This window comes from Halorubrum sp. ASP1 (assembly GCF_005435135.1).
Lineage (GTDB): Archaea > Halobacteriota > Halobacteria > Halobacteriales > Haloferacaceae > Halorubrum > Halorubrum tropicale.
The window spans coordinates 1-454,054 of sequence record NZ_SGUA01000002.1 but is presented as its reverse complement, the minus strand read 5'-3'; the positions used below and the strand labels follow the sequence as shown (position 1 = coordinate 454,054).

420 protein-coding genes, 8 tRNA genes and 12 pseudogenes (1 of these 440 cut by a window edge) are annotated in these 454,054 nt (G+C 68.0%); 217 read left to right on the top strand and 223 right to left on the bottom strand.

What is annotated here, in order from left to right:
• On the top strand, positions 1-56 hold the 3' portion of the coding sequence (locus EXE48_RS04780; RefSeq protein WP_241991948.1) for a globin-coupled sensor protein. Its footprint begins 1,666 nt before the window's first position; the window shows 56 of its 1,722 coding nt (coding positions 1,667-1,722); its start codon lies off the left edge, out of view; it ends in the stop codon at positions 54-56.
• A 61-nt stretch (positions 57-117) separates the two neighbouring features.
• Here EXE48_RS04780 and EXE48_RS18710 read toward each other — a convergent pair whose 3' ends face one another.
• Together EXE48_RS18710 and EXE48_RS04775 are read right to left on the bottom strand one after the other, a co-directional pair.
• A complete protein-coding gene (locus tag EXE48_RS18710) occupies positions 118-288 on the bottom strand; it encodes a hypothetical protein (RefSeq protein ID WP_199236345.1) in 171 nt (56 codons plus the stop codon).
• An 81-nt stretch (positions 289-369) separates the two neighbouring features.
• Positions 370-675, bottom strand: a complete 306-nt coding sequence (locus tag EXE48_RS04775) for a MazG-like family protein (protein WP_137710863.1) — start codon at positions 673-675, stop codon at positions 370-372.
• A gap of 113 nt (positions 676-788) precedes the next feature.
• Between EXE48_RS04775 and npdG the strand changes: the two genes are divergently transcribed.
• Together npdG and EXE48_RS04765 are read left to right on the top strand one after the other, a co-directional pair.
• The gene (npdG, locus tag EXE48_RS04770; RefSeq protein ID WP_137710862.1) at positions 789-1,457 is read left to right on the top strand and encodes an NADPH-dependent F420 reductase; all 669 of its coding nucleotides are present in this window, start codon (positions 789-791) and stop codon (positions 1,455-1,457) included.
• An 88-nt stretch (positions 1,458-1,545) separates the two neighbouring features.
• Positions 1,546-2,388 (top strand): polyprenyl synthetase family protein, encoded by an 843-nt coding sequence (locus tag EXE48_RS04765; RefSeq protein WP_053771886.1) that lies wholly within the window; start codon positions 1,546-1,548, stop codon positions 2,386-2,388.
• Positions 2,389-2,424: 36 nt separating this feature from the next.
• On the opposite strand, the gene EXE48_RS19230 is transcribed toward EXE48_RS04765, so the two are convergent.
• The 6 genes from EXE48_RS19230 to EXE48_RS04735 all read right to left on the bottom strand — a co-directional run bounded on the left by EXE48_RS19230 (position 2,425) and on the right by EXE48_RS04735 (position 9,002).
• On the bottom strand, positions 2,425-2,556 hold the full coding sequence (locus EXE48_RS19230; RefSeq protein ID WP_274595431.1) for a hypothetical protein: 132 nt from the start codon (positions 2,554-2,556) through the stop codon (positions 2,425-2,427).
• Positions 2,557-2,901: 345 nt separating this feature from the next.
• Entirely contained in the window at positions 2,902-3,978 is a 1,077-nt protein-coding gene (locus EXE48_RS04755; protein ID WP_053771887.1) for an ABC transporter ATP-binding protein, read from the bottom strand.
• Complete coding sequence (locus EXE48_RS04750; RefSeq protein WP_233561754.1) at positions 3,975-5,318, bottom strand: ABC transporter ATP-binding protein; 1,344 nt, start codon at positions 5,316-5,318, stop codon at positions 3,975-3,977. Before EXE48_RS04750 ends, EXE48_RS04755 begins: the two co-directional genes overlap by 4 nt.
• Positions 5,315-6,334 (bottom strand): ABC transporter permease, encoded by a 1,020-nt coding sequence (locus EXE48_RS04745; protein ID WP_053771888.1) that lies wholly within the window; start codon positions 6,332-6,334, stop codon positions 5,315-5,317. Before EXE48_RS04745 ends, EXE48_RS04750 begins: the two co-directional genes overlap by 4 nt.
• Before the next feature lies 1 nt (position 6,335).
• Entirely contained in the window at positions 6,336-7,328 is a 993-nt protein-coding gene (locus EXE48_RS04740) for an ABC transporter permease (protein ID WP_121600827.1), read from the bottom strand.
• A gap of 30 nt (positions 7,329-7,358) precedes the next feature.
• Positions 7,359-9,002: an ABC transporter substrate-binding protein gene (locus EXE48_RS04735; protein ID WP_137704675.1), complete on the bottom strand. Its 1,644-nt coding sequence runs from the start codon at positions 9,000-9,002 to the stop codon at positions 7,359-7,361.
• A gap of 185 nt (positions 9,003-9,187) precedes the next feature.
• On the opposite strand from EXE48_RS04735, the gene EXE48_RS04730 reads away from it, so the two are divergent.
• The 6 genes from EXE48_RS04730 to EXE48_RS04705 all read left to right on the top strand — a co-directional run bounded on the left by EXE48_RS04730 (position 9,188) and on the right by EXE48_RS04705 (position 15,153).
• A complete protein-coding gene (locus EXE48_RS04730) occupies positions 9,188-9,643 on the top strand; it encodes a DUF7529 family protein (protein WP_137704674.1) in 456 nt (151 codons plus the stop codon).
• 73 nt (positions 9,644-9,716) lie between these two features.
• Positions 9,717-10,430: a phosphoribosyltransferase family protein gene (locus EXE48_RS04725; protein ID WP_053771892.1), complete on the top strand. Its 714-nt coding sequence runs from the start codon at positions 9,717-9,719 to the stop codon at positions 10,428-10,430.
• 126 nt (positions 10,431-10,556) lie between these two features.
• Entirely contained in the window at positions 10,557-11,936 is a 1,380-nt protein-coding gene (locus EXE48_RS04720) for an NCS2 family permease (RefSeq protein ID WP_137710861.1), read from the top strand.
• Positions 11,937-12,006: 70 nt separating this feature from the next.
• A complete protein-coding gene (locus EXE48_RS04715) occupies positions 12,007-13,494 on the top strand; it encodes a glycerate kinase type-2 family protein (RefSeq protein ID WP_137710860.1) in 1,488 nt (495 codons plus the stop codon).
• A gap of 20 nt (positions 13,495-13,514) precedes the next feature.
• Positions 13,515-14,573: an ornithine cyclodeaminase family protein gene (locus EXE48_RS04710; RefSeq protein WP_137710859.1), complete on the top strand. Its 1,059-nt coding sequence runs from the start codon at positions 13,515-13,517 to the stop codon at positions 14,571-14,573.
• A gap of 79 nt (positions 14,574-14,652) precedes the next feature.
• On the top strand, positions 14,653-15,153 hold the full coding sequence (locus tag EXE48_RS04705) for a dihydrofolate reductase (RefSeq protein ID WP_137710858.1): 501 nt from the start codon (positions 14,653-14,655) through the stop codon (positions 15,151-15,153).
• A 63-nt stretch (positions 15,154-15,216) separates the two neighbouring features.
• On the opposite strand, the gene EXE48_RS04700 is transcribed toward EXE48_RS04705, so the two are convergent.
• From EXE48_RS04700 to gatB, 6 genes are all read right to left on the bottom strand, one after another.
• The gene (locus EXE48_RS04700; RefSeq protein WP_137710857.1) at positions 15,217-15,990 is read right to left on the bottom strand and encodes a 23S rRNA (uridine(2552)-2'-O)-methyltransferase; all 774 of its coding nucleotides are present in this window, start codon (positions 15,988-15,990) and stop codon (positions 15,217-15,219) included.
• Positions 15,991-16,146: 156 nt separating this feature from the next.
• The gene (locus EXE48_RS04695) at positions 16,147-16,590 is read right to left on the bottom strand and encodes a hypothetical protein (RefSeq protein ID WP_241991947.1); all 444 of its coding nucleotides are present in this window, start codon (positions 16,588-16,590) and stop codon (positions 16,147-16,149) included.
• An 81-nt stretch (positions 16,591-16,671) separates the two neighbouring features.
• Positions 16,672-17,160 carry a GNAT family N-acetyltransferase gene (locus tag EXE48_RS04690; protein WP_137710855.1) on the bottom strand — a complete coding sequence of 163 codons (489 nt, stop codon included), beginning with the start codon at positions 17,158-17,160 and terminating at the stop codon, positions 16,672-16,674.
• The gene (samp2, locus tag EXE48_RS04685) at positions 17,157-17,378 is read right to left on the bottom strand and encodes a ubiquitin-like small modifier protein SAMP2 (RefSeq protein ID WP_053771900.1); all 222 of its coding nucleotides are present in this window, start codon (positions 17,376-17,378) and stop codon (positions 17,157-17,159) included. Before samp2 ends, EXE48_RS04690 begins: the two co-directional genes overlap by 4 nt.
• Before the next feature lie 52 nt (positions 17,379-17,430).
• Positions 17,431-17,745: a hypothetical protein gene (locus EXE48_RS04680; RefSeq protein ID WP_053771901.1), complete on the bottom strand. Its 315-nt coding sequence runs from the start codon at positions 17,743-17,745 to the stop codon at positions 17,431-17,433.
• 29 nt (positions 17,746-17,774) lie between these two features.
• Entirely contained in the window at positions 17,775-19,262 is a 1,488-nt protein-coding gene (gatB, locus tag EXE48_RS04675; protein WP_137710854.1) for an Asp-tRNA(Asn)/Glu-tRNA(Gln) amidotransferase subunit GatB, read from the bottom strand.
• 313 nt (positions 19,263-19,575) lie between these two features.
• Here gatB and EXE48_RS04670 point away from each other — a divergent pair, with 313 nt between their 5' ends.
• Both EXE48_RS04670 and pyrE read left to right on the top strand, forming a co-directional pair.
• Positions 19,576-22,770 carry a PAS domain-containing protein gene (locus tag EXE48_RS04670; RefSeq protein WP_137710853.1) on the top strand — a complete coding sequence of 1,065 codons (3,195 nt, stop codon included), beginning with the start codon at positions 19,576-19,578 and terminating at the stop codon, positions 22,768-22,770.
• Positions 22,771-22,819: 49 nt separating this feature from the next.
• The gene (pyrE, locus tag EXE48_RS04665; protein ID WP_053771904.1) at positions 22,820-23,365 is read left to right on the top strand and encodes an orotate phosphoribosyltransferase; all 546 of its coding nucleotides are present in this window, start codon (positions 22,820-22,822) and stop codon (positions 23,363-23,365) included.
• A 27-nt stretch (positions 23,366-23,392) separates the two neighbouring features.
• Here the strand turns inward: pyrE and EXE48_RS04660 are convergent, their stop codons facing one another.
• On the bottom strand, positions 23,393-24,355 hold the full coding sequence (locus EXE48_RS04660; RefSeq protein ID WP_053771905.1) for an AAA family ATPase: 963 nt from the start codon (positions 24,353-24,355) through the stop codon (positions 23,393-23,395).
• Between the two features lie 158 nt (positions 24,356-24,513).
• On the opposite strand from EXE48_RS04660, the gene EXE48_RS04655 reads away from it, so the two are divergent.
• A tRNA-Ser gene (locus EXE48_RS04655) sits at positions 24,514-24,598 on the top strand.
• Positions 24,599-24,691: 93 nt separating this feature from the next.
• Here EXE48_RS04655 and EXE48_RS04650 read toward each other — a convergent pair.
• The 3 genes from EXE48_RS04650 to EXE48_RS04640 are packed head-to-tail and all read right to left on the bottom strand — an operon-like array spanning position 24,692 to position 27,971.
• Positions 24,692-25,315 (bottom strand): diacylglycerol/polyprenol kinase family protein, encoded by a 624-nt coding sequence (locus EXE48_RS04650; RefSeq protein ID WP_121600816.1) that lies wholly within the window; start codon positions 25,313-25,315, stop codon positions 24,692-24,694.
• A gap of 4 nt (positions 25,316-25,319) precedes the next feature.
• The gene (gene glyS, locus EXE48_RS04645; RefSeq protein WP_137710852.1) at positions 25,320-27,122 is read right to left on the bottom strand and encodes a glycine--tRNA ligase; all 1,803 of its coding nucleotides are present in this window, start codon (positions 27,120-27,122) and stop codon (positions 25,320-25,322) included.
• The gene (locus EXE48_RS04640) at positions 27,123-27,971 is read right to left on the bottom strand and encodes a CBS domain-containing protein (RefSeq protein WP_053771908.1); all 849 of its coding nucleotides are present in this window, start codon (positions 27,969-27,971) and stop codon (positions 27,123-27,125) included. It abuts the gene before it with no gap.
• Between the two features lie 301 nt (positions 27,972-28,272).
• Between EXE48_RS04640 and EXE48_RS04635 the strand changes: the two genes are divergently transcribed.
• Positions 28,273-28,494: a DUF7556 family protein gene (locus EXE48_RS04635; RefSeq protein ID WP_053771909.1), complete on the top strand. Its 222-nt coding sequence runs from the start codon at positions 28,273-28,275 to the stop codon at positions 28,492-28,494.
• Between the two features lie 50 nt (positions 28,495-28,544).
• On the opposite strand, the gene EXE48_RS04630 is transcribed toward EXE48_RS04635, so the two are convergent.
• The 3 genes from EXE48_RS04630 to EXE48_RS04620 all read right to left on the bottom strand — a co-directional run bounded on the left by EXE48_RS04630 (position 28,545) and on the right by EXE48_RS04620 (position 31,701).
• Positions 28,545-29,447, bottom strand: a complete 903-nt coding sequence (locus EXE48_RS04630) for a ketopantoate reductase family protein (protein ID WP_137710851.1) — start codon at positions 29,445-29,447, stop codon at positions 28,545-28,547.
• Positions 29,448-29,518: 71 nt separating this feature from the next.
• Positions 29,519-30,745, bottom strand: coding sequence for a pyridoxal-phosphate dependent enzyme (locus EXE48_RS04625; protein WP_137710850.1), 1,227 nt, complete (start codon positions 30,743-30,745; stop codon positions 29,519-29,521).
• The gene (locus EXE48_RS04620) at positions 30,745-31,701 is read right to left on the bottom strand and encodes a succinylglutamate desuccinylase/aspartoacylase family protein (protein WP_137710849.1); all 957 of its coding nucleotides are present in this window, start codon (positions 31,699-31,701) and stop codon (positions 30,745-30,747) included. The genes EXE48_RS04625 and EXE48_RS04620 overlap by 1 nt, the downstream gene beginning before the upstream one ends.
• A gap of 149 nt (positions 31,702-31,850) precedes the next feature.
• Here EXE48_RS04620 and EXE48_RS04615 point away from each other — a divergent pair, with 149 nt between their 5' ends.
• On the top strand, positions 31,851-33,998 hold the full coding sequence (locus EXE48_RS04615) for a caspase family protein (RefSeq protein ID WP_137710848.1): 2,148 nt from the start codon (positions 31,851-31,853) through the stop codon (positions 33,996-33,998).
• On the opposite strand, the gene EXE48_RS19225 is transcribed toward EXE48_RS04615, so the two are convergent.
• Positions 33,995-34,126, bottom strand: a complete 132-nt coding sequence (locus tag EXE48_RS19225; protein WP_274595430.1) for a DUF7503 family protein — start codon at positions 34,124-34,126, stop codon at positions 33,995-33,997. The genes EXE48_RS04615 and EXE48_RS19225 overlap by 4 nt on opposite strands.
• A 195-nt stretch (positions 34,127-34,321) precedes the next feature.
• Between EXE48_RS19225 and EXE48_RS04610 the strand changes: the two genes are divergently transcribed.
• Together EXE48_RS04610 and EXE48_RS04605 are read left to right on the top strand one after the other, a co-directional pair.
• Complete coding sequence (locus tag EXE48_RS04610) at positions 34,322-34,570, top strand: hypothetical protein (RefSeq protein ID WP_137710847.1); 249 nt, start codon at positions 34,322-34,324, stop codon at positions 34,568-34,570.
• An 84-nt stretch (positions 34,571-34,654) separates the two neighbouring features.
• Positions 34,655-35,452 (top strand): helix-turn-helix transcriptional regulator, encoded by a 798-nt coding sequence (locus EXE48_RS04605; RefSeq protein WP_137710846.1) that lies wholly within the window; start codon positions 34,655-34,657, stop codon positions 35,450-35,452.
• A gap of 8 nt (positions 35,453-35,460) precedes the next feature.
• Here the strand turns inward: EXE48_RS04605 and EXE48_RS19220 are convergent, their stop codons facing one another.
• Complete coding sequence (locus EXE48_RS19220) at positions 35,461-35,583, bottom strand: hypothetical protein (protein ID WP_274595429.1); 123 nt, start codon at positions 35,581-35,583, stop codon at positions 35,461-35,463.
• A gap of 97 nt (positions 35,584-35,680) precedes the next feature.
• On the bottom strand, positions 35,681-36,214 hold the full coding sequence (locus EXE48_RS04600) for an inorganic diphosphatase (protein ID WP_053771915.1): 534 nt from the start codon (positions 36,212-36,214) through the stop codon (positions 35,681-35,683).
• Between the two features lie 342 nt (positions 36,215-36,556).
• Here EXE48_RS04600 and EXE48_RS04595 point away from each other — a divergent pair, with 342 nt between their 5' ends.
• Positions 36,557-36,907, top strand: coding sequence for a PadR family transcriptional regulator (locus tag EXE48_RS04595; RefSeq protein ID WP_053771916.1), 351 nt, complete (start codon positions 36,557-36,559; stop codon positions 36,905-36,907).
• 97 nt (positions 36,908-37,004) lie between these two features.
• On the opposite strand, the gene EXE48_RS04585 is transcribed toward EXE48_RS04595, so the two are convergent.
• Together EXE48_RS04585 and rnhA are read right to left on the bottom strand one after the other, a co-directional pair.
• Positions 37,005-37,805 carry a DUF7108 domain-containing protein gene (locus tag EXE48_RS04585; RefSeq protein ID WP_241991946.1) on the bottom strand — a complete coding sequence of 267 codons (801 nt, stop codon included), beginning with the start codon at positions 37,803-37,805 and terminating at the stop codon, positions 37,005-37,007.
• Positions 37,792-38,388 carry a ribonuclease HI gene (rnhA, locus tag EXE48_RS04580; protein ID WP_137710845.1) on the bottom strand — a complete coding sequence of 199 codons (597 nt, stop codon included), beginning with the start codon at positions 38,386-38,388 and terminating at the stop codon, positions 37,792-37,794. Before rnhA ends, EXE48_RS04585 begins: the two co-directional genes overlap by 14 nt.
• A 224-nt stretch (positions 38,389-38,612) precedes the next feature.
• Here rnhA and EXE48_RS04575 point away from each other — a divergent pair, with 224 nt between their 5' ends.
• The 3 genes from EXE48_RS04575 (at position 38,613) to EXE48_RS04565 (ending at position 41,340) form a co-directional block, all read left to right on the top strand.
• Complete coding sequence (locus EXE48_RS04575; protein WP_121561476.1) at positions 38,613-39,599, top strand: transcription initiation factor IIB; 987 nt, start codon at positions 38,613-38,615, stop codon at positions 39,597-39,599.
• Between the two features lie 104 nt (positions 39,600-39,703).
• Positions 39,704-41,032 carry a DNA repair protein NreA gene (gene nreA, locus EXE48_RS04570; protein ID WP_137710844.1) on the top strand — a complete coding sequence of 443 codons (1,329 nt, stop codon included), beginning with the start codon at positions 39,704-39,706 and terminating at the stop codon, positions 41,030-41,032.
• Positions 41,033-41,085: 53 nt separating this feature from the next.
• On the top strand, positions 41,086-41,340 hold the full coding sequence (locus tag EXE48_RS04565; RefSeq protein WP_137710843.1) for a preprotein translocase subunit TatA: 255 nt from the start codon (positions 41,086-41,088) through the stop codon (positions 41,338-41,340).
• 330 nt (positions 41,341-41,670) lie between these two features.
• Here the strand turns inward: EXE48_RS04565 and EXE48_RS04560 are convergent, their stop codons facing one another.
• Both EXE48_RS04560 and EXE48_RS04555 read right to left on the bottom strand, forming a co-directional pair.
• Positions 41,671-41,967 carry a DUF7130 family rubredoxin-like protein gene (locus tag EXE48_RS04560; RefSeq protein ID WP_137710842.1) on the bottom strand — a complete coding sequence of 99 codons (297 nt, stop codon included), beginning with the start codon at positions 41,965-41,967 and terminating at the stop codon, positions 41,671-41,673.
• Between the two features lie 218 nt (positions 41,968-42,185).
• Complete coding sequence (locus EXE48_RS04555; protein ID WP_137710841.1) at positions 42,186-43,184, bottom strand: radical SAM protein; 999 nt, start codon at positions 43,182-43,184, stop codon at positions 42,186-42,188.
• Between the two features lie 158 nt (positions 43,185-43,342).
• Between EXE48_RS04555 and EXE48_RS04550 the strand changes: the two genes are divergently transcribed.
• Positions 43,343-44,065: a DUF6517 family protein gene (locus EXE48_RS04550; RefSeq protein WP_137710840.1), complete on the top strand. Its 723-nt coding sequence runs from the start codon at positions 43,343-43,345 to the stop codon at positions 44,063-44,065.
• 124 nt (positions 44,066-44,189) lie between these two features.
• Positions 44,190-45,299 (top strand): DUF373 family protein, encoded by a 1,110-nt coding sequence (locus tag EXE48_RS04545; protein ID WP_053771925.1) that lies wholly within the window; start codon positions 44,190-44,192, stop codon positions 45,297-45,299.
• Between the two features lie 28 nt (positions 45,300-45,327).
• Here the strand turns inward: EXE48_RS04545 and EXE48_RS04540 are convergent, their stop codons facing one another.
• The 5 genes from EXE48_RS04540 to EXE48_RS04520 all read right to left on the bottom strand — a co-directional run bounded on the left by EXE48_RS04540 (position 45,328) and on the right by EXE48_RS04520 (position 51,946).
• Positions 45,328-46,425, bottom strand: coding sequence for a cell division protein CdpA domain-containing protein (locus EXE48_RS04540; protein WP_137710839.1), 1,098 nt, complete (start codon positions 46,423-46,425; stop codon positions 45,328-45,330).
• Positions 46,426-46,552: 127 nt separating this feature from the next.
• Positions 46,553-47,614: a phosphotransacetylase family protein gene (locus tag EXE48_RS04535; protein WP_137710838.1), complete on the bottom strand. Its 1,062-nt coding sequence runs from the start codon at positions 47,612-47,614 to the stop codon at positions 46,553-46,555.
• Complete coding sequence (locus EXE48_RS04530; protein ID WP_137710837.1) at positions 47,607-49,754, bottom strand: acetate--CoA ligase family protein; 2,148 nt, start codon at positions 49,752-49,754, stop codon at positions 47,607-47,609. Before EXE48_RS04530 ends, EXE48_RS04535 begins: the two co-directional genes overlap by 8 nt.
• 89 nt (positions 49,755-49,843) lie before the next feature.
• Complete coding sequence (locus tag EXE48_RS04525) at positions 49,844-51,457, bottom strand: PAS domain-containing sensor histidine kinase (RefSeq protein WP_137710836.1); 1,614 nt, start codon at positions 51,455-51,457, stop codon at positions 49,844-49,846.
• A gap of 102 nt (positions 51,458-51,559) precedes the next feature.
• Positions 51,560-51,946: a winged helix-turn-helix domain-containing protein gene (locus tag EXE48_RS04520; protein ID WP_121600794.1), complete on the bottom strand. Its 387-nt coding sequence runs from the start codon at positions 51,944-51,946 to the stop codon at positions 51,560-51,562.
• 115 nt (positions 51,947-52,061) lie between these two features.
• Here EXE48_RS04520 and EXE48_RS04515 point away from each other — a divergent pair, with 115 nt between their 5' ends.
• From EXE48_RS04515 to EXE48_RS04510, 3 genes are all read left to right on the top strand, one after another.
• On the top strand, positions 52,062-52,694 hold the full coding sequence (locus EXE48_RS04515) for a helix-turn-helix domain-containing protein (RefSeq protein ID WP_137710835.1): 633 nt from the start codon (positions 52,062-52,064) through the stop codon (positions 52,692-52,694).
• 74 nt (positions 52,695-52,768) lie between these two features.
• Positions 52,769-52,927 (top strand): DUF7560 family zinc ribbon protein, encoded by a 159-nt coding sequence (locus EXE48_RS18705; protein ID WP_199236344.1) that lies wholly within the window; start codon positions 52,769-52,771, stop codon positions 52,925-52,927.
• Between the two features lie 126 nt (positions 52,928-53,053).
• Entirely contained in the window at positions 53,054-53,509 is a 456-nt protein-coding gene (locus EXE48_RS04510; protein WP_137710834.1) for a pyridoxamine 5'-phosphate oxidase family protein, read from the top strand.
• A gap of 439 nt (positions 53,510-53,948) precedes the next feature.
• Here EXE48_RS04510 and EXE48_RS04505 read toward each other — a convergent pair whose 3' ends face one another.
• Both EXE48_RS04505 and EXE48_RS04500 read right to left on the bottom strand, forming a co-directional pair.
• Positions 53,949-56,423 (bottom strand): efflux RND transporter permease subunit, encoded by a 2,475-nt coding sequence (locus tag EXE48_RS04505; RefSeq protein WP_137710833.1) that lies wholly within the window; start codon positions 56,421-56,423, stop codon positions 53,949-53,951.
• Between the two features lie 3 nt (positions 56,424-56,426).
• Positions 56,427-57,590 carry a COG1361 S-layer family protein gene (locus tag EXE48_RS04500; protein ID WP_241991945.1) on the bottom strand — a complete coding sequence of 388 codons (1,164 nt, stop codon included), beginning with the start codon at positions 57,588-57,590 and terminating at the stop codon, positions 56,427-56,429.
• A 727-nt stretch (positions 57,591-58,317) separates the two neighbouring features.
• On the opposite strand from EXE48_RS04500, the gene EXE48_RS04495 reads away from it, so the two are divergent.
• A complete protein-coding gene (locus EXE48_RS04495; RefSeq protein WP_137710831.1) occupies positions 58,318-58,935 on the top strand; it encodes a TetR/AcrR family transcriptional regulator in 618 nt (205 codons plus the stop codon).
• A gap of 630 nt (positions 58,936-59,565) precedes the next feature.
• Positions 59,566-60,837, top strand: coding sequence for an RNA-guided endonuclease InsQ/TnpB family protein (locus tag EXE48_RS04490; protein WP_394348036.1), 1,272 nt, complete (start codon positions 59,566-59,568; stop codon positions 60,835-60,837).
• 311 nt (positions 60,838-61,148) lie between these two features.
• Here EXE48_RS04490 and EXE48_RS19215 read toward each other — a convergent pair whose 3' ends face one another.
• The 13 genes and pseudogenes from EXE48_RS19215 to EXE48_RS04430 all read right to left on the bottom strand — a co-directional run bounded on the left by EXE48_RS19215 (position 61,149) and on the right by EXE48_RS04430 (position 77,239).
• Positions 61,149-63,998 (bottom strand): BGTF surface domain-containing protein, encoded by a 2,850-nt coding sequence (locus EXE48_RS19215; RefSeq protein WP_274595428.1) that lies wholly within the window; start codon positions 63,996-63,998, stop codon positions 61,149-61,151.
• Between the two features lie 372 nt (positions 63,999-64,370).
• Positions 64,371-66,908 (bottom strand): hypothetical protein, encoded by a 2,538-nt coding sequence (locus EXE48_RS04480; RefSeq protein ID WP_137710830.1) that lies wholly within the window; start codon positions 66,906-66,908, stop codon positions 64,371-64,373.
• Positions 66,909-67,083: 175 nt separating this feature from the next.
• Complete coding sequence (locus tag EXE48_RS04475) at positions 67,084-67,689, bottom strand: TetR/AcrR family transcriptional regulator (protein ID WP_137710829.1); 606 nt, start codon at positions 67,687-67,689, stop codon at positions 67,084-67,086.
• Positions 67,686-69,119 carry a tubulin/FtsZ family protein gene (locus tag EXE48_RS04470; protein WP_137710828.1) on the bottom strand — a complete coding sequence of 478 codons (1,434 nt, stop codon included), beginning with the start codon at positions 69,117-69,119 and terminating at the stop codon, positions 67,686-67,688. Before EXE48_RS04470 ends, EXE48_RS04475 begins: the two co-directional genes overlap by 4 nt.
• Positions 69,120-69,200: 81 nt before the next feature.
• Positions 69,201-70,373 (bottom strand): tubulin/FtsZ family protein, encoded by a 1,173-nt coding sequence (locus EXE48_RS04465; RefSeq protein WP_137710827.1) that lies wholly within the window; start codon positions 70,371-70,373, stop codon positions 69,201-69,203.
• Between the two features lie 568 nt (positions 70,374-70,941).
• A pseudogene (locus tag EXE48_RS04460) lies at positions 70,942-72,060 on the bottom strand (RNA-guided endonuclease InsQ/TnpB family protein); the annotation flags it as partial.
• A 21-nt stretch (positions 72,061-72,081) separates the two neighbouring features.
• The gene (locus tag EXE48_RS04455) at positions 72,082-72,237 is read right to left on the bottom strand and encodes a helix-turn-helix domain-containing protein (RefSeq protein ID WP_137710825.1); all 156 of its coding nucleotides are present in this window, start codon (positions 72,235-72,237) and stop codon (positions 72,082-72,084) included.
• 227 nt (positions 72,238-72,464) lie between these two features.
• A pseudogene (locus tag EXE48_RS19340) lies at positions 72,465-72,552 on the bottom strand (IS5/IS1182 family transposase); the annotation flags it as partial.
• A 91-nt stretch (positions 72,553-72,643) separates the two neighbouring features.
• Positions 72,644-73,789: an ABC transporter permease gene (locus EXE48_RS04450; RefSeq protein ID WP_137710824.1), complete on the bottom strand. Its 1,146-nt coding sequence runs from the start codon at positions 73,787-73,789 to the stop codon at positions 72,644-72,646.
• On the bottom strand, positions 73,786-74,451 hold the full coding sequence (locus tag EXE48_RS04445) for an ABC transporter ATP-binding protein (RefSeq protein WP_137710823.1): 666 nt from the start codon (positions 74,449-74,451) through the stop codon (positions 73,786-73,788). The genes EXE48_RS04450 and EXE48_RS04445 overlap by 4 nt, the downstream gene beginning before the upstream one ends.
• The gene (locus EXE48_RS04440; protein WP_137710822.1) at positions 74,448-75,653 is read right to left on the bottom strand and encodes a COG1361 family protein; all 1,206 of its coding nucleotides are present in this window, start codon (positions 75,651-75,653) and stop codon (positions 74,448-74,450) included. The genes EXE48_RS04445 and EXE48_RS04440 overlap by 4 nt, the downstream gene beginning before the upstream one ends.
• A gap of 199 nt (positions 75,654-75,852) precedes the next feature.
• Positions 75,853-77,095: pseudogene (locus EXE48_RS04435) on the bottom strand (RNA-guided endonuclease InsQ/TnpB family protein).
• A gap of 3 nt (positions 77,096-77,098) precedes the next feature.
• Complete coding sequence (locus tag EXE48_RS04430; protein ID WP_137710890.1) at positions 77,099-77,239, bottom strand: DUF2080 family transposase-associated protein; 141 nt, start codon at positions 77,237-77,239, stop codon at positions 77,099-77,101.
• 413 nt (positions 77,240-77,652) lie between these two features.
• Here EXE48_RS04430 and EXE48_RS04425 point away from each other — a divergent pair, with 413 nt between their 5' ends.
• The 9 genes and pseudogenes from EXE48_RS04425 (at position 77,653) to EXE48_RS04375 (ending at position 83,696) form a co-directional block, all read left to right on the top strand.
• Positions 77,653-79,107, top strand: coding sequence for a sugar transferase (locus EXE48_RS04425; protein ID WP_137710821.1), 1,455 nt, complete (start codon positions 77,653-77,655; stop codon positions 79,105-79,107).
• Between the two features lie 128 nt (positions 79,108-79,235).
• Positions 79,236-80,144: an NAD-dependent epimerase/dehydratase family protein gene (locus EXE48_RS04420; protein ID WP_137710820.1), complete on the top strand. Its 909-nt coding sequence runs from the start codon at positions 79,236-79,238 to the stop codon at positions 80,142-80,144.
• 493 nt (positions 80,145-80,637) lie between these two features.
• Positions 80,638-80,886, top strand: coding sequence for a sugar phosphate nucleotidyltransferase (locus EXE48_RS19335; protein ID WP_394348035.1), 249 nt, complete (start codon positions 80,638-80,640; stop codon positions 80,884-80,886).
• Positions 80,887-80,941: 55 nt separating this feature from the next.
• Positions 80,942-81,190: a UPF0175 family protein gene (locus EXE48_RS04405; RefSeq protein ID WP_137710819.1), complete on the top strand. Its 249-nt coding sequence runs from the start codon at positions 80,942-80,944 to the stop codon at positions 81,188-81,190.
• Positions 81,187-81,546, top strand: a pseudogene (locus EXE48_RS19495) (PIN domain-containing protein). The gene EXE48_RS04405 and the pseudogene EXE48_RS19495 overlap by 4 nt, the downstream one beginning before the upstream one ends.
• A 228-nt stretch (positions 81,547-81,774) precedes the next feature.
• Complete coding sequence (locus EXE48_RS04390) at positions 81,775-82,005, top strand: DUF433 domain-containing protein (protein WP_014556651.1); 231 nt, start codon at positions 81,775-81,777, stop codon at positions 82,003-82,005.
• Entirely contained in the window at positions 82,002-82,328 is a 327-nt protein-coding gene (locus EXE48_RS04385; RefSeq protein ID WP_137710818.1) for a DUF5615 family PIN-like protein, read from the top strand. Before EXE48_RS04390 ends, EXE48_RS04385 begins: the two co-directional genes overlap by 4 nt.
• A 46-nt stretch (positions 82,329-82,374) precedes the next feature.
• Complete coding sequence (locus EXE48_RS18365; protein ID WP_158295101.1) at positions 82,375-82,632, top strand: hypothetical protein; 258 nt, start codon at positions 82,375-82,377, stop codon at positions 82,630-82,632.
• Between the two features lie 437 nt (positions 82,633-83,069).
• Entirely contained in the window at positions 83,070-83,696 is a 627-nt protein-coding gene (locus EXE48_RS04375; RefSeq protein ID WP_137710817.1) for a glycosyltransferase family 2 protein, read from the top strand.
• A 217-nt stretch (positions 83,697-83,913) separates the two neighbouring features.
• Here EXE48_RS04375 and EXE48_RS04370 read toward each other — a convergent pair whose 3' ends face one another.
• The 4 genes from EXE48_RS04370 to EXE48_RS04355 all read right to left on the bottom strand — a co-directional run bounded on the left by EXE48_RS04370 (position 83,914) and on the right by EXE48_RS04355 (position 90,141).
• Positions 83,914-84,267 carry a hypothetical protein gene (locus EXE48_RS04370; RefSeq protein WP_053772524.1) on the bottom strand — a complete coding sequence of 118 codons (354 nt, stop codon included), beginning with the start codon at positions 84,265-84,267 and terminating at the stop codon, positions 83,914-83,916.
• The gene (locus tag EXE48_RS04365; RefSeq protein WP_053772525.1) at positions 84,264-84,635 is read right to left on the bottom strand and encodes a MarR family transcriptional regulator; all 372 of its coding nucleotides are present in this window, start codon (positions 84,633-84,635) and stop codon (positions 84,264-84,266) included. The genes EXE48_RS04370 and EXE48_RS04365 overlap by 4 nt, the downstream gene beginning before the upstream one ends.
• A gap of 1,130 nt (positions 84,636-85,765) precedes the next feature.
• Positions 85,766-87,760, bottom strand: coding sequence for a hypothetical protein (locus EXE48_RS04360; protein WP_137710816.1), 1,995 nt, complete (start codon positions 87,758-87,760; stop codon positions 85,766-85,768).
• Complete coding sequence (locus EXE48_RS04355; RefSeq protein ID WP_137710815.1) at positions 87,757-90,141, bottom strand: hypothetical protein; 2,385 nt, start codon at positions 90,139-90,141, stop codon at positions 87,757-87,759. Before EXE48_RS04355 ends, EXE48_RS04360 begins: the two co-directional genes overlap by 4 nt.
• 342 nt (positions 90,142-90,483) lie before the next feature.
• Here EXE48_RS04355 and EXE48_RS04350 point away from each other — a divergent pair, with 342 nt between their 5' ends.
• Positions 90,484-90,759: a hypothetical protein gene (locus EXE48_RS04350; protein ID WP_053772527.1), complete on the top strand. Its 276-nt coding sequence runs from the start codon at positions 90,484-90,486 to the stop codon at positions 90,757-90,759.
• Positions 90,756-91,196 (top strand): type II toxin-antitoxin system VapC family toxin, encoded by a 441-nt coding sequence (locus tag EXE48_RS04345; RefSeq protein WP_053772528.1) that lies wholly within the window; start codon positions 90,756-90,758, stop codon positions 91,194-91,196. Before EXE48_RS04350 ends, EXE48_RS04345 begins: the two co-directional genes overlap by 4 nt.
• Positions 91,197-91,264: 68 nt before the next feature.
• On the opposite strand, the gene EXE48_RS04340 is transcribed toward EXE48_RS04345, so the two are convergent.
• Positions 91,265-91,693: a PIN domain-containing protein gene (locus EXE48_RS04340; protein WP_394348037.1), complete on the bottom strand. Its 429-nt coding sequence runs from the start codon at positions 91,691-91,693 to the stop codon at positions 91,265-91,267.
• 69 nt (positions 91,694-91,762) lie between these two features.
• Between EXE48_RS04340 and EXE48_RS04335 the strand changes: the two genes are divergently transcribed.
• The gene (locus EXE48_RS04335) at positions 91,763-92,989 is read left to right on the top strand and encodes an RNA-guided endonuclease InsQ/TnpB family protein (RefSeq protein WP_099289076.1); all 1,227 of its coding nucleotides are present in this window, start codon (positions 91,763-91,765) and stop codon (positions 92,987-92,989) included.
• Between the two features lie 59 nt (positions 92,990-93,048).
• Here EXE48_RS04335 and EXE48_RS19490 read toward each other — a convergent pair.
• The 3 genes and pseudogenes from EXE48_RS19490 to EXE48_RS19000 form a co-directional block, all read right to left on the bottom strand.
• Positions 93,049-93,138 (bottom strand): annotated as a pseudogene (locus EXE48_RS19490) (hypothetical protein); the annotation flags it as partial.
• Positions 93,139-93,147: 9 nt separating this feature from the next.
• Positions 93,148-93,855, bottom strand: coding sequence for a DUF7437 domain-containing protein (locus EXE48_RS04330; protein WP_137710814.1), 708 nt, complete (start codon positions 93,853-93,855; stop codon positions 93,148-93,150).
• 48 nt (positions 93,856-93,903) lie between these two features.
• The gene (locus tag EXE48_RS19000; protein ID WP_241991943.1) at positions 93,904-94,407 is read right to left on the bottom strand and encodes a Cdc6/Cdc18 family protein; all 504 of its coding nucleotides are present in this window, start codon (positions 94,405-94,407) and stop codon (positions 93,904-93,906) included.
• Between the two features lie 812 nt (positions 94,408-95,219).
• Here EXE48_RS19000 and EXE48_RS04320 point away from each other — a divergent pair.
• The 3 genes and pseudogenes from EXE48_RS04320 (at position 95,220) to EXE48_RS04310 (ending at position 99,436) form a co-directional block, all read left to right on the top strand.
• Complete coding sequence (locus EXE48_RS04320; protein ID WP_137710813.1) at positions 95,220-96,431, top strand: orc1/cdc6 family replication initiation protein; 1,212 nt, start codon at positions 95,220-95,222, stop codon at positions 96,429-96,431.
• Between the two features lie 249 nt (positions 96,432-96,680).
• Positions 96,681-97,510 (top strand): annotated as a pseudogene (locus EXE48_RS04315) (IS5 family transposase).
• Positions 97,511-97,939: 429 nt separating this feature from the next.
• Positions 97,940-99,436 carry an oligosaccharide flippase family protein gene (locus EXE48_RS04310; RefSeq protein ID WP_137710812.1) on the top strand — a complete coding sequence of 499 codons (1,497 nt, stop codon included), beginning with the start codon at positions 97,940-97,942 and terminating at the stop codon, positions 99,434-99,436.
• A 746-nt stretch (positions 99,437-100,182) separates the two neighbouring features.
• On the opposite strand, the pseudogene EXE48_RS19385 reads toward EXE48_RS04310, so the two are convergent.
• Positions 100,183-100,781 (bottom strand): annotated as a pseudogene (locus tag EXE48_RS19385) (transposase domain-containing protein).
• Positions 100,782-101,056: 275 nt separating this feature from the next.
• On the opposite strand from EXE48_RS19385, the gene EXE48_RS04300 reads away from it, so the two are divergent.
• The 9 genes from EXE48_RS04300 to EXE48_RS04260 all read left to right on the top strand — a co-directional run bounded on the left by EXE48_RS04300 (position 101,057) and on the right by EXE48_RS04260 (position 111,331).
• Positions 101,057-102,001 (top strand): hypothetical protein, encoded by a 945-nt coding sequence (locus EXE48_RS04300; protein ID WP_137710811.1) that lies wholly within the window; start codon positions 101,057-101,059, stop codon positions 101,999-102,001.
• Between the two features lie 123 nt (positions 102,002-102,124).
• Complete coding sequence (locus EXE48_RS04295) at positions 102,125-103,321, top strand: O-antigen ligase family protein (protein WP_241991951.1); 1,197 nt, start codon at positions 102,125-102,127, stop codon at positions 103,319-103,321.
• Positions 103,322-103,344: 23 nt separating this feature from the next.
• Positions 103,345-104,415 (top strand): glycosyltransferase family 4 protein, encoded by a 1,071-nt coding sequence (locus EXE48_RS04290; protein ID WP_158295099.1) that lies wholly within the window; start codon positions 103,345-103,347, stop codon positions 104,413-104,415.
• 322 nt (positions 104,416-104,737) lie between these two features.
• The gene (locus EXE48_RS04285; protein WP_137710808.1) at positions 104,738-105,958 is read left to right on the top strand and encodes a sulfatase-like hydrolase/transferase; all 1,221 of its coding nucleotides are present in this window, start codon (positions 104,738-104,740) and stop codon (positions 105,956-105,958) included.
• A gap of 66 nt (positions 105,959-106,024) precedes the next feature.
• Positions 106,025-107,170: a glycosyltransferase family 4 protein gene (locus EXE48_RS04280; protein ID WP_137710807.1), complete on the top strand. Its 1,146-nt coding sequence runs from the start codon at positions 106,025-106,027 to the stop codon at positions 107,168-107,170.
• A gap of 780 nt (positions 107,171-107,950) precedes the next feature.
• The gene (locus tag EXE48_RS04275; protein ID WP_137710806.1) at positions 107,951-108,694 is read left to right on the top strand and encodes a glycosyltransferase family 2 protein; all 744 of its coding nucleotides are present in this window, start codon (positions 107,951-107,953) and stop codon (positions 108,692-108,694) included.
• A gap of 165 nt (positions 108,695-108,859) precedes the next feature.
• On the top strand, positions 108,860-109,921 hold the full coding sequence (locus tag EXE48_RS04270; RefSeq protein WP_137710805.1) for a GDP-mannose 4,6-dehydratase: 1,062 nt from the start codon (positions 108,860-108,862) through the stop codon (positions 109,919-109,921).
• A complete protein-coding gene (locus EXE48_RS04265; RefSeq protein ID WP_137710804.1) occupies positions 109,918-110,877 on the top strand; it encodes a GDP-L-fucose synthase family protein in 960 nt (319 codons plus the stop codon). Before EXE48_RS04270 ends, EXE48_RS04265 begins: the two co-directional genes overlap by 4 nt.
• Positions 110,870-111,331 (top strand): NUDIX domain-containing protein, encoded by a 462-nt coding sequence (locus tag EXE48_RS04260; RefSeq protein WP_137710803.1) that lies wholly within the window; start codon positions 110,870-110,872, stop codon positions 111,329-111,331. The genes EXE48_RS04265 and EXE48_RS04260 overlap by 8 nt, the downstream gene beginning before the upstream one ends.
• A gap of 43 nt (positions 111,332-111,374) precedes the next feature.
• On the opposite strand, the gene EXE48_RS04255 is transcribed toward EXE48_RS04260, so the two are convergent.
• Positions 111,375-111,695 (bottom strand): winged helix-turn-helix domain-containing protein, encoded by a 321-nt coding sequence (locus EXE48_RS04255; protein WP_137710888.1) that lies wholly within the window; start codon positions 111,693-111,695, stop codon positions 111,375-111,377.
• A 383-nt stretch (positions 111,696-112,078) separates the two neighbouring features.
• Between EXE48_RS04255 and EXE48_RS04250 the strand changes: the two genes are divergently transcribed.
• The 10 genes and pseudogenes from EXE48_RS04250 to EXE48_RS19330 all read left to right on the top strand — a co-directional run.
• Complete coding sequence (locus tag EXE48_RS04250) at positions 112,079-112,396, top strand: helix-turn-helix domain-containing protein (protein WP_137710802.1); 318 nt, start codon at positions 112,079-112,081, stop codon at positions 112,394-112,396.
• Complete coding sequence (locus EXE48_RS04245) at positions 112,393-112,869, top strand: DUF8112 family protein (protein ID WP_137710801.1); 477 nt, start codon at positions 112,393-112,395, stop codon at positions 112,867-112,869. The genes EXE48_RS04250 and EXE48_RS04245 overlap by 4 nt, the downstream gene beginning before the upstream one ends.
• 47 nt (positions 112,870-112,916) lie before the next feature.
• Positions 112,917-115,682, top strand: coding sequence for a plasmid replication protein RepH (locus EXE48_RS18700; RefSeq protein WP_241991942.1), 2,766 nt, complete (start codon positions 112,917-112,919; stop codon positions 115,680-115,682).
• Entirely contained in the window at positions 115,679-115,918 is a 240-nt protein-coding gene (locus EXE48_RS04235; protein WP_137710800.1) for a hypothetical protein, read from the top strand. The genes EXE48_RS18700 and EXE48_RS04235 overlap by 4 nt, the downstream gene beginning before the upstream one ends.
• Positions 115,911-116,564 carry a hypothetical protein gene (locus tag EXE48_RS04230; protein ID WP_137710799.1) on the top strand — a complete coding sequence of 218 codons (654 nt, stop codon included), beginning with the start codon at positions 115,911-115,913 and terminating at the stop codon, positions 116,562-116,564. Before EXE48_RS04235 ends, EXE48_RS04230 begins: the two co-directional genes overlap by 8 nt.
• Before the next feature lie 163 nt (positions 116,565-116,727).
• Positions 116,728-117,270 (top strand): winged helix-turn-helix domain-containing protein, encoded by a 543-nt coding sequence (locus EXE48_RS18695; protein WP_199236342.1) that lies wholly within the window; start codon positions 116,728-116,730, stop codon positions 117,268-117,270.
• A 936-nt stretch (positions 117,271-118,206) separates the two neighbouring features.
• Positions 118,207-118,509, top strand: a complete 303-nt coding sequence (locus EXE48_RS04215) for a UPF0175 family protein (protein ID WP_137710798.1) — start codon at positions 118,207-118,209, stop codon at positions 118,507-118,509.
• Positions 118,506-119,024 (top strand): PIN domain-containing protein, encoded by a 519-nt coding sequence (locus tag EXE48_RS04210; protein WP_137710797.1) that lies wholly within the window; start codon positions 118,506-118,508, stop codon positions 119,022-119,024. Before EXE48_RS04215 ends, EXE48_RS04210 begins: the two co-directional genes overlap by 4 nt.
• Before the next feature lie 226 nt (positions 119,025-119,250).
• Complete coding sequence (locus EXE48_RS04205) at positions 119,251-119,784, top strand: DUF7342 family protein (RefSeq protein ID WP_137710796.1); 534 nt, start codon at positions 119,251-119,253, stop codon at positions 119,782-119,784.
• A gap of 8 nt (positions 119,785-119,792) precedes the next feature.
• Positions 119,793-120,053 (top strand): annotated as a pseudogene (locus EXE48_RS19330) (hypothetical protein); the annotation flags it as partial.
• Here EXE48_RS19330 and EXE48_RS04195 read toward each other — a convergent pair.
• The 7 genes from EXE48_RS04195 to EXE48_RS04165 all read right to left on the bottom strand — a co-directional run bounded on the left by EXE48_RS04195 (position 120,048) and on the right by EXE48_RS04165 (position 128,450).
• Entirely contained in the window at positions 120,048-122,381 is a 2,334-nt protein-coding gene (locus tag EXE48_RS04195) for a BGTF surface domain-containing protein (RefSeq protein WP_241991940.1), read from the bottom strand. The pseudogene EXE48_RS19330 and the gene EXE48_RS04195 sit on opposite strands and share 6 nt — an antisense overlap.
• A 350-nt stretch (positions 122,382-122,731) precedes the next feature.
• The gene (locus EXE48_RS18360) at positions 122,732-124,891 is read right to left on the bottom strand and encodes a right-handed parallel beta-helix repeat-containing protein (RefSeq protein WP_158295097.1); all 2,160 of its coding nucleotides are present in this window, start codon (positions 124,889-124,891) and stop codon (positions 122,732-122,734) included.
• Positions 124,892-125,413, bottom strand: coding sequence for a hypothetical protein (locus EXE48_RS04185; RefSeq protein ID WP_137710795.1), 522 nt, complete (start codon positions 125,411-125,413; stop codon positions 124,892-124,894).
• 87 nt (positions 125,414-125,500) lie between these two features.
• Entirely contained in the window at positions 125,501-126,235 is a 735-nt protein-coding gene (locus EXE48_RS04180; RefSeq protein ID WP_137710794.1) for a DUF1102 domain-containing protein, read from the bottom strand.
• Positions 126,236-126,238: 3 nt separating this feature from the next.
• Positions 126,239-126,847 carry a DUF1102 domain-containing protein gene (locus tag EXE48_RS04175; protein ID WP_137710793.1) on the bottom strand — a complete coding sequence of 203 codons (609 nt, stop codon included), beginning with the start codon at positions 126,845-126,847 and terminating at the stop codon, positions 126,239-126,241.
• Positions 126,848-127,281: 434 nt separating this feature from the next.
• The gene (locus EXE48_RS04170; protein ID WP_158295096.1) at positions 127,282-127,839 is read right to left on the bottom strand and encodes a hypothetical protein; all 558 of its coding nucleotides are present in this window, start codon (positions 127,837-127,839) and stop codon (positions 127,282-127,284) included.
• Positions 127,840-128,003: 164 nt separating this feature from the next.
• A complete protein-coding gene (locus EXE48_RS04165) occupies positions 128,004-128,450 on the bottom strand; it encodes a VanZ family protein (protein ID WP_137710791.1) in 447 nt (148 codons plus the stop codon).
• Between the two features lie 130 nt (positions 128,451-128,580).
• Between EXE48_RS04165 and EXE48_RS04160 the strand changes: the two genes are divergently transcribed.
• The 3 genes from EXE48_RS04160 (at position 128,581) to EXE48_RS04150 (ending at position 131,230) form a co-directional block, all read left to right on the top strand.
• On the top strand, positions 128,581-129,681 hold the full coding sequence (locus tag EXE48_RS04160) for a DUF4330 family protein (protein WP_137710790.1): 1,101 nt from the start codon (positions 128,581-128,583) through the stop codon (positions 129,679-129,681).
• Between the two features lie 73 nt (positions 129,682-129,754).
• Entirely contained in the window at positions 129,755-130,339 is a 585-nt protein-coding gene (locus EXE48_RS04155) for a hypothetical protein (RefSeq protein WP_241991939.1), read from the top strand.
• Between the two features lie 63 nt (positions 130,340-130,402).
• Entirely contained in the window at positions 130,403-131,230 is an 828-nt protein-coding gene (locus EXE48_RS04150) for an undecaprenyl-diphosphate phosphatase (RefSeq protein ID WP_137710788.1), read from the top strand.
• 366 nt (positions 131,231-131,596) lie between these two features.
• On the opposite strand, the gene EXE48_RS04145 is transcribed toward EXE48_RS04150, so the two are convergent.
• Entirely contained in the window at positions 131,597-131,911 is a 315-nt protein-coding gene (locus EXE48_RS04145) for a hypothetical protein (RefSeq protein WP_241991938.1), read from the bottom strand.
• Position 131,912: 1 nt separating this feature from the next.
• Positions 131,913-132,173 (bottom strand): AbrB/MazE/SpoVT family DNA-binding domain-containing protein, encoded by a 261-nt coding sequence (locus tag EXE48_RS04140; RefSeq protein WP_137704607.1) that lies wholly within the window; start codon positions 132,171-132,173, stop codon positions 131,913-131,915.
• A 263-nt stretch (positions 132,174-132,436) separates the two neighbouring features.
• Between EXE48_RS04140 and EXE48_RS18690 the strand changes: the two genes are divergently transcribed.
• Positions 132,437-132,751 (top strand): hypothetical protein, encoded by a 315-nt coding sequence (locus EXE48_RS18690; RefSeq protein WP_199236341.1) that lies wholly within the window; start codon positions 132,437-132,439, stop codon positions 132,749-132,751.
• A gap of 111 nt (positions 132,752-132,862) precedes the next feature.
• On the opposite strand, the gene EXE48_RS04125 is transcribed toward EXE48_RS18690, so the two are convergent.
• The 11 genes and pseudogenes from EXE48_RS04125 to EXE48_RS04075 form a co-directional block, all read right to left on the bottom strand.
• Positions 132,863-133,300, bottom strand: a complete 438-nt coding sequence (locus EXE48_RS04125; RefSeq protein WP_137710786.1) for a hypothetical protein — start codon at positions 133,298-133,300, stop codon at positions 132,863-132,865.
• 291 nt (positions 133,301-133,591) lie between these two features.
• A pseudogene (locus tag EXE48_RS18995) lies at positions 133,592-133,792 on the bottom strand (RNA-guided endonuclease TnpB family protein); the annotation flags it as partial.
• A 145-nt stretch (positions 133,793-133,937) separates the two neighbouring features.
• The gene (locus EXE48_RS04115) at positions 133,938-135,218 is read right to left on the bottom strand and encodes an RNA-guided endonuclease InsQ/TnpB family protein (protein ID WP_137710785.1); all 1,281 of its coding nucleotides are present in this window, start codon (positions 135,216-135,218) and stop codon (positions 133,938-133,940) included.
• Between the two features lie 172 nt (positions 135,219-135,390).
• Positions 135,391-135,594, bottom strand: a pseudogene (locus EXE48_RS04110) (preprotein translocase subunit SecY); the annotation flags it as partial.
• A 57-nt stretch (positions 135,595-135,651) separates the two neighbouring features.
• The gene (locus EXE48_RS04105) at positions 135,652-136,347 is read right to left on the bottom strand and encodes a nucleotidyltransferase domain-containing protein (protein ID WP_137710784.1); all 696 of its coding nucleotides are present in this window, start codon (positions 136,345-136,347) and stop codon (positions 135,652-135,654) included.
• A gap of 67 nt (positions 136,348-136,414) precedes the next feature.
• The gene (locus EXE48_RS04100; protein WP_137710783.1) at positions 136,415-136,840 is read right to left on the bottom strand and encodes a helix-turn-helix domain-containing protein; all 426 of its coding nucleotides are present in this window, start codon (positions 136,838-136,840) and stop codon (positions 136,415-136,417) included.
• A 268-nt stretch (positions 136,841-137,108) separates the two neighbouring features.
• Positions 137,109-137,366, bottom strand: coding sequence for a type II toxin-antitoxin system HicA family toxin (locus EXE48_RS04095; RefSeq protein WP_137710782.1), 258 nt, complete (start codon positions 137,364-137,366; stop codon positions 137,109-137,111).
• Positions 137,367-137,368: 2 nt separating this feature from the next.
• A complete protein-coding gene (locus tag EXE48_RS04090; protein ID WP_137710781.1) occupies positions 137,369-137,644 on the bottom strand; it encodes a type II toxin-antitoxin system HicB family antitoxin in 276 nt (91 codons plus the stop codon).
• Between the two features lie 212 nt (positions 137,645-137,856).
• A pseudogene (locus EXE48_RS04085) lies at positions 137,857-138,741 on the bottom strand (IS1595 family transposase).
• Positions 138,742-138,876: 135 nt separating this feature from the next.
• Positions 138,877-139,614, bottom strand: a complete 738-nt coding sequence (locus EXE48_RS04080) for a bacteriorhodopsin (RefSeq protein WP_137710780.1) — start codon at positions 139,612-139,614, stop codon at positions 138,877-138,879.
• Positions 139,611-141,317 (bottom strand): methyl-accepting chemotaxis protein, encoded by a 1,707-nt coding sequence (locus EXE48_RS04075; RefSeq protein WP_137710779.1) that lies wholly within the window; start codon positions 141,315-141,317, stop codon positions 139,611-139,613. Before EXE48_RS04075 ends, EXE48_RS04080 begins: the two co-directional genes overlap by 4 nt.
• A 207-nt stretch (positions 141,318-141,524) precedes the next feature.
• On the opposite strand from EXE48_RS04075, the gene EXE48_RS04070 reads away from it, so the two are divergent.
• Positions 141,525-142,280 carry a class I SAM-dependent methyltransferase gene (locus EXE48_RS04070; protein ID WP_137710778.1) on the top strand — a complete coding sequence of 252 codons (756 nt, stop codon included), beginning with the start codon at positions 141,525-141,527 and terminating at the stop codon, positions 142,278-142,280.
• Between the two features lie 87 nt (positions 142,281-142,367).
• Positions 142,368-142,817, top strand: a complete 450-nt coding sequence (locus tag EXE48_RS04065) for an acyl-CoA thioesterase (RefSeq protein ID WP_137710777.1) — start codon at positions 142,368-142,370, stop codon at positions 142,815-142,817.
• Positions 142,818-142,974: 157 nt separating this feature from the next.
• Here EXE48_RS04065 and EXE48_RS04060 read toward each other — a convergent pair whose 3' ends face one another.
• From EXE48_RS04060 to EXE48_RS04040, 5 genes are all read right to left on the bottom strand, one after another.
• Positions 142,975-143,322 carry a DUF7268 family protein gene (locus EXE48_RS04060; RefSeq protein ID WP_137710776.1) on the bottom strand — a complete coding sequence of 116 codons (348 nt, stop codon included), beginning with the start codon at positions 143,320-143,322 and terminating at the stop codon, positions 142,975-142,977.
• Positions 143,315-144,232 carry an ABC transporter permease gene (locus EXE48_RS04055; RefSeq protein WP_053772504.1) on the bottom strand — a complete coding sequence of 306 codons (918 nt, stop codon included), beginning with the start codon at positions 144,230-144,232 and terminating at the stop codon, positions 143,315-143,317. Before EXE48_RS04055 ends, EXE48_RS04060 begins: the two co-directional genes overlap by 8 nt.
• Complete coding sequence (locus EXE48_RS04050; RefSeq protein ID WP_053772503.1) at positions 144,229-145,242, bottom strand: ABC transporter permease; 1,014 nt, start codon at positions 145,240-145,242, stop codon at positions 144,229-144,231. Before EXE48_RS04050 ends, EXE48_RS04055 begins: the two co-directional genes overlap by 4 nt.
• A 50-nt stretch (positions 145,243-145,292) precedes the next feature.
• A complete protein-coding gene (locus EXE48_RS04045; RefSeq protein ID WP_053772502.1) occupies positions 145,293-147,005 on the bottom strand; it encodes an ABC transporter substrate-binding protein in 1,713 nt (570 codons plus the stop codon).
• Positions 147,006-147,095: 90 nt separating this feature from the next.
• Positions 147,096-149,831, bottom strand: coding sequence for a dipeptide ABC transporter ATP-binding protein (locus tag EXE48_RS04040; protein WP_053772501.1), 2,736 nt, complete (start codon positions 149,829-149,831; stop codon positions 147,096-147,098).
• Between the two features lie 80 nt (positions 149,832-149,911).
• On the opposite strand from EXE48_RS04040, the gene EXE48_RS04035 reads away from it, so the two are divergent.
• A complete protein-coding gene (locus EXE48_RS04035) occupies positions 149,912-150,397 on the top strand; it encodes a DUF7529 family protein (protein ID WP_053772500.1) in 486 nt (161 codons plus the stop codon).
• A 244-nt stretch (positions 150,398-150,641) separates the two neighbouring features.
• On the opposite strand, the gene EXE48_RS04030 is transcribed toward EXE48_RS04035, so the two are convergent.
• Together EXE48_RS04030 and EXE48_RS04025 are read right to left on the bottom strand one after the other, a co-directional pair.
• Positions 150,642-151,484 carry an ABC transporter permease gene (locus EXE48_RS04030; protein ID WP_053772499.1) on the bottom strand — a complete coding sequence of 281 codons (843 nt, stop codon included), beginning with the start codon at positions 151,482-151,484 and terminating at the stop codon, positions 150,642-150,644.
• Positions 151,481-152,536 (bottom strand): ABC transporter ATP-binding protein, encoded by a 1,056-nt coding sequence (locus tag EXE48_RS04025; RefSeq protein WP_137710775.1) that lies wholly within the window; start codon positions 152,534-152,536, stop codon positions 151,481-151,483. Before EXE48_RS04025 ends, EXE48_RS04030 begins: the two co-directional genes overlap by 4 nt.
• A gap of 56 nt (positions 152,537-152,592) precedes the next feature.
• Between EXE48_RS04025 and EXE48_RS04020 the strand changes: the two genes are divergently transcribed.
• The 4 genes from EXE48_RS04020 (at position 152,593) to EXE48_RS04005 (ending at position 155,305) form a co-directional block, all read left to right on the top strand.
• Positions 152,593-153,051: a DUF8743 domain-containing protein gene (locus tag EXE48_RS04020; RefSeq protein ID WP_137707727.1), complete on the top strand. Its 459-nt coding sequence runs from the start codon at positions 152,593-152,595 to the stop codon at positions 153,049-153,051.
• Positions 153,052-153,271: 220 nt separating this feature from the next.
• Complete coding sequence (locus tag EXE48_RS04015; RefSeq protein WP_137707728.1) at positions 153,272-154,585, top strand: ferritin-like domain-containing protein; 1,314 nt, start codon at positions 153,272-153,274, stop codon at positions 154,583-154,585.
• A 107-nt stretch (positions 154,586-154,692) separates the two neighbouring features.
• Entirely contained in the window at positions 154,693-154,971 is a 279-nt protein-coding gene (locus EXE48_RS04010; RefSeq protein ID WP_137707729.1) for a winged helix-turn-helix domain-containing protein, read from the top strand.
• A 28-nt stretch (positions 154,972-154,999) separates the two neighbouring features.
• Positions 155,000-155,305: a DUF8036 family membrane protein gene (locus tag EXE48_RS04005; RefSeq protein WP_137707730.1), complete on the top strand. Its 306-nt coding sequence runs from the start codon at positions 155,000-155,002 to the stop codon at positions 155,303-155,305.
• Between the two features lie 154 nt (positions 155,306-155,459).
• On the opposite strand, the gene EXE48_RS04000 is transcribed toward EXE48_RS04005, so the two are convergent.
• From EXE48_RS04000 to EXE48_RS03985, 4 genes are all read right to left on the bottom strand, one after another.
• A complete protein-coding gene (locus tag EXE48_RS04000) occupies positions 155,460-156,404 on the bottom strand; it encodes an ABC transporter substrate-binding protein (RefSeq protein ID WP_137707731.1) in 945 nt (314 codons plus the stop codon).
• Positions 156,405-156,465: 61 nt separating this feature from the next.
• Complete coding sequence (locus tag EXE48_RS03995) at positions 156,466-156,651, bottom strand: hypothetical protein (protein ID WP_137707732.1); 186 nt, start codon at positions 156,649-156,651, stop codon at positions 156,466-156,468.
• Between the two features lie 68 nt (positions 156,652-156,719).
• The gene (locus EXE48_RS03990; RefSeq protein WP_137707733.1) at positions 156,720-156,986 is read right to left on the bottom strand and encodes a DUF8101 family protein; all 267 of its coding nucleotides are present in this window, start codon (positions 156,984-156,986) and stop codon (positions 156,720-156,722) included.
• Complete coding sequence (locus EXE48_RS03985; protein ID WP_053772494.1) at positions 156,983-157,654, bottom strand: class I SAM-dependent methyltransferase; 672 nt, start codon at positions 157,652-157,654, stop codon at positions 156,983-156,985. Before EXE48_RS03985 ends, EXE48_RS03990 begins: the two co-directional genes overlap by 4 nt.
• Positions 157,655-157,786: 132 nt before the next feature.
• Here EXE48_RS03985 and EXE48_RS03980 point away from each other — a divergent pair, with 132 nt between their 5' ends.
• A complete protein-coding gene (locus EXE48_RS03980; RefSeq protein WP_053772493.1) occupies positions 157,787-158,155 on the top strand; it encodes a VOC family protein in 369 nt (122 codons plus the stop codon).
• Between the two features lie 39 nt (positions 158,156-158,194).
• On the opposite strand, the gene EXE48_RS03975 is transcribed toward EXE48_RS03980, so the two are convergent.
• From EXE48_RS03975 to EXE48_RS03945, 8 genes are all read right to left on the bottom strand, one after another.
• Positions 158,195-159,658 carry a PKD domain-containing protein gene (locus EXE48_RS03975; RefSeq protein ID WP_137710774.1) on the bottom strand — a complete coding sequence of 488 codons (1,464 nt, stop codon included), beginning with the start codon at positions 159,656-159,658 and terminating at the stop codon, positions 158,195-158,197.
• A 3-nt stretch (positions 159,659-159,661) separates the two neighbouring features.
• Positions 159,662-162,892: a right-handed parallel beta-helix repeat-containing protein gene (locus EXE48_RS03970; RefSeq protein WP_137710773.1), complete on the bottom strand. Its 3,231-nt coding sequence runs from the start codon at positions 162,890-162,892 to the stop codon at positions 159,662-159,664.
• 297 nt (positions 162,893-163,189) lie between these two features.
• Complete coding sequence (locus tag EXE48_RS18685) at positions 163,190-163,363, bottom strand: hypothetical protein (protein WP_167551917.1); 174 nt, start codon at positions 163,361-163,363, stop codon at positions 163,190-163,192.
• Between the two features lie 73 nt (positions 163,364-163,436).
• Positions 163,437-164,489, bottom strand: a complete 1,053-nt coding sequence (locus EXE48_RS03965) for a zinc-dependent alcohol dehydrogenase family protein (RefSeq protein WP_053772490.1) — start codon at positions 164,487-164,489, stop codon at positions 163,437-163,439.
• A 108-nt stretch (positions 164,490-164,597) separates the two neighbouring features.
• Entirely contained in the window at positions 164,598-165,626 is a 1,029-nt protein-coding gene (locus EXE48_RS03960; RefSeq protein WP_137710772.1) for a DUF4350 domain-containing protein, read from the bottom strand.
• On the bottom strand, positions 165,623-166,609 hold the full coding sequence (locus EXE48_RS03955; protein ID WP_053772563.1) for a S49 family peptidase: 987 nt from the start codon (positions 166,607-166,609) through the stop codon (positions 165,623-165,625). The genes EXE48_RS03960 and EXE48_RS03955 overlap by 4 nt, the downstream gene beginning before the upstream one ends.
• A 127-nt stretch (positions 166,610-166,736) precedes the next feature.
• Entirely contained in the window at positions 166,737-167,741 is a 1,005-nt protein-coding gene (locus EXE48_RS03950; RefSeq protein ID WP_137710883.1) for an alcohol dehydrogenase, read from the bottom strand.
• Positions 167,742-167,833: 92 nt separating this feature from the next.
• Positions 167,834-168,919, bottom strand: a complete 1,086-nt coding sequence (locus EXE48_RS03945; protein ID WP_053772488.1) for a sulfite exporter TauE/SafE family protein — start codon at positions 168,917-168,919, stop codon at positions 167,834-167,836.
• A gap of 399 nt (positions 168,920-169,318) precedes the next feature.
• Between EXE48_RS03945 and EXE48_RS03940 the strand changes: the two genes are divergently transcribed.
• On the top strand, positions 169,319-169,996 hold the full coding sequence (locus EXE48_RS03940; RefSeq protein WP_137710771.1) for a hypothetical protein: 678 nt from the start codon (positions 169,319-169,321) through the stop codon (positions 169,994-169,996).
• Positions 169,997-170,135: 139 nt separating this feature from the next.
• Here the strand turns inward: EXE48_RS03940 and EXE48_RS03935 are convergent, their stop codons facing one another.
• Positions 170,136-170,624, bottom strand: coding sequence for a cupin domain-containing protein (locus tag EXE48_RS03935; protein ID WP_137710770.1), 489 nt, complete (start codon positions 170,622-170,624; stop codon positions 170,136-170,138).
• Positions 170,625-170,924: 300 nt separating this feature from the next.
• Between EXE48_RS03935 and EXE48_RS03930 the strand changes: the two genes are divergently transcribed.
• Together EXE48_RS03930 and EXE48_RS03925 are read left to right on the top strand one after the other, a co-directional pair.
• On the top strand, positions 170,925-172,499 hold the full coding sequence (locus EXE48_RS03930; protein WP_137710769.1) for a hydroxymethylglutaryl-CoA lyase-like TIM-barrel protein: 1,575 nt from the start codon (positions 170,925-170,927) through the stop codon (positions 172,497-172,499).
• Between the two features lie 48 nt (positions 172,500-172,547).
• Entirely contained in the window at positions 172,548-172,859 is a 312-nt protein-coding gene (locus EXE48_RS03925; protein ID WP_053772484.1) for a DUF8081 domain-containing protein, read from the top strand.
• Positions 172,860-172,908: 49 nt separating this feature from the next.
• On the opposite strand, the gene EXE48_RS03920 is transcribed toward EXE48_RS03925, so the two are convergent.
• From EXE48_RS03920 to EXE48_RS03910, 3 genes are all read right to left on the bottom strand, one after another.
• On the bottom strand, positions 172,909-173,286 hold the full coding sequence (locus EXE48_RS03920; protein WP_137710768.1) for a group I truncated hemoglobin: 378 nt from the start codon (positions 173,284-173,286) through the stop codon (positions 172,909-172,911).
• A 72-nt stretch (positions 173,287-173,358) separates the two neighbouring features.
• The gene (locus EXE48_RS03915) at positions 173,359-174,795 is read right to left on the bottom strand and encodes an MATE family efflux transporter (RefSeq protein WP_137710767.1); all 1,437 of its coding nucleotides are present in this window, start codon (positions 174,793-174,795) and stop codon (positions 173,359-173,361) included.
• A gap of 29 nt (positions 174,796-174,824) precedes the next feature.
• Positions 174,825-175,910 (bottom strand): ATP-binding protein, encoded by a 1,086-nt coding sequence (locus EXE48_RS03910; RefSeq protein WP_137710766.1) that lies wholly within the window; start codon positions 175,908-175,910, stop codon positions 174,825-174,827.
• Between the two features lie 129 nt (positions 175,911-176,039).
• Here EXE48_RS03910 and EXE48_RS03905 point away from each other — a divergent pair, with 129 nt between their 5' ends.
• The gene (locus EXE48_RS03905) at positions 176,040-176,447 is read left to right on the top strand and encodes a gamma-glutamylcyclotransferase family protein (protein WP_137710765.1); all 408 of its coding nucleotides are present in this window, start codon (positions 176,040-176,042) and stop codon (positions 176,445-176,447) included.
• Between the two features lie 267 nt (positions 176,448-176,714).
• The gene (ilvA, locus tag EXE48_RS03900; protein WP_137710764.1) at positions 176,715-177,926 is read left to right on the top strand and encodes a threonine ammonia-lyase; all 1,212 of its coding nucleotides are present in this window, start codon (positions 176,715-176,717) and stop codon (positions 177,924-177,926) included.
• Positions 177,927-178,400: 474 nt separating this feature from the next.
• Here ilvA and EXE48_RS03895 read toward each other — a convergent pair whose 3' ends face one another.
• From EXE48_RS03895 to folP, 4 genes are all read right to left on the bottom strand, one after another.
• The gene (locus tag EXE48_RS03895; RefSeq protein WP_053772478.1) at positions 178,401-179,471 is read right to left on the bottom strand and encodes an NAD(P)/FAD-dependent oxidoreductase; all 1,071 of its coding nucleotides are present in this window, start codon (positions 179,469-179,471) and stop codon (positions 178,401-178,403) included.
• A 108-nt stretch (positions 179,472-179,579) separates the two neighbouring features.
• The gene (locus tag EXE48_RS03890) at positions 179,580-180,314 is read right to left on the bottom strand and encodes a class I SAM-dependent methyltransferase (protein ID WP_137710763.1); all 735 of its coding nucleotides are present in this window, start codon (positions 180,312-180,314) and stop codon (positions 179,580-179,582) included.
• Positions 180,315-180,390: 76 nt separating this feature from the next.
• Positions 180,391-181,875, bottom strand: a complete 1,485-nt coding sequence (locus EXE48_RS03885; protein WP_053772476.1) for a DHH family phosphoesterase — start codon at positions 181,873-181,875, stop codon at positions 180,391-180,393.
• Positions 181,876-181,966: 91 nt separating this feature from the next.
• Positions 181,967-184,585: a dihydropteroate synthase gene (gene folP, locus EXE48_RS03880; protein ID WP_137710762.1), complete on the bottom strand. Its 2,619-nt coding sequence runs from the start codon at positions 184,583-184,585 to the stop codon at positions 181,967-181,969.
• 110 nt (positions 184,586-184,695) lie between these two features.
• Between folP and EXE48_RS03875 the strand changes: the two genes are divergently transcribed.
• From EXE48_RS03875 to EXE48_RS03860, 4 genes are all read left to right on the top strand, one after another.
• Positions 184,696-185,850, top strand: a complete 1,155-nt coding sequence (locus EXE48_RS03875) for an ABC transporter ATP-binding protein (RefSeq protein ID WP_241991937.1) — start codon at positions 184,696-184,698, stop codon at positions 185,848-185,850.
• Positions 185,847-186,602, top strand: a complete 756-nt coding sequence (locus tag EXE48_RS03870) for an ABC transporter permease (RefSeq protein WP_053772474.1) — start codon at positions 185,847-185,849, stop codon at positions 186,600-186,602. The genes EXE48_RS03875 and EXE48_RS03870 overlap by 4 nt, the downstream gene beginning before the upstream one ends.
• A gap of 62 nt (positions 186,603-186,664) precedes the next feature.
• Positions 186,665-186,808 (top strand): DUF7560 family zinc ribbon protein, encoded by a 144-nt coding sequence (locus EXE48_RS03865; protein ID WP_121600285.1) that lies wholly within the window; start codon positions 186,665-186,667, stop codon positions 186,806-186,808.
• Positions 186,809-186,961: 153 nt separating this feature from the next.
• The gene (locus EXE48_RS03860; protein ID WP_137704578.1) at positions 186,962-187,975 is read left to right on the top strand and encodes an aldo/keto reductase; all 1,014 of its coding nucleotides are present in this window, start codon (positions 186,962-186,964) and stop codon (positions 187,973-187,975) included.
• Between the two features lie 22 nt (positions 187,976-187,997).
• Here the strand turns inward: EXE48_RS03860 and hisH are convergent, their stop codons facing one another.
• Positions 187,998-188,699, bottom strand: coding sequence for an imidazole glycerol phosphate synthase subunit HisH (hisH, locus tag EXE48_RS03855; protein ID WP_053772472.1), 702 nt, complete (start codon positions 188,697-188,699; stop codon positions 187,998-188,000).
• Positions 188,700-188,828: 129 nt separating this feature from the next.
• On the opposite strand from hisH, the gene phnD reads away from it, so the two are divergent.
• From phnD to EXE48_RS03840, 3 genes are all read left to right on the top strand, one after another.
• A complete protein-coding gene (gene phnD / locus EXE48_RS03850; RefSeq protein ID WP_137710761.1) occupies positions 188,829-189,890 on the top strand; it encodes a phosphate/phosphite/phosphonate ABC transporter substrate-binding protein in 1,062 nt (353 codons plus the stop codon).
• Between the two features lie 66 nt (positions 189,891-189,956).
• Positions 189,957-190,775: a phosphonate ABC transporter ATP-binding protein gene (gene phnC, locus EXE48_RS03845; RefSeq protein ID WP_053772470.1), complete on the top strand. Its 819-nt coding sequence runs from the start codon at positions 189,957-189,959 to the stop codon at positions 190,773-190,775.
• On the top strand, positions 190,772-191,788 hold the full coding sequence (locus tag EXE48_RS03840; protein ID WP_053772469.1) for a PhnE/PtxC family ABC transporter permease: 1,017 nt from the start codon (positions 190,772-190,774) through the stop codon (positions 191,786-191,788). The genes phnC and EXE48_RS03840 overlap by 4 nt, the downstream gene beginning before the upstream one ends.
• 4 nt (positions 191,789-191,792) lie before the next feature.
• On the opposite strand, the gene EXE48_RS03835 is transcribed toward EXE48_RS03840, so the two are convergent.
• Genes EXE48_RS03835 through EXE48_RS03825 form a run of 3 tightly spaced genes read right to left on the bottom strand, consistent with a single transcriptional unit; the run spans position 191,793 to position 193,241 of the window.
• A complete protein-coding gene (locus EXE48_RS03835; protein WP_137710760.1) occupies positions 191,793-192,416 on the bottom strand; it encodes a uracil-DNA glycosylase in 624 nt (207 codons plus the stop codon).
• A gap of 24 nt (positions 192,417-192,440) precedes the next feature.
• Entirely contained in the window at positions 192,441-193,058 is a 618-nt protein-coding gene (locus EXE48_RS03830; RefSeq protein ID WP_137710759.1) for an endonuclease dU, read from the bottom strand.
• Positions 193,059-193,241: a DUF5786 family protein gene (locus EXE48_RS03825; RefSeq protein ID WP_007995123.1), complete on the bottom strand. Its 183-nt coding sequence runs from the start codon at positions 193,239-193,241 to the stop codon at positions 193,059-193,061.
• 110 nt (positions 193,242-193,351) lie between these two features.
• Here EXE48_RS03825 and EXE48_RS03820 point away from each other — a divergent pair, with 110 nt between their 5' ends.
• Positions 193,352-193,993, top strand: a complete 642-nt coding sequence (locus EXE48_RS03820) for an MBL fold metallo-hydrolase (RefSeq protein ID WP_053772466.1) — start codon at positions 193,352-193,354, stop codon at positions 193,991-193,993.
• A 105-nt stretch (positions 193,994-194,098) separates the two neighbouring features.
• Here the strand turns inward: EXE48_RS03820 and EXE48_RS03815 are convergent, their stop codons facing one another.
• Both EXE48_RS03815 and EXE48_RS03810 read right to left on the bottom strand, forming a co-directional pair.
• Positions 194,099-194,248 (bottom strand): 50S ribosomal protein L40e, encoded by a 150-nt coding sequence (locus tag EXE48_RS03815; protein WP_006111655.1) that lies wholly within the window; start codon positions 194,246-194,248, stop codon positions 194,099-194,101.
• Between the two features lie 137 nt (positions 194,249-194,385).
• Entirely contained in the window at positions 194,386-194,655 is a 270-nt protein-coding gene (locus EXE48_RS03810) for a thioredoxin family protein (protein ID WP_004598787.1), read from the bottom strand.
• Positions 194,656-194,800: 145 nt separating this feature from the next.
• On the opposite strand from EXE48_RS03810, the gene EXE48_RS03805 reads away from it, so the two are divergent.
• The 3 genes from EXE48_RS03805 (at position 194,801) to hisE (ending at position 195,971) form a co-directional block, all read left to right on the top strand.
• The gene (locus EXE48_RS03805) at positions 194,801-194,962 is read left to right on the top strand and encodes a preprotein translocase subunit Sec61beta (protein WP_077152317.1); all 162 of its coding nucleotides are present in this window, start codon (positions 194,801-194,803) and stop codon (positions 194,960-194,962) included.
• A gap of 92 nt (positions 194,963-195,054) precedes the next feature.
• The gene (pdxT, locus tag EXE48_RS03800; protein WP_053772465.1) at positions 195,055-195,648 is read left to right on the top strand and encodes a pyridoxal 5'-phosphate synthase glutaminase subunit PdxT; all 594 of its coding nucleotides are present in this window, start codon (positions 195,055-195,057) and stop codon (positions 195,646-195,648) included.
• Positions 195,645-195,971: a phosphoribosyl-ATP diphosphatase gene (hisE, locus tag EXE48_RS03795; RefSeq protein WP_137710758.1), complete on the top strand. Its 327-nt coding sequence runs from the start codon at positions 195,645-195,647 to the stop codon at positions 195,969-195,971. Before pdxT ends, hisE begins: the two co-directional genes overlap by 4 nt.
• A gap of 3 nt (positions 195,972-195,974) precedes the next feature.
• Here hisE and EXE48_RS03790 read toward each other — a convergent pair whose 3' ends face one another.
• Positions 195,975-196,370 (bottom strand): hypothetical protein, encoded by a 396-nt coding sequence (locus tag EXE48_RS03790; RefSeq protein WP_137710757.1) that lies wholly within the window; start codon positions 196,368-196,370, stop codon positions 195,975-195,977.
• 120 nt (positions 196,371-196,490) lie between these two features.
• Here EXE48_RS03790 and EXE48_RS03785 point away from each other — a divergent pair, with 120 nt between their 5' ends.
• From EXE48_RS03785 to EXE48_RS03750, 8 genes are all read left to right on the top strand, one after another.
• Positions 196,491-197,423, top strand: coding sequence for a glycerophosphodiester phosphodiesterase (locus EXE48_RS03785; protein ID WP_137710756.1), 933 nt, complete (start codon positions 196,491-196,493; stop codon positions 197,421-197,423).
• Between the two features lie 86 nt (positions 197,424-197,509).
• On the top strand, positions 197,510-199,882 hold the full coding sequence (locus EXE48_RS03780; protein WP_241991935.1) for a hypothetical protein: 2,373 nt from the start codon (positions 197,510-197,512) through the stop codon (positions 199,880-199,882).
• Between the two features lie 109 nt (positions 199,883-199,991).
• On the top strand, positions 199,992-202,664 hold the full coding sequence (leuS, locus tag EXE48_RS03775; RefSeq protein WP_137710755.1) for a leucine--tRNA ligase: 2,673 nt from the start codon (positions 199,992-199,994) through the stop codon (positions 202,662-202,664).
• A gap of 77 nt (positions 202,665-202,741) precedes the next feature.
• Positions 202,742-204,187 carry a kynureninase gene (gene kynU, locus EXE48_RS03770; RefSeq protein WP_137710754.1) on the top strand — a complete coding sequence of 482 codons (1,446 nt, stop codon included), beginning with the start codon at positions 202,742-202,744 and terminating at the stop codon, positions 204,185-204,187.
• A 58-nt stretch (positions 204,188-204,245) separates the two neighbouring features.
• Positions 204,246-206,513 carry a PAS domain S-box protein gene (locus EXE48_RS03765; protein ID WP_137710753.1) on the top strand — a complete coding sequence of 756 codons (2,268 nt, stop codon included), beginning with the start codon at positions 204,246-204,248 and terminating at the stop codon, positions 206,511-206,513.
• 100 nt (positions 206,514-206,613) lie between these two features.
• Positions 206,614-209,529 carry a DEAD/DEAH box helicase gene (locus EXE48_RS03760; RefSeq protein WP_199236340.1) on the top strand — a complete coding sequence of 972 codons (2,916 nt, stop codon included), beginning with the start codon at positions 206,614-206,616 and terminating at the stop codon, positions 209,527-209,529.
• A gap of 45 nt (positions 209,530-209,574) precedes the next feature.
• Positions 209,575-211,080, top strand: coding sequence for a stage II sporulation protein M (locus EXE48_RS03755; RefSeq protein ID WP_121600298.1), 1,506 nt, complete (start codon positions 209,575-209,577; stop codon positions 211,078-211,080).
• Between the two features lie 96 nt (positions 211,081-211,176).
• The gene (locus tag EXE48_RS03750) at positions 211,177-211,524 is read left to right on the top strand and encodes a PLD nuclease N-terminal domain-containing protein (RefSeq protein WP_053772456.1); all 348 of its coding nucleotides are present in this window, start codon (positions 211,177-211,179) and stop codon (positions 211,522-211,524) included.
• Positions 211,525-211,582: 58 nt separating this feature from the next.
• Here the strand turns inward: EXE48_RS03750 and EXE48_RS03745 are convergent, their stop codons facing one another.
• From EXE48_RS03745 to ahaH, 10 genes are all read right to left on the bottom strand, one after another.
• Entirely contained in the window at positions 211,583-211,972 is a 390-nt protein-coding gene (locus tag EXE48_RS03745; protein WP_121600300.1) for a DUF6276 family protein, read from the bottom strand.
• A gap of 104 nt (positions 211,973-212,076) precedes the next feature.
• Positions 212,077-212,778 (bottom strand): V-type ATP synthase subunit D, encoded by a 702-nt coding sequence (locus EXE48_RS03740; RefSeq protein WP_053772454.1) that lies wholly within the window; start codon positions 212,776-212,778, stop codon positions 212,077-212,079.
• Positions 212,779-212,915: 137 nt separating this feature from the next.
• On the bottom strand, positions 212,916-214,337 hold the full coding sequence (locus tag EXE48_RS03735; protein WP_053772453.1) for a V-type ATP synthase subunit B: 1,422 nt from the start codon (positions 214,335-214,337) through the stop codon (positions 212,916-212,918).
• 2 nt (positions 214,338-214,339) lie between these two features.
• Positions 214,340-216,103: an ATP synthase subunit A gene (locus EXE48_RS03730; RefSeq protein ID WP_053772452.1), complete on the bottom strand. Its 1,764-nt coding sequence runs from the start codon at positions 216,101-216,103 to the stop codon at positions 214,340-214,342.
• 1 nt (position 216,104) lies between these two features.
• Positions 216,105-216,434 (bottom strand): V-type ATP synthase subunit F, encoded by a 330-nt coding sequence (locus tag EXE48_RS03725; RefSeq protein ID WP_121600302.1) that lies wholly within the window; start codon positions 216,432-216,434, stop codon positions 216,105-216,107.
• Entirely contained in the window at positions 216,431-217,477 is a 1,047-nt protein-coding gene (locus tag EXE48_RS03720; RefSeq protein ID WP_137710752.1) for a V-type ATP synthase subunit C, read from the bottom strand. The genes EXE48_RS03725 and EXE48_RS03720 overlap by 4 nt, the downstream gene beginning before the upstream one ends.
• A complete protein-coding gene (locus EXE48_RS03715; RefSeq protein ID WP_121563631.1) occupies positions 217,474-218,052 on the bottom strand; it encodes a V-type ATP synthase subunit E in 579 nt (192 codons plus the stop codon). The genes EXE48_RS03720 and EXE48_RS03715 overlap by 4 nt, the downstream gene beginning before the upstream one ends.
• A gap of 21 nt (positions 218,053-218,073) precedes the next feature.
• Positions 218,074-218,328: a V/A-type ATP synthase subunit gene (locus EXE48_RS03710; protein ID WP_004598766.1), complete on the bottom strand. Its 255-nt coding sequence runs from the start codon at positions 218,326-218,328 to the stop codon at positions 218,074-218,076.
• 200 nt (positions 218,329-218,528) lie between these two features.
• Positions 218,529-220,733: a V-type ATP synthase subunit I gene (locus EXE48_RS03705; protein WP_137710881.1), complete on the bottom strand. Its 2,205-nt coding sequence runs from the start codon at positions 220,731-220,733 to the stop codon at positions 218,529-218,531.
• 4 nt (positions 220,734-220,737) lie between these two features.
• Positions 220,738-221,094: an ATP synthase archaeal subunit H gene (ahaH, locus tag EXE48_RS03700; protein ID WP_121600305.1), complete on the bottom strand. Its 357-nt coding sequence runs from the start codon at positions 221,092-221,094 to the stop codon at positions 220,738-220,740.
• Positions 221,095-221,271: 177 nt separating this feature from the next.
• Here ahaH and minD point away from each other — a divergent pair, with 177 nt between their 5' ends.
• Positions 221,272-222,957 carry a cell division ATPase MinD gene (gene minD, locus EXE48_RS03695; RefSeq protein ID WP_137704567.1) on the top strand — a complete coding sequence of 562 codons (1,686 nt, stop codon included), beginning with the start codon at positions 221,272-221,274 and terminating at the stop codon, positions 222,955-222,957.
• A 59-nt stretch (positions 222,958-223,016) separates the two neighbouring features.
• Here the strand turns inward: minD and EXE48_RS03690 are convergent, their stop codons facing one another.
• On the bottom strand, positions 223,017-223,988 hold the full coding sequence (locus EXE48_RS03690; RefSeq protein ID WP_053772445.1) for a transcriptional regulator: 972 nt from the start codon (positions 223,986-223,988) through the stop codon (positions 223,017-223,019).
• A gap of 212 nt (positions 223,989-224,200) precedes the next feature.
• Between EXE48_RS03690 and EXE48_RS03685 the strand changes: the two genes are divergently transcribed.
• Positions 224,201-225,628 (top strand): tRNA(Ile)(2)-agmatinylcytidine synthase, encoded by a 1,428-nt coding sequence (locus EXE48_RS03685; protein ID WP_137704566.1) that lies wholly within the window; start codon positions 224,201-224,203, stop codon positions 225,626-225,628.
• A 68-nt stretch (positions 225,629-225,696) separates the two neighbouring features.
• The gene (locus EXE48_RS03680) at positions 225,697-226,050 is read left to right on the top strand and encodes a VOC family protein (RefSeq protein ID WP_137704565.1); all 354 of its coding nucleotides are present in this window, start codon (positions 225,697-225,699) and stop codon (positions 226,048-226,050) included.
• A 29-nt stretch (positions 226,051-226,079) separates the two neighbouring features.
• Here the strand turns inward: EXE48_RS03680 and EXE48_RS03675 are convergent, their stop codons facing one another.
• Positions 226,080-226,310 (bottom strand): DUF7543 family protein, encoded by a 231-nt coding sequence (locus tag EXE48_RS03675; protein ID WP_053772442.1) that lies wholly within the window; start codon positions 226,308-226,310, stop codon positions 226,080-226,082.
• A gap of 112 nt (positions 226,311-226,422) precedes the next feature.
• Complete coding sequence (locus EXE48_RS18680; RefSeq protein ID WP_167551916.1) at positions 226,423-226,599, bottom strand: hypothetical protein; 177 nt, start codon at positions 226,597-226,599, stop codon at positions 226,423-226,425.
• A gap of 93 nt (positions 226,600-226,692) precedes the next feature.
• Here EXE48_RS18680 and EXE48_RS03670 point away from each other — a divergent pair, with 93 nt between their 5' ends.
• Positions 226,693-227,853: an aminopeptidase P family protein gene (locus EXE48_RS03670; RefSeq protein WP_137710751.1), complete on the top strand. Its 1,161-nt coding sequence runs from the start codon at positions 226,693-226,695 to the stop codon at positions 227,851-227,853.
• Positions 227,854-228,154: 301 nt separating this feature from the next.
• Positions 228,155-228,454 (top strand): DUF5789 family protein, encoded by a 300-nt coding sequence (locus EXE48_RS03665; RefSeq protein ID WP_053772440.1) that lies wholly within the window; start codon positions 228,155-228,157, stop codon positions 228,452-228,454.
• Positions 228,455-228,903: 449 nt separating this feature from the next.
• Here EXE48_RS03665 and EXE48_RS03660 read toward each other — a convergent pair whose 3' ends face one another.
• Both EXE48_RS03660 and EXE48_RS03655 read right to left on the bottom strand, forming a co-directional pair.
• A complete protein-coding gene (locus EXE48_RS03660) occupies positions 228,904-230,139 on the bottom strand; it encodes a cation:proton antiporter (RefSeq protein WP_137704562.1) in 1,236 nt (411 codons plus the stop codon).
• Positions 230,140-230,227: 88 nt separating this feature from the next.
• Positions 230,228-230,710: a cation:proton antiporter regulatory subunit gene (locus EXE48_RS03655; protein ID WP_053772438.1), complete on the bottom strand. Its 483-nt coding sequence runs from the start codon at positions 230,708-230,710 to the stop codon at positions 230,228-230,230.
• Between the two features lie 171 nt (positions 230,711-230,881).
• Here EXE48_RS03655 and EXE48_RS03650 point away from each other — a divergent pair, with 171 nt between their 5' ends.
• From EXE48_RS03650 to EXE48_RS03630, 5 genes are all read left to right on the top strand, one after another.
• Positions 230,882-231,253 carry a DUF7562 family protein gene (locus EXE48_RS03650; protein WP_137710750.1) on the top strand — a complete coding sequence of 124 codons (372 nt, stop codon included), beginning with the start codon at positions 230,882-230,884 and terminating at the stop codon, positions 231,251-231,253.
• Positions 231,254-231,289: 36 nt separating this feature from the next.
• The gene (locus EXE48_RS03645; protein WP_137710749.1) at positions 231,290-232,147 is read left to right on the top strand and encodes a hypothetical protein; all 858 of its coding nucleotides are present in this window, start codon (positions 231,290-231,292) and stop codon (positions 232,145-232,147) included.
• 80 nt (positions 232,148-232,227) lie between these two features.
• The gene (locus EXE48_RS03640) at positions 232,228-233,529 is read left to right on the top strand and encodes an RNB domain-containing ribonuclease (RefSeq protein ID WP_121600312.1); all 1,302 of its coding nucleotides are present in this window, start codon (positions 232,228-232,230) and stop codon (positions 233,527-233,529) included.
• Positions 233,530-233,569: 40 nt separating this feature from the next.
• A complete protein-coding gene (locus EXE48_RS03635; RefSeq protein WP_137704560.1) occupies positions 233,570-234,076 on the top strand; it encodes a hypothetical protein in 507 nt (168 codons plus the stop codon).
• A gap of 66 nt (positions 234,077-234,142) precedes the next feature.
• Positions 234,143-235,531 carry an MmgE/PrpD family protein gene (locus EXE48_RS03630; RefSeq protein WP_137704559.1) on the top strand — a complete coding sequence of 463 codons (1,389 nt, stop codon included), beginning with the start codon at positions 234,143-234,145 and terminating at the stop codon, positions 235,529-235,531.
• Positions 235,532-235,540: 9 nt separating this feature from the next.
• Here the strand turns inward: EXE48_RS03630 and EXE48_RS03625 are convergent, their stop codons facing one another.
• From EXE48_RS03625 to EXE48_RS03615, 3 genes are all read right to left on the bottom strand, one after another.
• The gene (locus EXE48_RS03625) at positions 235,541-235,993 is read right to left on the bottom strand and encodes a universal stress protein (RefSeq protein ID WP_137704558.1); all 453 of its coding nucleotides are present in this window, start codon (positions 235,991-235,993) and stop codon (positions 235,541-235,543) included.
• A gap of 108 nt (positions 235,994-236,101) precedes the next feature.
• A complete protein-coding gene (locus tag EXE48_RS03620) occupies positions 236,102-237,430 on the bottom strand; it encodes an MFS transporter (RefSeq protein WP_137704557.1) in 1,329 nt (442 codons plus the stop codon).
• 98 nt (positions 237,431-237,528) lie between these two features.
• Entirely contained in the window at positions 237,529-238,722 is a 1,194-nt protein-coding gene (locus EXE48_RS03615; RefSeq protein ID WP_137710748.1) for an MFS transporter, read from the bottom strand.
• A gap of 164 nt (positions 238,723-238,886) precedes the next feature.
• Between EXE48_RS03615 and EXE48_RS03610 the strand changes: the two genes are divergently transcribed.
• Positions 238,887-240,089, top strand: coding sequence for an acyl-CoA dehydrogenase family protein (locus EXE48_RS03610; RefSeq protein WP_137704555.1), 1,203 nt, complete (start codon positions 238,887-238,889; stop codon positions 240,087-240,089).
• Between the two features lie 100 nt (positions 240,090-240,189).
• On the opposite strand, the gene EXE48_RS03605 is transcribed toward EXE48_RS03610, so the two are convergent.
• The 6 genes from EXE48_RS03605 to EXE48_RS03585 form a co-directional block, all read right to left on the bottom strand.
• Positions 240,190-242,457, bottom strand: coding sequence for a TRAP transporter permease (locus tag EXE48_RS03605; protein ID WP_137704554.1), 2,268 nt, complete (start codon positions 242,455-242,457; stop codon positions 240,190-240,192).
• Positions 242,458-242,510: 53 nt separating this feature from the next.
• Positions 242,511-243,536: a TAXI family TRAP transporter solute-binding subunit gene (locus EXE48_RS03600; protein WP_137704698.1), complete on the bottom strand. Its 1,026-nt coding sequence runs from the start codon at positions 243,534-243,536 to the stop codon at positions 242,511-242,513.
• Positions 243,537-243,726: 190 nt separating this feature from the next.
• A complete protein-coding gene (locus EXE48_RS03595) occupies positions 243,727-245,241 on the bottom strand; it encodes an acetyl-CoA hydrolase/transferase C-terminal domain-containing protein (RefSeq protein ID WP_137704553.1) in 1,515 nt (504 codons plus the stop codon).
• Positions 245,238-245,816: a MaoC family dehydratase gene (locus EXE48_RS03590; protein WP_137710747.1), complete on the bottom strand. Its 579-nt coding sequence runs from the start codon at positions 245,814-245,816 to the stop codon at positions 245,238-245,240. The genes EXE48_RS03595 and EXE48_RS03590 overlap by 4 nt, the downstream gene beginning before the upstream one ends.
• 91 nt (positions 245,817-245,907) lie before the next feature.
• Positions 245,908-246,036, bottom strand: coding sequence for a hypothetical protein (locus tag EXE48_RS19210; RefSeq protein ID WP_255510283.1), 129 nt, complete (start codon positions 246,034-246,036; stop codon positions 245,908-245,910).
• Positions 246,037-246,125: 89 nt separating this feature from the next.
• Positions 246,126-246,197: transfer RNA gene (locus tag EXE48_RS03585), tRNA-Ala, on the bottom strand.
• A gap of 258 nt (positions 246,198-246,455) precedes the next feature.
• Between EXE48_RS03585 and EXE48_RS03580 the strand changes: the two genes are divergently transcribed.
• From EXE48_RS03580 to EXE48_RS03570, 3 genes are all read left to right on the top strand, one after another.
• Positions 246,456-247,214: a DUF120 domain-containing protein gene (locus EXE48_RS03580; RefSeq protein WP_053772432.1), complete on the top strand. Its 759-nt coding sequence runs from the start codon at positions 246,456-246,458 to the stop codon at positions 247,212-247,214.
• The gene (ribB, locus tag EXE48_RS03575) at positions 247,214-247,942 is read left to right on the top strand and encodes a 3,4-dihydroxy-2-butanone-4-phosphate synthase (protein ID WP_137704551.1); all 729 of its coding nucleotides are present in this window, start codon (positions 247,214-247,216) and stop codon (positions 247,940-247,942) included. Before EXE48_RS03580 ends, ribB begins: the two co-directional genes overlap by 1 nt.
• 477 nt (positions 247,943-248,419) lie before the next feature.
• On the top strand, positions 248,420-249,349 hold the full coding sequence (locus tag EXE48_RS03570) for a branched-chain amino acid transaminase (RefSeq protein WP_053772430.1): 930 nt from the start codon (positions 248,420-248,422) through the stop codon (positions 249,347-249,349).
• Positions 249,350-249,400: 51 nt separating this feature from the next.
• Here the strand turns inward: EXE48_RS03570 and EXE48_RS03565 are convergent, their stop codons facing one another.
• Positions 249,401-250,114, bottom strand: coding sequence for a DUF502 domain-containing protein (locus tag EXE48_RS03565; RefSeq protein WP_053772429.1), 714 nt, complete (start codon positions 250,112-250,114; stop codon positions 249,401-249,403).
• Between the two features lie 81 nt (positions 250,115-250,195).
• The gene (locus tag EXE48_RS03560; protein ID WP_137704550.1) at positions 250,196-251,035 is read right to left on the bottom strand and encodes a proline dehydrogenase family protein; all 840 of its coding nucleotides are present in this window, start codon (positions 251,033-251,035) and stop codon (positions 250,196-250,198) included.
• A gap of 104 nt (positions 251,036-251,139) precedes the next feature.
• On the opposite strand from EXE48_RS03560, the gene EXE48_RS03555 reads away from it, so the two are divergent.
• The 5 genes from EXE48_RS03555 (at position 251,140) to EXE48_RS03540 (ending at position 255,613) form a co-directional block, all read left to right on the top strand.
• Positions 251,140-251,682 carry a CDP-2,3-bis-(O-geranylgeranyl)-sn-glycerol synthase gene (locus EXE48_RS03555; RefSeq protein ID WP_053772427.1) on the top strand — a complete coding sequence of 181 codons (543 nt, stop codon included), beginning with the start codon at positions 251,140-251,142 and terminating at the stop codon, positions 251,680-251,682.
• A gap of 170 nt (positions 251,683-251,852) precedes the next feature.
• Positions 251,853-252,035: an HVO_0416 family zinc finger protein gene (locus EXE48_RS03550; RefSeq protein ID WP_053772426.1), complete on the top strand. Its 183-nt coding sequence runs from the start codon at positions 251,853-251,855 to the stop codon at positions 252,033-252,035.
• 86 nt (positions 252,036-252,121) lie between these two features.
• Positions 252,122-252,280 carry a DUF7563 family protein gene (locus EXE48_RS18675; RefSeq protein WP_167551915.1) on the top strand — a complete coding sequence of 53 codons (159 nt, stop codon included), beginning with the start codon at positions 252,122-252,124 and terminating at the stop codon, positions 252,278-252,280.
• A gap of 106 nt (positions 252,281-252,386) precedes the next feature.
• Positions 252,387-254,231, top strand: coding sequence for a UvrD-helicase domain-containing protein (locus EXE48_RS03545; protein WP_053772425.1), 1,845 nt, complete (start codon positions 252,387-252,389; stop codon positions 254,229-254,231).
• Positions 254,228-255,613, top strand: coding sequence for a M24 family metallopeptidase (locus EXE48_RS03540; protein WP_137704549.1), 1,386 nt, complete (start codon positions 254,228-254,230; stop codon positions 255,611-255,613). The genes EXE48_RS03545 and EXE48_RS03540 overlap by 4 nt, the downstream gene beginning before the upstream one ends.
• An 11-nt stretch (positions 255,614-255,624) precedes the next feature.
• On the opposite strand, the gene EXE48_RS03535 is transcribed toward EXE48_RS03540, so the two are convergent.
• Positions 255,625-255,945, bottom strand: a complete 321-nt coding sequence (locus EXE48_RS03535) for a DUF7533 family protein (protein ID WP_053772423.1) — start codon at positions 255,943-255,945, stop codon at positions 255,625-255,627.
• Between the two features lie 159 nt (positions 255,946-256,104).
• Between EXE48_RS03535 and EXE48_RS03530 the strand changes: the two genes are divergently transcribed.
• Positions 256,105-256,737: a riboflavin synthase gene (locus EXE48_RS03530; RefSeq protein ID WP_053772422.1), complete on the top strand. Its 633-nt coding sequence runs from the start codon at positions 256,105-256,107 to the stop codon at positions 256,735-256,737.
• 28 nt (positions 256,738-256,765) lie between these two features.
• Here the strand turns inward: EXE48_RS03530 and EXE48_RS03525 are convergent, their stop codons facing one another.
• Positions 256,766-257,464, bottom strand: coding sequence for a phosphoglycerol geranylgeranyltransferase (locus EXE48_RS03525; protein ID WP_053772421.1), 699 nt, complete (start codon positions 257,462-257,464; stop codon positions 256,766-256,768).
• A 69-nt stretch (positions 257,465-257,533) separates the two neighbouring features.
• A complete protein-coding gene (locus tag EXE48_RS03520) occupies positions 257,534-258,613 on the bottom strand; it encodes a tubulin/FtsZ family protein (protein WP_137704548.1) in 1,080 nt (359 codons plus the stop codon).
• Between the two features lie 74 nt (positions 258,614-258,687).
• Between EXE48_RS03520 and EXE48_RS03515 the strand changes: the two genes are divergently transcribed.
• Positions 258,688-259,290 (top strand): DUF7310 family coiled-coil domain-containing protein, encoded by a 603-nt coding sequence (locus tag EXE48_RS03515; RefSeq protein WP_137704547.1) that lies wholly within the window; start codon positions 258,688-258,690, stop codon positions 259,288-259,290.
• A gap of 7 nt (positions 259,291-259,297) precedes the next feature.
• Positions 259,298-259,759, top strand: coding sequence for a DUF7311 family protein (locus tag EXE48_RS03510; RefSeq protein WP_053772418.1), 462 nt, complete (start codon positions 259,298-259,300; stop codon positions 259,757-259,759).
• Positions 259,760-259,803: 44 nt separating this feature from the next.
• Here the strand turns inward: EXE48_RS03510 and EXE48_RS03505 are convergent, their stop codons facing one another.
• Positions 259,804-260,436, bottom strand: coding sequence for an IS6 family transposase (locus tag EXE48_RS03505; RefSeq protein WP_137710746.1), 633 nt, complete (start codon positions 260,434-260,436; stop codon positions 259,804-259,806).
• 93 nt (positions 260,437-260,529) lie between these two features.
• On the opposite strand from EXE48_RS03505, the gene EXE48_RS03500 reads away from it, so the two are divergent.
• The 10 genes from EXE48_RS03500 (at position 260,530) to EXE48_RS19205 (ending at position 272,045) form a co-directional block, all read left to right on the top strand.
• On the top strand, positions 260,530-262,470 hold the full coding sequence (locus EXE48_RS03500) for an ATPase, T2SS/T4P/T4SS family (protein ID WP_053772417.1): 1,941 nt from the start codon (positions 260,530-260,532) through the stop codon (positions 262,468-262,470).
• A complete protein-coding gene (locus EXE48_RS03495) occupies positions 262,467-264,293 on the top strand; it encodes a type II secretion system protein (RefSeq protein WP_137705158.1) in 1,827 nt (608 codons plus the stop codon). Before EXE48_RS03500 ends, EXE48_RS03495 begins: the two co-directional genes overlap by 4 nt.
• Positions 264,294-264,386: 93 nt before the next feature.
• Positions 264,387-264,887 carry a DUF7283 family protein gene (locus EXE48_RS03490; protein ID WP_137705157.1) on the top strand — a complete coding sequence of 167 codons (501 nt, stop codon included), beginning with the start codon at positions 264,387-264,389 and terminating at the stop codon, positions 264,885-264,887.
• 6 nt (positions 264,888-264,893) lie between these two features.
• A complete protein-coding gene (locus EXE48_RS03485; protein WP_053772414.1) occupies positions 264,894-265,367 on the top strand; it encodes a DUF7285 family protein in 474 nt (157 codons plus the stop codon).
• A complete protein-coding gene (locus EXE48_RS03480) occupies positions 265,358-265,891 on the top strand; it encodes a DUF7284 family protein (RefSeq protein ID WP_121600332.1) in 534 nt (177 codons plus the stop codon). Before EXE48_RS03485 ends, EXE48_RS03480 begins: the two co-directional genes overlap by 10 nt.
• On the top strand, positions 265,885-269,112 hold the full coding sequence (locus tag EXE48_RS03475) for a DUF7286 family protein (protein WP_137705156.1): 3,228 nt from the start codon (positions 265,885-265,887) through the stop codon (positions 269,110-269,112). The genes EXE48_RS03480 and EXE48_RS03475 overlap by 7 nt, the downstream gene beginning before the upstream one ends.
• A gap of 69 nt (positions 269,113-269,181) precedes the next feature.
• Positions 269,182-269,634, top strand: coding sequence for a DUF5791 family protein (locus tag EXE48_RS03470; RefSeq protein WP_137710745.1), 453 nt, complete (start codon positions 269,182-269,184; stop codon positions 269,632-269,634).
• On the top strand, positions 269,631-270,533 hold the full coding sequence (locus tag EXE48_RS03465) for an NAD-dependent epimerase/dehydratase family protein (RefSeq protein WP_121600334.1): 903 nt from the start codon (positions 269,631-269,633) through the stop codon (positions 270,531-270,533). The genes EXE48_RS03470 and EXE48_RS03465 overlap by 4 nt, the downstream gene beginning before the upstream one ends.
• A 121-nt stretch (positions 270,534-270,654) precedes the next feature.
• Positions 270,655-271,830 (top strand): DHH family phosphoesterase, encoded by a 1,176-nt coding sequence (locus EXE48_RS03460; protein ID WP_053772409.1) that lies wholly within the window; start codon positions 270,655-270,657, stop codon positions 271,828-271,830.
• Between the two features lie 83 nt (positions 271,831-271,913).
• Positions 271,914-272,045 carry a hypothetical protein gene (locus EXE48_RS19205; protein ID WP_255510291.1) on the top strand — a complete coding sequence of 44 codons (132 nt, stop codon included), beginning with the start codon at positions 271,914-271,916 and terminating at the stop codon, positions 272,043-272,045.
• Positions 272,046-272,100: 55 nt separating this feature from the next.
• Here EXE48_RS19205 and pan1 read toward each other — a convergent pair whose 3' ends face one another.
• On the bottom strand, positions 272,101-273,318 hold the full coding sequence (pan1, locus tag EXE48_RS03455; RefSeq protein ID WP_053772408.1) for a proteasome-activating nucleotidase Pan1: 1,218 nt from the start codon (positions 273,316-273,318) through the stop codon (positions 272,101-272,103).
• 191 nt (positions 273,319-273,509) lie between these two features.
• Here pan1 and EXE48_RS03450 point away from each other — a divergent pair, with 191 nt between their 5' ends.
• The 4 genes from EXE48_RS03450 to rad50 all read left to right on the top strand — a co-directional run bounded on the left by EXE48_RS03450 (position 273,510) and on the right by rad50 (position 278,276).
• Positions 273,510-273,773, top strand: coding sequence for a MarR family transcriptional regulator (locus tag EXE48_RS03450; protein ID WP_053772407.1), 264 nt, complete (start codon positions 273,510-273,512; stop codon positions 273,771-273,773).
• 83 nt (positions 273,774-273,856) lie between these two features.
• Positions 273,857-274,243 carry a DUF7966 family protein gene (locus tag EXE48_RS03445; RefSeq protein WP_053772406.1) on the top strand — a complete coding sequence of 129 codons (387 nt, stop codon included), beginning with the start codon at positions 273,857-273,859 and terminating at the stop codon, positions 274,241-274,243.
• Entirely contained in the window at positions 274,240-275,586 is a 1,347-nt protein-coding gene (gene mre11 / locus EXE48_RS03440) for a DNA double-strand break repair protein Mre11 (protein ID WP_137705154.1), read from the top strand. The genes EXE48_RS03445 and mre11 overlap by 4 nt, the downstream gene beginning before the upstream one ends.
• Complete coding sequence (gene rad50 / locus EXE48_RS03435; RefSeq protein WP_137705153.1) at positions 275,583-278,276, top strand: DNA double-strand break repair ATPase Rad50; 2,694 nt, start codon at positions 275,583-275,585, stop codon at positions 278,274-278,276. The genes mre11 and rad50 overlap by 4 nt, the downstream gene beginning before the upstream one ends.
• A 78-nt stretch (positions 278,277-278,354) precedes the next feature.
• Here rad50 and EXE48_RS03430 read toward each other — a convergent pair whose 3' ends face one another.
• The 4 genes from EXE48_RS03430 to EXE48_RS18670 form a co-directional block, all read right to left on the bottom strand.
• Positions 278,355-278,633: a hypothetical protein gene (locus tag EXE48_RS03430; RefSeq protein WP_121600337.1), complete on the bottom strand. Its 279-nt coding sequence runs from the start codon at positions 278,631-278,633 to the stop codon at positions 278,355-278,357.
• A gap of 66 nt (positions 278,634-278,699) precedes the next feature.
• Positions 278,700-279,161 carry a DUF7346 family protein gene (locus EXE48_RS03425; protein WP_053772402.1) on the bottom strand — a complete coding sequence of 154 codons (462 nt, stop codon included), beginning with the start codon at positions 279,159-279,161 and terminating at the stop codon, positions 278,700-278,702.
• A 26-nt stretch (positions 279,162-279,187) separates the two neighbouring features.
• Entirely contained in the window at positions 279,188-279,610 is a 423-nt protein-coding gene (locus EXE48_RS03420; RefSeq protein ID WP_053772401.1) for a DUF7322 domain-containing protein, read from the bottom strand.
• Positions 279,611-279,707: 97 nt separating this feature from the next.
• Positions 279,708-279,881, bottom strand: a complete 174-nt coding sequence (locus tag EXE48_RS18670; protein WP_167551914.1) for a DUF7331 family protein — start codon at positions 279,879-279,881, stop codon at positions 279,708-279,710.
• A 102-nt stretch (positions 279,882-279,983) separates the two neighbouring features.
• Between EXE48_RS18670 and EXE48_RS03415 the strand changes: the two genes are divergently transcribed.
• From EXE48_RS03415 to EXE48_RS03390, 6 genes are all read left to right on the top strand, one after another.
• Positions 279,984-282,806 (top strand): DNA-directed DNA polymerase, encoded by a 2,823-nt coding sequence (locus EXE48_RS03415; RefSeq protein ID WP_053772400.1) that lies wholly within the window; start codon positions 279,984-279,986, stop codon positions 282,804-282,806.
• Positions 282,807-282,951: 145 nt separating this feature from the next.
• Entirely contained in the window at positions 282,952-283,866 is a 915-nt protein-coding gene (locus EXE48_RS03410) for an ABC transporter ATP-binding protein (protein WP_137705150.1), read from the top strand.
• Between the two features lie 52 nt (positions 283,867-283,918).
• Positions 283,919-285,349: a Fe-S cluster assembly protein SufB gene (gene sufB, locus EXE48_RS03405; RefSeq protein ID WP_137710744.1), complete on the top strand. Its 1,431-nt coding sequence runs from the start codon at positions 283,919-283,921 to the stop codon at positions 285,347-285,349.
• A 1-nt stretch (position 285,350) separates the two neighbouring features.
• A complete protein-coding gene (gene sufD / locus EXE48_RS03400) occupies positions 285,351-286,565 on the top strand; it encodes a Fe-S cluster assembly protein SufD (RefSeq protein ID WP_053770097.1) in 1,215 nt (404 codons plus the stop codon).
• 154 nt (positions 286,566-286,719) lie between these two features.
• Positions 286,720-287,205 (top strand): ferritin family protein, encoded by a 486-nt coding sequence (locus tag EXE48_RS03395; RefSeq protein WP_053770962.1) that lies wholly within the window; start codon positions 286,720-286,722, stop codon positions 287,203-287,205.
• A 43-nt stretch (positions 287,206-287,248) separates the two neighbouring features.
• Complete coding sequence (locus EXE48_RS03390; protein ID WP_053770098.1) at positions 287,249-287,692, top strand: metal-dependent transcriptional regulator; 444 nt, start codon at positions 287,249-287,251, stop codon at positions 287,690-287,692.
• Positions 287,693-287,719: 27 nt separating this feature from the next.
• On the opposite strand, the gene prf1 is transcribed toward EXE48_RS03390, so the two are convergent.
• Entirely contained in the window at positions 287,720-288,970 is a 1,251-nt protein-coding gene (prf1, locus tag EXE48_RS03385) for a peptide chain release factor aRF-1 (protein ID WP_053770099.1), read from the bottom strand.
• Between the two features lie 75 nt (positions 288,971-289,045).
• The gene (gene argS, locus EXE48_RS03380) at positions 289,046-290,854 is read right to left on the bottom strand and encodes an arginine--tRNA ligase (protein ID WP_137705149.1); all 1,809 of its coding nucleotides are present in this window, start codon (positions 290,852-290,854) and stop codon (positions 289,046-289,048) included.
• 283 nt (positions 290,855-291,137) lie between these two features.
• Between argS and EXE48_RS03375 the strand changes: the two genes are divergently transcribed.
• Positions 291,138-293,507 carry an amino acid permease gene (locus EXE48_RS03375; RefSeq protein ID WP_053770101.1) on the top strand — a complete coding sequence of 790 codons (2,370 nt, stop codon included), beginning with the start codon at positions 291,138-291,140 and terminating at the stop codon, positions 293,505-293,507.
• A 37-nt stretch (positions 293,508-293,544) separates the two neighbouring features.
• On the opposite strand, the gene EXE48_RS03370 is transcribed toward EXE48_RS03375, so the two are convergent.
• Complete coding sequence (locus tag EXE48_RS03370) at positions 293,545-293,781, bottom strand: HVO_0649 family zinc finger protein (RefSeq protein WP_053770102.1); 237 nt, start codon at positions 293,779-293,781, stop codon at positions 293,545-293,547.
• A gap of 163 nt (positions 293,782-293,944) precedes the next feature.
• Between EXE48_RS03370 and EXE48_RS03365 the strand changes: the two genes are divergently transcribed.
• The gene (locus tag EXE48_RS03365) at positions 293,945-294,712 is read left to right on the top strand and encodes an Lrp/AsnC family transcriptional regulator (RefSeq protein WP_053770103.1); all 768 of its coding nucleotides are present in this window, start codon (positions 293,945-293,947) and stop codon (positions 294,710-294,712) included.
• 72 nt (positions 294,713-294,784) lie between these two features.
• Here the strand turns inward: EXE48_RS03365 and EXE48_RS03360 are convergent, their stop codons facing one another.
• Both EXE48_RS03360 and EXE48_RS03355 read right to left on the bottom strand, forming a co-directional pair.
• Positions 294,785-295,720 (bottom strand): NAD-dependent epimerase/dehydratase family protein, encoded by a 936-nt coding sequence (locus EXE48_RS03360; protein WP_053770104.1) that lies wholly within the window; start codon positions 295,718-295,720, stop codon positions 294,785-294,787.
• A gap of 92 nt (positions 295,721-295,812) precedes the next feature.
• Positions 295,813-296,253, bottom strand: a complete 441-nt coding sequence (locus tag EXE48_RS03355; RefSeq protein ID WP_053770105.1) for a DUF302 domain-containing protein — start codon at positions 296,251-296,253, stop codon at positions 295,813-295,815.
• Positions 296,254-296,415: 162 nt separating this feature from the next.
• Between EXE48_RS03355 and sta1 the strand changes: the two genes are divergently transcribed.
• From sta1 to EXE48_RS03325, 5 genes are all read left to right on the top strand, one after another.
• Entirely contained in the window at positions 296,416-296,838 is a 423-nt protein-coding gene (gene sta1, locus EXE48_RS03350; RefSeq protein ID WP_053770106.1) for a Sta1 family transcriptional regulator, read from the top strand.
• A gap of 79 nt (positions 296,839-296,917) precedes the next feature.
• Positions 296,918-298,201 carry a M20 family metallopeptidase gene (locus tag EXE48_RS03345; protein ID WP_137707601.1) on the top strand — a complete coding sequence of 428 codons (1,284 nt, stop codon included), beginning with the start codon at positions 296,918-296,920 and terminating at the stop codon, positions 298,199-298,201.
• A 275-nt stretch (positions 298,202-298,476) separates the two neighbouring features.
• On the top strand, positions 298,477-298,713 hold the full coding sequence (locus EXE48_RS03335; RefSeq protein ID WP_053770963.1) for a sulfurtransferase TusA family protein: 237 nt from the start codon (positions 298,477-298,479) through the stop codon (positions 298,711-298,713).
• Positions 298,710-299,855, top strand: coding sequence for an NAD(P)/FAD-dependent oxidoreductase (locus EXE48_RS03330; RefSeq protein ID WP_137705147.1), 1,146 nt, complete (start codon positions 298,710-298,712; stop codon positions 299,853-299,855). The genes EXE48_RS03335 and EXE48_RS03330 overlap by 4 nt, the downstream gene beginning before the upstream one ends.
• 2 nt (positions 299,856-299,857) lie before the next feature.
• Positions 299,858-300,487: a helical membrane plugin domain-containing protein gene (locus EXE48_RS03325; RefSeq protein ID WP_053770109.1), complete on the top strand. Its 630-nt coding sequence runs from the start codon at positions 299,858-299,860 to the stop codon at positions 300,485-300,487.
• Positions 300,488-300,632: 145 nt separating this feature from the next.
• Here EXE48_RS03325 and EXE48_RS03320 read toward each other — a convergent pair whose 3' ends face one another.
• Both EXE48_RS03320 and EXE48_RS03315 read right to left on the bottom strand, forming a co-directional pair.
• Entirely contained in the window at positions 300,633-301,235 is a 603-nt protein-coding gene (locus EXE48_RS03320) for a DsrE/DsrF/DrsH-like family protein (protein ID WP_137710743.1), read from the bottom strand.
• 2 nt (positions 301,236-301,237) lie between these two features.
• The gene (locus EXE48_RS03315; RefSeq protein ID WP_053770111.1) at positions 301,238-301,483 is read right to left on the bottom strand and encodes a sulfurtransferase TusA family protein; all 246 of its coding nucleotides are present in this window, start codon (positions 301,481-301,483) and stop codon (positions 301,238-301,240) included.
• Positions 301,484-301,730: 247 nt separating this feature from the next.
• Between EXE48_RS03315 and EXE48_RS03310 the strand changes: the two genes are divergently transcribed.
• From EXE48_RS03310 to EXE48_RS03295, 4 genes are all read left to right on the top strand, one after another.
• Complete coding sequence (locus EXE48_RS03310; protein ID WP_137710742.1) at positions 301,731-302,924, top strand: MBL fold metallo-hydrolase; 1,194 nt, start codon at positions 301,731-301,733, stop codon at positions 302,922-302,924.
• 8 nt (positions 302,925-302,932) lie between these two features.
• The gene (locus tag EXE48_RS03305) at positions 302,933-303,490 is read left to right on the top strand and encodes a YeeE/YedE family protein (RefSeq protein WP_053770113.1); all 558 of its coding nucleotides are present in this window, start codon (positions 302,933-302,935) and stop codon (positions 303,488-303,490) included.
• Positions 303,491-303,611: 121 nt separating this feature from the next.
• Complete coding sequence (locus EXE48_RS03300) at positions 303,612-304,073, top strand: YeeE/YedE family protein (RefSeq protein ID WP_053770114.1); 462 nt, start codon at positions 303,612-303,614, stop codon at positions 304,071-304,073.
• A gap of 12 nt (positions 304,074-304,085) precedes the next feature.
• Positions 304,086-305,261 carry an inorganic phosphate transporter gene (locus EXE48_RS03295; RefSeq protein ID WP_121600347.1) on the top strand — a complete coding sequence of 392 codons (1,176 nt, stop codon included), beginning with the start codon at positions 304,086-304,088 and terminating at the stop codon, positions 305,259-305,261.
• Positions 305,262-305,353: 92 nt separating this feature from the next.
• On the opposite strand, the gene EXE48_RS03290 is transcribed toward EXE48_RS03295, so the two are convergent.
• The gene (locus tag EXE48_RS03290; protein ID WP_053770116.1) at positions 305,354-306,199 is read right to left on the bottom strand and encodes a universal stress protein; all 846 of its coding nucleotides are present in this window, start codon (positions 306,197-306,199) and stop codon (positions 305,354-305,356) included.
• A gap of 241 nt (positions 306,200-306,440) precedes the next feature.
• Here EXE48_RS03290 and EXE48_RS18665 point away from each other — a divergent pair, with 241 nt between their 5' ends.
• Positions 306,441-306,605, top strand: coding sequence for a DUF7512 family protein (locus EXE48_RS18665; protein WP_167551881.1), 165 nt, complete (start codon positions 306,441-306,443; stop codon positions 306,603-306,605).
• 40 nt (positions 306,606-306,645) lie between these two features.
• Positions 306,646-307,653 (top strand): sulfite exporter TauE/SafE family protein, encoded by a 1,008-nt coding sequence (locus EXE48_RS03285; RefSeq protein ID WP_121600405.1) that lies wholly within the window; start codon positions 306,646-306,648, stop codon positions 307,651-307,653.
• 141 nt (positions 307,654-307,794) lie between these two features.
• Here EXE48_RS03285 and EXE48_RS03280 read toward each other — a convergent pair whose 3' ends face one another.
• Positions 307,795-309,405 (bottom strand): ABC transporter permease, encoded by a 1,611-nt coding sequence (locus EXE48_RS03280; protein ID WP_137705145.1) that lies wholly within the window; start codon positions 309,403-309,405, stop codon positions 307,795-307,797.
• A gap of 117 nt (positions 309,406-309,522) precedes the next feature.
• Between EXE48_RS03280 and EXE48_RS03275 the strand changes: the two genes are divergently transcribed.
• From EXE48_RS03275 to EXE48_RS03260, 4 genes are all read left to right on the top strand, one after another.
• Positions 309,523-310,080, top strand: coding sequence for a gluconate 2-dehydrogenase subunit 3 family protein (locus tag EXE48_RS03275; protein WP_137710741.1), 558 nt, complete (start codon positions 309,523-309,525; stop codon positions 310,078-310,080).
• Positions 310,077-311,723 (top strand): GMC family oxidoreductase, encoded by a 1,647-nt coding sequence (locus tag EXE48_RS03270; protein ID WP_137710740.1) that lies wholly within the window; start codon positions 310,077-310,079, stop codon positions 311,721-311,723. Before EXE48_RS03275 ends, EXE48_RS03270 begins: the two co-directional genes overlap by 4 nt.
• 65 nt (positions 311,724-311,788) lie before the next feature.
• The gene (locus tag EXE48_RS03265; protein ID WP_137710739.1) at positions 311,789-312,601 is read left to right on the top strand and encodes a dolichyl-phosphate hexose transferase; all 813 of its coding nucleotides are present in this window, start codon (positions 311,789-311,791) and stop codon (positions 312,599-312,601) included.
• A gap of 528 nt (positions 312,602-313,129) precedes the next feature.
• Entirely contained in the window at positions 313,130-313,558 is a 429-nt protein-coding gene (locus EXE48_RS03260; protein ID WP_137710738.1) for a hypothetical protein, read from the top strand.
• A 48-nt stretch (positions 313,559-313,606) separates the two neighbouring features.
• Here EXE48_RS03260 and EXE48_RS03255 read toward each other — a convergent pair whose 3' ends face one another.
• From EXE48_RS03255 to EXE48_RS03240, 4 genes are read right to left on the bottom strand one after another with little or no spacing between them, the layout of a single operon-like run.
• Positions 313,607-315,958 (bottom strand): DUF7846 domain-containing protein, encoded by a 2,352-nt coding sequence (locus tag EXE48_RS03255; RefSeq protein WP_394348032.1) that lies wholly within the window; start codon positions 315,956-315,958, stop codon positions 313,607-313,609.
• Between the two features lie 55 nt (positions 315,959-316,013).
• Entirely contained in the window at positions 316,014-317,168 is a 1,155-nt protein-coding gene (locus EXE48_RS03250; RefSeq protein ID WP_137705141.1) for an extracellular solute-binding protein, read from the bottom strand.
• A 39-nt stretch (positions 317,169-317,207) separates the two neighbouring features.
• Complete coding sequence (locus EXE48_RS03245; protein ID WP_137705140.1) at positions 317,208-318,389, bottom strand: alpha-1 4-glucan-protein synthase; 1,182 nt, start codon at positions 318,387-318,389, stop codon at positions 317,208-317,210.
• A 30-nt stretch (positions 318,390-318,419) separates the two neighbouring features.
• Entirely contained in the window at positions 318,420-319,553 is a 1,134-nt protein-coding gene (locus tag EXE48_RS03240; RefSeq protein ID WP_137710737.1) for a lysylphosphatidylglycerol synthase transmembrane domain-containing protein, read from the bottom strand.
• A 120-nt stretch (positions 319,554-319,673) separates the two neighbouring features.
• Here EXE48_RS03240 and EXE48_RS03235 point away from each other — a divergent pair, with 120 nt between their 5' ends.
• Together EXE48_RS03235 and EXE48_RS03230 are read left to right on the top strand one after the other, a co-directional pair.
• A complete protein-coding gene (locus tag EXE48_RS03235) occupies positions 319,674-319,976 on the top strand; it encodes a DUF7967 family protein (RefSeq protein WP_053770127.1) in 303 nt (100 codons plus the stop codon).
• A 61-nt stretch (positions 319,977-320,037) separates the two neighbouring features.
• Positions 320,038-320,598 (top strand): rhomboid family intramembrane serine protease, encoded by a 561-nt coding sequence (locus tag EXE48_RS03230; RefSeq protein WP_053770128.1) that lies wholly within the window; start codon positions 320,038-320,040, stop codon positions 320,596-320,598.
• Between the two features lie 101 nt (positions 320,599-320,699).
• Here EXE48_RS03230 and rpsJ read toward each other — a convergent pair whose 3' ends face one another.
• The 4 genes from rpsJ to EXE48_RS03210 all read right to left on the bottom strand — a co-directional run bounded on the left by rpsJ (position 320,700) and on the right by EXE48_RS03210 (position 324,064).
• The gene (gene rpsJ, locus EXE48_RS03225) at positions 320,700-321,008 is read right to left on the bottom strand and encodes a 30S ribosomal protein S10 (RefSeq protein ID WP_004048854.1); all 309 of its coding nucleotides are present in this window, start codon (positions 321,006-321,008) and stop codon (positions 320,700-320,702) included.
• A gap of 3 nt (positions 321,009-321,011) precedes the next feature.
• Positions 321,012-322,277, bottom strand: a complete 1,266-nt coding sequence (gene tuf / locus EXE48_RS03220; protein WP_053770129.1) for a translation elongation factor EF-1 subunit alpha — start codon at positions 322,275-322,277, stop codon at positions 321,012-321,014.
• A gap of 174 nt (positions 322,278-322,451) precedes the next feature.
• Complete coding sequence (locus tag EXE48_RS03215) at positions 322,452-323,444, bottom strand: homoserine dehydrogenase (RefSeq protein WP_053770130.1); 993 nt, start codon at positions 323,442-323,444, stop codon at positions 322,452-322,454.
• On the bottom strand, positions 323,441-324,064 hold the full coding sequence (locus EXE48_RS03210) for an amino acid-binding protein (protein ID WP_053770964.1): 624 nt from the start codon (positions 324,062-324,064) through the stop codon (positions 323,441-323,443). Before EXE48_RS03210 ends, EXE48_RS03215 begins: the two co-directional genes overlap by 4 nt.
• Positions 324,065-324,432: 368 nt before the next feature.
• Here EXE48_RS03210 and EXE48_RS03205 point away from each other — a divergent pair, with 368 nt between their 5' ends.
• Entirely contained in the window at positions 324,433-324,924 is a 492-nt protein-coding gene (locus tag EXE48_RS03205) for a DUF3592 domain-containing protein (RefSeq protein ID WP_053770131.1), read from the top strand.
• Positions 324,925-324,997: 73 nt separating this feature from the next.
• On the opposite strand, the gene EXE48_RS03200 is transcribed toward EXE48_RS03205, so the two are convergent.
• Positions 324,998-327,187, bottom strand: coding sequence for an elongation factor EF-2 (locus EXE48_RS03200; RefSeq protein WP_053770132.1), 2,190 nt, complete (start codon positions 327,185-327,187; stop codon positions 324,998-325,000).
• A 217-nt stretch (positions 327,188-327,404) separates the two neighbouring features.
• Between EXE48_RS03200 and EXE48_RS03195 the strand changes: the two genes are divergently transcribed.
• The gene (locus tag EXE48_RS03195; RefSeq protein ID WP_053770133.1) at positions 327,405-328,049 is read left to right on the top strand and encodes a bifunctional 4-hydroxy-2-oxoglutarate aldolase/2-dehydro-3-deoxy-phosphogluconate aldolase; all 645 of its coding nucleotides are present in this window, start codon (positions 327,405-327,407) and stop codon (positions 328,047-328,049) included.
• A gap of 210 nt (positions 328,050-328,259) precedes the next feature.
• On the opposite strand, the gene polC is transcribed toward EXE48_RS03195, so the two are convergent.
• The 13 genes from polC to rnz form a co-directional block, all read right to left on the bottom strand.
• On the bottom strand, positions 328,260-333,356 hold the full coding sequence (gene polC, locus EXE48_RS03190) for a DNA polymerase II large subunit (protein WP_053770134.1): 5,097 nt from the start codon (positions 333,354-333,356) through the stop codon (positions 328,260-328,262).
• Positions 333,357-333,396: 40 nt separating this feature from the next.
• Positions 333,397-333,816, bottom strand: coding sequence for a PPC domain-containing DNA-binding protein (locus EXE48_RS03185; protein ID WP_053770135.1), 420 nt, complete (start codon positions 333,814-333,816; stop codon positions 333,397-333,399).
• A 236-nt stretch (positions 333,817-334,052) separates the two neighbouring features.
• Positions 334,053-334,433 (bottom strand): NifU family protein, encoded by a 381-nt coding sequence (locus EXE48_RS03180; protein WP_053770136.1) that lies wholly within the window; start codon positions 334,431-334,433, stop codon positions 334,053-334,055.
• 78 nt (positions 334,434-334,511) lie between these two features.
• Positions 334,512-334,841, bottom strand: a complete 330-nt coding sequence (locus EXE48_RS03175; RefSeq protein WP_137705137.1) for a DUF5783 family protein — start codon at positions 334,839-334,841, stop codon at positions 334,512-334,514.
• Positions 334,842-335,134: 293 nt separating this feature from the next.
• On the bottom strand, positions 335,135-337,264 hold the full coding sequence (gene katG / locus EXE48_RS03170) for a catalase/peroxidase HPI (RefSeq protein WP_137705136.1): 2,130 nt from the start codon (positions 337,262-337,264) through the stop codon (positions 335,135-335,137).
• A gap of 319 nt (positions 337,265-337,583) precedes the next feature.
• Positions 337,584-339,011, bottom strand: coding sequence for a dihydrolipoyl dehydrogenase (lpdA, locus tag EXE48_RS03165; protein WP_137705135.1), 1,428 nt, complete (start codon positions 339,009-339,011; stop codon positions 337,584-337,586).
• A complete protein-coding gene (locus tag EXE48_RS03160; protein ID WP_053770140.1) occupies positions 339,011-340,645 on the bottom strand; it encodes a dihydrolipoamide acetyltransferase family protein in 1,635 nt (544 codons plus the stop codon). Before EXE48_RS03160 ends, lpdA begins: the two co-directional genes overlap by 1 nt.
• 45 nt (positions 340,646-340,690) lie before the next feature.
• A complete protein-coding gene (locus tag EXE48_RS03155; RefSeq protein WP_137705134.1) occupies positions 340,691-341,677 on the bottom strand; it encodes an alpha-ketoacid dehydrogenase subunit beta in 987 nt (328 codons plus the stop codon).
• Complete coding sequence (pdhA, locus tag EXE48_RS03150) at positions 341,678-342,781, bottom strand: pyruvate dehydrogenase (acetyl-transferring) E1 component subunit alpha (protein WP_137705159.1); 1,104 nt, start codon at positions 342,779-342,781, stop codon at positions 341,678-341,680.
• A gap of 352 nt (positions 342,782-343,133) precedes the next feature.
• Entirely contained in the window at positions 343,134-343,538 is a 405-nt protein-coding gene (locus tag EXE48_RS03145) for a DUF8146 domain-containing protein (protein ID WP_053770142.1), read from the bottom strand.
• Between the two features lie 115 nt (positions 343,539-343,653).
• Positions 343,654-344,304 (bottom strand): RPA family protein, encoded by a 651-nt coding sequence (locus EXE48_RS03140; RefSeq protein WP_137705133.1) that lies wholly within the window; start codon positions 344,302-344,304, stop codon positions 343,654-343,656.
• A 1-nt stretch (position 344,305) separates the two neighbouring features.
• On the bottom strand, positions 344,306-345,232 hold the full coding sequence (locus EXE48_RS03135) for a replication factor A (RefSeq protein WP_053770144.1): 927 nt from the start codon (positions 345,230-345,232) through the stop codon (positions 344,306-344,308).
• Between the two features lie 687 nt (positions 345,233-345,919).
• Entirely contained in the window at positions 345,920-346,849 is a 930-nt protein-coding gene (gene rnz, locus EXE48_RS03130; protein ID WP_053770145.1) for a ribonuclease Z, read from the bottom strand.
• 138 nt (positions 346,850-346,987) lie between these two features.
• Between rnz and EXE48_RS03125 the strand changes: the two genes are divergently transcribed.
• Together EXE48_RS03125 and EXE48_RS03120 are read left to right on the top strand one after the other, a co-directional pair.
• Positions 346,988-347,263: a DUF7538 family protein gene (locus EXE48_RS03125; RefSeq protein ID WP_137705132.1), complete on the top strand. Its 276-nt coding sequence runs from the start codon at positions 346,988-346,990 to the stop codon at positions 347,261-347,263.
• 220 nt (positions 347,264-347,483) lie between these two features.
• Positions 347,484-349,427 (top strand): ABC transporter ATP-binding protein, encoded by a 1,944-nt coding sequence (locus tag EXE48_RS03120; protein WP_137705131.1) that lies wholly within the window; start codon positions 347,484-347,486, stop codon positions 349,425-349,427.
• A gap of 39 nt (positions 349,428-349,466) precedes the next feature.
• On the opposite strand, the gene EXE48_RS03115 is transcribed toward EXE48_RS03120, so the two are convergent.
• Positions 349,467-349,802: a DUF5789 family protein gene (locus tag EXE48_RS03115; protein ID WP_199236339.1), complete on the bottom strand. Its 336-nt coding sequence runs from the start codon at positions 349,800-349,802 to the stop codon at positions 349,467-349,469.
• A gap of 106 nt (positions 349,803-349,908) precedes the next feature.
• Here EXE48_RS03115 and EXE48_RS03110 point away from each other — a divergent pair, with 106 nt between their 5' ends.
• Positions 349,909-350,670 (top strand): creatininase family protein, encoded by a 762-nt coding sequence (locus EXE48_RS03110; RefSeq protein ID WP_137705130.1) that lies wholly within the window; start codon positions 349,909-349,911, stop codon positions 350,668-350,670.
• Between the two features lie 14 nt (positions 350,671-350,684).
• Here the strand turns inward: EXE48_RS03110 and EXE48_RS03105 are convergent, their stop codons facing one another.
• The 3 genes from EXE48_RS03105 to EXE48_RS03095 all read right to left on the bottom strand — a co-directional run bounded on the left by EXE48_RS03105 (position 350,685) and on the right by EXE48_RS03095 (position 352,306).
• Positions 350,685-351,083 (bottom strand): DUF5790 family protein, encoded by a 399-nt coding sequence (locus tag EXE48_RS03105; protein WP_053770150.1) that lies wholly within the window; start codon positions 351,081-351,083, stop codon positions 350,685-350,687.
• A gap of 127 nt (positions 351,084-351,210) precedes the next feature.
• Complete coding sequence (locus tag EXE48_RS03100) at positions 351,211-351,426, bottom strand: hypothetical protein (protein ID WP_053770151.1); 216 nt, start codon at positions 351,424-351,426, stop codon at positions 351,211-351,213.
• Between the two features lie 79 nt (positions 351,427-351,505).
• A complete protein-coding gene (locus EXE48_RS03095) occupies positions 351,506-352,306 on the bottom strand; it encodes an aldo/keto reductase (RefSeq protein WP_053770152.1) in 801 nt (266 codons plus the stop codon).
• A gap of 188 nt (positions 352,307-352,494) precedes the next feature.
• Between EXE48_RS03095 and EXE48_RS03090 the strand changes: the two genes are divergently transcribed.
• Entirely contained in the window at positions 352,495-354,174 is a 1,680-nt protein-coding gene (locus EXE48_RS03090) for a methyl-accepting chemotaxis protein (protein WP_137705129.1), read from the top strand.
• Position 354,175: 1 nt separating this feature from the next.
• Complete coding sequence (locus EXE48_RS03085; RefSeq protein WP_137710736.1) at positions 354,176-354,940, top strand: bacteriorhodopsin; 765 nt, start codon at positions 354,176-354,178, stop codon at positions 354,938-354,940.
• A 56-nt stretch (positions 354,941-354,996) separates the two neighbouring features.
• Here the strand turns inward: EXE48_RS03085 and ahbB are convergent, their stop codons facing one another.
• Together ahbB and EXE48_RS18660 are read right to left on the bottom strand one after the other, a co-directional pair.
• Positions 354,997-356,055: a siroheme decarboxylase subunit beta gene (gene ahbB, locus EXE48_RS03080; RefSeq protein ID WP_137705127.1), complete on the bottom strand. Its 1,059-nt coding sequence runs from the start codon at positions 356,053-356,055 to the stop codon at positions 354,997-354,999.
• Between the two features lie 122 nt (positions 356,056-356,177).
• Complete coding sequence (locus tag EXE48_RS18660; RefSeq protein ID WP_167551882.1) at positions 356,178-356,336, bottom strand: DUF7317 family protein; 159 nt, start codon at positions 356,334-356,336, stop codon at positions 356,178-356,180.
• Between the two features lie 327 nt (positions 356,337-356,663).
• Here EXE48_RS18660 and EXE48_RS03075 point away from each other — a divergent pair, with 327 nt between their 5' ends.
• Entirely contained in the window at positions 356,664-357,761 is a 1,098-nt protein-coding gene (locus EXE48_RS03075) for an anthranilate phosphoribosyltransferase (protein ID WP_053770156.1), read from the top strand.
• Positions 357,762-358,004: 243 nt separating this feature from the next.
• A complete protein-coding gene (locus EXE48_RS18655; protein WP_167551883.1) occupies positions 358,005-358,154 on the top strand; it encodes a DUF7563 family protein in 150 nt (49 codons plus the stop codon).
• Positions 358,155-358,248: 94 nt separating this feature from the next.
• On the opposite strand, the gene EXE48_RS03070 is transcribed toward EXE48_RS18655, so the two are convergent.
• The 3 genes from EXE48_RS03070 to EXE48_RS03060 all read right to left on the bottom strand — a co-directional run bounded on the left by EXE48_RS03070 (position 358,249) and on the right by EXE48_RS03060 (position 360,228).
• Complete coding sequence (locus EXE48_RS03070) at positions 358,249-359,082, bottom strand: NAD+ synthase (RefSeq protein WP_053770157.1); 834 nt, start codon at positions 359,080-359,082, stop codon at positions 358,249-358,251.
• 127 nt (positions 359,083-359,209) lie between these two features.
• Positions 359,210-359,848, bottom strand: a complete 639-nt coding sequence (locus EXE48_RS03065; RefSeq protein WP_053770158.1) for an NUDIX hydrolase — start codon at positions 359,846-359,848, stop codon at positions 359,210-359,212.
• Complete coding sequence (locus EXE48_RS03060) at positions 359,845-360,228, bottom strand: hypothetical protein (protein WP_053770159.1); 384 nt, start codon at positions 360,226-360,228, stop codon at positions 359,845-359,847. Before EXE48_RS03060 ends, EXE48_RS03065 begins: the two co-directional genes overlap by 4 nt.
• Positions 360,229-360,356: 128 nt before the next feature.
• Here EXE48_RS03060 and EXE48_RS03055 point away from each other — a divergent pair, with 128 nt between their 5' ends.
• From EXE48_RS03055 to EXE48_RS03040, 4 genes and pseudogenes are all read left to right on the top strand, one after another.
• Positions 360,357-361,313, top strand: a complete 957-nt coding sequence (locus EXE48_RS03055; protein ID WP_137705125.1) for a DUF5787 family protein — start codon at positions 360,357-360,359, stop codon at positions 361,311-361,313.
• 34 nt (positions 361,314-361,347) lie between these two features.
• On the top strand, positions 361,348-361,755 hold the full coding sequence (locus EXE48_RS03050) for a CBS domain-containing protein (RefSeq protein ID WP_053770161.1): 408 nt from the start codon (positions 361,348-361,350) through the stop codon (positions 361,753-361,755).
• 114 nt (positions 361,756-361,869) lie between these two features.
• On the top strand, positions 361,870-363,234 hold the full coding sequence (locus EXE48_RS03045) for an LLM class flavin-dependent oxidoreductase (protein WP_137705124.1): 1,365 nt from the start codon (positions 361,870-361,872) through the stop codon (positions 363,232-363,234).
• A 363-nt stretch (positions 363,235-363,597) separates the two neighbouring features.
• Positions 363,598-363,971, top strand: a pseudogene (locus tag EXE48_RS03040) (tautomerase family protein).
• Positions 363,972-364,017: 46 nt separating this feature from the next.
• Here the strand turns inward: EXE48_RS03040 and EXE48_RS03035 are convergent.
• Positions 364,018-364,491, bottom strand: a complete 474-nt coding sequence (locus EXE48_RS03035) for a deoxyuridine 5'-triphosphate nucleotidohydrolase (RefSeq protein ID WP_053770163.1) — start codon at positions 364,489-364,491, stop codon at positions 364,018-364,020.
• A 275-nt stretch (positions 364,492-364,766) separates the two neighbouring features.
• Here EXE48_RS03035 and EXE48_RS03030 point away from each other — a divergent pair, with 275 nt between their 5' ends.
• Positions 364,767-366,752 (top strand): aconitate hydratase, encoded by a 1,986-nt coding sequence (locus tag EXE48_RS03030; RefSeq protein ID WP_121600376.1) that lies wholly within the window; start codon positions 364,767-364,769, stop codon positions 366,750-366,752.
• A gap of 246 nt (positions 366,753-366,998) precedes the next feature.
• Here the strand turns inward: EXE48_RS03030 and EXE48_RS03025 are convergent, their stop codons facing one another.
• From EXE48_RS03025 to EXE48_RS02985, 9 genes are all read right to left on the bottom strand, one after another.
• The gene (locus EXE48_RS03025; protein WP_053770165.1) at positions 366,999-367,652 is read right to left on the bottom strand and encodes a 30S ribosomal protein S7; all 654 of its coding nucleotides are present in this window, start codon (positions 367,650-367,652) and stop codon (positions 366,999-367,001) included.
• Positions 367,649-368,077 carry a 30S ribosomal protein S12 gene (locus tag EXE48_RS03020; RefSeq protein WP_006111505.1) on the bottom strand — a complete coding sequence of 143 codons (429 nt, stop codon included), beginning with the start codon at positions 368,075-368,077 and terminating at the stop codon, positions 367,649-367,651. The genes EXE48_RS03025 and EXE48_RS03020 overlap by 4 nt, the downstream gene beginning before the upstream one ends.
• 202 nt (positions 368,078-368,279) lie before the next feature.
• Entirely contained in the window at positions 368,280-369,092 is an 813-nt protein-coding gene (locus EXE48_RS03015) for a DUF7537 family lipoprotein (RefSeq protein ID WP_137705123.1), read from the bottom strand.
• A gap of 44 nt (positions 369,093-369,136) precedes the next feature.
• The gene (locus EXE48_RS03010; RefSeq protein WP_053770167.1) at positions 369,137-369,556 is read right to left on the bottom strand and encodes a NusA-like transcription termination signal-binding factor; all 420 of its coding nucleotides are present in this window, start codon (positions 369,554-369,556) and stop codon (positions 369,137-369,139) included.
• Positions 369,556-370,770 carry a DNA-directed RNA polymerase subunit A'' gene (gene rpoA2, locus EXE48_RS03005; protein WP_053770168.1) on the bottom strand — a complete coding sequence of 405 codons (1,215 nt, stop codon included), beginning with the start codon at positions 370,768-370,770 and terminating at the stop codon, positions 369,556-369,558. Before rpoA2 ends, EXE48_RS03010 begins: the two co-directional genes overlap by 1 nt.
• The gene (locus EXE48_RS03000) at positions 370,763-373,696 is read right to left on the bottom strand and encodes a DNA-directed RNA polymerase subunit A' (RefSeq protein ID WP_199236338.1); all 2,934 of its coding nucleotides are present in this window, start codon (positions 373,694-373,696) and stop codon (positions 370,763-370,765) included. Before EXE48_RS03000 ends, rpoA2 begins: the two co-directional genes overlap by 8 nt.
• Positions 373,697-375,526, bottom strand: coding sequence for a DNA-directed RNA polymerase subunit B (rpoB, locus tag EXE48_RS02995; RefSeq protein ID WP_053770170.1), 1,830 nt, complete (start codon positions 375,524-375,526; stop codon positions 373,697-373,699).
• Positions 375,527-375,528: 2 nt separating this feature from the next.
• Entirely contained in the window at positions 375,529-377,094 is a 1,566-nt protein-coding gene (locus EXE48_RS02990; RefSeq protein ID WP_053770171.1) for a DNA-directed RNA polymerase subunit B'', read from the bottom strand.
• Positions 377,091-377,321 (bottom strand): DNA-directed RNA polymerase subunit H, encoded by a 231-nt coding sequence (locus EXE48_RS02985; protein ID WP_004599097.1) that lies wholly within the window; start codon positions 377,319-377,321, stop codon positions 377,091-377,093. The genes EXE48_RS02990 and EXE48_RS02985 overlap by 4 nt, the downstream gene beginning before the upstream one ends.
• 276 nt (positions 377,322-377,597) lie before the next feature.
• On the opposite strand from EXE48_RS02985, the gene EXE48_RS02980 reads away from it, so the two are divergent.
• Positions 377,598-377,670: transfer RNA gene (locus tag EXE48_RS02980), tRNA-Asp, on the top strand.
• Positions 377,671-377,700: 30 nt separating this feature from the next.
• Positions 377,701-377,773 (top strand) — tRNA-Asp (locus EXE48_RS02975).
• A gap of 108 nt (positions 377,774-377,881) precedes the next feature.
• On the opposite strand, the gene EXE48_RS02970 is transcribed toward EXE48_RS02975, so the two are convergent.
• The 3 genes from EXE48_RS02970 to EXE48_RS02960 all read right to left on the bottom strand — a co-directional run bounded on the left by EXE48_RS02970 (position 377,882) and on the right by EXE48_RS02960 (position 380,861).
• Positions 377,882-378,886 carry a histone deacetylase family protein gene (locus EXE48_RS02970; protein WP_121600379.1) on the bottom strand — a complete coding sequence of 335 codons (1,005 nt, stop codon included), beginning with the start codon at positions 378,884-378,886 and terminating at the stop codon, positions 377,882-377,884.
• Positions 378,887-379,318: a histone family protein gene (locus EXE48_RS02965; RefSeq protein ID WP_004599099.1), complete on the bottom strand. Its 432-nt coding sequence runs from the start codon at positions 379,316-379,318 to the stop codon at positions 378,887-378,889.
• A 79-nt stretch (positions 379,319-379,397) separates the two neighbouring features.
• Positions 379,398-380,861, bottom strand: a complete 1,464-nt coding sequence (locus tag EXE48_RS02960; protein ID WP_199236337.1) for a single-stranded DNA binding protein — start codon at positions 380,859-380,861, stop codon at positions 379,398-379,400.
• A gap of 248 nt (positions 380,862-381,109) precedes the next feature.
• Here EXE48_RS02960 and EXE48_RS02955 point away from each other — a divergent pair.
• A tRNA-Arg gene (locus EXE48_RS02955) sits at positions 381,110-381,182 on the top strand.
• 370 nt (positions 381,183-381,552) lie between these two features.
• Here EXE48_RS02955 and EXE48_RS02950 read toward each other — a convergent pair.
• On the bottom strand, positions 381,553-381,909 hold the full coding sequence (locus tag EXE48_RS02950; RefSeq protein ID WP_137710735.1) for a hypothetical protein: 357 nt from the start codon (positions 381,907-381,909) through the stop codon (positions 381,553-381,555).
• Positions 381,910-382,105: 196 nt separating this feature from the next.
• Complete coding sequence (locus EXE48_RS02945; RefSeq protein WP_053770174.1) at positions 382,106-383,941, bottom strand: cation:proton antiporter domain-containing protein; 1,836 nt, start codon at positions 383,939-383,941, stop codon at positions 382,106-382,108.
• Between the two features lie 451 nt (positions 383,942-384,392).
• Between EXE48_RS02945 and EXE48_RS02940 the strand changes: the two genes are divergently transcribed.
• A complete protein-coding gene (locus tag EXE48_RS02940) occupies positions 384,393-384,671 on the top strand; it encodes a hypothetical protein (RefSeq protein WP_233561675.1) in 279 nt (92 codons plus the stop codon).
• A gap of 141 nt (positions 384,672-384,812) precedes the next feature.
• Positions 384,813-385,529, top strand: a complete 717-nt coding sequence (locus EXE48_RS02935; protein ID WP_137710734.1) for a hypothetical protein — start codon at positions 384,813-384,815, stop codon at positions 385,527-385,529.
• Between the two features lie 14 nt (positions 385,530-385,543).
• Here the strand turns inward: EXE48_RS02935 and azf are convergent, their stop codons facing one another.
• From azf to mutS, 3 genes are all read right to left on the bottom strand, one after another.
• Positions 385,544-386,446, bottom strand: coding sequence for an NAD-dependent glucose-6-phosphate dehydrogenase Azf (azf, locus tag EXE48_RS02930; protein ID WP_053770177.1), 903 nt, complete (start codon positions 386,444-386,446; stop codon positions 385,544-385,546).
• A gap of 121 nt (positions 386,447-386,567) precedes the next feature.
• The gene (locus EXE48_RS02925) at positions 386,568-386,918 is read right to left on the bottom strand and encodes a cell division protein SepF (protein WP_053770178.1); all 351 of its coding nucleotides are present in this window, start codon (positions 386,916-386,918) and stop codon (positions 386,568-386,570) included.
• A 49-nt stretch (positions 386,919-386,967) separates the two neighbouring features.
• Entirely contained in the window at positions 386,968-389,763 is a 2,796-nt protein-coding gene (mutS, locus tag EXE48_RS02920; protein WP_137710733.1) for a DNA mismatch repair protein MutS, read from the bottom strand.
• Between the two features lie 142 nt (positions 389,764-389,905).
• Between mutS and EXE48_RS02915 the strand changes: the two genes are divergently transcribed.
• The gene (locus EXE48_RS02915; protein WP_137710732.1) at positions 389,906-390,799 is read left to right on the top strand and encodes a DUF8054 domain-containing protein; all 894 of its coding nucleotides are present in this window, start codon (positions 389,906-389,908) and stop codon (positions 390,797-390,799) included.
• A 28-nt stretch (positions 390,800-390,827) separates the two neighbouring features.
• On the opposite strand, the gene EXE48_RS02910 is transcribed toward EXE48_RS02915, so the two are convergent.
• A complete protein-coding gene (locus tag EXE48_RS02910) occupies positions 390,828-391,403 on the bottom strand; it encodes a DUF7344 domain-containing protein (protein WP_137710731.1) in 576 nt (191 codons plus the stop codon).
• A 273-nt stretch (positions 391,404-391,676) separates the two neighbouring features.
• Between EXE48_RS02910 and EXE48_RS02905 the strand changes: the two genes are divergently transcribed.
• Positions 391,677-392,546: a DUF8054 domain-containing protein gene (locus tag EXE48_RS02905; RefSeq protein WP_053770182.1), complete on the top strand. Its 870-nt coding sequence runs from the start codon at positions 391,677-391,679 to the stop codon at positions 392,544-392,546.
• A 101-nt stretch (positions 392,547-392,647) separates the two neighbouring features.
• Here EXE48_RS02905 and EXE48_RS02900 read toward each other — a convergent pair whose 3' ends face one another.
• Positions 392,648-393,178 (bottom strand): DUF7344 domain-containing protein, encoded by a 531-nt coding sequence (locus EXE48_RS02900; protein ID WP_137710730.1) that lies wholly within the window; start codon positions 393,176-393,178, stop codon positions 392,648-392,650.
• 392 nt (positions 393,179-393,570) lie between these two features.
• On the opposite strand from EXE48_RS02900, the gene EXE48_RS02895 reads away from it, so the two are divergent.
• From EXE48_RS02895 to EXE48_RS02855, 10 genes are all read left to right on the top strand, one after another.
• The gene (locus tag EXE48_RS02895) at positions 393,571-395,070 is read left to right on the top strand and encodes a vWA domain-containing protein (protein ID WP_137710729.1); all 1,500 of its coding nucleotides are present in this window, start codon (positions 393,571-393,573) and stop codon (positions 395,068-395,070) included.
• A 123-nt stretch (positions 395,071-395,193) separates the two neighbouring features.
• Positions 395,194-396,522 carry a choice-of-anchor W domain-containing protein gene (locus EXE48_RS18990; RefSeq protein ID WP_233561677.1) on the top strand — a complete coding sequence of 443 codons (1,329 nt, stop codon included), beginning with the start codon at positions 395,194-395,196 and terminating at the stop codon, positions 396,520-396,522.
• A 97-nt stretch (positions 396,523-396,619) separates the two neighbouring features.
• Positions 396,620-398,074, top strand: coding sequence for a SipW-dependent-type signal peptide-containing protein (locus EXE48_RS02885; protein WP_137710728.1), 1,455 nt, complete (start codon positions 396,620-396,622; stop codon positions 398,072-398,074).
• A gap of 126 nt (positions 398,075-398,200) precedes the next feature.
• Entirely contained in the window at positions 398,201-399,907 is a 1,707-nt protein-coding gene (locus tag EXE48_RS02880) for a vWA domain-containing protein (RefSeq protein WP_137710727.1), read from the top strand.
• Between the two features lie 202 nt (positions 399,908-400,109).
• Complete coding sequence (locus EXE48_RS02875; protein ID WP_137710726.1) at positions 400,110-400,892, top strand: hypothetical protein; 783 nt, start codon at positions 400,110-400,112, stop codon at positions 400,890-400,892.
• Positions 400,889-402,319, top strand: coding sequence for a DUF7467 domain-containing protein (locus tag EXE48_RS02870; protein WP_137710725.1), 1,431 nt, complete (start codon positions 400,889-400,891; stop codon positions 402,317-402,319). The genes EXE48_RS02875 and EXE48_RS02870 overlap by 4 nt, the downstream gene beginning before the upstream one ends.
• Complete coding sequence (locus EXE48_RS02865; protein WP_137710724.1) at positions 402,319-403,353, top strand: signal peptidase I; 1,035 nt, start codon at positions 402,319-402,321, stop codon at positions 403,351-403,353. Before EXE48_RS02870 ends, EXE48_RS02865 begins: the two co-directional genes overlap by 1 nt.
• The gene (locus EXE48_RS02860) at positions 403,350-404,039 is read left to right on the top strand and encodes a hypothetical protein (protein ID WP_137710723.1); all 690 of its coding nucleotides are present in this window, start codon (positions 403,350-403,352) and stop codon (positions 404,037-404,039) included. The genes EXE48_RS02865 and EXE48_RS02860 overlap by 4 nt, the downstream gene beginning before the upstream one ends.
• Positions 404,040-404,041: 2 nt before the next feature.
• Positions 404,042-404,200: a hypothetical protein gene (locus EXE48_RS18355; RefSeq protein WP_158293557.1), complete on the top strand. Its 159-nt coding sequence runs from the start codon at positions 404,042-404,044 to the stop codon at positions 404,198-404,200.
• Between the two features lie 88 nt (positions 404,201-404,288).
• Positions 404,289-405,086, top strand: coding sequence for a ZIP family metal transporter (locus tag EXE48_RS02855; protein WP_137710722.1), 798 nt, complete (start codon positions 404,289-404,291; stop codon positions 405,084-405,086).
• Positions 405,087-405,111: 25 nt separating this feature from the next.
• Here the strand turns inward: EXE48_RS02855 and thiD are convergent, their stop codons facing one another.
• Positions 405,112-405,954 (bottom strand): bifunctional hydroxymethylpyrimidine kinase/phosphomethylpyrimidine kinase, encoded by an 843-nt coding sequence (gene thiD, locus EXE48_RS02850; RefSeq protein ID WP_053770191.1) that lies wholly within the window; start codon positions 405,952-405,954, stop codon positions 405,112-405,114.
• 110 nt (positions 405,955-406,064) lie between these two features.
• Here thiD and EXE48_RS02845 point away from each other — a divergent pair, with 110 nt between their 5' ends.
• On the top strand, positions 406,065-406,724 hold the full coding sequence (locus tag EXE48_RS02845; protein ID WP_121600394.1) for a DsbA family oxidoreductase: 660 nt from the start codon (positions 406,065-406,067) through the stop codon (positions 406,722-406,724).
• Positions 406,725-406,767: 43 nt separating this feature from the next.
• Here EXE48_RS02845 and EXE48_RS02840 read toward each other — a convergent pair whose 3' ends face one another.
• From EXE48_RS02840 to EXE48_RS02825, 4 genes are all read right to left on the bottom strand, one after another.
• Positions 406,768-407,628, bottom strand: coding sequence for a phosphatase PAP2 family protein (locus EXE48_RS02840; RefSeq protein ID WP_137710721.1), 861 nt, complete (start codon positions 407,626-407,628; stop codon positions 406,768-406,770).
• Positions 407,625-409,493, bottom strand: a complete 1,869-nt coding sequence (locus EXE48_RS02835) for an ABC transporter substrate-binding protein (protein ID WP_137710720.1) — start codon at positions 409,491-409,493, stop codon at positions 407,625-407,627. The genes EXE48_RS02840 and EXE48_RS02835 overlap by 4 nt, the downstream gene beginning before the upstream one ends.
• Before the next feature lie 108 nt (positions 409,494-409,601).
• Positions 409,602-410,795: a hypothetical protein gene (locus EXE48_RS02830; protein ID WP_137710719.1), complete on the bottom strand. Its 1,194-nt coding sequence runs from the start codon at positions 410,793-410,795 to the stop codon at positions 409,602-409,604.
• Positions 410,796-410,877: 82 nt separating this feature from the next.
• Positions 410,878-411,180 carry a DUF7091 family protein gene (locus EXE48_RS02825; protein WP_053770196.1) on the bottom strand — a complete coding sequence of 101 codons (303 nt, stop codon included), beginning with the start codon at positions 411,178-411,180 and terminating at the stop codon, positions 410,878-410,880.
• 114 nt (positions 411,181-411,294) lie between these two features.
• Between EXE48_RS02825 and EXE48_RS02820 the strand changes: the two genes are divergently transcribed.
• A complete protein-coding gene (locus tag EXE48_RS02820) occupies positions 411,295-411,726 on the top strand; it encodes an HIT family protein (protein ID WP_053770197.1) in 432 nt (143 codons plus the stop codon).
• An 80-nt stretch (positions 411,727-411,806) separates the two neighbouring features.
• A complete protein-coding gene (locus EXE48_RS02815) occupies positions 411,807-412,625 on the top strand; it encodes a CpsD/CapB family tyrosine-protein kinase (RefSeq protein ID WP_137710718.1) in 819 nt (272 codons plus the stop codon).
• 24 nt (positions 412,626-412,649) lie between these two features.
• On the opposite strand, the gene EXE48_RS02810 is transcribed toward EXE48_RS02815, so the two are convergent.
• On the bottom strand, positions 412,650-413,171 hold the full coding sequence (locus EXE48_RS02810; RefSeq protein ID WP_121600400.1) for a DUF7858 family protein: 522 nt from the start codon (positions 413,169-413,171) through the stop codon (positions 412,650-412,652).
• A gap of 163 nt (positions 413,172-413,334) precedes the next feature.
• Between EXE48_RS02810 and EXE48_RS02805 the strand changes: the two genes are divergently transcribed.
• Positions 413,335-414,339, top strand: a complete 1,005-nt coding sequence (locus EXE48_RS02805) for a transcription initiation factor IIB (RefSeq protein ID WP_137705485.1) — start codon at positions 413,335-413,337, stop codon at positions 414,337-414,339.
• A gap of 340 nt (positions 414,340-414,679) precedes the next feature.
• Here the strand turns inward: EXE48_RS02805 and EXE48_RS02800 are convergent, their stop codons facing one another.
• Positions 414,680-415,525, bottom strand: coding sequence for an HFX_2341 family transcriptional regulator domain-containing protein (locus EXE48_RS02800; protein WP_053770201.1), 846 nt, complete (start codon positions 415,523-415,525; stop codon positions 414,680-414,682).
• A 128-nt stretch (positions 415,526-415,653) separates the two neighbouring features.
• Here EXE48_RS02800 and EXE48_RS02795 point away from each other — a divergent pair, with 128 nt between their 5' ends.
• The 6 genes from EXE48_RS02795 to EXE48_RS02770 all read left to right on the top strand — a co-directional run bounded on the left by EXE48_RS02795 (position 415,654) and on the right by EXE48_RS02770 (position 423,851).
• A complete protein-coding gene (locus tag EXE48_RS02795; protein ID WP_137710717.1) occupies positions 415,654-417,303 on the top strand; it encodes a GTPBP1 family GTP-binding protein in 1,650 nt (549 codons plus the stop codon).
• Between the two features lie 220 nt (positions 417,304-417,523).
• Entirely contained in the window at positions 417,524-419,179 is a 1,656-nt protein-coding gene (locus EXE48_RS02790; protein WP_053770203.1) for an ABC transporter substrate-binding protein, read from the top strand.
• Between the two features lie 206 nt (positions 419,180-419,385).
• Complete coding sequence (locus EXE48_RS02785) at positions 419,386-420,381, top strand: ABC transporter permease (protein ID WP_255410388.1); 996 nt, start codon at positions 419,386-419,388, stop codon at positions 420,379-420,381.
• The gene (locus EXE48_RS02780; protein ID WP_137705482.1) at positions 420,381-421,367 is read left to right on the top strand and encodes an ABC transporter permease; all 987 of its coding nucleotides are present in this window, start codon (positions 420,381-420,383) and stop codon (positions 421,365-421,367) included. The genes EXE48_RS02785 and EXE48_RS02780 overlap by 1 nt, the downstream gene beginning before the upstream one ends.
• A 1-nt stretch (position 421,368) precedes the next feature.
• Entirely contained in the window at positions 421,369-422,490 is a 1,122-nt protein-coding gene (locus tag EXE48_RS02775) for an ABC transporter ATP-binding protein (protein WP_053770206.1), read from the top strand.
• Entirely contained in the window at positions 422,487-423,851 is a 1,365-nt protein-coding gene (locus tag EXE48_RS02770) for an ABC transporter ATP-binding protein (RefSeq protein WP_053770207.1), read from the top strand. Before EXE48_RS02775 ends, EXE48_RS02770 begins: the two co-directional genes overlap by 4 nt.
• A 64-nt stretch (positions 423,852-423,915) precedes the next feature.
• Here EXE48_RS02770 and EXE48_RS02765 read toward each other — a convergent pair whose 3' ends face one another.
• From EXE48_RS02765 to EXE48_RS02755, 3 genes are all read right to left on the bottom strand, one after another.
• Complete coding sequence (locus EXE48_RS02765; RefSeq protein WP_053770208.1) at positions 423,916-424,413, bottom strand: DUF7974 family protein; 498 nt, start codon at positions 424,411-424,413, stop codon at positions 423,916-423,918.
• Between the two features lie 68 nt (positions 424,414-424,481).
• Positions 424,482-424,859, bottom strand: a complete 378-nt coding sequence (locus EXE48_RS02760) for a dihydroneopterin aldolase family protein (protein ID WP_137705478.1) — start codon at positions 424,857-424,859, stop codon at positions 424,482-424,484.
• Between the two features lie 65 nt (positions 424,860-424,924).
• Entirely contained in the window at positions 424,925-426,157 is a 1,233-nt protein-coding gene (locus EXE48_RS02755; protein WP_137710716.1) for an LEA/WHy family protein, read from the bottom strand.
• A gap of 108 nt (positions 426,158-426,265) precedes the next feature.
• Here EXE48_RS02755 and EXE48_RS02750 point away from each other — a divergent pair, with 108 nt between their 5' ends.
• From EXE48_RS02750 to EXE48_RS02720, 8 genes are all read left to right on the top strand, one after another.
• The gene (locus EXE48_RS02750; RefSeq protein WP_137710715.1) at positions 426,266-427,585 is read left to right on the top strand and encodes an amidohydrolase; all 1,320 of its coding nucleotides are present in this window, start codon (positions 426,266-426,268) and stop codon (positions 427,583-427,585) included.
• Positions 427,586-428,152: 567 nt separating this feature from the next.
• The gene (locus EXE48_RS18350; protein ID WP_158295095.1) at positions 428,153-429,271 is read left to right on the top strand and encodes a hypothetical protein; all 1,119 of its coding nucleotides are present in this window, start codon (positions 428,153-428,155) and stop codon (positions 429,269-429,271) included.
• A gap of 123 nt (positions 429,272-429,394) precedes the next feature.
• Complete coding sequence (locus EXE48_RS02740; RefSeq protein WP_137710714.1) at positions 429,395-430,684, top strand: adenosylhomocysteinase; 1,290 nt, start codon at positions 429,395-429,397, stop codon at positions 430,682-430,684.
• Positions 430,685-430,757: 73 nt separating this feature from the next.
• A complete protein-coding gene (locus EXE48_RS18650; RefSeq protein WP_017341828.1) occupies positions 430,758-430,907 on the top strand; it encodes a hypothetical protein in 150 nt (49 codons plus the stop codon).
• A gap of 89 nt (positions 430,908-430,996) precedes the next feature.
• Positions 430,997-431,749 carry an endonuclease NucS gene (nucS, locus tag EXE48_RS02735; RefSeq protein ID WP_053770213.1) on the top strand — a complete coding sequence of 251 codons (753 nt, stop codon included), beginning with the start codon at positions 430,997-430,999 and terminating at the stop codon, positions 431,747-431,749.
• Positions 431,750-431,877: 128 nt separating this feature from the next.
• Complete coding sequence (locus EXE48_RS02730; RefSeq protein WP_053770214.1) at positions 431,878-432,408, top strand: 50S ribosomal protein L16; 531 nt, start codon at positions 431,878-431,880, stop codon at positions 432,406-432,408.
• 138 nt (positions 432,409-432,546) lie between these two features.
• Complete coding sequence (locus EXE48_RS02725; RefSeq protein ID WP_137710713.1) at positions 432,547-434,601, top strand: DEAD/DEAH box helicase; 2,055 nt, start codon at positions 432,547-432,549, stop codon at positions 434,599-434,601.
• Between the two features lie 71 nt (positions 434,602-434,672).
• Positions 434,673-434,743 (top strand) — tRNA-Pro (locus EXE48_RS02720).
• A gap of 330 nt (positions 434,744-435,073) precedes the next feature.
• On the opposite strand, the gene EXE48_RS02715 is transcribed toward EXE48_RS02720, so the two are convergent.
• Genes EXE48_RS02715 through EXE48_RS02710 form a run of 3 tightly spaced genes read right to left on the bottom strand, consistent with a single transcriptional unit; the run spans position 435,074 to position 437,559 of the window.
• Positions 435,074-436,159, bottom strand: coding sequence for a hybrid sensor histidine kinase/response regulator (locus EXE48_RS02715; protein WP_137710712.1), 1,086 nt, complete (start codon positions 436,157-436,159; stop codon positions 435,074-435,076).
• A 46-nt stretch (positions 436,160-436,205) separates the two neighbouring features.
• Positions 436,206-436,682, bottom strand: a complete 477-nt coding sequence (locus EXE48_RS18645; protein WP_199236336.1) for a response regulator — start codon at positions 436,680-436,682, stop codon at positions 436,206-436,208.
• Positions 436,669-437,559: an HxlR-like winged helix-turn-helix transcriptional regulator gene (locus EXE48_RS02710; protein ID WP_199236335.1), complete on the bottom strand. Its 891-nt coding sequence runs from the start codon at positions 437,557-437,559 to the stop codon at positions 436,669-436,671. Before EXE48_RS02710 ends, EXE48_RS18645 begins: the two co-directional genes overlap by 14 nt.
• 337 nt (positions 437,560-437,896) lie before the next feature.
• Here EXE48_RS02710 and EXE48_RS02705 point away from each other — a divergent pair, with 337 nt between their 5' ends.
• The 8 genes from EXE48_RS02705 to EXE48_RS02670 all read left to right on the top strand — a co-directional run bounded on the left by EXE48_RS02705 (position 437,897) and on the right by EXE48_RS02670 (position 445,091).
• Positions 437,897-439,006 carry an FIST signal transduction protein gene (locus EXE48_RS02705; RefSeq protein WP_137710711.1) on the top strand — a complete coding sequence of 370 codons (1,110 nt, stop codon included), beginning with the start codon at positions 437,897-437,899 and terminating at the stop codon, positions 439,004-439,006.
• Entirely contained in the window at positions 439,003-441,003 is a 2,001-nt protein-coding gene (locus EXE48_RS02700) for a sensor histidine kinase (protein WP_137710710.1), read from the top strand. The genes EXE48_RS02705 and EXE48_RS02700 overlap by 4 nt, the downstream gene beginning before the upstream one ends.
• 91 nt (positions 441,004-441,094) lie before the next feature.
• Entirely contained in the window at positions 441,095-441,688 is a 594-nt protein-coding gene (locus tag EXE48_RS02695; protein ID WP_137710709.1) for a hypothetical protein, read from the top strand.
• A gap of 63 nt (positions 441,689-441,751) precedes the next feature.
• On the top strand, positions 441,752-442,849 hold the full coding sequence (locus EXE48_RS02690) for a signal peptidase I (protein WP_137710708.1): 1,098 nt from the start codon (positions 441,752-441,754) through the stop codon (positions 442,847-442,849).
• Positions 442,846-443,673: a hypothetical protein gene (locus tag EXE48_RS02685; protein ID WP_137710707.1), complete on the top strand. Its 828-nt coding sequence runs from the start codon at positions 442,846-442,848 to the stop codon at positions 443,671-443,673. Before EXE48_RS02690 ends, EXE48_RS02685 begins: the two co-directional genes overlap by 4 nt.
• A gap of 128 nt (positions 443,674-443,801) precedes the next feature.
• Positions 443,802-444,821: a DUF5305 family protein gene (locus EXE48_RS02680; protein WP_137710706.1), complete on the top strand. Its 1,020-nt coding sequence runs from the start codon at positions 443,802-443,804 to the stop codon at positions 444,819-444,821.
• A gap of 49 nt (positions 444,822-444,870) precedes the next feature.
• Positions 444,871-444,941: transfer RNA gene (locus tag EXE48_RS02675), tRNA-Pro, on the top strand.
• A 76-nt stretch (positions 444,942-445,017) separates the two neighbouring features.
• Positions 445,018-445,091 (top strand) — tRNA-Phe (locus EXE48_RS02670).
• An 88-nt stretch (positions 445,092-445,179) separates the two neighbouring features.
• On the opposite strand, the gene EXE48_RS02665 is transcribed toward EXE48_RS02670, so the two are convergent.
• The 3 genes from EXE48_RS02665 to EXE48_RS18640 form a co-directional block, all read right to left on the bottom strand.
• Complete coding sequence (locus tag EXE48_RS02665) at positions 445,180-451,065, bottom strand: PGF-pre-PGF domain-containing protein (RefSeq protein WP_137710705.1); 5,886 nt, start codon at positions 451,063-451,065, stop codon at positions 445,180-445,182.
• A 629-nt stretch (positions 451,066-451,694) separates the two neighbouring features.
• Complete coding sequence (locus tag EXE48_RS02660; RefSeq protein WP_053770217.1) at positions 451,695-451,988, bottom strand: zinc ribbon domain-containing protein; 294 nt, start codon at positions 451,986-451,988, stop codon at positions 451,695-451,697.
• A gap of 87 nt (positions 451,989-452,075) precedes the next feature.
• The gene (locus tag EXE48_RS18640; protein ID WP_167551884.1) at positions 452,076-452,246 is read right to left on the bottom strand and encodes a hypothetical protein; all 171 of its coding nucleotides are present in this window, start codon (positions 452,244-452,246) and stop codon (positions 452,076-452,078) included.
• Between the two features lie 59 nt (positions 452,247-452,305).
• On the opposite strand from EXE48_RS18640, the gene EXE48_RS02655 reads away from it, so the two are divergent.
• Positions 452,306-453,052, top strand: a complete 747-nt coding sequence (locus EXE48_RS02655) for an HAD family hydrolase (RefSeq protein ID WP_137710704.1) — start codon at positions 452,306-452,308, stop codon at positions 453,050-453,052.
• Positions 453,049-454,044: a phosphotransferase family protein gene (locus EXE48_RS02650; protein WP_137710703.1), complete on the top strand. Its 996-nt coding sequence runs from the start codon at positions 453,049-453,051 to the stop codon at positions 454,042-454,044. Before EXE48_RS02655 ends, EXE48_RS02650 begins: the two co-directional genes overlap by 4 nt.
• Positions 454,045-454,054 lie beyond the last annotated feature (10 nt).

Below are 454,054 nucleotides of genomic sequence, written 5' to 3'. Positions count from 1 at the left end.
ACGAGGAGCTGCGGGCGGTCGCGGCCGGAGAGCTGGAGATGGACGACCTGCGGTGAACCGGCGGCGGTGAGTCGTCGGTGGTGACCCATCGGTAACTCCTCCACCTGCGGGTCGGGCTCACGGTGAAAAGTACGCGTCCGGCCCCCGAACTCCCGAGAGCTCGCGGAGCGGACGGGCGCCGCACCGACCGCAGGCGGCGGGCTCGTCGGGGTCGTCGGGCCGCGCGAACACCGTGTCGCAGGCGTCGCAGGCGACGTATCGCAGCGCGAGCGACGGGGCGTCGGGCATGGGCCCCGTAGGCGGGCGACGCACTTGAACCGGTGCCTCGTGCGCTCCTTCCAATCGGATTCGGCGTCGGCCTTCGGACCGCTATTGCCCGGACCCGGCGTCGCCGGACGACCCGATCCGCGACTCGTACTTCGCCAGCGACTCGTCGAGCGCGGCGTCGGCGTCGATATCGGCCGCGTCGGCGAGCGCGAGCAGCGCGAACAGCGCGTCGCCGACCTCGTCGGTCGCGATCGCGGCGGCGTCCGGGTCCTCCCCGTAGTCGGTCGAGGTCGCCACCTCCTTCGCGACCTCGCCGACCTCGCTCTCCAAGTCGAGGACGCGGTACGCGAGGTCGGTCTCTAACCCGTGCTCGGCGACGAACGCGGCGACGCGGTCCTGCTCGTCCATGGGCGTCGCCTCCGCGCGATCGGCCAAAAGTCCCTCGCCGTCCGGTCGCCTTCGGTCGTGGCGAGGACGGCCGGTCGCGCAACCCCTAAGACGCGAGCGGCCCCACGGACAGTATGAAAATCGCCATCTTGGGCGGCACCGGTGACATCGGCGAGGGGCTCGCGCTCCGGCTGGCGGCTGACACGCCCCACCGGGTCGCGGTCGGCTCCCGGGAGGCCGAGGAGGCCGAGGCAAAGGCCGAGGAGTACACGACCGAACTGGAGAGCCGCGGCCTCGACGCCGCGGTGACCGGCGGCGACAACGCCGCGGTCGCCGCCGACGCTCAGATCGTCGTCCTCGCGGTCCCGCCGTACCACGTCGGCGACACCGTCGAGGCGGTCGCGGGATCGCTCGACGACGGCGACGTGCTGGTCTCGCCCGCCACGGGGATGAAACGCGACGAAGAGGGGTTCCACTACCACAAGCCCGGGGCCGGCTCGGTGACGCGGATCGTCGCGGACGCGGCGCCCGACGGCGTCGCCGTCGTCGGCGCGTTCCACAACCTCGCGGCCGCGCGGCTGGCGAACCTCGACGCCGAGCTGGGCGTCGACACGCTCGTGATCGGCGACGACGGGGACGCCAAGCGGACGGTCGCCGACGTCGCCGAGGGGATCGAGGGGCTGCGCGCGCTCGACGCCGGCGGGATCGCCAACGCACCCGAAATCGAGGGGCTCACGCCGCTTTTAATCAACGTCGCCGCGAACAACGACGGGCTCGACGACCTCGGCGTGCGGTTCCGGTAGCGCGGCGGGCGCGCCGCCGCCGTCGTCCGAATCGCCCCCGGACGGCGTTCCGTTAGGCCTTTGCGCGCCGGGGCCCTCCGGGCGGTAGATGGAGTACCTGGAGCGTCGGGTCGGGCTCGTCGAAGACCGGATCGAGTCGGTCATCGACGGCGTCGAGCCCGAGGAGCTGTCCGACGAGGTCGGACACGTCGTCCTCGCGGGCGGCAAGCGCGTCCGGCCCGCGGTGACCGTCCTCGCCTGCGAGGCGTTCGACGGCGACCCCGAGGAGGCGGTCGACTTCGCGGCCGGCATCGAGTTCGTCCACAACGCCTCGCTCGTGATCGACGACATCATCGACCGCTCGGAGGTCCGCCGCGGCACCGACGCCGCCTGGGCCGAGTTCGGCTACGGCCCCGCGATCATCGCAAGCGACGGCCTGCTCGGCGAGGCGTTCGCGCTGTTCTCGACGGACCCGCGCGCGATGCGCACCGTCGCCGAGGCGATGGTCGAACTCGGCGAGGGCGAGGCGACGGAGCTGGCGGCGCGCCCGACGAACGAAGCGGAGTACATGGAGCTCGCGCGCCGGAAGACGGGCGCGCTGTTCCGCGCCGCCGCCGAACTCGGCGCGGTCGCGGGCGGCGCCGAGCCGCACGCGATCGACTCGTTCGGTGAGTACGCCGAGCGCGTCGGCGTCGCCTTCCAGATGCGCGACGACGTGTTAGACGCCACCGCCGACGCCGACGACCTCGGCAAGCCGACCGGGCAGGACGCCGAGATGGACCGCCCGTCGGTGCTCCAGGTCACGTCGCTGTCGCCCGAGGAGATCAACGAGCGCGCCCGGGCGGAGTCGGAGCGCGCGCTGGCCGCGCTCGACGACGCCGACCCGCCGGAGACGGAGGCGATCGAGTACCTCCGCGACCTCGCGGAGTTCGTCGTCGTCCGCGAGCGGTAAGCGGAAGCGCGGTTTCGGGGCCGCGCTACTCGGCGTTCAGAGCTCGTAGCCCGCCTTCTCCATGAGGTCCGCGAACACGTCCGTCCCCATCGCCTGCTCGTAGACGATGGCGGTGACCATCCCGCCGGGGTGGGCCGCGTGTCGGGCGTGGACCGAGCGCAGCGTCACCTCGCGGCCGCGCTCGTCGATCGACGACCTCCGGCGACCCGGTCTCGGGGAGCGCGAGCCCCTCGTCGGCCGCCTGCGTCGCCTCCGCGCCGTCGCCGGTCGCGGCGGTGGAGACCGTCTGGCTCATACAGCCAGCCGGCCCGGCGACGCCCGAGAGCCCCGCCGCCCGGAGGATCGTTCGCCGCGCGAAGCCGCCGTCGGAGTCGGAACCAGCGTGGGTCATGTCTGGACCGAGGGGAAGCGGCACCATAACCGGGTCGCGGCTTCCCGATCGGAGGTACGACCGACGAACCGGTTCGGCCCGTAGTATAGAAAAGAATCAGCCGCGGCGGGAGCGGGCGCGGATCAGTCGTCCGCCGGCTCGCCGGCGGGCGCGTCCGACTCGTCGCCGGCCGCCGCGTTCTCGCCGATCGGCTCGCTGTCCCAGTACGCGTGGCCGTCGTCGGCCCGGAAGCAGGTCGCCGTCCGGCCGTCACCCACGTCGTACCTCGGCGGCGCCGACTCGCGGCAGGCCGCGCGGGCCTCCGGGCAGCGGGTGTGGAACCGGCAGCCCGCCGGCGGGTTCCGCGGCGAGGGCACGTCGCCGCGGAGCGTCTCGAACTCCTCGTCGCGCGCCTCCGTGCTCGCGCGCGGGACGCTCGACAGCAGCGCCTTCGTGTACGGGTGCGCGGGGTCGTCGAAGATCGCCTCCACCGGCCCGATCTCGACGATCTCGCCGAGGTACATCACCGCGACGCGGTCGCAGACGTGGCGCACCACGCCGAGGTTGTGCGCGATGAACAGGAACGTGAGCCCGAAGTCGTCCTGGAGGTCTTCGAGCAGGTTCAGGATCTGCGCCTGGACGCTCACGTCGAGCGCCGACACCGGCTCGTCGAGGACGACGAAGTCGGGGTCCAGGGCGAGCGCCCGAGCGATCCCGATGCGCTGGCGCTGCCCGCCCGAGAACTCGTGCGGGTACCGGTCCATCTGGTCGGCGGAGAGGCCGACCCGTTCGAGCAGGTCGCGGGCCGTCTCGCGGCGCTGTTCCCGGTCGGCGACGTCGTGGATGCGGAGCCCCTCCGTGACGATGTCGCCGGTGGTCATGCGCGGGTCGAGGCTGGAGAACGGGTCCTGGAACACGATCTGGGCGCGCCGGCGGAACTCGTTCAGGTCGCGGTCGGTCATCGCCCGAACGTCGGTCCCGTCGAAGGTGATCTCGCCGGCGGTCGGCTCCCGCAGGCGCAACACCGTCTCGCCGGTCGTCGACTTGCCGCAGCCGGACTCGCCGACGAGCCCCAGCGTCTCACCCTCGCGCACGTCGAAGGAGACGCCGTCGACCGCCTTCACGCTCGCCGACTCCTGCCCGAGCAGGCGGTCGACGATCGACGAGTCGTCCGCGTAGTACTTCTTCAGCCCGTCGACGGAGAGCAGCGGGTCGCTCATTCGCCCTCACCCCCGTCGGTCGCGGCCTCCGCGTCGCCGACCTCGTCGAAGTGATCGTCCGGGAGCGCGTCCGCCGGGTCGTACTCGCGCTCGGCGAGGACGCACGTGGCGCCGTGGTCGGCGGCGGCGTCGACGGTCGCCTCCGCGGGCTTGTCGAGGCACGCCTCCATCGCCTTCGGGCACCGGTCCGCGAAGTAACACCGGTCGCCCATCTCGGCGTCGACCAGGCTCGGGACGTTGCCCGCGATCGGTTCGAGCCGCGGCCGCGGGTCGTCCACGTCGGGGATCGAGCCGAGCAGCCCCTGCGTGTACGGGTGGACGGTGTCCTCGAACACGGAGTCGAGCGTGCCGCGCTCGACGACCTCGCCGGCGTACATCACGCAGACGCGGTCGCACATCTCCGCGATCACGCCGAGGTCGTGAGTGATGAGCACGATGCTCATCCCGCGGTCGGCCTGGATCTCCTTCAGCAGGTTCAGGATCTGCGCCTGGATCGTCACGTCGAGCGCGGTCGTCGGCTCGTCGGCGATCAGCACGTCCGGCTCGCCGGCGAGCGCCTGCGCGATCATCGCGCGCTGGAGCATCCCGCCGGAGAACTGGCCGGGGTACTCGTCGACGCGGTCCTCGGGGTCGGGGATCCCGACCTGGCCGAGCAGCTCGACCGCCCGCTCCATGCTCTCCTCGCTGGTGTAGTCGCGGCCGGGGACGAGCCCGTCGAGGAGGTACTTGCCGAGCCCGTACCCCTGCGTCCGCGAGCGCGTCGAGCGGGGGTTCGCCCGCGCCCGGCGCTGCACCTCGACCGCCTCGGCGATCTGCTCGCCGACCGTGATAGAGGGGTTGAAGCTGCTCATCGGGTCCTGGAAGATGACGCTGAACGAGGGCCCGCGCAGCGACCGGCGCACGCTCGGCGGCACCGTCCGGAGGTCGACGTGGTCGCCGTCGACGTGGACCGCCCCCGTCCCGCGGAACTCCTCCGCGAGGTCGGGGTCGCGGTACCACACCTCGCCGGCCGTGATCCGGCCGGGCGTCTCGACGAGGTCGACGAGCGACAGCGCGGTCACGGACTTGCCGGACCCGGACTCGCCGACGACGCCGAGGATCTCGTCTTCCCGGAGGTCGAACGACACCGACTCCACCGCGTTGATCTGCCCCTCCTCGGTGAAGAAGCGCGTCGAGAGGTCCCGGACCGACAGCACGTCGTCGGCCGCGGGCAGCCCGGTCGGGGCCGCGCCGGCAGCGCCGACGGCGTCGGCCGTCGCGGCGTCGCTCGCGCCGCCGTCGGTCGCGCCGCCGTCGGTCGCCGCGGCGGACTCGTCGGTCGGCCGCTCGGCGTCGCTCATGCGGCACCCCCTTCGCCCTCGATACCGGGGTCTAAGGCGTCACGCAGCCAGTCGCCGAGCAGGTTGATCCCGATAACCGACAGCATGATCGCGAGCCCGGGGATGGAGGCGATCCACCACTGCCCGGAGGAGACGTAGTCGCGCCCCTGCGCGATGTCGAAGCCCCACGACAGCGTCGTCCCCGAGAAGCCGAGGAACGACAGCGAGCTCTCTAGGAGGATGATCGCCGCCACCTGTACCGTCCCGAGGACGATGATCGGCGTGATCGCGTTCGGGAGGATGTGGCGGACGATGATCGTGTTGTCGTCGGCCCCGAGGGCGCGAGACGCCTTCACGTACTCCTGCCCGCGCAAGGAGAGCGCCTCCCCGCGGGCGACGCGGGCGAACCACACCCAGTTGACGAGGCCGACGACGATCACCACCGTTATCGGCAACACGAAGCTCTCGGGCATCTCCGGCGCGAGCCCGGCGGCGACGAACGGGTCGGGGACGTTCACCGCCGCGCGCCCCCACAGCCCGATGAGCGCGACCGCCAGCACGAGCGAGGGGAACGCGAGGCTCACGTCCGCGATCCGCATCAGCGCGTCGTCGACGCGCCCGCGGTGGTAGCCGGCGAGCAGCCCGACCGGCACGCCGATCGACGCCGCCAGCAGGGTGCCGAGGACGCCGACGACGAGCGACGTGCGGGCGCCGTACACCACCCGCGAGAACATGTCGCGGCCGAGTCCGTCGGTCCCGAACACGTGGTCCGGGTCGGCCGTGATCTCCACCTCCTCGGTGACGGTCTGGATCTCGCCGTCGACCATCTGCGAGGAGGTCCGCTCGGCCGTCTGCGAGAAGCCGAGCGGCGGTAGCTCGCTCTCGTTGAGCTGTTGCTCGGTCGGGTTGTGGGGCGCGACGAACGGGGCGAACGCGGCGGTCAACACGATGACCACCACGAGCGCCAGCCCGAGCTTCGCGAGCCCGCTACCTCTGAACTCCTTCTTGAGATTGCGTATGACACGTGAAGAGACCATGTTAGTCGGTCACCACCTCCGGGTCGAGGTAGGCGTACACCACGTCGACGAGGATGTTGACGAGGACGAAGCTCGTCCCGATGACGATCAGGCTGCCCTGGAGCGCGGGCCAGTCGCGCTGGTTGATGCTCTCGATGACCAGCGTGCCGAGCCCCGGCCACGAGAACACCGCCTCCGTGATCACGGCGCCGCCGATCAGCGTCCCGAGCTGGAGCCCGAGGACGGTGATCACGGGGATCAGCGTGTTCCGGAGCGCGTGCTTGTACCGGATCAGGGTCCGCGGGAGCCCCTTGGCCCGCGCGGCCTGGACGTAGCCCTTGCTGAGCTCGTCGAGCATGCCCGACCGCGTCAGTCGGGTGATGAGCGCCATGAAGTAGGTCCCCAAGGCGATCGCCGGCAACGTGATGTACGCGAGCCAGGTCAACAGCGTGCCGACGAACGGCTCGGCGGTGATTGCCGACAGCGCCACGTCGCCGACATCGGCGCCGCGGCCGCTGGTGTTGAAGACGTTGAACTCCACGGCGAAGATCAGGATGAGCATGATCCCGAGCCAGAAGTTCGGCGTCGAGATGCCGCCGAGCGACAGCAGGGTCGCGCCGTAGTCGACCGGCTCGTTGCGGCGGGTCGCGCTGATCACGCCGAGCGGGATCGCGAGGACGATGGCGACGATGCTGGCGGCGACGGCGAGCTCGATCGTCGCGGGCAGGCGCTCGAAGACGAGCGTCGTGACCTCCTGACCGCGGATGTACGACCGGCCCATGTCGCCCTGAAGCAGTTCGAAGACGTACCGCCCGTACTGGATGTACAGCGGCTGGTCGAGGCCGAGCTCGGCCGCGATCGCCTGTCGCGTCTCCTGTGACGCGTCGAGCGGTGCCACCGCGTTGATCGGGCTGCCGGGGGTGACGAACCGGAGCGCGAACACGACGGTGACGACGCCCCAGACGACCCCGATCCCCTGGAGGCTTCTTTTGAGTACGAATCTTCCGAATGACATTAATAACGATATTGGGAGATGACGGGCGCGTTACTGCCGGGTGGCGGTGTCCGGGTCGATGAACTCGTCGGCCCGCGGCTCCCACGAGATCTCGTTCGAGACGCCGTAGACGCTGAACTGCTGGTGCATGAACACCCACGGCGCGAGGTCGTGGGCGAGCTGGTTCGCCTGCTGGAGGATCTCGACGCGCTCCTCGGAGTCCTGCGTCGTCTCGGCCTCGTTGAGCAGCGCGTCGAGGTCGTCGTTCTTCAGGATCGTCAGCGCGCCGTTCGAGGCCATCAGCGGCGTCATGGTCTGACTGCCGTCGAACTCGCCGTTCCCCCAGCCGAGGAGGTTGAAGTGCGGCTTGTCCTCGATGTTGCCCGTCGTGATGTCCTGGACGAGCGAGGAGAACTCGCGCTGTTGCAGCTCACAGGAGACGTTCGACAGCGAGTCGATCTGGTTCGCCGCGGCCTGCGCGATCTCAACGTCGCGGAGGTAGCGACCGATCGGGGTCTGGAGCGTGATCTCGACGCCCGCGTGGCCGGACTCCTCGACGAGCCGCTCCGCCTCGTCGGGGTCGTACGGGTACGGGTCGATGTCGGGATTGTAGCCGACGTGGCCCTCCAGCGTCGGCTGGCCGGTGATGTTCCCGAAGCCGTTGAGCACGTTCTCGATGATGCTCTCGACGTCGACGGCGTAGTTCATCGCCTGCCGGAACTGCTGGCTGGAGAACGGCTCCACGTCGTACCGCATCTGGAGGAAGATGATCCGCGCGCTCGGCACGGAGTTGATCGTCGCCACGTCCGAGCCGTTCACCCGGGAGACCTCGTTCGGCGGCACGTTGGTCACGATGTCGGTCTCCTCGGCGAGCAGCTGGTTGACCCGCGTGCTCGACTCGCTGGAGGCGGTCATGGTGAGCTCGTCGACCTCGGGCGCGCCGTCCCAGTACTCCTCGTTCGGCTCGTAGACGACCTGGTTGCCCGACTCGTAGTTCGCGAGGCGGAACGGCCCCGTCCCGTTGGCGTTCCGGTTGATGTAGTCGCTGCCGTTCTCCTCGATCCACGACTGCTGGACGACCGGGCCGTTCGTCGCGAACAGTTGGAAGGCGATCGGGTTGTAGCCGTCGAAGGAGACGGTCACCTGGCCGTCGCCGGTCGCGACCTCGGTGACCGGCCCGAGGTCGTTCGACTGCGGGCTGGCGATGCCGACGTCCTCGAACACGATCCGCCGGATGCTGTACCGGACGTCCTGCGGCGTGACCTCGTCGCCGTTGTGGAACGTGAGGCCGTCGCGCAGCATGAAGCGGACGTCACCGTCCTCGGTGCGCTCCCACTCGTCCGCGAGGCCGGCGATGATGCCGCCCTGCTTGTCGCGGTCGAGGAGCCCCTCGTACAGCTGGCCGACGATGATCTCGGTGTTCGTCTCGGCGTGGTCCTGCGGGTCGAGCCCGGAGTCCATCTGGCCCATGGTGACGCCGAGTTCGAACGTGTCGTCGCCGCCGTCGGAGCCGTCCGACCCGTCGGAACCGTCGCCGCCGTCCATGCCGTCACCGCCGTCTGAACCGTCGCCGCCGTCGCCGCCGTCGCCGCCGTCGCCACCGCCGGCGCAGCCCGCGAGACCGACCGCACCGGCCGTTCCGGCGTACTTGAGCACCGTCCGCCTGTCGACGTGGTTGTCGTTGTCAGTAGGCATAGCCGATCCCATACGATAGAGCGTTATGAACCTACCGGCAGACGCGGCCCCTTTCGGGACCGACTGCCCGCGTCAGGCTGACAGTAGCGGGGCCGAGTCGGCGGGGTGAGCGCCGCCGAACTCGCCGGATCGGCCGCGAGCGGAAACCGACGGGTATGTAGGGCCCCCGGCGGTAGGCGGGCGGTATGGACGGACCCGATCCCGGACCGCAGTGGGACGCGGTCGAGGCGGACGCGGAGTCGACGGCGGCGGCGTACGGCGAGCGCGGCTGGACCGCGATCGCGGGCCACCCCGGGCAGGTGAACCCCGTCGCGGACGCCGCCCGGATCGACGTGCTGTTGCCCGGCTCCGAGTTCGACGACGCGCTCGCCGCGGTCGAGGACGCCGCGATCGACGGCGTCGACGTGTACGCGGGCGCCGCCGAGGGGGTCGCGTACCGGCTGGTGGTCGCCACCGACGAGTCCGCGCAGGTGGCGCTGTGCGTGCCCACCTACCTCGGGAGCGACGACCTCGACGCGCTGCGCGCGGCCGCCGAGGCGGCGGGCGCGCTCACCGTGCGGCTGCGCCCCCTCGACGACCGCGACCACGTCGAGGTCGCGATCGACGAGCCGGCGGTCTTCTTCGACGCGCCCGAGGCGTGAGACCCACACACGTGGGTATTCGATAGGCGTCTGACTTCGACGTATTCATATTTGTGCGATCGCGATCATCCGTATGAACCGCGCAGAGAAGGCGGCCCTCCAGCTACAGGCGGTCGCCGTGTTGCGGATGCTGAAGGAGACGCGAACGTACGAGGAGCTGTCGGACGTGACGGGGCTGCCCGCGGGCGACCTGAACCGCTACGTGAACGGCCACGTGCTGCCCGGCACCGACCGCGCGAGCGAGGTCGTCGAGTCGGTCGGCCGCGAGGCGCTCGCCGACGAGCTGGTCGCGCGCGTCGAGTTCGACGACGAGGGGTACGTCGACAACTCCGGGGTGGTCTTCGACCAGTCGTTCCTCGACCTCGTGGCGCCGGTCGCGGCGGAGACGTTCGAGTTCGAGTCGCCCGACGTGGTGCTGACGGCCGCGACCGACGGCATCACGCTCGGCGCGGCGATGGCCTCGTTCTTCGACGCGCGCCTGGCGTACGCGAAGAAGTCGAAGGAGACGGCGGTCGAGGAGTTCATCGAGTCGCGCCAGCGGCTCGCCTCCGGCATCGAGCTCACCTACTACCTCCCCGCGAGCGCCATCGACGCCGGCGACACGGTGCTGGTCGTCGACGACCTGATCCGCTCTGGCGAGACCCAGGAGCTCCTCTTGGACATCGCGCTCCAGGGCGACGCCGACGTCACCGGCGTGTTCGCGCTCATCGCCGTCGGCGACGAGGGGATGGACCGCGCGCGAGCGATCACCGACGCCCCGGTCGGGGCGCTCACGACGTTCGAATAGCCACGTTCACGCATACTCTTCGGGAAAAAATCCGTTTAGGAGAGTTTTTGATCCACATACGCGGATCATAGTTCGCGTCGTTCAGCAAGGCTTATCACTCGATCCACGGGAACCTCCACGCGTTCAATGGGGATTTCAGACACGCTGGCTGCGCGGTTCGACGTGGAGTCGCACGGGTCGGACATCCGCACCGAACTGGTCGCCGGGCTCACGACGTTCCTCGCGATGTCGTACATCATCGTCGTGAACCCCGCGATCCTCTCTGAGGCGATCCAGATCGAGGGGTACGGGCAGGGAGAGGTGTTCCAGATGATCGCCATCGCGACGATCCTCTCGGCGGCCATCGGGACGGCCGTGATGGCGCTGTACGCGAACCGGCCGTTCGGGCTCGCGCCCGGGCTCGGGCTCAACGCCTTCTTCGCGTACACGGTCGTGCTCGGGCTCGGAATCCCGTGGCAGACGGCGCTGGCGGCCGTCTTCGTGGAGGGCGTCGTGTTCATGGCGCTCACCGCGGTCGGCGCGCGCGAGTACGTCATCCGGCTGTTCCCCGAGCCGGTGAAGCGCTCGGTCGGGGCCGGTATCGGGCTGTTCCTGCTGTTCATCGGCCTCCAGGAGCTCCAGGTTGTCGTCAACGACGAGGCGACGCTGGTCGCGCTCGGGAACGTCTTCGCCAACCCGTGGGCGATCCTCGGCGTGCTCGGGCTCGTCTTCACGTTCGTGCTGTGGGCTCGGAACGTCACCGGCGCCATCATCGTCGGCGTCCTCACCACCGCAATCGCGGGGTGGGCGCTCACCCTCGGCGGGTTCTTCGCGCGCGGCGCCGTGACCCCCGAGACGCTCCCCTCGGCGCAGTACGACATCACGCCGCTGGCGGGAGCGTTCCTCAGCGGGCTCTCCGGGATCGACCCACTCACGTTCGTCCTGGTCGTGTTCACGTTCTTCTTCGTCGACTTCTTCGACACCGCCGGGACGCTGATCGGCGTCTCGCAGTTCGGTGACTTCCTCGACGACGACGGCGACCTCCCCGACATGGACAAACCGCTGATGGCCGACGCCGTCGGGACCACGTTCGGCGCGGTGCTCGGGACCTCCACCGTGACGACGTACATCGAGTCGTCGACGGGCGTCGAGGAGGGCGGCCGCACCGGGCTGACCGCCCTCGTCGTCGCCGCGCTCTTCCTCGCGTCGCTCGCCGTGATCCCCGTCGTCGCCGCGATCCCGGCGTACGCCTCCTTCATCGCGCTGATCGTCGTCGGCGTGATGATGCTCCAGGGGCTCGTCGAGGTCGACTGGAGCGAGCCCGCGTGGGCCGTCTCCGCGGGCCTCACGGTCACCGTGATGCCGTTCGCCTACTCCATCGCCGACGGGCTGGCGGCCGGCATCGTCGCGTACCCGCTCATCAAGCTCGCGATCGGCGAGGGCCGCGACGTCGCCCTCGGCCAGTACGTCATCGCGGCGCTGCTCGCGGCGTACTACGTCCTCTCGACCGCCGGTTACATCCTCTGAGCCGGACCGCTCGGCGGTCGCGTCGACCGAACCCTCTTGTCGCGACGGGCCGCATACCGACCGAGAGCCGATGTCCGGTCCGCCAGACGCCGACCCGTCCGTGACCGTCGCCGACCGCGAGCGACACGCGAGCGACCCGCCCCGCGAGCTCGCGCTCGACTGCGTCGTCGCGGGGATCGAGGCGGCGCACCCCGCCGCGGTCGTCGCCGACGCGCTCGCGCTCGACGGCGACGTGCTGACCGTCGCGGCCGCCGACGGGACGGCGACCGCCCGCGACCTCGCGGCGTACGACCGCGTCGTGGTCGTCGGCGCGGGCAACGCGGCGGGCCACTTCGCGGCCGCGGTCGAGCGGCTGCTCGGCGACCGGATCGACGGCGGCGCGGTCGTCACCGACGACCCGGTCGAGACCGAGCGGGTCGCGGTCCTCCCCGGCGACCACCCGACGCCGAGCGAGGCGGGCGTCGAGAGCGCCCGGCGGGTGCGCGCGGTCGCGGCCGACGCCGGCGAGTCCGACCTCGTGATCGGACTCCTCACCGGCGGCGGCAGCGCGCTGTTGGCCGCGCCGGCCGAGGGGGTCGCGCTCGGCGACCTCCGCGAGACGACCGACGCGCTGCTGGCGAGCGGCGCGACCATCTCGGAGATGAACGCGGTCCGCAAGCACCTCTCGGCGGTGAAGGGCGGGCGGCTGGCGCGGGCGGCCGCCCCCGCCGACGCGCTCGCGCTGGCGGTCAGCGACGTGACCGGCGACGACCCGGCCGTGATCGCGAGCGGGCCCCTCTCGCCGGACCCGACGACCTTCGGGGACGCAATCGCCGTCCTCGACCGATACGGGATCGACGCGCCCGCCGCCGTCGCGGACCGCCTCGAAGGCGGCGCCGCGGGCGAGGTCGCGGAGACGCCCGGACCGGGCGAGTCACCGTTCGACGGCGGCGGCGTCGACGTCTGGATCGTCGCGAACGCGCGCACGGCCCTGACCGCCGCCCGCGAGGTCGCTGCCGAGCGGGGGTACGAGCCACTCGTGCTCTCGGCGCGGATGCGCGGCGAGGCGCGGGAGGCGGCGAAGGCGCACGCGGCGGTCGCCGAGGAGTGCCGGGCGGTCGGGGAGCCGATCGAGCCGCCGGCGGTCCTCCTCTCGGCCGGCGAGGTGACGGTGACGCTCGGCGACGACCCCGGAACGGGCGGGCCGAACGGGGAGTTCGCGCTGTCCGCGGCGCTCGAACTCGACGCGGCGGGCCCCGACGGCGAGGGGATCGTCGTCGCGAGCCTCGACACCGACGGGATCGACGGCGCCACGGACGCGGCGGGGGCGCTGGTCGACGACCGCCTCGTCAGCGACGGTCCGGAGGGCCCGCTGACCCGCGAGGCGGCCGCGGACGCGCTCGACGCGCACGACGCGTACCCGGTGCTCGACGACGCGGGGGCGCTGCTCCGCACCGGACCGACCGGGACGAACGTCAACGACCTGCGGGCGGTCGTGGTCGCGGAGCGCGGCGGGCACTCGGACGACGGCGGCGCCCGGGCGGACGCCCGAGAGGGCGGTTCGGAAGGGACTAAGTAGCGGCCGGCAAATTCTGCGACATGCAGACGCTGCTCTTGAACGCGGACGACGTGGACGAGAACGCCGAGATGGACCGCGTGATCGACGCGGTCCGCGGCGCGTTCACGGCCTACGAGCGGGGCGACGCGAAGATGCCGGCGAAGTCGTACATCGACCTCCCCGAGTACAACGGCGACTTCCGCTCGATGCCGGCCTACCTCGACGTGCGCGAGGAGGACGTGGCCGAGGAGACCGAGGAGGGCGACGGCTGGGACGCCGCCGGGATCAAGTGGGTGAACGTCCACACCGACAACCCCGACCACCACGACCTCCCGACCGTGATGGGGACGATGATCTACTCCGACCCGGAGACGGCGTTCCCGCTCGCGGTCCTCGACGGGACGACGCTGACGATGAAGCGGACCGGCGCGGCCGCCGCGGTCGCGACCGATCACCTCGCGGTCCCGGACGCGACGAGTATGGGGATCGTCGGCGCCGGCGTCCAGTCGTACACCCAGCTCGAAGCGGTCGCGGCGGTCCGGGACATCGAGGAGGTCGTCGTGAGCGACCTCGACGAGGCGCGCGTCGCCGACTTCGTCGACGCCTTCGAGGACCGGTTCGACGTGCGCGCCGGCTCGGTCGCCGAGGCCGGTCACTGCGACGTGCTCTCGACGGTCACGCCCGTCGAGGACCCTATCGTCGGCCCGGACGACGTGGGCGATCACACCCACGTCAACGCCATGGGCGCGGACGCCGAGGGCAAACACGAGCTGGCGGACGACCTCCTCTCAGACGCCACCGTCGTCATCGACGACCACGAGCAGTGCACCCACTCCGGCGAGATCAACGTCCCGTACGCCGCGGGGACGCTCACCGACGACGACATCTACGGCGAGATCGGCGAGATAGTCGTCGGCCGCCGCGCGGGCCGCCCCGGCACGCCCGGCACGCCGGCCGACGCCGACGGCGTGCGCGGCGTCAGCGTCTTCGACTCGACGGGGCTCGCGATCCAGGACGTGGCGGCCGCGCGCGTCGTCTACGAGCGCGCCGACGAACTGGACAACGGCTACCCGTTCGACCTGCTCGGCCTCGACGGCTGAGTTCGGTCCGACCGCCGCGCTCGACCCCGACGACCGCGCTCGACGCGCCGCTTTTGCCCCTCCGTCCCCTATTACGTCCGTGAAACTCGTCAGCGTCGCCGCGCTCGCGGAGAACCGGGTGATCGGAAGGGACGGCGAGGTGCCGTGGCCCCACATCGAGGCGGACGTCAGGCAGTACCGCGAGCGCGTCGCGGGCTCGCCGGTGATCCTGGGCCGGCGCACCTTCGACTCGATGCGCGACGACCTCCCCGGCAGCCGCCAGATCGTCGTGAGCCGGAGCGTCGATGCGGTGGACGTGCCGACCGCGAGCGTCGCGAACGGCGACGAGGCGGCGATCGAACTGGCCCGCGACGCCGTCGCCGAGGCCGGCTTCGGCACGGCGTACGTCCTCGGCGGCGGCGGAGTCTACGACCTGTTCCAGCCGCACCTCGACGGGATGGCCCTCAGCCACGTCGACGGCGCCTACGAGGGCGACACGTACTACCCCGAGTGGGACGACGACGAGTGGGAGGTCGCCGCGGAGACGGCGTACGACCGGTTCACGCTCCGCGAGTGGGTCAGGCGCGCCGGCGCAAGCTGACCGATCTCCCCGGTCGCGGACGACGACCGTTCACTGGCGGCGTGACCCACCGGGGCGACCGGCTCAGTCGCCGTCGACGCGCTCGGCGAACCCGAACCGGGGCTTCACGTCGGTGACCTCGACCGTGAGCGTCTCGCCGACGTCGCCGTCGACGAACAGCGTGTATCCCTCGACGTAGGCGATCCCGTCGCCCTCGTCGCCCTCCTCTTCGACCGTCACCTCGACGCTGTCGCCCTCGGCGACCGGGGAGGTCGTGTACCCCTTCGCGACGAGGTACACCTCCGAGGACGAGTCCCGCGAGGCGGGCGGCGAGACGGTCCGCACGTACTGGAACGACTCGCTCACGTCGTCGCGGAAGGCGTCGAGGTCCTGGCCCTGGAACACCTTCACGACGAAGTCGCCGCCAGGCGCGAGCAGCTCGTCCGCGGTGTCGAGCGCCTGCCGCGCGAGGTGGACCGACCGGGCGTGATCGAGGGAGTACTCGCCGGTCATGTTCGGCGCCATGTCGGAGAGGACCGCGTCGGCGCCGCCCTCGCCGACCGCCTCGCGCAGGTAGTGGCGGGTGCGCTCTTCGGTCATGTCGCCGCGGATCGTCTCCACGTCGTGGTCGTCGAACTCGTCGATGCGCTGGAGGTCGACGCCGACGACGGTGCCGCCCTCGCCGACCGCCTCGGCGGCGACCTGGAGCCAGCCGCCGGGCGCGGCGCCGAGGTCGACCACGGTGTCGCCGCGGCCGAGCAGGTCGGCCTCCTCGTCGAGCTGTTTCAGCTTGTAGGCGGACCGGGCGCGGTACCCCTGCTGTTTGGACCGGTTGTAGTAGTCGTCTTTCCCGCTCATGCGTCGGTCACCGCGGCCCGGGAGGGGGCCGCCGAACCCGCGGGCGAATTCGCGCTCATACCCGTAAGGACGGGGGCGACCGGGAAATGAACGTCGAATGCGTGCGCGCCGGCGAGACGGCGCGGAGCGCTTCTGCGGCGTGCGGATGAGGACGGACTACTCGCGTCCTCGCAGCCACGTCGCGACCCGCCCGAGGCGAGACGCGAGCGCGGCGAGCGGTCGCCGCCCGTCGCTCCCGGTCGATTCGGTGGGCGTCGGCTCGGTCGATTCGGTGGGCGTCCGCTGCGCCGCGACGATCGACTCGTAGGTGTCGATCACCTGCTGGCGCTGCCGCTCCTTCGACGCGATTTCCGCTTCGAGCGCCGCTACCTCCGCTTCGAGCGCCGCCACCTCGTCCGCGAGCCGCTCGACTCGGTCCGCCGGCGGGTCGCGCTCGGCCGCGCGGGCGCCGTCGCGGCCGGGTCGGTCCGGAACGGGCCGCTCGTCGTCGGTCGAGCGGTCGTCCGCGGACGCGGCCGGTCGGAGCCTGGGGCCGTCGATCGAGTCCACCGCCTCGACGTCGATACCACCGGGATCGAGGGATCCGGACGCTGAGGGCATCATCCGTGGGAGGCGTGGGTACGCGTACCATACTGGAAAATCTCAGTCAGCCGCGAGTCGGACGCGCCGCTTGCGCGGGGGTCAGTACCTCTCGCGACCGTCTGCGGAGATCCGCCCTTCGAGGCGCTCCGAGCGTCCGTCGGCGCCGTCGTCCGCCCCTCCCGCCGGGCGGACCGCGAACCCGAGGCCCTCGTAGAACCCCCGCAGCTCGGCGTCGAACGTCGCGGTGACGGCCGCGACAGCGGGGTCCGACGCCCCCCGGTCGAGCGCGGCCGCGACGAGCGCGGCGCCGATCCCTTCCCCTCGGCGCGCCCGCCTGACCGCGACGGCGTCTACGTGGAGTCGGTCCGGGCCGGGTCGCACGGCGACCAGCGCGCCGACGACGCCGTCGGTCCGCGCGGAGCGGGCGACGAGCGCGTCACCCGCGTCGATCCGACTGTCGACGGTCGCCGCGTCGGTCGAGAGCATCGCGGCGTCGAGGACCCGGAGGACGTCGAGGCGGTCGCCGGGCGTCGCCCGCTCGACGGTCACGTCCGCGGGCAGATCGGGGCGAGATCCCTCGGCGGTCACGGCGGGCCTCTCGCGCCCGTTCCGCCCTTGATAAGCCGCAGGACCCGCACCTCCGCGGCGTCGACGACGCGGTCGCCCGGGACCGGCGAGCCGTCGACCAGCGCGGACGCCTCCTGCGGGTGGTAGCCCGCCGCGCGGATCAGGTCGTCGTACGTCGCGTCGGCGGCGAGGCTGTACTCGTCGGTCCCCTCGCCGACGACCTCGACGGTCACGTCCATGTGCGCGGTAGCGGGCGCGGCGGCGTCAATCGCACGGTTTCGGCGGCTCGGCTCAGTCGCCGGCCGGCTCGCGGACGTTCCACGTATAGAGGAACCACGCGACCGCGGCGCCGACGGCGACCGCCACCAGCGCGCCGGGCCGCGGGATAGCACCGGTCCACGCGTCGACGACGAGGAGGCCCGTCGCGGCCGCGGCGACGACCAGCACGCGCGCCGCGTCGCGCGCGAGTTCGGCCTCGCGCTCGGGCGGCAGGTCGCCGTCGTAGCCGGCTATCAGGTCGGCCGCGTCGCCGCGGCGGATCGCCCACGCGAGAAGGAGACAGAATCCGCTGACGTGGCCGACCAGGACGGTTTCGACGATCGCCATGGCGCGTTGTCGGTCGCGTCGACCGCGGCTCAGCCGTCGAGCTCCTCGCGGAGCAGGCCGTTCACCTGGCCGGGGTCGGCGCTGCCGCCGGTCGCCTGCATCACCTGGCCGACGAGGAAGTTGATCGCGCCCTCGTCGCCGTCGTGGTAGTCGGCGACCGCGTCGGGGTTCTCGTCGATGGCGGCCGCGACCGCGGCCTCGACCTCGCCGCTCTCGGCCTTGCCGAGGTCCTCGCGCTCGATGATCGTCTCGGGGTCGTCGCCCTCGTCGAGCATCTCGCGGAGGACGGTCTCCTCAGCGTTCTTCACGGTCAATTCGTCGGCGGCGACGAGCTCGATCAGGCGCGTGAACTCGTCGAGACGGTCCTCGACGTCCGTGATCTGCATCTCGCGGTAGTTGAGCTCGCCGAGTAGGTTGTCGGCGACCCACGTCGCCGCGAGGTCGGGGTCGAACTCGCTGGCCACGTCCTCGAAGAAGTCCGCGACCGCCTTCGTGGAGGTGAGCTTCGAGGCCGCCTCGCGGTCGAGCCCGTACTCGTCCCGGAAGCGCTCGCGGCGGGCGTCGGGCAGCTCCGGGATCGCGATCTGCTCTTTCCAGTCCGCCACCTCCAGCGCGGGGAGGTCGCCCTCGCGGAAGTAGCGGTAGTCCTTCTCGGCCTCCTTCGAGCGCATCCCGACGGTGACGCCGCGGTCCTCGTCCCAGTGGCGGGTCTCCTGTTCGATCTCGCGGCCGCGGCGGAGGACGTTCTCCTGGCGGGTGACCTCGTAGGCGAGCGCCTGCTCCGCGCCCTTGTGGCTGGAGATGTTCTTCACCTCGGCGCGGTTCACCTCGTCGAGCGCGTCCCCGTCGATCGTCCCGTCCTCGGCGACGTGGTCGGCGGGGACTAAGGAGACGTTGGCGTCGACGCGCAGGCTCCCGTCGCGGCCGGGGTCGAACACGCCGAGGTACTCCAGCACCTCCTCCAGCTTGGCGAGGAACGCCCGCGTCTCGGCCGGCGAGCGGAAGTCCGGCTCCGTGACGATCTCCATCAAGGGGGTGCCCGCGCGGTTGTAGTTGACGAGGGTGTGGCTCGCCGACTCGATGGAGCCGCCGGCGTGCTGGAGGCTGCCGGGGTCCTCTTCGAGGTGCGCGCGGGTGATCCCGATGGTCCGCGGGTCGCCGTCGACGCGGACCTCCAGTTCGCCCTCGGCGCAGATCGGCGCGTCGTACTGCGTGAGCTGGAAGTTCTTCGGGAGGTCGGGGTAGTAGTAGTTCTTCCGGTGGAACGTGGTCGTCTCGGGGATGTCGGCGTCGATCGCCTTCCCGACCTTCACGGCGGCCTCGACGGCGGCCTCGTTGAGGACGGGGAGCGCGCCCGGCAGCCCGAGGCAGGTCGGGCAGGTGCGCGTGTTCGGCGCCTCGTCCTCGGCGGGCTCCGTCGAGCAGCCGCAGAAGATCTTCGTGTCGGTCTCGAGCTGGACGTGGACCTCCAGCCCGATCACGACTGTCCGGTCCGCCGTCGCGGCCTGCGTGCTCATTACCGGAGCGTTGTGAGCGGGCCGCCTAAATCGTGTCGGGACCGTCGCCGCCGACGCCGACCGGTCGGCCGCGGTCAGGACGCGGCGAGGCACCGCCGCTATCGATTCCGAAAACGGGGAGGGAACGATTATGAGGGGGACGTTCGTAGCAGAGCCGATGACCGACGCGACGAGCCGGGAGGGCACCGAGCCGAACGGGGTCGGCGAGCCGGCCGTCCCTCCGGTCCGGCGACGAGAGGCGAGAGGACCGCGGCCGGGATGACGGCCGCAGACAGCCCCCGCCGCGGACGACCGCGACGCACGCCCGCGACAGATGCCTGGTGAGTCGACGCTCCATCTCGGAGAGCCGGTCGACGCCGCGTGGGGGACCCTCCCGGAGGGGACTCGGACGGTCCCGCACGGCGACCGGGGGAGCGACGGCGACGGCGTCGGGTGCCCGGACGCGGTGATCGTCCGGCTGCGCGACGGCGCGGCGGGCGAGCGCGGCCGCGCCGTGCGTGACCGGCTGCGGGCGGTCCGCGACCGCTACCCCGACGCGACGACGCTCGCGTACACCGTCGAAGACGACCCTGACGCGGCGATCGACGCGGGCCGGCTCGGGGTCGAGTACGCCTCCGGGCGCCGGCTGGCGGCCGACGCCGAGACGCTCGCGGACCGCCTCGACGCCGGGCGGGAGGACCGACGACCCGACGACACGCCGCGTCGGGAGCGCGAGGCCGCCCTCGAACCGTTCATTCGGATCGTCTCGGACCGGACGACCGACCTCGACGAGAAGCTCGACGAGCTGTTGGCGCTGGGACGCGACCGGCTCGGCCTCTCAATCGGCTACTCCTCGCGGGTCGAGGGCGACCGGATCGAACTCCGGCAGTACAGCGACGGGACCGGGACGGTGGCGTCGCTCGCCGAGGGCGCGCTCGACGACGACGGGACGCTGCCGCTGGACCTGACCTACTGTAAGCGGACGGTCCGGAGCGACGACGTGGTCGCGTTCACCGACCCCGAGGCGGCGGGCCTCGGCGACGACCCGGCCTACGAGGCGTTCGGCTTCGGCAGCTACGTCGGCGGCCGGGTCGTCGTCGACGACGAGACGTTCGGGACGCTCTGTTTCCTCGACCCGGAGCGACGCGGCCGGCCGTTCGACGAGAGCGAGCGGCTGTTCGTCGAGCTGCTCGCCGACTGGTTGGGGCGGGCGCTCGAACGGCGAGTCGCCCGCGAGGAGCGCGAGGCGGCCGTCGACCGATTCGAGGAGACCCTTGAACGGGTCGACGACGCCTTCTTCGCGCTCGACGACGACTGGCGGTTCACCTACGTCAACGAGCGGGCCGCGGCGCTGTTAGAGCGCGACCCCGACGAGCTGCTCGGCGCCGACGTCTGGGCGGAGTTCCCGGCGGCGATCGGCGAGGAGTACGAGACGAACTACCGGCGGGCGATGGAGACGCAGGAGTCCGTCTCCTTCGAGAGCTACTACGAGCCGCTGGACCTGTGGACGGAAGTGACCGCGTACCCCTCGCCCGACGGGCTCTCCGTGTTCTTCGCGGACGTCACGGAGCGAAAGCGCCGCGAGCGGATCCTCGAACGGCTCCTCGGCACCGTGGAGGGTATCCAGCGGGCCGACGGCAGGGAGGCCGTCGCCGACCGGCTGGTCGAGGCCGCCGACGAGGTGTTGGGGTACGAGATCAGCGGCGTACGGCTGTACGACGCCGACGCGGACCGGCTCCGGCTGGTCGCGACGAGCGACGGGGTCGGCGACCGGTTCGCCGACAGCCGCGGGCCGCGCCGCCCCGGCGAGGGGTTCACCGGCGGGGTGTTCGAATCGGGCGACCCGCGGGTCATGGACGACATCGAGGCGCTCGGCGACGGGCGGTCGTACCACGGGATGCGCTCCGTCGCGGCGGTCCCGCTCGGCGATCACGGCGTGGTCGTCGTCGGCGCCGTCGAACCGAGCGCCTTCGGCGAGGACGACGTCGCCGTCCTCGAACTGCTGGCGACGAACGCGGTCGCCGCGATGGACGCCGCGGACCGCCGCCGCCGGCTCCGGACCTACGAGGACGCGCTGAAGAACGTCGACGACATGGTGTGCGTGCTCGACGGCGACGGCGCCGTCACGTACGCCACCGCGCCGTTCGTCGCGTGGTTCGGGGCCGACGACCGCGACGAGGTCGTCGGGGAGCGGCTCGACGCGCTCGTCGACGCGGCCGACGCGCCGCGGGTGGCCGACGCGGTCGGGGCGCTCACCGACCCGACCGCCGACGCCGGCGGCGACCCCGCGCCGGCCCGGACGATCGAACTGACCGCCGAGCGCGACGGCGACCCGCGGCCGCGGCACGGCCAGCTGCGGCTGTCGCGGCTCTCCGACCACGGGGGCGGCGTCGTCGGGTCGCTGAGCGACACGACGGACCTCCGGCGGACGCAGACCGAGCTGTCGACGGAGCGCGACCGCTTCCGGCGGCTGTTCGACCGGATCCCCGACCCGGTGATGGAGGTCGTCTTGGAGGACGACGAGACGGTGATAGACGGGGTCAACCCCGCGTTCGAGCAGCAGTTCGGCGCGGACGAGGCGTCGCTCCGCGGCCGGACGATCGGCGCGTTGGACATCCAGGACGACCGGCTGGGGGACAGCGAGCGCGACGGCGACGAGGAGGCGGACCTCGACGCGCTGGTCCGCGAGCGCGGGTTCGCGACGCGCGAGGTCCGCCGGCAGACCGTGGACGGCCCGCGGGAGTTCCTCTTCCGCGGGTTCAGCTACGAGACGGAGGGGACCCGGCGGGCGTTCGGGATCTACACGGACATCACCGACCGGAAGCGCCGCGAGCGGTACGTGCGGATCGTCAACCGGATCCTCAGGCACAACGTCCGGAACGAGCTGAACGTCGTGTTCGGCTTCGCCGGCGAGATCGCCGACCGCAGCGACGACGGGCAGGTCGGCGACTTCGCGGAGCGGATCGAGGCCACGGGCAAGCGGCTGGCGGGCGTCGCCGACGGCGCCACCACGCTCCGCCGCGTCGTGGAGGAGGGGTACGTGACCGACCCGGACGCGGTCGACGTGGCCGAGGTCGTCGACGAGGTCGCGTCGAAGCACGCGACCGAGCGGCCCGACGCCCGGATCACCGCCGACGCGCCGGCGGGGACCGCGGTGCGCGGCGACGACCGCCTCTCGGTCGCCGTCGACCACCTCGTGGAGAACGCCGTCGAGCACGGCGGGGACGCCCCGCGCGTCGCGGTGACCGCCGAGCGCGACCCGGACGACGGGGTCGTGGCGGTGCGCGTCGCCGACGACGGCCCCGGGATCGCGGCCGCGGTCCGGGACGTGATCACCGGCGACAGCGAGGTGACGCAGCTACGGCACAACACCGGCGTCGGGCTGTGGATCGTCGCCTGGGTCGTTGAGGCGTACGGCGGCGAGATCCGGTTCGGCCCCGGGCTCGACGGCGAGGGGACGACGGTGACGCTCGTGCTCCCGGCGGCGGAGCGGAGCGCTCCGGGGCTCGACGGCGGGGACGAGCGGTAGCCCTCCGCGTTCCGACCCGTTTATTGTCGGCGGCGGTCCGTCTCCGTGTATGACCGACGACCGACGACGCGAGCTGATCGCCGCGCTCACCGCGGCCGACGCCGTCCGGTTCGGCGAGTTCGAGCTGTCCCACGGCGGCACGAGCGACTACTACGTCGACAAGTACCTCTTCGAGACCGACCCTGACGCCCTGACGCTCGTCGCCGAGGCGTTCGCCGACCGGCTCGCCGAGACGGACGCGAAGCTGGCGGGCGTCGCGCTCGGCGCGGTCCCGCTGGTGGCCGTCACGGCCGCGGAGCTCGGCCGCCCGTACGTCATCGCGCGCAAGCGGGCGAAGGAGTACGGGACGGGCAACCGGATCGAGGGGCGGCTCGACGACGGCGAGGAGGTCGTCGTCATCGAGGACATCGCCACGACGGGGCAGTCCGCGGTCGACGCGGTCGAGGCGCTCCGCGAGGCGGGCGCGACCGTGGACCGCGTGCTGGTCGTCGTCGACCGCGAGGAGGGCGCCGCGGAGCTGCTCGAAGAGCACGACGCGGAGCTGGCGTCGCTGCTCACGGCGACGGAGCTGCTGGCGGAGCGGGACGCGGAGTAGCCGGGGCGCCGCGGCCCGGAGAGCGCCTCAGGCCTCCGGCGGCTCGACCGTCGGCACCGCGACGCGGTCGAGCACGTCGGCGATCACGTCGCGCTCGTCGACGTCGTTGACGGCGGCGTCGGGCGTCAACACGAGGCGGTGGGCGAGCGTCGGCTCCGCGACGCGCTTCACGTCGTCGGGCGTGACGAACTCGCGGCCGGCGACGACCGCCGCCGCGCGGGCGGTCTCGAAGAGCCGCTGGGTGCCGCGGGGGGAGACGCCGGCCTCGACGCGGCGGTCCTCGCGGGTCGCCCGCGCCAGCGCCGCCGCGTAGCGCAGCAGGTCGTCGTCGACGCGGACCGACTCGGGCACCTCCCGCAGCGCCGCCACGGCGTCGGGGTCGAGCACGCGGTCGACCGTCGGCGACTGCTCGACGCGACCGGCCCGGCGCCGGAGCAGCTCCAGCTCGCCGTCCTCGTCCGGGTACCCGATGGAGGTCTTGATCGTGAACCGGTCGAGCTGGGCCTCCGGCAGCGGGAACGCGCCCTCGCTCTCGACCGGGTTCTGGGTGGCGATCACGTAGAACGGACTCGGCAGCTCGTGGGTCTCGCCGTCGACGGTCACCTGCCCCTCCTCCATCGCCTCCAGCAGCGCCGCCTGCGTCTTCGGCGGCGCGCGGTTGATCTCGTCGGCGAGGACGACGTTCGCGAAGATAGGTCCCGGCGAGAAGGTAAAGGAGCCGTCGCGCTCGTCGAACACGTTGGTGCCGGTGACGTCGGCGGGCAGGAGGTCGGGCGTGAACTGGATCCGGGAGAACTCCAAGCCGAGCGCGGTCGCGAACGAGCGCGCCGAGAGGGTCTTGCCGGTGCCCGGCACGTCCTCCAGGAGGACGTGGCCGCGGGCGAGGATGCCGAGCGTGACGCGGTCGAGGAACTCGCGGTCGGCGACGACGGCGCCGCCGACCTCGTCGACGACGCGAGAACAGGCGTCGGCCGCTTCGGGGACGTCCATACCGATCGCATGGGAGCCGGGCCGAAAAGCGTTGCCGGAAGCGGAGACCGCGGGGGGACAGGGGCGCCCGGACCCCGGCGCGGTCGGCGGCGATCGGAGCACCGCGCCGCGGGCGCGATCGAAACGCATAACAGCGGAACCGGCCAACCGAATAGTGAGCCGAGGTAGCCTAGCCTGGCCAAGGCGGTAGATTCGAAATCTACTGTCCATTCGGACACCGGAGTTCAAATCTCCGCCTCGGCGCTTCTCTCAGCCCGATTCGGCGAGCGACGGCGCCGTCGCCGCTCAAACTAAGCGGAGTCGAGCGACCGCACTACGCAGTCTCAGTCGACCCCGCTACGCGATCAGCGCCGCCGCGAGGAACATCCCGCTCGCGGCGGCGGGCGGGATGGTGAGGTTGTCGTCGAGGGCGACGCCGCGGACGAGCGGCGGGAGCCCGTCCGCGACCGCGGCGGGGACCGCGCCCGCGAGCGCGACGATCACGCCCGGGTCGGGGCCGAACGCCGGGATCGCGTACGGGACGGCGATCCCGAAGCAGACGAACACCATCGCCGCGACCACGGGGATCCGCTTCGGCTCGGTCGCCGCGTTCTCGCCGAGGCCGCCGCTTATCGGGTCGCCGACCGAGAGCATCCACATCGCGGGCACGGCGAACACCGGCGCGAAGACGAGCGCGGTGCCGGCCATGCTCACCTGATACAGCGCGTAGCCCGCGACGCTGTCGGACTCGTAGTCGCGGACGAGCGCGTCGTACAGCGGGTCGAGCGGGCCGACCGACCCCGATAGTCGGAGCGTTTCGAGGACGGCCGCGACGGCGACGCTCACGAGGAGCAGCCGGCCGGTCGTGCGCCACGAGATCCAGCCCAGCAGGTACGGGACCGGGTACAGCGTTCCGCTCGCGTGGACCAGCCGCCGCTCGAACTCCACGCGCTCGCGCCACGCCGCGGCCGGGAGCGTCACGCCCTCAGTTCCCCGCGGTCTCGACGTCGGTGTCGACCGCGTCGTACCGGTCCGCGACCGCGGCGAACGGCTCGCCCTCGCGCAGCGCCGTCAGCTCGGCGGCGAGGTCCGCGACGGGGATCCGGACCTGCGCCGCGGAGTCGCGCTCGCGGAGCGTGACGGTGTCGGGGCCGTCGCCCTCGATGCCGTCGCGGTCGACCGTGACGCAGAACGGCGTGCCGACCTCGTCCTGCCGACGGTAGCGCCGGCCGATCGAGCCGGAGTCGTCGTACGCGACCGCGAGCCCCGCGGCCCGCAGGTCGGCCGCGACCTCGTCGGCGAGCGCCGTGAGGCGGTCGTCGTTGGTGACGAGCGGGAAGACCGCGGCGTCCTGCGGCGCGACCTCGGGCGCCAGGGAGAGGTACGTCCGCTCCTCGCCGTCGACCTCGTCGGTCTCGTAGGCGTGCGCCAGCAGCGTCTGGACGGTGCGACCGACGCCGAACGAGGGCTCGACGACGTGGGGCGTGATGTGCTCGCCGCTCTCGGTCACCTCCTCTACGGAGAAGTTCGCGACGTCGGCGTCGACCGCGTGGGTCTCCGCGTCGTCGCCCTCGCCGACCGTCACCTCGACCGTCTCGCCGTCGAAGGCGTCCGGGTCGCGCTCGGCGAGCGCTTCGAGCGCGTCCGCGACCGCGGCCGCGTCGCCGCCGAACTCCGGCCCCAGCACGGACATGTCGGGGTCGACCGTCGCGCGCTCGACCGTCTTCGGCTCGTCGTAGCGCTTGAAGACGGTGAACGCGTCGTCACCGTACTCGTCGTGCTTCGAGAGGTCGTAGTCGCCGCGGTACGCGAAGCCGGCGATCTCGATCCAGTCGCCGTCGACCTCGCTCTCCGCGTCCCAGCAGTCGGCCGCGTAGTGGGCGCGCTCGCCCGCGAGGTGCTGGCGGAACCGGAACCGGTCGAGGTCGACGCCGACGCGCTCGTACCACTCCTGCGCGACGCCGAGGTAGTAGCCGACCCAGGGGGAGCCGATGACCCCCTTGTCGACCGCCTCGCCGACCGTCGTGTCGAGGTAGTCGCCGTCGTCGGCCTCCTGCTCGGTCGCGGGGTACAGCCGGACCTCCACGTCGCGGACGCGGTCGAGCGGCGGCTCGTCCTCCTCGGGGTCGATGAACTGCTCGAGCTCGGCCTGCGTGAACTCGCGGAGCCGGAGGAGCCCGCCGCGCGGCGAGATCTCGTTGCGGTAGGCGGGGCCGACCTGGGTGATGCCGAACGGGAGGTTCCCGCGGGCGTACTCCTTCAGCCGCGGGAACTCGACGAAGATCCCCTGCGCCGTCTCCGGGCGGAGGTAGCCGGGCTGGGCGTCGCCGGGACCGATGTCGGTCGCGAACATGAGGTTGAACGCCTCGACCGGCTGGCCGGCGAGTTCGGTGCCGCAGGCCGGGCAGGCGATCCCGGCGTCGGCGATCAGCTCGGCGACCTCCTCGCCGGGGAGCGCCTCGGCGTCCTCGACGTCGGTGGCGTCCTCGACGAGGTGGTCGGCGCGGTGGGACTCGCCGCACTCGGGGCACTCGACGAGCATGTCGTCGAACCCCTCCAGGTGGCCGGAGGCCTCGAAGACGGCCTCGGGCATCACCGTCGGCGCCTCGATCTCGCGGTTCCCCTCGCGGATGGTGAACCGGTCGCGCCACGCGTCCTCGACGTTCCGCTTGAGGGCGGCTCCCTGCGGCCCGAACGTGTAGAAGCCGGCGGTGCCGCCGTACGCGCCGTTCGAGCCGAAGAAGAACCCGCGTCGCTTCGCGAGTTCGGCGAGCGCGTCCGCGGCCATCTACAGCCCCTCCAGCAGGTCCACGTCCCGGACGATGCCGTCGAGGTCCGTGCCGGAGACGAGCGGGACCTGCTCGATGTCGTTGCTGATGAGCTCCTGGGCGACCTCCCGCGCCGTCCGCGTGGCGTTGACCGTGATCAGGTCCTCGGTCATGAAGTGGCGGACCGCCTCGGCCGGGATCTCGACGTTCCGGGTCGGGAGGTAGCGCGCGCCGGTCGCCTTGATCCCCTCCCAGGACCACTCGGAGTCCTCCTCGGCGATCGAGTCGCCGGTGCTGGCCTCGCCCTCGACGACGCGGGCGACCTCCAGGATGTCGACCTCGGTGAGCATCCCCGCGACCGCGGCCTCGTCGTCGAGGACGACCGCGTACGGGACCCCGGAGAGCCCGATCTCGCGCTCGGCGACCGGCAGCGGCGTGCCGGCGTGGGTCGCGTTGACGGCGCGCGTCGCGAGCTCGCCGACCTGGGTCTCCCCGTCGACCTCGCCGCGAGCGATCGCCCGCACCACGTCGGTGACGGTGAGGATGCCGACGAGCTCGTCGCCGTCGACGACGGGGAGGCGCCGCGACTCCTCCCCGGCCATCGTCCGGGCGGCCTCGACCATGTCGTCGTCGGCCCCGACGGTCGGCACCTCGCGCATCAGCAGCGCGAGCTGGTCCTCGTCCGGCTGCTCGATCAGGTCGTCGCGCGTGACGAGCCCGCGGTACACCTCGTCGCCGTCGACGTCTTTCACGACCGGCACCGAGGAGAAGCCGTGCTCTTGAATGTACTCCAACACGTCGTTGCGGCTCCCGGGGATCTCGACGACGACGAGTTCCGACCGGGGCGTCATGGCGTCTGCGACGTTCATGCCCGTCATTCAGCGTGACACCTCTTGTATACTGCGAAGGTGGGCCGAGACGGACCGCGTGGCGCACGGGGGAACGCCGGCCGCGCGCGGAGACGCGCGGAGCCGGAATCCCCGGCGCGGAAGCCTCCGGCGCGGGAGCCCCCGGCGAGCCGATGAGAAACTCGACACGTTCGAGCACATCGTCGGCCGAGGGGCCGCGCACGGGGAGATACGTCGGCCGGCAGTCGCCGGAAACTCGGATCTAACGGGGGATTCCGGTCGGGTTCGCAACTCTTATACGTACTGTGAACTATTCACAACCATGTCACGGAGTTCCACTCCTTGGGACGACCCGGACCCCGACCGCCGTCGGACGGCCCTGCCGACGGACCCGGCGCTCGACGCCGCCGAGGCGCCGGACGTGATGGCGTCCATCGACTCCTCGTCGTCGCGGCCGGAGCTCGTCATCGCGGACGTCTCGCGGGAGGACGCGTGGGTGTCGGTCGACGAGACCGACGCGACCGTCCTCGAGGAGTGGTGTTGAGCGCGTAGCGGCCGCGGACGCCGCCCGAACTGGCCCTTTTCGCGGTTCGTCTACCCCTGCCGGAGCCCCCGCGCCGCCTCCCAGCCGCGGATCAGCGACCCGACGGTCCGGCACGTCGGAACCGCCACGGCGTGACGCTCCGCTCGGTCGGCGATCGCCCCGTAGACGGCGTCGACCTCGGTCCGGCGGCCGTTCGCCACGTCCTCGCACATCGACGACCGGTTCGCGGCGGTGTCGTCGGCGACGCGCTCGACGGCCGCGACCGCCCGGTCGTCGGCGAGGTCGACCCCGACCGCCCGGGCCGTCGCGGCCGTCTCGCGGGCGGCCTCGCGGGCGACCTCGCCCGCCGGCCCGTCCAGCGTCGGCCCGTTCTCGGTCCGCGCGAGCGCGGAGGGGCCGTTGATCCCGGCGTTGACCGCGAGCTTCTCGAAACGGCGGACCGGCATGTCCTCGGCGGCGACCGCCTCGATCCCGGCCGCCTCGAAGGCGGCGCCGACCCGCGCGGCCGCCGGGCTCGGGCCCCCGGAGAGCGCGCCGACCACCACTTCGCCGACGCCGGTACAGGTGACCCGGCCCGGCTCCGCGAACCGGGCGCCGTAGGTCGCGGTGCCGGCGAGGACCATCGCGTCGAGCGCGGCGACCAGCCGCTCCTCGGTGAGCCCGTTCTGGAGCGAGCAGACCGCGTCGTACTCGCCGGTCGCGAGCGCCCGGGCGGCCGCGTCGGTGTCGTACGCCTTCGTCGTGACGAGGGCGAGGTCGGCGGCGCGGTGCCGCCCGTCGGTGAGCGCGCGAGGGGTGACGCGGGCGTCGACCGCGCCGTCGATCCGGAGGCCGTCCTCCCGGATCGTCCGCATGTGCGGGTCGCGGCCGACGAGCGTCACGTCGTGTTCGCGCGCCAGCAGCCCGCCCACGAGGCTCCCGAGCGCGCCGGCGCCGTAGACGAGCACTTCCATACCGACGGCGACGGGCGCCGGCTGAATAGTGGTGACGGTGGGGCGGGTCGGCGCCGACCGCGCCGCCCGCCTCAGCCCTTCAGCCCGCTTCCGGTCAGCGGCACAACCACGTCCTCGTCCGGACCGATCTCGCCGCGGTCGCGAAGGGTCCGCAGCGCGGCGGGCGCGACCGCGCAGGTCGGCTCCGTGTAGAACCCGGCGGCGTGGAGGCGGTCGAGTTCGCGGGCCGCGGCCGCCTCGGTGACGGCGACCGCGTCGCCGTCCGTCGCGTCGACAGCCGCCAGGATCTCGCGGTGCCGGACCGGCTCCGCGATCTGGATCCCGTCGGCCGCGTCGTTGACGGCGCCTTCCGGGTCGGCCGCGTCCGGGCCGTGGAGCGCCCGGACGATCGGCGCGACGCCGGCCGCCTGCGCGCCGTAGAGCCGAGGGACGGAGTCGGTCCAACCGGCGCGTTTGAGCCGCCGGAACCCGCGGTAGGCGCCGAGGAACAGCGTGCCGTGGCCGAGCGGCGTCACGACCGCGTCGGGGGCGTCCCAGCCGCGATGGTACGCGATCTCGTACGCGACGGTGGCGGTCCCCTCGAAGAACGCCGGGTTCCAGGCGTGGCTGGCGTACCAGGCGAGGTCGTCGTCACCGTCGGCGACCGGGGCCCCGCCGTCGCCCGCGGCGTCGTCTCCGCCCCCGTCGAGCGTCGCGACGCACGCCTCGGTCACGTCCCGCCGGCTCCCCTCGATCCGGACCGGCTCGGCGCCGGCGCGGCGGATCGCCGCGAGCTTCGACTCCTTCGCGTCGGCGGGGACGTATATCTCGGCGCCGATCCCGGCGCGGGCGGCGTAGGTCGCGACCGCGGCGCCGGCGTTGCCGGAGGAGTCCTCGACGACGCGATCGACGCCCAGCTCGCGGGCCCGCGTCAGCGTCGTCGTCGCGCCGCGGTCCTTGAACGAGCCGGTCGGGAAGACGTACTCCAGCTTGAACGACGCGTTCCACGGGGCGGCGTCGCCGTCCGCGTTCGCCGCGGCTCCGCTGTCGTCGTCGGCGTCGACGAGCGGCGTCAGGCCCTCGCCGAGTGTCACCCGGTCAGCGGGGTCGTCGCCGACGGCGAGCAGGTCGGCGAACGCCCACAGGCCGTCGCGCGCGTCGAACGACTGGGGGTCGGGCGCCGGACCGTCCGGAACCGGTGGCTCGGCGAAGTCGAGGGGGGCGCCGCACCGGCAGCGCCAGCGGTCGCGGTACGTCTCGCCGCACTCGGGGCAGCGGAGGGCGCGCACTCCCCCGCTCGGTCCGTCGGGAGAACCCATCAGTACTCGTCGACGTTGGTGCCGACCGAGCAGACGTACTCGCCGGCGGCCACCTGCGGGAGGCGGCGGGTCCGCCAGAAGATCCCGTCCGTGTCGGCGGTGACGCGGCCCTCCAAGGCGCCGAAGGTGTCGGTCACCTCGAAGAGGACGTCGCCGGCCGAGACGCGCTCGCCGAGCTCGCACTCGAAGCGGACGAGACCGCCGGCGGGCGAACCGTACTGGTCGAAGCCGCGGGCGCGCGTCTGCGAGTCGAGCGCGGCGTCGCCGTCGAGGAACCCGTAGTGGCGGAGCACGTTGAACACGCCCTCGACGCCGTACCGGATCGACTCCTCGTCCCAGCCGACGCAGCCGCCGAGCTCGGGGTCGACGGTGGGGATCCCGTGTTCCGGGCCGGCCCGGGCGAGCTGGCCGTCCGGGCCCTTGATGTCGAGGACGTGGCCGCAGCCGAACGCCTTCGCGAGCTCCAAGCAGTCGCCGTGGAGGCGGTGGCGGACGCCGCAGCGGACGCGCGTCTCGTTTATCATCCGGCTCGTCGACCCCTGGTGGAGGTCGAGGATGTAGTCGGCGCGCTTGGCGACCTGGAACGTCTCGTGGGCGATCCGCTCGCTCGTCGTCCCGTCGGCGTCGCCGGGGTAGCCGCGGTTCATCTTCCGGTCGTCGACCGGGTTCCGGTGTTCCGCCGCCTGGAACGCGAAGTGGTTCACGATGCCGACGACGAGGACCGACCCCGACAGCTCGGCCGGGTCGAGCCGCGGGACGACGCGGTTGACGACACCGAGCCCGTTCAGCTCGTCGCCGTCGCTCACCGCCTGGACGTACAGCGTCGGCCCGTCGGCCGCGCCGTTGATCGCGGCGACCGGCAGCCGGACGGGGCTCCCATCCCGCATCTCCCCCACCTCGAGACGGCCCGTGTCCGTCTCGCCCGGAGCGGCGCGGGCCGTTCCCAGCGTTATCATTACGCGGAGGTGGGGCGGGCGGGACTTTATCCGTTCGGTCCGCGGCGATCCGACCGACACAAGCTTTATCGCCGCTTTCGCCCAACCAGACGGTACCAACCCCCGCGGCGTCCGTCCCCGTCCGCCCGAACGGCGGCCGCGGAGCCCCCATGAGCATCGACATCGACCCGCTGCGCGAGGCCGACGGGATCACCGTCACGGACCACATCGAGAACACCCAGTTCGAGGTGTACACCGACCGGCCGGTCGAGCCGCGACGGCGCCCGGAGTCGGACCACTACTTCCCGGTCGACGCCAGCGTCGCGATCGAGACTGGGTCGATCGAAATCCCTCGGGTCGCCGTCGTCGAGACGCGCGCCGGCGACGGGACGCTGCTCACGCACGGCGACTGTTACACGATGCCCGACGGGACCTACCACGTCGGGATCAACCCGGCGCCGACGAAGCTGTACCTCACCTTCGACGCCGGCTTCTCCGTCTCCACGACCGACCGGACCACCCGGATCGACCTCGACGCGCCGGGGACCGTCGGGCTCGGCTTCCGGTCGCTCCACCAGACGCCGGCGGGGACGATCACCACGCCCACCGACCCCGAGTCGCTGATGGACGCCGTCTCGCTGCTCGGCTCCGCGCTCCAGACGACCAGCCCCGAGCGGTCGTTCCCCACCCTGCGGGGGCATCCCCCGCTGATCGAGCCGGGCGACGAGTTCCGCGTCCCCGAGCGGGTCGAGCCCGTCGACAGCGGCGTCCGGATCGTCGTTCCGCCCGAGTACCGCTACCTCTACCCCGTCGTCTCGCTGGCGTACTACTTCGCGGCCGACGTGGTGCCCGGCGACGACCCCCGAATGGAGGGCGACGGGTGGACGTACCCGCTCGAACCCGGCTTCGAGGCGCGGACCGCCCAGGTGCTCAGGCAGTCGTTCCACATGGACTGTCTCGCCCGCACGGAAGGGTTCTACCCGGTCGACCTCCACGAGCGCGAGACGACCGACCTCGACCTCGACTGGGGGCGGCTGTACGACCTCCCGCTCGCGGAGCGGCTCGGCGAGTACCTCGACGTGCCGTTCGCGGACGTCGAGCCCGAGCTGCCGCAGTGGACGCTAACGACGGACGTGCGCCCCGACCCCGGGAACGTGGAGATGCTCCCGTTCGTCGCGGGCGAGCTGTCCATCGTCCGCTCGCCGGAGACCGTCACGCCGGTGGAGGACGACGGCGGGGCCGGCGTCGGCTTCCTGGGCGGCCCGGACCGGAGTTCCGCGCGGGCGACGAGGCGGGAGGTTCCGGCCGGCGGCGGCCTCGGCGACGACGAGTTCGTGCGCGGCGGCGCGAGCGCGGCGGCCACCCGCGGCGCGGACGCCTCCGCGGAGCGCGGCGCCGTCGCCGCCCAGACCGACTTCGTCCGGCCGGAGCCGGTCGACACCGTCGAGCACGCGTGGGTCGGCGACGGCGTCCCGCTCGACGCGAACAAGGCGACGCTCGACGCGTACCACCGCCGGCTGGTGACCGAAGAGGTCGAGCAGTCGCGGATCTCCGTTCTCGTCGTCTGTAACGACGCGCAGATGCGCGAAGAGGGGAAAGTCGCCAACCTGTACGGGCTTCGCGACATGGTCCAGTTCGACATCGAGGTGCGTCATAGCCTCACCCGCGAGGAGATGCGCGACGTGCTCGCGTCGGACGTCGATTTCCTCCACTACATCGGCCACGTTGACGACCGAGGGATGCAGTGCGCGGACTGCTACCTTGACCTGACCGACGAGGATCTTGAAATCAAGGTCAGCGCCTTCCTGCTCAACGCCTGCCAGTCGTACCAACAAGGCGAGGCCCTCGTTCACCGCGGCTCGCGCGGCGGCATTGTTACCCTCTCCGATGTGGCAAACTCGCCCGCGACGAAGCTCGGCCGAATCATCGCTCGCCTGATGAACAGTGGGTTCAACCTCCGGACCGCGCTCCACGTGGCGAAGCGGGAGCTGATCACGGGTCACCAGTACATCGTGGTGGGTGACGGGGGGACGACGATCTGTCAGAGCCGGAGTGGTGTGGCCGTGGTATTTAATGTAGAGAAAAGATCTGAGGAAGAGTTTGATTTATCAGCAGACTTTTATCCAAATGGCCATCATAAATCTGGATCACTCGCAACGCTAAATACAAATGTTATAGGATATAATTATTACGTTCCCGCTCTTGTGGACTGCGAGTCAATATCAAAAAGTGAGCTGCTAGATTTGATGGAAAAAGAGTTAATTCCCGTGTTTTACGATGATGAACTAGCTTGGAGTGGTAGTATTACAATTGATTAGGGCCCAGGATTAGAAGCAGCGACATTCGCCGCCGCGGGCGCCGCCTGCGTTAACAGCAGCAGCGCGGTGAACAGGACGCCGGCCATTTTCGGGTTCTCTGCCACGTACTCCGCTACACTTTCGTGCATATTTGGAAAGTGTCAGTCTTATTAAATATTTAAATTGTTCTGCGGTTGAATTATACCTATATTTGAAGAATTTGAGATCAGTATTAAATTGAGACAGCGTTAGATGGGTGTAAAGCGCCCACAACGAACGGCCGTCACCGAAACGGCGACCAAGGACCGCGTTTTTTCACCGCCGCGCGCGGAGGCCGAGATGCTATGACCGACATCAAAGCGGCGATCCGGGATGCGTTCGAGCACACGGAGTACGACCTCGTCGACGTCGCGGTGAACCGCCGACACGTCCGCGTGCCGGTGAGACAGGAGGGCGCCGACCCCGACGCGCTGCGGGCGGTAATCGAGGAGGCGCTCGGCGCGGACGCGCTCGCGGCCGTGACCGTGACCACGGAGCGCATCGCCGGCGAGGACACCGTCGGCACCGTCGTCTCGTTCCGCTACCGGGACTGAGCGACGGGAGCGCGCCGGTCGCGGCGACCGGCGCCGCGACGCGGTACGGTTAACACGGCGGTACCCGTACACGCAGATCGTACGATGACGGCCGAGGAGGGACACGACGGCGCACAGTACCTCGCCGGCTCGCCCGTTCGGGTCGCGATACTCCGGGCGCTGCGCGAGGAGCCGCGCCGTCCGGCCGAGCTGACCGACGCGGTCGACGCGACCCGAACGACGGTTCAGCGGATCCTCGGGGGGTTCCGCGAGCGGGACTGGGTCGTGAAACGCGACGCCGACTACCGGGTGACGCCGACCGGAGTGCGCGTTCACGACGCGTACGAGACGCTCCTGACCGAGGTGGAACGCGGCGAGCGCTACGGGCGGTTCGCCGAGGCCGTCGAGCGCGTCGGCGTCGACTTCCCGCCGGAGGGGATCCCGGACAGCGAGCTCACGGTGGCGTCCGACCAGAACCCCCTGGCGGTGGTCGACCGGCTCACGGACCTCCTGCGCGAGAGCCGCGGCGCCAAGATCCGGGCCGTCTCCCCGGTCGTCCTCCAGCAGTTCAACGACGCGGCGGCCGCGGCGCTGGACGGCGGCGCGGACGTGGAACTGATCATCGACCGTCGCGTCGCGGACGCGTCGGTCGCGGAGTTCGGCCCGGCGACCGACCGCGCGTTGAACGACGACGACGCCGAGGTGTACGTGAGCGCCGACCCGATCGAGTACGGCCTCGTCCGCTGCGACGACGTGGCCTGCGTGACCGCGTACGACGAGCGGAACAACCCGCGATGCGTGCTCAAATCGACGGACGAGACGGTCGTCGACTGGGTCGACGAGGCGTTCGCGTCGCTTCGGGACGAGGCGACGCCGCTCGCCGCCGTCGTCGAACGCGTCTGAGAAGTCGGCTACGCGTCGTCGGTCGCCGCGGCCTCCTCGGCCGCCGCGTCGGCCGCGTCGTCGTCCGGGTCGAAGTTCGCGGGAACGACCGTCGGGTGATCGATGCCGACGGAGGGCGTGGTGGGGCTCATGGCTCTACGTGACAATACGCGACTCACGCCCTAAAAATTACCCATAGGCATAACGCATCCGGCCGCTGGCGACGGATGCGTCCCGGTTATCAGACCGTTACGCGAAGTGCTCGTCGTACAGGTCCTGCGCGTGTTCGATCGCGTCCTTCGCGGCGGCCTTGTCCTCCCAGCCGAGCGTTTCGACCTCCTTGCCGGCCTCGAGGTTCTTGTAGGTCGCGAAGAACTCGTCGATCTCGTCGAGGGTCTGCTGCGGGATGTCCTCGAGGTCCTCGATGTGGTCGAACCGCGGGTCCTCGGTCGGCACCGCGATCACCTTGTCGTCCTGCTCACCGTCGTCGTCCATCTTCATCAGGGCGACGGGGCGGGCCTCGACGACGCAGCCGGGGAACGTCTGGTCCTCGACGAGCACCATCACGTCGAAGGGATCCTCGTCGTCGTAGTACGACTGCGGGATGAAGCCGTAGTCGTACGGGTAGTGGACGTTCGAGTGGAGCACGCGGTCCAGGACGACGCCGGGGACGTCCTTGTCGTACTCGTACTTGTTGCGTTCTCCTTTGAGACACTCGACGACGGCGTAGATCTCGTCCGGCGCGTTCGGTCCCGTCTCGAGATCTTCCCAGAGGTTGACCATGTGACCGGAGATGGGTCGAAGCCGGCCAAAGTCCTTTCGGGATCGCCTGAGCCGGTGGAGCCGCAACGCTCGAAGCGGTCAACCCACAGCGCTCGTTCGACCCCGTTAGGCGTCGAACTCCGAGTTTCGATCGCAAACCGAAACGACGCTGTGGCCGACGGATCGTCGGCACAGTCGGTGCGAACGGAATCGATCGGTCGAACCTGCTCCGCCGCCGGATCGCACGGGTGTCCGCCGAAACTCCCACAATACCGGCTTATTCGGACGTACGTTCGGGGTTACGCATCGCAACGATAGTGAATGTTGAGAAAGATTATAAGTTCGGGTCCCTTCCCCTCTGGCATGTCAGAGGCACAAAGAGTCACTGATGAATCGAGGGCGGCGAGCGACCTCACGGCGTTCCAGCAGAACATCCTGACCATTCTGGCCGAGGAGCCGATGTACGGCCTCGCGATCAAGCGGGAGCTGGAGGCGTACTACGGCTCCGAAGTGAACCACGGCCGCCTGTACCCCAACCTCGACGACCTCGTCGACGACGGGCTCGTCGAGAAGAGCGAACTCGACAAGCGGACGAACCAGTACGAGCTCACCGAGGCGGGCCACGACGTGGTCCTCGGGCAGATAGAGTGGGTCCTCGACCGGTTCGTCACCGACGAGGAGCGCGCGGACGAGGTCCGCGCGCTGCTGGAGTAATCGAGCGCGCCCCGCGGGGCCGTCCGGCATCGACCGCTAACCGATCCTTTTGGCACACGACGCGGCGAAAGCCGCGTTCTTTTCCGCCGAGCGACCGCTACGCCGAGTCGCTCGTGTCGGGTGAGCCCGCGGCGTCGGCGGACCCCCCTGCGTCGTCTGATTCGTCGCCGGCGGGATCGTTCACGTCGGCTACCTCCGCGTCGTCGACCTCCACGCCGTCGGCGACGGACGCGATCACGGACAGCGACTCGTCGACGGCGTCGAGCTGCTCGTCGGTCGGCCACCCGTTCCGGACCAGGTACTCCTCGCGGAACTCGGCGCGCATCTCCGGGGTGGCGTCGTCGACCGTGCGGACGTAGTGGTTGCTCATGAACGTCGCGAACGTCTCCGCGGTGCGCGCGTGGACCGCGGCCTCGCGCTCGGCGACCGCCGCGGCCACCGCCTCGTTGTACGCGGCCACCTCCCGGTAGCGGTCGGCGTCGCCGGGACCGGACAGCGACACCTCGACCGCGCGGTCGGTGTCCTCGACGCGGTCGAGCCGGACCGTCCCGTCCTCCATCCACTCGTCGGGGTACAACACGAGCGCGTCGTCCTCCTCGCGGACGCGCGCGGTGTAGCCGTACTCGGCCGCGAGGGCGTCGCGCCGCTCGCGGTACTGCTCGGCCGCCTGCTCGATCTCCGGGGTCGGCTCCGCGGACTCGGCCTCGCGGGCGAGCCGCGTGAGCCGCTCCGCCTCCTCGACCGCTTCGACCGGCACGTCCGGGACGCGCCCGTCGTCGGGGTCGGGGGACTCCGCGGCGTCCGCGGGGTCGTCGGCCGCCTCCTCGTCTCCCGCCGCCATCATCTCGCGCGCCCGCTCCTTGGCCCACTCGGGCGGGTCGTCGTCAGTTCGCGTCATCGAGTGCCTCGTTCGCTAACTCGTCGGCGCGCTCGTTTATCTCCCGCGGTACGTGGGCGATCGACCAGCGGTCGAACCGCTCCAGCAGCTCCCGGACGCGGACCCGCCGTTCGCGCAGCTCCGGGTCGTTGGCGTTCCACTCGCCGCGGACCTGCTTGACCGTCAGCTGGGAGTCGCCACGGACGTCGACCGCGTCGAATCCGTACTCGTCGGCCGCCTCCAGCGCGCGGATCAGCGCCGCGTACTCGGCCTGGTTGTTCGTCGCGCGGCCGATGCGCTCGCCGCCCTCGGCGACGACGCCGTCGGACGTGACCAGACACCAGCCGACCGCGGCCGGGCCCGGGTTCCCGCGGGAGGCCCCGTCGAAGTAGACGTGCGCGCGGCCGCCGCCGTCGCGAAGCAGGGCGGTCAGGCGGGTGGGGTCGCTCCCCTGGACGACGACCTTGTCGTCGTACGCGACCGCGACGGCCCCGTCGCGGTCGGCCCGCCACCGCTCGTGGGGCGTGTTCCCCTCGTCGATCGGGACGCCGGCGTCCGCGAGGCGCTCGCGCGCGACCGTCGGGTCGCAGTCGATGGTCGGCATTCGTCCGGGTTCCGCGCCGGGCGGACAAAGGGCTGTCCGTCCGCCGGCTGAGAGAGGGTCGAACGGCGGAGCCGTCGTCGACGCGGGCGGCGCGTCCACCGGTTCCGAGGCAGGGCCCTCGTCGACGGTCGGGCCCGACCGAGCGAGCGCCGCGAAAGTCCGTGCCACTCACCCGCACGGTAACGAACTTTTAAGTTAAACGGATTGGATAGCATATAAATGCGATGACACGGCCCACCCGGCAACGGGATCACGACCGGCAGCGCGTGGGGGACGAAGACGCCGAGGAAGCGGAGATAGACATCGAGGACGTCGACGAGTTAGACCCCGAGGACTTCGATCCGGAGGATCTCACCCGGACGGCCGACGGGGAGCTGATACACGAGGAGACGGGGATGATCATCGAGGACGAACAGATCGATCCCGGCCCGGAGTGGCGCGCGTTCAACCACTCGGAGCGGCAGGAGAAGTCGCGCGTCGGCGCCCCGACGACGAAGACGATGCACGACAAGGGGCTGACGACGACCATCGACTGGAAGGACAAGGACGCCTACGGCCGCTCCATCTCCTCGAAGAAGCGGTCGCAGATGCACCGCTTACGGAAGTGGCAGGAGCGAATTCGGACGAAGGACGCGGGCGAGCGCAACCTCCAGTTCGCGCTCTCCGAGATCGACCGGATGGCCAGCGCGCTCGGCGTGCCGCGCTCGGTCCGGGAGGTGGCGTCGGTGATCTACCGACGGGCCCTGAACGAGGACCTCATTCGGGGGCGATCCATCGAGGGCGTCTCCACCGCCGCGTTGTACGCCGCCTGCCGCAAGGAGGGGATCCCCCGCAGCCTCGAGGAGATCTCGGAGGTCTCGCGGGTCGACCGCAAGGAGATCGGCCGGACGTACCGCTACATCTCTCAGGAGCTCGGCTTAGAGATGCGGCCGGTCGACCCGAAAAAGTACGTCCCGCGCTTCTCCTCGGAGTTGGAGCTCTCCGAGGAGGTCCAGTCGAAGGCCAACGAGATCATCGAGACGACGGCCGAGCAGGGGCTCCTCTCCGGGAAGTCGCCCACCGGCTACGCCGCCGCCGCCATCTACGCCGCGTCGCTGCTCTGTAACGAGAAGAAGACCCAGCGCGAGGTCGCCGACGTCGCGCAGGTCACCGAGGTCACCATCCGCAACCGGTACCAAGAGCAGATCGAAGCGATGGGCATCCACAGTTAGGCGGCCTCGGTCCCGCGGTCTCTCTCCGCTTCCCGCTCTCTGCCGTTCTGAACGGCCCCCGCGCCGGAAACGTTCAAGCCGGTGCGCCGTCAACACTGATCCGGATGCGGCTCGACGAGTTCATCGAGTTCGAGGCGAACGAGCGCGCCGAGCGGCGGCGCCTCGCCGCCGAGAAGGACTACGGCATCCTCGATCACCTCGACTCCTTCGAGCGGCGCTTCGACGAGCACGTCTCCGACAACGCCGTGGTCGGTAGCGTCTCGCCCTCCATCTTCGTCGGCCGCGCGGACTACCCGAACGTCTCGACGGGCCTGCTCTCGCCGGTCGGCCGCGAGGAGCGCGCGGAAGCGTTCGAGACCTCCGCGGCGTGGTACGACGAGGGGGTCTCGATCGCGGACGTGTTCGACCGCCGGACCAGCCTGCTCAACTCGACCCGCGGCGTCGACGTCGCGGACGCGGGCGCGACGGGCGGAGTGTCGTCGGTCGGTACGGGGAGCGGCCCGCCCGAGAGCGTCCACGACGCGTGGGACGGCTGGCTGGGCGTCCAACGCGAGGTCGCGATCGCGGACCGCCCGGTCGACGTGGAGATCGGGCTCGACGGCCGCCCGGACCTCGACTTCGAGGTGGGGACGGAGGACATCAAGACGCCGACCGGGCCGCGCGCCGCGGCGCAGCGCGCCGACCTCGGCGAGAACCCGCACGTGCCGCGCCCGGTGAAGAAGACGCTCGAAGACGACGACTGGCGCGCCGAGGGCGCGATGACGTACCTCTACCGCCGCGGGTTCGACGTGTACGAGATCAACACGATCCTCTCGGCGGGCGCGCTGGGGCGCGGCGAGCACCGCCGGCTCGTCCCGACGCGCTGGTCGATCACGGCCGTCGACGACACGGTCGGCCAGTTCCTCCGGGGCTCGATCCGCGACAACCCGGCCGTCGACCGGATCGAGGTCCACCGCAACGAGTACCTCGGCAACGCGTTCTGGGTGATCTTGGTCCCGGGCCGCTGGGAGTACGAGCTCGTCGAGATGAAATCGCCCGGCTCGATCTGGAACCCCGACCCCGAGGCGGGGGTGTACCTCGCGGCCGCCAGCGAGGGGCGCGAGGGTCGGACCGGCTACGTCGAGGAGACCGCGGGCGCCTACTACGCCGCCCGGCTCGGCGTCTTAGAACACCTCGACGACCGCGGCCGGCAGGCGAAGGCGCTCGTCTTGCGCCACGTCTCCGACGACTACTGGGGCCCGGTCGGCGTGTGGCAGGTGCGCGAGGCGGTCCGCAACGCGTTCGAGGGCGAGTTCGGCGCCGCCGAGACGTTCGGCGAGGCGGTCTGCGGCGTCGCCGACCAGCTCCCCGTCTCGCTCGGGCGCCTCCGCCGGAAGTCGACGCTCGCGGCCGGGCTTCAGGCGAACCTCGCGGACTTCGTCGACGCGGACTGAGCCGCCGGCCACTCCCCCGATCAGCTTTAGTCGCGCCGTCGAGTGGACGGCACATGGTCTCTCTCGTCCCCGCGTTCGGCGGCGTCCCCGGCGGTCCGGAGCTGGTAATCATCATGATCATCGCCGTCCTCCTCTTCGGCGTGCCGCTCGTCCTCGTCGCGGGCGCGGTGGTGTACCTCACGACGCGCTCCGACGACGGAGGGGCGGACGCCGACCGGATCGCCGAACTGGAGGCGGAGGTCGAGCGCCTCCGCGAGCAGGTGGGCGACGATGGGGACGACCTCGAGGAGGAAGAAGAGAGCTCGTGAGCGGCCGAAACGGTCGGCGCGTGCCTGCGAGGTCGCCTTGCGGCCGAGCAGCACGCGCGAGGGAGTCGGTGGCCCGGAGCGAAGCGGAGGGCCAGCGACGAGGCTGGGGAGGCGTGAGGCGCTGTGCGGGGCGGGACTCGAAGGGGCAGTCGCGAGGGCGCCGCAGACGACGTAAGCACCGCAGGGAGCGAACGGAGTGAGCGACTGAGGAGCGCAGCGAGTGTGCGGCGCCCTCGCGGCTGGGGCTTCGAGGGTGTCAGCACTGTCTACGAGGTCAATCAATTATAAGTAGATGACAGGGAAACGAGGTCGCTTCCCACGGCCGTCCGCTCAGTCTTCGGCCCAGTAGTACAGCTCTTCGCGGGGCGCGTCGCAGTTCGGGCAGTTCGCGGGGAGCTGGTCGCCGATCTCGCCCATCTCGCCGCACTCCCAGCAGCGCCACATCACGTACGCGGTGCCGAACACGTCGCGCGCGTCGGTGAGCGTCAGCGTGTCCGTCCCCGACGGCGACGCGACGTAGAAGCCGTCGTCGTCGACCCCGCGGATCGAGCCGAGCCGCTCCCCGTCCTCGTTGTACACCGCCTGTCCGATGCTCACGTCGGGGAATACGGGTTCTTCTGAGGCCATGCGCGGCCGTACGTGTTTATCATATATAATTGTGATAGTAAGTGACACGACACAGGCGGAGTGTTCGACCACGGATCGGCGGCCAACACCGCCAAAGCCCCAGCCGGGAGGACTCGCGCGGCTTGTTGCGTCCTGTCAGCCGCTCGCAGGCGCGCGCCACCGCCGTCGCTATACGTGACGAAGGAAGGGAACCGACGCGAGAATCGAAGACCGCCCGCTCAGGCGACCGGTGTTCGCTCGACGACCGTCCCGTCGACGGTCGGGTACTGCTCGACGATTTCGCCCTCGGCTAAGTCGCCGTCCTCGACCATCTCTTCGAGCAGCCACCACGCCACCTCGACGTGGTTCGATTTCACGGTGTAGAACTCCTCGGGGACGCCGAGCGCCTCGAACCGCTCGGGGTCGGCGAACGCCTTCCCGTAGACCAAGGTCCCGTCGTCGGTCACCTCGTCGAACTCCCGGCGGATGTTCCGCGCCATCCGCTTGAGGCGGTTCCGGTGCTGGGCGGCGTCTTTGAACACCGACGTACAGAAGTACACCTTCTCGTGGCTCGCCATCTCCTCGAGGATGGCGTCGTCCTTCGACCCCTCGACGGCGGACATGTGGCCCTCCTGGAGCTCGAACCCCTCCGCTTGCATCCGGCGGTAGTTCCCGTCGGACATCTCGAACTCGTTGATGTTACAGAACTCCGCGGCGCCCTCGTCTAAGAACTCTAAGAACTCCGGTTCCGCGCGGATACCGGGGATCTCGAAGGCGGGGGTGAGCCCCTCCTCGCGGGCGATGTGGAGGATCTCCTCCCACTCGGTGCCGTGCATGTCGCCCCACATCTCCAGCGGCGGGTGGAAGCGGATCTCGTCGAGGCCCGCCTCCGAGAGGCGACGCATGTTCTCGCGGCCGCCCGTGATCCCGGTGTAGAGGTGGGTGTGGTGGTCCTCGCCGAACTCGTCTTTCAGGAGTTCGAGGTACCGGGTCGTCTTCGCCATCGCCTCCTGCGGCTCGCCGCCGGTGATCGAGGTGCCGAGCGCGCTCATGCGCTTGGCCTCCTCGATCACGTCCGCGTCCGACTCGACTTTCCGCTCGTTGGCGTACACATCGGTGACGTTCTTCCGGTTCTCTCCGAGGGGGCAGTAGAAGCAGTCCCGCTGGTCGCAGTACCCGTAGACGAAAAGCACCATCTTCCCGCCCTTGGCGCACTGTTCACAGCCCTTGGAGATCATCTACTCCTCTCTACCGGCCGCGACGTGAAAAAGCGTGCGAAGCGCGGAGTCGGGCGAGAGCGGTTGTCACGGCGGCGTGGCGGGGCGATCGAGCGGGCGGCGGCTCCGACCCGCCCGGAACACAAAGTATGTACCCCCCACCGCCGTCAGTGACGGCCATGAACCGAGACCCGACCGCCGAGCACGACGCCGAGACCAGCGACGCGAGCGACGCCGTCACCCGTCGCCGGGCGCTCGCGGCGGGCGGGGCGGTCGGCCTCGCGAGCCTCGCCGGCTGTACCGCGTTCGAGGTCGCCACCGGCGAGGGGCCGGCGGAGTTCGCGGCCGGCACGGCCACGGTCGCCGACGCCACGCTCTCGGAGAGCGGGTACGAGCTCAACGAGGTCTCGGAGGAGACCCTCTCCCGGGAGGTCGAGGCGGCCGGGCAGACCCGCGAGGTCCGCGTGACGAACACGGTCGCCGAGTACGACAAGGCCGTCGAGCTGTTCGGCGAGCGCTACCAGGCCGCCGTCTTCGCCGCGGTGACGACGCCGCAGATCGAGGTGCTCGGGCGGGCGCTCAACCCGATCGCGGAGTTCAGCACCCGCGAGCGCGCCGAGCTCATCCTGAGCCGCTTCGAGGGCGTCGGTGACCTCGAACGCGGCTCGGAGTACTCGACCGAGGTCCTCGACTCGGACGCCGGGGTCGTCGTGTACACGGCCGACGCGGAGATCGAGGGGACGGGCGTGACCACCGAACTGGAGCTCCACATCGGCGAGCCGGTCGGCGTCGGGAGCGACTTCGTCCTCCCGCTCGCGGCGTACCCGGCCGCGTTCAGCGACGGCGAGAACGTCCGCCGGATGATGAACGGGATCGAACACGAGCCGAACGAGGAGAACTGACGGGCGCGGCGGCGCGGGCCGACGCACGCAGACGCGGTCGCGCGGGCCGACGCGGTCGCCGGGTTCGCTGACGCGAGCGCGCCGAGCCGAAAACATATGCCGTCCCCCCGCGTAGCCCCGAGCGATGCTGCTCGTCCTCTGCGTCGACCTCGACGACGACCTCGGCCGCAAGACGGGAATCCCCACCCCCGTCGTCGGCGACGAGGACGTCACGGAGGCCGCGGTCGCGCTCGCGACCGCCGACCCGGAGGACTCCGACGTGAACGTCCTCTTCCAGGGCGTTAACGTCCACGACGAGCTCGCCGCGGAGGGTGAGACCGTCGAGGTCGCCGCGGTCACCGGCGTCGACGGCCCCGACGTGAAGGCAAACCGCGCGGTCGGCCAGGAGGTCGACCGGGTGCTCGCCGAGCTGTCGACCGGCGAGGAGGTGTCGGCGGTCGTGATCACCGACGGCGCCCAAGACGAGTCCGTCCTCCCCGTGATCCGGTCGCGGATGCCGATCGACGGGATGCGCCGCGTCGTCGTCCGCCAGGCGCAGGACCTCGAGTCGCTCTACTACACGATCAAGCAGGTACTCGCGGACCCGGAGACCCGCGGGACGATCCTCATCCCACTCGGCGTCCTCCTCCTCATCTACCCGCTCGTCGTCGTCGCGAACCTTTTCGACGTCGCCGGCGCGGCCGTGCTGGGGATCCTCTCGGGCGCCGTCGGGCTCTACTCGCTGTTCCGCGGGCTGGGACTCGAAGAGAGCGTCGACGGCGCCGCGGAGAGCGTCCGCAACGTGTTGTACACCGGCCGCGTGACGCTCGTCACCTACGTCGTCGCGCTCGCACTGATCGTCGTCGGCGGCGTCCAGGGGGTCGACACCGTCGACGCCGTCCGGACCGCGCTGGGGAGCCCACTCGCCGCCGGCACCGCCCTCGCGGCGTTCGTCCACGGGTTCGTCCAGTGGCTCGGCGTCGCGGGCGTCACCTCCAGTCTCGGGCAGATCACCGACGAGTACCTCGCCGGTCGGTTCCGGTGGCGCTACCTCAACGCGCCGTTCTACGTGGCGTCCATCGCCGTCGTGCTGTTCGCCGTCTCCGGATTCTTCCTCCCGGACGCGCCGGGCGTGACGACGCTCGGCCTCTCGGAGCTGGCGATGGCGCTCGCGGCCGGCACGCTCATCGGCGTGTTGAGCACGCTCGCGTTCGCGGTCGCGGAGTCGCAGCTCCCGTCCGCGGAACCGGTGTGAGGCGGAGAGAAGAACGGGCGTCCGTCGCCTACCGCGGCGTCCAGGAGTCGCACGCCTCCATGTCGTCCATCAGCTCGTCGTAGTGCGCGCAGTAGGGGCGCATCCCGTCCTCGGTTCGGACGTAGTCGAACTTCTCGCAGTTGCCGCAGTAGGCGTCTCCCGGGCCGTCGCGCGCGGCGGGGGAGCCGGGCGAGGGGGTCGACGGCGAGGCCGGCTCCTCCGACCCCGGGCCGTCGAGCGGGGAGCTGATGTCGGTCTCGGCGCTGCCGCCGTCGCTCACGCCCGCCGAGCCGGGCCCGGGGGCGCCGCCCGTGCCCGACCGGCCCGTCCCAGACCGTCCCGTCCCGTTTGACCGGTCGCCCGCGGCGGAGCGGCCGTTCGACCGGTCGCCCGAGCGGTCGGACGCTCCGGGGGCGACCGTCGCTCCCGACCCGTTCGTCGCTCCGGTGCCGGCCGCCGCGCCGGCGGGGTCTCGATCGGCCGGCCGGGACGCGCCGCGTGCCGGTCGGTCCGCGTCGTCGGGGCGGTTCGTCTGCGTCTCGACCTCGCCGTCGGGGGTGCCGCCGAGGAGGCCGACGCCGCCGGGGCCGTTCAGCTGGTCGCGGGGGACCTCGACCACCTTCGTCTCCCCCTTGTGGGTCACCTCCATCGAGACGGTGCCGCCGGGATCGTTGCGGGTCTTGAAATTGGCGACGCCGACGAACACGCTCCACAGCGTCGTCGCGGCGCCGAGGAAGTAGACGCCCGCGGTCGGGAGGGTGAGGTCGGTCAGCTCCGGGCGCGGCCCGCCGACCCACTGCTGGGGGTACGCGTGGGCGAACAGGGCCACGCCGAGACACATGACGGCCGCGCCGACGGCCGCCGCGGCGTAGGTGTTGCGGTCGGCCGGGAGGACGGCCATCACGCCGAGCAACACGAGCGGGACGCCGACGCCGCCGAGGATCCCGCCGACCTCCCTGGCGGTCCCGGACGAGAACCCCGACGGCATCGCCACCTCGGCCGCCACGAGGATCCCCGCGACGACGAGCAGCGCGCCCGCGACGAACGACCCCACACCGAGGTACAGCCGACGCGGGTCGACCCCGGAGCGCCCCCGTCCACCGTACGCCTCCGAGAGACTGGTCATGGGCGGAGTACGTCGTCCACCGTGAAAACAGTACGTCAGACGCTCACGGGCCGCGGGCGGCCGCGACCGCGGACCGCGAGCGATCGCGGCTCGCGGAGCGGTCTGAGTCGGAGAGACGCGCCCGTCCTCAGACGAGCGCGTCGACGTCGACGTGGTCGCCGAGCAGCTCCGCCATCCGGTCGACGGTGCGGACGTCGCGCGTCCGGCCGCCGCGGACGACTTCCTCGGCGCGGTCGATGGCCGTGACCGTGTCGGTGTTCACGGCGAGGACGGGCGTGCCGGCGTCCGCGGCCTTGCCCAGCACCGCGCCCGAGGGGCGGTGGCCGCCGGTCAAGACGAGGCAGGCGACGCCGGAGGCGTCGAGCGCCGCGGTCTGGACGTCGGCGCGGTCACCGCCGGTGATAACCGCGGCGTCGCGGGCGCGCCGGAAGTAGCGCAGCGCCTCGTCGCCGCCCATCGCGCCGACGAGGAAGCGCTCGACGAACGCGTCGGTGGGCGCGTCCGTGAGCAGCTCGGCGCCCAGCTCGTCGGCCAACTCGCCGACGGTGACGCCGGCGAGCTCCTTCTCATACGGCAGCGCGCCGAAGACCGTGATCCCCTTCGATTCGAGGAACGGGATCCCGTCCTGGTCGAGCGACTCGAAGGCGTCGTCGGACACCTTGTTGAACACGACGCCGGCGAGGCGGTCGCCGAACGCGTCGGCGGCCGCCAACACCTCGTCGAGGTCGTTCGGCGAGTCGTAGTCGGCGACGAGCACCACCCGGGCGTCGAGCAGCTCCGCGACGTCGACGTCGGTGAGGTCGACGACGCCGCCGGTCGTCCAGCTGCCGCCGCCCTCGACGAACACCTGGTCGTTGTCGGCGGCGATCCCCCCGTACTCCTCGCGGATCCGGTCGCGCAGGGCGTCGGGATCCTCGGTGCCGCGGACCGCGCCCTCGACGAACGTCGGCGAGTAGACGACGGGCTCCATCTGGTGCATCTCCGCGTCCAAGCCGAGCACCTCGCGGGCGAGCATGGGGTCCTGATCGAGCGTCTTGCCGACGTTCGACTGGAGCCGCGTGCCCTTCGGTTTCATGTAGCCGACGCTGCGGTCGCGGTCGGCCGCGAGCCGCGCGAGGGCGACGGTGATCGCTGTCTTTCCGGCGCTGTCTCCGGTCGCGGTGACGAGTGTGGTGGGTGTGTCAGTCATCGGTGGGTGCCTCCGAGTCGGTGGCTTCGGGGTCGAGTGCCTCCGGGTCGACGGTGAGTCTCACGTCGACGGCGGCGGCGTTCGTGCCGCCGTCGTCGTCGGGCAGTGCGACGAGGGGGTTGATGTCGAGTTCGAGGATGGCCGGGAAGTCGGTGACCAGCTGCGAGAGCCGGCCGATCGTCTCGATCACGGCGTCGACGTCGACCGGGTCGCGGCCGCGGGCGCCCCGCAGCAGCGGCGCCGACTGGATCTCCTCGGTCATCTCGCGGGCCTCGGGCTCGGAGACGGGCGCGACGCGGAAGGTGGTGTCCTCCATCACCTCCACGAAGATGCCGCCGAGCCCGAACATCAGCAGCGGGCCGAACTGCGGGTCGCGGTTCATGCCGACGATGGTCTCGACGCCGTCGTCTAAGTCGACCATCTCCTGTACCTGGACGCCGAGGACGGTCGCGTCCGGCTGGTAGTTGCGCGCGCGGGTGACGAGGTCCTCGTAGGTGTCGGCCACGTCCGCGTCGGGGACGCCGACGGCGACGCCGCCGATGTCGGACTTGTGCAGGATGTCCGGCGAGACGATCTTCATCACCACGTCGCCGTCGACGCGCTCGGCGACCTCGCGGGCGCGCTCCGGCGAGTCGACGATCTCGCCGTCGGGCGTGGGGATGCCGTACGCGTCGAGCAGATCCATCGCCTCGACGCCCAGGCGGTTGTCGTCGCGGTCGCGCACCGTGGCGAGGATCTCGCGGGCGCGCTCGCGGTCGACGTCGAACTCCATGGGCGGCGCGTACTCGCGGGCCTTGATGTCGCGGTAGCGCGCGAGCGTCGCGAGGCTGTCGATGGCGCGCGCGGGGTCGAAGTAACAGGGGATCCCCTTCGCCTGGAGCTGCTGTTTGGGCTCGCGGGTCCGGTCGCCGCCCATCAGGCAGGCCGCGACGGGCGCGTCCATCTCCTCGCTGACCGCCTCGATCGCGTCCGCGAGGTCGCCGAAGTCGATCGTCGCCGTCGGCGCGGCCAGCACGAGGGCGGCGCCGACGTTGTCGTCCTCGACGGTGATCTCCAGCGCCTCGCGGAACCGCTCGACGTCCGCGTCGCCGATCACGTCGACCGGGTTGTGGATGTTCGCCTCCTCGGGCATCGACGCCGCGAGCGCGTCGCTGGTCTCGCGGGTGAACGACGCCATGTCGAGGTCGGCGTCGCCCACCGCGTCGGTCGCCATCACGCCCGGGCCGCCGGCGTTGGTGACGACCGCGACGCTGTCGGTGTCGGGCAGCGGCTGGCTCCCGAGGATGCCCGCCGAGTCGAACAGCTCGTCGACCGACTCGGCGCGGATGACGCCCGCCTGGTCGAGGCCGGCCTCGTACGCCTTGTCGGAGCCGGCGAGGGTGCCGGTGTGCGAGGAGGCCGCCTGCGCGCCCGCGCTCGTCCGGCCGGACTTCACGGCGACGATGGGGGTGTCCTGGGTGGTCTCGCGGGCGGTCTCGATGAACTCGCGGCCGTCCTCGATTCCCTCCAGGTAGCCGATGATCACGTTGGTCTCCTCGTCGTCCCCCCAGTGGTCGACGAAGTCAGTCTCGTCTAAGACCGCCTTGTTGCCGAGCGAGACCACGTCCTTGAACCCGATCCCGTTGTCGTTGGCCCAGTCGAGGACCGCGGTGACGAACGCGCCGGACTGGCTCATGAAAGAGAGCCCGCCGGGGAGCGCGTTCTCGGGGCCGAACGTCGCGTTCATCCCCGAGGGCGTCGACATGATCCCCAGGCTGTTGGGGCCGACGAGGTTCAGGTCGTACTCGTCGGCTAGCTCCGCGAGGCGACGCTCCCTCGCCGCTCCGTCCTCCCCCGTCTCGCCGAACCCGGCGGTGATCACGACGACGTTGCGGACCCCCGCCTCGCCGCACGCCTCGATGGCGTCCAAGACGATCGAGGGGGGCACGACGATCACGGCGACGTCCGCGCTCGCGTCGGCGACGTCGTCGACGCAGGGCGTGCCGAGCACCTCGTCGTAGTTCGGGTTGACGGGGACCGTGTCGCCGTCGAAGTCGTCGAGGAGATTCGACGTGACGGCGCGGCCGACGGCCCCCTCGCGGGTGGTGGCGCCGACGACGGCGACCCGGTCCGGGTCGAACAGCTCGTTGAGCGTACCCATCAACGCGGGAGTACGCGAAGCGCCGGCTTAAGATCGGTGGGAGGTTCTTCGAAATCGGGTCCTACGGTGAACGATCGATCGGGTTTCGATCAGTCGTCGGTCTCCCCCGAGAAGAGATCGTGAGAGGCGTTGGGGTCTGTGGAACTCTCGGGGACATCGGCGCCGAACACGGACTCTGAGGAGCGGAACGAAGTACCACCGTCGGGCTCGGTTGCGGCAGGTCGAACCGCCGTCTCCGGTGGAGGGATCTGGTCAGCTTCAGGAAGCGTCGGATCGCAGTCGGCGTTCGGAACGGTGATCGTTACCTCGTTACCGTCAGCGTTGGTGTTGAACGTGAGTTTTCCGCCTGAGCGGTCGGCGATCCAGTAGACAAGCCACAGTCCCATCCCAGCTGTGTGATTCAGGTCGGTCATCTCCCACGAATCGGTGATCGGATTGTGCTCATCAGCTGGGATCGGCGGCGCATTGTCTTGGACGGTGATCGCGACGTGGTCGTCTGGGGCGGTCACCTCAACGGTAACCCGCGGCGTGGTCGTCGCGTGTTCGATCGCGTTTTCGATGAGTTCCGTAATCGCGTAGTCCAACTCGGGATGCGTGAGTGCCCGGAGACCGTCGGGACAGTCGACAGAGATCTCCGCGGCCGCCGCGTCGCAGTCGGAGAGTGCGTTATTGACCGCCGTTTCGACGAGTGAGTCGACTTGAAGGGGTTTCGGAGGCTCCCGTCGCCGAAGGAGGTCGATCACGCCACGCTGTTTCTCAGCCGACGTGAGGAGGTCGTCGGCGACACGGCGGATCGTTTCCGCGTGGTCGAGCAGGTCGGCTGCGAGCGCGGCAGCATCGAGGTCGGCTGACGACTCGGCCGCGGCGAGAGCGTCGTTTGCCCGAGCCGCGATCTGTTCGGCAGTGCCGTCGACAATGTTCATATCGTTGCGGATCGTGTGTCGCAACAGATTGTCCATCACCGTGAGCTGTCGTTTTCGTCGGTACTCGTCGGTGACGTCACGAGCGAATCCGGTGACCGCGACGACCTCGTCGTCCTCAACGACCGGCTGACCGGGAACCCGCACCCAGCGCGTCCACGTGTTGGACGTTCCGATTCGATAGTCAAGGTTGATCGATTTGCCAGCGCTTAGGCGCTTCATCTGGTCTAAGACTGCTGAGCGGTCGTCTGGGTGGACGACCTCTACAAACGCTTGCGGCTGCTCACGAAGGGTCTCACGATCAATCCCGTACACCGAACTTATCGCCTCGTTAACAAAAAGCAGTTCGCTCCAGTCAGGAGTAAACATCCACAACACATCCGGGGACGTGGACGCGATCGTTTCGAGCCGCCGTCGGGATTCGACCGCAGCAGTAACGTTTCGAGAACTGAGCGCCCATCCGTCGATCCCTGTTTCTTCTGGCGGGTAGACGCGTGTGCGGAGCCACAACCAGTCCCCGTCGGCCGTCCTGTATCGATACTCAAGAGTGGCGTCAGACTGGATACCGTTCTGGACTGCAGTCTCAAAGGCTGCGCGAACACGGTCGACATCCTCGGGATGGACGAGCTCGAAGGCATCAGTGCCGATGAGCTCATTCGGTTCGAACCCAAGCAATTTGTGAGTCGCCGCGTTGAGGTACCGGAACCGACCCGTCTCGTCGATCACCGCGATTTTGTCCTGCGCGAGATCGATGAGGGTCTCTGGTTCCGGCTGCCGAGACATACGAGGTCCGTCTGCGAACTGGCGTAAAACGTTGTCCGTTCGATTATCACCCCCGAGAACGGTTGCCGCGTATCGAGGGTGTGTCCTCGCCGCGCACGGCGGTCAGTCGGCCGACACGCCGGGGGCGTCGAGCGCGGCGGCCAGCGGGTCGCGCCCCCCGTCGTCAACCGTGAGCGCGACGCCGTCGTCGCCGAGTTCGATCGCGGCGTCGGCGGCGTCGCGGACGTACTCCGCGGCGTGGTCGCCGTCCGGGTCGAACCGGACCCCTTCGGCGAGCAGCGGCGTCTCGCTCAGCAGCTCCACCTTCCGGTAGGCGGTCGAGAGCGCGATGTCGCAGTCCTCGGCCAGTTCGCTCGTCGTCTTCGGGGTCGTCGCGGCCGCGAGAATCGCCCGGCAGTCGGCGTCGGCGAGCGCCTCGAACGTCGCGTCGAGCGCCGCGTCTCCCTCGGTCGTCGTGGTGCCGTCGGTCGTGCGCGGGGGACGTTTCATATCTGTACGTACCCGCTCCAGCCCCCCGAACGGTGGCCCATCATATACGGGGGGTTTTATACCGCGGCCGCGCGCCCGCCAACGTTTTTGCCCGGGACGGGTACGGACGAACGAGATGGGTTCGGGAATCCGGGCGGAGGTCTCGCTGCCGACCGCGCTGTCCCCGTTCGACGGCGTCGTCGACGGGGCGACGCCGGCCACCGAGGTGACGCGTTGCACGCCCGCGGCCGACCGCGAGCGCGTCGTCGTGGAGTTCATCGCGGACGCCGACCTCGCGGTCCCCGACGGCGTCGAGGTCGTCTTCGACTACGGCGGCCGGGCGGCGTACCGCTTCGACGCCGCCGTTGATCCCGACTCGCCGTTCGCGGTCCTCGACCGCCACGAGACGCCCGTCTCGGAGGCGACGGTCCGCGACGGCCGGCTCCGGATCACCTTCCACGCGACCGACCTGCCGACGCTGCGGTCGGTCTTGGAGGCGTTCCGCGACGCCTGCCCGGACATGGAGGTGAAGCGCTTGCTCCAGTCAACGACGACGCCGACGGAGTCGGACCTCGTCACCGTCGACCGGAGCGAACTGACTGAGCGGCAGCGCGAGGTGCTGGCGGCCGCCTACGAGGCGGGCTACTTCGACCACCCGAAGGGCGCCAACGCCGGCGAGGTGGCCGAGTCGCTGGGGATCGGTCGGTCGACGTTCACGGAGCACGTCGCGGCCGCCCAGCGGAAGCTGTTCGGGTCGCTGTTAGAGTGAGGATCGTTTATCACATTTCGAACTCCCGAGAATCCGAGGCCCGTTTGATGGGCGTGGGGACCGTACGCACAGGTATGACGGGGCGATCCACCCACACCTTCGTCTGCCCGGAGTGTCGGCGCTCGATCGAGGTGGACGACGCGATGCGGGCGACGCTGCTCGAGACGGGCTGTGTCGTCTGCGGGGCGCCGGTCACCGAGGAGGACATCGGCGGGGCGCCGGCGATGAGCTAGCGGCGCCGGTAGCGTTCGGTTCACGCCCCTCACCCGGCGGCGGCGACGCCGCACAACGGCGCCACAGCCCGCGCGAGACCCGCCCCGTCTCGTGTCCTTTATCACCTCGTGCGAAGAAATTCGGGTATGCCGACGAACAGCGAGGTCGAGATGTCGCCGGCCGAGGTGGACGCGCACCTGTCCCGCCACGAGACGGGCGTCCTCGCGCTGGCGCGCGACGACGCGCCGTACGCCATCCCGATCTCGTACGGGTACGACGCGGACGACCGCGCGCTGTACCTCCGGCTGGTGTCGACGCCCGACAGCGAGAAGCGCGAGTTCCTCGCGTCGACGCCGCAGGCCCGCGTGGTCGTCTACGACGACGAAGACGACGAGTACGCAAGCGTCGTCGGCGTCGGCGCCCTCGAACGGGTCGACCTCGACGAGCTCACCCCCGAGACGATCGCGCAGTACGGCGAGGCGCGGCGGCCGCTTTTCGAGATCTGGGCCGACGACAAGCCGGACCTAGACATCGAACTCTACCGCTTCGAGCCTGAGACGTTGACGGGGCGGACAGTCGTCGTCGAGCGCGACAGCGAGTAGTCGGGGCTGGAAGCATTTTGGACCCGTGAAAAAGTGTGGTCAGTGGTGACATCTGACAAGTCGGAACAACGGTGTCAGCTTATGGACAGCAATGCTGGGACAGCGTCAGACCCTGCTACAGGATCGGGAGGCCGCAGATGTGCAACTGAGGCCGAGTGTGTCTCAGACAAGCACTCCCAGCTGAGGGATGCCAGACACCATCACTGGGATACGCTAATAGTTCCGTGCCACGGCAACCATTGAGAGTGTCTCATGACAGCGTCTGGCATGTCAGGTTGACGGTGAGATCCACTTCAATCTATCGTACTACACGAATTCTTGTCACAGAACACTCAGAGCTGCGGAAAAAGTACATCGAGAGGGGTTGTCAAAGCGACTGTAGGGCTTTGTCAGAGTCTCCAGACGATATGGGGACACAAGACAGTAAAAAAAGACCGCATCAGTGGTGAGAGGAAGTGAACGATGAAAGAGTGCCAGAGAAAACATTCTGATACCGCTCCCACAGGAGGACGGCCGGCGGAAGTGCAACCACGGTAAAGATGAACGAGTAGATGACGCTCAGCGCCATCAGCAAGCCGAAGTCGCCCAGAACAGGGGTAATCGCAAGCGCCAACGCACCGGTCCCGAGCGACGTGGTGAGCATACTTCCGAGCAGCGCGCCACCGGTCCCAGAGAACGTGATGATCATCGACTGGAGCGCGTCCGCGTTCTCGTTGTACTCGTCAATGAACCGGTGGGTCGCGTGAACCGAGTACGCGATGCCGAGCCCGATAGAGATAGAGAGAATAGTGGCAGTAAGCGCGTTCAGCGAGAGCCCGAGCGCTCGCATCGTCCCTAAGAGGAAGGCGATAGCGATCAGAATCGGGAAGAGATTCACGATCCCGAGCAGTGGCTTCCCCTCAAGCACGCCGTACGAGATGACGAGGAAGATTCCAGTCAGCCCCATAGCGAGGATCAACCCCTGAATCGCGGAGTTGAAGATGATATCCGTGACCGCGTCGAACACGACGAGCTGGCCGGTTGCGGTCGCCGCAGGGCGGAAGTCCTCCGCGAATTGGCGTGCGTCGGCGGCGGCTTCGCCTTGGGTCGCACTCGATTCGATGGCGTAGTCGATCTGTGCGTTCCGCCGGTCAGGGGTGAGATACTGTGCGGCCCGATCACCGGCCGGTGACGCGAACAGTTCGTCATAGATCCGCTCGAGATTCCGGTCAGGGATCCCGTTGCCATCAACGTCGCTACGGGCAACGAGCCGGCCGAATTCGGGATCCCGCTCTGCCTGCGACTGGATAACGGTGACAATACTCGTCGGCCGAGCACGGCCGCCGTCACCGACCGCGAGCGTGCCAGGCGGATTTTCGTTCGGGGCCGCGAGCGCCTCTAGTGCGTGGTCTTCTTCGAAGTTCCCCTCTACGTATATCTTCACTGATTGGTCTTGGTTCGTCGAAAACCGGTCCTCAAGCAGTGAGATTGTTTCCGCGACCGTGTATTCGCTGGGCGCGAACGGTTCTGGAAGCGCAGTAACGTACTCGGGCAACTCTTCGGGAGGCAAGAAGTCTTCCGTCTCGAAGGACGTGTCCACGCCGCTCCCATAGGCGGTTGCCATGCCACCGGAAATAAGCAGGACAACCACAAGTGCGATCGGCGCATACTGACTGGCCTGTGTCGGGAGGGTGAGGATTTTTCCGAGCGTAGAGTCGCTCGAAGAGATCGGCGCCGAGTTGAATTCGGGAACATCGTACGCCTCCCGCAGCTTGTCGACCTCAAGTTTTGCCGCCGGCAGGAATAATCCGAATATAAGGAATGTGAAAATTATCCCGACCGCAGAGGCGATACCAAGGTCCCGGATCGGGCCCAAGTCGGAAACGACGTTGGCGCCGAATCCAAACACCGTCGTGACAGTGACGATAATGAACGCGACCATCAACTGGTTGTTTGCTTCGCGCATCGCTTCGACGGCCTGGTAGCCCTTGACCGTCTCCTCGCGGTACCGGTTGATGATGTGGATCCCAAAGTCAACCCCGACCGCAAGCAACAGCACTGGCACGGAAATCATCTGCTGGCTGAACGGGATGCCAGAGAACCCAAGAAAGCCGAACGTCCAGATGACGGTCATCAACAGCGATAGCAGTCCTAGCGACAGGTCAATCGGGTCTCGATAGGCGACAACAAGGAAGATCAGCAACAGAAGCACCACAACAGGCATCACGATCGTCAGCGAGTCGCCGATGACGGTCGCCGTTTCAGCGTTGGTCACGCCGGTTCCGAAGGCGCGGACATCGCTCGGATAATCGTTCGTAATCGACTGAATGGTCGTCTGGAGTTCTTGGAGGTTCGAGAAGCCGGCCGGCACCTCGTGTGACACGACCGTGATCGATGCCGACGCGGTGACAGCCGTCGGATTGAAATCCGTCGACAGTGAGCGACTGAACCGTGGGTTATCTGATAGCTCTCGAACGGTTCGTCGCACGGTGGTCGGACTGGCGGCTTCGACGGCCCGCCGCTGTTCCGTTATGCTCGTGGCCGACGGATCTAGTGCGCTCGCAACCACCGTCGCCGGACCGGTCACCGAATCCACACGAAGGTCATCACGTTGCGAGATATCTTCGAGCAGCCGTAACTCTCGTGTAAGTGCCTCTTTCGTGAGGACGTTGCCGCCGGTATGGATGAGTTGCGTCGACTCGCTGTCCGGTTCGAACGGATCGTCGAACTCTTGATTGACCGCATCAAGGGCTTCCTGCTCATCAAGCCCCTCAGTGAACGCATCGGTGGCCCCAGTGTCGGTGCTGACGAGTCCGATACCGCCGGCAAAGACGACGGTGAGCACGAGGAACGCGACAATCACCTGCCGCGGCCGGTCGACGATGGCATCGTTAACCCGCCGGATTCCCGCCTCGATCCGATCACTGAGCGCCATGAGTTACTGCCGCCTCCGGTAGACGATGAGCCCGACGGTCCCGACCACGAGTGCCGCGACGAAAATGACGGGCAGCGGGAGGCCTCCGCCTTCACTCGGCGTCACGGTGATCGGCACCCGGTAGGTGTCCGAGAGCTGGCTGTCACCGTCGGCGTCGTCATACCGGAAGTCAAGCGAGATGGGGTACGTACTGCCGGGGGTTGCGGAACCCGTCGTAGTCAGGTCGAACGTCATCGTCGTCGACTCGCCCGCGTCAAGTGACTGGGCGTACCCGGTGTCAGTGTCACCGGTTTCGAGCGGGTCGTTGGCGAACAGTCGCGCCTCAAGATCGCTTGCGGGCTCACCGAGATTGTTCGTGACAGTCACCTCGATCGTTCGAGAACCGTCGGCTTCGATCGTCTGATTTTCGATCGCGACGGAGAAGCTGTCCCGTTCTGGGGCAACCTCGGCGTTGACCGCAACTTCATTGTACACCCGGGCTTCGCCGCCGTCATTGCGGTACTGGACGGCGAAGTCGACAGTACGGAGTCCTGACTCGGCCTCACCACCGACTGAAATCGGCAGGGTGAACGCCGTCGACTCACCTGCATCGAGCGATCCGACAGCAGCTGACTGCTCAATCGGGATGATGTTGCCAGTACTGCCCGCGTACTGAATGACGACGTTGTCTGCCGCGACGGGACCGGTATTAACGACCGTACCGGTTATCTCCCCGTCTTCGCCCACGCGCAGTGTCGACTCAACGTCTTCGAGCGCGAATGTTTGTTCGCCGAGCGGTGTCACGCCCGCCGAGAGCCCCTGGTCAACGTGGGGGATCCCGTCGGGAGTATCGAACGACACCTGCCCGGAGATGGCGTACTGACGGGTTGGTGCGGTCGATGTGAACGAGGCATCGTACGGGATTGTGACAGTTTCGCCCGGCGAGATCGATCCAACGCGGGCCGCATCCGAGGCGCGCTGACCTAGCGCTAAGCCAGCACTCGACGATTCGAGCGCGACGGTTGCGTCGTACGCAGCCGTCGCGCCGATGTTTTTGAGTGTTGCCTCGAGTGTGCCGCGGTCACCGACCTGCGCGTCAGTCGTGACATCGACGATTTTGAAACGAGGGTCGTCAGTCACTTCGACGTCGACGTGGAGCGTTGTTGTTGCCTCTTTGTCGTAGCTCACACCGGCGCTCAGCTGGGACGTGTATGAATATTCTACGTCGATTTCAAGTTCATAATTACCGGCTTCAGTCCCGTTCGGGACAGATACCGCCAGTGGCACGTCACGCGGCCGGTTTTCAGTTACCGCTCCGAGGGCGAGGGTGCCGGTTTCGACTTTGAGTGGTGAGTTATCAGCCTCCGCGGTAAGCCGAACATTGCGAGCGGTCGTAACCGCATCACGGTTTTGCGGCGTACCGATGTCGACCTTACCGTCATTGATCAACTGAAGTGTCACCTGATTCGTACGCCCTGGGGTAACCTCTGGCCGTGCGAGGGCTACAGATAGGTCCGGTGAGCCGCGGACGAGAGTTGCTGTTTGTGGGAACGGCGCATCCGAGCCCGTGCCAGAAATATCCATGGTTGATGTCTCACCGGACGAGCCACCAACTGCCCCTGCTCCGGCAGTGGCACCGACTGTCCCACTAGTCACCAGCAGAAATGTTATACAAACAGTAACGATCGAACGCCGGTTCATGTAGACCGCCTCCGGGTGGGGCGGACAGCGACCGTCCAAGGCACGGATACACCGGTCGCATTGGTACGTCTGTTGGCAGTTAGCTCTGTGAGATCCGTCATTTGGTGTACGTCGTTAGAGGGGGCCACAAATTGATAAACATTTTGTTCTTGGGTTTCTAAAGGCCAGTCGATGGAGTCAAGTGAATCAGTAAGAGGCGTCAACAGGAAAGAAAATGAGCCGATTTAGTGAGCAAGACAGAGAGCGGATCCGGTCGCAGTTGATTGAAGCCGGCCAGGAGTCGTTCGCGCGGTTCGGATTTGAGCGGACCCGTATCAGCGACCTCACAGCTGAAGCTGAGATTGGGACGAGTACATTTTATCAGTTCTTTGACTCGAAAGAGGAGTTGTATGTGAAGGTACTCCTCATAGAGCGGCGGCGTCTTGAAGAGAACATTGCGGACGCTGTCAAAACAGGGGAAACCCCACGAGACGAGGTCCGACTATTTCTCCAAACTATGTTAGACGAGATTCAATCAAATCCACTAATTTCTGCGTTGCTAGTTGACGGTGAGTTACGGACACTTCAGGACCAACTCGAACAGTTAGAGGCTGACGGGAAGTTTGACGGCGAACAACCCGGTGGCCCGAATTTGCCGTTTACTGAGCGGTGGGCGGCACTTGAGACGTTCCGGTATGATGATCGAGATCTTATCGAGCAGTTATTCATCTCACTGGTGTTTACTGTTCGGGCACAAAGCGCACCAGTCGGAGCGGAAAGTGGTGTTGAGTATGAGCAAGTACAGGGTGCGCTGATTGAGACGGTTGTTGATGGATTGTTTGTGGAGTCGTAGAAATATCGCAAAACTCCAAAGACAGTTGGCCTCTCCTTCGCGTGTGCGATTCTAGCCGCAAGTATTCGCCGTGCTTCGATAGAGACTGGGGATATAGGAGCCCGTCATCTTGACATCCTCCTCCGCGTGAATGCTAAAAAATCCTGAGCGGTGGGGGGTTCAGGTCTACGCCCCAATCAGTTGACTTCCAGACCTTTCGGGCACGGGTAGACCCATGATGTTGGAATGGTGGAGTGCTGGTCATGCCAAGTGGCCGTTATCATCCTTCACCGTGTATGGCGTCCCAACATGTTGTTTTGCCATGGAGACGCCAGCAGGCATCACCGGAGCTGGAGGTATCGCATCGCGTGCTTTGAGCAGGTAGCAGAGACAGGCCCGTCAAGGATGTAGCGTTCTCCGACTGCCCTTTCAGATGCTGTCTCGTTATAAATCGCAAGGAGAATACCCGCGCCTTTAGCCGCGGGATGAATCCGACAACCCATTCAACAATCCACCGCCGATGGCAAGGCCGGATATTCCACGCTCTCAGCCGAACCTTTACAAGAAAAGCTCGTATAATAGGTTATACAGGCGTTCAGAATGCTGTAGGTCCACCGCACTCACCGCGCCAAAATTCTCAACCACAATCAAGTGGCTGAGATACTCGACCGGCACGGGTGGAGCGCCAGCAAACTCTGGAACGTCGCCAACTACCACTCCCGAGAAGTCTGGGAAGAAACCGGGGAGATTCCCGATCACGGCGACCTCAAAGACGAGTTGAAGACTCACAACAAGTACAAGGGGATACATTCGCAGTCCAGTCAGCGCGTTCTGGAGGAACTCGCTGAAGCCTTCAACTCGTGGTACGAAAAGAGGAAGTCCGACGACAGGGCGAATCCGCCCGGCTACCGCAAGCGCAACTACTACGATACCGACGGCAACCGCGTCCACGAAGAACACCCGCGTAGCACAGTGACGTGGAAGCAGAACGGCATCCGCCACGACACCAAGAACAATCGAGTGCGACTCTCGAAGGGCGCGAACTACAAGGAACACCCCCGAGCGCGGGAATACATCCTTGTTGAATACGAAACGCGCCCCGGCGTCACCGTCGAGAATCTTCAACAGGTTCGCGCCGTCTACGACCAAGCGAAGGGGCGGTGGGAACTCCACCTCGTCTGTACAGACGAGATCGAGACTCCCGCTGCTCCGGGTACCGAGACAGCGGGCATCGACCTCGGCATCAGCAACTTCGCCGCTGTCGCCTACAGTACCGAGGCCGCTGACCTGTACCCCGGAACCCGTCTGAAACAGGACGGGTACTACTTCCCGAAGGAAATTGCCAAGTGCGACGACAGCGGTGGTGAACGAGCTACACGTCTCCATGCGAAGTGGTCGGAACGCCGCACCCACTTCTTCCACGGTCTCGCCAAACACGTCGTCCAACGATGTATCGAGAAGGGTGTTGGCCGTATCAATGTCGGTAACTTGGAAGGCGTCCGTGAGGACGAGAACGGCAACTCGAAAAACTGGGGCAGGCACGGCAACCTCGATCTACACGGGTGGGCATTCGACCGCTTCACCAACATCCTCGAATACAAAGCGAAGGTCGAGGGGATCGAAGTTGTGGAAGTAGACGAGAGTGCCACGAGCAAGACGTGTTGTATGTGTGGGAGAGAGGAGGACAGCCAGCGCGTCGAGCGTGGCCTGTACGTCTGCGAGGAGTGCGATGCGGCGTTCAACGCGGACGTGAACGGAGCGGAGAACATCCGACTCAATATCAACGAGAAAAGTAACTCCGAGTCTCCCGGACAGTCGTTCGGAGATAGGAGTACCGGCTGGTTGGCACAGCCCGCAGTCCACCTATACGACTTGTCCAGCGGATTCCAACCGCAGGAACAAGTGGTAGACTGTAAACCCTAATATCCCAAATGCGGTCGGGATTCCTCCGCGTTCACGCGGAGGAGGATGTCAAGTTGGGCGGACAGGCCGTGATTCGAAAGTTGAAGACCTTCGTCGTCACAAGAGAGCAAAGCTCTCTCAAACGACCTCTGAAGGATAACTCGGAACCCATCCCCTTCCGATCTGTTCCTACCGGCGTATAGGGCGGTCAAGGCCACAGGGATGGCTGGTGCTGTCGGCTAGTGTGTTGCGTAATAAAGAAAGACCGCGTGTGAGTCGGCCCGTGAGGGCCGATAGTTTAGCGACTGCGAGCCGCGACCGTAGCAGCGACGTTAGTCGTTGCGGCGGGTCGCGAGCAGCGCAGCGGCGATGAGCGCGACGAGCGCGACGATGGCACCGAAGCCAGGCGTCTCGCTGTCGGAGGAGCCGTCGGATCCGTCACTACCGTCAGACCCGTCGGAGCCGTCCGAACCGTCGCTGCCGTCGGAGCCGTCGGACCCGTCACTACCGTCGGAGCCGTCGGACCCGTCACTACCGTCGGACCCGTCACTACCGTCGGACCCGTCGCCACCCTCTTCGAGGGTGAGCGTGGCAGTCTGGCTGTCGTCGTTGGTGAAGACGCCGTGCTCGTAGTCACCCGCGTCAAGCCCGGACGTATCGATGCCCGTGAACTCAACGGTGGTGGACTCGCCGCCACCGAGGGTGACTTCCTGGCTGTCGACCGCGTCACCGCCAACGCGGAACTCGACAGTCTGGGTCGCCTCGGATTCGCCGGTGTTCTCGACCGTCGCAGAGACGGTCAGCGAGTCACCGACGGTTGCGGTCACGTCCTGCGGGTTCAGGTCAGAGACCGTGAACGCCGCAGCCGTGTCAACCTCTTCAACAATCACTGCGTCGGAGTCCGCGATCGAACTTCCTTCAACGCGGAAGTCAACCGTCGCGGTGTCGTTTAGCGAAGCAGCGCTGAGGTCGAGTTCGGCTTCGAACGTACCGTCCTCACTAACCTCGAAGTCCTCAGACGTCTCGACGAACGACGGCGAGACATCGGAGGTGGACTGGACGCGAACGCTCACTTCAGTGCCGGGCGCAACGTTGGTCGTGCCCGTCACCGTGGCCGACTCGGTGTTGGTGATCTCAACTTCGTCGTTGTCGTTGACGTTGTCGAACGAGGCCTCGCGGTCGGCGAGGTTGAAGTCAGCCGAGGCCGACTCCGTGTTGTCCTCACCAGCCGCGAAGTACGGGAAGGCGGCCACGTTGGGGTTGCCGTCAGCGCCACCACGCGCATCGGTGTCCGGGTCAATGAAGTTGAACTGTTCTTCGTCGTCGGCTTCGTATTCGATTTCAGCCGTGAAGTCCGTGTCATCGTCGACCGACTGCGAGAACGCGGAATCGTCCTCACTCGTGTCGACCACGATGAACATCTGACCGGACTCCTGATCAACGAAGACCGAGATGACATCCTGGTTTGCGCTGAAGTCGAGCGACGTCGGGTCCTGATTACCCGTCGCGTCGTCCGCTTCAACTTCGATGTTCACACCCTCGCCCGTCCGGTCGTCAAGATCGCTGAGCGTGGATGCACTGAATCCGTCATCGAGCGCGTCGAAGCCGTTGGAGTCTAATGCCACCATGTGGCCGTAGATGCCTGTGGCTTCCGCCTGGATGACGAGCTGGTCGTCAAGCGCGATGTCCGAATCCTGCGACACCTTGTTCAGCAGCTCGGTGACGTTCGACGTCTCGTCAGCCGGGTTGGCGGGTGCCGTCCACGTCTGGACGTTCTCGACACCAGGCTGCGTGAGGTCGAGCGTCGCCAGACCGATTTCATCGTCCAGCTCGGACTCCTCGTCCTCGTTGACGATGAAGTTGTTGTTCCCGTTCACAGCGACCTCGTACGTGGTCGGCTGAAGCGGACGGGTTAGCTGGTCGAACGGAGTTTCGCTGCTCTCGATCTGATCGATAGCAACGAGGTACTGCTTGAAGCTGTCAGGGCTGAGCGACGTGTCGGTGTCCTCGTCGTAGTACTCGGGCGTGTTGCCAGACGCAACGGAGCCGTACAGTTCACTTTGGACGATGTCGTCCTCAGTGTTGTAGACAACCTCTTCGTTGACGTCGGTCCCAAGCGTACGCGTGTTGACCTCGAAAGTCACTTCGTTGTCATCGTCGTCGTCCTCAATGTAGAGGACGTCAACGAATCCGGAGTCCTCACTGCCGATCTGGACCCAAGCGTTTTCTGTGTCCTCGAGTTCAATCGTCATCTCGACGATGTCACCAGCTGTCTGGGAGTAGACGGACTCACTGAAGCTGGCAGACCGGTCGAGTTCACCGACGGAGATGCTCTGTGCGTCAGACGCCTCCGTGTCAGTCACGTTGAACTCGAAGTCGTAGTCACCAGTATCGATGCCGTCGAAGTCGACAACTTCTTCAGCGTCCTGGTGCCGAACGAGGACAATCTTCTGATCGGAGTTCTCGTCGTCGGGCTGGTAGAGACCGACTCGGAAGTCACCGTTCGAGTAGAAGTTACTCGTACTGTCGAGGTCGTCGACGCTGATCCGGGACGGAGCATCGGCGCTGAAGTTTGCACCATCGCCGGAGAAGATGTTGAACAGGTCCTCGTCCTCAAGACCGTCAGCAGTCACGTTGACACTGTAGGTCCCACGGTCCGAGGAGATATCGAGGTCAGTCTCCGCGTTGGAGCCCTCGTCAGTCACTGAGCTGTCGTCGAACTCAGCGCTAAGCGACTGGGTCGTGACCTCGAAGGTATCCGACTGGTCCGGGCTGTTCGGGAGGTCGCCCGCACCGCGCACGAAGTAGTCACCGGACGAAAGGTCGTCCGTGTCAATTTCGACGGCTAGGCCGGAGCCAAGACCGTATTCACTGGCCTGCTCAACGGTTAGCTGTTCAACCTGTGAACTGGTGTCAACCGCTCCACTGTCGAAGCTGTCTACCTCCCGGAGGTTGACCGTGTCACCGACGCTTGCCGCATCGATGTCACCACCGGTCACGTAGACGTTTTGTCCTTGATAAACGATATCGACTGAAGTGCCAGCATCGTCAACATACTGGCCGTTAAGCGGAGCTGCCGCAACGGGAGCCGCTGCGAAGCCCGCAGCGAACATGGATACGACCATGATCGCCGCGAAAAAGACCGCGTTGGCCTTTCCGCGATAGTTTGTGTTTTCTGTCATTGTTGTTGTGTTGTTTCGGCGCGACAACCGTGCTTTGTCTCCATCTGGGTCGCCTGTTCGTCAGTTACCAACACCACGTCGGTGGCGCGACCAGACTTGACGGAGGTTACTCGCATTGGTGTCGCATTGGGATGGGGTAGGGTCTGCGACTCAGGCTTGTGGCGGTTGTTATATATGCTTTGTGGGACTGAGAATCCATGATAACAGTTCGCAAGGCAGATAGCGGGCTTCTTGCGGCCATTTTCAAGATCAGCGATTGTCGGTAGGCTTCTGATCAGGGTTATAAATCAGATGTATAGCTTTGACACTCTCTCCGCGCTAAACGCGGGGATCCCCCACGGGGATTCACGCGTTTTGTCGGCGGAAAAGATATCAACCAACAGAAACTGCTGTCTGATTACCCGCAAGGATGTCGCGATCAGTAATCGTGACCGTAGAATTTCCAACTTGGTAGGTACCGGGGTAAGCAACCCGGACCGTTGCCGTGCCGTTAACAACCGCTGCAGTCCGGGAGTACTCGTAATTGATGCCGTCAAGATCCACGGTCGTGGCTGCCGTTACTGACTGTGTGGATGGGTTTGTAACCTGAATGCTGGCACCAGGAACAAGTGCGAAGGTTCGAACACCATTGTCGGTGTGAAGCAGCTGGTATCGGCCGACAGCGTTTGTCCCGTTGGCCCCTACACCAAGGCCTTCGTACAGCGCCGTATACGTCGTATTTCCTACGGCCTCACGATCCTGTTCTGTGATCACGACGTAGCCAACACGCGAGTGGTGTTGCTTGTACCACTTATCCGGGTTGGCTGTCGCAAGAAACTCATCATGAATACGTCGTGCGTATCCATAGCTCCGCGATTCGCCGCTCACAAAGTAATTGTACATTCTGTTGTCGTCCCATTGGCTCAACACAAAGTTTTGTGGATACTCTCGGGCAGTCTCGTTTGCGTGCGCGCTGACTTCAACAGCAGCGTCAAACTGCGCACGGTCATACGTTGTTTGCCCGACGAGCGATGGGACAAGCACGAGGTTAAACAGTAACACAACGATGATTGCGCCAACAAGATAGCCTCGTTTACCCCGTTCGGCTGGCAACTGAAGCGATGTAATCGATGCCGAGGCTTGGGCAGTATCATCGCGTGAGTTGGTAGCAGAGTTGAGACTGCTGTCAGCAAGGCTACGAGCGACACCAGCAGCAGAATCTACACCCTGCTGTTCAGGCGGGTCAAGTACCGCAACCGGTCGTGTGAGGTCAATTAAGGAAAGCAAATAGATAAGACCGATTCCGGCAAACGGCGCAATGACGATGGCTAATTGGCCAGCAAAGCGCACCTGGATCGTCGCGAGTAACACATAGTACCACGCAAAGCAAACGAGTACGAGCCAGCCAGGCTCATACCGACGAGTAAGCACCCAGGTAAGGATCGCAAGCACAACGATCGCGAAATAAAACCCAAGCCCGAGTTGGAACAGAGGCCCAAGCACCACAGCAAAGTCTGGGTTAAACAGCGAGACTGTCTCAGAGATCCCTCCGCGACCGAACAGATCGTTGGCGCGGGTTCGAATACGGCTGATGGCGTCGGGACGGGCGAGTACGTAGCCAGCAAGCCCACCGATCGCGACAACAACATTGACCACACCAAGTCCAGCCGGCCGCAGCGCGAGGCGACGCCAGAGTGTGCCAAGACAAACCACAACAACCCCACCAGCGGCCACGAGAACAGGGGTGACTGCGGCAAGTGATTCATGCCAGCCAAGTGTAAGGTGGGCGGTGAGCGCTCCCCCGGCACCAAGCCCGAGACCGGCAAGCAGCGGGAGATTAGCAGAAACCGGCGGCACGTCGTGGCGGACATCAAGCACAACACGAATTCCTACAACCGCCGCCACCGGAATGAACGTAAGCGGAGAGCCTCCCCAAGTGTGAGCAGAGGCGGCGACAGCGATTGCGAGACCAGTTGCGACCACCCACATCGTTGGGTCGCGAGCATGTGCCTTTGCGGCGGCGGTTGTGTCGGTTGTGGCCCGACGCCGTGGAAGGTCGCTTCCGAGTATGGTGAGAGTCGTGACAAGCAGACCGAGCCAGAGATACTGATGTGCTTGATGGTCGAGAAAACCAACTGACGTGTACACCACGTTGGCGGGAGCAAGGCCATAGAAGACCACTGCTGCGAGTGCAACTCGGATGTCGATAGTGAGGGTGGTGGTAACGCGGTAAACAAGATACCCCACACAGATAGAGGACAAAACCGGCAACCACGCAGCGACTGTCGGTGCGGCATCGACTCCGCCGAGCAGGGCTGTCAGCCACCAATTTGTTGCGTGCGCAAGCGGGCGAGCGCTGGCAGCACCACCCATGTCGGCAAACAACCCAAAATCAAAAATGCCACTAGCACGCGCCGCAAGTTGTTCCTGCCAGTATCGGAAAAAGTACGTGTCGTTGGATGGTGACACGACGAATCCATCACGGAACACGGCGGGTGCAGCCACAAGTCGTGCCGCCGCTACGACGACAAGAGTGCCAGCAAGCGCGAGCGCGGTCACTGGGTCGGGCACGAAGGAAGCAATCACACCCAAAGGAGCAGCTGACTCGGTCGCGTCAGGTGAGGTAGATTTCTGTGGAGGCGGAGAGACTTCGGAGTCTGGTGAGGTCGTGCTTACCTGAGAGTCAGTCGTCGTCGTGAGGACGGATCGAATCGCGGTAGGATGAACCAGCCGGTAGCCACCATCGACACTAGTCGCGATGTCACGGGCAACGAGTTCTCCAAACTGGCCGGAGTCAAGTTCGATTTCATCAAAGGTCCACGGCTCTCCCTGGGCATTACGCTCAACAAGCGCTACAAGCGCTTCTTCAGCATCGGGGTGGTCATCGAGGAACGCACGGGTAGCCGCAGTCGTGTCCTCGGGCGAGGGCATTGTTCCTTCTCTGTGTGGGGGTACCGATTACCGTTTCGGTTGGTGTGGCGCCTACATTAGAATGCCACTGTGAGTGCGAAGGGTGACCACAGGGGTGTATCAAAGGCTATTTTACATGGGTTCAATGTCGTGTGCAGATTGCTCCCACTGGTGCTGGAACTCGTTCGGCGATACTTCAACAAGATTGTTTGAGTTCAGACTCGACGTATGACACGACGGACGCATGCGCTGTTGTGGCTACGCCCTCTCTGTCGGTTGTGTGGCGATTACTTATTACACCGTTTATTACCGCAAGAAGATGTTCTGAGACCTGTGACACTTCAACATCACAAAATACGCCCTTCTGGATGCCCCGTGCGATAATGTCCTGAATAGTTGCGGCTAGGCGCTGATCGATCCGCGTGAACTGGGCCCGAATTTTCTGGTCCGTGACTGCTTGTGACCGAAAACAAACAAGCACAGCCTGTAACTGGAACTCTTCGGCGGGATCTGACGTAAGTAGTCGTTCAAGGAAGTGGTTGAGCTTTTTTGTAGGGCCACGGTTTGGGTGGGTTTCAATGCGCGACAGGAACGTATCGACAGCAAAGTCGAGAAGCGCGCTAAGCAGGTCCATTTTTGTATCATAGTGGTGGTATATTACTGATTTGGACTTATCAAGCTCATCGCCGATGCGGGTGACAGAAAGGTCGGCGTAGCCGTGCTTGAGTAGTGCGTCATACGTCGCTTTCAGAATTTCTATCTCGACAGAGCTCCGGTTCGTTTTGGATGTGTCACACCTCATTCTTCTGGAGAGTCTACCGTGTTAGCATTCACTTCAACATCACCAAAGTCAAACGCATTGCGTGCTGTGTCGGTATCTGAACGCGACTGCGCAGATCGGTGATCGGTGCCTGACGACGTATCGGGGCGTTCAGCCTGTGGTGGGGATGCCGTAGCCTCATTTGTGTCGGAACCAGGTTGGGCAGCAACCGCTCGCTGTTGGAGTTGATCAATTCGTGGAACGGAAGTCACGTTCGAGAGGACAACGGTTGCTGTGAGTTCTGTACTGTGGTGAACGGGCTCGTCGCCGGCCAGAACCTCAACTGTCTCTGTTTCCTCTTCGAGAAGATATCGACCGGTCTCGAACCCCTTCCGGGAGATTGTATCTGGCGGACCGGTGAGAATAAGCAGAACGCGGTCCGCAGAGGTAATCTCACAAGGTAGCGTCAGTTTCGACTGTAGGGCTTGGCCAATCAGTGTCTTGATCTGTGATGCGTCGACCGGCGTGGCGGCAGCCGATGAAGAACGGCGAAGTAGCCGAAGTACTCGAGTCAAAACGCCGCTAGTTTCAGCGTCGATCGGCGTCGTCGCACGGCCGACTGTCGTTACCCCACCAAGATCAAGCGTGCGTGTGATATCCGCAGGATCAACGCGAATTTCGGACGAAGACGTAGTCGCGCGCTCGCCAACACCGAATACGCTGAAGAGTCGCTCTACAGTCATGGTGTTGGTCGACGAGTAGCAGTCCATGACGGTGTCTTCATTTTGACACCAAGCCTCATTGTCGACAAGAAAGACAGAGTCTGCGCGTGGAACGAGTGTTTGGAGACCGCGGGCGGCAGTCAGAGCTCGCTGAGGCGGCTCTGTGGCAGCCGGGAGAACACCAAGCGCGTACACGGGTGTTTCATGGATAGCTGTGAGTTCATCTAGAAGAACGCTTCCAACTCCGGACGCAGTCCCACCGCCGAGTCCAGCCACGAGTAGTGTCGCTGCCACCTCTGTTTCATCAATCCGGTCGAGTGCACGACGGATTTCTGGGCGGTCAGCCATTGCCACTTGTGCGCCGACATCAGGGTCACCACCGACGCCATACTCGTTGGGCCCGGACTGGGTGCCATCGGAACGTTCTGAGGTGTCAGAAGGTGTGCCCTGATGACTCTCGGACTCAACGGTGTCCGAGTGTGTCGACGGCGTATCGCGAGAGCAAGTGCTTTGCTCACGGCGGGCAGTCGTTGTACTCGTATCTCGTCGAAGCACTGCCGGATGGGTGTCACCGAGCAGGACTTGTTGGTCGGTAGATACTGCTGTCGTCTGGCGGAAGGGTTGTGACTCGGTATGGAACGCAAGGACGTTTCCGTTGGTTACTGATCGGCCAGTGCGACGTTCGGTGCGGACGAATCGATCAACGAGTCGCGTGCCACACCCCCCAACGCCAACGAGCGCGAGTTTCATACACCCACGAGCCGCAGTCCACCATGACGACGGGGGCGAGCCGTATCATGACGTAAGGTGGCCAGTTCCCTGTACATCCGGCTAAACAATTGGGTCCAGATCATTATCGTCATCCGTAATCAACGACTGAATCTCCTCTTCGCGGACTGCATCCTGTTGTTGTATCTTATCCTGGGCGTCAACCGCTTGGTTTTGAATCTCATTGATGCGCGGCGTTTCAGTCACGTTGGAGAGCAACACCACGGCCGCAAGCGTCGATGAGTCAGGTCGAGGATCGTCGCCAGCAAGCACATCAACGGTGTCGGCCTCTTGTTCAAGCCACTCGCGAGCGGATTCGACGCCTTTCCGTGAAATAACATCTGGCGGCCCGGCAAAGACAATGAGTGCGCGATCAGCACTCGAGACATCACACGGGACAGTAAGCCGGGAGTTCGTTGCGCGACGAACTAACCCCTTGATTTTTGCGGCATCAGTCGAGTCGCTCTGCGATTCTTCAGGCTGCTTGAAGTTTGCTAACAGTCCTTCTTTTGCGGGCGTAACATCAGTCGACGCATAGCCAATTGAGGAGACACCGCCAGTATCGAGCGTTCGCATAATATCACTCGAGTCCATGGCGTTTTCACCAACCTCTGATTCATCAACCTCACCGGCAGCAAGGAGAGTGACGATGCGTGTTGCGAGCTCTTCGTTCATCTCCTCGTACCCCTGTTCAATCGTCTGTCCGCGGGAACGCCACGCATCATTGTCGAACGCGATGAAGTTGTCGACTTTGTTGACGAATGACTGGAGCGAGCGAGCAGCGTTAAGTGCTGGCCGGCCGCCTTCGTATGTACCCGGCAATACCCCGAGCCCGTACACCGGTTCATCGTACATCTTCTGTAACTCGTCGATGACAACCGGAGCAGCACCACTGCCGGTTCCGCCGCCAAGTCCAGCAGCGACTAAGACGGCGTCAACCTCGTGAATTTCGACATCGTCGAAGACACGTCTGATCTCATCAATATCAGTTTTCGCAACCTCGGCACCGATTTCAGCATCACCACCGACACCATGTCCCCGAGCTTTCTGATGGGTATCGCCGATCAACACGCGGCGCTCTTCATCAAGGTGCTGCGGCTTGGCGAGGTCTGTCCGAGCCGTGTTGATAACAAGCGCGTGTCGGCACAGATTGCGACCTGTCTCGAATTCAAACTCAATCATCTGGTCGATAAGCTTACTGCCGGCGTTACCGACCCCGATCGTTGCAAGCTTCATTAGCGGCCCTCCACTCGGCGGGGTTGGTTGTGTTGCCAGTACGGTCGTGTCTCAACATCTTCCGCGTGAGGCGTTGTGAAACGAATCATCAAGTACCGGATGGTGTGGGTCAGGACGTATTAATTTGCGTCAGACACAATCTATTGGGAACAGCTATTGCGACAACCGTAGCACGGGCCACCAAATCAAAAACTATTCATCAGTCAACCCACAACACTTGAATTGGGACCAAAAGTCCCTGATGGAGCGGGTCCGCGCAGTCCACGTCACGGACCGGTTCTCAGACACGCTGATCTCCAGCCAACACGTCGGCATGCTCAACCACCGACGCATGAAGAGCAACCCAGCGCGAGCCGGCTGACATCCCCGGCTCCGCGTTCTCTGGCGACGTCGTGCTTCTCTGTACAACGGAGGTTCCGCAATGCAAAAAATCAAAAGATATTAACGAGCCAATGTTTACTATACGATTGGGGACGACAGATCCCTAGTGAGAGCGAGGTTGTCCCTTTGTGCATCCCCGTTCTCATGCCATCTCCCCTCCCCCATCCATCCGCCTCCGCCGAGTGAATTACCACGGGTCGGGTGACTCGTGGCTTCCTGTTTCTACGACGCGCTTTGCAGGCACGAGACGGAACGACAATTCGTCGTTCACGTCCGCACCCGAAGGGAGCGCAGTCTCCGCAGGCGTTGATTCGGCCTCTCCCAGACCTACTACCGCATCCACCTCGTAATCCACACCCAACTTGTCCATCCCAAGTTTCTGAACGTTGTACGAGGCGTTCTCGTCCCGGTCAGCCTCGAACCCACAACCCGGACACGAGTGTTCACAAACCCAGAGTGCTTTGTCAGACTCAACGTCACACCGAGCGCACCGCTTTGGTGTTCCTTCTGGTGGAACCGTAACGACGTGACAACCGTTCTTATTCCCGTGACGCTCGAACGTCTTGATGGCCTCACTCCACGACATAGACGCGATGTTCCGCCCATTCGAATCCTGTTCAAGCATCTCGCGAACGTTGAGTTTCTCCAAAAACACGGCGTCGTACTGTGTCGTGTACGAGTGAGCGAGTTTCTCGATGAAGTCCTTGCGTTTGTTCGCCAACCGTTCGTAGGCTTCAGCGAGTTTGACTCGCGCTTTCTCCCAGTTGTTCGAGCCGTGTTGCTTGCGAGATAACGCTCGGTGACGTTTTTCGATTCGCTCACGGTCTTCTGACTCATCCAACGGCGTCACAGCGTTGCCGTCAGAATCGTGGACAAACTTGAGGATGCCAAGGTCGATACCTGCGGTATCTTCAAGGCGGATGTCTTCGACAGCGGGTTTCTCGGGGTGTTCTGGGTCGTGGTCAACAACGACCGACGCATACCACTTTCCTGATTTCTCTTCCTTGAGACGAACTTCTTTGATATTGCCGTCTTCGGGAAGTGGGCGATGGTAGTCCACATCCATCGGGCCAATTTTCGAGAGTTCCAAAGTGGCGTGTTCGGTTCGGCCCGTGTTACTATCCACGTCAAAGCCAGATTGGTTGAACACGATACTGCGGTACTCTCGTGGTGATTTCCACTTGAGTTTCCCAACGTTGTATCCCTTGGACTTGAGTGACTTGAGAACACTCAGGCTAGAAAAGATGCGTCGGACGGCCATCTGCAAGCACTTGGAGTTCACGTTACTCCACGTTGTCCACTGTCGTTTCCACGCAGGGAGTTTGTTCTAGAGTTGGGTGTACGTTGGCTTGTCGCCGTTTGGAGCAGAGTCGTATATTCTGAGTGCGTGGTTGTACACTTCCCGGCAGATGTTGATGTGTCTGCGAGCTTCGCTCGCCACGCTTTCTGTCGGGTACACTCGATACTTGAACGTCTGCTCCACTAACTAACACGTTGGGGTGCGGGACTTAATGATTCGGTTTAACTCGGGCGATTGTCGCATTCATCCACGGGTGCGGTGACCCGTAGAGTTCTGCTCGTTACCGTTTAAAAGTGTGGTTCGACGCGATCTGGGCTACCAGCCCCGGAATCGCGTTCAGAACTAACTGAAATACACCGCGCAACTACAGCGAGTCGTCTCTAGTGTTAGTTCACCAAACTCGCTGCCGTCATTCGAGGCGGCAGATTCGCCGCCATCGCCAGTAACTCTTTGAACAACCGGCACAACTTCCTCGGTGAAGCGGGAGATGTGCGCCATGAGCACTGAGGGCTCCCGCTTCAACTCCTTTGGGTGAGTAACCGATCTCGCTGCCGTATGGCAATTCAACAGAAGGATTCAAAATATAAAGTCAATCCCGAAGTGCCTCGACTGGGCGTTCATTTGCGGCTTTCCATGCTGGATACACCCCACTAATCGCACTTGCGGTAACCGCGAACACCATGCCGTACAAGAGGTACTGAGCGCTTTGCCAGCGAAAGGCATTCAGGGGGCTCCCAACAAGGAATTCAAACAGGATTACACCGACACCGACGGAAACAATGACGCCTAACACGCCGCCGATTGTCCCGAGAAACACCGCTTCAGTGAGTATCATGCGGAGAATTTCACCCCGGGTGATGCCGACAGCTCTAAGAACACCAATTTCGCCTCGCCGTTCAACAGTACTCATTAACATTACATTGAGAATCGCAACGCTCGCAACCACCAGTGAGATTGATCCAATCCCCAGAAGCCCGAGTCGAAGCGTCCGCAAAAACGATCCAACGTTCTGCTGTACCGAGGCGAAGTTCCGGACGTGAACAACTTCTTCGTCAGCAGTATTGAATGACGACCGAATATCAGCTGTAAGCGGCTCTACCGACTGGTCAGGAGTTGTCAAAACAGTTACTGAATCGTAGTAGGTCTGTTCATCCATCGCGGAGAGTGGCAACACAAGCACTCGTGCTTGGCCGCCGAGTCCCTGAGATGACGAGAGGATTCCCTGAACGCGGTAGAGTTGTCCATCATAGGTGATCGGATCACCAACTTCGATCCCGAGCCGACTAGCCTCTGCTTGAGAGAGCAACGCACCTGACTGGAGACGGTTCGAGATACGTCCCTGCGAGACATTGTACAGCGCATCCGCTTTCGTCAGTGCGGTGACGCTAATACGTGTCTCAGCGCCGTTTCGGGCCGAGAGCGTTGTGACGTTACTTCGTTCAGGTACAACCGTTGCATCGCCTGCGAGTCGCTCAATATCATCAACTTGGTCGGCAGAGATCCCATCAGTGGGGTTATCCGGTCCGGGAGAGATGGTCACTTCATTCGATAAGCCCTCAAGATTCGCCGTAGCTTGTTGTTGAATTGCGGCCGTCGCCATTCCCAATGATGCGATCGAAACAACCCCAATCAGGATGCCGAGTGTCGCGAGGGCAGTCCGGATACGATTGCGGCCAAGGTTCCGCCACGCCATCAAGGCACTGGGAAACCGGCGCAGGGGATGTCGCTTGCTCATGTGTTGATACTCCCGTCAACCAACTCAACAACCCGATCAGCGTATTCCACTAGCTGCTCATCGTGAGTCACTGCGACAATGGCGATATTCTCGCTTTCTTTGAGTCTCGTTAGTTCATCCAAGATGGTTGCGCCAGTGTCTTGATCGAGGTTCCCAGTCGGCTCATCCGCGAGGAGAATATCTGGTTCGTTGATTAGCGCACGCGCAATAGCAACACGTTGGCGCTGACCTCCTGATAATTCAGTTGGCTTGTGTGTCAGTCGGTCACCGAGTCCAACGCGAGTGAGCAACTCAACAGCCCGGTCACGCCTATCAACCTCAGTGTCCCACATCGTTGGCAGTTCGACGTTTTCGACCGCGGTGAGCATTGGAAGCAGGTGATAATCCTGAAAGACGAATCCGATGTCTGATCGCCGTTCTTCCGTCAGTTCATCAATGGAAAACTCGGTGACATCACGACCGTTGAGCCGGACACGGCCCATCGTTGGCGTGTCGAGTAATCCAATCATATTCAGCAACGTACTCTTGCCCGATCCAGAGGGACCGATGATGGTAACCATCTCGCCGCGGTCAGCACGGAAGTTGACACTCGCCAGCGCCTCAACGACCTCGCCGCCGGTGTGATATCGTTTTATCGCATCGTCAAGGGCAATGACGCTCATTGGCTGCGCCACCTGTAGGCTACGCCGGCGAGGAGGATCGTGATGAGTACAACACCGCCAGCAAGTAGCGGGAGTGAGAGCCCGCCTTGCTCACCGGCTCCAGAGTGAGAAGTGGCCGCACCGCTGCTGGTGGCGGCGCTGTCGCTAGGCGCCGCGTTAGGACCTACAGCCATGGCGGTATCCGTCAGGTCAACTTGCTGTGTCGTCGTCACACGCTCGTTGTCAACGATATACGTGAGTGTAACGGGGACCACTGAGGCATTGGACTCGGTCTGTGCGGTGAGTTCAAACGTGGCGAACTCGCTGGCCTCAACACCACCAACAAAGTACTCACCTGACGGCGAAACAGGGTGGACATCAGCAGTCTCGTTAACCTGAACGAGCACAGAATTAGCATCGGTCCCACCAAGGTTCGCGGCATCACCTTCGATCATGACCCCAGAGCCGGTGCGTGAGACCTCAACTGCGGTGAGTCGGATTTCCCCGGGAACTTGTGTCTCCTCGTTAACGTCGGTGACAAGCGACGTAGAGTGACTGGCACCAGCAGCATCGTATGTCGCGGTGAACTCAACCGTGTCTGACACAACATCGCTTGTATCGAAGCTGGTTACTTGGCTTGACTCGGGGGACACGTCACGGGCAAAGTTACGGTCGAAGACATCACCACCAGCTGCGGCAGTGATTTCGACATCGGTGAGGTTGGTGTTGCCAAAGTTCGTTAGTGCGACTTCAACTGTCTCAGACTCGTTTTCGGTGGCTGTTGCCGATAGGTCAGCTCTGACCACCGATTCAGACACTTCAACGTAAACTGGGTAAGTGTACGAATGATAGTCGCCGTTGGTATCTTGTACAACGAGGTTAACATCAAGTTGCTTCTGCCCGGCAGTCTCAAACGTCGCTGAAATTGGGACAGACAGTGATCCACCAGGAGAAATCGATCCGACATCCTCGATGCGGGCAAACTCTTCTGTAGTTCCTATTGAGCGGACATAGAGGCTTGTTACATCGACAATAGTATCACTATTTTCAAGGTTTGAGATGGTGGCGTCGATGGTGACCTGTTCGCCGGTAGTTGGATCGTCGGGTGTGACTGTTACCGACGATAGTTGGATCGCCGGGTCATCGGCGGTCACGGCGACCACACCTGTGCTGCTCAAAACGAGGAGGGCTACTGCCAGTCGAGGGAGGAGGGACCTACGCATCAGCGGCAATTGACATTTCTGGTACTAAGAAGTACTGCTGTGTTTCGCAGGCCGACTACCCACCCTACTGTGCTCATCTGAAGCGGGTCGGTCGTAGAGAGTGAGGCGTGTCCATGGCTCGGCCTCGAACTGTTCGGGTAGGCGGTTCACCACTCGGTGTCACCGTTCCAGACTTGAGGCCAAGGTGAACTACCCCACCCTACTCGCTCACGGCTGACGCCGTTCGCTCCTTGAGGGTAGGGCTTCCTGTTTCCACGACGCGCTTTGCAGATACAGGCGTATCCACAGGGAGCGCAGTCTCCACAGGCGTTGATTCGGAGTATCCCACTCCTACTTTTTCAAGACCACGAGAAAGGATGTTCCACGCCGCGTTCGCATCTCTATCCGCTTCAAATCCACACGCCGGGCAGGAGTGTTCGCGCATCCACAGCGGTTTCTCAGTCTTCACACCACAGGAAGCGCACTCCTTTGTCGTCCCGCGCGGGTTCACGGCGACGAAGTGCGTTCCTTCACGTTCACACTTGTATTCGAGCATCCGCAGGAACGTTCCCCACGCCGCTCCCGCCTCGATTTCGTGAGTTTCTGGGGAGTTCGACCAGCCCTTTTATATCCAAGTCCTCAACAGCCACCAATTCGTACTCTGTGGCGTAGTAGTTCGACAGCTTGTGGAGAAAGTCGCGGCGCTTTCGCTTGAGATCAGCGTGGCGTTCCGCCACGATTTGTCGTTGCGTCTCCCAATTCGTAGAGCCGTGTTCCTTCCGCGAAAGGTCGCGTTGGGCGCGTTCCAATCGTTCGCGCTCGTCGCTGAAGTCGGGACTTTCGATGGCGTACCCATCGGTGTCGTGGGCATACTTGAGAATCCCCACGTCGATACCAACGCACCGATCTGGGTCGGTTGGTTTCTCAGGTGTCTCTTTCCCGTCGACAACGAATGAAGCGAACCAGTCCCCAGTTGGCTCCTTCTTAATCGTGACTTGTTTGGTCGTCTCGGTGTCGGGGATTGTGCGGTGTTTGATGAGTGGAACATCCGCAAGTTTCGACAGCGACAATACGGTCTGACCCTTATTACTATCGAACTCGAAGCCAGACTGTATGTAGGTGAAACTGCGGAAGTCCTTGGGAGCCTTCCAGTTGAGGCTTCCGACGTTGTAGCCGTTCTGTTTCAACTGGGAGAGGGCTTTGATGCTGTCTTCGATACGCATGACAGCGGCTTGTGCGACCGTTGAATAGAGGTCATTTAGTTCATCCCACCAGACTTTAAGATCGGTGAGCTGATCGCGTACTTGGCGTATTCGTTGGGTGAGTGTTCCCGCCGATTCGGGGATTTTCTCAAATTCGTTGAGTGCGTGATTGTAGAGTTGCCTACAGGTATCTCGGTGATGATCCAACAGCTCACGTTGTTCAGGCGTGGGATCAAGCCGGAATCTGTAGGTGTAGCGCATTGACTATTCGTCGGGGGCTGAGGTTCGGACGATTTTCACGTCTGCACCACGCCATCGCTTCGGAACGAGAACGTGTGCGCCGTTGCCGGTCGGCTTCACCTCTCCCTCAATGACTTCGTGGCCTTCTACTTTGTGTCTATCCATCATCTGTGTTTAAATATTATTTCAATTTGACTCTATCGGTGGGTGGTTGGGCAGCGAGTACGAACATGTTTGAGACATGATGACGGCGGTGTATCTCCTCCCTACTCGCTCCCGCTGGTCGCTCCTTGAGGAAGGGGGCTTACCGCCTGTATTCTGCTAACTGTTGTCCGTCCGCCGAGACGACTGGGGGCCTCAACGACGTGCCACACGCCGAAGTGCCGCGCCGCATTGTCGTCCGCGTTCGCTTCTGGCTCACGCCGTACCACACCGGAAGTCATGACGAGTCAGCCGATTCTCTTCGGCCGGCAGCTTTCTGTCACGGCTGCACCGTGGGCTTCCAACTCGAACGTCTGTGAACAGCACCCGCCCGTGAGACGCGACGCTTATTAGGATGTGACTGACACGTTGTAGCGATGGATACCGGCTGGCAGTATCGGATTGCGAGCGTGGGGGGCGTCGCCGTGCTAGTCACGGTGGCGGTGATGCTCGTCAACAACGGCACCGTCCAAGCGGCCGTGTCAATGGTCCCTGTCGTTGGACGGCTACCCGTTGACCCGCCGGCGGGCGCAGAGTTTGTCATTGAGGTTGTACTGACCGTGGTGGTGGTGGCGGGCGCATTCATTCCCCTGTACAAGCCGCGCCCGCGGCGGATTCTCGACATTATCGCGCTCGCGCACAAGCGTGTTTTTGTGGCCGTGTTCGCCTTAGCGACGATCGGCTACTTCGATTACACGTACAAGGTGCCGCGGCTAACATTAGTGTTGATCACGCCGATGCTACTCGTCATCCTGCCGGCGTGGTTCATCTGGCTGCGCCGCCCAGAGGCCCGCAGCGAGCGGGCAATTGTTGTTGGGGATGATCCTATCGAGATTTCGCGTGTCGCTGAGGCTGGGCGTGAAACAGATCTCGCGCTGCTTGGATATCTGTTTCCAACACGGCCACAAGGTCGCTTGGGGGAGAACCACGGAGCAACAGACGCCGATATGATGTCCGCCGCAGATGGTGGCTACCGGATAGAGACTGGCCTTGATCAGTTGGGTGGCCTCTCTCGGCTTGAGGATGTGTTGGTCAACCACGACATTGACACCGTGATCCTCGCGTTTGGGGAGACAGACCGGGCTGAGTTCTTTGGCACGCTTGACGCCTGCTATGAGCACGGAGTCGCCGCAAAGGCCCACCGCAATGCTGCCGACGCTGTGCTGCTCGCAGAGGACGACCCGGGCGTGCTCGTTGATATTGACATCGAGCCGTGGGATATCCAAGATCATCTCGTCAAGCGAGCTTTCGATGTTGGGTTTGCGGGGATCGGACTGCTTGTGCTTTCTCCGGTGATTGTCGCTATCGCCCTCGCGATCAAACTGGATGATGGCGGATCAATACTTTATGAGCAGGAGCGGACAGCCGTATTCGGTGAAACGTTTGACGTGTACAAGTTCCGCTCAATGGTCGAAAACGCTGAGTCGGCGACCGGCGTGAAGATCAGTGATGAGGACGAAGGAGGTGTTGACCCTCGAGTGACACGTGTTGGGCGGGTGCTCCGCCAAACACATCTCGACGAGATTCCACAGCTATGGGCAGTGTTATCGGGGAAAATGAGTGTTGTTGGGCCGCGGCCGGAGCGCCCTGAGATCGATGCCGACATTCAACACGGCGTCGATGACTGGCCGAAACGGTGGTTCGTAAAGCCCGGGCTCACCGGCCTCGCACAAATCAACGACGTGACGGGGAAGGAACCGGGCCGGAAGATCCGATACGATCTACAGTATATCAAACGACAGTCATTCAGCTTCGATATGAAGATCGTAATTCGGCAAATTTGGAAAGTACTCGCTGATACTATGCGTCTCGTTACAGAGAGCTCGAAGTAGACTACTGGATTACCGCCCTGTGTCATGTTCTACTGGAGCCTCGGAAATCGTGGTGGCTTGCAACGACCAAGCACTGGCAGAGAAATCAAAAACCGACAGCACTTACGGTTGAGCTATAGAGACCTCTTATGAACACACCGACGGGTCAGTCGATACTCGTGACCGGTGGTGCCGGCTTTATCGGAAGTCACCTCGTCGAGACGCTGGTTACTGACAACGACGTCACCGTTCTCGATAATCTTTCGAGCGGCCGTCGCGAGTGGGTTGCTGACCAAGCGACTCTCATTGAAGCCGACATCCGAGATTCAGAGGCAGCGGAAGAGGCAGCCGCGGGAGCAGACCTCATTTTTCACGAAGCAGCAAACGTGAGCGTTGAACAATCCGTCGAGGAGCCGGTGGACAGCCACGAAGTAAACGTGGATGCGACGCTCCAGCTGCTTGAATGCGCTCGGAAGGAAGATGCCCGATTCATTTACGCGTCAAGTGCGGCAGTGTACGGAACTCCAGACTCGGTACCAATTCGAGAAACGGATCCGAAGGCACCAGCGTCTCCGTATGGATTAGAAAAGCTCACCGCTGAGGAGTATTGTCGGCTCTACAACGAGCTGTACGACGTAAAGACGATTATGCTTCGGTATTTCAATGTGTACGGACCGCGCCAGCGCGGTGGGCAGTACAGTGGTGTTATCGATATCTTCCTCGGGCAAGCGCGTCGTGGAGAAGATATCACCGTTCACGGAGACGGCGAACAGACGCGTGACTTTGTCCACGTCGACGACGTCGTTGCCGCAAACTGCCTTGCCGCGGTGAACGGAACACCCGGAGAGGCGTACAATATCGGTACCGGGAAGAGTATTAGCATCAAAGCTCTCGCACAGCTGACCGTTGACACAGTTGAGTCAGATTCGCGTATCACCCACGTCGCAGCTCGTGACGGAGATATCGAGCGAAGTCGCCCATCAATACAGAAAGCTCGTGCTGAGTTGGGGTTCGAGCCCAGCCGATCGCTTGGGTCTGAGATTGAATCCCTCTGTTGAGGAATCGCTGCCCAGAAGAGAGACAAGGCGGCCAGCGAGGTTGACCCAGCAGTAAGGTTTACTTCCAGCGGAACTGCGCGAGTTTTGTGGTGGACGGCTGAACAGCGCGTATCCGAAGCCTGGTGACAGGCAAGGCTAGATTCATCGGCGGCCACATCGCCGAGTTGTTCCTCAAAGGCGGCCATGACGTGGCGGTCCTCGACAATATTGAACCCTTCTGCGTTTAGATGATCAAGCGCCACGCGCTTGATGTCCACCGGGAGTGGCCGAGGGTTGAGCCGTCGACTACCAGTTCGCTGAGGGGGACGTGCGGGTTCTAGAAACCGCTCGGAGCTCGTGGGAGACATCAATGTCGTCGTCCATCAAGTTGCGCAGGCTGGCGTACGCGAGAGCGTGGACAATCCCGCAAGGTGACCGATATCAACGTCGATGTCACGGTCAACCTCTTGGAGGCATCGAAGAAGGCGGACGTGAAGCGGGTGATGCTGCTACCATGGTCAAGCTCACGCAAGACGTACTGAAACCAGATCGCCGATCGGTCGACATCTCAGTAGATCGGAACAACGGCTTGAGGTGGTCCGTGTGTCCCAGTTCCGGCATGGACGCGGTCATCTCCGCTGCCGGGCGAGGCAGTCGACTCGGCGAGCTGACGGCGGACCGACCGAAGAGGCTCGTCGACGTGGCGGGGCGACCGCTGCTCGCGCACGCCTTCGGGACGGCGTCAAGGGAACAAACGTCGTGACCGAAGCGAGTGGACGAACAGCGTTACTAAGTAGCACGACGCCGGATCCAACGACATGAGCAGCATCGATCTCCCGTCGGATGTGTTGGACGCGATCGCGGCACCACCAGAGGATCGCGAACCGATCGTCCGGCAGGAACTCGCGGTGTCGCTGTACCGAGAGGAGTATTTGTCCTTCGGAAAGGCACGAGAGCTAGCCGGTCTTTCGAAGGCGGAGTTCCATCGGCTCCTCGGAGAACGCGGGGTGGAGCGACACTACACCGAGGAGGATCTCGCGCTTGACATCGAGTACGCGCGAGAATGACGGTCGTCTCGAACACCTCACCGCTGTTGAATCTGGCACTCATCGAACGCCTTCACCTGACCGACGCCCAGTTCGGTGAGGTGGTCGTTCCGACGGTTGTCTGAAACGAGCTCACAGCCGGCTTTGACGGCCGCGACCGCATCGAAGCGTTCCGCGATCAGGGTGGGATTCGAGTCGTGCCACCGGAGCCAACCGATCTCCGAATCGAGTTCGAACGGGAACGCGATCGCGGAGAGGCCGCGGCCATCGCGTACGCCGTCGACATCGACGCGGACCGAGTACTCATCGACGAGCGTGAAGGCCGGGCGACCGCTACGCGTCACGACGTACGTCGGCCGAGGGAGAGTACCAGCTGAGCGAGGCCGTGAGGTTGTTGGTGCGTGCGGGGTACGACGTGGCGACGGTTCGTGTCGGTGGACGTGTGAACGTCAACACGCCCGCGGACGTGGAGCGGGCGGCGGAGTTGGTGCGTGGGGAGTGAGAACGGTCGTTCCCACGGATCTCTCTCGACGGAAGGCCGGCATGAGATACGCCACGATCGGCCGGACCACGTGTTTCAAGTCGCTGCTCGGCCATTTCGTGGTATGGGAGTCGTTCGGGATCGCGAACACAGTGACGGCGCACCGACGATCGAGGGAACGGGAATTCGCGTCGAGGACATCGCTTCAGCGTACGAACACAGCGGGTACAGCCCTGACGAGATCACACAACTGTACCCCGATCTCAGCCTCGGCGACGTCCATCGAGCACTCGCGTACTACTACGACCACATCGACGACTTTCGAACCTCGTCTTCGGAGCCCGCCTCCGCATGACGCGGCCGCTGTACTGTGACGAGAGTATCTGGATCCCCGTCGCCGATGGTCTCAGTCGTCGCGGGTGGAGCATTCACACCGCGAGAGACGAAGGAACGCTGGGAGAGTCCGACCGAGAACAGCTCCGGTACGCAGTCGAACGCGACTGGATTCTGCTGACCTTCGACGACGATTTTCTCTCACTCGTGGAAGGGGAAGAGATGGAACACAGCGGAATGATATACGTCCGACAGGCCGGACGGCGGATCGGTGACGTCGTAAAAGTCGTCGACGAGCACCTACAGAACCGTTCGGAAGACGCTCCACCGGTCCAGTATCTGTGACGTTCATCTCGAAGGACCGGATCGGTGTGGGATCGGTCGTGTACTCGTGTGCCTGCTCCGGCTTCGTCGCGACGACCGCCTCGTCCACCAGCTAGACGTCTCCTTTCGCGAGCCGATCGATGAACTCGCGCCGGTCCCGTTTCCGATCGGCGGCAGTTCGCCCGTATTCGGCATCTATCCGTTCGCGGTAGGCGGCGATCGCTCGTTCGTCACCGACCAGCCGAACTCCTTCCTAGAGGGCTGCGCGTGCGATCAGAAGGGGAAGGTCCTGAATGTCGCTTACGGAGAATCGGCACGTTTTTGATGGTTTTTTGTCATACCCCACGGCGCCAGCACAGTAGTTCACAGGCCAGCCAGCAGATCGCCCAAGAACCCACGAATTGAGTCGTTTTGAGGGGTTTTTACACAGAATATCCGATTAGGGGGTCAATTAGTGGGTTGTAACGTATATAGAACTTAGATGATTGGGATATTGCTAAAAATCGCATGACGTAGGACCGTTACCGGGTTCAGATACGACTGATAATAGTAATAATAAGAACCAACTCACGACAGGTGTGAGTACCGTATCGACACCTCCCAGCACGGAGGCGCGTCTCCCCACAACCCCGGTGGACAGATCAGCATACTAGCCACTGAGAGTTCTACTGAGCGTCACGACTGCTCACTGCTACCGTTCCCATGGTTCGCAACTCACCGGACAGACAAAGTGCTGGGTACACCGAGCGTTGAGTAGCACCTATGTCAGCGACCACGGTTGTCGTCCCAGCGTACAACGAGGCAGGCCGGATTGGCACGACGGTTGCAGAACTCCCTGATGAGCACTCAGTGTTGGTGGTTGATGATGGCTCAACGGATGCCACTGTCTCGGAGGCTCAATCTGTAGGCGCAACTGTCGTCGAACAGCCACACAATAAGGGGTACATTGCCGCGTTGAAGCGAGGGTTTCGCGAAGCCAGCACCGACATCATCGTCACCTTCGATGCCGATGGAGAACACCGACCGGCTGACATCAAGAAACTCATCCAGCCGATCGCCGCCGACAAATTGGATCTCGTGTTGGGCGCGCGCTCAACAATCCCCCGACCGTCAGAACGACTGTTGAACAAGTTGACCCAACTTCGGCTTGACGTCCACGATTCGGGCACTGGCCTCAGGGCGCTTCGCCGATCGCTGGCCGTGGAACTTGCACTCGACACCGCATGTACGTGTGGCACCTTCGTGTTGGAAGCCGCAGCACGCGGCGCACGAATCGGTGAGGTCCCAGTTGAAACGCGTTCCGTCCAGAAGCCGCGCGGGATTGCCTGGAAGCATGGGGCCCAGTTCTTTCACGTGCTTCGGTACCTGCTCGTTTCACAAAGCGCCTGATCAGGAGTTTGAGCTCTAGGAAAATCCCATTACCGAGGATCAGATTCGAGACTTCCGATGGTCACTGTGTCTCTCTCAACCACCTCATCCACTGGGGACTCGCATACGGTTTCTCCTCGCCAGGCGCTGGTTCGATCGCGGCGTGGACGGAGTGATCCCCTCTGTGAACAGACTCCGTCGTTGGTAGTTGGCTCCCGCCCGGTTCCCGATCGGTCGGCTACTGTAGCTCTCCGACGAGGGCGGCAACCGCTTCGTCGACACGGTCGCTCTCCACCCGGCCCTGCCAGAAGTCGATATCCTTGATGTCGATCGATTGGACGCCCCACGGAACGATTCGACTCTCGTCGGGTGTCCCACCACGCAGCCAACTCTCCTCGGGAATTTCGATCAGCCCGTCCATCCAGGATTTCGTCGTCAACGTCAGCGCGATATACTGCTCGCCGTGGAACGGACGGGTTTCGTGATTGGCAAGAATGAGCCACGGTCGGGCATCATCTTCGTCTTTGAACGGGTCATCACCGTAGACTACGTCGCCCCGCTCAAAAATCGGGGTTGCGTTCTCGTCGGTCACTGCTCGCTTTCCACACTCGGATGTGGCTTGTCGGGGGCGTGTTCGCGCCACGACTTCTTGTCTTCGTCACCGAGTTGCTCATTGAACAGAGCGGTCGCCCGTTCGTAGCCGCTATACCCGCCTAGTCGATCGTTGTCGTCAGTTACGGCCCAGTACGTTGCCTTGTGGTCGACCAAATCCCGATCCTTCAGCCGCGAGAGCGCAGTGCTGACAGCGCCTTCGTCAATGCCGATCTGGGAGGCGATTTCCTGCGCTTTGAACGCACGATCGTCGTGGGCAGCGAGAAACCCGAGAACCTGATCCGGGACAGAAAGGTCTTCGAGTTCATCCTCGCTCGTGTTCTCGAAGGTGTCTCGGTCGATGGACATCTTAGACTAAGATACGCCACCCACTGTGAAGAGTGTTAAGACTGAAAGCATTGAAGCCTTCGAAGACAATGATACAACACTGTCAGCGAGTAGAATTGACTTCATCCCACGCGTTAAGATGCGGGTATACAGTTGAACCATATATCACCGAAGTGTTTCGCCTGTGTGTGCCGGTCTGCTCAACAGAGATACACCAACGTCTCCAAGTCAATTTTGGCGGTGGATTGGAGTGGATACTGGTGTTCAGTCAGGCCGGTGGAGAAGTAATCAGACACCGGGTTAGCTCAAAACTAATAATCAGAGGTCAGTAGAAGACTCGGTAGCGGTTCACGGACGCTGTCTGTTACAGAAAAAATGGAATTCTGACATATTTTGCGAGCAGGTGAGGATAGCCTGTTCACAGCAGAAAGTGGATCCACCCACCATGGCTCCGTCCCGAAGATGGTTCCGCTGGTTTCTCAACTCCCGTCAGTGGGAGGGTTATTATTACTATTATCAGTCGGACTCGTGGCCCCATCATGGCCGCGACGTCTTGTGATTAGCCCCCTCATTAGCCCCCTGATACCCCTCATTCACGATCTGGCCCACTCATCTATCCCGCTCATTCACAAAATTCGCTCGAGAGCGGCGACGTCTGAGACAACAAACACACCAATCGACTCGTTGAGCGCCGATCGGAGACGACTAAATATATACAACTAATCAGACATATCGGCGGCAACGCCTCTGGGTTGTGGAGGAGACACTATCTATCATGGAGGGGTTACACCACCCGCCACGTGGAGGGTACACTACCCGTCGCATGGATGTTCCACCACTCACCACGTGGAAGTCACACCATCCGCCACGTGGAGGAGACGCTACCCGCCACGTGGAGGTCATACCCCCGCTGTGTAGAGGCCACACTACCCGTCACATGGATGTTCCACCACTCACCACGCAGAGGTCACACCATCGCCACGTGGAAGAGACACTACCCGCCACGTGGAGGCCACACCATCGCCACGTGGAGGCCACATTCCCGCTACGTAGAAGTCACACTCCCCGTCGCATGGATGGTCCACCACCCGCCACGTAGAAGGTACACTCCCCGTCGCAAAGACGGGCCACTCTCAGCACAGGAAATCACACTATCCTTGTGCGGGTTCAGATGGGTACCGCCACGTCCGTTTTTGGAGGTCGTCACTGTGCTTGCTTGGGAGTGTTCCAGGGAACGCAGACTTCAGACTCACAGAAAAATTACCGTCGATTGGCTCCTCGGTTTGGTGACGAAGCCATGAGATAAACGCAGTTTCGACATCAGCGTAGGTGAGCGAGCGATCGGGATCTGCAACGGTGTACGTCGCAAAAAATTCGGTCGCGGCCACCCGATCGCGAGTCGTGAGCTGAGGTGTATCCCACTGAGCGTTGGGCTGGTATTCAGAGACGGTGTCGCCATCTTGTAAAAGAACCGTAGCGAACGCAAGCCCGTCTACAAGCCACGATGGCACAGCTGGCGGGTAGACAAACTCGAACTCTTCGAAACACGCTTCATTCGTTTTGTAGGTGCGCTGGCCGTCATCGGCGAGGTTTGTGACAGTGAAGAGCCCATCACGATGAGAGACCTGCGGGAACCCGGCCGTGATCGTCTCGAAGGTCTCGTCGGGGCTTGCGCGGGCACTGACTGTCCCGCCCTGATGGTATTCCAAGTCGCCTGTGGGCGTGAGTATCCACTCGCTCGTTGCTGGGAGTCGATGGACTGGCGCGTCAAGCGTCTTCGGTAGTCGCATCGATTTGGTGTACAGTCGCGTCTTCCCGTCGTCGGTTCGGATGAACGGGCGTTGGAGACAGTTCCGTGCCCGAGACGCAACGTCAGTTGTGTCTGTGAACACGGTGAGCCGATCAATTGTGGATGACTGATGGATGTCTGTGGCGACCGCAACCAAGTCGCCACGGATGAACGCCGGGTCCGTCAGGATGACACAGTGGTGTGTCTGGTTTGGGTACGCCGCCGTGAACTCCTCGAACGGACTAGCGTAGTCGTCGGTGACGTTTGCGCCCTGTTCGCGGGCCCACTTGAGGGCGGTTTGACCGAACGACGATTCAATCTCGAGTTCCCCAGCAGCCGGAATGGGATCCGATGGCGGCGGCGAGGCTGCCGGTGGCTTTGGCTCTCGCAATGTGTACTGCGGGGTGATTCGTGGTGGTGCGCGACCAAAGTGCTTCCACGGCGAGACATGGTACGTGTGGGCTCGCAGTCCACAGAACGCTGGCAAGAGTTCGACATCGAGGCGAACCCATGGAAGCACCCTATGTTGGGCGTACGTCGGTGTGAGTGGGGCCGCAGGTGGGTCATCAGAGAACAACGCGGTATACTCTGTTGGGGTCCGTGAGAGGTCGCGAGCAGACGCAAGTGTTGGGACCTTCACAACCGCGCCGTGTTCGCGTGTCACCATCGGAACGGGTGGCCCAGACAGGCGGGTTTCTGTGTGCTGTTGCCAGCCGTGATCGAAGATGAACGCACGGTTTGTCGTGAGATTGAACGCCTCAAAGGGAGCAGCTATATCGGGCGCATGCTGGTGATAGTGGGCATCACCGACAGCCGTGTGGGTAGCCACCGTAGGTGAGAAATCTGCGACGCGGAGGCTCACTTCAACGGACTCACCCTTGAACCGACTGACGATGAGTTGGATCGCATGTGGGCGCATACTGGTCGCGATCTTGAGGAGTTGTTCGAATGGGGTCGGCGTCGATATCTGCGCGCGCGTGACTGGGTGATCGCGTGTTGTGAGCAGTCGGTGGACGGGCACAGGGGTGACACCGAGCGGTGCTGGATCAACTTCGACCATCGTGATGCCGACCTCAAGTGGGAGTTGGTCGTTGGCAATACTGGCAAGTTTCTCGGTACGCTTTCTGGAGTGTGTGGTCGATCGCGACCGAAGCAGGTACCGCTCACGGTGGTGTCCAGACACCGCGAGCAACGTGACCGCGGTGAACCCCTCGTCGAAAAGCGCCCGATAGATCACCCGCGCGAGGAGTCGTGAGACGGGCGTGTCATGGTAGTCAGTTGGTGACTTGCTGGTGGTGACGAACTCAACAGCAGTCCACGGCGAAGCGGGATGGCTCCCCGTTGTAATGTGTTTCATTCCGCCTCGTCGGTGTCAATCTCGACGTCGGCCACCGACGTCTCTGTGAGCGTTTCGGTGAGGTCGGTAAGTCCTTCTTCAACGCCCGGGCGATGCGGCGTGTCGATCTCCGGGGGGATGACCCAGTCGTATCCTGGGTAATGCGGATTGCGGTTGTTGGTGCCGCCTTTCTTTGCGCCTTTGATTTCCTCAGGGAGTGCTTGGACGATGATCGATCCCGGTGGCGTGTCGTGGGCTGAGGCGGCGGTGTAGTAGTGTTGCGCCCACGTTTGGAGTGCTCCCGACGAGATGCGCGCGTCATCGCGTTCACAGATGAGTTGATCTGTGAACGTGTCGAGACAGCCACGGTGTCGCTTCATTTTGCCGGCGCTGTCAGGCGTATCCCAGTCCGGGGGATCAGAGTAGACGTCAATGCCACCTTCTCCGGTACGGTACGCAACCGTTGCGAAATGAAGGTAGTTCCCACAGATGGGAATGTGTGGGAGTGGAATCTTTGTCCATTCTGCGGTGAACGTCTCTTGTTCGTTGTACGTCTCAATGACCGCTCCGTCTGCATCCTCAACGCGGTGGACGCCGTCGACCTCCTGATAGAAATGGGTGTCCCACGAGAACTCACCGACATCGCCGCCGGGTGTGCCGCCTGCGATACGCTCATCGTTGACGCGAGCGACAATCCGGTCGCGACCAAACAGCTCCCAGGTGGTTGTGGTACTGCCTTTCATCACCGGAATGCGGTCGTCGGGACACCGCACTGGCTTTGTGCGGTTGTACAGCCGAACACCGCCATCATCTCGGTCGGAGAGGTTGTCGTTGTACGGCTGACTGAGATGGGTATATCCTAGTCGTGCGCTTTTGAATGAATCATACACGAAGATAACGTGCCGGCCCATGGCGTAGGCGCGGTCAGCGTTGACGAGTGTGGTCGTCGCTTTTGTTTTGTTGTGGAGTTCGGCCTCAACAGAGACGTATGAGGCGTCGACAGTCAGCGGGATCGTACTAACCTCACCGGTCTCTGTGTGGAGTTCGATATCCGGCAGCGACTTGCTGTTCTGGGTGATTTCGTAAATCTCATCGCCGCCTTCGGTGAAGATGTCAATAATCGACTGGACGTGTCCGTGGTGTTCAATGCTGCCGGTGTTTGCGAGCGTCTCGTCGGGGACGTGCATGAGCTCATCATTGTCGCCATAGTTTGGCGCCGTTGAGCCGTACGTGTTGAGTATCTCTTCTGTGTAGAATTTGGGCGGTTCACGCCCTGGAACGACCCCCCACGGGTTGGTCTTCCAGCGTAATCGAACCAGGCCAGTGAGTTGTGCTACGAACGGTCCCGTAATATCGAATCGAGCATAGCGGTTGAGTTCTTTTTTGAGCAGTGTGTCCCACGTTGCGTTCGCAGACAGCATATGCCAGTAATCGGCTTTGCCAAGCACGATCTCTTTCACTTGGTCCGCTTCACGCCGTGCCTGCGATCTTGATTTGCGCGATGTTACCATTTCGTCAGTGTAACTTGCGCTGCCGAACGATTCACCGTTGATTTTCTCGGTGTACTCGGTTTCCCAGTACCGGTCAGTGAGTCCCCGGAAGTTGGAGGTGAGGTTGTACGCGCCGAACGTCGTCGCCAGATCAAATGGGTGGCCGCGTTCAGCGATCTTAACGAAGTCCTCTCGACCGGTAAAGACGAACTGAGGTGGATACGTCGCAAGTCGAACGGCGGCAGTGTACTGGCCATCTTGTTTCGGTTTAAGAAGTGTTTGATAGACGAATGCTACTGAGTGCTCACGTAGTGTGTTAAACGTCGTCGCGAGCACGTCGACACCGCTCGTGCCAACGGGATTGACCACGTGATCTTTACGGAGATGAAGCCGAGACACGTTGACTGGGGTGGTACCGAGTGGAGACAGATCGAGAGACCCACGTTCAACGGTACATTCCTCAGGAACGTATTTTTGAATCGCTTTGGTGAGTTTGTTGGCGCCCGCCTCATGGGTCCTGTCGACAAAGTCGCCGACCGTGCTCTGGTTGGTACTTCGGGCGTCATTCCGTTTTGGCTCGATGCTCAAGATGAGTTCTAAGCCAACCGGACCAGGGTACTGGAGTACTTCGAACTGATTGATTCCACCGGCGGTTTCCTTCCGGACTTTTTCGATGACTTGGGTGATACACCCGCGGATGTAATCGGGGAGGGTTTCGAATTCGTCTTCGATGATGGGGAGTCGAATCCGAAAGGCCGAGCGTCGTTGGGGCTTGTCTTTAGGTGGTTCGAACCGAGCGCGTGTGCTGGGCCTGAACTTCTCGTCTGGCAGGGTGTCTGGGGTAGAAGAGTCTTCCTGGTCGTTTTCAGCGCGGTCGTCGTCAGTTTGTGGGGATTCTGGGGTGGCGGCCATTTAGCGGGGACACAGGAGGGCGTCGTTGCTCAGGGCGGCGGTTCGAGATGTGGAGTGTGGGTGTTGTCGTGTGTAGTTCACAGTGAGTCTGTGTTGGGTAGTCAGCGAAGTCGGTGCGATTGGTGTGTTTGTGTCGAATGAAGAATGTGAATTAATTGTTGCTCTCAAAATATCGGGGGTGAGAAACAGGGTGGTGGTTCAGTGATAAGGGTAGAGATTCTGAGGGATGTATCGGTGACAACTCGAAGTTGAGCCCACAGAGAAAGCGGTCTGGTTCAGTCAGAACAAGCATCGCTGATTTTGGTAGAAACATTAACTGTGTTGTAGTCACAACTCAACTGTATGTCAACAGCGGTCAAGATGGATGAAGACGCGAAATCAAAGCTCGAAGAACTCCAGGCAGAGATCCGGCTCAAAACGGGGAAGAAGGTCACTCAGCAGGAAATTCTCTCCACTCTCATTCAATCGGCAGTCGACTCCCGCGCGGAGTTCGTCGATTCGTTCCGAGACGGAACAACAGCCCTGAACGAAACGGAACTCGAGGAGTTCAACCAAGGGACGATTGCCTCCGGTGTGGAAACGACGGAAGACGACATCGACGACATCCTCTACGGATGAGCGTCTTCGTCGACACCGGCGTCTTCTACGCGCATCACGACGCCGACGCTAGCCGACACACGGAGGGTACTGAGGCGTTGAACACCGTCCTTTCGTCCGCAGAATACGGTCACGTGATGACGAGCGACTACGTCTACGACGAAACAGTCACGCTGACGCAGCGGCGGACAGGGGACATCGACGCCGGGCTTGAGGTGGGACGGCGCATTCGCGGTGCGGGATACCCCTCGGCCATCGAACTACTCCACTCATCTCCGACGCTCTTCGATCGTGCCGTGTCCGTCCACCAGACGTACGCCGACCACGAGCTCAGTTTCACCGACGCGATGACCGTCGCGATGGTCGAATATCACGAGATAGACGGGGTGTTGAGTTTCGACGACGACTTCGACGGGATCGTTTCCCGACTCGTTCCGGACACACTCACGTTTCAGTGAAACCGGATAGTTGTGGTCGCGGGTGCTTAAGCAGCGGAGGAATTTCCGCATAGTGGACACCCCCTGACCTAGATCAGCCGCATCGAGTCGCCCGAATCGTCACCGATGATGTCTTCTAATCTGTGAACCGCGATCGTGTCCGTGTATCCTTGCGCCCGGACGGCGTTCTCGATACCCTTCTTGGCAGGCTTATCGTCTGTGAGGACGATAACACCCGCCGTTGAACGGTCTCTGACGTGCTGGATCGCCAACCCGGCGAGAATCGCATCCGTTTTTTCGACCTCGTGTTCGGGCTGATCGGTTTCGTTCGCAATAGTTCGTTTGGCGATATCACTCGCGGCGACAGCGTCGCCATCCGTCGGTGAGGGAGCATCAATAATCGTTGCCCACCCCTCGTCGAGCGCCGTTCGGACGCGGTCCGTTTCTGGTCCTCCAAGTTCACCGATCACGCGCCTAGGGAGTTTACGGAATGCAAGGGGAATGCCCCGGGGCTTGATCCCGGGGTTGAATCCGACACTCTGTGACACAAACCATTAAGCGGACACATCGCTAATCAAGAGACAGCGATGGAGTACAGTCACCGCTACCCTGCATATCCGACACAAGCGATAGCGGCTGAACTGGAATACCACATCGACGTTCATCGCCAAGCGTACAACTACACTCTGTACGAGTATGAGAACGTGGACGCCGACACCATCGGATCCGCGTACAAACACCACTACCGACTCCCCGACTGGAAAGACGAGTTCCCCATCTTCTCAGAAGTCAACTCGAAGGCTCTGCAACGAACAGTCACACGGTTCTACCAGAACCTCGGAGGACTCACCGAGCAAAAGGAGAACGGACGGAAAGTTGGGAAACTCAAGTGGAAGTCACCTCGGGAGGCCCAGAGTATGACGTACTCGCAGTCCGGCTTCGAACTCAAAAACACGAGTGGCCGACACGCGACACTCTGGCTCTCCAAGATCGGTGACATCAAAATCCGCTATCACCGCGACATCCCGAATGAAGCGGACATCAAAGAAGTCACGATCAAAAAAGAGACAACCGGCGAGTGGTTCGTCTCCTTCGGCCTCGAAACCGACGACGCTGGCCTGCCCGAGAAGCCCGACGTGGACTCGCTTGACGCGAGTAACAGCGTTGGAATCGACCTCGGTATTCTCAACTACATCCACACTTCGGATGGCAAGACCGTGGACTGGCTTGATCTTGAAGACGAGTACGAACGACACCAGTGCGAGCAACACAAGTTGTCTCGCAAGGAGAAGGGGTCGAACAACTACGAGAAGCAACGTCGGGAAGTAGCGAAGGTGAAGCGTCACATTCGTCGGAAAGTGCTGGACTACCAGCACAAGATCACGACGTGGCTCGTCCGTGAATACGACGCCGTGTTCGTCGAGGACTTGAACGTGAAGGGGATGCTCGAACAGTCGCACAACGCCCGCAACAAGCAGGATGCGGCGTGGCGACAGTTCATTAGGCTCCTCGAATACAAGGCCGACCTGTACGGCTGTCACGTCAAGCAGGTTGAACCCGAAGGGACGACCAAAGAGTGTGCGTCGTGTGGTGTTGAGACTGCGAAGCCAATCTGGGTCAGGGAACATTCCTGTCCGAGTTGTGGGTTCGAGTGTGACCGTGACGCGAATGCGGCGATGAATATTCTGCAACGTGGTTTTTCTGAGCTAGGGCTGGAATGGCCCGAAGACACGCCTGTGGAGACTGCGCTCTCTACGGACACCACTACGGTGTCTGCAAAGCGCGTCGTGGAAACAGGAAGCCTCGGGGCTTGACCCCGAGGCGATTCACAGACAACGCCAGCATTTTGCACTGCACTCCGGAAGCGCTGATACTGAGGATTCGAAGGACTGCCGATTGCGTAGATAATATTCGCGTCGACAAGGATGTCCTGGTCAGCAGAGAATGGTGTGTCGGCGTCCATTCGACCGACTCACCTATCGAGATCCGACGAGCGGGTCGGGGCATCAGATATTTCGTCAAGGTCGGGGAGATCCATTTCGTCATCCACATCCGGGAACAGATACTCGAAGAACGGATCGTGGTCTCGGCCAACGGCCAGTGCCGGTTTGAGTGCGTAGATGATCATCATTGCTTCCGTTTCGCGAACGTCGATATCAGCGGCGACCATCCGCTGGGTTGTCTTGCCCGCGAAATGGAGTCCAGCACCCCGTAGCGCAGCGATGAGCTTCCCGATACCGTAGCGGTCGATGAAGTACGCGACATCCTCGTCGACCTCTTGGAGCGCGAGGGCGTGGAGGACGGTCGGTGTGATGACGATCGGGGCGTACTGCTCGACGATGACGATCGGCTCGGCAGTCAGTTGCTGGGGGCGCGTCGAGTCATCACGGTCGACGAGGCCGAGGTCGACCAGCCGATCGACGTACTCGTAGGTCGTCGATTTCGAGATATCGAGTGCCTCCATGATCTCCGGCGGGGCAACCGGCCCCCAGTAACAGACGTAGACGTAGACGCGGGCCAGTGCTGGGTTGTTGAGCAGTTGAACGACCGTCTCGAGTCGCGGAGCGTTCTGGGCCAGCGTCTCTGGCTTGAGCGCCTCTTCGTCCATCACGTCTCTCGGTGGCGAGTCCAGCGCGTCGATCCCGCCGTCCGAACGAACGCGGTCGCGATCAGCGGTCATACTGTTAGTCCGAAGTCTATGTACTTCAGACCATCGCCGCAACAACTGTCAGCAGCTGGAATGTCGCCGAGTGGGTCGCTGTTGACCGGCGATTCCTCGGACCCGAGCGATTACCGGCGTTCGAAATGTCCGTTTCGGTATGGCCACCGAGGACGGGACGGAGACGGCATCTCCGCTCTCGCCCCGATTCCGGTCGGTCCGTTGGAGGAACCAGAGCATGTGGGGAGCCGAGAGGTGGTTCTGGATGCTTTTCAGCGTCGTGCGCGAGTCCACGGCGTGTGCGTTCGCCACGCGTTCGTACCGGGTTTTGATTGTCTTCGACCGGGCCGGCGTCGCGCCTCGTTGTCCGAGGGACGCGAGCGTTTCGAGCAGCAGGTGGGCGTACTGGGTCTGGTCTCGAATCCGGTTGCGCAATCGACCGCGCTGGACGAGGTCCTGGGCCTCGACGATGTGCAGGTCGTCGATAGCGTCGTCGCGGCGTTTCTTCTCCGCCTCGCCGCCGACTATGAACGGGAAGCAAGCGGGAGAGTCAGTGGGCTGAGCGCCCGACACCCCACTGTGTCGAGTGCTTTCCTCGTCGGAGCAGCAGTCGGATCCCCCACCCCACTGTGTCGAGTGTTCTCGGAGACAGCCAACGACAGGTCTCGTATCACGCCCCACCGCGTCAAGTGTTCGATGTAGGTACCTAGACATCTCCGCGTCCCACCTCATGTCGAGAAGAACACTCGATACAGCGGGGTAGAGTAACGATGAACGCGATGGGGGAACGATCGATCAGGGGTTGGCTCGGATACATAGTCCGGATAGAATTCGGGTTGCGGCCGGCTTGGAAGAGTAGTCGGTGAGAGAGAGTACGTTTCGTGTGCTTTCCGTCTCTTTCTCGCTAAGAGCTGACGAATAACGGGTAAGCCAGCGGGTGGATGGGACGGGAGGAAGTGATACGTGACACCCCACCATGTCAAGTGCTTTCCTCGCTGGAGTAGGAGTCAGATCTCTCACCCCACCGTGTCGAGTGTTTCGTGCGTGGGAACCGTCTGGAGAGGCGTTGACCCGACGTCGACCGTCCGGAGTCGCGAACGACAACTGGTTCGGTCGGCTGCGAGGCGGTCCGCTTGCGTCTAACTGAAATAGGAGGTTGAGATGTGCCCACGCCTTGTACCAAGTGAAACCGGTCCAGCCGTCGTGTCGAAGGAAACCCACCCCACCGTGTCGAGTGTTCCTCTCGGTTGCTATCGACGAGGACTGACCGGGAGACACTCCACTACGTCAAGTGCTAACCGATAGACCTCGATAATCTATATTTTCATACGATACACTTGACGCGGTGGTTTTATGCGTATGGGCCGAGTCGAACGCGATAGAGGATGGCGACGTTCACACGGGACACGGAGATATTCCGCAACGAGGACATGCTCCGCGAGGATTACCAGCCGGATTCGATTACCGCTCGCGAGGACGAAATTTCGACGTACACAGCAGCTCTTCAACCGATCGTTAACGGCGCACAACCCCGGAATATCTTCTTGTACGGAAAGACGGGTGTCGGGAAGACCGCGGTGTCCCGCTATCTGCTGAAACAGCTACAGCGAGATACAAAACAGTACGACGACGTCGAGCTCTCGGTGTGCTGGCTCAACTGTACGAACCTCTCGTCGTCCTACCAAGTCGCGGTCAACCTTGTGAACCAACTGCGACCAGTAGACGATCAGATCAGCACGACCGGATATCCCCAACAGCGCGTGTTCGACATCCTGTATGAGGAACTCGACCAGATCGGCGGGACAGTCCTCCTCGTCCTCGACGAGATCGACCACATCGGCAGCGACGACGAGATCCTATACGAGATCCCGCGAGCCCGCGCAAATGGCTACCTCTCCAAGGCGAAACCGGGGGTGATCGGCATCAGCAACGATTTTGGCTTCCGGGACGACCTCTCTCCGAAGGTGAAGGACACCCTCTGTGAGGAGGAGATTCACTTCTCACCGTACAACGCTCCGGAACTGCGCGCCATCCTCGAAGAGCGAGTGGCCGGTGCGATGTACGACGACGCGGTGGACGACGCCGTGATCGCGCTGTGTGCCGCCATCGCGGCGCAGGACACAGGGAGCGCTCGGCAGGCGTTAGATATCTTGTATAAATCCGGTGAGATCGCGCGGACGAACAGCGAGGAGCGACTAACAGAGGACCACGTTCATCAGGCTCGCGAGAAACTCGAACAGAGCCAGGTCGAACACGGGATGCGCGAGCTGACGAAACACGGGCATCTCGCGCTCGTGGCCATGTTACAGCTCGCGTTCGAGCAGGAGACCCCGGCGCGGATCCGCGACGTGTACCCGCTGTATCGACGTATTGCGGAGGGCTCCAACGTCGACCCGCTCGTTCGTCGCCGCATGCACGACCACCTCGCGGATCTGGCGATGCTCGGCATCCTCGATCGCCAGATGAAAAACGAGGGGCGGGCAGGTGGGCACTACTACCAGTACGAGTTCGACGTCGCCCTCGATATTGTCGGTGACGTGGTTCGGGATTTCGATTCCATTGTGCTCCCCACGGGCGTGGCGACGCGGATCGAGTGAGTTCGATCGGTTTTGTTCGGGTGGCCCTAGCCAGCATCGTCCGAACACTTGACATGGTGGGGTGGGGGTGGCGATGAACGTGGAAGTGGTGCGGTAAATACTTCAGCTCGTGAAATGCTACCGACCCTGTACAGAGTGAGATACACAACAGATGAATTCCACCGACTTATACGGCTGTGTTGAATCGCTATACGGCAGCGGGGTAGACCACTAAATCAAAGGAGTTGAAGCGGGAAGATTCGGTTGCCTATGACACAAATCTCCCGCTTCGTTGGGGAAGTTGTGCCGATTGCTCAAAGAGTTACTGGCGATTGAGGCGAGTCTGCTGCCCCAGACGGTGGCGGCAGATTCGTCGACTACGCACTCGTTTCCCTCCACTGTCTCCGAATTTACCTCGATACGTCGTACCGCGTGACAATCGGCCTGCTCAAAGAGATGCCACAAATAACCGGGGATATCGGCCTCAACGCAGCCGATCTCTCCGCGTCTCCACGTTGTGTAAGGCGTTCGACCGGATCAGCGTGAGTGTCTGTCGAGTGCTGCTGCGCCAGTCGGCGCAGTTACACGACCTTTCTGAACACGCCGCGATTGACGCCACATTCTACGACCGCTCACCAGCCGGGCTGCCACTACTACCAGCGGATCAGCTACCGCGTTCAGAAGCTAAAAGTCACAAAAATCGTCGATACAGCGTCTCAAGCTATCCTTGACGTACACTGCTCAACTAACCGGGAAGGAACGACGTAGACCTCGGTGAGCAGATTGCCCGCCGAAACGCGGGCGACCTGCGGTCTCTTGCGGCCGATAAGGGCTACGACAAGCAATCACTTCGTGAAGGTCTTCGCGATCTCGGGATCAGGCTGCTGATCAAGCACCGCATCTTCGCACCGTACGACCACGCATACAACCCCAGAATCGACGATAATTGCTACAATCGGCGCTCTATGACCGGAACTGTGAACTCGGCTGTGAAGGGCTCGTTCGGCTTCGCCGTGCGAGCGCGGTCATGGTTTCCTGAGTTCCGCGAGATCGCGCTGATATGTGTCGTCTATAACATCATGCGCTTCGTCAAACAGTGAATCTCGACGCCTTACAGCGATTCAACACAGTCGTCTTGAGGGGATTCTGGGGTTGTAGCCATTTAGCTGGGGAGCGGGAGGGCTTGGCCGCTTGGGGTAGTGGTTCGGGATGTGAGGTGTGGGGTTCGTCGTGGTTGGTTTACGGTGAGTATGTGTTGGGTGGTCAGCGTGGTTGGTGTAATTTGTGTGTTCGTGTCGAATAAAGAATGTGAATTAATTGTTGCTCTCAAAAATATCGGGGGTGAGAAGCAGGGTGGAAGAGTATCTATGTGGCGTGTAGAAGATGTGTTATAATCCTGTCCGGGTCGATACTCGATTTTATTATTTTCGGTTGCTGATAAAATTTAATGGCATAGGATTGTCAATTCTCAACTCATTGAATAGCCAAATCAACGCTATCATTACGGCCGTCAATCCTGTTATAGACGTATGCCAGATAGAGATGATGTATATACTAAGCTCTTCGAAGGTGGCGTAATATTCACTATTGCAACCATCTTCGGCCAGGGGTTCGGATTCCTTGAGAATATTCTATTAACTAGGGCTTTCTCAGTGGAAAATTACGGCCGAATTTCTCTCGGACTTACTTTGGTTGCACTCGCTGGGCCAGTTTTACATCTAGGGTTAGGACTTGGAGCAAAGAGATATATTGGAGAGTATATAACTGAAGATAAGCCAGATAAAGCGTATGGAACCGCCATTCTTGCTATTTTTGTAGCTCTATTCGTAGGTACTGTGATGGGATCTGTTCTTTATTTCTTTTCTAACATAATATCGACACGTATTTTTAATGATCCGGAATTTATACCCTTATTAAAGATTTTTGCTGGGCTTGTCTCTCTGGTGTCTACTCTCAGTGTTCTCTCTAAAACTTTCCAAGGATGGGAAAAATTTGGATTGGCCGTGTGTACGGGGAAATTTGGTCAGGCAATACTAAGATTGAGTGCAGTGGTAGTTGCGGTCGTAGTTGGTCTCTCACCGAATACAATGATAGCAGGAATAGTGGTTGGGTTTGCGCTGCTAGTCATTGGAGGCGTTATCATTCTCCTGCGCGGCCTACGAGCCAGAGCAGAGGGCGTTGAGATTCCTGTTAAAAAATTACTAGTTTTTTCATTACCGCTTCTGCTCTCGGGATTCTCCGCTCGTATCCTGTCCAGTGCTGACTATTTGTTACTTGGTGTATTTAGATCCACAAGTAGCATCGCTCTGTACAGACCAGCATTCTTGCTTGGTTTCTCTGTTTCAATCCTGTTTCAAGCGCTAAACAGGTCATATTATCCTCTCGCAGTCAGGATCCGCACGACCGATAGTCAATTAAGAGAGGACCAGATGCTGGCGACATTCCTCTTCTGGTCACTTGTATTGACAATGCCCATTGTTGTTTGGACAGTCACGTTTAGCGAGGAACTTTTGAGTAGTCTGTTTCAGCCAAGGTATGCACAAAGCAGTAACGCCCTCGCGGTTATCGCGATCTCAATGCTTGGCAGTGTTATTGTTGGGCCAGTCGGGACAATTCTGGAAGTTTATGAGCGAGCAAGAATAGTTTTATATACCTATATTGTTGCATCGGTTCTCAACATTATTGTTAATATATTACTCATTCCAAAATACGGAATATTTGGTGCGGCTGTTGGGACCGGAATTTCTCTGGTTTTGCTTAACGTGATGCAGTTCTTTTTTGCACGTCAAAATCTGTCATTTAATTATGATTATTCACGTATTATTATATCCTCCGCTATTACATTACTCCTAATCTTTCCAGTAGCTGTTTTGCCGTTTCCAGACTGGACAGCCGTTGCGTTTTCACTACCATATTTTCTTATAACTATTGGTACAATAGTATTCATCATCCCGATTCGGGAAACAGACAGGAAACTATTCGAGCCGATTTTCGGGCGCTTGGATACCATTAGACAGTTCCTCTAGGATATTGAGTCTTGATCTAATTATATTACATAATATAATCGTCGCATTATCCACTCTATACTTAAATAGTTTTAATTATTTATATCATATATATTAGGAAGCCAAAAAGTAATTTGTATATTAGTCAGTTTAGAAAATAGCCACAGTAGTTTGTATAAAAACCACAGATTGAGCCGATCCAATGTTCTGAGGAAGTACATTTGAGACATCGAGGAGAACTTGGGCAGTGTCTCGTAATTACATTTGTCTTTAGTTAAGTTCGATAGTTACACTTAGTTTAAAGTATATTCAAAATCACTATATATAGTAGTAATCACGGCTAAGATTCTTTTCAAATATTACCGGCACAGACCTGTCGAATCTGATAGAATATACAGCAACTAAGCGTTACTGAGAGTATTAATTAAAGATAAACCGGCTACTCGGTGAACTAAAAATTCACAATAATGATCCTGTTCAAATCCTATTGCTTCGATGCTTTTCTACCGAAACAACTACAGGTGGGTGTGTTAGTAACTGAATCTCAGAAAACACCCACAAGTAAAGGCGAACACGCAGAATATTGGGCTGAGGAGACGAACGTTTATCGACAATTTCTCGCTTGCGCTACTCGAATTCCCTGAATGTTTAGATGTAAACTATCGAGAGACGACGGGCATCACTATTGAGGATAAAAAGACAAATACAGTAACTACCAGTATTCATGTTACCCAACTGTCTAGCGACACGCAGTTGATGGGGTTGGGTTAAGTTTGACGTGAATTGTGGTAGACGGCGAAGGCTTCGAGCCAGCTTTGAGCGGTCTCTAACGCGGCGTTGCTGAAACTATTCGCAAGCAATAATATTCGTCGTTCTATTTCTCAAAGGATACGCTGGATAGCATTTCGAGTTCCATGCCGAATAATGTGAAATCGATAGCCGCCTTCAGCGAGAACTAGTCCAAGATAGTCTGCGTCATCGATGAGGAATTCCACGTTGTTCAGCTGATAGCACTGGTGTAGTTCGCCCAGGAACCATCGCGTCGTCTGTTTATTTGCGGTCGGATAGAGTCTTACGTGGAGGATCTCGTTCGTCTGTGATCAACCGCGTCGTACAGCCAGAATTTCTGGCCGTGAAGGCAGAGCATCTTTTGGTCAACAGCAAGTTGATCCTCTGAGACGGTCGAGATCGACTGTAGTTCGGCTTTATGTACCCAGTTATGAATAGCAACGTGACTCCGCCTGATCCCAAACGGTTCAAGCTATTTACTCACCTCCCATAATAATACACCGGCCAAGTGACAGCAGATCACTATTTCAATCGCCCAGCGCGGCGTTCGATCTCGCTCCACAAACGACAAGTCGATCTACGCGACACATTCGCTGGGGCGGTCAAATTCTGTCATAGACACTCAGAACTCATCCGCCTCATCCTCTAAGTTAACGCAACCTGCGACTTCGGGAGGGCTTTCATCTGGTTAGGCTACCGATCGAACCTATAACTCTCTGAGGATTTCAACAGAGCCTGCTTAGACAATTTTAATTATATGTTTAGATTTTAACTAAAATGTCAACTCGTTGTATGAATTAATATCAGACAGCCACACCCGAAGATATATACACAGCAGCATATACGGCAGTTATGTACAGAATGCTGCGAGACAGTTGGCATAGAGTCTTGACTGGTATAAATAAAGTCGGCTCCAATCTGGGTAACTCACCGTGGATCCGTTCACAGTTTGCTGAAAGGGTTTTGGGACCTGTTCAGCAGCGGATCTACAGTGATCAAGAAGCAATCGAAATTTTAAATGAGAGCTGGGATAACATCCTCATACTGGATGCCTGCCGAGCTGATCTGTTTGAACAAACCGTAAACATTTCTCAATTCGATCGCTACGAAGTACGTCAAAGCAAAGCCAGCGGCACCCGTGAATGGACACAAAAAAATTTTAGTGGGGATGCGGCGCAAGAAGTTGTTTACGTAAATGCGTCACCGGTTGTCTCAAGAGAGATCGGCACTGCAGTAGGTCGATTTATAGACGTATGGAAGCAAGAATTCGATGTTGAACTTGGGACAATACCTCCTAATAAGGTTGCTGAGGCAGCAATTAAGGCTTCAGAGGCATTTCCTCAAAAGCGTTTGATCGTCCACTTTATGCAGCCACATTATCCATTTATTGGACATCAGGATCTCAATTTCACCTCGTTCCAAGGTACCGATCAAATAGAAATGGATGGTTCAGACCGGGCAAGTGATGTGTGGGATGCGCTATCCTTGGGGATTGTAGATCAGAAAAAATGTTGGGAAGGTTACAAGTCTAATCTTGAATCGGTCTTAGATGTTGTAATGCCACTTACAGAGAGGCTAGATGGCACTACAGTAATAACTTCCGACCATGGAAATCTGTTGGGGGAACGCCCCTTTGGATCGCCATTCAAGCTTTATGGTCACCCAAACAGAGTCCATCACCGGAACCTCAGGCAGGTTCCGTGGGCCGAGATAGACAATATTTCAAACTCAGAAGAATTATCGGAGGATGAATTGGTAGACATGGATGAACAGTTGCGCGCGCTTGGGTACACTTAGTAATAGCTTATTCGCACAAATATAGTGGTGAATTTTGTACACGGTAGGACCTTTCGAAGTATGTTGTTGATGGTGTACTACATCTCCATTATATCATACCAGCTAATCGGCCGTCCCGTGGATATGATGGATTTAATTAGTATTCAAAATATATTGTTGTTTGTTTCGCTAGTTTGTCTACTAGCTTCGGGGCTACATTTATTATTTTCTGAAGAAGAGATAGTTCTTAATCAGCAGGTGATATTCTTAATAGTTGTATATTTATTCGCTGCTCTTAGTATAGTCTGGGCACGTTCACCAGAAAGAGTTCTATCCGTACTGAAGTTTAGAATTCTTTCGACAACAGCTTTCATGATTTTGTTTTCTACAATTAAAGATCGAACACAGGTGAAAAACTGGATCAGTTTCTTAATCTTTCTCTCGATCTTCAGCATATTTATTATATCAGCAATGACTTTTCTTTACTCGCCGACTGGGGGTATTTCAATAGGATATCTCCGTGATTTTACATTTGATTCTAATATAAATATTCACTCGATTACGCTGCTGATTACATTCCCTATTGCACTTCACTATATTTTCCATTCAAATGCTGTCTACAAACGATTCACAGGGTTAATGATACTGACTGGTGGCACAGCCGTAATTGTACTATCAGGTTCCCGCAGCCCACTGATAGTTTTAGGCATATTCATTTGTGGCCTAGCGGTTATAGATCACACAAAAATTGGTTGGAAAATATCACGGTATAGAGCTAGCGCTGTGATGCTATCTTCAATACTTCTGGCTGTCAGCTTTCTACTAGTCACGCCATCTCTGCTTGGGAGGTTAGTGGATCAATCGGCACAAGAATTGAGTTACTTAATATATGGAGATCCGTCCAAGCCAGGGCCCGTTCGGTCACGGATTTATATTGTGGTGTGGAACATAATCACGCAACCGGAGAAAGCACTTGTTGGTGTCGGATTCAATAACTTTGGAGTTATTTACTCTGAAATTACAGGGCAGAATTACTATCCACATCCACACAATCCAGTTTTTAAATTCACGACAGAATTGGGCGTTATAGGTTTTATCTGTATTATTTTAGTGATTTTAAGACCCATCTTATGGTTTTTCAGAGGGGTCAGTATTATCGATGATGAATTCCATAAAAGTGAGTTTACATCGATAGGCTGGACATATATTTTATTACTTTCATTTGGCGTCTTTCAGCCGTTGCTCACTCGACACCAATTTTACATTACTAGTGCGATTATATTTTCGACATATATTAGTGTAACCACTAATCAAAGCTATTCAGACAGCAGTAAACAATGAATAATAGTTGTAATATACTACTAGTGACTGCCCACCGTCCATCCAAGACTGCAGGACCCGTTGAAACGGTTAGTGGTTCAGACGCAATTATTTTAGATAATTCGTCCAATTTTTTGATAAAATACGTCTTTTTTGTTAAAAAATTATTTACAAAATTCTATCAAAGTGATTATGACGTGATTGTTGTGAATGGAATGAATTTGATAGGTCTAATATCTGTATTGGTAGGCCAGATTACTAGTACACCAGTTATAGTGCGGATTGGAGGAAACATCTGGTTAAGAAGTAGAGAGCGTATGAACCAATATTGGAATGAACGCTCACCGCTGAGATTGATGAAGTACATACTCAGGTTTGTAATTTCAAGAGTGGTTCAGTCCACAGTGGCTGGCTTTATAACAGTGTCTGGAGACTTAAGACAAAAAACAATCAAGAATACCAATATTAGCGACTCGTGTGTCAAAGTGGTCCGTACTCCAGTTCAACAAGACCTATATGCTAGCGAGTATTTATCGGGCAGTCTACCATGTATAGAGGCGAACAAGACGTTCCTGCTGACAGTATCAAATTTTAAATTCCCTGCAAAGTACGAGGGTGTTGTTAAAATACTTGATGATGTTGTACCACTGCTCAAAGAACGAGAAGATCTCGTTTACGTCATTGCAGGTGGTGGAAGGTACCTACCAGCCCTTGAGCAGTATGTAGAAAAAATAAATACGGATAATATACGTTTATTAGGTTATGTTGAGAATATCAAGGAGATATACGCTTGTGGCGACATTTTTGTGTATGTTTCGTACAATGATGGATATCCAAATGTTATGCTTGAAGCTGCCGCAGCAGGGTTACCTCGTATAGCTAATACAGCGTGTGGATTGCCAGAGCAAGTTGAAGATGGTGTTGATGGAATACTGGTGGACTCTGATTGGGAAGAGGGTGCTCTACGGGAAGTTGTAGAATCACTTGTAAACGATCCTGAACGCGCGAGTAAAATGGGAGGGTCAGCGAAAAAAAGAGTACTAACAAATAATAACAAACAAAAGATAGGTAGAGACTTTCATAATACAGTGGAGGAAATACTAGAGAATTGTTAATTATCTATCTACGATCGGTCTTACCTGATGAATCATAATGCTCCAAGCTTGGCTGGGGGGTGTATCTTTTAGCATTATTGCGTGTTGTTCATCTAAACAACGGCTGACAAAAATTAATAATAGATGTATGTATAAGGGCATGGCGTTAACAATTCACCATACAAAGCTCAAATTGTTGTGCGAGTAAAGCAAAAATTAAATTATTACATAGTGGTTGGAATATACCGATATTCCAATGCCAGTAACATGGGATATAACAAAAAACGTAACAGTTTGAACAGCATCAAGAAACAATATCCAGTGTTTAGAGCTGGAGTGAGCTATGAACATTAAGAAGTTAACAAACGCGTTCAGGGATTTATCTGTAACCAATGTTTTCATATACGTTGGTGACGCAATCCGTGCAGACTTGCTCCCCGAGCACTTCGGAAAGCAGGACACAGTTATTCGGGCAATAGCTAGCTCAACCCACAGCCCAGCGTCATTCGCATCACTAGTTACAGGGTGCTATCCTCCGACACATGGTGTTCGGTCGTTCAACGACCGGCTTCCAGACGATATCACCCGGCTCTTTGATGTACCTGGAGTCGACAACCGCTTCATGAATTCTATTTTTGCCTACGCGACTGAGTACCATGGTAACGATACGGACCCAATACACTCGGTCCTAAATACCGATCCTGTGACTGAGAGATCCCCCTTCGATGGACTGGAACCGCCTTTCATTACTATGGAGCGAGGACCGGGTGGTCATGCGCCGTACGGAGACCACACGGGCACTGCGGTCGAATACTTCGAGTCCAAAGGCAGTGATCGCCAAGCAATCGAAGTAGACTACGAGCGAAGTGTCGAACTCGATATCGAATGGTTCAATGCACGTGTTGATGAGTTAGATGAGCTCGGATATCTCGAAGACACCCTAGTGGTGTACACCTCTGATCACGGGGAACTTCTCGGTGAAGGAGGAACGCTTGGGCATAATGATCCGATGCGACCAGAGCTGGTATACGTACCAACAGTGTTCCGCCACCCAGACTTACCGAATGGAGACGTAACAGAGACGAGTTTCCACCATGTGGACATCTTCCCGACTGTCCTTACAGCGCTCAATTACGATACTGATCAGTACCAATATGACGGGCTAGCACCGAAAGAAGCGCTCTCAGACAAACCGCGGCCATGTTTCTGGGAGAACCAGTTCCTCCCAGACAGGCTACCTGGACTTTCAGGTATGCTCAAGTACAACGGCGTGTGGAATAGCACGGGGGGGCGGGTATGGACCGACACGTCGCGAGTGGATCGGTATGCCGTCTTGATAGGGAAGCTATTTCGAAGCTCGAAGCGACGGTACATGCGTCGGCATCTTGGGTCATGTATCGCCGCCTACTGGTCCCGAGAGCGAACTTTTGGGACCCCGTCCTTCGACCGAGAAGAGGCGAAAAAAACGATCGAACAAGCTATTCAAAACGAGAGATCCGGACGCAGAACCGAGCTTTCGAACGAAGAGATGGAACGACTGCGAGACTTAGGCTATCTGAACTGATGGAGCTTAAGAATGATCAAAACGCGAAGCTGTCATTAAACAATCTTATGAGTTGTACTCAGATACATGCGCGTTCTCAGTAACGCTCCTGACCCCCGGTTTGGAGGGCCGTTGAAACGCTCTCTCTCCGTGGCTCGTCGACTCAGACCCAAAGGAATTGACACGGTTTTTTTAATTCCAAACGGTGACAACCGGTTCGTTGAGCAAGCACGGAATAACGATTTTGAGTGTATTCAGATCGATCAGCCACGGATTCGCTCTCCAGACCAGGTGCGAGCAAATATTCAATTTCTTGCCGGATTTTATAAATGTGTCACAACAGCAAAATCGGTGATTAATAAGCACGATATAGACATAGTTCACGTCAACGGGCCACTCAATTATGCTGTAGCATTCGCAGCCGCTCGCTCGGATGCGTCGCTAGTCTGGCATTTCAATGACACGCTCACACCGACACCGTTAAAAGAACTCTCAGCCGCCCTTGCTGAACGATGGGCTGACCGAATCGTTGTCGCAGCCGACGCAGTTAGCACCTACTTCTTTGATGAATCAGTAGACACAACGACGCTTTATGCTCCAGTGGACTTAGAGAAGTATGATCCGAGTAAAATCACGAGTCCTAACTGGTGTCTCTCTGAAGAACTGTCTATCTCGGCAGAGATACCGATCATCGGTACCGTCGGAAATATCAATCCCGCTAAGGGCCATGAATACCTCATAGAGGCCTTCGCTGATATCGGCGAATCTGCCCACCTCGTCATTGTTGGGAAACAACTGGAGTCTCAGCAACAGTACTACGACCGACTTGTTGAACGACTCGCGGAACTTGGCATTGAAACGCGCGTAACCTTTCTCGGTTGGCGAGATGATATTCCACGGTTATTGGGATCGTTCGACGTCTTCGTCCTCGCCTCCATTACGGAAGCCTGTCCGATGGTCGTTCTCGAAGCGATGGCGATACAATGCCCAGTCGTTGCGACAGACGTGGGGGGTGTCAGTGAGCAGATTCCAGGTCCTGATTATGGCTGGGTTGTTCCCCCAAAAGATCCGCACTCATTATCTACAGCAATCGAAGGGGCGCTTACTGCCGAAGATAGCCAGATCCGTACGACCAATGCAAGGCAGCGTGTTGAGGAACGTTTTTCACTTGAGGCATGTGCCTCAGCTCACGCAGCCGTGTATCAATCCGTCAACTCACGGCGACAATCATAATAGATATATTGAGTATGCGAGATTAACATACACCGAGTTCCTCGCTCCGGTATCGTAGCCAGTAACTGTACTCTTCAGAGGAAACTCAATACGAGTTATTAGGGAATTATTGATGTGTATACTACGAGAGTCTAGGAGGTTACCTCATCTGTGCCTATCGTCACGATGGGCTGACGGCGTTGAGAGACTCTGTTTCTCTGTGGAATGCTACACGGTCCTTACAATCGATTTGGCCTATCTCAAACGCCGACTCAGAGATAGCACTATAGTTGATTTGATCGATTGCGTGATTTGAGACAAACCAAGCAATGCGGAGGAGAGATTACAGAAGTATTACTTTACTGGGTACAAAGACTCAATGCCATCGAAAAACTGAGAAAACGGGTGCGAACAGTATTCGAAGGGAACCCACAGAACCTGACGGGGTCCCCAGGTTATGCCTCGGCAGTCACCTCATTAATCTTAAGTCCTATGTACACATGTCTGCCCGAAGGAGACCCAATGGTGAACTAAACAAGGTGCGAAATCGGATCGATGAAAATAGCATTCACCGTGGAGATCCCCATCATAAGCACTCGGTTGATCGAGTGTTTAGCCAAATGGAAGGTCATAATGACCTGCTCGCTTTTCACTTAGCCGCACAGGCGCATATAGGCAAACCCCTGGGAGAAGTCATACAAAATCATCGACACTAACGCAACCGGTACACAAAATTTGTTCAGATGCCACGGATAGTAATCTTAGTATCACGAGATCCAATATATTTTGAATTAAAATAATATGAAAATAAGTATCATAACACCCGTCTTCAATGAGCCTCGAGTCAGACACACGCTGGAATCAATTCACTCACAAAAAGATGTCCCAGAACTCGAATCGATAGTTGTTGACGGGGGTTCAACAGATGAGACGACATCTATACTCGACGAGTGTGCCGACCAGATTGATACGCTGATCAGCGAACCGGACGACGGTACCTATGATGCGATGAACAAAGGGATCAATCACGCGACGGGAGACATTGTTGGGATTCTGAACGCAGACGATATATATAACGGACCGAATGTGTTACGAAGCGTTCTGGAGAGATTCAATCAGACTGACACCGACCTTTGTTATGGCGACCTCGTCTACGTGGACGACAACGACGATGTCGTCAGATATTGGAAAAGCGGTGAATACACCCCGAGGCGATTTTATTTCGGTTGGATGCCACCCCACCCGACAGTGTTCGTACGGCGCGACGTGTATGATACGTACGGTACTTTCGACCTTGATTTTCCGATTGCGGCGGACTACGAGTTTTTATTGCGCGTCCTTCTAAAGAATGAAATCTCGACGGCATACGTGGACGACACCCTCGTCCGCATGGCGACCGGTGGCCAGAGCAACGCCTCTGTTCGTAATATCATCACAGCTAATCTTGAGGTATATCGTGCGTGGCAAAAGCACGATCTTCGAGGCGGTGTCCACGTCCCGGTAGTGAAGCCATTAAGAAAGATCCCGCAGTTCCTACACTCGTGATCGATCTTCTCCAGAGATCTCCATCACGCTGGCTAGTCTACTAAAGTCTGATCAGGTGTGCGCTGGCGACCGGTTAACTGCTCACATCTTCCACATTAGTGGGAGATCACTCGTTCCTGAATGGAAAGAGAAATACCGGACGGATATGAATATCATGTTACTCAAATGCAGCTCTCGTCCGAACTCGAGGAGCGACCCGTCTTCGTCACCGGGGCCGACGGATTCGTTGGTTCACACCTCATCGACACACTCGTCACGCACGACGCCGACGTTCACGCGTTCGTCCGTGCCACGTCCAGCGGCGAACTGAACAACATCCGGCATCACCGCGAGGACATCACGGTCCATCGCGGCGATCTTCGCGACAAACATTCGGTTGAACGCGCGCTCTCGACGTTCACCGATCGTAACGAGACACTCATATTCCACCTCGCGGCGCAAGCACACGTCGGCGAATCGTGGGACCGGCCATATGAGACGGTTGACACCAACATTACCGGCACGCTCAATCTGCTCCAATCGGTCGTGGATCTTGATCTCGACATCGCGAAGTTCGACACTGCCGGAACCAGCGAGGAGTACGGCAACGTCAAAGAAGAGATGGCTGATAATCACGAGTACGAGGATGATGGCCGCGTTCTGCTCTCTGAGCGTTCACCGGTCAATCCGACAAGCATCTATGCGACCTCAAAGCTCGCTGCGGATTTCCTGACGATGAATTACCACGACGCGTACGGGCTCCCGACGGTCACGACGCGGATGTTCAACAACTACGGACCGAGACAGAATCCCCGCTACATCACGGGCACGATCATTACGCAGGCACTAGAACGCGATATCGTTGAACTCGGTAACCTCCAGCCAAAACGAGACCTGTGCTACGTCAGCGACGGCGTCCGTGGCCACCTTCACGTGGCCTTGGGCGGTAATTCTGGCGAGCAGTACGTCTACGGTCACGGCGAGAACATCTCCATGCGCGAGTGGACTGAAACCATTCTTGAGGTGGGTAACGAACACGGCTACTGGGACCACCCGGAGATCGTTCAGGACGAAGATCGATACCGGCCTGGTGACAGCGACGTCGAAGAACTCCTCGTCGGGTACGAGAAGCTCAACGAAGAAACCGGCTGGGAGCCACAAGTGTCTTGGAGAGAAGGGATTCGACGCACTATCGATTGGTACGCCAATAACAAGCCGGCGTGGTACGGCCGCGTCGACTGGCGATGAGTCGCAACTTCTGGACCGGCCGTACCGTGATGGTCACCGGCGGCGCGGGCTTCCTTGGAAGTCACCTCGTTGACGAGTTGGAATCGAGATCCGATGACGTGGAGATATTTGTCCCCCGAAGCGACGAGTACGACCTCCGGGAGAAATCCGACATCAAGAAGGCCTTCGACGATTCGGGTACGGACACGGTTATTCACCTAGCAGCGACGGTCGGTGGGATCGGAGCAAACAGAGAGAATCCCGGCCGCTACTTCTATGATAACGCCGTGATGGGAATCGAGCTGATCGAGCAGGCGCGGCAGTACGATGTAGACAAGTGTACGATCCTCGGGACGATCTGTGCGTATCCGAACCACACACCGATTCCGTTCAAAGAGGAGAACCTCTTCGATGGCTATCCGGAGGAGACGAACGCTCCGTATGGCATCGCAAAGAAATCCCTACTGACACAATCGAAGGCCTATCGGAAACAGTGGGACTTCAACAGTATCTATCTGTTACCGGTGAATCTCTACGGTCCCCGAGACGACTTCGATCTCGAGAGTTCTCACGTCATTCCCGCGATCATCCGGAAGTGTATCGAGGCGCGTGATCGCGGAGATCCCTCTATAACGGCTTGGGGGACTGGCGAGCCGACGCGAGAGTTCCTCTACGTGAAGGACGCCGCTGAGGGAATTCTCGATGCGACGGAACAATACGATTCGTCGGAGCCAGTGAATCTCGGCAGCGGTGAAGAGATATCGATCCGCGAGTTGGTAGAGACGATCGCCGAAGAGACGGAATTCGAAGGAGATATCGAGTGGGACACATCGAAGCCGGATGGACAACCGCGGCGAAAGCTCGATACTTCGAGAGCGAGAGATAGATTCGATTGGGAGGCATCGACCGAATTTCGAGAAGGACTCCAGGAGACCATCGAGTGGTACGAGGAGAATCGACAGGAGATACATGAGTGACTGGATTCCGAACGAAGAGTGGGAAACCATCGTCGACAACGTCCCGATCGTTTCAGTCGATCTCGTCGTTGAATGTCCGGAAGGCATCGTCCTCGGGAAACGATCGAACAAACCTGCGAAAGGCAAATGGTTCGTCCCCGGTGGACGGGTACGAAAAGGGGAGTCACTTGAAGATGCCGTACACCGAGTCAGTATGGAGGAACTCGGTGTCAATGTCGAGATTTGTGAGAAGTTGGGTGCCTTCGATCACTTCTACGAGACATCGGAAGTCGGTGGTGAGAAGCACTACGTCGCTCATGGATTCCGTGTCTGGACGGAGAATTCAGTCTTTGAACCAGATTCACAGCACGGCCATCTCGCTACGTTCCAAGAGTTGCCACAAGATACACACGAGTATGTCGTGGATTACCTCGAAGAAGCCGATTTACGGAGCTTCGATAGATCTAGAGTATAATTATCTAGCCCGAGATGATTCATACGGATTCTGTCACTACCATTCAACTATCAGTAATAGTGTCCCCAGTGGAACCATCGTGGTTGTCCCCATCTGTCTCTTCATCAATATACACCCAATCTTCAGTGTCTAAACGCCCGCCGAGATATGCCTCACCGTCTTCGGTGATCATGTAGACGCCATTTCCGAGGTCGTTAATAAGTCCCTTTTCAGCCAGCATCTTACACCGACGATGAACTTGTTGGCGAGAATATCTGATGGGTCCTTCACGTTTCATCTTTGTAGGAGAACCAGATTCGTGTTCAGAGAGATACTCCAGAATACGGTCATCCACTGCGGTCATCCAGTTGCCCGCATATCTCATATATCTCATTTGTACACCTCAGTCTATATTACGGTCGTTTGTCTTTCTGATACACCTCCGTTACACTAAAGTAACTGCGGTGTTTTAGAAGAACCACAGAGCCCGGTGACGAACCCTCGGCTCGCGAGAAAGTGTAGAAACCCCGGCTGCGGTGCTCCAACACCCAGCCGGGACGGGTTCTGTGTCCACCCACAGAACCATGCGAATGCTGGCTACTGCGGGGCTTAAGCCCTGCGAGACGACTGACGGATCGAACGGTAACAGTGGTTGCCGTAGTTTGTGTCCCAACCCAGCCGACGGCTACGACGCTACCCTCGACGGCCCACTCTGTAGCACGTGCGCTACGATACGCAGCGTCGCCGAGGATACCGTGGAGGGGCACAATGTCTAGCCCCAGCGAGAACGACAACATCTCGCTTGCCGATCTCTCAGCCACCCACCGCGACCTCCTCTGGGTACTCTCCCAGGCTGGTCCCAGCGAGAGCGGCCCACTCCACCACGCGCTCACCGACTACTACACCGACGGTATCGACTACACCCGAGTCTGTGACACCCTTGAGGAACTCATCGAACACGACCTCGTTACCACACAAACCCATGACACGACCGAGTACCGACTGACCGAGTCGGGCCGCCGCGCACTCTCCGCGCGCCAGGCGTGGGAAGCTGGCACCCACTCCACGAAGGGAGGCCACGAATGACGCGCTCCGACAATCCACAACCCGAAGACCTCCACCAGCTCATACGCATCTCCCTCGACACCAACCACCCGATCTGCCAAGTCTGCGGCCAACCACTCCACGAAGGCGACGACATCACCGCCTACGCCTACCGCGCGGCCGGCGAGCCCGCGTACGCGATCGGCTACATCATGTGCGGATCAGATAGCCACGAACACCCGACCGTCTTCACCCGTGGTGTTCGCGAGTACGTCCTCACGGGCCATATCGGGACGTGTTCGAACACCCAAACGCAATCGACAACGTTCGTCCTCCTCGATCCGACCCCAGTCGTCACGAGCCCCACGACGACCGCCGACCCACACGTCCACCTAAACGCCCCGACACCACGAGACCCAACCCACCCGCCACAGGAAGAACCAACCCCGCTTCTCACGGCGGTTCGAGACCACGCCCGTTCTGATGGTGGCTCCCCACGCGAGGGGTCGGAATGATGCTGGCCGATCTGACCGACCAGCCCATCACCAGCAGGTGATCGGCTATGCGAACACGCCAGCCCGCGGTCCGCAAGCGAGGGGTCCGGCTCGTCAGCCACAGCACGGACATCTCCACGGAGGGGATTACCTGTCCAGCGGTCTCACCCCGGCTGACCGAGTGGGTCCCAGAACTCCTCACCAAACTCCGGGCTCACACCGAGCGAACCATCCGCGAGTACGCCACTACGGATCCGTGGCGGACGAGCGCCCAACTCCTCGCCAAAATCCTGCCAGCGTGGAAAGACACCGAGGAACCATGGACCGACGACGTCGCTGAAGCCGTCGCGTACACCCGCGCGATCACGACACTCGCGCTTACCTACGGAGATGAACCCACCACCACGCTCAGTGCGTACCACCAACAGCGACACGCAGACCTCACCGACACAGTCACTAGCATCGGCACGGGGCGCGGTCCAGTCAACGCCGACCTCGGCGCGCTCGCGAAAGGGCCGGTCGCACTCCATCGCGAACTCGACGCCCACCCGACCACCTTCACCCTCTTGTTAGACGGCGACGCCTGGACCTCCCTTACGGACCGCCGCACGGGCGTCCGCGCGCTCGCGGCGATCGCCGTTCTTGCTAATGGGTTCGACGTTAGAGTCGTCGCCTCCCCTAGAGTCCACCGACACCTTGTGAAGCGGTATCCAAAGTGGACCGAGTGCCACCTCGATCTTACTGCCAGCCGGGATGGGTCCCCCCACACCGACCACGGCCAAACTGTCGAGACCGCCTGGAAGGCCATTCGTGACCTCGACACCGAACCGGGAAAACGCCGGCTCCTCGGGAACCTCAACCCCGAGTACGCCCGGAGCTACCGGGATCTCACCACCGATCACGCGGTCGACGTCGCCGACGGCACCATTAGTAGGTATATCCTCGATCTCGAGGACCGTGAGTTAGTCACGGTCGACCGCTGTGGGAAGCACAACACGGTCCAGCTCACCGACCTCGGAGAGCGAGCCGTCCAGCAGTGTCTCGACGACACCGACGACCTCATCCACCCGGATCAGCGCCGACTCGGTGAGCGTCTTACTGGGACCCCTCACGGTTCCACAAGTACAGTGTCGCCCCGCCGTTCGGACGAGGAGACACTCACGCCCGACGAGTGGGTGGCCGCAACCGGCGACCCCGACGCAGACGCCGAGTACGTCCAGTGGCTTACCGGCCCAAGGAACACCAAAACCCACCTCCACGAGCGGTTCTCTACCGTCGCCCACGACGACGCCATCACCCTCGTCGATGCCCACCCACACCCATTCGACGACGGCCGCGTCGCGTACCTCAGCCACACCAACGATCAAACCCACGTCGTGCTCCAGTGGGGTGGCCCCCTCGCAACGTTGGGACGTCTCGCGGGCGCCTTACTCAGCGAGAAAGCGCTCTCGAAGATTCTCACCCCAGCACGACTCGGCCACGAATTCGAAGCGATCGCTGACGGTACCCAAGCGTATCCCGTCGAGCGCATCCTCCGCCGTGGCCACCAAGTCGGCTGGTACAGCGACGCCGAAACTACCTACGGCGCGTGGCGCGAGCGAATCACGGCGGTTCGAGATCGGCTCCTCGCGAAAGTCGCCGAACTCACAGCCAGCGACGACACCGCCGCCCGCGCCACCCTCTTCGCCGATCTCCACGGGCTGATCGCGTCAGCCACCCAGCTGTATCACGCAGCCGGTGTCGAGCTCACGACCACCATTAGACTTCCGGATACTGACGCACTCACACGCAACCCCACCCAACTCCAGGATCTCTGTACGTTTCTCGCCAAGACAGTCCCGAAACAGTCTGTCTACGGAATTCACGCAGGCTACCGCATGCTGTTCGAAGACCGGCCCGCAAAGCTACGCCGGCGACTCCCCTACGAGGTTGCGCCCGACACACAGGTGGATCTCACCATGTCGTGGGTGCTTGCTGGGCCGACTGTCACAGACCTCGGCGAGCAGATCACCACGGCGCTCAGAGGAGAACTCTCTGACGTCCGAGAAACAATCGCCGACGGCACCGAACACGCACCACCCCTCAAGATCCCCGTCGTCGACGGGACGACCTACCCCGCCATCCGGCGGGCAATAGAGAGAGTTGCGATGACCCACGACGTGCAGTGGACACCCCGCGAGCGACAGCGGCTCGTGCGGCTGTGTCTGCGCTCGTTCAGCCCGGCGGACACCCACCGAGCGTGTCCGTACGACGTCGTGGCGAGCCTCTTGGGCGCGCTGAACGAGTCACCGACGCCGACGCCTGCGGAGGTCGAACGCGCAGCGGCCACCCGCTCGCCGACACGCTTTCGGCCGGATCTGCCGCCTACGGCGACCAAACTGTACGCCACACTCCTGCGAGCAGCCCAGCCGTGTGGCCGCAGTGAGCTCATCAACCAATCGGGCATCTCGGCAAGCAGTTATGATCGCCGAATCAGCGCCGTCAGCGAGCTTGAACGCGTTCAACCTGTCCACCGCAACGGCCACAGACGGTGGACCACCGCGGACACAACTCCCGCAGACGTTCGCTCAACCCCGCTGTTGACGCACCGACAGACAACTGCCACAGAACGCGTGTGCAGCCACACCAGCACGTGGGCCAGCCAACAGAGCGCCCACGCCTGGACAGCCCTGTTCACACCACACCTCATGCACAACGACACCAGCCGTCCGATGAACACAGACAGCATAGCCCCCGATCACCAAAGCTCACCGAGAGGCACCCACCAACCCACAACGATCCACCGTACCGAGACACCATCGCTCCACTCGAAACAAGGGGGTGAAACACAATGACAACCCCGACACTCGATCTCGAAACAACGGTCACGCGCGACCACCCAGTCACCCACAAGTCGGCCACAATCCAAATCGACCGCGATGAGTTCGATGCGTCAGTCGTCAGACTCGCCTTCAGCGGGCAGTGGGGGACGACGTACGTAAATCTCACAGCAACAGAGGCGCACACAGTTGCGAGCGCACTCGAACAGACGGCGACGGACGCCGCCAACGCGGAGGCCACCGATGAGTGACGACCCCGAGGACCGCGAGGAGATCCCAGAGGTTGGCGGCCGCGACCCCGAGGAGACACCCACGGATCATGACCCCACCAACGGGCGCTGGCTCGAAGGGAAGTTTGCTGACGCACTCGAAACGTGGGGGTATCTCACCGCCCGCAACGAGCAGCTCTTCGGGCTTGAAACCGACGTCCTCGCGCGCCGACAATCCCCACAAAACGAGCCGGACGATTTCATCGTCGGTGAGTGTAAAGACTGGCACACAACCCTCGTCGGTCGCGACGCTGTCGCCGCAATCTCCCACCGGGCCGCACTGGCTCGCGCAATGCCCGTCCTCGTCGTGGCCAGAGGCGTCACGGCCTCAGCGTGGACGCTCGCCCAACAGCTCGATGTTCGCATCCTCACCATCGAGGATCTCGAGAAAGACGGGCTGCCGCCGCTCACGGAGCATCGACCACCCGTGGGAACGTTCCGTACCCGCCGAGAACCCTGCGTAAGCGAACTCCGTGAACACGTCCCGTCAATAGTGAGCCGGCAGAGCACCGTCGATATTGAGGCGCCGGTGTTTTTCGCTGGTGGGACAAGCCCGTGTTATGTGCCGGACAGAACAGGCAACGACGCGTACGTCAGCGCGTACGACAGCGACTACGAGTTCGATTGACGCTCTCCTCGCGCTAAAGCGCGAGGCGTTCACGTCATATTTTCCGTAGGAGCGGTTTGACAATTACTACCAGTGTGACTTGAAACCGACAGTCGATAAGAAGATCTGAATAAATAATTTGCGGGGGAGTAGAACTATTACTCTCGGGCCAGTACCATCGCGTATGCCACCTACGGGCCCAGCCGATGACCCTGACTGGATGGAGACCTGGAAGGAGCACGCATCGGCATTTGATCGAGTCAAGTCAGTGACGATGACGCTCTCAGAGCCCCAATCTGCCCCGTGGATCGCAGAACAGGCAGCCGTTTCCCCGAATACAGCACGGGATCATCTCCGCCGACTCGTTGAGCTCAGTGTTGTGACGGAAACCGACAGGGACGGGACCAGTCACTACTATCCGGATCCACTGTACACTCGACTCCGTGATATTCGAGCATTACTCGAAGAGACGACGAAACAAGAACTTGCAGAGCAGGCTACAGAATTAAAAGACGATATCGCGGCATGGAAAGCAGAGTACGATGCTAACACACCAGATTCACTCCGAGAACAAGCGGCCGCAGACAACGTCTCTGCTGAGCAGGCATACGAACTCACGCAGGTAGCAAGTGACTGGGAACTTGCCCGGTATCACCTCTCTCTCATCCAAGACGCGATCACAAACTACGACACCTGGGCATCTGACCAGTCGTCGCTCAGTGTATGATGGACGAGCGGTCCACATTGGGTAGCCAGACCGACCGTCACCGAGATGCTGGTTCGTATGTCCAAACAGACTGTCTCTGTTCTGATGGTGGAACGACGCCAGGACGAGATCGACATCGTATCCTCCGCGAGTTGCGTGGCGAGTTGACACGACATCCAGCCGTACTATCGGTCGAAGGTGAGCCACCGAGAGAATACCGAGAACTACAGGCGACCCTTGCTCCGTCGTGGTTCGGTCGTTCAGGAGAGACCGCCTCATTGCGAATCACGTGGGTCCCGGATCCATCGCCCGGACCGGAAGAATCTGATCGGACGAGTGATGCGTGGATGCGAACGCCAATTCCGGCATACTACACGGTTCACTACAGCGAACCATCTGGCTTCGATTGTGGCTTTCACTGTGAACCGAATCCCCATATTGATGGCCTGCTTCACTATCAGGAACGAGACGAAGCCGACGATCGGTACACGTACGAACCAGTCTCATTCGAGGCACGTTCGGTATCCGGATTCTTGTGGGAAGTGATGGATGCGCTCGCCAATCGCCTCACCAGAGAGGATAGTTCAGGGTGACCTCCTCGTGGCAAGTTCAACTGAAGCGGTAGCGCGGAGTCCCCTTCCTCAAGGAGCGACTGAAGGGAGCGAGTAAGGAGGGGTAGTGGACACTGTCTGTACAGTTCAGTTTGTTCTCTAGCGCGTCCAGTTCCACATCGAGTTCCTCATCAGTCCGACTGTCACCGATCCGTTTCTGGGGTGGTTCGGGAGCAGCCTCCTCATCGCGATGGTGACCGAACAGCCGATGTGTTTGATCGAGACCGGAGACGTACCGTCGGATGTCGTCGCGGTCACCGAAGGCGCTTCCTTGCCCACAGATACCAGTCGACATCGTTTCCCCTAGGAGAAACTGTTATGTGTTACAGTATACTACTGTGTATACATGCCATCGATCAGTGCCCGAGTTCCCGATGATGATGCAGACGAGCTTGAAGCTGTGAGTGAGCTGTTAGAGGAAGACAAGAGTACAGTCATTCGCAAAGCACTCTCGGAGGGTCTCTCGTCTATCCGTCGACGTGTCGCTATTGAACGGTACCAAAGTGGTGAACTCTCGGTTAACGAGGCAGCTCGACTTGCCGGTGTGAGTCTCGCAGAGTGGCTCGAAATCGCCCGTGAACACAATCTCACAACCCAACTGTCTCCAGAAGATATCGAATCAGACGCTGCTGCTGCGCGTGACCTGTGACGCGAATTTTTCTCGATGCGACGACGCTTATCGCACTCGGTACGATTGGTGAACTCAAACATCTTACAAGCTTTACTGGTGAACTTGTCATCCCGCCCACAATCCAAAATGAAATCACGACGGAACCGGCACAGACAAATGTGAGTCGGTTTCTCGACCAGTATGCGGTTAAGACAACCGACCCAGCTGTGCAAGACCGAGTACAACAAGCCAAAGAGATCCTTGGTGAAAAAGAACAGAATGGAGACGTCTCTCTGATTGCTGCTGTCTTGGCCTATACTGCGGAGGGTCGACCGGTCGGTGTCGTCTCAGATGATCAGCGTGTTCGGACCACAGCTCGTGGACTCGGGGCAACAGTCACTGGGACGGTTGGTGTCGTTGTCCGGGCCGTGGAGAAAGGACTTGATCGTGAAGAAGCGTACACTCTCATAAACCGGATTGACTCCCATGGGCTTCACATGACTGGGGATCTCCGCGAGAAAGCCTACTCGCTCATCGATAACGCCGCTGAATAGACGTGATAACGCTCGCGACACTGATTACCGGTTCGGGTGATATCCCCCTCAGCGTAAGCGACGAGGTTCTCCTCACCGCATTTGGGAGGTTTTCTGATCTACGACACGACTTGTTCTCGCGGTACAAAACATCCGCTCTCGGGACCGGATAGCAACGAACACAGATGGTTGTCAGGAAACTATTCCTTGAAGCAAGAAATATATCTGAAAGCGTACAAGGACATGTATGCCCGACACAGCGTCCACGGACGGGCCCCCCTCTTTCGATGACCCGTTTAGTGGGGACGATGTCGAACAGCGTATCTATGGAACTATCCTCCAAACTCGGGAACCAGCGACAGCGAGAGCTATCGCCGAGCGAGTAGAGTGCGACCCGAAAACCGCCCGCAAGTATCTCAGCTGGTTCGCGGATCTCGGGATCGCTACACGCCATGACGGTCATCCGATTACCTATGAACGCAACGATGCATACTTCGAGTGGCGACACATCAACCAGCTCGCCGCAGGCCACTCGGTGGAAGAACTACAGGAACGCGTTCGTGATCTGACAGCACAAATTGCTGAGTACGAGGACGCGTACGATGCCGCAACACCGGCTACGGTTGATGCCGTGGCTATGATAGAGACAAGTGACGAACGAACGATCGATGCCGTGTACAGTGACCTTGCCGACTGGGCAACCGCACGGGAAGAACGTGAGCGCTACGAACGCGCTCGCCAGCAACGTGCTGGCGCCGACGGCGAACAGGCTTCTGGGTAGCTCGCTCGATGGTGCCACCAACAGGCGATGGCGGGAGCCCTGCTCCCATCGATCGCCCAATCCTCGAATTCCTCCAGACGCGTCTCCGAGCGACACAGCAAGTCGAACGAGCGACTATCACGGACGCCAGCGGCCACCTCGAACTTCGTGTCACATTCGTATCCTTGTTCTATCCAGCGACCGGCAGCGAGGCGGCCCTGACTGTCCGTTGGTACACGAATGACGACTTCAAGATTCAGCCTTACAACTTCCATAAGCCGCCATCACACCCAGTGTCCGAGTAAGTAGACGGCACCAACCATGACGGTTCCACCGAACGCCTCACGAGTACCAAACGGGAGAGGAATCAGCCCGGAGCTGCGCGGCTTATCGTCTGCCGGTTCCTCGGACGGCGCGCTGTCACCGTCACTCCTGTTTGTGGTTGACTCACCATTGGAGCTGTCCCCGTTGTCGGCTGTCGTCTCATTGTTCGGTTTGCTGTCGTCGGTCGTCCCATTGCCGTCCAGTCCGTCGTCGGCCGTGCCACCGCTAGCGGGGGACGCTGGCTCATCCTCGTCGAGAGTCGTCGTTGCCGGGTCACGCTCAACGACAAGGGTCCCGTTGTGTACATCACCGTCAAGCCGGAGGCTAAATGGGTAGGTGCCCGGTTCAAGATCGGCGGTCGTCGTCCCAAAATCAAAAGACCGAGACTCACGAGGGTCAAGCCGCACCCCCCACGAGCCGGCGACAGTGCTGTTTTCTACAGTAAGTGCGAGTTCTCCTTCACCAGCAAATCCGCCAACATTACGAGCCACTGCAGTAATCGCTGAGAGGTTTTCGCCCTCAGTAACGGTGACATTCTGTGCAGCATCGCTGATCATGAGTCTATCTGGGTTGTCGCTATCACTCACAATCACAACTGTTCTACTGTCACGGTGGGTTGACCCTTGGTATAGATTGTAGTTCAAACGCGTTCCGGGAGTTAGCTCATCGGTATCGAAGCTGATGCTAAATTCCCCGTCAGAGATATTTAATTGTGACTCCTTGCGGTCTGGCGTGCTACCAGCGTCATTAACGAGTGTTACAGAGGTTTCGACAGCTGGCAGGAGCGACGTCGTTCCGGTAATACGTCCATTTTCAGCTTCAACGAGAAGCTCACCGTCATTGGTGACGTGGTCGTATCGAACGAACCGCTCTTCGATACTGAATGATGCTTCAGCGTGTGTGCTGGTGTCGCTGACCCCCCAATACGGGAATAACTCCGGGTGCTCGCTACCAGAGTTCACTGGATTGAATGGGTCCGGCGGGCTTGTTTGGTCCGTGTTGTTGAAGCGATACCGCATGTCTTCAGCCCCCTCAAGCGAGAATTTAACAGAGAACTTGTCGCCTGGTTCAGGGTTGTGGGTGAACGGACCATCATCGCCTGTGTTTAACACTAGATAGAACTGGGTGGGTGCACCTGGGGTGTTCAATTCACCATCGTCTGCCAAGATAACCGTCACATCATCCGCATTTGCTTGAGAAAGGTCAAGTTCTGACCGTGGCTCGTTTCCGCTCGGGTTTGTCTGTTGTACTTGAAGTGAAACACCCTCCTCGGCCGCAAGCAGGTCAACTAACGCTTGAGCGTCGATAGCTTCTCCAGCTTCAATAGAGTCGGCATCTGCGGCGAAATACGATAGGGCACCCCAAATACCAGTCGACTCAAATCCAAGCACAACGCGGTTTCCTTCCGTCACAGTAGTGCGCTCAAGACCATTCTTTCTGAGGCTCTTGAGTGATTCAGTATCAATATCTTCGGTAGCTATTTGAGGATCAACACTAGTGAACACCTCAACGTTATCACTGAGTTTTGGCTTTTTTAGGATAAGATCCGCCTGATCGGCAGCAGCTGTCGGTGTCACTACTCCGGAGTCATCCACAGTGAACGTTCCGTCAGTAATCGCCAGACGATATCGCTGCGGCACTAACGGGCGAACCAGTCCACTGGCCCCGGTTGCCCCGGACGACGCAGTCAAGTTTGAGAGACTATCGGCTATGGGATCTCCATTCGTATCACGGAACTCAATATCACAGGAGACTTCCTCAAGCGCACAGCTTTGTACATTTGTTTCCTCTGTTCCGAGAAGTCGCGTGTTAATCGTCGTTGTGCTACCGCTGATTTTGATAACATCGACAAATCCGACTGTTTGACCGGTGTTACTGATCTGGTTCCCACCGACCAGCAAATATGCTGCTCCATCTGGGTCTGGATTATTATACCCATGGGCAATCTCGATTGGATCGCCTGCGACACCAGTGTATCTTGATTTTGTGAACTCGCCTGTGATGGATGCCTGGCTAGCAGAGTCAGTTACTCCAGAGGAGGCAACTGAATCTATCGGATAACTACCAGAATTAACCGGTGAGGATTTGTCAACGTTAATACCAGCCACAGGTAAGCCAGTTGTAAGTAACAAACAGCAGAGTAGAAGTAATATACCTCCGACCGATAGGAAGCAAGTCCTTGATATCGGAAGCCACGTGCTGCGGGAGCTGTCCGATTTGCTACCGCGCGACTCGCTACGTTGAGAGGACTTTGAATTCAATGATTGGGGGTCAGGCTGGTTATTTCGTTTCATCAGTATTGAGGTCGCGTGATTGAGCCAACACACGCCTATCAGTTGCTGGTGTAAGATTTCTGGTCACCTACAAAAGCATACTTCCTTGATTATCAGTTTGTATAACTCAGCAAAGTCGCGCTAATCGGATCGCAATTTGGCCATTCTCGACAACGGCGTACTCACCGTTCGGACCGGGCGACGGCTCGATTGCGAGAAGCGCGTCGGCATCCTCAGCGACGTGGACGTTGACACCTCGAGTTGCGCTCACGCTCGTGAACGCGCCGGTGCCGACCGCCGCGGAGGTACCTGCTGCCGCCATACCGAGCGTGGCAAAGAGCCTTCGTCAATTCATATTCCGTTGTCAGGGGTTAGTTGATCACCGCCCCATTCTCCGCGCTCGCACTCGCTGATGTTCCTTCGTAAGCTACCTTCACATCCGCGCCATACGCCCGGATGTCGACGTTCGTGTTGCTCTGGAACGTCACGTCACTTCCAATGGCGAGCTCACCGACACGGCCACCATGCTGGGCACCACTGAAGGCTTCATTGTCACTGAACGCAATAAGCCCGGTCTCACAGTTCGTCACGGTCCCACCCTCAATGCGGATCGTCTCAGTTGTCGTCAGGTTCGTCAGATCGTATCCGCGGACACAGTCGGAGACATCATTATTTTTCAGGTCAACATCGGCCTTGTTACTAATTGAGAGGACGTTGATGCCTTCGGTCGCTCCACTAACGGTATTATTCTCGACGTTGTACACCGGCGTCCCGGACTGTGACGGCCCATCAGACCCATTATCATTTTTGTAGTGATTGTTGAGCCGGATGCCAATACTGGTCGCGTTGATGGTGTTTCCAACAACTTCACCGTACTCAATGCCGTTGACAGTAGTCGATCCGTTGATGTTGTTGGTGTTGACGCCACGGGCGACATCAGTGAACGTACTGTTGCGAACGTTCACCTGTCCCCTAACGAAGACGCCGGTCTGATGGTTCTCAAACGTGCTGTCTTCCACCGTCACAGCGCTGTTTGGCGGTGCCCACACACCGATTGTTGTCGATGAGTCGGCGGCGTTGGTATTTCGGATAGTACAGTCTCGGACAGTCGCTCCAACCGCCTGATTCAGGTATACACCGAGTGGTGCGTTGATTGTTGGCGAAAGCGACGGGTTGTCGCCGTCCACTCCAATATTTTCGAGTGTCACATCGTCTGCGGCAATTTCGATGATGTTCGCTCTGTCGCCGAAATTGAGGTCTTGGCTCGGTTGTATCGTCGGGGTATCGCCTTGACAAACAAGCTCCACTCCAGGAACATCAATCGTGAGTTCCTCCTGGTACGTGCCAGATACGACTTCAATGGTCGAGTTTTGAGTGGCAAAATCCAGCGCCAACTGGATACTGTCGAAGATGACGTTTCTAACAGGAGCGTTGCCGGGGGCCCCCTCAAAGTCGCCGTCTTCGAGAAGTGCACCTCGGTTGAGCGTGTTATTATCCACGAAGCTGTTCAGGTCGATTGTCGCGGTCTTGTCCTCGAGTAGGAACTCCGTGTTGCTGATCTCATTGCCGGTGAATGTCACGTCGCCTGCCTCACCGGCTTCGAGGCCGATGCCGACACCGACCGCCTCACTGTCGGAGTCGGAGAGGACATTATCGATATCGTTGTTTTTGATTTTGACCCCGGTCGGTGTCTGAGAATTGTTTCCGGTTCCACGCACTACAATACCGAACCCATAGCTGGTCGTCTCTTGACCAATCTTCTTGACGGTATTGTCTACGACGGTCGAGTTCTGGACGTTCCCCTGTACGCTGATTCCTGCGACACCGCCAGGCGGATTCGTATCGGTATCGCCCGGGTTCTGTAGCCGCTGCACGACGTTGTTACGCACAGTGACATTGTCGACAGGGTCGTCACCGTCGCCCCCGAAGATGTTGATTCCATCAACACCGACGTATTTGTCATCTCCTGTATTCCGAGCAAAGTCTTCAACAACGTTATCGACAATCGTGACCCCGTTTGCACCATTGTCGACGCGGATCGCTTCGTCTGCGCCCCCTGTATCGCCTGGGTCCGGGGGTGAAACCGACAAGCCAGAGACCGTCACATCGTCCGCTTCAACGATCACCTGTGACTCGACGGTTGTCTCTGCCGGTCCTTCGCGTCCGAGGAGGGTGAGACCGGGCGTCTCAATAGTTATTTGATCACTCGAATCCCCGGTGTAGGTGCCCGGTTCAACAAGGAGTGTTGCGCCAGCGGACGGTGGACTGCCGCTTTCGTCACCAGCGTTTCGCAGATTCTCGCCGACGAGTGCGTCCGTAATCGTTTCGAACCCCTCGCGGTCTGCGAGATCCGTGCTCACGAGGATTCCATCGGTGTCACGCTGGCTGATCCCCTCCGTATCACCGCTGCCATCCGTGAGGTCGGCGAGTGCGGCATTCAACCGATCACGAGCAGCTGGCGGGAGATCCTCAAGGCTCACTCCATCGGTCTGTGCCACGAAGTCCTCTATCCGTAGTGGGCCGTCTTGCATCTATGTTGCCTCCCCAGTAACGGTGAGCGTATCGGTAACTTGGAGATCGCCCCCACCGGGGAACGCATCGATCACTAAACTGTACGTTTCAGTATCGCCAGTGCCGAGCGTCACCGACGGGAACCCGGTCTGTGGAACAACCAGCACGATCAGCGTGTCGCCGTTTCCAGTGTCGACAAACGACAACGGCGTCACCTCCACATCAACCGCCTGTGTCCCCTGATTTTGGACCTCAAAGAGGTCTGCGATCACGGTTGTTGCGTCGGCGTTGACGCCTTGTCCGCCGGCATCGGTCGGGTTACTTCCTGTCAGATTAATTCCAAGCTCTCCGCCGTTGGTGGTGACGTACTCATCGTTGCCCTCGCCTGCGGCTGCCATGCGCAACAGGGCATTTGAGTCGTCGGCCACCTGGACCGAGAGATCCCGATTCGCCTCAACGCTGGTGAACGCTCCGGTGCCGGTGACGATCGCGCCGCCGCCACCAAGTGCGCCAAGTGCCGCGAGAGCTTGTCGTCGTTTCATATGTGTCGGCCACCCTCAGGGGTGAAAACCCACCGACGGAATCGAACCGCCGAACTGCCAAGCGTGGGTGAAATACCGTATCAGCGATTATGGTGTTGGGTCGTTGACGCGGACCTCGTGGCCGGTTAGAGAGGAGTCCTGTTCGGTCGCGCCGAACCCATCAGGCGTTTCGACAGTTCCCTCGAACGTGTCAACGGCCTGTGCGACGATTTTGATGCTCCCACTGTAGCTGCTCAGATCCGAGCCAAAGAAGAACGTCCCGAGCTCTTGTAAGGCCTCACCGGGTTCGAGGTACAAGCGGGCGGGCTTGCTAGCTCCGAAGTTGTTACCTTCGCTACTCGAGAGGGCATCCTGGCCGCTCTCGCCCTCACCAAACCCGGTGGTCGGTTCTGCCGTTCCACTCTGAGGTTCGGCGGTTCCTGGTTCGGCGTGTGCTGGGTAGTCGACAAAGAGGCCAAAGGGAATCCCATCGTCGAACTCGTTGGTCTCCTGCCAGACGAACACTGCCTGTGTGCCCTGGTTCCGGATGTCGAACATATCACGGATAATGGTGGTGGCGTTCTGGTTGATGCCTTCTCCACCGCCCGCGATGTTATCGTTCGAGCCGGAGATGTTGATACTCAGCGTACCACCATCAGTCTCCACGTACTGACTGTTTGGACCGGCATCGGCTGTGGTGAATGATAGTAATGCGTCTGAATCGTCGGCAACCTCCACAGACACATCACGATTCGCGCTTACGCTCGTAAATGCGCCCGTTCCCACAGCTGCCCCACCGGCGGTAACTGATCCGGCCGCCGCAATGAACTGGCGTCGGTTCATAATTTACACCTCGTTGTCAGCGATTGCTTCGATCGAGATTGTACCGTCGAAGTCAAGCCCGGAAAGGTCTCCATACGCGAACATCTCGACATCGACGTAGTCACCGGGAGCGAGGAGTGGAGCAGCCTCCTCTTTGCCGCTTCCTTCGTCATCATCAAGATCATCTTCAGTCAGGTTGCTGTTGAGCGAGAACGCGCCCTGATTCTCACCAGAACCCGTACCGGCGTTCTGAATCTGACTGCTCGGCTGCACCGCCAAGGCGACCCGTGGGTCCGTCGGCATCCCCTTCGCGTACACGTACACGTCCTGTGTACCTAGGTTCTTAATCCGGAGCAGGTTCTTGATCTTCGTGAGTGCGTCGTCGTTCAACCCAGTACCGCCTGCGTCCGACTCAATAGTGATCGAGGCAGCGTCACCGCTCGTATCAACGTACTCACTATTAGCTGCCCCTGAGACGGTGTCGATACTAAGCAATGCGTCCGCGTCATCGGCGACTGCCACGCTCACGTCGCGATTCGCGCTCACACTTGTGAACGCGCCCGTGCCTACTGCAGCTGCGCTTCCTGCCGCCAGTGCGCCCAATCCGGTGATGAACTTGCGTCGGTTTGCCATTGGTAGTTGACCTCGTCGGTGTTCGCGTGCGACCCATAGGCACCAGCGGGACATCCCGTGGGTTCCCATGGTCGCTCTACGTCAGACTATTACCCCCTTGTGTCATTGTATTGAGCCGATTGACACGCTTCTGGGAGTGATTACACTACGCCGCTGTGTGTTCTGGCACTGCCTGTGGTTGAAACGGGTAAAGACGAGCACGGGTTGATGCCAACAACACTCGGGTTCAAGCAGTGCTTGAACTCTACAATCGCTCCCTGAACCGGCCTTCTCAAGAGGAAAGTATGTTACTTCCTCACGCACTCAACCCCGTGAAGAAGTAGATAACAGAAACTCACGCGGACAATTGGTGCCACGGTCGACTCAGTGAGACTCACCGGCTCCGAACCGCACTCTCTACATCCTCTAGCTATGGATCACAAGGAATGACAAATCTAATCATCGAAGGGACTGCCCGCGGGCGGATCAGCTTGGGCTACGATCGTTACGGTCTCTAGTAGCGTCTGTGACGTTGTTGTACCGGTTGTATCGACTTCGATATCTACGCGGAAGGATAACCCAACAGGAACCCGGAGAGCATTTTCCGGCCCTTCGATGACTCTAGGGCCGGGAAGCGTACTGATCGGTGAGTCCTTGACTAGGCCAGTGCTTGGACTCCCCTTTCTAGAAAACCCTGAGAACTGTACCTTTTCGGAGTCGTCCTCAATATACACAAATGCCGGTTGAGAACCCTTATTCGTGACTCGGAACACGTCTCGGACTGTCGTCACTGCGTTCTTATTCACAGTATCAAGTGTTACCTCAACTGTGCCTTCAGAGGTGAGTTCGGTATACTCCCCATTGGGCTTGTCAGTTGATTCCAGTCCCAACAGTGCACTTGCGTCCCCCGCGGTCTCGACACTCAGGGTCCGCTCTGCCTCCACAGAAGTGAAGGCACCCGTGCCCATAAGCGCTCCACTACTTGCGCTGACCCCGCCGAGCCCGATCAGCATCTTTCGTCTGTTCAATCGCATACTTGCCGTTAACCGATCCAGTTGCTTTGTATTGTTCTGCTTGACTCCCATTCAGGCCTTGCTTGAACCGCAAAACTGCTGAACCGACTGATTGAGTCGTATCTTGCCCACAGCCTCTGTCTTCAGGCGAAAAGGCAGGCCGGTCACCGCACTGGTGTCTCAAGATCGGCTGCGCGCCGCACACGATAGAACCGCACCCGCCGCGTGAACACCCGCCAACACACGGCCGCGGCGGCCGCCCCGATTGCATTCACAAGCAGGTCGCCGACATCGGCGGTTCGCGCGTCCAGCGTCGACTGGAGCAGCTCGATGCTCCCGCCATACCCGACGGCGACGAGGAACACAACGATCAACACAGTCCGGTCGCGCCACGCCGAGTCCTGAAACGCGTACGCAAGCGTCACCGCGAGGCCGGCGTACGCCAGCCCGTGGAGCCATGTGCTGTACGGGAGAACGCCGAACGGCCCGGTTCGAATCATGCCACTCCCGGGCGGTGTAACCACCGAGAAGTAGAGGATCGTCGCCGCGACCGCGAGAACCCCTGCCAGCCGGAGCGCACGTGGCACGAGCGGGAGCCGCAGGCGACCCATTATGGCCGAGTCGTCTCGCAGGACCGACAAAAGCCTGCGGATTCGGGCTCCCGTGCCGGATCGGCGAACGGGTACGCTTTTTACCTGCGCGCCGGTCATCGATGATAATGTTGCGCTTGGAGGGATCTCTATGGAGTTGATCGACGACGAGGGGCGGCTGTTCGGGGCCGTCAACGTCATCGACGCGCTCGTCGTTCTGCTGATCGCTGCCGTTGTCGTTGCGGGCGCCGCGTTCGTCCTCACCGACGGTCCCGCACCCGCACCGGAGACGGACACCACCTACGCGACACTTGATGTCGGCACCGTCTCCCCGTACATCGTTGAGGCAATCGAGGAGGGTGACACCCACAGCCCCGACAGCGCGTCCACGCTCCGCATTACGGACGTTCATCTCACGCCGCAGGGCAATCAGACGCGGGTCGTCCTCCGTGTGGCCCTCGAAGGGGAACTCAACAGTCAGGACAGTCTCACCTATGGTGGTGCACCACCCCGTCTCGGCCGCACACTCGATATCACCACCGACCGCTATCAGATCAGCGGCCAGATTCGTGACGTGGGCGACAACGACGCGCTCGCGACCACCCAACAGCGCGTGTTGCTGTCCAGTCACGTCAATGCGGGCACCGCTGCGGCAGTCACGTCAGGCGATGAAATCCGGCTGAGCGGCCGCACAGTGGCTCGAATCGAGAACGTGACCTCCTACGCCACCGGGGAGCCGACCACCCGGCAACTCCTCGTTGCGGCGACGCTCACCGCCCACCGCCAACAGGACCGGCTTCGCTTCGGGGGCACGCCGGTGCGACGCGGGCAGACAGTAACGCTCCCCGCAAGCGAGTACACACTCGACGGCCAGATCGAACAGGTCGGCGGAGAGCTGGGCCTCGGTACAGCGACCACTCGAACGGTCACCCTTCGAATGGACGACGTGCGCGAGGACTTCGCAGAGGCCATTGAGCCAGGGATGGTTGAACGAACCGGTGACACCACGGTTGCCCGGATTACGAGCGTGAAGACGGAACCGTCGCTTATCATCACCACCGGCGAGAACGGCAGCGTCAATGTTGTCGATCACCCGATCAACCGCGACGTAACCATCACCGCCGACCTACAGCTCCGCGAAACGCCAAGTGGGCTCACGTTCAAGGGCGAGCAGCTTCGGCAGGGGTCGACCGCGACTCTCGATCTCGGGACGGTGGTCATTGAGGCGACCGTCGTCAGCGTGGGAGGCTGATCAGAGACCCAGCAGATACCGCACTCGCACCAGGGCCCACCGGAGTCGTAACCCCCATACGCGTGACAGGCCAATGAACTCACAGATGGAAAACACGGCCGACTCGGAGGAGCTGCCGGGCGATAGCACCGTCCAACGAGCGGTCCAAGGCTCCCGACTCGGCCGGCTAGGACAGTGGATCGCCGGTGCGGTCCGCGACTCGTATTTGTACCGGTGGCTGACTGCTGAACCAGACCCGGACGTGATCGTGATCGACCTCCGGGAGACGTGGACAGTCGGCTTGGTCATTCGCCTTCTTGACGCGGCCATCGACCGTCTCGCACCTGCCGTCAGAGAGTCACGGGTCGCCGGGGCCGTCCAGACGGGCGCGACGGTCACCCGCCAACAACCCGCGGTCGTGGCCGGCCTTGGACTTCTCGTTGCGGGCGCACTCGTGGGGGTAGCGAGCATCGCAACGGGCACGCTCGGTACGACCCGACTCGCATTGACGGCCGTCACACTCATCACCGGCGCCCTCGGCACCCGCGAGCGGCGGAGTTGGACCGAACTCCGCGAGACTCGGCCAGTCAGGCTCCTTCTCGCCGCGCTCGAACCGCCTGAGCCGCAGGAAGAGCACACGCCCCGTAACGATCCAAGCGACGACTCAGACGACAAGTAGCCGCCGCAGGTTCACCCGCCCAAAGCCGGCCGCTTAAGTGAGTGCCCGTGTCCGGGTTGAGTAGTGACCACCACGGAGCTGCTTGTCGCGATACTTGCCGGGATCGTCCAGGGCGTCGTCGAGTGGCTTCCCGTCTCGAGTCAGGGGAACCTCGCGCTCGTGTTCACGCTCGTCGGCACCGATCCTGCCGCAGCGGTCCAGCTCGCTCTCTTTCTCCAGCTCGGCACCACGCTGTCGGCGGCGACGTACTACCGGACGGAACTCGCCGCCGCGATTCAGACGGTGCCGGGGTGGCGCCCGGCGACGGCTTATGATCCGGACCACGCGCTGGCGTCGTACATCGCCGTCGCGTCGCTGTTTACCGGCATCGTCGGGATCCCGCTGTACGTGTTCGCGGTGGATCTCGCCGGCCAGCTCACGGGTGGCGTCTTTATTGCCGCCATTGGCGTGCTCCTCGTGATCACTGGGCTGTTACAACGCGTCTCAAATAGCGTCAACATGGGTGGCCGCGACACGCCCTCATTGCTCGATTCGATCCTCGTCGGGAGCGTCCAGGGGTTTGCGATCCTGCCCGGTATTTCACGGTCGGGCGTGACCGCGAGCGCGCTGTTGTTCCGGAGTTACGACCCGCCGAGTGCGTTTCGGCTCTCGTTTCTGCTGTCGATTCCTGCAAGCGTTGGTGCAGCCGCCCTCACCCTCACAAGCGCGGGCGGGCTGCCAGGGATCGCACCAGTGCCCGCGGCGGTCGCACTCGGCGTGAGCGCCGTCGTCGGTTACCTCACCATCGACGCGTTGATGCGGGTCGTCGAGCGCGTGCCGTTCGCAACGGTGTGTTTCGCGCTCGGTGCGCTGGCAATCGTCGGCGGTGGTGGGATCGCGCTGGTCGTGTGAGACTCCGTGGTTGCCATTGCAACCGGCTGGGCCGCACGTCTCAAAGCAGTACGGACCGGGTCTCTAGGGGAATCGCTCGGAAACCGACCACAGTACGGTACACCGACCGTCGAGGAGAGAGGGATCCGCGTGAAAAGCATCACATCAGCGTACGAGTACAGATCTCAACCGCCAGTTCGAGTTCGGTGCCGGTCAAAGCGACGATGTCGGGTCGATCGTCGGACGATGTGACGGCGTCGATACGAGCGAATCCACGGCTTCAGTCGCGGGCCACTGACTCCCAGATCGTTTCGCACCCAGCGTCGCGGATGACAGCGTCGGTCGTGAGGATCGCGTCCGTCTCCCGTGCGCGGTGGCTGGCGACGATCAGCCCGTCGTGGATGCTGAACTCGCCCAGCAGTTGCGCGTACGTTGCCAGCTCCGGCTCGTCGACGGGGGCGACCGAGACCGGCCGTTTTCGACTAACGCCTGCCGGGCGTCTTCGGGCGTCCCGGTGAGTGTGATCCCGCGGACGTCCTTGTCGCGAGAGACCGAGTACAGTACCTCGGCGAGAGCCGTACTCGGTGCCTCAATGACCGTTTCCCCGGCTTCTGCCTCGGCGAACACCTGGTCAGCCCCGTGCGGGAGCGCGTCGACGAGATACGCCAGTAGCGAGACGGTGTCGGCGGTGTACGTCGCCACCTCAGGTGTCCTCGTAGTTACGGTCGCGGCGATCACGGAGACGCTGGCCCAACTCCTCGGCGATTTCTTCGCGTTTCTCCACCGGGGTGTCGTCGGGAACGAGCATCCCGCGTCCCCCAGTTCGGATGCGCTTCTTTACCACGATCCCTTCGTCGGTGTCGAGCCAGACGACTTCGTCACCGGGCTCAAGATCGTACTTCTCGCGGAGCTCGTGAGGGATCGTCGCTTGGCCCTTCTCAGTGATACGCGTGTACTTACTCATATCTAGTAATACTTCTCGTAATATCTTAGTCTTGTGGGAGGTCGGACTATCGCCGTTCAAGCGGCGATAGCGGGGGAGAAGCAAGTAACTCCGACAACCGCGTCGACTATCTATAGTTCTCCCGTCGCGAGCCGATCGACGAATTCCCGACGATCCCGCTCCCGCTCGGTGGCGGTCTCCTGGTACTCGGCCTCGACCCGTTCGCGATAGGTCTCGAGGTCCCGGTTGTCTCCGACCACCTGAATCCCGTTCCGGAGGGCGGCGTGCGCGATCGGGAGCGGAAGACTGTCGATGTCGCTTACGTCGACGAAGGCGTCCGCGTGACTCTGGAGGTCCGCGTCAATCCGGTTCCGTTGACGGAACCGTTCTGTCGGGGACAGGTCGTCCGGGAACCCGAGCGCGACATCGAGGTCGGACGATTCGTGGCGTCACCGCGGAACTACCGCGTGTCCGACTCCCGCGGCGCGCCGACCCGGTCGTCGACCCATGGCAGCACGGTTCATTCGACAACGCGGGAGAGATCCGTCGCGCAGCTCCGGTCGACCGCGGCTGTCGTGTCGGCGTCCGGGAGCGGATAGAGGTGATCTCGCGTGTTGTGCGGCTGGTTGTGGCGGTCCCAGCGACACTGCCGCTGCGTTTCGGAACAAGCGACACAGACGGACAGCGGATAGCCGTGAAACAGAACGAAGTTAAAGGTGCTCATTAAGCCGCTTCTGTTTTGCTTTGAGCGTAGACTCGGTGTCGGGAGCAGAGACAGGGTCGATCCGCTGCCAGCCGTCCGGCTTGACGTACGCCAGCATCTCGATTGTGGCGTCCTCAGTGATTGTGAGACACGCCCGTGGTCCGTTTGAGGTGGTCACCTCAAGCCGGTCGACCTGCGCGTTGAGATCATACCCGCGTTGAAGAAAATCAGCAGCACACTCGCGGAGAAACGCCTGCTGGTGATCGGTAAGGTCGTCATAGCCATGGACACGGTTGACCGTTGCGCGCGCCGTTTTGCGGTAGTGCGACGGCGGCGATGTGCTTAGTTCCGAGCTCATAATTGTTTTCGACACAAGAGCCACAGCGAGCACCCCAGCAAATACAAGCCCGATCCAGAGGCTGTGTTGGAGTAAAATATCTTCCATACCATACGTCGTCTCAGTAACTAATATAAACGTGAGCGTATAGATATCGTCCCTGAGAACACGGTGTACTTTCGACCTACCGACGCACACACGGCGTTACCGTTCTCTTCATGCGAGTACGCCGTTCGCGCTGACTCGCCTGCTGACCATCGCTGACAGGCGCGTACTCTAAAGATGAGCCGGTCCACGTTGAAGTGTGCTGAACCGGGCGCTGGAAACAGGCACACAGCCCGCAGTGTGACATCCTCCTCGCCGTAAACGGCGAAGCTTCCCACGCATGGGGAATACCAGTCAGTCGTCGCTGGTAGAGGGTTTCGGCTCTTGGAACGCCGTGAGCGTCATCTGCGCTGGCACGCTCGTCTCACGGTGAGTCGTGGCGGTGTCACTACCGCTCCCATCCCGAGGCGAGTCATCGCGTTCCGCCTTGTCAAGCGGGACGTTCTCTCCCCACGGGTCAACCCGTCGTGCGATATTCGCGGAAGCGTTGATATTTCTCGACGCTGAAAAATTACATTCCGTGAGGACTGAGCGCGATCACCGAACCGAACATCTGGCCGTATCTCACCGTTGACATCCTCCCCGCGCTGAAGCGCGAGGATTCCCACGGCACCGCACCGCTGGGTTGGGATATTGTGGTTTACGACGTAGCCCGTTCTTGAGGTGCAAACGCACCAGTTTCCTTGTCAAACAGGAACGTCGATGGCTGTGCCAACCAGCCGTTACTCCTATCACCGCCATCCGTGGCGGGACTTGGAGATACTTTCTGCCGAATGTTCTCAGCACCGTTCACGTCCGCGTTCGCCACAGTCCCGCACTCATCGCAGACATACAGTCCGCGTTCAACACGGTTTGCGTCACGCTTGCGACCACAGCACGAACACGACTTCGACGTGTCCTCCTCGGAGACTTCCTCGACGGTGATACCTTCCATTTCGGCTTTGTATTCGAGAAGGTCTGTGAACCGGTCGAACGCCCACGAGTGTAAGTCGAGGTTGCCGTGTTTGCCCCAGTTTTTCGACTCGTCAGAGTCATCCTCTTCGCGGATTCCCGAGAGATCTCCCACTACGATCGTTCCAACGCCTTGCTCAACACACCGTTCAACAATGTGTTTCGAGAGCGTATGGAAATAGTGGGTACGACGAGCCGATTTCTTCTGGTTCAGCCGGGTGGCCTGCTCAGAGTTCGAGTCGTCACACCGGGCAATCCGCTTGCTGAAGTAGTAGTCGTCCTGCTTCAGACAGTTCAGCGGATACAGCTCGCTGTGGCCGTCTTCATAGGCAAGCGCGGCAAAGTTGTTGATCCCGAGGTCAACGCCCACCGCCTTCTCACCGGGGGCTTCAGCCACCTCTACTTCAACCTTACAGACGAAGTGTAGTTCCCATTTCTCACCCGTCCAAACTGTTCGAACCTGTTGGACGTTCTCGACGGTCGAAAGATCAACGTCGGGGCGAGTCTGGTATTCGCAGAGGATGAAGTCCGACCAATACTCCTTGAGATTCGACCCCTTTGAGAGTCGAACGCGGTTGTACTGCGTGTCGAGTTTGAAGCCAGCGGCTTTGAACGTGACTGTCGAACGCGGGTGTTCGTCACCGTCTTTGCGGTAGCCGGGCGGGTTCGCTCTCGTACCTCCGTTGCGTCGTTTACCGTACCAACCGTTGAACGCTTCAGCGAGTTCTTGAAGGACTCGCTGACTTGACTGCGAATGCAGGTCATCGTAGCGTTCGTGGGTTTTGAGGTACGTGGTGAGTTCGGTGTGGTTCGGGATGTGATCGATTTCGTCCCAGATCCGACTGCACGTCCACCGTCCGACGTTCCAAAGCTTACTGGCTGCGAACCCGAGCGAATCAAGGTCGTCTTGCACCCGAGACTGGTTCCGTATGGAAGCAGTATAGGTGCGGGTGACGACCTGTTTCGCCATACGTAACCTATGTAGATATACTTACTTGAAGGTGTGTATTTGCTCAGCGTGGAATATCCAGCCGTACCATCGAACGGTGGAGTGTGAAGTGTAGTGTCGGATTCATCCCCGCGCTAAAACGCGAGGTTTTCTCCTCGATTCTCCGTAAAGATTCGAATTAAACACTATGAGAGAGGACCTGGTCACGCGGGTCGTTCTCCGTGTCGAGTCCGAAGAGGTTCGCACCGCCCAGTAGCTGGAGGACGATGGACGGCGTGGCGATCGGTCCGATGCCGACCTGCAACAGCGACCCGGACGATCCGGCCAGCACCGACCGGAACTACCCGAAGAAGTCCGACCCCTGCCCGACCGCCAACCCGAGCGGGTTGATGTTGGTCGAGGGCGTCATAGAAGTCTTCTCACACCTACACAGGAATTACTCAATACATACCCATCACTCATCGCCACCACCCTCCTCGAGGAGGAACTTTTCGACCGTCTCAAACTTGTTAGTGCTGTAGATTGGGATTCCTGAAACGACAATTTCTCCGACGTCTTCTGTGTACGTGGGAATCGCGTGGACCGCCTCAACGTCGACGTCGTAAGCATACCTGTTCCCGTCGAACTCGGCGTCTTCGAGGTCGCGACCAACAGCGTTCGCCTCTCGTTGGTTTGGGGCTCGTTCGTTCATGGTGAGTACCCAGACGTCGATGTCGCTGCGCCGATCGGCTTCGCCACGCGCCACGCTTCCGTACAAGACGATCCCAATGACGCCGTTGAGACGGCCAGTGAGTTCGTCGACCGCGGCCTTCACGGGCTTGTGGAACTCTGGTTGCGGTATTCGGAGGATCGGGTCGTCCGACACAGCAAGTCGCTCTCGGTTGATCCGGACGAGTCGTTGATTGCTTTCGGGCGATTCAACCACTAACCCGTTCTCGACGAGAGTATTGATCGCTCTCCGAGCCGTCTGTTGGGAATGGCCAATCTGGTCAGCCACCTCGCGCATTGAGAACTGTTTGAATCGACGGTTCGTTAAAAATAGCAAGATGTCGTTCGTTGCCTTGCTTTTGAATAAATCCGCGTCTGAGACGGGTATTGGAACGGATATGGATACACTCTGTGCGGGGTTTAATTCCGTCTCATGGCTCATATACCATGCTACGGCTCACTACTATATGAAATTCATAAATAAATGGCACAGTAATTAAAATAATAAATCACTGGTCGTCATCGTTGTCTCCTTCAGATTCAACGGTTTGGGTGTCTTCTTCACCGTCACCAACGCTTGGATGAGACCGATCCGGCTGTGCGTCGCTCCACGCTTTTGCTTCCTCTTCGCTCTCGATGATCGATCCAACCGACTCGTTGAGCGTGGAGAATACCTTTGAGAACTGGGTCGCTTCGACGAGTCGATGGTGATCGTCTGTGATCGCCCAATGATTCTTGCGGTGGCGAACGAGACCGCGATCTTTCAACCGACTCAAGTTCGTTCCCACGGTGTTCGGATCACGGTTGATTTCGTCTGCGATCTCGCGGCGTTGCCACGCTCGGTCCCTGTTTTCGAGGAGGAACTTCACAACTGCCTCGCTAGTGGATAGCCTCTCCTCCCCGTTCCCCGCCGCTTCAAACTCTTCCATGTCCATTGTCATGGTCACGTGTTGGGTGTACTATTGTAAGAGTATGCTGCTGTGCTATATACTGTTGTGCTGAAGCAGATAGCCATGTAAGCCGAGGTCATCATGTCGTCTAAAATCGGTTGGAGCCCCAACTTGCGGTTATCGGCGACCAGCTGTTACAGTCTGGATTCTCTGTTGAAATTCTCAAAAAGAGATACATTTTGACACGGTTACGGTCAATCTAGGGGACTCACGAATCGCTCAGAACAGGTGACTCAGAAACCTATATCGGTCGTCACCGATTCTCGTCGATCCACTCGCAGAACGCTTCGAAATTCTCCGCACCGGCGTCGTCAGCAATATCATGGAGCGTTCCGATGCTGATTGAGTCGTGGGCCGGAACAGTCACCGTACGCGTATCCGTGTTCTCATGGCTTTCTGGTGGATCCCATCGAAGAATCAGGTGATCCCCTGTGGTACGGACGTGCTGAAACCCACCAACGTTCACCAGCACTTTGTACACGTCTTCACCCGAAAAGTCCCGCGTCACCATTGCTACTGTAAGACATCGGGAAGCTCATCGCTCTGTGATTGAGCGACTTCAGGATCAACACCGAGGTCACGTATCTCCTCGTCGGCTGGAGGCCGCCCGCCATCGCCTTCTACCGCCTCAATGACGGCATCAAGATTGTCAAGTGCTACGTCCCGGCTTTTACCTTGAGCAGTCACGCCGACACGGAGATCACGAGCCGTCCACTGGCCATCTGGGTTTTTCACTAAGCGGATTTCCCGTTCAGGAGGGTCCGAATTCCCAGAATCAGCTCGTGCCATACCTCCCGGTACTTCACCGAGATGCAAAACGCTTCGGGAGACCTACCGTCTCACACAGACCATTGATGCTCGATACGCAGGCACATTCTATCGGCTGATTCAACTATGAGTTCACGAAATAAATGTCGTGGCAAATATTCTATGACACCCTAACCAACAATGTACTTCATAAGAGCGTATGTACCGCTCTTGTGGCGGAGATTGTTGGTGAGTCATAGCGCAGTTTCGAGGATGGTTTTGAGCGCTTCTTTCCCCGGTTTGCGGAACACTTCTCGACGGAGCTGAAACGCTCGGATATACGACGTGAGTCTGTCTTTAGAGACACCTCGATGCGGCGAGAGCCACCGTCGCGCCAGCGACGCGTGGCTCTCGCAGGTGTTCACGTGAACATCTCCATCAACGTACTCGCCGTCACCGTGGACGACGTATTCACGGGTGAATGCGTCGTCCTCCTCTAGCGGTTCGTACGCCCGAAAGCCGTCTGTGTAGACCGTTAACGACTCCTGCTGGCGGTCGGCCAGCAGGAGTCGAATCCTCGATTCGGTCGCGGCTTTCGTCGGGACCACGTGTCGTTCACCACTGCCGCGATCAGCGAGAACAAACACAGGGAGCTTGTCCTCAGCGTATGTTCCACGTCCGCGCGTAGACAGGCCACGCGGGCGCGACGGCTGGTCGCGCTCGCGGCCCTTGAGACCTGCTTTCACGTAGAATTCATCTATCTCGATGGGGCCTTCGAGCTGTAGTCAAGGCGCGTCCAGCGCTCGCAAAAAGCGCTGGACGCGCCGGTAGATCGTCTTGTATGAAACGTCAATCTCTACGTCTAATTGCCTGAGACTTGTGTTGAAGCGGATGTACGTGTAGACGGCGAGAAACCACTTTCTGAGTGCCACCGAAGAATGTTCGAAGATCGTGCCGGTCTGATCGTTGAACGTGCGGTCGCAATCCTTACAGAGATACCGCTGAAACACGCGATAGCTGCCGTACCGAATCACAGATTCGCCACGGCAGCGTGGGCAATAGACGCCGTCGCGCCAGCGAACCTGTTCCAGCAGGTTCGCGGCGCGACGCTCCGAGACGAACGTCTTGAGAGGGAACATTGTTCGTCGGGTGACGCGGTCGCGTCACCCTTGCCCGCTGTGACTTCCAGCTACTGCTGAGAACTCACCAACAATCCTCTACCCAAGAGCGGCGATATTAAGAATCACTCTCTATGAACTGCGGGTCCCGTCACCTCAGTCGACGCCTGCTCCCGGCACCGTGTGAGGCGCGGACTCACCGGTGTCAGTTCCAGCGTCCCCACTGGACTCCGTCTCCGCCGCCAGCGTCTCGACGTTCGCGAACACGAAGCCGGCGAAGCCGACGCGGAGCAGCAGATCGAGGTACTCCAGCGTGACCGCCGCGGTGAACGTATCGAGCAGGCCGGCGATGCTGACCATCGCCCACGCGATCAACACGCCGAACGCGAACAGCGAGAGGTTCCGCGTCTTCTTGAAGAACAGCTCGCGGGCGGGCGGCTGCCGCGCGGCCGCCGTCGAGAGCGGGCCGAAGAACACGCCGAGAAGGAAGAGGTACCCGACGAGGATCGCTGCGGTGCCGGCCAGCGCGAGCGGACCCTCAAACACCTCCGCGAAGTCGTAGCCGAGCCGCATCGTCACGGTGAGCGTGGTCACGCCAACCACGTAGCGCTGGCCCGCTCCCGAGACGAACGCCGCGAACCCGAACAGGAACGGGTAGGCGACGTAGTCGGTGAGGAGCTGGCCGCCCTCCAGCGTCCCGCTCGCGACCGCGAACGTCCCGACCCCGGCGCCCCACAGCCCGACGCCGACGCCCGCGATCGCGACGACCGCGACGAACGGGTAACAGTAGCGCCGCAGCGCCGCAGGCTTGCGGCGCGCCAGGCCCAACAACACGAGCGCGGAGACGGCGTAGACGCTCGCGGAGACGAACCGCACCGTCGACGGCTCGATCATCGGGTCACCTCCGCGTCGCCGGCGGCGCCGTTCGGTGGCGTCTCCGCCACGCCAGCGGCGTCCGTCGTCTCGCCGTCCGTCGCCGTTCCACCGTCCGTCGCCGTTCCGCCGTCCGCCACCGTCCCGAGCTCGGTCGCCGTTCCGCGGTCTGTCACCGCCCCGGACGCGCCGGCGGGGGTCGCGCTCGGCGCCGCGCCCTCGGCCCGCGTCTCGAACTGGTCGAGCCGGTCGGTGAGCGACGCGGTCCGCTCCGAGAGCGCGGTCGCCGTCTCGGCGAGGTCGCCGACCGTCTCGGCCGTGTCGTCGGCGGTCTCTGCCAGCGTCCGCGCGCGGTCGGCGGCGTCGGTGGCGGAGCCGTGGACGGCCTCGACGCGGGCCGCGACCGACTCGATCCCCTCGGCGCCCTCGTCGGTCGCCCGCGCGATGTCGCCCATCGCGACATCGACGTCCTCGACGGTCCCCGTCAGCTCCTCGATCGCCTCGCCCGCGGCCTCGACCGCCGCGGTCGTCTCGTCGAGCTCCGTCATCGTCCGGTCCATCTCGCCGGCGACCGCCGACACGTCGTCGGTCACCTCGCCGATGGTCGCCTCGATCTCCGTGGTGGAGTCGCGGGTCTCCTCGGCGAGCCCCTTCACCTCGTCGGCGACGACCGCGAAGCCGTCGCCGTCGCCGCCCGCCCGCGACGCCTCGATCGAGGCGTTCAGCGCGAGGATGTTGGTCTGCTCGGCGATGTCGGCGATCACGTCGGTCGTCTCCGCGACGCCGTCCATCCGGTCGTCGAGCCCGGCGACGAGGTCGTCGAGGTCCTCAAGGAGGTCGGCGATCGCCGCGATCGCTTCGACCGCCTCGGTCGCGCGCTCCTCGCCTTTCTCGCCCAGCTCCGCCGCGGCGCTCGCGTCGCCGGCCACCTCGTCGGTGGTGGAGGCGATCTCCTCGACGGTCGCGGAGAAGTCGTCGGTGTCGTTGGCCGTCTCCCGTAACCGCTCGGTCTGCGCGTCCAGCTCGTCGGCCAGCTCGCGCATCTCGGCGGCCACCTCCTGGTTCATCGCGGCCACGTCGTCGGCCTCCGCGGCCATCTCCTCGCTCGTGGCCTCCACGTCGCCCGCGAACGCCTGGATGTCCTCGACCGTCGTCGAGAGCCCGCCCGTCATCTCGTTGTACGCGGCCGTGATGCGCTCGATCGCGTCGACGTCGCTGTCGGCGTCGAGCCGCCGCGTGAGGTCGCCCTCGGCGGCGTCCTCCATGGCGCCGCCGATCTCCTCGGCGCGCGTCAGGAGGGTGTCGGACAGCTCCTCGGCCTCCTCGCGGGCCGCCTCCGCCTCGGACTGCGCCCGCTCGGACTCGGCGACCGCGTCCCGGAGCGACCGCCGCGTCTCGTCGAACGCCTCGAAGAGCCGCCCGATCTCGTCGCCGCGGTCGGAGGTGGCGCTGGCGTCGAACTCGCCGTGGCCGACCGCCTCCGCGGTCTCGGTCAGGCGCCGCAGCTCGACTGCAACGTTTCCGATCAACACGATGCCCAGCAGGCCGAGGTTCAGCGTGGCGATGATGCCGACCCCGACCAGGGAGGCGGTCGCCGCCTCCGCCGTCCCCGTCGCCGAGACGTGGGCCGCGAAGAGCGCGACGAACCCGAGCGTCACGGCGAGCGTCCCGAGGACGGCCGCCCCGACCCGTCGGCCGTAGCGCGCGGTAATTACGTTGAACATTCGATACGCGAACCGATAGAACCGGCGTACTTAGGAGTAAAGGCGCAATTACCGGACGCGATAATCGTCGCGAGTGTCGGCGTCGGGGGCCTCCGGAACGCCCAGCAGGAGTCGAGGAGCGCGGACGGCTGTGCGCCGGGTTTCGTGTCAACAAAATAACCCACGGTTTCAGTGGGATTTTTCCGTCTCATACTGTTGTTCGTCGGTATGGCCGAGGGGAACCGATTTTCCGAGGAGTTAGCTGCGTTCTACGAGGCGACGCACGACCACGGGGACATCGGCGACGAGTCGTTCTATCTCGATGCGGCCGCGAGCGCTGCCGGGCCGGTACTGGAGGGGGCCTGCGGAACCGGACGGCTCTACCTCGAACTCCTTCGTAACGGCGTCGACGCCGACGGATTCGACATCTCGCCGCCAATGCTGGATATCCTCCGGGAGAAGGCCGCCAGCGAGGGTCTGACGCCGACAGTGTGGGAAGCCGATCTGCGGGCTGTCGACGCGGATCGGTCGTACGCCTTGGCGCTGGTTCCCTACAACTCGATGTGCAACCTCCAACGGGTCGACGACCAGCTCGCTGCCCTCGAGGCGTTTCACGACGTGCTCGAGGCCGGCGGCCGACTCCTGTTCGACGTGTACGTCCCCCGGTACGACGTCATCGCCGAGTCGTTCGGCAAGTGGCAGGCGGTTCGCGAGGTTGAATACGATGGGACGACGCTGAGAGGCCGTTCCCGAGCCGACATCGCCGATCAGGTGTCCCAGACCTATCGCACGGAGCAGGAGCTCCTCGACGCCGACGGGGAAGTCGTCGCCCGCGACGAGTTCGTCCTCTCGCATCTTCCGCCCCAACAGGTCGAGTTGCTGGCGCGTCAGTCGCCGTTCGATCAGTGGTCGGTCCAAGGGGGATTCGACGGCGAACCGCTTGCGGACGGAGACGGTATCCAGGTCTGGGAACTGCGGAAGTAGCGTCGGAATCGCTCCGGACGGCGGGCGCGGGCCGCCGGCGGTCGGGGCCGGGGCCGGGCTTTTCCGCGGGCCGCGCCACGGGACGGTATGTCAAGCGTCAGCGACACGTACATCGAGAACCGCCAGCGCGTCCAGCCCACTCACACGAACAACTACGCCTCGGCGCACGGGGGCAACGTCGTCAAGTGGATGGACGAGATCGGCGCGATGTCCGCGATGCGCGCCGCGGGCGAGACTTGCGTCACGGCCAACATCGACGGACTGGACTTCAAGCGGCCCGTCCCGCAGGGCGACACCTGCGTCATCGAGTCGTACGTGTACGCGGTCGGACGCACGAGCCTCCGGACGCGGATCCGCGCGTATCGCGAGTCCCCGCGCACGGGCGAGCGCGAGCTCACCACGGAGTCGTACTTCGTGTTCGTCGCCGTCGACGCCGACGGCAACCCGACGCCCGTCCCGGAGCTGGAGGTCGCGGGCGAGCGCTGCCGCGAGCTCCGTGACGAGGCGCTGGCCGGAGAGCCGGACGAAAGCCGGTGACGGTTCGCGAGAAGCGGCGGGACGGAAGTCGGGCTAACCGGTCGGGGCACATTCAGTATGTATACATCCGATCGAATCGCTGTGATCTGAGGGTACTCGTGGCCTCTCCCGACAGCGGATCAGTCCCGTCGAGACGGGATGTCGGAGTAGGTCGCGTTCACAGACCGACGAACAGTATCGACGCCGCGACTGCGGTCCCCGCCCAGCCGGCGCCGACCCAAGTCAATACGGCGAATGCCTGTCGGGCGCCCTCACGGCTCCATCCGGACTCGCCGCCGAGATGGCTCTGAACCGCTGACATTGAGTCGCCGAACCCGACCGCGCCGCCCCACGTCGCGACGCCGAAGCCGAACAGAAGCACACCAAGCGCGAACGAGGTGTCGGTCGCTCGCCGTGCCCCGGCGAACGGGAAGAGCGCGCCCGCGACGACGACCCCGAGGAGGCTGCCGATGCCGACCCACCGTGCGACCGTTCGTCCAGACGGCCGTCCGTCGCGGTCAGTCAACGGTCTCTCGCATCCGAGGGTCGAGCGCGTCGCGCATTCCGTCACCGAGGAGGTTGAACCCGAGCACCGTCAGCGCGAGCAGCAGGCCAGGGAAGAAGGACCACCACCACGCCCCGGAGAACAACCCAAACTCGACGCCGTTCGAGAGCATCATCCCCCACGTCGGCTCCCCCGGGCTGGCGCCGAATCCGAGGAACGACAGCGCGGCGATATCGATGATCGCAAGCCCGTAGTTGAGCGTCGACTGGACCGTTATCGGCGCAAGGCAGTTCGGGAGGACGTGGCGAACGAGCAGCCGCGGGTCCGTCGCGCCGAGCGCTTTCGTGGCATCGGTGTACTCGTCTTCGAGTACCTTTAGTGCGGCTCCGCGGACGACGCGGGCGAACCGAGGGGTGTAGACCAGCGTCAGCGCCCCGACAGCTCGCCACAGCCCCAACTCTTCCGGGAAGATCGTGACGAGCGCGAGTGCCAACAGTAGCGACGGGAACGACAACAGGACGTCCATCGTCCGCATGATGACGTTGTCGGTCAGATCGCCGTAGTACGCCGCAACGATTCCGAGACTCACACCGAGGAACGTCGAAGCGATGACGGTGACAGTACCGTAGAGGACCGCGTACCAAGCCCCGTACATCACGCGCGGGAAGATGTCACGAGCCTGCCCGTCCGTTCCAAAGAGGTACTCCGAGCTGGGCGGGGACTCAGCGGGATTCGTCCCGAACTGAGTCGCCATGAGTTCGCTAAGATTGTAGGTGAAACGCGCGTAGACCGCGATCAAGACGACGGCCACGATGATTACGATCCCGGTGATCGCGAGTCGGTTTGAGAGGAGCTGCGAGAGAAACGGACTCGCGCGCAGCCGCTCGGCGATGCTTCGGTCGACGGTTTCTGTCTGTGTCTCCGTGCTCATTGTTCGATGCGGGGATCGAGGACCGAGTACGTGAGGTCAACGCCCAGGTTGACCAGCGTGTACAACACAGCAAAGACGAGGACTGTTCCTTGGACGACGGGGTAGTCGCTACGGTTGATCGCGTCGACGAGGAGCGTTCCGATACCGTTGATCTCGAAGACGGTTTCGGTGAGCACCGCACCCCCGAGCAGCGATCCGAACTGGATACCGATCACGGTGATGACGGGGATGAAGGCGTTGCGAAGCCCGTGTTTCATTACGGTGATCTTCGATCCCTGCCCCTTCGCCCGAGCGGTCCGCATGTAGTCTTGGCGGAGCACTTCCACCATCGATGAGCGCATCATCCGCGAGAGCAACGCCATCTGATAGATGCCGAGCACCACCACGGGCAAGAGCAGATGAACGGCCGCGGACTGGAACGCCGCGATGTTCCCCGCTAGCAGCGTGTCAACGAGGATGAGCCCTGTGACCGGCTCAACGAAGTACTCGGAGCCGATCCGACCGCTGGTCGGGAGGAGTCCGAGGAACTGCGCGAAGAGCAGAATGAGTAGCGGACCGCTCCAGTAGATTGGGACGCTGATTCCGCTCAAGGCACCGATGCGAGTGAGGTGGTCGGTCCACGTGTCCTGCTTGACCGCGCTGAGGATCCCCAGCGGAAGTCCGAACAAGAGACCGGCGAACTGGCCAAGCAGCGCGAGTTCGATCGTGATCGGGAGCCGATCGGTAAGGATCTGGCTCACCGCCACGCCGCGGTTCACCTGATACGACTGACCGAAGTCGAACGTCGCGACCTCGCCGAGGAAGCGAACGTACTGCTGCCAGAGCGGGTCGTCGAGCCCCAAGTCGGCGCGGACCTGGTTGACGAACTCTTGGCTCGCTCGTTCGCCGGCGATGACCACGGCGGGATCGCCGGGCGAGAGGTGGAGAATAGCGAACACCACCGTCGCGACCCCGAACAACACGGGAAACAGCATAAGCAGCCGTTTCAATACGAAACGTTTGGAGACCATTCAGGGAAACGGGCGCGCGGGACGGTCAAAAAATCTGTGCTCGGTGTCGACTACTCGAGCTCGACCGCTTCGAGGTACGGGCCGCCGATCGCGGCGACGGTGTAGTTGCTCACGCGGTTGGAGACGCCGCGGACCTCGTCGGCGTAGTCGATGAACACCCACGGTGCCTCGTCGTGGGCGATCTGGGCGGCCTCCCGGTACAGCTCCGCGCGGTCTTCTTGATTCGTGGTCCGTTGAGCCTCTTCGACGACGCTCATGTACTCGCTGTTAGCCCACGCGGCGTTGTTCGAGGTATTGAACCCTTCCGTGTCCCACGAGACCCAATCCTGCTCCTCCGGCACATCGGTCTGCGGATGTAGGAGGACGTAACAGAAGTTGTCGGGGTCGGCGTTGTCGGTGTACCAGCCGGCGAGCGTCGCGTCGTGGTTCCCCTGACTGGTGTATGTGAGGTAGTCGGAGAACTGCCGGTCGTCAATCGAGACCTCAATGCCGACCTCCGAGAGGTTCGACCGGATCGTCTGGGCGGTCGGGAGCGGTGCCGGGTTGTACCCGCGGGGGTTCTGGAATGTGGTCAGCGAGAACGAGAACCCGTCGCCGTAGCCTGCCTCGTCGAGGAGGCTCTGGGCCTGATCGGGGTCATACTCGTAAGGACTGATGTCGTCGTTGTGGCCGAACAGCGCAGGCGGGATGGGCTGGTCGGCCTGCGTGGCGATCCCCGAGTAGATGTTCTCGACGATCGCCTGCGTGTCGATGGCATAGCTGATCGCGCGGCGGACCCGACGGTCGCGGAACGCCTCAACGCGCGAGAGGTTGAACGCCATATACCCGATGTTGATCCCGGTCGCCGTCCGGCTCTCGGCGGTGTCGGACCCGTCGATGATCTGCATGCTGTCGGGGTCGAGTCCGTCGATGATGTCTAATTCCTCCTCAACGAGTGCCTGGGCGCGCGTGGAGTTCTGGCCGCGGGTGAGGAACAGCACCTCGTCGACGTTCGGACTCTCGCCCCAGTAGTCGTCGAAGGCGGTGAGCCGGATCCGGTTGTTGGCGTCATCGAGGGTCTCCAACTGGAACGGGCCGGTCCCGACCATCTCCTCCCCGAGGTCCGCGTCGCCCTCGATGGCGTCCTGCGAGATGACGACCGCCGCGAACATCGCGAGGTTGCGGAGGAACGGCGCGTACGTCTGGGTGAGAGTGATCGAAAGCTCGTAGTCGCTTGGCGCCTCGATGCTGTCGATCCAGTTGCCGAGGGTAAACGGACCGTAAACAGAGGCGTCCTCGAAGTGGTACTCGTAGTCGTCGTCGACAAACCGCCGATACGTGGCGATGAAGTCGTCAGCGGTGAACTCCGACCCGTCGTGGAAGCTCACACCCTCTCGCAGCGTGAGGGTCACCGAATCGCCGTCAAGCGACCAGTCGGTGGCGAGCGATTCGGTGAGCGACGCCTCGCCTGGCTGGAAGGCGATCAGCCCCTCGTACGCCTGGTTGGTGACCTTCGCGACCTCACCGCTGGTCGTATTCTGCGGGTCGAGGGTGCTGGAGTGGGCGCCGCGGCCGTAGCGGAGGCTGGTCGTGTCGTCGCCGCCGTCGCCGCCGTCGCTGCCGTCACTACCGTCACTGCCGTTACTACCGTCGCTGCCGTCGCTGCCGTCGCCGCCGTCGCTGCCGCAGCCGGCAAGGGAGACGACGGACGCGGTCGCGACCGTCGCGCCACCCGCTCGTTGTAGGAAACCGCGTCGTGAAGTGTCTGTGGTATCTGACGACATACGGCGAGCAATATATCGGCTAGCTAAATAATTCTGGTGGAGCGACAGGACGACCCCCCAAGACGGGGCCTCGGCGGAACGGTCGGGCGGCTACGCGCCGTCGGGGCGCTCATCGTAGAGGTGACACGCCGCGGGATGGCCGCTCTCGTCGATCTGAGGGTCCTCCCGCTCGCAGACGCTCTCGAACGTCTCGCGGAGCGTCGCCTCGGCCTCGTCCCACCGGTCCTCCTTGAGGAGTTCGAAGGACTCGGCCACGGCCGACCGAGCCTCTCCCGAGAGCGGCCCGTCGAAGAAGTACTCGAAGAGTTTCGGATGCTCGCCGCCGTCCGCGACGGCGGTCGGTGCCGACTCGTCCTCGATCCGGACCTCGGACTCGATAGCGTCGAGGTCGATGTCGCCGGACTCCAAGCGCTGTCGGTAGAACATTACCTCCCGGTAGCGCCCTTGGTCGATATTGAGGTCGTCCGGGGGGATGACCGACGGGCACCGGGTCCGGAACCGACATCCCGAGGGCGGGTCGATTGGGGACGGAACGTCACCCTTGAGGATCGTTCTGTCGTCGGTGTCGGCGAGGGGGTCCGGTTCCGGAATCGCGGACAGGAGGGCCTTGGTGTAGGGGTGTTTCGGCGTCTCGAACAGCTCGTCCGTCTCGGCGACTTCGACAATCTCGCCGAGGTACATCACGGCCACCCGATCGGAGATGTGTCGGACAACGCTCAGGTCGTGCGCGATAAACAGGAAGGTGAGACCGAACTCTTCTTGTAAGTCCTCTAAGAGGTTGATGATCTGCGCCTGGACGGAGACGTCGAGCGCGGACACCGGCTCGTCGGCGACGATAAAGTCGGGGTCTACCGCCAGCGCCCGGGCGATGCCGACCCGCTGGCGCTGGCCGCCAGAGAGCTCGTGGGGATAGCGGCCGAACTGCCCACGCTCCAGCCCGACCGCGTCCATCAGTTCGAAGACGCGCTCGCGTCGACGCCCCTCGGCGAGATCGTGGATCTTCAGCGGCTCCATTATCGTCTGGCCGGCGGTCATCCGCGGGTCGAGACTCGACATCGGGTCTTGGAACACCATCTGCATGTCCTTCCGACGCTTGCGGAGGTCCGATTTCGAGAGCGACCCGAGGTCCTCTCCAGCGAACACCACCGTCCCGTCGGTCGGCGGGTCCAAGTGGAGGATCGCCCGCCCAGCCGTGGACTTCCCACAGCCGGACTCGCCGACGAGCCCCAGCGTCTCCCGCTCGCGGACATCGAGGTCGATCCCGTCGACGGCCTTCACGCTTGGGTCGCCGCCGCCGAACACCCGGTCGAGCGCGCCGTCCTCCTGCTGGTAGTACTTTTTCATTCCGCGGACCTCAACGATCGGATCGCCGATGGCGGACCTCGCGCCGGCCTCGACGCCGTCGCTCCCGTACGCGGTCTTGTCGAACGTTTCGTGGACGCACTTCGACCGGTGATCGACCTCATCCGGGCCGTGCTGGAGGTACGGGATCTCACCCTCGCGGCACTGTGGCTCGGCCCACGGGCAGCGGGGTGCGAAGTGACACCCGTCGGGCATGTCGATCAGATCGGGGACGTTCCCCTCGATCGGCGTCAGCCGCTCCTTTTCCTCGGTGGGGATCGACTCCAGCAGAGTGTACGTGTAGGGGTGGGCAGGGTTCGCGAAGATTTCCTCAACGGGGCCTTCCTCAACAATCTCGCCGGCGTACATCACGGCCACGCGGTCACAGGTCTCGGCCACGACGCCAAGGTCGTGGGTGATCATCAGGACGGACATCCCGAACTCCGCCTGTAGGTCGTCGATCAAGTCGAGGATCTGCGCCTGGATCGTCACGTCGAGCGCGGTGGTCGGCTCGTCAGCGATGAGGAGGTTCGGCCGGCAGGCGAGCGCGATAGCGACGAGCACGCGCTGGCGCATCCCACCGGAAAACTCGTGCGGGTAGTCGTCGACGCGCTGTTTCGCTTCCGGAATGCCGACCGCCTGAAGCATTCTGACGACCTCGTCCATCACCTCGTCGTCGCTGTCTCGACCTCCGATCTTCGGGAGTATCTCTCGGATTCCGTTGGTCCACGAGTCCGTCTTCTGACCGCCGTACCGATGGAGGCGCAGTGACTCGGCGATCTGTTCGCCCACGGTGACCGCCGGGTTGAGCGAGGTCATCGGGTCCTGGAATATCATTCCCATCTCGCCCCCGCGAACGCGACGGACGGCCGCCTCGGGAGCTGCCGTCACATCGACGATCCCCTCATGGATATCGACATCGGTCGGCTTCGCACCGCCGCGGATCTGCTCGCGTGCATCCGCGTCGAGGAAGACGAAGCCGTCAACGGCGGCTGCGAGCGCCGCCTCGAGGTCCTCTCCGACGACCGTCGGGTCGGTGTCGTCCGCGAGGCGACCGGCAGCGGCCTCAAGATCGCTCGCGAGGTCGGCGGGGTCCGCTTCGTCCGCGAGGTCGTCGGCCATCCCCCGAAGCTCCGCCGCCGTGTCGGAGACGCGCCGTCCGGCGCGGAGATCACTGCTCACGGCCGCCACCGCATCGATCAGTCCGGACGGGTACGGGACGTACGCGTCGTCGAACTCGTCAAGGAGGGAGGTGGCAAGCGACGCGTCCGCGAGGGTGATCCGGCCGCCGGCTATCTCGCCGGGATCGTCGACGAGGTCCATCGCCGAGAGGGCGGTGACGCTCTTGCCCGAGCCGGACTCGCCCACGAGACCGACAGTCTCGCCGTGTTCTATTGAGAGGTCGATGCCGTCGACGGCCTTGACGGCGCCCCGTTCGGTTCTGAACTGAGTTCGGAGTGCCGAAAGCGAGAGCAGATCAGTCACTGTCGGCGGTAGCGCGCCTTACGGAAATATATCTTGGGGACAGTGAAACCATTTATACGACTACCCGAGCGTCTGCTGGTATGAGCGAGCCTACAGGCGACGACGCACCCACGAACGTACAGGCGGGGGACGGGTGGTCCGCCGTCATCGAGGATATGGAAGCGACCGCGACGGAGTACCGAGAGCGCGGGTGGACGACGCTTGAACTCCATCCCGGCGATTCGGTCCTCATCAACTCGGACCGTCGAACCGGCCTTGACGTCGTCCTCCCTGGCCCGGAGTTCGAGGAGTTAGAGTCGCTCGTCGACGATCGACAGTTTCGACATGTCGATGTGTTCCGGGCGGGGGGAGACGAACTGGTCTACCTCTTGGTCATCGAAGTCGCGCCCGAGAGCGAAACGGCCGTCTTTGTCCCCGCGTACTACGATCCGAGCCAGACAGCGGAGACGATCGAATCGATCAGAGAGGCGGGGACCGTGCGTCTCTTCTGCCGTCGGTTGAACGACGACACCGTGCGGTTCGTCCACGACGATCCGGCGCCGTTCCTCCCGGAACCAGTCGAGTGATCGGCGTCCCGCAAGCCGGGAGTGATCGCAGGGCGGTGAGTCCGGAGAGGCGAGCACGGGTAGGACGTACGAGTGGTGCGTGCTCGAACATCAACCGTCTTGTCGTTCGAGGAGGCGGTTCAGGGTGGCGCCTCTCGCAGTCGCGAGCGTCTCCGCTGCGTCCGTCGGAGAGTGAGACCCGTCGTGCGTCCGACGCAGTCACACTCGTTTATGAAAATACCGCCTCACAGGGCGGAAGTGAGCGTCAGTAGTCGCCGAGCACGCCGAGCCGCCGCGCGCGCCCCGTCGCGTACTGGAAGACGAGGTAGCCGCCGACCAGGTAGCCGACCGCGACCGCGGCGAGGAGCGCGAGGTCCGCGAGCGGGAACTCCCACAGCCGCACGCCGTCGACCATCACGCGCTGGAGCATGGCGCTGCCGTGCGCCAAGGGGAGCACCCGCGTCCACGGGAGGTCGAAGACGGGCGCGGAGATCAGCGCGACGAAGCCGAACTGGAGCAGGTTGAGCCAGTTCCCGATCCGCTTGTAGAGGACCGTCACCCCGCCCGCGGCAAAGCCGAGGCCGAGCACCGAGACGATCGACAGCCCCGCGACGACGACCACCGTCACGGGCGCGAGGCTGAGCCGCGTCCCGGTCGCGAGAAGCATCACCGCGAGGATCACGGCGCTCGTGAGGAACGTCCGTATCACCTTCGCGACCCCCTTCAGCAGCGCCACGGGCGCGAAGCCGAACGGCGTGGTGATGTGGCGTTCGAGGGTGCCCCACTGCACCTCGCTGCCGATGTCGTTCGACACCGACGAGTACGCGCCCACCGACAGCGTCCACAGGAAGTAGCCGACGACGATCCCCTCGATCGAGTCCGCGAGCGCCTGCCCCGCGAGCAGCTGGCCGCCGAGGAACAGCGCGGCGAAGAAGAACAGCGACACCACGATCCCCCCGATCGCGTTGGCCGGATACCGCACGAAGATCAGGAACTCCCGGTAGAGGACCGCCCGCGCGAGGTGGTAGTAGGTGGCCGGTCGAGGGTCGTCGTCGGCCCCGGACGCCGTCGCCGCCGACGCGTCCGCGGGCGGCGCGTCCCCGCTCACTGGGACGCACCCCCGAGCCCGGTCCCGGTGCGTTCGAGGAACACCTCTTCGAGGTCGGGCTGGACGGTCCGGATGTCCGAGACGGTGACGCCGGCCGCCCGGAGCGCGTCGGTCAGCTCGTACAGCCGGTCGCCGCCCGCAGCCACCGTCACCGCGGGCGGCTGCGCGTCGCGGTCGACGCCGACGATTTCGAACCGTTCGCGCAGCCCTCCGACCGTCTCCGCGTCGAGGTCCGGGCTGGCCACCCGCACCGAGTCGCTCTCGGCGGCGCCCAGCAGCGCCTCGACGGTGTCGTCCGCGACGATCCGGCCGTTCGAGAGCATGACGACGCGGTCGCACACCGCCTCGATCGTCGTCATGTCGTGGCTGCTGACGACGATGGTGAGCCCCTCCTCGGCCGCGAGCCGGCGCAGCTCCGCCCGGAGCGTCCGCGCGCTCTCGACGTCGAGCCCGAGCGTCGGCTCGTCGAGGAAGACGAGTTCGGCGCCGCCCGCGAGCACGCTCGCCAGCGACACCTTCTGTTTCATCCCCCGCGAGAGGTCGCGGACGGGCGTGTCGGCCTTGTCGGCGAGGTCGAGCCGGTCGAGCAGGCGGTCGTGGCGCGCCGCCACGGAGTCGGGATCGACCCCGCTGATCGTCGCGAAGTAGCGCAGGTTCTCCCGAACGGTGAGCCGCCAGTAGTCGTTGCGCGCGCCCTCTAACATGGCGTCCACGTCGGCGTACGCCGCCCGGCGGCCGTCGCGCACGTCGTTGTCGAACACCCGCACCGAGCCCGCGTCGGGGATGACGATGCCCAAGGCGCACTTGATCAGCGTCGTCTTGCCCGCGCCGTTCGGGCCGAGCAGGCCGACGACCGACCCGCGCTCGACGGTGAGGCTCACGTCGTCGACCGCGACGACCGCGTCGTCGCCGTCGCCGAACCGCTTCGTGAGCCCCTCGACCGCGAGGGCCGGGGGGCCGGGTCGGTCGTCGGGCGACTCCGCGTCGCCGTCCGCGTCCGTCTCGTCGCGCTCGCGGGGACCGCCGCGCGCGCTCGTCGCGCTCCGTGCCATCGGCTTCCGGTACGCGCCGACGCCGGATATATCCGCGCTCGCCGGCGACCCTCGGTGTGGACCTCGACCGCTTCGCCGCGGACGCCCCGGACGACGACGCGCCCGGCGACGCCCGCGTCTGCGTCGTCGCCACGCAGGAAGCGACGTTCGAGCGCTGTCGCACGGGCTTCTATCCCGCGCCGCGCTCGTACGACCGCACCCGCGCCGAGTTCGACTACATGGCCTTCTACCGTACTGCCCCGGTCTCTGCGGTCACGCACTACGCCCGCGTCGTCGGCCGGACCGAGCAGACGCGCGGGGATCCCGGACCGATGGACGAGAGCGACTGGGAGGCGCTCATCGACCCGTTCTCCGAGGAGCGCGTGGTCGTCGTCTTCGAGTTCGCCGACCCCGTGCCGTTAGAGCGCCCGGTCGAAAACGACCTGAACGGGGTGCGCGGCGCGTGGTACTGTACGGTCGCGGACCTGCGGGAGGCGGCGACGCTGTCGGGGCTACGCGACCGGTCCGAGACCTGATCCGCCGGCGGAGACCGCTGACTCCGCCAGTCTCTCCGGTAGCTGATAGCTCGGAACGGGCGTACCGATGGGGACGAACGCGTTACAGATCGAGAGACGGTGACCACTTCGGACGAATTTGGGAGAGAGTTCCCCCGCACCACCGCCCCGCCTCGGTGGAATTTATGTAAAAATTCTGAAAATACTCAAGTGGGGACGGGCCGTCGACCGAGGTGGAGCAATGACCCGACTACCTGGAGCGGACGACCCGCGGACGAGACGGAACTTCCTCGCCGGAACGGCGGCCGCGGCGGCCGTCGGTCTCGCCGGCTGTTCGAGCAACGACGGCGGCGACACCGCCGAGATGAACGAGAGCGACGACATGGACGGCGGCGACGAGACGGGGATGGAAAACGAGACGGACACCGAGAGCCCGGAGCCGACCGCGGCGCCGGACGTGCCGCTGTTGAACTACGCCCTGACGCTCGAACACCTCGAGAACGCCTTCTACCGCGAGGGGTTAGAGACGTTCGCCGACGACGAGCTGATGGGGGCCGACGTGCTCTCGCCGTTCGGCGAGCGCGTCCGGACGGAGGTGCCCGAGTACCTCCGGACCGTCGGCGCCCACGAAGCGGCGCACGTGGAGCAGCTCACGGAGACGGTCGAGACGCTCGACGGCGACCCCGTCGGCGAGGGGGAGTACGACTTCGGCTACGAGACGCCCAGCGAGTTCCTCGGCGTCGCTCAGGCGCTCGAAAACACCGGCGTCGCCGCCTACGCCGGCGCTGCACCGCAGATCGTGAACAACGACATCCTCGGGGCCGCGGCCGGCATCCACAGCGTCGAGGCCCGCCACGCGAGCTTCCTGAACCTCGTCAACGGCGACTCGCCGTTCCCCGCGGGTGTCGACGAGGCGAGTTCCATCTCCGAGGTGCTGGAGATCGCGGGCGACTTCGTCACGAGCGAGGTCGACCCGAGCGTGTACGAGGTGAGCGACGACCGGCCGACGCCCGACCGGAAGAGCGACGACGGGACGAGCGACGTCGACGTGTTGAACTACGCGCTCACGCTCGAACACCTCGAAAACGCCTTCTACCGGGGCGGCCGCGAGCGGTTCAGCGACGAGCAGATCATGAACGCGGACGCGCTCTCCGAGTTCGGCGACGAGGTGAAGTCGGTGCTGCCCGACCACCTGCGGACGGTGGGCGCCCACGAGGCGGCCCACGTCGACGCCATCGCGCAGACCGTCGAAGACCTCGGCGGCGACCCCGTCGCGGAGGCCACCTACGACTTCGGCTACGAGACGCCCAGCGAGTTCCTCGGCGTCGCCAAGGCGCTCGAGAACACCGGCGTCGCCGCCTACAAGGGGGCCGCGCCGTCCGTCTCCAGCGACGCCGTCTTCTCGGCCGCCATCGGCATCCACAGCGTGGAGGCGCGTCACGCGGCGCTGCTCAACGAGGTGAACGCGACCAGCCCGTTCCCGGCCGGCGTCGACGAGCCGCAGACGATGGACGAGGTCGTCGAGGTCGCGGGCCAGTTCATCGTCGAGGAGTGAGTCCCGCACGCCGAACGCGCCGTCCGTGATCGATCGTATCCGTGCGCCCGCGACTCACCCGAAAAATATCGATGGCCTTAGAACGGCACGCGACGGAGCGGTGAGCAATGGAGGCCGTCCTCTGGTACGTGCTCTCGGGCACGCGTGGCGGCCCAAACAGGGTGGCAATCTTGCGGGCGCTCCGCGAGCAGCCGCGGAATCCGAACCAGCTCGCGGACGCGCTGGACCTGAACTACGACACGATCCGCCACCACCTCGACGTGTTGGCGGACAACGGCGTCGTGCGGTCCAGCGGGGACGAGTACGGCGCGGTGTACTTACCCTCCGACACCGTCCGGGAGAACTGGGAGACGGTCGAGACGATCACGGAGCAACTCGAACAATGATGACACACACGACACGCGGGGGCGACCGATGACGCTCCTCTTCGATCTGGCACGCGTCGCCGCCGGGGTGAACGTCGTCCTGCTGCTGGTGCTGATATCGGTGTGGGGCCGCAACTACCTGGAGCTCCGCTCGAAGCACGCGCTCGGACTCCTGTTGTTCGCCGCGCTGCTCCTCGGCGAGAACGGGATCGCGCTGTACTACTACGTCGTCGACCCGACGCTGTCGGCGTGGTTCGACACGCAGGTGCCGGTGATCGTGTGGCGCGTGATGCTGCTGTTTCACGTCCTGGAAACCCTCGCGATCGGGTTCCTGACGTGGATCACGCTGGACTGAACGGGTCGGCACGCCGTTCGGCCGCTCGGGTTCCGGATCGTGGAGAACGTGACGCGGGGTTCGCGCCGCCGACGACGACCGCCGCGTTCGGGACGCAGTCGCTATCTGTCGCCGATCTTTTGAACGGTCTCACCTACCTCGACCACGCTCGGCATCATCCCCCGTCGGCGCGCACAGACGGCGTCGCGGCCGCGTCGACGCGGGCGATCCGGTCGTGTACGGCCGGCGGCGTCGCCGCGTACTCGGGGTGGAGACAGGCGAACAGCGCCTCTAACGAGTCGACGAGCCGGTGGCTCGGGCGGTTGAACAGCCCGTTGCCGTCGACCGCGTAGGCCCGGTCGGCCGCGACCGCCGTCAGGTCGCCGAAGCCCGACCGAGCGGCGAGGTCGGCGACCGCGTCGACGGCGCGGTCGCGGTCGAACCCGCAGGGCGCGACGACGAGCGCCTCCGGGTCGAACTCGCGTACGTCGTCCCACGCGACCGGCTCGGAGGGGCCGTCGGGCTGGAAAGAGGGGTCGCCGCCCGCGACCTCGACCATGTCGCGCACCCAGTGGCCGGCTCGGAGCGGCGGCTCGGTCCAGTCGAGGACGGCGGTTCGGGGACGGCCCTCGTCGGCGACGGCCCGCTCGGCGCGCTCGCGGACCGCGTCGACGCGCTCGCGGAGGTCGGCCCGGAGGTCGCCCGCGGCCGCCTCCGCGCCGACCGCGGCGCCGATGCGTTCCACGTCGTCGAGCGCGTCCTCGAACGAGTGCGGGTCGCAGGCGAGCACCTCGGGCGCGGGGTCGAGCCGCGCGGCGGCCGCGCGGACCTCGCTCGCGTCGACCGCGCAGACGTCGCAGGTCGCCTGCGTGACGAGCAGGTCGGGGTCGAGGGCCGCGAGGCGCTCCTCGTCGAGGTCGTAGACGGCGCCGTCGACCTCGCGCATCTGCTCGTCGATCTCGGCCGCCGAGCGGTCCGCGTGGGCGACGACCGTGCTCGTCAGCGTCGGCAGGTCGCGAGCGGCCGGCGGGTGGTCGCAGCTGTGGGAGACGCCGACCGGCTCGACGCCGAGGGCGAACAGCGTTTCCGTGGCGGAGGGGAGCAGCGAGGCGACGCGCATGGCCGGAGTAAGGCGCTCGGCGGCCTAAAGTGAGGGGTTCGGTCTCGTTAGCTACCGGGCGCTATCGGGCGGGGAGCCAACCGAGAACGGGCCGCGCGACCGCGTAGCCGACGTAGCACAGGACGCCGAACGCCAGCGCGAACGACGCCGTGCGGAACCACGTCGCCGTCGGGGCGCCGAGCGTGTTCAACAGCGTAACCGCGAGCAGCGTGCTCACGAGGAGGAACCGAGCGTCTCGCGTCTCCATGTCCGGCCGTACCGCTCGTCGCGTTCAAAAGTCTCCTGCTCCCAAGAGCGGCGGCGGCAGGGGAGCGGTCACTCCCCGATCGCGTCCGCGGTCGCCGTCGCGTACGCCGCCGCGAGGTCGGCGTTCGGCAGCGCGTCGAGCGCGGCCGCACACCCCCACCGAACGCGGTCGCGGCGGTCGCCGGCGGGCAGCTTGTTCGTCGCCACCGTCTCCGCGGTGTCGAGCAGGGCGCGCGCGGTGTCGGCGTCGCCGCGCTCGGCGGCCGCGCCGGCCTCCGCGAGCAGCTGGGCGAGGCTCGCGCGCACGTCGTGCGGGACCTCGTCCGGGTCGGTCACGGGTCGGTCGCCCCTGACTCGGCGCCGCCGTCCGGCGCCGGCTCGCCCGCCAGCGTCGCGAAGACGAACTCGGTGCTGCTCCCCAGCGGGTCGGTTGCGGTCCGCGTCTCGACGTCAGCGAACCCGGCCGCCCGAAGCTGGTCGAGCGTGCGCTCGCGCCCGGGCGCGGAGAAGAACATCTCCCCGCCCATCCAGCCGCGCCGCACCGTCTCGAAGCTGCCGCTCGGCAGCGTCGCGAGGAGCCGGCCGCCCGGGCGGAGGACGCGCGCGAACTCGTCGTACACCGCCGGGTGGCGCTCGCGCGCGACGTGAAACACCGCGTGGTAGGCCGTGATCGCGTCGAAGCGGTCGGCCGCGAACGGGAGCGCGGACATCTCGCCGTGGACGAGCCGCGCGGCGGGAACGGTCTGGGCCGCGAGCTCCAGCCCGCGGCGGGAGACGTCGAGGCCGACGCTGCCGGGCGGGAGGTTCGCGAGGGTGCGAGCGCCGTCGCCACAGCCCACGTCGAGGACGAGCGGGTCGTCGCCGTCGGTCGCGTCCCGCGGGTCGCTCGCCAGCGCGTCGAGCAGGTCGTCGATCAGCGCCGCGTCTGAGCCGTCCGGGTCGCGCCGAGCGGCGTACGTCTCGGCGACCGCGTCCCACGCGCGGCGCACCTCGTTTCGATCCATACGGACGTGACGGGCGCGAGCGACATGATTGCTCGGGCGTCCCCGTCGGCGTCCGGATCGCTGCCGACTCGACCGGACCCGTCGTCCGGTCGGCGCTCGGGAATGTATGCCGGCGGGCCGCGAGGGCGACGCATGGAGCTTCTCCACACCTGTCTGAACGTGGCGGACGCGGACCGGACCGCCGACTGGTACGTCGACGAGCTCGGCTTCGAGCGCTCGTGGGAGTTCACGGTCGCCGACGGCGACACTCGCAGCGTGTACGTCGCGGACGAGAGCGGCGTCGAGCTCCAGCTGTCGGACACGCCGGGCGAGGAGCCGAGCGCGGACGGCGACCGCTACGACCACGTCGCCGTCGGCGTCGACGACGTTGACGCGGCGTTCGCGGACCTCGACCACCACGGCGTCGTGGAGGCGCCGACCGACCACCCGGAGGCCGGCGCGCGCGTCGCCTTCGTGGAGGACCCCGACGGCCGCGTCGTCGAGCTGATCGAGCCGCTCTGAACGGCCGTCTCGGGGATTCGAAAAAAGAGCGAGAGCGCGTTAGCCGTCGGCTCGGCGGACCGCGACGACGATGAGCAGCGCGACGACGACCGCGATCGCGACCGCGCCGAGCGTCCGGAGCGAGAACAGCCCCGGCTCCGCGACCGGCGCGTCGTCCGCGGCGACGGTCACCGTCTCCGTCGCGGTGTCCGTCTCGCCCGCGTCGTTCGTCACCGTGAGCGTCACCTCGTACTCGCCCGGCTCGGCGAACGACGCCTCGGTCGTGCTGCCGGCCGCGGCGTCGCCGTCGATCGACCAGTCGTAGGCGACGACCTCGCCGTACTCGTCGCTCGACTGAAGCCCCGACAGCGTCACCGCCTCGCCGGGGTCGAGCGTCTCGACCGGCACCGTGATCGCCGCGTCGGGCTCGCTCACCGCCGAGACGGCGAACGTCGAGAACCCGGGCGTCTCGGACTCCAAGACGACCGCGTCGCCGGTCTCCTCGACCACCGTCGTCTCTAAGCCCTGCCACTCGCCGTCGGCGAACCGCGAGAGCCGAAGGTCGCCGGGGTCGGCCTCGGCCGCCGCGACCCGGTCCGCGGAGATCCGCGCCCGGATCGTCGCCGGCGTGTCCGTCGCGGACTCCGGCACCGATATCTCGACAACCGACACCGAGGCGCCGGGCGCCGGGCCGGTCGTCTCCGGCGCGGACTCGTACTCGGCGACGCCGACCGCGCCCTCGACTGCGCCGTCGAAGGTGATCCCCTCGATAGGGGTCTGGCCGGTGAACGTCACCGAGCTCGTCCCGGTCGCCTCGTCGACCGCGGCCGTCGCCGTCTCCGCGCCGGTCGTCGACGCGCCCGCGGGCAGGTCGAGCACGTCGTCGACCGCCGGCGGGTCGGCCGGGCCCTCGCCGGGCGTCTCGCCGTCGTCGCCACCGGGTGCGCCGCCCGTGCCGCCGCCGGGTGTGCCGCCCGTGCCGCCACCGGGTGCGCCGCCCGTGCCGCCACCGCCAGGCGCGCCGCCCGTACCGGTGCCGTCATCGCCGTCGTCACCGTCACCGGGATCCGTCGGCGTATCGTCGCTCTCGTCGCCCGGGTCGGTCGGCGTCCCATCCCCGCCGTCGCCGTCGTCGGGCGGCGCCGGCGCTTCGGCGAGCGAGAGGTCGACTTCCTCGTTGGCGCCCGACTCCCACGCCGCCGTGCCGGCCTGCGAGTCGGCGACGCGGAACGTCACCTCGTCGGCCGGCCCCTCGACGGTGAGCTTCTCGTCGAAGGCGCCCGGGCCGCCGAACCGCCCCTCGGCGTCGGTCTCGATCGAATCGCGGACCTCGCCGTCGACGACCGCCTCGACGGTGACGCCGTCGAGCGGCTCGCCGTCGGCCGTCACCTGGCCGTAGTACGCCGCGGGCGTCGGCGGCGGACTGTCCTGCGCCGCCGCGCCGCTCACCGCGGCCCCGCTCGCGACGAGGCCGGCGACGAGCACCGCGAGCGCCGCGATCCCGAGCATGTGTCGGAAGTTCATGGATTAGTTCCCCTTGAGAGTGGTCTCCTCGTCGGACTGCGTCGGACCGACCGGAACCGCCGCGCCGAGTTCGCCGTCGTCGGTCGCGAACACCCAGTAGCCCTGGAACGGACCGACGGTCGTCGGGTTTATCTCGTCGGACCCGGCGAGCCGGTACGGCGTGCTCTTGTCGGCGGGGCCGCCGACCACGTTGACCACGGAGGCGACCTCGGTGGTCGAGACGCCGAACGCGTTACTCACGGTTCCGTTCGACGGCGCCGCGACGAAGTTCCAGCCGGCCTCCAGTTCGGTCGAGGTCATCTCCGGAATCTCGGAGTCGGCGTCGGCGTACTCGAAGGTGATCCGCTGGTCGGACTCATCCTCGTCGATCGTGACTGCGAACGCGTCGAGCGCGCTGATTCTCTGATCGGCGATGTCCTCGTTTCCGACCCAGTTCGTCCCGTTGTACGCGTAGACGGTGCCGTTGAAGTCACCGAAGACCTCGTCGACGGTCCCCTCGGTGGCCGCCGGGAACGCGACCGAGTGCGTGTCGCCGTCGGCGGGGATGACGAGGTCGTGCCCGAACTGCGTCGTCTCGCCGAGCGAGTCGGCGTCAACCTCGTCAGGTTCGACCGTCAGGAGCGGGTCGTAGGTGATTTCTCCGCCCTTCTGAGCCTCCTTGAACGTATCTGCGTCCGTGAGGAATTCGACATCGCTAAGATCGGTCCAGTAGTTCCCCGTTACGTCCAACTCGCCGTCCCCGGCCTTGTTTTCGATCGTCTCGACACCGTCGAAGGTGTTGAACCGGACCGTCTGAGCCCCGGGGTTGTCGCCTTCGACGCCGAAGCCGACGCCGTCAAGTTCGCCGCCGCTCGCGGAGAGTTCGTTGTTGCGGACGTCGGTCGTCGCGCCGCCGCGAGCGACCACGGCGAAGGAGTATCCGTCGCTCGCGACGTCGATGTCGCTGTCGCGGACCGTCGCGTCCGCACCAGCGTCGGCACTGACGCCGACGACGGCCGTGAGATTGTCAGCGGTCATCTCGCCGGTCCCGTCGATCGTCGCGTTCGTGATCGTCGCAGAGGCGTCGCTGCCGAATACTTCGATGGCGAGGCCCTCGCTGAACTCGGCTGATTCGACGGACAAGTCAACGGTAACGTCGGAGACCGTCACGTTCGACCCGGCCACGTTGACCGCGTTGTTTTCGGCCGCCGGGTTCGGGAACACGTCGCCGACTGAAGCGTTTATTCGAACCTCCGACAGTGTAGTCTCGTCGGCGTCCAGCGCGACGGACCCGTCAATCACGGTGTCGTCGCCCTGACCGACGAGAGTGACGTTCGGGGTCTCGACCGAGACGTTCTCAGCGTATATTCCGGGAACAAGCTTGACTGTCTCGTTTTCTGAAACGAGGTTCAGAGCGTCTTGAACGCTGTTGAGGACAATATTCCGGTCCTGCCCGTCGATCTCGACCGGGTGGAGGATCGCCCCTCGATCAAGATCGTTGTTCCCCGCAAAGACTGATAGGTTAATAGTCGCAGTCTTGTCTTCTACGAGGAACGCAGCGTCACTCACCGAGTTGTTCTCAAAGGTGACTGCCGGAGCACCACCGGCTTCGACGCCGATGCCGACGCCAACCGTCCTCGTCTCGGGGTTCGACCGGATGTTCGAGATGTTGTTTTGTGCGATGCTGATCTCGCTCGGGACCACGTCGTGGTTACCGGTTCCCCGCACGACGGCTCCGAACGCCCACGCGGTATCGCTCTCTCCGACATTGCGAACGACGTTATCACTAACATCCGCATTTTCAACGTTTCCTTGGACAGAAATGCCAGTGACGCCGCCCTTAGTAGACCGTCCAGAGACGTTCTCAATGAGGTTGTCAGCGACGATGACGTTGCGAACAACGTCGTCGGCATTACCGCCAAAGACGTTGATCGCGTCGACACCTTCCCATTCCGGGAGTCCGGCCGCGCCGAAGTCGCGAACGGCGTTGTTACGGACAGTGATGTTGTCCGCCGCGCCGCTCACCCTAAGTGCCTCCGCGCCGGCGTCAGTACTCGCATTGGGCGGGGTGACCGTCAGCCCGTCGAAAACAACTCCGTCTGCGGAGGCGACGACCTGTCCTTGGATCACGGCTTCGGATGTGCGGTCACTGTGGTCCCCCGGAATTCCGGCATTCGGGCCTTCAATAGATAGGTCTGCGGTATCAATCGTTACGTTTTCTAGGTACATGCCCTGGCGAACGACAATCGTATCGCCGGCCGCCGCTCCGTTGACGGCCGACTGGACGCTCATGTCGTCGGCGACCACGAACGGCCCGCCGAGCTCGGAGACGACGGCCGCGTCGGTTCCGGTACCGTCGTTCGTCGCCACGGCGGCGTCAACCGCGGTGGATTCGCTAGTGTAGAACCACTCGAACTGGTTAGCGACGTTTCGGTCGGGAGGCGTCGACGAGGTGTTCGCAGCGACCCGGTACTGGATGTTCCCCGGGTAGTCGATGTCGCCGATCAGGTCGTCCGACGACGCCTGCTCATAGAGCGGAAGCGGTTCATCGGCGTTGAGGTCGCCGTCGAACTCGATCCCGTACGAGCCGACGTCGTCGCCGAGCTGGTCGCTGAGCGCTCCGTCGGCGTAGATCGCGACGCCGCCCCACGAGTTGTTCGTCGTTGTGACGCCCGTGACCTCGGTGTCGGTCACGTCGGTGAACGCGATGCCGTTCCCGGAGACGGTGTCGGAGACGGTCACGGAGTCGATCGTTGCGTTCGTGACTGCGTTGAGATCAATGCCCGTCGATCCGCTATCCCTGACTTCGACGTTTTCGATCGTGAAGCCGTCGAGCCGACCCTCGCTCAGGTCGGCGCCGGAGACCTTGACCGCGTACGTCCCGGAGCCGGTGATTTCGAAGTTACTGAGGCGCACGTCGGCCGCCGTGACGCGGATTCCGTACCCGGTCGATTCGCTCTCGATTGTCGTGTCGCCGACGCCGACGATCTCGACGCCCGCCGTGTCGACGGTGAGCTGTCCCGACGGCGAGTACGTCTCGTCAACGAGTTCGAGCGTGTCGCCCGGCGAGAGGGCGTCGCTGCTCAGGGCCTCCTGGATCGTCTGGAAGTTCGTCCCGTTTCCTTGCCCGACTTCGTAGGTCGTGCTACCGTCGTTCTGCGCCACCGCGCTGCCCGCGAAGCCGGCGCCGACCGCGACCATCGACACCACCATGATCGCGGCCAGCGCGACCGCGCGTACCTGCTCCCGCGTCATACCGGCTCCTCCGTCGACTGTGCGAATCGATAGCGTGCGTGTGTCGCTGTCATGATGTCGGACTCCGTACTGGAGATACCGATATCACGTCCCCTACGGACCTTGTATTTCGCCGACTGAACGGCTTCGGGAAACGCCTGAATGGTACTTCAGGCCACGCCTGAAAGCCGCGTACACCGCTCTGAGGCCGGATCTCTGAATCGGGTTTACGCGACGCGGGCGACGGAGCTGTCGCTCACGAGACGACGACACGCGAAAGAAACGTCGGGGTTCGAGGCGGGGTCGTGCCCGACCGCGTCAGTCGTCGGCCGGGGCGCGCGGCTCCGCCGGGGGCTCGGACTCCTCCGTCTCGTCCGCCGGCTCGTCGACCGCGTCGACGCCGGGGGTGTCGTCGAGCTCGTCCGCCTCTTCGGACCGGTGACGCGCCTGGACCTCCTCCCAGGTCATCGCCTCGTCGTGATGGTGACACATGACAACTATCAACACGGGCTGGACGCATCTAAATGTTACGTCGAATCTGTCGAAAGAGGGTCTCTGAGCCGGCCTACGCGTCGTCGTGGGGTTTGACGAGCACCTTGATCGCCTCCCGCTCGTCCATCATGCGGTAGCCCTCGGCGACCTCGTCGAGACCGACCGTCTCGGTGAAGATCGGCGCGGGGTCGAGCGTCCCCTGAAGCACGTCGGCCATCAGCTCCTCGGCGTACGCGCGGACGGGAGCGACGCCGCCCGCGAGCGTCACGTTGTCGCCGAACATGCCGAACACGTCGAGGCCCTCGTCTTCGACGCCGTAGGGGACGCCGACGTACCCGATCGTCCCGCCGGGGCGGACCGCGTCGATGGCGGTGTTCATCGCGCTCGCGGCGCCGACGCACTCCATCACGTGGGTCGGCCCGCCGTGGGTGAGTTCGCGGATCCGCTCGACGGCGGCCTCGCCGCGCTCGGAGACAGTCTCGGTGGCGCCGAACTCCTCGGCGAGGTGGAGCCGGTCCTCGTGGTGGCCGACCGCGACGATGCGCTCGGCGCCGAGTCGGCGGGCTGCGAGCACGCCGCAGAGCCCGACCGCGCCGTCGCCGATGACGGCCACGGTCGACCCCTCGTCGACGCCCGCGCTGACGGCGGCGTGGTGGCCGGTGCCCATGACGTCGGTGAGCGGGAGCAGCGAGCGGAGCGCGTCCTCGTCGTCGGCGTACCGGTCGGGCACGCGGACGAGCGTGCCGTCGGCGTGGGTCGAGCGGACGTACTCGCCCTGGCCGCCGCCGTTGTCGCCGCCCCACGAGTCGCCGTTCTCACAGGAGGTGTGGAGCCCCTTCCGGCAAAACTCGCACTCGCCACAGGAGATCGCGAAGGGGGCGAGCACGCGGTCTCCGGGCGCGACCGAGGTCACGTCGTCGCCGACTTCTTCGACGATCCCCATCGGCTCGTGGCCGACCGGAGAGCCCGCGTCGCGGTCGCTGTCGCCGCGGTAGAACCAGAGGTCCGAGCCGCAGATCGCGGTGTGGGTGACGCGGACGATCGCGTCCGTGGGCGCCTCGATCTCGGGGCGCGGTCGCTTTTCGACGCCGATGTCGCCGGGTCCGTTGAAGACGGCTGCGCGCATGGCTCCGCTACCGTCGCGCGCGACAAAAATGAGCGGGTGTCGGAAGCCGACCGGAACCGGACCGGCTCGCCCGGTCGCGGCGGTCCGGTCGGCAGGGCGGGCGACCGGTCAGGCGGCCGTGCCGTTCGTCGGCGGCTGCTCGCCGCCCGGCGGCGTCGGGCCCGTCGACCCGCCCGCGCCGGGCGGCGTCCGGTCGTTCGTCACGAGGAAGTCGGCCAGGTTCCCGATCAGCGCGTCGTTGTCCGCGCGTCGGGCGTTCTCCGGCGACAGGAAGTCGCCGTCGCCGATCATCACGACCTCGTCGTTGCGCACGAGGAGCGGCGCCTCGGTCGCCTCGCGGGTCGTGGAGAGCTCGCTACCCTCGATCGGGCGCAGCACCTCGCTGCCGCCGACGGCCGTGCCGACCGGGGTCGCCGACGGGAACACCGCGCGGTCGACGCCCTCGGTCAGGACCGAGTCGCCGGTCGCCTCGGCGTACACGCGCTGGTAGTTCAGGTCGTTCTCGTCCATGTTGTACACGTAGCCGGGCCGGGTCGTGACGTCGAGCGTCGCGTCGAGCGACGCGGCGCCGGGCTGGGAGTACGCCGCGTCGGGCTCGGTGGCGAGCACGACGTGGCCGCCGGACTCGACGAACGACTCGATCTCGTCGAGCTGCTCCGGCTCGTAGTCCGTCCGGAACGTCACGAACGCGTCGGCCTCGGCGAGCCGCTCGCCGAGCTGCGTCGGCCGGTCGGCGCCGGGCCGCGCGGGCGGTCGGCGCTGGTCCGGGTCGGGCACGTACACGCCCACCTCGTGGCCGTTCTCGATGAGCGCGTTCGCGAGCGGTCTGATGTCCCGGTCGTCGACGCCGCCGCCACCGAGCCCGAGGAGGCTGATGGGGAGCGCCGGACCGGGTCCGCCCGCCTCGACGCCGGGGTCGACGAGGACGGTCTGGGACGCCGCCGAGGCGTCCATCTCGACGGTCGCCTGGCCGGGGTCGTCGTCGACGACGAGGTCGTCGTCAAGGAAGTGGTCGTTCTGTATCTCCGGGGCGGGCGCTGCGCCGTCGGCGGTCGCGAAGCCGACGGCCGCGGCGCCGCCGAGGACGGCCGCGAGGGTCACGACGAACGCGACCGCGAGGGTTGCGACGCGGTTCACGCGCCGACACCCCCGTTGAGCCGCGCCGTCTCGTTGCCGGTCGCCGTCCGCTCCGTCGACGCCGCGCCGGCGTCACGGAGGTCGGGCTCGGAGAAGCGCTCGATCGTGTCCACGTGCGGCACGGCGGGCGTGTAGACGTACGTCGAGGGCATCGGCTTCACCTCGGCGTACCCGGGGTCGTTCGCGTGGATCGCGACGAGCCCGGAGTCGGTGCGGACGAGGAAGGGGATCCCCGAGAGGCCCCCCGTCTCCCGCGTGTCGACCGTGTACTCGCCGAGATTCTCCTCGGTGGCCGCCGCGTGGATCGCCTCGTTGAGCGAGCCGATCTCGTCGGCGAAGCCGTTGTTGACGGCCTCGGTGCCGAGGTACGTGTCGGCCTTCGCGACCTCCTCGCGGGGCATCTGGAACTCCTCGCCCCGTTCCGCCATCATCGCGTTGATGAACGTGTCCGCGAGCGTCTCCTGTTCGGCCCACGCCTGGGTGGGGTTGCTGCCGGCCTTGTCGGGGCCGCTCGGACCGAAGGGCGCCGAGCGGGCCGACGGCGCAGGGGCGTTCAGCCCGATGCTGCCGACCGTCGAGGTCGGCATCACGTAGATTTCGTCGGCGGGCGCCATCGCGTAGTAGCCGCCAGAGGCGCTGATCGACTGGACGCTCGCGATGACGGTCATGTCCTGGCTCGTCCGCTGGACCGCCTTGTACATCCGCTCGGAGGCGACGGGCGCGCCGCCGGGCGTGTCCAGCTTGAGGACGACCGCGCCCACGGAGTCGTTAGCGCGGATGTCCGCCAGTTCGCTCTCGACGTCGTCGGCGAGGGCCGTGTTGACGGGCCCCTCGATCTCGACGACGGCAACTGTGTCGTTCGGGTCGTTGGTCGCCGCGTACACGCTCGGAGCGAGCACGGCGCCGACCAGAGCCGCGGCCAACACGACGACAGCCACCTGCTGTCGCGACGTGAGGGCCGTGGAGGGCTTGTCTAATGACATCGCCGTCTTATACGATCGACAACTGTATGATAAAAACAACGACTCCGGGACGACGACGCCGCGAGCGACGGGGGCGAGACGGGTGGGCGAACCCGACGCGAGGCCGGGAAGCGATCGCGCCCGTCGCCTACGGCTCCAAGACGACTCGGAACCGCGCCTCGTTGTCGGCCATCCGGTCGTACGCCGCGGCGACATCGTCGAGCGCGAACGTCTCGATCTCCGGCGCGATGTCGCGCAGGGCGCTGAACTCCAGCGTGTCCTGCGAGTCGCGGGCGTGCCCCGAGCCCCACCCCTCGACGGCGCCCCGCGTCCCGACCAGCTGCTGGGTGTCGACCGACACCGGCTCGCCGGGGATCCCGGCGACGATCACCGAACCGTCGATCCCGAGCCCACCCACGACCGACTCGATGGCGTCGCTCGCGGGGGCAGTCGTGAGGACGACGCTCGCGCCGCCCAGCTCCGAGAGCCGCGCGGCCGGGTCCGACTCCGCGGCGTTCACGAAGTGGTCGGCCCCGAGGTCCCTCGCGAGCGGCTCCTTCTCGGGGGTACGCGAGATCGCGACCGCCTCGTAGCCGGCGGCGTGCGCGTACTGGACCGCGAGGTGACCGAGCCCGCCGACGCCGACGACGGCGACGAGGTCGCCGGCGCGGGCGTCGGAGTTACGCAGGGCGTTGTAGGTGGTGATCCCGGCGCAAAGCAGCGGGGCGGCGTCGACAGCGTCGAGGCCGTCCGGGATCGCCGCCAGCGCCTCGGCGGGGACGGTGGCGTACTCGGCGTAGCCGCCGTCGAACGTGAGCCCGGTGATCTCGGCATTCTCGCACTGAAGGAACTGCCCGCGGCGACACGGCTCGCAGGTGAAACAGTGGCCGCCGTGCCACCCCGCGCCGACGCGCTCGCCCGGCTCCCACGCGTCGACATCGGCGCCGACCGCGTCGACGCGCCCGGCGATCTCGTGGCCGGGGACGCGCGGGTAGTCCACGCCGGGATAGCCGCCCTCGACGACGAACTCGTCGCTGCGGCAGATCCCGCACGCCTCGACGGCGACCCGGACCTCGCCGGGGTCCGGTTCCGGCACGTCGCGCTCCACGAGTTCGAACTCGGCTCCGGGCTCCGGCACGACCGCGGCACGCATGGTGTCCGTCATCGGAACACGCTCCGGTCGAGGCGATTAAGAAGCTGACGCCGGCGGCGATACGACCGGTCGGCAGCGGGGGGCGTCAGCCCTCAGATCCCGCCGCCCGCCATCGCGAACAGCGCGACGGAGATGACCGCGAACAGGCCGCCGACGCCGGCCTTGATCGTCCCCGTGTCGAGCGCGGTCGAGACGTACGGCGCGATCTGGCCGCCGAGCGTCGTCGCCGGGACCGTCCAGACGACCATGTTCCACGGGGTCGTCGCCAGGTCCATCGTGTGGCCGCCGACCAGCCCGCCGCCGAACACGTGGACCACGGAAGCCAGCACGGCCGTCGTCGCGACGACGATGTGGTTCGTGCCGATGGCGACCCGGACCGGGACCTGCGTGCGGAGCATCGAGATGATCCCGAGCTCGCCGATCCCGAAGCCGGCGAGCCCCTGGAACACGCCGCCGACGCTGTAGTTGAGGAACCGTTCGAGGTAGCCGCCGCGGGAGTAGGTATAGTCGTCGCCGTCGCGGTCGACGCGCGTGACGGTGCCGGAGTCGTCGGTGTCGACACCCGCGGGGCCGAGCTTGTTGTCGTCGTCCGGGAGGTCGGGCGCCGACCCGCCGTCGGTCGCGACCTCCTCGTCGTCCGCGCCCTCGGTCGGGTCGCCGTGGCCCAGGTTGGCCTTGAACAGCAGGTACGACGCCGCCAGCAGCGCGATCCCGAGCAGGGCGTGGAACAGTGGCTCGGGGATGACGAACGAGAGGAGCGCCCCACCGACGACGAAGGGGACGCCGCCCAGCACGAGCGACAGCGAGAGCCGCCGGTCGACGAGCCCGTACTGGATGAAGGCGAGCGACGAACTCGACAGCCCGAACGACTCGCTGATGAGCCCGATCTTCACCAGCGTCGTCGGCTCCAGGGGGTACGCGACCAGCGGGAAGACGAAGATGAGGAACGGCACGAACAGCGCCGACCCGCTGATCCCGACGGTGTTGACGATGGTGGCGCCGGTGACGAACGCCAGGAACAGCCACCAGTACTCGGTCCAGTAGTCGACGCCGGCGTCGGCCGGCGTCGGCGCGAAGGCGTACACCCCCGCGACGAACAGGAGCGGGGCGAGGAACACGAAGACGTGTTGGTAGCGCAGAAAGGCGCGCTGGAGATCGCTCGAGAGTGACGTGCTCATTGAGGCGTGGAACGCGAATTACGTGGGGTATAATAAATGCGTTTCCACACGTCACGATAGTTATGAAAGATCATCAACGTCGCGGAGGGCGTCACAGCGGCCGCGACGCCGTCGAAATACGGATCGGCGTCCGAACGTTTCCGAAGCCGTAAATGAATGCGTTATGACAGAAAGAAACGGTTAAACGGAGCGGTCGGTCACCCGCAGATCGAACGATGACGCGGGAGCTCGGGACCGCGGCGCGCGGGCACTACGACGCACTCCTTCACTTGGGCGCGCTGGTGGCGTGCTGTTACGTGGCGTTCACGGTTGGCGGGCTGGTGTGAGGTCGCAACGGCGTCGATGGGGCCGCCGCGCCGACACGACCCTTTTCTACCGCGCCCGCGTACGTCGAACCCCATGGACGAGAAGACCGCCGAACTCCGCGACCTGTTCGTCGACGCCACCGGCTCGGAGACGGTCACCGAACGCCAGGAGGCGGCGCGGGGGACCCTCGTCGACCGCGACGACGAGGCGGTCGGCGAGGGGGTCCGCGACCTCGTCGCCGCGATGCGGGAGCGGTACGGCTTCTCGACGCCCCTCGACGACGACACCTACGCCCTCGTCGCCCGCGGCCGGTTCACAGATGAGGACGACGCGGCGATCGCGGCGGCGATCCGCGACGGACTGACTGACACAGACGGCGACGGCGATGTCGATCCGGATGAAATTGACGCCGAGACCGTCCGGAAAGCGCGCCTCGACCTCCACCTCGTGCGCGAGTCGGACCGCGAGGTCGACGCGCCCGACGGCGACTCGGATACCGCGTTCGCGTACGCCGACCTGGAGCGACTCACCGCCGCCGGGAACTCGATCGTCGAGTGCGCCGAGGAGCTGGACGCCCAGCCGGATACGGTCGCCCGGTATGCCGCGGTCGCACGCACCGACATCGCCTCCACGCGGGCGAACGATCGGTTCCGCGACGCATTCCGCGACCTGCTCACCGACGCCGACATCCAGGGGTCGCTCGCGAGCGACGCCCGCGAGGACGGCCTGCGCGAGTCGACCGAGGACATCGAGACGGACGTTTCTTTATAAGCAGTTAGCCGCGGAGCGGCGACGAACCCCTCCAAAGCCCCAGCCGCGAGGACTCGCGCGGCTCGCTGCGGTCCTCAGTCAGTCGCTGGCGCTCCCTCCTTGCGGTCCTTGCGTCGCCGCTACACCCCGCGAGCCGTGCTCAGGGCGAAAAGGAGGTGCCGCAGTCGGTACAGGTGAACCGGAACCGCGCCTCGTCGGTGAGCCCCGTGTCGTGGACGCGCTCGCCGCCGCACTCGCGGCACTCGACCACGGACCGAATCTGGTCCCAGTCGTGGCGCGCGCCCGGCGCGCCGATCGCCCAGGCGACCACCTCCTCGTCGGCGTCTGCGGGCACGAACCCGGACTGGAACTCGCCCGGGGCGAAGCGGACCGCCTCGTCGGGCCCGACGGTCACGCGCTCGCGGTCGCGGCCGACCTCGAACGTCACGGTGCCCGAGCGGACGTAGAATACCTCCTCCTGGTCGTCGTGCGTGTGGAGGCCGCCGGAGAAGGCGTCGCCGGGCGCGAGTTCGAAGTAGTTCATCGCGACGTGGTCGGTGCCGAGCGCGCGCGAGACCGGCTTCCGGATGTCGTGGACGCCCATGGGGTTCGTGACGACGTCGACGTCGTCGACCGCGACTCGCTCCATGCGGGCCGGTCGCAGGGGACGCCCCTAACGCTGTCGGCGGCCGCGCCGAGGATCCGTCGGCGTACCCCCGCCTCGCGGCGACGATCGCTCGGTCAAACCTGACGCGACCCGGCAGTTTATCCGTGTGTGTGTCGTCCACATGGGCACGAATGACGCGAGACACTCGCGATCGTTCGGAGGATAGAGGAAGTCGCCTCGCGGCGGCTGGCCGCGAAATTCTCCGGCGATAACGACGACGGGGCACGACCGCCCCGCGGCGGCACCGACCCCGAGACCACCGCAGAGCCGACGGACTCCCTTTTGACCCGAACACCGCTCACAGACCTCGACGAGGTACAGCTGTTAGACACCACCCTGCGCGACGGCGAACAGATGCCGGGCGTCTCCCTGACGCCCGGCGAGAAGGTCGGCGTCGCCCGCGAGCTCGACGCCGCGGGCGTCCACCTGATCGAGGCCGGCTCGGCGTGTACCTCGGCGGGCGAGCGCGAGGCGATCCGCCGCGTCGCCGACGAGGGGCTGAACGCGACGGTGACGAGCTTCGCCCGCGGGGTGAAACGCGACGTCGACCACGCGCTCGACTGCGGCGTCGGCGGCGTCAACCTCGTCGTCCCCGCCTCCGACAAGCACGTCGAGACGAAGGTGGGTTCGACCCGCGACGAGGTCGTCGAGACGACCGTCGAGCTCGTCGAGTACGCGAAGGATCACGGCCTCTGGGTCGAAGTGCTCGGCGAGGACGGCTCGCGGGCCGACCTCGACTACCTCGAACGCCTGCTCGGCGCCGGCCTCGACGCCGGCGCCGACCGGATCTGCTACTGCGACACGGTCGGCGCGGCCGACCCCGAGCGCACCGCCGCGGTCGTCTCGCGGCTCGCCAACCTCGGCCCGACGAGCCTCCACACCCACGACGACCTCGGGTTCGGGCTGGCGAACGTCCACGCGGGACTGAAGGCGGGCGCCGACACCGTCCACGGCACCGTCCTCGGCGTGGGCGAGCGCGCCGGCAACGTCGCCCTCGAAGAGGTCGCGATCGCGCTCGGCGAGTCGTACGGCGTCGACACCGTCGACCTCGCGCGGCTCTACCGGCTCTGCCGGACCGTCTCGGAGGCGACCGGCGCCGCGCTCCCGCCGAACAAGGCCGTCTGCGGCGCCAACGCCTTCGCCCACGAGTCCGGGATCCACACCGACGGGACGCTGAAGGACGGGACGATGTACGAGCCGTACCCGCCGGAGACCGTGGGCCGCGAGCGCCGGCTCGTCCTCGGCAAGCACGCGGGCCGCGCCGGCGTGAAGGCCGCGCTCGCCGAGCACGACGTGGCGGTCGACGACGACGAGCTGCGCGAGGTCGTCGCCCGCGTCAAGGAGCTGGGCGAGCGCGGGAAGCGCGTCACCGACGCCGACCTGCTCGCCATCGCCGACGACGTGCGGGGCCGCGAGCGCGAGCGCCACGTCGAGCTCGTCGACCTCTCGGCGACCTCCGGCGGGAACCTCCCGACCGCCTCGGTGCGGCTCCGCGTCGGCGACGAGGAGCGCGTCGCCTCCGGCACCGGCGCCGGTCCGGTCGACGCGGGGTTAGAGGCGGTCCGCGCGGCGCTGGCGGGCGACGGGGACGGCGAGCGCGGCGGGGAGGACGGCGCTGACGGCGGCGTCGCGTTCGACCTCGACTCCTATCACGTCGACGCGATCACGGGCGGCACGGACGCGGTCGTCACCGTCGAGGTCGACCTCTCGCGGGGCGACCGCTCGGTGAGCGTCTCGGCGTCGGACGCGGACATCACCCGGGCGAGCGTCGTCGGGATGGTCGACGGGCTCGACCGCCTGCTCGCGGCCGAGGCCGACGCCGCGGACGCCGAGCCGGGCGCCGTCGCCGACGACTGACGCCGGCGTCTGACGAGGTTTTTACCCGATGGCGTCCGATCCCGGTGTGTGAGCGTCGTCGTCGCGATCAAGCCGTCCGCGCGCAAGCGGAACGCGAAGGTGGGTCGGCTCGTCTTCGAGGACGGGCCGCGTCACGCCTTCGAGAGCCGCGCGGCCGCCGAGCGGTGGGCGGACGACCTCTCGGCCGGCGACGGCCACGTCTGGGTCGCGAGCGCGCACCCCCGCGACGACGGCGACGCGGACTGCTACCTCGTCTCCCGGGCCACGAACGCGAAGCTGGAGGCGGCGTACGACAAGCGGCGGCGGCGGCTCAGGGGCGACCCGGGCTCCGAGCAGGAGTCGCTCGGCGGCGAGCCCTGATCCGCGGTCCCCGCCCGCGGGCGGGTCGGCGCTACCCCTTCGCTCGCCGCTACTCGTCTCCGCCCGGGCTGCCGACGACGTCGTCCTCGAACCCGGCGACCGCCTCCATCACCGCCTCGCGGTCGGCGTCGTCGACGTCGAAGGCCCGCAGCGCCTCGTCGAGGTGCGTCGCGACGACCTCGAACTCCGCGTCGGTTATCGCCAGCTCCTCGTGGGCGGTCGCCATTTCCTCGCCCTCGTACTGTATCGGCCCGCCGGTGACGGCGCTCAGGAACTTGGTCTGGTGCGAGCGCTGGTCGGCCATGTCCACGTCGTCGAAGTAGTGGTTCACCCGGTCGTCGTCGAGCACCCGGTCGTAGAACTCGTTGACGACCGCGCCGATGGCCGGTTCGCCGCCGAGGCGTTCGTACAGCGTCTCGTTCGACATACGTCGGTGACGGACGCCGGCCGTATCACTGTTCCCCTGCGGAGGCGGGCGCTCATCCCGCGGCGCGGCGCCTCACGGCGAATCGTCCGCGCGCGACCCGTCGCCGGCGGCCGCGTCGGGGTCGGCGCCCGGTCCGGACCCGCGGGCGTCCATCATGTCCGCGGCCCGGCCCGCCCAGCCCGTGTGGCGGAAGCCGGCGGCGACGACGAGCGCCATCCAGGCGTAGGCCGCGGACACCCCGACGTACGCGCCGGTCGGGCCGAGGCCGACGGTGCGGCCGAGCACCCACGAGAGGCCCAAGAACAGTCCGAACATGGCCGAGACGCGCGCGACGAAGGGGATCCGCGTCTCGCTGGCGCCCTGGAGCGAGCCGGAGAGCGCGGAGAAGCAGGCGAGGGCGGCGCCGGCGACGCCGTACACCCGCGCGAAGTCGACCGCGGACGCGACCGTCGCCGCGTCGTCGGTGAATATCGGCACGATCCGCGGCGCGGCGACGACGAGCCCGAGCCCGATCGACCCGACCGTGAGCACGCCGAGCCCCGCGACGGCCCACCCGTTGAACCGCGCGGCCTCCGGGTCGCCCTCGCCGAGCGCCTGGCCGACGAGCACCGACGCCGCGACGTTGTAGCCGCGCGAGAGCGGGCCGGTCACCTGCTGGTAGACGCGGCGGCCGATCTGGAAGCCGGCGTTGACCGTCTCGCCGAAGCCTAAGAGGAGCGCGTTGAACGGGAACTCCGCGATCTCGGAGCCGAACCCCTCCAGGACGCGGGGCGCGCTCACGACGAGGAGCTGTTTCGCGATCGTGAGGTCGCGCGGCCACGCGAACTCCGCGTCGGTCCACGAGCCCCAGATGGCGAAACAGAGCAGCCCGGCCGTGAGCACGTTGGCGCCCGCGGTCGCGAGGCCGACGCCGAGGACCTCCAGCCGCGGGAGCCCGAACAGTCCGAGCCCGAGGACGACCGATCCCGCGATGTTGACGGAGTTGGCCGCGATGTTGACGTACATCGGCGTGCGGGTGTCGCCGGTCCCCTGGAGCGCGCGGGCGCCGACGAGGGCGACGTGGCGCGCCGGCGCGGTGGCGAACACGATCGCGAGGTACGTCGAGCCGAGGTCGACGACCGCGGGCGAGGTGCGCTCGCCGACGAGCCGGCCGAACACGCCGATCGCGAACTCGCCGAAGAGGAAGCCGAAGAGGACGAACGGGACCCCGGCGAGCGCGCCGAGCAGGATCGCCTGCGTCACCGCCTCGTCGCGGTTCTCCGCCGCGCCCGCGCCGGTGTCCTGCGAGGAGAGCGCGATGGCGCCGCCGCCGAGGCCGAGCCCGATCCGCAGCGGGAACCGAGCGTAGAGGTCGGCGAGGCCGATGGCGACGACGGCGGCCGGCGAGAACAGCGCGGTGACGAGGATGTCCGTCGTCCGCATCGCGGTGCGGAACGTCTGCTCGGCCATGACGGGCCACGCGAGCGAGAACACGCGCCTCCAGACGCGCCGCAGCCGCGGGAAGTCCATCTGTCGTCCGGGACGGTCGCCCGCGGTTTTTACGTGTCGGAGCCGGTCGAGTCGGCCGGTGCGTGCGGGAGCCGTACCGCGAACCGCGCGCCGCCGAGCGGCGACTCGCCGGGGGTGAGGGACCCGCCGTACGCCCCCGCGAGCGTGGCGGCCAGCCGCAGGCCGCTGACGCCGCCGTTCGGCTCCGCCGCCGACGGCTCGTCGGCGAAGAACGACCCGTCACGGATCTCCGGCGGGAGCCCCGAGCCGTCGTCCTCGACGACGAGCGCGACCTCGCCTGCGTCGCCGTCGACCCGGACCGAGACGCGGACGGTGACCGCCGGGCCGGCGTGTTCGATCGCGTTCTCGACGAGGTTGTGAACGATCGAGCGCACGCCGTCGTTGGCCGCGACGGGCGCCGCCTCCGGGAGGTCGGCCTCGACCGTCACCGACTCGTCGTCCGCCACGCTCGCCAGCACGCCCCGCGTCGTCTCCGCGAGGTCGACGCGGCTGGAGTCCGCGTCGCCGAGGATCGCGTCCGCGACCGCGCTCGTCGCCTCGATGCGGTCGAGGCCCTCGGCGGCCTTCGAGGCCACGGTCGCGGCGTGGTCGGCTCCCTCCCCGTCGCCGTCGAGCAGGTCGGCGTAGCCGCGGATCGTCGAGAGGTCGTTGCGGAGGTCGTGCCGCAGGAGATGGTTGACGAAGGAGACGGCGCGGACCGCGTCGCGGGCCCGCCGGGCCTCCGCGGCCTGGCGGACGGCGTAGTAGCCCGCGACCGCGCCGCCGAGCCCCCCGACGCCGGCGGCGACGAGCATCGGGAAGGCCGGCTCGACGAGCGGCCGCCCCTCGAAGGCGCGGACGGCGAGCGTCGCGGCGAAGGCGGCGACGGCGAGGACGGTCCCGGTGGCGGTCCACCGCGCGACGCGCCACTCCTCCGCCGGCGAGAGATCTCTGCGGGCGATCCGGCGGCTCGCGACGAGGACCGTCACCGCGATCCCGCCGTCGAGCGCGAACGCCAGCAGCGGCCCCGCGGAGGTCCCGATAGCGCCGATCTCGGTGACGTGGTGGACCGCGGCGGCGGCGAGGAGACCGGCCCCGATCAGGGACACCGCGTGGTGGCCGCGCAGCGTCGACATTACCTATCGAACCGAGGAAACGAGTAAAACGGTTGTGGATCGCCGAGCGGCGGAGCGCCGTGCGAGGAATCGACGCCGCGGCGGGAGACTCGTCCGAACGTTGAAACCCGCGAGCGACCCACGGGCCTCATGGACGTCTTCGTGTACGGGACGCTGACCGAACCGGAGCGGGTCGCCGAGGTCGTCGACTCGTTCGTCTTCGTCGGACCGGCGACCCTCGACGGCCTCCGGCTCGTGGAGGGGCGGTACCCGACGCTCGCGCCGGGCGGCGAGACCGCCGGGCGGCTCCTCCGGACGGAGGCGGTCGACGCGCTCGACGCGTACGAGGACGTGGACGGCGGCCTGTACGTCCGCGAGGCCGTGCCGCTCGACGCCCCGGACGACTACCCGGACACCGCCGCGGTGTACGTCGGCGACCCCGACCGCCTCGACGCGGACGCGACGTGGCCCGGGACCGGACCGTTTCCGGACCGGGTGCGGACGGTGCTCGGCGACCGCGACGTGCGGATGCGGCTGACCCCCCGAGATCCCGTCTGACGGGCGGATGACGGCGCCGCAGTCGTGCGGTTTCACTTTCGCTCTGGTAGCCTCACCTTTTTGTATTCTCGTCGCCTCGTTTCACTCGCACGTCACACGCGTGCATTCCCCCCTTTACCACCGCGAGCGACCGCGCCGTCGACCCGCACCCGCGGGCCGGATCGGCGGCGTCGGCCCGCGCGACGACCGCGACGCGGCGGTCGCGCGCCGCGTGCCCCGTCGCGTCCGACCGGAACCGATTAGCGGTCGGCGCGGCGACGGGGTGGCATGCTCAGTCTCGCCGACATCCGGGAGGCGCGCGAGCGCGTCTCGGACGTCGCCCGGCACACGCCCCTCGAACGGTCGCGGTCCTTCTCGGAGATGAGCGGCGCCGACCTCCACCTCAAGCTGGAGAACTTCCAGCGGACCGGCGCGTTCAAGATCCGCGGCGCGATGAACCGGATCCGGACCCTCTCGGCGGCGGAGCGGGAGGCCGGCGTCGTCACCGCGAGCGCCGGCAACCACGCGCAGGGCGTGGCGCTGGCGGCCAGCCGCGCGGGCGTCGACGCCACCGTCGTGATGCCGAAGTTCGCGCCCGTCTCGAAGGTGAAGGCGACCCGCGGATACGGCGCGAGCGTCCGCTTGGAGGGCGTCGACTACGACGAGGCGCAGGCGTACGCCCATCAGTTGGAGCGCGATGAGGGGCGCACCTACGTCCACGCGTTTGACGACCCCGTCGTGATGGCCGGCCAGGGGACGCTCGGCCTGGAGATCGTCGACGACTGCCCCGACCTGGACACCGTCGTCGTCCCGATCGGGGGCGGCGGCCTGATCTCCGGGGTGGCGGTCGCGATCAAAGAGCAGATCCCGGACGTGCGCGTCGTCGGCGTTCAGGCGGAGGGCGCCGCCTCGGCCGCGAAGTCGCTCGAAGCGGGCGAGGTCGCGGAGATCGACAGCGTCGACACGATCGCCGACGGGATCGCGACGCGGTCGATCGGCGAGGAGACCCTGACGGTCATGGAGGAGTACGTCGACGAGGTCGTCACCGTCGACGACCGCGAGATCGCCTTGGCCCTCACGCTGCTCTTGGAGCGCGCGAAGACGCTCGTCGAGGGCGCGGGCGCGGTCGCGCTCGCCGCCGTCCTCTCGGACGCCTTCGAGTACGACGACGGGGAGACGGTCGTCGCCGCGCTCTGCGGCGGCAACATCGACCTCAACCGCCTCGGGACCGTGGTCCGGCGCGGCCTCGTCCAGATGGGCCGGTACCTCAAGATCACGATCGACCTGAAGGACCGGCCCGGCGAGCTGGAGCGGGTCTCCAGCATCGTCGCGCGCACCGGCGCGAACGTGTACGCGGTCCACCACGACCGCACCTCCCGCGACGTGGCCGTCAACGCCGCCGAGCTCGAACTCGAATTAGAGACCGACGACGCCGAACACGCCGCCGACATTGTCGACGCGCTCGAAGCCGAGGGGTACGACGTGGAGATTCTGTCCTGAACGAGCGGCGACTTTTCATAAGCGGAACGGCGGTGGCGCGTGCCGGTGAGCGGCCGACAGGCCGCGAACCGCACGCGCGAGGGACGCGGTGAGTGAGGGGCGACCGCAGGGAGCCCCGAACGAGCCGCGAGGCTGGGGAGGCGTGAGGTGCTGTGCGGTCGCTGTCGGGTGGGACTCAAAGGGGCAGCCGTGAGGACGAAGCCCGGCGCAGTAAGCACCGCAGCGAAGGAGCAAAGCGACTGAGCGAGGAGCACAGCAAGCCGCGCGAGTCCTCACGGCTGGGGCTTTGAAGCCGTTCGCCGTCGATCTACGGTCAGCGATGTATAAGCGAGCGGCTGGGGCTTTGAAGCCGTTCGCCGCCGATTCACAGCCGGTTATTTATAAATAAACGGTCGACCCGCGGTCTATCAGTCGTCGGACCCCGAAAGCGAGACCCAACGGTGATACATAAGAAACCGCGGAACTACGCGATTATCAGTCGTCCGCGGCCGCGGCGTCGACCTCGCCCTCGTACAGCTCGCCGGCGCGCTCGCGGTCCGAGAGGTACTCGTCGGCGTCGAGCGCGGCCTTCACGCCCATGCCGCTCGCGGTGGCCGCCTGCTGGTAGTGGAAGTCGACCACGTCGCCGGCGCCGAACAGCCCCTCGACGCCGGTCCGGGTCTGCCCGCCGCCGCGGCCGCCCTCGGTGATCAGGTAGCCGTCGTCGTCGGTCTCGATGCCGGTCCCCTCCAGGAAGTCCGTGTTCGGCGTGTGACCGATGGCGTAGAAGACGGCGCCCACGTCGAAGTCGTACTCGTCGACCTCGTCGGCGGTCGCGGGGTCGTCGAGCTTCTCCTTCGGGTGGCCGTCGGGATGCTCGACGAGCGTCACGTGATCGATGCCGTCCTCGGGGGTGCCGTGGATCTCGGTGAGCTCGGTGTTGAGGAGGAGCTCGATGTCGCCCTCCTCGACGGCGTCCATCGTGCGCTCGATCCACACGTCCTCGGCGCGGAACTCCTCGCGCCGGTGGGCGACGTACACCGTGTCCGCGAACTTCGTCAGGAAGTTCGCCTCCTCCATCGCGGCGTCGCCGCCGCCGACGACGAGCATGTCCTCGCCGCGGAAGAACGCGCCGTCGCAGGTCGCGCACGTGGAGAGCCCGTATCCCATCAGCTCCTCCTCGCCGGGGACGCCGAGCGTCCGGGCGCTGGCGCCCGACGCGGCGATGACGGCGTCGGCGGTGTAGGCGTCGCCGTCGGTGAGCGCGACGCGGAAGTGCCCCGCGGGCTCCTTCGAGACGTCCTCGATGACGCCGTTTCGGGCCTCCGCGCCGAACTTCTCGGCCTGTTCTTTCATGTCGTTGATCAGGCCTGGCCCGGAGACGCCCTCGGGGAACCCGGGGTAGTTCTCCACGTCGGTCGTCAGCGTGAGCTGGCCGCCCGGCTCGTCGCCCTCGATGAGCAGCGGGTCGTTGTTCGACCGGGCGGCGTAGATCGCCGCCGAGAGCCCCGAGATACCGGTACCGGCGATGATGAGTCGACGGTGTTCGACGATGTCGTCGGTCATGTAATCCGGTTCGCCGGCGCGCCGTATGTACGTTGCGACCGTTGCGCGATTCCCGCACGACCGCGCCACCGCACCGCGACGACCGCGCCACCGTACCGCGACTCACACCTACCGCACCGCGACGAACACGCTCCGGTCGTCGTCGGGGCCGTAGCCGTCGACGGTATCGACCTCGTCGAACCCGGCCGCGGCGAGCGCGTCGGCGATCCGCTCGTCGGCGAACGGCGTCATCCGACGGGCGTCGACGAAGGGGTCGCCGTCGGGCGTGAACGTCACCGCGCGCCAGTCGAGGCGGCCGTCGCCGGTCGCGACGTGGTGCGCGACGCGGACGTACTCGACCGCCTCGTCCGCGTCGCGGCCCACGTCGAGCCCGGGGCGGTTCCCTTCGGGCGGCAGCGGGGAGTTGTCGAAGACGAGGACGCCGCCCGGCCGCAGGCGGTCGCGGAGCGCGGCCAGCGCGGGGTCGAGGTCCGCGGGCGCGAGGTGGTTCACGACGCCGCGGATCGCGACGGCCGCGTCGAACGGGCCGGCGCCGCCGAGGTCCGGGTCGGGAATTCCCGTCCGGCGGAACTCGGCGGTGCCGTCGCCGTCGAGGTCGGCGCACTTCTCGCGCGCGACGCCGAGCATCCCCTCGTGGACGTCTATCGCGGTCACGTCGAGCCCGCCGGCGGCGAGCCGGCGCGTGTGCTCGCCGGTGCCGCAGCCGACCTCCAGCAGGCGGTGGGGGTCGACACCGCGGTCGGCGAGCGTGCCGCGGACGAAGGCGACGTCGCGGTCGTAGTCCCACTCGGACTGGATCGCGTCGTACAGCCGCGGGCGCTCGTCGTAGAGACCGTCGGGCATGTCGGGCGCGTCGCGGGCCGGCGCCGAATGCGTTACGGCGCCGTGCGACGCCGTCCCATTCGTCGGTCCCGTGCGGTCAATCGGTCGGGAACTCGGGCGGGAGCCCGGTGGGCTGCGTCGGCGCGTCGTCGAGCGCCTCGAAGAACCGGCCGGCGACGAACGCCTCGACGACGTCCGCCAGCGACTCCGACTCCGAGACCTCGCTCAGGATGCCGAGGGGGACCTGCGCGCCGGCCATCGCCGCGTGGCCCCCGGCGGAGCCGACGGGGTCGAGCGCGTCGCGCAGCAGCTCGCCCGCGTCGAGGTCAGCGCCGCGGGCGCGGGCGGAGCCGTAGATAACTCCCTCCGTGTATCCGTAGACGAACGTCACCGTCACGCCCTCCAGGTCGAGGAGCCGCTCGGCGGCCTGCGCGAGCGCGTCGCGGTCGGCGATCTCGCCGACGCAGGAGGCCGCCACCGACCCCCGCACGTCGCGGTTCTCGATGGCGGCCGCGAGGACGCGCAGCGTCTCCGGGCTCACGCTCGGGCTCTCGACGCGTTCGAGCGTCGACTCGTCGGCGTGCGCGAGCAGCGCGGCCGCCGCCTCGAAGTCGTCGGTGGCGGTCGCGCGCGTGAAGTCCTTCGTGTCGATCCGGATGCCGTAGAGGAGCGCCGTGGCGAGGTCCCGCTCCGGCGCGATCCCGTACCGCGAGAGGTACTCCGAGATGAGCGTGCTCGTCGCGCCGACCCCGGGACGGATGTCGACGAACGACCCCGCGACCGGCCCCCGCGGCGGGTGGTGGTCGACGACGACGTCGACCGGGTGGCCCTCGGGGAGGCTGTCGTTGATCCCCGAGCGGGAGTGGTCGACCAAGGCGACGCCCCCGTACGCGTCGAGGTCGATCTCGTCGAACGACCGGAGCCGGATGTCGAGGAGGTTCACCATCGCGCGGTTCTCCTGGTGAGCGATCTCGCCGCCGTAACAGGCGTCGGCCTCGACGCCGATCGACGCCGCGATCCGCGCCAGTCCCAGGGCGCTCGCGATGGCGTCGGGGTCGGGGTTGTCGTGGGCGACGACGAGCAGCGGCCCCGAGAGCCCCCGGAGCGCCGCGAGCAGCCGGGCCGGCTTCTCGGCGCCGTCGGCGGCGGCGAACTCCGCGGTCGGGTCGGGGGCGTCGTCGAGGCCGACCGCCGCGAAGACGCGGTCGGCGACCGCCTCGACCGGGTCAACAACGCGGTCGGCGACCGCCTCGACCGCCGCGCGCTGCTCGTCCGTCGGCGCCGCCCCGAGGTGCGCGACGATCAGCGCCTCCGGGTACCGCTCCCGGGCGGCGCGCGCGGCGGCGACGTTCCGCTCGGCGTCGTCGCTCGCGATCAGCACGACGCCGGCGCTGTCGGGGTAGGTCCCGGGGTCGGTCGGGTCGGCCTCGACGGTGGCGACGTTGCGGTCGCGCAGCGTCGACACCCAGCCGGTGTCGTCGGTGATCGCCACCAGGTCGTCGCGCCCGCCGCGCCCGTCGCGGGCGTGTTCGACGAGCGCGTTCCCGACCGCGCTACAGCCGAGCAGCAGGCGCCGGGTCATAGGGACGCGACGGGACCGCGAGGCAAAACGCTGCCGTCGGCGCGGCGGGAGCGACCGTCGGCGTCGCGCCCGACCGCGCGCCGGTCCCGGGTCACTCCCCGTCCTCCGCGGGGTCGCCCCCGCCACGGAGCGCCCCGTTCACCGCGGCGGCGACGTCGACCGCGGCGCGGTTCTCGGCCACGTCGTGGACCCGGACGATGTCGGCGCCGCGGTCGGCGGCGAGCGCGGTGCCGGCGACCGTCGCGTGCTCGCGGTCGTCGGCGTCGCGCCCGACCGCGCCGTACAGCGACTTGTGCGAGTGGCCGACGAGGACGGGGCAGCCGAGCGCCGCGAACTCCCCGCAGCGGGCGAGCAGTTCGAAGTCCTCCGCCGGCGACTTCCCGAAGCCGAGCCCGGGGTCGACGATGACGCGGTCGCGGTCGATGCCGGCCGTGTCCGCCAGCGCCAGCCGCTCGCGTAAGGCGTCGACGACCTCGCCGACCACGTCGTCGTACTCGGGGTCGGCGTCCGGGTCGACCGGCGCGTCGAGGCTGTGCATCACGATCACCGGGCAGTCGGCGTCGGCGACGACCGAGCGCATCTCGGGGTCCTCCAGCCCGGTCACGTCGTTGATGACGTCCGCGCCCGCGTCGAGCGCCGCCTCGGCGACCGCGGGCTTGCGCGTGTCGACCGAGACCAGCACCTCGCCGGACCCGACCGCGGGCACCGACTGGATCGCCTCGATCGTCGGCACGACGCGCTCTATCTCCTCCTCGACGGGGACCGGCTCCGCGCCCGGGCGGGTCGACTCTCCGCCGACGTCGACGACGTCGGCCCCGGCGTCGACCATCCGCTCGACGCCCGCGACCGCGTCGTCGAGGTCCGCGTGGCGCCCGCCGTCGTGGAACGAGTCCGGCGTGACGTTGAGCACGCCCATCACCGCGGTGCGGTCGGTCCACGGGTAGTCGGGGGATTCGGGGTCGGCCGCGTCGCCCTCGCCCTCCGTTCCGCCGGGTCCGCATGCGTCGATCCCGGCCGCCGCGGCGAGATCGGTCGCCACGCCGCCGAGCCCGTCCCCGTCGGCCGCGTCGAGGCGGTCGACGAGCGCGCGCAGCTCCGCGACCGTGCCCGCGACGGTGACGGGGACCTGCTCGCCGGCTGCCCCGCGGTCCTCGTCCGCCCCGAGCCCCCCGAGCGCGGCGTCGCCGCCGACCGCTCGGGCCTCGCTCGCGACGCGCTCGGCCCGGTCGCCGCGCAGCCGGAGCGTGAAGACGCGGTGGTCGACGCCGTCTCGGTGGGCCGCGACGCCCTCGGGCGGGACGCCGGCCGCGTCGAGGGCGTGCGCCGCGTCGTCGGGCCCCCGGACCGTCCGCTCGCGGACCGTCCGGACGGTCGCCGCCCGGGCCTCGGCGACCGCGAACAGCGAGCCGACGAGCAGTACGCAGTCGCCGTCGGCGGCGCGGTCGGTCGCGGTCGCGAGCGCGTCCGCCACGTCGTCGCCGGCCGTCACCTCGTCGACGCCCGCCGACCGGAGCGCGGCCGCGAGCACGGCGGGGTCCTCGGCGCGGTCGATGGCGGGGCGGCAGGTGACCGCCGTCGCCGCGTCCGGGAGCCCGGCCGCCGTCTCGGCGTGGTCCTTGTCGTGCATCGCGGCGTACACGAGGTGGAGGTCGTCGTAGTCGTACTCGTCGAGCGTCGCGGCGAGCGTCCGGGCGGCGGCGGGGTTGTGCGCGCCGTCGAGGACGGTCAGCGGCGCCGTGTCGACCACCTCGAACCGCCCCGGCCACGTCGCCCGCGCGAGCCCGTCGCGCACGGCGCGGTCGGGGAGGTCGGTCCCCAGCGCCGCCGCGGTCCGGTCCGCGAGCGCGACGGCGACCGCCGCGTTCGCGGCCTGATGACGCCCGACGAGCGGGATCCGGTAGGTCCCCTCTCGCTCGCCGGCGAGCGAGACCGCGGCGTCTGTGGCGCTGACGCGGCCCTCGTAGGTCGCGGCGAGCGCGGGCGAGTCGTCGGTCTCGTCCCCGGGGTCACCCTCGTCGGCCGAGCCCGCGTCGTCGGCGTCGCCGTCGCCGGTCACCCGCGTCACCGGCGCGCCGGCCTCGCCGGCGACCTCGCGGACCACGTCCAGGGCCTCGCCCTCGCAGGCGGTGACGAACGGCGCGTCGGGGCGGGCGATCCGGGCCTTCGTGCGGGCGATCTCCCCGATCGTGTTGCCGAGCACGTCGGTGTGTTCGAGGGAGACGTTCGTGACGGCGGTCGCGACGGGGTCGACCGCGCTCGTCGCGTCGTACTCGCCGCCGAGGCCGACCTCCAAGACCGCCACGTCGACCTCGCGGCGCGCGAACTCCCGCACCGCCATCGCCGTCACGACCTCGAAGAAGGTGAGCGGCTCGCCGGCGGCCGCGCGGTCGACCAGCCACGGGCGCACCTCCGCGACGAAGTCGGCGATCGCCGACTCGGTCATCCGCCGGCCGTCGACCCGGACGCGCTCGGCGAGCGCGGAGAGGTGCGGCGAGGTGTAGAGGCCCACCGACAGCCCCGCCTCTCGGAGGACCGACTCCGTCAACCGCGCCGCGCTGCCCTTCCCGTTCGAGCCGGCGATCTGGACGAACGGGACCTCCTCGTGCGGGTCCCCGAGGTGCGCGAGCAGCGCCTCCACCCGCTCCGTCCCGGGCTTGACCGAGAAGCGGCGGAGGTCGAAGAGGAACGCCGCCGCCTCGTGGTAGTACATACGCCGTAGGTCGGGAGCGCGTCGCTTAGGCGTGACGGACCTGACCGAGCCCCGGCGACCGCGTCGGCCGAAAAGCAACCCTTACGCGCGCGGCGGCCGGACTCGGTCGCATGGACGAGACAGCGACCGTCGACGCGGGCGGGAGCGGGACCGCCGGGGCGGACGCGGGGAACTCGAACGCGCCCGCCGGCGACCCCGTCGTCGTCGGCGAGGGGGTCCGGAAGGCGTACGGCGAGGTCGACGCGCTCGACGGGGTCGACCTCGACGTGGCCGCCGGCGAGGTGTTCGGGCTCATCGGCCCCAACGGCGCCGGGAAGACGACGCTGGTGCGCGCGCTCACCGGGACGACCGAGGCCGAGGGCGACCTCCGCGTGTTCGGCGCGCCGCCTCGCGAGGTCGACCCCGCCCGAGTCGGGCTGCTCCCGCAGTCGTTCGACCCGCCCGCGCGGCTCACGGCCCGCGAGCTGGTCGACTACTACGGCGGCCTCTACGACGCGGCCCGCGACACCGAGGCGGTCCTCGAGGACGTGGGGATGGCCGACGACGCCGACGCCTGGTACGAGACGCTCTCGGGCGGGCAGAAGCGCCGCACCTGCGTCGCGACCGCGGTCGTCAACGACCCGGACCTCCTCTTCCTCGACGAGCCGACGACGGGGATCGACCCCGCCGGTCGCCGGGCGATCCACCGGCTGATCGAGCGGCTCGCGGCCGGCGGGACGACCGTCTTCCTCACGAGCCACGCGATGGACGAGGTCGAGCGGCTCGCCGACCGCGTGGCCATGCTCCGCGACGGGCGGGTCGTCGCGAGCGGGGCGCCGGACCGGCTGGTCGCGGAACACGGCGGCGCGCCGCGGCTCGACGCCGCGACCGCGGGGCCGGCGACCGACGAGACCGTCGCGGCGGTCGCGGCCGGCGTCCGCGAGCGACTCGGCGATGACCCCACCGTCGAGGCGACAGACGGGGGGATCCGGGTGCGCGGCGTGCGGCCCGAGGCGATCGGCGCGGCCGTCGACGCGCTCGACGGCGCCGGGGTCGCCTTCGACTCGCTGTCGTGGTCGGAGCCGTCGCTGGAAGACGTGTACCTGCGGCTGACCGGCGAGGAGTACGCGCGGCGGGGAGCCGATGGGGGACCGACCGTGGCGGTCGGCGACGGGCGTCGCGCAGCAGACGACGCGGCGTCCGACGGGGGCCGCGCAGCAGACGACGCGGCGCCCGACGGGCGTCGCGCAGCAGACGACGCGGCGCCCGACGGGGGCGAGCGATGACCCGGCTCGGGCGGATCGGGACCGAGGCGGTCGCGGCGGCGCGGTCGTTCACCCGGCGCCGGACCGCGGTGTTCTTCACCTTCTTCTTCCCGGTCATCCTCGTCGTCATCTTCGGCGCGCTGGTGCGGACGCAGCCGACCGGCGGCGGCCTCTTCGCCGAGCCGGCGGGCTACTACATTCCCGGCTACCTCGCGGTCGTCGTCCTGTTCACGCCGCTGTCGCGGGTCGGCTCCGAGATCGCGCGCCACCGCGACGGCGGGCGGTTCGAGAAGCTGGCGACCACGCCCCTCTCCCGCGCCGAGTGGCTCGTCGCGCACACGCTCGTCAACGTCGGCATCATCGGCGCCGCGAGCCTGCTCATCCTCGGCCTCGTGGTTGCGGTGACCGACGCGACGCTCGTGGTCTCGCCGTCGCTGGCCGCCCTGCCGGTCTTCGTCGCGGTCGCGGTCGCGCTCTTCTGCGGGCTCGGCGCCGTCCTCGGCGCGCTCGCCGACTCGCAGGACGGCGTGATCGCCGCGAGCAACACGGTCGCGCTTCCCCTGCTCTTCCTCTCCGAGACGTTCGTCACCCCCTCGCTCCTGCCGGAGTGGTTCCTGCCCGCGGTCGCCGCCTCGCCGCTGACGTACTTCGCGCGCGGGGCTCGGGCGATCACCTTCACCGGCGGTCGGTGGGCCGGCGACCTCCTCGTGTTGACCGCGCTCGCGGCGGTCTTCCTCGCTGTCGGCGCGTACGCGGTACCGCGGACGGAGTGAGCCGGTCGGAACCGTCCATTTATGTCCGCAGACCGCATCCGGGGGGAACGAGAGGGTAAGCGTTGACCACCGTTCACTTCACCTGTCCGGACTGCGAGCAGACCATCGAGGTCAACGACGCGATGCGGGAGACCATCCTCGACGCCGGCTGTCCGGTGTGTACCGCAGCCGCGGCGGAGGAGGACTTCGCCGTGACGTGCGAGTGACCGCCGCGATCCGGTGGCGTCGGTTCGACGCCGGGCCCCGTCGGAAACCGGAGCGACGCTCCCGCCGCCGTCCCGCCCCCGCGGCCGCCACGCGTTCGCACATCGCATCCGGTTGCTGAGCCTTTTTGCGTCGACCGCGACAACCGTTCGGCGATGACGCCCGAACTCGACGAGATCGATCTGGGAACCGTGCCGCTGGGTCGGACCGGCCTGCGGACGAGCGAGCTCCAGTTCGGCACGTGGCGGTTCGGCCGCGTGACCGAGGCGGGGAACGTTGAGATCGACGAGGAGCGCGCCCACGAGCTGCTCGACGCCTACGAGACCGCCGGCGGGCGGTACATCGACACCGCCGACGTGTACGGCGGCGGCGACTGCGAGCGCTGGATCGGCGACTGGCTCGCCGAGCGCGACCGCGAGCGCTACACCGTCGCCTCGAAGGTGTACTGGCAGATCCGCGACGGCGACCCGAACAGCCGCGGGACGAACCGCAAGAACGTGCGCCACCGCGTCGACGCCCTGCTCGACCGGCTCGGCACCGACTACGTCGACGTCCTCTACATCCACCGCTGGGACGACGAGACCCCGGCCCGCGAGCTGATGAAGACGCTGAACGGCCTCGTCGAGTCCGGGAAGGTCCACTACCTCGGCGCCTCGACGCTCCGCCCGAACGCCTGGAAGGTCGCCCGCGCCAACGAGATCGCCCGCAGCGAGGGCTGGGAGCCGTTCACGGTGCTCCAACCGCGCTACAACCTCGTCGACCGCGAGATCGAGGGGGAGTACCTGGAGTTCGCGCGCCAGCGGAACCTCGCCGTCTCCCCGTGGAGCCCGCTCGGACAGGGCTTCCTGACCGGGAAGTACGACCGCGACGCCGACCTGCCCGGCGACTCGAAGGCGGCGGAGTCGAGCCGGTTCCAGGAGGCGTACCTCACCGAGGCGAACTTCGACGTCCACGACGAGTTAGACGCCGTGGCCGAGGAAGTCGGCGCCTCGCCCGCGCAGACCGCGCTCGCGTGGCTCTCGCACCGCGACGGCGTCACGGCCCCGATCGTCGGCGCCCGGACCGTCGACCAGCTGCGAGAGAACCTCGCGGCCGCGACGATCGACCTCTCGGACGAGCAAGTCGACCGCCTGACTGCGGCCAAGCCCGGCCCGTACGACGAGCTCTAAGCGGAGCGGACGCGGTCGCCGACTACCGTTCCGCGCAGTAGTCGACGAAGTTCCGCAGGATCGTCAGTCCCGTCTCGCCGCTCTTCTCGGGGTGGAACTGCGTGCCGAACACGTTGCCCGCGTCGTTGGCGACGACCGCCGGGAAGTCGACCCCGTAGTCGGCGGTGGCGACGACCGCGTCGGCGTCGTCCGGCGCGGCGTAGTAGGAGTGGACGAAGTAGGCGTGCTCGCCGTCGACGGACCCGCCGGCGGACTCGGCCGCCCCCGACTCCTCCGCCCCGTCGACGCCGTCGACGATCGGGTGGTCGCGCTCGACTTCGAGCTCGTTCCAGCCCATGTGCGGCACCTTCCGGTCGACCTCGAAGCGGACGTTGGTGCCGGGGATCAGGTCGAGCCCCGTCACCTCGCCTTCGCCCGCGTGGTCGGCCTCCTCGCTCGTCGTGAGGAGCATCTGCATCCCGAGGCAGATCCCGAAGAGGGGGCGCCCCGCCTCGGCGTGGTCGGTCAGCGCCTCGCGCAGCGGCCCGGCGTTCTCCATCCCTTCACGGAACGCGCCGACGCCGGGGAGGACGACGCCGTCGGCGGCCGCGAACGCCTCGGGGTCGTCGGTGATCTCGACGGACGCGCCCGCGCGCTCCAGCCCGCGGGTCGCGGACCGGAGGTTCCCGAGCCCGTAGTCCACGAGCGCGACGGACACCTCGGCGCCCGTTGGTGATTCGTCCATGGTTTCGGTTCGCGACCGCGGTGGAAGTCAGTTTCCATCCGGGAACTGTTACATAGCGGTATAGAGTCGTGTGTATATGTCAACAGCAACACTTTTGAAACGCCAGTAGAAGCATCAAATGGACACCTCATGGCGCAACGACGCAAATTCCTCAAGATCGCGGGTGCGGCAAGTATCGTTGGACTCGCAGGCTGTAGCGGCGGCGGCGACGGGTCCGACGGCGGTGACGGATCCGACGGGTCCGACGGCGGCGACGGGTCCGACGGCGGCGACGGGTCTGACGGCTCTGACGGCGGCGACTCGCAGATGTCGTTCGGCGGCGACGGGAAGGTCGACTTTGGCATCTCGCCGTCGGTCCCGCAGGAGGACCTCGAGGTGCAGTACTCCCCGCTGCTCGACCACGTGGGCAGCTATCTGAAGGAGAACTACGAGGCCCCCGACGGCCTCTCGGTCGAGGGGAACGTCGGCAGTAACTACAGCGCGATCATCCAGTCGCTCGGCCAGGGCACGACCGACGTCGCGGAGACAGGGCCGTTCGCGGCCGCCCTCGGCGTGAAGACCGGGAACGCGGAGATCATCCTCCAGCGGTTCGGCTACGGCGGCTGGACGTACAAGAGCATCATCGCGACGCCGAACGACAGCGACATCACGGAGCTGTCGGACCTGTCCGGCAAGACCGTCGCCTTCTCCGACCGGCTGTCGACCAGCGGTGCGCTGTACCCGCTGTACAGCATGTCGAGCCAGGGCGACCTCGACATCGGCGAGCTCCCCGAGGGCGACGGCTCGCAGGCCGAGTTCGACGCCCGCTTCGCCGGGGGCCACGTCGGCTCGTACACCCTGCTCGAACAGGGCCAGGTCGACGCCGCCGCGATGGGCGGCTTCGTCCGCGACACCGGCACCGGCCCCGCGCCGGAGGAGTGGCAGGAGGTCGCCACCACGCTCCACGAGGACGAGGGGCTGCCGCGCGCGCCGATGGTGGTGTCGCCCGAACTGAGCGACGACGTGAAGTCCGCCATTCGGGAGTCGTTCCTCGAGGCGCCGGACAGCATCTACTACGGCGCCGACGGCGAGTCCGACACCGACGACGACCTCTGGTTCAGCAAGGTCCGCGAGGCGAGCCAGGAGGACTACCAGTCCGTCATCGACGTCGCCAACGAGCTCGGCGTCGGCACCGACATCTTCGACCAGTAAGGCCCCGTCTCCAACTTCGGATCACTTTTCACCCGATTCCTCCCCTTTCGGACAAAGCCACACCCTATGCCAACGATCGAATTCGAGAACGTCACCAAGAGATACGGCGAGGACACCGTCGCCCTCGACGACGTATCGTTCACCATCTCCGAGGGCGAATTCGTCATCCTCCTCGGTCCCTCCGGCGCCGGCAAGTCGACGATGCTGCGCGTGCTGAACGGACTCACGCAGCCCACCGAGGGGTCCGTCCGCATCGGCGGCGAGGAGATACAGGGTAACCGCAGCAGCGTCGGCATGGTGTTCCAGGAACACTACCTCATCGAGAGCAAGACCGCGTTCGGCAACGCGCTGTCGGGCGCGCTCTCCCGGAACGGCCTCCTCCGGAGCGCCCTCGGGATGCACGACGACGACGACAAGCGGACCGCCCTGGAAGCCCTCCAGACGGTCGGCCTCCTCGACGAGGCGGGGCAGCGCGCCGAGTCGATGAGCGGCGGGCAGAAACAGCGCGTCGGGATCGCCCGGGCGCTGGTTCAGGAGCCGGAGATCGTCCTCGCCGACGAGCCGGTCGCCAGCCTCGACCCGAAGGCGGCGCGGGACGTGATGCGGTACCTCAAGAAGGCGGCGACCGCACAGGACCTCACCACGGTCACCAGCCTCCACCAGGTGAACATCGCCCGCGAGTTCGGAGACCGGTTCCTCGGGATCCGCGACGGCGAGGTGATCTTCGACGGCGACGCCGACGACCTCACCATGGACGAGATGGACCGCATCTACTACGGCAGCGCACAGGACGGAAAGACGGTCCCGACCGGCACGACCGGCGAGGAGCTGGGCGAGACCGACGCTGAGGCTGATGCGGCCGCAGACGGGGGGCAAGAAGCGTGAGTTCCTCGTCCGACTCCGCGATTAGGGACCAGTTCCGCGCGCTCGAACGGCTCCGGCGACTCAAGTACCTGTTGTGGGCCGTGCTCCTCACCGCCGTCCTCGGCGTCACCTACTGGGGGCTCGGCTTCATCGGCTTCCAGCCGAACGTCGTCGCCGGGCGGCTCCCGGCGATGTACGAGTTCATCGCGACCGGCTTCTTCCCGCCCGACTTCCAGAACTTCACGATCTACACCAAAGACCAGGGAATCACGGGGCTTCAGGCGATCCCGGCGAGCTTCGGCGAGGGCGGGGCCCGCATCGTCGAGAGCTTCCAGTCGCCGCGGCAGACGCTGGTGAAGGCGAGCCTCGTGACGCTCCTCCTCGGCTTCATGGGCACCGTGTTCGCCTTCCCGTTCGCGCTGATCCTCGGCGTGCTCGGCAGCGAGCGCGTCACGCCGTTCCCGTTCAACTTCATCTTCCGCGGCACGCTCAGCGGCATCCGCGCCATCCCCGCGATCGTCTGGATCTTCCTGTACATCCCCGTCGGCCCGCCGGGACAGGTGACGGCGGTGCTCGCGATCGCGACCGACAGCATCGGGAACCTCGGCCGCCTGTTCACCGACGACCTCGAAGAGATCGAGGAGGGGCCGATCGAGGCGATCCGGTCGACGGGCGCCTCGGGCACCCAGACCGTGAGCTTCGGCATGCTGAGTCAGGTCTCGCGGTCGTTCATCGCGTGGACGCTGTACATCCTGGAGATCAACACCCGGATCGCCATCTCGCTCGGGGTCGTCGGCGCCGGCGGCCTCGGGCTGATGATCCGGAACAGTCAGGACCTCTTCGAGTTCCAGCAGACCGCCGCGGGGCTGGTGATGGTGTTCATCGTCGTCCTCGGCATCGAGCTCATCTCCTCGCGGATCCGCGCCCGGCTCCGGCCCGGCGAGCACGAGGGGAAGGGACTGATCGAGGCCATCCGCGGCCTGTTCGACGCCAAGAAGTGGCTCGGTATCGGCGACGGTCCCAAGCGGGACTGAGCGCCTAAAAGTCGCCGAGCCGCGACTGGCCGCCGCCGTTTTCGCCGCGCTCTCCGACGCCGCTCAGCTCCGCCGCCCGCGCGATCGTCTCGAAGAAGCCGTCGCGTTGACTCCGGTCGTACAGCGTCGCCGCCGGGTGGACGGACAGGAGGACGCGCCGCGACGCCCCGGCGAGCCGCGCGTCCACCACGTCGCCGGACGCCGAGGTGATCGCCACCGACCGGTCGAGGAGGTGCTCGCTCGGCACCTTCCCGAGCGTCACGATCAGCGCCGGGTCGAGGCGGTGGATCTCCGCGTCGAGGTGCCCGCGGCAGTTCGACAGCTCCTCGGCCGTCGGGTCCCGGTTGTCGGGCGGGCGGCACCGGACGCAGTTCGTGATCCGCACGTCGGCGCGGGCGAGCCCCGCGTCGCGTAGCGCCTCGTCGAGCACGTCGCCCGACCGCCCGACGAACGGCTCGCCCTCCTCGTCCTCGGTGGCGCCCGGCCCCTCGCCGACGAACAGCAGGTCCGCGTCCGTCGGGCCGACGCCGTCGACGATCCGGCTCCGCGAGGCGACCAGTTCCGGGCACCGCTCGCAGGCGGGCACGCGGAGGTCCTCGTCGAGGCCGTCGCCGCCGTGTTCGCTCATACCCACGGCTCCGGGCGCGGCCGTCTAAGGTGCGTCGGTCGCCCCGGGGGGATCGCTCGCCGTCACCGCCTCGCGGTGGGCGCTCGCGGCGAGCGCGGCGATCCGGAGCGGCTCGCAGCGCCGGAAGCCGTCGCGGGTGAGCGCCCTGACCGCCGCGGCGGCGCGCTCGGGGTCGAGGCCGACCGCGCGGACGAACCGAGGCTCGCCGCCGTCGGGAGCGTCGCCGCCGTCCGCGTCCGCGGAGCTGACCGGAACGCGGGGCGGCAGCGACCGGTACGTCGCGAGGCGCTCGGCGAGCGCGTCGCCGTCGAAGGCGTCGCGCAGGGCCGGTTCGAGCCCGGGGCTCGCCTCGTAGCTCACGGCGTACACCGGGCGGTCGAGCGCCTCGCGGAGTCGGTCGAGGTCGAGGAGGTTGAACCACGCCGGCGCGACCCCGGCGCAGGCGACGTGGCGGACGTCCTCGCGGTCGAGCGCGCGCCAGCAGTCGAGGGCGGCGTCGGTCGCGTCGGTTCCCCCGACGGTACACCGCGCGAACGCGACGCCGTCGGGCGTCCCGTCGGCGCGGACGACGACGCCGGCCGCGTAGCTAACGTCGCGGGCGTCGGAGAACGCGACGCCGAGCGTGCGGCTCGGCGCGGTCACTCACGCGTCCTCGGACTTGATCTCCTGGAGCCGGTCGAGAAGCTCGTCGTTCGAGGCGCCGGGCTCGTAGTCGACGGACCCCTGGTGGGTCTCCTGGGCAGCCCGGACACCGTCGTCGTCGTCGAAGTCCGCGTCCAGGTCCTGATTCTCCTGTTCGGACTCGTCGTAGCTGCCGAAGCCCATCTGTGTGTGAAGTTAACGGCGGGTGTCAAATAAATCCACGGCCGCTCGCGGGGAGAGACGCCGCGCGGCCGCGGCTGTACCCTTTTGTCGCTCCGCGAGCGAGTACGGGCATGGAGCCGATCACCGTCACCGCGGACGCGGATGAGTTCACCTGTAACGCGTACCTCGCCGTCGGGGACGCGACGACGCTCGTCGACGCGGGAACGATGCCGGGCGTCGACGACGTGATCGCCGACGCGCTCGACGACGCCGGCGTCGACGGGCTCGACCGCGTCGTGATCACCCACCAGCACCACGACCACGTGGGCGAGCTCGACGCGGTGGCCGACCGGTTCGACCCGCGGGTGTTCGCGTACGCGGACCACCCGCGCCGCGACGTGGCGCTCGAAGACGGCGACGAGGTGCTCGTCGGGAGCGAGGCGTGCGAGGTCGTCCACACGCCCGGCCACGCCGACGACCACGTCTCGCTCGTCGGCGAGGATCGGCTCTACTCCGGCGACGTGGTCGTCTACAACGACGGCGCCTTCGACGACGGCTCGTTCGGCCGGACGGACATGGCCGGCCAGTCCCGCGAGCGCCTGATCGAGAGCCTCTGCGAGATCCTCGACCGCTTGCCCGACACGACCGCGGCGATGTTCCCCGGCCACGGCGACGTCTACCGCGCCGCCGACGGGCCGGACACCGTCCGCGAGGTGATAGAGCGCGCGACGGAGCGCGCCGAGCGCCGCGAGCCGAAGTACCCCGACGAGTGAGCGCGGGGCGCGACCGAGGCCGGGGCCGCGAGGGGGACGCGCGGCTGTTCGTCGAGGGGGAATAGCTCGGAGGAAGGGCCGAGGGCGGCCCGGCGGCCGACCGGATTACGCGGCGCGGCGCTCGGTCGCCTTCGGGCGGAGCTTGGTGTAGCCGCACTTGCGGCAGCGCTCGGCCTCGGAGGCGTTCCGGGCGTTACAGCGCATACAGATCTGTCGGTCGAGCATGCGGCGTTCGGCGGCGTCGAATTTGGCCATACCGTTACTGCGCGTGCGGTGCTGTAAAAGGTTGCGAGACGCCGCGGCGGCGGGTCGCGCCCCCGAAGCGGCCGTCTGAAAGCGTTCGGGTGCGGCCATCGGCCGCGAGAAGAACGGTTACCGAACGGGACCGACGGTCAGGCGCCCGCTTCCGTGAGGGCGGCCTCGATGTCCTCGCGCTGCGTGACGCCGACGAAGCGGTCGACGACGCCGTCGTCGTTCTCGACGATGAGCGTCGGGAGCGAGCGGACCTGGTACTGGTTCGCGACGTCCTGCTCCTCGTCGACGTCGACTTTCTGGAGCTCGAACGCGTCGCCGAGGTCCTCCTGAATCTCCTCCAGGATGGGGTCTTGGGTCTTACACGGGCCGCACCACTCGGCGTGGAAATCCAGCAGTCGAACGGTCATAGTCGGCGTCAACTATCGCCGGCCCGCGCATAAGGGTTTCCCACTCGTGTACGCGGGCGGTCCGCGCGGCGCGATCGGCGGCTGCGACCCGTCGGCTCGGACGGCGAACGAAACGTTTACGCCGCGTCGCCGTCCAGCAACGGACATGAGTGGTTCCAACTCCGGCGGGCTGATGTCCAGCGCGGGACTGGTCCGCTACTTCGAGAACGAGGACCGGAACGCCATCTCGATCGACCCCAAGACGGTCGTCGCGTTCTGCGTCCTCTTCGGCGTGTTCGTCCAGATCCTGTCGCTGACCGTCGCGTAGACGCTCCCCCTCTCCTCGCACCGACGGACCGAGCGCGAGCCGTTCGCCCGCGTAGCGCGCCCTTTTTCCACGCGCCCGCCCCACCTGTTCGTATGAAAGCAGGCGTCATCGCCGTTCAGGGCGACGTGGCCGAACACGCCGCCGCGGTCCGCAACGCCGCGGCCGCCCACGACGAGTCCGCGGAGGTCGTCGAGGTCCGGGACGCGGGGATCGTGCCCGACTGCGACGTCCTCCTGATGCCGGGCGGAGAGTCGACCACCATCTCCCGGCTGATCCACCGCGAGGGGATCGCCGCCGAGATCGAGGCACACGTCGCGAGCGGGAAGCCCGTCCTCGCGACCTGCGCCGGGCTCATCGTCTGCTCGAACGACGCGAAGGACGACCGGGTCGACCCGCTGGGGCTGGTCGACGTCTCCGTCGACCGCAACGCGTTCGGTCGACAGAAGGACTCCTTCGAGGCGAAGGTCCCGGTCGCCGGGCTCGACGACCCCTTCCACGCCGTGTTCATCCGCGCGCCCGCCATCGACGAGGTCGGGCCGGGGGTCGAGACGCTCGCGACCGTCGACGGGCGCCCGGTCGCGGTGCGGGACGGCCCGGTCGTCGCCACCGCGTTCCACCCGGAGCTCACCGACGACCCGCGGATCCACGACCTCGCCTTCTTCCCCGAGCGGGAGGTGGTCGCGTGAGCGATCAGGGTCCGGAATCCGGCGAGGGGGCGGCGCCGCCCGACGCGGTCCTCGACGAGCTGTTCGCCACCATCGAGTCGCGGAAGGAGGAGCTGCCGGAGGGGTCGTACACGGCCTCGCTGTTCACCCACGAGAAGGGGGAAAACGCCGTCTTAGAGAAGATCGGCGAGGAGACGACGGAGGCGATCCTCGCGGCGAAAGACGACGACCGCGACGAGCTCACCGCGGAGAGCGCCGACCTCGTCTACCACCTGCTCGTGCTGTTCGCGATGAAGGACCTCGACGTCGACGACCTGCGCGGAGAGCTCCGCGACCGTTTCTGATCCTCAGCGCTCGCGTTCGAGCTCGCGGTCGATGTCGTCGACCTCCTCGGTCTCTAACTCCTCGCCGATGCGGCGCTCGAACTCGGCCTCGCTGATCTGTCCCTCGACGTACTGCTGGCGGAGGCGGTCCTGCCGTCTCGTCGCGGCGTCGGCGGAGGCGGACGACGAGGACCCGATCGAGTCGAGCGAGTCGGCGCCGGCGTCCCCGTCGCCGAGCAGCCACGAGCCGGCCTTGTACGCGGCGTACGCGAGCCCCGCCAGCACGGCGAGCGTGACGATCCCGGAGACGACCGCCCACGCGAGGCTCAAGAGGGCCGAGACCACGCTGACGACGACGCTGATCCCGACGAGCACCGCGATCGCGATCGCCGCGTAGTAGAGGGCCTGCTTCCCGTCCATGCCCCGGAATCGGGCTGCCGGCCGCAAATACCTTCTCCCGGGCGAGCGCGGTCGCCGGCCGAGCGTCGCCGACCGCGAGCTTTTGTCCGCGGGGCCGAACTCCTCGACGAGGACGGCCCCGTGAGCGACACTGAGCCGACCGGATCCGGTGCGGAGACCTACCCGTCCCGCAGAGCGGTGCTTCGGCGGTGCGGGTCGATCGCGGTCGGCGGGGCGGCGGTAGCCGGATCGGCCGCCCTCGCGGGCTGTGTCGGGCGGGACGGCGGCGGGGCGACCGAGGCGGGCGGCGACCGCAGCGACCTCGGCCCGCCCCTGATCGCGCACCGCGGCTTCGCGGCCGAGAACCCGGAGAACACCGTCGCAGCGGTCGAGGCGGCCGCGGCGGCGACCGACCGGATCGAGCTCGACGTGCGCCGCTGCGGGACGGGCGAGCTCGTGGCCTTCCACGACGCGACGCTCGGGCGGGCGACCGACGCGACCGGCCGCGTGAGCGAGACGCCGTACGAGCGGCTCGCGGCCCTCTCGGTCGAGGGCTCCGGCGAGCCGGTGCCGACGCTCGCGGACGCGCTCGACGCCGTGCCGGCGGACGCGTGGGTCATGCTCGACCTGAAGGAGCGGGGCGTCGCGGCGGACGCGGTCGCGGCCGGCGCGGACCGCGACTACGACCTCGCCGTCGCCGCCGACGACCCGGCGGTTATCGAGGCGGCGACCGCGGCCGACCCGGCGGTGCCGACCGTCTACGGCGTCCGCGAGTCGGTTCCGGCGCGGGCCCTCCGACCGCTGATCCCGGGGCCGCTCGGCGGCGCGTCGCCGCCCCGGTGGGCGTACCCGCCGCAGGACGTGGCGGGGACGATCGAGACGGCGACCGAGCTGGGGTGTGCGGCCGTCTCGCCGCGGTACGAGCTGTGCCTGCGGACCGACCTCGTTCGGCGGGCGCGGGAGGGCGGGCTGCGAGTGCTGCCGTGGACCGTCGCCTCGGCGCGCGAGTACGACGCGGTGGCGGCGGTCGGCGGCGTCGACGCGGTCGTCTCCGACGTCTTCGTCGAACGGTGATTTGCGGCGGTCGACCGCGCTCGGCGCGGTCGAGGGCGGGCAGGGCAGCGGAAGGGTTATTCCCCGCTGTCCCATCGTTCGGACGAATGGCTGGGTCCGACGGGAACGAGGACCCGAACGGGGCCGTCGGCGGCGACGGCTCGGACGGGTCCGGGACGGCCGGCGGTGGCGTCGCGGAGGCGGACGGGGCGCGCGTCGACCGCCGGACGGTACTCGGCGGCCTCGCGCTCACTGGGAGCGTCGCGCTCGCCGGGTGCGGCGGCGACGAGGCCGACGGCGGCGGCGAGGCCGACGGCGGCGACGAACCGAGCGGCGGCGGAGCGGGGGAGGACGGCGGCTCGGGCGACCGGTCGACGGCCGGACTCGACCGCGAACGGCTCGACGAGCTCGCGGCGCGGTTCGCGCCGACGCTGTACTTCGACGCCGCGGAGCCGTGGTTCCCGACCGACCCGCGACCGTACGCGGTCGAGGAGGACGGCGAGACGGTCGTCGACGGGTTCGAGGCGTTCAACGGCTACCACGAGCGGTACGACGAGACGGGCGAGCCGCCGGCCCCCACGGTGTTCTACAACGGGATGCGGTACGAGGACTCCCCGCTCGCGGTCGTCCAGTTCTGGTTCTACTCCGCGTTCGACCAGTTCACGGCGAACTTCCACTGGCACGACTGGGAGGTGCTCCACGTGTTCGTCGACCTCGACACGGGCGACCCCCAGCTGTACGTCGCCAGCTCGCACTCCCGGAGCGTCCCGAACAACGAGTTCCTCGACCCGGACCCGAACGTGGTCCCGCGGATCCTCCCCGAGCTCGGCTCGCACTCCAGCACGCTCTCGGTCAACGAGATCCCCGACCGGTTCCGCCGCGTCGGCGAGGAGGGGCTCCTCGCGGACATCACGAACACGACGATAGACACCGTCGAGGACCTCCTCGGGGTCCCGATCGCGTACGGCCTCCCCCGGGACGAGGGGGCGCGGCTCCCCTTCGTCGTCCCGGAGTACGAGGGCGAACCGATCTACGACCACCCCGACCTCCCCGCCGTCAGCGAGGGGTCGCTCGTCGACGGCGCCCTGACGGTCCGCTCGCTCGACGCGCTGCGGTCGCCGCCGACCGACCTCCCGCTCCGCGAGACGGGGATCGCCTTCCGCCACGGCGGGCGCCCGGCCGACGGCGAGGACGCCGCGCCCGCCGAGGAGGCCGCCGAGTCGGCCGTCGAGTACGACCTCGTCGAGAGCGCCGAGCTGGAGGACATCTCGGCGTTCACCGGCCCGCAGCTCAGCTTCGAGTTCGCGGTCCCGCAGGCCGTCGAGGACGCCGTCGCGAGCCACATCACGACGACCGGCGTCCCGTGGGACCAGCCCCGCTACGAGAACCCCGCGCTCGACATCACGGCCGGCAACCACCGGTCGGAGATGGCGGCCCGGTACGACGCGATCGCCGACGATCCGTCGCTCGGCGCCGGCGCCGCAGAGGCCCTCGACTCGGTCGTCGCCCGCGTGACGCGGGCGACCGAGAGCGACGAGGCGCCCGACGGCGAGGGGCTGACGACGACCGGGTCGAGCGTCGAGTCGTTCGTCCTGATCGAGAGCGACCCCGAGGCGGTCCCGACGTTCGCCGGCGGCGTCGCGGTCGCGAACGGCGTCCCCGAGGGCGACCACCGCGTCACGGTCAACGGCGCCGGGCGCGCGCCGCACAGCGAGACGCTGACCGTCTCGCCGGACGAGGCCGTGACGACCGCGGGCGTCGACGGCGAGATCCCGCTCGTCGCCCGCGAGGACGCGCGGAAGGTGGAGCTGTCGGACGCCGACAGCGACGTCGACCTGACCCGGACCGCGATCGAGGACGACTTCGCCGGGCGGATCTACGACTCCGCGATCGACGGGAGCGACGCGGCCTACGTCCACGCCGGCGGCGCCTACACGACCGAGGTCCGCGACGCCGACGACGAGGTCGGCGCGTACCGGGTCAACCCGGACCCGTCGGCGTCGGGGAGCGACGGCGACGGCGGGGAGGGCGGCCCCGAGCCGATCCGGATCGAGCGTCCCGAGACGGGCGCGGCCCCCCTCGCCGGCTACGTCGCCGACGTGGCCGAGGAGACGCGCGCCGCGGTCGCGGCCGCGGCTGCGGAGAGCGGGGACGGCGGCGACGACGACTCCGGCGGCGGGAACGGCTCGGGCGGCGGCGGGGGCTCCGGCGGCGGCCCGTCGAACGCGGTCAACGGGCTCGAACGGGCGCTGGCCGCCGCGGTCGACGCCGCCGAGCGGGCCGAGGAGCGCGCCCGCGAGGGCGACGCCCCGGGCACCGAGCGGCAGCTGGCGAACGTGCTCGACCGGATCGCCCGGATCCAAGAGCGCCTCGCCGCCGCACGCGAGGGGCTCCCGCCTGGGCTCGCGAACGCCACCGGGAAGCGCGTCAAGCAGGCGGCGAAGCGGGTCGAGCAGGCGCGGAACGCCGACAAGCTGTAGCCGGCGGCGTCGTCGAGGCGGCCGCTCGTCGCCCGCGGGGCGGTGTGTCACGGGCCACCAGTGGATGGAAAGCTATACGACGCCGAACCGACCACGAGTATATAAGCAGATGTCTCAGGAGGGATACGACCACGCGACGGTCGAAGAACGCTGGCAGGAGGCGTGGGAGGACGCAGACGTGTACCACGTCCCGGACGACGCCGACGATCCGACGTACGTCCTCGGGATGTACCCGTATCCGTCCGGGAAGCTCCACATGGGGCACGTCCGCAACTACACCATCACGGACGCGTACGCCCGCTACCGACGGATGCGCGGCGACGACGTGCTCCACCCGATGGGGTGGGACGCGTTCGGGCTGCCGGCCGAGAACGCCGCCAAGGAGCGCGACACGAACCCCCGCGACTGGACGTTCGACTGCATCGACACGATGCGCGGGCAGATGAAGTCGATGGGGTTCGGCTACGACTGGGACCGCGAGGTCACCACCTGTACCCCCGAGTACTACCGGTGGAACCAGTGGCTGTTCCGCCGCTTCCACGAGGCCGGCCTGGTGGAGCGCCGCGACGCCGAGGTGAACTGGTGTCCCTCCTGCGAGACCGTCCTCGCCGACGAGCAGGTCGAGGGCGACGCGGAGCTGTGCTGGCGCTGTGACACCCCCGTCGAGACCCGCGAGCTCGACCAGTGGTTCCTGAAGATAACGGAGTACGCCGACGAGCTGCTGGAGGCCATCGACGAGCTGGAGGGGTGGCCCGACTCCGTCCGGCAGATGCAGCGCAACTGGATCGGGCGCCAGTACGGGAGCGAGGTCGACTTCGAGGTCGAGGGCCACGGGCCCGTCACCGCGTTCACGACCCGGATCGACACGATCCACGGCGCGACGTTCTTCGCCGTCGCGCCCGACCACCCGATCGCCGAGGAGCTGGCCGCGGAGGACGACGACGTGCGGCGGTTCATCGAGGAGGAGGCCGACCCCGACGGCGACGAGCCGAACGGCGTCGAGACCGGCCTCACGGCCACCAACCCCGTCACGGCCGAGGAGATACCCGTCTTCGTCGCCGACTTCGTCCTCTCGGACGTGGGGACGGGCGCGCTGATGGCGGTCCCCGGCCACGACGAGCGCGACCACGCGTTCGCGACGAAGAAGGGCGTCGAGATCCGGCCCGTGATCGCGCCGGAACCGGACGACTGGGACGGCGAGACGGCCCCCGACGCGCCCGACGTGACGGAGGAAGCGTTCACGGAGGACGGCGTGGTGATCGACTCGGGCGAGTACACCGGCCTCGACAGCGAGACCGCGCGGGAGCGGATCACGGAAGACACCGAGGGCGCGAGCGAGGCGACCCAGTACCGCCTGCGCGACTGGGGCATCTCCCGGCAGCGCTACTGGGGGACGCCGATCCCGATGGTCGACTGCGACGACTGCGGGGCGGTCCCGGTGCCCGACGAGGACCTGCCCGTCGAGCTGCCGGAGTTCATCAATACGACGGGCAACCCGCTGGACGCCGCCGACGAGTGGCAGGCGACGACCTGTCCCGAGTGCGGCGGGCCCGCGACCCGCGAGACGGACACGATGGACACGTTCGTCGACTCCTCGTGGTACTTCCTGCGGTACGTCTCGCCGGACCTGACGGACGCCCCGTTCGACCTCGACCGCGCGAACGACTGGATGCCGGTCGACCAGTACGTCGGCGGCATCGAGCACGCCGTGATGCACCTGCTGTACTCGCGGTTCTTCACGAAGGTGCTGGCCGACGAGGAGGGCCTCGACCACCGCGAGCCGTTCACGAACCTGCTGGCGCAGGGGATGGTCCAGCTGGAGGGCGAGAAGATGTCCAAGTCGAAGGGGAACGTCGTCTCGCCCCAGCGGATCGTCGACGAGTACGGCGCCGACACCGCGCGGCTGTTCATGATGGAGGCCGCCCAGCCCGAGCGCGACTTCGACTGGTCCGAGGAGGGCGTCCGCTCCACCCACCGCTTCCTGACCCGTCTCAACGACCTCGTCGCCGAGTACGCCGCGGGCGACGTGGCGCTCGCCGGCGACGACGCCGACCGCAACGAGATCGACGACTACGTCGCCGACGAGACTGACGCCGCGGTCGCCATCGCGGGCGCGGAGTACGACGACCTGACGTTCAACGTCGCGCTGCGGGAGGCCCAGGAGCTGGTCCGCACCCTCCGGAGCTACCGCGAGGGCGCCGACCCGCACCCGGCCGTCTTCGAGCGCGGGCTGGACGTGGCCGTGCGCCTGCTGGCGCCGGTCGCGCCGCACCTGGCCGAGGAGCTGTGGGAGACGCTCGGTCGCGACGGGTTCGTCGCCGAGGCGGAGTGGCCGACCGCGAGCGTCGACCGCGACACCGTCGAGAAGCGCCGCCGGCTGGTGGCGAACACCCGCGAGGACGTGCGCGACATCGTCGAGGTCGCGGGGATCGAGGACCCCGAGCGGATCGACGTGGTCGTCGCCCCCGACTGGAAGTACGACGCCCTGTCGATCGCGATCGACAGCGACGCCGACAACCTGATCTCGGAGTTGATGGCCGAGAGTCACATCCGCGAGCGGGGCGACGACGCCGCCTCGTACGGCCAGGACCTCCAGGCGAACCGCGAGGCGCTGCGGGAGACCCTCGACGGCGACGCCGAGTACGACGCCCTGCGCGCGGCCGCGTGGCTGATCGAGCGCGAGTTCGACGCGCCGGTGCGCGTCGAGCGCGCCGCCGACGCCGACGAGGGCGTGGTGAGCAAGGCGGAGCCCGGCCGCCCCGCCATCGACATCGTCGAGTAGCGGCCGAGCCCGACGGGGGATCCGGCGGGCGCGGCCGCCCCCGGAAACGCTTAGTCGCCGGCGCGGTCCCTTCCCGTATGGACGACCCGTACGCTCCCGCGCGCGCGGCGCTCGCGGGCGAGGGACTTAGCGGCGGCGGCCCGGACGACGGCGGCGACCCGGCCGGCGACGACCCGAACGACGCCGACCCCGCCGTCCTCGCCGCCCGGCTCGACGACGCGGACCCGCTCGCCGGGTTCGCGGACCGGTACCGGATCCCGGACGACCTGCTCTACATGGACGGCAACTCGCTCGGCCCCGCGAGCGACGCCGCCCTCGCGAGCCTCGACCGCGTCGTCGACGAGTGGCGCGACCGGCTCATCGCGGGGTGGACCGACGCCGACCCGCCGTGGTTCGAGGTCGGCGAGCGGCTGGGCGACGCGCTCGCGCCGCTGGTGGGCGCCGGCCCGAGCGAGGTGGTCGTCGGCAACTCGATCACGGTGAACATCCACACGCTCGTCGGCACCTTCCTCGACGAGCTGCTGGCCGGGAACGGCCCGGACCGCGAGGAGTTAGAGCGCGCGGACGGGGAGTGGGCGCCGGAGGGCGACCCCGAGGACGACCCGGCGGTCCTCGTCAACGAGCTCGACTTCCCGTCCGACCACTACGCGATCCGCGCCCAGCTCCGGCAGCGGGGGATCGACCCCGACGAGAAGCTCCGGGTCGTGCCGAGCCGCGACGGGCGGACGATCGACCCCGGAGACGTCGAGGCCGCGCTGGACGCGCACGACGACGTGGGGATCGTCTTCATGCCGACCGCGCTGTACCGGTCGGGCCAGCTGTTCGACGTGGAGCGGATCGCCGAGGCGGCCCACGAGGCGGGCGCGTACGCCGGCTTCGACGCGGCCCACTCCGCGGGCGCCGTCCCGCACGAGTTCGGCGCGGCGGGCGTCGACTTCGCGGTCTGGTGCACGTACAAGTACCTCAACGCCGGCCCCGGCTCGATCGGCGCGCTGTTCGTCGCGGAGCGGCACCACGGGCTCACGCCCGCCTTGGCGGGCTGGTGGGGCCACGAGAAGGCGACGCAGTTCGAGATGAACATGACCTACACGCCGGCCGACTCCGCGGGCGCGTGGCAGATCGGTACCCCGCCGCTGCTCGCGGCCGCGCCGCTGGAGGGCTCCGTGGAGCTCCTGCGGGAGGCCGGGATCGAGCGCCTCCGCGAGAAGTCGCTCGCCCTGACCGACTTCCTGATCGCCCTGGTCGACGACCGGCTCCCCGCGGTCTCGGTCGGGACGCCGCGCGAGCGCGACGCCCGCGGCGGGCACGTCGCCCTCGAACACCCCGAGGCGGAGCGGCTGAGCGCGGCGCTCAAGGACCGCGGCGTCGTCGTCGACTTCCGGCCGCCGAACGTGGTGCGGGTCTGTCCCGCGGCCCCGTACACGTCCTTCGCCGACGTACTCGAAGTGGTCGACGAGGTCGAGGCGATCCTCGACGCCGGCGCACACGAGAGGTACGCGACGAGCCAGGGCGGCGTGACATAGCGGGCGCGGGACCCTCCAGGTCGGAATAACTTATATTGCGGCCGGCCAACGCCGACGTATGACGGATCGGCAGCGACCGGCCCCCGAGTCGGAGTCCGATCTCGCGGTCGGGGACGAGGAGCGGGGCGTCTACGAGACGATCTTCTGCGAGATGGAGGACGCGGTCTTCCTGATCGACGTCGAGGCCGGAGACGCGGGGTACGACTTCCGGTTCCGACGGACCAACGCGTCTCACCAACGGCTCACCGGGATCTCCCTCGAAGAGATCCGCGGCAAGACGCCGCGGGAGCTGCTGGGCGAGGAGCAGGGCGCGGCGGTCGCGGAGAACTACCGCCGCTGCGTCGAGGCCCGCGAGACGATCGAGTACGAGGAGGCGCTCGCGCTGCCGGAGGGGCGGAGAGAGTGGCAGACGCGGCTGAGCCCGGTCGTCGACGAGGGGTCGGTGACGCGGATCGTCGGCGTCGCTCGCGACGTCACGGAGCAGCGAGAGCGGGAGCGGACGGTCCAACGGATCAAAGACCGACTCGAACTCGCGGTCGAAGGCGCGAACCTCGGCGTCTGGGACTGGGACATGACCACTGACGAGGTCGAGTTCAACGACCAGTGGGCGGAGATGCTGGGCCACTCGCTCGACGAGATCGAGCCGCACCTCGACGCGTGGGAGCGCCGCGTCCATCCCGACGACCTCCCGGCGGTCGAGGACGCCCTGTCGGCCCACGTCGACGGCGAGACCGAGTACTACGACGCGGAACACCGGATGCGGACCGCGTCGGGCGAGTGGAAGTGGATCCGTGACATCGGGAAGGTGGTGGAGCGCGACGAGGACGGCGGACCGGTGCGCGCGGTGGGGATCCACCTCGACGTCGACGAGCAGAAGCGACGGGAGGAGGAGCTGCGACGGACCCGGCGACTGATCGAGCGAACGCAGGAGAGCGCGTCGATCGGGTGGTGGGAGGTCGACCTGGTCGACGAGTCGCTGACGTGGAGCGACGAGGTGTACCGCATCCACGAGCTACCGACGACGGAGTCGGTCGAGCTGGAGGACGGAATACAGTTCTATCATCCGGACGACCGCGACGCCATCGAGAGCGCCTTCGAGCGGCTACGAACGGAGGGCGAGTCGTACGACCTCGAGCTGCGGATCGTCACGACGACCGGTGAGACCCGGTGGGTCAGGGCCATCGGCGACCCTCGGTTCGGCGAGGACGGAGCGGTCACCGGAGCGCTCGGACTGTTCCAAGACATCACGGAGCGGAGAGAGTACGAGGCCGCCCTCGAATCGACGCGCGAGGAGCTCCGGCAGATCATCGACCTGGTGCCGGACCTCGTGTTCGTGAAGAACCGCGAGGGCGAGTACCTCCTGGCGAACGAGGCGACCGCGGCGGCGTACGGAAAGACGCCCGAGGAGGTCGAGGGGAAGACCGAGGCGGAGATCATTCCGGACGTCGAAGACTCGGAGGCGTTCCGACAGGACGACTTGGAGGTGATCGAGTCGGGCGAGCCGAAGGCGGTCGGCGAGGAGACGCTGACCACGGCTGACGGGGAGACGCGCATCTTCCAGACGACGAAGATACCGTACGAGGCCCCGGACACCGGCGAGGACGCGGTGTTGGGGTACGCCCGCGACGTGACGGAACTCAAGGAGTACGAGCGGACGCTGGAGGAACAGCGGGACAACCTCAAGCTCCTGAACCAGGTCGTCCGCCACGACATCCGGAACCAGCTGATGGTCGTCGAGTCGTACACCGAGTTCCTCGAGGAGTCGCTGCCGGACGAGCAGAGTCGGACGTACGCGCGGACCGTCATCGGCGCGGCGCGGCAAGCCGCAGACATCACGGAGACCGCCAGAGACGTCACCGACGTACTGCTACAGGTCGGTACCGACCAGACGCCGGTCGACCTCCGCACCGAACTCACCGAGCAGATCGAACAGATCCGGTCGGACAAAGACCGCGCGACGGTCACCGTGGACGAGACGATTCCGGACGTGACGGTGTTGGCGGACGACCTGCTGGAGGCGGCGTTCCGGAACCTCCTGACGAACGCCGTCGTCCACAACGACAAGGACGTGGCGGAGATCACGGTGTCGACCAGCGTGTCGGACGAGACGGTGCGCGTGTCGATCGCGGACAACGGTCCCGGGATCGCGGACGACCACAAGGCGCAGATCTTCCAAGAGGGCGAGAAGGGACTCGAAAGCGGTGGAACGGGGATCGGGCTGTACCTCGTCAAGACGCTCGTCGACAGGTACGGCGGCGACGTGTGGGTCGAGGACAACGAGCCGACCGGGAGCGTGTTCACCGTCGAGCTCCGCCGCGCCGACTGAGCGCGTCGGGGCGGGGCGACGGCCCGGACGGGGGAAGCGGATCGATCGCGCACGGCGACGGGCTTAATCGCCCGAGCGCCCAATCGAACACGATCAGAGCATGTCGGAGCCGTCGGGGATGGACGCGTTCGCGCACCTCGGGAGCGAGGTCCGCGAGGCGCTCTCGGACCGGGGGTTCACGACGCCCACGGAGCCCCAGCGCGAGGCGATCCCGCCGCTCGCGGCCTGGCGGAACGCGCTCGTCTTAGCCCCCACCGGCACCGGGAAGACGGAGACCGCGATGCTCCCCGTGTTCGACGCGCTCGCCGAGGCCCGAAACTCGCCCGGCGACCCGCCCCGTGAGGGGATCTCCGCCCTCTACATCACTCCCCTCCGCGCGCTCAACCGCGACATGATGGACCGGCTGGAGTGGTGGGGCGAGACCCTCGGCGTCGAGGTCGCGGTGCGCCACGGCGACACCACGCAGTACGAGCGGTCCAAGCAGGCCGACGACCCGCCGGACGTGCTCATCACGACGCCGGAGAGCCTCCAAGCGATCTTGACGGGCTCGAAGATGCGGGCCGCGCTCGAAGACGTGGCGCACGTCGTGGTCGACGAGGTCCACGAGCTGGCCTCGGCGAAGCGGGGCGCGCAGCTCACGGTCGGCATGGAGCGGCTCCGCCGCGTGGCGGGGCCGTTCCAGCGGATCGGGCTCTCCGCGACGGTGGGCGATCCGGAGGAGGTCGGCCGGTTCCTCGTCGGGACGGGGACCCGCGACCCGGACCGCGAGGGGGACCGCGACTTCGAGACGGTCGAGGTCGCGGCCGGGACGCGGACCGACGTGCGCGTGCTGGACCCGTCGATCACCGACCGCGACACGACGCTCGCGGGCGAGCTCGCGGTCGACGAGACGACCGCGAGCCACGTGCGGACGATCCGCGAGATCGTCGCGGACAACGAGTCGACGCTGATCTTCGTCAACACGCGACAGACCGCGGAGGCGCTCGGATCGCGGTTCAAGACGCTCGCGGAGAAGGAGCGGGAACGCGGGGTCGACGCCCCCACCGAGATCGAGCTCCACCACGGGTCGCTCTCGAAGGAGGTCCGGATCGACGTTGAGGACCGCTTCAAGTCGGGCGACCTCGACGGGCTCGTCTGTACCTCCTCGATGGAGCTCGGGATCGACGTGGGGCGCGTCGACCACGTGGTCCAGTACGGGAGCCCGCGCGAGGTCGCCCGGCTGCTCCAGCGCGTCGGGCGCGCGGGCCACCGCCGCGACCTCGTCTCCGAGGGGACCGTCGTCGCGCAGGGGGGCGACGACACCCTCGAAGCGATGGCCATCGCGCGGCGGGCGGGCGAGGAGCTCGTCGAGCCCGCGAACATCCACCACGGCAGCCTCGACACGGTCGCGAACCAGGTCGTCGGCCTCGTGATGGACGAGGGGGAGCTCCACGCCCGCGAGGCGTACCGGACGATCACGGACGCCTACCCGTTCAGGGACCTCTCCGAGCCGCGGTTCCAAGAGGTCGTCCGCGAGCTCGACGGGAACCGGCTGCTGTGGCTCGACGAGGAGACGGACACCTTGGAGAAGTCGGGCGGCACCTGGCAGTACTTCTACGCGAACCTCTCGATGATCCCCGACGAGGCCACCTACGAGGTGTACGACATGTCCTCCAGACGCGGCATCGGGACCCTCGACGAGCAGTTCGTCGTCAACTTCGCCGGCCCGGGCGAGACGTTCGTCCAGCGCGGCGAGATGTGGCGGATCACCGAGATCGACGAGGAGGAGGAGCGCGTGAACGTGACGCCGATCCCGGACCCGACCGGCGAGGTCCCCTCGTGGGTGGGCCAAGAGATCCCCGTCCCGAAGCCCGTCGCCGAGGAGGTGGGCCGGATCCGCGGCGAGGCCGCGGCCGCGCTGGAGGCCGGTTCGACCCCCGAGGCCGTCGCCGCCGACCTCGCCGAGCGCTACCCGACCGACGCGGAGACGGTCGCGGCCGCGCTGAAGTCCGTTGTCGACCACGTCGACGCCGGCCACCCGGTCCCCACGGACGAGCGGGTCGTGATCGAGGGGAGCGCGCGAACCGTCGCCGTCAACGCCGCCTTCGGCCACGAGGTCAACGAGACGCTCGCGCGCCTGCTCGCGGCGCTGGTCGGCCAGCGTGCCGGCTCGTCGGTCGGGATGGACGTCGACCCGTACCGGATCGAGTTCGAGGTCCCCCGCGGCGTCGGCCCCGGGACGTTCCGCGAGGTGCTGGAGACGACCGACCCCGAGCGGCTGGAGGCGTACCTCGAACTCGCGGTGAAGAAGTCGGACGCGCTGAAGTTCACGCTCGCGCAGGTCGCCGCGAAGTTCGGCGCCGTCAAGCGGTACAAGGAGGGGCGAGGGAAGTTCGGCGGCGACCGCCTGCTCGCCGCCCTGGAGGACACGCCGGTCTACGACGAGGCGCTCCGCGAGGTGTTCCACGCCGACCTCGCCGTGCCGGAGACCGCCGACCTGCTTGCGGCGGTTCAGGACGGCTCGCTCGACCTCGCGATCGCCCGCGAGCGGACGCCGCTCGGCACTGCAGGCCGGTCCGCCGGCACGGAGTTCCTCGTCCCCGACAACGCCGACGCCGACGTGATCGAGACGGTCAAAGAGCGCATTCGAGACGACCGCGTCATCTGCTTCTGTCTCCACTGTACGGACTGGAAGCAGACGACGAAGGTCCGACGCGTCCGCGACCAGCCCGAGTGCCCCGAGTGCGGGTCGACGCGGATCGCGGCGCTGAACCCGTGGGACGACGAGACGGTCGCCGCGGTGCGCGCGCCCGAGAAGGACGACGAGCAGGAGCGCCGCACCGAGCGGGCCCACCGCGCCGCGAGCCTCGTCCAGACCCACGGGAAGCGCGCGGTGATCGCCCTCGCCGCCCGCGGCGTCGGCCCCCACAACGCCGCGCGGATCATCAACAAGCTCCGCGAGGACGAAGACGAGTTCTACCGCGACGTGCTCCGCCAAGAGCGGGAGTACGCGCGCACGCAGTCGTTCTGGGATTAGTTCGCGGACACGCTCTTTTTTGTGTGGCACGGCCGAAGCGAGGGCATGGACCTCTCCGCCGCCGTCTCGGCAACGACAGCGACCCTCCGTCGCCGCCCCGCACAGCTTCTCCCCTTCTACCTCCTCGGCACCGCGGTCCCGGTGATCGCCCGCCTCGGCACGTTCGCCGCGCTGGCGGGGATCTACCTCCACCTCGAACTCTCCGGGCGGCTCGCGGCCGTCGGCGACGCCCTCGCCGGGGTCGAGCCGCCGCCGGAGACGCAGGACCCGGAGGCGCTTCAGGCGTGGGCCGAGGGCCTGACGCCCGCGTTCGAGCCCCTGTTGACGCCGACGGTCGGGGCCCTGTTCGTCGCCGGCGTGCTCGTCTCGGTCGTCCTCGCGATAGTCGCGTACGCCGTCGTCTCGGCCGGGCAGCTCTCCGCGGTCATCGCGAGCCTCCGGGACGAGCGGGGGCTCGTCGGCGGGATCGCCGGCGCTCGGTCCCGCTGGCTCACGTTCCTCGGGGTGTACGTCGCCGAGCTCCTCCTCTGGATCGCCGTCCTCGCGCTCGGGTCGATCGCGGTCGGCGCGGCGTTCCTCGCGAACCCCTTCCTCGGCGCCGCGGTCGCGGTCGCCGCCCTCCTCGTCGGGTTCGTCGCCTTAGCGCTCGTCCGGATCCTGTTCGCGTTCGCGCCGGTCGCCGTCGTCGTCGACGACGCCGGCGTGGTCGGCGCGGTCGAGGGCGCGGGCGGCTTCGTGCGCTCGAACCCCGTCGACGCCGCCGCCTACCTCGTGGTCGCGATCGGCTCGCTGGTCGCCGTCGCGTCGGTCGCCTCCGGGCTCGCGTTCCTCGGCGGCGGCCCCGTCGTCGCGCTCGCCAGCGCGGTCGTCGTCGCGCCCGCGCTCGACCTGCTGAAGACCGTCCTCTACGGCGACTACCGCGGCACGGTCGACCCCGTCTCGCCGCCCGAGGCCGGCGTCAGGGCGCAGTTCGTCGGCGGGGCCCGCCGCGGCTGGCGGGCGCTCGGGAGCTTCGTCCGGTCGACGCCCGGCAGTCACGCCCTCGCGCTCGCGGTGGCCGTCGGCTTCGGCGCGGTCGGCTGGCTGGGCGCCGCGCCGTTCGCCGAGACGGTCCCGACCTCGATCGAGTCGCGGCTGGTCGGACAGATCCCGCCCGTGGCGACGCTGACGTACTTCGGGAACAACTGGGGCGTCGCGATCGCGACCGCCTTCTCCGGGGCGGGGTTCGTCCTCCCCGCGCTCTCGTCGCTCGCGTTCAACGGCCTCGCGCTCGGCGCCACCGCCGCCCTAGAGGAGAACCTCCCGGCGCTCGTCGCGTTCGTGGTCCCCCACGGGATCTTCGAGATCCCCGCGCTCATCGCCTCGGGAGCGCTCGGGATCCGCCTCGGCGCCGTGTCGTGGCGGGCGTTCCGCGGCCGCGCGAGCCGCGAGCGGTTCGCGGACGCCCTAGAGACCGCGTTCTGGGTGACGGTCGGGCTCGGAATCCTGTTCGGCGTCGCCGCCGTCATCGAGGGGTTCGTCAGCCCGTTCTACTGGCGGCCGTTCCTGTGAGCGACGCGGACCGGCGACCCGCCCGCGGCCGTCGCAACGCCGGAAGGGTCGCAGACCCCGCCCGCAGCCTTATTACCGCGCGGTCGAAGCGACGGTATGACACCGCTCGTCGCCGTCATCCTCGTCGGCGTCCCGCTCGCGTGGCTCGTCGGCTTCGCCGCCTACGCGTACGTCGACGCGCCCAAGTACGGGATGGATCCGCGGAAGTGGGCGCTGATCGCCTTCTTCGTCCCGCTGTTCGGGTTCTTCGCGTATATTTTCGAGCGCGGCGAGCGCGATTACGACTCCGAGACCGACCCGTACGCCGGCGGGAGCGACGGCCGCACCGGCGGCTTCGCCGTCCACGAGTCGCGGCAGGGAGAAGAGCGGCTCGGTCCGGCGGGCACGGAGGCGGACGACGGCGACGACGACGAGTGGAACGACCCGGACGGGGTCGACCTGTAGGCGCTCGTCGCCGCGGTCGCGCTCGCCGCGGCCGCCGACCCGCTCGACGCGCGTCCGCTCAGAGCGCGTCTATCAGGGCCTTCCGGCGGCGGTCGAGGTCGAACGCGGCGTCGGCGGCGTCGAGTCGGCCGAGGAACGCGAACACGTCCGCGCCCGCCCCCTCGGCGTGACGGACCAGGGCCTCGATCGACGCGCGGTTCGTGGCGAACGACTCCAGCTCCCCGCAGCAGAGCGCCAAGGCGATCCCGGCCTCGCCGGACGGGAAGGCGGGGTCGACGCGGGCGAGGTCGGGGTCGTCGGTCGCCGCGCCCGCGACGCCCGCCTCGTCGGCCGCGGCGACGCGTAGACACCGCGTACAGATCGCCGCCGGATCGGCGGGGGCGTGTTCGCGGAGCGCCGGCGGCACCGCGAAGGCGACGGCCTCGGCGCCGCAGTGTGGACAGGACACGCCCGTCGCTACGGGCGGGGCGGGCTAAAAGCCGACGGCGGGAAAACGAGCGGCGACCGGCGCGGAAGCGGTGATGGCGACTCGAGAGAGGCGCCGCGAGGACGTCAGTCGGCGGGCTCGGGCTCTTCGGTCTCCGCGGCCGCGACCTCCGCGGTCGCCTCCTCGGCCTCCGCCCGCTCTTCTTCCTCCTTCTTCGCTTTGATCTTCTTCATGCGGAATATCTCCTCGCGCTCCTGCTCTTCGAGCTTCTGCTCGATGTACTCCTGGTTCTCGTAGAGCGTCGGGAGCAGCGTGAACTCCAAGGCGTTCACGCGGCGCTTCGTGGTCTCGATCTCGGTGAGCATCTTCTTCATCGCCGTCTCGACCTCGGCCGCGAGGATGATCTTCTCTAACAGCTCCTCGTAGGCGTCGGCCGCCTCGTCGATCCGCGCCGAGGAGCCCAGCAGGCCGTACCCGCGCTCGTCGAGGCTCTTCTGGACCTTCGAGGACTCGATCTGCGGGACCACGACGCCCATGATGTTCTTCGACTGGGTCGTGATCTCGGGGTGCTCTTTCAGCGCCGCGGCCGCGCCGCGGACGGCGACGTCGCCCTCCATCGCCCGGGCCATGTCGATCTTGCGCTGGGCCGTCTCGTAGTTCTCGGAGACCTCGGACCGGACGTCCTGCGCCTGGTCGAGGATGTCCATGAACTCCATGATGAGCCCGTCGCGCTTCTGTTCGAGCGTGTCGTGACCGCGCTCGGAGAGCTCGATGCGGTCCTCGATCGCCATCAGGTTCTTCCGCGTCGGTTTGACGTCCTTGGCCATCTTGGGGGAAGCTTCCGCTCCGAGGCGGTTAATTCTTTTCAGACGCGGCGGATCGCCCCGACGACGACTGCGAGCGACGGCGAGCAGCGCCGCTGTCCGGACGCGGCGTCGCAGGCGTCAAAAAGTGAGTCGGGCCGTCAGTCGGCCGCTTCGAGGACTTCGCGCTCGGACTCGTCCTCGCGGTAGTGCTCTTCGATGAACTCCTCGTCGATCCGGTTGAGGGCGTCCTTCGGCAGCATCGAGAGGAGGTCCCAGCCGATCGAGAGCGTCTCGTCGATGTCGCGGTTCTCGTCGAAGCCCTGGTCGATGAACTCGGACTCGAACGCGTCCGCGAAGTCGAGGTACTTGTTGTCCAGCTCCGACAGCGCCTCGCGACCGACGATGTTCACGAGGTCGCGGAGGTCCTCACCCTCCGCGTACGCCGCGAACATCTGGTCTTTCACGTCGGCGTGGTCGGCGCGGGTGAGCCCCTCGCCGATGCCGTCGTCCATCAGCCGCGACAGGCTGGGGAGGACGTTGATCGGGGGCTGGAGGCCCTGGCTGTTGAGGTCGGGGTCGACGTAGATCTGTCCCTCCGTGATGTACCCGGTCAGGTCCGGGATCGGGTGAGTGTCGTCGTCGCCCGGCATCGTGAGGATCGGGATCTGCGTGACCGAGCCCTCGCGTCCCTTGATCCGGCCGGCGCGCTCGTACAGCTGCGCCAGGTCGGTGTACATGTACCCGGGGTACCCGCGGCGGCCGGGCACCTCCTCGCGGGCCGCCCCGATCTCGCGGAGCGCCTCGCAGTAGTTGGTCATGTCCGTCAGGATGACGAGGACGTGGTAGTCCTTCTCGAAGGCGAGGTACTCGGCCGTCGTCAGGACCATCCGCGGCGTGACCGTCCGCTCGACGGCGGGGTCGTCCGCGAGGTTCATGAAGACCACGGAGCGTTCGAGCGCGCCGGTACGCTCGAAGTCCTCCATGAACTCGTTGGCCTCCTCCTGGGTGATCCCCATCGCGCCGAAGATGACGGCGAACTCGGAGCCCTCCTCGTCGTCGCCCTCCTCCTCTTCGGGCACGCTGGCCTGCCGCGCGATCTGCATCGCGAGCTCGCTGTGCGGCTGCCCGGAGCTGGAGAAGATCGGGAGCTTCTGCCCCCGGACCAGGGTGTTCATGCCGTCGATGGCGGAGACGCCCGTCTCGATGAACTCCTCGGGGTACTCCCGGGAGTACGGGTTGATCGCCGCGCCGACGATGTCCTGGCGCTCCTCGGGGACGATCTCCGGGCCGTCGTCGATCGGGCGGCCGGAGCCGTCGAGCACCCGCCCGAGGAGGTCCTCGGTGACGGGCATCTTCATCGTCTCGCCCAGGAAGCGGACGGACGCGTCTCGGTCGATGCCTGAGGTGCCCTCGAAGACCTGGATCGCGACCACGTCCTCCGAGGATTCGAGCACCTGTCCGCGCAGCGTCTCCCCCTGTGCCGTCTCGATCTCGACGATCTCGTCGTAGCCGATCGCCTCGTCGACCTCGGCGTACACGAGGGGACCGCTGATCTCGGTGATGGTTTGATACTCTTTCATGGTCAGTAGAGGCTCCGGAGCTCCTCGGTGATCTCCGCTTTGAGATCCTCGACGTACTCCTCGTAGTCCTCTTGGACGCCGATACGGTTAATCCGCGGGGCCGAGTCGATGTCGATGATCTCCTCGACCGGGACGCCGGCGTCGAGCGCGTCGAACGCCTCGTCGTTGAACGTCTGGATCGTCGTCAGCATCAGGTACGTCTTCTCCGGCGGACAGAACGTGTCGACCGGGTGGAACGCGTTCTGCTGGAGGTACGCCTCGCGCAGGTAGCGCGCGACCTCCAGGGTGAGCTGCTGGTCGTCGGGCAGGGCGTCCTTCCCGACGAGCTGGACGATCTCTTGCAGCTCCGTCTCCTCGTCGAGCACGTCGACCGCCCACTGGCGCCGCTCGGCCCAGTCGTCGGCGACCTCGTCTTCGAACCAGGGGTCGAGCTGGTCTTTGTACAGCGAGTAGGACTCGTTCCAGTTGATCGACGGGAAGTGGCGGCGTTCCGCCAGGTCCGCGTCGAGCGCCCAGAACGTCTTCACGATACGCAGCGTGTTCTGGGTGACCGGCTCGGAGAAGTCGCCGCCGGGCGGCGACACCGCGCCGATCGCCGAGACGGAGCCCTCCGTCCCGTTGATGTTTTCGAAGTAGCCGGCGCGCTCGTAGAACTGCGCCAGGCGGGCGGCGAGGTACGCGGGATACCCCTCCTCGCCGGGCATCTCCTCCAGCCGGGAGGAGATCTCGCGCATCGCCTCCGCCCACCGCGAGGTGGAGTCGGCCATCAGCGCCACGTCGTACCCCATGTCGCGGTAGTACTCGGCGATCGTGATCCCCGTGTAGATACAGGACTCACGCGCCGCGACGGGCATGTTCGAGGTGTTCGCGATGAGCGAGGTGCGGGCCATCAGCGGGTTGCCGTTGGCCGGGTCCTCCAGCTCGGGGAAGTCCTCGATGACCTCCGTCATCTCGTTGCCGCGCTCGCCGCAGCCGACGTAGACGATGATGTCCGCGTCGGCGTACTTCGCGAGCTGGTGTTGCGTGACCGTCTTCCCGGAGCCGAACGGCCCGGGAATCGCGGCCGTCCCGCCCTTCGCGATCGGGAACAGGCCGTCGAGGATGCGCTGGCCGGACACCAGCGGCGTCCGGGGCGTCTTCTTGTCGTTGGCGGGGCGGGCCTCGCGCACCGGCCACTCCTGGTGCATCGAGATCTCCTCGCCGTTGTCCAGTTCGACGACCGTTTCGGTGACATCGAAGGTCCCGGACTCGGCGGCGACGACCTCGCCGCCCTCGTAGTCCGGCGGCACCATGACCTTGTGATCGATGGTGACCGTCTCCTCGACGATCCCGACGATGTCGCCGGGCTCGACGACGTCGCCTGCCTCGACCTCGGGCTCGAACTCCCACTCCTCCTCGAGGTCGATGCCGGGCGCGTCGACCCCGCGGTCGAGGTACGGACTGCCCATCTTGCCCTCCAGCACGTCCAGGGGGCGCTGAACGCCGTCGTAGATGGCGTCCAGCATCCCCGGGCCGAGGTCGACCGACAGCGGCTCGCCCGTGTTCTCGACGGGTTCGCCGGGGCCGACACCGGAGGTCTCCTCGTACACCTGAACGGTCGTGAGGTCGCCCTCGATCTCGATCACTTCCCCCATGAGCCCTTCGTCGCCGACGTAGACGACGTCGTTCATGCGGGCGTTGAGATCGCGGGCGGTCACGACCGGACCGCTCACGCTCTGAATGACGCCGCTGTCTGTCTCGGCGTCGGTTGTGTCTGCTTTGCTCATATTAGTCGTCTTCCTCCATCAGGTCGATGCCGATGGCGCGTTTGATCTGGTCGCGCAGCCCGCCGCTGCCGGCGCCGGAGCCGCCGAGCGTCACGAGGACCGGCTCGATGCTCCCCTCGACGGCCTCGCGGGTCCCCCGCGAGAGGTGGTCGAGGTCGTCGTCGTGCATCACGATGATGCCGACGTCGTCGTCGTCGAGCGTCCGCTCGACGGCGTCGTCGAGCGCCTCGTCCTTCTCCTCGTCCGGCACGTTCTCGAACGCTCGGACGCCGGCGAGGCGGAATCCGGTCGTGAACTCCGGGCTGCCGACGACCGCTATCTCCTGGCTCATGTTATCACCAGCTCCGATTCGATCTCGTCGGGCGAGAGGCCGGCCTCCTTCCCGCGGGCGATCGCCCGGATGTTCTCCGTCTCGCGCTCCTTCGCGAGGATGTAGGAGATCACCGGGGTGACCGACACCGGGTGGATCGTGCCGAGCCGGTCGCCGTACGCCAACAGCGCGCCGTCGATGGCGTGCTCGAACGCGATGAGGCTGTCCGCCTCCTCGAGTTCGCGCAGCGCGGGCCCGAGCTCGTCGCCGTACTGGCTGTCGCCGATGTACTCGACCAGCTCGTCGAGGTTCTGCGCCAGCCGCGCGAGCGACGAGCGGGTGAACAGGTCGCCGCCCTCGATGAAGTACGCCGCGGGGTCGATGTCCGCGCCCGAGCGGGCGAGCCGGAGCGCGTTCGTCGCGTTCCGGAAGTCGACCTCCGCCTTGAGGAACGCCTCGTACTGCCGGGTCGGCTCGTCGCCGCCGAGCCCGGAGAGGAGCCGCTCGTAGAACGCGCGGTCAACCGCGTTCTCCAAGGGCACCAACACGCCCGCCTCCTCGTACTCGGCGAACGCTTCCCGAAGCGGCTCGCCGTAGATCGTATCTTCGAGGACCTCGATCACGCCGTCGATCGAGTCCGCCTCCAGCAGTCGACGGATGCGCCGGTCGTCGAACTCGCCGGCGCGGATCAGGTCGACCTCGACGGCCGACTGGTCCGCGTCGGTGTAGACGCCGCGGATGACCGTCTTCACGTTCCAGGCGTCGAACTTCCGGAGGTAGCGGGCGATGAGGTCGTACAGCGGCCCCTCGCTCCAGTCGAGGATGGCGTCGAACTGCTCGGCGAGGTTCCGGTTTAACGCGTACTCGATCAGGTCCACGCCGCCGTGGCGGCTGCCGAGCGCGTTGATCTCCTCGCCGTAGCTCGACTCCTCCATGAACCGGGCGATCTCGGCCGGCCCCATCCGGGTCAGCTTGCGGTACTCCTCGTCCCCGTAGAGGCTGCCGCGGCGGGCACGAACCCGCGCGACGACGTACTCGGGGTTCGAGCTACCGGCGGCGCTCATTGGTCGAACAGCCGCTCCGAGATGTTCTTCAACTCGTCGTCCCAGACGGACTCCAGGACCGAGTCGAACGTGTTGTTCACGCGAACGCGGGAGGTGTCGCTCTCGGCGACGACGCCGCCGAGGCAGTCGACCTCGCCGTCGACCTCGGCGTTGCGGTCCGCCACGAGCTCCTCGAGCAGCTCGACGTCCTCGGCGCGGGTGTAGACGGCGACGTCCTCGTCGTCGTCGAACTCCGCGAGGGTCGCGTCGAGTAAGGCCTCCGTGAGGTCGCGGCGGTCGTCGCCGTCGAGGTCGGCTATCGCCGCCTCGACCTCGTCGTGGACGTCCTCCAAGACGTCGCGGCGGGCGCCCAGCCGCTCCTGTTTGGCCTCGAGCTTCGCCGACGAGAGCGTCTGTTCGCGCTCCTGGTCGATCTGGCTCTCGACCTCCGCGAGCCGCTCCTCGCGGATGCGGTCCGCGTCGGCCTCCGCCTCCTCGATGACCTCGTCGGCCTCGGCCTCGGCCTGTTCGCGGATCTCCTCCGCACGCGCGCGGGCCTCATCTTCAACGTCCTCAACGACGGTTTCCAAACTCATTGGTTGAAAAACGCTGGAGAGTTACCCGACGATGAAGACGACGACGAGCGCGAGGATGACGATCGTCTCGGGAAGGACCGTCAGGATGAGCCCGTTGACGAAGAGGTCGTCGTCCTCGGCCATCGCGCCGACGGCGGCCGACCCGATACCGCGCTCCGCGTAGCCTGCGCCCAGCGCCGCGAGCCCGACGGCGAGCGCCGCCGCGGCGTTGGGGTCAGTCAGCGTTCCACCGGTCGACAGTACGAGGTTCCCGAGTTCGTTGGTAGCTTCAAACATTGGTAGTAGTTGCTGTTGCTCGTCTCCGAACGGTTGCTAGTTGCCCCTAGAGGAGTCATAAAGCTTCCCAAAACGACCGAACAGGATCCGGGAGAACGGCGGGGAAAGCAGGCGCTGTCCGCGTCAGAACCCGACTGGATTGCCGGGTTCGATCGCACGCGAAACGGCGAGACCGAGCGGCGACCGACGGCGGGGCGTCGTCAGTCGTCGCGGGTGTACTTCCGGTCGCGGCCGAACGGGAGGTACGCGCGGCCGCCGCCCTCGTAGAAGTTCCCGAAGAACTCCACGTACTCGAGGCGGACCGCCTGAATGCCGGCGGACGTGACCCCGAGCAGGAGGACGACGACGTGGCCGACGAGCGCGACGACGATGCCGCCGACGAGCGCGACGATCCCGACGAGGCCGATCGAGGCAGGGTCGAACGCCGTGGTGATCCCCGCGAACACGAGCTCGTAGTCCGCGGTCTCTTGCACCTTTGCGAGGTAGTCCGCGCTGAAGATGAAGTGGAAGCTCCCGTCGCCGCCGTCGTCGATGTAGGCGCCGAACGCGAGCAGGTTGACCGCGAGCGCCATCCCGCCCTTCGCGAGCAGGACGGCCATCAGCCGGGCGTACGAGATGACGTTGACGACCGGCGAGAGGAACTCGGCGAGCTCCGGCGGCTCGCCGATCCCGAGCAGGACGAGTCCGAGCACCGCGGCGGCCGCGCCGGCCCAGCCGACCAGGACCGGGAACCCGCCGAACGAGACGGCGCCGAACGTCAGGACCGAGACGGCCTCGAACAGGAAGTCGGGCTTCGAGTTGGGGAACACCCGGCTGAAGATCCAGACCCACGCGCCGTTGAGGATCAGGAGCCACGAGCCGGCCTCGTAGACGGCGTGTTTCAGGTCGTGCTGCTGGGCGGTGCTCACGAACGAGAGCACGTGACCGACGTTGAGGTGGACGATGCCGAACACCACGCTCACGACGAGGAACGAGAGCCCCCAGTCGAGGTCTGCGGGCGAGAGGCCCTTCCCCTCGACCGGCCAGTGGATCCCGAGCAGCTGGTAGGCGTGGTAGCCGAACAGGTCGATACCGTAGTAGATGCCGAACAGTATCGTGAAGCCGCCGGCCCACATCGCGACGGAGCCCAGTTCGCGGAACGCGCCGTCGAACTTGGAGTACATGAAGAACCCGATGGCGGCGTAGAGGACGCCGTACCCGACGTCGCCGATCATGAACCCGAACATCGCCGGGAACGTGAGGAAGACGAGGAGCGTCGGGTCGAACTCCGAGTACTTCGGCCGCCCGAACGCCTGAACGAGGAGTTCGAACGGGCCGGCCGCGCTGCCGTTGTCCTGGACGACCGGCGGGTCGTCGGAGCCGTGCGCCGCGTGGCCGCCGTCGGTGGCGACCGCCGTCTCCGCCTCGCGGTCCGCGGCCGCGGCGCTCGCGCCCTCAGCGCCGCCCGACTCGTCGTCGACCGGCTCGGCGTGGTGGTCGCCGTCGGGGGTGAACGAGGCGCGTTCGAGCTCCTCGACCTCGACGTGGTCGCCGACCGCGTCGACGATCGCCGCCTCGAAGTCGGGGTACGTCTCGGTCGGCACCCACCCCTCCGCGACGAAGGCGTTCTCGGTGGTCGCGAACGAGAGCGGCGCCTCCTTCTTCTCGGCCTCGATGGTGAGCTGCTCTTCGGCGCGCAGCAGGAAGCCCGCCGCCTCCTCCTTCACCGATTCGAGCCGGCGCTCGACGCCGGCGAGCTCGTCGCGGAGGTCGGCCTGCTCGGCCTCCAGCTCCGCGACGTACTCCTCAGGGCTGGCGTCGGCGTCCGGCACGTCGAGCAGCGTGATGTCGACGCCGACGAGCGCGTCCTGGACGACGCCCTCGGCGTCGGGGTCGGCTGGCCGCGCGACGATGGCGAGCACGTCGCCGCCGACGAACACGTCGAAGACGTCGATCGAGTCGGCGTCGGCGAGCGCGGCCTCGACGGCGTCGGGCTTGGCCTCGCCGACGACGACCTCGACCGAGTCGTAGCCGCGCAGGTACTCGAGGTCGATCCCGAGGTCGGCGAACGGCTCCATCCGGTCGATCTCCTCCTGGCGGTCGCGGATCGCGGCCTGGAGCTCGTCGCGCTCGTCGTTGAGCTCGTTGACCCGCTCGCGGACCCGTTCGAGCTCGGCGACGAGCTCGTCGTCGTCGAGCGACCGGGCGACCTCCGCGTCGTCCTCGTCGACGTCGAGGATGCTCTCGAGCGATCGGACCGTGACGAGGCGCTCGTTGACGGTCTCCGCGCCGTCGAGCGACGTCCCGGGCTCGAACCCCTCGTACCGGTCGTCGTAGTCCGTGACGTGCAGGGAGTGGTGGGCGTACGCCGCCTCGATGACGTCGTCGATGACGCGCTTCGAGCCCGTCACCGACACCCGGCTCATCTGCTCAGGCCTGAGCATCCACCGCCTCCTCGGCCTGGTCGTGGACCGCCGCCTCGAACCGTTCTACGGCGTATTCGACGGCCGATTCCACCCGGTCGCGGGCCTCGCGTTCGAGCTCGTCGCGGTCGTCGCGCCCCGATTCGAGGATCTCCTCGCGCCGCTCCTCGATCTCTTCTCGGGCCGCTTCGAGCCGCTCTTGGGCCTCGGCCTCCGCCTCCTCCTCGGCCTCGGCGCGGATCTCGTCCGCGCGCTCTCGAGCTTCGGCGAGGCGCTCCTCGGCGTCCGCTTCCGCGTCAGCGATGATCTCGTCCGCCTCCCGTTCGGCCTCCTTGATCGAGTTGAGCACCTCTGGTCTCGCCATGCTACTAATCGCCTGAATCTCTACAAGCGACGTATAAGGTGTTTGCGAAAGCCCGCGGGGTTGCGCGCCGATTCCGGGGCGATCTCGCCCGGATTCCGGCCGGGACCTAGCCGCGACGGGCGGGAGATCCGCTCGCCGCCGCCTACATTTAAGTAGCAGTCGCCGGACCCTCACCGTATGGCAACGGTGTATGCGGTCGCGTCGGCGAAGGGTGGGGTCGGGAAGACCACCACGACGGCCGCGCTGGCGACGATCTTGGCGGATTCGGGCGCCGACGTCGTCGCGATCGACGCCGACCTCGGCATGGCGAACCTCGCGGGCGTCGTCGGGGTGACGCCCGGCGAGACCACCCTCCACGACGCCCTGGCCGGCGAGGCGGACCCGGAGGACGCGGTCCGCGAGGGGCCGTCCGGCCTCCGGGTCGTCCCGGGGGCGACCGATCTCGACGCGTACGCCGCCGCGGACCCGTCGGGGCTCCGCCGGGTCGTCGAGGCGTTCGACGACGCGGACTACGTGTTCGTCGACGCGGGCGCGGGGCTGTCCCACGACTCCACGCTCCCGCTCGCGATCGCCGACGAGACGCTGCTCGTCTCGACGCCGGAGCGGAGCGCCCTCGGCGACACCGAGAAGACGCGGCAACTGACCGAGCGGCTCGGCGGGACCGTCGTCGGCGCCGCGATCACCCGCGCGACCGACGACGCCGACGAGGTCGTCACCGCCCTCCTCGACGCCCCCGTCCTCGGCCGGGTCCCGGACGACGATGCCGTCGCACGGGCCGCGGCGGCGAACCGCCCGCTGCTGGCCGTCGCGCCCGACGCACGGGCGATGCGCGCGTACCGCGACCTGGCCCGAGCGCTGACCGGCGCGGACGTGGAGGGGGCCGGGCTCGACGAGCCCGCGGCCGAGGCGGCCGCCGGCGCGAGCGGAGTCGAAGCCGAGGGCGAGTCCGACGGCGACGGCGAACCGGCGAAACCGCAGGAATCCGAGGACGAGACCGGGGAGGAACGGCCGGACGCGACAGACGACGACGCGGTGATCGTCGACGACGACCCGGACGAGGACGGAAACGGAGGCGGCGGAGAGGAAGACGAGGCGGAGGGCGGCGAAGCGGCGGACGACGGCGACCCGGACGACGGCGACCGGGAGGACGAGGACATCATCGTCGCGGACCCCGACGCGGCCGGCGTGGCGGAGCCGGGCGACGGCGACGACATCATCGTCGCGAGCGAGAGCGAAGCGGCGGGGGACATCGCGGACGACGACACCGACGAAGACGGCGACGACGACACGGGTGACGGCGGGAGCGAGGGCTCCGACGATGACGGAGGCGAGACGACCGACGAGGGAACACCCGACGACGGCGACGAGCCGGAGGAGTCCGTCGACGAGGGCGACGGGGCGGCTCGCGAGGGCACCGACGCCGACCAAGAGGCGACCGAGAGCGACGAGGCCGGCGGACCCGACACCGGCGACGAGTCCGTGAGCGGCGGGAGAGCGGCCGCCGAGCTCGAGGCCACCGGCCCCGAGGCCGCGACGGACGAGGAGTCGGACGCGATCCCCGACGCGGGCGAGACGGCGCACGGGGCGACCGCCGAGCGCGACGCCGGCGGCGACGGGCCCGAGGGCGGTTCGGGCGCCGACTCGGAGACGGACGACGACATCGACGACGAACTCGCGGGCAGCATCCCGTTCCGCGACGACGACACCGGGACGATGAACACCGTGCTGTCCGAGGAGGACGACGAGAGCGAGGCGGACGACGGGGACGGCTCGGCGGACGCGGACGCCGAGACGGAGTCGACCGCGGACGCCGACGACGAGGAGGAGGACGGCGGCTTCTTCAGTCGGTTACTCGGCCGGTGAGGGCGGAAGCTCGCCGGCGGGAGTGAGACGGGAGAATCGGGTGGGGCGCGGCGGTCCGGTCAGGCCTCGGAGGGGGCGCGGGCGCGGTCGCGGATCAGCTCGCGGATCTCCTCGGGGTCGGTGACCTCGGCGAGCTCCTCGCAGGAGACGAGGGCGGTGCCGTCGACCGACTCGCGCTTCTCGTCCTCCTCCGTGAAGTACACCGAGCGGGTCCGGGCAACCTCGCCGATGGAGGACATGATCCGGGCGCGCTTCTCGGCCGCGGCGGTGAACGCCGAGTGGCCGGTGAGCACGCGCGTCGTCGGGCTGTCCTCGTCCTCCGAGACGGCCTTGAACGGGGCGCGGGCGGTCGGGTGGACGGTGAAGCCCGCGCTCGTGAGCACGTGGAGGACGTGCTCGTCGTCGGGGTCCGCCTCGGGCGCGGAGGGGGTGGGCTCCGAGTCGCGGACCTCGTCCGCGCCGTCGAGCACGTCCACCGGGCTGGAGAACGGCTGGTCGAACAGCTCCTCCAGCTGGATCGCCACCTCGATGGAGGCGTTCATCCCGTCCTCGTACTTCGAGACGGTGCGCCGGGAGACGCCCAGCTCGTTCGCGAGCCGGCCGAGCGACCACCCGCGCTCCTCGCGCTCGTCGGCCAGCAGGTCGCCGTCGAGGCTGACGTACAGGCCGCCGGGGGCGGCGTAGATGAGCGGCGGCATCCCCTCGACGAACAGGTCGTAGGCGGTGTCGGGGTTGATCACCGGCACGCCGTGTCGGAAGTAGACGACGCCGGGCTTCAGCTCCTCGTCGCGGGTGCGGATCCCGATCACCATCGGCGTCCCCCTGAGGTACTCGCCGAGCCGGCGCATCTCCGCGCCGGTCTCCGCGTCGAGCGCGTCGACGTTGCCGAGGATCTTCAACAGGAGGAGGTCCTCGTCGCGGCGGGCCGCCACGTCGAAGCTCTTGGGCCGGACCGCACACCGGTCGCTGACGAGGAACCCTGCGTCCTCCAGCATCGCGGTGACGTTCCCGATGAGCGCAGTCCGGGACATAGCCGGAACAAGCGTCTCGCCGTATATATGCGTTGTGTCGTCGGTGTAGCGACGAAACTGCCGCCCGCCTGCGATTTCCGCCGTTCGAGGCGGGAAACGGTTAAATACTCGACCGGCCGCGAAACGCGGTCGGCGAACCCCGGAGTTCCGTTCTGCGGTCGGCGGGGGCCGGCCTCGAAAGGGGCTTGACGCGCCGCCGCGAACGCGGGCACATGCCGATCGTCGCCGTCGACGACACCGACTCCCGCGAGCGCGGGATGTGCACGACGTACGTGGCGACGCGGATCGCGGCGCGGCTCGCGGACGGCGACGCCCGAGTTCGGCGGCGCCTCCTCGTCCGCCTGAACCCGGCGGTGAAACACAAGACGCGCGGGAACGCCGCGGTCGCGCTCCACGTCTCCGGGGTCGACGCGGAGCGGGCCGCGACGGTCGCGGTTGAGACGGTCGAGGAGTTCGCGGCGGCGGCGGACCCGCGGACCTCTCCCGGCGTCGTCGTCGCCGACCGCGACGCAGACGGCGACCCCTTCGACCCGACCGGCGCGCCGATCCCCGAGGCGGTCGCCGCGTTCGCGCGGCGCGCGCTCCGCGAGCGGCTCTCCGTCGCGGAGGCGGTCGAGACCGCGGAGGAACACGGGTTCCGACACGCCGCGGTCGGCCCGGCCGGCGGGGCGGACGGAGCGGACGAGGCCGTCGCGGGGCGGGGGCGGATCGGCGCGCTCGCGGCGGTGGGCGCGCCGGCCGTGTTCGACGACTGGACGTTCGAGCGCATCTCTTACCGCGAGCTCGATCGCTGCGGGACGCCCCGCGAGGTCGACGCCGAGAGCGTCTTCGACGCCGCGGCGGCGGGGTACCCGACGGTCTGGGACACCGTCGACCGCGAGACCGGCGCGGCGGTCTGCGTCCCGAACGCCCCCGGCCCGATCCTCCACGGGATCCGCGGCGACGACCCGGCCGCGTGCCGCGCGGTCGCGGAGAGGATCGAGGGCGAGCCGGTCGAGCGCGCGGCGACGTTCCTGACGAACCAGGGGACGGACGCCCACCTCGCGCCCGGCCGGATCGGCGACCTCCGCGACGGCGCCGGCTACCGGATCGCCGGGACGGTCGCGGGCGAGCCGGAGACGAGACGGGGGGGACACGTCCACGTCGACGTCGCGGGCGACCGCGCCGCGGTCGCCGTCGACGGTGCGTCCGGCGCCGAGGACGGGAGCGACGCGGAGAACGGGGCCGACGCCGACCGGCTCCGCGCCGTAGCGTTCGCGCCCACGGGTCGGTTCCGCGACCGGGTGCGCGCGCTCCGGCCCGGCGACCGGGTCACCCTCTGCGGCGAGCACGAGGTGCGGCCGGACGCGGCGGGGCCCGAGAGCACCCTGAAACTGGAGAAGTTCGCCGTCCGCGACCTCGTCCGGACCGCGCCCGCGGTCCCGACCTGCCCCGACTGCGGACGGTCGATGTCGTCGGCGGGGAGCGGACAGGGGTACCGGTGTCGCGACTGCGGGACGAGCGCGCCGGGGAAGGTCGCGGAGCCGATCGAGCGCGACCTCGAACCGGGGTGGTACGAGGTGCCGCCGAGCGCGCGCCGCCACGTCGCGAAGCCGCTCGTCCGCGGGGGGTTCGACGCGCCCGCGCACCCGGAGCGGTGAGGTCGCGTCCGGCGACGTCGACCGCGTCGCCCGGAGCGATGAAGTGATCGCCGCCCGAGCGAACGGACGTGACCGGAATCGTCTTCCACGCGACGGAGCGGCGCGAGGCGGTCGTCGAGTTCTACCGCGAGCGGCTGAACGCGACCGTGCGGCTCGAACAGCCCGACTGTACGATCCTGGCGTTCGACGGGTTCCTGTTCGGGTTCTGCGAGCGCGACGCGGCCGACGACGGCGGCATCCTCACCTTCGTCTACCCGGACCGCGACGGGGTCGACGCCGCGAGCGAGCGGCTCGGCGACGCGGTGGTGACGGAACCGCGAGAGAACGAGACGTACGACATCTACCAGTGCTTCGCCGAGGACCCCGAAGGGCGGACCGTCGAGTGTCAGGTCTTCCTCGACGAGGGCGTCGACATCGAGTAGGTGCCCGCTCTGCGTGTCGGAGGCCCGCCCTACCCGTCGAGGTCGCGCTCCTCGCGCCACGCCGCCGCCCGCTCCTCGGCCGCGTCCCGGCCGTCGAACCGCTCGCGCTCGTAGGCCGACTCGTCGGTCGCCTGTTCCATCACGTCGAGGCGGACGACGAAGCCGCCGGCCGAGCGCTCGCGGAGCCTGACGGTCGCGTACCCGTCAGATCGCTCCCACTCGGTGACCGTGCCGTCGTCGCGCTCCAGCGACCAGCTCATACCCGGGCGGACGCGCCCCGCGGCTAAAGCGGTGCGGTTCCGCGGCGGCCGAGCGCGCACCGTCCGCCGGCCGGCGGTCCGGGTCCGGGTCCGGCACCCGGCGTCGGTGAGGTCAGTCGCCCGTGCTCGGCGACCGACCGGCGCTCGGCGACCGACCGGCGCTCGGCGACGCGGCGTACCCGCACACCGGACAGAGGACGTAGCCGAGCGAGTCGTACGGCACCGACGTCGAGGGGGCGCTCACGTCGCACTCCGGGCAGTCGAAGGTCGCAGCGTTCTCGGTCGACATGCTATCACATAGCGACCGATCCATCGTAGTTATGCGCCGCTTGTTGTCACCGCAAGGCCACCCTACTTATATACCGAGGCCGAACCCCGGCCCGTGACCGACGACGCACACGCGGACCGGTCGGGAGGGGAGCGACCGGCCGACCCGCACGAGCGGCGGCGCGAGCTGGCGGCGCAGCGGCTGGACGAGGCCGGCGCGGCGGGGCTGGTCGCGTTCCCGAGCCGCAACCTCCAGTACCTCACCGGCTTCGCCGAGGAGCCGGGCGAGCGGCACTTCTTCCTCGTCGTGCCGGCGGCGAGCGCGGCCGACCCGGAGCCGGCGCTGCTCGCCCCGGCGCTGTACGAGACGCAGGTCCGGGAGGCGACGACCGTCGGGGAGGTCCGGACGTGGAGCGACGGCGACGACCCGGTCGCGGCGACGCGCGAGCTGCTCGCCGACCGCGGGCTCGACTCGGGGCGGCTCCTCGTCGACGACACGATGTGGGCGCGGTTCACGCAGGACCTCCGCGCGGCGGCACCGGACGCCGAGTGGGGGCTCGCGAGCGAGGCGCTCGCCGACCTCCGGGTGCGGAAGGACGAGGCGGAACTGGCGGCCCTCCGCGAGGCGGCCGCGGTCGCGGACGCGGTCGTCGGCGACCTCCGCGACCTGGGCGCCGACGCGGTCGGGATGACGGAGGCGGCGCTCGCCGACTGGATCGCGGACCGGCTGACCGAGCGCGGCGGGCGCGGGATCAGCTTCGAGACGGTCGTCGCGGCGGGCGAGAACGGCGCGAGGCCCCACCACGGCCACGGCGACCGCGAGATCCGGGCGGGCGAGCCGGTCGTCTTGGACTTCGGGACGCGCGTCGACGGCTACCCGTCGGACCAGACGCGGACGCTCGCCTTCGGCGGCGAGCCGAGCGAGGCGTACCGCGAGGTCCACGAGGTCGTGCGCGAGGCGCAGGCGGCCGGCGTCGAGGCGGTCGGGCCGGGCGTCCCCGCGTCGGCCGTCGACCGCGCCGCGCGCGAGGTCATCGAGGCGGCCGGGTACGGCGACGCGTTCGTCCACCGGACCGGCCACGGCGTGGGCCTGGACGTCCACGAGGAGCCGTACCTCGTCGCGGGCAACGACCGCCCGCTGGAGCCGGGGATGGTCTGCTCCGTCGAGCCCGGGATCTATCTCGACGGGCGGTTCGGCTGTCGGATCGAGGACCTCGTGGTCGTCACCGAAGACGGCTGCGAGCGCCTGAACCGGACCGACCGCGGGTGGGAGTGACCGGCGGCGAGGCGAGCCGCGAGACCGGCGACGCGTGGCCGTGGCCGTCGCCGAGGGCGCCGCGCCGCTCGGCGCCGGTGTAGTGAACGGAAAGGGCGGAGACCGGCGTGCCGGCGTTCGACACGCGAGTACGGGAGTCGTGTGCCGTGCCCCCAACCGGTAAATGTAGCCGGATGATATAACAGTATTACCGAATTATTCCGGGTGTATTCCCCCAGTCGGACCGAGCGGGCGGGGATCGCCCCGCGAGCGACCGGACGGCATCGAAACCATTAGTGTCGCCCGAGCGGAACCGCGGGTCATGAGCGACACCGATGCGGACGAGGACGAGGAGGCGGAAGCGGCGCCGGCCGTCGAACTCGGCGACGGGCCGGACGTGGCCGGCGAGCCGGTCGCCCGCGTCGCGTCGCGGCTCACGTGGCCCGCGACGCGCAGCGACGTCCGCGAACAGGAGGGCGACGCCGAGATCCGGACGCCCGACGGCCCGCAGACGCTCGACGACGTGCTCGCGGACTCGGAGGTGCCCCTCTTCGAGAGCCGGAGCGACTTCCTCCAAGCGGTCGAGGACGTCGTCGGCCGCGGCCCGGTCGCGACCGAGTAAGCGCCGAGGGCGGCGACCCCGTTTCTACGAGACCGCCGAGACGACAAGAGATGTCTGCTCCCTGGCGGTGGCGCGTGCCGACGAGCGCCCGACAGGGCGCGAGTCGCACGCGCGAGGGACGCGGTGAGCGACGGGCGACCGAAGGGAACCCGGAGCGAACCGCGAGGCTGGGGAGGCGCGAGGTGCCGTGCAGTCGCGGTCGGGTGGGAATCAAAGGGGCAGCGGTGAGGCGGGCGCAGGCGTTCACGAGAGCGAAGCTCTCGTGAGCCAATCAGAACGCGTTGCGTTCTGGTGACGACGTAAGGACCGCAGGGAGGAGAGCGAGCGAAGCGAGCGACCGACTGAGGACCGCGGCGAGCGTGCGCCCGCCTCACCGCTGGGGCTTTGGCAGTGTTCGTCACCGGTCCGTAGTCGCTACCAGGCAAACGAGGAGCTGCGTCGCCGAAGTCCTATCCGCTCGCCCCACTGCCGTCCGATACGTCCCGATCCAGCCACGAGGTCGCGAGCGACTCGAACGGCGCCGAGTGGCTCATCAGCGTCGTCCCGAGCACCGCCATCACGAGGACGTAGGCGACCGCGAACGCGTTGATCGTCGCCGCGAGCGCCGGATCGAACGAGCCGGCCTCCGCGCCGGAGACCGCGACGGTCGCGATGATGAGCGAGAACTCGCCGCGGGTGGTCATCCCGAGTCCGACGCGCGTCGAGCGCCGGGCGTCGAGGTCGAACGCGCGCCCCGCGAAGTAGCCGGTGACGGCCTTCGTCGGCGTGGTCACGACGACCGCGAGGGCGACGAGCGCCGCCACGTCGGCGAACAGCGCGGGGTCGGTGACGAGCCCGATCCAGAAGAAGAACACCGCGGCGAACACGTCGCGGACCGGCTCCAGGATCGTCTCGATGTCGTGGACCCGTCCGGTCGCGGAGAACGCCATCCCGACGAAGAACGCCGCGACCGCCTCGCTGACGCCGAGCGTGAGCGCCGCGCCGGCGACGAACACGACCGCGGCGACGGCCCGGAGCGCGACGAACTCCATGTTGTCCGTCGCCACCAGCCGGTCGAACGCCGGCGTGCCGAAGCGGACGGCGGCGAGTAACACGAGGATGAACCCGACCGCGATCCCGACGTCCGCGGCGGCCGCGGCGACGTCGCCGCCGCCGAGCACCAGGGCGGACGCGACCGCGAGGTACACCGCGATGAACAGGTCCTCGTAGACGAGGGTGCCGAGCAGCGGCTCCGCCTCGTCGTTGGCGATCCAGCCGAGGTCGATGAGCGACTTCGTGATCACCGCCGACGAGGAGATGTAGACGATCCCCGCGATCAGGAACGCCGGGAGGAACGCCCCGAAGACGAGCCACCCGAGGACGAGCCCGACCCCGAAGTTCGCGAGGTCGATCGTCCCGGCCGTCCCGATCGGGCCCCGCCGGGCGAGCAGCCGGTCGAGGTTGAACTCCAGGCCGAGGAAGAACAGCAGGAAGACGATCCCCAGCTCCGCGCCGAGGGAGATGAACTCCGTCTCGGGGACGTAGGCGGTCCCGACGACCGGGAGCGAGAGCCGTCCGAGGACGTACTGCCCGAGGAGCGTCCCGACGAGGATGTACGCGGGGATCACGGACTGGCCGAGGCGGCTCGCGACCGCGCCGGCGGCCGCGACCGCGACGAACATGACGCCGACGTCGAGCAGCGCCACTACCGCTCACCCCGAGCGCCGACGGACGCGGTCACCGGACCGCCCGGGGCGGCCGCGGCGCCGAGGGGCGACGCGCCGAATCGGCCGGTCATTCGGTGAGTATCTCTTCGAACGCCTCGCAGTTCTCCGGCGTGCCGACCCCGATCAGGGTGTCGCCCTCGCGGAGGGTGGTGTCGGCGCCCGGGCTGTCGAGCACCTCGTCGTCGCGCTGGATGGCGACGACCGCGAGCCCGGTTCGGTTGCCGATGTCGGCGCTCTCCAGCGTCTCCCCGACGAGCGGCGAGCCCGGGGGCAGCTCGTACCACTCCAGGAGGATACCGCCCGGCAGCGTCGTCTCCTGGGTCTCGGGCTCGACGGGCTGGAAGTACGCCCCCTCGATGATCGAGCCTATCGTGCGCGCGAGGTCGTCGGAGAACTCGAACGCCTTCTCCGAGTCGGCGTCCGGGTCGGTGCGCCGGAACACCTCGCGTTTACCCGTGTTGTGGATGACGACGACCATCTCCTCGCCGCCGCCCAGCTCGATCTCGAACTTTTTCCCGACCCCGGGGAGGTCGGACTCGGTGATCGTCATACGGAGCACAGAGAGCCCACCGTAATATGTCTGTACGTCGCCGGGCGAGGGGGACGAGTCCGGTCGACGCGTCGCCCGCTACGGGCCGTCCGAGTCCCAGCGGGCGCCCGCGTCGGACGCGCGTCGGTCGTCGCACCAAACGCTAAGTGGACCGGGTCCGAGGGGACGGGTATGTGGGGCTCCCGCGGGAGTCGGGACCGGCGGACGGTCGTGTGTATCGCGTGCGGCGACTCGGTGCTGCGGGAGGACGCACGCGAGTACGACAAGGAGGGCGACCGCTGGAGCCGGCGCGACAAGGAGTTCGAGTACCTCTGTGCCGATTGCGACGACGAGATCTGCCACCAGCCGCGCGACGGGCTCGAATCGCTGCTCCGGTCGATCGAGGCGGACGGGCTCAGCGACGAGGAGTTCCTGGGCCGCTACGTCGACGCGGTGGCGGACGACGGCGGCCGGAGCGGCGAGGGCGACGCGGGCGCCCGGTCGGACCGCGGCCGGTCGGACCGCACGCGCTCCGACCGCGACCGCTCCGACCGCGACCGGTAGTTCTACCAGGCGCGGATCAGTACTCCGACGGTAGGTATGTGTGCCCTCCACGCAGCGGCCGCGACGCCGGTTCCGGCGGCCGTCGACTCCCTCGATTCGGTCCCGACCGCCGTCGGCGCGGTCGACCCCGTCCCGACCGCCATCGGCGCAGTCGCGCTGGTTCTCGGACTCGTATTCCTCGCGCGCGGCGCGAGCGGCGCCCGCGACGCGGCCCGGGTCTTCAGAGCGACGCCGACCGACCCGGCCGGACTCGACGGCGCGGAGCGGGAGATACGAGTCACCGGCCGCGCCGCCGCGGTCGACGACGAGACGCTCCCGGCGCCGTTCGGCGGCGACCCGTGCCTCTGCGTCGAGTACGACGTGTCCGAGCTCCGCAGCCAGGGGAAGGGGCAGTCGTGGGTGACGATCGACGGGGGCGAGGCCGGCGTCCTCTTCCGCGTCGACGCCGGCGGGACCGGCGTCCGCGTCGACCCCGCGGCGGCGACGTTCTCGCTCGACGTCGACGAGAAGGTCGAGGTCGACGCCGGCGAGGAGCCCCCCGAGCGCGTCCGGGGCTTCATCGAGGCGGTCGACGGGGTCGACGACACGGAGACAGGGTACGAGGTCGGCCCGCTCACGATCGGCGACGACCCGCGGCGGCGGTACGTCCAGCGGACGCTCCGCCCGGGCGACGAGGTGACGGTCGTCGGCGACGCCGCGGCGTTCCCGGACGCGCCGGTCGGCGAGGTGAAGTCGCGGGTCGCGGACGGCGCGCCGTTCGTCGTCTCGGACGCGACCGCGCGCCGGACCGCGATCCGACTGGTCGGCGCGTCGGCGGTCCCGGTCGTCCTCGGCGCGGTCGCGCTCGCGGTGGCGGGGGCGACGCTGGCGCCGCTGCTCGCGGCGGCCGTCTGAGCCCCGACGCTCGGGCGGGCGCCGCGCGCCGCCTCACGCCGCCCGACAGGCCTTTCTAACGCACCCGCGTTGGTGGAGGTATGTCAGACGACGAGCCGAAGCCGGGGTCCGCCGAGGACCAAGGCCCCGTGACGATCACGCCGGCGCTCGCGGACCGACTCGCGGAGAAGCGCGAGGAGCTGTTCGAGGAGTTCGGGATCCGCGACGAGTTCCCGAGCGAGGTCCTCCGCGAGGCCGAGGCCCGGACCGAGGGCGTCTACGAGGAGATCGAGGCCGAGATCGACGAGCGCGAGGACCTCCGCGACCTCACCACGTGGACCACCGACCCGGTCGACGCGCAGGACTTCGACGACGCCATCTCCATCGAGCGCGAGGACGGGGCCTACCGGCTGTGGGTCCACATCGCCGACGTGACCCACTACGTCACGCCCGACACCGCGATGTGGGAGGAGGCGGTCGAGCGCGCCAATACCGTCTACCTGCCCGACTACACGATTCACATGCTCCCGCCGGTGCTGGCCGAGACCGTCTGCTCGCTCGTCCCGAACGAGGACCGGCTCGCCCACACCGTGGAGATGGAGATCGACGAGGAGACCCTCTCCTTTGAGGACATCGACATTTACAAGTCCGTCATCAACTCCGACGAGCGGCTCACCTACAAGGAGTGCGAGAACCGGCTCGACGACCCCGACCTCCCCCTGAGCGAGGAGAACCAGCTCGCCTTCGAGCTCGCCGACCGGATGCACGAGCAGCGCAAGGAGGACGGCTCGCTCGTCTTGAACCCTCGCCGCGACCGCGCGCACACTATCATCGAGGAGTCGATGCTGAAGGCGAACAAGGCGGTGACGCACACGCTGATGTGGGACCGCGGCGTCGAGGCGATGTACCGCGTCCACCCGCAGCCGACCCCGGACCAGTGGAACGAGGCGCTCAAGGAGATCCAGGAGCTCGACGGCGTCTCGATCCCCGGGAACGCGTGGGGCGACGACCCGCGGAAGGCGGTCAACGCCGCCTTGGAGGAGTCGCCGGAGCGTCAGCTCAACAAGATCCAGCGCGCCGTGCTGAAGGTGATGCCTCGGGCGAAGTACATGAACGACCCGTTCGGCGGTCACCACGCGCTCAACTTCGACATCTACGGCCACTTCACCTCGCCCATCAGGCGGCTCTCCGACACGATCAACCACTGGATCGTCCACGAAAACGACGTGCCCGAGACCCTCGTCGAGCTGTGCGACCACGCCAGCGACAAGCAGAAGGACGGCGAGACCGCCGAGCGGCTCTACAAGCAGTTCCTCCAGGAGCAGGGGCTCGATCCCTACGCGGTCAACAACCGCGGCGTCGAGGTCGTCGAGGACGCCGACGAGGCGAAGCACACCGCCTGAGCGGCGAGAGATATAGGCCCGTGCGGCCGCAAGGTGTGGTATGGACGCCCACGACCACGGCGACGCGGACCGGCACGCGAAGGACCCGCTCGAACCGACCGGCGACCCCGAACGCGACGCGGAGCGCGCGGCGACGGTCGGCGGGTTCACCGGGGCCGTCCTCGGGGCCCGCGGCGGCCCGATCGGCGCCGGCATCGGCGCCTTCCTCGGCGGCTCGACCGGCTACGCGGTCGGATACGCCCTGAGCGAACTACAGTCGGCGGACCGCGACGAGTTCGGTGACGACGGCGACGCGGACGGCCACGAGGCGACGGAGTCCGAATCGGACCCGACCGACGACGGACCCGTGACGATCGACGTCGAATCCGAGGGCGAGGCCGACGGCGACGACGACCCCGGCGCGCACGCTCACGAGGGCGACGGCGGGGAGAGCGACGACCACGGGAGCGACGGTAACCACGAAGAAGAGGTCGCAGGCGGGGCGGAAGATGCCGACCACGAGGGCGGAGTCGCCGACGACGAGGGAGACGACGACCGCGACGACTAACCGCCGTGCGCGGCGCGCGGCTGCCGCGGAGCGAACCTTGATTGCCGGCGGCGACGACCCGCTGCCATGGTAACCCAGCGCATCGTTGACCACTGCCTGTCGGTCGACGCCGACCGGCCGGACCTCCCGGCGCACCTCCTCGACTGGTTCGCGGTCGCGATCGGCGGCGCGACCCACGCCGACTCCACCCCGGCGATCCGCGACGGGGTCCGGAAGATCGCGGGGCCGACGCCCGACCCCGAGAACGACGTCGCCGCGACGGTCCTCCCGAGCGGCGAGCGGCTGACCCCGGCCGACGCGGCGCTAGCGAACGGGGCGCTTGCGCACAGCCTCGACTTCGACGACACCCACCTCGCCTCCTCGCTCCATCCGGGCGCGCCGGTGATCGCGGCCGCGCTCGCGGCGGCCGAGGGAGAGGGCCCGGAGACGCCCGCGGACCGGTTCCGCGCGGGCGTCGCGGCCGGCTACGACGTGGCGTGTACCGTCGGCGAGGCGGTCGGGCCGGACGCCCACTACGACCGCGGCTTCCACGTCACCGCGACCTGCGGGACGTTCGGGGCCGTCGCGGCGGCGGGCGTGGTCCGTGGCCTTGACGCCCGCGAACTTCGGGACGCCTTCGGGATCGCGGGGAGCCAGGCGGCCGGCTCGCTCCAGTTCCTCGCGAACGGCGCGTGGAACAAGCGGCTCCACGCCGGCCTCGCGGCGCGCCGCGGCATCGAGGCGACCGACCTCGCGGCCGCCGGGGTGGTCGGCGCGGCCGACCCGCTCGACGGCGAGCACGGCTTCTTGTCCGGCTACTCCGACGAGCCGAACCCCGCCGCCGTCGACCGGATCGGCGAGCACGACGCGGTCGCGGAGACGGGCCGCAAGCCGTACCCCTGCTGTCGCTACCTCCACGCCGCGATCGACGGGCTCCGGGAGATCGCCCCCGCGGTCGACCCCGACGCGGTCGAGGGGATCGAGATAGCGATCCCGAGCGCGGGCGTCCGGCTCACGGGCGAGCCGATCGCGGCGAAGCGGCGCCCAGAGGGGTTCGTCGACTGCCAGTTCTCCGCGCCGTTCGCCGCCGCCGTGACGCTGACCGAGGGGACCGCCGACGCCGAGGCGTTCCTGCGCGCGGTCGGGCGCCTCGACGGCCCGCCGCGGTGGGACGACCCCGCGGTCCGTCGGCTGATGGGCGCGACGAGCGTGGAGACCGACCCGGCGATCGAGGCGCGGTTCCCCGAGGAGTGGGGCGCGCGGGTGACCGTGACCGCCGGCGGCGAGACGCGCGAGGCGTCGGTGCGCGTCCCGCTCGGCGAGCCGGAGAAGCCGATGTCGGCCGCGGAGACGGAGGCGAAGGCGGCGGGGCTGCTCGCGGGCAGCGGCGTCGACGCCGACCGCCTCGCGGCCGTCGTCGAGTCGCTCCCCGAGCGGTCCGTCGCGGACCTCGTCGACGCGGCGACGGCGGAGTGAGGGGGCGTCTCAGTCCTCGGCGGACGGCTTGCCGACGATTACCGGTCGGTCCGCGTTGAGGATGACGGACTGGCTGACGCTGCCGAACAGCGCCTTCCCGACCGGGGAGCGCTCGCGCATCCCGAGCACGATCGAGTCGACGTCGCGGTCGGCCGCGACCGCGAGGATCGCGTCCGCGGCGTCGCCGACGTGGAGCGCCCGATCGTGGGAGATTCCGAGCTCGTCGAGCCGGGCCTCGACGGCCTCCAGCGAGTCGGGGATCCCGCGGAGGTCCTCGATCGACTCGTTGATCTCGTCGATGACCGACGAGCCCGCCTCGTCGGCGGGCGCGTCGACGGACTCGTACACGTGCAACAGCGTGACCTCGATCTCCGCGGCCTCGGCCGGGAGCGATTCGAGGATGTCGACCTGCGAGAGCGCGCGGTCCGTCTCGATGTCGACGGGCAACAGGACGTGGTACATGCGACTGGGTTGAACGCCGCCCTTGTTAAATACCCCCGCCGGATCCGAGGACCCGCGAACGCCGCGTCCTCGGCGAGTCAGTCGGGGATGAGGCGACGGCGCACCGGATCAGTCCCGGCGCGTCGCGAACCGGGTTACGGCGGTCGCCGCCAGCGCGCCGAGCCCCGCGATGACCGCCAGGACGACGAACAGCTCCCGGGGCCCGGCGCGGGTGAGGACCGTCCCGGCCAGCGTGGAGCCGAGCGCACCGATCCCGAAGATCCCGACGTACGTGTAGCCGAACGAGAGGCCGCGCGCCTCGCTCGGCGAGTAGGCCGCGACCGTCGCCTGCGAGAGCGGCTGGACCGTGAACAGCGCGACGCCGAGGGCGAGCGACACCGCGACGAAGGTGGCGACCGCGCCGGTCGCCGGGACGAAGAGCAGCGCGAGCGCCGACAGGACGGCCATCACCGCGACGAGGCCCCGCTCCGGCGGGACGCGGTCGGCGATCCGGCCGCCGAGGTACTGGCCGAGCACCCCGACCGTGAGCACCGCCACGTAGAGGTACCGGCCCACGTCGAACTGGTCGGCGTAGGGGCTCTCGGGGTCGACGATCGGGAGGTCGACGAGGCCGCCCAGCACGTCGCCGAGGAGGTCCGGGAGGAACGTGAGGAACGTGCGGTAGTAGAGCCCGCTGAACGTGACGAACGCGAACACGATCAGGAAGCCGCCGGCGATCAGGAGCCGCGTGTCCGTCGCGATCGACGACAGCGAGACCTCGCCTTTGGTCCCGCCGGACGAGTCGCTCGACTCGCCGTCCGGGTCCTCCCCGTCCGGGCCCCTCACGTCCGGGTCCCCCACGTCCGGATCAACCCCGTCCGGATCCTTCTCGTCTTTGGACGGAAGCGCCGCGTCCACGTCGACGGTGATCCCGTACGCCGCGACGGCGAGCGCGGGCAGCGCGAGCGTCGCCGTGACCAGCCGCCAGTCGAACGCCAACAGCAGGAGCGCGGTCGCCAGGGGGCCGAGCGCGATGCCGAGGTTGCCGCCGATCCCGTGGTAGCCGAGCGCGGTCCCGCGCTGCTCGACCGCCTTCGAGAGCAGCGACAGCCCCGCGGGGTGGTAGACGCTAGCGGTGAGCCCCCAGATCGCGATGGCCGCCGTGAGGACGGGGAGCGTCGGCGCGACGCTCACGAGCAGGAACGACCCGGCCATCCCGAAGAGGCAGGCGAGGATGAGCGGCTTCGATCCGAACCGGTCGACCAGGATGCCGCCCGGTAGCGCCCCGACGCCGAACAGCCCGTAGCCGAGCGTGACGACGACGCCGAGCGCGGCGGCGGTCGTCGAGAACCTCCCGACCCACACCGTCAGCAGGATCGGGATCGACAGCTCGTAGGTGTGGACGAGCCCGTGCGACCCCGCGGTGAATCCGACGATCCGGCGCTCGGCGGCGTCCATGTCGGCCGACGGTTCGGCGGGTCGGCTGATAACGTCGGGGGTAGCCGCCGCGGTTGCCGAGAGTCGGGCGCGCCGGCCGGGGGACGGCGTCGCGGTCGCTACTCCGCCATCGCCGTCTCGCCGACCGGCGGCTCGGCGCGGATGACGGCGACGACGAGGACGGCAGCGACGACACAGATCCCGGCGAGCAGCGTCCAGCTCGCGCGGTACGTGGCGGTGTCCGCGAGGTAGCCGAACGCGGGCGGGGCGAACAGCGCCCCGGAGGTCAAGGCGACCTGACAGCCGGCGGTCGCGCTCCCCATCTGGTCGGCCGGGACGAGCGTCGCCATCACGGAGTAGTAGACTCCCGTGAAGCCGAGGACGAAGAAGCCGAGCGCGGCGAACGCGACCGCGGCGGTCGCCTCCGTTGAGGTCCGGGCGACGACGAGGAACAGCCCCGCGCTCGCGAGCGTCTGGACGAGCAGGATGCCGCCGATCCGGACCTGCGGGTCGCCGGGGAGCCGGTCGGAGAGCCACCCGCCGAGGAGCCGCCCGCCGCTGCCGAATAGCTGGACGACCGCCAGCACGGTGCCCGCGAACGCGACCGACGCGCCGACGGACTCCTCGACGTAGAGGACGGTGTACCCCGTGGTCGTGAACAGCGCCGCGCCGAGGAACAGCCCGGCGACGATGAGCAGGACGTACGGCCGGTTTCCCGCCAAACCGCGGAGGTCCGGACGGCTCGCCGCCCCGCCGCCGGCGCCGCGGTAGAGGACCCCGAAGACGAGCGCGACGAGGAAGCCGAACCCCGCGGCGATCAGGAAGCCGGCCTGCCAGAAGAGGTACCCGGCGAGCCCGGTGACGAGCAGCGCGCTGATCCCGCTGCCGCCGGTGACGCCGACCTGCTTGATCCCCATCGCGGTGTTCTGTCGGCCGGGCTGGACGCTGTCGTATATCGCCTTGTTCGTGCCCGGCATCGCGACGCTGTAGACGGAGCCGAGCAGGAAGACGGCGACGAGGAGGAGGGCGTAGGAGGGCGCGCCGGCGACGAAGACCATCCCCGCGGCGAGGCCGACGAGGCCGAGCGAGAGGGTCTTCCGCTCGCCGACGCGGTCGGTTATCGCCCCCACCGGCAGCAGGAACAGCGCGTACCCGAGCGTCAGCGTCGTGACGACGAGGCCGACCTGAAGCCGGGAGAGCCCGAACTCGTCGCGGAAGAACGTCGTCGCGGCGAAGACGGTGTAGTAACAGACGCTCGCGGACACCTGCCACAGCGTCACCAGGGAGACGGTTCGCCAGTAGGAGCGGTCCATTCACCGCCCGCCACCACGTCCCGGTTCATAAGCGGTGCCGTCGCGGCAACCCGACGGCGCGACGACCCAGCGGAGCGACCGCTTCGGGCACCTCGGAGCGCTCGTTCGGCGGCGCGAACTGCCCGGTCACGAATCCTTATGAGCCGCGGCCGGGAAGTGATCTCATGACGCAGGACTGGCGGGACTCGGTCGAACTCACCGAGCAGCAGTCGCTCGTGCGGCGCAGCGTCCGGGACCTCTGCGCCGAGTTCGGCGACGAGTACTGGCGCGAGCGCGACCGGACGGCGACGTACCCCACGGAGTTCGTCGACGCGCTCGCCGACGACGGCTGGCTGGGCATGCTCGTGTCCGAGGAGTACGGCGGCGTCGGTATGTCGACGAGCGAGGCCGTGGTGATGATGGAAGAGATCGCCGCGAGCGGCGGCGGCTTCGCCGGCCCGCAGTCGATCCACGGCGGGATCTACAACTCCGTCCCGATCGTGAAGTACGCCGACGAGGAGCTGAAGGCGGACCTCCTGCCGCGCGTCGCCGACGGCGACGCCCGCATCCAGGCGTTCGGCCTCACCGAGCCGAACGCCGGCTCCGACTCGACGGCGATGGAGACCAGGGCCGAGCGGGACGGCGACGAGTACGTGGTCAACGGCGAGAAGGTGTGGATCTCGCGGGTCGAGGACAGCGACTACCTCCTCCTGATGGCGCGGACGACGCCCAGAGACGAGGTGGAGAAGCGCACCCGCGGCATCTCGATGATCCTCGTCGACCTCGAGGAGGCCTACGGGAACGGGCTGGAGATCGAGCGGATTCCGAAGACCGCGAGCCGCGCGGTCCACTCCTACCAGCTGTACTTCGACGACCTGCGCGTCCCCGCGCGGAACCTGATCGGCGAGGAAGGCGAGGGGTTCTACCAAGTCCTCGACGGGCTCAACGAGGAGCGGCTGGTGATCGCCGCCGAGTGCCTCGGACTCGGCGAGGTCGCCCTCGAACGCGGGATCGAGTACGCGAACGAGCGCGAGGTGTTCGGCAGCCCCATCGGCGCCAACCAGGCGGTCCAACACCCGCTCGCGGAGGCGTACGCCGACCTGCTCGCGGCCAAGAAGGTGATCTACAGCGCGGCCGACCGCCTCGACGACCTCGAACGCACCGCGGCGGGCGCGGAGGCGAACGTCGCGAAGTACCTCGCCGCCGAGGCGGCGTTCGAGGCGGCCGACGCCGCGGTCCAGACCCACGGCGGCTTCGGCGTCGCCCGCGAGTACGACGTGGAGCGCTACTTCCGCGAGGCCCGCCTGACGCGGCTCGTCCCCGTCACCCAGCAGCTCGCCTTGAACTACCTCGGCGAGCGCGTGCTCGGGCTGCCGCGGTCGTACTGAGCGACCGCTCGCGGCGCGGAGACGACGGTGAAGAAGGGAGCGGAGAGGGCGGAAGGAAAGCAGGACGACGGACGGCCGCGGAAGCGGGTCGCCGACCGGGTTACCGCTTCCGGCCGGAGATGATGCCCGCCGCGCCGCGCAGGGTCCCCAGCGGGTTCGGACGGCCGATGACCGTCTGGAGTCCGTACAGCGCGAGGACGGCCGCCAGGGCGCCGAACTGGACCATCTGCATCGGATGGACCATCGCCAGCACGCCGGCGACGAAGAAGGCGATCCGTAGCCCGTACGTCTGCCCGCGGCCGAACACGAACTTGTAGTTGATCCCGTGGATGATCGCGAGCGAGCCGAGCATCGCGAGCACGCCGGCGGACAGCGAGGCGTAGTTGAAGCTCCCGGAGACGAGTTCGGGGTGGTAAGCGAAGGCGAACGGGAGGACGAAAAGCGGCGCGGAGATGCGCAGCGCCTCTTTACAGCTCCCCCAGAAGCCGCCGCCGGAGATGCCGCAGGTGACCGCGACGCAGGTCGCGATGGGCGGCGTCAGCCCCGCCAAGATGGCGGCGTAGAACACGAAGAAGTGGCCCGCGAACTCGGGCACCGCGAACTGGTTGATCAGCGTCGGCGCGACGAGCAGCGCCACGACCGTGTACGCGGCGGTCGTCGGCATGCCGAGACCGAGGATAATACAGATGATCATCGCCAGCATGAACGCGACGATGGCGATGCCGCCCGACAGGTCGAGCAGCGTGAGCGAGATGGCGGTCGGGACGCCCGTCGCCATCAGGATGTCGACGACGCCGTTGATCGCCGCGAGGATGATCGTCACCGGCGCGACGACGATGACCCCCTCGCGGAAGCCGTCGATCGTCTGTTCGAGCGTCTCGACGAACGCCTCGCGGTTGCTCTCGCCGTCGAGGGCCGCCTGGATCTGCGGGACGCCGATCCCGAAGGCGATCATCGACAGCGCGGTGTACAGCGCCGCCGTCATCACCGTGTATTGGAGCACGCCCAGCACGTAGATCAAGATGACGAGCGGCACGCCGTACTTCACCGACTCCAAGACCATCGTCCGGCGGTCCATCTGATCGCTGATGAGGCCGTCCATCTCGGGGTCGTCGATCTGCGGGGCCGCCACGTAGTGGACGGCCATCGCGATGGAGACCACGAGGACGGCGGCGGGGATCAGCCCCGCGATGATGACGTCGACGTAGGTGACGCCGGTGATGAGCGACGCCATGATGAACGCCCCCGCGCCCATCACGGGCGGGAGCACCTGTCCGGCCGTCGACGCGACCGCCTCGATGCCGCCGGCGGTCTCCGGTTTGATCCCGTTCTCCTTCATCAGCGGGATGGTGAACGAGCCGGTCATCCCGGCGTTTGCGGTCTGACTCCCGTTGACGGAGCCGATGACCGCGCTCGCGATGACGGCCGTCTGGGCGATCCCGGAGTCGACGTACTTCGCCGAGCGGACCGCCAGCCGCAGGATGAGGTCGAACGCGCCGTACGCCTTCAGCAGGCCAGCGTACAGCAGGAACAACGCGATCCACGCGGCCACCAACCGGGTGAGGAAGCCGAAGAAGCCGTCGACGCTCACCACGAGGATCCGGAGGATGCGCGAGGGGCTCAGGCCGCCGTGGCTCAAGGCGCTGGGCATCTGCGGACCCGCCAGCCCGTAGCCGATGCCGATCAGCACGACCGCGAGGAAGGTGATCCCGAACGAGCGCCAGGTCAGGTAGATCATCGCGAGCGTGAACGCGAACGCCAGCATGATCTGCGCCTCCGTCGCGCGCCCGACCGTGTCGATCGCGACCTGCTGGTAGTTCAGGAAGAGGTAGCCGCTCGTTCCCAGGGTTATCAGCCCGGAGACGACGAGCAGCGCCGTTTCGATCCAGTTCCCCTCGATCAGCGGCTCGTCGAGCTCCGAGAGGACGTACAGCCCGAGGATGCCGCCGAGGAACGCGACCGCGTACTGCCCGCGGGGCATCTGCTGGGTGTACGAGTACCACATGACGATCATCCAGAACGGAATCGAGTAGCAGATGAGCGCCATCCGGAGCCGCTCTTCGATCCCGGAGCCGAGCCAGAGGATCGCCGCGGCCACGACGGCGACGCCGCCGACGCCGGCGATGCCGACCATCGTCGTCGACCCGTCTATCTCGGTGCCCAGCAGCGCGGGCGCGACGACGGTGGGGCCGAAGACGACGGCCACCCAGAGCGGCAGCGAGAGGAGGTACAGCCAGAGCTGTCTCCTGCCGCGGTCGCCGTCCGCGAGGTCGAGCGACTCCTCGTCGGCGAGCAGGCTGTCCTCCGCTACGTCGGGGTCAGTCGGCGGATCGGTCGGGTCGGGTGGTGTGTCGGGGTTAGTGGCCATCCGTCAAAGGGTGAAAGGGGGTGGTCAGGGTGGTTGTGCGCGCGTCGTCGGGGCTACTCGTCGCCGCGGCTCCAGGAGTCTTCCCAGACGTCGTTCTCCTCGAAGAAGTTCGCCACGCCGGCGTGGATGTCGATCTCCGGGATCACGGTCTGGGTCATCGCTTCGGGCGAGTACTCCAGCGTCGTCGGGTCGGACTCGCGGAGCGTCTCCTCGTGCTCGATGGCGAGCCGGCAGATCTCCTCGGTCGCGCGGGCCGGGATGTCGGGGCTGAACGCCCACTGGCCGGCGAGCGACCAGGTCGTCATCGTGTCGGTGTAGGCGGTGACGTCCTGCTCGTACCCGTACGGCTCGACCTCCTCAAGGATCGCGCCGGGGTGCTCCTCGATGACCGAGCGGAACTCGTCGTCGACCTCCAGCAGGTTCAGGCCGCCGCCGGAGCGGACGTCGACGTTCTGACACCAGCCGGAGAGGGCGACGCCGTTCGCGCCGTACAGACAGAGCGCGTCGACGCGACCCTCCTCGACGGCGCCGGGAATGTCGCCCGTGTCGAGGTTGAGGATCTCGTTCGGCTCCCACAAGCCGGCCTCCTTGAGGATCTCCTCGGTGAGCAGCCGCGTCCCGAAGCCGGGCTGGATCGGGTAGATCGTGTAGCCGCCCTCGCGAAGGTCGGCGACGGACTCAACGCTGTCATTGAGGCCGACCCAGTGGATCTGTAGCGAGGTGAACAGGAAGCCCTGGTTCGGCAGGGTGTCGACGGGGTCCTCCGCGAACGGCCCCTCCTCGTTGAGCGCCTTCGCCAGCGAGTTGTTGTCGACGCCCATCGCCGGGATGTCGCCGTTGTCGTAGGCGTATAGGTTCGCCGTCCAGCCCTGCGTCTCCTGAACGGAGATGTTCAGGAAGTCGCTGTGCTGGGAGGCGGCGCGGGCGAGCGCCTGTCCGGCCGCCTGCGTCGAGCTGCCGGTGGACGTGCCGCCGATGGTGACCGTCACGTCGCCGCCGCCGTCGCCGCCGTCACCGCCGTCGCCGCCGCCGGAACAGCCGGCGAGTCCGACGGCGCCCATCGCGGCCGCGCCCTTCACAACGTCACGTCGAGTCGTCTTGTCACTATCTACCATGTAGATCCGCCAATATCGTGGACCGCTAAAAGGGTATCGTCGCGCCCGAGAATTGACGGAAAGCGAGGGGATCGACCGGAAAACGAAACTACGGTCCGAGTAACAGTCCGGGTTTTTTCACTGCTTACGCGTTGGAAAAACAGATCTCGCACAGTTACGATTCAGTCGACTCCCACGAGAACGCCGAGGGCAGGTGATGGGGCGTGTTGCCGCCGCCCTCCGCCGCTCGCACGCGGTACGCCTCCAGGTCCTCGCGGAACGAGGGGTCGGCCACCGCGATCAGCTCCGCGGCGCGCTCCCGGGGCGACAAGCCGCGGAGGTCGGCGACGCCGTGCTCGGTGACGACCACGCTCGCGTCGTGTTCGGAGTGGTCGACGTGCGGCGTCAGCGGGACGACCCGCGAGACGTCGCCGCCGACCGCTGTGGAGGGGAGCGCGACGACGCCGAGCCGGCAGTTGCGGGCGAAGTCGCCGCCGCCGCCGATGCCGTTGACGACGCGGGTACCGCTGATGTGGGTAGCGTTGACGTTGCCGTACAGGTCGACCTCGACGGCGCTGTTGACGCCGACGACGCCGAACCGGTCGATGAGTTCCGGTGCGTTCGACACGTCGGCCGGGCGCAACACCACGTCCTCGGCGTAGCGCTCGACGTCCGCGAACAGCCGCTCTTGCCCCTCGCTCGACAGCGCGAGCGAGGTGGCGCTCGCGCCGCGGAGGTCGCCCGCGTCGAGCATGTCGAGGAGGCCGTCCTGGACGACCTCGCCGACGTACGCCACGTCTCGGTCGCCGAAGTCCACGTCCGCGAGCGCGCCCATCAGCGCGTTCCCGAGACTGCCGACGCCGAACTGGAGGTTCACGGCGTCGGCGAGCAGGGGATTGCGGTCGAGTTCGGCCTCCAGGAACCCGCCGAGGTTCGCCGCGATAGCCTCGTCGGTAGCGGAGACGTCCCGGAACTCGTAGGGGTCGTCCGGCCGGTCCGTCTCCACGACCGCAGCGAGCTTCTCGGAGTCGAACTCGACCGCCGGACTGCCGGTCTCGCCGAGGGGGTCGTCGAGCGGAATCGGCGCCCGGTTCGGCGGGTCGTCGCGGACGTGGACGTCGTGGACGCGGGCCAAGTCGATCGGCTGTGACCGGTTCACCTCGACGATCAGGCGGTCGGCAGCGCCCACGTACGCGGGCGTGTGGCCGATGGAGGTGGAGGGGACGAGCCAGTCGGGCCCGACCGCGACCGCCTCGACAACCGCTATCGTCTCGCCGCGCATCCCCGCGCGGAGACCGCCGAACCGCACCTCGTCGGCGAGCCGAGAGATGTGGCGGTCGTGGAAGGCGAGCCGGCCCTCGTTGGCCGCCTCGCGGGAGGTCTCGTTCGGGACGAACGGGTAGCGCCGAGCCATGTCGCCGGACTCGACCAGGTCGCGATCGATCTCGTCGCCGACGCCGCCGCCGGAGACCACCGTCAGCTCGCGCTCGCCGTCGGCCGCCGCCAGCGCCTCGGGGACCAGCTTCGGGTAGCCGACGCCGCCGAAGCCGGAGACGAGCAGCGTCGCGGTCTCGGGGACGAGCGCGGCCGCCTCCTCCGGGGCGGCGAACGGCAAGTCGCCGCCGAGCCGTGTCGCCGGGACCGGGTCGTCAATTGTGGGCGCCGCGGGGCCGGAGGGCGCGGGCGTCACTCCAGGTCCTCCGGCTGGGTGCCGATCCCCTCCGGCCACCCCGTCGGCTGCGCCGCGCTCGGCTGCGCGTGCGACCGCTTGAGCACCATCGGCGTGCGCTCTAAGGAGAGCACCAGCTCGTCGTCCTGGTTGTACGTCCGCAGCTCCGTGGTGACGATGCCGACGTGGTCGCGCGAGGAGGACTCGCGCTTCTCTATCACCTCGGACTCGGCGAACAGCGTGTCGCCGTGGAAGACGGGCGCGTGGTGGCGGATCTCGTCGTACCCGAGGTTCGCGGTCGCGTTCGCCGACACGTCGATGACGCTCATCCCGACCGCCAGCGCGATGACGAAGGTGCCGTCGACGAGGCGCTCGCCGAACTCCGTCTCGGCGGCGTACGCCTCGTTGAAGTGCATCGGGTTGAGGTTCATCGAGAGGTTGGTGAACCAGACGTTGTCGGTCTCGGTCACCGTCCGCCCGTAGGGGTGTTTGTACACGTCACCCACCGCGAAGTCCTCGTAGTAGCGTCCCTCCCAGCCGCCGACCAGCCGGCGATCCGTCTCCTCGCCGTCGTGTGCGTCGCTGTCGCGTGCCATACCGCTCCCGACAACGAACGACTAAAAGAGGATTGCGCTCGCGGCCCCGTCCGCCGGATCGGTCGCGCCGCCGGAACCGGCCGCACCGGCGTTACAGCGACGACGTGTACAGCAGCAGGCCGACGGAGATGACGGTGACGAGCAGGATCCACCCGACCATGATGATCCCCATCTGCCGGTGCGTGAGGTTCGTTCCCTCGAGTATCTCGGAGACGCCCATACGCCGACGGATTCGCCGAGAGTATTTAGTCGCTTTCAACGGACGAGGTGGACTCACGGGCCTACGAGCGAACGGAGTGAGCGCGGGAGTGGACTCGCGGGGATTTGAACCCCGGGCCTCTTCCTTGCGAAGGAAGCGATCTGCCACTGATCTACGAGCCCTCACGACGAAGCAATCGCCGTTCGTATTTGTACCTTACCTTTCGCCGACCGGCACGCGAGAGGGTCCCACCCGTCGACCGAACGGATTCGGCCGGTGCGGCCGACACCCGCGAACCCGGCCGGCACCGACGGGGTTACGTACCGCGAGCGCGAATTCGCTGACACGACGCGGATTCTCGCCGCCGGCAACCAATTAACGTTTTTGAGACGCATCCCATATTCGTTACTCTTTTGCCCGCGGGCGACCGAACGTTCGGTATGTCAGACGCGACGGCGACCGACGCGGCGGCCGACGTGGATCCGGCCGCGCTCGCGGCCCTCAAACACGTCGGGCTGGTCGGCGGCCTCTCCGAGACGAAGGTGTCGTGCGCGGCGCTGGGCGACCAACTCGACGCCTCCACGCAGACCGCCTCCCGGCGCCTCCAGACGCTCGAATCCGCGGGCTACGTGGAGCGCGACGTGGTCAGCGACGGGCAGTGGGTCCGCGTGACGGACGCGGGCGAGGCCGCGCTCCGCGCGGAGTACGCCGACTACCGCCGGCTGTTCGAGTCGGACGTCGAGCTCTCGCTCCGCGGCGCGGTCACCGGCGGGATGGGCGAGGGACGCCACTACATCACCCTGCCGGGCTACGCCGAGCAGTTCCGCGAGCGGCTCGGCTACGACCCGTTCCCGGGGACGCTCAACGTGAACCTCACGGAGGAGAGCGTCCGCCGCCGCGGCGAGATGGCGAGCATCGACGCCGTGCCGATCGACGCGTGGGAGGGCGAGGACCGCACCTACGGCGCCGCCACCTGCTACGGCGTCACCCTCGTCGCGGACGGCGAGCACTACGAGGAGGTCCACGCCATCGTTCCCGACCGGACCCACCACGACGACGACCAGCTCGAACTGATCGCGCCGGACCGGCTGCGCGACGCGCTCGACCTCGAAGACGGCGACAGCGTGGAGGTCCGCGTCGAGCCCGCGAGCCGCGCCGACGAGCCCGGGTCGGCCGCGGTCGAGACGGAGGTCGCCTGATGCGCGCCGACGTCGACGCCGACCCGGACGCCGCGGGGGCCGACGCCGGCGAGGCCGCCGATGGGACGGACCCCGTCGAGCGCGCGCTCGACGCCTTCCGCGCCGGCGACCCGGTCTGCGTCCACGACTTCGCGGACCGCGAGGGGGAGACGGACATCGTCTACCCCGCGGGCGCGGTCGACGAGGCCGCGGTCGCGCACATGCGTAACGACGCCGGCGGCCTGATCTGCGTGGCCGTGAGCGACGCGGTCGGCGACGCGTTCGACCTGCCGTTCCTCGCGGACGCGCTCGACCACCCCGCGGTCGACGACGACCCCGACTACGACAACCGCTCCTCGTTCTCGCTCCCCGTGAACCACCGGGAGACGTTCACGGGGATCACGGACGCGGACCGCGCGAAGACCATCGTCGAGGTGGCGGACGCGGCCGCGCGCGTCCGCGACGACCCGACCGCGTACGGGCCCGAGGAGTTCGCCGCCGAGTTCCGCGCGCCCGGCCACGTCCACGTCCTGCGCGGCGACCGCGACGGCCTCGACGGGCGGACCGGTCACACCGAACTCGGCCTCGCGATGGCCGAGGCCGTCGGCGCCGCGCCCGCCGCCGTGGTCTGCGAGATGCTCGACGACGAGACCGGCGACGCGCTCGCGCCCGCGGACGCCGCCGCCTACGCGGCTCGCCGCGACATCCCCTACGTCGAGGGCGCGGCGCTCGTCGAGGCGCTGAAGTAATCGACCGTCGTTTACTGTCGGCGCGCGCCTGCGAGCGGCCGCCCCCGGCGACCGCTCGCCAGCGCGTGCGAGGGACGCGGCGACCGGAGCGAAGCGGAGGGAGCCGCGAGGCTGGGGAGGCGTGAGGCGCTGTGCGGAGCCGCGCGGGACTCAAACGGGCAGTCACGAGGGCGGCGCAGGCGTTCACGAGAGCTTCGCTCTCGTGAGCCAATCAGAACGCGGAGCGTTCTGATGACGACGCAAGCACTGGAAGGACGAACGAAGTGAGCGACTGAAGCGCACAGCGAGCGTGCGCCGTCCTCGCGACTGAGGCTTTGGAAGTGTTCGTCGTCGATCCGCAGTCTATTATCTATAGGTGAACGGCTGGGGCTTCGGAGATGTTCGCCGTCGATTTCTCAGAGAACTCCGAACGCGATTTCTCGCGACAGCCCTGACCGGTTGTCACAGTTTTAAGCCCGCCGACCGCAACCACGAACCATGGGATTCGATGAGATGGACGTCGACACGATCTGGAAGAACGGGGAGTTCCTCGACTGGGAGGACGCGACGACCCACGTTCTGACGCACGCGCTCCACTACGGGAGCGGCGTGTTCGAGGGCGTCCGCTGTTACGACACCGAGCGGGGGCCGGCCATCTTCCGGTGGGACGAACACCTCGACCGGCTGTTCGACTCCGCGAAGATGTACGACATGGACATCGAGCACTCCCGCGAGGAGATAACCGAGGCGACCCTCGAACTGCTCGACCGACAGGACCTGGAGTCCTGTTACATCCGGCCGATCGCCTACTACGGCTACGACTCGCTCGGCGTCTCGCCGAAGGACTGCCCGACCGACCTCGTCCTCGCGGCGTGGCCGTGGGGCGCCTACCTCGGCGAGGAGGCGCTCGAGGACGGCGTCGACGTGATGGTCTCCTCGTGGCGGAAACACGCGTCCTCGCAGGTGCCGACGAACGTGAAGACGACCGGCCTCTACGTCAACTCCATGCTGGCGGGCGAGGAGGCGCGCCGGAACGGCTACGTCGAGGCCATCGTACTCAACAAGGAGGGCAACGTCGCGGAAGGGCCCGGCGAGAACGTCTTCATGGTGAACGACGGCGAAATATACACCACCGGGCCCGCCCAGTCCATCCTCGAAGGGATCACCCGCGACACCGTGATCGCCCTCGCCGAGGAGCGCGGCTACGAGGTCCACGACGAGGCCGTCATCTCGCGGGGGCAGCTGTACACCGCCGACGAGCTGTTCTTCACGGGATCCGCCGCGGAGGTCACCCCGATCCGCTCGGTCGACGACACGGAGATCGGCGCGGGCACCCGCGGCCCGGTGACCGAGGAGCTCCAGAGCGCCTTCTTCGACCTGGTCGAGCGCCGGACGGACGACCACGACGAGTGGTTCACGTACCTGTAAGCCGCGCGACCCCGTCTCGGTAGACCGGTCACTCACCGGAACGCGGACCGTCTACTCGCCGGAACCACCGCCGTCGGCCGCCGACCCCTCACCGTCGCTCGGGGTGCCGTCGGTCCGGACGTGACCGTAGCCGCCGGGAGCGCCCGCCCCGTCCCCCTCCTCGGGGGGCTCCTCGTGGACGGGAACCTGATGGGCCGACTCCGCGAACCCGGCCGAGAGGACGCGCGTCATCCCCTCCTCGACCGTCTCGCCGGTCTCCTCGATCCGCTCCGGCTCGACCTCGATGACGAAGCCGGTGGTGATGTTCGGCGCGGTCGGCATGAACAAGACGATCTTGCCGTCGCGGGTCTTCTTGCCCGTCCGGAAGGCCGTCATCCGGATCCCCGGCCACGTCTCGATGTACACCGGGCTCTGGAGCTCGTCCGTGCCGGAGATCGCCGTCTCGATCGCGAGCTTCGAGGCGTTGTACACCACCCGCAGCGCAGGGATCCGGTTTATCGCGTCGTCCACCGCCGACTCCGCCAGCCGCCCGAGCGTGGTCCGCATGAAGTAGCCGACCGCGAGGACGACGGTCGCGAACACCGCGAACGCGATCACCACGCGGGAGACGGGCTCGAGCGGCGCCGGGATGACCGCGGGCTGGAGCCCCTCGATCAGCGGGATCGACGCGATGTACTGGTAGATCCAGCGGAGGACCAAGAGGAGGACGAGGAGCGGCGCCAGCACGATGAGCCCGCTGGCGAAGTCGCGTTTCCACGTGGACATCTATCGGATCGGTATGTGTCGGCAATCCTTAAGAGGGCTTCCACGCGGCGGCGGCCTCGGGCCGGTCGGCGGTCGCCTCGCCTATCTCCCCAGCACCGCCCGCGCCGCGAACGTCAGGTTCTCCTTGCGCTCGCGGACGCGGCGGTAGAAGTACGAGAGCCACTTGCCGCCGTACGGGGCGTACTGGTACACGTCGATTCCCTGTGCGACGAGGTCCCGCTGCGCGTCCTCGCGGACCCCCATCAGCATCTGGACCTCGTAGTCGGCGCCGCCCTCGCGCGCGAGCCGGTCGGCGAGCGAGATCATCTCGGGGTCGTGGCTCCCGACCGCGATCCCGCGGTCGCGGCGCTCGAAGAGGAACCGGAGGTCGTCGCGGTACGCCTCGTCGACGCGCGCCTTGTCGGTGTACGCGATCGACGACGGCTCGTCGTAGGCCCCCTTCACGAGCCGGATCTTGCCGGGGACGTCGACGAGGCGGTCGAGGTCGTCCGCGGTCCGCTTGAGGTTCGACTGGATACACTGGCCGACACTCCACGGGTAGTCGGCCGCGATGGACTCGAAGGCGTCGAGGGTGGCGTCGGTGGTGTCGGCGTCCTCCATGTCGCACCAGACGAACGCGCCGAGCTCGTCGGCGCGGGCGACGATCTCGCGGTAGCGCTCCTCGAACAGGTCCGCCGACACGTCCATGCCGATCTGGGAGGGCTTCACCGAGACGCAGGCGTCGAGGCCGCTGTCGGCGATGTCGTCGAGGAGCTGGAGGTAGGCGTCGGCGTCCGCGCGGGCGTCCGCGGGGTCGTCGTAGTGCTCGCCGAGCAGGTTCAGGATGACCGCGACGCCGTCCTCGTTCGCCGCCCGAGCGTGGTCGAGGGCGGACGGGACGCTCTCGCCGGCGACGAACCGACTGGCGATGGGGGGAATCATACGAACAGTTCCGGTCGGGGCGAACTTTACCTTTGTCGACCCGGCGGCGACGACCGCAAGCCCGATCCGGGGTTTATAAAACGCCGCGCGCCGGCGGTGAGGACATGATCGGTACGCTCGTTGCGACCGCGTTCTGGGCGATGCTCCCGGCGTACGTCCCGAACAACGCCGCGGTGCTGGCCGGCGGGGGCCGCCCCGTCGACGGCGGCCGCGAGTGGCGCGGCGCGCGGCTGCTCGGCGACGGGAAGACGTGGCGCGGGACCGCGGTGGGGACCCTCGTCGGCGTGCTGCTCGCGCTCGCGCTCAACCGCCTCGCCGACCCGGCGAGCGCCGCGCTCGGCGCCGATCTGCCGACGTTCGCGCTCCCGGCGGCGTTCGCGCTCGCGTTCGGCGCGATGTGCGGCGACATCGGCGCCTCCTTCCTCAAGCGACGGTCCGGGCGCGAGCGCGGCGCCGCGTTCCCCGGGCTCGACCAGTTGGACTTCGTCGTCGGCGCGCTGGTCCTCGCCTTCGCCGTCGACACCGACTGGGCGCTCGCGGTGTTCACGCCGCGCGTCCTCGCGGTCGTCCTCGTGATGACCCCCGTCCTCCACGTCGTCACGAACGTCGGGGCGTACGCGCTCGGCGTCAAGGACGAGCCGTGGTGAACGCGACGGGAATCTCCTCGCGCGGCGAAATCCCATCCCGCGACGACCGGCGCGCGCCGAAGTTCCGCAATTGCGCTTCTGTTCGGAAAAGTTGATCGAGCGGTCGCGTAATTCGCAGCGACGAGAACGGTAGAAAGATATATATGCTGGTGTGACATACAGTGTCACGCATGTCCAGTAGTGCACCCAGCTCGGACGACGACGTGTTCGACGAGTTCCTCTCGGATCACGGCCACGAGACAGAGATCGTAAGCTGGGAGCGATCCTATAACAAGCTCCAGTGTCCCGAGTGCGGTGCGCTCCACGAGGAAGGAACGGCGCGGTGTTCGGTCTGCGACTGGCGGCCGAACTGACTCCCGCGGCACCGCCGCGGTGCGGGGATTTTCTTTCCGTCACACTCCCCGGTAGTATTATGAGGAATTACTCGATAGTGACTACCATGCCGACCTGTCAGAACTGCGGTTCGTTCGTCACGACAGATTACGTTCGGGTGTTCACCCCGAACGAGGTCGATCGGCCCCGCGTCTGTCCGGCCTGCGAGGACCTGGTCCGCGACGGCGCCGACGTCCGCGAGGCCCGCGCGACGCGGAGCAGCTGACGGCCGACCGGCCGGCGAGGCGCCCGTCCGCCGCGGCCGGGCCGAAGCCCGGGGCGACGACCGCCGAGCCACGGCGTTTAAGGAGAGTCGGAATCTGGGTGTACCAATGACTGATACCACGGTGACGCGGCTGTTCGGGGGTCCCGGGAGCGGGAAGACGACCGCGCTCCTGGACCGCGTCGAGGCGATTCTCGACGAGGAGGGGGCCGACGTGCGCGACGTGCTCGTCGTCTCGTACACGCGCGCGGCGGCGGCGGAGATCCGCGAGCGGCTCGCCGAGCGGCTCGGCGTCTCCCCGCGCAGCCTCCAGGGGAACGTCAGCACGATGCACGCGAAGGCGTACGAGCTGCTGGACCTCTCGCGCGGCGACGTGGTCGGCGAGGACGACAAGGAGGCGTTCTGCGAGGAGTACGGCATCGAGTTCGAGGACCAGCACGGCGGCGCCGGCCGCCGGACCGCGCGGTCGACGACCATCGGCAACAAGATCATCGCCACCTCGCAGTGGCTCCAGCGCACCGAGCGCGACGTGGCCGACTGGTACGACGTGCCCTTCCAGTGGAACGTCGAGGAGGTCCGGCTCCCGCCCGAGGAGGACCCGAACGCCCAGCAGGGGAACAAGTACACGCCGACGTGGCCCTCCGACGACGACCGGATCGACATCCCCGAGACGATCCGGGCGTGGCGCGCGTACAAGGGCGACAACGACCTCGTCGGCTTCGCCGACATGCTCGAACGGGTCGCGCAGCGCTCGCTGGTCCCCAGCGTCGACTACCTGATCATCGACGAGTTCCAGGACATCACGACGCTCCAGTACAACGTCTTCGAGGAGTGGCGCCCGCACATGGAGACGGTGCTCATCGCCGGCGACGACGACCAGGTCGTCTACGCGTGGCAGGGAGCCGACCCCGACCTCCTCCTCGACACCGAGGTCGACGAGGATGTGGTCCTGCCGAACTCCTACCGGCTCCCCTCGGAGATTCTCAACGTCGTCAACGCCGAGATCCGCCACATCGACAAGCGGCAGGAGAAGGACCTCCACCCGCGCACGGAGGGCGGCACCGTCGAGGCGATCGAGTCGCCCTCGATGATCGAGCTCGTCCGGAACGTCCGGTACACCGTCGAAGACGACGAGGGCGACATCATGTGCCTGTTCCGGGCGCGCTACCAGATGTTCGACTTCATCGACGAGTTCATCGACCACGGCATCCCGTTCACGATGCTCACCGACGGGCGCATGTGGACCGATCGGGTCCGGGACTACGTGAGCGCCATCGAGAAGGCCGAGGCGGACGAGCCCGTCACCGGTCTGGAGGCGCGGCGGCTCGCGGACATGCTTCAGGAGTCGGCGTTCGGTACCCACGACCGCGAGGAGTTCTACGACTTCCTCGACGACCGCGAGGAGGCGGCCGACGCCGACGACGTCGCCGAGATCGAGGTCGCCGCCGACACGCTGAACGAGTACATCCCCTTCATGCCGGACACCGCGAGCGCGGACGACATGGTCCGGAAGGTGACGAGCTTCCAGCGCAAGTCGATGGGCGCGTACTTCGACGGCGACTACCGGGGCACCGACCCGACCCGCGTCCGCGTCGGCACCATCCACTCGGCGAAGGGTCGCGAGGCCGACCACGTGTTCGTCGCCACCGACCTCACGGAGAAGGTGGTCGAGCAGATGGCGGCCTCCATCGACGACCCGACCGACGTCGACGGCGTCGAGGAGTTCACGAAGTCGACGAGCCCCGTGCCGGTCCTCACCGACAACGAGCGCCGCGTCTTCTACGTCGGGATGTCCCGCGCCCGCGAGCGGCTTGTGATCATGGAGAGCCTCATCAGCGGCGCGCCGACGCTCCCGATCAGCGTCCTCCTCTTCAACGAGCTCCGCGACGAGCCGGCCCAGGAGCTCGTCGACGAGGTCCAGGCGGAGCTGGCAGTCCCCGAGCCCGAGCCGTGAGCGGGGACGACGCGGCGCCGGGAGACGGCGAGGGGGGACCCCGCCCGCTGCGGACCGACCTCCGGCCCGTCGTTGAGGCGGTCCGCGAGGCGGACGCGGCGGCGTTCGTCGCCGTCGGCGACCGCTCCGACGACGACCTCCGGTACCTGACGCGCTTTTCCGGCCCGGACCGTCCGTACGCGCTGGTCGTCGCGCCGGGCGGCGGGACGACGAGCGACGGCGGCGCCCGCGACCGCGCGGTCCTCTGTGCCCCCGCGCTGTTCTGCGAGCAGGCGGAGCGGGAGTTCGTCGCGGGCGCTCGCGCGCCGGGCGGGGTGGCCGCTGCCGACGCCGAGGAGCGGTTCCACGACGGGGTCGCTCGCGAGGTTCGGACCGAGGCCGTCGGCGGCCACGCCGGCGAGCGCGCGGCCGCGGTCGTGGAGGACCTCGTCGACGGCGCGGGCGCGGCGGCCGAGGGCGCCGACCCGACCGTCCTCGCGCCCGCCTCGATCCCGCACGACGCGGCGGTGTACCTGGAACGCGCGGGGGTCGACCTGGCCTCGACGGACGCGGTCGCGGACGCGCGGGCGCGAAAGACGCCGGCCGAAGTCGACCGACTACGGCGCGTCCAGCGCGCGGCGGTCGCCGGGATGGCCCGCGCCGAGGCGGTCCTCGCCGAGAGCGAAGTCGACGGCGGTGGGAGCGACAGCGACAGGGGCGGCGGCGAGGAGGCGGAGACGGACCGCCGTCCCCCGCTCCGCTGGAAGGGCGAGCCCCTCACGACGGAGCGGCTCCGTCGGGAGGTGAACGCGGTCCTCGCCGCGCGCGGCGTCCGCGACGCCGGCAACACGGTGATCGGCGCCGGCCCCTCCGCGGCCGACCTCCACTGCGTCGGCGACGACCCGATCCGGCCCGGCGAGACGGTGCTGCTCGACGTCTCGCCGCGGGGCCCGGACGGGTACTACGGCGACGTGACCCGGACGTTCGTCGTCGACGGCGACGGCGGCTGGGAGCGCCGCGCGTACGTCGCGGTCGAGGCCGCCCGCGCGGCCGCACTCGACGAGATCGAGCCCGGAGTTCCGGCGAAGACCGTCCACGGCGAGGCGGCCGCGGAGCTGGCCGCGTACGGCTTCGACCCGAACGCGGGCGAGGGCGAGGCTGGCTTCACCCACGGCACCGGCCACGGCGTCGGCGTGAGCCTCCACGAGGGGCCGTCGCTGTCCGGCGCGGGTGAGCTACGGCCGGGACACGCGGTGACCGTCGAGCCGGGCGTCTACGACCCCGACATCGGCGGGGTCAGGCTGGAGGACCTGATCGTCGTCACCGACGACGGGTACGAGATACTGGCCGAGTACCCGTTCGGTATCGTGCCGGAGGAGCGGTCGGACGCGGACGACGTCTGAAGGCCAGCGAGCTACCGCCCCGTCGCGTCGTCGCCGTCGACCGCGCCGGCGTCCGTCGACCCGGACTCGTCGTCGCCCGCTCGACCCGAAGCCGTCCCGTCGGGATCGCCGCGAAGTTGGCGCGGCAGCAGCCCGGACAAGAGCCTGCGGGCGATCCGCGCGGGGTCGAGGAAGTACTGCGGGAGGACGACCATCGCGGCGGCGACGACGAGCAGCCCGGCACCGAGCGCGGTCTCGCCGGCGGCCAGCCGGATGACGGCGTAGTTGGCGAGCGGCAGCGCGAAGACGAGCGAGGCCGCCAGCCCGATCATGTCCAGCAGTCCCAGTCGCATTGCGACCCCGTTGATCCCCGGGGGGCAAAAGGGACGCGGCGCGGCCTCGCGAGCGCCCTCGGCGTCCAGGTGCGCCGCGCGGTCGCGGAGCCGGTCCGGTCGCGCGGCGCGACCGCGCGGACCCAGAACCGATATCCGTCGGCCGTCCCCAGTTCCGGTATGTTCACCGGCATCGTCGAGGGCACCGGCGCGGTCCGGTCGCGGACCGAGACCGACGACGGACTGCGGCTGCGGATCGGCGTCGACGGGTTCGACGACCTCCATCACGGCCAGTCGATCAGCGTGAGCGGCGTCTGCCTGACCGTCGAGGAGTACGCGACCGGCGGCGCGGCCGAGGCAGGGGGCGACGAGCCCGACTGGTTCGAGGTGTTCCTCGCGAGCGAGACGGTCGCGAAGACGTACCTCGGCGACGTGCGCAAGGGCGACGCGGTCAACGTCGAGCGCGCGATGCCCGCGGACGGGCGGTTCGACGGGCACGTCGTCCAGGGCCACGTGGACACGGTCGCCGAGGTCCGGGGGATCGAGCGCGTCGGCGAGGACTGGCGGTTCACCTTCGCGATCCCCGAGGGGCACGGCGACTACCTCGTCGACAAGGGCTCCGTGACGCTCGACGGCATCTCGCTGACGGTCGCCGAGAAGCGCGGCGACGAGTTCGACGTCGCGATCATCCCGACGACGTACGACCTCACCACGCTCTCTGAGAAGTCGGTCGGCGACCCGGTCCACTTGGAGGTGGACGTGATCGCGAAGTACGTCGAGAACATGCTGGACGGGTACGCGGGAGCGGACTGAGCGGGAACTGACTGCGCTGTTGACCGTTTCAGGCGTCCTTCGCGCCCTTCACCGTCTCGCGGACGGCGTCGACGCCCTCGTCGTGGAGCAGGTCGCCGACGACGATCACGTCGCTGTGGGCGGCCATCTCGTTGGCCGACTCGTAGTCGTGGATGCCGCCGCCGTAGAAGAGGGTGGCGTCGTCCAAGGCGTCGTGGGCGGCCGCGACCTTCTCCGTGTCGCCGAAGGTGCCCGAGTACTCGACGTAGACGATCTCCTGGCCGAACATGCGCTCCGCGATCTTCGCGTACGCCTCCACGTCGTCCGCGGCGAGGTCGCAGTCGGCCTCCGTCAGCTGGGCGACAGACGCCTCGGGGTTCAGCACGATGTACGCCTCGGTGTGGGTCCGGCTCCAGTCGAGGTCGTCGATGCGCACCCACTCCTTGTGGGCGCCCGTGATCCAGAAGGGACCGCCCGCGTTGAACACGGTGGGGATCAGGTAGCCGTCGAGCGACGGGGAGTCGATCACCACGCCCGGGTTCGACGGCTCCTGGTACAGCGGCACGTCGTACTCGGCGGCGGCGTCGACGACGCGCGTCATCTTCTCCGCGGTGACGTCGAGGGTCCCGCCGATCTCGATCGCGTCCGTCCCGGTCCGACACACGTCCTCGAAGGTTTCGCCCGGGCGGAGGTCCTTGTCGGGGTCGACCTTCAGCACGTGGTCCCAGTCGTCCCACGGGTTAGTCATCGGGCGAAACTCCACCGGGCGTGACCAAAAAGGTGCGGAACCTGTCTCGCGGGGGAGAGAGCGCCGAGCCTACAGCAGATCGTCGATCTCGTCGTTCTCGAACGCGGCCGCCGGGTCGGGGCGCTCCTCGCGCTCGTCGCGGACCGCCTGCCTGGCGCGCTCCAAGAACGCCTCGACGCGCTGGGAGCGCTCGACGCCCGCGAGGAGGACCAAGGCGGCGATCCGGTCGGAGTCGAGCGGAAAGTCGCCGCCGCGGACCTGCATCGACCCCGTCTCCTCCTGAAGCCACTTCCGGGCCTTCTCCGCGCCCTTCCGCGAGATCCGGTCCGGGTCGCCGGCGACCGCGACGAGGGCGGCGTCGGCGTCGGTCGCGTTCGGCAGCGAGAGCCCCGTCATCACCGCGCTGCGGACCGCGCTGGTCACCGTGGTGACGTTCTCCTGCGGGTCCTCGGCCGCGGGCGCCGACGCGAAGCCGACCGCGGCCATCCCGCCCGCGCGGAGCGTGTTGATCACCTCGCTCGTGTCGACGACGGACTCGCCGACGCCCTCGACCGCCTCGCCGGCGGCGAGGATGAGGCCGATCCGCTTCGCCATCGAGGCGTTGATCGCCTCGTAGCCGCCCTCGACTGACTCGCCCGCGGAGCGCCACGCGTCGTTGTCGAGCAGGATCGTCGCGTCCGCCTCGCGGACCAGGGTCTTCAGCGACCGCCCGGCGTTCACCTGGTACATCGTCCCCTCGTCGCGGCCGGGGAGGACGCCGATGGCGTAGACGGGCACGTCGTACACGCGGTTCAGTTCGCGGACGAGGACCGGCGCGCCGCCGGAGCCGGTGCCGCCGCCGAGACCGGCGACGACGAACACCGCCTCGGCCTCCGCGGTGACCTTCGGGGCGAGCGCGTCGAGCACCTCGACGGCGTCCTCGTCCATCACTTCGGCGCCCAGTTCGTTGTCGCCGCCGACGCCGTGACCGTTGACGCGCGACTGCCCGACGAGGACCGTTTCGAGCGGGAGGGGGTCGAGGTCGGCCGCGGCGGTGTTGACGGCGAGCGCGTCGAGGACCGCGCCGTAGCCGGCGTCGGCGTCGAACTCGGCGATGGCGGTCGCCAGCTTCCCGCCGGCCTGTCCGACACCGAGGAGGACTGCTTTCATGCGAGAACGTTCCACTTCCCGCGACAATACCCTTTCCCCGAGGTTTAAGAGTGGAGCCGCGGGCAACGGGCCGCATGACCGATCACGCACGCGGGACCGAGCCGCCGAGAGCGGAGACGGAGGCGGAGAGGGCGACGCCGACGGACGCGGACGGTCCGAGCGACCGGATCGAGTCCCGGCTCCGCGCCGTCGAGCGCGCGGTGACCGGAGGCGACGCGCGGCCAGTGGACGCCGCCGGGGAGGCGCGGGCGACGGCCGAGCGCGAGCGCCTCGAATCGCAGCTCGACGACCTGGAGGAGCGCGTCGCGGAGTTGGAGGCCGCGACGCAAGCCGTCCGCGGCTACGCGGGAGCGGTCAGGGCGGTCAACGACGAGGTCGAGCGGCGGGCCGACCTGGCGCTGGCGCGGGCGACCGAAGCGAGCCGAGGGGCCGACCGGGACGGCGACCGCGACGACGGGCTCGGCCGAGCGACCGACGCCGGCCCCGACGACGGGGCGGTCCCGTCGGAGAGCGCCCTCGACGCCGCCCTGCCGGACGACGGGCCGGCGTCCGGCCCCCGTACCGGCGGCGGCGGGAGCGTCGGGGGCGACAGGAGCGACGAGGGCGGCGGGGGCGCGAGCGACGACGGCGGCGCGTGGGCCACGGACGCGCTGGACCGGCTCCGGGAGTCGCTGTGAGCGCGCCGTGATCCGCGTGGTCCTCACCGTCCTCGTGGCGGTCGCGCTGCTGGCGGCGTCGATGCCCGCGGTCGAGACGGCGCGGACCGCGACGACGGCGGAGCGGCTCGGCGCCGAGACGGACCGGCTGGAGCGAGCGATCGGCGGCGTCGTCAGCGAGTCGGCCCCCGTGGGCGATCCGGCGATGGCGGCGGGGACGACGGTCCTCGTCCGCGTGCCGACGGGCTTCGCCGCGGCCGAGACGGACGGCGTCGCGCTCGTCGAGTCGGCGGAGGGGCCGGGCGGCGTCGCGCTCGCGTACCGGATCGACGGCGGACCGAGGCGCACGCTCCGCGTCGGAACTGGTCCCGCGGAGACGGCCGTCGACCTCGTCGGCGGCCCGGTCGAACTCCGACCGGGACCCAACCGGGTCCGGATCCGGTACGTCGACGACGGGGGACCGACGGTCCGGATCGGTCGCATCGGCTGAAGCGGGTCGGGAGCGGAGGGGAGGCGAGTGAGCGTCGTGTTAACTTAAGCATGATTCCACCAGACGGCGTGGGCTTGCAACCACGTTTCCGCGGTCGGTGGATCGACGTGGCTAAAACAGTTTGAAAACGAAGAGGTTCGTCGTTCTACTTCTCGAAAGACACGTTCGACAGAATTTCTGAAGCCGTGTTGTTCGACGCGGTAGCTGTAGTTTTCGCGGCGAAGCCCACCGATCAGATCGTCTGCGTCATCGACGAGAAACAGCGCGTCTTCGACATCGTGTTTCTCAGCTAATTCAGTGAGAAATTCTCGTGCGATCGGGATCGTATACGTCGGAAACAGCCGTGAGTGAAGGATTCTGTTCGTTTCGGGATCGACAGCAGCGTACAGCCAGTACTGCTCGTCGTTGATCCGGATCGCTTTCTGATCGACCGCAACACGATCCGGGCTCTCACCGCCAGCTGGCTGTAGATCGGCTTTCTGTACCCAATTGTGAACAGCGACACGACTTCGTCGGACACCCAATTCTTCAAGAAGAATAACTGTATTCGAAAGTGATAATCCAGCGAGATGGTGACGAATACCCTTTTCAATGATCTCGCGGGGTGTCCGCTCTCGCTCCACAAACTCCAAGTCGATCCACTCGGTACACTCGGTGAGGCGGGCGGTTTTCGGCATAGAGCACTGAATCCTCGTCCCGCCTCTTCCTTAACTTAACACCGCCGAGTGAGCGGGCGATCGTTTATATACCGAACCGCGGCCACGGCCGGCATGAACCTCGACCTCACCGAACGGCTCGCCGGCGGCGACGGCGAGACGCCGCTCGGACGGCTCCCGTGGGTCGACGACGGTCCCAATGCGTGTCGGTGCGAGCCGACGTTCCGCGAGCCCGCGGGGACGGGCGTCGGGGACCGGGTCGTGCTCGACGTCGACGCCGACGGCTGTCCGGGGCGCGGCGACCTCGCAGCGAGCCCGGACTGCCTCGCGACCGTCGTCTCGGCGCTCGCCGACCGCGACGCCGACGTGATCAGGACGCGACACCGCGGGCGAGAGCGCTCCTACGCGGACCGCGCCGCCGAGCTCCTCATCGCCGCGGGACGGTTCCGCGAGCGGATCGGGTTCCACGAGGAACGGCTCGCGGACCGTGTCGTCCGCGACCCGCTCGGCGCGGCGGCGGAGGCGGCCGGGCGTGCGGGGGCCGCGAAGCGCGTCGCGAGCGAGACGGGACTGCTGTCGGCCGCCGAGGAACTCGCTGGGGACGCAGACGAGAGTGGAAGCGACCGCGACCTGCGCGAGAGGCTCCGGGCGCACGTCGGCCCGACGGCCGCGACGGCGCGCGTCGCGGCCGCACCGCCGCCGGGCGCGACGCTGGTCGACCGCTGGACGGTCGCGACCGGCGCGACCGTCCGACTCTACGAGGGCGACGACTCCCTCAGGACGTACCACCTCACGCCGCCGAGCGCCGAGTTGGACGCCGAGGCCGTGGCGACGCTGGCCGACGCTCGGGACCGGCTGCTCGCCGACCCTCGCGGGGGCGACAGGGCGCCCGGGAGAGCGGTGCGGGCGGCCGCGGACGACGGCGATCCGGTCGCGGACCTGACCGAGGTGCTGCGGCGGCACACGCACGGCTACGGCGCGTTCGAGCACGTCTTCGCCGACGAACGCGTGAGCGACGCGACGGTGACGGCGCCGGTCGCGGAGAACCCCCTGCGCGTGGTCCTCGACGGCGAGCGGTGCCGGACGAACGTGCGGCTCCCCCCTGAGGGGGCCGCCACGCTGGCGTCCAGGCTCCGACGCGAGAGCGGGCGGGCGTTCTCGCGGGCGACGCCGACGCTCGACGCGACGATCGAGTCCGAGACCGGGCGCGTCAGGGTCGCCGCGGCCACGGCGCCGGCGAGCGACGGCCTCTCGTTCACTTTCCGGCGCGGTGACCCGGAAGCGTGGACGCTCGCCCGGTTGGCGTCCGTCGACACGCTCACGCCCGCGGCGGCCGGGCTGTTGTCGGTCGCCGTCGAGCGCGGCGTGGCCGGACTGATCGCCGGGGGGCGGGCGGCCGGGAAGACGACCGCGCTCGGAGCGCTGCTGTGGGAGCTGCCCGCCGAAACGCGGACGGTCGTCGTCGAGGACACGCCGGAACTGCCCGTCGACGCGCTCGCGGACGTCGGCCGGGACGCCCAGCGGCTCCGTGTCGGGGACGGCGCCGAACTCGCGCCGGCGGACGCCGTGCGGACCGCGCTCCGCATGGGCGGCGGCGCGCTGAGCGTGGGCGAGGTGCGCGGCGAGGAGGCGCGGGCACTGTACGAGGCGATGCGCGTCGGCGCCACCGGCGAGACCGTCCTCGGGACCATTCACGGCGAGGACCCGGCGGCCGTCGAGGAGCGCGTCGTCACCGACCTCGGCGTCCCCCGCTCGTCGTTCGCCGCGACCGACCTGGTCGCGGTGCTCGACTCCCATCGCGTCGAATCGATCGTCGAGGTCGTCGACCGCGGCGACGGCGTGAGCTTCGAGCCGCTCTTCGAGCGAACCCGGGACGGGCTCGTCGCGACCGGGCGGGTCGACCGCGGCGAGAGCCGACTGATCGAGGCCCTCGCGGGCGCGAACGAATCGTACGCGGCGGTGCGAGCGGCCGTCGATCGGCGGGCCGAGGGGATCCGGGAGGCGGTCCGGACCGGTCGGACCGCCCCGGCGCGGTACGCCGGAGGCGACCGATGACGGGAGTCCCCTCGCCGGGGTCCGACGGATCGGTCAGATCGAGCGACGACGGGGAGGGTGCCTCGGAGGAGCTACGTCGGGCGGTCGCGTTCCTCGGGTGGGACCGCTCCCCCGAACGGATCATCAGCCTCGGGTACCGGGTCGGGATCGTCGCGGGCGCGGTCGTCACGGCCGTCGCGGCGCTCGTCGCCGGCGCGGTCGCCGCCGCACCGGCGGGGCTGGCCGCCTTCGTCGGGGGGGTCCACGCGGTCCATCGGGCGCCGGTCTGGCTCGCCTCGCTCAGGCGGACGCGGGCGCTCGGCGCGGCGCCGGGGCTCGTCGGACGGCTCGTGTTGCGGATGCGCCTCGACCCCTCGACCGAGCGCGCGGTGCGGTTCGCCGGGCGGACCGGGGACGGGCCGCTGGCCGCGGCGCTCGCCCGCCACGAACGGGGGAGCGCGGACGGGCCGACGAGCGGCCTTCAGGCGTTCGCGCGCGAGTGGCGCCCGTGGTTCCCGGCGATCGACCGCGCCGCGGCGCTGGTCCGGACGGCGGCGACGGCGCCCCCCGAGCGCCGCGGACGGTGCCTCGACCGCGCGCTCGACGCGACGCTCTCCGGGACGACCGACCGGCTCGCGTCGTTCGTCGGCGCGGTTCGGGGCCCGGTCTCCGCGCTGTACGCCTTCGGCGTGCTGCTCCCGCTGGCGCTCATCGCGCTGCTTCCCGCGGGCGCCGCCGCCGGCGTCGCGATCGGTCCCGGGGTCGTCGCCGGCCTGTACCTCGTCGCGCTCCCGAGCGGGCTGGTGGCCGCCTCGGCGTGGCTGCTCTTCCGGCGCCCGGTCGCGTTCCCGCCGCCGCGGATCGACGGCGATCACCCCGAGGTGCCGGACCACAGCGGGTTGGCGCTCCTCGTCGGGCTCGCGCTCGGCGCCGCGGCCGCCGTCGTCGCCGCGCGGGCGGTGGCGCCGTGGGCCTGGCCGGTCGCGGGGGCCGGCTTCGGCGTTGGAGGCGCGCTGTTCGTCCTCGCGCGGCCCCGTCGGGCGGTGCTGTCGGACGTGCGCGACGTGGAGCGGGGGCTCCCCGACGCGATGACCGTGATCGGCGGCGATGTCGCCGAGGGGATCGCGGTCGAGACCGCGGTCGCGAACGCCGGCGAGCGGCTGGACGGCGCGACCGGCGAGGTGTTCGAGCGCGCCGGGCGACGCAGCGACACGCTGCGGGTCGGCGTCCGCGAGGCGTTCGTCGGGCGGGGCGGCCCGGCGGCCGCCGTCCCGTCGCCCAGGCTCCGGGGCGCCATCGCGCTGCTCGCCGTCGCCGCGCGGGAGGGTCGCCCCGCCGGCGACGTGCTGCTGGAGCTCGCGGACCAACTGGAGTCCCTGCGCGAACTCGAGCGCGACGCGCGCCGCCAGCTGGCGACCGTCACGGGGACGCTCTCGAACACGGCCGCCGTGTTCGCACCGCTCGTGGGCGGAGCGACCGTCGCGCTCGCGACCGGGATCGACGCGGTCGACGTCGGCGGCCTCGGCGCCGGGGCGGCTGCGGGCGCCGACGCGCTCGCCGGGGGGCTGAGCGCCGGCGGCAGCGCGAGCGTCGAAGCGGGGGGTTCCGCCGGCGGGAGCGGTCCGGTCGGGACGAGCCGCGGCGCGGGGAGCCTGTCGGTGCCCGTGCTCGGCCGGATCGTGGGGACGTACGTGCTGTTGCTCGCCGCGCTCCTCACCGGCCTGGCGACGGGGCTGGAGCGCGGGTTCGACCGGACGCTGGTCGCGTATCGGGTCGGGATCGCGCTGCCGACGGCCACCGCGACGTTCCACGTCGCGTTCGCCGGCGCCGGCCTGCTGTTCTGAGACCCGGCGGGGGGCGACGAGCCGGCCGGCGCCGGCCAGGGGTGCCGGCCCGCGACCCGACCGTTTATATATCAAACCGCGGCCAGCCGCGCCATGTTCGAGACGCACCTCGACGCCACGTACGCGTGGCTCGGACTGGCCGTCGTGAGCGTCGCGGCCGTCGGCGTTGCGGCCGCGTTTCCCGCCTCGCCGCCGCCGGACGCCGACGGCGTCGCGCGCACGGTCGACTCGGTCGCGGACGGGGAGTATCCGGCGACCGCCGAGCACGGGGTCGCGGCGGACCGGATCCGGCTCACGGCGGGCGCCGTCTCGCTCGGCGACGACCGGGGGACGGCGCGGGCGACGCTCGACGCGCCGCGGATCACGCCGGTGGTCCGGCCGACGGCGGGCGTGGCGCCGGCCGCGGTGACGGACGCCCGGCTTCGGCGCGTGCTCGACGGCGCTCCGCCGGACGCGGCGTTCGACGACCCGGCGGCGTTCGCGGCTGCGGCCGAGCGGGCGCGGGCGGCGGACGCGACGTGGACGCCGGCGCCGGAGCGGATCACGGTTCGACGGGTACACTACGGCGACGTTCGCGTCACGCTCGTGGGGTGATCGCGCGTGTTACCAGACTCCGCGATGCCGGGCGATTCGACGGCGCCGGGGGCGACGGAAGACCCGACTCCGACGTTCTCGGCCGCCGACCGCGCCGCTGTCGAACCGGTTGCCGCGCTCGTCGCGGTGATCGTCGTCGGACTCGCGCTGGGACTGTACGCCGGCGCGTTCGCGGACGCGGCGCCCGACGGGAACCGAGCGAGCGCGGCGGCGGCGCTCGACCGCGTTGAGGACGCGGTCACCGTCGGGGGCGTGGTCGACCCGGAGCGGCTGCGGCGGGCGGAGGCGCCGGGGACGGCGACGGCGATCGAACTGGAGGCGGACGGCGAGCGGTGGTCGGCCGCGTCCGGTCCGGAGGCGCCGGGACCGCCGGGGGTCCGGTCGCCGGAGGCGGTCGCGGTCGCCGAGCGGCGGGTGACGGTGCGCGTGGCGCCGGGACGGAACGTCCGGGGGACGCTCCGGGCGGTGGTGTGGCGGTGACCAGCACCGTTCTCGACGTGACCGTGCTGCTGCTGTGCGTCTCCGCCAGCGTCGTCGCGCTCGGCGCGACCGACGCCGGCGGTCCCGACGGCCCGACCGCGACCGACGCCGCCGACCGACTCGTCACCGAGACCGCGACCGTGGCGTACCCGGACGGGGACGCGCCGAACGGCACGCGACGCGTCGCCGCGACGCGGGCGGAGCTGCTCGCGCTGCTCGCCGTCCGCGACGGCGAAGGGGCGTTCGACCGCGAGGCCGTCGCGTCCGTCCGGGCGGGGATCGGCCCGCGGACGCGCGTCGACGCGACGGTCCGGCGCGAGGACGCAGCGAGCCGGGGCGACGCCGCCGGGGAGTCACGAGGCAGCGACGCGGAGGGGTCGGTCGCCGTGGGCCCCGAGCCGCCGCGAACCGCCGACGTCTCCGCCGCCGTGATCCGACAGCCGGTCCCGGACGGGCCGGGAGATGCGAGCGGCGAGCGCCGCCCGTCGGAGGGCGTCGTTCGGATCGTCGTCAGGAGGTGGTGATCGTGGGGGATAGAGGGCGCGGTCGGTCCCCGGACGCCGGTCGCGCGCGGGCATTCGCCGTCGACGAGCGGGCTCGGGTCCCGTTCGCGCTCGTCGGCGTGCTGCTGCTCGTGACGAGTTCGGCGTACGCCGCGGGCCTCGCCGAGCAGGGGCTGGTCGGTGAGGACCGCCGCGTCGAACGCGCCGTGGAGCGCGTCAACGCCGACGCCACCGCCGCGCTCAGGAGCGCCGCCCGCGAGGCCGCCCACGACGCGGCGGCGGCCCCGGTGACGCGCGCGCCGGAGGGGACCGGGCCGGGGGCCGAAGCGGTCCGCGAGGGGTCCGCGTTCGAGGACGCGTTCCGGGTTCGGCTCGCGATCGCCGGCGCGGAGGCGCTGCGCGCGGTCGAGAGCGACCACGGCGCCGTGACGGCGAACGTCTCGCTCCCGCCCGTCGACTCGGCGGACGACCTCGTCGCCGCGCGCGACCGGGTCCGCGTCGAACCGGCCGCCAACGGCACCGCGACCCGGGTCACCTTCGAGGGCGTCGCGACGACCGCGACCCGGGACGGTCGGACGGTCGTCAACCGGACGCGACCGCGGACGGTCACGGTCGCCGTCCCGACGCTGGCCGCTCACGAGCGGACCGAGCGGTTCGAGCGCCGGCTCAACCGCGGGCCCGTCGAAGGGCCGGGGCTCGGGCGACAGGTCACCGTCAGCCTCTACGCGATCGCGTGGGCCCGCGGGTACGGCCAGTACGCCGGCGCACCGGTCGAGAACGTCGTCGCGAACCGCCACGTCGAGCTGTCGACGAACGCCGGCATCGTCCGCGTCCAGCGGGACGTGTTCGGGACCAGCGACCCCGACGCGCGCGGCGGCGTCGCCCGGGCGACCGCCCGCACCGGCGTGACCGACCTGCTGTCGCCGACGGGCGTCCGCGAGGCCGCCTGGACCGACGCCGTCCTCGGGGCGCCGACGCCGACGGGGAGCGTGGAGGGAGAGTCCGCGGCCTCGACCGGGGACGCGACGGCGAGCGAGGACGGCGCCTTCGACCCGGGCGAGGAGGCGACGGGCGAGACCGCCACGGTCGAGGTCGGTCACGCGGCCGACCGCGCCGCGACCCGCGTCCACGACGACCTCGAATCGATCCTGCGGGCGAGCCACCGGGTCGAGGCGACACTGGAGGCGGAGGCGACGCGGGTCGTCGACGGCGGCCCGGTGTCGCCGGACCGTCCCCGCTCGCGGTTCGGCGAACCGTGGCGCCGGGTCGACGCGTCGCGGACGGAGCGAGTCCGCGTGACCGACGGGAGCGATCGCCGGACGGGGACCGACGGCGCGACCGTGTCTGCGGGCGAGTCGGTGTCGTTCGGCCGCGCGACCCGGACGGTCGTCGTCGAGCGCACCGCGACCGCGACGTGGGAGCGCCGGGTCGTCGAGCGGGGGCCGAACGGGACGGTTGAGAACGTGAGCGTCGACTGCGCCGTGACGCGGGACGAGGCGACGGACCGCTACCGCGTCCGCGTGTCGGTGACCGGAACGTACGCGCCGCGCGGCGACGCGCCCGACCGGCCGACCGCGACGTTCGGGGCCGCCGAGGGCCGCGGCGTCGGCGGTCCGGGCCTCGCGGACACCCCGGCGGCAGCGCGGGCGGAACTCGGCGTCGAGACCGATCGCGACGTCGACCGGCTGGCGCGCGAGGCCGTCGAGGGCGGCGACGAGACGCGGTCGACGGTCGTGTACGGCGACCGTTCCGACGCGGACGTAGACCGGGTCGCGAGGGACGTCTCGGAGCTGTCCGGGCGCGTCCGCGGGGTGGAGACCGAGGCGTCGATGACCGACGCGGCGGTCGGCGAGTCGACGCCGTACCGTGACCTCGCCGCGGCCGTGCGCGACCGCCGGGAGCGCCTCCGGGACGCCCCGGCGAGGTACGACGGCGCCGTCGACCGGGCGCGCGTCGCCGCCCGCGTCGCGTACCTCGACGCCGTGGTCGCGGAGTTGGAGTCGGCGGCCGAAGACCGGGAGGCGGCGACCGAGGGCGTCCTCGACCGCGTGAACGACGCGTTCGGCGGGCCGCCCGTTGGCGAGGTGATCGCCAGCCGCGAGGCCGCCCGCGACCCGGGCACCTACGCCGTCGGCGGCGGGGGGCCGGGCGGCGCCGTCACGTTCGCGCCGGAGGGGTCGCCGGGGTACCTCCCGCGGACGGCGGTCGACGGCGAGCGCGTCGCGGGCGTCGACGGCACGACGACGCGACCGCTCGCGGCACGGAACGTGAACTACGTCACGCTCCCGTACGGGGACGTCTCCGGCGGGATCGCGGACCGGATCCTCGGCACCGACGACACGGTCCGGATCGGCGTCGCCGGACGGGCGCTCCTCGCGGCCGACGAGGCGCTCGCGGCGGCCGACGGCGGCGACGACCTGCGCGCCGACCGCCGCGCGCTCGCCGGACGGGTCGACGCCTCGCTGCGACGCGTCGACGGGGCGCTGGCTGCGCGGCTCGCGGAGCGGACGGACCTCTCTCGCGCACGGCGGAAGGCGGTCTTGGACGCCGTCGCGGCCGAGTACGACTCGCTCGGCGAGCGGGCCGTCGCGGTCGGCGACGGCGAGTACCCGAACCGCGTCGCGGCGGAGGCGGCCCGGGTCGGGTCCCTGTCGTCGGCCGAGCGGATCGGGCTCGCGGCGCACCTCCGCGTCGAGGCGCGCACGGAGGCGGGGCGGGACGCGGTCCGCGTTCCGGCCCGGTTCGTCGACGAGACGACCGCCGCGTCCCGCGCGATCCGCCGGAAGCGGGTCGAGTCGGCGATCGAGGGGCGCGCGAGGAAGGCGGTCGCGTCGGTCCCGGACGAGCGGGTCCCGAAGCCCGTTCGGACCGTCGGCGCGGGGCTGCCGGTCGCGCCCGTGCCCGGGTACTGGGTGGCGACGGTCAACGCGTGGCACGTCGAGGTGCGCGGGGAGTACCCGCGGTTCGCCCTCCGCGCGAACGTGGGAACGCCCGGGCGCCCGTTCGAGTACGTCCGAGAGCCCGGCGCGGTCAGCGTCGATGTGAACGGCGAGTCGGTCGCGCTCGGCGCCACGGAGCCGGTCGCGTTCGAGACGCGGACGGTCGTCGTCGTCGCCGTCCCCGCCGGACCGCCCGGCGTCGGCGACGTCGGCGGGACGCGCGAGGAGACGTCCGCCGGCTGGCCGTGCCCGGGGGCACTGACAGCGACGCCGGGGGACGGAGACGAGTGTACGGCAGGGTGAACGGCCGCGGAAACCGACCGGCACGCGCCCGACCGCAGGCGTTTTGAGACGGCGCGACCGAGTGAGGGTATGTTCCACGAGGTCGTCGACGGTAGCGGCGGCGGACCCGAGGTCGACGCCGACGAGCCGGCGGCGGAAGAGTTGCTCGCCGCCTTCGAGGCGATGGTGACGGAGGCGGCCGCGGCGGTCGACCCCGACCGGCTGGTCGGAGAGGTCGGGCTGAGCGAGGCGGACGCGGGCGCCCTCCGCGACGGGGAGGTCGCGTCGCTCTCGCTCGCGGACGGGGCGGCCGTCCTCGCGGCGGCGAACCCGGACCGAGACGCCGACGCGACGGTGGCCGAGGTGCGCGATCACCTGCTGATGGGGATGGCGACCGCCGTCCTCGACGTCGACGCGATCGCCGCGAAGATCGACGCCGACCTCACCGGCCAGGAGGTCCAGCAGGCGTTGGAGGGGCGGACGAGGATGACGCTCGGCCAGCTCGCCGAGATCCTCGCGGTGATCGAGCGACGCAAGCCATGAGGGTCGTCGTCGTCGGCTGCGGGTACGTCGGGCTGGCGCTGGCGGACCAGCTCGACGCCCGCGGTCACGCGGTGACCGGCGTCCGGCGGTCGGACGCGGGGCTCGACGCGGTCGACGCCGTCGGCCCCGACGTCGAGGCCGTCCGCGCGGACGCGACCGATCCGGCGTCGCTCTCGGCGCTCCCGGACGCGGACGCGGTCGTCTTCGCGGCCAGTTCCGGCGGGCGCGGCGCCGACGCGGCGCGGGCGGTGTACGTCGACGGCCTGGCGAACGTCGTCGACGAGTACGGCTCGCGAGCGTCGCCGCCGGACCGGCTGGTGTACACCTCCTCGACGGGCGTGTACGGCGACCACGACGGCGGGTGGGTCGACGAGGAGACGCCGGTCGAGCCGACCACCGAGAAGACTCGCGTCCTCGCCGAGGCGGAGCGGATCGCGACCGAGCGGACGGCGGACGCCGGGGTCGACGGAACGGTCGTCCGGTTCGCGGGGCTGTACGGCCCCGACCGGTACCGCCTGGAGCGGTACGTGGAGGGACCGGTGACGGCCGGGTACCTGAACATGGTCCACCGCGACGACGCCGCGGGGTCGATCCGGCACCTGCTGGAGACGGACCGGGCGCGCGACCGCGCCGTTCTCGTCGTCGACGACGAGCCGGTCGACAAGCACGCGTTCGCCGACTGGCTCGCCGACGCCTGCGGCGTCCCGCGCCCGGAGAAGCTGTCGAAGGACGAGCGGATCGCGGCCGGCGACCTCTCCGCGGCGGCGGAGCGCCGGATCCGGACGAGCAAGCGGTGTTCGAACGCGCTGCTCCGCGAGCTCGGCTACGAGTTCGCTCACCCGACGTTCCGGTCGGGGTACCGCGACGCCGTTCGCGCGTTCCGGGCGCGGTGCGAGTAGACCGCCCCGTCGAATCGCGGCGCGCCGTCACACAGCTCCGGAATGACGGGGGGTTCCGTCGGTTCCGGTCGGTCGGAACGGTGACGAAGCTTCATGTGTCGGGAGCGACTCGCCACAACGCATGCGAGCGATGAGCGCGGTCGGCGACCGGTTTTCGCAGGCGGCGACCATTGCCCGGGAGCATCCCGAGCTCGCCGTCGCCGCGGCGCTCGTCGTCCTGATCGCGGTCGGCGTCGGCCTGATCGTGCTTCGGTCCCGGCGGACGGCCGGAGTGAAGTTCCGCCGACTGCTGGCCGCCGAAGACGAGATCACGGTGTTGATGCACCCGAATCCGGACCCCGACGCGATGTCGGCCGCGGTCGGGGTCGCCTCGCTCGCCGACCAGGTGGACGTCGACGCCACCGTCCAGTACCCCGGACAGATCCGCCACCAAGAGAACCGGGCGTTCCGGACCGTCCTCGACCTCGAGCTGGAACCGATCGAGCACGTGAGCGACCTCGCGGCGGAGTCGGTCGTCCTGGTCGACCACAACGAACCGCGGGGGTTCGCCGGGGCCGACGGCGTGTTGCCGACGGCGGTCGTCGACCACCATCCGGGAGACGGCGCCGGCGAGCTGTTCACGGACGTGCGGACGGACTACGGCGCGACCGCGTCGGTCGTCGCCGAGTACTTCCGGGACAACGACGCGGTGCCCGTCCCGCCGGACAAACACGCCAGCGAGACGTCGAGCGACCTGACGCTGTCGACGGACACGGCGACCGGCCTCCTGTACGGGATCCTGGCCGACACGAAACACCTCACCGTCGGCGCCAGCGAGCCCGACTTCGCGGCGGCCGCCTACCTCTACCCCGGGGTCGACCAGGACCGGCTCGACCGCATCGCGAACCCCGCGGTCGACGCGGAGGTGCTGGAGGTGAAGGCCCGGGCGATCGCGGGGCGGCGGATCGAGGGGTCGTTCGCGGTCGCCGACGTCGGCGGCGTGAACAACGTCGACGCGATACCGCAGGCTGCGGACGAGCTGATCCAGCTGGAAGGAGTCAGCGCCGTCGTGGTGATCGGCGAGCGCGACGAGACCGTCCACCTCTCGGGCCGGTCGCGCGACGACCGGGTCCACATGGGCAACGCGATTGCGTCGGTGTTAGACGACGTTGACAACGGGAACGGCGGCGGGCACTCCCGGATGGGCGGCGGGACGATCGAACCGGAGGTCGACCCCACCGGAGAGGGGGAGCGAGAGGTCGTCGACCGCGACGCGCTCGCCGACGGGCTGTTCCGCGCGATGGCGGGCGACGTGTGACCGAGCCGGCGAGCCGACGGTCGCCGCGACGCCCTCGGCGGCGCGACGCGCGGATTTAAGTCTCGGCCCGCGGTGGGTCCGACATGGACATCGATGCGTCGGTCGACGACGGCTGGCTCGCGCTCACCGGCGTCGGCGCCGGCTACGGGATCGCGGTCGGACTGGTGTTCCTGCTGGTCTTCGTCGCGCCGTACCTCGTCGTCGCTGCGCTGTAACGGGCGCTTCGACGGGAGCGGACGGTCGGAAAAGGACTGAGCGGCCGCGACGCGATCAGGCGAACGCCAGCGAGTCGTCGGCGTTCGTCTCCTCGTCCTGGCGGAGCTTCTCGTGGGCCTCGAGGAAGTCGTCGACGGTGACCTCCGTGCGGTCGTCGCGGATGGCGAACATCCCGGCCTCCGTACAGATCGCCTTGATGTCGGCACCGGACGCGTCGGGAGTCAGCTCGGCGAGCTCACCGAAGTCGACGCCGTCGGCGAGGTTCATGTTGCGGGTGTGGATCTGGAAGATGATCTCGCGGCCCTCGGTCTCCGGCTTGGGCACCTCGATGAGGCGGTCGAAGCGGCCGGGGCGCAGGATCGCGGGGTCGAGCATGTCGAAGCGGTTGGTCGCGGCGATGATCCGGACCTCGCCGCGCTCGTCGAAGCCGTCCATCTCGGAGAGCAGCTGCATCATCGTCCGCTGGACCTCGGCGTCGCCCGAGGTCTTCGAGTCCGTCCGCTTCGAGGCGATGGCGTCGATCTCGTCGATGAACAGGACGGCGGGCTGGTTCTCGCGGGCGACCTCGAACAGGTCCCGGACCAGCTTCGCGCCCTCGCCGATGAACTTGTGCACCAGCTCGGAGCCGGCCATCTTGATGAACGTCGCGTCCGTCTCGTTGGCGACGGCCTTCGCGAGCATCGTCTTGCCCGTCCCCGGCGGCCCGTACAGCAGGACGCCGCTCGGGGGCGTGATGCCCACGTCCTCGAACATGTCGGGGTGTTCGAGCGGCATCTCGACGGTCTCGCGGACCTCCTGCATCTGGTCTTCGAGTCCGCCGATGTCGGCGTAGGTGACGTCCGGCGAGTGCTCGACCTGCATGACGCGGGCGCGGACGTCGGTCTCCTTCTCCAGCTTCTTGACCACCGACAGCGAGTTGTTGACCGCGACGCGGTCGTCGGGGTCGAGCTTCTCGCGCATCTCGTCGGTGACCTCGGTGAGCGCCTCCTGGTTGTTGCCGTGCTGTTTGATCACGGCGCCGTCGGGCGTGATCTCCTGGACCGTCGCCACGAACAGCGGGGACTGCTTCAGCTTCTTGTTCTCGTGGGTGAGCCGTTCGAGCTTCTGCTGGTACTTGTTGTTCTCCGCGTTGGCGTCGAGGAGCTTGTCGCGCATCTCCTCGTTCTGGGACTCTAAGACGTCGAGCCGCTCCTGCAAGGAGTCGATCTTCTCCTGTTTCGACGCCGCTCCCTCGTCGTAGGGCATATCGACGTCGTCGACGGTGTCGCTCATTGTGCTTATTAAAGCGTCTCGCGGATAAGAGGCTTCGGGTGGGGGCACGATGCCGCCAGTATCGTCTGCGAGACGACGACGCGCGGGGGGTTCGCCGGACGGACTGGTCGGACCGAGGCACATGAATGCCCAATAGTAATGAAATGTGATAGTAAATATTATTATCCAGCATGCGATCGATCGAGGTACGCATGAGCACGACCGATGCCGTCACCGCCGAGGACGGGACCGCGGACCGCTGGGCGGCCGTTCGCGACCTGCCGCCGAGCGCGAAGCTCGTCGCGAAGGTGTTAGACTACAACGACACGCTGACCCAGAGCGAGCTTGCCGAGGAGACGCTGCTCCCGCCACGGACCGTCCGCTACGCCCTGTCGCGGCTCGAAGAGGAGGGCGTCGTCGACTCCCGGTTCTCCTTCACCGACGCGCGCAAGCGGCTGTACTCGCTGGGGATCTGAGGCGGGGTTCGGACCGCGCCGCGGTCCGTCGGGTCGAGGGAGCGTCCGCGACCGTTTATCACCGATGCCGCGCCAGTCGACCCGTGGTCTCGACTACCGCCGTCAAGCGCGCCTTGGCCGCGCTCGCGACGCGCACCGACACCGCGAGGCGCCCGTACGTCGCCGTGATCGACGAGGCGGACGCCGCGCGCGCCGACCTCCGCCGGGCGGCCGGCTTCGTCGACGCCGTCGGTCTCGACCGGCTGGCGGAGGCGGTCGACGCCGCGGAGCGCGCGGACGACGAGGCCGCCGCCGAGCGCGGGCGCGAGGCGCTGGCCGCGTACCGGGCGTTCCGACGCGCGGCGGACGGCCCCGGCCGGGACGGCGACGCCGACGCCGGCGGCCCCGAGCGGCGCGGCGACGGGCGCGACCACTTCCGCTCCGGCCCCGGAATCCCTAAGCCGGACACCGGCCAAGACGCGGACAGATGACACGGGTGATCCACACCGGCGACACCCACGTCGGGTACTCGCAGTACCACTCGCCGGTCCGACGCCAGGACTTCCTCGACGCGTTCGAGGCCGTGGTCGACGACGCGGTCGACGACGGCGTCGACGCCGTCGTCCACGCGGGCGACCTCTTCCACGACCGCCGGCCCGAACTCGGCGACCTGATGGGGACCATCTCCGTCCTCCGCCGGCTCGACGACGCGGGGATCCCGTTCCTCGCGGTCGTCGGCAACCACGAGTCGACGCGGGGCGGGCAGTGGCTCGACCTCTTCGAGCGCCTCGGCCTCGCGACCCGGCTCGGCGACGAGCCGGTCGTCGTGGGCGACACCGCCTTTTACGGCCTCGACCACGTCCCCGTCTCGCGGCGCGACGACCTCGACTACGCGTTCGCCGACCACGACGCCGAGTACGCCGCCCTAGTCGCGCACGGCCTCTTCGAGCCGTTCGGCTACGCCGACTGGGACACGGAGACCGTGCTGACCGAGAGCGACGTCGACTTCGACGCGATGCTTCTCGGCGACAACCACACGCCCGACACCGCGCGGGTCGCCGGGACGTGGGTCACGTACCCGGGCTCGACCGAGCGCGCGAGCGCCAGCGAGCGCGAGGGGCGCGGCTACAACGTCGTCGTCTTCGACACCGAGGCGGCCGGCGGCGACGACCGGGTCGAGATCCGACGCCGCGCGCTCGACACGCGCCCGTTCGTCTTCGTCTCCGTCGAACTGCGCGAGGGCGAGGGCGAGTCGCGGGTCCGCGAGCGCGTCCGAGAGCACGACCTCGCCGAGGCGGTCGTCCACGTCGAGGTCACCGGGGAGGGCGACCCGGTGACGCCCGCGGCCGTCGAGGAGTTCGCGACCGACGAGGGCGCGCTCATCGCGCGCGTCACTGACAGGCGCGAGGTCGACGCCGACGGCGAGGTGGACGTGAGCTTCGCCGACCCGGAGGACGCCGTCCGCGACCGCCTCAACGAGATGTCGCTGTCGACCGCCGCGCGCGACGTGGAAAGCGCGGTCCGCGAGGACACCGTCCCCGACGCGAACGTGCGCGAGACGGTGAAGCGACGGGTCGAGGAGCGGCTCGACGGGGACCTCAGCGCGTTCGAGGCCGTGGAGCCCGACGCCGAGACCGACGAGGATGACGACGGCAAACCGGGTGCCGAATCGGATGACGCCGAGGGCGGCGACGAATTGGACGGCGACGCACCGGACGACGAACTGGACGACGGCGAACCCGAGCCGGACGAGTCCGACGCCGACCCCGCCGAGGCGACGGACGCCGACTCGGCGTCGCCGGACGGCCAGGTCTCCATGGAGGACTACCTGTGAAGTTCGACCGCGTCCGCCTCGCGAACTTCAAGCCGTACGGCGACGCCGACCTGCGGCTGACCGAGGGGGTCACCGTCATCCACGGGCTCAACGGCAGCGGGAAGTCGTCGCTGTTGGAGGCCTGCTTCTTCGCGCTGTACGGCTCTAAGGCGCTCGACGGGACCCTCGATGACGTGATCACGAACGGCGAGGAGGAGACGGAGGTCGAGCTGTGGTTCACCCACGACGGCGTCTCCTACCGGGTCGAGCGGCGGCTCAAGTCGTACGACGGCCGGATCGACCACCAGTGTACGCTCGAATCGACCGACGGGAGCGACGTGACGCGTGACGGCGCCCGCGCGGTCCGCGAGTTCGTCACGGAGCTGCTGCGGATGGACGCCGAGGCGTTCGTCAACTGCGCGTACGTCCGGCAGGGAGAGGTGAACAAGCTGATCAACGCCACCCCGCGGGAGCGGCAGGACACGATCGACGACCTGCTCCAGCTGGGGAAGCTGGAGGAGTACCGCGAGCGCGCCGGCGACGCCAGGCTCGGCGTCGAGGACGTGCTGGAGAACCGGCGCGGGCGGCTCGACCAGCTCGACGAGCAGATCGCCGCGAAGGAGGACCGCGACCTCCACGCGCGGCTCAACGAACTTGAGGGCGAACTGGGCGAGGTCACCGACGACATTGACCGGTACGAGACACAGCGGGAGCAGGCGAAGGAGACGCGCGACGCGGCCGCCGAGACGCTGTCGACGCACGCGGAGAAGCGGGAGAAGCTGGAGGCGGTCGAGTCGGAGATCGGCGAGATCGAGGCCGCGATCCGCGAGGCCGAGCGCGAGCGCGACGGCCACCGCGACGCGATCCGCGAGACGCGCGAGCGGATCGACGAGATCGAGGCCGAGATCGACGATCGGCTCGACGACGCCGGCCTCGACGCGGCGACCGAGGAGGCGATCGCCGACCGCCGCGCGGCGCTCGACGAGCGGGAGGCGACGGTCCGCGAGGGGCTCGACGACGAGCGGGTGAACGCCGAGGGGCTCCGCAATCAGGCGACGAACCTCGCCGGGAAGTCCGACGACCGGACCGAGCGCGCCGCGGAGGTCGAGGCCGAGGCCGACGACCTCGCCGACGAGGCCGAGGCGACGGCGGCGGAGGCCGACGAGGCCGAGTCGTCGGTCGCGGACCTCCGCGAGGAGGCCGACGAACTCCGCGAGCGGTTCGCGGCCGCGGACGCCGACGTCGACCGCGACGGCGTCGCCGACGAGCGGGACGCGCTGCGCGACGAGCGCGGCGAGGTCCGCGAGCGGATCGCCGAGCTGTCGGCGGAGCTGAAGAACGCCCGCGAGCGCGTCGCGGAGGCCGAGGAGCTGCTCGCGGCCGGGAAGTGCCCCGAGTGCGGCCAGCCGGTCGAGGACTCGCCGCACGCCAGCGGGATAGAAGAGGACCGCGAGCGCGTGGCGGAGCTGGAGGCCGAGCTCGAGGACGCCCGCGAGCGCGAGGGCGACCTAGACGACCGGATCGCGGAGCTCGACGGGCTCGCGAGCGCCGCCGACCGGCTCGACGAGATCGACGAGCGGGTCGAGACGCTCGAAGCGCGCGTCGAGGAGAAGCGCGAGGCGGCGGACCGAAAGCGGGAGACGGCCGAGGAGAAGCGCGAGCGTGCCGCCGATCTCAGGGAAGAGGCCGAGGAGACGCGCGAGGTAGCCGCCCAGAAGCGCGAGGAGGCGAAGGCGGCCGCGGCGCGCGTCGAGGAGCTCGAGTCCGAGCTCGCGGAGATCGACGACGCCCGCGAGGCGGTGACGGCGATCGAGGAGCGCCTGTCCGCCGTGGCGGACGCGGAAGACGAGATCGAGCGCCGCCGCGAGAAGCGGGAGAACCTCGAAGAGGTGAACAACGAGCGGCGCGACCGGCTCGCCGACAAGCGCGAGCGGCGCGACGAGCTCGCGGACGCCGTCGACGAGGCCGCGGTCGAGACGGCGAGGGAGCGGAAGCAGGAGGCCGAGCGGTACCTCGAACAGGTCGCCGAGGAGCTCGACCGCCTCGGCGAGCGCCGAGAGGAGCTCCAGAACGCGATCGGCGGGGTGAAAGGCGAGCTCCGCGAGCTGGAGGAGCTCCGCGAGGAGCGCGAGGCGCTGGGCGAGCGGGTGGCCGCGCTGGAGGGCCTCCACGAGGAGACGAGCGAGCTTGAGTCGATGTACGGCGACCTGCGCGCGGAGCTCCGCCAGCGCAACGTCACCGAGCTGGAACGCACCCTCAACGAGACGTTCGAGCTCGTCTACGGCAACGACGCCTACTCGCACATCGAGCTCGACGGTGAGTACGTCCTCACCGTCTACCAGAAGGACGGCGAGCCGCTCGACCCCGAGCAGCTCTCCGGGGGCGAGCGCGCCCTGTTCAACCTCTCGCTGCGCTGCGCCATCTACCGGCTGCTCTCGGAGGGGATCGAGGGAGCGGCGCCGACCCCGCCGCTCATCCTCGACGAACCGACCGTGTTCCTCGACTCCGGTCACGTCTCTCGGCTCGTCCGACTCGTCGAGGAGATGCGCGGCTTCGGCGTGCGCCAGATCGTTATCGTGAGCCACGACGACGAGCTGGTGGGCGCGGCCGACGAGCTCGTCACCGTCGAGAAGGACCCGCGCTCGAACCGCTCGACCGTCCGGCGGGAGGACGCGGCGGACATCGAGGCGGCGTCGCTCGCCGACGACTGACCGCAGTCCCGCAGGACCGCCCTCCGCGTACTCCGACGGGCGGCCGTTCGTATCTCTTCCCCAGGCAGCGGGCGACGCTCACGCCCCGGCCTGCCCGAGCAGATAGGCGAACGTACCGAGGGCGACGGCGACGGCGAGCCCGGCGTACGCGAGCAGGTACCGCCACGAGTCCGCCGAGGAGTACCGGAAGGCGGCGACGGCACCGACTCCCGCGAGCGCGAGGAACCCGTACGCGACCGGGGGTCCGGCCAGGCCGAGGCGATGCGCCAGGACTCGTTCCGAGATGAGCGGGGCGAGGAGACCACAACAGACCGCGAGGAGGGCGCCGCCGAGGCGCCCGTTCGGTCGGAGCGCCATGGGCGAGGGGCGTCGGCCGACCGGCAAGTGCTTTCTGTCGGCGTCGGCCGTTCGACGCCGGCGGGATCAGCCGTCGTCCGACTCGGCGCCGCCGTCGTCCGCCGACTCGCCGCGCAGCAGCGCCAGCGCCTCGACCGCGACCGAGGTCGCCTCGTAGCCGCGCCGTCCGGCGACCTCGGCCTCGCCGACCAGGCCGGCCGCGCGGAACTCGGAGAGCGCGCCGTGGAGGTCGGACTCGCACATGTCGGCCGCGTCGAGGAGGTCGATGGCGGCGATCGGTCCTTCGTCGACGACCACCGCGAGCAGGCCGAGCGACCGGTCGTCGCGGACCGCGCCGAGCGTCCGACGGACCGGTTCCGGCACGCCGGAAGCGGCGGTCGCGAGCGGCGACTCGCCCTCCACGACCCGGAGGTCGTCGTTGTCGACGTAGCGCTCGACGCCGGTCGCCGGGTCCCGCACGCGGCTCGACTCGGCGGAGCGCTTCACGAGGAGGTACGTCTCGCCGTCGCCGTCGCGGACCGTCTGCATGATCGGAGGAGGGCCCTCGCCGGGTATTACGCTTCCGGGGGCGTCTCGTCGGGGTCGCGGTCGTCCGCCTCGGTCACCGTGTCGTCGGAGTCGGCGTCCGCCTCGGCCTCGTCCCGTGACCGCTTCCACGATCGATACGTCTGGTAGGTCCGGACCCCCGCTAAGAGGCCGACGACGAACAGGGCCGGACCGATCCGCGACCAGCCCTCGAAGAACCACACCATCGGGCCGAGCGCGACGAGGAGGACGGCGGCGTTGGCGTAGATGACGGCGACGACGAACGCGCGGAGGGTGTCCCGGTCCACGTCGCTCGCGCCCTCGAAGTCGCCGCCGTCGTCGAACGACTTCACCGAGGGCGCCTTCGGGATGTCGGGCGTCATCTCCCGCTCGGCGTCGGAGCTCTCGCCGACCGAGATCTCGCCCTCGTCGTCCTCGTCGAGGCTGAACACGTCCGGTCGTACGCCGCGCCGGTGCAAATGGGTTCCGTCCGAGCGCGGCGGCTACGGGGGACGAGATCGGCGCGGCGGGACCGAGGGCCGAACCCTCTCAGACCGCGTCGGCGAGCCGGACGGTTCGGCTCGCCTCGACCCACGCGAGGGGGTTCGCGGCGTCGAAAAGCACCACGTTTCCGTCGTCTTCGTACGCCTCCACCTCGGCGTCGACCGCGTCGGAGTCGGCCGGGCGAGCCACCTCGGATTCGGAGCGTGGGTCCGAAGACATAGACCGTGGTAAGTCATCACACATTATATGCCTTTCCGTGGCGGGATAGCTCGCCGCACCCGAAAGCCGAGTTTTTTAGCCGGGTGCCGCCGAAGGACGGATATGACTCAGTCGGGGCTGTCGGACTTCTCGTCGACCGGGGACGCGGGCGACGGGGCCGACGGCGACACGGACACCGAACGGGAGGAGCTGGCCGCCCAGGAGGCGGCCGTCGTCGCCGGCGGCGGCCGCGGGCACGTCAGCGACGTGGTCGACGTCGACGAGGCGAAGTTCCCGGAGTCGACCGGGACCGTCGAGTTGATGATCACCCAGATCGACTACGCCGTCGAGGGGTACGGGAGCGACGAGTACCCGGTCGTCCACGTGTTCGGTCGGCGGCCGGCCGAGAACGTGGACGGGGAGGCCGAACACGTCGACGGGGACCCGGACCACGATATCGTCGAACACCTCCGCGTGCTCGGCGTCGAGCCGTACTTCTACGTGCCCACCGCCGACCTCGACCGCGACCCCGTCGAGGAGTACGACGTGGTGATCGGGACCCGCGAGGAGAGCCCCGACGGCGAGCCCTTCGAGAGCATCCGCGGCGAGCCGCTCACCCGGATCGTCACCCGGACGCCCCGCGACGTGGGGAACATCCGGGACGACTTCGAGACGAGCTTCGAGGCCGACATCCTGTTCCCGAACCGCTTCCTGATCGACAACGGGATCAACGGCGGGATCCGCGTCGAGGAGCGGCGCCTCGACGACGGGGAGGGGACGATCCAGGTCCACGAGGGCCACCTCGAACCCGCCGAGGTCGACGCCGACCTCCGCGTGAACACCTTCGACATCGAGGTCGACGACCGGCGCGGCTTCCCCGAGGACGGCGAGGAGCCGATCATCTGTCTCACCAGCCACGACTCCTACGACGACGAGTACGTCGTCTGGCTGTACGACGCGCCCGAGGCCGACATCCCGCCGCCGGCGGACCTCCCCGACTACGAGGGGATCGTCGGCGGCGACGGGGAGCTGGACTTCCGGGTCCGCACCTTCGAGGAGGAGGCCGCGATGCTCGACGCGTTCGTCGAGTACATCGACGAGACGGACCCGGACCTCCTGACCGGCTGGAACTTCGAGGACTTCGACGCGCCGTACGTCCTCGACCGGCTGGAGGTGCTCGACGAGGGGAGCCAGTACGACCTCGACGTCGACCGGCTCTCCCGGATCGGCGAGGTGTGGCGCTCCGGCTGGGGCGGCCCGGACGTGAAGGGGCGGGTCGTCTTCGACCTGCTGTACGCCTACAAGCGCACGATGTTCACCGAGCTGGAGTCGTACCGGCTCGACGCGGTCGGCGAGCGCGAGCTCGGCGTCGGAAAGGAGCGCTACACGGGCGACATCGGCGACCTCTGGGAGCAGGACCCCGAGCGCTTGCTGGAGTACAGCATCCGCGACGTGGAGCTGTGCGTCGAGATCGACCGGAAGCAGGACGTGATCGCCTTCTGGGACGAGGTGCGGACCTTCGTCGGCTGTAAGATCGAGGACGCGCCGACGCCCGGCGACACCGTCGACATGTACGTCCTCCACAAGGCGTTCGGGAAGTTCGCGCTCCCGACGAAGGGCCAACAGGAGTCGGAGGAGTTCGAGGGCGGCGCCGTCTTCGACCCGATAACGGGCGTCAAGGAGATGGTGACGGTCCAAGACCTGAAGAGCCTCTACCCGATGTGCATGGTGACGATCAACGCCGGCCCGGAGACGAAGGTCGACCCCGACGAGTACGACGGCGAGACGTACGTCGCGCCCAACGGGACCCACTTCCGGAAGGAGCCGGACGGCATCATGCGCGAGATGGTCGACGAGCTGCTCTCCGAGCGCGAGGAGAAGAAGGCGCTCCGGAACGACCACGACCCCGGGACCGAGCCGTACGAGCAGTACGACCGCCAGCAGGGAGCTGTCAAGGTTATTATGAACTCACTCTACGGCGTGACGGGGTGGGATCGGTTCCGTCTTTACGACAAAGAGGGCGCAGCAGCCGTCACAGCGACCGGTCGCGAAGTCATCGACTTTACCGAGGAGGCCGCTGAAGAGCTTAATTACCAGGTTGCTTATGGAGATACCGATTCGGTAATGTTGTCTCTTTCTGACATGTCGAAGGAGGAGGCGATAGAGACCTCCTTCGAGATAGAGGACCACATCAACGAGCGCTACGACGACTTCGCGCGCGAGGAGCTCAACGCCAGCGAACACCGCTTCCAGATCGAGTTCGAGAAGCTCTACCGGCGGTTCTTCCAGGCGGGCAAAAAGAAGCGGTACGCGGGCCACATCGTCTGGAAGGAGGGGAAAGACGTCGACGACATCGACATCACCGGCTTCGAGTACAAGCGCTCGGACATCGCCGGCATCACGAAGGAGGTCCAACAGAACGTCATCGAGACGATCGTGACGGGCGACGACATCGACGACGACATGGAGGAGGTCAAGGGGTACCTCGTCGACGTCATCGCGCGGGTGCTCGACGGCGACGTGGACCTCGACGAGGTCGGGATCCCCGGCGGCATCGGCAAGAAGCTCGACGCCTACGACACCCCGACCGCCCAGGTCCGCGGCGCGAAGTACGCCAACCTCATGCTCGGGACGAACTTCGGCAGCGGGTCGAAGCCGAAGCGGCTCTACATCGAGAAGGTCCACCCGGACTTCTGGGCGCGGATGGAAGACGAGGCGGGGCTCGACCCCCAGCGGGACCACCTCTACGGCGAGTTCAAGCGCGACCCGGACGTGATCTGCTTCGAGTACGCCGACCAGGTCCCCGACGAGTTCGAGGTCGACTGGGAGAAGATGCTCGACAAGACCCTCAAAGGACCGATAGAGCGCGTGATAGAGGCGCTCGGCATGTCGTGGGAGGAGGTCAAGACGGGCCAGGAGCAGACGGGGCTGGGCTCGTTCATGTGACCGACGGCGAGGCGAAACGCCGGTCGTCGAAAGCACTTTTCGATCGGAAGAAAATTTCTTGGTCGATCTGCGATTTTTGAGGCGGAGATGCGTAACCGTTAACCCCCGCAACGCCCACTGTTCGCACACGAGGCACGAGAACACAATGGCAACTCTCGAAATCAACGACCTTCGGGCACGAGTGGCCGAAGAGGGCGGTGAACGGATCCTTCGCGGCGTCGACCTGACCGTCGAGTCCGGGGACATCCACGCGCTGATGGGTCCCAACGGCTCGGGCAAGTCGACGCTGGCGAAGGTGATCGCCGGCCATCCGGCCTACGAGGTGACCGACGGGTCGGTCTCCCTCCACCTCGACGAGGACGACGTCGCCGACATCGACGCCGACCTCGACGACGAGGATTACCACTGGGAGCTCCTGGAGCTGGAGCCGAACGAACGCGCCGCGCTCGGCATCTTCCTCGGCTTCCAGTACCCCGCCGAGATCGAGGGCGTCACCATGACGAACTTCCTCCGCCAGGCCCTCAACGCGAAGGCCGACGAGCGCGAGGAGCTGTTCGAGGACGAGGACGAGGAGTCGGCCGAGGCCGACGACGAGGGGTACGAGACCTCCCCGATGGAGGGCCCCGCGGACGACGGCGAGATCGGCGTCGCCGAGTTCCAGGAGATCCTCTCCGAGAAGATGGAGCTGCTCGACATGGACGAGAAGTTCATGCAGCGGTACCTCAACGCCGGCTTCTCCGGCGGCGAGAAGAAGCAGAACGAGGTCCTCCAAGCCGCGATGCTGGAGCCGAGCGTCGCCGTGCTCGACGAGATCGACTCCGGGCTCGACATCGACCGCCTGAAGGACGTCTCGAAGGGGATCAACGCGCTCCGCGACGAGCAGGGCACGGGGATCCTCCAGATCACCCACTACCAGCGCATCCTCGACTACGTCGAGCCCGACCACGTTCACGTCATGCTCGACGGCGAAGTCGTCAAGAGCGGCGGCGCGGAGCTCGCCGAGAAGCTGGAGGACGAGGGGTACGACTGGGTCCGCGAGGACGCCTTCGAGGCGGCGTAACCGAATGCGGGCACGCGACACACCTAAACACGGGAATCCGTAACAATACACTATGAGTTCACAACAGGACGACCTCAAGGAGACAGACACCGAGGCTCGCTTCGAGTTCAAGAAGGAGGAGAAGTCCGCCTTCAAAAGCGAGAAGGGCCTCACCGAGGAGACGGTCCGCGTCATCTCGGAGGACAAGGACGAACCGGAGTGGATGTTGGAGCGCCGCCTGCGCGCGCTCGAGCAGTTCCAGGAGATGCCGATGCCGACCGACTGGCCCGGGCAGCCCGATCTCTCTGAGGTCGACGTCGAGGAGATCGTGCCGTACATCCGCCCGGACATCGACAAGCGCGGCGGCGCGGACAGCTGGGAGGACCTCCCGGAGGAGATCCAGGACACCTTCGACAAGCTGGGCATTCCGGAGGCCGAGAAGAACGCGCTCTCGGGCGTCGGCGCGCAGTACGAGTCCGAGATCGTCTACCAGAACATGCAGGAGCGGTGGGAAGAGAAGGGCGTCATCTTCTGTGACATGGACAAGGCCGTCCAGGAGCACGAAGAGCTCGTCCGCGAGCACTTCATGACGAAGTGCGTCCCCCCGAGCGACAACAAGTTCGCGGCGCTCCACGGCGCCATCTGGTCCGGCGGTTCGTTCGTCTACGTCCCGGAGAACACCACCGTGGAGATGCCGGTCCAAGCGTACTTCCGGATGAACTCCGAGGGGATGGGCCAGTTCGAGCACACGCTCATCATCGCCGAGGAGGGCTCCGAGGTCCACTACATCGAGGGCTGTTCCGCGCCGAAGTACTCGGCGTTCAACCTCCACTCGGGCGGCGTGGAAGTGTTCGTCGGCGAGGACGCCCACGTCCAGTACTCGACCGTCCAGAACTGGTCGAAGAACACGTACAACCTGAACACGAAGCGCGCCATCGCCGAGAAGGGCGGGCGCATGGAGTGGATTTCGGGGTCGATGGGGTCGAAGGCGACGATGCTGTACCCCTCGACGATCCTGAAGGGACGCGGCGCCTCCGACAACCACATCACCATCGCCTTCGCGGGCGAGGGTCAGGACATCGACACCGGCGCGAAGGTGTACCACAACGCGCCGAACACGAAGTCCACCGTCGAGTCGAAGTCGATCGCGAAGGACGGCGGCCGCACCAACTACCGCGGCCTCGTCCACATCGCGGACGGCGCGGAGAACTCCTCGACGGCCGTCGAGTGCGACGCGCTGATGTTCGACAACGAGTCGACGTCGGACACGATGCCGTACATGGAGATCAACGAGTCGCAGGTCGACGTCGCCCACGAGGCGACCGTCGGCAAGATCGGCGACGAGGACATCTTCTACCTCCAGTCGCGCGGACTCGACGACGACGACGCCAAGCAGATGATCGTCTCGGGCTTCATCGAGCCGATCACGGAGGAGCTGCCGATCGAGTACGCCGTCGAGCTCAACCGGCTCGTCGAGCTGGAGATGGAGGGTTCGCTCGGATAACATGAGCACGAAGCAAATCGAGAGCCTCTCGGAGGAGACGGTACGACGCATCGCCGACGAACGCGACGAGCCCGAGTGGCTCTTAGAGACCCGACTGAACGCGCTGGCCGCGCTGGAGACCGCGGAGCTGCCCGACGTCATCCAGACGCCGGGGCGCCGCTGGACCGACCTGGAGGCGCTGGACTTCGAGGCGCTCGTCGACCCGCTGAACCAGGCCGACGAGACCGAGCGGACCGCGGGCGACGACGAGGTCGTCGTCCTGCCGTTCACCGAGGCGCTCGCCGAGTACGGCGACGTGATCGAGGCGAACTTCGGCTCAGTCCTCGACCCCGAACACAACTACCTCACCGCGCTTTCGGTCGCGCTCTTCACCACCGGGACGTTCGTCTACGTCCCCGAGGGCGTCGACGTCGAGGACGTGACGGTGCGCGCGGAGATGAACTCCCGCTCGCTGTTCAGCCAGACGCTCGTCGTCGCCGAGGAGTCCTCGTCGGTGACGATCCTCGAGTCGATCGAGACCGGTGACGCCGAGGTCGACGACGACCGGTACTTCTCGAACCTCGTCGAGGTCGTCGCGGGCGAGAACGCGAACGTCCAGTTCGGCTCGCTCCAGAACCTCGACTCGGACGCGTACACCTACTCGCTGAAGCGCGGCGTGACGGACACGTACGCGACGATCGACTGGATCGAGAGCAACTTCGGCTCGAAGCTCACCCGCTCCGACATCGAGACCGACCTGAACGGCGACGGCTCCGAGAGCCAGATCGTCGGGACGTTCTTCGGCACGGACGACCAGCACTTCGACATCAACGCCCGCGTGTGGCACCAGGCCGAGCAGACGACCGCCGACCTGGTCACCCGCGGCGTGCTCGACGACGTCGCCCGCTCCGTCTACGAGGGCGTCCAGGACGTCGGCGAGGACGCGTGGAACACCTCCAGCTACCAGCGCGAGAACACGCTGATGCTGTCGGACGAGGCCGAGGCGGACGCGTCGCCGAAGCTGATCATCCACAACCACGACACCGAGGCCTCCCACTCCGCGACGGTCGGGCAGGTCGACGCAGAGGACCTGTTCTACCTCGAGAGCCGCTCGATCGACTCGCGGACGGCCCGGAACATGCTCGTCGAGGGCTTCTTCGTGCCCGTCCTCGAGGAGATCGCGGTCGACGAGTTCCGCGACGACGTCGAGGAGCTCGTCTTCGAGCGCCTCCAGTAAGCGGTCGGCACTCGCCGCCCGCCCGCCGAACGGATTTTTCCGACGCCCGACGCGCCGACTCCGCGACCGGCGCGCGAGGGGAACCGCTTAAGACCGACGACGCCCGAGTCGATGGTATGCGAACCCGCGTATCGCGCCGTCTCGGGTGGTCGCGGTGAGCGTGAGCCAGCGGGTCGCCTCCGACGACCAACTCGCGCGACTGCTCCAGATCGGCATCGTACTCGAAGAGGTCGTCGAAGCGCGAGCGCACCGCCACTACCAGCAGCTGGACGCCGAGCTCGACGAGGAGGTGGAGACGCTGCTCGCGGACGCCGCCGAGGAGTCGGCCGACCACCGCGAGCGCTTGGAGGCGATCATCGAGGGGCTCGGCGTCGACAGCGTCCCGTTCGACGAGATCGAGTCGCTGGTCGACGCCCGCTACGGACGGACGCGACCGGAGGACTTCGACGACGTGCTGTACGACCAGCTGTGCAACGAGGAGACGGCCTACAAGTTCTACGACGACCTCATCGAGGCGATCGAGGGCTCCGACGCGGCGTTCTCGATCGACCGCGATGAGCTGATCGCGACCCTAACGGCGATCCGCGACGAGGAGGCCGAGGGCGTGCGCGAGGTCACGGAGGTCATGGAGCGCCGATGAACCGGACAGACGAGTCGCCGACGAGCGCCGACGGAGGACAGCCGTGAACACCGCAGATCAGTACCTCAAGACGATATACGTCGTACAGGACCAGGAGGACGGGCCCGCCTCGACCGGGTCGATCGCCGACGCGCTCGGCGTCAGCCCGGCCAGCGCCAACGAGATGATCGGCAAGCTCGAAGAGCGGGGGCTCGCCGAACACGAGAAGTACAAGGGCGTGCGCCTCACCGACGACGGCATCGTCCGCGCGCGGGACGCCCTCCAGACGTACTGTATCATCGAGCGCTTCCTCGCCAACGTCCTCGCGGTCGAGGACTTCCAGGCGGAGGCCCGCGAGCTTGAGGCGGTCATCGACGACACGGTGGCCGAGCGGCTCGACACGATCATCGACCGCCAGCCGGAGTGTCCGGACTGCTTCGACCCCGAGTCCGACGCCTGCGCGTGCCTGGAGGTCGCGGCGACGCCGGTCGAACCGGAACAGCAGTAACGTTTCGCCCCGTCGCGGAGAGCGGCTTTACACGCCGGTGGAGTAGCGCAGGATGCCCGCGATGCCGCCGAACGCGTCGAGCAGCTGCTCGCCCTTCTCGAAGTCCGTCGAGATGAACCGCGTCTCGGTGCCGCGCTGCTCCGCGATGGCCATCAGGTGTTCGATGACGTCCTCGCGCTTCTCGACGGTCGCCTCGTCGCCGCACTCGCTACACTCGTGGTCTGGCGTCGAGTGACGGGCGTCGACCACCTCGTACTCCTCGTGGCCGTTCGGGCACTCGTAGACGACGACGTCCGAGCGGAGGTCCTCGGAGATGAGCAGGCGGTCGACCGACCCCATGATCAGGTTCCGGCGGGTCTGTTCGAACCCGTAGGTGGCCTCCTGCCCGGTGTTGAGCTTCTCGAAGAACTCCTCCATGTCGTTTTTGTCCTGGACGATCTCCTGGTCCGCGAGCGCCTCCTGGCCCGCGTCGACGAGGTCCTTCAGGCCGGACTCGTCGGTGTAGGCCACGTCGAACTTGCCGAGGACCTTGTCCTGAAGTTCGTGGTGGAGGTAGTCGCCGTCGAGGAACTCGTCTTTCGTCGGCGAGGGGCCGCCGACGAGGATGCCGTCGAGCTCGTGGCGCCTGTCGACGAACAGGTCGTTGGCCATCCCCGCGACCTCCTGGTAGAAGTTGTCGATGGCCTCTAAGCGCAGACGGGCGAACCGCTGTGCGGACTGACCCCCCTTCCGCTGCTTGCCGGGGACGAGCGAGGAGGCGGACTTGACGGGTTCGACGCGCTTGCCCTTCAGCCAGCCGACGTTCGCCTCGCGGCGGTCCAAGACGATGAGCCCGAAGAGCCCGGAGTCTTCGAGCATGTGTTCGAGCGGCTCGGTGAGGAACTCCGAGTCGCAGTGGTATCGGAACGACTCGACGGGCTGTGGCGGCGACTCCAGCGTCCGGGTGACCATGTCGGTCTGGCCGCCGCCCGCGTCGATGGCGCCGGAGAAGATCACCAGTCCGTTCTCGGGCGGGAAGGTGTCGTAGTAGCGCAGTCGGTCCTTGATCGAGGTGAGCGCGTCCTGAACGGCGGTCCGGGTCTGCTTGGACTTGATGTTCGACGCCTCGCTGTGCTCCTGGGTAACGTGGGCCACCACGTCGGAGATCTGCCTGTCTTCGGGGATGTAGATGGTGACGAGCTGGGTGCCGGAGCCCTCGTAGTCTTTGAGTTCCTCGATTACCTTGCGGAACTCGTACTTCCGGCGGTCCTCGTTCGCCTCCTGTGCGTCGCTACTCATTGTCCGAAATACGGTCGCGTGCGTGTAAGTAAGCTTTGACCTGACGATACCCCCGGGAGCGACCGTCTCGCCGCGCTACATCGACTCCGGCGCCTCGACGCCCAGCACGTCGAGCGCGTTCGCCATCGTGTGCTTCGCGGCCGCGACGACGGCGACGCGGGCGTCGCGGAGCTCGTCGGTCTCGGCGGTCACGACCGGGCACTCGCGGTAGAAGGCGTTGTAGGCGTCGGCGAACTCGCGGGTGAACGTCGCGATCGTGTGCGGCTCCAGGTCGTCGGCCGCAGCCTCGATGGCGGCGGGGAAGCGGGCGACCTCCCGGAGGAGGTCGCGGGCCGCCTCGGTCTCTAACGCGCCCGCGTCCACGTCGAGCGCGTCGGGATCGACCGCGCCGTCGGCGTCGGCGGTCACGCCGGGCACGTCGACGCCCTCGGCCGCTGCCTCGTCGAGGATGCCGGCGCAGCGCGCGTGGACGTACTGGACGAACGGGGCCGACTGCGCCTCGAAGTCGAGCGCGTCCTCCCACTCGAAGGTGATCGCCTTGGCGGGCTGCTTCGAGACGATGTCGTACCGCACGGCGCCGATCCCGACCTGGTGGGCGATGCGCTCGACGTCCTCGTCGGTGAGGTCATCGCCGCGGATGCGGTCGTCCATCCGCGACTCGACGGCGTCGCGGGCGCGGTCGATGGCCTCGTCGAGGAGGTCGTCGAGCATCACGCCCGTCCCCTTCCGCGTCGACATCTTCCCGTCGGGGAGGTTGACGTACGAGTAGATGACGTGGCCGAGCCGGTCGGTGTCGTTGCCGAGGAGTTCGAGGGTCGCGTCGAGCTGGTCGGCCTGGAGCTTGTGGTCCTCGCCGAGGACGGTGACGGCGCGGTCGTAGTTGTCGAACTTCCACTCGTGGTGGGCCAGGTCGCGGGTGGTGTAGAGGCTCGTGTCGTCGGAGCGCAGGAACACGAGGTTCTTGTCGATCCCCCACTCGTCGAGCTCCAGCTGCCAGGCGTCTTCCTCGTAGACGGCGTGATCGGTCTCCTTGAGCCGCGCGGCGATGTCGTCCGTCGAGCCGTCGCGCATGAACCGCGTCTCCTTGACGAACTCGTCGAACTCGGCCGGCAGGCGGGCGAGGCACTCCTTCATGCCGCCCAGCACCGCGTCGACGACCTCGCCGACGCGCTCGTAGGTCGCCTCGTCGCCGGCCTCGAGCCCCTGGAGGATCGCCTGTATCTCCTCCTCCGCGGCCTCGACCGCGTCCGGGTCGGCCTCCTCCAAGAAGGCGTTCCCCTTCCGGTAGTAGCGCACGAGGTCGTACTCCGCGCGGTCGCGGGCGGGCTCGGCGTCGAGGTCGGCCTCGTCGAACCGCTCGTACGCCCACGTGAACACCGCCATCTGCCGGCCGGCGTCGTTGACGTAGTAGTGGCGGTCGACGTCGTAGCCCGCGTACGCCAGGAGGTTCGCCACGGCGTCGCCGACGATGGGGTTGCGCGCGCGGCCGACGTGGACGGGGCCGGTCGGGTTCGCGCTGGTGTGCTCGACGACGACCGAGGCGTCGCGGTCGGGGAGCGCGCCGTACGCCGGATCGACGGCCGCCGCGTCGAGCGTGTCGGCGAGGTAGCGCTCGTTCGCGTGGAAGTTGACGTACGGCCCCGCGGTGTCGACGCGCCCGACGTAGTCCGCGTCCGCGACCGACACCGCCTCGGCGACGGTCGCCGCGACGTTCGGCGGCGCGTCGCCGACCTCGCCCGCGAGCCGGAACGCGACGCTGGAGGCGAGCGTCGCGTCCATGTCGTCCGGCGGGCGTTCGATGCCGAGGTCGTCGGTCGGGAGGTCGAGCTCGGCGAGCGCGTCCGCGAGCGCCGCCTCGACCTCCGACCGGAGCTGCCTGAACATACCGTCCGTTCGACGGGCGGGTTAAAAGGCCCTTCCGAACCGTGCCGCGGACTCGAACGGACGGAGGGCCCTCGGGTCCGCCGCGGCGCGCGCCGCCGACCCGTTTTCGAATCGATAATTTCCGCTCCGACTGGACCACTCATGGGCAAATCGTACCGGGAGATATTTTGTCTCCGGGGTTCAGACCAGGAGGTAACCATGTTCTACGGCATAGCGGCGAGACCACGGCACGACGCGATCGGTCGACGCGGACAACTGGTACGCCGGACGCTCCTTCGCACCGATGGTTGAGCACACCCGGACGCTGGACTTCAAGATCGCGTTCGCCATCGGCCTGGGGACGATGATCGCCGCCGGCATCTTCTCGCTCTCCGGCACCGCCGTCGCGGCGATCGGCTCCAGCGCCGTCATCGCGTTCGTCATCGCGGCCGTCATCGCCGGGATCACCGCCGCCGGGTACTCGGAGTTCGCCTCGATCTACTCCGAGAACGGCGGGGGGTACCTGTTCTCCTCGCGGACCTTCGAGAACGACACGCTCGTCTACGCCATCGGCGCGATGCTCTTCCTCGGCTACACCGGGACGACGGCGTTCTACCTCGCGACGATGGACGAGTGGTTCTTCAGGTTCGTGCTCCCGGAGGCGTTCCACGTCCTCCCGCACGGGACGACGGGAGTGCTCGCCGCGCTGCTCCTCGGGACGCTGAACGCCCGGGGGACAGAGGAGAGCGGGATGTTCCAACTGTTCGTGACGGGGGCGAAGGTGGCCGTCCTGCTGGCGTTCATCGGCGGCGCGTTCTCGTTCCGCGGCCCGTCGACGGCGGTCGGCACCTTCGCGACGGGCTTCACGACGGACGTGGTGGGGATCGTGTCGATCGCCGCGCTGGCGTTCATCACGTTCTTCGGCTTCTCCGCCATCGCCGCCAGCGCCGGCGAGATCATCGAGCCGAAGCGGACCGTCCCGCGGGCCATCGCCGCGTCGATTGTCACGGTCACCGTCCTGTACGCGCTGGTGATCGTCGCGATGGTCAACTCGCCGGTCCCCGCGGAGGTCATCGCCCGCGAGGGCGAGACCGCGATGGGCGAGGTCGCCGCCGGCTTCCTCGGCCCCGTCGGGCGGTCGCTCATCGTCGCCGGCGCCATCTTCAGCATGGTCAGCGCGTCGAACGCCTCGATACTCGCCGCCAGCGGGATCGGCTCGCTGATGGGCCGCCAGGGGCAGGCCCCCCGACCCTTCTCGCGGATCCATCCGGAGTACAACACGCCGTTCTGGAGCATCGCCACCGCGACCGGCACCATCGTCTTCCTGATCGTCGCGTTCATCATGTTGTTCCCGGCGGAGGGCGGCGTCCTCCCGTTCCAGATCAGCGTTCCCCTGCCCGTGGTCGGCTCCCTCGCGATCACGGAGCTGGGACTGACGACGCTGACCGGGTTCGCGACGCTGAACCTCCTGTTGCCGCTCTCGATCGTCAACCTCGCGCTCATCTACTCGCGGCGGCGCTACCCGGACATCGAGCGCGGGTTCCGGGTGCCCGGAGTCCCCCTCGTCCCGATCGCGGGCGTCCTCGCGAACCTCGGGCTGATCTACAACCTCCCGCTGAAGGGCGTCCTCGTCGGCGTCGTCCTCGTCGGGGCGCTGCTGGTCGCGTACCTGTCGTGGGGCGGGGCGCCGGCCGTCGACGAGCTGTTCGAGAAGGTGGTCGAGCCGGAGCCGGCCGCCGAGGAGACGGCCGGTGGCGCGGACACCGAGGCGACCGACGAAGACCGATACCGAGTGCTCGTCGCGGTCGCCCGCCCGGACAGGGCGGCGCGATACATCAGGCTCGCCGATACCCTGGGGAAGCTCCAGCACGACACGCCCCACATCCACGTGCTGAACGTCACGCAGATACCGGAGCAGACGCCGTCGGAGGTCGTCCGGGAGACCGCGGAGAGCCGCGTGACCCGGATCGAGGAGCTGCTCGCGGGCGAGGACCTCGACGCGGACTACACGGTCGAGGGCCACATCTGTCAGGACGTGGCGTTCGACATCCTCCAGACCGCCCGCGAGGGCGACGTCGACCAGATCCTGATGGGGTATCCCGAGGAGCACACCGACGTGGCCGAGACGATCGAGTACAAGGCGCCCTGCGGCGTGATGTTCGTGCGCGGGTTCACCGACGAGACGGACGCCTCGGTCGTCAACGTCGGCGCGGGCGGCGGCCCGCACCACAAGGCGCTGCTGCCGATGGTCGAGCGGCTCGGGCGCGACGGCGCGGAGCTCCACGTGGTCAGCGTCAATCCCGACGGCGGCGGGGGACGCGCGGAGTCGGCGGACGCGACCGTCGCCGGCCTCTCCGACGCCCCTGAGGTACAGATCCACAACGTCCAGGCGGCGACCGTCGCGGAGGGGTTAGTCGAGACGGCCGCCGAGAACGGCGGGATCCTCGTGATCGGCGCGACCCGGACCCGCAGGCTCAGGCGCTGGGTGTTCGGGAGCACGCCCGACCGCGTGATCGACCTCGCGGACGGGGCGGGCGTCCCGGTCATCGTCTACGCGGGCGACCGCGGCGTCCAGGGGCCGATCGAGGACTACCTCTACCCCGTCTACCGCTCGCTGACCGGTCGACAGCGGACCGAGGCGCCCGCCGACGGGACGTCGACCGAGGGCAACTGACCGCGTCGGCGCGGACCCTCCGGGGACGGTCGCCGGCTCACTGCCGCTTTTCGACGTGTTCCAGGGCCGTCTCGCGGTCCGAAAGCTCCAGCGTGTGTTCCCGTTCCGCGCCGCACCGGGGACAGGCGTGCGTGTACACGATGTCCGCCCCGTCGGCCTCGGCGTCCCACGCGCCGTCTTCGTCCTCGAACCCGCACGCCGGGCAGACGAGCTCCTCGTGGTCGTAGTGCTCTTTGAGCCGTTCGAACGGGGAGCGGCTGCGATCCGACGCCATACGCGACGTTTTGGTTTTTGAACCACAAAAAATTACTTCGTTTGAGTACGGTATACGTATTTGAGATGTTTCGAATCCGCGTTTCTCGAAACCCCCCTCGGGCACGGGGCGTCGTCGTGTGAGGGGCAAAACGTCTTTGGCCGGATAGCCAGTAGCTGGGGCCATGACCTACCGCCCCGACGAGATCGACCGTCGGATCCTCTACTACCTGGGGATGAACGCGAGGGACACGTCCGCGCCGATGATCGCCGAGGAGGTGGACGTCACTCCGGCGACGGTCCGCAACCGCATCAACCGACTGGAGGAGCAGGGAGTCATCCGGGGGTACCACGCCGACATCGACTACGAGAACTCGAACGGGAAGGTGACGACGCAGTTCACCTGTACGGCCCCCGTGAGCAAGCGGTCGGCGCTCGCCAACGAGGCGCTGTCGACCCCGGGGGTGACCCAGGTCCGAGAGCTCCTCGCCGGGCAGGAGAACCTCGTGGTCACCGCCGTCGGCGAGGACACGACGGACATCAACCGCATCGCGCAGCAGCTCTCCTCGGCCGGGGTGACCATCGAGCGCGAGGACATCGTCCTCGACGAGACGTTCCAGCCGTACCACGAGTTCGCCCCGGAGGAGGACCGGGCCCCGTCGGCGGTGACCGACTTCCAGACCGTCGTCGGCGGCGGGGAGGTCGTGGAGTTCACCGTCTCGGAGAGCGCCGACGTGGCCGGGCTCTCGCTTGAGACCGCCAACCAGCGGGGGCTGTTGTCCGACGAGGTGCTGGTCGTGGGGATCGAGCGCGACGGCGACCACATCGCGCCGAACGGCGACACGCGGATCAAGCCGGGCGACCTCGTCTCGGTGTTCTCGCCCGAGGCGCTCCCGGAGCGGCTCGTCGACGCGTTCGACGGCGACCCCCGACCGGCGAACGAGCGGGCGTGACCAGGCGGGGCCGTCTCGTCGCCCGGGGCGACGGCCGGAGCCGCGACCGGCTCCGCAGCGGTCGACCGCTCCCTACTCGACTATCTCGTCGATGAGTTCCCGGGCGCTCCGCCGGACCGCCTCGTCGCTCTCGATCGACGGCTCCCAGCCCAGGGCGGACAGCTTCTCGATCGACAGCCGCATCTTCGGCACGTCCCCGGTCCAGCCGCGGTCGCCGCCCGTGTAGCTGTACGCGGGGTCGACGCCCAGTTCCTCGCTGACGACGTCGGCGATCCGGGTCACCGAGGTGGTCGTCCGCGTCCCGAGGTTGTAGACGTTCAGGTCGTCGGCGGCGTGTTCGACGACGTGCTGGATGGCGTCGACGCACTCGGTGACGTGCATGTACGACTTCTCCTGGCGGCCGTCGCCGAGGATCTCCAGTTCGGTCGGGTCGTCGTCGAGCTTCTGGACGAAGTCGGGGATCACGTTGCCGCGCTGGCGCGGGCCGACGATGTTCGCGAACCGGAACACCCACGACTGGATCCCGTAGGAGTGCGCGAACGTCGAGATCAGCGCCTCGTCCGCGAGCTTCGCGGAACCGTACATCGAGATCGGTTCGAGGGGGGCGTAGTCCTCGGGCGTCGGCCGCGGCGCCTCGCCGTACACGGTCGACGAGGAGGTGAACGCGAACCGGTCGACGCCGACCTCGCGCATCCGTTCCAAGACGTTGTACGTCATCGCGGTGTTCTCCTCGAACAGCGCGCGGTCGTCGTCGTAGTTCGTGTCGGTGTACGCCGCGAAGTGGAAGACCGCGTCGAGGTCGGCGGAGACCGCGCGGGCGACGGCGTCGGGGTCCGTCACGTCCGCCTCGACGAACTCGGCGCCGTCGGGGACGCGGTCGCGGGTCCCCTTCGAGAGGTCGTCGGCGACGCGGACGGTCGCGCCGCGGTCGAGCAGGGCGGCCGCGAGGTGGCTCCCGACGAGCCCGGCGCCCCCGGTGACGAGGACGCGCGAATCGGCGAGGTTCATACGGGGTCGTCGTCGGTCGCGAATAAGTAGGTGTGGAATCGGAACGGAGGACGGGCGCGAGGCGGGCAGGGCGGGGCAAGAGCGACGCGACCTTACAGGTTCGCGAACGCCTCGTCGACGATCTCGCCGGTGTCGGCGACGATGTCCGCCATCTCGTCGTCGTCCGGCGCCATGCCCACGAGTCGAGCGATGCGCATGATGGAGACGTGGTAGACGCGCTGCGTGCCGGGCTCCTCCTCCCACACGACCACGTTACAGGCCATCAGCGCGCCCAGCTTGTTGTCCGTCGCGTCGAGGGCGCGGTCGGCGACCTCGGGGTTACACGCGCCCAGCACGTAGTAGGGGTCGCGACCCGCGTCGATCTTCTCGTTGAGCATCTCGGACGGCGAGAACTCGACGGGGATGCCGAAGCCGGCGTCGGTGAACACGTCGCGGACGTGTTCGATCGCCTCCTCGTGGTCCATTTCGAGGGTCGTCTGTTGCTCGCCGATGTCGTCCGGGTCGATCTGGGTCGGGTCGATCGGAAGCGTCATTCGTGTATCGTCTTGGGCCAACGTAGCAAATACCCTTTGGATAGGACGCCGAGAATCCGAGCGACACGCCGACCGAAGCGCGTCTGTGTCAACGCGGGAGAGATAGTCTTGTGCTGTTCGGGAACATCTTTAACCACCTCCGCCGCCCTATAGCCCGGTACGATGACCGCGTCAGTGCGCGAGGACCTCGAACGTGACATGGAGTGGCCGGACGTGCTGGAGTGTATCCACGGGCTCAACGACCGGGACCGGGCAGTCTTCCGGGCGCTCCAGCGGGCGGACGAGGGGCTCACCGTCGACGACGTGGCGGACCGGCTCGGCTGCGAGCGGTCGACGGCGCACCGGTCGATCTCGCGACTGGTCGAGGTCGACCTCGTCGTCCGGCGACAGGTGAACTACGACCACGGCGGCTACTACTACGTGTACCGGCCGCGGGCGCCGGAGGCGATCGCCCGCGAGATGCGGCGGCTCCTCAACAGCTGGTACGCGACCGTCGGCCGGCTCGTTCAGGAGTTCGAGGACCGGTACGGTCAGGAACCGGACGGGAGCGAGGACCGGACAGCGCAGCCCGATCCCGAGGCGTGAGCTGGCGACCCCCTCCCGCCGCAGCATATTGTGCAATATGTACAAAACAGCTAAATCGCCGGGCACCGAACCGGACGGTATGGCCGAAGACACGAGCGCGTCGCGGTCGGCGCCCGCCGGCGACGCCCCCGCCGAGTACGTGCGGGCCAACCGGGAGGCGCTGGTCTCGCTGGCCCTCGACCTGCTCGCCGTCGACACGTCGAACCCGCCCGGCGACACGCGGGAGATCGCCGCCGCCGTCGAGCGGTTCCTCGACCCGCTCCCGGTCGAGGTCGAGCGGGTCGCCGTCGACCCGGCGAAGCCGAACCTGCTCGTGCGGGTCCCCGGCGACGCCGACCGCACGCTCCTGTACAACGGGCACCTCGACACGGTGCCGTTCGACGCCGACGCGTGGACGCGCGACCCGCTCGGCGAGCGCGCCGACGGCCGGGTCTACGGCCGGGGGGCGACCGACATGAAGGGCGCCGTGGCGTCGCTGCTGTTCGCGCTCCGGGCCTTCGCCGCGACTGATACCGAGCCGCCCGTCGACCTCCTGTTCGCCCTCGTGAGCGACGAGGAGGTGGGCGGCGACGCCGGCCTCCCGGCGCTGCTCGACGCCGGTGTGCTCGACGCGGAGGCGTGCGTGATCGGCGAGCCGACCTGCGAGGCGGGGCGTCACTCCGTCACGGTCGCCGACCGGGGCAGCATCTGGTTGACGCTCGAAGCGGCGGGCGAGGCGGCGCACGGCTCCCGCCCGGCCCTCGGCGTCAACGCCGTCGACCGGCTCTACGCCGCCGTGGAGCGGATCCGAGATCGGTTCGGCACCGAGCGGCTGGCGATCGGCGCCGAGATGGAGCCGATCGTCGAGGAGTCGGTCGCGTACTACGCCCCGTCGATGGGCGAGGCGGCCGCCCGGGAACTGTTCCGGTACCCGTCGATCAACCTCGGCGTCTTCGAGGGCGGCGACGCGGTGAACGCCGTCCCGGGCTCCGCGCGCGCCGAGGTCGACGTGCGGCTCACCGCGGGCGTCCACACGCCCGACGTGCTCGCCGGGATCCGGGAGTGCGTCGCCGACTGCGAGGGGATCACGATCGCCGACGTCTTCTGGAGCGTCGGCACCGCCGAAGACCCCGAGGGCCCGCTCGTCGAGGCCGTCGCGTCGACGGCCGCGGGCGTCACCGGGGACCGCGTCTTCAGGCGGAGCGCGACGGGCGGCGGCGACGCCAAGAAGCTCCGGAACGCCGGGATATCGACGGTCGAGTTCTCGCTCGGGACCGACACCGCGCACGCGCCCGACGAGTACGTCCCGGTCGACGCGCTCGTCGACAACGCGGTCGTCTACGCCCGGCTCCCGGCGGCGTGGCGGGCCCGAACCGATGAGTAGCCGCCGGGGGCGAGCCCCGCGGACCGCCGACGGCGGTGCTGATGTCCCCCGAGGAGACGGCGGCGGCCGTTCGCAGCGCCGCGCCGCTCGAGTACGACCGGCGAGCCGATCTGTCGCCGTACCACTACGCGCTGGTGTTCGATCGGTAGCCGCACGACCACCGCCGTCGCGACCGTCACCGTTCGGCGCTGACCGGTCGATGGAATTTTTAGAATTGTGGAATGCTCGCACAAGACTAATAGGCCGCCCGCGAAACTGTGGGGTGTGAGACCGCCATGACCGACATCGAACCCCAAGAGACCGTCGACGCCAGAGGCGCAGCGTGCCCCGGCCCCCTGATGGACCTCATCGGAGCGATCCGGAGCGCCGAGTCGGGTGACGTCGTCCGGCTGCTGAGCGACAGCGACGGGTCGCTCACCGACGTCCCCGAGTGGGCCGAGGAGGCCGGCAACGAACTGCTCGCCGTCGAAGAGCTCGACGACCACAACGCGTTCTACGTGGAGAAAGCATGACCGAACGCATCGTCATCCTCGGCGGCGGGACCGGCGGCTCCGTGCTCGCCAACGACCTCGCCGACCGGCTCGGTCCGGAGATCGACGCGGGCGACGTCGAGGTCACCCTGATCAACGACGGCCCCGACCACGTCTACAAGCCCGTCTGGCTGTACGTCCCGTTCGGTAAGCGCGAACCGGCGGACGGTCGCCGCGCACTCGACGAGCTGATCGACGACGCGGTCGACCTCCGGATCGGCCGCGTGTCGGAGATCGACACGGATTCACGGGAACTCCGGTTCGACGGGACCGCGCCGACAGTGGAGTACGACCACCTCGTGCTGGCGACCGGGTCGACGCTGAAACCCGAGCGTATCCCCGGGCTCGCCGAGGGCGGGCACGACTACTACAGCGAGTCGGGCGCGACCGCCCTGCGCGACGAGCTGCTGGAGTTCACCGAGGGCGAGATCGTGTTGAGCGTCGTCGGGACGCCCCACATGTGTCCCGCGGCGCCGCTGGAGTTCGTGTTCATGGTCGACGACTGGTTCCGCGAGCGCGGTCTGCGCGAGGACATCGGGATCACCTACACGTACCCGATCCAGCGCGTCCACGGGAACCCCCACATCGCCGAGTGGGCCCGCCCCATCATGGAGGATCGGGACATCGCCGTGGAGACGTTCTTCAACGCGGAGTCGGTCGACCCCGAGGCGGAGACGATCACGTCGATGGAGGGGACCGAGCTCGACTACGACCTCCTCGTGTCGATCCCGCCCCACGGCGGCGTCGACCTGATCGAGGAGGCCGGGCTCGGCGACGACGGTTGGGTCGACGTCGACAAGCACACCCTGGAGGCCGAGGCCGCGGAGAACGTGTACGCGCTCGGCGACACCGCGGACACCGGCGTCCCGAACGCGGGCAGCGTGGCGCACTACCAGGCCGGCGTCGTCGGACAGCGCCTCGCCAGCGAGGTCCGCGGACGCCCGGCCACGGCGACGTACGACGGGAAGACGCTGTGCTTCATCGAGACGGGGATGGACGCGGCCTCGTTCGTCGAGTTCGACTACGAGCGCCCGCCGTCGCCCGCGCCGCCGTCGGAGAAGCTCCACTGGTCGAAGCTGGCGTACAACGAGTCCTACTGGCTCACCGCGCGGGGGCTGCTCTGACCATGTCCGAGACGGAAGCACCCGAGTCGGCCGACCTCGAGGCGGCGATCGCGGAGAATCCGGAGGCGGTCGCCGCGTTCGTGGAGCGGCTCGACGCCGTCAACGAGCTGCTGGACGTGCTCTCCTTGGGCGAGAGCGCGCTCTCCGACGAGATGGTCCGCGAGCTCTCGGCCACGGGGTCGACGCTCGCGGAGTCCGCCGACGGTCTGGCGACCGACGAGACCGTGGCGCTGGCCGAGGCGGTCGGCGAGAACGGCGACGACCTGCGAGCGGCGCTCGACACGCTGCTCGAGCTCCAACGGAGCGGCACGCTCGACGAACTGGCCGAGATCGCAGAGGTCGGCTCGCTCGCGACCGCGGCCCTCGACGACGAGATGGTCGCGTCGCTGGCCGGCACCGGCGCCGCGCTCGGCGAGGTGGCGCAGACCGCGGCCGACGACGACACCCGCGACGGCGTCGAGACCCTGCTGAAGGGCGTCGGCGAGGCGGAGCGCGAGCCGCCGGAGCGGGTCGGCGCCGTCGGGCTGCTCCGCGGCGTGCGCGACCCGGAGGTCCAGTACGGGCTCGGCTACCTGCTCGCGGTGGCGAGCGCGATCGGTCGCGAGCGCGCCGGCCGCGAGCGGAGTGAGTGAGCCCGCGGACCGGCGCGTCCGCCGGTCCGCGGCGCGACGGGGCGAATCCGGTCGCTACCGGTTCGCGTCCGGAGAGACGGTGTCGGGGGCAGCCGCCGCCGGTGGCGGACGGGGAAAACAGAACCGAACGGTCGCTTCGCGGCGCTCAGACGAGGAGCTGGATGTCCGCCTCGGCCATGTCCTGAATGGCGGTCGCGGCGCCGACGCCGGTAGTGACGCCGTCGTAGAAGTCGTCCTCGTCGTAGTCCATCAGCTCGATGGTCATCTGACAGGCCTGGAACTCCACGCCCATCTCCAGACTCGTCTCGAGGAGCTCCTCGATCGTGGCGGTGTCGTTGTCCGTGATCCGCTTTTCCATCATCTTCGTCGTCACGCGGTCCATGCCGGGGAGCGCGGCGACGGCGTTGGGGACGGGCATGTTGGGGTTCCCGACGGAGCTGAGCTGGAGGTTCTTCGACCGCTCCTCGTGGAGCATGTCGAGCCCCCAGAAGGTGGTGAAGACGGTCACCTCGTAGCCGAACGCGGCCGCGGTGCTGGCGAGGATGAGCGGCGGGTACGCCATGTCGAGCGTCCCCTTGGTGGCGATGATGCTCATCTTCTTGGTGTCGTCGTCAGCGGTGGCCTCGGCGAGCGCGTCCTCGAGCTCGTCGACGCGCGCGGCCAGCTCCGCGCGGGAGGGCGCGTCCTCGGTCGGCGCGTCCTCGACCGACGCGTCGTCGCCCGGGGTCTCGGATGTGTCCGTGCTCATCGTCACGCCGTCTTGCGGACGTAGTGTTTGTACACGTCGTCGCCCTCCGTCTGCTCGAGGAGTTCGACCCCCGCGGTGCCGTCGGCCCACCCGTCGATGTCGCTCATGCTGCCGGGGTCGGTCGCGATCACTTCGAGGACCTCGCCCTCCGCGAGGCCGTCGACGGCGGACTTGGTCTTCACCACTGGCATGGGGCACGATGCGCCTTTCACGTCGAGCGTCTCCGCGATGTCGAATTCAGCACTCATTGTGTGTCTGCTCCGGTGTCTGTATTGGAGCTAGCGCACAATACCCCCCGATGAAGTAAAACTGTGTCGGTTCTTGGGAATTCTACTAACTACTGTATAACATGAAACCGGTTTAGACGGTTTACAAGGGTAATGACGGTAGACCTGCCCGCGTATATCTGGATCCGTCGGGAGGTAGTATTGCTCAGAAAAGGAAATACTATGAAAATACTTTTGTGCGTCGGCCCGGTATGAACGACTGCGAAACATGAATGCCGACGACTTCCCGACTCCGGACGTCGACGTCGACTCCGTCGCTCCGGAATCGCTCAAGGACCGAATCGACGCCGGCGAGGACGTCACGATCCTCGACACGCGCATGCAGTCCGACTACGAGGAGTGGCGTATCGACGGCGAGAACGTCACGTCGATCAACGTCCCGTACTTCGAGTTCCTCGAAGACGAGATCGACGACGACGTCCTCGACCGGATCCCCAACGACCGCGAGGTGACCGTCCTCTGTGCGAAGGGCGGCGCCAGCGAGTACGTCGCGGGCACGCTCGCGGAGCGCGGCTACGACGTCGACCACCTCGAAGACGGGATGAACGGCTGGGCGAGCATTTACGAGGCCGTCGAGGTCGAGCGGTACGACGGCGCCGGCACGCTCCTCCAGTACCAGCGTCCCTCCTCGGGCTGTCTCGGCTACCTCCTCTACGACGACGGCGAAGCCGCGATCATCGACCCGCTGCGGGCGTTCACCGACCGCTACCTCGACGACGCCGACGAGCTCGGCGTGGAACTGAACTACGCCATCGACACGCACATCCACGCCGACCACATCTCGGGCGTGCGCGACCTCGACGCCGAGGGCGTCGAAGGCGTCATCCCCGAGGCCGCGGTCGACCGCGGCGTCACGTACGCCGACGAGCTGACCACGGCCGCCGACGGCGACACGTTCGCGGTCGGTGACGCCACCTTCGAGACCGTCTACACTCCCGGCCACACGACCGGGATGACGTCGTACCTCGTCGACGAGAGCCTGCTCGCGACCGGCGACGGGCTGTTCGTCGAGAGCGTGGCCCGCCCCGACCTCGAAGAGGGCGACGAGGGCGCCCCCGACGCCGCGCGGCTGCTGTACGAGTCGCTCCAAGAGCGCGTCCTGACGCTGCCCGACGACACCCTCATCGGCGGCGCGCACTTCAGCGACGCGGCCGTCCCGGCCGACGACGGCACCTACACGGCGCCCATCGGCGAACTCGTCGAGGAGATGGACGCGCTCACGATGGACGAGGACGACTTCGTCGACCTGATCCTCTCGGACATGCCGCCGCGGCCGGCCAACTACGAGGACATCATCGCGACGAACCTCGGGCAGAACGCCGTCGACGACGACGAGGCGTTCACCCTGGAGCTCGGGCCGAACAACTGCGCCGCCAGCCAGGACTCGCTCGCGGGTGACTGACGACGCCGATGGTCGCTGACCCAGTACTGCTGCAGGCGGTCGCCGAGCTGTTCCCGAACGGGATCAGCCGGTACGCCGTCGGCGGGCTGCTCGTCGGCCTCGGGACCGTCGTCATCTACGTCGGGACCGGCATCCCGGCCGGGGCGAGCACGTTCCTCGAGTCGACGCTGTCGTACGTCTCCGATCAGTCGCGGTTCCAGCGGTACGTCGGCTCGCGCGACTGGCGGGTCGTGTTCACTGCCGGGATCGTCTTGGGCGCGCTCGCGTTCGCCGCGACGGTCCAGTCCGGCGTGGTCACCACCTCGCTGTACGAGCCCGGAACGACCGGCCAGCTGTACGAAGTCGCCGGGGTGACGCTGTGGACGACGGACGTCCAGCCGTGGCGGCTGTTCCTCGGCGGGATCCTGGTCGGCATCGGGACCCGCGTCGGGAAGGGGTGTACGTCCGGACACGGCGTCTGCGGCGTCGGCTCGGCGTCGAAGACGTCGCTCGTCGGCGTCGCGACGTTCCTGACCGTGGCGATCGGGACCGCGCAGGTCGTCGCCGCGCTGGGGGTGAGTCCGTGATGCGCGAGACGCGGAGGGCGAACGGAGCGAGCGCCTCGGAGGGCGAACGCCGAACGCCCGTGCGTCGTCAGCGGCGGCCGTCTCGAACTGCGCGAACGGGAGCGACCGGAGGGAGCGACGCGTGAGCGCAGACCGACATCCGCTGTTCAAGCCGCTGGTGTTCGTCGGCGGGCTGATCTTCGGGTTCGGACTCGGCTTCAGCCACATGGCGCGGCCGGAGGTCGTGGTGAACTTCCTCCTGTTCGAGGACCTCGGGCTCCCGTTCGTGATGTTCGGGGCCGCGATCGTCTCCGGCGTCGCGTTCGCGCTGCTGCCGCGGATCCGAGACACCGCGCCCCTCACGGGGAGCCCGTACGAGCGCCGGCTGAAGCCGTTCGACCGGAACGTCCTCGTCGGCGGGGCCGTCTTCGGCGTCGGCTGGGGGCTCTCGGGGATCTGCCCCGGCGCGGCGTACGCGAGCCTCGGCGTCGGCAACGTCACGATACTCTGGGCGCTCGGCGGCATGTTCGTCGGCGCGTACGCCCAGGGGTACTGGCGGAGCCGGAGCGAGTCGCGCGACGCCGCCCCGGCGGGCGCGGACTGACACGCCTGCTTCATGGACCCCGCTCTCATCGCCCTCTTCGTCGGCGCGGCGCTCGCCAGCCTGTTCATGGCGTGGGTGATCGGCGCCGGGTCGAGCGGTGCGACCCCGTTCGCGCCCGCCGTCGGCGCGAACGCCATCGGAACGATGCGCGCGGCCCTGCTGGTCGGCGTCTTCGGCTTCGCCGGCGCCGTCACGCAGGGCGGGAACGTCTCGGAGGCCGTCGGCAGCGGCCTCGTGGGCGGGATCAGTTTACCCGTCTCCGGCGTCATCCTCGTGCTCCTGCTGGGCGCGGGGCTGATGGCGGTCGGCATCACCACCGGGATTCCGATCGCGACGGCGTTCACCGTGACCGGCGCCGTCGTCGGCGTCGGCCTGGCGCTCGGGGGGACGCCGGTCTGGGCGAAGTACCAACAGATCGGCGCCGTCTGGCTGCTGACGCCGTTCGTCGGCGGCGGCATCGCCTTCGGTATCGCCTCGGTCCTCCCGCGACCCGGAGTCGCCGAGCGATACAGCGTTCCGGTCCTCGCGGGACTCGTCGGCGCCGTCCTCGCGAACGTCCGGTTCAGCTTCCTCGGCGAGGGGACCGCGCCGGGGACCGTGCGCGGACTCGCGCAGCGGACCCTCTCGGTCGACGGGCTCGCGTCCGCGGTCGCTATCACCGCCTTCGCGGCGCTGGCCGTCGCCGTCGTCGTCTGGTGGGACGTGCGCCGCGACGAGCGAGGTGGCTTACGGCGCGTGCTGCTCGCGCTCGGGTCGCTCGTCGCGTTCTCCGCGGGCGGGAGTCAGGTCGGGCTCGCGGTCGGCCCGCTGCTGCCGCTGCTCGACGAGGTCGGGATGGTGTCGACGACGGCCGTCCTCGTCGGCGGCGGGTTCGGGATGCTGGTCGGGTCGTGGACCGGCGCGCCGCGGATGATAAAGTCGCTGGCGCAGGACTACTCGTCGCTCGGGCCGCGGCGTTCCATCTCGGCGCTCGTCCCGTCATTTCTGATCGCGCAGCTGGCGGTGCTGCTCGGGGTTCCCGTGTCGTTCAACGAGATCGTCGTCAGCGCGATCATCGGGAGCGGCGCGGCCGTCGGGGGCCGCGACGCGGTGGACGCGCGGAAGATCCTCGCGACGGTGGGCGCGTGGGCGGGCTCGTTCGGCGTCTCGTTCGCGATCGCGTACGCCGTCGCGGCGCTGGCGCTGTAACCGATCCGGGACGCGGCGTAGATGCCGGCGGTAGCGGCGCGCCGGTGTGTGGTGCACCGCGGCGTGACGGTCCGTTCGGCGAGACACCCGTCTTACGTCGCCCGAGGCGGCGGGACGAGGAAGACGTTACCCGCCGCCCGCGCGACGATGTCCTCCGAGACGCTGCCCAACAGGAGCCGCCGGATTCGGCTTCGCCCCTTCGACCCGACGAGGACGGTCGACGGGGTGACCTCGGCCTCGACGGCGAGAATCTCCTCCGCGGGGTCGCCGCGGCGGACCTCGGTCCGCGTCTCGATCCCCCAGCCCGCCAGCGTGCTCGCCCGCTCGGCCAGCCGCTCCGCCGGGCCGACGTCGCCGTCCGGCCCGTCGTCTTTCGGCGACCGAACGTGGACGAGCGTCGCCTCCTCGGTCGCGTGACGGAGGTAGGAGAAGGCGCCGAACGCCCGGTCGGCGTGCTCGGAGAAGTCGGTCGCGAAGAGGACGTGCCGGAAGAGGTGCTCGCGGAGGACGTCGGGGTCGTCGGCCGCCCGCTCGACGCGGTTGACCAGCAGCGGGACGACGGTGGTCCGAGCGAGGTTTCGCGCAGTCGAGCCGACGACCCGGTTCAGTAGCGGGCTCTGTCCGCGCGAGCCCACGAGCGCCAGGTCGGCGTGGACTGTCTCCGCGATGTCGTTGAGTCGGCGGTACGGGGTCCCGCGAACGACGTGCGTCTCGACGCCGAACCCCGCGGCCTCGATCACCTCGCGGTACCTGTCGAGCCCTCGCCGGCGGCGCGCCTCGAAGTCGACGCCGGGCATCCCGGGATGGACGTTCCCCGACACGACCGTGACGAGGTGGACCGTCCGGACGCCGATGCGACCCAGGCAGCGGAGACAGGTCTCGTTCTCGATCGTCGCCTCGCTGGCGGCCGACAGGTCAGTGGCGCACAGGGCCCTCATGCCAACTCCTTCGGCGGGCGTCGACAACACGGTTTTGTTCGGTGTGTGATGCGTTGGCGAGCGCGCGGCCGGCGGCCGTGCCGTATTATCCGTATAAGTTATCGGTACTCCGGCCGAGGTTACCGGAATATAGTATTGTACAGCTAGCCCAAAACCGTTATAGGCACGAAGCAGGTAGGGTAGAGTGAGCAGAAATGTGCCAGAAGCGAATTTCCGCGTTCAGAAGTCGGAGGGTGAGTCGATGGCAGGACTAGAGATACCCACGTGGGATCCGGAGACGGCCCTACTCATCGGCGTGATTCTACTGGAAGCGTTCGTGTTGTACGTCGGGTACGGCGGCCTCGAACGGCTCGTCGGGCCCTATCTGATGCGGCTCCTGGTCGGGGGTGACGCGAGTGCTCAGTAACTTCCTCGGCGGACTCGGCATCTTCGAGACGAGCCCCGAGATGTTGGCGCTGTTCGTCGGGTTCGGTCTCGTCGTCGGCGTCCTGTTCGGCTTCTTCGGCATGGGCGGGTCGTTCCTCGTCACCCCGGCCCTACTCATGCTGGACTACCCGGCGCCCGTCGCGGTCGGCAGCGGGATGGCGTTCGTCTTCGGGACGGCCGTCATCGCGACGCTGAAACACCACGACCTCGGACAGGTGGACTACAAGCTCGGCGTGATCATGATCACCGGGACGACCATCGGCATCGAGGCAGGGCGCGCCAGCGTCTACTACCTCGAGTCGATGGGACTCGCCGGCGGCGTCATCAGCGTCGCCTACGTCGTCCTGCTCGGCGGCGTCGGCGCGATGGTCACCCGCGACGCTCTGAAGGGCGACAGCGACGGCGGTATCGACCACGAGGCCGCCGACAAGGACCTCGACGAGTACGAGATCCCCGAGATCGCGAAGAAGATCCAACAGACCGTTCGGATCCCGCCGATGGTGACGCTCCGCGGCGACGTCCGCGTCTCCGCGTGGGTCATCACGGCCGTCGCCTTCGCGACCGGCGTCCTGTCGGGCTTCCTCGGCGTCGGGGGCGGCTTCATCCGGATGCCCGCGATGATCTACGCGATCGGCGTTCCGGTGCCCGTCGCGGTGGGCACCGACCTCTTCGAGATCGTCTTCTCCGGCGGCCTCGGGAGCTACCTCTACGGGCAGGGCGGCGGCGTGAACCTCGGTATCGTCGCCCCGCTACTGTTCGGGAGCGCGCTCGGCGCGCGCGTCGGCTCCGCCGCGACCGCCGTCGTCAACTCCGACGATATCAAGGTGTACTTCGGCGGGATGCTGTTGGTCGGTTCCATCGCCGTGGGTATCGGCGAAGTGGGGTCGTACCTCGGCAACTCGACGCTCGAACTGCTCGGGCTGGTGCTCGTCATCGGCGCGGCGGTCGTCGTCGCGTTCGCGGTCCTCTACACGACGGTCACCTCGCTCCGCGTGACGCGCCAACAGCAGACGTCTGCCGCGGACTGAGCCGCTTTTCTCGTCGGTCCACGGCAGGTTTGTCTATTCAGATCGACACCGTCGAGAGCCCCCGACCCGGTAGACCGTCGGGAGCGGCCCGGATCGGAAGCTGACGCGGACCGCGGTATCTGCGGGGACCGTTCGCGTCCGTCACAGTCCCTCTTCGCCGCCCTCCTGCGTGAGGATGACGACCATCGAGAGCCCGGAGATGAGGAGGAGGATGAGCGTCGGGACGACCGCGTACTGGTAGAGCGCCGTCGACTGCGCCCGCCAGATCTGGGTGACGATCGTGTCGAAGCCGGACGGGCGGAGCACGAGGGTGACGGGCAGCTCCTTCATCGTCGTGAGGAACACCAGCGCGGCCCCGGCGACGATCCCGGACCGGGTGAGCGGGAACGTCACGCGGCGGAACGCGCCGGTCGGCGACTCGCCGAGCGTGCGCCCGGCCTCGACGAGCCGCCGGTCGACCTGGAGGATCGAGGTCCGGGCGGACCCGACGGCCTGCGGGAGGAAGCGGACGACGTACGCGAAGATCAGGAGCGGCAGCGTCTGGTAGATCCACGGCACGTAGCCGGAGCCGAAGTACACTAACGCGAGCGCCAGCACGATTCCGGGCACGGCGAAGCCGACGTACGTGGCGCGCTCGAAGACGACCGCGAGCGGCGAGTCGTGGTTCGCGGCGAAGTACGCGACGGGGATGGCGGCGAGCGCGGCGACGACCGCGGCCGCCGCCGAGACCGACACCGAGTTGAGCACCTGTATCGGCTCGAACGCGAGCGATGGGCGGCGCCCGGCCTCCGAGTTGACCAGCCACAGGCCGAGGATCCACAGCGGGACTAAGAGGGCGAACGCGGAGACGCCGGCCGGGAGCAGCGTCGCCGGCCAGCGCAGCCGCCCGAGCGACACGCGGTCCTCGGTCCGGCCCGCGTCGTCGCCGCTCGTCTCCCGGTCCGAGCGGACGGCCCACTCCAAGGCGAGCACGAGGACCACGACGACGAGCAGCTGGAGCGAGAGCAGCGCCGCGTAGTCGCGGCCGAAGGCGTTGTACTCGACGTATATCTGCCGGGTGAACACCGGGAGTCGCATGATGGAGGGGGTACCGAAGTCCGAGACCGCGTACAGCGCCGCCAGGAGCGATCCGGCGGCGATCGCGGGTCGGATCGTCGGGAGCGTCACGCGGCGGAACGCCGCGAGCCGGCCGTGGTTCAGCGTCCGGGCGGCCTCTAGGAGCGTCGTGTCGAACGACAGCAGCGCGGCCCGGGTCGTCAGGTAGACGTACGGGTACGTGTACAGCGTGATGACGAAGATCGACCCCCAGAGCCCGGATATCTCCGGAACGCGCTCGACGCCGAGCGGCGCGAGCACCTCGTGGAACTCGCCCTGCGGCCCGAACGCGGAGACGAACGAGAAGGCGCCCACGTAGCTCGGGACGACGAGCGGGAGCGCGGCGGCGACCGTCCAGAACCGACGGAAGGGGAGGTCGGTCCGGGCGGTGAGGTACGCGAGCGGGACGCCGATCAGGATCGACGCGACCGTGACGCCCGCCATCAGGAGCAGGCTGTTGACGAGCACGTCGGCGGTCCCGGCGCTGAAGAGGAGGTCGACGGCGCGCTCGCGCTCGACGGCGACCGCCTCGATGACGAGCCACGCCAGCGGGAAGACGAGGGTGGCGGCGATCGCCGCGCAAAGCAGCGTGAGCCCCAGCGGGAGGTCGCCGTCGCCGTCTGTCAAGCGGTCGCGGATCCGGGTTCGCAGAGTCATTGTGCGGGAGACGGGATCGGGTTGTCGAGGCGAGGGCGCGCCCGGCGTTAGGGGTTCCGATCGCCCGGCGAGCGCGCTCCGACGGATATATGAATTTAGGGCTACCTAAACCCTTCCATGGAACTGACGCGACGCGACGCGGCGGCCGCGCTGGCCGCGATCGGCGCGACCGGTGGCGTCGCGCTGGGCGTCCGTCGGACGACCGACGACGGGGGAGCCGAGGAGGAGGCGCCCGCGTGGGACGGCGACGGGACCCCCGGCGACGAGGCGGTCCGGACGGCGATGACGGCGGTCGCGCAGACCGTCTACCCCGACGCGGTCTCGGGGGTCGAGGCGTTCGTCGAGGCGTTCCTCGACGGCCGCCTCGACGGGTCGGCCCACGGCGAGGGGATCCGGAGCGCGGTCGCCGAGGTGGAGTCGGCGGCTCGCTCGTGGTACGGCGCGCCGGTCGCGGAGCTGTCGGCCGCGGACCGCGACGCGCTGCTCCGCGAGCTCGGCGCGGACGTGGCCGAGGAGAACCCGGACGGCACGGCCGCGGAGCGAGTGCGGTACTACGTCGTGAACGAACTGCTGCTCGCGCTGTACTCGTCCCCGACCGGGGGGGAGCTCGTCGGCATCGAGAACCCGCAGGGGTACGCGGGCGGCGCCGAGAGCTACCAGCGGGGGCCGCCGTGAGCGGCGCCGAGAGCCTGGGCGACGGGCGCGGGAGCGAGGGGCGAGACGTCGACCGGACGCCCGTCCCCGACGCCGACGTCTGCGTCGTCGGCGCCGGCCCCGCTGGGGCGCTCGTCGCCGACCAGCTCGCCGGCGACCGCGAGGTCGTGATCCTCGACGCCGGGCCGCGGTTCGACCCGGCGGACCGACTCGCCAGGCAGGAGCGGGCGATCCGCCCCGCCTACGGCCGCCCCGACGTCTGGGGCGTGGGCGGCGCGCGCGACGCCCACGAGAACGACGGCGAGTGGTTCTACCCGCTCAACCACGCCCGCGTGAAGGGCGTCGGCGGCTCGACGCTCCACTGGCAGGGGATGGTGATGCGGCTCCACGAGGACGACTTCAACTCCGCCAGCGAGCGCGGCGTCGGCGCCGACTGGCCCATCGACTACGCCGACCTCCGCCCCTACTACGCCGAGGCCGAGCGCGAGCTGGGCGTCGCGGGCGCGTCGGACAACCCCTACGCGCCGCCGCGCGAGGAGCCGCACCCGATGCCCGCGTTCGAGCCCTCCTACAGCGACTCGCTGTTCGCCGAGGCCTGCGAGGAGCTGGGGATCGACATGCACTCGGTGCCGAACGCGCGCAACTCCGAGCCGTACGACGACCGCTCGCCGTGCGTCGGCTACGGCACCTGTCAGCCCGTCTGCCCGAGCGGCGCGAAGTACGACGCGACGGTCCACGTCGAGCGCGCGGAGGAACGGGGCGCGACCGTCATCGACCGCGCGCCGGTCGAGCGGCTCGAACACGACGGCGACGACCGGGTGACCGCCGCCGTCTACGCGACGCCCGACGGCGAGCGCCACCGACAGGAGGCGGACGCCTTCGTCGTCGCCGCCGGCGGCGTGGAGACGCCGCGGCTCCTCCTCCTGTCCGCGTCCGACCGCTACCCGGACGGGCTCGCGAACGGGAGCGGCCACGTCGGCGAGTTCTTCATGGACCACCTGTTCGCGGGCGCCGGCGGCACGCTCGACGAGCCGACCAGGCAGAACCACGTCGGCTTCTACACCAGCGCCTGCGACCAGTTCTACGACGAGGCCGACGCCGAGCAGGCGCCGTTCAAGCTGGAGTTCTTCAACTACGCCGGTCCCTCACCGGTGGAGATGGCGCTCACGGGCGACGACTGGGGCGACGCGCTCGCGGAGCGGCTCCGCGACGGCTACGGGAACCACGTGGCGATGGGCGGGCTCGTCGAGCAGCTGCCGGACGCCGAGAGCCGGATCACCCTCGCGGACGACCGGACCGACGACCGCGGCAACCCGGTGCCGCGGATCGAGTGGACGGTCGGCGACCGAGCGCTCGACACCATCGAGCGCGCCAACGAGATTCAGGTGTCGGTCCTCGAAGAGCTCGGCGCCGACGTGGAGTGGGTCGCCGGGCCGGACGCGACCGGACCCGCCTACCACCACATGGGCACCACCCGGATGAGCGACGACCCCGACCGAGGCGTGGTCGACGCAGACTGCCGGACGCACGACCTCGACAACTGCTGGATCGCCTCCAGCTCCGTCTTCCCTACGAGCGGCGCGATGAACCCGACGCTCACCATCGCCGCGCTCGCGCTCCGCGTCGGCGACGACGTGGCCGGCTGGCTCGCCGACGGGACCTGACGGCCGGCTGCCACTGTTTTAGGCAAACCTAAAAATTCAAGTGCGTCCGGGCTGAGATGCGGGTAATGAGCGACTCAGCACACGCGACGAACGGTTCGGCGGCCGCGGTCGAGAACGGCAGCGAGGCGGCCGCAACGGACGATATCGACGCAACAGACGAATCGACCGTCGACGACGGGACGGACGCGGCCGGAGAGTACACCTTCGACGACCTCAGCGTCGTGATGGGCACCTACAACGAGGAGGAGGCCATCGCGACGGTGCTGGAGGACATCGACGAGGTCACCGACGGGAAGGCCGAGGTCGTCTGCGTCGACGGCTCCTCGGACCGGACGCCGGAGATCGCCCGCGAGCACGGGGCGACCGTCATCGAGCAGGAACCGCAGGGGTACGGCGTCGCCGTCCGCGAGGCGGTCCTGACGCCCGACCGGCCGGTCGTGGTCACCACCGACTGCGACGACACCTACCCGATGGAGGCGCTGCCGGAGTTCCTCGCGGAGGTCAACGACGGCGCCGACGTGGTGAGCGGCGACCGGCTCTACCACGGCGCGGAGGCGATGCCGGCGTTCAACCGCTTCGGCAACCACGCGTTCGCGGCGATCGCGAGCCTGCTGATGGGCGAGCGCGTCCACGATACCACCACCGGGATGCGCGCCTACCGCCGCGAGGTCGTCCAGGAGATCGGCTGGACGGAGAACACCGGCCTCTCCGCCGAACTGCTCATCCGTCCGCTGATGCGCGGCTACGACGTTCACGAGCGCCCGATCCGTTACGCCGAGCGCCTCGGCGAGACGAAGCTCGACCCGATCGGCGGCGGCGCCGCCATCGCGAAGTCGATCGTCACCGTCTGTCTCGAAGAGCAGCTGCGACGCTTCTGAGGGCGCGTCGCCCTCGACGCCGTCGTCGGACGGCGGTCCGGACGGACACTGTGGGCACAGTGGACCGCCGCCGGCGACGTTTGTACACTCGTGAGCGACAGCGCCGATTATTTATAAATAAACGATGCGGTGGCGCGTGCCTGCGAGCGCCCCTCGAGCGCGAACCGCACGCGCGAGGGAGTCGGGCGCGACGAGGGCGACCGGAGGGAGCCCGAAGGATGCACCCGACGAGGCTGGGGAGGCGTGAGGTGCGGTGCTGTGCGGTCGGGTGGGACTCAAAGGGGCAGCCGCGAGGGCGGCGCAGACGACGTAAGCACCGCAGCGAGGGAGCGGTAGCGACCGAGCGAGGAGCGCAACGAGCGTGCGCCGCCCTCGCGGCTGGGGCTTTGGAGGTATTCGCCGCCGATCTACTGACCGACATTTATAAGCGAGCGACTGGGGCTTTGGAGGTGTTTCCCGCCGATCCACGGTCGGTTATTTGTAAGCTAGCGTCTGGGTTTATTCCTGTGCGACCGCAAAGTGTCGGCGATGTCGACTCGCTCGACGAGGTCCCCCCGACGCGTCGCCACCGTGGCCGGCGGGCTGTCGGTCGCCGTCACGCTCGTCCTCCGGCTCGCCGTCTTTCCGTATCAAAACCCCGGCACACCGTTGTGGGAACTACCATGGATGACGCTCGGCGCGTTCGCGCTTCTCGCCGTCCCCGCGTACCTCTACGCGGCGCACGGCGTGATCGCGCCCGTTACCGTCGTCGTCGGGACATACGCGCTCGCGGTCCGCGAGACGTGGGAATACTTCGGTGGGCTAGGCCCGCCGGACCCCGGAGCTGCCTCGACGCCGACGATCCTCACGCTGTACCTCGTGTTCTGGGCGGTCCCGCTCGCGGCCGCGGCGGCGGTCGGCGGAGCGGAGTACGGGCTCCGCGCGCTCGGCGCACGGCGAGGCGGAGCGGAGGTGTAGCCGCAACGGCGGTAGGCGCCACGGCGGCACAGGCGGCTGCCGTCCGCGTCACTCATCGCTCGTGTCGGCATCAGTCTCGAAGACGACCCAGTCGGAGTGGGCGTCGGGCTCGTCGGGGAGGTACGTGCCCTCGGTCCCGCACGCGGTGACGAGCCGGCAGGTCGAGCGCTCGGGCGGCCAGACGGCCTCGACTTCGGCCCCCTCGCCGCCCTCGGTCACCCGAACCGTCACCTCCTGGCGGTAGGTGAACGTCGCGCCCGTGGGGTCGACGAGCGTCACGGTCACGGCGACCACGTCGCCGTCGGGGTCGAACGGGACCGGTTCGGCCGCGTCGGGCGCCCCGGCGGCCGCCGCGCCGGGCAGCCGGACGCCCTCGGGCGTCACCGCCCAGTCGACCGCCAGCGAGTCGCCGGGATCGCTCACGGTGTAGGAGACGTGGTCCGGACCGCCCGGGGCGCCCCGGCGCGGGTCGACGCGGACCTGCGCGCGGGCGACGCGGTCCGGCACGCCGACGGTGGTCTCGGCGTCGATCCGGGGGCCCGACCGCCGGTCGAGCGCCTCCAGCTTCGGCGTGACGCGGGCCTCCGGGTCCGCGGTCCAGACGCCCTGATACCCGAAGCGGTACAGGGTGCGGTTCGGGTATGCGTCCAGCACCGCGAAGTTCTCCTCGGGGTCGCGGTCGAGCGCGTACACCACCTCGCCGTCGAGCCCCGGCCCGTTCCGGAGGTACTGGAACGGGTGGTTCTGCCACTCGCCGTACGGCGTCGGCAGGAACACCAGTCCGCTCTCGAAGGTCGTCTCGTCGAAGGGCGCGTACGCGGCCTCGTGTTTCGCGTCGATTTCGGCGTTCCGCTCGATGGGGTCCGCGGCCGCGTCGACGGCCGCGACGCCCCCGCCCGCGACCGCGAGCGCGACGACGGCGGCGACGGCGACGCGCGCGGCCGTCGGCGAGCCGCCGCGCTCGACGACCCGCTCGCGGGCCGCGGCGAGACCCCGCCAGCCGGCGGCGACGGCGAGGCCGCCGAACACCGACAGCGGGACGAGCAGGTCGAAGTGGTAGAACGGCCCGAACAGCGACGCGAGCCCGTCGGTCGGGTCCGAGAGGTCGGCGAGCGCGTTGTGGGTGCCCCAGAAGTAGAGGTTCCCGACGGCGACCGAGACCGCGACGCCGCCGAGGAGGAGCGTCGCCGTCCGTCGGAACGCGGGCGATCCGGCGGGACCGGATCCGCCGTCGGGGGCGGTCGCGGCGTCGGCGGCGCCGACCGCGTCGGCGAGGAGGCCGCGCGGGTCGCCGCGCGCGCGCCACCCGAGGGCCGCGACCGCGACGCCGGCGAGGGCCGCGACCGTCCCGAGCGGACCGGCCGCGAACCACCGGGTCGCGATCTCCTGGAGCGCGTAGCGGTTCGACTCGATCGCCAGCCCGAGCGTGTAGTCGACCGAGTGGCCGAGGATGCGGCGCTCGCCGAAGCCGGGGCCGTCCATCGGCGCGAACTCCTGGTAGGGGAACACGAGCGGCGACCCCGTCATCCGGACGTTGTACGCGAGCGTGACGCCGACGAACAGGGTACCGAACAGCGCCGTGAGCCCGTGGCGCCGGATCGGGTCGGGGAGGCCGCGGGACCCGCCGACCCCGAGCGCGCGGCGAGCCAGGGCCGCCGCCGCACGGGGCGTCGATCGTCCCGTCTCGGCGCCGAAGCGCCGGACCGCGGACCCCACCCGCCACAGCGCGTGGACGATGAACGGCGCGGCGAACAGCACCGCGGTGTACGGCCGCGCGAAGAAGGCGATCCCGATCGCGACGCCCGCGACGCCGGCCGCTGGGAGCGACCGGTCGCGGACGCTCCGGAGGTACGCGACCGCGAAGACCAGGTTGAAGAACGCCGTCGGGGCGTACGGGAGGAACGCCGAGGAGGTCGCGATCGCCATCGGCGACGCGGCGAAGAGCGCGGCCGCGGCGAGGCCCGCGCGGCGGCCGACCGCCTGCGACCCGAGCAGGTAGACGAGCGCGGCGTTGCCGGCGGCGACGGCGGCGAGCGTGACGCGCGGCTCCCCGAACAGCCCCATCGAGACCGCGAACATCGCCGCCGGGACGGGGTTGTACTTCGGGTAGAGCCGGCCGCCGTCCTCGATGAAGAACCACGGGTGGACGGCGTCGGCGAGCGGGCCGGCGTGGAACTCCAGTTGCCCCCCGAGCAGCAGCGCCGCCTGCGTGAGGTAGACCCCCTCGTCGTGGTTCGCGGAGTGGTGCGAGAAGACGGTGGCGGCTATCGCGAAGGTCATCGCGCCGGCGGCGACGGCGACGAGGGCGGCCGCGACCGTCACGCGGTCGGCGCGGGCGAGCCGCTGGCGGAGTCGGGCGGCGAGCCGGCGGGGACGGACGGACGGTGGACGGAGTGACACGGGCGGGACGGTGTGGCGGTGAGAGAGCGGTGCGCGTGCGGCGCGCGGCGGCCGATCAGATCTGGACGCCGGCGTCGCGCATCAGGTCGATCGTCGGTTCGAGGTTGGACAGCTGCGAGAGGTCGAGGTCCGGCACGTCCAGCTCGTCGATCGACGGGAGGTCGCCGATCGGCTCGACCTCGGGGATCAGCGGGTACTCGAAGGTGGAGCGGGCGAAGTAGTCCTGCGCCTCCGCCGACAGCAGGTGCCGGACGAAGTTCGACGCCAGGTCGGCGTCGGAGGCGGTGTCGACGACCGCGGCGCCCGCGACGTTGAACACCGCGCCCGCGTCGCCCTCGGTGAACGTGGTGGCGATGGGCGCCTCCGGGTTCCCGTCGAGCACGCGCTGGATGTAGTAGTGGTTCGTGAACGCGGCGTCGATCTCGCCGTCGGCGATCTCCTGACAGGTGCGGAACTCGTCCGGGTACGTCGCGGCGCCGCGCTCGACCATCGCCTCCAGCCACTCGCGGGTCGCCTCCTCGCCTTCGAGGATCCGCATCGCGGTGATGAACGCCTGCGCGGAGCCGTACGACGGCGCCCAGCCGAGGTCGCCGTCGAACTCCTCGGGGTACGCCATGATGTCGTCCGGGAGGTCGCCCTCGTCGTACTCGTCGGTGTTGTACGGGATGGTGCGGGCGCGCCCGGAGGTGCCGACCCACTGCTCGGTGCGGAACTCCTCGCGGACCTTCTCGGTCACGTCGTCGGGGAGCGCCTGCGTGCGCCCCGCGTCGGCGAGCGCGCCGAGCGCGCCGGCGTTGACCGAGTAGAACACGTCGGCCGGCGAGCCCTCGCCCTCGTTGGCGATCTGGTTCACGAGGTCGGTCGAGCCGCCGTACCGGACCGTCAGGTCGAGGTCGTCGTACAGGTCGTCGATGTAGCTGACCAGCTCGCCGACGAGGAACTCGCCGCGGCCGGAGTACACCGTGAGCTCGCCTTCGAGCGCCGGCATCTCCGACATCGACGTGCCGCCGGGGGCGCCGCGGCCCGCGCGGCCGGAGCCGATCTGTCCCACGGCGTCGCCGCCGGCGTCGTCGTCGCCGTCCGACCCGTCGTCGTCTCCGGTCCCGTTACAGCCCGCGAGCCCCGCCGCGCCGACCGCGCCGGCGGCCGCGAGGAACTTCCGTCGTCGAACGTCGCGTCCGTCGTTGGAGGTGGAATCGTGAGTCGTCATGTGTTTTAGGCGTGCCTAAATGGTTTTAGTCGTGTCGGTTCAGTCGTCCGCGGGCGCCGGCGTCCGCCGGATCGCGTCGAGGCAGTCGAGCCAGTCGCGCATGTACTCGCCGCAGTGGTTGAGGAACGCGCCGTTGTTCCACTCGTCGAAGTCGCCCTCGGCGAGCGCGTCGGCCATCGCGTCGAAGACCGCCGCGTACGAGTCGGCGTCGGCCCCGGCGTCGTCGATGACTTCCCAGACGTGTTCGTTCAGCTCCAGTCCGGCGACCTCGTTCGCGAGGTCGTCGAACGTCGAGCGCGGGGCCTTGTTGTGTTCACAGAGCGGGTCGCCGTTGTAGATGCGCTTGCCGAGCACGTCGCAGGCGCGTTTCAAGAACAGCCCCGACCAGATGTCGTCGAACCGCCCCACGTCCCACTCGTTGTCGTCCATCGGCAGCTGGTAGAACGCCGGGATCACCTCGCGGCGGAACGCGAGGTTCATCGAGCAGACGGTGAGGTAGTTGCCGCGCGCGGCGACGAAGTCGTCGCCGAAGTCGTCGGCGGTCGTCCGCGTCTGCGCCTGGCCCTCCAGGTCGCCGTCCATCAGGATCCGGACCGCGTCGAGGTCGGGGACGTTCGTCCACAGCCCCTGCGAGGCGACGACCTCGCCGGACTCGACCTCGACCGCGTCGGCCTCGACCGTCTCGTCCATCGCCGAGTAGGGGTAGCCGCGCGGGTAGAGGCCGTGCTCGTCGGCGTTGTCGTAGAGGACGTTCACCCAGTCCTCGTCGGAGCTGACGCGCTCGACCTCGCCGCCGAACGCGAGGTTCTCCATGTGGCGCCCGAAGTAGTCGACGTCGTCGTGCGGGAGCGTGTCGTCGTCGATGAAGACGCCGTAGTCGAACGACTCGTCGGCCCACATGTACAGCAGGCCGAAGCTCGTCTCGGCGTGGCTCGCGGCCGGGACGACGTGGCCGTACTCCGCGACGTCGTTGGCCTCGTACCACTCCTCGCGGCGGCTGCCGTCGAACACCTCGCCGGAGACGTCGAGGTCGTCGAGCATGGCGCGCATCTCGTCGGTCTCGCAGAAGTCCTCGGTGACTAAGAGGAAGTGGAGCCGCGAGACGTCGAAGCCGTGCTCGCGGGCGTTCGCGACGTACGCGCGAAGACACTCGTACTCTCGAATCGTCGGGACGATCACGCAGATGTCCTGACCGTCGCTGTCGGGGTCTGTCGGGCTCATACCCGATCGTTTTTAGGCTGACCTAAAAGACTAGCGGTCCGTCGTCGGCCGCGTGGCGCCCGCGTCGGGCTCCCGGTCGGAGTCGTCGGGGGCGCGCGTCACGGAGAGGTCGAGCGCGGCCGCGACGAGGCCGCCGCCCGCGAGCGTGACGGCGTTCTTCAGCGCGTGGTCGAGCGCCGCGGCGGCGAGCGCGACCGCGGCCGGGATCGGCGTGGCGGCGACGACGATGCCGGTGAACGCCGCCTCGTACAGCCCGATGCCGCCCTGCGAGAGCGGCAGCACCTTCGCGAGGTTCCCGGCCGAGACGGCGAGGGTGCCGACGACGCAGAGCGCAACCGGGTCGACCGCCGTTCCGAACCCGCCGAGGAGCGCCGCGAGGACGAGGACCGCGGTCGCCACGTCCGCCGCCCACACGACGCCGCTCGCGAGCGACACCCGGACGAGCGCGCCCGCGTCGGCGGCGACGACGCGGACCGCGGCGCCGAACCGGACGGCGGCGTCGACGGCGCTGGACAGTCGGGACTCCGCGGCGCGCTCGCGGAGCGCCGGACCGAACCGGCGGTCGCTCCGAGCGACCGCGACGACGCCGGCCGAGCCCACCGCGGCCGCGAGCGCGAGCGCGGCGGCGGCCGCGACGGCCCGCCCCGACCCGTCCGGCGCGACGGTGCGTCCGTCGAGGAGGAGGACCGCGAACGCCGTGCCACCGAGCGCGCCGAGCGCGACGAGGTCGAACGCCCGCTCGACCGCCAGCGACGCGACGCCGGTCGGGTAGGGGACCTCGCGCCGGTCGTTCAGCAGGTACGCCCGCACGCCGTCGCCGGCCCGGGCGGGGACGATCAGGTTCGCGGTCTGGCTCGCGAACACCGCCGCCGTGAGGAACGCCGTGCGACACCGGTGGCCCATCGGCGCGAGCACGTCCCCGTATCGGCGGCCGCGGACAGGCCACGACGCGAGGTAGACGACGAGCGCGGCGGTAAGGAACGCCGGGTCCGCGTCGGTCGCCGCCGAGACGACGGCCTCGACGTCGAGGGTCCGCGTCAACACCACGCCGCCGACGGCGAGGACGAGGACCGTCCCCGCGACCGGGAGCGCTCCCCGAGGGAGCCGCTCCCGGAGGCGGAAGAAGCGTTCGCGGAGTCGAGCGGCGGCGACGCGCGGCTTCATGCGTTCGTTTAGGTAGACCTAAAGAATAAAACGCTGGCGGTTCGGGGCGGCGAGCGCCGGCGGAGCGGGCCGGACCGTCCCGCCGCAACGCGTTTGTGTGTGTAAATCGAAATACTACGCATGAACGCTGACGAGGCGGCCCCCGGCGCCGCGACCGAGCCCGTGCGGATGTGGCTCGTCGAGCGCACCTACTCCGACGACGAGCAGAACATGGTGATCCTGACGTACGCGACCCCGGACGGCGAGCGCTACTTCCGCAAGGAGCGCGCGCTCACCTCGTTCTCGGACGTGCGCGACACCACGGCCGCCGTCGACGCGGCGCCGTCGAACGTCGGCACCGTCGACGACCCCGACGACCGCGAGCGCTACGCCGCCGAGGCGGCGCGGATGGCGCGCGCCCACGACCCCGACGACGTGATCTGAGTCGGTTCCGCGACGGTCGGCTCACCCACCCTTTTCACCGCGCGGTCCCAACCGTCGCCAGATGCGCGCCACACTCGAAACGCTCGGAATCACCCTCCTCGTCGGCGCCGCGCAGGCCCTCCTGAGCCTCGTCGGTCTCTTCGGACTCCTCGCGCTGTCGACCCCGCTCTCCGTCGCCCCGTGGACTCTCGTCACGAGCGTGTACGCGCACCGCTCCGTCGGTCACCTCGTCGCGAACGCCGTCGCGCTGCTGCTCGTCGGCCCGCTCGTCGAGCGCCGGACGACCCGTCCGCGCTTCCACGCGTTCGTGATCGCCACGGGCGCGCTCGCGGGCGCCGCGCAGGTGACGCTCGGGGGACTGCTCGGCCCGCCGTCCGCCGTGCTGGGGATCAGCGGCGCGGTGTTCGCGCTCGGCGGCTACCTGCTCGCCGGCAACGTCGTGAGCGCGACGCTGTTCGACCGCCTGCGGCTCTCCCCGCGGGCGCAGTTCCTCCTGTTCGGGCTCGTCGCCGTCGTGCTCACGGCGACGACCGCCGCGCCGGGCGTCGCGCTCGTCGCGCACGCCACCGGGGCGTTCTGCGGGCTCGCGGCCGGTCGCGTCGGCCTGCTCGACGCGCGGTGACCGAGACGGTGACGCGGTACCGCCGCGGTCGAAGCCGAGGGACGGCGCCGTCGCTGGGCGGGGTGAAAAACGGAGGGGGTGAAAGAGAAACGCCCTAGCGCTCAGTCTTCGAGAACGATCTCGATGCTGACGTCGTTCGGCACTTGGACGCGCATGAGCTGGCGGAGCGCGCGTTCGTCGGCGTCGATGTCGATCAGACGCTTGTGGACGCGCATCTCCCAGTGCTCCCACGTCGCCGTCCCCTCACCGTCCGGGGACTTGCGCGACGGGATCTCGAGCGTCTTCGTCGGCAGCGGGATCGGGCCCGACAGGGCGACCCCCGTCGAGTCCGCGATCTCGCGGACGTCGTCGCAGATGTCGTCGAGGTCCTCGGGGCTCGTGCCGGCGAGGCGGACGCGTGCCTGCTGCATCGATTATCGCTCGTTGACTTCCAGCACCTTGCCGGCCGCGATGGTCTGACCCATGTCGCGGATGGCGAAGCTGCCGAGCTCCGGAATCTCGCCGGACGGCTCGATGCTGAGCGGCTTCTGGGGGCGCACGGTGACGACCGCCGCGTCGCCGGACTTGATGAAGTCCGGGTTCTCCTCGGCGACCTCGCCGGACGACGGGTCGATCTTCTGGTCGATCGACTCGATCGTACAGGCGACCTGCGCCGTGTGAGCGTGGAAGACCGGGGTGTAGCCGGCCGTGATGACCGACGGGTGCTGCATGACGACGACCTGGGCCTGGAACGTCTCGGCGACGCTCGGCGGGTCGTCGGCCGGGCCACAGACGTCGCCGCGGCGGATGTCGTCCTTGCCGATGCCGCGGACGTTGAACCCGACGTTGTCACCGGGCTCGGCCTTGGGCACCTCTTCGTGGTGCATCTCGACCGTCTTCACCTCGCCGCCCACGTCGGACGGCTGGAACGAGACGTTGTCGCCGGTGTTGAGGATCCCGGTCTCGACGCGTCCCACGGGGACGGTCCCGATGCCGGAGATGGTGTAGACGTCCTGGATCGGCAGGCGGAGCGGCGCGTCCGTCGGCGGCTCGGCCTCCGGCAGGTCGTTGAGCGACTCCAGCAGGGTAGGGCCGTCGTACCACGGCGTGTTCTCGGACGCCTCGGCGACGTTGTCGCCCTCGAACGCCGAGATCGGCACGAACGTGGTGTCGTCGGTCGCGAAGCGGACCTGGTTGAGCAGGTCCTCGACCTCGCCGATGACCTCCTTGTAGGAGGACTCCTGGTAGTCGACCAGGTCCATCTTGTTGACGCCGATGATGAGCTCGTTGATCCCGAGCGTGCGGGCCAGGAACACGTGCTCGCGGGTCTGGGGGGCGACGCCGTCGTCGGCCGCGACGACGAGCACCGCGTTGTCGGCCTGCGAGGCGCCCGTGATCATGTTCTTCACGAAGTCACGGTGGCCCGGACAGTCGACGATGGTGAAGTAGTACTCGTCGGTGTCGAACTCCTGGTGGGCGATGTCGATCGTGACGCCGCGCTCGCGCTCCTCGGCGAGGTTGTCCATCACGTAGGCGAACTCGAAGCCGCCCTTGCCCTTCTCTTCGGCTTCCTCGCGGTGCTGCTCGATTACGTGCTCGGGGACGCTCCCCGTCTCGAAGAGGAGGCGACCCACGAGCGTACTCTTGCCGTGGTCGACGTGGCCGATGATGGCCAGGTTCTGGTGCGGTTTGTCACTCATGGGGTAATCACGCGCTAAGGCGCTCTGTGAGTAAGTTTCGGTAGATTCCACTAAAACGGTTTCGATACGGCCCACAGAGCATCGCGACGCCGTCTGTCGATTCTCGACAACGCGGGGCACGACAGATCGGCACACGCCCCGGCCCGTGGCGACGGGACCGGTGACCGGAGCGGCCTACTCCAACCGGCCGACGTCGCCGAGGACGGCGCTCGCGGTCTCGGGGCCGCCCGCGCCGCGGCCGGAGATGTTGAGCCGGCCGGCGTGGGAGGTCTCGATCTGGACGATGTTCTGGGTGCCGGAGACCGCGAGCGTCCCGTTCTCGGGGACGAGCCGTGGCGCGACGCGGACCGTCTCGCCGGTCGCCTCGCCGATCAGCCGCACCGTCCGCCCGTCCTCGGCCGCGAGCCGGAGCGCGGAGCCGGGCACGTCGCGGATCCCTGACACGTCCGCGTCGTCGAGCGTGAACTCCCGGGCGTCGGCCGGGTCGTCGGCCGCGCCGAAGGACAGCACGTTCGCGAGGATGACGCACTTCAGCGCCGCGTCGGTGCCGTCTACGTCGAAGGAGGGGTCGGCCTCGGCGACGCCGAGGTCCTGCGCCTCCGCGAGCACGTGGTCGTAGTCGAGCCCCTCGGCGGCCATCCGCGTCAGGATGAAGTTCGCCGTGCCGTTGAGCACGCCCCGGACCGCGGTGACGTGGCCCGGCTCGATGTCCTCGACGGTCGAGACCGCTGGGATCGCGCCGCCGACCGTCGCCTCGAACCGGATCTCGCCGTCGCTGTCGTCGACGGCCGCCCGGAGGTCGCCGAACCGCTCCGCGACCGGGCCCTTGTTCGCGAGGACCGCGTGGCGGTCGCGCTCCAGCGCGCGAGTCACGTGCGAGAAGCCGGGCTCCGCGTCGCCGAGCGTCGTCGGCGTCGCCTCGACGAGCACGTCGTAGTCCGCCTCGAGGGCGTCCTCGGGGTCCGCGTCGCCGACGATCCCCCGCTCCGCCTTCCGCGCGACGACCGCGTCGGGGTCGACGCCGGCGGTCCGGCTCCCGGCGCCCGTCCCGTCCGCGACGACCGCCGTCGAGGAGTCCGCGAGCGCGACGACCTCGTGGCCGTGTTCGCCGGCCAGGTCGACGACGGAGCGCCCGACCGCGCCCGCGCCGATGACGGCGAGCCTCACGCGTCCACCCCCGTGAGCGGCTCGACGACGCGGAAGTCCTTCTCCGCCGCCAGCTCGCGGACCGCCGCGAGCGCCGCGTCCGTCTCGCCGGCGCGCGCCTCGAGCCGGAGCCGCGCGCTCGACACCTCCTCGGTGCCCTGCGGGGCCGCGAGCGACACGTCGGCGACCGACGCCGACTCGCAGGCCTCGATCCGCGAGAGGGTGTCGGAGAGGTCGGTGTCGATGAGGTGGCCGAACAGGAGCAGCGTCACCTCCTCGGCGTAGCGCTCCGTGCCCGCCTGCATCACGTTCACGCCCTCGCTGCGGAGCGCGTCGACGATCTCCTGGAACCGCTCGGGGGTCGCCTCGAAGTCGACCTCGACCGGGATCCGCCCGCGGGGCGTCTTGTTCCCGCGCTCGTGGTAGATCGACAGGAGGTTCCCGCCGTTGTCCGCGATCGGGTGGAGCGCGGCGAGCAGCTGGCCGGGCTCGTCGACCAGCTCCAGCCGCACCGTGTGCGTCGAGGGGGCCGCGGCCGCGTGGCCGCCGTCCGGAGAGGCCGGGTCCGCGCTCTCCGCGGCGTCGGTCGCGTCCTCCGCGTCGAGCGCGGCCGCCGGCGTCCCGTCGCGACGGTCGCTCACGGCGCCACCCCCGGCGCGGCGGCGCGCCGGTCCGGACCGCGCGGTCGCGGGCACGCTCCTGTCCCGGGGCCGGAGCAGTCGCTCGGTGGCTCCGTCGCGGTGCGCCAGGGTGGAGTCGTACCCGTCTGCATACCCGAACGGAGTCGGACGATCGGGTATAAGCCTTCGGCGATGGCAGGCGTTGCCTCGCCGCAGCGGGTGCCAACGTACCGCACGGTTCGGGGAGCCCCCACATATTTGACCGACGGGGCTCGACGACTCCGCGTGCGACACCCTCCACGCAGTCCGCCGAGCGTCGTAACGCGGTCCGCCGCGCCGACCCACCACTTCCCGATCCACCGCTCCCCGAACCGAGGTGTGCGCCCCGTATGAGCGACGGCCTGTCCATCGACGGCCCGAAGACGCTGAAGGGCGCGCTGCTCCTGTTGGCGGTCGGGCTCGCGGTCACCGGCTACGGCGCGTACGACTACACGCAGCAGTCCGACGCGGTCGACGACGCCGTCGCGGTCGACGCCGCGATCACCGACGTCGGCGTCGAGTCGACCTCGACCGGGAGCAGTCCGGGCGCCGACTACCGACCGACCGTCCGGTTCACCTACGAGTACGAGGGGACCGAGTACGCGAGCACCAACGTCTACCCCTCGGCGATCACGTCGAACTACGACACCGAGTCGGCGGCCCGCGAGGTCGTCGCGGCGTACGCCGTCAACGAGTCGACCACCGCCTACGTCGACCCGGCCGATCCGGACGGGGCGTTCCTGAAAGCGCAGACGTCGAACGCGCCGCTGTTCGCGGCCGCGCTCGGGCTGTTGCTCGCCCTCGGCGGCGGGGTGTCGGCCGTCGGGCGGATCCGCGGCTGACGGTCGCGCCGCTGGGGGAATCGAGCGCGGAAAGGAGAATAGAAACCCGACTACCGCGGACCGCGTCGTCGACTCAGAAGTAGTCGATCGACTGCGGCAGCTCCAGCTTCATCCCCTTGCGCTCGCGGATCTCCATGATCTTCTCGCGCTGGAGGTTGTCGACGAGCACGCGGAAGCCCGCGTTCTCGGTGTTCCACGAGGCGCGGCCCTCGGTGGCCGAGCGGATGTCGGAGGAGAACCCGATCATCTCCTCGACGGGCGCGATGCCCTCGACGACCATGAGGTCGCCCTCCTGGTACATGTCGTCGACGCGGCCGCGGCGGCCCTGGATCTCGCCGGACGCCGCGCCCATGTGCTCCGAGGGCACGTCGATCCGGACGTCCTGGATCGGCTCCAGCAGGCGGACCTCGCCGTCGATCAGCGCGCGGTGGACCGCGTCGCGGACCGCCGGGATGACCTGCGCCGGACCGCGGTGGATGGTGTCCTCGTGGAGCTTCGCGTCGTGGAGCCGGAACAGCGACCCCTGGACCGGCTCGGCCGCGAGCGGCCCGTCGTCGAGCGCCTCTTGAAGCCCCTCGAGGACGAGCTCCATCGTCTCGTTGAGGTGCTGAATCCCCTTCGTGTCGTCGATGAGGATGTTGGTCCGGTGGATGTCCTCGACGTTCTGCGAGGTGTCCTTGTCCATGCCGGCCTCCTGCAGCGCCTCGCGGCGCTCCAGTTCGGGCATGTCCATCGAGACCTCGCCGAGCTGGATCGCGTCGACGATGTCCTGCTCGAGCGGCTCGACGGTGATGTAGAACTTGTTGTGGCGGTTCGGCGACTGCCCCTCGACCTCGCGGGACTCCTCCTGGGGCTGCTCGCGGAACACGACGATCGGTTCGCCGGTGATGACCGGGATGCCTTGGTTGTCCTGGATCCGCTGGGTGATCACTTCGAGGTGGAGCTCGCCCTGCCCGCTGATGAGGTGCTCGCCCGTGTCCTCGTTGATCTCGATCTGGATCGTCGGGTCCTCCTTGGCGACCTGCTGGAGCGTCTCGATGAGCTTCGGCAGGTCGTCCATGTTCTGCGCCTCGACGGACTTCGTGATGACCGGCTCGGAGATGTGCTCGATCGACTCGAACGGCGTCATCTCGACCGAGGAGACCGTCGAGCCGGCGATGGCGTCGCGCAGGCCGGTGACCGACGCGATGTTCCCGGCGGGGACGCGATCCACTTCCTCCCGCTCCGACCCCATGAAGAGGCCGACGCTTTGGATGCGGTTCTTGCCCGCAGTACCGGAGACGTACAGCTCCTGGCCCTTCTCAAGCGTGCCGGAGAAGACGCGGCCGGTCGCGATCTCGCCGGCGTGCGGGTCCATCGAGATGTCGGTGACCATGAAGACGACCTCGCCGTCCTCGTCGACGAGCTGCATGCCCTCGGCGAGGTCGGTGTCGGGATCGCCGCGCCAGATGCGCGGGACGCGGCGGGGCTGGGCGTCGACCGGGTTCGGGAAGTGCTCGCAGACCATGTCGAGCACGACGTCCGACAGCGGCGTGCGCTCGTGGAGCTCCTGCCGCTTGTCGTTCCGTTCCAGCTCCATGATGTCGCCGAAGTCCATGCCGGTCCGCTGCATCGAGGGCATCGAGACGCCCCACTTGTACAGCGCGGAGCCGAATCCGACCGTGCCGTCCTCGACGGAGACGGTCCAGTCGTCGGGGATGTCGTCCATGTTCTCGGCCATCCCGCGGATGAGCTCGTTGACGTCGGCGATGACGGACATCAGCCGTTCCTGCATCTCCTGGGGCCCCTCCTGGAGCTCGGAGATGAGGCGGTCGACCTTGTTGATGAACAGCGTCGGCTTCACGCCCTCGCGGAGCGCCTGCCGGAGCACCGTCTCCGTCTGGGGCATCGCGCCCTCGACGGCGTCGACGACCACTAAGGCGCCGTCGACCGCGCGCATCGCGCGGGTGACGTCGCCCCCGAAGTCGACGTGGCCCGGGGTGTCGATGAGGTTGATGAGGTGGTTGGTGTCCTCGTACTCGTGGGTCATCGAGACGTTCGCCGCGTCGATGGTGATGCCGCGCTCCTGCTCGTCCTCCTTCGTGTCCATCGCGAGCTGCTCGCCCGCGGTGTCCTGGGAGATCATGCCGGCGCCCGCCAGCAGGTTGTCGGAGAGCGTCGTCTTCCCGTGGTCGACGTGGGCGGCGATGGCGATGTTCCGGATGTGCTCCGGGTTGTCCATCAGCCGCTCACATTCCTGAACGATCTTCTTGCGTCGGCCCATTATACCGACTGTTACCGAAAGCAGGGTCAAAAGGGTAGTGTTTCGTCGCGGCCGTTTCGCGGCCGAGTACCCCCGATCGCTGCCGATTTCGTGTCGACCGGTGTCACGGAGGGGCCGCGGAGCGACGCCCCGTCGCGACCGGACGGGTCGCCCGCGTCGGCGGCAGCGCCCGCGGGCATCGGCGCGGTTTTAAGTACCGACTCGGGAAACGGAGAGTATGAGCGAGACGCTCTCACGGCTCGTCGACAGCGGCGTCGTCGCGGTGCTGCGCGGCGTGCCCGCCGACCAGCTCATCGAGATCGCCGAGGCGCTGCGCGAGGGCGGGGTCACCGCCGTCGAGATCACCGCCGACACGCCGGACGTCGCCGACCTCATCGGCGAGGTCGCCGGCTCCTTCGACGACGAGGTCGTCGTCGGCACGGGGACGGTCCTCGACAGCGAGACCGCGCGGGCCACGCTGATGGCGGGCGCCGAGTTCGTCGTCTCGCCCAGCCTCCACGAGGACGTCATCGAGACGTGCAACCGCTACGGCGCCGTCACCGCGCCGGGCGTGATGACCCCGACCGAGGCGGTCCGGGGCTACGAGGCCGGCGCGGACTTCGTGAAGGTGTTCCCGGCGAAGACCGTCGGCCCGGACCACCTCGGCGCGATGAAGGGACCGCTCGGCCAGATCCCGATGATGCCGACCGGCGGCGTGAGCCCCGACAACGCGGCGGAGTACATCGACGCGGGCGCGTTCGCGGTCGGCGCGGGCGGCGCGCTCGTCGACTACGAGGCCGCCGAGCGCGGCGACTACGAGACCATCACCGAGACCGCCCGCGAGTTCACGCGGGTCGTCGAGGAGGCGCGCGACGACGACTGACCGCTCGGTCCGCACGGTCCTGCCACCGCGTGCCACAGATTCAATAGCGTGGAGACATAACGCGCGATCGGCTTCCGGCCGGCCGACGAGAGGCACGGGCTGGAAGTCGCTCGCAACACGCTGTCGGTATACCCAACCACGCTCGCCGTTTCCTCCCCGCCCGGGGAGGTCGACCCCGTCGTCGCGGAACAGGACGCGACGGCGGGGTCGTCACATGAAGTCCGCGATCCCGGACTGCTTGTTCGTGTCGTCCTCGAATATCGACTCCAGCGACCCCTCTAACACCTTCAGCCGCTGTTTCGTGTAGGGCCGGCAGTCGAACCGCTCGGCCACCTCGATGGCGGTGTCGACGTACTTGCTCACCGACCCCTCGTGGACCGTGAGGTTCACCCGGCCGCCGCACTCGCGGCAGTCCCCGGTCAGCGGCATTCGGCGGTACTTCTCGCCGCAGTCGAGACAGCGCGTCTCCTGCCGCGAGAACGCGCGGAGGTTGCCGATGATGTCCGGCAGGAAGTGGTACTCGATGACGCGCTCGGCCACGTCGGTCTCGTCGACCGCGCGGAGCTTCCGAGCCAGCTCCAGCTGCGCGTCCATCTTCTCCATCATGTCGCCGAGCGTCTTGTACGCCGAGAGGTCCGGGCCCATCGCGATGTCCGTCGTGTCGTGGGTGTGGTCGAACCCGTGGTACTCGTCGTCGGTCCCGAGCGTGTCCTCGCCGATCCGGATCAGCTCCTCGACCGCCTCCGGGTCGGCCAGCTCGCGCGACGCCTCGTACAGCTCCAGCGGGTACTCCCGCACGATGTCGACGTTGTGCGCCTCGTCGTCGATCTCCGAGGGGTCGATTCGCGAAGACATCACTAAGGGTGCATCCATCCGCCCGCCGCGTTGGTCTGGTAAGAAAGTTTTGGAAAAATTAAGTAAACCGTCCATGAGCAGCATTACGCAATCCTCGTCTCCATCGCACTGATCGACCGACAGATCGTTCGCGACGAGTGAATGCGTGTCCTCAACGGTGAGACAGTACACGTGGTCGACGTCGCTCTCGACAGCCTCGACCTCAGCGACGTCTTCGACGAGATACTCGCCGGACCCGCCGTCAGACGCTTTTCGCGCGTACGGTTCGACGGACGAGACGTTCTCAGTCAATCGGTCCTGCTTCCGGGAGAGGTGGAATCCGGCGATTTCGGAGAATCGAACGGCGTCGTGTGACGAGACACTGAGGACGTACGTCTGTGCGGTCATCCGCGTGTCGCTGTCGTCGTAGAATTCGGGGAACTTATCACGGAGCTGAACCCGCTCGGGTCGGTCGACGCTCGCGTGGACTTCGAGCCGCCGCAGAAGGCCGAGCAAGTCTTCGCGAAGCTCTTCGCTGACCGTCGTTGCCGTGATTCGGAGCGATCCGTCGTCGACGCTGCCGTCGCCGCTGAAGTATCCGCTCAGATACGCACCGATGATCTCGTCGGATACGTCGAATATTTGATCGGGGACGCGCTTCGTGTGTGCGTACACGCCGGAGTCGAGCACCGAGTCGAAGAACGCACGCAACAGGCGACCGGAGACGGTCACTTTCGCGTGGTTCTCTTCGTACGGGTCGACCCCGAACTCCTCCCGCAGAACGTCGAGGAAGAACTCCCTCGCTTCCGTTTCCGTCCCGCAGATCGTTGTCTGGTGGATCGTCCCCTTCGGCGTCTCCTGCTCGCGGGCGAACCCCTCCGCCGCGTAGTACCCGAGCAGCGTCGCGACGCGCTCGTTGAGATCGACGAACCGATCGATCTCCGTGCGATCGCGTTTCATTCCGAGCGAGACGTCGTCCGGAACGAAGGCGAGCATCTCGTCGAGCGAGGAGAAGCACCGCAGGAGATACGACACGGGGAAGCTCTCTCTGTACAGGTAGTTACTCAGCGTCTTCTTGTTCGTCCCGAAGACCTCCGTCATGCTCTGGAGCGGGTAGAATCCCCCCTCCCAGTCGTCGGCGAACGCGTCCTCGAAGAGCTCGTACAGGCGGTCCTTGTCCAGCCCTTTGATCATGAGACGGTCGGTCGGAACCGCGTCGGACCGAATAAATTCGGCGAGCAAATCGAACCGGCGTGAGTCGCGGTCGACGTCGTCGACCCCGACCGAATCGGGAATTACGAGTCTGTCGTCCGCGTCGATTTCCCGCGCTTCCTTGCCGGCGACTGCGTCCCGTTCGCCGTCGTACACGTGGACACCGTGGTCAGGAGTGACGGTTATCGATCTGCCGGATTCGGTCCGGACTCGGACGAGGTGGTCCGGTGCGTCGTGCTTGCTGACCGCCTCTACCGGACGAGAGACGCGATCTCCGTCCGCGGTCAGCGACGGAACGCGCAGGTCGCCGTCGACATGTTCCAGTTCGCCGACGGCCGTTCCGAAGTCGTCGAACTCGACCTCAGACCGATCGAGGTACCTCTCGACGAACGCTTCGATTTCGTCGTATCGTAGCTGACCGGTCTCGTCCTCGTACCAGAGTTTCGTCTCCGGGTGGAAGCAGTTCCGCCGCTTGGCGGCGTGGAAGTACGGATGAGCGTATCCCACCGCGGCCGATGTGAATCCTACCACTCTACCGACAGTTGCCGCGCTCGTGTGGGGCGCCATCCCGAAGACGAGCTCGCCGACGAGGTCGTCGCGCTCGTTGACCTCGTAGAAGCGGTCGAGCCCGTAGAACTGTTCGAGCAGGTCGTCGACGAAGTCGGCGGTCTTCAGCATGTGCTCGGCCGCGCCGTCGGAGAGGACGATGTCCTGGACCCGGAGCTCGACCACCTGGTCGTCGTGGCGGAGGGGCTCGCCGTCGATGTCGGTCTCGTACCCGAGTTCGCGGAAGTGGTCCGCGGTGACGTCGAGCTCCTCGGGCCGGACCGCGGTGACCGGGAGGTCGGTCATGTCGTACCGGACCGTCCCGTCCTTGAACGACGTGACGCCGTTCTTCGCGCGGAGGACCCCCTTCTCGATCGGCTCGGGCGTCTTGTTCCGCGAGGTGAGCCCCTGGACCCCCTTCAGGATCTCGAAGGCGGACTCGCGCTCGCCGACCCGCTCCAGCGCGGAGCGGTACGCGTCGTTGACGTCGACCTCTTGATAGCTCGCGGCCGTCACCTCCCACTCGCAGTTCGGGCACTCGACGCGGCCGGCCTCGTCCGGCTCGCAGACGGTGCCGCAGTCGTTACACTCGTAGTGCGGCTCGGTGTGCGTCTCGCAGTCGGGACAGAGCGCGGCGTAGGTGTGCTCGCCGCAGTCGGGGCAGACGCGGTCGGAGACCTCCAGTTCGTGCCGCCCGCGGCGGCCGGTGTCGTCCATGACGCCCGCGGCCTCCGCTACGTCGCGCTGCGGGCCCCCCGCCTCGTTGATCGGGAAGAGCGTGTGGACCGCGGGCGAGAGGTCGCGGCTCTCGGACTTCTCCGGCCGACCCATCCGGTTGCCGATCCGGGTCGGCGCGCGCTCGCGGACCTCGAACGGGGCGACCTCGTTGACCGCGCGAATCGCGTTCTCGCCGTCGGCGTACTCGCGGGCCGCCGCCGAGAGGTCGTCCGCGTCCCACTCCCTGCGGAGGCCGTCGTCGATCCCGAGCGACCGCGCGAGCGGGCGCCACGTCGGGATCCGGAGCGCGTCGGGAGTCGCGGCGTGTTCGACCAGCAGCGACTCCAGGGCGTCCCGGACCGGCTCGGTGCGCTCGATCGCGAGGACGCCGTCGGCGACCTCGCCGGCGGCGACGGCGTCGGCCAGCGCCGCGAACGCGTCGACCGAGACGTCGTGCCAGAGGTAGGTGTACTCGGGGTGGAGCGGGCAGTCGTACTCGCGAGCCCACGCGAGCGCCCGGTCGACGCCCGGGTGTTCTAAGTCGACGTGCGGGTCGTCGCCCATGGCCTGTACGTCGGCGCCGGCCGCCTCGAACTCCTGGACCCACCACTCGGGGGCGTACGACGCGGGCGCGAGCGGGTGGTTGTTCTCGACGAACTCCCCGTAGTTGACGAGGTACTCGCCCAGGTCGAGCACCTTCTCGACCCCGTTGCTGACCGCCTTCGCCTCCTCGGGGTCGTCGATCCGCCGCACCTCGCCGTTCGCCAGGCGGACCGTCGGCCCCTCGATGGAGTCGACGGGGACGACGCCGTGGGCCTTCCCGGGCCGCTCCGTCTTGATCTGCGTGCCCGCCGCGAGGAAGTCGTCGACGATGTGCATGGTCGCCGGGTGGACGCCGCCGGTCGCGAACCCGTGGTTGCGCGCGCGACCGTACCGGAGGCGGAAGCCGCCCGCCTCGCTCGGGTGCGTGAAGACGGGGCGGCCCGCGATCAGGTCCCGGAGGAACTTCTGGGAGGGGTCGGCGCGGGGCGGGCCGTCGGGCGAGTCGTCGGCCGCGGGGTCGGCCGCCGGCTCGTCGGGTTCCCCGTCGGCGTCGTCGCCGTCCTCGTCCGCGTCGCCCTCGGACGCCGGCGCGTCGCCGTCGCCCGCGCCGTCCTTCCCGATCGTCCCGTCGATCAGGTCCTGGAGCCACGGCCAGTCGACCTCGTCGAGGTTCCGGGTGTACCGCTGGATCTTCGGGGCCTTCAGCGCGATCCCCTCGGCGGCGACGAGACACATCCCGCCGCGCGCGGAGTTGGTGTCGACCCGTTCGAGGTCGCGGAAGCCCGAGACCTCCTCGTCGCTCGTCGCCTCCCCGTCGAGCATGACGGGGATGTGCTTCGCGATGAACTTCGACTCCTTGTCCTTCGGGGTGTACTGGAGCCCGGTCTCCTTGTCGTATAAGGCGATCTCCTCGGCGTAGCGCTCGACCTCAACGTCGCGGGGCTTGTACTCGTCGACGTCGAGCAGCGACCGGGCGTAGTCGGCGACGAGCACCGACAGCGCCTGGGCGGTCCCGCCCGCCGAGCGGATCGGGCCCGCGTAGTAGACGTTGACGAACTCAGTGCCGTCGTCGTTCTCCAGCAGCTCCACGCGGTCGATCCCCTCGATCGGCGCGGCGACGACGCCCTCGGTGAGCAGCGCGACGGCGGTCCGGACGGCGCCCTCGATCTTCCCCTCGCGGGAGTCGTAGTCGCCGACGTTCCCGTCGACGAAGTCGGTGACCAGCTCCAGCGCCGCCTCCTCGCGGGACATCTCGCCCTCCAGCTCGCGGACGCGCTCCGCGACGCCGTCGATCCCGAGGATGTTCTCGACGCGGTCCGCCATGTCGCGGGCGACCGGGATCTCGATCTCGGGCTCCGGGTCGCGGCCCTGCTCTTTGGCCGTCTCGGCCACGTCCCACGCCTCGTCGAGGCGCTCCTCGATCCGCGCGAAGTAGCGCTCGTCGTCCGGTCTCATCGCGGCTCGGTCGCGGGGGAGACGCGGTGCGCTCGGCGGGTCACAGCCACAGGTCCAAGTCGGTGGCCTCGTCGTGCGAGCGCTCCAGCGGCTCGGCGAACGCGCGCAGGTGGCACTCGCCCGCCCAGACGGTCGCCGAGTCGAGGTGCCCCGCGAGGGCCTGCCCGCTCGGGCGCGAGAGCACCGCGTGGGTGTGGGCGAACACGTCCCCCTCCAGAAGCGAGACGTTGCCCACGCAGGCGGCCACCTCCAGCGGCTCGTCGAACGTCACCGACCGGTACTCGGTCTCCTCCTGGTCGTAGAACCAGACGTCCGCGTCCTGGACCGCGCCGAGCGCCGTGAACCAGCCGGCCTCAACGTCCTCCTCGCGGGCGAGGGCCTCTATCTCCTCGCGCCAGTCGGCGCCGGTCTCGAACCGCGCGACGTACTCCGCCGTGGGTTCGACCTCGCGATGGTACATAGCGATTCCCCACGGCTGCCGGGGAGAAAAAGGCTTCAGTCGGACTGAGATCGGGGCGGCGTACGAATTTGATATAGCGCCATAAGATTTACTCCGGGATCCGGTTCGATAACCGTATCCCACGGATTCAGCTCCGAGGAGGCCGCTTCCGTGCGAAATCGGCTACTGGGCGGTGGACGGCGATGCGACTCGGGAGTCGGAGAGAAAGGGAGAGAGAAACCGTCGGTCGAACCGATTCAGAACGGGGCCTGCGGGCCTTCGTCGTCGCCGCCGTCGTCGTCGGTCGTCTCGCCGGGGAAGGAAGGAGACATCCCGCCGCTGCTGGTCCCGCCGAGGTCGCCGTCGGCGCCGGCCGCCGCGCCGGTGTCCGCGTGGACCGTCTCGATCTCGGGGATCTCCTTGACCATCCGGGACTTGATCGCCTGGATCGTCATCGGCGAGATGCCGCAGCCGGAACAGGCGCCGCCGAGCTGGACCGTCACCTCGCCCTTCTCGCGGTCGAGGTGGGCGATGGCGGCGCTCCCGCCGTGCATCTGGATCTGCGGGAAGTTACGCCGCAGGAAGTTCGTGATCCGCTCGCGGAGCTCGTTTTCCGCGTCAGTCGTGTCCGTGCTCATGCCCGCGAGTTGGCGGGCGGCGGGCTTATGCCTTTGGTTCGGCCGGATCCGGGCGCGACGCGGACCCCTCACGGTTGGTCACTCCGGGCGGTCGACGCCCAGCGTCCGGTACAGCTCGGACTCGATCCGCTCGACGTACTCGTCGAGCGTCTCCTCGAACGTCTCGTCGTCGACCGCGACGGCGCCGCGGATGCGCTCGCGGGGGCTCTCCGGGAGTTCGACGCGGAACTCGCCGTCCTCGTAGAACGGCTCCGACTCGTTGAGCACGGTCTGGTCGATGCCGTGGATCAGCTCCGAGTCGTGCCGGTCGTTCATCTGGTTGAACGCGTTCTTGTACGCCCGCTGGAGCTCCTGGAAGTAGTTCGCGTACTTGTCTTCGAACTTCTCCGGGTCGAACTCGTCGGCCATGTCGCGAACGAGGGCCCGGCGGGAAAAAAGGCGGTCGATCGCCGCCGAGACGCCGGTTCGGGCCGGGAAATCGGGCCTGCGGTCGAACGGGAGATTCGGCCGTCGGCGCAGTAGTAAATCACATGTCGCGATATAGAATTCGTTGCGCACGGCGATAGCCGGAAAGCCAGCCGTCCGTTACAAGCCGAGGGTTCGGCAGGTGAGAGGGTCGATTCGGGCCGCGTCGGCGAGGAAGAGCCGGAGCTACCGGAACCGCGCTGCGAGACCGAAAAAATCCGACTGCGACGGGGGCGTTACTCGAGGTCGAAGCGGTCGAGCGTCATGACCTCGCTCCAGACCGCGACGAAGTCCTCGACGAACTTCTCCTCGTCGCTGGCGTACACGTCGGCGATGGTGCGGAGCCGCGCGTTCGAGCCGAAGATGAGGTCCGCGCGCGTCGCCTCCCACGCGACCTCGCCGGTGTCGCGGTCGCGGACCTCGTAGACGTCCTCGGCGTCGGTCACCTCGTCCCACTCGTACGCCATGTCGAGCAGGTTCACGAAGAACTCGTTCGTCAGCGTCCCGGGCTCGTCGGTGAACGCCGTGCGGTCGCCGTAGGTCGCGCCGAGCGTTCGCAGCCCGCCGGCCAGCACGGTCATCTCGCTGGCGCTCAGGTTCAGCAGGTCGGCCTTGTCGACCATGAGGTCCTCGACGTCCTCGTCGGTGTCGCCGAGGTAGTTGCGGAACCCGTCGGCCTTCGGCTTGAGCGCCTCGAACGACTCCTCGTCGGTCTGCTCGGCGGTGGCGTCGACGCGACCGGGCTCGAACGGCACCTCGACGTCGTAGCCCGCGTCGGCCGCGGCCTGCTCGACGGCCGCGGTCCCGCCCAGCACGATGAGGTCGGCGAGCGAGACGCGCACGTCGTCGGAGCGCGACTCGTTGAACTCGGCCTGTACGTCTTCGAGCGTCGAGAGGACGTCGGCGAGCCGTTCGGGCTCGTTGGCCTCCCAGCTCCGCTGCGGTTCGAGGCGGATGCGGGCGCCGTTGGCGCCGCCCCGCTTGTCGCTGTCGCGGTAGGTGGACGCCGCCGCCCACGCGGTCTTGACGAGCTCGCCGGTCGAGAGGCCGGAGTCGAGGAGGGCGCCCTTGAGGTCGCCGACCGCCGCGTCGCCGATCGGTTCGTAGTCGGCGTCCGGCAGCGGGTCCTGCCAGATCATCGTCTCCTCCGGGACCTCGGGGCCGAGGAACCGCTCCGGCGGGCCCATGTCGCGGTGGATGAGCTTGTACCACGCCTTCGCGAACGTCTCCTGGAACTCGTCGGGGTCGTCGCGGAACTCCTCGAGGACGGCCCGGAAGTCGTCGTCGTGTTTCAGGGCGACGTCCGTCGTGAGCATCATGACGTCCTCCTTGTCGTCGGGGTCCGCGACGCCCGGGGCGGCGTCGTCGAGCTCGTCGTTCTTCGTGGTCCACTGCCACGCGCCGCCGGGACCCTTCTCCGGCTCCCACTCGTACTCGAGCAGGTTGTCGACGTAACTCGTGTCCCAGACGGTCGGAGTGGCGTTCCACGGACCCTCGATGCCGCTCGTGATCGTGTCGGGGCCCATCCCCTCGCCGAACTCGTTGTCCCAGCCGAGGCCCTGGAGGTCGATGGGGGCGTCCTCGGGCTCCGGACCGAGGTTGTCGCCGTCGTCGGCGCCGTGGACCTTCCCGAAGGTGTGGCCGCCGGCGATGAGCGCGACGGTCTCTTTGTCGTTCATCGCCATCCGACTGAACGACTGGCGGATGTTCTTCGCCGAGCCCTCGAGGTCGGGCTCGCCGTTCGGCCCCTCGGGGTTGACGTAGATGAGGCCCATCACGGTGTTCCCGAGCGGGGCCTTGAGGTCGCCGTCCTCGTCGAACCGGTCGGGGGAGGTGGCCTCGAACTCGCTCTCGGGGCCCCAGTCGACGGCGTCGTCGCCGCGGAAGTCGTCCGCGCGGCCGCCCGCGAAGCCGAACGTCTCGAAGCCCATCGACTCCAGCGCGACGTTGCCGGCGAGCACGATGAGGTCGGCCCACGAGAGCTTCTCGCCGTACTTCGTCTTGACCGGCTCCAGCAGCCGCCGGGCCTTGTCGAGGTTCACGTTGTCCGGCCAGCTGCTGATCGGCGGGAGCCGCTGGTGTCCGCCGGCGGCGCCGCCGCGCCCGTCGAGCGAGCGGTACGTGCCGGCGCTGTGCCACGCCATCCGGATGAACAGCGGGCCGTAGTGCCCGTAGTCGGCGGGCCACCACTCCTTCGAGTCGGTCATCACGTCTTCGAGGTCGGACTTGACCTCGTCGAGGTCGAGCTCCTCGAACGCCGCCGCGTAGTCGAACTCCTCGTCGTACGGACCGATATCGGCGGCGTTCTGGTCGAGCAGTTCCAGATCCAGCTGATCCGGCCACCACTCTTTGGTGTTACCAGCCATCAAAAAACGGTCGCTCCTCTTCGCAGATAATATTGTCTAATTCTGTGAGGGAAACATCGTTATAACGGAGGGTTTCTATCGAAATAATGAAGTTCTATTTGCGGATCCACGAATTCCCCGTCGGAGACCGTAGCGGCGCTCCGAGGGGTTTACCGCTCGGAGAGGCCCGCTGCCGGCGCATATCTGTCAGAATTCCGGTAATCCGACGGGTGTGAGCGAGAGTAACACGCGAGGGTCCGGCGGTCATCAGTACGCCTCGTCGGGAGACCTCCGCGGGACGGGACCGGGGTCACGCGTGACGGGGAGGGATCGAACGCGGTCAGCGGTTCAGCGTGTGGATCGCTTGCCCACGCGCGTTCTCCGCGGCCTCCATCACCGCCTCCGCGAGCGTCGGATGGGTGTGGACGGTGGCGGCCACGTCCTCGAGGGTGGCGCCCATCTCGACCGCGAGCGCGACCTCGGCGATCAGCTCCGACGCCTCGGGGCCGACGATCTGTCCGCCGAGGACGAACCCGGTCTCCTCGTCGGCGACGATCCGGACGAACCCCTCGGTGTGGCCGGTCGTCATCGCCCGCCCGGAAGCGTTGAACGGCATCTCGCCGACCGCGGGCTCGAAGCCGGCCTCGGCGGCCTCCGCCTCCGTCATCCCGACCGTGCCGATCTCGGGGTCGGTGAACACCGCGGCGGGGACCGCCTGCCTGTCGAGCGCGGCCGGTTCGCCGGCGATCACCTCGGCGGCGACGACCCCCTCGTTGGAGGCCGCGTGCGCGAGCATCGGGTCGCCGGCCACGTCGCCGACGGCGTGGACGTGCTCGACCGCCGTGCGGGTGCGGTCGTCCGTCTCGACGAACCCGCGGTCGTCCGTCTCGATCCCGGCGTTCTCCAGGTCGAGCCCGTCGGTGACGGGCTGGCGACCGACCGCGACGAGGATCTTGTCGACGCCGTACGTCGACTCCTCGCCCTCCTCCGTCTCCGTGCGGAGGAGGTAGCCGCCGTCGGGCGCCTCCGCCCACTCGCTCGCGCCCTCGCCGAAGTTGAAGTCGACGCCGAGCTCCTCGGCGCGCTTGCGGACGACGCGCTTCACGTCGTCCTCGTAGGGGTCGAGGATGTCGTCGAGCATCTCGACGACCGTGACCTCGGCGCCGAGCTTGGCGTACGTCGTCGCCAGCTCCATGCCGATGTAGCCGCCGCCGACGACCCCGAGGCGGTCCGGAACCGTGTCGGCGTCGAGCGCGTCGGCGGAGCTCCAGACGTGGTTCTCGCCGAAGTCGAAGCCGGGGACCTGGATCGGCCGCGACCCGGTGGCGATCACCGCGTGTTCGAACTCCAGCGTCTCCGAGCCCTGCCCGTCGCCGCCGTGCGCGACCCGGACGGTGTTCTCGCCGACGAACGAGGCGACGCCCTCGACCAGGTTCACGCCGTTCGCCTTACAGAGCTTCTCGACGCCGCCCGTGAGCCGGTCGACCACGCCGTCCTTCCACTCGATCATCCTCCCCATGTCGACGGCGGGGTCCGCGTGGACGCCCATGAACTCCGCGTTGCCGGCCTCGTGGGCGAGCCCGCTCCCCGTGATCAGCGCCTTCGAGGGGATACAGCCGCGGTTGAGACAGGCGCCGCCGTAGGCGTCCTTCTCGACTAAGGTCGTGTCGAGCCCCTCCTGTGCGGCGCGGATGGCGGCGACGTAGCCGCCCGGCCCCGCGCCGATGACCAGTACCTCCGTTCCCGTGGTGACGTCTCCGACGACCATTATTCGTTGAGTAGCAGCAGGGGGGTTTCTAAGTGTTCCATGACGGTGTTCGCGAACTCGGCCGCGACCGCGCCGTCGACGACCCGGTGGTCGATCGACAGGGAGAGCGGCAGCGTCGGCGCCGGGACGACCTCGCTGTCGCCGCCGTCGCCCTCGCGGACGACGGGGCGCTCCTCGATGGCGCCGAGCCCGAGGATCGCGGTCTCGGGGTAGTTGATGATCGGCGTGGCGTACTCGCCGCCGATGGCGCCGAAGTTGGTGATCGAGAAGGTGCCGCCCTTCATCTCCGCGGGCTTGAGCTTCCGCTCGCGGGCGCGGGCGGCGAGGTCGTTCACCTCGTCGGCCAGCTCGAAGAGCCCCTTCTCGTCGACGTCCTCGACGACCGGGACCATGAGGCCGGCGTCGGTCGCGACCGCGATCCCGAGGTTGTAGTCGCCTTTCAACACGATCTCCTCGTCGTCCTCGCGGAGCTCGCTGTTGAGGTACGGGTACTCCTTCAGGCCGGCGACGATGGCCTTCATCACGAACGGCATGTAGGTGAGCTTCACGCCCTCGGCCTCGGCCTTCGGCTTCAGCTCCTCGCGGGCCTCGACGAGCGCGTCCACCGCGGCGGTGTCGTGGTGGGTGACGTGCGGCGCCGTGTACTTGGACCGCTCCATCTGCTTCCCGATGGTGCGCCTGACGCCGCGGTAGGGGACGGTCTCGTCGCCCTCGGCGCTCACGGCGGCGTCGGTCGCGGCGGTCGCGTCCGGCGCGGTGTCAGCGTCGACGGTCGCCGGCGCGGTGTCAGCGTCGACGGTCGCCGGCTCCGGCTCGGACGGCGACTCCAGCGCGTCGGCGTACGCGTTCACGGCGTCGACCGTGACGAACGCCTCGCCGTCGCGGGTCTCGTCGGTCGGCACGTCGTCGAGGTCGACGCCGCGCTCGCGCGCGACCTTCCGGGTCGCGGGCGTCGCGAGCGTCGTCTCGCGGCCCGCGGGCTCGGGCGCGCCGGCGGCGGTCGCCGACGCCCCGTCCGAAGAGTCGCCGCGCTTGCTGACCGCGGACTTCCGGCCGGTAGAGCCGGTGTCGGTCGGCGCGGGGCGGGGTTCGGGGCCGTCGTCCGCGCCGCCCGCGTCGGCGGATCCGCCGCCCTCGGCGTGGGCGCGCACGTCGGCCTCGGTCACGCGACCGCCGGGGCCGCTCCCGTCGACCGCACCGACGTCGACGCCAAGCTCGCGGGCGAGCCGGCGGGCGGACGGCGGCGCGAAGGTGCGACCCGAGGGCGTGTCGGGCTCGCTCGTCGTCCCGTCGTCCGCGTCGGCGGTCGCGTCCGGCGCCGGCTCGTCGCCCGCGTCGGCCTCGGGCTCCGGTTCGGCTTCCGCCTCGGCGGTCGCCCCGCCGTCTCCGTCCTCGTCGATCCGGAACGAGATGATCACGTCGCCGACCGGGACCATGTCCCCCTCGTCGACGAACAGCTCCTCGACGGTCCCGTCGTAGCTCGACGGCACCTCGACGAGCGCCTTGTCGGTCTCGACCTCCGCGACGGGCTGGTCCTCCTCGACGCGGTCGCCGGGCGCGACCAGCCAGCTGACGAGTTCGCCCTCCGCGACGCCCTCGCCCACGTCGGGCAGCTTGAACTCCTCGACCGTCACGCGTCGGTCACCTCGGCGTTCATGGGTGTATCTCCGGCGGCCATGTTAAAATTCGACCGCCTCCAGGATGCCGTCCTCGATGCGCGCCGCCGACGGGAGGTAGTAGTCCTCCAGCGCGTACAGCGGGTACGGCACGTCGAACCCGGTGACGCGCCCGATCGGCGCCTCCTGGTACAGCAGCGCCTCCTCTTGGAGGATCGCCGTGACCTCGCCCGCGAGCCCGCCCGTCTTGGGCGCCTCGTGGACGACGACCGCGCGGCCGGTCTTCTCGAACGCCTCGACGATCGCCTTGCGGTCGAGCGGGGAGACCGTCCGGAGGTCGACGACCTCGCACTCGATCCCCTCCTCGCCGAGCGTCTCGGCGGCCTCCAGCGTGGGGCGAGTCATCGCGCCGTAGGTGAACACCGCCACGTCGTCGCCCTCGCGGCGCGTGGCCGCCTCGCCGATGGGGACCGTGTACGGCTCCTCGGGCACCTCCTCGCGGAACGCCCGGTAGATCAGCTTCGGTTCGAGGAAGACCACCGGGTCGGGGTCGCGGATCGACGCCGCGAGCAGGCCCTTCGCCTCGTAGGGCGTCGAGGGTATCACCACCTTCAGCCCCGCCTCGTGGGCGTAGAACGCCTCCTTCGACTCGGAGTGGTGTTCCGGTGCGCGGATGCCGCCGCCGTAGGGCGCCCGGAGCGTCATGGGGAGCGTGAACCGCCCGCGACTGCGGGTGCGGAACCGCGCCATGTGCGAGACGACCTGGTCGAAGCCGGGGTACATGAACCCGGAGAACTGTATCTCCGGGACCGGGCGCATCCCCATCGCCGCCATCCCGACCGCGGTCCCGACGATGCCCGACTCGGCGAGCGGGGTGTCGATCACCCGGTCGCCGCCGAACTCGTCGTAGAGCCCCTCCGTGGCGCGGAAGACGCCGCCGTTCTTCCCGACGTCCTGGCCCATCACGACGACGTCGTCGTCCTCGCGCAGTTCGGTGTGTAGTCCGTCTCGTATCGCCTGTACCAGCGTGAGGTTCTGTGTGTCAGTCATTCAGTCCTCCAGGAACGCCGCGTCACCGCGTTCGTCGCGCAGCGCGGCGAACTCCTCGTACTGCCGCTCCAGTTCGGGCGGGAGCTCCGCGTAGGCGTGCTCGAACAGCTCCCGCGGGTCGGGCCGCGCCATCGACTCCGCCGCGTCGATGGCGTCCGCGACCCGCGTCTCGACCGACGACTCGACCTCGGCCACGCGCTCGTCGTCGAGGACTCCCTCGTCCCGGAGGTACGCCTCCAGTCGGTCGATCGGGTCCTTCCGCTTCCAGCGCTCGACCTCGTCGTCGTCGCGGTAGACCGTCGGGTCGTCGGCGGTCGTGTGCGCGCCGAAGCGGTACTGGACCGCCTCGATGAGCGTCGGCCGCGGGCGGTCGGCGTCGGGGTCGCGCGCCTTCTCCAGGGCCGCTTCCGTGACGCTGTACACCGCGAGCGGGTCCATGCCGTCGACCTGGACGCCGTCGATGCCGTACGCCTCCGCCTTCTGCGCCAGCGTCGCGCTCCTGGTCTGCCGCTCGCGGGGGACGGAGATGGCCCACTGGTTGTTGTTACAGAAGAAGACGGTCGGCGTGTCGAACACGCCGGCGAAGTTGACTCCCTCGTGGAAGTCCCCCTCGCTCGTCGCGCCGTCGCCGAAGTAGCAGAGGAACGCGTCCTCCTCGCCGCGGAGCTTCGAGGCCCAGGCGGCGCCCGTCGCGTGGGGCACCTGCGACGCGATGGGGACGGCGACCGGGAAGACGTTGACGTCGTCCGGCGCGCGGTTGCCGTCCTCGTGGCCCATCCAGTAGAGCAGCGTCTGTTTCAGCGGGAGCCCGTGGACCAGGGCGGCGCCGTGTTCGCGGTACGACGGGATCATCCAGTCGTCGTCGGCGAGCGCGTACGCCGAACCGATCTGGGCGCCCTCCTGGCCGGAGAGCGGGGGGTACGTCCCCATCCGGCCCTGCCGTTGGAGGCTCACCGCGCGGCCGTCGAAGTGCCGCGCCAGCCGCATGTGCCTGTACATCTCGACGAGCGACTCGTCGTCGAGGTCGGGGACGTCGCCGACGACCTCGCCGTCCTCGTCGAGGACGCGAACCGTATCGTCGTACGCCCTGTCGAACACGGTCACGGTCGAACCCACCTTCGCATGTCCGATCCGTCCACCGCCCGGGTAATATCGTTTTCGTAAATAATTTAGTATAATCAGAAATAGCGCCTTCGCACTGAGAAACCGTCCATCGCACTGGAAGAGAATCGGACGTTTCTGAACAAACTTCGGGCCATCCGGCAATATTTTCGCCAAGATGTGCGGTTCGGCGGTCAGTAACGGACAAACAGGAAGGTTTTCGCGCCGGGGGGCGCCGGTCGGAGCGGGACCCGGGCGGCGCGGCGCCGCGGCTCGGCGGGCGAGCGCGGCGAGAGAAGCGCCGGGGGGGACGGTCTCGGTCGGAGCGGAAGGCGGTCCGGGGCGACGTGTGCCCCTATCCGAGTCGGAACGACGGCTCGTCCGACTCGCCGTCGAGGTCCTCTAGGTGGATCACGTCCTCGTCGTCGCCCTCGACCTGCTCCCGGAGGTGGTTGATGTACCGCTTGTGCTCTTCGAGCTGTTCGCGGAGGTGTTCGGCCTCGAGCTCTAGCCGCTCGTGCTCCCGGACGAAGCTCTTCGGCACCTCGACCCGGGGCGGGAAGGCCTCGCCGTCGCCGTCCGCGTCGGTCAGCTCGTGTTCCGGGACGACCCGGACCTGACCGTCGTGGGCAACGAGCATGTCCACGTAGTCCCGGAAGACCGCCGACAGCGAGATGTCCCGCTCCTCGGCGATGTCGCGGAGCGCCTCGAACGCGTCCTCGTTGACGCGGAATGAGACCGTCTTGTTCTTGTTGCCCATTAGCGGGTCGTAGGTCTCGCTGCGTACTTAACAGTTTGTCAGACGGTCGCACGGCGAGCGGAGCCGTCGGGGCGCCGGGCGGGCGTCCCCGGATCAGGGCTGCGGCGCGCTCGCCTCAGGGCTCCGGTGCGCCGGCCGAGTCGGACCCGTCGGGGGCGTCGCTGAGCGCGGCGTCGTCGCCGGCGAGCTCGTCGCCGCTCTCGTCGAGGTCCTCTAACGCCGACAGCGCGGCGGCCTTGTACGTCTCGGGGTCGAGGTCGTACTCCTCGCGCGCCATGCGCGCGTACTCGTTACCCTCGTCGTCGAACGCGGCGACGCGCTCGACGGTGCGGCGGGCGGTCTCCGCGACCCAGCGGTCGCGGGTGGCGGCGTCGACCTCGGTGATCGACTCGGGGCGGACGGAGACCCGGACCGTGCCGTCGTCGGTCTCGTAGGTCCGGGGCTTCCCCACGACTGCGACGTAGGCCGGGGGCTCCAGGTCCCGGAGCTTGGAAGCGGCTTCCGGCTGGTACTGGCCGGCGTACACGAAGAACGTGCCCGTCGGGTCGACGATGCGGCCGCGCCAGTACTCGCTGTCCTCGCCGACGTCCTCCTTCTCCGTGAGCGTGCCTACAAAGAACACGCGGTTCGAGGACTCGCCGGTCGGGAGCAGCGCGTAGACGGGGGCGCGCTCGTCGTCGGACTCGGTGAACGTGTAGCCGGCGTCGTTGAACTCGCTCGCGAACACGCGCCGGGCGACCTCTCGGGTGGGTGCTGACCCGCTCATTTCAGATCGACCTCGCTTCGATCAGCGCGCTTTCAACGTCGACCGCGCCGGGGTCCTCCATCTCGTCGACCAGGACGTACCGGCCGAAGGTGGGGCCGGTGACCCGGTAGTAGCGGCCGAGCACGTCCTCGCCCATCTCCTCGGCGACGACGGTGGTGTCGAGCGCGTCCATCGCCATGTCCTTGGCTTCCTCCAGGGTCATGCCGGTGAGTTCCTCGGTGGCCTCGCGGTCGAAGATGACCTCGGTGACCGTCTCGCCGTCGTCTAAGACGCCCTTGATCCGGAGGTCGAACTCGCCTTCGACCTGGCCGTGTTCGGAGCAGCGCCCGTTCTGGAGGACGCGCGTACAGTCCTCCTCGGGGCACCGCTTGATCAGCCCGGAGCCGGACTGGATGTCCACGAGAGCGCCCTCGACGGTGTCGGCGTTGTCGCCGACCTCGATCGCCTCGTCGATCTCGGTGATACCAGTCGTCCGGTTGAGCTTCACCGAGTAGCTCCCCTCGTACTCGTCGGTGACGACGTTCGAGAGCTCGTACGCCTGCCCCTCCGTCAGCTCGGGGAGGTCGGAGGTCTCGAAGGCGACGAACTTGATCGTGCCCGACTCGTCGCCGAGCAGGCCGACCTGCGAGATGGAGTCGCTGCGCGGCTCCCAGAGGTCGACCAGCGTCACGCGCAGGTCGACCCACTGCTCGTCCTCGTCGATGTCGTTGACGAGGACCTCCTCGCTGCCGCCGCGGCCGAGCTCGTCGCGCTCCATGCCGGCGTCTTCGAGGTAGCTGTTGGTGACGCTCCGGCTCGCCTCGTCGAGCGGCACGCGGTACTCGTCGACGAGCGTTTCGAGGCGCTCCTCGACGTCGTCGGGGTCGACGTCGGTGTGGTCCGAGAACTGTTCCGCTATCGCTTCCGCTTCCTGTCGCAGTTCGCTCATGGGGTGTCTCCGCCTCCGGTCTTGTTTTCAGTGGGAGGCGTACGACAGTTGGTTCCAGATGGTATTAAAACGTACGTGACCGCGGTGAAAGTGGAACGAAACGCCCGCCTGAGGGCCGCTACGTGGAGTTCTTTCGATCCGCGGAGATCGACCGACGGGACGACCTCGCTCGCGTCAGACGCCCGTCAGCCGTGCGCGGGCTTCGTTTCAAGTGGAACTGTCTCACGGGTCAGAGTGACACAAAAGCGGATCCGACGGAGGTGACGAAGCGGTGGCGTCGCCGGCGGCTCTGCCGCCGGCTGCAAGAGGCGCGTCGCGCCTCCCTGCGTGCCTTCGAGCGCCCGTCGGGCGCGAGAAGCACGCGCGAGGGAGGCGCGAACGCAGTGAGCGACGAGGCTGGGGAGGCGTGAGGTGCGGTCGCTGTGCGGGCGGGACTCGAAGGGGCAGTCGCGAGGCGGGCGCAGGCGACGCAAGCACCGCGGCGAAGGAGCGAGCAGCGCGAGCGACTGAACGAGGCGCACAGCGAGCGTGCGCCCGCCTCGCGACTGGGCCTTCGGCGGTCTCCGTGTCGAACGACCGCTTATAAGTAAAACCGTCATCGTACGGTCGAGCGACCGGGGCTTCGGCAGTCTCCATGCCGGTCACGAAGTCATCCGAGTGGGACCGGCCGGTCGAACCCTCAGTAACTCAGTCCGCGTCGGGGAACGGCACCTCGATGAGGTCGCCGTCGTCGGGCAGGAGACACTCGCCGTCGAACGCCTCGCGGGCGTCCCGGAGGATCGGGCTCGGGTCCGCGGCGTAGCGCGAGGAGATGTGGACCAGGGCGAGCCGCTTCGCGTCCGCGCGGTCGGCGATCGACCCCGCCTCGCGGCCGGTGGAGTGGGCCGTGTCGCGGGCGCGGTCGGCCATGTCGTCGGCGAAGGTGGCGTCGTGGATCAGCAGGTCGGCGCCCTCGGCGGCCTCGACGGTGCTCTCTCGCGGGCGGGTGTCGGCGGTGTACGCCAGCTTCCGGCCCGGGCGCGGCGGGCCGACGACCTGCTCCGGCTCGACGACCGTGCCGTCCTCGGCCTCGACCGCCTCGCCCTCGTGGAGGCGGCCGAACTTCGGGCCGACGGGGACGCCGAGCGCCTCCGCCTTCGGGCGGTCGAAGCGGCCGGGGCGGTCGTCCTCCTCTAAGACGTACCCCTGCGAGACGGTCCGGTGTTCCGTCTCGAAGGCGCGGACCGCGTACTCGTCGGTCTCGTAGGCGACCTCGCCGGGGGCGACCGGCTCGATCCGGACCGGGAACGCCGGGTCGTGGCCGACCGCGTGGACGAGGTCGCGGAGGTGGTCGTCGGTCCCCGGCGGGCAGTGGACCGTCAGCGGGTCGGTGCGGTCGTTGAACCCGAGCGTCTGGACGAGGCCGGGGATCCCGAGGACGTGGTCGCCGTGGAGGTGCGAGACGAACACGCGGTCGACGGCGAACCCCGTGCCGCTGCGCATCATCTCGCGCTGGGTGCCCTCGCCGCAGTCGAAGAGGAAGCGGTCGCCCTCGCGGTTGACGAAGACGGCGCTGGCCGCGCGCTCGACGGTCGGGACGGCGCCGCCCGTCCCGAGGAACGTGACGCGAAGAGACATGGCGGGTCATCGGGACGGCGGTTGTAAACCGGTGTCGATGCGGGCGGAGCGGGGAGCGGGCGACCGGGCCCGCCGGCGAATAGCCTCGGTCGCGACCCCGGCCGACACCCACATGTGTCCGGGCCCCCGAGCGCGGCCATGCGAGACCCGATCGCCGCCTTGGTCAGACAGGAGGGGTGGCGCGCGGAGGGCGCGGCCGCCCGCGTCCACTACGAGGGAGGCAGCGACCGATACGCGGTGGAGTTCTACGCCGAGACGCCCCGCGTCCTCTACTGGTCCGTCCCGACCGACGACGAGGGCGAGACGGCGGCGCCGGTCCCCCGCGACGAGGTGCCGGACCCGCTGCGCCGACGCATCCGGGAGGACCTCGACGAGGCCGGGGTCGATCCCGACGTGGAGCGGCGCGAGCTGTGAGGCCGACCCCGGGCCGCGAGGAGCGAGTCCGCGGTGCGGTCGTCGGAGCCGGGACCGGCGCGCGCGACGGTCGCGCTCTCGGATCGGCCGAGGCGTCCGCGCGGCGACCGCGGTCGGCCGGGCGAAATCGCCCGAACGGCCGCGCGCTACCGGCGTTTTCTGCCGATGTATTTCGGTTCGAAGGAAACCTATTTGCCCGCTTACCTGATACGACCGGGTGATGAGTGGCGTCGAATGGGAGGAAGACGATCCCTTCGAGGAGCAGCGGGACAAGATCGAGAATCCGATGAAGCGGCTGTTCGTCGAGTACGGCCGTGACTACGTCCCGCAGGTGACGGTGGGGATCCTCGCGAGCGTCTTCGCGCGGCTGCTCGACCTGCTCCCGCCCCTAATGTTAGGGATCGCTCTCGACGCCATCTTCCGCGGCGAGGCCGCGTTCGACGAGCAGATCCCGCTGGTGCTACTGCCCGACGCGTGGCTCCCGACGACGCAGGTTGACCAGTTCTGGTTCACGATCGCGGTGCTGGCCGGCGCGTTCGCCTTCGGCGCCGGGTTCCACTGGGTCCGGAACTGGGGGTTCAACGCCTTCGCCCAGAACATCCAGCACGACGTCCGGACCGACACGTACGACCAGATGCAGCGGCTCAACATGGACTTCTTCTCGGACAAGCAGACCGGCGAGATGATGTCCATCCTCTCGAACGACGTGAACCGCTTGGAGCGGTTCCTCAACGACGGGATGAACTCCGTGTTCCGGCTGTCCGTGATGGTGATCGGGATCGGCGTCCTCCTGTTCTGGATCAACTGGCAGCTCGCCTTGGTCGCGTTGCTCCCCGTCCCCGTCATCGCCGGGTTCACCTACGTGTTCATCAAGATCATCCAGCCGAAGTACGCCGAGGTGCGGTCGACGGTCGGCAAGATGAACTCCCGGCTGGAGAACAACCTCGGCGGCATCCAGGTGATCAAGGCGGCCAACACCGAGTCCTACGAGTCCGAGCGCGTCGACGACGTCTCCTTCGACTACTTCGACGCCAACTGGGACGCGATCGAGACGCGGATCAAGTTCTTCCCCGGCCTCCGCGTGCTCGCGGGCATAGGCTTCGTCCTCACGTTCGTCGTCGGCGGACTCTGGGTGTTCCAGGGGCCGCCGGGCCCGTTCACGGGCGAGCTCTCCGAGGGGATGTTCGTCGTGTTCATCCTCTACACTCAGCGGTTCATCTGGCCGATGGCACAGTTCGGGCAGATCATCAACATGTACCAGCGCGCCCGCGCCTCCTCCGCGCGGATCTTCGGGCTGATGGACGAGCCCTCGAAGCTGGAGGAGGACCGCGACGCCGAGGAGCTCGTCGTCGACGACGGCCGCGTCGTGTACGACGACATCTCCTTCGGCTACGACGACGAGACCATCGTCGAGGACATCGACTTCGCGGTCGAGGGCGGCGAGACGCTCGCCTTGGTCGGCCCGACCGGGGCCGGCAAGTCGACCGTGCTCAAGCTGCTCCTCCGGATGTACGACGTCGACGACGGGGAGATCCGGATCGACGACCAGAACGTCAGCGACGTGACGCTGCGGTCGCTGCGCCGCGCGATCGGCTACGTCGGGCAGTCGTCGTACCTGTTCTACGGCACCGTCCGCGAGAACATCACCTACGGCACGTTCGACGCGACCGACGAGGAGGTCCGCGAGGCGGCCGAGGCTGCCGAGGCCCACGACTTCATCCAGAACCTCCCCGACGGCTACGACACGATGGTCGGCGAGCGCGGCGTGAAGCTCTCCGGCGGCCAGCGCCAGCGGATCACCATCGCCCGCGCCGTGTTGACCGATCCGGACATCCTCGTCCTCGACGAGGCGACCTCCGACGTCGACACGGAGACCGAGATGCTGATCCAGCGCTCGCTCGACCGCCTCACGGAGGACCGGACGACGTTCGCGATCGCCCACCGGCTCTCGACGATCAAGGACGCGGACACCATCCTCGTTCTGGAGGGCGGGAAGGTCGCCGAGCGCGGCACGCACGACGAGCTGCTCGACAACGACGGGCTGTACGCGCACCTCTGGGGCGTTCAGGCCGGCGAGATCGACGAGCTGCCACAGGAGTTCATCGACCGGGCGCAGGAGCGCACCGCCCGGATCGTCGAGGACGCCGAGAGCGACGACGACTGACCGCGGTCGATCGGAGCGACCCGTCGGCCCGGTCGACCGTCACCGCGGCAGCCGAGTCCACTCGTCGGCGGGCGCCGGGGAGTCGTCGGCGTACCCGAGCGCGTCGAGGACCGCCTCGCGGACCTCTGCGGGGTCGCGGAACTGCGTCTCCTCGCGGCCCTCGAGCAGGCTGTCGAGCCGCTCCGTCGTCGTCTCCGCCTCCAGCGTCGCGGCGCCGTACTGCTCTATCAGCTCCGCCGCCGTCACCGGGTAGCGGTGCTCGCGGAGCGCCCGCTTCAGCGGGCCGAACGTCACGGCGGGGGCCGGCTCGTGCGCCTCCGAGTCGTGGTCCGCGTTGTCACCGCTCATGCGGCCCGGATCTACGGGGAGGGGCATAATACCTCGGGAGCGCCCGCGACACCGGTCTCGCCGCCAGTGGCCGCCGGACGGCGGCGTCGGCGGTGACCGCCGCCTATACCACGCCGCGCGCCGAGGTGCGGATATGCGCCTCAGCGAGGTCACGTGGACCGACGTCCGCGACGCCGACGTCGACGTCGCGTTCCTCCCGGTCGGCAGCACGGAACAGCACGGGCCGCACGCCCCGCTCGGCACCGACACCCTGAACGCCGTCGCGGTCGCCGAGGCGGGCGCCGACGCCTACGAGGCGGCGGCGTCGAGCGAGGCCGCCGCCGCGGAGCGCGGAGGGGTCGCGGTCGCGCCGGCGGTCCCGGTCGGCGTCGCCGAGGAACACCGCGCGTTCGACGGGACGATGTGGGTCTCGCCGGAGACGTTCCGGGCGTACGTCCGGGAGTCCGCCGAGTCGCTGGTCTCGCACGGGGTCGACCGCGTCGTGTTCGTCAACGGCCACGGGGGGAACGTCGAGGCGCTCGCGGAGGTCGCCCGGCGGTTCTCGCGCGACGACGCCCACGCGGGGTACGGCGTCGCGTTCACCTGGTTCGAGGCGGTCGGCGACCACGCGAGCGACATGGGTCACGCCGGGCCGCTGGAGACCGCGCTGCTGCGCGCGACGAACCCCGACTTGGTCCGCGAGGAGCGGGTCGACGAGGCGAGCGCGGGCGCCGCCGAGCGGTGGGGCAAGTGGGTCGCCGGGGTGAACCTCGCGCACGACTCCGACGAGTTCACCGACAACGGCGTCGTCGGCGACCCGCGGGCGGGCGACGCGGAGCGCGGGCGGGAGCTGCTCGACCGCGCGAGCGCGTCGCTCGCCGAGCTGGCGGCGGCGGTGGTCGACCGGGAGACCTGAGGAAGCGAGAGGGGCTACTCCTCGTCGGCCGCGTCCTGGAGCGCGCCGCGGATCGCGGGGACGGTGCCGGTGAGGGAGGCCACCTCGTCGGCCGCGCTCTCGATGTCGCCGACGAGCGACTCCAGCTCCTCTATCTCCGCCTTCAGGTCGTCGGCGTCGTCGAACGCGTCGGCCCGCTCGCCGAGGACGTACGCCTTCTTCGCCGAGCGCACGCTGTCGACCGCGTCGCCGGCGTCGAGCGCGGACTTCAGCCCGTTGAGCGCGCCGAGGACGTTGTCCGCGTCCGTCTCCCACACCGCGTCCGGGTCGGGGAGCTGGTCGCGCGCCGCCGCGAGGTGCTCTTCGACCTCCGCGCGGGTCTCCTCGGCCGCCTCGCCGAACAGGTCGTCGTCGTCGAACGTGGACTGAGCCATGTCCGGACTGTCGTGCCCGCACTTTTTAAAAACGCGCCCGAAAGCGGAAGTGAAACTACCGGGGAGGACGGATCCGCCGGCGGATCGGGGAGATCTGGCGTTCAGTTTCGGTCCGGCGGCGGACGGGTCAGAGACGGACGAGCAGTTCCAGCGCGATCAGCGTCAACAAGAGACCGAGGAGGCCCGCGAGGGCGGCGAGCGTGCGGAGCCGGTCCGACACCGCCTCCGGGTCGGGCGTGGCGGCGAGGAGGGCCGGACGGTCGCGGGGACCCGACTCGCCGTCCGCGTCGCCGTCGGCTTCCGGGGCGGGGCCGCGGTCGGACCGTGGGCTCGACTCCGGCACACACTATCACTCGACACGGAAGACCGTTAAACCGACTATGAGGGGACAGTAGCGGTATTGAACGCTCCGGAGCGCGGGCTCAGTTCCAAGGGGCCTCCGCGAAGTCGACGACCCGCTCGCCGCGGTCGAGCCCGTCGATCCGGGCGATCTGCTCGTCGGTCAGGTCGATCTCGCGGGCGGCCCAGTTCTCCTCGACGTGACCGTGGTCGGCCGCCTTCGGGATCGGCGCGACGCGCTCCTTGGAGAGCAGCCACGCGAGGCTCACCTGCGCGGGGGTCGCGTCCTGCGCCGCGGCGACCTCGCGGAGCGCGTCGACGTCGGCGACGCGGTTGCGCGCGATCGGCGAGTAGGCGACGAGCCAGTGACCGTCCTCGACCGCGTACTCGCGGAGCCGCTCCTGTTGGAGCAGGGGGTGACACTCGACCTGGTGGGCGAACACGTCGTGGTCGAGGCGGTCAATCGCCTCGTCCAGTTGGTCCGGCTCGAAGTTCGAGAGCCCGATCCGGTCGATCACGCCGTCGTCGACGAGGTCGTCGAGCGCGGGCAGCGTCTCCTCGGGGTCGTAGCTGTTGATCGGCCAGTGGACGTACAGCAGGTCGATCGAGTCGACGCCGAGCCGGTCCCGGCTGGCGCGGGCGGTCTCGACGGCGTCGTCGTACGAGAGGTTGTCCGTCGAGAGCTTCGTCGCGACGAACAGGTCGTCGCGGTCGACGCCGCTCCGGTCGATCCCGTCGCCGACCGAGGCCTCGTTGTCGTACCCCTGGGCGGTGTCGACGTGGCGGTAGCCGGTCTCGATCGCGTGCGCGACCCCGGCCGCGCACTCCTCGCCGTCCGCCAGCTTGTACGTCCCGTATCCGAGCCTGTCGAAAGCGGTCGCCATGTCTCACCGTGCGGCCGGCGGCGGCCTCAACGTACCGGTCCGGAGCGGGTCGAGAGACCGGCCTCGGTCGGACCGCGTCGCCGGAGTCGCCTCCCCGCGACCGCCGGGCGCCGCGCCGAGAGTGATTATCACCGTTAATATCCTGGGGAGGGTTATTATCACGGCGCGATCCCTGCGGTCGAGTACACATGCAAGCAGGATCGGCCCCGGGCGTCCGATCGAGCTACGGCGCGAAGCTCGCTCTGTCGCTGGTCGGGGTCATGGGGGTCTCAGTCTCATACGGAGTTATCGTCTACCTTCGCGCCGAGGCGGCCGGCGCCGCGGGCGAAGCGGTGCGGTCCGGGCTCGTCGGGATGACGCTGTTGACGGTGATCGGGCTCGCGCTCATCGGCGTCACGATCGGATCGAACACGGTCATCTCCCTGCGGCAGCTCACGGGTAAGGCCGAGCGGATGGCCGAGGGCGACCTCGACGTGCGGCTCGACACGGGCCGGACCGACGAGATCGGGCGGCTGTTCGGGGCGTTCGACGAGATGCGCGGCTCGCTGCGCTCGGAGATCGCCGACGCCGAGTCGGCCCGCGAGGAGGCGGAGCGGGCGCGGCGGGAGGCCGACGCGCGCGCCGAGACGGTCGAGGAGAAGGCGACCGAGTACGAGACCGCGATGCGCGCGCTCGCCGACGGCGACCTGACGCGGCGGGTCGACCCGGAGAGCGACAGCGCGGCGATGGCGCGCGTCGGCGCCGCGTTCAACGAGATGGCCGACGAGCTGGAGGGGACGGTCGCGTCCGTCGCGACGGTCGCCGAGGACACCGCCGACGTGGCCGGGACCGTCGACGACCGCACGGACGACCTGCGGGCGACGACTGGGACCGTGAGCGAGGCGGTCTCGGAGATCGCCGAGGGGGCCCGCACCCAGCGCGACGACCTGCGGGCGGCGACCGACGAGGCGGAGAACCTCGCCTCGTCCGCCGAGGAGGTCGCCTCCACCGTCACCGACGTCGCGGAGACCGCGGAACACGCGGCCGAGGTCGGCGAGGAGGGCCGCGAGGCCGCCGAGGAGGCGCTCGCGGAGATGGACGCGGTCGAGGAGACGACCGCGGAGACGACCGCGGAGGTCGAGGCGCTCGCGGCGGAGGTCGAGGAGATCGGCGAGGTGGTCGACACCATCTCGGAGATCGCCGAGCAGACGAACCTGCTCGCGCTGAACGCCTCCATCGAGGCCGCCCGCTCCGGCGCCGAGGGCGCCGGCTTCGCGGTCGTCGCCGAGGAGGTGAAGTCGCTGGCTGAGGAGACGCAGGCGTCGGCCAGCGAGATCGAGGCCCGGATCCACGCCGTTCAGGAGCGCGCGGAGACGGGCGCCGACGCGATGGCGCGCACCGAACAGCGGATCTCCGCCGGCGTCGACACGGTCGAGACCTCCATCGACGCCTTAGAGCGCCTCGCGGAGGCCTCCGAGCGTACCGACGCCAGCATGACCGAAATCACCCGCGCCACCGAGACGCAGGCGGACTCGGTCGACGCGGTCGTCGGCCACGTCGAGGACGTCTCCGCGATCAGCGCGCAGACGGCCAGCGCGGCCGGCGACGTGACCGGCGCGGTCGACGAACAGGAGCGGACCCTGGGGGCGGTCGAGACCGCGGCCGGGTCGCTCTCCGACCGCGCGCTCGCGCTGCGCGACGCGGTCGACGACTTCGCGTTCGCGACCGACGAGGGCCTCGACGGCCCGAACAGAGCGACGGGGCGCGGCGCGGCGCCCGACGCCACCGCGGCTCCCGACGGAGGGACCGCTGGCGGTGCGGGGGCCGAGTTCGATTTCTCGCGCGACGACGGCGGCGACGGCGCGGCCGCCGGGGAGGAGGTGAACTGAGATGCTCGTCGACACCGCCGTCTGGGCGTGGATCGGCGCCCTCGCGATGGGCGCCGGGACGGTTCCCCCGCTGTGGGCGTGGTTCTCCCGGTCCTCGGAGGCCGGCGAGTCGCACGCCGTCTACTACGGCACCCTCGCCGGCGTCACCGGTATCGCGGCGGTCGCGTACCTCCTGATGGCGCTCGGGTTTGGCAGCGTCTCGCTGTCGGCCGGGGAGCTCGACGTCGCTCGATACGTCGACTGGCTCCTGACGACGCCGCTTCTCCTCCTCTACCTCGGGCTGCTCGCGCGACCGTCGCGGCGCGTACTCGCCGGGCTGATCGGGGTCGACGTGGTGATCATCGCCGGCGGTATCATCGCCGCCGCGACGACCGGAGCGGTCTCGTGGGTCGCCTTCGGCGTCGCCGGGGCGGCGTACCTCGCGCTCGTCTACGGGCTCCTCGTCTCGCTCCCGCGGTCGGCCTCGGCCGAGAGCGACCGAGTCCGCGCCGTCTTCGGCACGCTCCGGAACATCACGGTGGTGCTGTGGACGCTGTACCCGGTCGTGTGGCTGCTCGCGCCCACCGGGCTCGGGCTGCTGACGCCCGCGACGGAAATGCTCGTGTTCGTCTACCTCGACATCGTCTCGAAGGTCGGCTTCGTCGTCGTCGCGGTCGCGGGCGCCGACGCGCTCGACCGCCTCGGCGCCGACCGCGGCGTCGACGGCGACCGCGTCGCGGGCGACTCCGCCGCCGGCGAGCGGACGACCGTCCTCGGCGACGACTGAACCGCGGCCCGGGTCGTCCCGTTTTCCTGTCCGTTCCCGCTCGCCTTCCAGTCTGTTTACTCCCCGTCCGCGACCAGGTCCTCGTAGCGCGCGCCGGTCTGTTTCAGCGTCTCGGTCGAGTAGAGCCGCTCGTGGGCGAACGGGAGGTGGTCGGCCGCCAGCTCGTCGATCTTCGCGTCGACCGCCTCGGCCTCGCGGCCGTGGATCATCGTGAACATGTTGTACGGCCAGTCCCGGTCGGGGCGGCGCGGTCGGTGGTAACAGAGGGTGACGTACGGGAGGCTGCCGACCGCCTCGCCGCGCTCGTCGAGCTCGTCGTCCGGCACGTCCCAGACCACCATACAGTTGTTCGTGAACCCGGTGACGACGTGGTTGACGATACAGCCGACGCGCTTGATACAGCCGTCGGCGAGCAGGCGCTCGACCGCGGCGAGCACGTCGTCGACGGGGGCACCGATCTCCGCCGCCACGTCTTCGTAGGGGGTCGCGGACAGCGGAAAGCCGTCCTGGATCGCCAAGAGGAGGTCGGCGTCGAGCGCGGAGAGGTCGCCGCGCGCGTCCTCGGAGATGCGGGTGGCGGACACGTCGGTCTCGTCGAGGGACTCGCGCGCGAACCGGTCGGCGTTGACGACGGGGAACTCCAGGTCGATGTAGTAGTCAGTGAGCATCGGCAGGGCGAGGACCTCGCAGCCGGTCCGTTCCTCGATCTCGTCGAGGATCTCGTCGCGTCGCTCCCGCGAGCCGGCGGTGACGACGAACCACTGGTTCCACTCGTGGTCGCGGCGGTAGTTGTGGTTCACCTGCCGGTAGCCGTTGATGACCTCGGCGACCTCGTCGAAGCGGTCCTCGGGGGCGCGCACCGCCGCCAGCGTCGAGGAACCGATGACCGGCGGGTTGAGAACTGCACCGAACCGGCGGAACACGCCGCGCTCGCGGAGGTCGCGGACGCGCCGGAGGATCTCGTCGGCGTCGACCGCGGCGCCCGTCTCGGTCGCTATCTCGTCGGCGACCCGCTCGAACGGGCGCTCCGCGACGGGGAAGCCGCTCTGGTACTCGTCGATGAGGGCCGCGTCGACGGCGTCGACGTCGGCCCGCCAGTCGGCGTCCAGACTCATTACCTCGAATAGGGGGCGGGCGTACGTACGGGTTTCGGAGGGCGTCGAGCGTCAGCGGGAGCGCGTCAAGCGTCAGCGCGTCGAGCGTCAGCGAGACGGGTGTCGATGCGGACGAGCGCGCGTCAGTCGTCGGCGGGGGGCTCGCCGGGCGTCGCCGCGAACGCCCGGGCGCTCTCCTCCAGCTGCGCCGTCGAGCAGCCGCCGACGGTCGCGGCCTGTTCGAGCGTCAGCGTGCGGGACCGGTACAGCGTGAGCGCGGTGGCGACGGATTTGGACGTCATCGGGTACAGCCGGCCAGTAGATGGACAAACATATAACTCTAACGCTGATTAGGCCCTGATACAGAATTAGAAAAGCGCAGAACAACCGAAACGTATTACATTTCTTTGTATAAACAGACATCCATACGGTTATTGTTTGCGAACAACTACCACGATTCCCGAGAGAGCGACCCGGTCGGCCGGGCCCGGCGCTCGCGCGCGATGCGAGGGACGGGCGGGCGCGCGTCGCCTGCGGTCGCGTTCCAAAGGGACGGTCCCGGCCCGACGCGTTCCCGACGCGCGGGAGTCGAACGGGGGACTTTTCGTCCGAGAACCCGAACGATGCGTATGGCTCAGGCGACCCAGGAGTTCGGCGACTGGCCCCTCAAGCGGCTGATGACCGAGGTCTGCGGCTCCGGCCACAAGTCGGCCGACGACCTGACGCGCGCGCAGGCGACCGAGGCGTTCGAGCGCATCCTCGCGGACGAGCCGGACCCGACGACGCTCGGGGCGTTCTGGCTCTCCAACCGCTGGAAGCGGAACACGCCCGAGGAGCTCGGCGCGTACGTCGACGTGATGTGCGACCGCGTCGAGTACGCCGAGCCCGACGCCGACCCCGTCGACTGCGGCGCCAACTACGACGGGAAGGGCCGGACCGCAATCTTAGGCGTCGCCGCGGGCGCCGTCGCGGCCGCGGCCGGCACCCCGGTCGTCGTCCACTCCGGCGACCGCGTGCCGACCCAGAAGCAGGACGCGTACAAGCACGTCTTAGACGAACTGGGCGTCCACACCGAGCTGACGCCCTCGGACTCCGCCGACATGGTCGACGAGACCGGCTTCGGCTTCTACTACCAGCCCGCGTTCAACCCCGCCATCGACGACCTGTTCGACCGGCGCGACCAGATGGGCGTCCGGACGTTCGTCAACACCGTCGAGACGCTGGCGAACCCCGCCGGCGCCTCCGTCCACCTCGGCTCCTTCTACCACCTCGCGTTCGCGAAGAAGGTGGTCGACACGTTCGTTGAAAGCGAGTTCCACGACCTCGACCGCGTCCTGATGTTCCAGGGCATGGAGGGGTACGACGACGTGCGCCCGGGTTACACGAAGGTCGCCGAGTGGGACGCCGCGGGCGACGACGGCGACGAGGCCGGAAGCGAGGGCGCCTCCTTCGACGACTTCGAGATCGAGACCGCGGAGTACGGGATGGACCTCGAGGAGGAGGACCTCGCGGTCGACGACGTGGCCGCCGACTCGGCGGCGGTCACGGAAGAAGTGCTGGCCGGCGAGCGCGACGGCGCCTTCGCCGACGCGGTCGCGGTCAACGCCGCGCTCCGGATCTACGCCGGCGGCGACGCCGACTCCATCGAGGACGGCCTCGACGCGGCCCGCGAGGTCATCGACGACGGGAGCGCCTACGACGTGCTCGACGCCCTGCGCGAGTTCTGACCGCCGGGCCCGTCGGCGGCGCGTCGCGCGGAGCGATCGACGGTCGCGGGGAGAGCGGCGGCGCGACGGGACCGCGTCGCCGTCCCGCCCGCTAACCCCCTTCTCGGCCCGCGTTTTTCGCCCGTGTTCCGGCTTCGGTCCCCCAATTTGGGCCTGATTTGGGACGGAGTTTGAAAAGCGCTCTTGAGGTCTGGGCACCAAGTGAACGTGTGTCGAATATGACCCGCGATACCATTCACCGCCATGCCGACCTGTGAACACTGCGAGGCGCACGTCTCCGAGCGGTTCGTCCAGGTCTTCGGGGACGACCGGAGACGGGTACACGCGTGCCCGAACTGCTCGGCGAACGCCGGGATCGCCGAGGTGGCGAAGGAACGGGCGCAGAACGCCTGACCCCCGCTGACCGCTCCGGCTCGCCGTCCCGCACGGTCCTCCCGACCCCGGCGGCTCCCCGCCGCTCCGACCCCTCTTACCGCTCTGAGCCCTCTTACCGCTCCGGCGCCGGCGGCATCGCCCGCTTGTGGGCGCTGCGCTCGTGGAGGTCGACCACGCGGTCGACGGCCGCCTCGGGCACGTCGAGTTCGCGGACCGTCGCCGCCCGGGACAGCCCGCCGTCGACGTGGACCGCGAGGATCGCGTCGACGGTGTCGTAGTCGAGTCCCATCTCCTCGGCGTCGGTCTGCCCCTCCCACATCCCCGCGGTCGGCTCCTGCATCACCAGTTCGCGGGGGACCCCGACGTGCGCGGCCAGCTGGCGCACCTGCTGTTTGTAGAGGTTGCCGATGGGGTTACAGTCGACCGCCTGGTCGCCGTACTTCGTGTAGTAGCCGGTCATCGCCTCCGCGCGGTTCCCGGTCCCGAGGACGACGCGGTCCTCGGCGTTGGCGACGAAGTAGTTCAGCACGGCGCGGGTGCGGACGTAGACGTTGCCCGCGGCCGTGCGGTCGTCGGCCGCATCGGGGACGGCGTCGAAGACGGCCTCCGCGATCGGCTGGATCTCGACCACGTCGTACTCGATGCCGAGGTCCGCGGCGACCCGCTCGGCGTCGCTCATCACGTCCGGGTCGTTGACCGCGGAGGGCATCGTGAGCCCGTGGAGGCCCTCCTCGCCGAGCGCCTCGACCGCGAGGTACGCGGTGAGCGTGGAGTCGATACCGCCCGAGAGGCCGAGGACCGCGCCCGTCGCGCCCGCGTCGTCGACCACGTCGCGGATGAACGAGACGATCCGCTCGCGGGTCGCCGCAAGCTCCGACTCCGAGAGGCGGAGGTCGAGCGGGGGGTCGTCCGACAGCAGCACCGACTGCTCCGAGGTCTGGCTCATGACAGAGTACAGGGGCCGAGGCGACTAATACCTCCCCGTCGGCGCCCGGAACTGGACGTGCGTCGGGTTCTGCGCCGGTTCGCGGCGGCGGTCGGGCACCGACGGGTCGCGGTCCGGCGGCGGGCGCCTACAGCAGTCCCTCGCGCTCGGCGAGCAGGAGCCCCTCAAGGGTCGCGTCGTTCGTCGGCGGCTCCCGCGCGGTCGCCAACGCCTCCTCGACCGGGACCGACCGCGGGGCGAGGAACTCGTTGCTGTCGTGGTCGACGTCGACCGGCTCCAGCCCCTCGGCGAACACGTAGCCGCGCCGGTGGCGCAGCACGCCCGTCGAACACCACACCTCCTGGAGCAGCGAGGTCGACGACGGCTCGAAGCCGGTCTCCTCGGCGAGCTCTCGGGCCCCGGCCTCGGTGTACGACTCGCCGGCCTCGACGACCCCCGCCGGGAGCTCCAGCTGCGTGTTCCGCACGGTGGGGCGGTACTGCTCGACGAACAGCACGCGGTCGTCGGCGACCGCGACGATGACGGTCGCGGGCGACAGCTCCGCCCAGTAGTACTTCTTCTCCGTCCCGTCGGGCTGTTCGACGCGGTCGTAGCCGCCGACGAACCACCCCTCGTCGTACTCGACCGCGACCTCCCTGACGGGCCACTCCGGCTCGCCCGGCAGCGAGTGGTTGCGGCCGTCGGAGAACGCGGGGAGGTCGCGGAGGTCGGCCGCCGGCGCGTCGGCGGGGGCGTCGCCCGCGTGCCCGCCGCGGTCGCCCGTCACGGTCGGACCACCTCGGCGTGGTACACCTCGCCGTCGCGGCGCACCCGCACGCCGCCCTCGGTCGCGGCGCCGGGCACCTGTTGGGTGAGCGCGTCCACCTCGTCGAACGGCGTGTGCGTGAACCACTCCTTCACGCCGTACGGGCCGGTCTGGTAGCCCTTCGACCGACCGTCGTCGCTCTCTATCGCGCCGATCAGGTACGGGTACCGGCGGTCGGAGACGTTGTTCACGTCGGCCGCGGTGCCGTTCGTCTCGATCGGTTCGACCGTGAGGTAGTAGGGGTCGCCGCTGCCGAGGTAGCTGGGGAGCGCGCCGAGCGCGAGCAGCGCGACGACGACCAGCGCGATGGCGACGACGACGTTCCGGGTGACCCGGCGCATGGTCGGGGTAGGTACCCGCGGGGAATACCGGTTTCGACCGGCGGCGGGGCGACGACCGGGGGCGGGCGGAACCGGAGCCCGAGCGCGGTCGCCGACGCGCTTTAGCCCGCCGCGTCCCTTCCTCACCCATGGAGTACCGGTTCGAGCTGGCGCTGTGCGCCGCGCTCGAATCCCCCGACCGGATCGTCGCCCGCCAGCTCGGCGCGGGCGTCGAGACGCCCGGGACGCGCATCGTCGACGTCTGCCTGCTGTCGCGGGGGCCCGGCTTCGACGACCGGGCCGCGATCAGCGCCGAGCGGATCCCGGACCCCGCCGTCGAGGCCGCCGTCGGCCCGGGCGAGGCCGTGCCCGTCGCCGAGGCGTTCGACCTCCCGCCGGACCGCGCCGCGGCCGTCGTCGACCGGGCCGTCGAGGTCGGCTACCTCGAACGCGAGCGGCGGGACGGGCGGGACGCCGTGCGCGCGACGGCGCGCTACCCGGACGACTGGGTCGGCGGCCTCGTCGCCGTCGAGAACAAGCCCGACCTCGGGACGCCGGGCGAGCTGGAGGCGCAGCTGCGCTACGACGCCGCGCTCGGCCTGTTCGACGAGGTCGTGCTCGCGACCGCCTCCTACGTCACCCGCGCGCACCTCAACCGGATCCCGGAGGCGGTCGGCGTCTGGCGGTTCGACCCGGAGACGGGCGAGCGCGAGGTGGTCCGCGAGCCGACGCCGCTCGACCCGGACGCCCCCGGCGTCGAGATCCGCGCCGAGCGCCCCTCCCGCACGGACGTCGCCCTGGTCGGTCCCGAGGCGAAGGCGCGCAAGCGGCGCCGGGTCGCCGAGCGCGCGTACGGGAAGGGGTGGCGCCCCGAGCCGCCGGCGTGCGCGCACGGCGAGGCGACCGCCGACGGGCGGCCCCGCTGCGCGCACTTCGACCGCGTGGTCGACCCCGGCCGCGAGTGCGGGAGCGGGTGTCCCGCCTTCGAGCCGGCCGACCCGACCACGGCGGACCGCGACCGCCTCCGCGACGAGCGGACGGCGTGGGTCGCGGAGCCCGAGGGGGCCGGGCCGCGCCGGCAGTCCGGGCTCTCACGGTATCTGTGAGAACGCTTATACGGTGAGGGCGGCTGTTTCGGGTATGGACGAGATCGAAGACGTGTTCGTCGCGCGGCTGATGTCGACGGACCTCCACACGGTGACGCCGGACACGCTGGTCGAGGACGCGGCCGCCGTGCTGCTCGACAACGACATCAGCTCGGTGCTGGTCGTCGACGACGACGGGGAGCTCGTCGGAATCTTGACCTCCACGGACTTCGTCGACATCGTCGCGAAGAGCCGGCCGAAGGCAGAGACGACCGTCGAGCGGTACATGACGCGCGATCCGATCACGGCGGGCGCGCAGGACGGCGTGGCGGCCGTCGCCGAGACGATGCTCGAACACGGGTTCCACCACGTCCCGGTCGTCGACGGGGGGACGCCCATCGGCATCATCACCACCTCCGACTTCGCCGCGTACGTCTCCTCGCCGGAGTCGGTCTCGGCGTAACGCGCCCCGCGTCGACCTCGGCCGCGGTCGTCGAGTCCCGGGAGTCCGTCCGTGACCGCGACAAGTCCCGCCACTTCCTGTGCCCGTATTACCCCGGAGCGCGTACCGAGGGCCGTGTCCGATCACCTACACCTCAACCTCTTTACCATGGCCTCGGTGGAGCACGTCTCGCCCGGGTCGTGGCGGTACCCCGGCGACCGGTCGGCGGACTACGCCGACCGCGAGTACTGGACCGAGGTCGCGCGCACCGCCGAGCGCGGGGGGTTCGACGCGGTGTTCTTCGCGGACGTGCGCGGCATCTACGACGTGTACGGCGACGACCGCGAGACCGCCGTCGGGAAGGCCGTCCAGACGCCCGCGAACGACCCGCAGCTCGTCGTCCCCGCGATGGCGGAGGTCACGGACGACCTCGGCTTCGCGGTGACGCGCTCGACGACGTACACTCACCCCTACCAGCTCGCGCGCGAGTTCTCGACGCTCGACCACCTCACCGACGGGCGGGTCGCGATCAACGTGGTCACCTCCTACCTGGAGTCGGCCGCCGAGAACCTCGGGCTCGACGAGCGGATCGACAAGGAGACGCGCTACGACCGCGCCGACGAGTTCCTCGACGTCTGCTACAAGCTGTGGGAGGACTCCTGGGAGGAGGACGCCGTCGAGGGCGACCGCGAGGCGGGCCGGTACACCGACCCGGAGAAGGTCCACGCGGTCGACCACGAGGGCGACCACTTCTCGGTGCCGGGCCCGCACGGCTGCGAGCCGTCGCCGCAGCGCACCCCGGTCGTCTACCAGGCCGGCTCCTCCGACTACGGCCGCTCGTTCGCCGCGCGCAACGCCGAGGCCGTCTTCGCCAGCCAGCCGACGGAGGAGGGCGTCGTCGAGTACATGGAGGACGTGAAGGCGCGCGCGGCCGACGCCGGCCGCGACCCCGAGAGCCTCCGCTTCTTCATCGGCGTGGTGCCGGTCGTCGGCGAGACGCAGGCGCTCGCGGAGGCGAAGTACGAGGAGTACAAGCGGCACGTCGACGTCGAGGCGACGCTCGCGCTGCTCTCCGGCTTCCTCGACATGGACCTCTCCGAGCTCGACCCCGACCAGAAGGTCGAACACATCGAGACGGACGCGATCCAGGGGACGATGAACGCCTTCACGAAGGCCCAGCCCGACCGGGAGTGGACGGTGCGCGAGGTCGCGGAGTTCTGCGGGCTCGGCACCACCTCGCCGAAGATCGTCGGGACCCCCGAGCGCGTCGCCGCCGAGCTCCAGCGCTGGCACGAGGAGGTCGGCGTCCACGGGTTCAACGTCAAGGAGGTCGTCCGCCCGGACTCGCTCGTCGACTTCGTCGACCTCGTCGTCCCGGAGCTGCGCGAGCGCGGCCTCGTCCCCCCGGCCGACGCCGAGCCCCCGGGGGAGACGCTCCGCGAGCGGCTCCTCGGCGAGGGGCAGACGCGGCTCCGCGCGGACCACCCCGCACGGCAGTAGTCGGGTCGGATCGACAGACAGATCGGCGGTCGTCGGGTCGCAGTCGGGCGGATTCCCGGTTCCTGTTGACCGCGTGTTGTGAACGCGTCGCCGCTGACTAATACGACAACGCTGCCGCCCCCGGCACGCTTAAGTGTCTACCACCGCTTGTTTTAGGTGACGCTTCGCTTGGAGGGCCGAAGCGTCAGCGGGGACCTACAGAACGACACGCTCGTGCCATCTTTTCCCGGCACGGGCGTGCCGTTCGTTCCTTTACGTACCGAGCGACGCGCTCGCGCAGCCGCCGCGCGGGCCGAGGCGTCCGCACGCGAAGTCGCACTCCTGGGCCGATAGCGCGAAGTCGCACCCGGCCGAACCGCAGGTATGCCCCTGTTACACTTCTCGACCACGCTGTCGCTGTCGCCCGCGGAGCGGGAGTCGTTCGTCGCGTTCGTCACCGACCGGTACACCGAGGAGATGGAGACGACGGCCGGACACGTCGCCGTGACGATCGCCGAGCGCGAGCCGTCGGCGATGGCGATCGGGCGGGCGGTCGACGGCCCGCTCCTGTTCTTAGACGCCGAGATCCGCGAGGGCCGCCCTTCGAGTACAAGCGCGCGTTCGCGCTGGCCGTGATGGAGCGGGCGGTCGAGGCGTTCGGCGTCCCCGGGCCGAACTGGAAGGTCGCGTTCACCGAACACGCGGGCGAGGACATGATGGGCATCGACCGCGTCGGCGGGGACTGGGACGAGGCGTAGTCGCCCTCTGGGGGTTCCCGGACGGGGGCGGCCCCGGACCGCCCGCTCAGAGGTTCTCTTCCTGGTAGGCGCCCTCGTACGTCCCGTCGTGGTCGGCCGCGGCGAGGACGAGCTGCGCGATCCGCGCGCCCGGCTCGATCTCGATCGGGTGACCCACGTCGAGCCGGCCCTCGCCGACGCCCTCGTAGCCCGCGTCCCACACCGCGGTGTCGAGGGTACAGGCGTTCCGCAGCAGCGTCGAGCGCGGGAGGACGAAGCCGATCCGGCCCTCGGGGATCCGCACCGGCTCGCCGTAGCGCACGACGTAGCTCCCGCGTTCGAGCCGGTAGCAGTCGCCACGGGGCTCCAGCTCCCGCCGCTCGCCCACGCGCTTGCCGTCGCGTCCGAGGCGGCCCGGTTCGGTCTGTGCGAACACCGCGTCGACGGTGAGGTCGACGCCGTTCGGCTGTCGCTGCGCGTCGTCGAGGTCGGCGCCGGCCGCCTCCAGCGCCGCCGCGACCGCGGCTCCCGAGTCGAACATGCGCGTCCGGAACCGCGGGCGAGCCAAAACGGTGTCGCCCGCGAGTCGCGGCGCCGGCGGGGGAACCGGCCGGTATCTCCGGGACCGTCTATTCGGCCGATTTCGGCCGTTTCAGGCGTTTAATGTCCTAAAACACTCGGGACGGCTACGTATTTCACGGTGCGTGGTACCACGCGGAGATCGGGGCAAAGGTTGCCGTATCGCGGGATCTAACACGGTCGATCTTCTGGAAACTCGCGGGTTTTATATCCACGGGAGGGCCATCATCGCGTACTATGGGACAAACGATTACCGAGAAGATCCTCGATGACCATCTCGTCGAGGGCGAGCTGACGCCCGGCGAGGAGATCGGCATCGAGATCGACCAGGTGCTGACCCAGGACACGACGGGGACGATGGTGTGGCTCCAGTTCGAGGCCCTCGAGATGGACGAGGTCCAGACGGAGCTCGCCGCGCAGTACTGCGACCACCAGACGTACCAGTTCGACTTCAAGAACACCGACGACCACCGCTTCCTCCGCTCCGCGGCCGGCACGTACGGCGCCTACTTCTCGCGGCCCGGCAACGGCATCTGCCACCAGGTCCACAAGGAGAACTTCGCCGCGCCCGGCAAGACGCTGCTCGGCTCCGACTCGCACACGCCGACCCCCGGCGGGCTCGGCCAGCTCGCGATCGGCGCGGGCGGGCTCGACATCGCCGTCGCCATGGGCGGCGGCCCCTACTACGTCGAGATGCCCGAGGTCGTCAACGTCCACCTCGAGGGCGAGCTGCCCGAGTGGGCGACCGCCAAGGACATCGCGCTCCACCTGCTCGGCGAACTCACCGTCAAGGGCGGCGTCGGCAAGATCTTCGAGTACACCGGCCCCGGCGCCGAGAAGCTCACGATCCCCGAGCGTACCACGATCACGAACCTCGGCACCGAGCTCGGCGCCACCTCCTCGATCTTCGCGACCGACGAGAAGACGAAGGACTGGCTCGCGCGCCAGGACCGCGAGGACGAGTACGTCGACCTCCAGCCCGACGACGACGCGGAGTACGCGGAGACGATCGAGGTCGACTTAAACGAGCTCGAGCCGCTCGTGGCCGCGCCCTCGATGCCCGACAACGTCGCCCCCGTCAGCGAGTACGAGGGCACCGACGTCGAGCAGGTCATCGTCGGCTCCTGTACCAACGGCGCCTACGAGGACATCCTCCCCAGCGCGAAGATGCTGGAGGGCCGCGAGGTCGCCAAGCAGACCGAGATGATCGTCGCGCCCGGCTCGAAGCAGGCCTCCGAGATGCTGGCCCGCGAGGGCTGGACCGCGGAGATGATGGCGGCCGGCGTCAACTTCTCCGAGGCGACCTGCGGCGCGTGTATCGGTATCGGCCACGTGCCCGCCTCCGACTCCGTCTCGCTGCGCACCTTCAACCGCAACTTCGAGGGTCGCTCCGGCATCGAGGACGACTCCGTCTTCCTCTGCTCGCCCGAGGTCGCCACCGCGGCGGCCATCACCGGCGAGATCGTCGACCCGCGTGACCTCGCGGACGAGCTCGGCGACCTCGAGGCCCCCGGCCTGGAGATGGGGACGAAGTACGGCCCCGGCATGGGGAAGGACGACTCGGACATCATCTCGCCCGACGAGGCGATCGACGACGGACTCGTCAAGGGCCCGAACATCGGCGACGTGCCGCTGAAAGACGGGATCGACGTGGACGGCGGCGAGGCCCTCCTCAAGATGGAGGACAACATCACCACCGACCACATCATCCCGGCGACGGCGGACATCCTGAAGTTCCGCTCGAACATCGAGAAGCTCTCCGAGTTCACGCTCTCGCGCGTCGACGACACGTTCGCCGAGCGCGCGCTCGACGCCGACGGCGGCGTCCTCGTGGCCGGCGAGAACTACGGCCAGGGCTCCTCGCGCGAACACGCCGCGCTCTGTCCGATGTACCTCGGCATCGAGGCCGTCTTCGCCCAGAGCTTCGCCCGCATCCACAAGGCGAACCTCTTCAACTTCGGGATCGTCCCGCTGGCGATCGACGAGGAGACGTACGAGAAGATCGACCAGGGCGACGACCTCGAAATCGTCGACGACGTGCCCGCGGGCGTCCGCTCCGGGCAGGAGGAGTTCACCGTGAGCGTCAACGGCGAGTGGGAGTTCACCGCCGACCTCGACGCCTCCGAGCGCGAGCGCGACATCCTCGCGGCCGGCGGCAAGCTCTCGTGGGTCAAACAGCAGCACGCCGACGGCGGCTCCGGCGCGGCGCCGGCCGACGACTGAGCCGACGGCCGAGCGGACCGCTCGACGCCGACGGCCGAGCGGACCGCTCGACGCCGACGGTCTCGTTTTTTCACGCGCCGACAGCGACGGTGCGACGCCCGGCTATTCCGACCGGTACGCGACGAATTTACTGACCGACGAGAAGTGGGGACGCGACGACGGAATCGACGACCGGCGACCCGATCGGGACGGACCCGCGGGTGGCCGACGGGAGAGAGACGAGAGAGAAAGCGCCGGCGGCCGAGTTCAGCGGGCCGCGGCGGCGACGCGCTCGCGCTCCTCCTTCTGCGAGATGGAGTAGGAGCCCTCGACGTCGTAGTCGGCGGCGGCGACGAGTTCGTTCGCGAGCGCCTCGGCGGCGGGCGTCGACGACTTGTACGTCGCGCTGGCGACGGCGTCGGAGATGAACAGCAGCGCCTGGTCGACGCGGCGCTGGGGCGCGACGTCGACGGCCTTCGGGACGGAGATGCCGCCGTACTTCAGGCGGACGGTCTCCTCGCGGGGCGCGGCGTTCTCGACGGCCGTCACGAGGATCTGGACCGGGTTCTCCTCGGTCCGCTCGTGGACGATGTCGAAGGCGTCGCGGACGATCCGCGTCGCCTGCTGCTTCTTGCCCGTGTTCTCCTCGGTCTGCATCAGGCGGTTGATCAGCCGCTCGACCAGCGAGATCTCGGACTTCTTGAACTGCTTGGACGCGTGGCGACCCATCGTATGGGCGATGGGCGTCACCGTCATGTACCGCTTCGTCGAGGGGTCCTCGTAGGCGATCTCGGTGACGTCCCAGACGCCGAACAGCTGGGCGTTCTCGTTGGCGGCCTCGCTGGAGGCGGGCGCGTCCGGGTCCGGCTCGTCGGCGGCGACGTCCTCCTCGGACGGCGCCTCGGTCTCCTCGCCGCTCATCTGACCGGCTTCTCCGCGTTCCCGCGAACCAGTTCGATCATCGACACGCCGTTGACCTTCTCGACCTTGTAGTTGACGCCGGAGAGGTCGCCCATCGCGCGACCCTTCGCACCGCCGATCCCGGCGATGGTGACCTCGTCGTGCTCGTCGATGAAGGAGATCGCGCCGTCACCGGGACAGAACGCGGTGACCTGCTTCCCGTTCTTGATGAGCTGAACCCGAACGCACTTTCGGATCGCCGAGTTCGGCTGCTTTGCCTCGATGCCGACCTTTTCGAGGACGATGCCGCGCGCCTGCGGGGCACCCTCCAGGGGGTCGGACTTCGTCTTGAGCCCGCGCTCTCGCCGAGCGTACTCGGAGTCGGACCAGCGGCGCTTCTGCCGGTCCTTTTTGAGCTTACGGGCCGCGTACTTGCCGTTCGCCATCGTACGCCTATTTCCGAACGGAGCTACTTAAGCGTCGTCTTTCTCCGTCGCGAAACGGCCTCAGATCCTCCGAGCGGTACCTCTCGACGGATCTGAGGGTGTTTCACGGGGCGTCGGTTGTCGGAAACGACGGACGTTCGCTCCCGCTGAGCCGGTAAGCGGACGAGAGCGCCCGTCGTTTCGTCCGGAACGGGACGGGGCGTCAGCCGCTCGTCTCGTCGCGCGCCGTCGCGACCCACGCCGGCTCCGTCACCGTCGCGCCGAGGTCGCGGTAGTCGATGTCGACGTCGACCGTCGCCCCCTGCCCGTCGTGTTCGCCCGCCCACGACTGTTCGAGCCGCGGCACGACGCCGGACTCGTACACGTGGACGGTCGCCGACGCCGTCTCGACGGTCTCGGGAACGTTCCGGTCGCCGTCGAAGGAGTCGGACGCGAACCGCGCGGTCGGCTCCCCGCGCACCTCGCCCGCGCCGTCACTCGTCGGGGCCCAGAGGTTCAGCCCCTCGTACGCCGTCTCGCCGCTCGCGGTCTCGTTCCCGACGCGAATCCCAGTCAGGACCTCCGCGCGCATCGCCGATTCGAGCTCGCTCGCCGAGCGGTCCGTCGACTGCCGACCGTACCGCGTCCCGTCGGCCGTCTCGCGACGGATCAGCGCCACCCCGTCGGCGACGTACAGCTCCGAGACGTCCGGCTCGTCGGTCTCGGTCACCTCTTGTCGCACGTACTGGCGGCCGTTTTCGAGGTCGTAGGCGGCCTCGTACTCCTGTGACGGGAGCCACGGGGTCGGCTCCGCGTCTCCGTCGTGGCTCGTCGCCGCCGTCGAGAACAGCGTGGCGCCCCCGGCGTCGACGAGCGCGGCGGCGTGCCGCTCCGCGAGGGTCGCGACGTCGAGGCCGTCCTCGCTCCGCCAGTCGGCGTCGGGGAACGGCCGCTCCGCCGAGTCGCCGCCGAGACAGCCGGCGGCGCCGACCGCGGCGCCGGCGCCGACTCCGGCGAGGAAGCGTCTCCGGTCCATGCGACGAGGAACGGGCGCGTCGGCAAAAGGGCGTGGGTTCGCCGTCAGGTCAGCTGCACGTCGTCGACGTCGTAGTGCCGCTCCGCGAGCCGGCGGGCGGTCTCGATGTTCGCGCCGTCCGCGCCGATGGCGACGCCGCGGTCGGCCTCCGGGACCTCGACGTACGCCACGCGGTCGTTCTGCTCGGAGATGGTGACGGCGTTGACGGCCGCCGGCGCGAGCGTGCTGGCGACGAACGCCTCGGCGGTGTCCGCGTCCTCGACCAGTTCGATCGACTTGTCGAGCCGCCGTTCGGCCTCCGCGACGGTCTCGCCGCCCTGGCCGATCGCGGCCGCCATCTCGCCGGCCGGGACCACGAACACGAGCCGGTCACCCTCCACGAGGCAGTCGGTCGGCGTGACCCCGGTCAGATCGTCGAACCGGCCGATGTACCGCCGCGCCTCGTCGGAGAGCTCGACGCGCATTAGTCGTCGCTCACGACGCGCGACCCCATCCGGAGGTCGACGTCGCCGGTCCCCATCGAGATGGGCTTGCCGGCGATGACGTTCTCGATGACGCCGTCGAGGTCGTCGTACTCGCCGTGGATCGCGGCGTCGAGCAGGTGGTTGACCGTCACCTCGAACGCCGCGCGCGCGAGCACCGAGTCCTTGTTGCCGGAGATGCCGTGCCGGCCGATCGACTCGATCTCGCCGTTGTTCGTCATGATGTCGGCGACGAGCATGAGGTGCCGGACGTTCACGTCGTCGAGCCCCTGCTCTTCGAGCGTGTTCTTCGTCTCGTCGATGATCGTCTCGCGGGCCGCCTCGACCCCGAGGTTCCGGTAGATCTCGTGGATGTTGTTACACGTCGTCCGCGAGGCGTCGACGCCCTCGATGTCGAGGGTGTCGCCGAACGCCGACCCCTCGGTGTAGAGGACGAACTCCTCGTCGCCGTCGATCTCCTCTTTGCGGATGACGACGCGCTCGATCTCCTCGATGCCCTTGAACACGATCTCCCGGAGCCGCTCGACGAGCTGGAGCAGCTCACGGTAGCTCGGCTCGTTGGGGCCGAACTCGATGACCGTGCCGGCCTGTCGGGTCTCGACGCCGAGCGAGTCCTCGATCGTCTCGGCGATGATCTCCGCGACCTCCGTCGGGTCAGAGTGGGTGGGCCACCGCTCCAAGAGGGTGTCGTCGTTCAGGTCGATCCGGACCAGCATGTCCGCGACGTTCGTCGACACGTCGCCGAGCGCGAGGATGCGCGTCGCCTCGATCGACCAGACGACCTCGTGGGCCTTCTCGCGGTCGGTCGCGTACTCGCCGTCGAGGTGGACTGTCATCATCGGCGTGTCCGGCGTCTTCCGGGCGTCCACCAGCTCGATGAGCCGGGGGAGCCCCTGCGTGACGTCGATCTCCGCGACGCCCGCGTAGTGGAACGTGTTCATCGTCATCTGCGTCCCGGGCTCGCCGATCGACTGCGCCGAGACCGTCCCGACGGGGTCGAGGGGGTCGACCCGCGTCTGCTCGTAGCGGTTCACGACGCCGTCGACGATGTCGGTCGCCTGCTCGATGGTGACCTCGCCAGCCTCCTCGGCCTTCCGGTCGATGGCCTCGTACACCTTCGTCTTGAGCCGACGTGGGAGCTCGGTCGCCTCCACGACCGCCTCCATGTCGTCGGTGACGTGGTCGTACTCAGTCATCGGACTCCACCCCCGGCCCACCGGCCTTGTTCAGCCCCGGCCCGGCGTGCTCCGAGAGGTTCGTCGGCGGCTCGCGCTCGCCGAGGAACCGCTCCTTCTCCTCGTCCGAGGCGAACTCCGCGTCGACCACGCGGTCGACGATCCCCTCGACGTCGATGCCGTCTTCCTCGCCGGAGGAGACCTTCACCGGCGAGGTGCCGTCCTCGCCGAACTCGAACTGGACGATCCGGCCCGAGGTGTCCCGGACCGTGCCGTCGTACTGCGCCTCCAGCTCGGAGAGCGCGTTGATGAGCCGGCGCTGGAGGTAGCCGGACTTGGAGGTCCGGACCGCCGTGTCGACGAGCCCCTCGCGGCCGCCCATCGCGTGGAAGAAGAACTCCTGGGGCGTGAGCCCGCCGCGGTAGGAGTTCTCCACGAAGCCGTGGGCCTCCGAGGAGAGGTCGTTCGGCCGGTAATGCGAGAGCGTCCGGTCCTCGTAGCCGCGGTTGATCCGCTCGCCGCGGACCGCCTGCTGGCCGACCGAGCCGGCCATCTGCGTCAGGTTCAGCATCGAACCGCGGGCGCCGGAGCGGGCCATCACGACCGCCGGGTTGTCGTCGCCGAAGTGCTGGTCGGCGATCTCGCCGGCCGAGTCGCGGGCCTTCCCGAGCGTCTGCATGATCTTCATCTCCAGGGTCTCGTCGACGCCGCGGCCCGGGAGCGACTCCAGCTCGCCGGCCTCGTACGTCTCGATGAGCTCTTGGACGCGGTCGTAGGCGCTCTCGATGGCGTCGTCGACCTGCTCTTCGGCCTCCGGCGGGATCGACTCGTCGTCGATCCCGATCGAGAACCCGAAGTTCATGATCGCGCGCATCGCCAGCGACGCGATCTCGTTGATGAACACGCGGGCGCGGGTCTCGCCGTACTCCTTCGTGAGCGTGTCGACGACCTCGCCGCCGAACGCGCCGACCGCGTCCTCGTCGATGGTGCCCTCGATCAGCTGGCCGCCCTCGATGACGACCTCGTCGCCGGCCGAGGAGGCGAAGGAGAGGTCCAGGTCGTCCGGGAGCAGTTCCGAGAACAGCGTGCGACCGGTCCAGAACTCGCGGCCGTCGTCGTCGACGCCGTCGGCCTCGGGCAGCTCGTCCACGCGCGTGGCGCGGAGCAGGTCCAACGCCTGGGTCTCCGTGAACTCGGGGTTCGAGTGGGTGAGCAGGTAGGTGCCGGAGATGTGGTCCTGGATGGCGCCGATGATGTTCCCGCCGAAGCGGGGCGAGAGGATCTGCTCCTGGACGCGCATGAGGACGCGGGCCTCGGCGCGGGCCTCCTCGTTCTGGAGCGCGTGCATGTTCATCTCGTCGCCGTCGAAGTCGGCGTTGTACGGCGGACAGACGACGGTGTTGAGCCGGAACGTCTTGTACGGCATCACCACGACCTCGTGGGCCATGATGGACATCCGGTGCAGCGAGGGCTGCCGGTTGAAGATCACGATGTCGCCGTCCACGAGGTGGCGGTTCACCTCCCAGTCGGCCTCGACCTTCTCGGCGAGCTCCTCGCAGTTCTTCTCGGTCACCTTCAGGCGGCGACCGTCGGGGCGGCGCACGTAGTTCGCGCCGGGGTGGGCCTCGGGCCCGTTCCGGACGTACTGCCGCGCCTCCTCGACGTTGCGCTCGGTGACGTTGAGCGTCTGGGTCATCTCCTTGGCCACGCGGTCGGGCACGCCGACCTCGTTCAGCGAGAGCGTCGGGTCGGGCGAGATGACCGTCCGGGCGGAGAAGTTGACGCGCTTGCCGGACAGCGAGCCGCGGAAGCGGCCCTCCTTGCCCTTCAGCCGCTGGCTGAGGGTCTTCAGCGGGCGCCCGGAGCGGTGTCGCGCCGGGGGCGTCCCGCTGATCTCGTTGTCGACGAACGTGGTGACGTGGTACTGGAGGAGCTCCCAGAGGTCCTCGATGATCAGCTGCGGGGCGCCGGCCTCGCGGTTCTCCATGAACCGCTGGTTGATCCGGATGATGTCGACCAGCTTGTGGGTGAGGTCGTCCTCGGAGCGCTGGCCGTTGTCCAGCGTGATGGAGGGACGGGTGGTCACCGGCGGCACCGGCAGCACCGTCAGGATCATCCACTCCGGCCGGGAGTGTTCGGCGTCGATGCCGAGCACTTCGAGGTCCTCGTCCGGGATGTCCTCGAACCAGTCGCGGATGTCCGAGGGCATCAGCTTGTTCATGTCCTCCTCGGTGAGGTCGACGTCGAGCGCCTTCTCGATGGCGCGGCGGTCCTCCTTGCGCGGGCGGAACTCGCCGGCCATGATCTCGTTGATCCGGTCGAGGGCGATGTCGGTCGCGTCGGCGAGCTCCTGCGGGGAGGTGCCCGGGTCGTCCTCCTCCTCGTCGGGCTGCATCGCGGCCGCGATGCGCTCGGAGTAGTCGCCCGAGAGCACGTCCTGGACCTCGTAGTAGGTGGTCGGCTTCTCGTGTTTGATGTCCGCCTGCGGCTCGCCGCAGAACGGGCAGGTCGACGCCTTCCGGGCCTGCCGGACGGCGGCCTTCAGCACGTCGTGCTCGTCGTCGCCAAGCTCCTTCGCCCGCTCGTAGCGGTCGCGGAACTCGTCGCGCTGCGCGTCGTCCAAGGCGAGCCGCCCGCACTCGCGGCACGTCGAGCGGAGCAGCCGTCGGATGAGCTTCGTGAAGCCCACGTGGATGACCGGGGCGGCCAGCTCGATGTGGCCGAAGTGGCCGTTACAGGACCCGGAGTGGGAACCGCAGGTTCGGCACTCCAGGCCGGGGTCGATGACGCCCAGTCGCGGGTCCATCAGCCCCATGTCGATCGGATAGCCGTCGTCGTCGTACGTGTCGGCCGTGATCACCTTCGTCGCGGACATGTCCCGGTACGTCTCCGGGTCCATGAGGCCGAAGTCGATCCCGCCGAGCACTTTCGGTGTTTGCGTTGACATCTAAATCGCGTCCTCCAGTTCGAGTTTCGGTCGGATGCCGAGGGCGATCATCTCGTCGAGCAGGAGCTTGAACGCGTAGCTGACCTCCAGCTCGTGGATGTCGTCCTCGTCGCCCGTGACCGGGTCGTACACGCGGCGCTGCTCGCGGTCCTCGACGGCGACGAGCCCGGTCTCCGCGGAGACGTGGACCGTCTCGGCGTCGGAGGACTCCAAGAGTCGCTCGTTGAGCACCATCGACGCGCCGTGGCCGATGATCGTGTCGCGCTCCATCTCCCCGACGCGCAGGCCGCCCTCGCGGGCGCGCCCCTCGGTCGGCTGGCGCGTGAGCACCTGGACCGGCCCGCGCGAGCGGGCGTGGAGCTTGTTCGACACCATGTGGTACAGCTTGTGGTAGAAGATCGTCCCGACGAAGATCTCGGCGTCGATCTTCTCGCCCGTGACGCCGGAGTACATGACCTCCTTGCCGGAGGACTTGAAGCCGTACTCCTCGAGCTGGTCGCGGAGCTCCTCCTCGTCTTCGCCCTGGAACGGCGTGCCGTCGACCCGCGAGCCGCGCAGCGAGCCGACCTTGCCGCCGAGCATCTCCAGCACGTGGCCGACCGTCATCCGCGACGGCAGCGCGTGCGGGTTCATCACGAGGTCGGGGACGACTCCCTCCTCGGTGAACGGCATGTCCTCCTGGGGCGCGAGGTGGCCCACGACGCCCTTCTGTCCGTGTCGGGACGCGAACTTGTCCCCGAGCTCGGGGACCCGCTGGTCGCGCACCTTCACCTTCGAGAGCTTGGAGCCGTCCTCGCCCTCCATCAGCGTCACGGTGTCGACGACGCCCGACTCGCCCGAGCGCATCGTCACCGAGGTCTCGCGGCGCTTCTGCGGGGAGAGCCCGCCCATGTCGTCCGGCTCTTCGAGGAAGCGCGGCGGGCTGGTCTTGCCGAGCAGGACGGAGGACTCGTCGACCTTCGTCTCCGGGTTGACGAGGCCGTCCTCGTCGAGGTGCGTGTAGGCGTCCTCGCCGCGGGCGCCGCGCACGTCCTGGTCCGGGATCTCGAAGCGGTCCTCCTGGCCGCCGGGGTAGCGGCGCTCCTCGCCCTCGTAGGTCCGGAAGAAGTGCGAGCGGGTGAGCGCGCGGTCGACGGAGCCCTGGTTCATCACCAGCGCGTCCTCGATGTTGAACCCCTCGTAGGACATCACGGCGACGACGAAGTTCTGCGCCGCCGGCCGCTCGTCGAAGCTGATCTGGTCGGAGGTCTGCGTCTTCACCATCGCCAGCTGCGGGTAGTGGAGGAGGTGCTGGCGCGTGTCCGGCCGGATCCGGTAGTTCGCCGAGGGGAGCCCGAGCGACTGCTTCATCATCCCCGCGCCCATGGTAATCCGCGGGCTAGCGTTGTGTTCTGGGTACGGGATCATCCCCGCGCCGATGCCGAAGACGAGCTGCGGGTCGATCTCGAGGTGCGTGTGGTCCTCGGTCACGTCCTCCTCGTCGACGGCGACGAGGATGTCCTCCTCCTCCTCGGCGTCGATGAACTCGACGTAGCCGCGCTCGACGAGGTCCTCGAACTCGACGTCGCCGCGTTCGAGGGCCTCGATCTCCTCGTCGCCGAGGAGGGGCTCGCCGTTCTCGACGACGATGAGCGGGCGCCGCGCCCGCCCCGCGTCGGCGTTGACGATGACCTCGCGGGTCCGGTCTTTGACCGAGACGTTCACCATCTCCGAGACGTCGCCCCGGCGGCGCGCCTCGCGGATCTGTTCCGCGAGCTCGTGGGGGTTCTCGTGGGTGCCCACGAGGCTCCCGTTGACGTACACCTTCGCTTCGCGTTCTGCTTGTGCCATGATCAGTCGTCCGCCGTCTGTCGGTCGACGCCCTCGATGCCGGGGATCCCCTCGACACCCATCGACGCCAGTTCTCGTTTCAGCCCCTGTTCGTCCTCGACCGTCTGCGAGAGCTCCATCGCCTGCGCGAAGTTCTTCACGAGCCCGCAGTTCGGCCCCTCCGGGGTCTCGGAGGGACAGATGCGACCCCACTGGGTCGCGTGGAGGTCCCGCGCCTCGAAGTGCGGCTGCGACCGCGACAGCGGCGACCGCAGGCGCCGCAGGTGCGAGAGCACGCCCATGTAGTCCGTCCGGTCGACGAGCTGGGAGACGCCCGAGCGGCCGCCGACCCAGTTGCCCGTCGCGATCGGGTGTTCGAGCCGCTCGGTCAGCACGTCCGAGCGGACGACCGTGTTGACCGTGAGCTGCCGGTTCCGCATGTTCGCGCGTTCGAGCTGGTACTTCACGTCGCGCGCCAGCTTGTTCAGGGCGGTGCGGAACAGGTCACGCATGAGGTCGCCGGAGACCTTCAGGCGCTTGTTCGCGTAGTGGTCCTTGTCGTCGGCCTCCCGGCGGTCTAAGGCGAGCTCGAAGCACGCCTCGGCCATCCGGCAGAGGTAGTACGCCTTGTTGATCCGCACGTCCTCCTCGTCGACGCCCTCCTCGTGGAGGTGCGGGAGCAGGTAGCGGTCGATGACGTAGTTCGCCCGCTTGAGCTGGTAGTTCTTCCCCTGACCGGAGGCGACGCGCTCGCCGAGGGTCTCGATGGCCTCCTCGGTCGTCTGGACCGAGGCCTCCTCTAAGTTCTCCAGCATGAACTTCACGATCTCGGGGTCGTCCGAGACGCGGTGGACGATCTCCTCGTCGGATTCGAGCCCGAGGGCGCGGACCAGCGTCACGAAGTCGATAGAGCCGGAGACGGAGGGGAACGACACTTCGAGCAGCCCCTCGCGGTTGCGCTCACAGAGGACCAGCGCGCGGTACCCGCGGCGCTGGGAGAACGTCTTCGCGACCTGGATCTCGTCGCCGTACTTCGAGTCGTACTCCGCGAGGATCTTGTTCGGCGCCAGGTCCTCCGAGGTCATCAGCACGCGCTCGGAGCCGTTGACGATGAAGTAGCCGCCGGGGTCGACGGGGTCCTCGCCGATGTCGATGAGCTCCTCGTCGGAGAAGCCCGCCATGTTACACTTGTCCGAGCCGACCATGATCGGCATCCGGCCGACCTTGGTCTCGGTCGTGTCGACGACCTGTTCGGGCTCGTCCTCGCCGCCGCGCACGATGGACATCTCCATGAACACGGGCGCCGAGTAGGTGATGTTCCGGAGGCGCGCCTCCTGCGGGTAGAGCAGCTCCTCGGAGCCGTCGGCCTCGCGGACCCGCGGGGTGACCATCCGCACGTCGCCGAGCTCGACGTACACCGGTTCCTGGCCCTCCTTGTCGCCGATGTCCGTCTCGATCGTCTCCTTCTCGTCGACCACTTCCTGCATGCCGCGGTCCAGGAAGTTGTTGAACGAGCGGAAGTGGTGTTCTGCGAGCCGTTCGTCCGAGAAGTACTCGCGTGAAACCACGCGTCGGTCTTGCCTGTTCATGAGACGACCAGTCGGTACACGACCGCCTCGTCGGTCGTACGGGAGTCGCGGACGATCTTCACCACGTCACCGACTTCGGCCTCGTCGGGGAGCGCGGGGTCTGTGCGCTTGATCTTCGGTAAATTCGTTTTCTTCACGTCGTACTCCGCCAGGACCTCCTCGACCTCCTCGGGGTCGTCGAGGAGAACGTGGTCCGGGACGAGTTCGTGTTGGCTTACGTCTACCATGGGTGCTGGTGGTGGGGAGAAGCTATCACGAGATACTACAGATGCGTATATACGCCAGCGGCATAAGAGTTACCAAGCGCGCCGCGCACGGCTCACGGTCGCGGGGCGAGCGACACTCCCACACACGCGCGGTCGGCACAAAAGCATACCGGCCGCGACCCCGACCGGCCCCGCAACGTCGCGGCCCGCGGGCCGCAGTTCCCTGTCACCCACCCGCACTCCCGCCAGGGATGACAAGCCTTATTTGCCAGACAGGGATACGAACTGATGCGACAAGCCCGGATGGTGTAGTGGCCCATCATACGACCCTGTCACGGTCGTGACGCGGGTTCAAATCCCGCTCCGGGCGTCCCCACGTTTCGGGGCGCTGTCGCTGTCTGCCCGGATGGTGTAGTGGCCCATCATACGACCCTGTCACGGTCGTGACGCGGGTTCAAATCCCGCTCCGGGCGTTTCTGCCGCCGCCACAACGAACGAGGAGCAATAGCGACGAGTGAGTACTGCGGCAGCAGAAACCATCGAAGGGATTTGAACTAGAAAGCGAAGCGACTCCCCGCGCCTTACAGGCCCAGTTCCGCCCGGAGGTCGTCGACGAGCGACTCCGTCTTGGCGTCGGGATCCTCGTCGGTGTCCACGGGCGGCCGCCCGTCGTACGTCTCGTGGACCATCGAGACGCCCTCGGCCAGCGTGTCCAGCCCGTAGCCGCCCTCCAGCACGTACGCGTCCGCGGCGCCGACGTCCTCGGCGAGCGTCCGGATCCGGTCGGTTAACAGCGCGTACCCCTCCGAGGAGACGCGCATCCGCGAGATGGGGTCGTGGCGGTGCGCGTCGAAGCCCGCGGAGACGATCAGCAGGTCGGGGTCGAACCGGTCGACGGCGGGCGCGATCCCCTCGTCGACGGCGTAGAGGTAGTCGGCGTCGCCGGCGCCGGCCGCCAGCGGGAGGTTCGCGGTCGCCCCCTCGCCGTCCCCCTCGCCGGTCTCGTCGAGGTCGCCGGTGTCCGGGTAGAGGCCGTCCTCGTGGAGCGACGCGTAGAAGACGTCGCCGCGGTCGTAGAAGATGTCCTGCGTCCCGTTGCCGTGGTGGACGTCCCAGTCGAAGATCGCGACGCGGTCCGCGAGGTCCTCGTCGAGCGCCGTCTGGGCCGCGACGGCGGCGTTGTTGAAGAAGCAGAAGCCCATCGCGTCGTCGGTGACCGCGTGGTGGCCCGGGGGGCGGCCGAGCGCGAACGGCGTCTGTCGACCGGTCGAGCCGTCGAGCGCCGCGCGGGCCGCCCACTGGGCGAGGCCGGCGGAGGCGAGCGCGGCGTCCCACGTCCCGTCGCTTGCGACGGTGTCGGGGTCCCAGCTCCCGCCGCCGTCCGCCACGAACGACTCGAGCTCGTCGACGTACGCGGCGTCGTGGACCGCCGTGACCGCCGCCTTCTCGGCGGGGTCGGCCTCGACGTACTCGACGCCGTGGCGCTTGGCGAGCCCGCGGCGGATCGCGCGGAGCCTGTCCGGGTTCTCCGGGTGTCGTTCGCCGGTGTCGTGGTCGAGGCACCGCTCGCTGTAGCCGAACCGCATCTACTCGAACAGCGCGAAGTACGTCTCGATGTCCTCGGCCTGTACCGTCCGTCGGTCCGCGTGGCGGGCCAGCGTCGCGGCCGCGCTCGCGACGTTGTCCGCGTAGTCCTCCAGGATGTCCGCCAGCGCGACCCGCGCGTCGACGCCCACGCGGTACCGGTCGTCGATCCGGAGCCGAGCGATCCGGTCGATGGGCGCGACCGGCAGCGTGAGGTCCTCGCGGCTGACGACCTGCTCGACCCCGAAGTCGGCCGCCATCAGCGTTTTCCGACCGTCCGCGGTCGCCCGCTCGGCCGCGTCGACGGCCAGCTCCGCGCCGTGCGACTGGATCCGTCGCGCGAGCTCCTCGGCGGCGTCCGCGCTGACGCGGAGTTCCCCCGCGTTCCGCCGGATGATCCCGTCGACCGGCGCGAACGGCAACTCGACACTCATACACACAGTCGCGTCCGTGTATCGTATAACGCTTTCCGTTACCCGCGTGGCCGCCGGTTCCGGAGGGGAGCCGGCCGCGTCAGAAGACGTCGTCGGCGTCGATGGTGCCGTCTCGCTCCGGCCCGCGAACGGTAATCTCCTCGCCGAGGCGGAGGCTCGCGTCGGTCTCGACCGTCTTCGTCCGCTGGCCGTCGTCGAGGACGACCGGGTCGCCCGTCTGGACGACCGTCCCGGTGAACTCCACCGCCTCGCCCGACTGCTCCGCCGTCGCGGCCGCGGCGCCGCCCGCGCCGCTCGCCTCGTCCTCGCCGCCCTCGCCGGCGACGGCCTCCGCGGCCGCCTTCCGTCCGTCCTCGGCGAAGGCGCCGAGCCCGGTCTCGTCGGCGTCGCGGTCGTCGCCCGAGCGTCCGCCGCCGGCGGCGTCCGCCGCGTCGCCCTCTCCCTCCAGGACCGAGACGGTCGAGCGCCAGTTCGCGGACGCCTCCAGGTCGTCCTGCCAGCCGTCCTGGATCTCCACGTCGGTGAAGACGACGCGGTCGGCCAGTTCGATCTCGCGGTCGGCCTTGTCGCCCCACAGCGCGACGCGGATCTCGCCCGTCTCGTCTTTGATCCGGACGTTGCGGACCTGCCCCTCGCTGCCGTCGTCGCGGTCGAACGTCCGTTTCGGGTCCGTCTCGATGACGCCGCCGGCGACGTCGACGGTCTCGCCGATCTCGAGGTCGGCGATGTCGGTCGTCTCCGGGACGTACTCGACGTCCTCGTCGACGCGCTCGACGGTGCCGCGGTCGCCGACGTGGAGCTCTAAGTCGCCGTCGCGCTCGCGGACGTAGCCGTCGCCGACCTCGACGACCTCGCCGGGGTCGAACTCCCCGGCGAGGTCGGCCTTCCCGTCCCACAGCGTGACGCGGACGCGGCCCGTCTCGTCGCCGACGGTGAGGTTCGCCACGCGCCCCTCGCTGCCGTCGTCGCGGTCGAACGTCCGGATCGAGTCGGTGTCGAGCACCTGACCGACGAGGTCGACGTCGGACGCGCCGAGCGTGAGGTCCTCGACGCGGTAGGTGTCGAGCACCTGGACGTCGACCTCGGCGTCCTCGTCCGGTTCGACCTTGTCCGCGCTCACTTCGAGGCCGCTGTACCCCTCCTTGGGGCGGCCCATGACGCGGAGGACCTGCCCGACTTCGAGCTCCTCCTCGGCGGCCGCGGCCATGTCGTCCCACAGCGCGACCCGGACGGAGCCGGAGGCGTCCGCGACGTCGACGTTACACACCCGGCCCTCCTCGGCCTCGTCGTCGTCGCGCTCGAAGGTCCGGACCTCGCCGATGGCGGTCACCTTCCCGAGGAACTTCACCTCGTTCATTCCCGGCTCGATGTCGGCGATGGTGTCGGCCTCCTCGTCGCGCAACTCGTGCGCGATGAGCATCGCGGCGGTCTCCTCGTCGGCGAGCCCGCCCATCTGCTCGACCTTGTCCTCGACCGCGGCCTCGAACTCCTCGAACTCGACCTCGGTGTCGAGGTCCTCGTACACCTCTTCTATGGCTCCCATACTCGTCCCTCCGTGGTCGGCGAGGTCGCGCATAAGCGTTGCCGTTGCCCGGGGTTCGCGCCGGCTCCCGGCCGGTCGGCGGGGCGACCGGCGCGGGGCGCGGTCGCGGCTCGAAGGCGTCGCATAGCGGTTCATGGTGCCCGTCGATACAAAAGGTGTTCATCCCGCCCGGAGCGTCCGTGCGGACCGGGGGCACGCGGCCGCCGGACCGTAACCGTCTTAAGTTCTACCGCGATACGTAGAGATGAGTCCTGGTAGGGTAGTGGACTATCCTCTTGGCTTGCGGAGCCAGGGACCGGAGTTCAAATCTCCGTCAGGACGTTTTCGGACACACAATACGGCGAGCGTAGCGAGCCGTGCGTGTGTCCGAAAACTCCACGGAGATTTGAGCAGGAACGTCGCAGCGGCCGAGCGAAGCGAGGCCGACCGTCGTTCCGAGTTCAAATCTCCGTCAGGGCGCTCACTTTGCGGCTGTCTCACTTCGTTCGACAGCCGCTGCGTTCGGTCCTGACGGGCCCTGCGCTCGCTTCGCTCGCGCAGGACTCCGTCAGGACGCCTCGTTGGTACGGCTCGGCTCTGTTGAAATCCTCAGGTGGTGACAGGTTCCGGGCTACTGTGGTCAGTACAGGTGAACCGCGGATCGCTCAAGACGGAACAGTAGTAGACTGGTCAGTACAAGAAATCAGGACTGTCAATCAGTGTCTTCTGATCCTTCAGCAGTTGTTTGTCGAGTAGGAAATATCGCTGTGTCGAGTGCGTTGAACGGACTGTTTGGTCCGGTAAGCCACGCAGAGAGGTAGACAACACAGGCGGCGATGACAGCCACCGGCAGCTGGCGCATAAAAATGCCATAGGCAACCGTGACAGCGATCGCAGCACGAGTGAGCGTATGACGTTCGGAATCGCCGTAGTACACCAGTGCCGCGACACCAAATGCTGAAAGCGTCAACCACGCACCAATTATGACTTGACCAGTCAGTACCGAATACGCCAATCCAATGATACCGATCAGTACCAACACCGCCGCAATACGTTTTGAGGAGGGCATATGAAACTCGTTATGTCCGAATGCCTTAAATTACAGTCATTAATCACGAAGCGGTTCTCACCGACCGGCTGTTTCGGACGAGAATATGTCTGAAGGATAGTATTTCAACAACGCCTACGGCTGCTAAATGGCTCAACAGCAGGTCATCAGCCGCAGTTCCCCCACCGCGAGCGGTTCGAACGCCGTAATGTACGTCTTAGTCGTGCGGGTGGAAGCGCTCCATCGCGCGGCGGACCCCGTCGGTGTCGCCGATGAACGTCAGGTGGTCGCCCACCTCGACGACGCTGTCCGCCGAGGGGACGCGGTTGTCGCCGTCGCGGCTGACCACGGCGACGAAGGTGCCGTCGGGGATCTGCGCGTTGAGGTCGCGGATGCTCTGCCCCGCGAGCGTCTCGGAGGTCACCTCGATCTCCTGAACGTCGTGGCTGTCGCCGAGCTCGTTCATCCAGTGGGTGAGCGCGGGCCGCTCGATCTCGTCGTCGATGGCGACCGCGGTCGCGGTCGTGGCGTCGATGCCGGTGACGCCGATGCTGTCGAAGGCGTCGACGTTGTCCGGGTCGTTCACGCGCGAGTAGACGGACTCGACGTCGAACTTAGTGATCGCGAGCTGACAGGCGAGGAGGTTGATGTCGTCGTCGGCCGTCGTCGTGATGAACCGCTTGGCGTCCTCGATGTGCGCCTCGCGCAGCGTCTCCGTGTCGCTGCCGTCGCCCTCGTAGACGGTGAACCCGGCCGAGCGCGCGCGCTCGACGACGTCGGGGTCCGTCTCGACGACCACGACGTACTCGCCCCTGTTCTCCAGTCGCGTGGCGAGCGCCTGGCCGACCCGACCCCCGCCGATGATTATCGTGCGCATTGGTGACACTCCGAGGAACTCTCCGATCTGCCGCGCGAGCCCCGCCTCCACGAGGACCGTCGCGAAGATGACCGCGAACACCGTGCCGACGAGCAGCTCGCCGGCGGCGACGCTGCCCGCGAGCTCCAGCTCGATGGCGAACAGCGTCGCCACGCTCGCCGGGATGATCCCCCGCGGGCCGACGCTCGCGAGGAACAGCCGCTCGGGCCGGGTGAACCGCTCGACGCCGGCCGTCGCGATGAACGCCCCCAGCGGCCGGAGGACGAGCATGACGACGACCACGATCGCGACCACGCCGAGCCCGAGGCCGGCGATCGCCTCCACGTCGATAAGCGCCGCGAGCGAGATGAACACGAACGATAAGACGATCGTGGTGGTGTTCTGCGCGAACCGCTCGATCTCCTCGCGGTTGTCGATCCCGAGGTTCCCGAGGAGGATCCCGCTCGTCGCCGCCGCCGCGATGCCCGCCTCCGCGGCGACCGCCTCCGCGGCCGCGAACGACCCGATCGCGGCCGCGAGCACGAGGAACTGCGACGCCTGCACGTCGCGTTCGGGGACGAGGTCGCTCTCCAGCAGCGCGTAGATGACGACCGTGGCGAGCAGCCCCGCCGCGACCCCGACGCCGAACCGCTGGAGGAACGAGACCACCGTCGCGGGGACGCCGAGGTCGTCGAGCAGCAGCGTCTCGAAGATGACGACCGCGACGATCGCGGCCGTCACGTCGTTGACGATCCCCTCGGTCTCCAGCGCGGTCGCGACGTGGTCGCGCACTCGGACGACGTCGAGGATCGGCGTGATGACGGTGGGGCCGGTGGCCACGAGCAGCGCGCCGATCAGGAGCGCGATCTCCCAGGTGCCGTCGGTGAAGGCGCGGACCGCGGCCGCGGTCCCGACGAACATCACGAGGGCGCTGACGGTCACCAGCCGGAGCGACGCCGTCGACGCGCGCCGGATCCGGTCGATCCGGAGCGCGAACGCCCCCTCGAAGACGATGATCGCGACGCTGAGCCCGACGATGATCTCCAGGCCGTCACCGAACGTCTCCAGCGTCACCAGCCCCAGCAGCTCGGGCCCCAACAGCACCCCGATCGCGAGGTAGAAGATGACGCTGGGGACCCGCAGTCGGTGCGCGAGGAGCTGGACCCCGAGCCCCGAGACGAGGACGACCGCGATCACCGGGAGCAGGCTACTGGACACGGCTACCGGCGATACGCTCCCGGCCTTCCTTAGTGTACTGGTGATCGGGGGGCGTGGCCGGTCGGCCGCGACCGCCGGGCGCGGCATTGGGTCACACACACGAGCAACTATTAACTCGATTCCGTTTCTGGGTGAGAATACGCCCGGCCGGTCCCCACCGCCGGGTCGAACCCATGACCGTCCGCGACCCCATCCCGACGTTCGCCCCCCGCCGGAGCGTCCGGAAGGTCCGCGGGCCGGTCGCCGCTCTCCTCGGCGCCGTCGCCGCGTGACCCCGACGCGGGGACGGCCGGCTCGTCCACCGAGGCGAGCCCCCCACCGCTCCCTTCGCCGACGCGACGGCCTCGACTCGTAGCGCGTCCCGCCGTTCTCGACGGCCGAACCGACTCGACCCGCGAGGCGTCCGCCTCGCACCACACCCCATCCGACGATGAACGCAGACCGATCCCCCTCCGGACGCACCGCCCGCCCCGACCCGAACGCGGGTCCCCGACCGTCCGAACCGCTCCCGTCGCGCGGCGCGATGGTCGCCTTCGCGGCGCTGCCGGTCGCGACGGTGGCGGCCCTGTCGTTCCCGACCGCGGCCGCCGTCGCGCTGGCGGCCCTCTGCGGTGCCGTCGCCGGCGCGGCGGTCCACCGGCGCTACCCCGCCACGGTCGACCGAACGGTCCGCCTGCCGGACGACGACGGCGCCGTCCGGGAGGCCTGATCCGGCGGCCGGTCCCGATTCCGCCGCTGACGCGCCGCCCTCCACTTCCCCGCAGACGCCCGCCCTCCAATTCCCCGCTGACGTACCGCCCTGCCGGCGCGGAACTCGACATTTATCATGCGCCGTCGCCGACCGTGAGGCGTGACCGACCGCCACCGCGGTCCGGATCGAGGCCCACGCGACGCGCCCGGCCCGTCAGCCGCGCTCGGGGCCGGCGCCGCGCTGTTCAACGAGCGGCGCTTCCTCGCGGCGCGCGTCGCCTGGGGCCGGGGCCGACGACCCGCCCCCGACGAGCGCGACGGAGACGCCGATTCGGCCGGCGAGACCGGTCCGGGCGACGGCGAGCGCGACCGCGCCGACGAGCGATTGCTCCGGGCGCTCGCCGCGACCGCGGCGGCGTCGCACCGGGCGGCCGACGGCGACCGCGCCGGCGCGGCGGCGGAGGCGGACGACGCCGCGGCGGCGCTGAGGGGCGTCGCCGACGTGCGGGGCGTCGCGCTGGCTCCCGCCCGGGAGTGGGCCGAACGGCTCGCGGCCGATCCGGGGGGAGCGGACCCCGCGAGCGCGCCGCGGATCCGGGTCGGCGGCGAGGCGCCGACGGTCGACGGCCTGTCGCTCGCCGCGGCCGGGGTCGCGGCGCCGGCGCTCGCGACGGCGGGCGAGCCGGGCGACCCGGAGACGCTCGCGACCGCGGCGGCCTTCGCCCGGGAGGAGCGCGGGACGGGTCGGACCGAGTTCGCCGAGTTGCTGTTCGCGTACCTCCGGACGCCCGACGCCCGGCCGCAGGTGGCCGCGCGGCTCGGCGATCACGTCGACCGGGAGGAGCGGAAGCGCCGCGACGTCGACGGGCTGTTCTGAGCGCGGCGGGCTGGTCAGGCGTCGTCCGGGTCGGCCGGGAAGTTCGGGTCGGCCGGCGACTCGTTGGCGGGGCGGTCGGCGTCCGGCGCGAAGGACTCGGGCGCGTAGCGGTCGCCGTCCGCCTCGGCGTCGCGGTCGGGCTTCGGCTCGCCCTCGAAGGTGTAGTCGGCGGAGTTGTCGGCGGGGTCGTACCCGAGCGCCTCGCGGGCGCGCTCGATGGAGTAGTAGCGGCGGTCGTTGTCCGAGATGCCGTACACGATCTCGTAGCCGTACTCCGCGCGGAGACAGCGGTCGAACAGGTGCGCGCAGTCGCGGTGCGAGAGCCACATCGCCTGCCCGCGCTCGTACTCGCGGGGCGGGTGGTCCTTGGTGAGGTTCCCGACGCGGACGCAGACGACGCTCATGTCGAACTCGTCGTGGTAGAAGCGGCCGAGCGACTCGCCGGCCGCCTTCGAGACGCCGTAGAGGTTGCCGGGGCGGGGCAGCTCGCTCCCGTCGAGCCGGTAGTCGTCCTCGGCGCGGTACAGGTCCGGGGTCCGCTCGGCCGTCTCGTAGCCGCCGACGGCGTGGTTCGAGGAGGCGAACGCGAACTTCTCGACGCCGGCCTCGGCGGCGGCGCGCATCACGACCTGCGTCCCGTCGATGTTGTTCCGGAGGACCGAGTCCCACGGCGCCGTCTTCCGCGGGTCGCCGGCGAGGTGGATCACCGCGCCGACGTCGGCGACGGCCTCGCGGACGGCGCGCTCGTCGGTGATGTCGGCGACGTACCGGTCGGCGTCGGTGACCCCGTCGGGCACCTTCGCGGCCGGGAGCGGCTCGCGGTCGAGGAGCCGCCAGTCGTACTCGTCGCCGAGACCGCGGAGGATGGCCTGTCCCACCCGTCCGCCGGCGCCCGTCAGGAGGACCGGCTCGTCCATTCGACTCTACGTGGGCGGGAGAACGGCATATATGACACGGTTCGACCGATACGGGCGAACGCGGGCTACAAAGGGGTGCCTGCGGGAGAATCGGAGAGAGAAGATCGCCGGAACGCGGCGCTTACAGCTTCTGCCGCGAGACCTTGACGCCGGTCGGGGTGACGATGATCTGGTCGTCGCCCTTCTGGACGATGTCGCCGTCGACCTCCTGGACCACCTGGCGGAGCTCGTCGTAGACGTGTTCTATCGTCCGGTCCGACGTGGAGTGGCGGGTGATGTCCGCGATGACGAAGTCGCCGTCGTAGACGGCGTCTTTGATCGGGATGACGTCGCTCTGGTCGCCGATCTCGGCGAAGTGTACCTGCGTCCCCGTCTCCGCGTGCGCGTCGGCGAAGTCGTCCGAGTCGAGCTCGACGTAATCGTCGACGGAGCGGCTCCCACTGCCGCCGAGGATCTTGCTCATGATGCCCATACACACCACACGACGAGGTCAGACATTAGTTCTTACGTCAGACGCGCCCTCACTCCAGCCGCTCCTGCCACTCTTGGACGCGGGAGAGCAGCTCCACCGGCGCCGTCGCCGCGACGTCGACGTCGCTCAGCTCCTCGATCACGGCGCGGGTCTCGGGGTCGAGGCCGTCGGCGGGCCCGGAACTCTCGGGCTCGCCGCCGCCGGTCGCCGTCGACTCGGCGGCTTCCGCCGGTTGGGATCCGGGGGCCGCGCCGTTGCGACCCGCCTCGGAGACCGAGGCGTCCGCGGTCTCCCCCTCGGCGTCGCCGCCGCCCGAGAACGACCCCGACGAGAGGTCGAACACGACCTGCTGGGTCCCGCCGTCGCCGGGGGACCCGTCGGTGGCGTCTCCCCCGTTCCGCGAGCCGCGGGCCTCGATGGCCTTCTCCTCGCGGAGCCGGTCCAAGACCTCGTCAGCGCGGGAGACGACGGGGTCCGGCACGCCGGCGAGGTCGGCGACGTGGACCCCGTACGAGCGATTCGTCGGGCCGTCGCGGACGGTGCGGAGGAAGGTCACCTCGCCGTCGCGCTCGTCGACGGCGACGTGGACGTTCGCGACGCGCGGGAGGTGGTCCGCGAGCGTCGTCAGCTCGTGGTAGTGGGTGGCGAAGAGGGTCCGCGCGCGCACCTCGTTGTGGAGGTACTCGGTCGCGGCCCACGCGATGGAGATGCCGTCGTAGGTGGCGGTGCCGCGGCCGACCTCGTCGAGGATGACGAGCGAGTCCTCGGTCGCGGAGTGGAGGATGTTCGACAGCTCCTGCATCTCGACCATGAACGTCGACCGTCCCTGCGCCAGCTCGTCGAGCGCGCCGACGCGGGTGTAGATGCCGTCGACGAGCCCCACCTCGGCCGCGCGGGCGGGGACGAACGAGCCCGCCTGCGCGAGCAGCTGGATCAGCGCGGCCTGGCGCATGTACGTCGACTTCCCGCTCATGTTCGGGCCGGTGACGATGAGGAAGCCGCGCTCGGCGTCGAGCCGGAGGTCGTTCGGGACGAAGTCGGTCGTCCCCTCGACGACGGGGTGACGCCCGGCCTCGACGTCGAGGCGGCGCTCGTCGGTCAGCTCCGGGCGCGTCCAGTCGTTGCGGGCGGCGTGGGTCGCGAGCGAGGCGAGCGCGTCGAGCTCCGCGACCGCCCGGCCGGCGTCCTGGAGCAGCTCTGCGCGCTCGGCGACGCGCTCGCGCAGCTCCTCGAACAGCTCGTACTCCAGGTCGCCGCGGGCCTCCTCCAGGCGGAGGACCTCCCGCTCCTTCTCCGCCAGCTCGTCGGTGACGAACCGCTTCGAGTTCTTCAGCGTCTTGATCTCGCGGTAGCCCTCGGGGACCCGATCCGCCACCGACTTCCCGACCTGGATGTAGTAGCCGTCCGTCTTGTTGCGGTCGACGGTGACGTGACTGAGCCCGTGCCGGCGCTTCTCGCGCTCCGCGAGTTCGTCGAGCCACGACTTCACCGACTCGTGGCGCTCGATCAGCTCGTCGAGCTCGTCGTCGTAGCCGCACTTGAGGAGCCCGCCGCCCGTCTTCGCCTTCGGCGGGTCCTCGGCGAGCGCCTCGGCGAGCTCCTCCCGGAGGGCGGCCGCGCGGTCGCGGTCGACGCGTTCGAGGACGGCGGCCGCGGGCGAGTCGGCGAGGGGAGTGTCGGCGACCGCGTCGGCGAGGTCCGGCAGCAGCGCGAGCGTGTCCCGCACCGAGAGGAGTTCGCGTGCGCCCGCGCTTCCGCTCGTCGTCCGCGCCGCGAGCCGTTCGAGGTCGTAGGCGTCGCCGAGCACCTCGCGGATCCGGTCGCGGGCGAGCGCCGCGGACGCCAGCGCCTCCACGGCGTCGAGGCGGTCGGCGAGCGTCTCGCGGTCGCGCCGGGGGCGAGTGAGCCACTCCCGGAGCAGCCGCCCGCCGGCGGCGGTGACGGTGTGGTCGACGGTGTCGAACAGCGAGCCGTCGGCGTCGCCCCGCATCGTCTCCGTGATCTCGAGGTTGCGCTGGGTGGTCGCGTCCACGTCGACGCGGTCGTCGGCGCCGTAGGCGGTGAGGCGGGTCATCGACGCCAGCACGCCCGCGCCCGTCTCCTCGACGTACGAGAGGACCGCGCCCGCCGCGCGGACCGCGAGGTCCGCGTCCAGCCCGACGCTGTCGGTCGTCTCGCGGCCGAACTGCTCGCGCACGGCGTGTCTCGCGCGGCCCGCCGCGAACGCCTCCGCGTCGAAGGCGGTCACGCGCCCGGAGAGGTCCTCCCGGACCGCGCCGAGCAGGCCGTCGTCGTTGCGGACGTGCGGGCCGGGCAGCACCTCCGCGGGGTCGAACCGGTAGAGCTCGGCGCGCAGGTCGCCGCCGTCCTCGACCGTCGTCGCGAGGAACCGCCCCGTCGTCACGTCGGCGAAGGCGAGCCCGTAGGGGCCGTCGGCGGCGTCGACCGCGCCCGTCGCGCCGCCGGCGTCCCCCTCCCGGACGACGGCCGCGAGGTAGCGCGCGTCGTCGTCGCTCGTCTCCAGGACCGTGCCGGGCGTGACGACGCGGACGACCTCGCGGGCGTGGCCGCCGTCGTCGGTCTCGTACTGGTCCGCGACCGCGACCCGGTATCCCCGCTCGACCAGCGCGTTCACGTACGGCGTCAGCTCCGAGAGGGGGACGCCCGCCATCGGGTACGACGAGCCGTGGGAGGACTTCTGCGAGATGGAGAGGTCCAGCTCGTCGGCGACCAGCTCCGCGTCGTCCGCGAAGAACTCGTAGAAGTCGCCGCACTGCATCGCGAGGACGTCCGCGTCCGTCTCCGCCTTGAGATCGAGGAACTCCCCGACGATCCCCGTTGCCATATGTCCGTACACCCGCCGTGCGCGGCTAAAACCCTGCGGGTATTAGACGGGCGGTAGTGAGCGGCCGGACCGCGACGGGCGGCGAGACTGGTCTGCCCCAGCGCGTCCGTAATTACAAGCACCCGCCCCGCGTAGGCGCGGTATGGACGCGTCGGGCAGCGGGGTCGTTGATCGCCTCCGCCAACCGGAGTACACCGGCGAGAATCGCTGTACCCCCTGTACCGCTGTCAACGTCACGATCGGCGTCGCGCTCGGCGCGGCGGTCGCCGTCGCCGTCGATCCCGTTGTCGGCGCGGCCGCGACGGGGCTCTCGCTCGCGGCGATCTGGCTGCGCGGCTACCTCGTGCCCGGCACGCCCGAGCTCACGAAGCGCTACCTCCCGGAGTCGGTGCTCCGGCTGTTCGGCAAGGCGCCGCCGGCGGCCGGGGTGGAATCGGGGGCTTCGGCCGCGATCGGGACGCCGACGGACGAGGCCGACCCGTCGGGCGAGTCGGCCGAGGGCGTCGCCGTCGACCCGCAGTCGTACCTGCTCGCCGCGGACGCGCTCGTCGAGACCGACGACGGGAGCGACCTGACGTACGCGCCGTGGTTCGCGTCCGCGTGGCGGAGCGAACTCGAGACCGCCCGGGAGACGGCCGACGGTCCGGCGGTGGCGCGGCTCGCCGACGTGCCGCCCGACGACGAGCCGAGGCTGTCGGTCGAGGAGCGCGGAAACGCGGTGGTCGCGGCCGTCGACGGCGAGCGGGTCGGCCACTGGGTGTCGCGGCCGGCGTTCCTCGCGGACGCCGCCGCCGACCGCGTGCTTCGCGCGAGCGACGACGAGTGGACCGACCTCCCGCAGGCGGCGCGCAGCGAGGTGCTCGGCGGGCTCCGGCTGTTCGTCGAGGAGTGTCCGGCTTGCGGGGCCGAGGTGACGCTCAGCGAGGAGGTCGTCGCCTCCTGCTGTACCGCTCGGGACGTGGTCGTCGGGCGCTGTGACGGGTGCGAAGCGCGGGTCTTCGAGCTGGAGCCCGCCGCGCTCGACGGGGTCGAGTGACGGGAGGCTGCGGACGCTCAGGCGCCGCCTACCCCAGCCGGTTCCGCTTCGTCGACGTCCGGTGGAAGATTCCGGACACGCAGAACAGGAGCGCGAAGAGGACCGCGTACGCGTATCCCGACACCGCGCCGAACGGGACGGTTCCGATCCACGCCGCCGTCGCCAGCAGCCCGCACACGACCGCGAGCCCGACGTAGTACTCGCTCCAGAGGATCTCGTTTTCCGAGACGACCTCCAGATACACCTCAAGCTGCCGGCTCTCCTCGGTGAGCGACACCAGCCCGCGGTCGCGCTCGTAGTCGATGAACCCGCTTTCGGCCAGCTTCGGGAGGTGCGACTGATGGAGGGCGGTGTACACGCGCTTGCGCTGTTTGTACGTGACCTCGTTGATCTCGACGTCGTTCTCCCAGGCCGCCAGCTGCTCGGCGATGTCGCGGACTCGCGCCTCCGAACCGTTCGTTTTCAGGTACTTGATGACGTTCCGCCGCCGCGCGTTACTCAGCGCGGTGAACACCTCGTCGCGCGAGGGACCGGCGGCGTCCCGCGAGGAGCCGTCCTCGCCGTCGGCGAGCGATGCTTCCGACCCAGTGAGTTGTGGTGTCATGGCTCATCCATTCAAGTTGAAGCTAGATTATCAGGAGAGGTCTTATCAGTTGCGGTTAACAATAATTTGAGATGTCGCGATCCAATAGTGCGGTAGAATCACGCCGTTCAGGGCTTCAAAACGGCGCTGACACCGATCAAAAGAACGCTATTACAGTCTACTTCTGCTATACTCTCTATATAGTATATTTTGTGACTTTTCGAGACGGCGAATCGGGCACGACTGGGCGGTAGGCGGCCCATACATAGGTCGGTTCGCCGCCGTTCAGTGTGTATGAACGCGTCACGCGCCACGCTGTCGGCCAGACTCGGACGACCCGCCCGGACCGCCGTCGACCGCCTCCGGCAGCCCGAGTACACCGGCGAGAACCGTTGTCTGCCGTGTACGGTCGTCAACGTCGGGATCGCCGCGGTCGGGGCGGCGGCGGTGACCGCGGTCGGCGCGCCGCTCCTCGGCGCGGCCGGGTTCGGGGCCTCGCTCGCGGCGATCTGGCTGCGCGGCTACCTCGTCCCGGGGACGCCCGAGCTCACGAAGCGCTACCTCCCCGAGCGCGTCCTCGCGCTGTTCGGCAAGGCGCCCGGCGAGACGAAACGCGGGACGCGTCCGGCGGGCGACGTCGACCCGGAGGCGTACCTCCTCGACGCCGGCGTCCTCGTCGAGACGCCGGGGGGCGACGACTTCGCGTTCGCGCCCGACTTCGCCGCGGCGTGGCGGGCGGCGGTCGACGCCGACGCGCCGACCGACGGCGACCTCGACGCGCTCGCGTCGCTCACCGGGGTCGACCGCGACGAGCTGGCGATCGACTGGTACGAGGGCGTCGGCTTCGCGTACGCGGGCGACGAGAAGATTGGCCACTGGGAGTCGCGCGCGGCGTTCCGGGCGGACGCCGCGGCCGACCGCGTGCTGACGGCGACCCGCGACGACTGGACCGACCTGCCGCTCGCGGACCAGAGCACCGTCCTCGGGGCCCTCCGGCTGTTCGTCGAGGAATGCCCCGCCTGCGCCGGGGACGTGGCGCTCGAAGAGCGGGTCGTCGAGTCCTGCTGTGCCAGCTACGACGTCGTCGCCGGGCGGTGTGCGGGCTGCGACGCCCGACTGTTCGAGCTTCGGCTACCGCCGTCGCTCGCGGCCGCGAGCGAGTAGGAAAGCCAGGAAATCGAAGCGACGGAGAAGAACTGAAGCGACGGAGGGGAATCGAAGGGAAGTGGTCGAAAATCGAGTAGGAGCTGTTTTTTCGAGCCGAGTCACCGCGGCCGTAGCTGTCGCAGCACCGAGAAGCGGTTGACCCACAGCTGGACGGCGCTCGCGGCGGCGAAGGCGCCGAGCGCGAGGCTGGTCCAGAGGACCGGGTCGACGGCCGACACGAGCGGGGCGTCGAGGAGCGCGGCGAGCACGACGAGCAGCGACGCCACCGCGAGCGCGCGGTAGATCTCCGACCACGTCGCGCCGCCGGGCGCGAGGATCTCTGTGTAGAGCCGGACGTCTCGCGCGCGTCGCGAGAGCTCGATGGTCTGTGAGTCCCGGTCGTACGTGATGACGCCCGCGTCCGCCAGCTTCGGGAGGTGGGTCTGGACGAGCGACGTGTACACGCTCTCGCGACAGCGCTTCGGCGGCGGGCTCTCGCCGGTCTCGCGCCCCGCGACGAGCGTCGACAGTTCGTTGACCGAGACGGGCCCGCCGACGGAGCTGAGCTGTTCGATCGCGCGCCGTCGGCGCTCGTTCGCGAGGATGGTGTACACCTGCTCGGCCGGAAGCACGTCGGTTCGGAGTTTCATGGGTGGGGATCCGGAGACCGCGCTCGGCGGCGTCCGAGGTCTGTCGCCTACTGCGTCAGACAGGGGTATATGTATGAACTCGCTACCCGGTGAGATCCCCCTTCGAGCGGCGGGAGTACGAGGTCCCTGTCGGATTCGGCCCGACGAGTACGGTCTCCGTGCCGCGTTCCGAGGCGGCGGTACGGGGGCCATACCGGCAATATCGGCCGGAGTAGGGGCGCCGGACCGCCGGTCGAACGCTCCGTTCGACTCGGCGACTGAGACGTTCTATCACGTGGAATCGGTCGTTCGACGGTGACATGGGAGCGCGTAACTACGTCGGTATCCCTCGGAGGGGGAAGTAACCGATTCGGCTGTCCGGTCGCGGACGGGGGCGGGTCGGGGGAGAAAGCATGAGCCAAGACACAAACGACACAATCGGACTCTCGCGGCGCAAAGTCCTCGCCGGCCTCGGGGCCGTCGGCGTGGCCTCCGCGGGCGCGGGACTCGGTACCACGGCGTACTTCAACGACACGGAGGCGTTCGAGGGCAACACGCTCACCGCGGGCGAGCTGGACCTGAAGCTGGACTACAAGTCGACGTACCTCGGCGGCCCCGGCCGCCTGGAGCACGTCCAGTCCATGGGCTACCCGGACGCCGAGGACCTCGGCGACGGGCGCTACCTGCTCGACCAGGCGCCCAGCCCCGCGGACATGCAGGCGTGGGAGGACCTCGTCCAAGACGAGGAGTTCGACTTCTGTTCGCCCGAGGCGGACCAGTTCCTCATCAACGGCGACGAGATCCCGGTGTTCACGCTCGAGGACGTGAAGCCCGGCGACTCCGGCGAAGTCACTATCAGCGTCCACATCTGTGACAACCCCGCGTTCCTCTACCTCGCGGGCGAGCTGACCGAGAACGCCGAGAACGGGCAGAGCGAGCCCGAGATGGAACAGGAAGGCGAGGACACCGACGGCATCGGCGAGCTCGCCGACGCCATCGAGGTCTGCGTCTGGTACGACGAGGACTGCGACAACGTGTACGAGCCCACGGGCACGGGCCAGCAGCAGGAACTGGAAGTCGCCTTGGTCAGCGACGTCTCCGGCTCGATGAGTGGCGCACCGCTCTCGGCGCTGAAGACGGCCGCGACCAGCTTCGTCGGAAACCTCTCGTCGCCCGACGAGGCCGCGGCAATCTCGTTCAGCACCAGCGCGTCGACCGACCAGGAGCTGACGACGAACTACCAGCTCGTCCAGAACGCGATCAACAACTACAGCGCGGGCGGCGGCACCTCGATCGACGCCGGCATCGTCGAGGGCGAGGACGAACTCCTCAACGGCACCAACGCCACGGCGGGCGCGTCGAAGGTGATGATCCTGCTGAGCGACGGGCAGTCTGACGAGACCGCCGCGATCAGCGCCGCGAACGACGCCAAGAACAACGGGATCCGGATCTTCACCATCGCGCTCGGGAACGCGGACACCAGTCTGTTGGAGAGCGTCGCCAGCTCCCCCGACGACGCGTTCGTCGCGCCCGACCCGGCCGACCTCGACACCGTCTACGCCGAGATCGCGCAGATCGTCCTCGCAGGCGAACAGAAGATCTTCGAGGGGTCGATGGCCGACTTCTTCGGGACCTTCCTCGCCGACGGGCACGCGCTCGACGGCGACCGGCAGGAGGAGGGTCGCCAGCCGTACCCCGGCGCGACCACCCAGTGTATCGGCTTCGAGTGGACGCTCCCGGCGGAGGTCGAAAACGAGGTCCAGACCGATTCGGTGGAATTCGACATCGGCCTCTACGCCGAGCAGTCGCGCCACAACGACAACCCCCAGGTGACGTTCAACGGCACGGAGGCGAACAGCACCAGCCCCGGTCCCGCACCCAACGGGACCGGCAACGTGAGCGGGCAGAACTAGCTCCTCGGAGCAACGCGGCCCTCCGGACGACGAGACACGTCCGGGTCCCGGTTCGGCGCCTTCGGGCGGCCGACGCGGCGGTTCGCGACCGCCGCCGGGGGTTCCCTTCGGGGATGATACACAATGAACGACGACACAATCGGACTATCGCGGCGGAAGATGCTGGTCGGCCTCGGAGCGGTAGGCGTCGCCTCCGCCGGCGCCGGGCTCGGCACCACGGCGTACTTCAACGACACGGAGACGTTCGAGGACAACACGCTGACGGCGGGCTCGCTCGACCTGTTCGTCCACGTCGACTACTCCGAGGACCAGGGCAGCTACGCGCAGTACTCGACGCCCCCGGGGAGCTTCATCAACGGCAACGTCGTCGGGCAGCTCGTCGACGGCGAAATCGTCACGCAGGAGGGCGAGGGCCTGAGCATCCAGGTCTCCGACCTGAAGCCCGGCGACTCCGGCGAGGGCGAGTTCTGCTTCTCGATCGTCGACAACCCCGCGTACATGTGGATGTGCGGCGAGTTGACCGCGAACGACGAGAACGGGATGACGGAGCCCGAGACGGACGACGACGAGACTTCCGGTGGAGACCTCGCCGACGCGATGGAGGTCACCGTCTCGTACTGTACGCCCGACGGCGAGAAGGGCGAGGAGATCCTCTCCGGATCGCTCGCCGATGTCATGGACGCGCTCATCGAGGGCGTGCCCCTGTCCGGTGACGGCGACGCGAGCGCGGCGGTCGCAGACCGCCCCGCGTTCGAGGGCGTCACCGAACCGTTCGTCGACGGAGTACCGAACGTCGCGGAGCAGTGCGTCTGCTTCGAGTGGGTCGTCCCCACCAGCGTCGAAAACGAGATCCAGACGGACTCGGTCATGTTCGACTTCGAGTTCTACGCCGTCCAGTCGCGGCACAACGACGGGACCCACAACCCCTGCGTCGAGAGCGTCGAGGGCGAGGGCTTCCCCGAACTCGAGGACAGCGTCTGGCACGCCCGCGGTATCTACGGTGACGGCGGCGGCGCGGCGAACCGCGAGCTCGACATCCGACTCCCCGACGACACGCCCGTCCACAGCGGGAACGAGAACGTCGCGTGGCCGAACGGCCAGCCCGTTCCCTTCGAGCTCACCATCGACGGCGGCGACGCGAAGTGGACCGTCGACGGCTCCGAGGTTACCGTCTCGCCCGCGCCGATGCCGACCAGCGACACGGTCGTGGTGATGGCGAAGGCGTCGAGCGCCGACTCGACCATCGAGGTTAACGACATCGCGTTCAACGGCAGTTCGCCGACGGGCGCCAACTCCGTCTCCGCCGACGGTAACGTCGGCGAGCAGCAGAAGGTGAGCCTGAGTACGGTCGCCTTCGGCGAGGGCGACGTCATCACCGGCACGGTGACGATGTCGTGGCCCGCCGGGTCGCCCCCGAACCGCGAGGGGCTGGGCTTCCGTATCGACGTGTAACGCCGCGACAGCGGCACCCTCCCATTCCGGACCCGCGCGGGCGGCCGGGACGGCGGTTCGACTCCGTCGGTGGGACTCCCCTCGGGGAATCACAATCATGGCAGACAACGACAACGGCAGGACAATCGGACTCTCGCGACGCAAGATGCTGGTCGGCCTCGGAGCGGTCGGGGTCGCCTCCGCCGGCGCCGGACTCGGCACCACGGCGTACTTCAACGACACGGAGACGTTCGAGAACAACGAGCTGACGGCGGGTGAGCTGGACCTGTTCGTCCACGTCGACTACTCCGAGGACCAGGGGAGCTTCGCGCAGTACGCCACCCCCGAGGGGACGTTCATCAACGGGAACGTCGTCGGCGGCGGCGAGGGCGAGCCCCTCAGCATCGACGTGGAGGATTTAAAGCCCGGCGACTCCGGCGAGGGCGAGTTCTGCTTCTCGATCGTCGACAACCCCGCGTATCTGTGGATGTGCGGCGAGCTCACGGCGAACGACGAGAACGGCCAGACCGAGCCCGAGGCGGACGACGACTCGACCGGCGGCGACCCCGGCCCGGGGATGGGCGAGATCGCCGACGCGATGGAAGTCAGCGTCTCGTACTGCACCCCCGACGGCGAGGTCGGGAACGAGATCGTCTCCGGGTCCCTCCGCGACGTGATGCTGGCGCTCCGCGCCGGCGTCCCGCTGTACGGCGACGGCGACCCGAGCGCGCCGGTTGCGAACCGCCCCGCGTTCGAGGGCGTCGAGGCGCCGTTCGACGAGAGCGACGAGCCGGTCGTCGCCGAGCAGTGCGTCTGCTTCGAGTGGGTCGTCCCCACCAGCGTCGGCAACGAGATCCAGACGGACTCGGTCACCTTCGACTTCGAGTTCTACGCGGAACAGGCCCGCCACAACGACGGGACGAACAACCCCTGCGTCGAGTTCGACACCGTTCTGACCACGGACGCCGACACGGGCGTCGACCGCGACGGCGACGGCCAAGGCGACGCGGAGGGTAACTGGATCACCGCGCGGGTGAGCAGCGGCCCCACCACGGTCGTGCAGGTGGAGCTCGACGGCGACATGTACGGCGGCGGCAGTTCCGGCCTCGGCGAGTGGCCGAGCAACCCGAACTCCTACGTCGTCGAGGCCAACTTCGACGTCGACACCGACGGGCTCAGTGAGAGCCCGAACGACGACTTCCGGTTCGGCTTCGGCAGCGCGAGCTCCGGGGCCCGGTCCGCGGGCATCGCGAACAGCACGAGCGGCGCGAGCGGCGACGGCGGCTACATCCGGCGCAACACCGGCACGGGCGGGACCAACAACCGCACCGACACCGCCGCGGAGGACGCGCCCGGCTTCCTCGCGGTCGAGAGCGCCGACCGGCTGACGTACACGTTCGTCATCGACTGGACGAGCGGCCTGCCGGCGCTGTCGAGCGTCCCGACGCAGTTCGTGGTCAACGAGGTCTTCGCCAGCGACGGCGGCGAGGGGGTCGCGTCGTCGAACAGCTCGAACGACGGGCGCGCGGCAATCGACAACGTCACCGACGCGTCGGGGACCATCACCGTCTGATCGGCGCGTGACGCGGCGGGCGCGACGGCGCCCGTCCGACCGACCACCACCCATTCCGGACCCGCGCGGGCGGCCGGGACGACGGTTCGACTCCGTCGGTGGGACTCCCTTCGGGGAATCACAATCATGAACGACAAGGAAAACATCGACACGATCGGACTGTCGCGGCGAACCGTGCTGGCCGGCCTCGGCGCGGTCGGGGTCGCCTCGGCCGGTGCGGGCCTCGGCACCACGGCGTACTTCAACGACACCGAGTCGTTCGAGGGCAACCAGCTGACCGCCGGGCAGCTCGACCTGCTCGTCGACTGGCAACAGACCTACGACTTCGGCGACGGCCGCCAGTTCGTCAGCGCGCACCCCGACCACGACGGCGACGGCGAGCAGTCGATCGAGATCGACGGCGAAGTGTCCAAGTACAGCGACTTCCCGGACGAGGACGACGAGGACAGCAACGGCGCGAACATCCCGACCCTGGACTGTGAGACCATCCCGCCGCTCTCGGAGGCGAACTTCAACGTCGACCCCGTCACGGGCGAGGAGATGGAGACGCTGGTCCAGCTCACCGACGTGAAACCCGGCGACTCCGGCGAGATCACCTTCTCGCTCCACCTCTGTGACAACCCCGGCTACATCTGGATGCAGGCGGGCAACATCTCCGAGTCCGGCGGCGCCGGCACCGAGCCGGAGCTCATCGTCGACCCGGACAACATGGGCGACCTCGGCGACGCGATCAACGCGAAGCTCTGGTACGACGAGGACTGCGACAACGTCTACGACGCGGCGCGGCCGGTCGACATCATGCTGACGCTCGACTTCTCGGGCTCGATGCTGTACGACCAGTTCGGCGGCGTGGTCAGCAGCGACCCGATCGCGATCAACGGGAGCAACTACACCGAGACGACGAAGATCGACCTCGTCGAGCTCGGCACTCGGCAGTTCATCGACTTCCTACAGAGCGCGGGCGCGGACGTGCAAGTGGGCGTGGCGTACTTCGACGGCGAGAAGCAGGGCGATAACGAACCCCGGACCGGCATCCTGCAGACGCTGACCAGCGACCTGTCCGTGGTCGACGGCGCGCTGTCGGGCCTGCGGCAGAAGCTCGCGAACGTTGTGAGCGGCAGCGCTGGTTCGACCCCGTTCGACGGCGACGGGGACCCGAACCCGTTCGCTGGCGGCGGCATCGCGACGGGCACCTACATCGGTGAGGGCGTCGACGACGCGCAGGGCGAGCTCGACGCGAACGGCCGCGCGAGCGCCGACAAGCGCAACATCGTCCTCTCGGACGGCGAGTCGTTCAACGGGACCGGCAGCACCCAGTTCTCCTCGCCCATCGGCGCGGCCGACGACGCCCGCGCGGCGTCGCCGAGCCCGGCGACCGACGTGTTCACGATCAACGTGAACGGCAGCGCCAGCACGCTGCTCGCGATGGCCGGCCCGGCCGGCGGCTCGGGCGGTGACTCGACGTTCTTCAACGACCTCGACGACCCGCTGAACATCCCGACGGTGTTCGGGAACCTCGCGGCGCAGGCGACGCAGGAGAAGATCATCATGGAGGATTCGCTCGCGAACGTCCTCGCCGAGCTGGCGGACGGGAACGGCATCCCGCTCGACGGCAACCGCTCGACGCTGTACGACGAGCTCTCGGACCCGGCGGACGACCCGGACCGCGACGCCTTCCGCGGCGACGGCGTGATGCACTGCGTCGCGCTCGAATGGGAGCTCCCGCTCGACGTGGGCAACGAGGTCCAGGGCGACACGCTCGGCTTCGATCTGAGCTTCTACACCGAGCAGGCGCGGCACAACGACGGCGCGGGTCCGTCCCAGACGGCCTGATCCGGCGGTTCGGTCCCGCCGCGGCGCCGTCGAGCGAGACCGACCGACGGTCGAGCAGATCGAGCGACCGCGGACGGGTACGGTACCCGTACCGTCGGGGTACGGAGCCCCGGCCGCACGGGTAGGACGCGCATACATACGAGCACGGTGGGAGTAGGGAGGGTATCGACGACACGGCCGTTCGGAGCCGCGACGACAGATAATGACACAGAAGGAATCAGGACTGACGCGGCGGGAGGCACTCGCGGGCGCCGGAGCCGTCGGCTTCGCCGCCCTCGGGGCCGCCTCCGGTCGACCGACGGGCACGGACAGCTGGGGTGAGTACACGGATTACACGTACGCGCAGACGGACCGACCGTGGGACCTGCTCGTCGGCTGGCGGCGCACGGAGAACGGGACGGTCGTCGATTCGAGCCCGACCGACGCCGAAGACGACGTCGAGGCGGCCGGAATCCGTCTCGTCGACGTCGACAACGCCCTCCCCCACGACGCCGGGACCGCGAGCGTGGGCCTCCGCTTAGAGGACCCCGCCGGCGCGGCGCCCGACGGCGTCCGGGTGTGGCTGAAGATAGGCTCGGCCCTCGACGACGCGGACACCGCGAGCCGCGCGCTCGCCGACCGCATCCGGCTGGAGGTCCGGTACGACACCGGCCTCCTCGGCGTCGGCGCGTGTGCGGGCGCCGAGAGCGACTTCGCCGGCTACGGCGAGCTGATCGCCGCCGGCACGCTCGCGGAACTCAGCGCCGACCCGGTGGCGACGGGGATCGAACTCGATCCAACGCTGCTCGGGAACGGCTGTCTCACGACCGAGGAGCGCCGCTGCCTGACCTTCACCTGGGAGTTCGACGGCGAGGGCGGCAACGCCGGACAGGGCGGCGCCGTCGACTTCGACGTGCGGTTCGCCGCCGACGACTGCTCGGCCGAGGGGAACCCCTTCGCGATGAGCGACGCGACCGGCGGCGACGCCGCCGAGGTGGGGCAATGACCCCCGGAGACGGCGCCGGACGGCGCGCGAGCGGGCTCAGCCGCCGCCGGCTGCTCGCCGGGATCGGCGGCGTCGGCGCCGTCGGGATGGCGAGCGGGATCGGCACGGGCGCGTACCTCGCGGACCGCGAGACGTTCGCGAACAACGTCTTCGGAGCCGGCACGGTCGGGCTGACGGTCGACGGCACGCCGACGAACGGCGTCGTCACCGTCGGGCCGCTCGCGGTCGACCGGACGACGTTTGCCGACCGGCCCGAGCCCGAGACGTTCGAGGTAGAGGCGTCGGCGAACCCCGTGCGGGTGTGGCTCGCGACGGACTGCCCGGACGGCGACTCGCTCGGGAACGCCCTCGAAGTCGAGGTCGTCGTCGACGGCGAGTCGGTGACAGGCGGCTACCGCCCCCTCGCCGAGGTCGAGCGCGACCTCGCGACCGGAGTGCGGATCGACGCCGGCTGCCTCGACCCGGACGGCGACCCGATCGTCGTCGAGGTCGCGCCGTACCTCCCGGTGGATTCGCCCGACGTGGGCGGGCAGGCGACGGACCTGACCGTCCGACTGTACGCCGAGCAGTGCCGCCACGTCTCTGAGGAGCAGGCGAACGCGCCGGGGGGGAACCCCTTCGCGGACGTCGTCTGCGAGGAGACGGACTGCCCCGAGTGCGTCCCGTTCGGCAAGGCGGACTTCGGCGCGTCGACCGCGGTGGGCGACGTGCTCCCGCTGGAGATGCTGCTCGACGGCGCGAGGCCCCACCAGATCGAGATCACGGGAGTCGAGACGAAGGACGACGGCGAGGTCGTCGGCGTCGCGTTCCGACTCCGAGACGCCGACGGCGACTCGGGACCGGACATGTGTACGGTGGCGGTCAAGGGCGGCCCGGACCGCGACCCGGACCCCGTCGCGGTCGACCCGGTCGACCCGGAGACGGACGGGATCGTGTTCGCGCCAGTGAATCCCAAAAACGGCACGCGGTACGGAGTCAGCAACGTCACGATCGGCGTCTGTATCGACACCGTCGAGACGGGCGGCGGGGGCGACTGCGTCGTCTGTGACGACGAAGCAGTCTCGCTCGCGTCGCTCGACATCGGCTACCGTGGCAGCGACGAGCAGTCGATCGCGGTCGTCTCGACGAAGGGCGGCACGAGCGGGACGCTCTTCGCGGGCAGGGTCGCCGACGGAGACGCGTTCACGCTCGACGGGAGCGATGTGACTCGGAAGGGTAAGAACGGCAACACCAACGGCGGCGGCCCGGCGGACAGACTCGGGCCGGAGATCGAAATCGCGGTCGACGGCGGAGCGACGATACCCATCCACGTGAGCTGTTCGGAGCCGCTCGCGGTCGGGATGCGGTTCGGCCCCGCCGACGAGTTCGAGATCGTGGGTGGAACGACCACGGACGACGAGCCGCTGTGCGGCACGGAGGCGAACTGATGACACAACTACTCACATCACGGCGGGCGAAGCGCGCGGCGAACGTACTCGGGATCGTCCTGCTGATCGCGGTCGTCGCGCCGTTCGCGGTGTTCGCGGTCCCCGAGGTCGTCGGCGCCGACGAGAGCTTCGTGGTGCTCACGGCGAGCATGACGCCCGCCATCGCGCCGGGCGACGTGGTCATCGTCGCCGAGCGCGACCCGACCGCGATCGCCGAGGGCGACGTGATCACGTTCGTCCGCGGCACGAGCGACGTGCCGGTGACGCATCGGGTGATCGGCGTGAGCGGCGAGGGAGCGGCGCTCGCGTTCGAGACGATGGGCGACGCCAACGAGGGGCCGGATCCGGGGCTCGTCCCGGCCGGGAACATCGTCGGCGTCGTGGCGCTGACGATCCCGTGGATCGGCTACGTCATCCAGTTCGCGGGCACGCGCGTCGGGTTCGTCGCGCTGGTCATGCTCCCCTTCGGCCTGCTCGCGGCCACCGAGGTCTGGTCGATCGTCCGCGGCCGCAGCGAGTCCGAGGGACGGACCCCGACGACCGCCGAGCCGGTCGGAGAGTCGGACGACGACACGGGCGCCGAGTCGGTCGGGCCCGAGCCCGCGACCGAGTCCGACGCCGCCCCGACGGCGGACGCCGCGGGCGGTTCCGGCGGCGTCTCGGTCGACGCGGTCGGGGGCGCGGCGGCGGTGCTGGCCGCGGTCACCCCGTACGCGATTTACGTCGCGTTCGAGCTGCGCACCGCCGTCGCCATCGCGGTGGCGGTCGCGGCCGCGACGCTCCTGCTGGGCGCGCTCGCGGCGTGGATCCCGGCGAGCGGCGTCCTCGACCGGAGCGGCTCGGGCGCGGCGTCGGCGGAGACCGACGCGCCGGCCCCGACAGCCGACGGCGGCGTGTCCGAGACCGACGGGGGCGCTGACGCGGCGGCGACCGACGCCGGGGAGGCCGACGTCGACGCGATCGACGACCCGGATCGGGGGATTCCCGCGACGACGCCGGCGCCGGCGGACGGCGCCGCGGAGGCGGACAGATGACCGCGAACCGCGGACTGGTCGCGCTCGTCGCCCTCGCCGTGTTGGTGTGGGGCGTCGCGTTCGCCGGGGGGGCCACGATCGCGGTCCTCACCGCGAACGCCACCGTGACGACGACGTTCGAGACGCCGGACGAACTCCGGCAGATAGACGAGTCCGCCGGCGAGGGGTTCGCCGTCGCGGCCGTCGCGAACGGAACGGCCGAGGTGAACGGAACCGCGCCGACGGCGACCGCCGCCGGCCCGGGCGAGAACGTCTCGGCGCCTCCCGACGGCAACACGTCGAGCCCGAGCGACGGCAACACGTCGAGCCCGAGCGACGGCAACGCCTCGGCACCGACCGACGGCAACACCTCGGCACCGACCGACGGCAACACGTCGAGCCCGAGCGAAACGGCACCGTCCACAGACGGTAACGCCTCTGCGCCCGACGGTGACGGCGCTTCGGTGCCGGGGGACGGGAACGCATCGAGCCCGCCAGAGACGGCATCGACCGCGGGCGGTAACGCCTCGTCGCCCGCGGACGGCGGCGAGTCGAGCCCGAACGAAACGGGCACGGAACCGTCGGAGACCGGCGAGCGGTCGACGGACGAGTCGAGCGGCGCGGAGAACTCGACGGCGGTCTCGGCCCCGGCGAACGCGTTCGACGCCGATCCGCGGCCCGCGTCCGACCGGTCGAACGGGACGTGATCATGGACGCGCCGAACCGCTCGCAGCGGACCGGAGAGGAGCGTGGGAGGAGACCGTGCGCGCTGCGACCGGCGATCGGGATCAAGCTCACCGCGCTGCTGCTCTTCGTCGCGCTGCTGCTGCTCGCGTTCCTCGCCGCCACGATCCGCGGGCTCGGGTGATCGGACCGGGCCCGGCGGGCGACCGATTCCCGGATCGTGGGGGCGTCCCGCGGAATTATCACCGGGAGCGTCGTAGTCTCGACACGGAATGGCCGCTATCGACGCCTACGCGTTCGTGTTCGTCGCCGGGCTGATCACGGCGCTGGCGACCGGGATCGGCGCGCTCCCGTTCTTCTTCTTCGAGACGATCAGCGACCGCGGGAACGTGGCGCTGTGGGGCTTCGCGTCGGGGATCATGCTCGCGGCGTCGCTGTTCGGCCTCGTTCAGGAGGGGCTCGCGGAGGGGACCGCCGTCGAGATCGGCGTCGGGATGCTCGCGGGAGTCGTCCTCGTCGTCATCGCCCACGAGGTGCTGCTGGACGCCGACATCGATCCGCGGGAGTACGCGGAGGCGGACTTCAAGAAGCTGATCCTGATCCTCGGCGTGCTGACGGTCCACAGCTTCCCCGAGGGGATCGCGGTCGGCGTCTCCTTCGCGGACCTCGGACTCGAGGGCGGGACGGAGCTGTTCGGCTTCACCGTCCCGCTGTTGGCCGTGTTCATGACCGTCGCCATCTCGATCCACAACGTCCCCGAGGGGACGGCCATCTCGATCCCGCTGCGGTCGATGGGCGTCTCGAAGTGGAAGATGGTGTGGTGGTCGGTGTTCTCCAGCCTCCCGCAGCCGATCGGGGCGGTGATCGCGTTCGCGTTCGTGCGGTACGCCCGCGAGGTCCTCCCGTACGGCTTCGGCTTCGCGGCGGGCGCGATGATCTACCTCGTGCTCACCGAGTTCGTCCCCGAGGCGCTCGAAACGGGCGCCGACCTCCCGCGGGGCGGCAAACCGGTCCTCGTCGGCGGGATCGCGCTCGGCGTCGCGCTGATGGTCCCGCTGGCGTACCTGTGATCGCCCGGGTCCGAGCGGGCGGCCCTCACTCAGCGCCCAGCACGGTCGGGTTGACCGCGCCGGGCCCCTCGCCCACGTCGTAGCCGCGCCGGACCGCCTCGGTCATCCCCTCGACCGCGGCCTCGACCGCCTCGCGAACCGATTCGCCCCGCGCCAGCCGCGCCGCGATCGCGCTCGACAGCGCGCAGCCGGAGCCGTGCGTCGCCGCGGTGTCGACCCGCGGCGTCTCGAAGCGGTCGACCGCGACCCCGGACTCGCCCTCCTCCTCGGCGCGGACGAGGGTGTCGACGACGGTGTCGTCGCCGCCGTCTCCGCCCGTCAGGTGCCCGCCCTTCACCAGCGCCGCGTCCGCGCCGAGCGCGACCAGCTCGCGCCCGGCCGCCGCGGCGTCGGCCGGCGTCTCGACCGGGTCGCCGGTCAGCACCGCGGCCTCGTCCGCGTTCGGCGTGACGAGCGTCGCGGCCGCGACCAGGTCCTCGTAGGCCGCCTCGGCCGCGGGCGAGAGCAGGCGGTCGCCGGTGGCCGCGACCATCACGGGGTCGACGACGAGGGGAACGTCGGCGTCCGCGACCGCCTCGGTCACCGTCTCGACGATCCCTGCGGTCGCGAGCATCCCCGTCTTGACCGCGCGCACGTCGAAGTCGTCGGCGACCGCCGCGTACTGGCTCGCGACGTGGTCGGCCGGGAGCGGGTTCACGTCCGCGACGCCGCGGGTGTTCTGGGCGGTCGTCGCCGTCACGACCGAGGCGCCGAAGACGCCGTGGGCGGTCATCGCGGTCAGGTCGGCCTGGATCCCCGCGCCGCCGCCGCTGTCGCTGCCGGCGACCGTCAGCGCGACCGGCGGGTCGACCGGGTCGTACTCGGGCATACGCGGTGATACAACGTAGTTGTATTAATTGGTGGTGATCTGGTCGCGCGCGCTCGTCGGCGCCTGCCGTCGCCGAACGGCCTTTTCGGCTCCGCGGCGTACCGGCGGGCATGGCAACCGACTCCGACGCCGCGGCCGGCGCCGACGAGCGCGAGGCGATCACCGTCTACTCCGACTACGTCTGTCCGTTCTGCTACCTCGGTCGGCGGTCGCTCTCGCGGTATCAGGAGACGCGCGAGGAGCCGCTCGGGATCGACTGGCACCCGTTCGACCTCCGCGCGGGACAGCGCGGGCCGGACGGCGAGATCGACCACGACGCCGACACCGGGAAAGGCGACGAGTACTACGAGCAGGCCCGCGAGAACGTCCGGCGCCTCCAAGCGGAGTACGGCGCCGACGAGATGGAGCTCGAACTCGCGACCGAGGTCGACTCGCTGCCCGCGCAGGTCGTCTCGGTCCGCGTGCGCGAGACCGCGCCGGACGCGTGGCTCGCGTTCGACGAGGCCGTCTTCGACGCGCTGTGGCTTGAGGGCCGGGACATCGGCGACCGCGACGTGCTGGCCGACATCGCGGCGGAGGTCGAGGGGCTCGACGCGGGCGTCGTCGACGAGGCGCTCGGCGACGACGACCTCCGCGAGCGCGTGACCGACATGTTCGACGCCGCGCGGCGCCGGGGGGTCTCCGGCGTCCCGACGTTCGCGTACGACGGCCACGCCGCCCGGGGCGCGGTCCCGCCCGAACAGCTCGAACGGCTCGTCGAGGGCGTCTGATCGGGACGAGATCGCCGCGCCGACGGGACGCCGGAACGGGCGGTCAGTCGCCCGCGCCGGCCTCGGACCGGTCCTCGCTCGCGTCGCTCCGCGACTCGACGGGGTCGCTCCGCGGGTCCACGAGGCGGAACGCGAGCGCGACGCAGCCGAACGCGAGCGCGAACCCGGCGACGACGTCGGTGAGCCAGTGGATCCCGAGGTACATGGTCGCGACGACGACCGACAGCGAGAGCGGGACCGCCAGCGGCGTCCACCGCGGGAACGCCTCGCGGGTCAGGACCGCGAACGTCCCCACGGTGACCGCCAGCGACGTGTGGAGCGACGGGAAGACGTTCGTGTTCACGTTCACCTCGCTCGCGAGGCGCATCACGTCGGGCTGGTTGGTGAACAGGAGCGGCGTCACCATGTCGGGTATCACGTTCCGCGGACCGTAGGCGAACACGAGGGTGTACAGCGCCAACCCGATCCCGTAGTTGAGCGCGTAGGCGACGAGGAGCCGCCTGAGCGCCGTCGTCCGCGGGAGCGCGAGGTACGCGATCACCGGGAACGAGAGGAGGAAGGCGTAGCCGTACACGTACACCCACGAGAAGTACGCGGTCAGCGCGGGGGTCGCGAACGTCGCCTGGACCCACGCGACGAACCCGCCCTCCAGCGCGTAGATGAGCGCCGTCGCCTGAACGCCGAACAGCCTGGAGACGGTCTGGAGCGAGCCCCGGCCGACGGCGCTGGCGAGCAGCACCACGCAGACGAGCGCGATCGCCCGACGGGCGTCCCAGATCCGGTCGCGGAGCCCGCGCCACGCCGCCCGGATCCGGGCGGGACCGAGCACCGCGAGCGACGCGGCGGCGAGCATCGCCCCGACCCACGCGACGACCGACGCGACGACCGAAAGGAACGGCGTCATTGCCCCCGCGAGAGCAGCCGCCCCTCGTCGTCGAAGCGATACCCGATCTCGCGGAACGCCTCGCGGGCGGCCGCGACGTCCAGCGACCCGTCGTCGTCGAAGAACGGGTGGACGGGGTCGGCCCCGTCGGTCCACGCGAGCGACTGCGGCACCGCGTCGGGCGACGCCGCCAGCGGCGACGCGGCCGCCTTCGCGTACCCGTCGAACGCCCCGTCGACGAGCGCGGCCTTGTCGATCAGCCGGGCGACGACCGCCCGGAATCGGGGGTTCGACAGCGGGCTCCGCCGCGCGTTGTAGCCGACGTGGTAGAACGCCGCCGACCGGCCGCTCACGAGCCTGGCGGCGTCCGAGCGGCCGATCCGCGGGACGGACGCCGGGCCGAGGTTCGCGGCGGTCGCGTCCGCGAGCCCCTCGGCGACCGCCTCCACGGCCGAGATGTCCGACGGGAGCACCTCGACGCGGAGCCGGTCGAAGGCCGGCTTCCCGTGGTACCGCGACGGGATCCCCGCGCGGGGGGCCGCCGTCTCGTCGTCGGCGTCCGGCGCCGGGCGGACGAGGAAGTGGTCGGGGTTCCGCTCGAAGACGACCGACTCCTCCGCGGTCGCCTCGACGAAGCGGAGCGGGCCGCTCCCGACCGGGTCGGGGTTGTTCGAGACCACCGCCTCCGTCGTCTCGAAGTCGAACTCGAAGCCGGCGATCGTCGCCGCCTCGGTCCGGTCGTCCCAGACGTGTTCCGGGAGGACCGGCACCTGAAGCGCCCGGGCGGCGACCCGGTCGTTGACCTCGGGCAGCGTGAGCCGGACGGTCGCGTCGTCGAGGGCGCGCTCGTCCTCGACGAGGGAGCTCCGCCCGCGGAACCGCGGCGTCGGCACCGAGGTCTCGACGCTCCCCAGCGAGGTGTCGCGGAGGAACCGGTAGGTGAACGCGACGTCGTCCGCCGTTACGGGCTCGCCGTCGTGCCACCGGGCGTCGCGGAGCGTGACGTCGACGGCGGTCGCGTCGACCCGCTCCCAGTCGGCCGCCAGCCACGGGAGGATCGACTCCCCGTCCGCGCGGACGAGCGGGTCGTACAGCAGCCCGGTGAACGTGCCGTGCCGCCGGAACTCGGCCGCGATCGGGTTCCAGTTCTGCGTGATCCGGTCGTCGGTCGTCACGAGCCGGAGCACGCGCTCGGACTCGTCGTCGGCGTCCGCGGCCGTCGCGTTGCCGCCGGTCGCGTCGCCGTCGCCGGCCGATCCGTCCTCCGGGGGCGCGGGGTCCAGGCCGAGCAGTCCGGAGACCGACACCGGCTGGCGGTCCTCCGTCCAGCCCTCGAAGCGGTCCCCTTGGACGGCGGTGAGGGCGTCGGGGAACGCGACGACGGAGAAGGGCTGGAGGTCGCACACCGTCTCCTGGAGCGCGGCGACGGCGTCGCTCCGTTCGTCGGCGGTCGCTCGGCGCTGTCGCTCCAGCAGGTCGTCGACCGCGATCTCCGTGAGCCCGAACGGGTTCTGCCACCCCGGCTCCGCGACGAACCGCGAGTGGGTCAGCCCGTACAGCGCGTCCGGGTCGAAGGGGTCCGTCTCCACGAACTGCCCGACGTAGACGTCGAAGTTCTGGTTTATCAGCACCTTCCGCCAGAGGTCGGTCTGTCCGACGGTGTTGAGTCGGACGTCGACGCCGACGGCGGTCAGGTGCTCCTCGAGCTGCCTCGCGATGCGGATGCCGTTCGGGTCCGCGTCCGCGGGCGTGGTGTTGATCTCCAGGGTCAGCTGCGAGTGGGGGTCCCGTCCGGCGATGTTCTCCGTGCGACCGAGACAGCCGGCGCTGGCGGCCGCGAGGCCGAGTCCGGTGAGCGCGGCTCGTCGGCTGATCGGTCGCGCCATCGGTTCGTCTCCCCCTGTTTTCCGCCACCGGATATATCTCTTCTGTGCTGTCGGCGCGCCGAGAGGTCGCGTCGAGGGCGCTGGGCGCCGCGAGCGTCCGTGACGCCCTCAGATCAGGTCCGCCAGCGGGAGCGCCAGGCCGACGGCCCACGCCGACAGCCCGGCGACGGCGACGGGTCGGTCGGCCGTCGCCCGCCCGATCGCGACCACGGCGAGCGCGGCCAGCAGCGCCACCCGGTGGACGATGAGGTCGGGGGGAACGGTCACCCCGAGCGCCGCGAAGTCGGCGAGGAAGCCGGCGCCGAGGCCGACGACGACGGCCGCGGCGGCGGCCGCCGGGTCGGACCGCGGCGCGCGCCGGGCGACCAGGGCGGGCAGCCCGGCCGCGAGGACGAGGTACAGCGGGGCCGCGATGGCCTTCGGCGACACGGCCGGGAACGCCGTTTCCAGCGCCACGCCCGCGACGCGGACGCCGACGAGGACGGCACCGAGCGCGACCCCGAGCGTCGCGGCCGCGGCGTGTCGCCGCGCGTCGGTCCGCAGCCGGCCGAGGAGGTCGACGGCCGCCTCGCGGGTGCGCCGGCGGAGCAGCGCCCCGGCGAGGGCCGCGGTCGCCGCCAGCTCGATCACGGAGAGCCAGCCGTCGCTGCGCCCGCCGTCGATGCCGCGGTACTCGCGGCGCACGTCGGTCGCGCGGCTCGACTCGACGAACTCGTCCTCCAGCCGCGTCGCGGGCGCGTCGATGTCGGGGACCGTGTGGCGGAGCCGGAACCAGTCGTAGTACTCCTCGTGGGCCTGGATCGCGGTGTAGGCGCCGTCGGGCGACTCGTACGCGCGGAGGTGGTCGCGGACGCCGAGGTACCGCCCGTCGTGGAGCTCGAACGTCTCGGCGAGCCACGCGCCGCCGTCCGGCCCCTCGACGTAGGAGTAGCGGAGCGAGCCGCGGGCGTCCCGCCAGTCGCGCCCGACGACCTCGCGGAGCTGGTCGTCGTCGCCGGCGGTCGCCGCGGCCTCGTCCGGGGGCGTCTCCTCCCAGTCGGTGCCCGGGTCGCCCTCGATGGCGGCCCGGGTCGCGTCGGCGTCGGCGTGGAAGACGACGTTGATCGCGAGGGTCCGCCCCTCGACCGTCCGGCTCCGGCTCGTGTACGGCCAGAGCCGGTAGTCGCCGTCGACCTCGATGAGCCGGTCGTCCGCGACGTCGTCCGCCCGCGGCTCATCGGCGACGCCCGCGAAGGCCCCGGAGAGGGCGAGCCCGACCCCGACGACGGCGAGGAGCGCGACGACCGCGCCGACCCGGTTCATGCGCCGCACCACGGCGCCGGGGAACAAACCCCTTCGGGCGGGACGCGGCGCGACCGCCCGGGCGTCCCGCCGGTCCCGGCGCTCACCACGTCTCGACGAACCCGTCGCGGACGTCCTCCGCGCAGCCCTCGCAGTCGGGGTGTCCGGACTCGAAGCAGGCGGGACGCCCCTCGTCGTCGACCGGCACGGTCCGGCGCTCGGCGTGGCGGCGGCAGACGATTCGGGCGCGCCCGGCGTCGTCCGTCGGCAGACCGAACCGCGCCGCGGCGGCCGCGCTGCCCTCCGGGTCGTCGCGCCCCTCGGCGTAGGCGCGTCTGGCCTCCTCGAACTGCTTGCCCGCCTTCCGGAGCTGCTGGCGGATGACGCGTTCGAGCCGGTCGTCCATACCGCCCGTTTCGGCGCGGCGGATATAGGTCCGTTGGCGGCGGGGAGTGGGCGGACCGCCCCACGCCCGCCGCCGCGGGAAACCTTGATGAGAGCGCCGAGCGATCGGTCGGCCATGTCCGACGACTGTATCTTCTGTTCGATCGTCGCCGGCGACATCCCGGCGCGGACCGTCCACGAGACCGACGCCGTGCTGGCGTTCCTCGACGCCAACCCCCTCGCGCGCGGCCACACGCTGGTGATCCCCAAGTCGCACGCCCGGCACGTCGGCGACCTCGACGCCGACCTCGCGAGCGACCTGTTCGACGCGGTCGCGGCGCTCACGCCCCGGATCGAGGCGACGGTCGACGCGGACGGCGCCAACGTCGGCGTCAACGACGGCGAGGCGGCCGGCCAGGAGGTCCCGCACGTCCACGTCCATATCGTCCCGCGGTTCGAGGGCGACGGCGGCACGGCGATCCACGCGGTGGCGGGCGCCCGCCCCGACCTCTCGGACGACGAGCTCGACGCCGTCGCCGACGAGGTCGCGACCGCGATGGCGGAGTAAGGGGACGAGCCGCGCCGCGGTCCGGCGAACCGCGGCCCGGCTTCGCGATTTTTACAAGCGACCTCCGGCGAGGGCGGCGTATGAACGCGACGACGCTCGCGCTGGTCGGGGCGACCGGCGGCGCGGGGACGACGCGGACGGCTGTCGAGCTGGCGGCGATGGGCGCGCGCGACGGGGCCGAGGTCGCGGTCGTCGACGCCGCGTTCACGACCCAGGGACTCTCGGAGTACGTGACCGGGCGGATCGACCCCGACCTCACCGCGCTCCTCACCGACGACTCGGACGCGGCGCTGTCGGCGGCGGCGTACCCGATCGCCGGCGCCGGTGCGGCCGCCGAGCGTCCCGGGGTCGGCGACTCCGGCGACGACGGGGGGAACGCGACGGACCTCCCCGGGCGCGTCGACGCGGTGCCGGCGCGGGCCCCCTTCGAGCGGGTCGCGCGGGCGAAGACGGCGGAGGCGGCCCGGAAGCTGGAGCGCCGGATCGACGAGGCGGCGGCGACGTACGACGCGGTGGTCGTCGACGCCGCGCCGGTCGGGTCGAACGAGGCGGTCGCGGCCGCGACGACCGCCGACCGCGCGGTCGCGGTCAGGCCGGCGACGGCCCACGGGCGCGACGCGGCCCAGCGGCTCCGCGGGCGCGTCGCCGACGTTGGCGGGGGCCTCGACGCGACGCTCGCCGTCGAACGGGCGGGGTCCGGAGACGACGAGGACGACGGGAGCGAGTCCGGCGTCGTTCGCGTGCCGGCGACCGATCCGGACGTGGCGGCCGCGCCGACGGCGGCGACGGGGGACGGCGCGTACGCGCGGGCGGTCGCGACCGCCTACGAGGCGGCGTTCGACGCGTCGCTCGGCGTGGAGTTCCCGGAGCCGGGGCTCGTCGAGCGGTTCACGCCCTGAGACGAGTTGAGGAAGAGCCGCGGTTCAGCGGAGCCCGTCGGTCGAGCCGAGCGCGTCGCCGAGTGGGTCGTCGGCGCCGAGGCCGTCGCCGAGCGGCGCCGACCCGGCGACCTGCGCGTCGACCGCCTCCGCGAGGGGCTCGACGGGGTCGTGGGTCTCGACGTACGTCGCCAGCGCGAAGTCCGCCTCGTCGCCGCCGGCGAGTTCGACGGCCTCGCTGCGCGAGGTCCGGCCGGCGAGCCAGTCGCGGACCACGTCGCGGCCGGTCGGCGAGAGCGGGCAGACGCCGGCGACGCCGCACCGGTGGAGCGCCTTCGCGGCGGTCATCGGGGAGACGCCCGCCTCGCGGGCCGCGTCGCCGACGCTCCGGCCGGCGGTGTAGGCGTCGACGAGCGTGGCGGTCGCCTCGGGCGTACACGGGAGCGCGTCGGCGTGGGCCGACAGGCGGTCGACGAGCGGCGTCTCCGTGTCGTCCGCGAGGGCCACGCCCCGATCGCGCTGGCGGGAGGTGACCTCGACCCCCGCCGCGATCTCCGACAGCGTCATGCGAGGCGATGGCGCGGGCGGCGGGTTAAAACCACCGTACTGCGGCGCCGTCGGCCGCGCGATCACCGACCGATAACCGGTCGGTTCGGCGGCGCCGATCCGGCCGATCGACCGCCGATTCGCCCGGGTTTAAGTAAGGCATCGGGCCGGAGTTCGACGTGTGATGAGTGACGCACGCTCCACCCGCGTTCGTTCGCCCCGGACCGAGACCGACGACGCCGCGACGACGGACCGCGCGGCGACCGCCGACCGCGCCGCCGTCGCGGAGCGGAGCCCGACCGGCGACGGGAGTCGGACGGCCAACGAGACCGGCGACCGCGAGACGTGTCCGGAGTGCGACGGCCGCACGCGCGTCGAGGACGCGGAGCGCGTCTGCGCCGACTGCGGGCTGGTCGTCGAGGCGGACCGGATCGACCACGGCCCCGAGTGGCGGTCGTTCGACGACGAGGACACGGACCCGAAGCGCACCGGCGCGCCGCTGACGCGGTCGCGGCACGACCGCGGCCTCTCGACGGAGATCGGTCGGTCGACGAAGGTGAAGGGGCGCAAGCGCCGGCGGCTCGCCCGGATGCGGACTCAGCACAACCGCGCGCAGATCTCGACGAAGCGCGACCGCAACAAGGTGTACGCCTACACCGAGATCCGTCGGCTCACCGGCGTCTTGGAGCTGCCCGACAGCGTCCGCGACAGCGCCTGCGCGCTGTTCGACTCCGCGCAGGAGGAGAGCCTGCTCCGCGGGCGCTCGCTCGAAGGGTTCGCCGCGGCCTGCGTCTACGTCGCCTGCCGCACCGCCGACGTGGCCCGCACCGTCGGCGAGGTGTGCGCCGAGGCGAAGGCGACGGAGGACGAGCACCGGGCGGCCTTCGACGCGATGAACCGCGAGCTCGGCCTCCCCATCGCGCCGAGCGGCCCGGCGGAGTACCTCCCGCGGTTCGCCAGCGACCTCGGCTGCGACCCGGCCGTCGAGCGCCGCGCCGGCGAGCTGGCCGAGCGCGCCGTCGAGGAGGGGATCGCGAACGGCCGCAACCCGGTCGGCGTCGCGGCCGCCTGCCTCTACACCGCGGCCCGCGAGCTCGACGCCGAGTGTACCCAGCAGGAGGCCGCCGACGCCGCCGGCGTGACGCCGGTGACCGTCCGGCGGACGTACGTCGACCTAACGGAGGAGTGAGGACGCGGCGGAGAACGGCGACGGCGGCGCCGTCGCCTCGTGACGATCCGTCGGACGGCCGCGGCGGCGTCAGCGGGGACCGTCGCCGGCCGGAAGCCGGCGGCGACCGACCGCCGCCGGTTGGGGGCGGCGACCGACCGCTGATAGCGGACAGGCGGTGTGGAGGGCAGGGAGGGCGCCCCGACCGCCCGGCGGGCGTCACGCATCTGTATCGAAGGGCGGGGCACAATTCTACGTTAGCCGTCGATAGTACGGACGGACCGAACAACACGTTTGAATCGGACCGGTCACGCCGTGCGCGTCGGAGCCACCGTTCGGCGAGCGAGCGAGTGCGGCCCCGCTACCCGTCGATCTTGTGTTTGAACGCGAAGAAGACGCGGCGACCGACCTCGGTGAGCCGGACGGTGTCGGACCGGCCGATGTCCTCCAACTCGACGTAGCCGCGCTCGCGCAGCGGCGAGAGCACGTGCGTCTCCAGCGCGCGGTACTTCGCCGTCCGGCTCTCGCCGGCCTCGCGGAGGAACGTGAGGCCGCGCTCGCGCGCCCACTCGATCAGGTTCCACTTGTCGGTGGTCAGACTCTCCTCCGCGCGCTCGTGGAGCCGACCGAGGACGGCCACCTGGTCGGTGGTGGGCGCGTCCATCGGGTAGATCGGGAGGTCGACGGTGCGGGCGACGCCCTCGGTGAGCGGCTCCTGGCGCCGGTCGTGCCGGTGGCGCTCGGGCTCGACGCTGTACGGGCGCGCGCCGACGATCATGCAGGCCAGCGCGACGCCGACAGCGGCGATCCGCGGCCCGGTCGAGACGTTCCCGAAGAGCCGGTCGCCGTCCTCGGCGCCGGCCCGGTGGCGGGCGGCGACCGTCGTCGTCACGCCAAGCACGTCGTACACGTCCGCGAGCGCGACGGGGATCGGCCTGACCTCGGCGAACTCGGCGACGGCCGTCCACGCGTCGCGCTGGTAGTCGGTGAGCCCGTCGGGGTCGACGCGCGTGTCCGCGGGGTCGGCGGCGCCGGCCGCGTCGAAGTCCACGTCGCCGCGGTCCCCGTCGCGGTCGGGGGCGTCGACGAGGAGGTAGGCGACGTCGGCGCCGTGGCGCCGGAGGGGTTCGACGATCCGGTCGCGCTCGTAGCCGAGCGGGACCACGTGGACGCGGCGTTCGGCGACGCTGGGGACCGAGGTGTCCATACAGTCGTTGTCCGCGGCGGTCGGTTAAATAGCTCGCCGGAGCGCTCCGGAGGGGCAGCGAGCGATCACGTGTCGTGGGGGCACGTACCACGAAAACCGTTAAGCCCGGCCCTCGCCTACGATCGGACATGAGCGCTGACCGGTCCGCCCTCAGGCGGGCCATCGAGCGCGGCGAGCGGGACGGCGGCGCGATCGAGTTCAAAGAGCGGCTGACGCGGGAGGTCCACCTCGCGGACGGGCGCATGGAGTCGCTGGTCGCGCAGCTCCGGCACCGGGTGCTCTCCGGCGACGGCGAGGCGACGTACGCCCTCGGAGTCACCGACGACGGCGGGCTCGCCGGCATCTCTCCGGAGGCCTTCTCCGAGACGATGGACGTGCTCTCCCTCCTGGCCGACGAGGCGGACGCCCACATCGCCGACGCCGAGACGTGGAGCGCCGGCGACGGCGGCGACGGCGACGAGGCGGGGCTCGTCGGCCTCGCGACCCTCCGCGACGGCGGCGTGTTCGAGGCCGACGAGGACCACCTCGTGGTCGGCACCGCGGGCCACGTCGACCACGGGAAGTCGACGCTGGTCGGCACGCTGGTCACCGGGCGCGCCGACGACGGCGAGGGCGGCACGCGTGGCTTCCTCGACGTCCAGCCCCACGAGGTCGAGCGGGGCCTCTCGGCTGACCTCTCGTACGCCGTGTACGGGTTCGCCGACGACGCCGACGAGCCGGTGCGGATGGACAACCCGCACCGGAAGGCCGACCGCGCGGGCGTCGTCGAGGCGGCCGACCGGCTCGTCTCCTTCGTCGACACCGTCGGGCACGAGCCGTGGCTGCGGACGACGATCCGCGGGCTGGTGGGACAGAAGCTCGACTACGGACTCTTGGTCGTCGCCGCCGACGACGGGCCGACGAAGACGACCCGCGAGCACCTCGGGATCCTCCTCGCCACCGAGCTGCCGACCGTCGTCGCGGTCACGAAGGCGGACGCCGTGAGCGACGAGCGGCTCGCCGCGGTGGAACGCGAGGTCGAGTCGATGCTGCGCGACGCCGGGCAGACGCCGCTGCTCGTCGGCCGCCACGGGGTCGACACCGCGGTGGCGGAGGTGGGCGACGGCGTCGTCCCCCTGCTGCGGACCAGCGCGGTGACGAAGGACGGGATCGAGACGCTCGACCGGCTGTTCGAGCGGCTCCCGAAGCGGGCGACGCCCGACCGCGAGACGTTCCGGATGTACGTCGACCGCAGCTACAAGGTGACCGGCGTGGGCGCGGTGGCGTCGGGCACGGTGAACTCGGGGACCGTCGAGACCGGCGACGAGCTCCTGCTCGGCCCCATGCCCGACGGCTCGTTCCGCGAGGTCGAGGCGCGGTCGATCGAGATGCACTACCACCGGGTCGACAAGGCGACCGCCGGGCGGATCGTGGGCATCGCGCTGAAGGGCGTCGACGAGGACGAGATCGAGCGCGGGATGGCCCTGGTCCCCCGCGACGCGGAGCCGGACCCGGTCCGCGAGTTCGACGCCGAGGTGATGGTACTCAACCACCCGACCCGGATCCAGGAGGGGTACGAGCCCGTGGTCCACCTCGAGACCCTCTCCGAGGCGGCGGCGTTCTTCCCGGAGCAGGGGCGACTGCTCCCGGGCGACACGGGCGAGGCGCGCGTCCGCTTCAAGTTCCGCCCGTACCTGGTCGAGGAGGGACAGCGGTTCGTGTTCCGCGAGGGGTCGAGCAAGGGGGTCGGGACCGTGACGGACACCGACAGCGACGGGGCGTCGTCGGACGGGCGCTGAGCGGTCGCCCGGCGCGGCGCGCGCGAGGGTCGAACGCTCCGGCCGACGCGTCCGACCGCGGACCGACCGGCGTATTTCGGATCCCGGCAGTCGTTTCTTCCTGATTCGGACGGCGTTCGTGGAAAAGAATACGCACAAAATGATGATAAATCAACCGGAGATGACCGTATGGGCAGGGCCTCCCAAAATACTTATTAGAGTGAAACAAGAGGACGGTTGTATGCGTCGACAACACACACAACGCATTTCGCGACGAAAGGTCCTCGCCGGCGGCGCGGCCGGCACCTCGCTCCTGCTCGCCGGGTGTGCCGGCGGGGGGGACGGCGGTGACGGGTCCGACGGCGGCGACGGCGGTGACGGGTCCGACGGCGGCGACGGCGGTGACGGGTCCGACGGCGGCGACGGCGGCAGCGCCCCGACCCTGTACTTCGCGCAGGCGAAGGGCCCGCTCGACATGGACCCCGTGGTCATGAACGACGTGCCGTCCGCGCAGATCGCCGGGCGGATATTCGACGGCCTCTACGAGTACGGCGACGGCGTCAGCCTGGAGCCGAAGATCGCCGCGGACATGCCCACCGTCGAGCGCGACGGTACGCGGTTCATCGTCCCGATCCGCGAGGACGCCCAGTTCCAGAACGGCGACCCGGTCACCGCGGAGGACGTCGTTCACACGATGATGGCGCCCGTCGAGGAACAGACCGAGAATGCCTCCGAGGTGGACATGATCGACACCGGGGAGGTCGTCGACGAGACCACCGCGCAGTTCGACCTCAAGTACCCGTACGGCGCGTTCACGATCGCCATGGCGCGGAACGTCGTCAACGCCTCCGTGCGGCAGGAGGACACCGAGGCGTACAACATGGACCCGGTCACCTCCGGGCCGTTCAAGCTCAGCGAGTGGGAGCCGGAGAGCTACGCGACGCTTGAGCGGTGGGACGACTACTGGGACAGCGACAACCTCCCGGAGATTGGCGCCGTCGAGTTCGAGCCGATCGTCGAGCAGACGACGCGCGTCACCGAGCTGGAGACCGGGAACGTCGACATCATCGAGTCGATCCCGCCGCAGCTGTACGAGACGGTCGAGGCGAACCAGAGCGCGACGCTGACCGAGGAACCGGGCATCGGGTACTTCTACCTCGCGTTCAACTGCGGCGAGGGACCGACGAGCGACCCGCTCGTCCGCGAGGCGGTCGACTACTGCGTCTCGATGGACCAGGCGGTCGAGAACTTCGTCGAGCCGGCCGGCGTCCGGCAGACCAGCCCGTTCCCGTCCTCGATCTCCGAGGAGTGGGACTTCCCGACCGACGAGTGGTCCGACATCCAGCACGATCAGGACCTCGAGGAGGCGCAGGCGCTGTTCGAGGAGGCCGGCGTCCCGATGGACTACAACTGGCGGATCATCGTGCCGCCGGACGACAAGCGCGAACAGATCGGCATCTCGATCGGCGACGGGCTCCAGAACGCTGGCTTCCAGAACGTCGAAGTCCAGCGCCTCGACTGGGGCACCTTCCTCGACGCGTACGTCACCGGCAGCGAGGACGACTACAACATGTACACCCTCGGTTGGTCCGGCTCGCCGGATCCGGACACGTTCGCGTACAACCTGCTGAGCCAGGAGACGGAGGGCGTGACGAACGGGACGTTCCACGACTACGAGGAGGCCTCGCAGAAGCTGACGCAGGCCCGCGAGTCGGCCGACCGCGAGGAGCGGCGGCAGCTCTACATCGAGGCGACGACCTCGCTGCTCGAGGGGCGCGTCCACCTCCCGGCGTACAACCTGAACAACTCCTACGGCGTGCGCAACGTCGTGGAGGGCTTCAGCTCGCACCCGATCTCGACGGAGATCCAGCTGGGCGGCGTCACGGTGACCCGGTAATCGGACGCGCCGACCGAGAGATCGGATCCGCGGAGCGGACCCGGGCGGTCCGCGCCCGGGTCGGAATCGAGACGTAAACGCGGCCCTTCGGGGCGGTCGGCGACGGGGCCGGCCGCCCGCTCGCGGCGCCGAATTGGTGCCTCGGCGGGAGCGAAACGGATAAGCGACAGCAAAAACCGAATCGAAGCAACGAGGAATCCACGACAGTGAGTTTACTTCGGTACACACTCCGGCGGTTCGCACAGGCGATACCCGTACTGATAGGTATCGTGACGATAACCTTCTTCCTGGCAAACCAGATCCCCGGCGACCCGGTCGACATCATGCTCGGGCCGACGCCGGCCCAAGAGCAGGTCGAGGCGATCCGCGCCCGGTACGGCCTGGACCGACCGATACACGTGCGGTACTTCGCGTACCTCAGCAGCGTCGCGACGGGCGACCTCGGCCTCAGTATCTACTACGACCGCCCCGTCCTCGAGATGATCATCCTCCGGCTCCCGGTCACGCTGCTGCTCATGCTGTCCGCGTTCGCGTTCGCCATCGTCACGGCCATCCCGCTCGGCGTGATCTCGGCGAAGCGGCGGAACGAGCCGGCCGACCACGTCTCCCGTATTATCTCGCTGATCGGCGTCTCGACCCCGTCGTTCTGGATCGGGCTGGTGTTGATCATCGTCTTCGCGTTCCACCTCGGGTGGTTCCCCGCGCGGGGGCTCGTCCTCCCGTGGGAGAGCCCGGCGAACGTCCGCGGGGCGGCGACGCAGGTGGAGGTGATACGCCAGTCGGCGCATCACCTCTTCCTGCCGATGATCGGGCTCGGAACGCTTCAGATGGCGCAGATCACCAGGATCGAGCGTTCGTCGATGGTCGACTCGCTCCAGGGCGAGTACGTGAAGCTCGCCCGCGCGTACGGCGTGCCCGAGTCGACGATCGTCCGCAAGCACGCGTTCCAGGTGGCGCAGCTGCCGGTGATCACCATCATCGGGCTCGGGCTCTCGACCGCGCTCGGCGGCGCCGTCCTCACGGAGACCGTCTTCGGGATCCAGGGGATGGGGAGACTGATCATCACGGCGATCCAGAACCAGGACTACCAGCTGATCATGGGGACGACGCTCGTGTTCGGGTTCGTCTACGTGATCGGCGTGATCGTCACGGACATCACGTACAGCTACCTCGACCCGCGGGTCACTTACGGTGACGAGTAATGTCTGTTAACAGCGCGACTTCGGACGACGACACGCCGGACGACGGGGACGAGAGCGGCGGGCCCGAGGAGGTCGAGGCCCGCGTCGGCCTGCGGTACACGCTCAAGCAGGTCAGACAGGACACGACGGCGCGGATCGGGACCTACATCGTCGGGTTCATGACCTTCGTCGCGATCTTCGCCGCGTTCGACTACTACGTCCTCGATTACGCGATCGCGGAGGCGGTGCTGTACAACCCCGAGGCCGACCCGGAGAACGTCCAGCGGCTCCTCCCGCCGGTCGGTATGGAGAACCAGTTCGGGCAGGGGATTATCGAACACCCGCTCGGCACCGACCACCGCGGTCGCGACCTGCTCTCCCGGACCATCTACGGGACGCGGATCGCGATGACGGTCGGGTTCCTCGCGACCGCCATCGGCCTCGGCGGCGGCACCGTCATCGGCGCCGTCTCCGGCTACTACGGCGGCTGGGTCGACGACGTGCTCCAGCGCGTCACCGAGACCATCTACGCGATCCCGTTCCTCGTGCTGGTCATCGCGTTCATGACCGCGTTCGGGCGGGACCTCACGTTCGCGATGATCGGCGTCGGGATCACGGCGGTCCCGGTGTTCAACCGGCTCATCCGGTCTCGCGTCGTCTCCATCCGCGAGGAGGACTACGTCGAGGCCGCCCGGGCCGCGGGGGTGAAAGACCGGAACATCATCTTCCGGCACATCATCCCCAACAGCTTCGCGCCGGTGCTGGTCCAGGCGACGCTCCAGGTCGGCGTGAGCATCCTCATCGTCGCCGGCCTCTCGTTCCTCGGCTTCGGCGCGCAGCCGCCGACGCCGTCGTGGGGGCAGATGCTGTCCGCCTCGCGCGGCTACATGCTCCCCGCGCCGACGTTCAGCATCTTCCCCGGCATCGCCATTCTGATCACCGTCATCGGCTTCAACATTCTCGGCGACGGCCTCCAGGACGCCCTCGATCCGCGGATCAACAACTGATATGAGCGAACCACTACTCAGCGTACGCGATCTCAAGACACAGTTCTTCACCGAAGACGGGACGGTCCGCGCCGTCGACGGCATCTCCTTCGACGTCAACGAGGGGGAGATCGTCGGGCTCGTCGGCGAGTCGGGCGCGGGCAAGTCAGTCGCGACCTCCAGTATCCTCCGGCTCGTGGACAGCCCCGGCGAGATCGTCGGCGGCGAGATCGAGTTCAAAGGCGAGACGATCTTTGGCCTCGAAGAGGGCGACGGCGGCGAGTTGCGCCCGCGCGACGAGATGCTCACCGAAGAGGAGATGCGGAAGCGGATCCGCGGCCGCGAGATCGCGATCATCTTCCAGGACCCGATGGAGTCGCTGAACCCCGTGTTCACCGTCGGGGGACAGCTCCGGGAGTTCATCGAGATCAACCGCGACCTCGGGGCACAGGAGGCGAAAGCGGAGGCGATCGACATGCTCAGAGAGGTGGGGATCCCGGCGCCGGAGTCCCGGTACGACGAGTACCCCCACCAGTTCTCCGGCGGGATGCGACAGCGCGTGCTGATCGCGATGGCGCTGGCCTGCCAGCCCGACCTGATCATCGCCGACGAGCCGACGACCGCGCTCGACGTGACGGTCGAAGGCGAGATCCTGGAGATGGTCAAGGAGCTCCAGGAGAAGTACGACACCTCGTTCATCTGGGTCACCCACGACATGAGCGTCGTCGCGGAGATCTGCGACCGGGTGAACGTGATGTACCTCGGCGAGATCATCGAGCAGGCGGAGGTGGACGACCTGTTCTACGACACGAAACACCCGTACACCTCGGCGCTGCTCGACTCGATGCCGCGGCCCGACCGGACGGTCGACGAGCTCAGGCCGATCCAGGGGGTGATGCCGGAGGCGATCGATCCGCCCTCGGGCTGTCGGTTCCACTCGCGGTGTCCCGAGGCCAGGGAGGTGTGCCGCGAGGTCCACCCCGAGCCGCGGGACCTGAGCGAGGCGGGCGAGCCGCCCCACACCGCGGCGTGCGTGAAACACGACGCGTTCGAGGTCGGCTACGACGAGAGCCCGGCGATCGAGACGGAGGCCACCGGCGGGTTCTCCGCCGGCCTCACCGAGACCGGGGGTGAGGCGGAATGAGCCGAGTCGGCCCGCCGGAGTCCGACCCCGAGGCGCTATTACAGGTCCGCGACCTCTGCAAGTACTTCGACAACGAGAGCGGCCTGCTGGCCGGCGTCGAGCTCGACGACGAGTTCCCGTACGTCTCGCGGTCGACCTCCGACGTGCGCGCCGTCGACGGCGTGAGCTTCGACATCAAGGAGGGGGAGACCCTCGGGCTCGTCGGCGAGTCCGGCTGCGGGAAGTCGACGCTGGCGCGCACCGTCCTCCGGCTGCTCGAACCGACGAGCGGGAGCGTCTACTTCCAGGGCGAGGACCTCGCCGAGCTGTCCGGCGAGCCGCTGCGGCGGATGCGGAAGGACATGCAGATGATCTTTCAGGACCCGCAGTCGTCGCTCGACCCCCGGATGAAGGTCGGCCCCATCGTCGAGGAGCCGATGAAGGCCCACGACATGCTCGACGAGGAGGGGCGGGAGGCCCGCGCCAAGGAGCTGTTAGAGAAGGTCGGGCTCGACCCGCAACACTACAACCGGTACCCGCACGCGTTCTCCGGCGGGCAGCGCCAGCGCGTGAACCTCGCGCGGGCGCTGTCGGTGAATCCGGACTTCATCGTCTGCGACGAGCCAGTGTCGGCGCTCGACGTTTCGATCCAGGCGCAGGTGCTCAACACGATGGAGGAGCTCCAAGCGGAGTTCGACCTCACGTACCTGTTCATCGCGCACGACCTGAGCGTCATCCGCCACATCTCCGACCGCGTGGCGGTGATGTACCTCGGGAACATCGTCGAGCTGGCCGACAAAGAGGAGCTGTTCGAGAACCCAAAGCACCCGTACACCCGGGCGCTGCTGGACGCCATCCCCGTCCCGGACCCCCGGAGCGGCGGGCGGACGGCGCTGCTGTCCGGCGACGTGCCGTCGCCGATCGACCCGCCCTCCGGCTGCCGGTTCCGGACGCGGTGCCCGGAGGTGATCCAGCCGGACGAGTACGACATGAGCGACGACGCCTGGCGGAACGTCATAGCGTTCCAGCGGGCGGTCGACCGCCGGGAGTTCGAGGAGACCGACCCCGACGCGCTCCGGTCGCGGTACTTCGCGGACGCGGCGCCGAGCGGCGAGGCCGGCACCCTGCTCGACGAGGCGCTCGGGCACATCGAGCGCGACGAGTTCGACGAGGCCGAGCGGCTCCTCGTCGAACGGTTCGCGGACCGGAGCGTCTGCGCGACGACGACGCCGGCCTACGAGGTGCCGTCCGACCTCACCGACGGCCGTCACTACGCGGCGTGTCACCTGCGTCGCGACGAGGCGCTCGCGAGCGCCGTGGACGAGGCCGCGGCGGACGTCACGGCTCCCCGCGGCGCGGAAGCGCCCGAAGCGGACGACTGAGCGCCGGCGGTCTTCGCCGGCCGCTCCGGGAGGGAATCTTCTTTCGGGAGCGCGAGTCGCCGGGCTATCGGATCCGGATCTGCGTGGCGTCCTCGTGGCGCTCGTCGGCGCCCGGGACCGGTACGAACACGGAAACCGTGTGGTCCCCGCGCTCGGCCCGGACGGACCGGTCGAGCCCGTCGTCGTCGGTGCGGCGGAACCGACCGTTCCACGTGGCCGTCGCGCGCTTCGTCTCGCCGGCCCGGAGCGACAGCGACGAGCCCTCACCGCGGACGTAGCGCCGCTCGTCGGTGGCCTCGACGACGCCGTCGACCGCCCACCCCCACAGGCGGCCGGTCGACGTGGGGACCTCGACCGGGACCGGGAGGCGGTTGCGGATCGCGACGGTGATCGCGACCGGCTCGTCGGGCGCATACTCGGCGGCGTCGGTGCTGACCGTCACCTCGATCGCTCGCCGCGCCACCGACCGCGGCACGACGCGGCCGATGGCTTCGGAGAGGTAGTTCTTCGTCTCGTCGAAGCCGGTCCGGTCCGACTGGCTGTCGTGTCGTCTGTCGACCATGTGCGTCTCTGAAGGCGGGAACCCGGCGATGCCGGCGGCGTTCGGGTCGCGGTAGGCGCGTCGCGGTACTAAGCGTTCGGGTCCGCGGACTCCGACGACTCGCCGCCGTCGACCACGTCGACCAGTTTCATCAGGGGGTAGCCGTCCTCCATTTCCATCCGGGTGCGGACGGTGACGCCCGCGTACTCGATCCGCATCTCCACGTCCATCAGCGAGCCGGTGAGTTCGGTGTAGCCGTTCTCGTGGTCGACGGCGTCGGCGACGCGGTCGTCGTGGACCGTCACGTCGACCGCCTCGCAGTGCGGCTGGTTCTCGATGGCCTCCGCCATCGCCGCCTCCAGGCTCCGCGTGCTCGACGTGCTGACGGGCGTCCCGGCGAACTGGTGGTACAGCGAGCCGAACTTGATCCCCGCCTCGAAACACGCCTGCTGGGCGTCGGTTGCCATGGCGGAACGCGGCCGCGAGCGGGCAAGAAGGTTCGGACGGCGGCCGGCGCGGGTCGGGCGCGGGGCTATCCGTCGGCGCTCAGCGGGAGCAGGCCGTCGTCGTCCCCGGACCCGTCGTCGCTGGTGTTGTCCCCGCTCGTGCCGTCGCCGGAACCGCCGTCGGTCGTGTCGTCGCCGCTCGTGTCTCCGCTCCCGTCGGTAGTGTTGTCGCCGTCATCGGTCGTCCCGTCGTCGCTCGCCGTCCCGTCGCCATCGGTCGCGGTTCCCCCGTCGTCGGAGCCGTCGTCACCGGACGAGCGGTCGGCGCTCGTTCCGTCCCCGCGATGGAGCCCCTCGTCGAAGATATCGGTCTCGACCGTCTCCTCGTAGGTCAGCGCGTCCAGCGGGACGGTGAGCTCCTCGCCGGTCGGGAGCTCGACCACCGCGTAGAACTCGATCCGGAGGTCGCTCACCTGGTGGCCGTTGACGGACTCGTCGAGGTGGGTCACCCACCACTCGTCGAGGCGCTCGTTGCGGAGCGCGGCCGTGAGTTCGACCGTCTCGGAGCCGTGCGAGGGGATGACGTACTCCTCCTCGGTCGACCCGGAGCCCATCGCGACGTCGTTCATCGTCACGTCGTAGCCGATCTCGGTGACGACGTACGGTTCGAGGTTGGGGTTGTAGACGTCGAACTCCATCTCGATCGGCGTCTCGGCCTCGCTTACCGTTCCCCAGCGGCCGCGCGTCTCGTTGACGTAGAGGACCGGGTCGTCCACGAGCGGCGCGTCGGCGTTCACCGGGCGCGTCTCCTCGGACGCGAACGCGCCGATGAGGTCAGTCTCGATCTCGCGGGTGCGGGTGAGGTCCGCGCTCCGGCCGAGGAGGTCGGAGGTGACCGTCGCGTCGATCGCGACCGTCGTCCGCTCGCCGTTCCGGACGTGGCTGGTCCACCACGGCAGGATCGCGTCGTTCGCGAGGGCCGTCTCGAAGGCGATCGAGGAGTTGCCGGACGCGACGCCGATCCCCTCGCGGCCGCCGCGCGCCATCTCGACGTCGTTCATCGAGACGGTGTAGTTGACCGAGACGCCGTCGAGGCCGACGCCGACCGGGTTCGGGTTCGAGACGACGAGGTCGGTCTCGACGACCGTCGTCTCGGTCGTCACGTCGCCGAAGGAGTTGTTCACGGCGGCGACGCTGGGGACGCCGAGGACGCCGAGCGCGAACGCCCCGCCGACGGCGGCGGCGACGACGAGCAGTCCGACGAGCGCGACCCGCAGCTTGCCAGCGGTGAGCGCCGAGACGAGGCCGTTCAGAGCCATACGAGTGCGTTTCGATCGGCCGATAAAGGCGTGTCGCTCGGGGGGCGGGAGTCGGCGGGCGGGGAGGCGAACCGAAGGCGTTTGGTGCGGCGGGCGGAACGGGCGGACATGAACTACCTCCGCGTCACCGGCGGACGAGTGCTCCGGCCGGACGGCCGAGTCGAGCGGGCGGACGTCGCGGTCGACCGCGACGAGGGAACGGTCCGGGCCGTGGGGCCGCCGGACGAGGTGGACGAGGCGCTCGGCGGGGCGGCCGCCGAGACGCTCGACGCGTCGGGGTCGCTGGTGATGCCGGGGCTCGTCAACGCGCACACGCACGTCGCGATGACGCTGCTCCGCGGGTACGCGGACGACAAGCCGCTCGACCCGTGGCTCCGCGAGGACATCTGGCCGGCGGAGGCCGAACTGACGCCCGACGACATCGAGGCGGGCGCCGAGCTGGGCGTCCTAGAGATGATCCGGTCGGGCACGACCGCGTTCGCGGACATGTACTTCGCGATGGACCGCGTCGCCGACGTCGTCGACCGCGCGGGGGTGCGCGCGCGGCTCGGCCACGGCGTCGTGACCGTTGGGAAAAACGACGCGGACGCACGCGCGGACGTCGCGGAGAGCCTCGCGGTCGCCCGTGACCTCGACGGCGCCGCGGACGGGCGGATCCGCACCGCGTTCATGCCGCACTCGCTGACGACGGTCGGCGAGGAGTTCCTCCGCGAGGGGGTCGCCGAGGCCAGGGCGGCGGGGGTCCCCGTCCACCTCCACGCGAACGAGACGACGGACGAGGTGGACCCCATCGTCGACGAGCGCGGGCAGCGACCGATCGCGTACGCCGACGACCTCGACGCGCTCGGCCCGGACGACTTTTTCGCGCACGGCGTCCACGTCGACGGCTCGGAGATCGACCGGCTCGCCGAGGCGGGGACCGCGGTGGTCCACTGCCCGGCCTCGAACATGAAGCTCGCCAGCGGGATGGCGCCGGTCCGGCGCCTGCGCGAGGCGGGCGTGACGGTCGCGCTCGGCACGGACGGGGCGGCCTCGAACAACGACCTGGACGTGTTCGACGAGATGCGCGACGCCGCGATGCTCGGGAAGCTGGCCGCGGACGACGCGAGCGCGGTCCCCGCGGCGGCGGTCGTGGAGATGGCGACGGCCGGCGGCGCGGACGCCTTGGGCCTCCCGGGCGGTCGGATCGAGGCGGGCGCCGCGGCCGACCTCGCGGTGGTCGACCTCGACGCCCCGCACCTGACGCCGGTCCACGACCCCGTCTCGCACCTCGCGTACGCGGCCCGCGGGAGCGACGTGCGCCACACGGTCTGCGACGGCGAGGTCCTCATGCGCGACCGCGAGGTGCTGACGCTGGACGCCGACGCGGTCCAAGAGCGCGCCGCGGCCGCCGCGAACGGCCTCGTCGACCGGGTCGAGGGGAACTGAAACGGGCGAACACCCGCGCGAGAACGACACGGAGACGGTGGCGCGCGCCTTCGAGCGGCCGCCGACGGCGGCCGCGAGACAGCACGCGCGAGGGAGTCGCGAACGAAGTGAGCGACGAGGCTGGGGAGGCGTGAGGCGCGGGTGCGATGCTGTCGGGTGGGGCTCAAAGGGGCAGCCGTGAGGGCGGCGCAGGCGACGTGAGCACCGCAGCGAGTGAGCGGAGCGAACGAGCGAGGAGCGCAACGAGCGTGCGCCGCCCTCACGGCTGGGGCTTTGGAGGTTTTCGCTGCCGACCGATTATGCGTTGTTTATAAGAGAACAGCTAGGGATTCGGTCGTGGTTATCGTGACACTCCCTCTGGACGCGACTGCGTAATCGTATCGCGCACGAGCGGCGACCGACGCGCGTCCGGGCCCGAAACGGTCCGATCGCGCCCGAAACCGGCTCCCGACTCCCCGATCACCCGAAACAAACGGTACAGCGCCGTTAAGCCGAATACAAACCGAATTAAACCGCGTTAAGGGAGTTCGCTCTTTATGTGTGAACAGGGGATGGACCCGAGTGGACATGAGCGAACGCACGACAGCCATCCTACTGATCGCGGTCGTCACGCTCGGCGCGATGACCGGCGTCGCGGCCGCCGACGGCCACCTCGAAGTGGCGGTCGACGACGCGGACGGCGAACCGACGGCCACGGTGACGGAGAACGGCACCGCGGTCGAGAACGCGACGGTCCTCGTCGAGGTGGTCGACGAGGAGAACGAGTCGTACGCGGGAGCGGGCGAGTACGAGACGGACGCGAACGGCACCGTCGAACTCCCCGCCGCCGAGGAGGACGTGACCGTCGAGGTGACGGCCGGCTCGGGTAACGACACCGCCTCGGCGACGGTCGACCTCGAGGCGCCCGACGGCCTCGAACTGGAGGTCGACGACACCGACGGCGAGCCCGTCGTCACGGTGACGAACGACGACGAGCCGGTCGCGAACGCTTCGGTCGTCGTCGCGCTCGCAGACGACGCGGACGAGAACGCCTCGTACGCGGGGACGGGCGAGTACGAGACCGACGAGAACGGCACCGTCGGACTCCCTGCCGCCGAGGAGGACGTGACGGTGAACGTCACGGCCGAGTACGAGAACGAGAGCGTCTCCGGGACGGTCAATCTGACCGTCGAAGAGGAGGACGACGAGTCCGAAGCGGGAACGCCGTTCGGCCAGCTCGTCCGGGAGTTCATCGAGGGGCTCGAAGACCGGGAGGGCGGCATCGGCGGCGCCGTCTCGGACTTCGTGACGGAGAACAACCCCGGTAACGCGCCGGACCACGCCGGCGGCCCCGGCGGCCCCGACGAGGCGGAAGACGATGACGACGAGACCGACAACGAGACCGACGCGCCCGGCAACGGCAACGCGCCCGAGGGCGTCGGCAACGGTCAGGGCGGCCCGCCGGACCACGCCGGGAACGGCGACGACGATGACGACGACGCGGACGAGACTGAGGAAGACGACGCGGACGAGGACGAGACCGAAGAAGACGACGCAGAGGAAAATGAGACCGAGGAAGACGACGCAGAGGAAAATGAGGCCGAGGAAGACGACGAGGACGAGGAGGACGACGAAGAGGAAGCGGATGACGACGAAGGCGACGACGGCGGTCCGCCGGACCACGCCGGCGGCCCCGGCGGTAACTGACGGCTCGAACCGAGCGGCGAACTGACGGCCCGAACCGGTCGCCCTTCAGACGACGCGGGATTCTTTTCGCGGTCTCGGTCCGGTGTCGGCAGGGTTTAGTGCGCCGTGAGCGAAGCGATCGGTATGAGCGAGACCGCGTATCCGCCGGTGTCACAGCACCTCTCGGACGTCGATACGGCCCGAGAGGAGGGGCGCCGGAAGATGGACTGGGCGCTCCAGCACATGCCGATATTGAACGCCCTCCGCGAGGAGTTCGTCGACGAGCAGCCGCTCGCGGGCGAGACGATCGCGATGGCGATGCACGTAGAAGCGAAGACGGCGAACCTCGTCGAACTGCTCGCAGAGGGCGGCGCCGAGGTGGCGATCACCGGCTGTAACCCCCTCTCGACGCACGACGACGTGTCGGCCGCGCTCGACGCCCACGAGTCGATCACCTCCTACGCCGTGCGCGGCGTGGACGACGACGAGTACTACGACGCGATGCACGCCTGCATCGCCCACGAGCCGACCATCACCGTCGACGACGGGATGGACATGGTGAAGCTCGTCCACGAGGAGTACCCCGACCTGATCGACTCCATCGTCGGCGGCGCCGAGGAGACGACCACGGGCGTCGACCGCCTGCGCGCGATGGACGCCGACGGCGAGCTCCACTACCCCGTCTTCGCCGTGAACGACACGCCGATGAAACAGCTGTTCGACAACGTCCACGGCACGGGCGAGTCGTCGCTCGCGACCATCGCGATGACGACAAACCTCTCGTGGGCCGGGAAGGACGTCGTCGTCGGCGGCTACGGCCAGTGCGGCAAGGGCGTCGCCAAGAAGGCCTCCGGACAGAACGCGAACGTCATCGTCTGCGAGGTCGACCCCCGGAAGGCGCTCGAAGCGCACATGGAGGGGTACGAGGTGCTCCCCATGGCGGAGGCCGCGAAGAAGGGCGACGTGTTCATCACGACGACGGGCAACCGCGACGTGATCACCCGCGAGCACTTCGAAGAGATGAGCGACGGCGTCCTCCTCGCGAACGCCGGCCACTTCGACGTCGAGGTGAACCTCGGCGACCTCGCCGACCTCGCCGTCGACCGTTACGAGGTCCGCGACGGCGTCGAGGGGTTCGAGATGGAGGACGGCCGCGTCCTGAACGTCATCGCGGAGGGGCGGCTGGTCAACCTCGCCGCGCCCATCGCCCTCGGCCACCCGGTCGAGGTGATGGACCAGAGCTTCGGCGTTCAGGCGGTCGTCGTGCGCGAGCTGGCCGCGAACGGCGACGCGTACGACGCCGGCGTCCACGACGTGCCCGACGAGCTCGACCGCGAGGTCGCGGACATCAAGCTGGCCGCCGAGGGGGTCGAGTACGACGACCTCACCGACGAGCAGCGCGAGTACATGGGCAGCTGGGAACACGGGACCTGAGACGGCGCGGGACGCCCGGCGGCCGCCCAGCCGCCTTCGACCCGTTTTTGTGCCGCCCGACCGTACCGATCCCATGAACCTCACCGCGGTGTTACACGCCGGATTCGGCGTCTCGGTGCTGGCCGGAATCCTCGTCTCGGACACGACGCTTCGGATCGCCGCCTTCGCGCTCGGCGTCGTCCTCTTCGTCGCCGGTATCGTCGTCTCGCGGCGCGGCGACTGAGAGGGAGCGGACGCGCTGACGGTCCCGACCGAGCGGCTACGGCCCCCGGCGCGCGCCCTTTTTCACTCGGAACCGCCTACGACGCACCAGTGACAGTCACGAGCGTCCACGACCCGAGCCACCGCGAGGCCCTCTGGGAGCTGGAGGACGCCTTCGGACGCGGGGACCTCGTCAGCCTGTTCGGCCGCTGTACGGTCTCCTACGAGGGACGCGCGGCCTCTGACCTCGGCGCCGGCGACCGGCTGCTCGTGTTGAAGCCCGACGGCGCCGCCCTCGTCCACACCGACGAGGGGCGCCAGCCGGTCAACTGGCAGCCGCCGGGGTCGGAACACCACGCCGCGGTCCGAGAGGGGCGGCTCCGGGTGCGCTCGACCAGGAGCAACCCCGACGAGACCCTGACGGTCCGCTTTTCGGACGTTCACCAGCTCTCGGCGATGGCCGTCACGGGCGGGCGCGACCTCACCCTCCACGGCAGCGAGGAGGACCTCCGAACCCGGATCGTAGAGCGCCCCGAGCTCGTCGAACCCGGGTTCGAGCCCCGCGAGACCGAGCGCCCCTCCAGCGCCGGGCCGATGGACGTCTTCGGCGTCGACGCCGACGGGACGCCGGTCGTCGTCGAGCTGAAGCGCCGCCGGGTCGGCCCGGACGCCGTGGGACAGCTGGCGCGGTACGTGCGGGCGCTCCGCGAGGAACTGGGCGTCGGCGACGCGGGCGAGGCCGACGACGACTCCCCCGCGGTCCGCGGCATCCTGGTCGCGCCGTCGGTCACCGACCGGGCCGCGGAGCGGCTCGCGGACCGCGGGTTCGACCACGTCGCGCTCGAACCGACGCCCGAGGAGTGAGCCGAGCGGCGTGCCAACGCGGGACGCGATCGGGCCGAACGGCGGCGCTGACGCCCGCGGAGCCGACGAGGACGCCTCGCTATCGAAGGGTTTATCGCCGCAGCGAGGGCTACTTCGGACAAGTAGCCATGTCTGACAAACCCGCCTCCATGTATCGGACGATCGACAAGCCGTCGTACACCCGCCGCGAGTACATCACGGGCATCCCCGGCTCGAAGATCGCCCAGCACAACATGGGCGACCTCTCCGCGGAGCCGGACGACTACCCCGTCCAGATCAGCCTCCGCGTCGAGGAGGAGCTCCAGGTCCGACACGGCTCGCTCGAGAGCGCGCGCCTGTCGGCGAACCGCCACCTGATCAAGGAGCTCGGCGAGGGCAACTACAAGATGACCCTCCGCAAGTTCCCCCACCAGGTCATCCGGGAGAACAAGCAGGCGACCGGCGCCGGCGCGGACCGCGTCTCCGACGGCATGCGCCAGGCGTTCGGGAAGCCGGTCGGCACCGCCGCGCGGCTCGACAAGGACGACGTGATCTTCACCGCGTACTGCGACGTCGACCAGGCGCCCGTCGTGAAGGAGGCGTTCCGCCGCGCGTACAACAAGCTCTCGCCGCCGTGCCGGATCACGGTCGACCGCGGCGAGAAGCTCCTCGTCTCGTAACGACCCCCGACCGCCCCGTCCGTGAGGCGGGTTCTTCTCCGCGCGTTCGCGTGACGTAGCCGCGGGACTGCGCAGCCGTCCGGGGCGCCGCGCGGCGAGCCGAACTCCTGAAATACCTCGCTCGCGTACCGCACGGCAGTGTCACAGCAGCTGGCCGAGGTCGAGACGCTGTTCCTCCACGAGTCGCGGAGCGACTACACCGTGGTCGCGAACCGCGACGGCAAGCGCGTGCTCCGGGGGCGGCTCGAACTCAAGGAGACCTCCGCGGGCCCCCGCCCGGGGAAGTTCCGAGTGATCCGCGACGGCGAGGACCACCCCCGCCAGCCGGACGAGTTCGTCGACCTCGCGCGGGCGGCCGGCCGGATCCGCATCTCCGAGCAGACCACGCCCGAGAACCGGGCGCGGCTGAAGGAGATGCTGGACGGCTACCAGCTGGAGGCGACGGCGGTCCGGACCTGCCGGCGCTGCGCGAGCGACGGGCGGTACGGACCGATCACGAGCGAGGACGCGATCGAACACAACGGCGAGCTGATCTGCCGGGACTGTGCCCGCCGAGAGCTAGAGCGGGAGCTGTCGTACAAAGGCGAGTTCACGGGTGCGGCCGAGGAGCGCTTAGAGGAGCTGCTGTACGAGTCGGGCGACTTAGACCGGATCGTGAGCCTGCTTCAGGGCGGGCTCGACCCCGACCTCACGAAGTACGACGAGGTCTCGGCGAACGTCGACGACGTCTCGCCGCTGCGGACCGAGGACTTAGCCCTCCATCCGGACCTCTCCGCGCACCTCCAGGGCCGGTTCGAGGAGCTGCTTCCGGTCCAGAGCCTCTCGGTGCGGAACGGGCTCTTGGACGGCGACGACCAGCTGGTCGTGAGCGCGACCGCGACGGGGAAGACCCTCGTCGGCGAGCTGACCGGGGTCGACCGCGCGCTGAAGGGCGACGGGAAGCTGCTCTTCCTGGTGCCGCTCGTCGCGCTCGCGAACCAGAAGCACGAGGACTTCGAGGACCGCTACGGCGACCTGCTCGACGTGTCGATCCGCGTCGGCTCCTCGCGGGTGAACGACGACGGCAACCGCTTCGACCCGAACGCGGACGTGATCGTCGGCACCTACGAGGGAATCGACCACGCGCTCCGAACGGGGAAGGACCTCGGCGACGTGGGCACGGTCGTCATCGACGAGGTCCACACGCTGAAGGAGGGCGAGCGCGGCCACCGGCTCGACGGGCTCATCTCGCGGCTGAAGTACTACAGCGAAGAGCGGATGCGGACGCGTTCGGGATACGACGGCACGCAGTTCGTCTACCTCTCGGCGACCGTCGGGAACCCCGAGTGGCTCGCGGAGAAACTGCGGGCGACACTGATCGAGTACGAGGAGCGGCCCGTCCCCATCGAGCGCCACGTCACGTTCGCGGACGGCCGCGAGAAGGCGCAGATCGCCGACAAACTCGTGAAACGCGAGTTCGACACGAAGTCCTCGAAGGGGTACCGCGGGCAGACGATCATCTTCACGAACTCGCGGCGGCGCTGCCACGAGATCAGCCGGAAGCTGCGGTACGACTCCGCGCCGTACCACGCCGGCCTCGACTACGGGCGTCGGAAGAAGGTAGAACGCCAGTTCGGGAACCAGGACCTCTCCGCGGTCGTCACCACCGCGGCGCTGGCGGCCGGCGTCGACTTCCCGGCCTCGCAGGTGATCTTCGACTCGCTGGCGATGGGGATCGAGTGGCTCTCCGTGCAGGAGTTCTCGCAGATGCTCGGGCGCGCCGGGCGCCCCGACTACCACGACCGCGGCCGCGTCTACCTCCTCGTCGAGCCCGACGGCGTCTACCACGGCTCGATGGACCGCACCGAGGACGAGGTGGCGTTCACCCTCCTGAAAGGCGAGATGGAGGACGTGGCGACCCACTACGACGAGACCGCCGCGGCCGAGGAGACGCTCGCGAACGTCGTCGTCGCCGGCAAGAAGGCCAAGCGCCTCAACGACCGCATGATCGGCGAAGTCCCCACCAAGCACGCGCTCGGAAAGCTGTTGGAGTGGGAGTTCATCGACGGCTTCGAGCCGACGCCGCTCGGTCGGGGCGTCACCAGGCACTTCCTCGCGCCCGACGAGGCGTTCTTCATTCTCGACGCGGTCCGGAAGGGGACCGACCCCTACGACATCGTCGCCGACCTCGAACTGCGCGACGACGAGGAGTGAGGCGGCCGCGGTCGCCCGCGCGCGGAGCGCAACGAAACCCTTTAGCGGCCGATGCGGGTAGATGTAGGCGCGGGACCGTGGGTTAGTGGTATACTCCGGGCCTTGGGTGCCCGTGACCCCGGTTCGAATCCGGGCGGTCCCACTCCTGCGGCGCGAGCGACTCCGCGAGCGCCGCGGCCGTGGAGCGGATTCGAAGCAGGGAGCGGAGCGAGCGACGTGAGCGGAGCGACTGGGGTTCGAATCCGGGCGGTCCCACTCCTGCGGCGCGAGCGACTCCGCGAGCGCCGCGGCCGTGGAGAGGGGTAAGCCGGTGAATCGACACCGTCGCCCCGGACTCCGCACCGTCCCGCCGCCTTTCGAAGTCGTTTTGCCCCGGATCGCCATTCATCGAGATGCGAGCCGCCTTATGTCAGGCTGGGAGAACACCCGATCGAAGACCGAGCCGTCCCCCGTTCCCGCGAGCGGAATCGTTTTACGCTCGTTCGAGGGTGACCCGAACGCGCGTCCCTGAGTCGGGATCGGCCTCGACGGAGAAGGTCCCGCCGTACCGTTCGACGAACGTACCGACGAGGAAGAGGCCGAGGCCGACGTCGGTGAGATCGGTCGGGTCGTCGGCCTCGGCGACCACGCGCCGAACTCGCTCCGGCATCCCGGCGCCGTTGTCGCCCACCTCGATGACCACCGTCTCCTCGCGTTCGCGGACGTCGACGGTCACCTCGGGGGCATCCGCGCCGTTGTGGACGACCGCGTTGTCGAGGAGGTTCCGGACGACGACGCCGAGGAATCGGTCGGCCCGAGCGACGACCGTGTCGTCGAGGCCGCCGACCGCCGTCCGGACGCCCTCGTGGCGTCGTTCGAGCCTGTCTATCTCCTCTTCAACGATGTCGTTCAGGACGACCGAGACGAGCGCGTCCCCGTCGCCGTCGAGCGCCTCGAGGAGCGCGCCGGCGGACTCCGTCGACGCGACGATGCTCTCGCCCGCCTCGACGATGCGCGAAACCGCGCGCGCCTCCGCCGGGTCGTCGGGGTCGATCCCCTCCGCCCAGCCGAGGACGACGGCCGCGTCGTTGCGGATGTCGTGTCTGACGAGCCAGTTGAGCGCGGCGAGCCGGCGGCGCTGTCGCTCCAGCGCCGCGGCCTGCCGCTTGCGTTCGACGGCGTAACTGATCGTCTTGACGAGGACCCGCGGCGTGACGTGGTCTTTGATCAGGAAGTCCTGGGCGCCGCTGGCGACCGCTCGCTTCCCCATCCTCTCGTCGCCTGCGCCCGTGAGGACGACCACCGCGGCGGACGGGTCGGCGGCGAGCACGCGTTCGACGGTCGCCAGCCCCCGCGAGTCGGGGAGGTTTAAATCGAGTAACACCGCGTCGTAAGGGTCGTCGGACGCCGCGGTCGCGTCGAGCGCCGCCTCGACCGACTCGACGTGCTCGACGCCCGTCGTCTCCACCGTTTCGAGCGGGTCGGCCTGTAACTCCTGGAGCATCGTCCGGTACACCTGCGCGTCGGAGGGGTTGTCCTCCACGAGGAGCACGGACTGGTCGGCGGCCACGGTGTTCACACTCGACCGTCGGTCGGTGGTTAAAAGTAGTTTTACCCGGCGGGCGTCAGCGGCCCTCGGGCGCGGGCCGGCGCTCACCGCCCGTCGTTGTCGCAGCGAACCGGCACGCTCCCGCGACGCGGCGGGCGTACTCGCCGAACGCCAGCGGCTTGATCAGGTAGCAGTTCGCGCCGGCGTCGTACGCGCGGTCGATGTCGCCGGGGTCGTCGGACCCGCTGAACACGACGACCGGGAGCGTCGCCTCGTCGAACCGACGCCGGAGGGCGGCGACGACCGAGTGCCCCGAGCCGTCCGGGAGGTCGACGTCGACGAAGACGAGCGCGGGGAGCGGTTCGTCGCCGCTCGCGAGATCGGCGACGAACCGCTCGGCCGCGGCGACGCTCGCGACCCGAACCACCTCGGCGGCGAGGCTTCGCCGTTCTACCGCGGTCTCGAACATGAGGGCGTCGTGGTCGCTGTCCTCGACGTACGCGAGCCGGGGGATGAGGTGCTGCGCCTCCGCGCGGCGGTCAACCCCCGGCATCCGTGTCCTCCGTCGGGGCGTCGCCCGCCTCGTCGACCAGCCGACGCCACGGCTCGCGCTCACGCAACGCGACGCTCCGCTCCGCCTCGATTCGCGCCAACTCCTCGGCGGCGTCGGCGAAGGGGCCGGTCTCTTCGACCGTCGCCCCGAGTTGGTCCCTGACGAACGCGAGCCGGTGTCGTCGGCCACGGACGTCGCGGGCCGCCGGGGAGAGCTTCTCGAATCGGAGGAGCTCCGCGACGGCGTTCTCCAGCATCGTCCGGCCGATGGGCTTCGAGAGCAGCAGGTCAGCCGAGAGGGAGACGTCCGTCGGACGAACCCGCTCGGAACTGAGGAGGGCCACGGGCACGTACTCGCCGGCCCCCCTGACCGCGTCGGCGACCTCGTCGCCGTGGAGGACCGGAAGCTTCCGGTCGAGGACGGCCGCGTCGATCGACGCGTCGAGGACGTCGAGCGCCTCGCGCCCGTCCGTCGCGGTCACCACGTCGTACGTCGCGGAGAGCCACAGCGAGTACAGCTCGATCTGGCGAACGTCGTCCTCGGCGATCAGGAGGGTCGGGCGGCCGGCGCCGGTGACGTACTGCGCGTCCCAGTCGGCCATCCGCTCGACGATGTCGTAGAGGTCGCCCCCGGCGGCGGTGAGTTCGTACTCGACGCGGACGGGCTGTTCTTGTACGACGTCTCTGGTCACGGTGTCGTACTCGAGGAGGTCCTCTAGGTCGTTCGAGAGCACCTTGTTCGAGATGCCGCCGAGCTCCCGCTGGAGGTCCCCGAACCCCAGCCGCCCGTTCCGCGCGAGAGCTGCGAGAATGCGCGGCTTCCACTTCGCTCCGAGGAGGGAGCGGGCCGCGGAGTCGGTGCCGTCCGTGTCGGTCATGGTCCCTCTGCGGGGGTGTTCGTGGTCATCTGTGGTCTCGCCTCTGTTACCGTGTCGAAGTACAGGCTGGCTAATAACTTGGAGGTGACCCTCGGGGGTTGCCCGCGCGTCACCGCCGCTACAGGTCCGGCGATGCGGACGATCCGTCGGGGGTCGAACCCGAACCGGCCGCCTCGTCGGGTTCGCCGTCAGAGGCACCCCACCCGCGGTCCCCGACCGGCTCGGGAGACTCCCGCCCCCTTCGGGGGTCGGGGACCGCGCCGTACAGAGCGGCGGACTCCCCTGACCTGACGATGCGCTAATATATCTCGCCACCCTCTGGACGATCAGTTGTCTCATGGAGCAGACGTACGTTCCCCCCGATTCCTCCGTCGGCCCCGCGCTCGACGCGCTCGAAGCCGACCCCGACGTGTCCGGCCTCCTCGTCTTCACGACCGACGCCGCGGGCCCCCACGCGACCGACCTCGCCGAGAGACTAGCCGGCCCATCGCTCGCGGCGTTCGGAGGGGCGTTCCCGCAGGTGATCGCCGACGGGACCGCCCGCGAGACGGGGACGCTGCTGCTCGGCCTCCGCGAGGCGCCCGCCGTCACCCTCGTCGAGGGGCTGAGCGACCCCGACGCGGACTTCGACGCGCAGCTTCCCGACCTGCTCGTCGAGGGGTATCGGACGGCGTTCGTTCTCGCGGACGCGTTCGCCACTCGGACGGAGGCGCTCGTCGGAGCGCTGTTCGACGCCTACGGCGTGGAGGTCACCGTCCTCGGAGGCGGGGCGGGGTCGCTCTCGATGGAGCAGGCGCCGTGTCTCCTGACCGAGGACGGCTGGGTCGAGGACGCCGCCGTCGTCGCGGCCACCCGCGCGACTGGGAGCGTCGGCGTGAGCCACGGCTGGCGGGAGTTCGCCGGGCCGTTCCGCGTCACGGACGCCGACGGCCCCGTCGTGCGCCTCCTCGGTGACAGGCCGGCGTTCGAGGTGTACCGCGACCTCGTCGAGCCGGACATCGGCCGGGAGCTGACCGCCGACAACTTCTTTCAGGTGGCGAAGTCGTACCCGCTCGGGCTGAGCCGGTTTGAGGCCGAGAAGATCGTCCGCGACCCGTTCGAACCGACGGCCGACGGCGGAATCCGCTGTTTCGGCGAGGTCCCCGCCGGGTCGTTCGTCCACGTCCTGAAAGGCGAGCCGGAATCGCTCGTCGCGGCCGCCCGTGAGGCCGCCGCGGCCGCCCGCGAGTCGGCGTCGACCGCGGGCGGCGAGACGCTGTTTTTCGACTGCATCTCGCGCGTGCTCTACCTCGGTGACGAGTTCGACCGGGAGCTCAACGCGGTCGGCAAGGGGGGCGCGGGGCCGCTCGTCGGCGCGCTCACCGTCGGAGAGATCGCGAACTCCGGGCGCGAGTTCCTCGAACTGTACAACAAGACCGCGGTCGTCGGCGTGGTGAAGGGGCTGTGAGGGAGACGACTGCGACCCCGCCGGAGCAAATCCAGGTGTTCTACGAGATCGCGCTCTCCATCGGCCGGGGGGAGACGGTCGCGGCGGTGGCTCGGACGGCGCTCTCGTCGTATCTCAGGCGGCTGAACTGCTCGACGGGCGGGGTGTTCGAGCGCCGCGAGGCGCCGGACGGGGGTGCGACGTACGACCTCGTCGCCGGCATCCCGCGACAGCCGACGTTCAACGAGGCGTTCGAGGCGGCGACCGACCACCTCGCTGAGGGCGCGGAGCCCGACTCCGCCTGGCACGACGAGGCGCTGCCGGTCGTGGGGTCCCACGAGGGGTCCCACTACTACCTGTTCGACCTGCCGGACTTCGGCGCACTCGTCGTCGTGAAGAACGGAGCGCCCTTCTCTGAGGGGACGCTCGCCGCGCTCGCCCCGCTACACGAGCGACTGGCGGACGCCTGCGCCGGCCGACGAGCGGAACAGGAGGCGCGACGTGCCCGAGAGACGCTCCGGACGGTCGTCGACACGATCCCCCAAGAGGTAGTCGTCGCGGACGCCGACGGGCGGTACAGGCTGGCGAACGAGGCGGCGGCGGCCGCTCGCGGCGTCCGCGTCGAGGAGCTCGAGGGGTCGACCGGTCCGTCTCGTCTCGGCGACCGGGGGGACCGAGGCGTCGGCGACGCCGAGCAGCGGGTCATCGAGACCGGCGACCCGGTCAGGATAGCGGACGAGGAGCTGGTCGACGCCGACGGCGGCGCTCGGACGGTGACGACCGACGTGGTCCCGCTTTCGGTGCCGGGCGAGGCCGGGCGGCAGGCGCTGGTCGTCGCGGCGGACACGACAGAGCGCGTCGAGCGCGAGGAGACGCTCGAACGGACGAACACCGTTCTCAGGACGGTCCTCGACACGCTCCCGGCGGGCGTCTTGGTTGAGGACCCGAACCGAGACATCCTCGCGGTGAACCAGCGGCTGTGCGACCTGCTCGACGTGCCGGTCGACGCGGAGTCGCTCGTGGGTGCGGACTGCGGCGCGGCCGCACACGACCTGAAACACGTGTTTGAGGCGCCGGAGGAGTTCGTCGACCGAGTGGACGAGCGTATCGAGACGCGCGAGCCGGTGACCGACGAACCGCTGACGCTGGCCGACGGGCGGCAGCTCGAACGCGACTACGTACCGTACGAGCTGCCGGACGGTGAGGCGAACCTCTGGGTGTACCGCGACGTGACCGAGCGCGCCGAGCGCGAGGCCGAGCTCCGGGAGACGCGACGCCGGCTGCGTCGCTCGAATCGGGACTTAGAGCAGTTCGCGTACGCGGCGTCGCACGACCTGAAGCAGCCGCTCCGGACGGTCGGGAACTACCTCACCCTGCTCGAAGAGCTCTACGGGGTCGGGTCGACGCTCGACGAGCGCGCGTTCGACCTCGTCGAGAGCGCCGTCGACGCGACCGAGCGGATGCAGTCGATGATCGACGCGCTGCTCCAGTACTCCCGCGTCGACAGCCGCGGCGGCGCCCTGGAGCCGACCCCGCTCGCGGACGTGGTCGACAAAGCCCGGCTCAACCTCACCGTTCGCCTGGAAGACGCGGACGCGACGGTGACCGCCGAGTCGCTGCCGACGGTGCGGGGCGACTCGCGCCTGCTCGTCCAGCTGTTCCAGAACCTGATCGACAACGGCGTGAAGTACAACGACTCGGCGGGCCCCAGCGTCAACGTGGGGGCGAGAGGCGCCGTCGACCCGGCCACGCTCCCCGAGTCGGTCGCCGACAGCCTCGACGCGTCGCGCGAGTGGCGCCACGTGTACGTCGAGGACGACGGCGCGGGGATGGACGAGTCGGCCGTCGAGCGAGCGTTCGACGTGTTCGAGCGGCTGGGGCGGACGGACGTTGACGGCACCGGCGTGGGGCTGGCGCTGTGTCAGCGCATCGTTGAGTACCACGACGGGGCGATCTGGCTCACCTCGGCCCGCGGCGAGGGGACGCGCGTGGACCTGTTGCTCCCGGCGCCGGCCTGACCGGCGCCCCGTGGTAACCGCGAGGTGACCCGCCCGGCGATCCCGTGGTTACGGCCCGTATATACCCCGCCTCGTCGCCGGTACGGTTGCAATGACCCGACTGTTCACCACCGTGATCGTCGCCCTGCTGCTCCTCGCGGCGGGCGCGTCCATCAGCACCAGTGCGTTTACCGCGGCGAACGTCGACCGCTCCGCGAACATCGACGTGGTCGCCGACCAGGACGGCCTCCTCGCGCTCACCGACGGGACCTCCGGCCCGCTCGTCTACTACGACGACGAGCAGCTCGCCATCGACTTCGAGCAGGGGACCGCGACCGGCGCGAACACCGACGCGCAGTTCGTCCTCGGTGACGGCACCGACGCGAAGAACGCACACGCGTTCAGCGTGACCAACAACGACGCCGAGGCCCACGATATCGTCGCGACGTACGCCGCCGCGACCGACGACGGGAACGACGACGACAACGTGGAGTTCGTCGTTTACGACGCCCAGGGCACCGCCGTCGCGACGCTCTCAGAGGAGACCGCCGGTCAGTCGTTCGGCGCCACCGCCGGCCAGACGTTCTACGTCGTCATCACCGTCGACACGGGCCACGGCGACGCCGCCGTCCTCACCAGCGGAAGCGACCTCTCGGGCACGCTCTCGTTCGACATCGACGACAACGCGAACGCGGCGGTGCAATAGCGTCGCTGACGTAGCCGCGCCTCCAGCACCGCTCGCTTCCCACCGTTTCAGTACACTCACACCATGCTCCGGACCGCACTCACCGTCGCCGCTCTCGTCGCGCTGGTCGCCCTCGCCCTCTCCGCGGTGACCCCGCTCGGCTTCGGGTACGTGTACTCCGACAGCATGGAGCCGACGCTCGGGGTCGACGACGGGTTCGTCCTCGTCCCCGCGGACGACGTCGACGTGGGAGACGTCGTCACCTACGAGGACGCCCGCACGGGCGAGCTCGTGACCCACCGCGTCGTCGGCCGCGAGGCCGGCGGGTACCTCACCCGCGGCGACGCGAACTCCGCGACCGACCAAGCGGCGGGCGCGCCCGTCGTGACCGACGCGACCGTCCGGGGCGTCCTCCTCGAAGTCGGCGGGCGCCCCGTCGTCGTGCCCGGCTTCGGGCGCGTCGCCGGCGCGGTCAGCGGCAGCCTCGGCGTCCTCCTCGGGGGGCTCGCGCTCCTCGCGCTCGCGGCGACGCTCCGTCCCCGTCCCCGTCGCCGCGTCGGTCGGTCAGTAGTCCGGTCGGGAGAGGTCGTCTGGCCGGTCGTCGCGACCACGTTCGTCGTCACGGTCGCCCTCGTAGCGATCGCTCCGGCCGGCTACGACGCCTCGTTCGTCGTCACCGAGGCCGGGGTCGGGTCGTCGCTCACGGCCGACGCCGAGGTCGTCCGGGAGGTGGGCGTGTCGGTCGTTCGGTCGCCCGTGGCGACGCTCCTCGTCGAGACCGAGGGCGCCGCCGTCGACGGGCTCCCCGAGGGGACCGTCACCGCGTCGGCGCTCGCGCCGTACACAACCGCGAACGACCGGCGAGCGGTCCCGGTCCCGTTCGTCGACGCGACGATCCCGGTGCTGTCCGAGCGCGCATACGCGCTCCCGCTCGCGATTCGGACCCCGCCGCAGCCGGGGGCGATCACGGCCACGCTCAGGGTGTACCCGTATCCCGCGACGCTGCCCGAAGGGACGCTCCTCGCGCTCCACCGGCTCCATCCCCTCCTCGCGGCCGTCACCTCGGCCGGCGCCGGACTCCTCCCGTTCGCGGTCGCTTACCGCATCTGCTTCGACGGTCGGGTGCCGCTCCGCCCGCTGGCGACCCTACGCGCGCCGGCCCTCCGGCGGTGGTCGCGGTGACGCGCCGGCCGCCGCGACGCCGACGCCCGCGAGCGGCGAGCGCCGGGCCTCGGGGCACGCGTCGCGGGTTCCTCGCCGCCGGCGCGGCACTGGTCGGCCTCGGCGCCGCGCGCGGGTCCGGGGCCTACACGGCCGCCTCGCTCGGCCGGGGCTCCGCGCTGCCCGTCGCGAGCGACGCCGCGGGCGTGCTCGGTCTCGACGTCGCTCCCAGCGTCGCGGCCGGGGCCGAGAGCCGGCTCGTGACGGTCACGAACCGCGTCGGTCGGCCCGTCGCGGTGACCGCGACGCTGGCGGAGCCGGTCGGGACCCTCTCGAACGACGCGGGGACGCTCGCGTCCGGCGACTCGCTCGTCGTCGCCGTCGAGGTCTCCTGTGACGACGCGCCGGCCGCGGTGACGTTCACGGTCGAGGCGACCGCCGCAGACGGCTTCTCCGCGGTCGCGACGCGGCGGGCGAGCGTGGACGCGGCGGGCTGTGCGCCGCCGGCGGCGCGGCCGTCGTTCGCCGCGCTCGAGATCGTCGATACCTCTACGTCACGACGCGGGGGACGGGCGCGGTACGATGTCGGCTACGTCGTCGACGACCCCGACGGGAGCTTCGACCGGGTGGAGGTCACGTTCACCAACCGCGGCAGATCGGAGACGGAGACGGCCGCGTCCGCCGCGGCGGTCGACACGCTCTCGTTCGAGCAGCCGGGGCAGCGGTTCGGCGACCCCTACCGCATCACGGTCCGCCTGTTCGACGCGAGCGGCGAGGTCGAGAGCGCACGCGTCGAGGTGACCGACGACGCCGACGGCGGTGGAGTGGTGTTCGACTCGTCGTAAGCGGCGAATTTTCTGGTTACCTCCGGGTTACGCGACGAGTCACGACGAGGTGATTCCCGGTTTATACCGGTCCGAGGCGGGATCCAGTACATGTACGCACACCAGTTCACCAGTTCGCGGAGGGGCCGATGATGGGGCCGTGGGCGGAGCGCGCGCGGTGGTTCCTCACGACGCGGGGCACGCTCGTCGGCCTCGCGCTCCTCGTCGCCGGGGCGATCCTGCTCGGATCGGTCGGGATCGCCTACGCCGGGTCGCCGACGGCGACGACCGTCACCGAACAGCAGGCGGTCGAGACGTTCGACCTCGAACTGGCGACGAGCGCCGTCGTGACCGGAGAGACGACCCTTTTCGCCCCCGGCGAGCGACTCGCGGAGCCGCCCGTGTACCTCGCCGCCGCGACGCCGGTCGTCGACCTCTCGGTCACGAGCACCGTTCCCGACGACCGGCTCGTGACGGTCACCCAGCGCGTCTACCTCGTCACTCGGGCCGTCGAGGACGGCGAGGTGTTCTGGACCGAGCGCCGGCTCCTCGCCGGCGAGACCGTCGAGGTGACCGACGGTACGCACACCACCGAGGGGGCGCTGAACGTGACCGAGTACCGGAACACGCGGCTCGCTGCGGTCGCGAGCGAGGTCGGGACGGCCGGTCGCGTCGAGACGGTCGTCGTGGCCGAGACCGAGGTCGACTCCGGCCGATACGCCGACCGGCTCACCGTCGAGACGCCGCTCGTGACAGACGCCGCCACGTACCGGTTCGGCGACCAGCGCGAGGCGTCGACGACCCGGGCGACGCCCGTCGAGCGCACCGTTCCGGCCGCGAGAGAGGTCTCCGGCTCGCGGCTCGCCGGCGGGACGCTCCTCGCGATCGGCGGGCTCGGCATCGCCGTGCTCGGACGGCGCGAAAGCGATCCCGAGGCGGCCGCCGGCGCGAGCCGCATCCGGTACGGCGAGTGGGTCTCGACCGGATCGGTCGGGCGCCTCGGGAGCAACCGAGTGTCGGTCCGGACCCTCGGCGACCTCGTCGACGTCGCCATCGACTCCGGGCGGCGCGTCGTCCACGACCCCGACCGCGGAATCTACGTCGTGCTCGACGACGGGGTGACGTACACGTTCGTCCCTCGGAAGCGGACGCTCGCGAACGAGGAGTGACGGCGCGCAGCGAAACCCCTTAGCAGGTCATCGGGGGGCGTATGGACGCGGGACCGTAGGTTAGTGGTATACTCCGGGCCTTGGGTGTTCGTGACCCCCGTTAGAATCCGGGCGGTCCCACTCCTGCGGCGCGCGATCGACCGACTGCGGTCTTTCGAAATCCTTTTGTTGGGAATCGGCGTTAGTCCGAGTGCGAGCCGCCTTAGCTCAGACTGGGAGAGCACTCGACTGAAGATCGAGCTGTCCCCCGTTCAAATCGGGGAGGCGGCATGGCTTTTCGGCGCAATTCACATTCGTCAGTCGTGACTGAAAATCGGATCGACTCCGTCTCTGCAGGTGAAGACCGGTAAGCCCGGGGTCACGCCGACCGACGGCGGGCGAGCGCGGCGGCCCCGGCGAGCGCGGCGAGGGTCGCCGGCAGCCCGAAGCCCGGCACGCTCTCGTCCGACGAGCCGGTGGCGTTCGCGGGTGCGGAACCGTCGGCGGTGCTACCCTCCGAGGCGGACGCGTCGCCGGAGTCGGCCGTCGACTCCGCATCCGTCCCGTCGTCGGCGGCGCCCTCGCCGTCGTCCTCCGAACCGTCGTCTCCCGCCTCGCCGCTGGCCGCGTCGCCGGCGGAGACCGCGAGCGTGCCGGCAGTGGTGTTCCCGACGGTGAGCCGGTAGTCGCCGGGCTCGTCGAAGGCGACCGTGACGCCGGTCGTCACCGTCGACCCGGGGGGCACCGAGACGCTCCGGGTGGCGACGACCTCGTCGCCCGCGACGACGGAGAACGCGCCGTCGACGCGCCAGCCGGCGTCGTTCACGAGCGTCGCGGAGACGGTCATCGGTTCGCCGACCGCAGCGGTCGACGCGCCGGCGGTCGCGCCCGCGATCCGGAGGGCGTCGGCGCTCGCCGTGCCGACGGCGAACGTCGAGAAGCCCGGGGTCTCCGCCCGCAGGAGGTACGAGCCGTCGTCGCGGGCCGCGACCGCGGTTTCGAGCCGGCGCCACGCGCCGTCGTGGTAGCGGTAGACGGCCGCCGTCTGCGGGTCGACGGCCGCGTCGGCGAAGCGGTCTGCGTCGACGCGGACGCGGACGGTCGCGCCGGTCACCGCGTCGTCAGGCATCGAGTGTTCGACGGTGAGGTACCCGACCGCGCGGCCGTCGAAGGCGGGCGCGTCGGGGGCGGCCGTCGGCGACGACGAGACGGACAGCGAGTAGTCGGTCGGCCGGTCGACCGAGACCGAGAGGTCAGCGACGGCGACGGGGCCGTCCGTGGCGTTCCGGAGGTCGATCCCGACCGGAGCGCCGACGCCGGCGTCCTCGACGGTCACCGCGGCCGCCGTCGGTCCGGTCGGCGCGACGGAGACCGTCGGCTCGCGGTCGCCGCCGGCCCCGCGGTCGCCCCCGCTCGCCGCGCCGCCGGCCGTCCCGCTCGGGCCGCCTCCGCCCCCGGCTACCGGCCGCGCGCTCGCGGCCACCGCGACCGAGGCGGACTGGCCGTCGGCGCCGTTCGCCCCGGCGCCGGCCGCAGCCTCGAACAGCGTCGCGGTGTAGTCGCCGGCCGCGTCGACGGCGACCGTCGCCGTGTACGTCCCGTTCGCCTCGGTAAACGCCTCGCGGGTGAGCGTCGTCGCGTCCGGGCCGGAGACGGCGACGCCGACGTCGGCGAGCGGGGTGTCGCTCCGGAAGGAGACGCGGAGCCGCCGGTCCGCGGGGCTCGTCGCCGAGAAGTCGGAGACGGCCGGGCCGGCGGGCGCCGCGTCGGTCGGACCGACGGTGACGCTGTTGGTCTGGCCGCTCGCGCCGTCGTCGCCGTCGGCGTCCGCCGCGGTTCGGAGGACGGCGGTGTAGGTGCCGTTCGAGGAGCCCTCGTAGGTCGCCGTGTAGGTGTTCCCGTTGGTGGCGAACGCCGCCTCGGTCAGCGTCGCCGACTCCGCGCCGGAGATGTCGACGGTGACGTTCGCCAGCGGTTCGTCGCTGCCGAACGCGACGGTGACGTTCTGGCCGCTCGGGTTCGAGGCCGCAAACCCGGAGATGATCGGGGTCGCCGTCGTGACGTTCACCGTTCCCGAGCGGTCTGGCGCGTCGTTGCCGAAGGCGTCGACGGCGCCGGTCACCGTCGCGGTGTACTCGCCGTCGGTGTTGCCGGTGTAGCCGACGACGTACGACCCGTCGACGACGGTCGGGTTGTCCGTGCTGACGCTCGCGGTCTCCGGCCCGGAGAACTCCACGGCGACCGTGTCGATCGGCTCGTCGGCGTCGAAGTGGACTCGGACCTGTCGGCCCGAGGGGTTCGTCACCGAGAGGTTCGACAGCGTCGGCGGGGTCGTGTCGACCTCGACCGCCGCGGTCTGTCCGTCCGCACCGTCGTTTCCGAGCCCGTCGTCCGCGGTGACGAGCGTCGCGTTGTAGACGCCGTCGGCGCCCTCGTCGTACGTCGCGGTGTAGGTGTACGGTCCTGACCCGGTCTCCGAGAGCGAAGAGAGGGTCTCCGTCGTGGAGGGCGTCTCCAGCTCGACGGCGGTCGCCGACAGCCGCTCGCTGGCGTCGAAGCTCACGTTCACCGTCTGGCCGCTCGGGTTCGACGCCGAGAAGTCGGAGATCGTCGGCGTCACGGTGTCGACCTCGACGGAGTCCGACTCGCCGCCGGCGCCGTCGTTACCGGCGGCGTCCGCGGCGGTGTTGAGGGTCGCGTCGTAGGTGCCCTCGGTGCCGTCGTTGAACGTCGCCTCGTACGTGTACGGGCCGGTGCCGGTCTCGGTGAAGTTCGACAGCGAGAGGGCCCTAGTGGAGGCACCCGAGACGTCGACCGACAGCGCGCCGAGCGCCTCGTCGGTCTCGACGGCCACCGTGACGGCCTGCCCGCTCGGGTTCGACACCGAGAACGACTCGACGGTCGGCGGAGTCGAGTCCACTTCGAAGGCCCCGTCACTCACGTCCGACCCTGTGTTGCTGCTGTTGTCGCTCGCACTCACTCGAACGAGCGCGTCGGTCGTGTCGTCGTCGGGAACCGTCCAGTCGTAGGCGCCGTCGTTCGCGCGGCCGGACGCCACCGGCTGCCACGACCCCCCGCCGTCGGACGAGTACTCCACGACCACGTCGTCCGTGACAGTGACGTTGTCCGTCGCGGCCCACTCGACCGTCACCGTCTCGCCGCCGCGGTAGAGGCCGCCGCCGTTCGGCGCGTCGACGGTCACGTCCGGGACCGCCTCGTCGACGAGGACGGACGCGGTCTGCCCGGCGGCGCCGTCGGTCACGCCGTCGTCGGCGGTGTCGAGCGTGAAGTCATACGTCCCGTCGGTGCGTCCCTCGTAGGTCGCGTCGTAGTCGAAGCCGTCGCCGTTCGGCGTGACAGAGAAGTCCGCGAGCGAGAGGGTCGCCGTCTCGGCGCCGGAGACGGAGACGGACACGGCGTCGAGCTCGTCGGAGGAGGAGAACGAGACGCTGACGTTGCGCTCGGAGGTGCCGGTGTCGCTCGCGGAGAAGCCCGAGACGACCGGCGGGGTGTCGAGCGCGAACGAGAAGGCGGTCTGGTCGGCGTTGCCGGCGGCGTCGGCGGCGTCGACGGTCACGTCGATGCTGCCGTTCGGGAGCGTCGGCACGCCCGATCCGGCGGGGTCGACGGTCAGCATTACCCCGTCGAAGGCGACGCCGTCGGTGTTCGTGCCGGCCCCGGCGAGGATCGTGTCGGTGTCGTTCGACAGCGTGACTTCGATCGTCGACGCGTCGACGCCCGCGGTCGCGTCGGCGACGTCCACGGAGACGACCGACCGGTCGTCGGTCACCGTCTCGTCGGCGGGCGCGGCGTTCGAGAACTGCGGCGGCGTCGTGTCGACGGTGAAGGAGAACGCGGTCTGGTCGCCGTTGCCGGCGTCGTCGGCCGCCGAGACGGTCACGTCGACGGCGCCGTCGACGAGCGAGACGCCCGCCTCGGTCGTGTTCACCGTGAGGGTCGCGCCGTCGACGGAGATCCCGGTCGTCGCGTTCGTTGCGGCGTCGAACTCGGCGCCGTCGCCGCCGTCGGCGTCCGCGACCGTCACCGCGACGCTGGAAGCGTTCACCCCACGGGTGGCGTCGGTCACCTCGATGGAGATCTCCGGCCGGTCGGTCGTGACGGTCGCGCCCGCCGGCGACGCCGCCGAGAACGTCGGCGGGGTCGTGTCCACGGTCGCGGTGTCGCTGTCCCCGGCGGCGCCGTCGTTTCCGGCGGCGTCCGCGGCCGCATCGAGCGTCGCGGTGTAGTCGCCGTCCGCGCCGTCGTACGTCGCCGTGTACGCGTAGGGCGCGCTCCCGTCAGCCGTCGTCGGGGTAAGCGTCGTCGACCCGGTCGGCGTGTCGAGCGACACCGACGTCGACGCCAGCGACTCGTCGGACTCGAAGGACACCTCGACGGTGCCGGTGCCGTCGTGTGTGGCCGTGAAGCCGGTGACATTCGGCGTCCGGGTGTCGACACCGACCGACCCGGAGGTATCCGGATCCGGCGTCTGGGGGTTCCCGACGGGGTCCTCGACGCCGGAGACCTCGACGGTCACGGTCGCTTCCTCGTCGTTGTCGGTCACCGCGACGGTGCCCGTCCAGGTTTGCGCATCGGCGAAGCTTCCCGAGACTACGGTGTCGCCCTGCGCGAGTCCGGTCAGGGCCACCGCCGGCGCGACGCTCGTGTCGACGTCCTCGTCGAACGTGATGGTGACCGACTGGGTCGTCCCGGCGTCGGAGTCGTTCACGGTGCCGTCACCGACCGACACCGACGCCACGCCCGGCCGGACCGTGTCCTTCGTCACGGTCACGGGCTGGACGAACCCCTCGGCGTTCTCGAAGCCGTCGTCGAGCGCGCGCGAGGTCACCGTGAGTGGCCCGTCCGCGAGCGACGAGGCGTCGATCCCCGAGACCGTGACCAGGTCGCTGCCGCCCGTCGAGGCGGTCTTCGTCACGTTCGTCGTCCCGTCTGAGACGCGGACCTCGACCTCGTCGGCGTTCGAGCCGCTCACGAGGTCGACGGTCGCCGCGTAGGTCGTGGCGTTGCTCGCCGTGACGTTCCCGGCGACGGTGTCGACGGGCGCGATCGGCCCGCGGGTGTCCACCTCGAAGGAGTTCGACTCGTCCGGCGACTGGACGTTCCCCGCGGGGTCGGTCGCGTTCGCCACCCGGATCGTGGCGGTGGCCGCCTCGTTGTCGTCGACGATGGTGACGGTCCCCGTCCACGTTCGGGCGTCGTCGAAGTTCCCCGTCACGTCGTAGGTCCGGTTCAGGTTCGACCCGAGGACCGTGACGTTCGGCGCGACGCCCTGGTCGACGTCCTCGTCGAAGTCGACGGTCACCGTCTGTGCGACGCCGGCGTCCTCGGTGCCGATCGTGGCGTTGGTGATCGTCGCGTCCGCGACGCCCGGGAAGTCCGTGTCCTTCGACGGCGACGCCAGACCGCTTCCCGTCGCGTCGTTGCCGCCGTCGTCGGTCAGGGTCGCGTCCACGGTCACCGTGCCGTCGTCGAGCGACGAGACGTCCAGTCCGGTGAACGCGATAGTGTCGGGGTCCGCGTCGCCGTCGTCCTCGCTGGCGACGTACTGTTCCGCGGTGACCGTCCCGCCGTTCGACAGCGTCACCGCGACCGTCCCGGCCTCGTGGTCGTCCGGGAGGTCGACGGTGAGGTCGTAGCTCCCCGCGTTGCTCGCGTTGACCACGCCGGCCGTCGCGTCGATCGGCGCGCTCGGGACGACCGTGTCCGCGAGGACGACACCGGTCGTCGGCGCGTCGTTGCCAGCGCCGTCCGTGATCGCGGCGGCGGCCGCCGCAATCGTGTCGCTGCCGAGGTCGGTGCGGTTCACGGGCGCGTCGAGCGTCAGCGTGGCCGTATCGGCTCCTACCGTGTGAGACACCGCGTCCACGCCGGTCGCCCCGCCAGATTCCACGTTCCCGTAGGTGAAGTTCGACGCCGAGAGCGCGCCGCCGTCGCTGGCGTTCACGCTCTCGTTGAACGACACGCTCACGGTGTCGCTCCCGACTTCGGCCTCGACGCCGGTGATCCCCGGCGGGACCGTGTCGACGGAGGCGGAGTCGTCGAGTTCGGCGCTCGTCTGGTTGGTCCCGGCGTCGTTGCCGACGGCGTCGACCGCGGACGTGACCTCGACGGTGTACTCGCCGTCCGAGCTCCCGTCGTACGTCAGATCGTACGTGTACGTGCCGCTGGCGTTGGTCTCGGTGAAGTCGCCGAGTCCGAACGTCGCGGTTTCGGCACCGGTGAGTTCGACGGTCGTCGCGTTCAACCGCTCGTTCGTGGTGAAGGAGACGTTGAGGTCCTGTCCGGTGGGGTTCGTGAGGGTTACGTCGGAGACGTACGGGGGGCTGCCGTCGATTTCGATTGTCGTCTCTCTTTGTCCAGTTAAGTCCTCCCCCAGTGATAATGAGTCAGCTTCGATCGAGTAAACAGTGTAAGATCCGTCAAGTCCGGATGTTTTGTTCCCGGGGAATATTTTATCAAATATTTTATCATCTTTGCTTGCGAATGACGTGCGGTTATCCCCTGAGTCATACTTTCCGTCGCCGTCCTCGTCAATGACGATGAATATTTGACTCCCATCGTCATTGGATCCGTCTTCAACGAGGTATGAGAAGCTGTCTCCATCTTGTATTTGTGATTGTTCAGTGTAAAAGAAAGTTGTCGCCCCAAGAGCGATGCTCGAAACCATCGCAACCGACACAACAGCGACGAGCGAGACCGCGAGCACGGTCCGTGCCCGCTGTGAAGGTATCATGGGGTGTGATTCGGCGCGTGCGCCGCAGTCGGCCGGCCGTGGTCCGTTCCTCGGAACGAACGCCGATCAGGTAATAAACAGTTCGCCCCTGATTCCGAGAGTTGATAACTTTGAGAACGGTCAGTCGGGAATCGTCAACGTCACGGGTCAGGCCCGAGCGGCGCCGCGCACTCGCGACAGAACGTGAACTCGGCGTCGTTGTCCGCGCCGCACTGGGGGCAGGTCGAGGGCGTCTCCGCGACGCCGTCCGAATCGGGCGGCTCGCGGTCGTACACCGGGTCCATCGTGTAGCGTTCGAGTTCGCCCTCCCGGCGCTTCCGGCTGCGCTCGCGGCCTTCGCGGAAGACGCCGACGAGGGCGCGGAGGCCGACCGCGAGCGCGGCGAGCAGCAGCGCGCCGGCGGCGACGAGGTAGACCGTCCCGACGTCGAGCATGGGGCGGCTACGAACCGGAGACGTAGGTATTGTGGGGCGTCACCACGGAACGTGACGAGCGCCGACCCGGGCGGCTTCGGCCGAGACTCACTCGTCGCCGACGAGGACGGTCGCGAGCCGGTCCCCGCAGTGCGGGCAGTTCAGCGTCTGCCACGTCTCGGGGTCGAGGTCGCCGAACGGTTCGGAGCGGCGGGCGTCCGCGACGGCGACGCGCGCGCCGCACGTCTCGCAGTCGTACGTGTCCTCGGAGTCGGTCATCGTCGGGGCTACGGGCCGGTCGCCGAAACCGACTTCGCCGCGCGGCGCCACCTCCTCCCATGAGCCGGTTCGCGGCGGTCGCGTTCGACCTCGACGACACGCTGTGCCGCCACGACCACGACGTGGACGCCCTCTACCGACGGGCGTTCGAGCGGGCGGGCGTCGAGCCGTTCGGGGAGCCGTCAGAGCTGTGGCCCCTCCTCGACGGGCCGCCGGACCCCGACGACCGGGTCGGGTACCTCGGCGCGGGGTTCGCGCGGCTGGCGGCCCAGCACGGCCGGGACGTGGACCCCGTCGCGCTCGCGGCGGCGTTCGAGGCGGTCGCGGACGAGTCGCGGGTGGCGTACCTGCCGGGCGCCGCCGACGCGCTGGCGGCCGCGGCGGACGCGGGCCCCGTGGGCGTGCTCACGAACGGTCCCGAGGCGCGCCAGCGGGCGAAGGTGGAGGCGCTCGGGTTGGCCGACCGCGTCGACGCGATCGTGTACGCCGGGGACCTCCCGCGCCGGAAGCCCCACGCGGAGCCGTTCGAGCGGCTGGCGGCGGCGCTGTCGGTCGATCGGCGAGAGATGCTGTACGTCGGGAACTCGCTGGCGTACGACGTCGCCGGCGCGCACAACGCCGGCCTCAGGTCCGCGTGGCTCCGGCGGGACCCCGACGACGCGGCGGCCCCGTACCGCCCGGACTACGTCGTCGACTCGCTGGACGAGGTGGCCGCGCTGCTGACGGCGGACGGCGGCCCGGGAGGTGAGGCGGCGGACGGCGGGGCGAGAGACGAGGTGGCGGCCCGGACGGAGGGGGACGAGTGAGCGACGCGGTCCGCGAGCGGGCCCTCGCGGCGACGCGCCCGGGGGCGACGCCCGTCAGCGTCGAGCCGTTGGGGCGGGGGAACCGCAAGCGGACGGAGGTGGTGCGGTTCGCGGCCGAGCCGCCGGTCGTCGTCCAGTGCTCGGAGGCGCCGGGGACGACCAGGACCGAGGCGGCGCTGCTGGCGGCGATCGACGCGCGGACCGACGTGCCCGTCCCCCGGCCGCTCGGCGACGGCGTCGTCGACGGCACCGGGTGGCTGGTCACGCCGCTGATCGAGGGGCGCGACCTCCACGAGGCGTTCGTCGACCTCGACCCGGCCGACCGGCGCGGGGTCGCGCGCGCCTTCGGTCGGTTCCTCGCGACGCTCCACGAGGCGTTCCGGTTCCCCGGGTGCGGGGCGCTGACGGCCGACGAGTCCCCGACCGACGAAGCGACGGGAGCGGAGTCGACCCCCGGGCGCGACCGGTCGCTGTCCGTCGGCGACCCCGCGGACGCCGCGGAGTGGGTGCGGCGGTTCGGCGAGCGGCACGCGGCGCGGCTGCCGGCCGACTTCGACGACCTCCGGGAGCGGGTCCGCGACGCGCTCCGGGGGCCGATCGGGGCCGACGGCGACCCGCGCCTCTTCCCGTGGGACTTCCGCCCCGGGAACGCCCTCGTCGCGGACGGCGCGGTGACGGCCGTCCTCGACTGGGAGGCGCCGCTCGCGGCCCCGCCCGGCGTGTCGGTTGCCAAGGCGGAACACCTCGTCGTCGACTGGTACGTGCCGGCGGACGAGACCGGACCGCTCCGCCGGGCCTTCCGCGAGGGCTACGAGTCGGTCGCCCCGCTGCCGGCGGTCGAGCGCGCGCACCGCGCGGCCGCCGTCGCGAGCGCGGTCGTCGACGGCGGGGGCGCGGTGACGAACCCGCGGTACCCGCCGGTCGACCGCGACGCGGCCGTCGAGTTCCACCGCGCGGCGCTCCGTCGGGCGCTCGACGGGAGCGACGGCTGAGCGGGGGGAG

Coding starts and splice junctions, on each gene's coding strand:
- EXE48_RS18710 (WP_199236345.1), bottom strand. CDS start 288: ATGCCCGACGCCCCGTCGCTCGCGCTGCGATACGTCGCCTGCGACGCC.
- EXE48_RS04775 (WP_137710863.1), bottom strand. CDS start 675: ATGGACGAGCAGGACCGCGTCGCCGCGTTCGTCGCCGAGCACGGGTTA.
- npdG (WP_137710862.1), top strand. CDS start 789: ATGAAAATCGCCATCTTGGGCGGCACCGGTGACATCGGCGAGGGGCTC.
- EXE48_RS04765 (WP_053771886.1), top strand. CDS start 1,546: ATGGAGTACCTGGAGCGTCGGGTCGGGCTCGTCGAAGACCGGATCGAG.
- EXE48_RS04755 (WP_053771887.1), bottom strand. CDS start 3,978: ATGAGCGACCCGCTGCTCTCCGTCGACGGGCTGAAGAAGTACTACGCG.
- EXE48_RS04750 (WP_233561754.1), bottom strand. CDS start 5,318: ATGAGCGACGCCGAGCGGCCGACCGACGAGTCCGCCGCGGCGACCGAC.
- EXE48_RS04745 (WP_053771888.1), bottom strand. CDS start 6,334: ATGGTCTCTTCACGTGTCATACGCAATCTCAAGAAGGAGTTCAGAGGT.
- EXE48_RS04740 (WP_121600827.1), bottom strand. CDS start 7,328: ATGTCATTCGGAAGATTCGTACTCAAAAGAAGCCTCCAGGGGATCGGG.
- EXE48_RS04735 (WP_137704675.1), bottom strand. CDS start 9,002: ATGCCTACTGACAACGACAACCACGTCGACAGGCGGACGGTGCTCAAG.
- EXE48_RS04730 (WP_137704674.1), top strand. CDS start 9,188: ATGGACGGACCCGATCCCGGACCGCAGTGGGACGCGGTCGAGGCGGAC.
- EXE48_RS04725 (WP_053771892.1), top strand. CDS start 9,717: ATGAACCGCGCAGAGAAGGCGGCCCTCCAGCTACAGGCGGTCGCCGTG.
- EXE48_RS04720 (WP_137710861.1), top strand. CDS start 10,557: ATGGGGATTTCAGACACGCTGGCTGCGCGGTTCGACGTGGAGTCGCAC.
- EXE48_RS04715 (WP_137710860.1), top strand. CDS start 12,007: ATGTCCGGTCCGCCAGACGCCGACCCGTCCGTGACCGTCGCCGACCGC.
- EXE48_RS04710 (WP_137710859.1), top strand. CDS start 13,515: ATGCAGACGCTGCTCTTGAACGCGGACGACGTGGACGAGAACGCCGAG.
- EXE48_RS04700 (WP_137710857.1), bottom strand. CDS start 15,990: ATGAGCGGGAAAGACGACTACTACAACCGGTCCAAACAGCAGGGGTAC.
- EXE48_RS04695 (WP_241991947.1), bottom strand. CDS start 16,590: ATGCCCTCAGCGTCCGGATCCCTCGATCCCGGTGGTATCGACGTCGAG.
- samp2 (WP_053771900.1), bottom strand. CDS start 17,378: ATGGACGTGACCGTCGAGGTCGTCGGCGAGGGGACCGACGAGTACAGC.
- EXE48_RS04680 (WP_053771901.1), bottom strand. CDS start 17,745: ATGGCGATCGTCGAAACCGTCCTGGTCGGCCACGTCAGCGGATTCTGT.
- gatB (WP_137710854.1), bottom strand. CDS start 19,262: ATGAGCACGCAGGCCGCGACGGCGGACCGGACAGTCGTGATCGGGCTG.
- EXE48_RS04670 (WP_137710853.1), top strand. CDS start 19,576: ATGCCTGGTGAGTCGACGCTCCATCTCGGAGAGCCGGTCGACGCCGCG.
- pyrE (WP_053771904.1), top strand. CDS start 22,820: ATGACCGACGACCGACGACGCGAGCTGATCGCCGCGCTCACCGCGGCC.
- EXE48_RS04660 (WP_053771905.1), bottom strand. CDS start 24,355: ATGGACGTCCCCGAAGCGGCCGACGCCTGTTCTCGCGTCGTCGACGAG.
- glyS (WP_137710852.1), bottom strand. CDS start 27,122: ATGGCCGCGGACGCGCTCGCCGAACTCGCGAAGCGACGCGGGTTCTTC.
- EXE48_RS04640 (WP_053771908.1), bottom strand. CDS start 27,971: ATGAACGTCGCAGACGCCATGACGCCCCGGTCGGAACTCGTCGTCGTC.
- EXE48_RS04635 (WP_053771909.1), top strand. CDS start 28,273: ATGTCACGGAGTTCCACTCCTTGGGACGACCCGGACCCCGACCGCCGT.
- EXE48_RS04630 (WP_137710851.1), bottom strand. CDS start 29,447: ATGGAAGTGCTCGTCTACGGCGCCGGCGCGCTCGGGAGCCTCGTGGGC.
- EXE48_RS04625 (WP_137710850.1), bottom strand. CDS start 30,745: ATGGGTTCTCCCGACGGACCGAGCGGGGGAGTGCGCGCCCTCCGCTGC.
- EXE48_RS04620 (WP_137710849.1), bottom strand. CDS start 31,701: ATGATAACGCTGGGAACGGCCCGCGCCGCTCCGGGCGAGACGGACACG.
- EXE48_RS04615 (WP_137710848.1), top strand. CDS start 31,851: ATGAGCATCGACATCGACCCGCTGCGCGAGGCCGACGGGATCACCGTC.
- EXE48_RS19225 (WP_274595430.1), bottom strand. CDS start 34,126: ATGCACGAAAGTGTAGCGGAGTACGTGGCAGAGAACCCGAAAATGGCC.
- EXE48_RS04610 (WP_137710847.1), top strand. CDS start 34,322: ATGACCGACATCAAAGCGGCGATCCGGGATGCGTTCGAGCACACGGAG.
- EXE48_RS04605 (WP_137710846.1), top strand. CDS start 34,655: ATGACGGCCGAGGAGGGACACGACGGCGCACAGTACCTCGCCGGCTCG.
- EXE48_RS19220 (WP_274595429.1), bottom strand. CDS start 35,583: ATGAGCCCCACCACGCCCTCCGTCGGCATCGATCACCCGACGGTCGTT.
- EXE48_RS04600 (WP_053771915.1), bottom strand. CDS start 36,214: ATGGTCAACCTCTGGGAAGATCTCGAGACGGGACCGAACGCGCCGGAC.
- EXE48_RS04595 (WP_053771916.1), top strand. CDS start 36,557: ATGTCAGAGGCACAAAGAGTCACTGATGAATCGAGGGCGGCGAGCGAC.
- EXE48_RS04585 (WP_241991946.1), bottom strand. CDS start 37,805: ATGACGCGAACTGACGACGACCCGCCCGAGTGGGCCAAGGAGCGGGCG.
- rnhA (WP_137710845.1), bottom strand. CDS start 38,388: ATGCCGACCATCGACTGCGACCCGACGGTCGCGCGCGAGCGCCTCGCG.
- EXE48_RS04575 (WP_121561476.1), top strand. CDS start 38,613: ATGACACGGCCCACCCGGCAACGGGATCACGACCGGCAGCGCGTGGGG.
- nreA (WP_137710844.1), top strand. CDS start 39,704: ATGCGGCTCGACGAGTTCATCGAGTTCGAGGCGAACGAGCGCGCCGAG.
- EXE48_RS04565 (WP_137710843.1), top strand. CDS start 41,086: ATGGTCTCTCTCGTCCCCGCGTTCGGCGGCGTCCCCGGCGGTCCGGAG.
- EXE48_RS04560 (WP_137710842.1), bottom strand. CDS start 41,967: ATGGCCTCAGAAGAACCCGTATTCCCCGACGTGAGCATCGGACAGGCG.
- EXE48_RS04555 (WP_137710841.1), bottom strand. CDS start 43,184: ATGATCTCCAAGGGCTGTGAACAGTGCGCCAAGGGCGGGAAGATGGTG.
- EXE48_RS04550 (WP_137710840.1), top strand. CDS start 43,343: ATGAACCGAGACCCGACCGCCGAGCACGACGCCGAGACCAGCGACGCG.
- EXE48_RS04545 (WP_053771925.1), top strand. CDS start 44,190: ATGCTGCTCGTCCTCTGCGTCGACCTCGACGACGACCTCGGCCGCAAG.
- EXE48_RS04540 (WP_137710839.1), bottom strand. CDS start 46,425: ATGACCAGTCTCTCGGAGGCGTACGGTGGACGGGGGCGCTCCGGGGTC.
- EXE48_RS04535 (WP_137710838.1), bottom strand. CDS start 47,614: ATGACTGACACACCCACCACACTCGTCACCGCGACCGGAGACAGCGCC.
- EXE48_RS04530 (WP_137710837.1), bottom strand. CDS start 49,754: ATGGGTACGCTCAACGAGCTGTTCGACCCGGACCGGGTCGCCGTCGTC.
- EXE48_RS04525 (WP_137710836.1), bottom strand. CDS start 51,457: ATGTCTCGGCAGCCGGAACCAGAGACCCTCATCGATCTCGCGCAGGAC.
- EXE48_RS04520 (WP_121600794.1), bottom strand. CDS start 51,946: ATGAAACGTCCCCCGCGCACGACCGACGGCACCACGACGACCGAGGGA.
- EXE48_RS04515 (WP_137710835.1), top strand. CDS start 52,062: ATGGGTTCGGGAATCCGGGCGGAGGTCTCGCTGCCGACCGCGCTGTCC.
- EXE48_RS18705 (WP_199236344.1), top strand. CDS start 52,769: ATGACGGGGCGATCCACCCACACCTTCGTCTGCCCGGAGTGTCGGCGC.
- EXE48_RS04510 (WP_137710834.1), top strand. CDS start 53,054: ATGCCGACGAACAGCGAGGTCGAGATGTCGCCGGCCGAGGTGGACGCG.
- EXE48_RS04505 (WP_137710833.1), bottom strand. CDS start 56,423: ATGGCGCTCAGTGATCGGATCGAGGCGGGAATCCGGCGGGTTAACGAT.
- EXE48_RS04495 (WP_137710831.1), top strand. CDS start 58,318: ATGAGCCGATTTAGTGAGCAAGACAGAGAGCGGATCCGGTCGCAGTTG.
- EXE48_RS19215 (WP_274595428.1), bottom strand. CDS start 63,998: ATGACAGAAAACACAAACTATCGCGGAAAGGCCAACGCGGTCTTTTTC.
- EXE48_RS04480 (WP_137710830.1), bottom strand. CDS start 66,908: ATGCCCTCGCCCGAGGACACGACTGCGGCTACCCGTGCGTTCCTCGAT.
- EXE48_RS04475 (WP_137710829.1), bottom strand. CDS start 67,689: ATGAGGTGTGACACATCCAAAACGAACCGGAGCTCTGTCGAGATAGAA.
- EXE48_RS04470 (WP_137710828.1), bottom strand. CDS start 69,119: ATGAAACTCGCGCTCGTTGGCGTTGGGGGGTGTGGCACGCGACTCGTT.
- EXE48_RS04465 (WP_137710827.1), bottom strand. CDS start 70,373: ATGAAGCTTGCAACGATCGGGGTCGGTAACGCCGGCAGTAAGCTTATC.
- EXE48_RS04450 (WP_137710824.1), bottom strand. CDS start 73,789: ATGAGCAAGCGACATCCCCTGCGCCGGTTTCCCAGTGCCTTGATGGCG.
- EXE48_RS04445 (WP_137710823.1), bottom strand. CDS start 74,451: ATGAGCGTCATTGCCCTTGACGATGCGATAAAACGATATCACACCGGC.
- EXE48_RS04440 (WP_137710822.1), bottom strand. CDS start 75,653: ATGCGTAGGTCCCTCCTCCCTCGACTGGCAGTAGCCCTCCTCGTTTTG.
- EXE48_RS04430 (WP_137710890.1), bottom strand. CDS start 77,239: ATGGATAGACACAAAGTAGAAGGCCACGAAGTCATTGAGGGAGAGGTG.
- EXE48_RS04425 (WP_137710821.1), top strand. CDS start 77,653: ATGGATACCGGCTGGCAGTATCGGATTGCGAGCGTGGGGGGCGTCGCC.
- EXE48_RS04420 (WP_137710820.1), top strand. CDS start 79,236: ATGAACACACCGACGGGTCAGTCGATACTCGTGACCGGTGGTGCCGGC.
- EXE48_RS19335 (WP_394348035.1), top strand. CDS start 80,638: ATGGTCAAGCTCACGCAAGACGTACTGAAACCAGATCGCCGATCGGTC.
- EXE48_RS04405 (WP_137710819.1), top strand. CDS start 80,942: ATGAGCAGCATCGATCTCCCGTCGGATGTGTTGGACGCGATCGCGGCA.
- EXE48_RS04390 (WP_014556651.1), top strand. CDS start 81,775: ATGGGAGTCGTTCGGGATCGCGAACACAGTGACGGCGCACCGACGATC.
- EXE48_RS04385 (WP_137710818.1), top strand. CDS start 82,002: ATGACGCGGCCGCTGTACTGTGACGAGAGTATCTGGATCCCCGTCGCC.
- EXE48_RS04375 (WP_137710817.1), top strand. CDS start 83,070: ATGTCAGCGACCACGGTTGTCGTCCCAGCGTACAACGAGGCAGGCCGG.
- EXE48_RS04365 (WP_053772525.1), bottom strand. CDS start 84,635: ATGTCCATCGACCGAGACACCTTCGAGAACACGAGCGAGGATGAACTC.
- EXE48_RS04360 (WP_137710816.1), bottom strand. CDS start 87,760: ATGAAACACATTACAACGGGGAGCCATCCCGCTTCGCCGTGGACTGCT.
- EXE48_RS04355 (WP_137710815.1), bottom strand. CDS start 90,141: ATGGCCGCCACCCCAGAATCCCCACAAACTGACGACGACCGCGCTGAA.
- EXE48_RS04350 (WP_053772527.1), top strand. CDS start 90,484: ATGTCAACAGCGGTCAAGATGGATGAAGACGCGAAATCAAAGCTCGAA.
- EXE48_RS04345 (WP_053772528.1), top strand. CDS start 90,756: ATGAGCGTCTTCGTCGACACCGGCGTCTTCTACGCGCATCACGACGCC.
- EXE48_RS04335 (WP_099289076.1), top strand. CDS start 91,763: ATGGAGTACAGTCACCGCTACCCTGCATATCCGACACAAGCGATAGCG.
- EXE48_RS04330 (WP_137710814.1), bottom strand. CDS start 93,855: ATGACCGCTGATCGCGACCGCGTTCGTTCGGACGGCGGGATCGACGCG.
- EXE48_RS04320 (WP_137710813.1), top strand. CDS start 95,220: ATGGCGACGTTCACACGGGACACGGAGATATTCCGCAACGAGGACATG.
- EXE48_RS04310 (WP_137710812.1), top strand. CDS start 97,940: ATGCCAGATAGAGATGATGTATATACTAAGCTCTTCGAAGGTGGCGTA.
- EXE48_RS04300 (WP_137710811.1), top strand. CDS start 101,057: ATGTACAGAATGCTGCGAGACAGTTGGCATAGAGTCTTGACTGGTATA.
- EXE48_RS04295 (WP_241991951.1), top strand. CDS start 102,125: ATGATGGATTTAATTAGTATTCAAAATATATTGTTGTTTGTTTCGCTA.
- EXE48_RS04285 (WP_137710808.1), top strand. CDS start 104,738: ATGAACATTAAGAAGTTAACAAACGCGTTCAGGGATTTATCTGTAACC.
- EXE48_RS04280 (WP_137710807.1), top strand. CDS start 106,025: ATGCGCGTTCTCAGTAACGCTCCTGACCCCCGGTTTGGAGGGCCGTTG.
- EXE48_RS04275 (WP_137710806.1), top strand. CDS start 107,951: ATGAAAATAAGTATCATAACACCCGTCTTCAATGAGCCTCGAGTCAGA.
- EXE48_RS04270 (WP_137710805.1), top strand. CDS start 108,860: ATGCAGCTCTCGTCCGAACTCGAGGAGCGACCCGTCTTCGTCACCGGG.
- EXE48_RS04265 (WP_137710804.1), top strand. CDS start 109,918: ATGAGTCGCAACTTCTGGACCGGCCGTACCGTGATGGTCACCGGCGGC.
- EXE48_RS04260 (WP_137710803.1), top strand. CDS start 110,870: ATGAGTGACTGGATTCCGAACGAAGAGTGGGAAACCATCGTCGACAAC.
- EXE48_RS04255 (WP_137710888.1), bottom strand. CDS start 111,695: ATGAGATATGCGGGCAACTGGATGACCGCAGTGGATGACCGTATTCTG.
- EXE48_RS04250 (WP_137710802.1), top strand. CDS start 112,079: ATGTCTAGCCCCAGCGAGAACGACAACATCTCGCTTGCCGATCTCTCA.
- EXE48_RS04245 (WP_137710801.1), top strand. CDS start 112,393: ATGACGCGCTCCGACAATCCACAACCCGAAGACCTCCACCAGCTCATA.
- EXE48_RS18700 (WP_241991942.1), top strand. CDS start 112,917: ATGCGAACACGCCAGCCCGCGGTCCGCAAGCGAGGGGTCCGGCTCGTC.
- EXE48_RS04235 (WP_137710800.1), top strand. CDS start 115,679: ATGACAACCCCGACACTCGATCTCGAAACAACGGTCACGCGCGACCAC.
- EXE48_RS04230 (WP_137710799.1), top strand. CDS start 115,911: ATGAGTGACGACCCCGAGGACCGCGAGGAGATCCCAGAGGTTGGCGGC.
- EXE48_RS18695 (WP_199236342.1), top strand. CDS start 116,728: ATGCCACCTACGGGCCCAGCCGATGACCCTGACTGGATGGAGACCTGG.
- EXE48_RS04215 (WP_137710798.1), top strand. CDS start 118,207: ATGCCATCGATCAGTGCCCGAGTTCCCGATGATGATGCAGACGAGCTT.
- EXE48_RS04205 (WP_137710796.1), top strand. CDS start 119,251: ATGCCCGACACAGCGTCCACGGACGGGCCCCCCTCTTTCGATGACCCG.
- EXE48_RS04195 (WP_241991940.1), bottom strand. CDS start 122,381: ATGAAACGAAATAACCAGCCTGACCCCCAATCATTGAATTCAAAGTCC.
- EXE48_RS18360 (WP_158295097.1), bottom strand. CDS start 124,891: ATGCAAGACGGCCCACTACGGATAGAGGACTTCGTGGCACAGACCGAT.
- EXE48_RS04185 (WP_137710795.1), bottom strand. CDS start 125,413: ATGAAACGACGACAAGCTCTCGCGGCACTTGGCGCACTTGGTGGCGGC.
- EXE48_RS04180 (WP_137710794.1), bottom strand. CDS start 126,235: ATGAACCGACGCCAGTTCATTGCGGCGGCCGGATCAGTTACCGCCGGT.
- EXE48_RS04175 (WP_137710793.1), bottom strand. CDS start 126,847: ATGGCAAACCGACGCAAGTTCATCACCGGATTGGGCGCACTGGCGGCA.
- EXE48_RS04170 (WP_158295096.1), bottom strand. CDS start 127,839: ATGCTGATCGGGCTCGGCGGGGTCAGCGCAAGTAGTGGAGCGCTTATG.
- EXE48_RS04165 (WP_137710791.1), bottom strand. CDS start 128,450: ATGGGTCGCCTGCGGCTCCCGCTCGTGCCACGTGCGCTCCGGCTGGCA.
- EXE48_RS04160 (WP_137710790.1), top strand. CDS start 128,581: ATGGAGTTGATCGACGACGAGGGGCGGCTGTTCGGGGCCGTCAACGTC.
- EXE48_RS04155 (WP_241991939.1), top strand. CDS start 129,755: ATGAACTCACAGATGGAAAACACGGCCGACTCGGAGGAGCTGCCGGGC.
- EXE48_RS04140 (WP_137704607.1), bottom strand. CDS start 132,173: ATGAGTAAGTACACGCGTATCACTGAGAAGGGCCAAGCGACGATCCCT.
- EXE48_RS04125 (WP_137710786.1), bottom strand. CDS start 133,300: ATGGAAGATATTTTACTCCAACACAGCCTCTGGATCGGGCTTGTATTT.
- EXE48_RS04115 (WP_137710785.1), bottom strand. CDS start 135,218: ATGGCGAAACAGGTCGTCACCCGCACCTATACTGCTTCCATACGGAAC.
- EXE48_RS04105 (WP_137710784.1), bottom strand. CDS start 136,347: ATGAGCCATGAGACGGAATTAAACCCCGCACAGAGTGTATCCATATCC.
- EXE48_RS04100 (WP_137710783.1), bottom strand. CDS start 136,840: ATGGACATGGAAGAGTTTGAAGCGGCGGGGAACGGGGAGGAGAGGCTA.
- EXE48_RS04095 (WP_137710782.1), bottom strand. CDS start 137,366: ATGGTGACGCGGGACTTTTCGGGTGAAGACGTGTACAAAGTGCTGGTG.
- EXE48_RS04090 (WP_137710781.1), bottom strand. CDS start 137,644: ATGGCACGAGCTGATTCTGGGAATTCGGACCCTCCTGAACGGGAAATC.
- EXE48_RS04080 (WP_137710780.1), bottom strand. CDS start 139,614: ATGATCGAGCCGTCGACGGTGCGGTTCGTCTCCGCGAGCGTCTACGCC.
- EXE48_RS04075 (WP_137710779.1), bottom strand. CDS start 141,317: ATGTTCAACGTAATTACCGCGCGCTACGGCCGACGGGTCGGGGCGGCC.
- EXE48_RS04070 (WP_137710778.1), top strand. CDS start 141,525: ATGGCCGAGGGGAACCGATTTTCCGAGGAGTTAGCTGCGTTCTACGAG.
- EXE48_RS04065 (WP_137710777.1), top strand. CDS start 142,368: ATGTCAAGCGTCAGCGACACGTACATCGAGAACCGCCAGCGCGTCCAG.
- EXE48_RS04055 (WP_053772504.1), bottom strand. CDS start 144,232: ATGAGCACGGAGACACAGACAGAAACCGTCGACCGAAGCATCGCCGAG.
- EXE48_RS04050 (WP_053772503.1), bottom strand. CDS start 145,242: ATGGTCTCCAAACGTTTCGTATTGAAACGGCTGCTTATGCTGTTTCCC.
- EXE48_RS04045 (WP_053772502.1), bottom strand. CDS start 147,005: ATGTCGTCAGATACCACAGACACTTCACGACGCGGTTTCCTACAACGA.
- EXE48_RS04035 (WP_053772500.1), top strand. CDS start 149,912: ATGAGCGAGCCTACAGGCGACGACGCACCCACGAACGTACAGGCGGGG.
- EXE48_RS04025 (WP_137710775.1), bottom strand. CDS start 152,536: ATGGCACGGAGCGCGACGAGCGCGCGCGGCGGTCCCCGCGAGCGCGAC.
- EXE48_RS04015 (WP_137707728.1), top strand. CDS start 153,272: ATGACCCGACTACCTGGAGCGGACGACCCGCGGACGAGACGGAACTTC.
- EXE48_RS04010 (WP_137707729.1), top strand. CDS start 154,693: ATGGAGGCCGTCCTCTGGTACGTGCTCTCGGGCACGCGTGGCGGCCCA.
- EXE48_RS04005 (WP_137707730.1), top strand. CDS start 155,000: ATGACGCTCCTCTTCGATCTGGCACGCGTCGCCGCCGGGGTGAACGTC.
- EXE48_RS04000 (WP_137707731.1), bottom strand. CDS start 156,404: ATGCGCGTCGCCTCGCTGCTCCCCTCCGCCACGGAAACGCTGTTCGCC.
- EXE48_RS03995 (WP_137707732.1), bottom strand. CDS start 156,651: ATGGAGACGCGAGACGCTCGGTTCCTCCTCGTGAGCACGCTGCTCGCG.
- EXE48_RS03985 (WP_053772494.1), bottom strand. CDS start 157,654: ATGGATCGAAACGAGGTGCGCCGCGCGTGGGACGCGGTCGCCGAGACG.
- EXE48_RS03980 (WP_053772493.1), top strand. CDS start 157,787: ATGGAGCTTCTCCACACCTGTCTGAACGTGGCGGACGCGGACCGGACC.
- EXE48_RS03975 (WP_137710774.1), bottom strand. CDS start 159,658: ATGAACTTCCGACACATGCTCGGGATCGCGGCGCTCGCGGTGCTCGTC.
- EXE48_RS03970 (WP_137710773.1), bottom strand. CDS start 162,892: ATGACGCGGGAGCAGGTACGCGCGGTCGCGCTGGCCGCGATCATGGTG.
- EXE48_RS18685 (WP_167551917.1), bottom strand. CDS start 163,363: ATGTGTCACCATCACGACGAGGCGATGACCTGGGAGGAGGTCCAGGCG.
- EXE48_RS03965 (WP_053772490.1), bottom strand. CDS start 164,489: ATGCGCGCAGCCGTCTTCAACGGACCCGGCGACATCGGCGTCGAAAAG.
- EXE48_RS03955 (WP_053772563.1), bottom strand. CDS start 166,609: ATGTCATTAGACAAGCCCTCCACGGCCCTCACGTCGCGACAGCAGGTG.
- EXE48_RS03950 (WP_137710883.1), bottom strand. CDS start 167,741: ATGCGTGCCGCGGTCGTGCCGGAGCCCGGAGCCGAGTTCGAACTCGTG.
- EXE48_RS03945 (WP_053772488.1), bottom strand. CDS start 168,919: ATGAGCACGTCACTCTCGAGCGATCTCCAGCGCGCCTTTCTGCGCTAC.
- EXE48_RS03940 (WP_137710771.1), top strand. CDS start 169,319: ATGGACGAGAAGACCGCCGAACTCCGCGACCTGTTCGTCGACGCCACC.
- EXE48_RS03935 (WP_137710770.1), bottom strand. CDS start 170,624: ATGGAGCGAGTCGCGGTCGACGACGTCGACGTCGTCACGAACCCCATG.
- EXE48_RS03920 (WP_137710768.1), bottom strand. CDS start 173,286: ATGTCGAACGAGACGCTGTACGAACGCCTCGGCGGCGAACCGGCCATC.
- EXE48_RS03915 (WP_137710767.1), bottom strand. CDS start 174,795: ATGGACTTCCCGCGGCTGCGGCGCGTCTGGAGGCGCGTGTTCTCGCTC.
- EXE48_RS03910 (WP_137710766.1), bottom strand. CDS start 175,910: ATGTCGACGCTGCGCGGCCACCACGCGGTGTCCCTGATCGGGGCCGGT.
- EXE48_RS03905 (WP_137710765.1), top strand. CDS start 176,040: ATGGACGTCTTCGTGTACGGGACGCTGACCGAACCGGAGCGGGTCGCC.
- ilvA (WP_137710764.1), top strand. CDS start 176,715: ATGCTCAGTCTCGCCGACATCCGGGAGGCGCGCGAGCGCGTCTCGGAC.
- EXE48_RS03895 (WP_053772478.1), bottom strand. CDS start 179,471: ATGACCGACGACATCGTCGAACACCGTCGACTCATCATCGCCGGTACC.
- EXE48_RS03890 (WP_137710763.1), bottom strand. CDS start 180,314: ATGCCCGACGGTCTCTACGACGAGCGCCCGCGGCTGTACGACGCGATC.
- EXE48_RS03885 (WP_053772476.1), bottom strand. CDS start 181,875: ATGACCCGGCGCCTGCTGCTCGGCTGTAGCGCGGTCGGGAACGCGCTC.
- folP (WP_137710762.1), bottom strand. CDS start 184,585: ATGTACTACCACGAGGCGGCGGCGTTCCTCTTCGACCTCCGCCGCTTC.
- EXE48_RS03875 (WP_241991937.1), top strand. CDS start 184,696: ATGGACGAGACAGCGACCGTCGACGCGGGCGGGAGCGGGACCGCCGGG.
- EXE48_RS03870 (WP_053772474.1), top strand. CDS start 185,847: ATGACCCGGCTCGGGCGGATCGGGACCGAGGCGGTCGCGGCGGCGCGG.
- EXE48_RS03860 (WP_137704578.1), top strand. CDS start 186,962: ATGACGCCCGAACTCGACGAGATCGATCTGGGAACCGTGCCGCTGGGT.
- hisH (WP_053772472.1), bottom strand. CDS start 188,699: ATGGACGAATCACCAACGGGCGCCGAGGTGTCCGTCGCGCTCGTGGAC.
- phnD (WP_137710761.1), top strand. CDS start 188,829: ATGGCGCAACGACGCAAATTCCTCAAGATCGCGGGTGCGGCAAGTATC.
- phnC (WP_053772470.1), top strand. CDS start 189,957: ATGCCAACGATCGAATTCGAGAACGTCACCAAGAGATACGGCGAGGAC.
- EXE48_RS03835 (WP_137710760.1), bottom strand. CDS start 192,416: ATGAGCGAACACGGCGGCGACGGCCTCGACGAGGACCTCCGCGTGCCC.
- EXE48_RS03825 (WP_007995123.1), bottom strand. CDS start 193,241: ATGGGCTTCGGCAGCTACGACGAGTCCGAACAGGAGAATCAGGACCTG.
- EXE48_RS03820 (WP_053772466.1), top strand. CDS start 193,352: ATGGAGCCGATCACCGTCACCGCGGACGCGGATGAGTTCACCTGTAAC.
- EXE48_RS03815 (WP_006111655.1), bottom strand. CDS start 194,248: ATGGCCAAATTCGACGCCGCCGAACGCCGCATGCTCGACCGACAGATC.
- EXE48_RS03810 (WP_004598787.1), bottom strand. CDS start 194,655: ATGACCGTTCGACTGCTGGATTTCCACGCCGAGTGGTGCGGCCCGTGT.
- EXE48_RS03805 (WP_077152317.1), top strand. CDS start 194,801: ATGAGTGGTTCCAACTCCGGCGGGCTGATGTCCAGCGCGGGACTGGTC.
- pdxT (WP_053772465.1), top strand. CDS start 195,055: ATGAAAGCAGGCGTCATCGCCGTTCAGGGCGACGTGGCCGAACACGCC.
- EXE48_RS03790 (WP_137710757.1), bottom strand. CDS start 196,370: ATGGACGGGAAGCAGGCCCTCTACTACGCGGCGATCGCGATCGCGGTG.
- EXE48_RS03780 (WP_241991935.1), top strand. CDS start 197,510: ATGGCTGGGTCCGACGGGAACGAGGACCCGAACGGGGCCGTCGGCGGC.
- leuS (WP_137710755.1), top strand. CDS start 199,992: ATGTCTCAGGAGGGATACGACCACGCGACGGTCGAAGAACGCTGGCAG.
- kynU (WP_137710754.1), top strand. CDS start 202,742: ATGGACGACCCGTACGCTCCCGCGCGCGCGGCGCTCGCGGGCGAGGGA.
- EXE48_RS03765 (WP_137710753.1), top strand. CDS start 204,246: ATGACGGATCGGCAGCGACCGGCCCCCGAGTCGGAGTCCGATCTCGCG.
- EXE48_RS03760 (WP_199236340.1), top strand. CDS start 206,614: ATGTCGGAGCCGTCGGGGATGGACGCGTTCGCGCACCTCGGGAGCGAG.
- EXE48_RS03755 (WP_121600298.1), top strand. CDS start 209,575: ATGGACCTCTCCGCCGCCGTCTCGGCAACGACAGCGACCCTCCGTCGC.
- EXE48_RS03750 (WP_053772456.1), top strand. CDS start 211,177: ATGACACCGCTCGTCGCCGTCATCCTCGTCGGCGTCCCGCTCGCGTGG.
- EXE48_RS03740 (WP_053772454.1), bottom strand. CDS start 212,778: ATGGCCAAGGACGTCAAACCGACGCGGAAGAACCTGATGGCGATCGAG.
- EXE48_RS03735 (WP_053772453.1), bottom strand. CDS start 214,337: ATGAAAGAGTATCAAACCATCACCGAGATCAGCGGTCCCCTCGTGTAC.
- EXE48_RS03730 (WP_053772452.1), bottom strand. CDS start 216,103: ATGAGCAAAGCAGACACAACCGACGCCGAGACAGACAGCGGCGTCATT.
- EXE48_RS03725 (WP_121600302.1), bottom strand. CDS start 216,434: ATGAGCCAGGAGATAGCGGTCGTCGGCAGCCCGGAGTTCACGACCGGA.
- EXE48_RS03720 (WP_137710752.1), bottom strand. CDS start 217,477: ATGAGCGCCGCCGGTAGCTCGAACCCCGAGTACGTCGTCGCGCGGGTT.
- EXE48_RS03715 (WP_121563631.1), bottom strand. CDS start 218,052: ATGAGTTTGGAAACCGTCGTTGAGGACGTTGAAGATGAGGCCCGCGCG.
- EXE48_RS03710 (WP_004598766.1), bottom strand. CDS start 218,328: ATGTTTGAAGCTACCAACGAACTCGGGAACCTCGTACTGTCGACCGGT.
- EXE48_RS03705 (WP_137710881.1), bottom strand. CDS start 220,733: ATGAGCCGGGTGTCGGTGACGGGCTCGAAGCGCGTCATCGACGACGTC.
- ahaH (WP_121600305.1), bottom strand. CDS start 221,094: ATGGCGAGACCAGAGGTGCTCAACTCGATCAAGGAGGCCGAACGGGAG.
- minD (WP_137704567.1), top strand. CDS start 221,272: ATGGCAACGGTGTATGCGGTCGCGTCGGCGAAGGGTGGGGTCGGGAAG.
- EXE48_RS03690 (WP_053772445.1), bottom strand. CDS start 223,988: ATGTCCCGGACTGCGCTCATCGGGAACGTCACCGCGATGCTGGAGGAC.
- EXE48_RS03685 (WP_137704566.1), top strand. CDS start 224,201: ATGCCGATCGTCGCCGTCGACGACACCGACTCCCGCGAGCGCGGGATG.
- EXE48_RS03675 (WP_053772442.1), bottom strand. CDS start 226,310: ATGAGCTGGTCGCTGGAGCGCGACGACGGCACGGTCACCGAGTGGGAG.
- EXE48_RS18680 (WP_167551916.1), bottom strand. CDS start 226,599: ATGTCGACCGAGAACGCTGCGACCTTCGACTGCCCGGAGTGCGACGTG.
- EXE48_RS03665 (WP_053772440.1), top strand. CDS start 228,155: ATGAGCGACACCGATGCGGACGAGGACGAGGAGGCGGAAGCGGCGCCG.
- EXE48_RS03655 (WP_053772438.1), bottom strand. CDS start 230,710: ATGACGATCACCGAGTCCGACCTCCCCGGGGTCGGGAAAAAGTTCGAG.
- EXE48_RS03650 (WP_137710750.1), top strand. CDS start 230,882: ATGTGGGGCTCCCGCGGGAGTCGGGACCGGCGGACGGTCGTGTGTATC.
- EXE48_RS03645 (WP_137710749.1), top strand. CDS start 231,290: ATGTGTGCCCTCCACGCAGCGGCCGCGACGCCGGTTCCGGCGGCCGTC.
- EXE48_RS03640 (WP_121600312.1), top strand. CDS start 232,228: ATGTCAGACGACGAGCCGAAGCCGGGGTCCGCCGAGGACCAAGGCCCC.
- EXE48_RS03635 (WP_137704560.1), top strand. CDS start 233,570: ATGGACGCCCACGACCACGGCGACGCGGACCGGCACGCGAAGGACCCG.
- EXE48_RS03630 (WP_137704559.1), top strand. CDS start 234,143: ATGGTAACCCAGCGCATCGTTGACCACTGCCTGTCGGTCGACGCCGAC.
- EXE48_RS03625 (WP_137704558.1), bottom strand. CDS start 235,993: ATGTACCACGTCCTGTTGCCCGTCGACATCGAGACGGACCGCGCGCTC.
- EXE48_RS03620 (WP_137704557.1), bottom strand. CDS start 237,430: ATGGACGCCGCCGAGCGCCGGATCGTCGGATTCACCGCGGGGTCGCAC.
- EXE48_RS03615 (WP_137710748.1), bottom strand. CDS start 238,722: ATGGACCGCTCCTACTGGCGAACCGTCTCCCTGGTGACGCTGTGGCAG.
- EXE48_RS03610 (WP_137704555.1), top strand. CDS start 238,887: ATGACGCAGGACTGGCGGGACTCGGTCGAACTCACCGAGCAGCAGTCG.
- EXE48_RS03605 (WP_137704554.1), bottom strand. CDS start 242,457: ATGGCCACTAACCCCGACACACCACCCGACCCGACCGATCCGCCGACT.
- EXE48_RS03590 (WP_137710747.1), bottom strand. CDS start 245,816: ATGGCACGCGACAGCGACGCACACGACGGCGAGGAGACGGATCGCCGG.
- EXE48_RS19210 (WP_255510283.1), bottom strand. CDS start 246,036: ATGGGCGTCTCCGAGATACTCGAGGGAACGAACCTCACGCACCGGCAG.
- EXE48_RS03580 (WP_053772432.1), top strand. CDS start 246,456: ATGTCAGACGCGACGGCGACCGACGCGGCGGCCGACGTGGATCCGGCC.
- ribB (WP_137704551.1), top strand. CDS start 247,214: ATGCGCGCCGACGTCGACGCCGACCCGGACGCCGCGGGGGCCGACGCC.
- EXE48_RS03570 (WP_053772430.1), top strand. CDS start 248,420: ATGGGATTCGATGAGATGGACGTCGACACGATCTGGAAGAACGGGGAG.
- EXE48_RS03565 (WP_053772429.1), bottom strand. CDS start 250,114: ATGTCCACGTGGAAACGCGACTTCGCCAGCGGGCTCATCGTGCTGGCG.
- EXE48_RS03560 (WP_137704550.1), bottom strand. CDS start 251,035: ATGATTCCCCCCATCGCCAGTCGGTTCGTCGCCGGCGAGAGCGTCCCG.
- EXE48_RS03555 (WP_053772427.1), top strand. CDS start 251,140: ATGATCGGTACGCTCGTTGCGACCGCGTTCTGGGCGATGCTCCCGGCG.
- EXE48_RS03550 (WP_053772426.1), top strand. CDS start 251,853: ATGTCCAGTAGTGCACCCAGCTCGGACGACGACGTGTTCGACGAGTTC.
- EXE48_RS18675 (WP_167551915.1), top strand. CDS start 252,122: ATGCCGACCTGTCAGAACTGCGGTTCGTTCGTCACGACAGATTACGTT.
- EXE48_RS03545 (WP_053772425.1), top strand. CDS start 252,387: ATGACTGATACCACGGTGACGCGGCTGTTCGGGGGTCCCGGGAGCGGG.
- EXE48_RS03535 (WP_053772423.1), bottom strand. CDS start 255,945: ATGCGACTGGGACTGCTGGACATGATCGGGCTGGCGGCCTCGCTCGTC.
- EXE48_RS03530 (WP_053772422.1), top strand. CDS start 256,105: ATGTTCACCGGCATCGTCGAGGGCACCGGCGCGGTCCGGTCGCGGACC.
- EXE48_RS03525 (WP_053772421.1), bottom strand. CDS start 257,464: ATGACTAACCCGTGGGACGACTGGGACCACGTGCTGAAGGTCGACCCC.
- EXE48_RS03520 (WP_137704548.1), bottom strand. CDS start 258,613: ATGAAAGCAGTCCTCCTCGGTGTCGGACAGGCCGGCGGGAAGCTGGCG.
- EXE48_RS03515 (WP_137704547.1), top strand. CDS start 258,688: ATGACCGATCACGCACGCGGGACCGAGCCGCCGAGAGCGGAGACGGAG.
- EXE48_RS03505 (WP_137710746.1), bottom strand. CDS start 260,436: ATGCCGAAAACCGCCCGCCTCACCGAGTGTACCGAGTGGATCGACTTG.
- EXE48_RS03500 (WP_053772417.1), top strand. CDS start 260,530: ATGAACCTCGACCTCACCGAACGGCTCGCCGGCGGCGACGGCGAGACG.
- EXE48_RS03495 (WP_137705158.1), top strand. CDS start 262,467: ATGACGGGAGTCCCCTCGCCGGGGTCCGACGGATCGGTCAGATCGAGC.
- EXE48_RS03490 (WP_137705157.1), top strand. CDS start 264,387: ATGTTCGAGACGCACCTCGACGCCACGTACGCGTGGCTCGGACTGGCC.
- EXE48_RS03470 (WP_137710745.1), top strand. CDS start 269,182: ATGTTCCACGAGGTCGTCGACGGTAGCGGCGGCGGACCCGAGGTCGAC.
- EXE48_RS03465 (WP_121600334.1), top strand. CDS start 269,631: ATGAGGGTCGTCGTCGTCGGCTGCGGGTACGTCGGGCTGGCGCTGGCG.
- EXE48_RS03460 (WP_053772409.1), top strand. CDS start 270,655: ATGCGAGCGATGAGCGCGGTCGGCGACCGGTTTTCGCAGGCGGCGACC.
- EXE48_RS19205 (WP_255510291.1), top strand. CDS start 271,914: ATGGACATCGATGCGTCGGTCGACGACGGCTGGCTCGCGCTCACCGGC.
- pan1 (WP_053772408.1), bottom strand. CDS start 273,318: ATGAGCGACACCGTCGACGACGTCGATATGCCCTACGACGAGGGAGCG.
- EXE48_RS03450 (WP_053772407.1), top strand. CDS start 273,510: ATGAGCACGACCGATGCCGTCACCGCCGAGGACGGGACCGCGGACCGC.
- mre11 (WP_137705154.1), top strand. CDS start 274,240: ATGACACGGGTGATCCACACCGGCGACACCCACGTCGGGTACTCGCAG.
- EXE48_RS03430 (WP_121600337.1), bottom strand. CDS start 278,633: ATGGCGCTCCGACCGAACGGGCGCCTCGGCGGCGCCCTCCTCGCGGTC.
- EXE48_RS03425 (WP_053772402.1), bottom strand. CDS start 279,161: ATGCAGACGGTCCGCGACGGCGACGGCGAGACGTACCTCCTCGTGAAG.
- EXE48_RS18670 (WP_167551914.1), bottom strand. CDS start 279,881: ATGTCTTCGGACCCACGCTCCGAATCCGAGGTGGCTCGCCCGGCCGAC.
- EXE48_RS03415 (WP_053772400.1), top strand. CDS start 279,984: ATGACTCAGTCGGGGCTGTCGGACTTCTCGTCGACCGGGGACGCGGGC.
- EXE48_RS03410 (WP_137705150.1), top strand. CDS start 282,952: ATGGCAACTCTCGAAATCAACGACCTTCGGGCACGAGTGGCCGAAGAG.
- sufB (WP_137710744.1), top strand. CDS start 283,919: ATGAGTTCACAACAGGACGACCTCAAGGAGACAGACACCGAGGCTCGC.
- sufD (WP_053770097.1), top strand. CDS start 285,351: ATGAGCACGAAGCAAATCGAGAGCCTCTCGGAGGAGACGGTACGACGC.
- prf1 (WP_053770099.1), bottom strand. CDS start 288,970: ATGAGTAGCGACGCACAGGAGGCGAACGAGGACCGCCGGAAGTACGAG.
- argS (WP_137705149.1), bottom strand. CDS start 290,854: ATGTTCAGGCAGCTCCGGTCGGAGGTCGAGGCGGCGCTCGCGGACGCG.
- EXE48_RS03375 (WP_053770101.1), top strand. CDS start 291,138: ATGGTTGAGCACACCCGGACGCTGGACTTCAAGATCGCGTTCGCCATC.
- EXE48_RS03370 (WP_053770102.1), bottom strand. CDS start 293,781: ATGGCGTCGGATCGCAGCCGCTCCCCGTTCGAACGGCTCAAAGAGCAC.
- EXE48_RS03365 (WP_053770103.1), top strand. CDS start 293,945: ATGACCTACCGCCCCGACGAGATCGACCGTCGGATCCTCTACTACCTG.
- EXE48_RS03360 (WP_053770104.1), bottom strand. CDS start 295,720: ATGAACCTCGCCGATTCGCGCGTCCTCGTCACCGGGGGCGCCGGGCTC.
- EXE48_RS03355 (WP_053770105.1), bottom strand. CDS start 296,253: ATGACGCTTCCGATCGACCCGACCCAGATCGACCCGGACGACATCGGC.
- sta1 (WP_053770106.1), top strand. CDS start 296,416: ATGACCGCGTCAGTGCGCGAGGACCTCGAACGTGACATGGAGTGGCCG.
- EXE48_RS03345 (WP_137707601.1), top strand. CDS start 296,918: ATGGCCGAAGACACGAGCGCGTCGCGGTCGGCGCCCGCCGGCGACGCC.
- EXE48_RS03335 (WP_053770963.1), top strand. CDS start 298,477: ATGACCGACATCGAACCCCAAGAGACCGTCGACGCCAGAGGCGCAGCG.
- EXE48_RS03330 (WP_137705147.1), top strand. CDS start 298,710: ATGACCGAACGCATCGTCATCCTCGGCGGCGGGACCGGCGGCTCCGTG.
- EXE48_RS03325 (WP_053770109.1), top strand. CDS start 299,858: ATGTCCGAGACGGAAGCACCCGAGTCGGCCGACCTCGAGGCGGCGATC.
- EXE48_RS03320 (WP_137710743.1), bottom strand. CDS start 301,235: ATGAGCACGGACACATCCGAGACCCCGGGCGACGACGCGTCGGTCGAG.
- EXE48_RS03315 (WP_053770111.1), bottom strand. CDS start 301,483: ATGAGTGCTGAATTCGACATCGCGGAGACGCTCGACGTGAAAGGCGCA.
- EXE48_RS03310 (WP_137710742.1), top strand. CDS start 301,731: ATGAATGCCGACGACTTCCCGACTCCGGACGTCGACGTCGACTCCGTC.
- EXE48_RS03305 (WP_053770113.1), top strand. CDS start 302,933: ATGGTCGCTGACCCAGTACTGCTGCAGGCGGTCGCCGAGCTGTTCCCG.
- EXE48_RS03295 (WP_121600347.1), top strand. CDS start 304,086: ATGGACCCCGCTCTCATCGCCCTCTTCGTCGGCGCGGCGCTCGCCAGC.
- EXE48_RS03290 (WP_053770116.1), bottom strand. CDS start 306,199: ATGAGGGCCCTGTGCGCCACTGACCTGTCGGCCGCCAGCGAGGCGACG.
- EXE48_RS18665 (WP_167551881.1), top strand. CDS start 306,441: ATGGCAGGACTAGAGATACCCACGTGGGATCCGGAGACGGCCCTACTC.
- EXE48_RS03285 (WP_121600405.1), top strand. CDS start 306,646: ATGTTGGCGCTGTTCGTCGGGTTCGGTCTCGTCGTCGGCGTCCTGTTC.
- EXE48_RS03280 (WP_137705145.1), bottom strand. CDS start 309,405: ATGACTCTGCGAACCCGGATCCGCGACCGCTTGACAGACGGCGACGGC.
- EXE48_RS03275 (WP_137710741.1), top strand. CDS start 309,523: ATGGAACTGACGCGACGCGACGCGGCGGCCGCGCTGGCCGCGATCGGC.
- EXE48_RS03265 (WP_137710739.1), top strand. CDS start 311,789: ATGAGCGACTCAGCACACGCGACGAACGGTTCGGCGGCCGCGGTCGAG.
- EXE48_RS03260 (WP_137710738.1), top strand. CDS start 313,130: ATGTCGACTCGCTCGACGAGGTCCCCCCGACGCGTCGCCACCGTGGCC.
- EXE48_RS03250 (WP_137705141.1), bottom strand. CDS start 317,168: ATGACGACTCACGATTCCACCTCCAACGACGGACGCGACGTTCGACGA.
- EXE48_RS03245 (WP_137705140.1), bottom strand. CDS start 318,389: ATGAGCCCGACAGACCCCGACAGCGACGGTCAGGACATCTGCGTGATC.
- EXE48_RS03240 (WP_137710737.1), bottom strand. CDS start 319,553: ATGAAGCCGCGCGTCGCCGCCGCTCGACTCCGCGAACGCTTCTTCCGC.
- EXE48_RS03235 (WP_053770127.1), top strand. CDS start 319,674: ATGAACGCTGACGAGGCGGCCCCCGGCGCCGCGACCGAGCCCGTGCGG.
- EXE48_RS03230 (WP_053770128.1), top strand. CDS start 320,038: ATGCGCGCCACACTCGAAACGCTCGGAATCACCCTCCTCGTCGGCGCC.
- rpsJ (WP_004048854.1), bottom strand. CDS start 321,008: ATGCAGCAGGCACGCGTCCGCCTCGCCGGCACGAGCCCCGAGGACCTC.
- tuf (WP_053770129.1), bottom strand. CDS start 322,277: ATGAGTGACAAACCGCACCAGAACCTGGCCATCATCGGCCACGTCGAC.
- EXE48_RS03205 (WP_053770131.1), top strand. CDS start 324,433: ATGAGCGACGGCCTGTCCATCGACGGCCCGAAGACGCTGAAGGGCGCG.
- EXE48_RS03200 (WP_053770132.1), bottom strand. CDS start 327,187: ATGGGCCGACGCAAGAAGATCGTTCAGGAATGTGAGCGGCTGATGGAC.
- EXE48_RS03195 (WP_053770133.1), top strand. CDS start 327,405: ATGAGCGAGACGCTCTCACGGCTCGTCGACAGCGGCGTCGTCGCGGTG.
- polC (WP_053770134.1), bottom strand. CDS start 333,356: ATGAGACCGGACGACGAGCGCTACTTCGCGCGGATCGAGGAGCGCCTC.
- EXE48_RS03185 (WP_053770135.1), bottom strand. CDS start 333,816: ATGTACCATCGCGAGGTCGAACCCACGGCGGAGTACGTCGCGCGGTTC.
- EXE48_RS03180 (WP_053770136.1), bottom strand. CDS start 334,433: ATGAGCACGGACACGACTGACGCGGAAAACGAGCTCCGCGAGCGGATC.
- EXE48_RS03175 (WP_137705137.1), bottom strand. CDS start 334,841: ATGGCCGACGAGTTCGACCCGGAGAAGTTCGAAGACAAGTACGCGAAC.
- katG (WP_137705136.1), bottom strand. CDS start 337,264: ATGGCTGGTAACACCAAAGAGTGGTGGCCGGATCAGCTGGATCTGGAA.
- lpdA (WP_137705135.1), bottom strand. CDS start 339,011: ATGGTCGTCGGAGACGTCACCACGGGAACGGAGGTACTGGTCATCGGC.
- EXE48_RS03155 (WP_137705134.1), bottom strand. CDS start 341,677: ATGACTGACACACAGAACCTCACGCTGGTACAGGCGATACGAGACGGA.
- EXE48_RS03145 (WP_053770142.1), bottom strand. CDS start 343,538: ATGGGCAACAAGAACAAGACGGTCTCATTCCGCGTCAACGAGGACGCG.
- EXE48_RS03140 (WP_137705133.1), bottom strand. CDS start 344,304: ATGAGCGGGTCAGCACCCACCCGAGAGGTCGCCCGGCGCGTGTTCGCG.
- EXE48_RS03135 (WP_053770144.1), bottom strand. CDS start 345,232: ATGAGCGAACTGCGACAGGAAGCGGAAGCGATAGCGGAACAGTTCTCG.
- rnz (WP_053770145.1), bottom strand. CDS start 346,849: ATGTCTCTTCGCGTCACGTTCCTCGGGACGGGCGGCGCCGTCCCGACC.
- EXE48_RS03125 (WP_137705132.1), top strand. CDS start 346,988: ATGCGAGACCCGATCGCCGCCTTGGTCAGACAGGAGGGGTGGCGCGCG.
- EXE48_RS03120 (WP_137705131.1), top strand. CDS start 347,484: ATGAGTGGCGTCGAATGGGAGGAAGACGATCCCTTCGAGGAGCAGCGG.
- EXE48_RS03115 (WP_199236339.1), bottom strand. CDS start 349,802: ATGCCCCTCCCCGTAGATCCGGGCCGCATGAGCGGTGACAACGCGGAC.
- EXE48_RS03110 (WP_137705130.1), top strand. CDS start 349,909: ATGCGCCTCAGCGAGGTCACGTGGACCGACGTCCGCGACGCCGACGTC.
- EXE48_RS03105 (WP_053770150.1), bottom strand. CDS start 351,083: ATGGCTCAGTCCACGTTCGACGACGACGACCTGTTCGGCGAGGCGGCC.
- EXE48_RS03095 (WP_053770152.1), bottom strand. CDS start 352,306: ATGGCGACCGCTTTCGACAGGCTCGGATACGGGACGTACAAGCTGGCG.
- EXE48_RS03090 (WP_137705129.1), top strand. CDS start 352,495: ATGCAAGCAGGATCGGCCCCGGGCGTCCGATCGAGCTACGGCGCGAAG.
- EXE48_RS03085 (WP_137710736.1), top strand. CDS start 354,176: ATGCTCGTCGACACCGCCGTCTGGGCGTGGATCGGCGCCCTCGCGATG.
- ahbB (WP_137705127.1), bottom strand. CDS start 356,055: ATGAGTCTGGACGCCGACTGGCGGGCCGACGTCGACGCCGTCGACGCG.
- EXE48_RS18660 (WP_167551882.1), bottom strand. CDS start 356,336: ATGACGTCCAAATCCGTCGCCACCGCGCTCACGCTGTACCGGTCCCGC.
- EXE48_RS03075 (WP_053770156.1), top strand. CDS start 356,664: ATGGCTCAGGCGACCCAGGAGTTCGGCGACTGGCCCCTCAAGCGGCTG.
- EXE48_RS18655 (WP_167551883.1), top strand. CDS start 358,005: ATGCCGACCTGTGAACACTGCGAGGCGCACGTCTCCGAGCGGTTCGTC.
- EXE48_RS03070 (WP_053770157.1), bottom strand. CDS start 359,082: ATGAGCCAGACCTCGGAGCAGTCGGTGCTGCTGTCGGACGACCCCCCG.
- EXE48_RS03060 (WP_053770159.1), bottom strand. CDS start 360,228: ATGCGCCGGGTCACCCGGAACGTCGTCGTCGCCATCGCGCTGGTCGTC.
- EXE48_RS03055 (WP_137705125.1), top strand. CDS start 360,357: ATGGAGTACCGGTTCGAGCTGGCGCTGTGCGCCGCGCTCGAATCCCCC.
- EXE48_RS03050 (WP_053770161.1), top strand. CDS start 361,348: ATGGACGAGATCGAAGACGTGTTCGTCGCGCGGCTGATGTCGACGGAC.
- EXE48_RS03035 (WP_053770163.1), bottom strand. CDS start 364,491: ATGTTCGACTCGGGAGCCGCGGTCGCGGCGGCGCTGGAGGCGGCCGGC.
- EXE48_RS03030 (WP_121600376.1), top strand. CDS start 364,767: ATGGGACAAACGATTACCGAGAAGATCCTCGATGACCATCTCGTCGAG.
- EXE48_RS03025 (WP_053770165.1), bottom strand. CDS start 367,652: ATGAGCGGCGAGGAGACCGAGGCGCCGTCCGAGGAGGACGTCGCCGCC.
- EXE48_RS03020 (WP_006111505.1), bottom strand. CDS start 368,077: ATGGCGAACGGCAAGTACGCGGCCCGTAAGCTCAAAAAGGACCGGCAG.
- EXE48_RS03015 (WP_137705123.1), bottom strand. CDS start 369,092: ATGGACCGGAGACGCTTCCTCGCCGGAGTCGGCGCCGGCGCCGCGGTC.
- EXE48_RS03010 (WP_053770167.1), bottom strand. CDS start 369,556: ATGCGCGTCGAGCTCTCCGACGAGGCGCGGCGGTACATCGGCCGGTTC.
- rpoA2 (WP_053770168.1), bottom strand. CDS start 370,770: ATGACTGAGTACGACCACGTCACCGACGACATGGAGGCGGTCGTGGAG.
- EXE48_RS03000 (WP_199236338.1), bottom strand. CDS start 373,696: ATGTCAACGCAAACACCGAAAGTGCTCGGCGGGATCGACTTCGGCCTC.
- rpoB (WP_053770170.1), bottom strand. CDS start 375,526: ATGGCACAAGCAGAACGCGAAGCGAAGGTGTACGTCAACGGGAGCCTC.
- EXE48_RS02990 (WP_053770171.1), bottom strand. CDS start 377,094: ATGAACAGGCAAGACCGACGCGTGGTTTCACGCGAGTACTTCTCGGAC.
- EXE48_RS02985 (WP_004599097.1), bottom strand. CDS start 377,321: ATGGTAGACGTAAGCCAACACGAACTCGTCCCGGACCACGTTCTCCTC.
- EXE48_RS02970 (WP_121600379.1), bottom strand. CDS start 378,886: ATGCGGTTCGGCTACAGCGAGCGGTGCCTCGACCACGACACCGGCGAA.
- EXE48_RS02965 (WP_004599099.1), bottom strand. CDS start 379,318: ATGAGTGTCGAGTTGCCGTTCGCGCCGGTCGACGGGATCATCCGGCGG.
- EXE48_RS02960 (WP_199236337.1), bottom strand. CDS start 380,861: ATGGGAGCCATAGAAGAGGTGTACGAGGACCTCGACACCGAGGTCGAG.
- EXE48_RS02950 (WP_137710735.1), bottom strand. CDS start 381,909: ATGCCCTCCTCAAAACGTATTGCGGCGGTGTTGGTACTGATCGGTATC.
- EXE48_RS02940 (WP_233561675.1), top strand. CDS start 384,393: ATGAACGCAGACCGATCCCCCTCCGGACGCACCGCCCGCCCCGACCCG.
- azf (WP_053770177.1), bottom strand. CDS start 386,446: ATGGACGAGCCGGTCCTCCTGACGGGCGCCGGCGGACGGGTGGGACAG.
- EXE48_RS02925 (WP_053770178.1), bottom strand. CDS start 386,918: ATGGGCATCATGAGCAAGATCCTCGGCGGCAGTGGGAGCCGCTCCGTC.
- mutS (WP_137710733.1), bottom strand. CDS start 389,763: ATGGCAACGGGGATCGTCGGGGAGTTCCTCGATCTCAAGGCGGAGACG.
- EXE48_RS02915 (WP_137710732.1), top strand. CDS start 389,906: ATGGACGCGTCGGGCAGCGGGGTCGTTGATCGCCTCCGCCAACCGGAG.
- EXE48_RS02910 (WP_137710731.1), bottom strand. CDS start 391,403: ATGACACCACAACTCACTGGGTCGGAAGCATCGCTCGCCGACGGCGAG.
- EXE48_RS02905 (WP_053770182.1), top strand. CDS start 391,677: ATGAACGCGTCACGCGCCACGCTGTCGGCCAGACTCGGACGACCCGCC.
- EXE48_RS02900 (WP_137710730.1), bottom strand. CDS start 393,178: ATGAAACTCCGAACCGACGTGCTTCCGGCCGAGCAGGTGTACACCATC.
- EXE48_RS02895 (WP_137710729.1), top strand. CDS start 393,571: ATGAGCCAAGACACAAACGACACAATCGGACTCTCGCGGCGCAAAGTC.
- EXE48_RS18990 (WP_233561677.1), top strand. CDS start 395,194: ATGAACGACGACACAATCGGACTATCGCGGCGGAAGATGCTGGTCGGC.
- EXE48_RS02885 (WP_137710728.1), top strand. CDS start 396,620: ATGGCAGACAACGACAACGGCAGGACAATCGGACTCTCGCGACGCAAG.
- EXE48_RS02880 (WP_137710727.1), top strand. CDS start 398,201: ATGAACGACAAGGAAAACATCGACACGATCGGACTGTCGCGGCGAACC.
- EXE48_RS02875 (WP_137710726.1), top strand. CDS start 400,110: ATGACACAGAAGGAATCAGGACTGACGCGGCGGGAGGCACTCGCGGGC.
- EXE48_RS02870 (WP_137710725.1), top strand. CDS start 400,889: ATGACCCCCGGAGACGGCGCCGGACGGCGCGCGAGCGGGCTCAGCCGC.
- EXE48_RS02865 (WP_137710724.1), top strand. CDS start 402,319: ATGACACAACTACTCACATCACGGCGGGCGAAGCGCGCGGCGAACGTA.
- EXE48_RS02860 (WP_137710723.1), top strand. CDS start 403,350: ATGACCGCGAACCGCGGACTGGTCGCGCTCGTCGCCCTCGCCGTGTTG.
- EXE48_RS18355 (WP_158293557.1), top strand. CDS start 404,042: ATGGACGCGCCGAACCGCTCGCAGCGGACCGGAGAGGAGCGTGGGAGG.
- EXE48_RS02855 (WP_137710722.1), top strand. CDS start 404,289: ATGGCCGCTATCGACGCCTACGCGTTCGTGTTCGTCGCCGGGCTGATC.
- thiD (WP_053770191.1), bottom strand. CDS start 405,954: ATGCCCGAGTACGACCCGGTCGACCCGCCGGTCGCGCTGACGGTCGCC.
- EXE48_RS02845 (WP_121600394.1), top strand. CDS start 406,065: ATGGCAACCGACTCCGACGCCGCGGCCGGCGCCGACGAGCGCGAGGCG.
- EXE48_RS02840 (WP_137710721.1), bottom strand. CDS start 407,628: ATGACGCCGTTCCTTTCGGTCGTCGCGTCGGTCGTCGCGTGGGTCGGG.
- EXE48_RS02835 (WP_137710720.1), bottom strand. CDS start 409,493: ATGGCGCGACCGATCAGCCGACGAGCCGCGCTCACCGGACTCGGCCTC.
- EXE48_RS02830 (WP_137710719.1), bottom strand. CDS start 410,795: ATGAACCGGGTCGGCGCGGTCGTCGCGCTCCTCGCCGTCGTCGGGGTC.
- EXE48_RS02825 (WP_053770196.1), bottom strand. CDS start 411,180: ATGGACGACCGGCTCGAACGCGTCATCCGCCAGCAGCTCCGGAAGGCG.
- EXE48_RS02820 (WP_053770197.1), top strand. CDS start 411,295: ATGTCCGACGACTGTATCTTCTGTTCGATCGTCGCCGGCGACATCCCG.
- EXE48_RS02815 (WP_137710718.1), top strand. CDS start 411,807: ATGAACGCGACGACGCTCGCGCTGGTCGGGGCGACCGGCGGCGCGGGG.
- EXE48_RS02810 (WP_121600400.1), bottom strand. CDS start 413,171: ATGACGCTGTCGGAGATCGCGGCGGGGGTCGAGGTCACCTCCCGCCAG.
- EXE48_RS02805 (WP_137705485.1), top strand. CDS start 413,335: ATGAGTGACGCACGCTCCACCCGCGTTCGTTCGCCCCGGACCGAGACC.
- EXE48_RS02800 (WP_053770201.1), bottom strand. CDS start 415,525: ATGGACACCTCGGTCCCCAGCGTCGCCGAACGCCGCGTCCACGTGGTC.
- EXE48_RS02795 (WP_137710717.1), top strand. CDS start 415,654: ATGAGCGCTGACCGGTCCGCCCTCAGGCGGGCCATCGAGCGCGGCGAG.
- EXE48_RS02790 (WP_053770203.1), top strand. CDS start 417,524: ATGCGTCGACAACACACACAACGCATTTCGCGACGAAAGGTCCTCGCC.
- EXE48_RS02780 (WP_137705482.1), top strand. CDS start 420,381: ATGTCTGTTAACAGCGCGACTTCGGACGACGACACGCCGGACGACGGG.
- EXE48_RS02775 (WP_053770206.1), top strand. CDS start 421,369: ATGAGCGAACCACTACTCAGCGTACGCGATCTCAAGACACAGTTCTTC.
- EXE48_RS02770 (WP_053770207.1), top strand. CDS start 422,487: ATGAGCCGAGTCGGCCCGCCGGAGTCCGACCCCGAGGCGCTATTACAG.
- EXE48_RS02765 (WP_053770208.1), bottom strand. CDS start 424,413: ATGGTCGACAGACGACACGACAGCCAGTCGGACCGGACCGGCTTCGAC.
- EXE48_RS02760 (WP_137705478.1), bottom strand. CDS start 424,859: ATGGCAACCGACGCCCAGCAGGCGTGTTTCGAGGCGGGGATCAAGTTC.
- EXE48_RS02755 (WP_137710716.1), bottom strand. CDS start 426,157: ATGGCTCTGAACGGCCTCGTCTCGGCGCTCACCGCTGGCAAGCTGCGG.
- EXE48_RS02750 (WP_137710715.1), top strand. CDS start 426,266: ATGAACTACCTCCGCGTCACCGGCGGACGAGTGCTCCGGCCGGACGGC.
- EXE48_RS18350 (WP_158295095.1), top strand. CDS start 428,153: ATGAGCGAACGCACGACAGCCATCCTACTGATCGCGGTCGTCACGCTC.
- EXE48_RS02740 (WP_137710714.1), top strand. CDS start 429,395: ATGAGCGAGACCGCGTATCCGCCGGTGTCACAGCACCTCTCGGACGTC.
- EXE48_RS18650 (WP_017341828.1), top strand. CDS start 430,758: ATGAACCTCACCGCGGTGTTACACGCCGGATTCGGCGTCTCGGTGCTG.
- EXE48_RS02730 (WP_053770214.1), top strand. CDS start 431,878: ATGTCTGACAAACCCGCCTCCATGTATCGGACGATCGACAAGCCGTCG.
- EXE48_RS18645 (WP_199236336.1), bottom strand. CDS start 436,682: ATGCCGGGGGTTGACCGCCGCGCGGAGGCGCAGCACCTCATCCCCCGG.
- EXE48_RS02710 (WP_199236335.1), bottom strand. CDS start 437,559: ATGACCGACACGGACGGCACCGACTCCGCGGCCCGCTCCCTCCTCGGA.
- EXE48_RS02705 (WP_137710711.1), top strand. CDS start 437,897: ATGGAGCAGACGTACGTTCCCCCCGATTCCTCCGTCGGCCCCGCGCTC.
- EXE48_RS02695 (WP_137710709.1), top strand. CDS start 441,095: ATGACCCGACTGTTCACCACCGTGATCGTCGCCCTGCTGCTCCTCGCG.
- EXE48_RS02690 (WP_137710708.1), top strand. CDS start 441,752: ATGCTCCGGACCGCACTCACCGTCGCCGCTCTCGTCGCGCTGGTCGCC.
- EXE48_RS02680 (WP_137710706.1), top strand. CDS start 443,802: ATGATGGGGCCGTGGGCGGAGCGCGCGCGGTGGTTCCTCACGACGCGG.
- EXE48_RS02660 (WP_053770217.1), bottom strand. CDS start 451,988: ATGCTCGACGTCGGGACGGTCTACCTCGTCGCCGCCGGCGCGCTGCTG.
- EXE48_RS18640 (WP_167551884.1), bottom strand. CDS start 452,246: ATGACCGACTCCGAGGACACGTACGACTGCGAGACGTGCGGCGCGCGC.
- EXE48_RS02655 (WP_137710704.1), top strand. CDS start 452,306: ATGAGCCGGTTCGCGGCGGTCGCGTTCGACCTCGACGACACGCTGTGC.